General features: G+C 67.6%; 412 protein-coding genes, 3 tRNA genes, 6 rRNA genes, 6 pseudogenes and 3 riboswitches (2 of these 430 cut by a window edge). Of the genes and pseudogenes, 232 read left to right on the top strand and 195 right to left on the bottom strand.

Annotation, left to right across the window (positions count from 1 at the left end; translation table 11 throughout):
• Positions 1 to 692 carry the 3' end of an ATP-binding protein gene (locus FFF93_RS16005; protein ID WP_138768053.1) on the top strand. It extends 2782 nt beyond the left edge of the window, so 692 of the gene's 3474 nt are visible here — the last part of the coding sequence; its start codon lies off the left edge, out of view; its stop codon occupies positions 690 to 692.
• 10 nt (positions 693 to 702) lie between these two features.
• Here the strand turns inward: FFF93_RS16005 and FFF93_RS16000 are convergent, their stop codons facing one another.
• On the bottom strand, positions 703 to 1197 hold the full coding sequence (locus FFF93_RS16000; protein ID WP_138768054.1) for an FBP domain-containing protein: 495 nt from the start codon (positions 1195 to 1197) through the stop codon (positions 703 to 705).
• A gap of 390 nt (positions 1198 to 1587) precedes the next feature.
• On the opposite strand from FFF93_RS16000, the gene FFF93_RS15995 reads away from it, so the two are divergent.
• A complete protein-coding gene (locus tag FFF93_RS15995; protein WP_261375196.1) occupies positions 1588 to 2412 on the top strand; it encodes an SGNH/GDSL hydrolase family protein in 825 nt (274 codons plus the stop codon).
• Position 2413: 1 nt separating this feature from the next.
• On the opposite strand, the gene FFF93_RS15990 is transcribed toward FFF93_RS15995, so the two are convergent.
• A complete protein-coding gene (locus FFF93_RS15990) occupies positions 2414 to 2701 on the bottom strand; it encodes a YciI family protein (RefSeq protein WP_138768055.1) in 288 nt (95 codons plus the stop codon).
• A gap of 80 nt (positions 2702 to 2781) precedes the next feature.
• Here FFF93_RS15990 and FFF93_RS15985 point away from each other — a divergent pair, with 80 nt between their 5' ends.
• From FFF93_RS15985 to FFF93_RS15975, 3 genes are read left to right on the top strand one after another with little or no spacing between them, the layout of a single operon-like run.
• Positions 2782 to 3276 carry a MarR family winged helix-turn-helix transcriptional regulator gene (locus FFF93_RS15985; RefSeq protein WP_138768056.1) on the top strand — a complete coding sequence of 165 codons (495 nt, stop codon included), beginning with the start codon at positions 2782 to 2784 and terminating at the stop codon, positions 3274 to 3276.
• A gap of 49 nt (positions 3277 to 3325) precedes the next feature.
• The gene (locus FFF93_RS15980) at positions 3326 to 4087 is read left to right on the top strand and encodes an SGNH/GDSL hydrolase family protein (protein ID WP_138768057.1); all 762 of its coding nucleotides are present in this window, start codon (positions 3326 to 3328) and stop codon (positions 4085 to 4087) included.
• Between the two features lie 19 nt (positions 4088 to 4106).
• Positions 4107 to 5525 (top strand): GH1 family beta-glucosidase, encoded by a 1419-nt coding sequence (locus tag FFF93_RS15975; protein ID WP_138768058.1) that lies wholly within the window; start codon positions 4107 to 4109, stop codon positions 5523 to 5525.
• Here the strand turns inward: FFF93_RS15975 and FFF93_RS15970 are convergent.
• Genes FFF93_RS15970 through FFF93_RS15960 form a run of 3 tightly spaced genes read right to left on the bottom strand, consistent with a single transcriptional unit; the run spans position 5522 to position 8206 of the window.
• Positions 5522 to 6328, bottom strand: coding sequence for an FAD:protein FMN transferase (locus tag FFF93_RS15970; RefSeq protein ID WP_261375195.1), 807 nt, complete (start codon positions 6326 to 6328; stop codon positions 5522 to 5524). The genes FFF93_RS15975 and FFF93_RS15970 overlap by 4 nt on opposite strands.
• On the bottom strand, positions 6312 to 6857 hold the full coding sequence (locus tag FFF93_RS15965; protein ID WP_138768059.1) for an FMN-binding protein: 546 nt from the start codon (positions 6855 to 6857) through the stop codon (positions 6312 to 6314). Before FFF93_RS15965 ends, FFF93_RS15970 begins: the two co-directional genes overlap by 17 nt.
• Positions 6854 to 8206, bottom strand: coding sequence for a ferric reductase-like transmembrane domain-containing protein (locus FFF93_RS15960; protein WP_138768060.1), 1353 nt, complete (start codon positions 8204 to 8206; stop codon positions 6854 to 6856). Before FFF93_RS15960 ends, FFF93_RS15965 begins: the two co-directional genes overlap by 4 nt.
• 561 nt (positions 8207 to 8767) lie before the next feature.
• Between FFF93_RS15960 and rpmB the strand changes: the two genes are divergently transcribed.
• From rpmB to rrf (FFF93_RS15930), 6 genes are all read left to right on the top strand, one after another.
• Positions 8768 to 9004 (top strand): 50S ribosomal protein L28, encoded by a 237-nt coding sequence (gene rpmB, locus FFF93_RS15955; protein WP_011693744.1) that lies wholly within the window; start codon positions 8768 to 8770, stop codon positions 9002 to 9004.
• Positions 9004 to 9171, top strand: a complete 168-nt coding sequence (gene rpmG, locus FFF93_RS15950; protein WP_056737121.1) for a 50S ribosomal protein L33 — start codon at positions 9004 to 9006, stop codon at positions 9169 to 9171. Before rpmB ends, rpmG begins: the two co-directional genes overlap by 1 nt.
• Before the next feature lie 4 nt (positions 9172 to 9175).
• Positions 9176 to 9481, top strand: a complete 306-nt coding sequence (rpsN, locus tag FFF93_RS15945; protein ID WP_043485315.1) for a 30S ribosomal protein S14 — start codon at positions 9176 to 9178, stop codon at positions 9479 to 9481.
• A gap of 663 nt (positions 9482 to 10144) precedes the next feature.
• A 16S ribosomal RNA gene (locus FFF93_RS15940) occupies positions 10145 to 11671 on the top strand.
• A 493-nt stretch (positions 11672 to 12164) separates the two neighbouring features.
• Positions 12165 to 15288: ribosomal RNA gene (locus tag FFF93_RS15935) — 23S ribosomal RNA — on the top strand.
• 250 nt (positions 15289 to 15538) lie between these two features.
• A 5S ribosomal RNA gene (rrf, locus tag FFF93_RS15930) occupies positions 15539 to 15655 on the top strand.
• Together the 16S, 23S and 5S rRNA genes form the textbook arrangement of a ribosomal RNA operon.
• A 166-nt stretch (positions 15656 to 15821) precedes the next feature.
• Here rrf (FFF93_RS15930) and FFF93_RS15925 read toward each other — a convergent pair.
• Positions 15822 to 18200 carry a cation-translocating P-type ATPase gene (locus FFF93_RS15925; protein ID WP_261375194.1) on the bottom strand — a complete coding sequence of 793 codons (2379 nt, stop codon included), beginning with the start codon at positions 18198 to 18200 and terminating at the stop codon, positions 15822 to 15824.
• Between the two features lie 601 nt (positions 18201 to 18801).
• Here FFF93_RS15925 and FFF93_RS15920 point away from each other — a divergent pair.
• The 7 genes from FFF93_RS15920 to FFF93_RS15890 all read left to right on the top strand — a co-directional run bounded on the left by FFF93_RS15920 (position 18802) and on the right by FFF93_RS15890 (position 30270).
• Positions 18802 to 20328 (top strand): 16S ribosomal RNA (locus tag FFF93_RS15920).
• A 535-nt stretch (positions 20329 to 20863) separates the two neighbouring features.
• A 23S ribosomal RNA gene (locus tag FFF93_RS15915) occupies positions 20864 to 23987 on the top strand.
• Positions 23988 to 24234: 247 nt separating this feature from the next.
• Positions 24235 to 24351 (top strand): 5S ribosomal RNA (gene rrf / locus FFF93_RS15910).
• 352 nt (positions 24352 to 24703) lie between these two features.
• Entirely contained in the window at positions 24704 to 24991 is a 288-nt protein-coding gene (locus FFF93_RS15905) for an HU family DNA-binding protein (protein ID WP_011776355.1), read from the top strand.
• 109 nt (positions 24992 to 25100) lie between these two features.
• Positions 25101 to 27263 carry a cytochrome c oxidase assembly protein gene (locus FFF93_RS15900; RefSeq protein ID WP_138768061.1) on the top strand — a complete coding sequence of 721 codons (2163 nt, stop codon included), beginning with the start codon at positions 25101 to 25103 and terminating at the stop codon, positions 27261 to 27263.
• Complete coding sequence (locus FFF93_RS15895) at positions 27263 to 29245, top strand: NHL domain-containing thioredoxin family protein (protein WP_138768062.1); 1983 nt, start codon at positions 27263 to 27265, stop codon at positions 29243 to 29245. The genes FFF93_RS15900 and FFF93_RS15895 overlap by 1 nt, the downstream gene beginning before the upstream one ends.
• A 458-nt stretch (positions 29246 to 29703) precedes the next feature.
• A complete protein-coding gene (locus FFF93_RS15890; RefSeq protein WP_261375193.1) occupies positions 29704 to 30270 on the top strand; it encodes an endonuclease domain-containing protein in 567 nt (188 codons plus the stop codon).
• Positions 30271 to 30423: 153 nt separating this feature from the next.
• On the opposite strand, the gene FFF93_RS15885 is transcribed toward FFF93_RS15890, so the two are convergent.
• From FFF93_RS15885 to FFF93_RS15870, 4 genes are all read right to left on the bottom strand, one after another.
• Positions 30424 to 31416, bottom strand: coding sequence for a hypothetical protein (locus FFF93_RS15885; RefSeq protein WP_138768064.1), 993 nt, complete (start codon positions 31414 to 31416; stop codon positions 30424 to 30426).
• 106 nt (positions 31417 to 31522) lie between these two features.
• Entirely contained in the window at positions 31523 to 33220 is a 1698-nt protein-coding gene (locus FFF93_RS15880) for a helicase HerA-like domain-containing protein (protein ID WP_138768065.1), read from the bottom strand.
• A gap of 72 nt (positions 33221 to 33292) precedes the next feature.
• Positions 33293 to 33994, bottom strand: coding sequence for a type 1 glutamine amidotransferase domain-containing protein (locus FFF93_RS15875; protein WP_138768066.1), 702 nt, complete (start codon positions 33992 to 33994; stop codon positions 33293 to 33295).
• Positions 33995 to 34053: 59 nt separating this feature from the next.
• Positions 34054 to 34923, bottom strand: a complete 870-nt coding sequence (locus FFF93_RS15870) for an aldo/keto reductase (RefSeq protein ID WP_138768067.1) — start codon at positions 34921 to 34923, stop codon at positions 34054 to 34056.
• 178 nt (positions 34924 to 35101) lie between these two features.
• Between FFF93_RS15870 and FFF93_RS15865 the strand changes: the two genes are divergently transcribed.
• Both FFF93_RS15865 and FFF93_RS15860 read left to right on the top strand, forming a co-directional pair.
• A complete protein-coding gene (locus tag FFF93_RS15865; RefSeq protein WP_138768068.1) occupies positions 35102 to 36106 on the top strand; it encodes an LLM class flavin-dependent oxidoreductase in 1005 nt (334 codons plus the stop codon).
• 89 nt (positions 36107 to 36195) lie between these two features.
• Positions 36196 to 37533 carry a hypothetical protein gene (locus FFF93_RS15860; protein ID WP_138768069.1) on the top strand — a complete coding sequence of 446 codons (1338 nt, stop codon included), beginning with the start codon at positions 36196 to 36198 and terminating at the stop codon, positions 37531 to 37533.
• 25 nt (positions 37534 to 37558) lie between these two features.
• Here the strand turns inward: FFF93_RS15860 and FFF93_RS15855 are convergent, their stop codons facing one another.
• The 4 genes from FFF93_RS15855 to FFF93_RS15840 all read right to left on the bottom strand — a co-directional run bounded on the left by FFF93_RS15855 (position 37559) and on the right by FFF93_RS15840 (position 41174).
• Positions 37559 to 38683, bottom strand: coding sequence for a DUF1524 domain-containing protein (locus FFF93_RS15855; protein ID WP_261375192.1), 1125 nt, complete (start codon positions 38681 to 38683; stop codon positions 37559 to 37561).
• Between the two features lie 111 nt (positions 38684 to 38794).
• A complete protein-coding gene (locus FFF93_RS15850; RefSeq protein ID WP_138768070.1) occupies positions 38795 to 39721 on the bottom strand; it encodes an AEC family transporter in 927 nt (308 codons plus the stop codon).
• Positions 39722 to 39731: 10 nt separating this feature from the next.
• Positions 39732 to 40160 (bottom strand): aspartate 1-decarboxylase, encoded by a 429-nt coding sequence (panD, locus tag FFF93_RS15845; RefSeq protein WP_186372184.1) that lies wholly within the window; start codon positions 40158 to 40160, stop codon positions 39732 to 39734.
• A 105-nt stretch (positions 40161 to 40265) separates the two neighbouring features.
• Positions 40266 to 41174: a LysR substrate-binding domain-containing protein gene (locus tag FFF93_RS15840; RefSeq protein ID WP_138768071.1), complete on the bottom strand. Its 909-nt coding sequence runs from the start codon at positions 41172 to 41174 to the stop codon at positions 40266 to 40268.
• 142 nt (positions 41175 to 41316) lie between these two features.
• Here FFF93_RS15840 and FFF93_RS15835 point away from each other — a divergent pair, with 142 nt between their 5' ends.
• Together FFF93_RS15835 and FFF93_RS15830 are read left to right on the top strand one after the other, a co-directional pair.
• Positions 41317 to 42780, top strand: coding sequence for an amino acid permease (locus FFF93_RS15835; protein ID WP_138768072.1), 1464 nt, complete (start codon positions 41317 to 41319; stop codon positions 42778 to 42780).
• A gap of 220 nt (positions 42781 to 43000) precedes the next feature.
• The gene (locus tag FFF93_RS15830; RefSeq protein ID WP_186372183.1) at positions 43001 to 46531 is read left to right on the top strand and encodes a bifunctional proline dehydrogenase/L-glutamate gamma-semialdehyde dehydrogenase; all 3531 of its coding nucleotides are present in this window, start codon (positions 43001 to 43003) and stop codon (positions 46529 to 46531) included.
• 92 nt (positions 46532 to 46623) lie between these two features.
• Here FFF93_RS15830 and FFF93_RS15825 read toward each other — a convergent pair whose 3' ends face one another.
• Together FFF93_RS15825 and FFF93_RS15820 are read right to left on the bottom strand one after the other, a co-directional pair.
• Entirely contained in the window at positions 46624 to 46995 is a 372-nt protein-coding gene (locus FFF93_RS15825; protein ID WP_138768073.1) for a hypothetical protein, read from the bottom strand.
• A 234-nt stretch (positions 46996 to 47229) separates the two neighbouring features.
• Positions 47230 to 48084, bottom strand: a complete 855-nt coding sequence (locus tag FFF93_RS15820) for a LysR substrate-binding domain-containing protein (protein WP_138768074.1) — start codon at positions 48082 to 48084, stop codon at positions 47230 to 47232.
• A 170-nt stretch (positions 48085 to 48254) separates the two neighbouring features.
• Between FFF93_RS15820 and FFF93_RS15815 the strand changes: the two genes are divergently transcribed.
• The 3 genes from FFF93_RS15815 to FFF93_RS15805 all read left to right on the top strand — a co-directional run bounded on the left by FFF93_RS15815 (position 48255) and on the right by FFF93_RS15805 (position 51321).
• Positions 48255 to 48992, top strand: coding sequence for an SDR family NAD(P)-dependent oxidoreductase (locus tag FFF93_RS15815; RefSeq protein ID WP_186372182.1), 738 nt, complete (start codon positions 48255 to 48257; stop codon positions 48990 to 48992).
• Positions 48985 to 49803, top strand: coding sequence for a hypothetical protein (locus FFF93_RS15810; RefSeq protein WP_138768076.1), 819 nt, complete (start codon positions 48985 to 48987; stop codon positions 49801 to 49803). The genes FFF93_RS15815 and FFF93_RS15810 overlap by 8 nt, the downstream gene beginning before the upstream one ends.
• Before the next feature lie 141 nt (positions 49804 to 49944).
• Complete coding sequence (locus FFF93_RS15805; protein WP_395858397.1) at positions 49945 to 51321, top strand: MFS transporter; 1377 nt, start codon at positions 49945 to 49947, stop codon at positions 51319 to 51321.
• A gap of 25 nt (positions 51322 to 51346) precedes the next feature.
• On the opposite strand, the gene FFF93_RS15800 is transcribed toward FFF93_RS15805, so the two are convergent.
• From FFF93_RS15800 to FFF93_RS15790, 4 genes are all read right to left on the bottom strand, one after another.
• Entirely contained in the window at positions 51347 to 52507 is a 1161-nt protein-coding gene (locus tag FFF93_RS15800) for a N(5)-(carboxyethyl)ornithine synthase (protein ID WP_138768077.1), read from the bottom strand.
• Positions 52504 to 52653 (bottom strand): hypothetical protein, encoded by a 150-nt coding sequence (locus FFF93_RS16995; protein WP_186372181.1) that lies wholly within the window; start codon positions 52651 to 52653, stop codon positions 52504 to 52506. Before FFF93_RS16995 ends, FFF93_RS15800 begins: the two co-directional genes overlap by 4 nt.
• A gap of 108 nt (positions 52654 to 52761) precedes the next feature.
• Positions 52762 to 52835: transfer RNA gene (locus tag FFF93_RS15795), tRNA-Gly, on the bottom strand.
• Positions 52815 to 53588, bottom strand: a complete 774-nt coding sequence (locus FFF93_RS15790; protein WP_138768078.1) for a phosphotransferase — start codon at positions 53586 to 53588, stop codon at positions 52815 to 52817. The genes FFF93_RS15795 and FFF93_RS15790 overlap by 21 nt, the downstream gene beginning before the upstream one ends.
• Positions 53589 to 53718: 130 nt before the next feature.
• Here FFF93_RS15790 and FFF93_RS15785 point away from each other — a divergent pair, with 130 nt between their 5' ends.
• Positions 53719 to 54630 carry a PaaX family transcriptional regulator C-terminal domain-containing protein gene (locus FFF93_RS15785; RefSeq protein WP_261375191.1) on the top strand — a complete coding sequence of 304 codons (912 nt, stop codon included), beginning with the start codon at positions 53719 to 53721 and terminating at the stop codon, positions 54628 to 54630.
• On the opposite strand, the gene FFF93_RS15780 is transcribed toward FFF93_RS15785, so the two are convergent.
• Positions 54627 to 55028, bottom strand: a complete 402-nt coding sequence (locus tag FFF93_RS15780) for a RidA family protein (protein ID WP_138768079.1) — start codon at positions 55026 to 55028, stop codon at positions 54627 to 54629. The genes FFF93_RS15785 and FFF93_RS15780 overlap by 4 nt on opposite strands.
• Positions 55029 to 55207: 179 nt before the next feature.
• Between FFF93_RS15780 and FFF93_RS15775 the strand changes: the two genes are divergently transcribed.
• From FFF93_RS15775 to FFF93_RS15755, 5 genes are all read left to right on the top strand, one after another.
• Entirely contained in the window at positions 55208 to 56065 is an 858-nt protein-coding gene (locus FFF93_RS15775; RefSeq protein ID WP_138768080.1) for a fumarylacetoacetate hydrolase family protein, read from the top strand.
• 23 nt (positions 56066 to 56088) lie between these two features.
• Positions 56089 to 56526, top strand: coding sequence for a cupin domain-containing protein (locus tag FFF93_RS15770; RefSeq protein WP_138768081.1), 438 nt, complete (start codon positions 56089 to 56091; stop codon positions 56524 to 56526).
• Positions 56523 to 57395, top strand: a complete 873-nt coding sequence (locus FFF93_RS15765; RefSeq protein ID WP_138768082.1) for an acyl-CoA thioesterase II — start codon at positions 56523 to 56525, stop codon at positions 57393 to 57395. Before FFF93_RS15770 ends, FFF93_RS15765 begins: the two co-directional genes overlap by 4 nt.
• Before the next feature lie 82 nt (positions 57396 to 57477).
• The gene (locus FFF93_RS15760) at positions 57478 to 59127 is read left to right on the top strand and encodes an AMP-binding protein (RefSeq protein ID WP_138768083.1); all 1650 of its coding nucleotides are present in this window, start codon (positions 57478 to 57480) and stop codon (positions 59125 to 59127) included.
• Between the two features lie 10 nt (positions 59128 to 59137).
• Positions 59138 to 61519 carry a bifunctional salicylyl-CoA 5-hydroxylase/oxidoreductase gene (locus tag FFF93_RS15755; protein WP_138768084.1) on the top strand — a complete coding sequence of 794 codons (2382 nt, stop codon included), beginning with the start codon at positions 59138 to 59140 and terminating at the stop codon, positions 61517 to 61519.
• A gap of 3 nt (positions 61520 to 61522) precedes the next feature.
• Here the strand turns inward: FFF93_RS15755 and FFF93_RS15750 are convergent, their stop codons facing one another.
• Positions 61523 to 61960 carry a thioesterase family protein gene (locus FFF93_RS15750; RefSeq protein WP_138768085.1) on the bottom strand — a complete coding sequence of 146 codons (438 nt, stop codon included), beginning with the start codon at positions 61958 to 61960 and terminating at the stop codon, positions 61523 to 61525.
• A gap of 61 nt (positions 61961 to 62021) precedes the next feature.
• Here FFF93_RS15750 and FFF93_RS15745 point away from each other — a divergent pair, with 61 nt between their 5' ends.
• Both FFF93_RS15745 and FFF93_RS15740 read left to right on the top strand, forming a co-directional pair.
• A complete protein-coding gene (locus FFF93_RS15745; protein WP_138768086.1) occupies positions 62022 to 63779 on the top strand; it encodes a thiamine pyrophosphate-binding protein in 1758 nt (585 codons plus the stop codon).
• Between the two features lie 153 nt (positions 63780 to 63932).
• Complete coding sequence (locus tag FFF93_RS15740) at positions 63933 to 65243, top strand: aromatic acid/H+ symport family MFS transporter (RefSeq protein WP_222424633.1); 1311 nt, start codon at positions 63933 to 63935, stop codon at positions 65241 to 65243.
• Between the two features lie 127 nt (positions 65244 to 65370).
• Here the strand turns inward: FFF93_RS15740 and FFF93_RS15735 are convergent, their stop codons facing one another.
• Entirely contained in the window at positions 65371 to 67122 is a 1752-nt protein-coding gene (locus tag FFF93_RS15735; protein WP_315851462.1) for a CAP domain-containing protein, read from the bottom strand.
• Positions 67123 to 67229: 107 nt separating this feature from the next.
• Here FFF93_RS15735 and dcd point away from each other — a divergent pair, with 107 nt between their 5' ends.
• Positions 67230 to 67805: a dCTP deaminase gene (gene dcd, locus FFF93_RS15730; RefSeq protein WP_138768087.1), complete on the top strand. Its 576-nt coding sequence runs from the start codon at positions 67230 to 67232 to the stop codon at positions 67803 to 67805.
• A 12-nt stretch (positions 67806 to 67817) separates the two neighbouring features.
• On the opposite strand, the gene FFF93_RS15725 is transcribed toward dcd, so the two are convergent.
• From FFF93_RS15725 to FFF93_RS15715, 3 genes are read right to left on the bottom strand one after another with little or no spacing between them, the layout of a single operon-like run.
• Entirely contained in the window at positions 67818 to 69014 is a 1197-nt protein-coding gene (locus FFF93_RS15725) for a cation:proton antiporter (protein WP_138768088.1), read from the bottom strand.
• Positions 69015 to 69019: 5 nt separating this feature from the next.
• Positions 69020 to 69502: a cation:proton antiporter regulatory subunit gene (locus tag FFF93_RS15720; RefSeq protein WP_138768089.1), complete on the bottom strand. Its 483-nt coding sequence runs from the start codon at positions 69500 to 69502 to the stop codon at positions 69020 to 69022.
• A gap of 39 nt (positions 69503 to 69541) precedes the next feature.
• The gene (locus FFF93_RS15715) at positions 69542 to 70942 is read right to left on the bottom strand and encodes an MFS transporter (protein WP_138768090.1); all 1401 of its coding nucleotides are present in this window, start codon (positions 70940 to 70942) and stop codon (positions 69542 to 69544) included.
• A 200-nt stretch (positions 70943 to 71142) separates the two neighbouring features.
• Here FFF93_RS15715 and FFF93_RS15710 point away from each other — a divergent pair, with 200 nt between their 5' ends.
• From FFF93_RS15710 to mnhG, 6 genes are read left to right on the top strand one after another with little or no spacing between them, the layout of a single operon-like run.
• Positions 71143 to 74157 carry a Na+/H+ antiporter subunit A gene (locus FFF93_RS15710; RefSeq protein WP_138768091.1) on the top strand — a complete coding sequence of 1005 codons (3015 nt, stop codon included), beginning with the start codon at positions 71143 to 71145 and terminating at the stop codon, positions 74155 to 74157.
• A complete protein-coding gene (locus FFF93_RS15705; protein ID WP_138768092.1) occupies positions 74154 to 74696 on the top strand; it encodes a Na(+)/H(+) antiporter subunit C in 543 nt (180 codons plus the stop codon). The genes FFF93_RS15710 and FFF93_RS15705 overlap by 4 nt, the downstream gene beginning before the upstream one ends.
• Positions 74693 to 76306 carry a Na+/H+ antiporter subunit D gene (locus tag FFF93_RS15700; protein ID WP_138768093.1) on the top strand — a complete coding sequence of 538 codons (1614 nt, stop codon included), beginning with the start codon at positions 74693 to 74695 and terminating at the stop codon, positions 76304 to 76306. Before FFF93_RS15705 ends, FFF93_RS15700 begins: the two co-directional genes overlap by 4 nt.
• Entirely contained in the window at positions 76303 to 76848 is a 546-nt protein-coding gene (locus FFF93_RS15695) for a Na+/H+ antiporter subunit E (RefSeq protein WP_138768094.1), read from the top strand. Before FFF93_RS15700 ends, FFF93_RS15695 begins: the two co-directional genes overlap by 4 nt.
• On the top strand, positions 76845 to 77123 hold the full coding sequence (locus FFF93_RS15690; RefSeq protein WP_138768095.1) for a monovalent cation/H+ antiporter complex subunit F: 279 nt from the start codon (positions 76845 to 76847) through the stop codon (positions 77121 to 77123). Before FFF93_RS15695 ends, FFF93_RS15690 begins: the two co-directional genes overlap by 4 nt.
• Complete coding sequence (gene mnhG / locus FFF93_RS15685; protein WP_138768096.1) at positions 77113 to 77511, top strand: monovalent cation/H(+) antiporter subunit G; 399 nt, start codon at positions 77113 to 77115, stop codon at positions 77509 to 77511. The genes FFF93_RS15690 and mnhG overlap by 11 nt, the downstream gene beginning before the upstream one ends.
• Before the next feature lie 37 nt (positions 77512 to 77548).
• Here the strand turns inward: mnhG and FFF93_RS15680 are convergent, their stop codons facing one another.
• Together FFF93_RS15680 and FFF93_RS15675 are read right to left on the bottom strand one after the other, a co-directional pair.
• Positions 77549 to 77812: a DUF4235 domain-containing protein gene (locus FFF93_RS15680; protein WP_138768097.1), complete on the bottom strand. Its 264-nt coding sequence runs from the start codon at positions 77810 to 77812 to the stop codon at positions 77549 to 77551.
• A gap of 36 nt (positions 77813 to 77848) precedes the next feature.
• On the bottom strand, positions 77849 to 78406 hold the full coding sequence (locus FFF93_RS15675) for a heme-degrading domain-containing protein (protein WP_138768098.1): 558 nt from the start codon (positions 78404 to 78406) through the stop codon (positions 77849 to 77851).
• A gap of 99 nt (positions 78407 to 78505) precedes the next feature.
• Positions 78506 to 78647, top strand: a riboswitch (TPP riboswitch).
• Positions 78648 to 78715: 68 nt separating this feature from the next.
• On the opposite strand from FFF93_RS15675, the gene FFF93_RS15670 reads away from it, so the two are divergent.
• The 5 genes from FFF93_RS15670 to FFF93_RS15650 all read left to right on the top strand — a co-directional run bounded on the left by FFF93_RS15670 (position 78716) and on the right by FFF93_RS15650 (position 84742).
• Positions 78716 to 79348, top strand: coding sequence for an ECF transporter S component (locus FFF93_RS15670; protein WP_138768099.1), 633 nt, complete (start codon positions 78716 to 78718; stop codon positions 79346 to 79348).
• A complete protein-coding gene (locus FFF93_RS15665) occupies positions 79348 to 80991 on the top strand; it encodes an ABC transporter ATP-binding protein (RefSeq protein ID WP_138768100.1) in 1644 nt (547 codons plus the stop codon). The genes FFF93_RS15670 and FFF93_RS15665 overlap by 1 nt, the downstream gene beginning before the upstream one ends.
• Positions 80988 to 81791, top strand: a complete 804-nt coding sequence (locus tag FFF93_RS15660; protein ID WP_138768101.1) for an energy-coupling factor transporter transmembrane protein EcfT — start codon at positions 80988 to 80990, stop codon at positions 81789 to 81791. Before FFF93_RS15665 ends, FFF93_RS15660 begins: the two co-directional genes overlap by 4 nt.
• 133 nt (positions 81792 to 81924) lie before the next feature.
• Entirely contained in the window at positions 81925 to 83448 is a 1524-nt protein-coding gene (locus FFF93_RS15655) for a UDP-N-acetylglucosamine 1-carboxyvinyltransferase (RefSeq protein WP_138768102.1), read from the top strand.
• A gap of 76 nt (positions 83449 to 83524) precedes the next feature.
• Complete coding sequence (locus FFF93_RS15650) at positions 83525 to 84742, top strand: glutamate--cysteine ligase (protein ID WP_138768103.1); 1218 nt, start codon at positions 83525 to 83527, stop codon at positions 84740 to 84742.
• On the opposite strand, the gene FFF93_RS15645 is transcribed toward FFF93_RS15650, so the two are convergent.
• The 9 genes from FFF93_RS15645 to FFF93_RS15605 all read right to left on the bottom strand — a co-directional run bounded on the left by FFF93_RS15645 (position 84739) and on the right by FFF93_RS15605 (position 95954).
• A complete protein-coding gene (locus FFF93_RS15645; RefSeq protein ID WP_138768104.1) occupies positions 84739 to 85947 on the bottom strand; it encodes an O-succinylhomoserine sulfhydrylase in 1209 nt (402 codons plus the stop codon). The genes FFF93_RS15650 and FFF93_RS15645 overlap by 4 nt on opposite strands.
• Complete coding sequence (locus FFF93_RS15640; RefSeq protein ID WP_138768105.1) at positions 85948 to 86364, bottom strand: rhodanese-like domain-containing protein; 417 nt, start codon at positions 86362 to 86364, stop codon at positions 85948 to 85950.
• Positions 86361 to 86645 carry a DUF1737 domain-containing protein gene (locus tag FFF93_RS15635; protein WP_186372296.1) on the bottom strand — a complete coding sequence of 95 codons (285 nt, stop codon included), beginning with the start codon at positions 86643 to 86645 and terminating at the stop codon, positions 86361 to 86363. The genes FFF93_RS15640 and FFF93_RS15635 overlap by 4 nt, the downstream gene beginning before the upstream one ends.
• A gap of 37 nt (positions 86646 to 86682) precedes the next feature.
• Positions 86683 to 86798, bottom strand: a riboswitch (SAM riboswitch).
• A 91-nt stretch (positions 86799 to 86889) separates the two neighbouring features.
• On the bottom strand, positions 86890 to 87645 hold the full coding sequence (locus FFF93_RS16990; RefSeq protein ID WP_186372180.1) for a hypothetical protein: 756 nt from the start codon (positions 87643 to 87645) through the stop codon (positions 86890 to 86892).
• 161 nt (positions 87646 to 87806) lie between these two features.
• Positions 87807 to 89108, bottom strand: coding sequence for a heparan-alpha-glucosaminide N-acetyltransferase domain-containing protein (locus FFF93_RS15625; RefSeq protein WP_138768107.1), 1302 nt, complete (start codon positions 89106 to 89108; stop codon positions 87807 to 87809).
• Positions 89109 to 89142: 34 nt separating this feature from the next.
• The gene (gene dapA / locus FFF93_RS15620) at positions 89143 to 90081 is read right to left on the bottom strand and encodes a 4-hydroxy-tetrahydrodipicolinate synthase (RefSeq protein WP_138768108.1); all 939 of its coding nucleotides are present in this window, start codon (positions 90079 to 90081) and stop codon (positions 89143 to 89145) included.
• Between the two features lie 3 nt (positions 90082 to 90084).
• Complete coding sequence (locus tag FFF93_RS15615) at positions 90085 to 93984, bottom strand: Pls/PosA family non-ribosomal peptide synthetase (protein ID WP_261375190.1); 3900 nt, start codon at positions 93982 to 93984, stop codon at positions 90085 to 90087.
• Between the two features lie 590 nt (positions 93985 to 94574).
• The gene (locus tag FFF93_RS15610) at positions 94575 to 94754 is read right to left on the bottom strand and encodes a hypothetical protein (RefSeq protein WP_138768109.1); all 180 of its coding nucleotides are present in this window, start codon (positions 94752 to 94754) and stop codon (positions 94575 to 94577) included.
• 234 nt (positions 94755 to 94988) lie between these two features.
• Positions 94989 to 95954 carry an aminodeoxychorismate lyase gene (locus tag FFF93_RS15605; RefSeq protein ID WP_138768110.1) on the bottom strand — a complete coding sequence of 322 codons (966 nt, stop codon included), beginning with the start codon at positions 95952 to 95954 and terminating at the stop codon, positions 94989 to 94991.
• Between the two features lie 93 nt (positions 95955 to 96047).
• On the opposite strand from FFF93_RS15605, the gene cls reads away from it, so the two are divergent.
• Complete coding sequence (gene cls, locus FFF93_RS15600) at positions 96048 to 97523, top strand: cardiolipin synthase (RefSeq protein WP_186372179.1); 1476 nt, start codon at positions 96048 to 96050, stop codon at positions 97521 to 97523.
• Positions 97524 to 97540: 17 nt separating this feature from the next.
• On the opposite strand, the gene pabB is transcribed toward cls, so the two are convergent.
• Together pabB and FFF93_RS15590 are read right to left on the bottom strand one after the other, a co-directional pair.
• A complete protein-coding gene (gene pabB, locus FFF93_RS15595; protein WP_138768111.1) occupies positions 97541 to 99619 on the bottom strand; it encodes an aminodeoxychorismate synthase component I in 2079 nt (692 codons plus the stop codon).
• Positions 99616 to 100203: a low molecular weight protein-tyrosine-phosphatase gene (locus FFF93_RS15590; protein WP_138768112.1), complete on the bottom strand. Its 588-nt coding sequence runs from the start codon at positions 100201 to 100203 to the stop codon at positions 99616 to 99618. Before FFF93_RS15590 ends, pabB begins: the two co-directional genes overlap by 4 nt.
• Before the next feature lie 95 nt (positions 100204 to 100298).
• On the opposite strand from FFF93_RS15590, the gene FFF93_RS15585 reads away from it, so the two are divergent.
• Positions 100299 to 101303, top strand: coding sequence for a S1C family serine protease (locus FFF93_RS15585; RefSeq protein WP_186372178.1), 1005 nt, complete (start codon positions 100299 to 100301; stop codon positions 101301 to 101303).
• 15 nt (positions 101304 to 101318) lie between these two features.
• Here the strand turns inward: FFF93_RS15585 and FFF93_RS15580 are convergent, their stop codons facing one another.
• The 3 genes from FFF93_RS15580 to FFF93_RS15570 all read right to left on the bottom strand — a co-directional run bounded on the left by FFF93_RS15580 (position 101319) and on the right by FFF93_RS15570 (position 103647).
• On the bottom strand, positions 101319 to 101942 hold the full coding sequence (locus FFF93_RS15580; protein ID WP_138768114.1) for a LysE family transporter: 624 nt from the start codon (positions 101940 to 101942) through the stop codon (positions 101319 to 101321).
• A 67-nt stretch (positions 101943 to 102009) separates the two neighbouring features.
• A complete protein-coding gene (locus FFF93_RS15575; protein WP_138768115.1) occupies positions 102010 to 102561 on the bottom strand; it encodes a dihydrofolate reductase family protein in 552 nt (183 codons plus the stop codon).
• Between the two features lie 270 nt (positions 102562 to 102831).
• Positions 102832 to 103647 carry a methyltransferase domain-containing protein gene (locus tag FFF93_RS15570; protein ID WP_138768116.1) on the bottom strand — a complete coding sequence of 272 codons (816 nt, stop codon included), beginning with the start codon at positions 103645 to 103647 and terminating at the stop codon, positions 102832 to 102834.
• A gap of 121 nt (positions 103648 to 103768) precedes the next feature.
• On the opposite strand from FFF93_RS15570, the gene FFF93_RS15565 reads away from it, so the two are divergent.
• A complete protein-coding gene (locus FFF93_RS15565) occupies positions 103769 to 105139 on the top strand; it encodes an APC family permease (RefSeq protein ID WP_138768117.1) in 1371 nt (456 codons plus the stop codon).
• Here FFF93_RS15565 and FFF93_RS15560 read toward each other — a convergent pair.
• Positions 105081 to 105596, bottom strand: a complete 516-nt coding sequence (locus FFF93_RS15560; RefSeq protein ID WP_138768118.1) for a MarR family winged helix-turn-helix transcriptional regulator — start codon at positions 105594 to 105596, stop codon at positions 105081 to 105083. The genes FFF93_RS15565 and FFF93_RS15560 overlap by 59 nt on opposite strands.
• A 176-nt stretch (positions 105597 to 105772) precedes the next feature.
• Between FFF93_RS15560 and FFF93_RS15555 the strand changes: the two genes are divergently transcribed.
• Positions 105773 to 107980, top strand: a complete 2208-nt coding sequence (locus FFF93_RS15555; RefSeq protein ID WP_138770326.1) for an MMPL family transporter — start codon at positions 105773 to 105775, stop codon at positions 107978 to 107980.
• Between the two features lie 55 nt (positions 107981 to 108035).
• Here FFF93_RS15555 and FFF93_RS15550 read toward each other — a convergent pair whose 3' ends face one another.
• On the bottom strand, positions 108036 to 108998 hold the full coding sequence (locus tag FFF93_RS15550) for an NAD-dependent epimerase/dehydratase family protein (RefSeq protein ID WP_138768119.1): 963 nt from the start codon (positions 108996 to 108998) through the stop codon (positions 108036 to 108038).
• A 132-nt stretch (positions 108999 to 109130) separates the two neighbouring features.
• Here FFF93_RS15550 and FFF93_RS15545 point away from each other — a divergent pair, with 132 nt between their 5' ends.
• From FFF93_RS15545 to FFF93_RS15515, 7 genes are all read left to right on the top strand, one after another.
• Positions 109131 to 109862 carry a TetR/AcrR family transcriptional regulator gene (locus FFF93_RS15545; RefSeq protein WP_138768120.1) on the top strand — a complete coding sequence of 244 codons (732 nt, stop codon included), beginning with the start codon at positions 109131 to 109133 and terminating at the stop codon, positions 109860 to 109862.
• A gap of 110 nt (positions 109863 to 109972) precedes the next feature.
• A complete protein-coding gene (locus tag FFF93_RS16985; protein WP_186372177.1) occupies positions 109973 to 110431 on the top strand; it encodes a hypothetical protein in 459 nt (152 codons plus the stop codon).
• Positions 110432 to 110762: 331 nt separating this feature from the next.
• Entirely contained in the window at positions 110763 to 112622 is a 1860-nt protein-coding gene (dnaK, locus tag FFF93_RS15535) for a molecular chaperone DnaK (protein ID WP_138768121.1), read from the top strand.
• Positions 112623 to 112624: 2 nt separating this feature from the next.
• On the top strand, positions 112625 to 113311 hold the full coding sequence (locus tag FFF93_RS15530; RefSeq protein ID WP_138768122.1) for a nucleotide exchange factor GrpE: 687 nt from the start codon (positions 112625 to 112627) through the stop codon (positions 113309 to 113311).
• A 171-nt stretch (positions 113312 to 113482) separates the two neighbouring features.
• Positions 113483 to 114466 carry a DnaJ C-terminal domain-containing protein gene (locus tag FFF93_RS15525; protein WP_186372176.1) on the top strand — a complete coding sequence of 328 codons (984 nt, stop codon included), beginning with the start codon at positions 113483 to 113485 and terminating at the stop codon, positions 114464 to 114466.
• 10 nt (positions 114467 to 114476) lie between these two features.
• A complete protein-coding gene (locus FFF93_RS15520) occupies positions 114477 to 114899 on the top strand; it encodes a heat shock protein transcriptional repressor HspR (RefSeq protein ID WP_138768123.1) in 423 nt (140 codons plus the stop codon).
• A gap of 345 nt (positions 114900 to 115244) precedes the next feature.
• Positions 115245 to 115643 (top strand): hypothetical protein, encoded by a 399-nt coding sequence (locus FFF93_RS15515; RefSeq protein WP_138768124.1) that lies wholly within the window; start codon positions 115245 to 115247, stop codon positions 115641 to 115643.
• Positions 115644 to 115671: 28 nt separating this feature from the next.
• On the opposite strand, the gene FFF93_RS15510 is transcribed toward FFF93_RS15515, so the two are convergent.
• Positions 115672 to 119055, bottom strand: coding sequence for a DEAD/DEAH box helicase (locus FFF93_RS15510; protein ID WP_138768125.1), 3384 nt, complete (start codon positions 119053 to 119055; stop codon positions 115672 to 115674).
• Between the two features lie 163 nt (positions 119056 to 119218).
• On the opposite strand from FFF93_RS15510, the gene FFF93_RS15505 reads away from it, so the two are divergent.
• The gene (locus tag FFF93_RS15505) at positions 119219 to 120133 is read left to right on the top strand and encodes a hypothetical protein (RefSeq protein WP_261375189.1); all 915 of its coding nucleotides are present in this window, start codon (positions 119219 to 119221) and stop codon (positions 120131 to 120133) included.
• Here the strand turns inward: FFF93_RS15505 and FFF93_RS15500 are convergent.
• Complete coding sequence (locus tag FFF93_RS15500; RefSeq protein ID WP_138768126.1) at positions 120130 to 120705, bottom strand: hypothetical protein; 576 nt, start codon at positions 120703 to 120705, stop codon at positions 120130 to 120132. The two genes, FFF93_RS15505 and FFF93_RS15500, sit on opposite strands and share 4 nt — an antisense overlap.
• A gap of 154 nt (positions 120706 to 120859) precedes the next feature.
• Between FFF93_RS15500 and FFF93_RS15495 the strand changes: the two genes are divergently transcribed.
• The 3 genes from FFF93_RS15495 to FFF93_RS15485 all read left to right on the top strand — a co-directional run bounded on the left by FFF93_RS15495 (position 120860) and on the right by FFF93_RS15485 (position 123944).
• A complete protein-coding gene (locus FFF93_RS15495) occupies positions 120860 to 121360 on the top strand; it encodes a sigma-70 family RNA polymerase sigma factor (RefSeq protein ID WP_138768127.1) in 501 nt (166 codons plus the stop codon).
• Positions 121357 to 122043, top strand: coding sequence for an anti-sigma factor (locus FFF93_RS15490; RefSeq protein ID WP_138768128.1), 687 nt, complete (start codon positions 121357 to 121359; stop codon positions 122041 to 122043). Before FFF93_RS15495 ends, FFF93_RS15490 begins: the two co-directional genes overlap by 4 nt.
• A 134-nt stretch (positions 122044 to 122177) precedes the next feature.
• Positions 122178 to 123944 (top strand): hypothetical protein, encoded by a 1767-nt coding sequence (locus FFF93_RS15485; RefSeq protein WP_138768129.1) that lies wholly within the window; start codon positions 122178 to 122180, stop codon positions 123942 to 123944.
• Between the two features lie 13 nt (positions 123945 to 123957).
• Here the strand turns inward: FFF93_RS15485 and FFF93_RS15480 are convergent, their stop codons facing one another.
• Entirely contained in the window at positions 123958 to 124776 is an 819-nt protein-coding gene (locus tag FFF93_RS15480; protein ID WP_138768130.1) for a DUF1206 domain-containing protein, read from the bottom strand.
• Between the two features lie 152 nt (positions 124777 to 124928).
• Positions 124929 to 125852, bottom strand: coding sequence for a tRNA (guanosine(46)-N7)-methyltransferase TrmB (gene trmB, locus FFF93_RS15475; protein ID WP_138768131.1), 924 nt, complete (start codon positions 125850 to 125852; stop codon positions 124929 to 124931).
• Between the two features lie 94 nt (positions 125853 to 125946).
• Between trmB and FFF93_RS15470 the strand changes: the two genes are divergently transcribed.
• Entirely contained in the window at positions 125947 to 126555 is a 609-nt protein-coding gene (locus FFF93_RS15470) for a class I SAM-dependent methyltransferase (RefSeq protein ID WP_138768132.1), read from the top strand.
• Positions 126556 to 126612: 57 nt separating this feature from the next.
• Entirely contained in the window at positions 126613 to 127929 is a 1317-nt protein-coding gene (locus FFF93_RS15465) for an MFS transporter (RefSeq protein WP_138768133.1), read from the top strand.
• Positions 127930 to 128020: 91 nt separating this feature from the next.
• Here the strand turns inward: FFF93_RS15465 and FFF93_RS15460 are convergent, their stop codons facing one another.
• Together FFF93_RS15460 and FFF93_RS15455 are read right to left on the bottom strand one after the other, a co-directional pair.
• On the bottom strand, positions 128021 to 129310 hold the full coding sequence (locus tag FFF93_RS15460; RefSeq protein ID WP_138768134.1) for an MFS transporter: 1290 nt from the start codon (positions 129308 to 129310) through the stop codon (positions 128021 to 128023).
• Between the two features lie 17 nt (positions 129311 to 129327).
• Positions 129328 to 130590: a M20 family metallopeptidase gene (locus FFF93_RS15455; RefSeq protein WP_138768135.1), complete on the bottom strand. Its 1263-nt coding sequence runs from the start codon at positions 130588 to 130590 to the stop codon at positions 129328 to 129330.
• 152 nt (positions 130591 to 130742) lie between these two features.
• On the opposite strand from FFF93_RS15455, the gene FFF93_RS15450 reads away from it, so the two are divergent.
• From FFF93_RS15450 to FFF93_RS15440, 3 genes are all read left to right on the top strand, one after another.
• Complete coding sequence (locus tag FFF93_RS15450) at positions 130743 to 131774, top strand: Lrp/AsnC family transcriptional regulator (RefSeq protein ID WP_138768136.1); 1032 nt, start codon at positions 130743 to 130745, stop codon at positions 131772 to 131774.
• Positions 131775 to 131852: 78 nt separating this feature from the next.
• Complete coding sequence (locus tag FFF93_RS15445) at positions 131853 to 133289, top strand: MFS transporter (RefSeq protein ID WP_138768137.1); 1437 nt, start codon at positions 131853 to 131855, stop codon at positions 133287 to 133289.
• Positions 133290 to 133615: 326 nt separating this feature from the next.
• Entirely contained in the window at positions 133616 to 135484 is a 1869-nt protein-coding gene (locus FFF93_RS15440; RefSeq protein ID WP_138768138.1) for a DEAD/DEAH box helicase, read from the top strand.
• A gap of 95 nt (positions 135485 to 135579) precedes the next feature.
• Here FFF93_RS15440 and FFF93_RS15435 read toward each other — a convergent pair whose 3' ends face one another.
• From FFF93_RS15435 to FFF93_RS15415, 5 genes are all read right to left on the bottom strand, one after another.
• Positions 135580 to 136230, bottom strand: a complete 651-nt coding sequence (locus FFF93_RS15435; protein WP_138768139.1) for an MBL fold metallo-hydrolase — start codon at positions 136228 to 136230, stop codon at positions 135580 to 135582.
• Between the two features lie 21 nt (positions 136231 to 136251).
• Entirely contained in the window at positions 136252 to 137262 is a 1011-nt protein-coding gene (locus FFF93_RS15430; RefSeq protein WP_138768140.1) for an aldo/keto reductase, read from the bottom strand.
• 150 nt (positions 137263 to 137412) lie between these two features.
• On the bottom strand, positions 137413 to 137805 hold the full coding sequence (locus FFF93_RS15425; protein ID WP_261375455.1) for a multidrug efflux SMR transporter: 393 nt from the start codon (positions 137803 to 137805) through the stop codon (positions 137413 to 137415).
• Between the two features lie 2 nt (positions 137806 to 137807).
• Complete coding sequence (locus FFF93_RS15420) at positions 137808 to 138131, bottom strand: multidrug efflux SMR transporter (protein WP_138768141.1); 324 nt, start codon at positions 138129 to 138131, stop codon at positions 137808 to 137810.
• 9 nt (positions 138132 to 138140) lie between these two features.
• Positions 138141 to 138207: riboswitch (guanidine-III (ykkC-III) riboswitch) on the bottom strand.
• A gap of 83 nt (positions 138208 to 138290) precedes the next feature.
• On the bottom strand, positions 138291 to 138893 hold the full coding sequence (locus FFF93_RS15415; RefSeq protein ID WP_138768142.1) for a HutD family protein: 603 nt from the start codon (positions 138891 to 138893) through the stop codon (positions 138291 to 138293).
• A 121-nt stretch (positions 138894 to 139014) separates the two neighbouring features.
• Here FFF93_RS15415 and FFF93_RS15410 point away from each other — a divergent pair, with 121 nt between their 5' ends.
• Complete coding sequence (locus tag FFF93_RS15410) at positions 139015 to 139614, top strand: phosphoribosylanthranilate isomerase (RefSeq protein WP_138768143.1); 600 nt, start codon at positions 139015 to 139017, stop codon at positions 139612 to 139614.
• Between the two features lie 56 nt (positions 139615 to 139670).
• Here FFF93_RS15410 and FFF93_RS15405 read toward each other — a convergent pair whose 3' ends face one another.
• The 7 genes from FFF93_RS15405 to FFF93_RS15375 form a co-directional block, all read right to left on the bottom strand.
• Positions 139671 to 140405, bottom strand: a complete 735-nt coding sequence (locus FFF93_RS15405; RefSeq protein WP_186372175.1) for a hypothetical protein — start codon at positions 140403 to 140405, stop codon at positions 139671 to 139673.
• Positions 140406 to 140532: 127 nt separating this feature from the next.
• Positions 140533 to 140910: a hypothetical protein gene (locus FFF93_RS15400; RefSeq protein WP_138768144.1), complete on the bottom strand. Its 378-nt coding sequence runs from the start codon at positions 140908 to 140910 to the stop codon at positions 140533 to 140535.
• Entirely contained in the window at positions 140900 to 142810 is a 1911-nt protein-coding gene (locus tag FFF93_RS15395) for a hypothetical protein (RefSeq protein ID WP_261375188.1), read from the bottom strand. Before FFF93_RS15395 ends, FFF93_RS15400 begins: the two co-directional genes overlap by 11 nt.
• Positions 142807 to 144927 (bottom strand): glycosyltransferase, encoded by a 2121-nt coding sequence (locus tag FFF93_RS15390; RefSeq protein WP_261375187.1) that lies wholly within the window; start codon positions 144925 to 144927, stop codon positions 142807 to 142809. Before FFF93_RS15390 ends, FFF93_RS15395 begins: the two co-directional genes overlap by 4 nt.
• Positions 144924 to 146024 (bottom strand): hypothetical protein, encoded by a 1101-nt coding sequence (locus FFF93_RS15385; protein WP_138768146.1) that lies wholly within the window; start codon positions 146022 to 146024, stop codon positions 144924 to 144926. The genes FFF93_RS15390 and FFF93_RS15385 overlap by 4 nt, the downstream gene beginning before the upstream one ends.
• Before the next feature lie 70 nt (positions 146025 to 146094).
• A complete protein-coding gene (locus FFF93_RS15380) occupies positions 146095 to 147093 on the bottom strand; it encodes a glycosyltransferase family 2 protein (RefSeq protein WP_138768147.1) in 999 nt (332 codons plus the stop codon).
• A gap of 1 nt (position 147094) precedes the next feature.
• Positions 147095 to 147895, bottom strand: a complete 801-nt coding sequence (locus FFF93_RS15375) for a glycosyltransferase family 2 protein (RefSeq protein ID WP_138768148.1) — start codon at positions 147893 to 147895, stop codon at positions 147095 to 147097.
• 293 nt (positions 147896 to 148188) lie between these two features.
• Here FFF93_RS15375 and FFF93_RS15370 point away from each other — a divergent pair, with 293 nt between their 5' ends.
• The gene (locus tag FFF93_RS15370; protein ID WP_138768149.1) at positions 148189 to 149253 is read left to right on the top strand and encodes a glycoside hydrolase family 16 protein; all 1065 of its coding nucleotides are present in this window, start codon (positions 148189 to 148191) and stop codon (positions 149251 to 149253) included.
• 4 nt (positions 149254 to 149257) lie between these two features.
• Here the strand turns inward: FFF93_RS15370 and FFF93_RS15365 are convergent, their stop codons facing one another.
• A complete protein-coding gene (locus FFF93_RS15365; RefSeq protein ID WP_261375186.1) occupies positions 149258 to 150349 on the bottom strand; it encodes a metallophosphoesterase in 1092 nt (363 codons plus the stop codon).
• Positions 150350 to 150598: 249 nt separating this feature from the next.
• Between FFF93_RS15365 and FFF93_RS15360 the strand changes: the two genes are divergently transcribed.
• From FFF93_RS15360 to FFF93_RS15350, 3 genes are all read left to right on the top strand, one after another.
• The gene (locus FFF93_RS15360; protein ID WP_138768150.1) at positions 150599 to 151144 is read left to right on the top strand and encodes a YceI family protein; all 546 of its coding nucleotides are present in this window, start codon (positions 150599 to 150601) and stop codon (positions 151142 to 151144) included.
• Positions 151145 to 151207: 63 nt separating this feature from the next.
• Positions 151208 to 151609 carry a YccF domain-containing protein gene (locus FFF93_RS15355; RefSeq protein WP_138768151.1) on the top strand — a complete coding sequence of 134 codons (402 nt, stop codon included), beginning with the start codon at positions 151208 to 151210 and terminating at the stop codon, positions 151607 to 151609.
• 45 nt (positions 151610 to 151654) lie between these two features.
• Positions 151655 to 152143 carry an SRPBCC domain-containing protein gene (locus tag FFF93_RS15350; RefSeq protein WP_138768152.1) on the top strand — a complete coding sequence of 163 codons (489 nt, stop codon included), beginning with the start codon at positions 151655 to 151657 and terminating at the stop codon, positions 152141 to 152143.
• Positions 152144 to 152166: 23 nt separating this feature from the next.
• Here the strand turns inward: FFF93_RS15350 and FFF93_RS15345 are convergent, their stop codons facing one another.
• From FFF93_RS15345 to FFF93_RS15330, 4 genes are all read right to left on the bottom strand, one after another.
• The gene (locus FFF93_RS15345) at positions 152167 to 152565 is read right to left on the bottom strand and encodes a VOC family protein (protein ID WP_138768153.1); all 399 of its coding nucleotides are present in this window, start codon (positions 152563 to 152565) and stop codon (positions 152167 to 152169) included.
• Positions 152562 to 152714: a CopG family transcriptional regulator gene (locus FFF93_RS15340; RefSeq protein WP_138768154.1), complete on the bottom strand. Its 153-nt coding sequence runs from the start codon at positions 152712 to 152714 to the stop codon at positions 152562 to 152564. The genes FFF93_RS15345 and FFF93_RS15340 overlap by 4 nt, the downstream gene beginning before the upstream one ends.
• 80 nt (positions 152715 to 152794) lie before the next feature.
• A complete protein-coding gene (locus FFF93_RS15335) occupies positions 152795 to 153661 on the bottom strand; it encodes a DUF4031 domain-containing protein (RefSeq protein WP_138768155.1) in 867 nt (288 codons plus the stop codon).
• 9 nt (positions 153662 to 153670) lie between these two features.
• Entirely contained in the window at positions 153671 to 155005 is a 1335-nt protein-coding gene (locus tag FFF93_RS15330; RefSeq protein ID WP_138768156.1) for an FAD-binding oxidoreductase, read from the bottom strand.
• Positions 155006 to 155168: 163 nt separating this feature from the next.
• Here FFF93_RS15330 and FFF93_RS15325 point away from each other — a divergent pair, with 163 nt between their 5' ends.
• From FFF93_RS15325 to FFF93_RS15305, 5 genes are read left to right on the top strand one after another with little or no spacing between them, the layout of a single operon-like run.
• Positions 155169 to 155579, top strand: coding sequence for a molybdopterin-binding protein (locus FFF93_RS15325; protein WP_138768157.1), 411 nt, complete (start codon positions 155169 to 155171; stop codon positions 155577 to 155579).
• A complete protein-coding gene (modA, locus tag FFF93_RS15320; protein ID WP_138768158.1) occupies positions 155576 to 156346 on the top strand; it encodes a molybdate ABC transporter substrate-binding protein in 771 nt (256 codons plus the stop codon). Before FFF93_RS15325 ends, modA begins: the two co-directional genes overlap by 4 nt.
• Positions 156343 to 157188 carry an ABC transporter permease gene (locus FFF93_RS15315; RefSeq protein ID WP_138768159.1) on the top strand — a complete coding sequence of 282 codons (846 nt, stop codon included), beginning with the start codon at positions 156343 to 156345 and terminating at the stop codon, positions 157186 to 157188. Before modA ends, FFF93_RS15315 begins: the two co-directional genes overlap by 4 nt.
• Entirely contained in the window at positions 157185 to 158234 is a 1050-nt protein-coding gene (locus tag FFF93_RS15310; protein WP_138768160.1) for a sulfate/molybdate ABC transporter ATP-binding protein, read from the top strand. The genes FFF93_RS15315 and FFF93_RS15310 overlap by 4 nt, the downstream gene beginning before the upstream one ends.
• Before the next feature lie 38 nt (positions 158235 to 158272).
• Positions 158273 to 159355: an SDR family oxidoreductase gene (locus FFF93_RS15305; RefSeq protein WP_138768161.1), complete on the top strand. Its 1083-nt coding sequence runs from the start codon at positions 158273 to 158275 to the stop codon at positions 159353 to 159355.
• A 28-nt stretch (positions 159356 to 159383) separates the two neighbouring features.
• Here the strand turns inward: FFF93_RS15305 and FFF93_RS15300 are convergent, their stop codons facing one another.
• The 6 genes from FFF93_RS15300 to FFF93_RS15275 all read right to left on the bottom strand — a co-directional run bounded on the left by FFF93_RS15300 (position 159384) and on the right by FFF93_RS15275 (position 165619).
• A complete protein-coding gene (locus FFF93_RS15300; protein WP_138768162.1) occupies positions 159384 to 159902 on the bottom strand; it encodes a carboxymuconolactone decarboxylase family protein in 519 nt (172 codons plus the stop codon).
• A gap of 421 nt (positions 159903 to 160323) precedes the next feature.
• Positions 160324 to 161313 carry a glycerate kinase gene (locus tag FFF93_RS15295; protein WP_138768163.1) on the bottom strand — a complete coding sequence of 330 codons (990 nt, stop codon included), beginning with the start codon at positions 161311 to 161313 and terminating at the stop codon, positions 160324 to 160326.
• Positions 161314 to 161317: 4 nt separating this feature from the next.
• A complete protein-coding gene (locus FFF93_RS15290; RefSeq protein ID WP_138768164.1) occupies positions 161318 to 162250 on the bottom strand; it encodes a 3-keto-5-aminohexanoate cleavage protein in 933 nt (310 codons plus the stop codon).
• A gap of 20 nt (positions 162251 to 162270) precedes the next feature.
• A complete protein-coding gene (locus FFF93_RS15285) occupies positions 162271 to 163035 on the bottom strand; it encodes an SDR family oxidoreductase (RefSeq protein WP_138768165.1) in 765 nt (254 codons plus the stop codon).
• Positions 163036 to 163127: 92 nt separating this feature from the next.
• On the bottom strand, positions 163128 to 164447 hold the full coding sequence (locus FFF93_RS15280) for an MFS transporter (protein WP_261375185.1): 1320 nt from the start codon (positions 164445 to 164447) through the stop codon (positions 163128 to 163130).
• A gap of 113 nt (positions 164448 to 164560) precedes the next feature.
• Entirely contained in the window at positions 164561 to 165619 is a 1059-nt protein-coding gene (locus FFF93_RS15275; protein ID WP_138768166.1) for a LacI family DNA-binding transcriptional regulator, read from the bottom strand.
• A 620-nt stretch (positions 165620 to 166239) separates the two neighbouring features.
• On the opposite strand from FFF93_RS15275, the gene clpB reads away from it, so the two are divergent.
• Entirely contained in the window at positions 166240 to 168909 is a 2670-nt protein-coding gene (gene clpB, locus FFF93_RS15270; RefSeq protein WP_138768167.1) for an ATP-dependent chaperone ClpB, read from the top strand.
• 80 nt (positions 168910 to 168989) lie between these two features.
• Here clpB and FFF93_RS15265 read toward each other — a convergent pair whose 3' ends face one another.
• Positions 168990 to 169349 (bottom strand): VOC family protein, encoded by a 360-nt coding sequence (locus FFF93_RS15265; RefSeq protein ID WP_138768168.1) that lies wholly within the window; start codon positions 169347 to 169349, stop codon positions 168990 to 168992.
• Between the two features lie 150 nt (positions 169350 to 169499).
• Here FFF93_RS15265 and FFF93_RS15260 point away from each other — a divergent pair, with 150 nt between their 5' ends.
• Positions 169500 to 170267, top strand: a complete 768-nt coding sequence (locus tag FFF93_RS15260) for a VOC family protein (RefSeq protein WP_138768169.1) — start codon at positions 169500 to 169502, stop codon at positions 170265 to 170267.
• On the opposite strand, the gene FFF93_RS15255 is transcribed toward FFF93_RS15260, so the two are convergent.
• Positions 170245 to 171111, bottom strand: coding sequence for a hypothetical protein (locus tag FFF93_RS15255; RefSeq protein WP_138768170.1), 867 nt, complete (start codon positions 171109 to 171111; stop codon positions 170245 to 170247). The genes FFF93_RS15260 and FFF93_RS15255 overlap by 23 nt on opposite strands.
• 317 nt (positions 171112 to 171428) lie before the next feature.
• On the opposite strand from FFF93_RS15255, the gene FFF93_RS15250 reads away from it, so the two are divergent.
• Together FFF93_RS15250 and FFF93_RS15245 are read left to right on the top strand one after the other, a co-directional pair.
• The gene (locus tag FFF93_RS15250; RefSeq protein ID WP_082492711.1) at positions 171429 to 171662 is read left to right on the top strand and encodes a DUF3073 domain-containing protein; all 234 of its coding nucleotides are present in this window, start codon (positions 171429 to 171431) and stop codon (positions 171660 to 171662) included.
• 282 nt (positions 171663 to 171944) lie between these two features.
• Positions 171945 to 172724: a VOC family protein gene (locus tag FFF93_RS15245; protein ID WP_138768171.1), complete on the top strand. Its 780-nt coding sequence runs from the start codon at positions 171945 to 171947 to the stop codon at positions 172722 to 172724.
• Positions 172725 to 172848: 124 nt separating this feature from the next.
• Here the strand turns inward: FFF93_RS15245 and purM are convergent, their stop codons facing one another.
• From purM to FFF93_RS15230, 3 genes are all read right to left on the bottom strand, one after another.
• Positions 172849 to 174018, bottom strand: coding sequence for a phosphoribosylformylglycinamidine cyclo-ligase (gene purM, locus FFF93_RS15240; RefSeq protein WP_138768172.1), 1170 nt, complete (start codon positions 174016 to 174018; stop codon positions 172849 to 172851).
• Entirely contained in the window at positions 174015 to 175688 is a 1674-nt protein-coding gene (gene purF / locus FFF93_RS15235; RefSeq protein WP_138768173.1) for an amidophosphoribosyltransferase, read from the bottom strand. The genes purM and purF overlap by 4 nt, the downstream gene beginning before the upstream one ends.
• Before the next feature lie 63 nt (positions 175689 to 175751).
• The gene (locus FFF93_RS15230) at positions 175752 to 176078 is read right to left on the bottom strand and encodes a hypothetical protein (RefSeq protein ID WP_138768174.1); all 327 of its coding nucleotides are present in this window, start codon (positions 176076 to 176078) and stop codon (positions 175752 to 175754) included.
• A 195-nt stretch (positions 176079 to 176273) separates the two neighbouring features.
• On the opposite strand from FFF93_RS15230, the gene FFF93_RS15225 reads away from it, so the two are divergent.
• Entirely contained in the window at positions 176274 to 177122 is an 849-nt protein-coding gene (locus FFF93_RS15225; protein WP_138768175.1) for a class I SAM-dependent methyltransferase, read from the top strand.
• A gap of 90 nt (positions 177123 to 177212) precedes the next feature.
• Here FFF93_RS15225 and FFF93_RS15220 read toward each other — a convergent pair whose 3' ends face one another.
• From FFF93_RS15220 to FFF93_RS15205, 5 genes are all read right to left on the bottom strand, one after another.
• Entirely contained in the window at positions 177213 to 178160 is a 948-nt protein-coding gene (locus FFF93_RS15220) for a hypothetical protein (protein ID WP_138768176.1), read from the bottom strand.
• Between the two features lie 168 nt (positions 178161 to 178328).
• Complete coding sequence (bcp, locus tag FFF93_RS15215) at positions 178329 to 178808, bottom strand: thioredoxin-dependent thiol peroxidase (RefSeq protein WP_138768177.1); 480 nt, start codon at positions 178806 to 178808, stop codon at positions 178329 to 178331.
• Between the two features lie 82 nt (positions 178809 to 178890).
• On the bottom strand, positions 178891 to 179703 hold the full coding sequence (locus tag FFF93_RS15210; protein ID WP_138768178.1) for a hydroxypyruvate isomerase family protein: 813 nt from the start codon (positions 179701 to 179703) through the stop codon (positions 178891 to 178893).
• A gap of 43 nt (positions 179704 to 179746) precedes the next feature.
• Positions 179747 to 179911, bottom strand: a complete 165-nt coding sequence (locus tag FFF93_RS16980) for a glycine zipper domain-containing protein (protein ID WP_186372298.1) — start codon at positions 179909 to 179911, stop codon at positions 179747 to 179749.
• A gap of 72 nt (positions 179912 to 179983) precedes the next feature.
• Positions 179984 to 180508, bottom strand: a complete 525-nt coding sequence (locus FFF93_RS15205) for a DUF488 family protein (protein WP_138768179.1) — start codon at positions 180506 to 180508, stop codon at positions 179984 to 179986.
• Between the two features lie 96 nt (positions 180509 to 180604).
• Between FFF93_RS15205 and FFF93_RS15200 the strand changes: the two genes are divergently transcribed.
• Both FFF93_RS15200 and FFF93_RS15195 read left to right on the top strand, forming a co-directional pair.
• Positions 180605 to 181264: a uracil-DNA glycosylase gene (locus FFF93_RS15200; RefSeq protein WP_138768180.1), complete on the top strand. Its 660-nt coding sequence runs from the start codon at positions 180605 to 180607 to the stop codon at positions 181262 to 181264.
• A gap of 73 nt (positions 181265 to 181337) precedes the next feature.
• On the top strand, positions 181338 to 182342 hold the full coding sequence (locus tag FFF93_RS15195) for a serine hydrolase (protein ID WP_261375184.1): 1005 nt from the start codon (positions 181338 to 181340) through the stop codon (positions 182340 to 182342).
• 84 nt (positions 182343 to 182426) lie between these two features.
• On the opposite strand, the gene FFF93_RS15190 is transcribed toward FFF93_RS15195, so the two are convergent.
• Both FFF93_RS15190 and FFF93_RS15185 read right to left on the bottom strand, forming a co-directional pair.
• A complete protein-coding gene (locus tag FFF93_RS15190; protein ID WP_138768181.1) occupies positions 182427 to 182903 on the bottom strand; it encodes a hypothetical protein in 477 nt (158 codons plus the stop codon).
• Positions 182904 to 183207: 304 nt separating this feature from the next.
• Complete coding sequence (locus FFF93_RS15185; protein ID WP_138768182.1) at positions 183208 to 184044, bottom strand: alpha/beta fold hydrolase; 837 nt, start codon at positions 184042 to 184044, stop codon at positions 183208 to 183210.
• A gap of 164 nt (positions 184045 to 184208) precedes the next feature.
• Here FFF93_RS15185 and FFF93_RS16975 point away from each other — a divergent pair, with 164 nt between their 5' ends.
• Complete coding sequence (locus tag FFF93_RS16975; RefSeq protein ID WP_186372174.1) at positions 184209 to 184370, top strand: hypothetical protein; 162 nt, start codon at positions 184209 to 184211, stop codon at positions 184368 to 184370.
• A gap of 76 nt (positions 184371 to 184446) precedes the next feature.
• Positions 184447 to 185367: a 2-hydroxyacid dehydrogenase gene (locus tag FFF93_RS15180; RefSeq protein WP_138768183.1), complete on the top strand. Its 921-nt coding sequence runs from the start codon at positions 184447 to 184449 to the stop codon at positions 185365 to 185367.
• On the opposite strand, the gene FFF93_RS15175 is transcribed toward FFF93_RS15180, so the two are convergent.
• Both FFF93_RS15175 and FFF93_RS15170 read right to left on the bottom strand, forming a co-directional pair.
• Complete coding sequence (locus FFF93_RS15175; RefSeq protein WP_138768184.1) at positions 185364 to 186203, bottom strand: MBL fold metallo-hydrolase; 840 nt, start codon at positions 186201 to 186203, stop codon at positions 185364 to 185366. The two genes, FFF93_RS15180 and FFF93_RS15175, sit on opposite strands and share 4 nt — an antisense overlap.
• Positions 186204 to 186278: 75 nt before the next feature.
• A complete protein-coding gene (locus tag FFF93_RS15170) occupies positions 186279 to 186668 on the bottom strand; it encodes a VOC family protein (RefSeq protein ID WP_138768185.1) in 390 nt (129 codons plus the stop codon).
• 159 nt (positions 186669 to 186827) lie between these two features.
• Between FFF93_RS15170 and FFF93_RS15165 the strand changes: the two genes are divergently transcribed.
• The 3 genes from FFF93_RS15165 (at position 186828) to FFF93_RS15155 (ending at position 191724) form a co-directional block, all read left to right on the top strand.
• A complete protein-coding gene (locus FFF93_RS15165; protein WP_138768186.1) occupies positions 186828 to 187817 on the top strand; it encodes a DUF808 domain-containing protein in 990 nt (329 codons plus the stop codon).
• Positions 187818 to 187933: 116 nt separating this feature from the next.
• Positions 187934 to 189670, top strand: a complete 1737-nt coding sequence (locus FFF93_RS15160; protein ID WP_138768187.1) for an ABC transporter ATP-binding protein — start codon at positions 187934 to 187936, stop codon at positions 189668 to 189670.
• Positions 189667 to 191724, top strand: coding sequence for an ABC transporter ATP-binding protein (locus tag FFF93_RS15155; RefSeq protein WP_315851461.1), 2058 nt, complete (start codon positions 189667 to 189669; stop codon positions 191722 to 191724). The genes FFF93_RS15160 and FFF93_RS15155 overlap by 4 nt, the downstream gene beginning before the upstream one ends.
• Before the next feature lie 35 nt (positions 191725 to 191759).
• On the opposite strand, the gene FFF93_RS15150 is transcribed toward FFF93_RS15155, so the two are convergent.
• Positions 191760 to 192401, bottom strand: coding sequence for a GntR family transcriptional regulator (locus FFF93_RS15150; RefSeq protein WP_261375183.1), 642 nt, complete (start codon positions 192399 to 192401; stop codon positions 191760 to 191762).
• Positions 192402 to 192542: 141 nt separating this feature from the next.
• Here FFF93_RS15150 and FFF93_RS15145 point away from each other — a divergent pair, with 141 nt between their 5' ends.
• A complete protein-coding gene (locus tag FFF93_RS15145) occupies positions 192543 to 193283 on the top strand; it encodes an alpha/beta fold hydrolase (RefSeq protein ID WP_138768188.1) in 741 nt (246 codons plus the stop codon).
• A gap of 27 nt (positions 193284 to 193310) precedes the next feature.
• Here FFF93_RS15145 and tcuA read toward each other — a convergent pair whose 3' ends face one another.
• From tcuA to FFF93_RS15130, 3 genes are all read right to left on the bottom strand, one after another.
• Positions 193311 to 194777, bottom strand: coding sequence for an FAD-dependent tricarballylate dehydrogenase TcuA (gene tcuA, locus FFF93_RS15140; RefSeq protein ID WP_138768189.1), 1467 nt, complete (start codon positions 194775 to 194777; stop codon positions 193311 to 193313).
• Positions 194778 to 194959: 182 nt separating this feature from the next.
• Entirely contained in the window at positions 194960 to 195382 is a 423-nt protein-coding gene (locus tag FFF93_RS15135) for a universal stress protein (protein WP_138768190.1), read from the bottom strand.
• A gap of 75 nt (positions 195383 to 195457) precedes the next feature.
• Positions 195458 to 196117, bottom strand: a complete 660-nt coding sequence (locus FFF93_RS15130) for a GntR family transcriptional regulator (protein WP_261375182.1) — start codon at positions 196115 to 196117, stop codon at positions 195458 to 195460.
• Positions 196118 to 196430: 313 nt separating this feature from the next.
• Here FFF93_RS15130 and FFF93_RS15125 point away from each other — a divergent pair, with 313 nt between their 5' ends.
• The 6 genes and pseudogenes from FFF93_RS15125 to FFF93_RS17275 form a co-directional block, all read left to right on the top strand.
• Positions 196431 to 197558, top strand: coding sequence for a PrpF domain-containing protein (locus FFF93_RS15125; RefSeq protein ID WP_138768191.1), 1128 nt, complete (start codon positions 196431 to 196433; stop codon positions 197556 to 197558).
• Positions 197559 to 197592: 34 nt separating this feature from the next.
• Positions 197593 to 198690, top strand: coding sequence for an ABC transporter ATP-binding protein (locus tag FFF93_RS15120; RefSeq protein ID WP_138768192.1), 1098 nt, complete (start codon positions 197593 to 197595; stop codon positions 198688 to 198690).
• A complete protein-coding gene (locus tag FFF93_RS15115) occupies positions 198687 to 200462 on the top strand; it encodes an iron ABC transporter permease (RefSeq protein WP_138768193.1) in 1776 nt (591 codons plus the stop codon). The genes FFF93_RS15120 and FFF93_RS15115 overlap by 4 nt, the downstream gene beginning before the upstream one ends.
• A 37-nt stretch (positions 200463 to 200499) precedes the next feature.
• On the top strand, positions 200500 to 201615 hold the full coding sequence (locus FFF93_RS15110; RefSeq protein ID WP_138768194.1) for an ABC transporter substrate-binding protein: 1116 nt from the start codon (positions 200500 to 200502) through the stop codon (positions 201613 to 201615).
• Between the two features lie 306 nt (positions 201616 to 201921).
• On the top strand, positions 201922 to 203367 hold the full coding sequence (locus FFF93_RS15105) for an SLC13 family permease (protein ID WP_138768195.1): 1446 nt from the start codon (positions 201922 to 201924) through the stop codon (positions 203365 to 203367).
• 126 nt (positions 203368 to 203493) lie between these two features.
• Positions 203494 to 203679, top strand: a pseudogene (locus FFF93_RS17275) (permease); the annotation flags it as partial.
• Here the strand turns inward: FFF93_RS17275 and nagA are convergent.
• The 10 genes from nagA to FFF93_RS15050 all read right to left on the bottom strand — a co-directional run bounded on the left by nagA (position 203679) and on the right by FFF93_RS15050 (position 215082).
• Positions 203679 to 204857, bottom strand: coding sequence for an N-acetylglucosamine-6-phosphate deacetylase (nagA, locus tag FFF93_RS15095; RefSeq protein ID WP_138768196.1), 1179 nt, complete (start codon positions 204855 to 204857; stop codon positions 203679 to 203681). The pseudogene FFF93_RS17275 and the gene nagA overlap by 1 nt on opposite strands.
• Positions 204854 to 206134 (bottom strand): sugar MFS transporter, encoded by a 1281-nt coding sequence (locus tag FFF93_RS15090; protein WP_138768197.1) that lies wholly within the window; start codon positions 206132 to 206134, stop codon positions 204854 to 204856. Before FFF93_RS15090 ends, nagA begins: the two co-directional genes overlap by 4 nt.
• 18 nt (positions 206135 to 206152) lie before the next feature.
• A complete protein-coding gene (locus FFF93_RS15085) occupies positions 206153 to 207802 on the bottom strand; it encodes an ABC transporter ATP-binding protein (RefSeq protein ID WP_138770338.1) in 1650 nt (549 codons plus the stop codon).
• 65 nt (positions 207803 to 207867) lie between these two features.
• A complete protein-coding gene (locus FFF93_RS15080) occupies positions 207868 to 209013 on the bottom strand; it encodes a serine hydrolase (protein WP_138768198.1) in 1146 nt (381 codons plus the stop codon).
• Positions 209010 to 209573: a GNAT family N-acetyltransferase gene (locus FFF93_RS15075; RefSeq protein ID WP_138768199.1), complete on the bottom strand. Its 564-nt coding sequence runs from the start codon at positions 209571 to 209573 to the stop codon at positions 209010 to 209012. The genes FFF93_RS15080 and FFF93_RS15075 overlap by 4 nt, the downstream gene beginning before the upstream one ends.
• A 14-nt stretch (positions 209574 to 209587) precedes the next feature.
• Positions 209588 to 210742, bottom strand: a complete 1155-nt coding sequence (locus FFF93_RS15070) for an anhydro-N-acetylmuramic acid kinase (RefSeq protein WP_261375181.1) — start codon at positions 210740 to 210742, stop codon at positions 209588 to 209590.
• A gap of 11 nt (positions 210743 to 210753) precedes the next feature.
• The gene (murQ, locus tag FFF93_RS15065) at positions 210754 to 211677 is read right to left on the bottom strand and encodes an N-acetylmuramic acid 6-phosphate etherase (RefSeq protein ID WP_138768201.1); all 924 of its coding nucleotides are present in this window, start codon (positions 211675 to 211677) and stop codon (positions 210754 to 210756) included.
• The gene (locus FFF93_RS15060; RefSeq protein WP_138768202.1) at positions 211674 to 212561 is read right to left on the bottom strand and encodes an ABC transporter permease; all 888 of its coding nucleotides are present in this window, start codon (positions 212559 to 212561) and stop codon (positions 211674 to 211676) included. The genes murQ and FFF93_RS15060 overlap by 4 nt, the downstream gene beginning before the upstream one ends.
• On the bottom strand, positions 212558 to 213529 hold the full coding sequence (locus tag FFF93_RS15055; protein WP_138770339.1) for an ABC transporter permease: 972 nt from the start codon (positions 213527 to 213529) through the stop codon (positions 212558 to 212560). The genes FFF93_RS15060 and FFF93_RS15055 overlap by 4 nt, the downstream gene beginning before the upstream one ends.
• A 59-nt stretch (positions 213530 to 213588) precedes the next feature.
• Entirely contained in the window at positions 213589 to 215082 is a 1494-nt protein-coding gene (locus FFF93_RS15050; protein ID WP_261375180.1) for an ABC transporter substrate-binding protein, read from the bottom strand.
• A 307-nt stretch (positions 215083 to 215389) separates the two neighbouring features.
• Between FFF93_RS15050 and FFF93_RS15045 the strand changes: the two genes are divergently transcribed.
• Both FFF93_RS15045 and nagB read left to right on the top strand, forming a co-directional pair.
• Positions 215390 to 216253, top strand: a complete 864-nt coding sequence (locus tag FFF93_RS15045; protein ID WP_261375179.1) for a MurR/RpiR family transcriptional regulator — start codon at positions 215390 to 215392, stop codon at positions 216251 to 216253.
• A gap of 40 nt (positions 216254 to 216293) precedes the next feature.
• Entirely contained in the window at positions 216294 to 217064 is a 771-nt protein-coding gene (gene nagB, locus FFF93_RS15040; RefSeq protein ID WP_138768205.1) for a glucosamine-6-phosphate deaminase, read from the top strand.
• A gap of 121 nt (positions 217065 to 217185) precedes the next feature.
• Here the strand turns inward: nagB and FFF93_RS15035 are convergent, their stop codons facing one another.
• The 6 genes from FFF93_RS15035 to FFF93_RS15010 all read right to left on the bottom strand — a co-directional run bounded on the left by FFF93_RS15035 (position 217186) and on the right by FFF93_RS15010 (position 224403).
• Positions 217186 to 217485 (bottom strand): putative quinol monooxygenase, encoded by a 300-nt coding sequence (locus FFF93_RS15035; RefSeq protein WP_138768206.1) that lies wholly within the window; start codon positions 217483 to 217485, stop codon positions 217186 to 217188.
• 36 nt (positions 217486 to 217521) lie between these two features.
• The gene (locus tag FFF93_RS15030) at positions 217522 to 218103 is read right to left on the bottom strand and encodes a glycerol-3-phosphate responsive antiterminator (RefSeq protein ID WP_138768207.1); all 582 of its coding nucleotides are present in this window, start codon (positions 218101 to 218103) and stop codon (positions 217522 to 217524) included.
• Positions 218104 to 218164: 61 nt separating this feature from the next.
• On the bottom strand, positions 218165 to 219688 hold the full coding sequence (locus FFF93_RS15025; RefSeq protein WP_138768208.1) for an FAD-binding oxidoreductase: 1524 nt from the start codon (positions 219686 to 219688) through the stop codon (positions 218165 to 218167).
• Positions 219685 to 221361, bottom strand: a complete 1677-nt coding sequence (locus FFF93_RS15020) for a glycerol-3-phosphate dehydrogenase/oxidase (RefSeq protein ID WP_138768209.1) — start codon at positions 221359 to 221361, stop codon at positions 219685 to 219687. Before FFF93_RS15020 ends, FFF93_RS15025 begins: the two co-directional genes overlap by 4 nt.
• Positions 221362 to 221447: 86 nt before the next feature.
• Positions 221448 to 222953, bottom strand: coding sequence for an FGGY family carbohydrate kinase (locus FFF93_RS15015; RefSeq protein WP_138768210.1), 1506 nt, complete (start codon positions 222951 to 222953; stop codon positions 221448 to 221450).
• A gap of 16 nt (positions 222954 to 222969) precedes the next feature.
• The gene (locus FFF93_RS15010; RefSeq protein ID WP_138768211.1) at positions 222970 to 224403 is read right to left on the bottom strand and encodes a nitrate/nitrite transporter; all 1434 of its coding nucleotides are present in this window, start codon (positions 224401 to 224403) and stop codon (positions 222970 to 222972) included.
• Between the two features lie 235 nt (positions 224404 to 224638).
• Between FFF93_RS15010 and FFF93_RS15005 the strand changes: the two are divergent.
• Positions 224639 to 225169, top strand: a pseudogene (locus FFF93_RS15005) (ATP-binding cassette domain-containing protein); the annotation flags it as partial.
• A 1212-nt stretch (positions 225170 to 226381) separates the two neighbouring features.
• Complete coding sequence (locus FFF93_RS15000) at positions 226382 to 227575, top strand: hypothetical protein (protein WP_138768212.1); 1194 nt, start codon at positions 226382 to 226384, stop codon at positions 227573 to 227575.
• Positions 227576 to 227679: 104 nt separating this feature from the next.
• Here FFF93_RS15000 and FFF93_RS14995 read toward each other — a convergent pair whose 3' ends face one another.
• Positions 227680 to 228381 (bottom strand): SCO1664 family protein, encoded by a 702-nt coding sequence (locus FFF93_RS14995; RefSeq protein WP_138768213.1) that lies wholly within the window; start codon positions 228379 to 228381, stop codon positions 227680 to 227682.
• Positions 228382 to 228394: 13 nt separating this feature from the next.
• A complete protein-coding gene (locus FFF93_RS14990; RefSeq protein WP_138768214.1) occupies positions 228395 to 229060 on the bottom strand; it encodes an MSMEG_4193 family putative phosphomutase in 666 nt (221 codons plus the stop codon).
• Between the two features lie 91 nt (positions 229061 to 229151).
• Between FFF93_RS14990 and FFF93_RS14985 the strand changes: the two genes are divergently transcribed.
• The 3 genes from FFF93_RS14985 to FFF93_RS14975 all read left to right on the top strand — a co-directional run bounded on the left by FFF93_RS14985 (position 229152) and on the right by FFF93_RS14975 (position 233798).
• Positions 229152 to 230540 carry a sigma 54-interacting transcriptional regulator gene (locus tag FFF93_RS14985; protein WP_138768215.1) on the top strand — a complete coding sequence of 463 codons (1389 nt, stop codon included), beginning with the start codon at positions 229152 to 229154 and terminating at the stop codon, positions 230538 to 230540.
• 18 nt (positions 230541 to 230558) lie between these two features.
• Positions 230559 to 232562, top strand: a complete 2004-nt coding sequence (locus FFF93_RS14980; protein WP_138768216.1) for a VWA domain-containing protein — start codon at positions 230559 to 230561, stop codon at positions 232560 to 232562.
• Positions 232563 to 232754: 192 nt separating this feature from the next.
• Complete coding sequence (locus FFF93_RS14975; RefSeq protein ID WP_144766432.1) at positions 232755 to 233798, top strand: exonuclease domain-containing protein; 1044 nt, start codon at positions 232755 to 232757, stop codon at positions 233796 to 233798.
• A gap of 90 nt (positions 233799 to 233888) precedes the next feature.
• Here the strand turns inward: FFF93_RS14975 and FFF93_RS14970 are convergent, their stop codons facing one another.
• The 4 genes from FFF93_RS14970 to FFF93_RS14955 are packed head-to-tail and all read right to left on the bottom strand — an operon-like array spanning position 233889 to position 237771.
• A complete protein-coding gene (locus tag FFF93_RS14970; RefSeq protein ID WP_138768218.1) occupies positions 233889 to 235307 on the bottom strand; it encodes an MmgE/PrpD family protein in 1419 nt (472 codons plus the stop codon).
• On the bottom strand, positions 235304 to 236140 hold the full coding sequence (locus FFF93_RS14965; RefSeq protein WP_138768219.1) for a cyclase family protein: 837 nt from the start codon (positions 236138 to 236140) through the stop codon (positions 235304 to 235306). The genes FFF93_RS14970 and FFF93_RS14965 overlap by 4 nt, the downstream gene beginning before the upstream one ends.
• 18 nt (positions 236141 to 236158) lie before the next feature.
• Positions 236159 to 236980, bottom strand: a complete 822-nt coding sequence (locus FFF93_RS14960) for a CoA ester lyase (protein ID WP_138768220.1) — start codon at positions 236978 to 236980, stop codon at positions 236159 to 236161.
• On the bottom strand, positions 236977 to 237771 hold the full coding sequence (locus FFF93_RS14955) for an IclR family transcriptional regulator (protein WP_138768221.1): 795 nt from the start codon (positions 237769 to 237771) through the stop codon (positions 236977 to 236979). The genes FFF93_RS14960 and FFF93_RS14955 overlap by 4 nt, the downstream gene beginning before the upstream one ends.
• 216 nt (positions 237772 to 237987) lie before the next feature.
• Here FFF93_RS14955 and FFF93_RS14950 point away from each other — a divergent pair, with 216 nt between their 5' ends.
• From FFF93_RS14950 to FFF93_RS14920, 7 genes and pseudogenes are all read left to right on the top strand, one after another.
• Positions 237988 to 239355: an FAD-binding protein gene (locus tag FFF93_RS14950; RefSeq protein ID WP_138768222.1), complete on the top strand. Its 1368-nt coding sequence runs from the start codon at positions 237988 to 237990 to the stop codon at positions 239353 to 239355.
• A gap of 53 nt (positions 239356 to 239408) precedes the next feature.
• Positions 239409 to 240872, top strand: a complete 1464-nt coding sequence (locus tag FFF93_RS14945) for a dihydroorotase family protein (RefSeq protein WP_138768223.1) — start codon at positions 239409 to 239411, stop codon at positions 240870 to 240872.
• On the top strand, positions 240869 to 242095 hold the full coding sequence (locus FFF93_RS14940) for a CaiB/BaiF CoA-transferase family protein (protein ID WP_261375178.1): 1227 nt from the start codon (positions 240869 to 240871) through the stop codon (positions 242093 to 242095). The genes FFF93_RS14945 and FFF93_RS14940 overlap by 4 nt, the downstream gene beginning before the upstream one ends.
• Before the next feature lie 14 nt (positions 242096 to 242109).
• The gene (locus FFF93_RS14935; protein WP_138768224.1) at positions 242110 to 243396 is read left to right on the top strand and encodes an MFS transporter; all 1287 of its coding nucleotides are present in this window, start codon (positions 242110 to 242112) and stop codon (positions 243394 to 243396) included.
• Positions 243397 to 243565: 169 nt separating this feature from the next.
• Positions 243566 to 243889, top strand: a complete 324-nt coding sequence (locus tag FFF93_RS14930; protein WP_138768225.1) for a YciI family protein — start codon at positions 243566 to 243568, stop codon at positions 243887 to 243889.
• A pseudogene (locus FFF93_RS14925) lies at positions 243886 to 245117 on the top strand (RNA polymerase sigma factor). The gene FFF93_RS14930 and the pseudogene FFF93_RS14925 overlap by 4 nt, the downstream one beginning before the upstream one ends.
• A gap of 78 nt (positions 245118 to 245195) precedes the next feature.
• Positions 245196 to 246014: a hypothetical protein gene (locus FFF93_RS14920; protein ID WP_138768226.1), complete on the top strand. Its 819-nt coding sequence runs from the start codon at positions 245196 to 245198 to the stop codon at positions 246012 to 246014.
• A 7-nt stretch (positions 246015 to 246021) separates the two neighbouring features.
• Here the strand turns inward: FFF93_RS14920 and FFF93_RS14915 are convergent, their stop codons facing one another.
• A complete protein-coding gene (locus FFF93_RS14915; RefSeq protein ID WP_222424632.1) occupies positions 246022 to 246504 on the bottom strand; it encodes a hypothetical protein in 483 nt (160 codons plus the stop codon).
• 185 nt (positions 246505 to 246689) lie between these two features.
• On the opposite strand from FFF93_RS14915, the gene FFF93_RS14910 reads away from it, so the two are divergent.
• Both FFF93_RS14910 and FFF93_RS14905 read left to right on the top strand, forming a co-directional pair.
• Positions 246690 to 247031, top strand: coding sequence for a YciI family protein (locus tag FFF93_RS14910; RefSeq protein WP_138768227.1), 342 nt, complete (start codon positions 246690 to 246692; stop codon positions 247029 to 247031).
• 51 nt (positions 247032 to 247082) lie between these two features.
• Positions 247083 to 247421 carry a hypothetical protein gene (locus FFF93_RS14905; RefSeq protein ID WP_395858396.1) on the top strand — a complete coding sequence of 113 codons (339 nt, stop codon included), beginning with the start codon at positions 247083 to 247085 and terminating at the stop codon, positions 247419 to 247421.
• A gap of 43 nt (positions 247422 to 247464) precedes the next feature.
• On the opposite strand, the gene FFF93_RS14900 is transcribed toward FFF93_RS14905, so the two are convergent.
• Positions 247465 to 248220, bottom strand: coding sequence for a cyclase family protein (locus tag FFF93_RS14900; protein ID WP_138770343.1), 756 nt, complete (start codon positions 248218 to 248220; stop codon positions 247465 to 247467).
• A 195-nt stretch (positions 248221 to 248415) separates the two neighbouring features.
• Positions 248416 to 248994, bottom strand: a complete 579-nt coding sequence (locus FFF93_RS14895) for a helix-turn-helix domain-containing protein (RefSeq protein WP_222424631.1) — start codon at positions 248992 to 248994, stop codon at positions 248416 to 248418.
• Positions 248995 to 249039: 45 nt separating this feature from the next.
• Here FFF93_RS14895 and FFF93_RS14890 point away from each other — a divergent pair, with 45 nt between their 5' ends.
• The gene (locus FFF93_RS14890; RefSeq protein WP_138768228.1) at positions 249040 to 250206 is read left to right on the top strand and encodes an aminotransferase class V-fold PLP-dependent enzyme; all 1167 of its coding nucleotides are present in this window, start codon (positions 249040 to 249042) and stop codon (positions 250204 to 250206) included.
• A 145-nt stretch (positions 250207 to 250351) separates the two neighbouring features.
• Positions 250352 to 251848, top strand: coding sequence for an amino acid permease (locus FFF93_RS14885; protein ID WP_138768229.1), 1497 nt, complete (start codon positions 250352 to 250354; stop codon positions 251846 to 251848).
• A 136-nt stretch (positions 251849 to 251984) separates the two neighbouring features.
• On the opposite strand, the gene FFF93_RS14880 is transcribed toward FFF93_RS14885, so the two are convergent.
• Positions 251985 to 253082, bottom strand: a complete 1098-nt coding sequence (locus FFF93_RS14880) for a cytochrome b/b6 domain-containing protein (RefSeq protein WP_315851460.1) — start codon at positions 253080 to 253082, stop codon at positions 251985 to 251987.
• Positions 253083 to 253329: 247 nt separating this feature from the next.
• Here FFF93_RS14880 and FFF93_RS17210 point away from each other — a divergent pair, with 247 nt between their 5' ends.
• Positions 253330 to 253542 carry a hypothetical protein gene (locus tag FFF93_RS17210; RefSeq protein ID WP_315851459.1) on the top strand — a complete coding sequence of 71 codons (213 nt, stop codon included), beginning with the start codon at positions 253330 to 253332 and terminating at the stop codon, positions 253540 to 253542.
• 124 nt (positions 253543 to 253666) lie between these two features.
• Here FFF93_RS17210 and FFF93_RS14875 read toward each other — a convergent pair whose 3' ends face one another.
• From FFF93_RS14875 to FFF93_RS14860, 4 genes are all read right to left on the bottom strand, one after another.
• The gene (locus FFF93_RS14875) at positions 253667 to 254650 is read right to left on the bottom strand and encodes an electron transfer flavoprotein subunit alpha/FixB family protein (protein ID WP_138768231.1); all 984 of its coding nucleotides are present in this window, start codon (positions 254648 to 254650) and stop codon (positions 253667 to 253669) included.
• A gap of 11 nt (positions 254651 to 254661) precedes the next feature.
• Positions 254662 to 255438: an electron transfer flavoprotein subunit beta/FixA family protein gene (locus FFF93_RS14870; protein ID WP_138768232.1), complete on the bottom strand. Its 777-nt coding sequence runs from the start codon at positions 255436 to 255438 to the stop codon at positions 254662 to 254664.
• A 131-nt stretch (positions 255439 to 255569) separates the two neighbouring features.
• Positions 255570 to 256313: an ABC transporter permease gene (locus tag FFF93_RS14865; RefSeq protein ID WP_138768233.1), complete on the bottom strand. Its 744-nt coding sequence runs from the start codon at positions 256311 to 256313 to the stop codon at positions 255570 to 255572.
• A 112-nt stretch (positions 256314 to 256425) separates the two neighbouring features.
• Positions 256426 to 256998 carry an MOSC domain-containing protein gene (locus tag FFF93_RS14860; protein ID WP_138768234.1) on the bottom strand — a complete coding sequence of 191 codons (573 nt, stop codon included), beginning with the start codon at positions 256996 to 256998 and terminating at the stop codon, positions 256426 to 256428.
• 82 nt (positions 256999 to 257080) lie between these two features.
• Here FFF93_RS14860 and FFF93_RS14855 point away from each other — a divergent pair, with 82 nt between their 5' ends.
• Entirely contained in the window at positions 257081 to 257848 is a 768-nt protein-coding gene (locus FFF93_RS14855) for a GPP34 family phosphoprotein (protein ID WP_138768235.1), read from the top strand.
• Between the two features lie 272 nt (positions 257849 to 258120).
• Here the strand turns inward: FFF93_RS14855 and FFF93_RS14850 are convergent, their stop codons facing one another.
• Together FFF93_RS14850 and FFF93_RS14845 are read right to left on the bottom strand one after the other, a co-directional pair.
• On the bottom strand, positions 258121 to 259380 hold the full coding sequence (locus FFF93_RS14850; protein ID WP_138768236.1) for an NYN domain-containing protein: 1260 nt from the start codon (positions 259378 to 259380) through the stop codon (positions 258121 to 258123).
• Between the two features lie 70 nt (positions 259381 to 259450).
• Complete coding sequence (locus FFF93_RS14845; RefSeq protein WP_138768237.1) at positions 259451 to 260782, bottom strand: MFS transporter; 1332 nt, start codon at positions 260780 to 260782, stop codon at positions 259451 to 259453.
• 228 nt (positions 260783 to 261010) lie between these two features.
• On the opposite strand from FFF93_RS14845, the gene FFF93_RS14840 reads away from it, so the two are divergent.
• The 6 genes from FFF93_RS14840 to FFF93_RS14815 all read left to right on the top strand — a co-directional run bounded on the left by FFF93_RS14840 (position 261011) and on the right by FFF93_RS14815 (position 267615).
• The gene (locus tag FFF93_RS14840; RefSeq protein WP_261375177.1) at positions 261011 to 261739 is read left to right on the top strand and encodes a GntR family transcriptional regulator; all 729 of its coding nucleotides are present in this window, start codon (positions 261011 to 261013) and stop codon (positions 261737 to 261739) included.
• 134 nt (positions 261740 to 261873) lie between these two features.
• Complete coding sequence (locus FFF93_RS14835) at positions 261874 to 263220, top strand: enolase C-terminal domain-like protein (RefSeq protein ID WP_138768238.1); 1347 nt, start codon at positions 261874 to 261876, stop codon at positions 263218 to 263220.
• Positions 263217 to 264701, top strand: coding sequence for an aldehyde dehydrogenase (NADP(+)) (locus FFF93_RS14830; RefSeq protein ID WP_138768239.1), 1485 nt, complete (start codon positions 263217 to 263219; stop codon positions 264699 to 264701). Before FFF93_RS14835 ends, FFF93_RS14830 begins: the two co-directional genes overlap by 4 nt.
• Positions 264698 to 265891, top strand: a complete 1194-nt coding sequence (locus tag FFF93_RS14825) for a fumarylacetoacetate hydrolase family protein (protein WP_138768240.1) — start codon at positions 264698 to 264700, stop codon at positions 265889 to 265891. The genes FFF93_RS14830 and FFF93_RS14825 overlap by 4 nt, the downstream gene beginning before the upstream one ends.
• A gap of 117 nt (positions 265892 to 266008) precedes the next feature.
• Positions 266009 to 266851: a fumarylacetoacetate hydrolase family protein gene (locus FFF93_RS14820; protein ID WP_138768241.1), complete on the top strand. Its 843-nt coding sequence runs from the start codon at positions 266009 to 266011 to the stop codon at positions 266849 to 266851.
• Positions 266852 to 266865: 14 nt separating this feature from the next.
• Complete coding sequence (locus tag FFF93_RS14815) at positions 266866 to 267615, top strand: SDR family NAD(P)-dependent oxidoreductase (protein WP_138770346.1); 750 nt, start codon at positions 266866 to 266868, stop codon at positions 267613 to 267615.
• On the opposite strand, the gene FFF93_RS14810 is transcribed toward FFF93_RS14815, so the two are convergent.
• On the bottom strand, positions 267612 to 268346 hold the full coding sequence (locus FFF93_RS14810; protein ID WP_138768242.1) for a GntR family transcriptional regulator: 735 nt from the start codon (positions 268344 to 268346) through the stop codon (positions 267612 to 267614). The two genes, FFF93_RS14815 and FFF93_RS14810, sit on opposite strands and share 4 nt — an antisense overlap.
• Before the next feature lie 321 nt (positions 268347 to 268667).
• On the opposite strand from FFF93_RS14810, the gene FFF93_RS14805 reads away from it, so the two are divergent.
• The 8 genes from FFF93_RS14805 (at position 268668) to FFF93_RS14770 (ending at position 275030) form a co-directional block, all read left to right on the top strand.
• Entirely contained in the window at positions 268668 to 269393 is a 726-nt protein-coding gene (locus tag FFF93_RS14805) for a transporter substrate-binding domain-containing protein (protein WP_186372173.1), read from the top strand.
• An 85-nt stretch (positions 269394 to 269478) separates the two neighbouring features.
• Positions 269479 to 270150: an amino acid ABC transporter permease gene (locus FFF93_RS14800; protein WP_138768244.1), complete on the top strand. Its 672-nt coding sequence runs from the start codon at positions 269479 to 269481 to the stop codon at positions 270148 to 270150.
• Positions 270143 to 270832, top strand: a complete 690-nt coding sequence (locus FFF93_RS14795) for an amino acid ABC transporter permease (RefSeq protein WP_138768245.1) — start codon at positions 270143 to 270145, stop codon at positions 270830 to 270832. Before FFF93_RS14800 ends, FFF93_RS14795 begins: the two co-directional genes overlap by 8 nt.
• Before the next feature lie 15 nt (positions 270833 to 270847).
• On the top strand, positions 270848 to 271570 hold the full coding sequence (locus tag FFF93_RS14790) for an amino acid ABC transporter ATP-binding protein (protein WP_138768246.1): 723 nt from the start codon (positions 270848 to 270850) through the stop codon (positions 271568 to 271570).
• Positions 271571 to 271605: 35 nt separating this feature from the next.
• A complete protein-coding gene (locus FFF93_RS14785) occupies positions 271606 to 272640 on the top strand; it encodes a zinc-binding dehydrogenase (protein WP_138768247.1) in 1035 nt (344 codons plus the stop codon).
• Entirely contained in the window at positions 272637 to 273401 is a 765-nt protein-coding gene (locus FFF93_RS14780) for an SDR family oxidoreductase (RefSeq protein ID WP_138768248.1), read from the top strand. Before FFF93_RS14785 ends, FFF93_RS14780 begins: the two co-directional genes overlap by 4 nt.
• 1 nt (position 273402) lies before the next feature.
• Positions 273403 to 274071, top strand: coding sequence for a bifunctional 4-hydroxy-2-oxoglutarate aldolase/2-dehydro-3-deoxy-phosphogluconate aldolase (locus FFF93_RS14775; protein ID WP_138768249.1), 669 nt, complete (start codon positions 273403 to 273405; stop codon positions 274069 to 274071).
• Positions 274068 to 275030, top strand: a complete 963-nt coding sequence (locus FFF93_RS14770; RefSeq protein ID WP_261375176.1) for a sugar kinase — start codon at positions 274068 to 274070, stop codon at positions 275028 to 275030. The genes FFF93_RS14775 and FFF93_RS14770 overlap by 4 nt, the downstream gene beginning before the upstream one ends.
• Positions 275031 to 275120: 90 nt before the next feature.
• Here FFF93_RS14770 and FFF93_RS14765 read toward each other — a convergent pair whose 3' ends face one another.
• The 3 genes from FFF93_RS14765 to FFF93_RS14755 all read right to left on the bottom strand — a co-directional run bounded on the left by FFF93_RS14765 (position 275121) and on the right by FFF93_RS14755 (position 276853).
• On the bottom strand, positions 275121 to 275324 hold the full coding sequence (locus FFF93_RS14765; protein WP_138768250.1) for a hypothetical protein: 204 nt from the start codon (positions 275322 to 275324) through the stop codon (positions 275121 to 275123).
• A gap of 333 nt (positions 275325 to 275657) precedes the next feature.
• Complete coding sequence (locus FFF93_RS14760; RefSeq protein WP_138768251.1) at positions 275658 to 276221, bottom strand: hypothetical protein; 564 nt, start codon at positions 276219 to 276221, stop codon at positions 275658 to 275660.
• Positions 276222 to 276307: 86 nt separating this feature from the next.
• Positions 276308 to 276853 (bottom strand): AAA family ATPase, encoded by a 546-nt coding sequence (locus tag FFF93_RS14755; protein WP_186372172.1) that lies wholly within the window; start codon positions 276851 to 276853, stop codon positions 276308 to 276310.
• A 65-nt stretch (positions 276854 to 276918) separates the two neighbouring features.
• On the opposite strand from FFF93_RS14755, the gene FFF93_RS14750 reads away from it, so the two are divergent.
• From FFF93_RS14750 to FFF93_RS17270, 3 genes and pseudogenes are all read left to right on the top strand, one after another.
• Positions 276919 to 278073: an ROK family transcriptional regulator gene (locus tag FFF93_RS14750; protein WP_138768253.1), complete on the top strand. Its 1155-nt coding sequence runs from the start codon at positions 276919 to 276921 to the stop codon at positions 278071 to 278073.
• Positions 278074 to 278128: 55 nt separating this feature from the next.
• Positions 278129 to 279205, top strand: a complete 1077-nt coding sequence (locus FFF93_RS14745; RefSeq protein WP_138768254.1) for an extracellular solute-binding protein — start codon at positions 278129 to 278131, stop codon at positions 279203 to 279205.
• A gap of 94 nt (positions 279206 to 279299) precedes the next feature.
• A pseudogene (locus tag FFF93_RS17270) lies at positions 279300 to 279725 on the top strand (ABC transporter ATP-binding protein); the annotation flags it as partial.
• A 239-nt stretch (positions 279726 to 279964) separates the two neighbouring features.
• Here FFF93_RS17270 and FFF93_RS17175 read toward each other — a convergent pair.
• Positions 279965 to 280171 carry a hypothetical protein gene (locus FFF93_RS17175; protein WP_261375174.1) on the bottom strand — a complete coding sequence of 69 codons (207 nt, stop codon included), beginning with the start codon at positions 280169 to 280171 and terminating at the stop codon, positions 279965 to 279967.
• Here FFF93_RS17175 and FFF93_RS17265 point away from each other — a divergent pair.
• From FFF93_RS17265 to FFF93_RS14710, 7 genes and pseudogenes are all read left to right on the top strand, one after another.
• A pseudogene (locus FFF93_RS17265) lies at positions 280083 to 280271 on the top strand (TOBE domain-containing protein); the annotation flags it as partial. The gene FFF93_RS17175 and the pseudogene FFF93_RS17265 overlap by 89 nt on opposite strands.
• 109 nt (positions 280272 to 280380) lie before the next feature.
• On the top strand, positions 280381 to 282204 hold the full coding sequence (locus tag FFF93_RS14735) for an iron ABC transporter permease (protein WP_261375173.1): 1824 nt from the start codon (positions 280381 to 280383) through the stop codon (positions 282202 to 282204).
• The gene (locus tag FFF93_RS14730; RefSeq protein WP_222424629.1) at positions 282161 to 283678 is read left to right on the top strand and encodes a lyase family protein; all 1518 of its coding nucleotides are present in this window, start codon (positions 282161 to 282163) and stop codon (positions 283676 to 283678) included. The genes FFF93_RS14735 and FFF93_RS14730 overlap by 44 nt, the downstream gene beginning before the upstream one ends.
• On the top strand, positions 283675 to 284631 hold the full coding sequence (locus tag FFF93_RS14725) for a carbohydrate kinase family protein (protein WP_138768255.1): 957 nt from the start codon (positions 283675 to 283677) through the stop codon (positions 284629 to 284631). Before FFF93_RS14730 ends, FFF93_RS14725 begins: the two co-directional genes overlap by 4 nt.
• Positions 284624 to 285697 (top strand): amidohydrolase family protein, encoded by a 1074-nt coding sequence (locus FFF93_RS14720; RefSeq protein WP_222424628.1) that lies wholly within the window; start codon positions 284624 to 284626, stop codon positions 285695 to 285697. The genes FFF93_RS14725 and FFF93_RS14720 overlap by 8 nt, the downstream gene beginning before the upstream one ends.
• The gene (locus FFF93_RS14715; RefSeq protein ID WP_138768256.1) at positions 285694 to 286431 is read left to right on the top strand and encodes a glucosamine-6-phosphate deaminase; all 738 of its coding nucleotides are present in this window, start codon (positions 285694 to 285696) and stop codon (positions 286429 to 286431) included. Before FFF93_RS14720 ends, FFF93_RS14715 begins: the two co-directional genes overlap by 4 nt.
• Before the next feature lie 203 nt (positions 286432 to 286634).
• Positions 286635 to 287015 carry a hypothetical protein gene (locus FFF93_RS14710; protein WP_138768257.1) on the top strand — a complete coding sequence of 127 codons (381 nt, stop codon included), beginning with the start codon at positions 286635 to 286637 and terminating at the stop codon, positions 287013 to 287015.
• A 29-nt stretch (positions 287016 to 287044) separates the two neighbouring features.
• On the opposite strand, the gene FFF93_RS14705 is transcribed toward FFF93_RS14710, so the two are convergent.
• Positions 287045 to 287620, bottom strand: a complete 576-nt coding sequence (locus FFF93_RS14705) for a hypothetical protein (RefSeq protein WP_138768258.1) — start codon at positions 287618 to 287620, stop codon at positions 287045 to 287047.
• Between the two features lie 214 nt (positions 287621 to 287834).
• Between FFF93_RS14705 and FFF93_RS14700 the strand changes: the two genes are divergently transcribed.
• Positions 287835 to 290411, top strand: a complete 2577-nt coding sequence (locus tag FFF93_RS14700) for an AMP-binding protein (protein ID WP_315851458.1) — start codon at positions 287835 to 287837, stop codon at positions 290409 to 290411.
• Here the strand turns inward: FFF93_RS14700 and FFF93_RS14695 are convergent.
• The 3 genes from FFF93_RS14695 to FFF93_RS14685 all read right to left on the bottom strand — a co-directional run bounded on the left by FFF93_RS14695 (position 290381) and on the right by FFF93_RS14685 (position 294709).
• On the bottom strand, positions 290381 to 291673 hold the full coding sequence (locus FFF93_RS14695; RefSeq protein WP_138768259.1) for an esterase family protein: 1293 nt from the start codon (positions 291671 to 291673) through the stop codon (positions 290381 to 290383). The genes FFF93_RS14700 and FFF93_RS14695 overlap by 31 nt on opposite strands.
• 267 nt (positions 291674 to 291940) lie before the next feature.
• Positions 291941 to 293647 carry a phospholipase C gene (locus tag FFF93_RS14690; RefSeq protein ID WP_138768260.1) on the bottom strand — a complete coding sequence of 569 codons (1707 nt, stop codon included), beginning with the start codon at positions 293645 to 293647 and terminating at the stop codon, positions 291941 to 291943.
• 39 nt (positions 293648 to 293686) lie between these two features.
• Positions 293687 to 294709: a DUF6454 family protein gene (locus FFF93_RS14685; RefSeq protein WP_138768261.1), complete on the bottom strand. Its 1023-nt coding sequence runs from the start codon at positions 294707 to 294709 to the stop codon at positions 293687 to 293689.
• 174 nt (positions 294710 to 294883) lie between these two features.
• Here FFF93_RS14685 and FFF93_RS14680 point away from each other — a divergent pair, with 174 nt between their 5' ends.
• Complete coding sequence (locus FFF93_RS14680; protein WP_186372170.1) at positions 294884 to 295315, top strand: STAS/SEC14 domain-containing protein; 432 nt, start codon at positions 294884 to 294886, stop codon at positions 295313 to 295315.
• 65 nt (positions 295316 to 295380) lie between these two features.
• Here the strand turns inward: FFF93_RS14680 and FFF93_RS14675 are convergent, their stop codons facing one another.
• Positions 295381 to 296262, bottom strand: a complete 882-nt coding sequence (locus FFF93_RS14675) for a helix-turn-helix transcriptional regulator (protein WP_138768262.1) — start codon at positions 296260 to 296262, stop codon at positions 295381 to 295383.
• A gap of 102 nt (positions 296263 to 296364) precedes the next feature.
• Here FFF93_RS14675 and FFF93_RS14670 point away from each other — a divergent pair, with 102 nt between their 5' ends.
• The 5 genes from FFF93_RS14670 (at position 296365) to FFF93_RS14650 (ending at position 301856) form a co-directional block, all read left to right on the top strand.
• On the top strand, positions 296365 to 297813 hold the full coding sequence (locus tag FFF93_RS14670; protein WP_138768263.1) for an MFS transporter: 1449 nt from the start codon (positions 296365 to 296367) through the stop codon (positions 297811 to 297813).
• 80 nt (positions 297814 to 297893) lie between these two features.
• Complete coding sequence (locus FFF93_RS14665; protein WP_138770352.1) at positions 297894 to 298775, top strand: aldo/keto reductase; 882 nt, start codon at positions 297894 to 297896, stop codon at positions 298773 to 298775.
• A gap of 138 nt (positions 298776 to 298913) precedes the next feature.
• Complete coding sequence (locus FFF93_RS14660) at positions 298914 to 300908, top strand: ATP-binding protein (RefSeq protein WP_138768264.1); 1995 nt, start codon at positions 298914 to 298916, stop codon at positions 300906 to 300908.
• 52 nt (positions 300909 to 300960) lie between these two features.
• Positions 300961 to 301362: a helix-turn-helix transcriptional regulator gene (locus FFF93_RS14655; RefSeq protein WP_138768265.1), complete on the top strand. Its 402-nt coding sequence runs from the start codon at positions 300961 to 300963 to the stop codon at positions 301360 to 301362.
• The gene (locus tag FFF93_RS14650; protein WP_138768266.1) at positions 301359 to 301856 is read left to right on the top strand and encodes an SRPBCC domain-containing protein; all 498 of its coding nucleotides are present in this window, start codon (positions 301359 to 301361) and stop codon (positions 301854 to 301856) included. Before FFF93_RS14655 ends, FFF93_RS14650 begins: the two co-directional genes overlap by 4 nt.
• Before the next feature lie 68 nt (positions 301857 to 301924).
• Here the strand turns inward: FFF93_RS14650 and FFF93_RS14645 are convergent, their stop codons facing one another.
• Complete coding sequence (locus FFF93_RS14645; protein ID WP_261375172.1) at positions 301925 to 302461, bottom strand: TspO/MBR family protein; 537 nt, start codon at positions 302459 to 302461, stop codon at positions 301925 to 301927.
• A 93-nt stretch (positions 302462 to 302554) separates the two neighbouring features.
• On the opposite strand from FFF93_RS14645, the gene FFF93_RS14640 reads away from it, so the two are divergent.
• The 4 genes from FFF93_RS14640 (at position 302555) to FFF93_RS14625 (ending at position 306812) form a co-directional block, all read left to right on the top strand.
• Positions 302555 to 303334: an SDR family NAD(P)-dependent oxidoreductase gene (locus tag FFF93_RS14640; protein ID WP_138770354.1), complete on the top strand. Its 780-nt coding sequence runs from the start codon at positions 302555 to 302557 to the stop codon at positions 303332 to 303334.
• Between the two features lie 82 nt (positions 303335 to 303416).
• Positions 303417 to 305105 (top strand): long-chain-fatty-acid--CoA ligase, encoded by a 1689-nt coding sequence (locus tag FFF93_RS14635; protein WP_138768267.1) that lies wholly within the window; start codon positions 303417 to 303419, stop codon positions 305103 to 305105.
• A 2-nt stretch (positions 305106 to 305107) separates the two neighbouring features.
• Complete coding sequence (locus FFF93_RS14630) at positions 305108 to 305989, top strand: MBL fold metallo-hydrolase (RefSeq protein ID WP_138768268.1); 882 nt, start codon at positions 305108 to 305110, stop codon at positions 305987 to 305989.
• A gap of 220 nt (positions 305990 to 306209) precedes the next feature.
• Positions 306210 to 306812 carry a DUF1992 domain-containing protein gene (locus tag FFF93_RS14625; protein WP_138768269.1) on the top strand — a complete coding sequence of 201 codons (603 nt, stop codon included), beginning with the start codon at positions 306210 to 306212 and terminating at the stop codon, positions 306810 to 306812.
• A gap of 36 nt (positions 306813 to 306848) precedes the next feature.
• Here the strand turns inward: FFF93_RS14625 and arfB are convergent, their stop codons facing one another.
• The gene (gene arfB / locus FFF93_RS14620; RefSeq protein WP_138768270.1) at positions 306849 to 307271 is read right to left on the bottom strand and encodes an alternative ribosome rescue aminoacyl-tRNA hydrolase ArfB; all 423 of its coding nucleotides are present in this window, start codon (positions 307269 to 307271) and stop codon (positions 306849 to 306851) included.
• 287 nt (positions 307272 to 307558) lie between these two features.
• Between arfB and FFF93_RS14615 the strand changes: the two genes are divergently transcribed.
• Positions 307559 to 308254: a hypothetical protein gene (locus tag FFF93_RS14615; protein ID WP_261375171.1), complete on the top strand. Its 696-nt coding sequence runs from the start codon at positions 307559 to 307561 to the stop codon at positions 308252 to 308254.
• A gap of 36 nt (positions 308255 to 308290) precedes the next feature.
• Here the strand turns inward: FFF93_RS14615 and FFF93_RS14610 are convergent, their stop codons facing one another.
• The 4 genes from FFF93_RS14610 to FFF93_RS14595 all read right to left on the bottom strand — a co-directional run bounded on the left by FFF93_RS14610 (position 308291) and on the right by FFF93_RS14595 (position 312658).
• A complete protein-coding gene (locus tag FFF93_RS14610) occupies positions 308291 to 308941 on the bottom strand; it encodes an NADPH-dependent F420 reductase (RefSeq protein ID WP_138768272.1) in 651 nt (216 codons plus the stop codon).
• 85 nt (positions 308942 to 309026) lie between these two features.
• Entirely contained in the window at positions 309027 to 309341 is a 315-nt protein-coding gene (locus tag FFF93_RS14605) for a DUF6221 family protein (protein WP_138768273.1), read from the bottom strand.
• A 34-nt stretch (positions 309342 to 309375) separates the two neighbouring features.
• Positions 309376 to 311253, bottom strand: coding sequence for a Na+/H+ antiporter (locus FFF93_RS14600; RefSeq protein WP_138768274.1), 1878 nt, complete (start codon positions 311251 to 311253; stop codon positions 309376 to 309378).
• Positions 311254 to 311317: 64 nt separating this feature from the next.
• Positions 311318 to 312658, bottom strand: a complete 1341-nt coding sequence (locus FFF93_RS14595; protein WP_186372169.1) for an ammonium transporter — start codon at positions 312656 to 312658, stop codon at positions 311318 to 311320.
• 369 nt (positions 312659 to 313027) lie between these two features.
• On the opposite strand from FFF93_RS14595, the gene FFF93_RS14590 reads away from it, so the two are divergent.
• Entirely contained in the window at positions 313028 to 313315 is a 288-nt protein-coding gene (locus FFF93_RS14590) for a hypothetical protein (protein ID WP_138768275.1), read from the top strand.
• Positions 313316 to 313464: 149 nt separating this feature from the next.
• Here the strand turns inward: FFF93_RS14590 and FFF93_RS14585 are convergent, their stop codons facing one another.
• The 4 genes from FFF93_RS14585 to FFF93_RS14570 all read right to left on the bottom strand — a co-directional run bounded on the left by FFF93_RS14585 (position 313465) and on the right by FFF93_RS14570 (position 318262).
• Entirely contained in the window at positions 313465 to 314688 is a 1224-nt protein-coding gene (locus FFF93_RS14585) for a multicopper oxidase domain-containing protein (RefSeq protein WP_222424627.1), read from the bottom strand.
• Between the two features lie 156 nt (positions 314689 to 314844).
• On the bottom strand, positions 314845 to 316305 hold the full coding sequence (locus FFF93_RS14580; protein ID WP_138768277.1) for a S8 family serine peptidase: 1461 nt from the start codon (positions 316303 to 316305) through the stop codon (positions 314845 to 314847).
• Between the two features lie 119 nt (positions 316306 to 316424).
• Positions 316425 to 317396, bottom strand: coding sequence for a CapA family protein (locus tag FFF93_RS14575; protein WP_138768278.1), 972 nt, complete (start codon positions 317394 to 317396; stop codon positions 316425 to 316427).
• Positions 317397 to 317443: 47 nt separating this feature from the next.
• Positions 317444 to 318262, bottom strand: coding sequence for an IclR family transcriptional regulator (locus tag FFF93_RS14570; protein ID WP_138768279.1), 819 nt, complete (start codon positions 318260 to 318262; stop codon positions 317444 to 317446).
• A gap of 162 nt (positions 318263 to 318424) precedes the next feature.
• On the opposite strand from FFF93_RS14570, the gene FFF93_RS14565 reads away from it, so the two are divergent.
• The 4 genes from FFF93_RS14565 (at position 318425) to FFF93_RS14550 (ending at position 322704) form a co-directional block, all read left to right on the top strand.
• Positions 318425 to 319246 carry an Asp/Glu racemase gene (locus FFF93_RS14565; RefSeq protein WP_315851457.1) on the top strand — a complete coding sequence of 274 codons (822 nt, stop codon included), beginning with the start codon at positions 318425 to 318427 and terminating at the stop codon, positions 319244 to 319246.
• 82 nt (positions 319247 to 319328) lie between these two features.
• A complete protein-coding gene (locus FFF93_RS14560; protein WP_222424626.1) occupies positions 319329 to 320651 on the top strand; it encodes an MFS transporter in 1323 nt (440 codons plus the stop codon).
• On the top strand, positions 320648 to 321925 hold the full coding sequence (locus FFF93_RS14555) for a CaiB/BaiF CoA-transferase family protein (RefSeq protein ID WP_138768281.1): 1278 nt from the start codon (positions 320648 to 320650) through the stop codon (positions 321923 to 321925). The genes FFF93_RS14560 and FFF93_RS14555 overlap by 4 nt, the downstream gene beginning before the upstream one ends.
• A 26-nt stretch (positions 321926 to 321951) precedes the next feature.
• On the top strand, positions 321952 to 322704 hold the full coding sequence (locus tag FFF93_RS14550) for an enoyl-CoA hydratase/isomerase family protein (RefSeq protein ID WP_222424625.1): 753 nt from the start codon (positions 321952 to 321954) through the stop codon (positions 322702 to 322704).
• Here FFF93_RS14550 and FFF93_RS14545 read toward each other — a convergent pair.
• Positions 322692 to 322943 (bottom strand): DUF2630 family protein, encoded by a 252-nt coding sequence (locus FFF93_RS14545; protein ID WP_138768283.1) that lies wholly within the window; start codon positions 322941 to 322943, stop codon positions 322692 to 322694. The two genes, FFF93_RS14550 and FFF93_RS14545, sit on opposite strands and share 13 nt — an antisense overlap.
• A 230-nt stretch (positions 322944 to 323173) precedes the next feature.
• Between FFF93_RS14545 and FFF93_RS14540 the strand changes: the two genes are divergently transcribed.
• Positions 323174 to 323740: a type 1 glutamine amidotransferase domain-containing protein gene (locus tag FFF93_RS14540; RefSeq protein ID WP_138768284.1), complete on the top strand. Its 567-nt coding sequence runs from the start codon at positions 323174 to 323176 to the stop codon at positions 323738 to 323740.
• Between the two features lie 160 nt (positions 323741 to 323900).
• Entirely contained in the window at positions 323901 to 324314 is a 414-nt protein-coding gene (locus FFF93_RS14535; RefSeq protein WP_138768285.1) for a VOC family protein, read from the top strand.
• 60 nt (positions 324315 to 324374) lie between these two features.
• Here FFF93_RS14535 and FFF93_RS14530 read toward each other — a convergent pair whose 3' ends face one another.
• Positions 324375 to 324608, bottom strand: a complete 234-nt coding sequence (locus FFF93_RS14530) for a hypothetical protein (protein WP_138768286.1) — start codon at positions 324606 to 324608, stop codon at positions 324375 to 324377.
• A gap of 205 nt (positions 324609 to 324813) precedes the next feature.
• Here FFF93_RS14530 and FFF93_RS14525 point away from each other — a divergent pair, with 205 nt between their 5' ends.
• Both FFF93_RS14525 and FFF93_RS14520 read left to right on the top strand, forming a co-directional pair.
• On the top strand, positions 324814 to 325638 hold the full coding sequence (locus tag FFF93_RS14525; protein WP_261375170.1) for an alpha/beta fold hydrolase: 825 nt from the start codon (positions 324814 to 324816) through the stop codon (positions 325636 to 325638).
• Complete coding sequence (locus tag FFF93_RS14520) at positions 325635 to 326378, top strand: triacylglycerol lipase (RefSeq protein ID WP_261375169.1); 744 nt, start codon at positions 325635 to 325637, stop codon at positions 326376 to 326378. The genes FFF93_RS14525 and FFF93_RS14520 overlap by 4 nt, the downstream gene beginning before the upstream one ends.
• Here the strand turns inward: FFF93_RS14520 and FFF93_RS14515 are convergent.
• Positions 326375 to 327109: a GAF and ANTAR domain-containing protein gene (locus FFF93_RS14515; protein ID WP_138768287.1), complete on the bottom strand. Its 735-nt coding sequence runs from the start codon at positions 327107 to 327109 to the stop codon at positions 326375 to 326377. The genes FFF93_RS14520 and FFF93_RS14515 overlap by 4 nt on opposite strands.
• Before the next feature lie 256 nt (positions 327110 to 327365).
• On the opposite strand from FFF93_RS14515, the gene mgtA reads away from it, so the two are divergent.
• The 3 genes from mgtA (at position 327366) to FFF93_RS14500 (ending at position 331997) form a co-directional block, all read left to right on the top strand.
• Positions 327366 to 330113 (top strand): magnesium-translocating P-type ATPase, encoded by a 2748-nt coding sequence (gene mgtA / locus FFF93_RS14510; RefSeq protein WP_138768288.1) that lies wholly within the window; start codon positions 327366 to 327368, stop codon positions 330111 to 330113.
• Positions 330114 to 330230: 117 nt separating this feature from the next.
• Positions 330231 to 331580 (top strand): phosphoribosyltransferase, encoded by a 1350-nt coding sequence (locus FFF93_RS14505; RefSeq protein ID WP_138768289.1) that lies wholly within the window; start codon positions 330231 to 330233, stop codon positions 331578 to 331580.
• Positions 331581 to 331583: 3 nt separating this feature from the next.
• Positions 331584 to 331997, top strand: a complete 414-nt coding sequence (locus FFF93_RS14500) for a DUF302 domain-containing protein (protein WP_138768290.1) — start codon at positions 331584 to 331586, stop codon at positions 331995 to 331997.
• A 27-nt stretch (positions 331998 to 332024) separates the two neighbouring features.
• Here FFF93_RS14500 and FFF93_RS14495 read toward each other — a convergent pair whose 3' ends face one another.
• From FFF93_RS14495 to FFF93_RS14485, 3 genes are all read right to left on the bottom strand, one after another.
• Entirely contained in the window at positions 332025 to 332714 is a 690-nt protein-coding gene (locus tag FFF93_RS14495; RefSeq protein WP_138768291.1) for a hypothetical protein, read from the bottom strand.
• Positions 332715 to 332810: 96 nt separating this feature from the next.
• Complete coding sequence (locus FFF93_RS14490) at positions 332811 to 333560, bottom strand: SRPBCC family protein (protein ID WP_222424624.1); 750 nt, start codon at positions 333558 to 333560, stop codon at positions 332811 to 332813.
• A complete protein-coding gene (locus tag FFF93_RS14485; protein WP_138768292.1) occupies positions 333557 to 334021 on the bottom strand; it encodes a universal stress protein in 465 nt (154 codons plus the stop codon). The genes FFF93_RS14490 and FFF93_RS14485 overlap by 4 nt, the downstream gene beginning before the upstream one ends.
• A 150-nt stretch (positions 334022 to 334171) precedes the next feature.
• Between FFF93_RS14485 and FFF93_RS14480 the strand changes: the two genes are divergently transcribed.
• Entirely contained in the window at positions 334172 to 335044 is an 873-nt protein-coding gene (locus FFF93_RS14480) for an NAD(P)-dependent oxidoreductase (protein ID WP_138768293.1), read from the top strand.
• A gap of 82 nt (positions 335045 to 335126) precedes the next feature.
• Here FFF93_RS14480 and FFF93_RS14475 read toward each other — a convergent pair whose 3' ends face one another.
• Positions 335127 to 335864, bottom strand: coding sequence for a FadR/GntR family transcriptional regulator (locus FFF93_RS14475; RefSeq protein ID WP_138768294.1), 738 nt, complete (start codon positions 335862 to 335864; stop codon positions 335127 to 335129).
• 134 nt (positions 335865 to 335998) lie between these two features.
• On the opposite strand from FFF93_RS14475, the gene FFF93_RS14470 reads away from it, so the two are divergent.
• The 7 genes from FFF93_RS14470 (at position 335999) to manD (ending at position 343378) form a co-directional block, all read left to right on the top strand.
• On the top strand, positions 335999 to 337294 hold the full coding sequence (locus tag FFF93_RS14470) for an ABC transporter substrate-binding protein (RefSeq protein ID WP_138768295.1): 1296 nt from the start codon (positions 335999 to 336001) through the stop codon (positions 337292 to 337294).
• 122 nt (positions 337295 to 337416) lie between these two features.
• Complete coding sequence (locus FFF93_RS14465) at positions 337417 to 338391, top strand: carbohydrate ABC transporter permease (protein WP_261375168.1); 975 nt, start codon at positions 337417 to 337419, stop codon at positions 338389 to 338391.
• Positions 338388 to 339284 carry a carbohydrate ABC transporter permease gene (locus tag FFF93_RS14460; protein WP_138768296.1) on the top strand — a complete coding sequence of 299 codons (897 nt, stop codon included), beginning with the start codon at positions 338388 to 338390 and terminating at the stop codon, positions 339282 to 339284. Before FFF93_RS14465 ends, FFF93_RS14460 begins: the two co-directional genes overlap by 4 nt.
• A gap of 7 nt (positions 339285 to 339291) precedes the next feature.
• Positions 339292 to 340440 carry a galactonate dehydratase gene (gene dgoD / locus FFF93_RS14455; protein WP_138768297.1) on the top strand — a complete coding sequence of 383 codons (1149 nt, stop codon included), beginning with the start codon at positions 339292 to 339294 and terminating at the stop codon, positions 340438 to 340440.
• A 5-nt stretch (positions 340441 to 340445) separates the two neighbouring features.
• The gene (locus FFF93_RS14450) at positions 340446 to 341120 is read left to right on the top strand and encodes a bifunctional 4-hydroxy-2-oxoglutarate aldolase/2-dehydro-3-deoxy-phosphogluconate aldolase (protein WP_261375165.1); all 675 of its coding nucleotides are present in this window, start codon (positions 340446 to 340448) and stop codon (positions 341118 to 341120) included.
• Positions 341117 to 342091: a sugar kinase gene (locus tag FFF93_RS14445; protein WP_138768299.1), complete on the top strand. Its 975-nt coding sequence runs from the start codon at positions 341117 to 341119 to the stop codon at positions 342089 to 342091. The genes FFF93_RS14450 and FFF93_RS14445 overlap by 4 nt, the downstream gene beginning before the upstream one ends.
• A 57-nt stretch (positions 342092 to 342148) precedes the next feature.
• Complete coding sequence (manD, locus tag FFF93_RS14440) at positions 342149 to 343378, top strand: D-mannonate dehydratase ManD (protein WP_138768300.1); 1230 nt, start codon at positions 342149 to 342151, stop codon at positions 343376 to 343378.
• 143 nt (positions 343379 to 343521) lie between these two features.
• On the opposite strand, the gene FFF93_RS14435 is transcribed toward manD, so the two are convergent.
• A complete protein-coding gene (locus FFF93_RS14435) occupies positions 343522 to 343731 on the bottom strand; it encodes a hypothetical protein (RefSeq protein ID WP_138768301.1) in 210 nt (69 codons plus the stop codon).
• A 172-nt stretch (positions 343732 to 343903) separates the two neighbouring features.
• Positions 343904 to 345001: a DNA alkylation repair protein gene (locus tag FFF93_RS14430; protein ID WP_138768302.1), complete on the bottom strand. Its 1098-nt coding sequence runs from the start codon at positions 344999 to 345001 to the stop codon at positions 343904 to 343906.
• A 127-nt stretch (positions 345002 to 345128) separates the two neighbouring features.
• On the opposite strand from FFF93_RS14430, the gene FFF93_RS14425 reads away from it, so the two are divergent.
• Complete coding sequence (locus FFF93_RS14425; protein WP_138768303.1) at positions 345129 to 345911, top strand: phosphatase PAP2 family protein; 783 nt, start codon at positions 345129 to 345131, stop codon at positions 345909 to 345911.
• A 49-nt stretch (positions 345912 to 345960) separates the two neighbouring features.
• Here FFF93_RS14425 and FFF93_RS14420 read toward each other — a convergent pair whose 3' ends face one another.
• Positions 345961 to 346251: a MerR family transcriptional regulator gene (locus tag FFF93_RS14420; protein WP_138768304.1), complete on the bottom strand. Its 291-nt coding sequence runs from the start codon at positions 346249 to 346251 to the stop codon at positions 345961 to 345963.
• 149 nt (positions 346252 to 346400) lie between these two features.
• Here FFF93_RS14420 and FFF93_RS14415 point away from each other — a divergent pair, with 149 nt between their 5' ends.
• The 4 genes from FFF93_RS14415 (at position 346401) to FFF93_RS14400 (ending at position 349382) form a co-directional block, all read left to right on the top strand.
• Entirely contained in the window at positions 346401 to 346826 is a 426-nt protein-coding gene (locus tag FFF93_RS14415) for an Hsp20/alpha crystallin family protein (RefSeq protein ID WP_138770359.1), read from the top strand.
• Positions 346827 to 346933: 107 nt separating this feature from the next.
• On the top strand, positions 346934 to 347290 hold the full coding sequence (locus tag FFF93_RS14410) for a J domain-containing protein (RefSeq protein ID WP_138768305.1): 357 nt from the start codon (positions 346934 to 346936) through the stop codon (positions 347288 to 347290).
• Positions 347291 to 347354: 64 nt separating this feature from the next.
• Positions 347355 to 347744, top strand: coding sequence for a hypothetical protein (locus tag FFF93_RS14405; RefSeq protein WP_138768306.1), 390 nt, complete (start codon positions 347355 to 347357; stop codon positions 347742 to 347744).
• A 114-nt stretch (positions 347745 to 347858) separates the two neighbouring features.
• Positions 347859 to 349382, top strand: a complete 1524-nt coding sequence (locus FFF93_RS14400; RefSeq protein ID WP_138768307.1) for a glycoside hydrolase family 1 protein — start codon at positions 347859 to 347861, stop codon at positions 349380 to 349382.
• On the opposite strand, the gene FFF93_RS14395 is transcribed toward FFF93_RS14400, so the two are convergent.
• Both FFF93_RS14395 and FFF93_RS14390 read right to left on the bottom strand, forming a co-directional pair.
• Entirely contained in the window at positions 349379 to 350473 is a 1095-nt protein-coding gene (locus FFF93_RS14395) for an App1 family protein (RefSeq protein WP_186372168.1), read from the bottom strand. The two genes, FFF93_RS14400 and FFF93_RS14395, sit on opposite strands and share 4 nt — an antisense overlap.
• Before the next feature lie 50 nt (positions 350474 to 350523).
• The gene (locus FFF93_RS14390) at positions 350524 to 351279 is read right to left on the bottom strand and encodes a DUF72 domain-containing protein (protein ID WP_138768308.1); all 756 of its coding nucleotides are present in this window, start codon (positions 351277 to 351279) and stop codon (positions 350524 to 350526) included.
• Positions 351280 to 351368: 89 nt separating this feature from the next.
• Here FFF93_RS14390 and FFF93_RS14385 point away from each other — a divergent pair, with 89 nt between their 5' ends.
• From FFF93_RS14385 to nrfD, 7 genes are all read left to right on the top strand, one after another.
• Positions 351369 to 353132 (top strand): glycoside hydrolase family 15 protein, encoded by a 1764-nt coding sequence (locus tag FFF93_RS14385; protein ID WP_138768309.1) that lies wholly within the window; start codon positions 351369 to 351371, stop codon positions 353130 to 353132.
• A 132-nt stretch (positions 353133 to 353264) separates the two neighbouring features.
• On the top strand, positions 353265 to 353567 hold the full coding sequence (locus tag FFF93_RS14380; RefSeq protein WP_138768310.1) for a hypothetical protein: 303 nt from the start codon (positions 353265 to 353267) through the stop codon (positions 353565 to 353567).
• Entirely contained in the window at positions 353554 to 354270 is a 717-nt protein-coding gene (locus tag FFF93_RS14375) for an HAD family hydrolase (protein ID WP_138768311.1), read from the top strand. The genes FFF93_RS14380 and FFF93_RS14375 overlap by 14 nt, the downstream gene beginning before the upstream one ends.
• 81 nt (positions 354271 to 354351) lie before the next feature.
• A complete protein-coding gene (locus FFF93_RS14370) occupies positions 354352 to 355527 on the top strand; it encodes a zinc-dependent alcohol dehydrogenase (RefSeq protein ID WP_138768312.1) in 1176 nt (391 codons plus the stop codon).
• A 129-nt stretch (positions 355528 to 355656) separates the two neighbouring features.
• Positions 355657 to 358965, top strand: coding sequence for a formate dehydrogenase (gene fdh / locus FFF93_RS14365; RefSeq protein WP_144766430.1), 3309 nt, complete (start codon positions 355657 to 355659; stop codon positions 358963 to 358965).
• Between the two features lie 88 nt (positions 358966 to 359053).
• Positions 359054 to 360058, top strand: a complete 1005-nt coding sequence (locus FFF93_RS14360) for a 4Fe-4S dicluster domain-containing protein (RefSeq protein WP_138768315.1) — start codon at positions 359054 to 359056, stop codon at positions 360056 to 360058.
• Positions 360055 to 361146: an NrfD/PsrC family molybdoenzyme membrane anchor subunit gene (gene nrfD / locus FFF93_RS14355; RefSeq protein ID WP_138768316.1), complete on the top strand. Its 1092-nt coding sequence runs from the start codon at positions 360055 to 360057 to the stop codon at positions 361144 to 361146. The genes FFF93_RS14360 and nrfD overlap by 4 nt, the downstream gene beginning before the upstream one ends.
• A gap of 50 nt (positions 361147 to 361196) precedes the next feature.
• On the opposite strand, the gene selD is transcribed toward nrfD, so the two are convergent.
• Positions 361197 to 362204, bottom strand: coding sequence for a selenide, water dikinase SelD (selD, locus tag FFF93_RS14350; protein WP_395858440.1), 1008 nt, complete (start codon positions 362202 to 362204; stop codon positions 361197 to 361199).
• A gap of 58 nt (positions 362205 to 362262) precedes the next feature.
• Between selD and FFF93_RS14345 the strand changes: the two genes are divergently transcribed.
• From FFF93_RS14345 to selB, 3 genes are all read left to right on the top strand, one after another.
• Positions 362263 to 362357: transfer RNA gene (locus FFF93_RS14345), tRNA-Sec, on the top strand.
• Between the two features lie 35 nt (positions 362358 to 362392).
• Complete coding sequence (gene selA / locus FFF93_RS14340) at positions 362393 to 363724, top strand: L-seryl-tRNA(Sec) selenium transferase (RefSeq protein WP_138768318.1); 1332 nt, start codon at positions 362393 to 362395, stop codon at positions 363722 to 363724.
• 3 nt (positions 363725 to 363727) lie between these two features.
• On the top strand, positions 363728 to 365524 hold the full coding sequence (gene selB, locus FFF93_RS14335) for a selenocysteine-specific translation elongation factor (RefSeq protein WP_186372167.1): 1797 nt from the start codon (positions 363728 to 363730) through the stop codon (positions 365522 to 365524).
• An 80-nt stretch (positions 365525 to 365604) separates the two neighbouring features.
• Here selB and FFF93_RS14330 read toward each other — a convergent pair whose 3' ends face one another.
• Positions 365605 to 366561: a CHAD domain-containing protein gene (locus FFF93_RS14330; RefSeq protein WP_138768320.1), complete on the bottom strand. Its 957-nt coding sequence runs from the start codon at positions 366559 to 366561 to the stop codon at positions 365605 to 365607.
• Positions 366562 to 366701: 140 nt separating this feature from the next.
• Between FFF93_RS14330 and FFF93_RS14325 the strand changes: the two genes are divergently transcribed.
• Entirely contained in the window at positions 366702 to 367463 is a 762-nt protein-coding gene (locus tag FFF93_RS14325; RefSeq protein ID WP_138768321.1) for an SDR family oxidoreductase, read from the top strand.
• Between the two features lie 42 nt (positions 367464 to 367505).
• Here the strand turns inward: FFF93_RS14325 and FFF93_RS14320 are convergent, their stop codons facing one another.
• The 3 genes from FFF93_RS14320 to FFF93_RS14310 are packed head-to-tail and all read right to left on the bottom strand — an operon-like array spanning position 367506 to position 370578.
• Positions 367506 to 367940, bottom strand: coding sequence for a sterol carrier family protein (locus FFF93_RS14320; RefSeq protein WP_138768322.1), 435 nt, complete (start codon positions 367938 to 367940; stop codon positions 367506 to 367508).
• 4 nt (positions 367941 to 367944) lie between these two features.
• Positions 367945 to 368961, bottom strand: a complete 1017-nt coding sequence (locus tag FFF93_RS14315; RefSeq protein ID WP_138768323.1) for an asparaginase — start codon at positions 368959 to 368961, stop codon at positions 367945 to 367947.
• A gap of 36 nt (positions 368962 to 368997) precedes the next feature.
• Positions 368998 to 370578, bottom strand: coding sequence for a molybdopterin-dependent oxidoreductase (locus FFF93_RS14310; protein ID WP_261375450.1), 1581 nt, complete (start codon positions 370576 to 370578; stop codon positions 368998 to 369000).
• Between the two features lie 684 nt (positions 370579 to 371262).
• Between FFF93_RS14310 and purD the strand changes: the two genes are divergently transcribed.
• Both purD and FFF93_RS14300 read left to right on the top strand, forming a co-directional pair.
• Complete coding sequence (purD, locus tag FFF93_RS14305) at positions 371263 to 372576, top strand: phosphoribosylamine--glycine ligase (protein ID WP_138768325.1); 1314 nt, start codon at positions 371263 to 371265, stop codon at positions 372574 to 372576.
• A 2-nt stretch (positions 372577 to 372578) separates the two neighbouring features.
• Positions 372579 to 373526 carry a phosphoribosylaminoimidazolesuccinocarboxamide synthase gene (locus tag FFF93_RS14300; RefSeq protein ID WP_138768326.1) on the top strand — a complete coding sequence of 316 codons (948 nt, stop codon included), beginning with the start codon at positions 372579 to 372581 and terminating at the stop codon, positions 373524 to 373526.
• Between the two features lie 94 nt (positions 373527 to 373620).
• Here the strand turns inward: FFF93_RS14300 and FFF93_RS14295 are convergent, their stop codons facing one another.
• Entirely contained in the window at positions 373621 to 374883 is a 1263-nt protein-coding gene (locus FFF93_RS14295) for a helix-turn-helix domain-containing protein (RefSeq protein ID WP_138768327.1), read from the bottom strand.
• Between the two features lie 130 nt (positions 374884 to 375013).
• Here FFF93_RS14295 and FFF93_RS14290 point away from each other — a divergent pair, with 130 nt between their 5' ends.
• Positions 375014 to 375232: a hypothetical protein gene (locus tag FFF93_RS14290; RefSeq protein WP_138768328.1), complete on the top strand. Its 219-nt coding sequence runs from the start codon at positions 375014 to 375016 to the stop codon at positions 375230 to 375232.
• Between the two features lie 177 nt (positions 375233 to 375409).
• Here the strand turns inward: FFF93_RS14290 and FFF93_RS14285 are convergent.
• The 5 genes from FFF93_RS14285 to FFF93_RS14265 form a co-directional block, all read right to left on the bottom strand.
• Positions 375410 to 375486 (bottom strand) — tRNA-Pro (locus tag FFF93_RS14285).
• Between the two features lie 101 nt (positions 375487 to 375587).
• A complete protein-coding gene (locus FFF93_RS14280; RefSeq protein ID WP_138768329.1) occupies positions 375588 to 377420 on the bottom strand; it encodes an ABC transporter ATP-binding protein in 1833 nt (610 codons plus the stop codon).
• Complete coding sequence (locus tag FFF93_RS14275) at positions 377417 to 379234, bottom strand: ABC transporter ATP-binding protein (protein ID WP_138768330.1); 1818 nt, start codon at positions 379232 to 379234, stop codon at positions 377417 to 377419. The genes FFF93_RS14280 and FFF93_RS14275 overlap by 4 nt, the downstream gene beginning before the upstream one ends.
• A gap of 393 nt (positions 379235 to 379627) precedes the next feature.
• On the bottom strand, positions 379628 to 380575 hold the full coding sequence (locus FFF93_RS14270) for a metallophosphoesterase (RefSeq protein WP_138768331.1): 948 nt from the start codon (positions 380573 to 380575) through the stop codon (positions 379628 to 379630).
• A 9-nt stretch (positions 380576 to 380584) separates the two neighbouring features.
• Complete coding sequence (locus FFF93_RS14265; protein ID WP_138768332.1) at positions 380585 to 382894, bottom strand: transglycosylase domain-containing protein; 2310 nt, start codon at positions 382892 to 382894, stop codon at positions 380585 to 380587.
• A gap of 37 nt (positions 382895 to 382931) precedes the next feature.
• Between FFF93_RS14265 and FFF93_RS14260 the strand changes: the two genes are divergently transcribed.
• From FFF93_RS14260 to FFF93_RS14250, 3 genes are read left to right on the top strand one after another with little or no spacing between them, the layout of a single operon-like run.
• On the top strand, positions 382932 to 383087 hold the full coding sequence (locus FFF93_RS14260) for a DUF4177 domain-containing protein (RefSeq protein ID WP_003797879.1): 156 nt from the start codon (positions 382932 to 382934) through the stop codon (positions 383085 to 383087).
• Positions 383088 to 383089: 2 nt separating this feature from the next.
• The gene (locus tag FFF93_RS14255) at positions 383090 to 383692 is read left to right on the top strand and encodes a RidA family protein (protein WP_261375157.1); all 603 of its coding nucleotides are present in this window, start codon (positions 383090 to 383092) and stop codon (positions 383690 to 383692) included.
• A gap of 17 nt (positions 383693 to 383709) precedes the next feature.
• Entirely contained in the window at positions 383710 to 384621 is a 912-nt protein-coding gene (locus FFF93_RS14250) for an NUDIX hydrolase (RefSeq protein WP_138768333.1), read from the top strand.
• A gap of 396 nt (positions 384622 to 385017) precedes the next feature.
• Here FFF93_RS14250 and FFF93_RS14245 read toward each other — a convergent pair whose 3' ends face one another.
• Entirely contained in the window at positions 385018 to 385695 is a 678-nt protein-coding gene (locus FFF93_RS14245) for a Crp/Fnr family transcriptional regulator (protein WP_011693220.1), read from the bottom strand.
• A gap of 229 nt (positions 385696 to 385924) precedes the next feature.
• Between FFF93_RS14245 and FFF93_RS14240 the strand changes: the two genes are divergently transcribed.
• A complete protein-coding gene (locus tag FFF93_RS14240; RefSeq protein ID WP_138768334.1) occupies positions 385925 to 387106 on the top strand; it encodes a MarP family serine protease in 1182 nt (393 codons plus the stop codon).
• Between the two features lie 23 nt (positions 387107 to 387129).
• On the opposite strand, the gene FFF93_RS14235 is transcribed toward FFF93_RS14240, so the two are convergent.
• Complete coding sequence (locus FFF93_RS14235; RefSeq protein WP_138768335.1) at positions 387130 to 388188, bottom strand: DUF2332 domain-containing protein; 1059 nt, start codon at positions 388186 to 388188, stop codon at positions 387130 to 387132.
• A gap of 2 nt (positions 388189 to 388190) precedes the next feature.
• The gene (gene aroQ, locus FFF93_RS14230) at positions 388191 to 388664 is read right to left on the bottom strand and encodes a type II 3-dehydroquinate dehydratase (RefSeq protein ID WP_138768336.1); all 474 of its coding nucleotides are present in this window, start codon (positions 388662 to 388664) and stop codon (positions 388191 to 388193) included.
• A 152-nt stretch (positions 388665 to 388816) separates the two neighbouring features.
• Here aroQ and FFF93_RS14225 point away from each other — a divergent pair, with 152 nt between their 5' ends.
• Positions 388817 to 389746, top strand: coding sequence for an SMP-30/gluconolactonase/LRE family protein (locus FFF93_RS14225; protein ID WP_261375154.1), 930 nt, complete (start codon positions 388817 to 388819; stop codon positions 389744 to 389746).
• Between the two features lie 10 nt (positions 389747 to 389756).
• On the opposite strand, the gene acs is transcribed toward FFF93_RS14225, so the two are convergent.
• Together acs and FFF93_RS14215 are read right to left on the bottom strand one after the other, a co-directional pair.
• Positions 389757 to 391790 carry an acetate--CoA ligase gene (gene acs / locus FFF93_RS14220; protein WP_138768338.1) on the bottom strand — a complete coding sequence of 678 codons (2034 nt, stop codon included), beginning with the start codon at positions 391788 to 391790 and terminating at the stop codon, positions 389757 to 389759.
• A 189-nt stretch (positions 391791 to 391979) separates the two neighbouring features.
• Positions 391980 to 392198 (bottom strand): hypothetical protein, encoded by a 219-nt coding sequence (locus FFF93_RS14215; RefSeq protein ID WP_138768339.1) that lies wholly within the window; start codon positions 392196 to 392198, stop codon positions 391980 to 391982.
• 116 nt (positions 392199 to 392314) lie between these two features.
• Between FFF93_RS14215 and FFF93_RS14210 the strand changes: the two genes are divergently transcribed.
• From FFF93_RS14210 to FFF93_RS14195, 4 genes are all read left to right on the top strand, one after another.
• Entirely contained in the window at positions 392315 to 392818 is a 504-nt protein-coding gene (locus FFF93_RS14210; RefSeq protein ID WP_138768340.1) for a hypothetical protein, read from the top strand.
• Positions 392819 to 392967: 149 nt separating this feature from the next.
• A complete protein-coding gene (locus tag FFF93_RS16970; RefSeq protein ID WP_186372166.1) occupies positions 392968 to 394338 on the top strand; it encodes a hypothetical protein in 1371 nt (456 codons plus the stop codon).
• A gap of 7 nt (positions 394339 to 394345) precedes the next feature.
• Entirely contained in the window at positions 394346 to 395230 is an 885-nt protein-coding gene (gene nth / locus FFF93_RS14200) for an endonuclease III (RefSeq protein ID WP_261375153.1), read from the top strand.
• The gene (locus FFF93_RS14195) at positions 395227 to 395907 is read left to right on the top strand and encodes a CoA pyrophosphatase (RefSeq protein ID WP_138768341.1); all 681 of its coding nucleotides are present in this window, start codon (positions 395227 to 395229) and stop codon (positions 395905 to 395907) included. The genes nth and FFF93_RS14195 overlap by 4 nt, the downstream gene beginning before the upstream one ends.
• 25 nt (positions 395908 to 395932) lie before the next feature.
• On the opposite strand, the gene FFF93_RS14190 is transcribed toward FFF93_RS14195, so the two are convergent.
• Positions 395933 to 396187 (bottom strand): YegP family protein, encoded by a 255-nt coding sequence (locus FFF93_RS14190; RefSeq protein WP_138768342.1) that lies wholly within the window; start codon positions 396185 to 396187, stop codon positions 395933 to 395935.
• Between the two features lie 165 nt (positions 396188 to 396352).
• Positions 396353 to 398062: a bifunctional 3'-5' exonuclease/DNA polymerase gene (locus FFF93_RS14185; RefSeq protein WP_138768343.1), complete on the bottom strand. Its 1710-nt coding sequence runs from the start codon at positions 398060 to 398062 to the stop codon at positions 396353 to 396355.
• A gap of 163 nt (positions 398063 to 398225) precedes the next feature.
• Here FFF93_RS14185 and ssd point away from each other — a divergent pair, with 163 nt between their 5' ends.
• From ssd to FFF93_RS14150, 7 genes are all read left to right on the top strand, one after another.
• Complete coding sequence (ssd, locus tag FFF93_RS14180; RefSeq protein WP_138768344.1) at positions 398226 to 399356, top strand: septum site-determining protein Ssd; 1131 nt, start codon at positions 398226 to 398228, stop codon at positions 399354 to 399356.
• Positions 399353 to 400669 carry a TadA family conjugal transfer-associated ATPase gene (locus FFF93_RS14175; protein WP_138768345.1) on the top strand — a complete coding sequence of 439 codons (1317 nt, stop codon included), beginning with the start codon at positions 399353 to 399355 and terminating at the stop codon, positions 400667 to 400669. Before ssd ends, FFF93_RS14175 begins: the two co-directional genes overlap by 4 nt.
• Positions 400666 to 401511 carry a type II secretion system F family protein gene (locus FFF93_RS14170; RefSeq protein ID WP_138768346.1) on the top strand — a complete coding sequence of 282 codons (846 nt, stop codon included), beginning with the start codon at positions 400666 to 400668 and terminating at the stop codon, positions 401509 to 401511. Before FFF93_RS14175 ends, FFF93_RS14170 begins: the two co-directional genes overlap by 4 nt.
• Complete coding sequence (locus FFF93_RS14165) at positions 401508 to 402116, top strand: type II secretion system F family protein (protein ID WP_261375151.1); 609 nt, start codon at positions 401508 to 401510, stop codon at positions 402114 to 402116. The genes FFF93_RS14170 and FFF93_RS14165 overlap by 4 nt, the downstream gene beginning before the upstream one ends.
• A 169-nt stretch (positions 402117 to 402285) precedes the next feature.
• Positions 402286 to 402585, top strand: a complete 300-nt coding sequence (locus FFF93_RS14160) for a DUF4244 domain-containing protein (RefSeq protein WP_138768347.1) — start codon at positions 402286 to 402288, stop codon at positions 402583 to 402585.
• Positions 402582 to 403001, top strand: a complete 420-nt coding sequence (locus tag FFF93_RS14155) for a TadE family type IV pilus minor pilin (RefSeq protein WP_138768348.1) — start codon at positions 402582 to 402584, stop codon at positions 402999 to 403001. Before FFF93_RS14160 ends, FFF93_RS14155 begins: the two co-directional genes overlap by 4 nt.
• 67 nt (positions 403002 to 403068) lie before the next feature.
• On the top strand, positions 403069 to 403419 hold the full coding sequence (locus FFF93_RS14150) for an Rv3654c family TadE-like protein (RefSeq protein WP_315851456.1): 351 nt from the start codon (positions 403069 to 403071) through the stop codon (positions 403417 to 403419).
• Positions 403420 to 403449: 30 nt separating this feature from the next.
• Here FFF93_RS14150 and FFF93_RS14145 read toward each other — a convergent pair whose 3' ends face one another.
• Together FFF93_RS14145 and FFF93_RS14140 are read right to left on the bottom strand one after the other, a co-directional pair.
• Positions 403450 to 405870, bottom strand: coding sequence for a DEAD/DEAH box helicase (locus tag FFF93_RS14145; RefSeq protein ID WP_138768350.1), 2421 nt, complete (start codon positions 405868 to 405870; stop codon positions 403450 to 403452).
• Positions 405871 to 405952: 82 nt separating this feature from the next.
• Entirely contained in the window at positions 405953 to 406645 is a 693-nt protein-coding gene (locus FFF93_RS14140; RefSeq protein ID WP_138768351.1) for a GNAT family N-acetyltransferase, read from the bottom strand.
• Positions 406646 to 406920: 275 nt separating this feature from the next.
• Here FFF93_RS14140 and FFF93_RS14135 point away from each other — a divergent pair, with 275 nt between their 5' ends.
• Positions 406921 to 407865: a rhodanese-related sulfurtransferase gene (locus FFF93_RS14135; protein ID WP_138768352.1), complete on the top strand. Its 945-nt coding sequence runs from the start codon at positions 406921 to 406923 to the stop codon at positions 407863 to 407865.
• A gap of 26 nt (positions 407866 to 407891) precedes the next feature.
• Here FFF93_RS14135 and FFF93_RS14130 read toward each other — a convergent pair whose 3' ends face one another.
• From FFF93_RS14130 to FFF93_RS14120, 3 genes are read right to left on the bottom strand one after another with little or no spacing between them, the layout of a single operon-like run.
• Positions 407892 to 408428, bottom strand: a complete 537-nt coding sequence (locus tag FFF93_RS14130; RefSeq protein WP_138768353.1) for a DUF6023 family protein — start codon at positions 408426 to 408428, stop codon at positions 407892 to 407894.
• Between the two features lie 50 nt (positions 408429 to 408478).
• Positions 408479 to 408934 (bottom strand): hypothetical protein, encoded by a 456-nt coding sequence (locus FFF93_RS14125; RefSeq protein ID WP_138768354.1) that lies wholly within the window; start codon positions 408932 to 408934, stop codon positions 408479 to 408481.
• 50 nt (positions 408935 to 408984) lie between these two features.
• Positions 408985 to 410142, bottom strand: coding sequence for a hypothetical protein (locus tag FFF93_RS14120; RefSeq protein ID WP_138768355.1), 1158 nt, complete (start codon positions 410140 to 410142; stop codon positions 408985 to 408987).
• Between the two features lie 330 nt (positions 410143 to 410472).
• Here FFF93_RS14120 and FFF93_RS14115 point away from each other — a divergent pair, with 330 nt between their 5' ends.
• Both FFF93_RS14115 and FFF93_RS17170 read left to right on the top strand, forming a co-directional pair.
• Positions 410473 to 411228, top strand: a complete 756-nt coding sequence (locus FFF93_RS14115; protein ID WP_138768356.1) for a MerR family transcriptional regulator — start codon at positions 410473 to 410475, stop codon at positions 411226 to 411228.
• Between the two features lie 74 nt (positions 411229 to 411302).
• Positions 411303 to 412937, top strand: coding sequence for a methyltransferase (locus FFF93_RS17170; RefSeq protein ID WP_138768357.1), 1635 nt, complete (start codon positions 411303 to 411305; stop codon positions 412935 to 412937).
• An 84-nt stretch (positions 412938 to 413021) separates the two neighbouring features.
• On the opposite strand, the pseudogene FFF93_RS14105 reads toward FFF93_RS17170, so the two are convergent.
• Positions 413022 to 414098: pseudogene (locus FFF93_RS14105) on the bottom strand (MFS transporter); the annotation flags it as partial.
• Between the two features lie 210 nt (positions 414099 to 414308).
• On the opposite strand from FFF93_RS14105, the gene FFF93_RS14100 reads away from it, so the two are divergent.
• Both FFF93_RS14100 and FFF93_RS14095 read left to right on the top strand, forming a co-directional pair.
• Positions 414309 to 414962 (top strand): helix-turn-helix transcriptional regulator, encoded by a 654-nt coding sequence (locus tag FFF93_RS14100; RefSeq protein ID WP_138768359.1) that lies wholly within the window; start codon positions 414309 to 414311, stop codon positions 414960 to 414962.
• A gap of 116 nt (positions 414963 to 415078) precedes the next feature.
• Positions 415079 to 415468, top strand: a complete 390-nt coding sequence (locus tag FFF93_RS14095; protein ID WP_138768360.1) for a low affinity iron permease family protein — start codon at positions 415079 to 415081, stop codon at positions 415466 to 415468.
• Here FFF93_RS14095 and FFF93_RS14090 read toward each other — a convergent pair.
• Both FFF93_RS14090 and FFF93_RS14085 read right to left on the bottom strand, forming a co-directional pair.
• Positions 415465 to 415926 carry a hypothetical protein gene (locus FFF93_RS14090; RefSeq protein WP_138768361.1) on the bottom strand — a complete coding sequence of 154 codons (462 nt, stop codon included), beginning with the start codon at positions 415924 to 415926 and terminating at the stop codon, positions 415465 to 415467. The two genes, FFF93_RS14095 and FFF93_RS14090, sit on opposite strands and share 4 nt — an antisense overlap.
• Positions 415923 to 418484, bottom strand: a complete 2562-nt coding sequence (locus FFF93_RS14085) for a molybdopterin oxidoreductase family protein (RefSeq protein ID WP_138768362.1) — start codon at positions 418482 to 418484, stop codon at positions 415923 to 415925. Before FFF93_RS14085 ends, FFF93_RS14090 begins: the two co-directional genes overlap by 4 nt.
• A gap of 266 nt (positions 418485 to 418750) precedes the next feature.
• Here FFF93_RS14085 and topA point away from each other — a divergent pair, with 266 nt between their 5' ends.
• From topA to FFF93_RS14045, 8 genes are all read left to right on the top strand, one after another.
• A complete protein-coding gene (gene topA / locus FFF93_RS14080) occupies positions 418751 to 421480 on the top strand; it encodes a type I DNA topoisomerase (protein ID WP_138768363.1) in 2730 nt (909 codons plus the stop codon).
• A 227-nt stretch (positions 421481 to 421707) separates the two neighbouring features.
• Positions 421708 to 422658, top strand: coding sequence for a hypothetical protein (locus tag FFF93_RS14075; RefSeq protein ID WP_261375149.1), 951 nt, complete (start codon positions 421708 to 421710; stop codon positions 422656 to 422658).
• Positions 422659 to 422788: 130 nt separating this feature from the next.
• Positions 422789 to 423238, top strand: a complete 450-nt coding sequence (locus tag FFF93_RS14070; protein ID WP_138768364.1) for an SseB family protein — start codon at positions 422789 to 422791, stop codon at positions 423236 to 423238.
• A gap of 66 nt (positions 423239 to 423304) precedes the next feature.
• Positions 423305 to 424324 carry a Ppx/GppA phosphatase family protein gene (locus FFF93_RS14065; RefSeq protein WP_138768365.1) on the top strand — a complete coding sequence of 340 codons (1020 nt, stop codon included), beginning with the start codon at positions 423305 to 423307 and terminating at the stop codon, positions 424322 to 424324.
• 102 nt (positions 424325 to 424426) lie between these two features.
• The gene (locus tag FFF93_RS14060) at positions 424427 to 424768 is read left to right on the top strand and encodes a YciI family protein (protein WP_138768366.1); all 342 of its coding nucleotides are present in this window, start codon (positions 424427 to 424429) and stop codon (positions 424766 to 424768) included.
• Positions 424769 to 425007: 239 nt separating this feature from the next.
• A complete protein-coding gene (gene proC / locus FFF93_RS14055; RefSeq protein ID WP_138768367.1) occupies positions 425008 to 425841 on the top strand; it encodes a pyrroline-5-carboxylate reductase in 834 nt (277 codons plus the stop codon).
• 56 nt (positions 425842 to 425897) lie between these two features.
• Positions 425898 to 426476 (top strand): HhH-GPD-type base excision DNA repair protein, encoded by a 579-nt coding sequence (locus FFF93_RS14050; RefSeq protein WP_186372165.1) that lies wholly within the window; start codon positions 425898 to 425900, stop codon positions 426474 to 426476.
• 18 nt (positions 426477 to 426494) lie between these two features.
• The gene (locus tag FFF93_RS14045; RefSeq protein ID WP_138768368.1) at positions 426495 to 428021 is read left to right on the top strand and encodes an FAD-dependent oxidoreductase; all 1527 of its coding nucleotides are present in this window, start codon (positions 426495 to 426497) and stop codon (positions 428019 to 428021) included.
• 18 nt (positions 428022 to 428039) lie between these two features.
• Here the strand turns inward: FFF93_RS14045 and FFF93_RS14040 are convergent, their stop codons facing one another.
• Both FFF93_RS14040 and FFF93_RS14035 read right to left on the bottom strand, forming a co-directional pair.
• Positions 428040 to 428678: a TrkA family potassium uptake protein gene (locus tag FFF93_RS14040; RefSeq protein WP_186372291.1), complete on the bottom strand. Its 639-nt coding sequence runs from the start codon at positions 428676 to 428678 to the stop codon at positions 428040 to 428042.
• 40 nt (positions 428679 to 428718) lie between these two features.
• A complete protein-coding gene (locus FFF93_RS14035; protein WP_138768370.1) occupies positions 428719 to 430149 on the bottom strand; it encodes a TrkH family potassium uptake protein in 1431 nt (476 codons plus the stop codon).
• A 100-nt stretch (positions 430150 to 430249) separates the two neighbouring features.
• Between FFF93_RS14035 and FFF93_RS14030 the strand changes: the two genes are divergently transcribed.
• On the top strand, positions 430250 to 431473 hold the full coding sequence (locus FFF93_RS14030; RefSeq protein ID WP_138768371.1) for an acetoin utilization protein AcuC: 1224 nt from the start codon (positions 430250 to 430252) through the stop codon (positions 431471 to 431473).
• 88 nt (positions 431474 to 431561) lie between these two features.
• The gene (locus FFF93_RS14025) at positions 431562 to 432104 is read left to right on the top strand and encodes a helix-turn-helix transcriptional regulator (RefSeq protein ID WP_138768372.1); all 543 of its coding nucleotides are present in this window, start codon (positions 431562 to 431564) and stop codon (positions 432102 to 432104) included.
• Between the two features lie 3 nt (positions 432105 to 432107).
• Here FFF93_RS14025 and FFF93_RS14020 read toward each other — a convergent pair whose 3' ends face one another.
• Positions 432108 to 433466 carry an alpha-hydroxy acid oxidase gene (locus FFF93_RS14020; protein ID WP_315851455.1) on the bottom strand — a complete coding sequence of 453 codons (1359 nt, stop codon included), beginning with the start codon at positions 433464 to 433466 and terminating at the stop codon, positions 432108 to 432110.
• Between the two features lie 292 nt (positions 433467 to 433758).
• Here FFF93_RS14020 and FFF93_RS14015 point away from each other — a divergent pair, with 292 nt between their 5' ends.
• The 3 genes from FFF93_RS14015 (at position 433759) to FFF93_RS14005 (ending at position 435580) form a co-directional block, all read left to right on the top strand.
• On the top strand, positions 433759 to 434871 hold the full coding sequence (locus tag FFF93_RS14015) for a 3-deoxy-7-phosphoheptulonate synthase (protein WP_138768373.1): 1113 nt from the start codon (positions 433759 to 433761) through the stop codon (positions 434869 to 434871).
• 203 nt (positions 434872 to 435074) lie between these two features.
• Positions 435075 to 435287 (top strand): helix-turn-helix domain-containing protein, encoded by a 213-nt coding sequence (locus FFF93_RS14010; protein ID WP_138768374.1) that lies wholly within the window; start codon positions 435075 to 435077, stop codon positions 435285 to 435287.
• A gap of 194 nt (positions 435288 to 435481) precedes the next feature.
• Entirely contained in the window at positions 435482 to 435580 is a 99-nt protein-coding gene (locus FFF93_RS14005) for a 30S ribosomal protein bS22 (RefSeq protein WP_003792170.1), read from the top strand.
• Between the two features lie 72 nt (positions 435581 to 435652).
• Here the strand turns inward: FFF93_RS14005 and FFF93_RS14000 are convergent, their stop codons facing one another.
• Complete coding sequence (locus FFF93_RS14000; protein ID WP_138768375.1) at positions 435653 to 436471, bottom strand: HAD family phosphatase; 819 nt, start codon at positions 436469 to 436471, stop codon at positions 435653 to 435655.
• Positions 436472 to 436633: 162 nt separating this feature from the next.
• Here FFF93_RS14000 and FFF93_RS13995 point away from each other — a divergent pair, with 162 nt between their 5' ends.
• Both FFF93_RS13995 and FFF93_RS13990 read left to right on the top strand, forming a co-directional pair.
• Positions 436634 to 436906, top strand: a complete 273-nt coding sequence (locus FFF93_RS13995; RefSeq protein ID WP_138768376.1) for a glutaredoxin family protein — start codon at positions 436634 to 436636, stop codon at positions 436904 to 436906.
• Between the two features lie 102 nt (positions 436907 to 437008).
• Complete coding sequence (locus tag FFF93_RS13990) at positions 437009 to 437704, top strand: redox-sensing transcriptional repressor Rex (protein ID WP_138768377.1); 696 nt, start codon at positions 437009 to 437011, stop codon at positions 437702 to 437704.
• 46 nt (positions 437705 to 437750) lie between these two features.
• On the opposite strand, the gene FFF93_RS13985 is transcribed toward FFF93_RS13990, so the two are convergent.
• From FFF93_RS13985 to FFF93_RS13975, 3 genes are all read right to left on the bottom strand, one after another.
• Entirely contained in the window at positions 437751 to 438614 is an 864-nt protein-coding gene (locus FFF93_RS13985) for a hypothetical protein (protein ID WP_138768378.1), read from the bottom strand.
• A gap of 226 nt (positions 438615 to 438840) precedes the next feature.
• Positions 438841 to 439461: a hypothetical protein gene (locus tag FFF93_RS13980; RefSeq protein ID WP_261375148.1), complete on the bottom strand. Its 621-nt coding sequence runs from the start codon at positions 439459 to 439461 to the stop codon at positions 438841 to 438843.
• A gap of 145 nt (positions 439462 to 439606) precedes the next feature.
• The gene (locus FFF93_RS13975) at positions 439607 to 440155 is read right to left on the bottom strand and encodes a YceI family protein (protein WP_138768379.1); all 549 of its coding nucleotides are present in this window, start codon (positions 440153 to 440155) and stop codon (positions 439607 to 439609) included.
• A 214-nt stretch (positions 440156 to 440369) separates the two neighbouring features.
• Between FFF93_RS13975 and FFF93_RS13970 the strand changes: the two genes are divergently transcribed.
• Genes FFF93_RS13970 through ccsB form a run of 5 tightly spaced genes read left to right on the top strand, consistent with a single transcriptional unit; the run spans position 440370 to position 445374 of the window.
• Positions 440370 to 441035: a histidine phosphatase family protein gene (locus FFF93_RS13970; protein WP_138768380.1), complete on the top strand. Its 666-nt coding sequence runs from the start codon at positions 440370 to 440372 to the stop codon at positions 441033 to 441035.
• A gap of 2 nt (positions 441036 to 441037) precedes the next feature.
• Complete coding sequence (locus FFF93_RS13965; RefSeq protein ID WP_138768381.1) at positions 441038 to 441649, top strand: TlpA disulfide reductase family protein; 612 nt, start codon at positions 441038 to 441040, stop codon at positions 441647 to 441649.
• Positions 441650 to 441665: 16 nt separating this feature from the next.
• Positions 441666 to 442421 (top strand): cytochrome c biogenesis CcdA family protein, encoded by a 756-nt coding sequence (locus tag FFF93_RS13960; RefSeq protein ID WP_138768382.1) that lies wholly within the window; start codon positions 441666 to 441668, stop codon positions 442419 to 442421.
• Positions 442421 to 444271, top strand: a complete 1851-nt coding sequence (locus FFF93_RS13955; RefSeq protein ID WP_138768383.1) for a cytochrome c biogenesis protein ResB — start codon at positions 442421 to 442423, stop codon at positions 444269 to 444271. Before FFF93_RS13960 ends, FFF93_RS13955 begins: the two co-directional genes overlap by 1 nt.
• Entirely contained in the window at positions 444271 to 445374 is a 1104-nt protein-coding gene (gene ccsB / locus FFF93_RS13950) for a c-type cytochrome biogenesis protein CcsB (RefSeq protein ID WP_138768384.1), read from the top strand. Before FFF93_RS13955 ends, ccsB begins: the two co-directional genes overlap by 1 nt.
• A gap of 53 nt (positions 445375 to 445427) precedes the next feature.
• On the opposite strand, the gene FFF93_RS17165 is transcribed toward ccsB, so the two are convergent.
• A complete protein-coding gene (locus FFF93_RS17165) occupies positions 445428 to 445883 on the bottom strand; it encodes a hypothetical protein (RefSeq protein WP_261375147.1) in 456 nt (151 codons plus the stop codon).
• A gap of 1040 nt (positions 445884 to 446923) precedes the next feature.
• Positions 446924 to 447343: a PLD nuclease N-terminal domain-containing protein gene (locus FFF93_RS13940; RefSeq protein ID WP_138768385.1), complete on the bottom strand. Its 420-nt coding sequence runs from the start codon at positions 447341 to 447343 to the stop codon at positions 446924 to 446926.
• Between the two features lie 166 nt (positions 447344 to 447509).
• Between FFF93_RS13940 and FFF93_RS13935 the strand changes: the two genes are divergently transcribed.
• Positions 447510 to 447818 (top strand): DUF4229 domain-containing protein, encoded by a 309-nt coding sequence (locus tag FFF93_RS13935; RefSeq protein ID WP_138768386.1) that lies wholly within the window; start codon positions 447510 to 447512, stop codon positions 447816 to 447818.
• Between the two features lie 108 nt (positions 447819 to 447926).
• On the opposite strand, the gene FFF93_RS13930 is transcribed toward FFF93_RS13935, so the two are convergent.
• The 5 genes from FFF93_RS13930 to FFF93_RS13910 all read right to left on the bottom strand — a co-directional run bounded on the left by FFF93_RS13930 (position 447927) and on the right by FFF93_RS13910 (position 452280).
• Positions 447927 to 448808 (bottom strand): 1,4-dihydroxy-2-naphthoate polyprenyltransferase, encoded by an 882-nt coding sequence (locus tag FFF93_RS13930; RefSeq protein ID WP_138768387.1) that lies wholly within the window; start codon positions 448806 to 448808, stop codon positions 447927 to 447929.
• 59 nt (positions 448809 to 448867) lie between these two features.
• Entirely contained in the window at positions 448868 to 450031 is a 1164-nt protein-coding gene (locus FFF93_RS13925; protein WP_395858394.1) for an AMP-binding protein, read from the bottom strand.
• Positions 450032 to 450041: 10 nt separating this feature from the next.
• The gene (locus FFF93_RS13920) at positions 450042 to 450995 is read right to left on the bottom strand and encodes a 1,4-dihydroxy-2-naphthoyl-CoA synthase (protein ID WP_138768388.1); all 954 of its coding nucleotides are present in this window, start codon (positions 450993 to 450995) and stop codon (positions 450042 to 450044) included.
• A 21-nt stretch (positions 450996 to 451016) separates the two neighbouring features.
• Entirely contained in the window at positions 451017 to 451457 is a 441-nt protein-coding gene (locus FFF93_RS13915; protein ID WP_138768389.1) for a VOC family protein, read from the bottom strand.
• Between the two features lie 73 nt (positions 451458 to 451530).
• The gene (locus FFF93_RS13910; protein ID WP_138768390.1) at positions 451531 to 452280 is read right to left on the bottom strand and encodes a CPBP family intramembrane glutamic endopeptidase; all 750 of its coding nucleotides are present in this window, start codon (positions 452278 to 452280) and stop codon (positions 451531 to 451533) included.
• A 212-nt stretch (positions 452281 to 452492) separates the two neighbouring features.
• Between FFF93_RS13910 and FFF93_RS13905 the strand changes: the two genes are divergently transcribed.
• On the top strand, positions 452493 to 453375 hold the 5' portion of the coding sequence (locus FFF93_RS13905) for an amino acid permease (protein WP_138768391.1). The gene runs 578 nt beyond the window's last position; the window shows 883 of its 1461 coding nt (coding positions 1–883); its start codon is at positions 452493 to 452495; its stop codon lies beyond the right edge, outside the window.

Below are 453375 nucleotides of genomic sequence, written 5' to 3'. Positions count from 1 at the left end.
CCAAGCAGTTCAAGGACGCCATCCAGAACGCGCTCAAGGTCCGGCACACCCGGCCGGGCAAGGCCGCGGTCCCCGCCGTCGGCTCGGACACGGACGACGACGCCGAGCTCACCAGCCGCTACAAGTCGCTCGAGACGCTGGTGAAGCGCCTCGGTTCGCAGACCCCCGAGGACCGGCGCTGGCGCGCCGAGGTGCTGGACGTCCGCGGCCACCTGTTCATCCAGTGCAAGGAGCACCGCGAGGTGCAGGGGCCCGATTCCAAGGCGGGCAAGGGCGGCCGCAAACGGACCGAGGTGTTTATGCACGCGGACACCGGCTCGATGTCCGGCGGCGAGCGGCAACGCTTCACCGCGTTCATCATGGCGGCGGCGCTGAGCTACCAGCTGGGCATCGCCGAGCAGGGCTTCACCACCTATGGCACCGTGATGATGGACGAGGCCTTCGTTCTCGCCTCTGAGGAATTCGCCGGCGCCGGCATCAAGGCGCTGCACGAATTCGGCTTCCAGCTGCTCCTGGCCGCGCCGGAGAATGTGATCGACCTGTCGAGGCACCTCGGCTCGGTCACGGAGATCCTGCGGGACAAGCGGACCAACCGCTCCGGTGTCCTCACGGCCCCGGTGATCGCCCCGGGCCCCGGCTCCGGGGGGAGCTGGCGGTCCGAGGCGAACCCGGTGGACATCATCCTCCGCTGACCCCGCGTTGCTACGTTCCCTTGACGCGCTCGAGGAACTGGGCGGTGCGCGCCGCCATCCCGGCGATCTGCCGCAGCACGACGGCGGCCGGGTCCGGGTTGATGTCGTTGGCAGGAGGCTCAACCCGCACGTTGCGGCAGCAGCCGAACTCGGCGCAGATCAGGGTGCCCACGGTGTTGCCGTTGCGTCCGGACTGTCCGGCCCGCTTGGCGACCCACAGCACGACGTCGTCCTTGGAGAAGATGTCGCGGCACAGCTCACAGAGGACCGAACGGTTCTTCTTGGCCCCGCCTTCGGGGGCCCGCAGCATGATTCCGGTGGGGCCCTTCGGGCCGGGCACGACCAGATAGCCGCGCAACGGCATCTTCTCGTCCCGCCAGCCCAGGAAGTCGAGGCGCTCCCAGTCCAGGGCATCGAAGTTCTTGGGCAAATTGAGTTTGGCCGCTTCCGACCGGCTCGCGTTGATGAAGGACGAACGGATCTGCTGGGCCGTGATTTTTTGCATGGTGAAAACTTTCGGAATCGGATGGTCCGGCCGGGCGGCTGTTTTCAGCGCGCCGGAGCGGTATAGGCAGGGCACTGCCAGCCTGTGACTCCGGGTGGAACCGGGCGTTTCCGCGGACTCAGTCCGCGGCGATACCCGACGGTCCGGAGAGAGCTGGCAACTGTGCGTCCGCGGAGCAGGCCAGAACGGCCACCCCGCTCACCGCGGCAACAGTCATCGTGGCGATGCCCATGCTCACTCCCCATCAGAAATCTTCAGGGCCGGTTCCGATTCGCCGGCCGCGCCAATCCTTGCAAAGCTCCGGAGGCCTGTCCAGTTTGGCGTTCCCCGTGCGCCGACTGTTTACCCGGCCTTTCCCTGCTGGCCGGGTGGGCCGGTTAGCGTGGAGCCGTGGCCGAGAACCTTCTGCATCCAGGCCCGAACGGGCGGCGGGTCTTCGTTGCCCTCGGGGATTCTTTCACCGAGGGAGTGGGGGACCGCAGCGCCAGGCTGCCCAACGGGGTGCGCGGCTGGGCGGACCGCGTGGCCGAGAAGCTGGCGAAGGCGGAACCCGGGTGGGAGTACGCGAACCTGGCGATCCGCAGCAAGCGGCTGCGCCACATCATCGCCGAGCAGTTGGAGCCGGCCTTGGCCATGGAACCGAGCCTGGTCACCCTTTACGCCGGCGGCAACGACATCCTGGATTTCGGCACGGACATCGAAGACTTGATGGACGACTACGAGTACCTCGTGGCGAAGCTGGCCGCCAGCGGTGCCACCGTTGTGCTGTTCACCGGCTTCGACGTCAAGGTCTCGGTCCTGCTCGAGCCGCTGAAGAGGCGCAACACCCTCTACAACCGACGCGTGAGGGAACTGGCCGAGTGGTACGGCGCGGTGCTGGTGGACTACTGGTGCTTTGAGGCCTTCCACGACCCCCGAATGTGGGACACGGACCGGCTGCATATGTCCAAGGCCGGCCACAAGTACCTGGCCGCGCAGGTCCTGGACCATCTCGGCGTGCCGCACAACATCAGCCCCAAGGAATGGGAGCCCCCGGACCGGCTTGGTCTTCGGGATTGGGAGCGACGGCAGCGCCGTTGGGTGCACGACTGGGTGCTCCCCCTCTTTGGCCGCAAGCTGCGCGGCGTCACGCTGGGGGACCAGCTGAGCCCGCGCTGGCCCGAACCGGTGAGGGTGCCCCGAAAAGGCGGCCTGAAGAAGCTGCTGCCCGGCTGAGCTAGCTGTCCAGCAGGTTCTCGTACCCGGGTGCGACGCGGCTGGCGTGGAACTCCTCGACGTCGAAGTCGGCCACGCCGTTGACGTAGAAGGGGTCCTGGGCCAGCGCGGCGTCCAAGTCGGCGCGGTCCGCGTTGGAGAGCAGCAGCCCGCCGGTGCGCGGGATCTTGCGTCCCGCCACCATAAAGACTCCGCGGTCGAAGGCGTCCTGCAGCCAGGCCACGTGCGCCGGCAGGTGGAAGTCGACGATCTCTTCGGGCACTTTGTAGGTCAGCGAGACTACGTACATAGCGCCAGCCTACCGCCTGCCCAAGACGGCGGGCAGGTCGAAGTTGAACCCTCAAGCATCGAGTCTCCTAGAATGGAGCCATGACCGAACCGCGCTGGCTCAATGCCGACGAACGCCGTGCCTGGCTGGCCCAGCTGAGCATCAACACGCTGCTGCCCGCGGCGCTGGACACGCAGCTGCACGCGGCCGGAAAACTCTCGCTGTTCGACTACAACGTCCTGGCCATGCTTTCCGAGGCGGAGGGCCGCTACCTGCCCATGAGCGAACTCGCGGCGCGCACCAGTGCCTCGCTGTCGCGGCTCTCCCATGTGGTGACCAAGCTCCAGAACCGCGGGTGGCTGGAGCGCCGGCCCCACCCCGGAGACGCCCGTGTCACCACGGCCCACCTCACCGACGCCGGCATGGCCACCATCGTGGGACTCGCGCCGGGCCATGTGGAGGCCGTCCGGGCACTGTTCCTCGACGCCCTCGATCCGGACGACGTCGCGCACCTGGCCCGCATCGGCGAGAAGATCGTCTCCCGCCTGGACGCCGGGCACTGGATCCTGCGCGACAGCAACCTGCCCCCTTCCTAGCGGCAGGGCCGCGGTGGTTGCTCTCAGCAACAGATGGCAAACTGGGTCCATGGATTTTACGGCCCGCTATGTTGCACTCGGAGACTCTTTCACGGAAGGCGTCGGCGACGACGCCCCGGCCCGCCCCAACGGGGTGCGCGGCTGGGCCGACCGGGTCGCCGAGCAGCTGGGTGCGGCCGACCCGGGCTTCGGCTACGCCAATCTCGCCATCCGCGGACGGAAGCTCCGCCAGATCATGGCCGAGCAGGTGGACGCCGCCGTCGCGCTCAACCCCACCCTGGTGACCATCTACGCCGGCGCGAATGACATCCTCCGGCCGAAGGTCAACATCGATGACCTGCTGGTCGAATACGACGCGGGCATCCGCAAACTGAAGGCCACCGGCGCCACCGTGGTGATGTTCACCGGCTTCGACGCCCGCGGATCCAAGGTTTTTGGGACCATGCGCGGCCGCACCGCGATCTACAACGAACTGGTCCGCGGCATTGCCGGGGACCACGATGCGCTGCTGGTGGACTACTGGCGGTTCAGCGAGTACTACGACTGGGGCATGTGGGCCACCGACCGTATGCACATGTCCGCCGCCGGCCATGCCAACATGGCCAAGCGGGTCCTCACCGTGCTGGAGCACGACCACTCGATCGACGTCCCGCCGATGACGCCGGTCCCGGAACTCAGCCGCTCCGAGGCAATCCGCGCGAACGCCCGCTGGGTACGCGAATTCGCCGGCCCGTGGGTGGTTCGCCGGGTCACCGGAAAGTCCTCCGGCGACGGGCTCTCTCCGCGGTATCCTCAGCTCACACGCCTTTAGCAACGCAAGGAGCAACAGGATGAATCGCAGCGCCCTCACCTTCCCGTCCGGTTTCCTGTGGGGAGCTGCCACCGCCGCGTACCAGATCGAGGGCGCCACCCGGGAGGGAGGCCGCGGGGAGTCCATCTGGGACGTCTTCTGCCGGGTACCGGGGGCCGTCGCCGATGCCCACAACGGTGATGTCGCCTGCGACCATTACCACCGCACGGCCGAGGACATCGCGCTGATGAAGGACCTGAACCTGGCCGCCTACCGGTTCTCCATCTCTTGGGCCCGCTGCATGCCCGACGGCGTGACGCCGAATCCCGAGGGCATCGCTTTCTACTCTCGGCTGGTCGATCAATTGCTCGACGCCGGGATCACCCCTTGGGTCACCCTGTACCACTGGGACCTGCCGCAGGCGCTGGAGGAGAAGGGCGGCTGGGCGGCGCGGGACACGGCCGAACGCTTTGCGGCCTATGCCGCCCTGATGCACGAGGCCCTCGGCGACCGGGTCCGGATCTGGACCACGCTCAACGAACCTTGGGTCTCCGCGTTCCTGGGCTACGCCGCCGGCATGCACGCACCGGGGCGTCAGGAGCCGGCGGCGGCGCTGTCGGCAGTCCACCACCTGCTGCTGGGGCACGGCCTGGCCGTCCGTGAGCTCCGCCGGCGGGATCCCGGGGCGACCCTGGGCATCACCTTGAACCTGACGGTGGCCGATCCGGCCGATCCGGGCCGGGAAGGGGACGTGGATGCGGCCCGGCGGGTTGACGGCCAGTGCAACCGGCTGTTCCTGGACCCGATCTTCCGCGGCGAGTACCCCGCCGACGTGCTCGCAGATGTGGCCAACCTCGGCATGAACGACGTCGTCCGGCCAGGGGACCTCGACCTGATTTCGGAACCCGTCGACGTGCTGGGCGTCAATTACTACCACGGCGATGCCTTCACGACGGACCCCGAGCCGCTCCCCGGACCGGCCGCAGGCGCTCCAGCGTCACCCCTGGTCGCGGCCGAAGGCGTCCGGCAGGTACCGCGCGGCCTCCCCGTCACCGGGATGGGATGGGAGGTGCAGCCAGAGGGGCTCCGCCGGCTGCTGAACCGGCTGCAGCGCGAGTACACCGGCCCGGCCGGGATCCCGATCTACATCACGGAAAACGGCGCCGCCTTCGACGACGTTCCGGATGCCGAGGGATTCGTCGACGACCACGCTCGGCTTGCCTTCTTCGACGAGCATCTGCGGGCCCTGCACGCATCGATTGCCGACGGGGTGGACGTCCGCGGCTACTTCGCCTGGTCCCTGCTGGACAACTTTGAATGGGCCTTCGGCTACCACCAGCGCTTCGGGCTGGTGAGGGTGGACTACGAAACGCAGCGGCGTACCCCCAAGGCGAGCGGCCTGTGGTACTCCCGCGTAGCCGCGGCCAACGCCCTGCCCGCGACGGACGGACAGGCCTAGGCGCGGAACCCCAGTGTCGCGAGGATGCCGCCGTCGTTCCGGATCGCGAGCACCTCAACGTCCCAGCCGCTTGTCGCCCGGTTGAGCATGGGAATGCCGCCGGCCACAATGGCCGTTGCGAGCACATCAGCGGTGACGATGTCCGCCGCTGCGACCGACACCTGCCGGAACGCGCTGACCCCTGCCCCGCTGGTCCAGATGTGGTCGCCCCGTTCGGCGGAACCGGAGGTGGCCAGGGCGCGGACGGCGGTGCTGCCGCCCAGTGGGAAGGCGGCTATCAGGGTCCTGCGGTCCTGCGGATCGACGATCCCGGCCTGCCACGAAGCCTGGCCGCCGGCGATGGGCGAACCGGCCACGAGCACATCGCCGCCGGCGTTCAGGCACCAGTCGCCGTGCCCCAACGATTGCAGGGCGGCCCCGGCTTCCTGGATCGCGACGCCCTTCACCAGGCCGGACAAGTCCGGCACGCCGTCCGGCCGCTCCGGCGTGAACGCGCCCTCGGTCAGGAGCCGCCAGTCCACAGCCTCGGCATAGCGGTCCCGGAAGTCCTGCGAGGCCGCCCGGAGCTGCAGTTCGCCGCGGGCCAGCCTGCTGGCCTCGGACTCCGGCCGGTACAGGCTGAAGCGGGCGTCGAGTTCCCGAAAGATCCGCTCGACTGCGGCTGCCGCGGCCGTGAGTGTTTCCTCTCCCGCTGCTGACCCCTCGCCCGGAGCAACCGGCACGGTGAAGCTGATGACGGTGCCCATGCAGCGGAAGGTCTTTGCCTTCAGCTGCGGGACGTCAAGGTCAGAGGTGTGCTGCATCAAGCGCTGCCTGGAGCGAGGTCAGATAGGCGGAACTGGTGACGGTGGCCCCGCTGATGGTCTGGACGTTGGCCGATTGCGCCTTGAGGACTTCGGCTCGCAGCAAGGGGGCCGCGCGGTTGCTGATCTGCACGGACCGCCGGTCCTCGTCCGTGAGCTGCAAAGCGGTGACGTCCGTAATCTTTCCGCCGGTCACGCTGATCTGGACCTGGACCGAGCCGAAGCGGGTCTGGACGACTTCGCCGGCGAAGGTGCCTGCGGCGTTCGAGGAGGTGCCGGAAGAGCCGGTGGACCCGGAGGCGGCTGCAGAACTCCCCGCCGACCCACTCGAGCCCCTACTGCTTGAACCGGTTCCCGACGCCGCGGAGCCGGTGGTCCCCGTGCCGGCCCCTGTGGAGCCGGCGGACGCGGGCCCGGCCATGGTGCCGGTGGCGCTGGCAGTATCCGCCACGTGGGTTCCCGACTGCCAGCCGACTATCAGGATTCCGGCGGAGGCCAGGGCTGCTGAAACTACTGCGCGAATTCTCACCAGTCGAACCTTTCGTAGTGGAGTTGCTCTTCCCGCACGCCTGCCCGGCGTGCGTCATCGAGGACATTGAGGGCCCACCCGGCCGGCCCGCAGACGTAGACGTCGGCGTCGGCCAAATCAGGCACGTAGCTCGCCAGCCGGTAGCCGGAGCGCGCCTCGCTCTCCGGCAGCCAGGTCTGAGCTCCCCGGGGCCGTCGCCCGGTCAGGTGGAATAGGGTCGCGCCGCGGCGCTGGCAGAGCTCGAGAATTTCGTCGCCGAGGTACAGCCCGGACGGGCTGTGGCCGCGAAGGATGACCGTGGCATCCCCGGGCTCGAACGGAGTCCGCTCCAACAGCGCACGGATCGGGGTAATGCCGATGCCGGCGCCGATCATGACGACATGCCGGCGGCTGCGGGAAGCGGTGCTGAACAGGCCGTACGGTCCTTCGACCGCAACCCGGGTGCCAGGCTTCAGCCGCGTCAAGGCCGCCGAGCCCCGGCCGAGGTTGCGCACCGTGATCCGCAACCGTCCGCCGCCGTCGGCGTCCAACTGCAGCGGCTCCGCGGAGAGGCTGAACGGATGCGGGTGCCACCACTGCCCGGGGCCAAGGAACCGCCAGATGAAGAAGCGGCCGCCGCTGCCGGACAGCTCGTCCAGGTGCCGACCGGCCATCTCGATGCTGACCACTCCATGGCCCACCGCCACCACCCGGCTGACGCGCAGCTGGTGCCGGACCGTGGCGACGATCGGCTCAAGGACCCGGTGGTGCACGAGCGCAGCGCCGGTGCCAATGCAGGCGGCGAGCCAGTACCAGCGTTGCCAGGTGCCCTCGGCAAAGAGGCCGCCGACGCTGAACTGGTGCGGCAGTGACGTCAGCACGGCGGCGTAGGTCAACAGGTGGACGGCGTACCAAAACTCATAGGGAAAACGACGGCGGACGGCCACCAGGGAGGTGACGACGACGGCGATAAACAGGGCCATGGATACGTACGCCAGCCACATGTCGGGCACGAGCACCCACAGGGCGACCGCTTCGCTGACCGGGTCGAGGCCTTCGGCCAGTCCGTAGCCGATCGCCAGCAGGACACCGTGCGCCAGCAGGAGATAGAGCGACGGCTTCCCGAGTTTCCGGTGGAATTCAAGGGCGCGGTCATGGCCCACGGCGCCGTCGATGACCGGGAGGCGTGCCGCGAGGAGCAGCATCAGCAGCACCAGGTCCATGCCGGCGAGCCCCGCCACGATCCCCATCGCTGTGAACGATCCGGCCAGAGTCGAGAAGCCGGCGGCACCGCCGTCGGCGAGCCACAACGCAACAGCCCCGGCCAGTGACGCCCAGGCGATCACGGTCAGGAGGTCTGCCTGAAGCATCCGCCGACGGTGTTGTCCCTTGAAGGGTTCCGGGCCCCGGGGGCCCGTCGCGCCGCGGGGCGCAAGGCGGTCTGGGTGGTTGTGTTCATGAATCCAGACTCTGCCCATTGCCTATCATTTTGCTGTGAAAGGACTGCGCCCCTCTTATGACTTCCCCGCGAGAGGCCCGGCGCTTATACACCCTCGGGCCGCGGATTGGTCTTTAATTCGCCTAGCTCGTAGACTTGGTAGGCGCTAGGTGGCGCGGAGCGTGTGCAATTGCTCCGGTTGGCGGGAAAGTCTGCGAAATCAGGCACTTCCGGTGGCCGGTAGTTAGGGGCTCAAGTTGCGTGCACTCCTGTATTCGCCCAGCATCCGGCACTCGCCGGCGGTTTCCCACAAGGTCTCCTCCGCCCCGTGCCCAAGTCCACAATTGTCGCCGCAGTGCAGACTGCAACCCGGTTCAGCCGGTTGCCGTAGCACCGCCGAACAACGTGGGAGCTGGATGCGGACGCCGCCTGCCGCACGGTTATGCGGGAACTCCGCCAGCCGTTTCATTTTATTTTCATGAGGAGAGTCGTCATGGCAGCACACTGCCAGGTGACCGGAGCCGAGCCGGGCTTTGGACACAGCATTTCGCACTCGCACCGCCGCAACAAGCGCCGGTTCGACCCGAACATCCAGAAGAAGCGCTACTGGGTTCCGTCCCTGCGCCGGAATGTCACCCTGCAGGTCTCTGCACGTGGCATCAAGACCATCGACGTGCGCGGCATTGACGTAGTCGTCGCCGCCATCCTGGCACGAGGAGTGAAGCTCTAGTGGCAAAGGACAAGGACGTACGTCCGATCATCAAGCTCAAGTCGACCGCGGGCACGGGTTACACCTACGTGACGCGCAAGAACCGTCGTAACGACCCGGACCGCATGGTCCTGCGGAAGTACGATCCCAAAATCCGCCAGCACGTCGAATTCCGAGAGGAGCGCTAAACACATGGCTAAGAAGTCAATGATCGCTAAGAACGAACAGCGTAAAGTCATCGTCGAGCGTTACGCCGCAAAGCGCCTCGAACTGAAGAAGGCTCTGGTTGACCCCAACTCAACCGACGAAGCACGCGAAGCCGCACGCCTCGGCCTGCAGAAGCTGCCCCGCAACGCCTCGCCGGTCCGCCTGCGTAACCGCGACATCATCGACGGCCGCCCCCGCGGCACGTTCCAGAAGTTCGGTATCTCCCGTGTTCGCTTCCGCGACATGGCTCACCGCGGTGAGCTCCCGGGCATCACGAAGTCTTCCTGGTAATTCAGCACGCTTGTTGCCAGTGGCTTGAAGAAGGGCCGGTACCCGTTTGGGTGCCGGCCCTTCTCGCGTTAACCGCGGTTCCGTCCGGCGGTATTCGGGCGAAGGCGGCGGTGACGGAGCACACACTCGCAACTTCCGACGCCGGCTGCCCGGTCTGGGTGCCTTGCGGCCCGTTTTGCCCCGTCTTTCCGCGGATCCTGCCGCCCGGGGCGCCTGTGGGGGTCGATTTGTTCCGGGTCGGGTTGGTGTGTAAAGTAGTTCGAGTCGCCGCCGCTGATGCGGAAAGATAGCGACCGACCCCCTTCTAAACGGCCTGGAAAATGGTTCGCAAATTTGCGTGCTGATTTCGGGTGGGGGCCTGCTGTGTGGGACTGGTAATCGCGGAAACGTTGATTTGCTTAGGACCGCTTGAGCGGGTAAGTTTGAAAAGTTGCTCCGGAGCGATCCTCGACTGGTTTTGTGGTTGTGGTGGTGCCGGGTGTGTCTGTTGTTTGAGAACTCAATAGTGTGCCAAGTTTGTTGATACCAATTTATTGTATTGAATTGGTTGATTGTGCCGGATCCGCCACCCCGTGGATGGGTCCGGTGTTTTTAGCTGGTTTCAAATTTTGTGCATTGTGTGCATCCCGTTTTCCCGGGGGCGCATGGTGTGTCTGTTTTACTTCAACGGAGAGTTTGATCCTGGCTCAGGATGAACGCTGGCGGCGTGCTTAACACATGCAAGTCGAACGATGATCCGGTGCTTGCACCGGGGATTAGTGGCGAACGGGTGAGTAACACGTGAGTAACCTGCCCTTAACTCTGGGATAAGCCTGGGAAACTGGGTCTAATACCGGATATGACTCCTCATCGCATGGTGGGGGGTGGAAAGCTTTATTGTGGTTTTGGATGGACTCGCGGCCTATCAGCTTGTTGGTGAGGTAATGGCTCACCAAGGCGACGACGGGTAGCCGGCCTGAGAGGGTGACCGGCCACACTGGGACTGAGACACGGCCCAGACTCCTACGGGAGGCAGCAGTGGGGAATATTGCACAATGGGCGCAAGCCTGATGCAGCGACGCCGCGTGAGGGATGACGGCCTTCGGGTTGTAAACCTCTTTCAGTAGGGAAGAAGCGAAAGTGACGGTACCTGCAGAAGAAGCGCCGGCTAACTACGTGCCAGCAGCCGCGGTAATACGTAGGGCGCAAGCGTTATCCGGAATTATTGGGCGTAAAGAGCTCGTAGGCGGTTTGTCGCGTCTGCCGTGAAAGTCCGGGGCTCAACTCCGGATCTGCGGTGGGTACGGGCAGACTAGAGTGATGTAGGGGAGACTGGAATTCCTGGTGTAGCGGTGAAATGCGCAGATATCAGGAGGAACACCGATGGCGAAGGCAGGTCTCTGGGCATTAACTGACGCTGAGGAGCGAAAGCATGGGGAGCGAACAGGATTAGATACCCTGGTAGTCCATGCCGTAAACGTTGGGCACTAGGTGTGGGGGACATTCCACGTTTTCCGCGCCGTAGCTAACGCATTAAGTGCCCCGCCTGGGGAGTACGGCCGCAAGGCTAAAACTCAAAGGAATTGACGGGGGCCCGCACAAGCGGCGGAGCATGCGGATTAATTCGATGCAACGCGAAGAACCTTACCAAGGCTTGACATGGGCCGGACCGGGCTGGAAACAGTCCTTCCCCTTTGGGGCCGGTTCACAGGTGGTGCATGGTTGTCGTCAGCTCGTGTCGTGAGATGTTGGGTTAAGTCCCGCAACGAGCGCAACCCTCGTTCCATGTTGCCAGCGCGTAATGGCGGGGACTCATGGGAGACTGCCGGGGTCAACTCGGAGGAAGGTGGGGACGACGTCAAATCATCATGCCCCTTATGTCTTGGGCTTCACGCATGCTACAATGGCCGGTACAAAGGGTTGCGATACTGTGAGGTGGAGCTAATCCCAAAAAGCCGGTCTCAGTTCGGATTGGGGTCTGCAACTCGACCCCATGAAGTCGGAGTCGCTAGTAATCGCAGATCAGCAACGCTGCGGTGAATACGTTCCCGGGCCTTGTACACACCGCCCGTCAAGTCACGAAAGTTGGTAACACCCGAAGCCGGTGGCCTAACCCCTTGTGGGAGGGAGCTGTCGAAGGTGGGACTGGCGATTGGGACTAAGTCGTAACAAGGTAGCCGTACCGGAAGGTGCGGCTGGATCACCTCCTTTCTAAGGAGCACCTACAACAACCTCACCCCGTGTATGCGGGTGTGGTGGTGTTGTCAGGAGTACGCCCGTTGCGCAGACGATTGTTCTGCGGCGGGTGCTCACGGGTGGAATATCAACAAATAGCGGCCGCCGGTTTCCTGCCGGCACCCAGTACGGATGCTGTTCCCTCTTGAGGGGGCGTGTCCTGGAACGGTGCGGACGGGGGATAAGCGGTTTAGTGTTTGGCACACTGTTGGGTCCTGAGACAACAGGACCGGGGTTTTCCCCGGGACTTGTGTTTCTGGTTTCCCGGCTGCAGCGAGCACACGGTTTGCCCTTTTGTGGGTGCGTGTGGGGTGTGTGGTACGGGGTTGTTGTTTGAGAACTACATAGTGGACGCGAGCATCTTTTATAAGAAGCAATTTCCAAGAATATGAACCTGGATCTGTCCTTGCGCCTTTGGGTGTGGGGGTGGTTTTCATGGTTCTCTCGAAATTACTCCTTGATCTTTTGTGGTCAAGTTTTTAAGAGCACACGGTGGATGCCTTGGCATTAGGAGCCGAAGAAGGACGTAGGAATCTGCGATAAGCCTGGGGGAGTCGATAACCGGACTGTGATCCCAGGGTGTCCGAATGGGGAAACCCCGCCAGACGCGCGAGTGATCTGGTGACCCGCATCTGAACACATAGGGTGCGTGGAGGGAACGCGGGGAAGTGAAACATCTCAGTACCCGCAGGAAGAGAAAACAATAGTGATTCCGTCAGTAGTGGCGAGCGAACGCGGATCAGGCTAAACCGTTCCATGTGTGATAGCCGGCGGGCGTTGCATGGTCGGGGTTGTGGGACTTTCCGTTCTGTCTCTGCCGGGACAGTGGGGTGAGAGCATGTGCATAGGTGAACGGTCTTGAAAGGCCGGCCAGAGAGGGTGTGAGCCCCGTAACCGAAATGTAGTGTGCCGCCTGGGAAGTATCCCAAGTAGCACGGGGCCCGAGAAATCCCGTGCGAATCTGTCAGGACCACCTGATAAGCCTAAATACTCCCTAATGACCGATAGCGGACCAGTACCGTGAGGGAAAGGTGAAAAGTACCCCGGGAGGGGAGTGAAACAGTACCTGAAACCGTGTGCTTACAATCCGTCGGAGCAGCCTTGTAGTTGTGACGGCGTGCCTTTTGAAGAATGAGCCTGCGAGTTAGTGTTACGTCGCGAGGTTAACCCGTGTGGGGAAGCCGTAGCGAAAGCGAGTCTGAACAGGGCGTTGCAGTGGCGTGATCTAGACCCGAAGCGAAGTGATCTACCCATGGCCAGGTTGAAGCGACGGTAAGACGTCGTGGAGGACCGAACCCACTTCAGTTGAAAATGGAGGGGATGAGCTGTGGGTAGGGGTGAAAGGCCAATCAAACTTCGTGATAGCTGGTTCTCCCCGAAATGCATTTAGGTGCAGCGTTGCGTGTTTCTTACCGGAGGTAGAGCTACTGGATGGCTAATGGGCCCTACAAGGTTACTGACGTCAGCCAAACTCCGAATGCCGGTAAGTGAGAGCGCAGCAGTGAGACTGTGGGGGATAAGCTTCATAGTCGAGAGGGAAACAGCCCAGACCACCAACTAAGGCCCCTAAGCGTGTGCTAAGTGGGAAAGGATGTGGAGTTGCGAAGACAACCAGGAGGTTGGCTTAGAAGCAGCCATCCTTAAAAGAGTGCGTAATAGCTCACTGGTCAAGTGATTCCGCGCCGACAATGTAGCGGGGCTCAAGTACACCGCCGAAGTTGTGGCATTCAGATATTAGCTAAGCCCTTGTGGTTCAGGCGTCTGGATGGGTAGGGGAGCGTCGTGTGGGCAGTGAAGTCGCGGTGGAAACCAGCGGTGGAGCCTACACGAGTGAGAATGCAGGCATGAGTAGCGAAAGACGGGTGAGAAACCCGTCCGCCGAATGATCAAGGGTTCCAGGGTCAAGCTAATCTGCCCTGGGTAAGTCGGGACCTAAGGCGAGGCCGACAGGCGTAGTCGATGGACAACGGGTTGATATTCCCGTACCGGCGAAAAACCGCCCATGCTGAACAGGGGATACTAACCGCCCGAGACCTGCCCGATCACCCTTGTGGTGTGAGGGTTTTGGTGGAGCGCGGGACCTGATCCTGGGAGGCAAGCGTATTAACAGGTGTGACGCAGGAAGGTAGCCGAGCCGGGCGATGGTTGTCCCGGTCTAAGGATGTAGGGCGAACGGTAGGCAAATCCGCCGTTCATGATGCCTGAGACCCGACGGGACCCCCGTATGGGGGGATTCGGTGATCCTATGCTGCCTAGAAAAGCATCGACGCGAGGTTTTAGCCGCCCGTACCCCAAACCGACACAGGTGATCAGGTAGAGAATACTAAGGCGATCGAGAGAATTATGGTTAAGGAACTCGGCAAAATGCCCCCGTAACTTCGGGAGAAGGGGGGCCCCTATCGTGATGGACACTAGCTGTCCGGAGCGTGCAGGGGCCGCAGAGACCAGGGGGAAGCGACTGTTTACTAAAAACACAGGTCCGTGCGAAGTCGCAAGACGATGTATACGGACTGACTCCTGCCCGGTGCTGGAAGGTTAAGAGGACCGGTTAGCCGCAAGGCGAAGCTGAGAATTTAAGCCCCAGTAAACGGCGGTGGTAACTATAACCATCCTAAGGTAGCGAAATTCCTTGTCGGGTAAGTTCCGACCTGCACGAATGGAGTAACGACTTCCCCGCTGTCTCAACCATAAACTCGGCGAAATTGCAGTACGAGTAAAGATGCTCGTTACGCGCAGCAGGACGGAAAGACCCCGAGACCTTTACTATAGTTTGGTATTGGTGTTCGGAGTGGCTTGTGTAGGATAGGTGGGAGACGTTGAAGCCCGGACGCCAGTTCGGGTGGAGTCATCGTTGAAATACCACTCTGGTCACTTTGGACATCTAACTTCGGCCCGTAATCCGGGTCAGGGACAGTGCCTGATGGGTAGTTTAACTGGGGCGGTTGCCTCCTAAAAAGTAACGGAGGCGCCCAAAGGTTCCCTCAGCCTGGTTGGCAATCAGGTGTCGAGTGTAAGTGCACAAGGGAGCTTGACTGTGAGAGAGACATCTCGAGCAGGGACGAAAGTCGGGACTAGTGATCCGGCGGTACATTGTGGAATGGCCGTCGCTCAACGGATAAAAGGTACCTCGGGGATAACAGGCTGATCTTGCCCAAGAGTCCATATCGACGGCATGGTTTGGCACCTCGATGTCGGCTCGTCGCATCCTGGGGCTGGAGTAGGTCCCAAGGGTTGGGCTGTTCGCCCATTAAAGCGGTACGCGAGCTGGGTTTAGAACGTCGTGAGACAGTTCGGTCCCTATCCGCTGCGCGCGCAGGAAATTTGAGAAGGGCTGTCCTTAGTACGAGAGGACCGGGACGGACGAACCTCTGGTGTGTCAGTTGTACTGCCAAGTGCACCGCTGATTAGCTACGTTCGGATGGGATAACCGCTGAAAGCATCTAAGCGGGAAGCTCGCTTCGAGATGAGATTTCCATACACCTTGTGTGTGAGAGGCCCCCAGCCAGACCACTGGGTTGATAGGCCGGATGTGGAAGCGAGGACTAACGACTCGTGAAGCTGACCGGTACTAATAGGCCGATAACTTACACCACACACCCCCTTCCGTGAACGGATTCAAAAGACGTTCACACCATGGAAGAGGGTACAAAGAAACAAGACTGCTTGCGTCCACTATGTGGTTCCCAAACAACAAACCCGTCACCAGACGAAACGTTGCACAGGAACCGACAACAAAATAACAACACCACAACTGCAGGTCACTGCAGGAAACATGTTGTAACCACTAGATTTCCCACCCAGGGAAACCCCCGTCACCGGGGCCCGCGGGTGCGGACACAGGGTTACGGCGGTCATAGCGTGGGGGAAACGCCCGGTCCCATTCCGAACCCGGAAGCTAAGACCCACAGCGCCGATGGTACTGCACCCGGGAGGGTGTGGGAGAGTAGGTCACCGCCGGACAACCATTACAGCCAGGCCCCGACACACAGTGTCGGGGCCTGCGCCATTTAACACCCAAAACGCACCCGGAGCGCCAGCTGATGCGGGCCAGCTTGGCCGTCTTGAGCCGACGTGCGGTCCGGAAGCCAGGCGGGTTTCCCCGGGCTCCCCGGCGGCGTCGGGCTCGTCAGCGGGGAAACTTCCGGCGGTGCAGGAAGGCAAGGAGCTCAATAGCGAGACCGCCGCCGATGCCTGCGGCCAGCGCCGTCATCAGCAGGACGTCCGGCGGCCAGGAGAGGATGAAGAACTCCTGCGCCAGGGGGAGGTTGAGCATGATCACGAGCGCAGCACACATTGCCGCCAGCACCCCCACCCTGCCTGCGTTGAGCGGCCGGGAAACGACCGCGAGGATCCAGAGCCCCACCACCGAGAGGGTGAGGACGGCGGCGGATCCCATCGTTTCCGGCGTCGTTCTTCCCGCCGAGGGCGCGATCGCGTTCAGCGCCAGCAGGGCGGACGCGACAATGAGCCCGGCCGGCAGGGAGAACCAGAGGGAACGGCGCAGGAACCCTGGCTTGTAGCGACGGGCGTTGGGCATCAGGGCCAGAAAGAAGGCGGGGATGCCGATGGTCAGGCCGTCGGTAAAGGACAACTGGCGGGGCAGGAACGGGAAGGGCCACTGCAGCAGGCCGAAGGTGACGGCGATGGCGATCGAGTATGCCGTCTTGCTCAGGAAGAGGCTCGAGACCCGCTCGATGTTGGCGATGACGCGCCGGCCTTCCGCAAGCACTTCCGGGAGCCGGTCAAAGCGGCCGTCGAGCAGGACCAGACGCGCGACCGCCTTAGTAGCGGGCGCGGCAGAGTCCATGGCAATGCCAAGGTCCGCCGTCTTCAGGGCCAGGGCGTCGTTGACGCCGTCTCCGGTCATGGCCACCGTATGGCCGCGCCGTTGGAGGGCTGCAACCATGGCTTTCTTCTGGTCGGGACTGACCCGGCCGAACACGATGTTGCTTGCCATCACCTCCTCAAGGAGCAGCGGATCCTCGGGTAGCTCGCGGGCGTCGAAGCCTTGGGCGACCTCGAGGCCAACCCGGCGTGCGATGGCCGCGACGGTCCGCGGGTCGTCGCCGGAAATGATCTTCAGCTCCACCCCTTCCGCGCGGAAGAAGTCCAGCGTCTCGCGGGCGTCGGAACGCGGCTGTTCCCGGAACGTGAGGAGCGCGACGGGCCGGAGTCCGTCAGGCAGGGTCGCCGATTTTCCCGCACCCGGCAGCCCGTCCGCTCCGGCCAGAAGCAGCGTCCGCAGGCCGGCGCGGGCCAGCTCGCCGGCCTGTTCCAGGACCTCCGCGTGACCGGCCGGGGCCAGGACCATTTCCGGCGCACCCAGAATCCAGGTGGGCGTCGTGCCGTTGCTGCCGCCGAAGGTCACCCCGCTCCACTTCCGGGAGGAGGAGAACGGAACATACGAGACCGACTGGAACCCGCCGTCGTCCTCAAACGCGGCGGCAAGGCTGCGGGCCGTGGCGTTCGCCTCGGGTTCGGTGGCGAACCAGCCGAGGGCCTGCTGCCAGCCATGGTCCGGCGCGGTGGTCAGCGGGTGGACGGCCTCGAATCTGAGCCCGCCCTCGGTCAGGGTGCCCGTCTTATCCATGCACAGGATGTCCACCCGGGCGAGCCCTTCGACCGCTGCGAGCTCCTGGATGAGTACCTTGTGTCCGGCGAGCCTGAGCCCACCGACGGCAAACGCCACGCTGGTCAGAAGCACGAGACCCAGCGGAACCATGGCGATCACACTGGCGATGACACCTACCATTGCTGCAGTCCAGGCACCGGTGGCGATGGCATCCTGCCAGCCGCCCCGTGCCTGGAGTTCGCCGTTGATCACCACGAGTCCGACGGGCAGGACCCCCCACGCGATCCAGCGGAGGACGCGGTTGAGGCTGTTGCGGATCTCGGAGTTCACAAGGGAGAAGCGGCGTGCGTCCGCCGTGAGCCGGCTGGCAAACGACTCGGCGCCCACCCTGACCACCCGGGCCTTGCCGTGCCCGGCCACAATGATGGAGCCCGAAAGCACATCGGTCCCGGGATCTTTGTCAACGGGATCCGATTCGCCGGTAAGGAGGGACTCGTCGGCTTCGAGTCCGGCTGCTTCGAGTACCGCGGCATCTGCAGTGACCTGATCGCCGGCGCGCAGGACTAGGACATCGTCACGCACGACGTCGGCCGTGGCAATCTCGAGGATCTTGCCGTCGCGCAGCACTCGGGCGCGCGGGGCGTCCAGGACCGCGAGGCGGTCCAGGGATCTCTTCGCCCTAAACTCCTGGACGGCGCCGATCACGGCGTTGCCGGCAGCCGCCAGTCCGAAGAGTGCATCCTGCCAACGGCCGAGGAGCAGCAGGACAAGGAAGCTCGTTCCGACGATCGCGATGAAGAGCGTAAGGACGTTGGCGCGGAAGATCTGCCACAGGCTCCGGCTGGTCTTATCGGGAACGCGGTTGTCCAGTCCGCTCTCGACGCGGGCAGCGACCTCGTGTTCCGAGAGTCCGTTCACGGCGGGGCCGGACACACGTCGATGGAGCAAAGCTGGGTTCTGGCGCCGGCGGTCTGCCCTCACCAGCTGATAGTAACCGGCCCGGTGGTAGGACGTGATGGAGCGTACGGCCCTAATCCACGACGACGGAGCCGCTGGGGGCACGGTGCCGGGGCGGGTTTGCGATTGCCGCCGGCTGGGTGTATTGTTTTCTAAGTCGCCACGAGGGAGACCAGCGGAAACGCTGGAGTACCGGAGGCGGCCAATCCCCCAAATTAATTCAAAACCAAGGTCTTCCGACGCTTCAGGCGCTAGAAGAATTCTGGTGGGGCTGGTTCGTCTGCTGATGCAGGTCCGGAAGTCCGGATTTGCTTCGGAAGCAGGGACCGGGTAAGTTTGAAAAGTTGCTCCGGAGCGATCCTCGACTGGTTTTGTGGTTGTGGTGGTGCCGGGTGTGTCTGTTGTTTGAGAACTCAATAGTGTGCCAAGTTTGTTGATACCAATTTATTGTATTGAATTGGTTGATTGTGCCGGATCCGCCACCCCGTGGATGGGTCCGGTGTTTTTAGCTGGTTTCAAATTTTGTGCATTGTGTTTATCCCGTTTTCCCGGGGTTGCATGGTGTGTCTGTTTTACTTCAACGGAGAGTTTGATCCTGGCTCAGGATGAACGCTGGCGGCGTGCTTAACACATGCAAGTCGAACGATGATCCGGTGCTTGCACCGGGGATTAGTGGCGAACGGGTGAGTAACACGTGAGTAACCTGCCCTTAACTCTGGGATAAGCCTGGGAAACTGGGTCTAATACCGGATATGACTCCTCATCGCATGGTGGGGGGTGGAAAGCTTTATTGTGGTTTTGGATGGACTCGCGGCCTATCAGCTTGTTGGTGAGGTAATGGCTCACCAAGGCGACGACGGGTAGCCGGCCTGAGAGGGTGACCGGCCACACTGGGACTGAGACACGGCCCAGACTCCTACGGGAGGCAGCAGTGGGGAATATTGCACAATGGGCGCAAGCCTGATGCAGCGACGCCGCGTGAGGGATGACGGCCTTCGGGTTGTAAACCTCTTTCAGTAGGGAAGAAGCGAAAGTGACGGTACCTGCAGAAGAAGCGCCGGCTAACTACGTGCCAGCAGCCGCGGTAATACGTAGGGCGCAAGCGTTATCCGGAATTATTGGGCGTAAAGAGCTCGTAGGCGGTTTGTCGCGTCTGCCGTGAAAGTCCGGGGCTCAACTCCGGATCTGCGGTGGGTACGGGCAGACTAGAGTGATGTAGGGGAGACTGGAATTCCTGGTGTAGCGGTGAAATGCGCAGATATCAGGAGGAACACCGATGGCGAAGGCAGGTCTCTGGGCATTAACTGACGCTGAGGAGCGAAAGCATGGGGAGCGAACAGGATTAGATACCCTGGTAGTCCATGCCGTAAACGTTGGGCACTAGGTGTGGGGGACATTCCACGTTTTCCGCGCCGTAGCTAACGCATTAAGTGCCCCGCCTGGGGAGTACGGCCGCAAGGCTAAAACTCAAAGGAATTGACGGGGGCCCGCACAAGCGGCGGAGCATGCGGATTAATTCGATGCAACGCGAAGAACCTTACCAAGGCTTGACATGGGCCGGACCGGGCTGGAAACAGTCCTTCCCCTTTGGGGCCGGTTCACAGGTGGTGCATGGTTGTCGTCAGCTCGTGTCGTGAGATGTTGGGTTAAGTCCCGCAACGAGCGCAACCCTCGTTCCATGTTGCCAGCGCGTAATGGCGGGGACTCATGGGAGACTGCCGGGGTCAACTCGGAGGAAGGTGGGGACGACGTCAAATCATCATGCCCCTTATGTCTTGGGCTTCACGCATGCTACAATGGCCGGTACAAAGGGTTGCGATACTGTGAGGTGGAGCTAATCCCAAAAAGCCGGTCTCAGTTCGGATTGGGGTCTGCAACTCGACCCCATGAAGTCGGAGTCGCTAGTAATCGCAGATCAGCAACGCTGCGGTGAATACGTTCCCGGGCCTTGTACACACCGCCCGTCAAGTCACGAAAGTTGGTAACACCCGAAGCCGGTGGCCTAACCCCTTGTGGGAGGGAGCTGTCGAAGGTGGGACTGGCGATTGGGACTAAGTCGTAACAAGGTAGCCGTACCGGAAGGTGCGGCTGGATCACCTCCTTTCTAAGGAGCACCTACAACAACCTCACCCCGTGTATGCGGGTGTGGTGGTGTTGTCAGGAGTACGCCCGTTGCGCAGACGATTGTTCTGCGGCGGGTGCTCACGGGTGGAATATCAACAAATAGCGGCCGCCGGTTTCCTGCCGGCACCCAGTACGGATGCTGTTCCCTCTTGAGGGGGCGTGTCCTGGAACGGTGCGGACGGGGGATAAGCGGTTTAGTGTTTGGCACACTGTTGGGTCCTGAGACAACAGGACCATGGCCTGTGGCCTGGGTGTTCTCCTTTGGGAGGGTGTCCGGGGTGCGGGGTGTGGGACTTGTGTTTCTGGTTTCCCGGCTGCAGCGAGCACACGGTTTGCCCTTTTGTGGGTGCGTGTGGGGTGTGTGGTACGGGGTTGTTGTTTGAGAACTACATAGTGGACGCGAGCATCTTTTATAAGAAGCAATTTCCAAGAATATGAACCTGGATCTGTCCTTGCGCCTTTGGGTGTGGGGGTGGTTTTCATGGTTCTCTCGAAATTACTCCTTGATCTTTTGTGGTCAAGTTTTTAAGAGCACACGGTGGATGCCTTGGCATTAGGAGCCGAAGAAGGACGTAGGAATCTGCGATAAGCCTGGGGGAGTCGATAACCGGACTGTGATCCCAGGGTGTCCGAATGGGGAAACCCCGCCAGACGCGCGAGTGATCTGGTGACCCGCATCTGAACACATAGGGTGCGTGGAGGGAACGCGGGGAAGTGAAACATCTCAGTACCCGCAGGAAGAGAAAACAATAGTGATTCCGTCAGTAGTGGCGAGCGAACGCGGATCAGGCTAAACCGTTCCATGTGTGATAGCCGGCGGGCGTTGCATGGTCGGGGTTGTGGGACTTTCCGTTCTGTCTCTGCCGGGACAGTGGGGTGAGAGCATGTGCATAGGTGAACGGTCTTGAAAGGCCGGCCAGAGAGGGTGTGAGCCCCGTAACCGAAATGTAGTGTGCCGCCTGGGAAGTATCCCAAGTAGCACGGGGCCCGAGAAATCCCGTGCGAATCTGTCAGGACCACCTGATAAGCCTAAATACTCCCTAATGACCGATAGCGGACCAGTACCGTGAGGGAAAGGTGAAAAGTACCCCGGGAGGGGAGTGAAACAGTACCTGAAACCGTGTGCTTACAATCCGTCGGAGCAGCCTTGTAGTTGTGACGGCGTGCCTTTTGAAGAATGAGCCTGCGAGTTAGTGTTACGTCGCGAGGTTAACCCGTGTGGGGAAGCCGTAGCGAAAGCGAGTCTGAACAGGGCGTTGCAGTGGCGTGATCTAGACCCGAAGCGAAGTGATCTACCCATGGCCAGGTTGAAGCGACGGTAAGACGTCGTGGAGGACCGAACCCACTTCAGTTGAAAATGGAGGGGATGAGCTGTGGGTAGGGGTGAAAGGCCAATCAAACTTCGTGATAGCTGGTTCTCCCCGAAATGCATTTAGGTGCAGCGTTGCGTGTTTCTTACCGGAGGTAGAGCTACTGGATGGCTAATGGGCCCTACAAGGTTACTGACGTCAGCCAAACTCCGAATGCCGGTAAGTGAGAGCGCAGCAGTGAGACTGTGGGGGATAAGCTTCATAGTCGAGAGGGAAACAGCCCAGACCACCAACTAAGGCCCCTAAGCGTGTGCTAAGTGGGAAAGGATGTGGAGTTGCGAAGACAACCAGGAGGTTGGCTTAGAAGCAGCCATCCTTAAAAGAGTGCGTAATAGCTCACTGGTCAAGTGATTCCGCGCCGACAATGTAGCGGGGCTCAAGTACACCGCCGAAGTTGTGGCATTCAGATATTAGCTAAGCCCTTGTGGTTCAGGCGTCTGGATGGGTAGGGGAGCGTCGTGTGGGCAGTGAAGTCGCGGTGGAAACCAGCGGTGGAGCCTACACGAGTGAGAATGCAGGCATGAGTAGCGAAAGACGGGTGAGAAACCCGTCCGCCGAATGATCAAGGGTTCCAGGGTCAAGCTAATCTGCCCTGGGTAAGTCGGGACCTAAGGCGAGGCCGACAGGCGTAGTCGATGGACAACGGGTTGATATTCCCGTACCGGCGAAAAACCGCCCATGCTGAACAGGGGATACTAACCGCCCGAGACCTGCCCGATCACCCTTGTGGTGTGAGGGTTTTGGTGGAGCGCGGGACCTGATCCTGGGAGGCAAGCGTATTAACAGGTGTGACGCAGGAAGGTAGCCGAGCCGGGCGATGGTTGTCCCGGTCTAAGGATGTAGGGCGAACGGTAGGCAAATCCGCCGTTCATGATGCCTGAGACCCGACGGGACCCCCGTATGGGGGGATTCGGTGATCCTATGCTGCCTAGAAAAGCATCGACGCGAGGTTTTAGCCGCCCGTACCCCAAACCGACACAGGTGATCAGGTAGAGAATACTAAGGCGATCGAGAGAATTATGGTTAAGGAACTCGGCAAAATGCCCCCGTAACTTCGGGAGAAGGGGGGCCCCTATCGTGATGGACACTAGCTGTCCGGAGCGTGCAGGGGCCGCAGAGACCAGGGGGAAGCGACTGTTTACTAAAAACACAGGTCCGTGCGAAGTCGCAAGACGATGTATACGGACTGACTCCTGCCCGGTGCTGGAAGGTTAAGAGGACCGGTTAGCCGCAAGGCGAAGCTGAGAATTTAAGCCCCAGTAAACGGCGGTGGTAACTATAACCATCCTAAGGTAGCGAAATTCCTTGTCGGGTAAGTTCCGACCTGCACGAATGGAGTAACGACTTCCCCGCTGTCTCAACCATAAACTCGGCGAAATTGCAGTACGAGTAAAGATGCTCGTTACGCGCAGCAGGACGGAAAGACCCCGAGACCTTTACTATAGTTTGGTATTGGTGTTCGGAGTGGCTTGTGTAGGATAGGTGGGAGACGTTGAAGCCCGGACGCCAGTTCGGGTGGAGTCATCGTTGAAATACCACTCTGGTCACTTTGGACATCTAACTTCGGCCCGTAATCCGGGTCAGGGACAGTGCCTGATGGGTAGTTTAACTGGGGCGGTTGCCTCCTAAAAAGTAACGGAGGCGCCCAAAGGTTCCCTCAGCCTGGTTGGCAATCAGGTGTCGAGTGTAAGTGCACAAGGGAGCTTGACTGTGAGAGAGACATCTCGAGCAGGGACGAAAGTCGGGACTAGTGATCCGGCGGTACATTGTGGAATGGCCGTCGCTCAACGGATAAAAGGTACCTCGGGGATAACAGGCTGATCTTGCCCAAGAGTCCATATCGACGGCATGGTTTGGCACCTCGATGTCGGCTCGTCGCATCCTGGGGCTGGAGTAGGTCCCAAGGGTTGGGCTGTTCGCCCATTAAAGCGGTACGCGAGCTGGGTTTAGAACGTCGTGAGACAGTTCGGTCCCTATCCGCTGCGCGCGCAGGAAATTTGAGAAGGGCTGTCCTTAGTACGAGAGGACCGGGACGGACGAACCTCTGGTGTGTCAGTTGTACTGCCAAGTGCACCGCTGATTAGCTACGTTCGGATGGGATAACCGCTGAAAGCATCTAAGCGGGAAGCTCGCTTCGAGATGAGATTTCCATACACCTTGTGTGTGAGAGGCCCCCAGCCAGACCACTGGGTTGATAGGCCGGATGTGGAAGCGAGGACTAACGACTCGTGAAGCTGACCGGTACTAATAGGCCGATAACTTACACCACACACCCCCTTCCGTGAACGGATTCAAAAGACGTTCACACCATGGAAGAGGGTACAAAGAAACAAGACTGCTTGCGTCCACTATGTGGTTCCCAAACAACAAACCCGTCACCAGACGAAACGTTGCACAGGAACCGACAACAAAATAACAACACCACAACTGCAGGTCACTGCAGGAAACATGTTGTAACCACCAGATTTCCCACCCAGGGGCGGCTTTCACAGCCCCCAAGGGCGCGGACACAGGGTTACGGCGGTCATAGCGTGGGGGAAACGCCCGGTCCCATTCCGAACCCGGAAGCTAAGACCCACAGCGCCGATGGTACTGCACCCGGGAGGGTGTGGGAGAGTAGGTCACCGCCGGACATACATTAGGTCGAGAGCCTCCAACCACCAGGTTGGAGGCTCTCCCCCTTTAACCACTAAAACCACCCAGCGCCGGCACGGCGGACGGCCCGTCGCCCCGGCTGGCGACAGCCGTAACCGGCCCCGCGGAAGGCCTGTCGACCCGGCTGGCGCCCACAGGGGCGTCGCAGCTTCCGCTAACGGCTGAAAAGCGGCGCCGAAAGCCCTCGAAACCCGGAAATTTTCCCAAAAAAGGGCGAAAACACGCGGAATTTGCCACCTCGGGGGCGGCAAGCTGGTAAGTTTTCGAAGAGTGGCCTGCACGCATGCCGCGTGCAGGCTTCAGAAATTAGAACCGTCCAGGAGGACATAAATGGCTAAGAACCGTAGTGAACTTGTTGCAGAGGTAGCTGGCAAGGCCGGCACCAGCCAGGCAGCCGTCAACTCCGTGCTCGATGCACTGTTCGAGGTTTTCGAGACCTCTGTCGCCGCGGGCGAAAAGATCACCATCCCGGGCTGGCTCGCCGTCGAGCGCACCGACCGTGCAGCCCGCACCGGCCGCAACCCGCAGACCGGCGAGACCATCCAGATTGCCGCTGGCCACAGCGTCAAGCTGACCGCCGGCTCCAAGCTGAAGGCTGCAGTCGCCAAGAAGAAGTAGTCTTCTTCGAGCGCTTGAAAGGAGCGGCAACCTGCGGGTTGCCGCTCCTTTTGCGTTAACCCCGTTGCTCGGATTCGGTGCCCGGGCGGCCGTAGCGGACAATGGAGTTGTGCCTTCCGCAGCAAAACCCCGAACTACAGCAGCGCCTTCCCCAACCGGGGGAGCGTTTGGCTCCGGTGCCGGAGCGCGCGGGATTGGCCGCCCCTGGCAGCTCGCCGGCCTGGCCGCAGTATTCGTCGGCCTGACCGCTGCGTTGCTCTTCTCCGGCGCCGCCGGTGCCCGTTCGGTCTCCGACCCCGGGGCGCTGGTCCGCTGGGGCCTCCCGGTCAGCAAGGCGCTTCACAACGTCGCTCTGGCCACGGTGATTGGCGGCCTGATGTTCGCCGTTGGCATCCTGCCCAGGAACCTCAGCGGAGCCCGGTCCAAGGATAAGGACACCGCGGAACATCCCGCATTCACCCGCGCGCTGGCAGTCGCAGCCGTCGCCGGCGCCGTCTGGACCCTCTCCGCTGTCGGGGTGCTGGTCTTCAGCTACTCGGACATCGCGGGGCAGACGATCTCGGGCGACCCCGAATTCACCAGGTCCCTCGTCTACTTCATGACCGACATCGAGACCGGGCGCGCCTGGTTGACCGTCGTCGTCATCGCCGCCGTCGTCACCACGGCACTGTTCGGCGTCCGGACGCGCGGAGGGTTAGCGCTCACCCTCGTCCTCTCGCTGGTCGGCCTGGCCCCGGCGGCCCTCATCGGGCACTCGTCCAGCTCGAACGACCATGAGGGCGCCATCAACTCCCTTGGCCTGCACCTCGTCGGCGTCTCGGCCTGGCTGGGAGGCATCATTGTCCTGACCCTCCTCTCCGGCATCCTGTCCGCCCCCTCGGGGCAGGCGGCAGTCTCCGGTCCGGGCAAAGCCGACATCACCGAGCCCACCCTCCGCCGGTTCTCCGCGGTGGCCGGATTCGCCTTCGCCTTGGTCTTCGCCTCCGGCGTGATCAACGCCAGCATCAGGGTCCACAGCTGGGCTGACCTCTTCGGGTCCACGTACGGGCAGCTCATCGTGGCCAAAGCGTCGGCCACGCTGGTCCTTGGCGGCGTCGGGTTCATGCACCGGCGCTGGGTTATCCCGCAGCTGGGCGTGAAGGGAGCCGGTCTCTCCGCCCGCCGCGTGCTCTGGCAGCTGGTACTCGTGGAGCTTCTCGTGATGGGGGCGACCTCGGGGATCGCCGTCGCGCTTGGCCGCTCTGCCCCGCCGCAGGGCGAGGCACTTGTCCAGAACGCCTCGCCCGCCTTCATCCTCTCCGGCTATGAACTGCCTCCGGAGCTGACGCCGCAACGCTGGCTCACCGAGTGGCGGTTCGACTGGCTCTGGGTCGCCGTCGCGGTCTTCGGCCTGGTGTCCTACGTGCTCGGGATCCGCAAGGTGCGCCAGCGCGGCGACTCCTGGTCCTGGTTCCGGACCGTTAACTGGGTGATCGGCCTGGCGGTCCTCACCTACGTGACGTCCGGGCCGCCGTCGGTCTACGGCCGGGTGCTGTTCTCGGCGCACATGGTGGACCACATGGCGCTCACCATGGTGACCCCCATCTTCCTGGTCCTGGGTGCGCCCGTCACACTGGCGCTGCGGGCACTGACCGCGAGGCGGGACAGCTCCCGCGGGCCACGGGAGTGGCTGCTGATCTTCGTGCATTCGAAGTTCTCGCAGCTGGTCACGCACCCCCTGTTCGCCGCGGCGAACTTTGCCGGTTCGATTGTGCTGTTCTACTACTCGGACGCCTTCGGTTACGCCATGCGCGACCACGTGGGCCACGAACTGATGAACCTGCACTTCGCGCTGACGGGGTACATCTTTGTGCTGACCATGATCGGCACCGACCCCCTGCCCCGGCGGGCGCCCTACCCGATGCGGTTGCTGCTGTTGCTGGCGACCATGGGCTTCCACGCATTCTTCGGCGTCGCCATCATGGGCGGCACCGGTCTGCTGGCAGCCGACTACTTCGGGAATCTGGGCCGCACCTGGGGTCCCTCGGCCCTGTTGGACCAGCAGATGGGCGGCGCGGTGGCTTGGGGGATCGGCGAAGTGCCCACCCTGCTGGTGGCAATCGGCGTCGCGGTCATGTGGTCCCGCTCCGACGCCCGTGAGTCCAAGCGCACCGACCGCGCGGCGGACAGGAATAACGACGCCGATCTCACCGCTTACAACGATATGTTTGCCCAGCTCGCAGAACGCGACGCGAAGCTGGCAGAACGCAATTCAAAGCTGGAAGGACGCTGATGAGCGAAACCGTACGCACCCACCTCCGGGTCCGGGCCTCCGAACTCGTGGGCCGCGGCTGGCTGAACACCGGCGGCAAATCCCTGGACCTCGAATCCCTGCGCGGCAAGATCGTGCTGCTGGACTTCTGGACCTTCTGCTGCATCAACTGCCTGCACGTCCTGGATGAACTCCGCCCGCTCGAACAGCAGTACTCCGACGTCCTCGTGACCGTGGGGGTGCACTCGCCGAAGTTCGAGCACGAAGCAGACCCCGTGGCCCTGGCCGCCGCCGTCGAACGCTACGAAATCCGCCACCCGGTCCTGGACGACCCGGAACTGGAGACCTGGAAGGCCTACACCGCCCGCGCCTGGCCCACCCTGGTGGTCATCGACCCCGAGGGCTACATCGTGGCGCACCTCTCCGGCGAGGGCCACGCGGACGGCCTGGCCGTGCTGATCCCCGAGCTGATCGCCGAACATGAGGCCAAGGGCACCCTGCACCGCGGCGACGGTCCCTACGTGGCTCCGGAGCCGACGTCGGGCACGCTGCGGTTCCCGGGCAAGGCGCTGTACCTGCCGGCCGGACGCGGCAGCTCGGTCGCCGCCGGGGACGCCGAGCCGCAGGACGCCGCCGGAACCTGGCTGGTCACCGACACCGGCCACCACCGGCTGGTGGAGCTCGCCACCGACTTCGAGACAGTGTTGGGCACCTACGGTTCGGGCGAGAAGGGCTACGCCGACGGCGGCGCCGCCGACGCCCGCTTCAATGAACCCCAGGGCCTGGTGCTGCTTCCGGAGGACGTGGCCGCGAAGGCCGGCTACGACGTCGTCATTGCCGACTCGGTCAACCACCGGCTCCGCGGGCTCTCCCTCACGGACGGCACCGCCACCACGCTCGCCGGCAACGGCGTGCAGCGGCTGCTCGAAACCGGGCCGGCCCGCGTGGACGAGGAAGGCGCCGCCTACGGTGCCCGGCTGGAAGCGGACCCGCTGCAGGTCTCGCTGAGCTCACCATGGGACGTCGTCTGGTCCAGCAAGCTCAACGCCGTCGTGGTGGCGATGGCCGGGGTGCACCAGATCTTCAGTTTCGACCCGGTCACGGGAGCGGTGTCCATCGTCGCAGGCAACGGCCTCGAGGGCCTGCTCGACGGACCGGCCGCGGAGGCTTGGTTCGCGCAGTCCTCCGGCCTCGCCGAGGACGCGGATGGCAACATTTGGGTCGCAGACTCCGAGACCTCGGCCCTGCGCAAACTCGTCATCACGGACGACGGCGCCATCACGGTCGAATCGGCCGTGGGCAAGGGACTGTTCGACTTCGGCTTCCGGGACGGCCCGGCGGCCGAGGCCCGTCTCCAGCACCCGCTGGGCGTGACGGTGCTGCCGGACGGTTCGGTGGCGATCGCGGACACCTATAACGGCGCCGTGCGCCGCTACGACCCCGCCACGGGGACGGTCTCCACGCTCGCCCGCGGGCTGTCCGAACCCTCGGACGTGATTGTGGACCACACCCGGGTGGCTGGCGCCGAGCCGCTGCTGGTGGTGGTCGAGGCGAACAAGCACCAGCTCGTCTATGTGCCGATCCCCAAGGAAGCGCAGCAGGTAGACGAGGGCGCCGTGCAGACGCACCGGCCCAAGAGCCCGGTGGCGCCCGGGCTGCTGTCCCTGGCGGTCCGTTTCACCGCCCCGACCGGGCAGAAGCTGGACGACCGCTGGGGCGACCCCACGCAGTTGAAGATCTCCTCCACTCCGCCGGAACTGCTGGTGGCCGGGGGCGGGACCTCCGTGGGATTGCTCCGCACCCTGGAGCTCTCGTCCGATGTCCCCGAGGGCGTGCTGCACATTACCGCCCGCGCCGCGGCCTGCGACGGCCCGGAAACCGAGGACGGCGAAATCCCCGACCACGCGGCCTGCCACCTGTACCAGCAGGACTGGGGCATCCCGGTGCTCCTGCAGGCCGATGGGGACACCGAGCTGGTCCTTGACCTGCGCGGTATGGACTGAGCCGTCCCACGTCTTAGGGCTGCTGTCCGTGGCTTGCGTGTCACGGACAGCAGCCTTTTGCGCGCCCCGGGGCACAGCCGCCTTGGTTTCCCGAGGGAGTACGGCGTTGGCAAGGGCAAAAGACTGCGGTGAATGACGCCGGGATGTCCACATAGCGCTTCCGGGGTCCACCGCACCATCGCGGCAGCCGGGAACCTTGCCCTATGGATGTCTTCACGGCTTTGAGCTTCTGCGGCGGCGCGGCGCGGCGGCCGGCATTGACCGGTCTGGGAATCGCCGACGCTGAGCTGCGGCGAGCGGTGAGGGCCGGGGTTCTCCAGCCGGTTCGCGGGCTGTACGCTCTCCCCTCCGCCCCTGCCGATTATGTCTCGCTGCTCCAGCGGAGGCAGCTGCTCACCTGTGTCAGCGCGGCCCCATTTTATGGACTGTGGGCTATCGGCCCTGTCGGGTCCAACCATGTGCACCACCGCCGCGGCGAGACCGTCGCCGGGGAGACACCCCATGGCGGCCTGCTCTTTGACCCACAACCGCACCGGCCGGTTGCGGCCTTGGGCGATGTCCTGATTCACGCTCTGCGCTGCCTCCCGTTCAGGGAGTCCCTGGTCATGGTCGAATGCGCCGTGGGCCGGGGCGAGATGACGGTGGACTTCCTGCGGCAGAGGCTGCCGGGACGGCGTAACGGTAGGGCCCGCCACGTCCTTGAATGGGTGGACCGCGGGGCCGAGTCCCTGCTGGAGACCTTGGCCCGGACATGCTTCCGCCAGGCCGGAATCACGGTGGAGCCCCAGGTCTATATTGACGGCGTCGGATATGTGGACCTTCTCCTCGAGGGCAGACTCATCGTTGAACTGGACGGCCGCCACCACAGCGACTGGGCCCAGCTTAAAAAGGACCAACGCCGCAACAACGTGTCCGTTGTCCGTGGCTATTCGGTGCTCCGCTACTACTACGACGACGTCGTGCACCGCCCCGCGCGGATGATGGCCGAAGTTTCGGCAGTCCTGGCGGGCCGACCGCGCGCGTGAGGCGTCACGCCGGACAAGTTCTTCGGCTTCCGACACGAAGGGCTCCGCGCAATGTCGGGCACCGCCGGGCGCCGCTGCCGCAAAAGACTGCCCGGTGTGACGGCTGGGTGTGACGACCTGGCCGGCACCGCGACAGCCTGGGCTGCAGCGGCCCTAGTTGCTGAGCTGCGGGGTGAGCTTGACCGTGTCGCCGTCGATGTCCAGGCGGGTCGTGAAGCTGAAGTCGTGGACCGCATTGAGTTCGGTGACCGCACCGGTGAAGAGGTCCGTCTGCCGTGCCTTGATCCGAGCCTTGCCGTCCAGCGGCGCGACCACCCAACGGCCGCCGAAGGGCTCAATCTTCACCACGGGGTAGTCGGTGATGCTCCAGTCGATGGTTCCGTCCGCTACCCGGTTGTTGGTGATGTGGTAGAACGGGCAGTCCGGCTGAAGCTGCTGCTTCTTGTCCGCCTGGTCGGCGCAGTCGTCGAGGAACTGCTTGACCTTGGCGCTGACGGCGTCCTTGAGGCCGTCGGTGGCCTGGGTCAGCAGATTCAGCGGCGCCGGGGGTGTGTCCCGGCCGGAAAGGATTGCCCGGGTCGCGGGGGCCGCGAAGAACTGGCCGTTCAGTGAGGCCTCATATTCGCCCGGGTAGAACACGGCGAAGGTGTTGCGGCCGTTGGGCATGTTTACGGGAACCCCGTTAAGAGAGGCCTGGTTCGAGTTCACCACGGTGACGCTCAGGGTTGGCAGCTCCGCCGGGACGAAAGACCAGTCGTGGAAGAAGAGCCACTGGGTGCCGGAGCGTTGCAGCAGGAACTCGGTGCGCAACTGGCTCCCGTCGATGCTGTAGTCCACCGGGACCATGACCTGGTCCCCGCCCCGGTCTTCAGCGTCGCCGAATTTCACCCCGGAGATCTTCGCGGCCGCGGTCTTCAGCGCTTCGCCGTCCAGCATTGCAGGGTTGCTTTGCGGCACCCGGGCCTGCAGGAGGCCCAGGGCCTTCTCGCCTTCGCCCTTCTGCAGCGCGGCCAGATACTCGCGTACCGGCTGCTGCGGGCTGGCGATGGAGTCGTTCACCAGGTTGATGGCGACGACGGCGCCGGCCACGGCGAGCATCAGGCCCATCAGCCACCCGGCTGCGATCCTGACCAACGCCTGACTCATTTGCACGTCCCTTACGTTACCTGTACGCCCGCTGAATACACGTGTCCCAGGAGTCACGTGTGACGCGCACCATCACCTCCGGGCGGACACGGCTGCCTCAGCGCTCCTAGCGCCGACGGCGCCGGGAGGCGGTTCCGAAGACACCGCGCAGCAGTTCCCGGCCGAGCTGGGTACCGAGTGAGCGAGCCATGCTTTTGAGCCCGCCGCCGAGGGCGCCACCCAGCGCCCCGGCGAGATCTCCGGCCATTCCGCCGCCGGATTCCTGCTGCTGCTGTGACCGCCGCTGCGGTGCGCGTTCCGGTTCGGGCGCCGGCGCCGGACGGCTGCTGGGCCGGCCGAGGATTTCTTCCTCGATCCGGCGGGCATCGGCGTCGACGGCGTTGGGGTCCAGACCGGCGCCCGAGCTGGCTTCCGCCCCGGAGCCGCCGGCAGCGGGGCCGGTGGACGCGGCGGCCCGGCCGGCCAGCTTCTCGTAGGCGGAGATGTTGTCCACGGCCGTGCCGTACTTGGCGAGCAGGGCGGAGCCGGCCACGGTGCTGGCAATCAGGGCATTATCGCTCGGGCCCATCACGGACTCGGGAGCCCACAGCCGCGTCAGGGCCACCGGAGTCGGGGCGCCCTTCTCGTTCATGACGGTGATGACAGCCTCGCCAATTCCGGCCGAGGTGAGGGTTTCCTCAAGGTCGTAGTCGCTCATCGGGAAGGTGGAGACAGTCGCCTTGAGCGCCTTGGCATCCTCCGGGGTGAAGGCGCGCAGGGCGTGCTGCACCCGGTTGGCGAGCTGGCCAAGGACCTCCGCCGGCACGTCCTTCGGCGTCTGCGTGACGAAGAAGATACCCACGCCCTTGGAGCGGATCAGCCGAACGGTGGTGGTGATCGCGTCCAGGAAGGCCTTGGAGGCGTCGTTGAAGAGCAGGTGTGCCTCGTCCAGGAAGAACACGAGTTTGGGTTTGTCCAGGTCGCCGGCCTCGGGCAGGTCCTCGAACAGGTCGGCGAGCAGCCACATCAGGAAGGTGGAGAACAGCATCGGCTTGGTCTGCAGGGTGGGCAGTTCCAGGCAGGTCACGACGCCGCGGCCGTCCGGGGCAGTCCGCAGGAGTTCGGCGGTGTCGAACTCCGGTTCGCCGAAGAACTTTTCCATCCCCTGCGCCTCGAGCGTGACCAGTTCGCGGAGGATGACGCCGGCGGTGGACTTCGACAGGCCGCCCAGGTTCTCGAGTTCGTCCTTGCCCTCGTCCGAGGTCAGGAACTGGATGACCGCCCGCAGGTCCTTGAGGTCGATCAGCTCAAGGTCGTTTTTGTCCGCAAAGTGGAAGACCAGTTGCAGGCTGGACTCCTGGGTCTCATTGAGTTCCATCACCCGGGACAGCAGGATGGGGCCGAAGGAAGTGATGGTGGAGCGGACCGGGATACCGGCGCCGTCGCCGCCGAGGGCGAGGAATTCCACCGGGAACGTCTTGCCGGACCACGGCTGGCCGATGCTGTCGGTGCGGGCCTTGAGCTTCTCCGAGCCGGCGGCGGCTGTGGCGAGGCCGGAGAGGTCGCCCTTGATGTCCGCGAGGAAGACCGGTACACCGGCGGTGGAGAGCTGCTCCGCCATCATGTGCAGGGTCACGGTCTTGCCGGTGCCGGTCGCGCCGGCCACCAGCCCGTGCCGGTTCATCATGGACAACGGCAGCCGGACCGGCGCGTCCTTGTGGAGTTCGCCGTCGACAATCGCGGCTCCCAGCTCGATGGTGGGCCCCTCCAGGGTGTACCCCTTTTGGATGGTGGCGACTTTATCAGCAGTGGATTTCATGGCCATGCCGCTAGCTTAGCCGGGTCCGGCCGCCCGGACCCGGCATCAGCCTAGCTTTGTTGGGGCCTGCGGGCGGCGCTATTCAGCGAGGGCCTTCAGGACTTCCTGCGCCACGTCCTCGCTGGACTGCGGGTTCTGTCCGGTGATGAGGTTGCCGTCGCGGACCACGTGGGAGCCCCAGGCGCCCTCGTTTTCCACGACCGACCCCTTCTCCTTCAACGCGTCTTCGACGAACCAGGGCGTGTTCTCCCCGGTTCCGCCGCCCAGTTCCTCTTCATTCGTGAAGACGGTGAGGCGGCGCCCCGCGAAGGCGAAGTTTCCGGCGGCGTCGACGGCGCTCAGCAGGCCGGCGGGGCCGTGGCAGAAGGGCGCGATAACCTTGCCGGCCTTGTTGGCCTCGATCAGCAGCCGGCCGAGGTCCGCGTCCTCGAACAGGTCGGCCATGGGGCCGTGACCACCGGGCATCACGATCGCGTCGTACCCGGCCAGGTCGACGTCGGCCAGCACCAGCGGGGCGGAGAGTTCGGCGTCGATGTCGGCGAGGTACCGGCGGAAGCCGTCGGCGCGGTCCTGGCCGCCGGCGGAGTCGGCTGCCAGGCTGACCTCGTCCACGGTCGGCTTGGCGCCGCCGGGAGTGGCGATCTGGACGGTGTGGCCGGCGCCGCGCAGGGTCTGGTGCGAAACGACGAGCTCCTCGGCCCAGTATCCGGTGGGGTGCTTGCTGCCGTCGCGCATGGTGAGGGAATCTGCGGCGGATACGACCATCAGGATGTTAGCCATGTTGTGCTCCTGTTCTGCCGGCGCAAGGGCCGGGCAAGGGGTGGTGATGGGGGCGGGGTTTAGCGTGCGGCTTCGAGCTCCGCGAAGGTAGCGTCATCGAGGACGACGCTGCCGGCGGCAAGGTTCTCTTCGAGGTGCTTGACCGAGCCGGTGCCGGGGATCGGCATCATGGCGGGGGAGCGGCGAAGCAGCCAGGCGAGGGCCACCTGCGAGGTGGTGGCGCCCAGCCGGGTGGCGGCCTCGTCGAGCGGGCCGCCGGGCCGGGCGAGTTCGCCGGCCGAGATCGGAGCCCAGGGGATGAAGCCGATGCCGTTCTTCTCGGCGTAGTTCAAGACATCCTCCGAGCTGCGGTCCGTCAGGTTGTAGCGGTTCTGCACGGTGGAAACGGTGAAGTGGCGCCCGGCCTGCTCGAGTTCGGCCACACTGACCTGGGACAGGCCCAGCGCCTTGACCTTGCCTTCCTTCTGCAGGTCGCGGAGCACGCTGAACTGCTCCTCCGGGTCCACCTTGGGATCAATCCGGTGCAGCTGCAGCAGGTCCAGCGCGTCCACCTTGAGCTTGCGCAGGCTCAGCTCGGTCTGCTGGCGCAGGTACTCGGGACGGCCGACCGGCACCCATTCATTCGGGCCGGTGCGGGTGAACCCGACCTTGGTGGCGATCTTCAGACCGTCCCGGTAAGGGTGCAGGGCCTCCGCGAGGATCTCCTCGCTGATGTTGGGCCCGTAGGAATCGGCGGTGTCGATGAAGTCGACGCCGAGTTCGACGGCGCGGCGGACGACGGCTATGGCCGCGTGCCGGTCCGCGGGCTCGCCCCAGACCCCGTCGCCGACAATGCGCATGGCGCCGAAGCCCAGCCGGTGCACAGTTCCCAGGTCCTTCAAATCGATCGTTGCGGATAGTTCCGGATGCTGTGAGTTGTGGTGGCTCATAAGGTCGGCAACCCACTAAGGCTGCTGAGTATTCCTCCCGGGCAGTCCAGCCGGTGATTCCGGCCGCGCAGAAATAAGCCGGGCGCCGGCGTCGTTGGCATCAGTGTGCGTACGCCGGATCCCGGCGCGGCTGCCACCTCATCTAGACCATGCTCCGCAACGAAAGGCCGGCTTTTCCGTGACTGTTCCGCTTTCCATCCTTGACCTGGCAATCATCGGCAAGGGCCAGACGGCGGCAGAAAGCTTCGCCGGCAGCGTGGCCATGGCGCAGCGCGCCGAGGACCTGGGCTACCGCCGGATCTGGTACGCCGAGCACCACAACATGTCCTCCATCGCCTCCTCCGCGACCAGCGTCCTGATCGCCCACATTGCCGCGCAGACCAAGAGCATCCGGCTCGGGGCCGGCGGCGTCATGCTGCCCAACCACTCGCCGCTGACCATCGCCGAGCAGTTCGGCACGCTTGAGACCCTGCACCCGGGACGGATCGACCTGGGTCTGGGCCGCGCCCCCGGCAGCGACCAGAACACCATGCGTGCCTTGCGCCGCGATCCGATGAGCGCGGACAGTTTCCCGCAGGACGTTCTGGAACTGCAGGGCTACCTGACAGGCCCGACCCGCATCCCCGGCGTTGAGGCCACCCCGGGCAAGGGCACCAATGTGCCGCTCTACATCCTGGGGTCATCGCTCTTCGGCGCGAAGCTGGCGGCCCAGCTCGGACTGCCCTACGCCTTCGCCTCGCACTTCGCCCCGAACGCCCTGCAGGATGCCGTGGCCCTCTACCGCCGCGAATTCCGGCCCTCCGGGCAGCTGGGCGCCCCGCACGTGATTGCCGGCGTCAACGTGATCGCCGCGGATTCCGCCGCCGACGCCCAGGAAATGTTCCAGGCCACCAAACGGGCCCGGGTGTCGCTGTTCTTCGGCAACGGCCGCGTTTTCAGCGACGACGAAGCGGACATGATCCTGGACTCGCCGCAGGGCCAGCACATGGCGCAGATGATGAAGTACTCCGCCGTGGGCACCCCCGCTGCCGTGGTCGAATACCTGGAGGAGTTCACTGCGCACGCCGACGCCGACGAACTGATCGTCGCGCACCAGAGCGCCAGGGTGGAGGACAGGCTGCGGTCCGTGGAACTCCTCGCAGAGGCCGCCGGAATCGTTGACTTGGCCGCGGGGCGCCCCTAGCGTTAAGCCTGCCGCGGGCTGTATTTCGGCCGCCGGCCACAGCGCCGCTCGGCGGCCCCGGATTCATCTTCAGAAGTCCAGGTGTCACTATGAAGATCAAGTCCATAGCTGCACCCATGCTGGTGGTCCTCGTGCTGCTGGGAGGTTCCCTTGCGGGAAACTGGGCACCGGCGTCGGCTGCCGGGACCACCTATTTCCTCAGCGTGGACGGCAACGACGACAACGACGGAACCTCCCCCGGAACCCCCTGGCAATCGTTGCTGAAGGTCAACAACACGGTGCTGAAGGCGGGCGATTCCGTGAGCTTCCGGCGGGGCGACACCTGGACCGGCGGCGTCGTCATCAACCAGAGCGGCACGGCCGACGCCGCCATCACCCTGAACAGCTACGGCGCCGGGAGTGCGCCGACCGTCACCGGCGGCGAATCCGGCGGGCAGGGCGCGAACTGCGTCACGATCAACGGGAACTTCATCACGGTGGACGGCCTCCGAGCCCAGTCCTGCGGCTATGCCGGGTTCAGTGTCTCCGGTGACCACACCACCCTCAAGAACTCCACGGCGACCCACAACGCGGCGGGCATCAAGGTGGGCCAGGGCTCCGATTTCGGACACTACGTGAACAACAACCTGGCCGATAACGACGTCATGAACGTCAACACGCCCGGGGTCAACTGCGGCACGCCGCAGGCCGTCAACTGCAACGACGACTCGGGCGCCTTCGGTGTGCTGATCAACGGGAGCGACAACGAGTTCACCGGCAACACCGTCACCGGCTCAACCGCGAAGTCCTACGATTTTTCGATCGACGGCAGCGCCTTCGAAATCTTCAACGGGAGCCGGAACAGCATCCACCACAACGTGGCCGTGGACAACAACGTGTTCTCTGAGATCGGCCGTTCGCCGGGGGGCACCGCGGACGGCAACACCTACCGCTACAACCTGATCCGCGCGAGTTGCGGCGAAGACTGCTCTAAGGCCGGCGGGCTGATCGCGCGCGGGCCGAAGTCATCGTTCGGTCCGACGAACGGCACCGTCTTCGAATTCAACACCGTCTGGCTGGACGGCCCGGAGTCCCAGGCCGTGGTGTGCCACGCGGCGTGCCCCGCCTCAACAGTGATCCGGGGGAACATCCTTGTCGCCGTGCGGAATTCGCTCTGGATCGACGGCTCGGGCTGGACCGAGCAGGAAAACGTCTTGAACGGACCCAGCACTGTGGAGCCCAGCGGCACCTCCACCAGGGAGGCCGCCGACTTCGTGGACGCCCCGACCGACCTCCACCCAACCAGCCTGAGTCCCGCGATTGACCGCGCGGGCAGCAGTCCTTTCACCGTGGACCTGGACGGGCAGCCCGTCGCCCAGAACGGCGACTGCCAAGGCGACGCGGGGGCCGACGCCGGAGCCTACGAGTACCAGACGCCGGCCTGCTAGCAGTCGGAGTGCGGGCCCGCCGCGCCTACTCGCAGGCGATCCCGTCGCCGTCGCGGTCCAGTTTGCTGCTGTAGCCGGGCTGCCCGCGGCGGATGGGCGCAGCCCCGGCCGCACGCACTGCGGCGCAGTTGGCGTAATACACCGCAGCCGGTGCGGGTGCTGCCGGGACAATCGCCGGGGCCGGGGCCGGGGCCGGTGCGGCGGGCTCGGCGGGCGCAGCGGCCGGGGCGGCAGCGGCCGCCGGTGGCTGCTCGTTGGTGGGGGCCATGGCGTCCGGGCAGTCGGCCAAAATCCGGGCCATGGCGTCATGCTCTGCCTGGGTGACCCATAGCGCATAGCTGGCCTTGACCGAGATCTGCCGGGCCACGTACGCGCAGCGGTAGGACTTGTTCGCCGGCAGCCACGTGGCGGCGTCGCCGTCGCTCTTCTGCATGTTCGCGGGACCGTCCACGGCCAAGAGGTTGAGCGGGTCGTTGGCGAAGGCGAGGCGCTGGGCCGGGCTGAGCTGCTGCGCGCCCTTCTGCCAGGCGTCACTGAGCGCCACGACGTGGTCGATCTGGACGGCGCTGCTGGTGCTGTTGCCGCGGACGAAGTTGATCAGCTTGGCCGTGTAGGGGTCGTTCAGGGCGCCGGACAGAACCACGCAGTCGTGGGTTCCGGCCTTGAGCGCGACCGCCGTGAGGTCGCGGCGGAGCGTGTCGTTGCGGGTATCGCAGCCGTTGCGGTCGACGTCGGCCCAGGCCTGGCCGAACTGGTCGCGCGAGTAACCGGTCTTGGGCGCCCTGCCCTTAACGGGCAGGGTGGCGAGCACGTCGAGCGCCTTGCTGGCATACGCCGGCTGCTGACGCGGGGCCGAGGCTCCGGCCAGGCTGACAACCGGGGCCGTGTCCGGGTCCAGCGGGGCGCCGGCGTCGGCCGATGCGGTCGGCGTGGATGACGGTGTCGAGGTGGGCGCGGCCATGGCGACCGAGGCGCTGGGCCGCGCCGATTCGACGGCGGTCTTCTCCGCGGTCGGGGCGGGTCCGCCGCAGGCGGTGGATGAAACAAGCAGCACCCCTGCCACGCCGTAGGCGATCCAGTCCACGGCACCCCGACGGCGCGTGGTTCTCCTGCTGCCCGTCACAACGACTCCGGCTTCAAACGTGCGCACTCGTTCCCCCAATTCCAGCCTGCTACTTGGCCGGTTTCCGGCCTTTCACAGCCTACCGGGGCAGCCGCCGGAGCCCGGGCAGGCCACGCGGGTGCGCCGCTCCGGGTGGCGTCAGGCCAGGAGCAGCGCCACCCCGATCATGGCGGGGACGGCGACCACGGTGGTGATCAGGACGGTGTCTTTGGCGACGGTAAGCCCGGTCCGGTACCGGTTGGCCACGACAAAGACGTTCTGGGCCGTGGGCAGGGCGGATGTCACCACCACGGCGAACAGCGCCTGGTCCTGCAGGCCGAGGGCGAAGCGGGCGAAGAGGAAGGCGAGCAGCGGGTGGACGATGAGCTTGAAGCCGCTGGCCAGCAGCGTGTCGGCGCGCCGCGCGGCCGAGGCCTGCAGTGGCCGGGAACCGTTCAGGCTCATGCCGAAGGACAGCAGCATTGCGGGGATCGCGGCCCCGCCGATCAGGTGGATAGGCTGCAGCACCAGCGCCGGAACCTCCCAACCGGTCCCTGCCACGAGCAGGCCCAGTCCCGAACCCACGATCATGGGGTTCCGCAGGATCATCAGGACGAAGGTCAGCGGCGTCGTCCGGTGGGCGCTGGTGGTGGCGTCGAGGACCAGCAGGTAGAGCGGCGTGAAGAAAGCGAGCTGGAAGATCAGCAGCGGCGCCACGTAGCTGGCATCGCCCAGGACAAAAACGGCGATCGGGATGCCCAGGTTGGCGGAGTTGGCCAGGGACGAACTCATGGAGGACACGAGGGCCTCTGGCAGTGCCCGTTTCAACGCGAAGCGCACGATGCCGAAGTAGAGCGCCGCCGTCGTGATCGCGCCCACGGCGGTCACCAGCAGAGGGGCTGCGAAGACGTCGTGGAGCCGGGCTTTGCTGAGGGTCTCGAATAGCAGGGCAGGGCTCGCCACGAAGAAGGTCAGGGCGCTGAGGACGGAGCGGGCGTTCTCGCCCAAGATGTTGCGCCGGCCGACGAACATGCCAACCAGGATGATGAACCAGACGACGAAGAATCCAGCCAGGACGCCTAGCACTCCGGCGCTGCTAGTTCAGGGTGGCGTTGTTCAACGCGTGCGGCGGGCGCAGGAGCCCGGCCGTGTGGCTTTCCGCCGGATCGTTGCCGATCTGCACGACCTTGTTGTCCTTGTCCACGTGGACCACCTTGGGGTTGTAGGCCTTGGCCTCTTCCGTGGTCATCTGCGCATAGGTGATCAGGATGACGATGTCGTTTTCGTGCATCAGGTGCGCGGCTGCCCCGTTAATGCCAATGACGCCGGATCCGCGCTCGCCGGCGATCGTGTACGTCTCCAGCCGGGCGCCGTTGGTGACGTCGACGATCGCGACCAGCTCACCGGGAAGGATGTCGGCGGCCTCGAGCAGGTCCAGGTCCACGGTGACCGAGCCGACATAGTGAAGGTCCGCGTGGGTGACCGTGGCGCGGTGGATTTTGGACTTGAACATTGTTCGATTCATAACGTCATCAGTCTAACGCCGGTGCGGTCAGTGCGCTGTGAGCCAGTGAACACCGGGCCCCGGAGCCCGCTCGGCCAGGGCGGGCTCGATAGGCGCGGCGGTGCTTCAGGCGGCCGGCGCGATAGACGCGGCGGTCTCGGCGAGGATTTCGCGCGCAGCCACGATGGCGGGCCGCTTGGCGCTGGAGCGGCGCACGGACGTGAAGACGGTGCGGTGCGGATTGCCGGGGAGATCGATCAGCTGGGCCGTGGTGCCCCGGCCGGTCCAGACCAAGTCCGGCATCAGGGCCACCGCGTTGCCCGACTCGATCAGCCGGATCTGCGCCTGCAGGTCGGCGGTCTCGAAGCGCACATCGGGCTCGAACCCGGCGCTCCGGCAGGCCTGCTCGGCCCAGTGCCGGGATGCCGCGCCGCGCGGTTCCATGACCCAGGACAGCCCATTGGTGTCGGCGAGGGAGGTGATCGCGGGGCGGGCCGGGGACGCGGGCGGAACCGCCAGCCGGATCGCGTCCCCGGTCAGGCGGACCCGGTCCAGTTCGGCGTAGCGGGGCGCGGCGTGGCCCGGGTACTGCTCGGCAATGACCAGGTCGAACTCACGCGCCCAGGTCTCGTGGAGCGCGGTCTCGGGTTCCCGCTGGACCATCTCAATCCGGACCTCCGGGTAGCTTGCGGACATCCGGGTCAGGGCGTCCGGCATCAGCGCAAGGGCCGCGGACTGGAAAACGGCGATCCGCACGGTCCCAGTCACGGTGGTCAGCGAGGCCGCGAGGTCGGCCTCCGCCTGCTCCAGCGTTTCCAGGAGTTGGGCGGTGTGGGCGACCAGCACCTCGGCCTGCGGGGTGAGCTGGACCCGGCGGCCCGTTTTCCGGAGCAGTTCGACGCCGGCTTCCTTTTCCAGCAGCGCCAGCTGCTGCGAGACCGACGACGGGCTGTACTGCAGCGCCTCAGCCACCTCGGCAAGCGTGCCCCGGATTTTGAGTTCGCGCAGCAGGCGCAACCGCCGGACGTCGAGCATCGCTGTTCCTTTGTGAATTCTAATGGTTATTGATTAGGAGAATTCACTTTATCTAATGGAATCCGGCTTGCATACTGTTGTGATCCAGTTACCCCCATCACAGGGCGGATTGATGGGCGACACCCCACTGCAGGAGACCCTGATGAGCACCAGAGACTTGACCAGATCGATCATGCGGCGCAAGCCCATCGACGACATCGAAGAGGAAAACAAACACAGCGGACTGTTCAAGAGCCTCGGCCTCTGGCAGCTGACCGCGATCGGGGTCGGCGGCATTATTGGCGTAGGCATCTTCTCGCTGGCCGGCCTTGTGGCCCACGGCAGCGAGAGTGAACCCGGCGTGGGCCCCGCTGTGCTGTTCTCGTTCCTGATCGCGGGCCTGGCATCCGCGGCCGCCGCTTTGTCCTACGCCGAATTCGCGGGCATGATCCCCCGGGCCGGCTCGGCCTACACCTACGGGTACGTGGCGTTGGGCGAGGTGATCGGCTGGTTCATCGGCTGGGACCTGCTGCTGGAGTACATCGCCATCGTGGCCGTGGTGGCCATCGGTATTTCCGGCTACTTCGACGCGTTCCTCTCCGGCATCGGCATCCACATGCCGGTCTGGATGACCTCGACGGTGGATGAGGGCAAGGGCGGCGTCGTCAACATCCCCGCCATTGTCGTGTGCCTGGTCGTGACCTGGATCCTCTCCCGCGGCACCAAGACGTTCGGACGCTTCGAGCTCGCGGCCGTCGCCATCAAGGTAGTCCTGATCCTGTTCATCATCGGCCTGGGCATCTTCTACATCAACACCAACAACTACAACCCGTTTATGCCCAGCGGCTTCGGCCCGGTGCTGGCCGGTTCGGCGACGGTGTTCTTTGCCGTGTTCGGCTATGACGCGATGAGCACGGCGGCGGAGGAAGCCACCGACGGCAAGAAGCACATGCCCAAGGCGATCATCATGTCCCTCGTCGTGGCCATGCTTCTCTACGTCGCCGCCACCCTGGTGCTCACCGGCATGCAGAACTATAAGGACATCGACCCCAAGGCCGGCTTCGCCTCCGCCTTCAACGGCGTGGGCCTTCCCGTCATCGCGACGATCATTTCCGTCTTCGCCGTGCTGTCCATCCTGACCGTCATGCTGACCTTCCTGCTCGGCGTCACCCGGGTCTGGTTCTCGATGAGCCGGGACGGGCTGCTGCCGGGCTGGTTCGCCAAAACCGACCGCCACGGCACCCCGCAGCGCGTCACCTGGATCGCTGGCGTGGCCTCGGCGCTGCTGGCCGGGGTCTTCCCGATCAAGGCTGTGGCCGACCTGACGAACATCGGCATCCTGGCCGCCTTCGTCGTCGTCTGCCTCTCCGTGATCATCTTCCGCTACAAGAAGCCGGATGCCCCGCGCACCTTCCGGCTGCCGTTCATGCCGGTGGTGCCGCTCTTCGGCATGCTGGCCTCGGCGTTCCTGATGGTCCAGCTGCACTGGGAGACCTGGGTCCGCTTCGGCGTCTGGCTGGTCGTCGGGCTGACCATCTACTTCGGCTACGGCCGGAAGCACTCGCTGATGAATCCGGAGAGCCCGCGGCACCAGGAAGCCGTGGAGATGCACCGGCACGTCGGCTAGCTTCACCCCACGTTGCGCTATCACTTACGGCTCCCCTCCGCAGGATTTGGGGGCCGTAAGTGATAGCGCTTTTTTGTGTCCGGGGCTGCGTCGCCCCGCCTCCGGAACATTCGAGTTTCCTAACCAGTATTGCTCAGAAAACATCGCTTTATCTTATGAAAATTTGCTCTCATACTGATTTCAAGAACGGTCCACATTTTGAGAAAGAACGAGTGCCACCATGACCAACACCTCAATGGAATCCGGCCCGACCACCGGCGCGGACGCGGGCAAGGAAGCCACGCACGCCGCAGTCTCGGAAGGCTCGCCAGTGCTTGAGGCAGCAGCCCTTGCCGAGGAGGCCATCACGCTGGTCCGCCGCTGGCTCACTGAGGCCGCCAAGGTTCCGGTTGACGCCTCCGCGGAGCAGCTCGCGGGCGTCCTGAAGGACCCGAACGGCCTGGACTTCACCGTTGGATTCGTCGACGGCGTCGTGCGCCCAGAGGACCTGCACGTTGCCGCGCGCAACCTTGCCGCCCTGGCCCCCAAGGTCCCGGCCTTCCTGCCCTGGTACATGCGCAGCGCCGTCCGGCTCGGCGGCACCATGGCCCCGGTCCTGCCGCAGGTGGTCATCCCGGTGGCCCGCCGCGTGCTGCGTGAAATGGTCGGCCACCTCATCGTTGACGCGACCGACGCCAAGCTGGGCCCGGCCATCGCGAAGATCCGCCGGGACGGCATCAAGCTCAACGTCAACCTCCTCGGCGAAGCGGTGCTCGGCGAACACGAGGCATCCAGGCGGCTTGAGGGCACCCACACCCTGCTGGCCCGGCCCGACGTCGACTACGTCTCGATCAAGGTCTCCTCGACCGTGGCCCCGCACTCCGCGTGGGCCTTCGACGAGGCCGTGGAGCACGTCGTGGAGAAGCTCACACCGCTGTTCAGCCGCGCCGCCTCCTTCGCCACCGGCGGCAAGAAGGCCAAGTTCATCAACCTGGACATGGAGGAGTACAAGGACCTAGACATGACCATCGCGGTCTTCACCCGGATCCTGGACAAGCCCGAGTTCAAGAACCTCGAAGCCGGCATTGTGCTTCAGGCCTACCTGCCGGATGCCCTCGCCGCCATGATCCGGCTGCAGGACTGGGCCGCGGGCCGCCGCGCCGACGGCGGCGCCGCGATCAAGGTCCGCGTCGTCAAGGGCGCCAACCTGCCGATGGAACAGGTCGAGGCGTCCCTGCACGACTGGCCGCTCGCCACCTGGAACACCAAGCAGGACTCGGACACCAACTACAAGCGCGTCATCAACTACGCGCTGCACCCGGACCGGATCGGCAACATCCGGATCGGCGTCGCCGGCCACAACCTGTTCGACATTGCCTTCGCCTGGCTGCTGGCCAAGCAGCGCGGTGTTGAGTCCGGCATTGAGTTCGAGATGCTCCTTGGCATGGCCCAAGGCCAGGCGGAAGCCGTGAAGAAGGATGTCGGCTCGCTCCTGCTCTACACGCCGGTGGTCCACCCCGCCGAGTTTGACGTCGCCATCGCCTACCTGATCCGCCGCCTGGAAGAGGGCGCCAGCCAGGACAACTTCATGTCCGCCGTCTTCGAACTCAGCGAGAACGAATCCCTCTTCGAGCGCGAGAAGCAGCGCTTCCTCGCCTCCCTCGCCAAGCTCGACGACGAGGTCCCTGCCCCCAACAGGCGGCAGAACCGCAGCCTCCCGGCCGAGCCGCTGCCGCATGACTCCTTCGCGAACACCCCGGACACCGACCCGTCGCTGCCGGCCAACCGCGACTGGGGCCGTGCCATCCTGGGACGCGTCGCGAGCTCCACGCTGGGCAACGCCGCCGTCGAGGCCGCCACCATCAACGACGCCGAGACCCTGAACAAGGTGATCGCCACCGCCGTCGAGAAGGGTAAAGCCTGGGGCGCACTCTCGGGCGCCGAGCGCGCCGAAATCCTGCACCGCGCCGGTGATGTCCTCGAATCCCGCCGCGCCGACCTCCTCGAGGTCATGGCATCCGAGACCGGCAAAACCATCGACCAGGGCGACCCGGAGGTCAGCGAGGCCGTCGACTTCGCGCACTACTACGCCGAATCGGCCCGCAAGCTCGACGACGTCGACGGCGCCACCTTCGTCCCGGCCAAGCTGACCGTCGTCACGCCGCCGTGGAACTTCCCGGTCGCCATCCCGGCCGGCTCCACCCTCGCGGCGCTCGCCGCCGGCTCCGCCGTCGTGATCAAGCCCGCCAAGCAGGCCCGCCGCAGCGGCGCCGTGATGATCGAGGCGCTCTGGGAGGCCGGTGTGCCGCGCGACGTGCTCACCATGGTGCAGCTCGGCGAGCGGGAACTGGGCCAGCAGCTGATCTCCCACCCGGCCGTGGACCGTGTCATCCTGACCGGCGGCTACGAGACGGCCGAGCTGTTCCGTTCCTTCCGCAAGGACCTGCCGCTGCTGGCCGAGACCAGCGGGAAGAACGCCATCATCGTTACCCCGAGTGCCGACCTGGATCTCGCCGCGAAGGACGTGGCGTACTCCGCGTTCGGCCACGCCGGCCAGAAGTGCTCGGCGGCCTCGCTGGTGATCCTGGTGGGCTCGGTGGCGAAGTCCAAGCGCTTCCACAACCAGCTGATTGACGCCGTCACCTCGCTCAAGGTCGGCTACCCGGAGGATCCTGCCAGCCAGATGGGCCCGATCATCGAGCCTGCCAGCGGCAAGCTCCTCAATGCGCTGACCACCCTTGGCGAGGGCGAGGCCTGGGCCGTGGAGCCGAAACAGCTGGATGATTCCGGCAAGCTGTGGAGCCCGGGCGTGCGGCACGGCGTCCGGCGCGGCTCCTACTTCCACCTCACCGAGTTCTTCGGCCCGGTCCTCGGCGTCATGACGGCGGAGACGCTGGAGGAGGCCATCGCGATCCAGAACCAGATCGAGTACGGCCTGACCTCCGGCCTGCACTCGCTCAACTCGGACGAGCTGGCGCTCTGGCTGGACACCGTCCAGGCCGGCAACCTCTACGTCAACCGCGGCATCACGGGCGCGATCGTGCAGCGCCAGCCCTTCGGCGGCTGGAAGAAATCCGCCGTCGGCGCCGGCACAAAGGCCGGCGGGCCCAACTACCTCGTCGGACTCGGCGAGTGGGTCAGCAAGCCCAGCACCGCCGACACCATGCCTGCCCACTCCGGTGTGCGCCGGATCGAGGACGCGGCCAAGGGCTTCCTGACCGCGGAGGAGCTGGCCCCGCTGCAGCGTTCGCTGGCCTCCGACGCCCTGGCCTGGGCAGAGGAGTTCGGCACCGCCAAGGATGTTTCCGGGCTGAGCGCCGAACGCAACGTCTTCCGCTACCGCCCGTTGCCCGTCACGGTGCGCCTCTCGGAAGGTGAACCGCTCGGCCGCCTCGTCCGGGCCGTTGCCGCCGGCGTGCTGGCCGGGTCGGACGTCACGGTTTCCAGCGCGGTGGACGTCCCCTCCCAGCTGCGGGCCGTGCTGTCCGGGCTCGGAATCGCCATCACTGTGGAGAGCGACGCCGAGTGGCTGTCTTCCGCGGCCAAGCTCGCCGGGGCCGCCAAGCTGTCCGTGGCGCGGATCCGCCTGATCGGCGGCGACGCTATGGCGCTGGCCGAGGCGACCGGCGGCCGCCCCGACCTGGCGGTCTATTCCCACCCGGTCACGGAGGCCGGGCGGGTGGAGCTGCTGGCGTTCCTGCATGAGCAGGCCGTCAGCATCACGGCGCACCGCTTCGGCACCGCCAACCACCTCTCGGACGGACTGGTCTAGGCAACCCCCGGGGCACTCCCCGGCCAGACAGCGTCGCCGCCGTGACCGCACGCAAGGTGCGGGCACGGCGGCGACGGCCGTTTAAGGGGCGCTCAGCCCAGGTACCAGCCGGGCGGGACCCAGGACGCCGGGACGGCGTGTGCGGAGAAATCCTCGCAGCCGGAGCAAAAGTAGGCCACTTCGCCCAGTTTGCTGACCGAGCCGTCGCGGCGGTGCTTGGCCGGGACGAACGACTCCAGGTAGACAAACTCATCCGTCCCGCAACGCTCACAGAACGGGATGCCCACGTAGTCCTCGTCGGTGCGGACAGGGGCAGCGTGCGGGTCGAGGCGGCCCAGGGGCGGATGCGGCACAGTATCGAGCGGCGGCGCCGCCGTCAGCGGCCGGGCCGGCGTAAACGGGCGGCCGTGCCGCATGGCGCCCGATCCCATGGTGGGGTGGGGACGGTTTATGGCTGGCGTCATTGCTGGCCTATCCCGAACAAGTTCCCGCGGACTGCCGCCATAGCGGTATGGCAGCAAGCAGCGACAACGTTCGTTATGTCGAAATCGTGGTGGCGGGCCTCTGCTTGACCTTCAACACAGTCAGGATAGGACAAGTACCACTCGCGTTCAATGGCCGCGTACTGACCCGGCCAGCCAAGTATTTTGGGGGCAGGTACCGCGGTACCGGCTGCGTAGGTACCCCGGGCCCGCGAACTAGGTGGAGCGGTTGAGGGCGCGTCCCACGATGGTCTGGGTGAGGGCCTCGATGACCTCGGTGTTGGCCAGCGGATTGCGGATCAAGGTGAAGTCGACGTCGCCGACGCTCGGCAGATCGAAACGCCGGGTGATGATTTTCAGGTCCTCCGGAACCAAGGAGGACGGCATCACGGCGACGCCGATGCCGGCGCGGACGGCGGCGAGCACCCCGCTGATCTGCCGCGTGGTGCAGGTGATCCGCCACGTGCGGCCGGTGGCTTCGAGAGCATCGATGGCCAGCTTCCGGCTGAGACTGGGGGCCGGGTAGGCGATCAGCGGCACGGGATGGCCAGGGTCCAGGGCGGTCTGCTCGAGCCCCACCCAGGCGAAGGAGTCCTGCTGCACCACGGTGCCGTCCTTGGCGCCGGCGACCCACTTGACGAAAACGAGGTCCAACTGGCCGGCGTTGAGCCGCTTGTACAGCTGGTCGCTCTGGCCCACCGTGAGTTCGAGGTTGATCTGCGGGTAGATCTGGCGGAACTCGCGCAGAATGCGGGGCAGTCCGGTGATCGCCAGGTCGTCCGCCGTGCCGAAGCGCAGCCGGCCGCGCATCGCCGAACCGGAGAAGTAGCGGGCCGCGGAATCGTGGGCCGCGAGGATACTGCGCGCGAAGCCCGCCATGGCATCGCCGTTGTCCGTCAGGCGCACGTCGCGGGTGTCGCGGGCAATCAGGGTTCGCCTGGCCGCGGCTTCCAGCTTTCGGACATGCTGGCTGACCGTCGGCTGCGCCAGGCCCAGGCGCTCGGCCGCGCGCGTGAAGCTGAGCGTCTCGGCCACGGCCAGGAAAGACCGGAGCTGGGCGGGTTCAAACATGCGGCCTCCCGGGTGGCATGTTGGTCGCGCTGCGGCATTGCAGTGCATTTCATAATGTTTGGCATATGGAAGATAAATTTCCACAATCTGAGAGTCAGCCTAACTGGTATGTGACTGACGCGCGTTCTGGGAGTGCTGGCGACGGGGGCCCGCAATGTAAGACTGTCAGCATGCCTTACGAAATTGACGACGTTGCCCGTACTGCCCTGGTCACCGGGGTCGGTGGCTATATCGGCTCCGAGGTTGCGGCCGCCCTCCGGAAGAGGGGCTTCGATGTCTGGGGCATTGATCGAACTCAGCCCGCCGGTGCGGTGTGGCGCGGTCGATTCATCGAAGCTAACTTGGGCCACGGAAATTCCATTCCGAGCTTCGAAGTGCCTGTAGCTGCCCTCGATTGCGTGATCCATGTCGCGGGCGGGGCACTGGCACGCGAAGTACTTCAAGAACACTTCCGACCGGATCTGGATTTAATCGACGAAACGTTCAGGGACAATTTTCTCTCTGCAGTCGATGTCGTTGAGGCAACCCGGGGGGCTCTCCGGCAAGGCGGTTCGATTTTGCTGACGTCGTCCATCAATGCGCTCGGCAGCTATGGCCTGCCGATTTACTCAGCGAGTAAGGCGGCCCTGCACGGATTCACCAAGGGTTTAGCCCCGGAACTGGCCGCAGCCGGGATCCGCCTGAACGTGGCAGTCCTTGGAACGGTCGATCATCCTGGCGTCCGCAAATTACATGAGGCGGAGCCGGGGCATTTCGAAAGGCTGCAACGGTCAATTCCCGGCGGTAGGCTGCTCAATGCACCGGAAGTTGCGGAGCAACTGGTTAGGATGAGCTCCAATGAAGACCTGCGAGGCGAAATAATCGTCATCGACAACGGTCAACTGGCGGGCGGGGCAATGAATGATTGACGAAATTTTAAGCGGCGTCTCCGGAAATCTTTTCTCCGGGGCCATTGCGTTTGTTTTTGGACTCTTGGCTCGCCGGGCTTGGAGTCGTTGGACCAAAACGCGCCCCGCCGGACAACTGTGGGGCGTCCTGCGCGAGAAGCGGGTGGAGTTGGTCCTCACGACTGCGCCGGAAAGTTCTCCCCGGGAGAATTCTTCACTAGTTTTTCCTAGCGAAGCGATCGCGGGAGGTGAGGTGTCTTCGTATCTCACAAACATGCTGAAGGTGGAATGCCGCACGAGGCTGTCGGGTACTTTTCCCTCAACAAGCTGGAATCGAAATCTCATTGTCATTGGCGGTCCGGTCCACAACAATGTCACCAGAATTTTGTTGTCGCGCCTGGACGCGGGAGTTGAGTTTGACGGGCATGCCATCGTTCTGGCTGACGGACGCAGATTTCAGGCCGAAACCACAGTCGATGAGCGAGGAGTCACTGCCCCGATTGCAGACTTCGGGCTTGTTATTAGGCTGCCGAATCCATTCTCCAGCAAGCAACACGTCACATTGCTCATTGGTTCCAATACACATGGATGCCTGATTGCCGCCCGGGCGATGCTTCACGAAAACGTGAAACTTAGCTCACGTGCGGTCGCCGGAAAAGAGTCATTCTGCTTGCTGGCGACTGCGCACGTCGTCTCGGGCGAGGTCCAGCAAGTGCAAGTGGTTGAGTCTTGGGTTCCGGGTTCGGCGCTCCGCGGGGCGGCTGCCTTTCCGGTCGAGGGGCCGGCGGGTCTCCGTGAAGCGATTTCGGCCACCGATAACTCCGCTACCTAACGAATTTAGTAGGCACCGCTCTGACCTAGCCCTGCATTGCGATTCGTGATGCTAGTTATATGCAGAATCGCCTTCCATGATCGTTTCGGGCCAGCATAGCGTTAAGGCGACCCCGTTGACCCGCTCCCTTGAGGACTTTCCGTGGCACCCCCTCCGCCTTTCCAGGCCGCCGACCCGCAGCACGAACAACTCCGGCAGGTCACTCTGCCCCCGACCACCCCGCCCACCACGCAGCCGATCGGCGTCGTCAGCGAGCGGCTGCCCTGGCGGCACACCTTCATTTCCCTCAAGGTCCGCAACTTCCGGATCTTCGCGATTGGACACTTCATCGCCGTGGTGGCGCTCTGGATGCAGCGCATCGCGCAGGACTGGCTGGTCCTCCAGCTCTCCGGCTCCGTCACCGCCGTCGGCGTCACCGTGGCCCTTCAGTTCCTGCCCTCGCTGTTCCTGGGCCCCTGGGCGGGCATGATGGCGGACCGTTTCGCCAAGCGCAGGATCCTCATGCTGTGCCAGTCCGTCGCCGCCGTGCTGGCGGCGCTCCTTGCGGGTCTGGCGCTGAGCCAGCGGATCGAGGTCTGGCACGTTTACGCGATCGCCCTGACGCTGGGCCTGGTCACGGTGCTGGACCAGCCGGCCCGGCAGGTCTTCGTCAACGAACTGGTGGGCCCGGCCTACCTGCGCAACGCCATCAGCGTAAACTCCACGATCTTCCAGCTCGGCGGCCTGATCGGCCCGGCTTTCGCCGGTGTGCTGCTGGGCGCGGTCGGGGCAGGCTGGGCGTTCGCCGCCAACGCCGTCGCGTGCTGCTCCACGGTGACCATGCTGCTGGTCCTGCGCAAGGACGAGTTGCACCTCACGCTGCCCGCCGCCAAACGGAAGGGCATGCTCAGGGAAGGGCTGCGGTACGCCCTAGGCAAACCCACGATCTACTGGCCCTGGCTGATGGCCGGCTTCGTCGCGGTGTTCGCGATGAGCCTGCCGGTACTGCTGGCGGCCTTCGCCGACCATGTGTACGACGCCGGGGCCAGCGGCTACGGCCTGCTCAACGCCCTGGTGGCGCTCGGGGCGCTGGCCGGGGCCATCACCTCCGCTCGGCGGCGCCAGCTCCGGCTGCGCTCCGTGGTGTTGGGCGCCGGGATGTACGGACTGATGCTCTGCCTGGCCGCCGCGGCTCCCTCGATGGAATGGTTCGGCGTGGCCATGGTGCTGGCCGGCTTCTGGTGCCTGATGTTCCTTACCGCCGCCAACCAGTTGGTGCAGGTCAGTGCCAATCTGGGGATCCGCGGCCGGGTGATGAGCCTGTACATCATGGTGCTGATCGGCGGCCAGGCAATCGGCGGCCCACTGATGGGCTCGCTGGCCGAGCATCTGGATCCGCACACGGCGATCCTGGTTTCCGGCGGGGTGCCGGCGCTTGCCGCGACGGCGGTCGCCGTCGTGCTGGCCCGGCGCGGCCAGCTGATGCTGAAGGTGGACCTTAAGGACCGCCGTCGGCTGCTGCGGATTGTCGCCGCCTAGCTTTCCGCACCGAAAAGGACAGTCGCTAGCCGGCCACCGGCAGGTGCGGGTAGTCCGGCTGCCGGTGCTGGAACTCCAGCACATCCGGGTTGAGCACCACGCCGTCGCGGATTTCGATGGCCCGGCGGATGGTTTCGTTGCCGTCCCAGGCCGCGGGTCCGGCGAGCACCGTCTCCAGGAACGGCAGCAGCGCCTCACTGATCTCCCAGCTGGCGGAGTTCCAGAGGTAGGACGGGCTGTGGTCCACCGCGTAGTAGTCGATGTGGTCGCCCACCGTGAACATCGGCTCGGCGAAGGTGGTGGTCTTCGCCCAGCTGAAGCCCATCCCCTCATCGCAGGACACATCCACGATCAGGCTGCCGGGCCGGAAGGCAGCCAGGTCCTCAGTGCGCAGGTAGGTCAGCGGGGCATTGGGATCCTGCAGGGTGCAGTTGACCACGATGTCACTCTCCGCGAGGAAGGGCGCCAGCGGAACCCTGCCGCGGTCGGTGATGACCTCGCTCAGGAACGGCGCCTTGCTGTCGTGGTCGAACTGCGCGATCCGCACCGAGTGGATCGGTGAACCCACCGCCGCGACGCCGCGGTTGGTCAGCACCTGAACGTCGTGGATGCCGTGGGCGTTGAGCGCGGTCACCGCTCCGCGGGCGGTGGCACCGAAGCCGATGACCACGGCACTGAGCCGGCGGCCGTAGTCGCCGGTGGTGCCCGTGAGGGCCAGGGCGTGCAACACGGAGCAGTAGCCTGCGAGCTCGTTGTTCTTGTGGAAGACGTGCAGGCCGAAGCCGCCGTCGCTGGCCCAGTGGTTCATCGCCTCGAAGGCGATCAGGGTGAGTTTCTTGTCGATCGCCAGCTGGGTGATCGCCGTGTCCTGGACGCAGTGCGGCCAGCCCCAGAGGACCTGCCCGTCGCGAAGCTCGGCCAGGTCCGCGGGCTGCGGCTTGGGGAGGAGGACGACGTCGGCGTCGGCCAGGAGCCGGGCCCGCGGCACGATGCCGCCCACGAGGCCGGCCAAGTGGGCGTCCGAAACGCCAGAGCGCTCGCCATAGCCTTCTTCCAGGATCAGCTGCTGCCTGAGCTCCGGGGCGATGCGTTCAAAGTGGCGCGGGTGGATGGGAAGGCGGCGCTCGTCCGGCTTCCGCGTGCCGGCGAGGACGCCGAGGGTGAGGTGGTTCGGGGAACCGGTCACTTCTTTTTGGGGCTCGCCGTCTTGGCTGCGGTCACTTTGTCGAGGGAGCTGGGCGGGGCTGCCGCGGCCCTCTTGTCGGCGCGCTTTTCCTTGATGGACTTGGCGGATTTTTTGGATGCTGCTTGACGGGGGGATTTGTCAGCCATGATTGCTCCTGTAGCGGAACCGAAGAGGTTCCTGACTTCTGACGATACAGGTAGCCACCTAACCGGCCCCGGGGCGGGACAGGCATGCGGGACAGGCAGGGGGAGAACTGGAGCGGCTGACGGGAATCGAACCCGCGTATCAAGCTTGGGAAGCTAGCGCTCTACCATTGAGCTACAGCCGCAGCGGGATGGTCCAGGATCCTGGGCCGCTCCTGCGGAACAACGAAACTTACCTTACCCCAGCCGGGGGACTTCCCAGAACAGCGACGCCGAGTCCCCGCCGTCCGCCGCGGCGCTCCCTGGGCGGCGTCGATGTGCTCATCGGGCGCTCCCGCAAAGGCGCGGTGTTGCCGCAGAGCCGCCTCCGTGTCGCCCCCCGGGTCGCCGACGCGCGCGTCGACCAGCACAGTAAGCGCATCGAACCAGGATGCCCCTCGGGCCGCCCACGGCCAATCCACCAATATGGCGCCGCCGTCCCCCGTGAGCAGGATGTTGTCGGCCCGCAGGTCGACGTGGACCAGCTGGTCACCCCGCAGCGCGTCGGCGGCCGCGGCGAGCAGGTCCACCGCGTCGAGCACGCGGTGGAGCTCGGAACCCGAGAGCCGGGGATGCCGGCCCTCGACATCGGCCAGGACGACGGCGACCCAGTCGCCGTCGTCGTACACCCCCGCCAGCTTCGGCACCGGAAGGTGGGCGGGAAGCAGTTCCATCACCCGGGCCTCCCGACGGTGGAGCCCCGGCGAATCCGGATTGGGCTCGCTGCCGACCGCCTTGACGAAGAAGCGGCCACCGGCTTTGGTCAGCACCCGGTCGGCGCTGCCGGGGGAGTAGCCGCCGCTCTGCGAGTCGGCCGACACCACCGGACTGCCGAGGATGGCCTCGACCGCGGAGCGGACCCGGCCGGGCAGTTGGTGCCAGCCCAAACGATTGTTCATGGGGAAACAGTAGCCGGGCCCGGACCGGCGCCGGGCGCGGCGCAGCCGGTCGTTTGGTGCGTCCTGGCCCCGGCAGCGGCGGAGGTCTATAGCCTAGAGCCATGACTGTTCTCTCCAGGGAAGGCTGCCGGTGGTAGAAGAATCCGCGCCGGAACTGTTCTCCGCGGCCGGGGATGCGGCCCCCGGGGCTGCCGCGCCCCGCCAGACGCCACGGCACCAGCAACTGATCGTGACCATCTACGGGCTGTACGGGCGTGCCAACGGCGGGATCCTCCCGGTTTCGGTGCTGATTTCCATGCTGGATGACCTCGGCGTCGAGTCCTCCGGCGTGCGGTCCTCCGTCTCGCGGCTGAAGCGCCGGGGCGTGCTGGAGAGCGTAAAGCAGGGCGGGGTGGCCGCCTACCGGCTCGCGCCGAAGCTGGAGGACGTGTTCCAGGAAGGCGACCGCCGAATCTTCTCGCCGCGGCGGGCGACGGCGGCCGACCGCTGGCTGCTGATTGCCTTTTCCGTCCCCGAGTCGCAGCGCCACCTCCGGCACCAGCTGCGCAGCACCCTGACCCGGATGGGCTTCGGCTCCGTGACGCCGGGCCTGTGGATCGCCCCTGGCAACACCTACGAGGAAATCCGGCACCAGCTGGAACGGGCCGGCCTGACGGAGTACGTGGAGTTCTTCGCGGCCGAGCACCTGACCGGGGGCCAGGTCCGGGACAAGGTCTCGCAGTGGTGGGACCTGCCGGCGCTGGAGGAGCTCTACACGGAGTTCGTCGAGCGTTTCGCGCCGGTGCTGGAGCGCTGGGAATCGCCGGAGGCGCCGCAACCGGGCCCGGACGCGGACCGGGCCGCCTTTGTCGACTATGTCCAGCTGCTCACGCAGTGGCGCCGGCTGCCGTACCTGGATCCGGGCCTGCCGGAGGAGTTCCTCCCGGCGGGCTGGCACGGGCTCACCGCGGAACGGATCTTTGCGGAGCTGCACCGGCTCCTCAGCGGCCCGGCCCGCCAGCACGCCGAGCGGCTGCTGGGGCCGGCGGCCGCTCGCTCCTAGCCCTGCCCGGCCACGACCGCGATGGCCTGGATCTCGATCAGGGCTTCGGGCTGCCACAGGCGCGTCACGCCGACGCCGGCCATCGCGGGGTAGTCGGTGCCGGCCATCTCGCGCCAGATCCGCCCGATCTCCCGGCCGTTCTTCTGGTAGTCCTCAACGTCCGTCAGGTAGATAGTCACGTTCACCAGGTCCGAGGGCATTCCGCCGGCCTCGGCGAGGGTGGTCAGGACGTTGGAGAAGCACTGCCGGAACTGCTCAACGATGCCGCCGGGGACAATGTCGCCGTTGCCGTCCATGGCCGTCTGACCGCCCAGGTACACGGTGTTCCCGGCCAGGACGCCATGGGCGAATCCGGAGGGCTTGGCAAGTGCGGCGGGGTTGATGACCTTGTGGTTCATGGCGCTCCTCATTGAGTCGGGGTTCGAAAACCGGTCTATTCAAACCGGCGAAACCATGTTAAGTTGAGCATATGTGACGACCGTAAAAATGTCGACATACCCCGTCAGGGGCGTCTAAGCGATCGCCACCGGGACCGGCAACGAGGCCGGTTCCGCCGTCGAGCCGGAAGTACTGAACCATGCGACTTGCGACCCTCATCACCGGGGCGGGCGACGGCCCCGGAGGCTTCGCCACCCGGGCCGCCGTGCAGGCGGGAGACCGCTTCATCATGCTTGGCGCCCGGGACCTCAACGAGCTGCTCGAAAGCCCGGACTGGCGGGAGCAGGCAGCGGCTGCCGCCTCGGCCGCGCTTCCGGGCGGCTTCATCCCGGTCAGCGCCGCCCGCTTCGCCGCGCCGCTGCCCCGGCCGGGCAAAGTCATCTGCTGCGGCCTGAACTACGCCGACCACATCCAGGAGATGGGCCGGGAGCTGCCCGAATACCCCACCTTGTTCGCCAAGTACGCGGACACCCTGATCGGCGACGACGAGACCATCGACCTCACCGGTCACGGCGCCAAGGTCGACTGGGAGGCGGAACTCGCCGTCGTCGTCGGGGCCCCGCTCCGGAACGCGACCGAAGCCGAGGCAGCCGCCTCGATCGCCGGCTACACCGCGGCCAACGACATCTCGCTGCGCGACTGGCAGAACCGCACCCTGCAGTGGTTCCAGGGCAAGGCGTTTGACCGCTCCACCCCGCTGGGGCCCGTGCTCGTAACACCGGAGGAATGCGACCCGGAGGCCGGGGTGCGCGTCCGCTGCCTGGTCAACGGCGTGGAAGTCCAGAACGGCAACACCAAAACCCTCGTCTTCTCCGCCGCCGCCCTGCTTGCCTACATTTCCACCTTCACCCGGCTCCGTCCCGGCGACGTGGTGCTCACTGGCACCCCCGGCGGAGTCGGAATGGGGGCCGTACCGCCGCGCTACCTGAACGATGGCGACGTCGTCACCACCGAGATCGAAGGCATTGGACGGCTCACCAACCCCGTCAAGTTCTGACCGAACACCTGAGAGGAACCAGCATGACTGAACAGATCACGGAAAAAGTTGTCCCGGTCGTCACCCGCAAGGGTGAGGAGCACCGCGACACCGGCCAGTCCGGCGGCGCCGTCCGGGTCTCCGGCGTCAGCACGCAGCACACCCCTGCTACCAAGATTTGGTACGGCCAGGTCAGCAACGAACCCGGCTACCGCTCCTTCCCGCACCACCACGGCGAGGCAGAGACCGGCGGCTACGTGCTGCGCGGCCACGGCCGGATCTACTTCGGCGAGGACTACAAGGAATTCATCGACATGACCGAAGGCGATTGGGTCTTCGTCCCGCCGTACATGCCGCACGTGGAAGCCAACATGAGCGTCACCGAGGAACTCGTCTGGCTGACCGCGCGCACCCCGGAGAACATCGTGGTGAACCTCGACGACGTCGACGACGCCACGCTGGAAGGGTACCGCCGGGTATGAGCCCCACCTCGGAAATCCTGCTGTCCGCCCTCGAGCTGACGCCGGCCGAGCCGGAGTTCCTCGACGAGGCCTACACCGCCACAACGCAGTATGTGCCCTGGCCCAAGGCCTACGGCGGGGACATGGTGGCCCAGGCCGCAGCCGCCGCGATGCGCTCGGTGGGGGAGGACCGGTCGCTGCACTCGATGCACAGCTACTTCATGCGTCCGGCGGACATCGGTGCCGAGGTCCGTTACGAGGTGGAGCGGCTGCGCGACGGTCGGGGCTATTCCACCCGGCAGGTCCGTGCGTACCAGGGCGGGAAGACCGTCTATGTGGCCATGGCCTCCTTCCACGCGGAGGAAGCCGGCGAGGAATTCGCCCGGGCCATGCCGGCCGGCATCCCGGCTCCGGAGTCGCTGCCGTCCTCCGCGGACGTGCTCGAGGGCGTCGACGGCGACGCCGCGGCCTACTGGTCCGGCGGGCGCAGTTTCGACATGCGGCACGTCCCCGGCGCCGTCTACCTCAGCGTCGAGGGGGAACAGGTGCCGCACCAGGCCGTCTGGGTGAAGGCCTTCGACCGGCTGCCGGACGATCCGGACCTGCAGCGGGCGGCCCTGGCCTACGTTTGCGACTACACCATCCTCGAACCCGTGCTCCGGGTCCACGGCTACGCGTGGGGGGATCCGGGCCTGGTTACGGCCAGCCTCGACCACGCCATGTGGTTCCACCGTGAGGGGCGGGTGGATGACTGGCTGCTCTACGTTCAGGAAGCCGTGTCCGCCCAGGCCAGCCGCGGCCTGGCGCAGGGGCACTTCTACGACCCGGGCGGCCGGCTGCTGGCCACCGTGGTCCAGGAAGGCATGATCCGGATGTCGACGGCTCCGTAGGTGCCCTTTTGGACGGTCAAAACGGCCGCTCCGGAGCAATCGATGACCCGCCACCTATCAATGACGATATGAAAGGCATGGAATGGAACTGACGCCCTCGGCGCACCAGGACAGCTTTGCGCGTGACAATCTGCCGCCGGCAGAGCAGTGGCCCACACTGGAGTTCACCCTCCCGGAGCTGCAGTACCCGCAGCAGCTCAACGCCGCCAGCGTGCTGATCGACGACGCCGTCCGCCGCTTCGGCGCGGACCGCCCGGCCCTGCTCACCCCGGACGGCACGGTCTGGAGCTACGGGGAGCTGCAGCGCCACGCCAACCAGGCGGCGCAGGTCCTCGTGGAGGACCTCGGAATCGTCCCCGGCAACCGCGTGATGCTGCGCTCGCCGAACAATCCGTGGCTCGTCGCGGCCTGGCTCGGCGCGCTGAAGGCCGGCGCCGTCGTCGTCACCGTGATGCCGGCCCTGCGCGCCAAGGAGCTTAGGACGCTGCTCAAGCTGACCCGGCCGGCCGCCGCCCTGTGCGACCACCGGTTCCTGGACGATCTGGCCCAGGCTGCCGGAAACGACGTGCCGGTGCTGGCCATGGGGGGCAGCACCGGCACGGACCTCACTGCGCGGTGCGCCGCCAAGAGCGGAGAGTTCGACGCCGTCCCGACGGCGGCGGACGACGTCGCGTTGCTGGGCCCGACCTCTGGGACTACCGGCACGCCGAAGATCACCATGCACTTCCACCGCGACATCCTCGCCAATGCGGACACCTTCGCCCGGCACATCCTCAAGCCCACCGCGGAGGACGTGTTCGCGGGCTCACCCCCGCTGGCCTTCACCTTCGGCCTCGGCGGGCTCGTGGTGTTTCCGCTGCGCTTCGGCGCGTCAGCGCTGCTGACCGAGCGCACCACCCCGGTGGAACTGGCCCAGGCCGTGCACAACGCGAAGGCCACCATCCTGTTCACCGCCCCGACCGCCTACAAGGCCATCCTCAAGGAACGCGCGGAAGGACTGCTGGCCACGCTCCGCACCGCCGTGTCCGCCGGCGAGCACCTGCCCGTCGAAACCTGGCACGCCGTGCACGAACGGACCGGGCTGAAACTGATCAACGGCATCGGCGCGACCGAGATGCTGCACGTCTTCATTTCGGCCGCCGGCGAGGACATCCGCGACGGCGCCACCGGGACGGCCATCCCCGGCTACCGCGCCACCATCCTGGACGAGGACGGCCGGGAACTGGGCGAGGACGCCGTTGGCCGGCTCGCCGTGATCGGGCCCACCGGCTGCCGCTACCTCAACGATTCCCGGCAGGCGGACTACGTGGTCAACGGCTGGAACGTCACCGGCGACACCTTCCGCCGCGACGGCGACGGCTACTTCTACTACCAGGCCCGCTCGGACAACATGATCGTCTCCTCCGGCTACAACATCGGCGCGCCCGAGGTGGAGGCGGCGATCGACCAGCACCCGGACGTGGTGGAGAACGCCGTCGTCGGCCGGCCCGACCCGGAGCGCGGCAGCCTGGTCTGCGCCTTCATCGTGCTCCGCGAGGGGGTGCCGGCCGACGACGCGAAGCGCAAGGAAATCCAGGACTTCGTCAAGCAGGCCATCGCCCCGTACAAGTACCCGCGGCAGGTGAACTTCGTCGACGCGCTGCCCCGGAACCCCAGCGGGAAACTCCAGCACTTCCGGCTGCGGGAGCAGCTGGCCACCGAACTCCCCGCTCCAGAACCCCAGAACGCCTGAGAGGCACCACATGAAAATCGCAATCATCGGCGGCGGTCCCGGCGGACTGTATTTCGCCGCCCTCATGAAGCAACTGGACCCGGCGCACGAGGTCACCGTCTGGGAACGCAACGCCGCGAGTGACACCTTCGGCTTCGGCGTGGTGTTCAGCGACGAAACCCTCGGCGGGATCGGCAATGCGGACACCGTGATAGCCGAGTACATGTCCAAGCGCTTCGCCCGCTGGACTGACATCGACATCCACTTCAACGGCGAGCAGCACACCGTCGGCGGGCAGGGCTTCGCCGCGATGAGCCGCAAGGAACTGCTGGAACTGCTGCAGCGCCGCTGCGCCGAGCTCGGCGTCGACCTGCGCTTCAGCACCCTGGCGCCCGACGTCGAGGAGCTCAGCCGGGACTACGACCTGGTCCTCGCTGCCGACGGGCTCAACTCCGCCGTCCGTTCGCGCTTCGCCGACGTCTTCCGGCCCAGCCTTGACCTGCGGAAGTCCAAGTACATGTGGCTCGGCACGGACCTGGTGTTCGAGGCGTTCAAGTTCTTCGTCAAGGAGACCGAGCACGGAGTGATGCAGATCCACGGCTACCCGTACTCGGACGAGGGCAGCACCTTCATTGTGGAAATGCACGAGGACGTCTGGCGCAGCGCCGGCTTCGACGCCACCGAAGGGCAGGTGTTCCGGCCGGGAGAAAGTGACGAGGCCGCCGTGGACGCCATCCGCACCCTCTTCGCGGACGAACTGGAGGGCCACGAGGTCCTGGTCAACAACTCCAAGTGGATCAACTTCACCACGGTCCGCAACGAGACCTGGCGGCACGGGAACATCGTGCTGCTCGGCGACGCCGCGCACACCGCGCACTTCTCCATCGGCTCCGGCACCAAGCTGGCCATGGAGGACTCGCTGGCCCTCGCGGCCTGCCTGCACGAGCACAGCGACCTCGGGGCCGCCCTGGAGGCCTACGAAACCGAGCGCCGGCCCGTGGTCGAATCCACGCAGCGCGCGGCGCAGGCCTCGCTGGAATGGTTCGAGAACATCGGCATGTACAAGGACCAGAACCCCGTGCAGTTCTGTTTCAACCTGCTCACCCGCAGCCGCCGGATCACCTACGACAACCTCAAGCTCCGCGACCCCGAGTTCGCGGCCCGGGTGGACGAGGAATTCGCGCGCACCCAGGGCATCACGGGCAGCGCCCCCGCCATGTTCCAGCCGTACCGGATCGGCGGCCTGGAACTGAAGAACCGGATCGTTGTCTCTCCGATGGACATGTACTCCGCCACCGACGGCGTCCCGGGCGACTTCCATCTGGTCCACCTCGGCAGCAAGGCCCTCGGCGGCGCCGGCCTGGTGATGACCGAGATGGTCTGCGTCTCCGAGACCGGCCGCATCACCCCCGGCTGCAGCGGACTCTACAACGAGGCCCAGCAGGAGAGCTGGCGCGGGATCACCGACTTCGTGCACCAGCGCTCCGCCGCGGCGATCGGCGTGCAGCTGGGACACTCCGGCCGCAAGGGCTCCACCAGGCTCATGTGGGAAGGCATCGACGAGCCGCTGGCCGACTGCGGCTGGGAAACCGTGGGCCCCTCGGCCATCCCTTACGGCCCGGGCAGCCCCACCCCGCGTGAGCTCGGCCGCGCCGACATGGACCGGATCCGGGACGAATTCGTCGCTTCCGCCGAGCGGGCCGCGGCCGCCGGCTTCGACCTGCTGGAACTGCACTGCGCCCACGGCTACCTGCTCTCCTCCTTCCTCTCGCCGCTGGCCAACCGGCGCACCGACGAGTACGGCGGATCGCTGGAGAACCGGCTGCGCTACCCGCTGGAGGTCTTTGACGCCGTCCGGGCCGCCTGGCCGGCGGACAAACCACTCACCGTTCGGCTCTCCGCCAGTGACTGGGCCCCCGGCGGCAACGACGAGCACGACGCCGTCGCCATTGCGCGGGCCTTCGTGGAGCACGGCGCCGACGGCATCGACGTCTCCTCGGGACAGGTGGTCAAGGACGAGAAGCCGGCCTACGGCCGCAGCTACCAGACCCCGTTCGCGGACCGGATCCGGCAGGAGGTCGCGCACAAAGCCGGTGTGGCCGTGATCGCCGTCGGCGCCGTGTCCTCCTACGACGACGTCAACTCGATCCTGCTGGCGGGCCGGGCGGACCTCTGCGCCCTGGGCCGTACGCACCTATTCGATCCGCAGTGGACCCTGCATGCGGCGGCCGAGCAGGACTACCGCGGTCCCGGTGCGGCCTGGCCGCAGCAGTTCCGCGCCGGCAGCCGGAAACCGCCGGCCGCCCGGACCGACGCCGTCCGGCCGCGGCTGGCCCTGGTGCGGGAGCCGGAGGCCGCCGGCCTGCCGACGCACCTGCGCTGGACGCCGGCGAAGGTGCCGGCCGCGGTCTAGCGGTTAGCCCTGGCGGGCGGTGATTTTGGCCGTCAGCTCTGCGGGCCACGGGCTCGCGGCCGTTGCGCCGCGGGCCACGTGGGCCGTCACGAAGGAGCCGTGGGCGGCCAGGGCGCGGGGTTCGCCGTCGAACGCCTCGCCCCAGACCTCAAAGCTGAACGTCATCGACGTGCGGCCGATTTTTTCCACCACTACGGTGGTGGTGACCGGCTGGCCGAAGTACAACTTCGCCCGGTAGTTGAGCTCGTGGCGAACCCGCGGAGCCGACGGAAAATACCCCGGCAGGCCGAGGTCCCGGAACAGCTGGGCTTCACAGGCCTCCACAAAGCGCAGCACCGCCGAATTGTGCTGGTGTCCGGCAGCATCCGTATCCACCCACTCAATCGTCCGCACCAGAGTCGCCGTCGTGGCAGCGCAGGGGAGGGACTGGGTGGGGTTCACGGGCGCCGCCTTGACGTTCGAAGAGCAGGAACAAAGGAGTTCTCAAGTGGGAAGTAAGTCCATGCTAGTAGCTTCACAAGGTTCGGCCGCCGCACCCGAAGACGCCAGCGGCGTCCCGTCACGGCAGCCGGCTGCGGCGACCGTCGCCCAGCTCGTGGGGCGCACCCTGGCCGCCCTCGGCGTCGGGCACGTCTTCGGCGTGGTCGGCAGCGGCAACTTCGAGGTGGCCAACGCCCTGCGCCAGGCCGGAGTCCCGTTCACGGCGGCCCGGCACGAGGGCGGCGCCGCGACCATGGCCGACGCGTACTCGCGGATGTCCGGGCGGGTGGGCGTCGTCACCACCCACCAGGGCTGCGGGCTCAGCAACGCGATCACCGGAATCGGGGAAGCCGCCAAGAGCCGCACGCCGCTGATAGTGCTGACGGCCGACACCCAGGCCTCCGCGGTCCGGTCCAACTTCAAGATCGACCAGGACGCCCTCGCCCGCAGCGTCGGGGCGGTGAGCGAGCGGATCCACTCCCCGGCAACCGCCGTCGCGGACACCCTCCGGGCCTTCCGCACGGCCCGGAACGAGCGCCGCACCGTGGTGCTCAACCTGCCGCTGGACGTCCAGGCCGCCCCGGCCCCCGCCGCGGCCGCGCAGCCGGCCACCGTCGCCGAGGCCCAGCCCGTGCGTGCGGCCGCCGCCAGCGTCCGGCGCCTCGCGCACCTGATCCACGCCGCCGAGCGCCCGGTCTTTGTGGCCGGCCGCGGTGCCCGGGCGGCGCGGGAGGAGCTGCTCGGCCTCGCCGCCCACGCCGGCGCCCTCGTGGCCACGTCCGCGGTGGCAAACGGGCTGTTCCAGGGTGAGGAGTTCAACCTCGGGATCTCCGGCGGGTTCTCCTCACCGCTGAGCGCCGAGCTGATCCAGGGAGCCGACCTGATTGTCGGCTGGGGCTGCGCCTTGAACATGTGGACCATGCGGCACGGCCACCTGATCTCCGACGGAACCGCGGTGGTCCAGGTCGACGTCGAGGACGCCGCGCTGGGCGCCAACCGGCCCGTGGACCTGGGCGTGGTGGGTGACGCCGCGCTGACCGCCGCGGATGTCCTCGCCGAACTCCGGACGCTCCAGCCGGAGCCCGCCGAGAGGTACCGCACCGCACCCAACGCGGCGGCCATCGCCGCCCGCTCGCGCTGGAACGACGTCGAAACGCCGGACCTCTCCGGGCAGGCAAGGATCGATCCCCGGGTGCTGAGCCGCGAACTGGACTCGATCCTGCCCGCGGACCGGATCGTCTCGATCGACTCCGGCAACTTCATGGGCTATCCCAGCACGTACCTGGCGGTCCCGGACGAGTTCGGCTTCTGCTTCACCCAGGCCTTCCAGTCGATCGGGCTGGGCCTGGCCACGGCGATCGGCGCCGCGCTGGCCCGGCCGGACCGGATGCCCGTCCTCGGGGCCGGGGACGGCGGGTTCCTGATGGGCATCAGCGAACTGGAGACCGCCGTCCGGCTGGAGCTGCCACTGGTCTGCATCATCTACAACGACGCCGGCTACGGGGCCGAAGTCCACCACTTCGGCGCGGGCGCCGCGGCCGGCGACGGTTCCGACGCCGATCCCGCCGTCGATCTCGGCACCGTGACGTTCCCGGACACAGACATCGCGGCGATCGCCCGTGGCTTCGGGGCGGACGGGGCGACGGTCCGCAGCGTGGCGGATCTGGAACAGGTCCGCGACTGGGTACGGAGCGGTCCCGCCCGTCCGCTGGTGATCGATGCCAAGATCGCTTCCGACGGCGGTGCGTGGTGGCTCGCGGAGGCCTTCAAGGGCCACTGACGCCGGTGCGCGGCCCCGAACACATCGAATGACGATCGTTACATAACCGATATATGCTGATTTGTTTACTGTCGGAATCAAAGCGTGACACAGTGGGCAAAGCATGTGAGCTACCCCACAGATCCCTACGAAATCTCAACGAGAGGTACACCCATGACGCAGTCAATGTCGACTGAGTTGCGCACCGAGGCCACGCCCCGCTGGAAGGGCCATGCGGTCCTGATCCTGTGCTTCGTGGCCATTGTCTTTGATGGCTACGATCTGGTGGTCTACGGTTCCACCGTTCCCACGATCCTGAAGTTCCAGGACTGGGGTGTCAACGCGGCCCAGGCCGGGCTGATCGGCAGCCTCGCCCTTGTCGGAATGCTGATCGGCACGCTCTCCGTCGGGATCCTGACCGACAAGCTGGGCCGCCGCCGCATCATGCTCGCCTGCATCGCCTGGTTCTCCATCTGCATGCTGCTCACCGCCTTCGCACCGTCCGCCGAGATCTTCGGCCTCCTGCGGTTCCTGACCGGCCTGGGCCTGGGCGGCATCGTGCCGACCTGCATCGCGCTGACGGTGGAGTACGCCCGCAAGGAGCGCCGCCAGATCGCCAATGCCGTGATGTTCAGCGGGTACTCCGTGGGCGGCGTTGCCGCCTCGCTGCTCGCCATCAACCTCCTGCAGCACGTGGACTTCCGCTGGATGTACGCCATGGGTGCCCTTCCCCTCGTCACCCTGCTGCCCGTCGCCTGGAAGCTGCTCCCCGAATCGGTGGCGTACCTGGCCCGCAAGCAGCGCATCGAAGAGGCCCGGGCCACCGCGGACCGCTACGGCCTGGTGTACTCGGACATCGTGACCGCCGAGGACGTCAAGACCGGCGACGAGGCGCCCAAGTCGGCCATGAAGACCCTCTTCACCCGCAAGTGGATCCGCTCCACCGTGCTGTTCGCACTCGCCAACTTCTGCGGGCTGCTGCTGGTCTACGGCCTGAACACCTGGCTCCCGCAGATCATGCGGCAGGCCGGCTTCCAGCTCGGGGATGCGCTGACGTTCCTGCTGGTCCTCAACGCGGGCGCGATCATCGGCTCCATCAGCGCCTCCGTGCTGGCGGACCGGATCGGCATCCGCAAGGTGGTGACGGCATCGTTCCTCTTGGCGTTCGTTGCGATCCTCATGCTGAGCCTGCAGCTCCCGCTGGCGATGCTGCTCGTCATCGTCGCCTTCGCCGGCCTCGGCTCGGTGGGAACCCAGATCCTGGTGGGCGGCTACTGCGCCACGCACTACCCGCAGTCCCTCAGCGCCACCGCCCTGAGCTGGTCGCTGGGCATCGGGCGCATCGGCGCCATCTGCGGACCGCTGATCGGCGGACTGATCGCCGGCATGGCCTTCGGCTGGCAGCTCAACTTCTACATGTTCGCGGCCTTCGCCGTGATCGGCGCCGTTGTGGTGTTCGCGGTGCCGAAGCTGACGCGGGACTAGTTCCGGGACGCAGCGCCGCCGCACCACAGGCAAGGCCCACCACGCAGGAGCTGCGTGGCGGGCCTTGCCGCGTTAACGCGGAGGGCGCTGCCGCCTCGGCGGAACGGGACGCCGGGGCGGCGGCCGGCTACTGGGCGAGCCGGATGCCGGCCCAGTTCCCGTAGAGGTACGACGGCGACGACAGCGTTCCCTTGCTCAGGTCCCAGTACTGCACGGCGTCGCTGCCCCGGCGCAGGGCCAGCCCCGTTGAGTTGAGTCCGGTGACGTCCCGCAGTGAGCGGACCGCGGTCACGTCGGACCATCCGCTGGCCACCACGCGGCGGGCCTCGGACCGTGGCGCGGGAACTCCGGCGCCGCGGTACAGCAGCACGTCGCCGTTGGCCTGGAGGGCCAGGAGGTCCTGGAAGCCGTCGGCGTCGAAGTCCACCATGGAGAGGCGGGTGGCGGCGATCCCGGTGCCCACCAGGGTCCGCTGCGAAAGGTCGCCAAGGCCCGGGTTCTGGTACAGCCACAGGTTGCCGGAGCCGTCGAGCGCCATCAATTGGGGCAGCCGGTTGGTGGAGCACCACTGGCCCACGGCCGCGGTCATGCCGGCCCAGCCGGATTGGCCCAGGGTCACCGCCGGCCGGAAGCCGCCCGCGGCCAGCCCGGCGTGGAGCGTGACGCGGCCGTCGCTCCATTGCGCCAGGACGTCGTAGACGCCGTCCCGGTCCCAGTCGGTGAGGAAGACCTGCAGGGCGGAGGCAAAGCCGCCGCCGATCACCACCGGCGCGCCGTAGCTTCGGCCGCCCAGTGAGGGGCTGTTCAGCAGCTGGCCGTACTCATTCACGGACAGCAGGTCGCTGCCGCTCTTGATCGCGGCAGCACTCAAATCCCTGGTCGGCGGCATATGCCGGACGGCGGGATCGCAGACGCTCGGCACCGGGACGGGGGCTCCGATGGGGGCCCCCGGCGAGGTTGTGGTTCCGGCCGGCAGGAAGCTGTAGCCGAAGAAGTTCACGACGCCCCACATCGCGTAGCGGTTGGGCGTGGTCTGCCAGTTCCCGTCGGTGAAGGTGATGCCGATGCCGATGACGTTGAAGCGCGGATCCCGGAGGATCGCGTCGTGGGCCGGCGAGGATTTCCACCACTCGACCAACTGCGCGGCGTCCCGGGTCCAGCTGACGGCGATGACTTCTCCTGCCCCGTTAGTGGGGTTCAGCGCACGCGGGTCGGTCCAGAAGCTGGCGCGGTGCTCGATCACTTCCCTGGTGGCAATGTTGTTGGACCACTCCTGGGACATTCCCGCCACGGTGGTGTTGTACTTCACCGGAGCCAGTCCCAGGGAGGACCGGTAGGCATTAATGGCATTGAAAACCGCGAGGACCTGGCTGGCATTGCTGTCCTGGACGAGGGCCTGGGCCGACACCTCCGGTGCGGCCTGCACCCTGCCGGCGGCGGCGCGGAGGTCCGCATCCGTGGCGGACAACGGCGGAATCAAGGGCGTCTCTGGCGGACCCGCGGGCGCCGCGGCGGCGGGAACCCCGGTGCCGGCGGTCTCGGTGCCGGCCGGGGCGGCGCCTGCCGGGGCGGCGCCTGCGGGGTTGGCTGCGGGGGCGCTCGTTGCGGGCGGGGCGACGGCAGGCGGTGCCTGCCGGGCGGCCTCAGAGGCCCGGGGTGCGCCCGCTGCAGGGTCTTGGCGGCCCGGGGCGGTCGGGGCGTTGACAGACGCGGCTGGTGCTGCCGCCGGCACTGCGGGCTCGGTGGCTGCCGGCCGGGCCGCGGGCGCAGCGGCGGGGCTGCTGGCGGACGAAGGCGCGGCAGAAGGGAGCATGGGCACAGCGGCCGGCGAGACCAAGGTCAGCGCACACAGCGCAGCCACGGCAAACTTCTTCAACACGAACCCCAGATCCGTTGCGGCCGCCGAAACTCGGACAGCCTAGTGTCACTGCAGTAACATTAGCCCCACGCATACCAGCCAGCAACGAGTGGGGTATTTTTGAACCTGTGCTGATCTCTGACCGCGACATTCGTACCGAAATCGATTCCCAGCGGATTGTGCTGGAGCCGTTCGACCCTGAGATGGTTCAGCCGTCGTCGGTGGACGTGCGGATTGACCGGTTCTTCCGGCTGTTCGACAACCACAAGTACGCGCACATCGACCCGGCCGAGGACCAGCCCGAGTTGACCCGCCTGGTGGAGGTCGACGCGGGGGAGCCGTTCATCCTGCATCCGGGCGAGTTCGTGCTGGGCTCCACCTACGAGACCGTCACCCTGCCGGACGATATCGCGGCGCGGCTGGAGGGCAAGTCCTCGCTGGGCCGTCTTGGACTGCTCACGCACTCGACCGCGGGGTTCATCGATCCGGGATTCTCGGGTCACGTGACCCTGGAACTCTCCAACATGGCGACGCTGCCGATCAAGCTGTGGCCGGGCATGAAAATCGGCCAGCTGTGCTTCTTCCGGCTGAGCTCCGCCGCCGAGCACCCGTACGGGTCCGGCGAGTACGGCAACCGATACCAAGGCCAGCGCGGCCCGACGGCGAGCCGCAGCCACCTGAACTTCCACCGCACCGACATCTAAGCCGGTACCGCCTCAGCTGGCGGGACGGACCGGGAGAGTTACGCGCCGGGCCGGGCGGCGCAGCATCCGCACGACCGGCTCCACGAAACGCGCTGCCAGCGGACCCATGATCGCCATGATCAGCACGTAGGCGGTGGCCAGCGCGGCGAGCTCGCGGGGCACCACGCCGGAGGCCACCGCGAGCCCGGCGATCACAATCGAGAACTCACCACGGGCAATCAGGGCCGCCCCGGCACGGAAACGTCCGGGGATGGCGATGCCGGCCCGTTTGGCGGCCCAGATCCCGGTGATCATCTTCGTGGCCGCGGTGACAACGGCCAGGACCAGGGCCCAGCCGAGCACCGGGGGGATGGACGAAGGATCCGTATTGAGGCCGAAGACCACAAAGAAGATCGCCGCGAACAAGTCGCGCAGCGGCTCAAGGATCCGCGTGGCGCTGTGGGCGGTGGCGCCGGAGATCGCAATCCCGAGCATAAAGGCGCCCACCGCAGCCGACACCTGCATGGCGGCCGCCAGCCCCGCGACGAGCAGGGCCGCGCCCAGCAGGTTGAGCAGGAACACCTCGGAATTTTCGCTGTGCACGGCCTTTGATACGTGGTGCCCGTGCCGCAGCGCGATCACCAGCACCAGCGTGACGACCGCGAGCGAGATCCCCACGGTCTGCAGCCCCACCAGGAACGTCACTCCCGCGAGGGTGGCCGTCAGGATCGGCAGGTAGACCGCCATGGCCAGATCCTCGAATACCAGGATGGACAGGATCACCGGTGTCTCGCGGTTACCGATCCGGCCCAAATCGGTGATCACCTTCGCGGCGATTCCGGACGAGGAGATGTAGGTGACGCCGCCCATCACCATGGCCCCCACGAGTCCCCAGCCCAGCATCACGGCCAGGGCCGCCCCGGGCAGGAAGTTGAGCACGAGATCCAGGATGCCGGCCTGCCAGGACCGCCGGAGGCCCGTGACGAGCTCGGCCGCTGTATATTCCAGTCCGAGCATAAGAAGAAGCAGGATGACGCCGATCTCGCTGGAGAGGTGCGCGAACTCGTGCATACCCTCGAGCTTGACCAGCCCGCCGGCGCCAAAGAACAGGCCGCCGACGAGGTAGAGCGGGATGGGTGACATGCCGATCCGCCCGGCCAGCCTGGCCAGCAGGCCAAGGCAGAACACGACGGCCCCCAGTTCGATGAGGGTCAGGGCGAGCGGATCCATGCCGTCTATCCGTTGCGCAGGATGCCGGCCGCAGTGTCCAGGCCTTCTTGCGTGCCTACCGCCACCAGCAGATCACCGGGGTGCAGGACGACGTCGGGGCCCGGCGAGGGGAGGACCTCACCCTCACGCATGATGGCAACTATCGAGGCGCCGCTGCGGGTCCGGATGCAGGCCTTGCCCATCGGCTGGTTCTGGAAGGGTGAGTCCGCGGCAATGGAGAACTGCCGGGTGACGATCCCCGGGACCTCCCGGTGCGCCTCGGACAGTTGCATGGCCAGGCGCTGTCCGCCCAGAAGATTGCCCAGGGCCGCGGCCTCGTCGGCGGTCAGCGGGATGGACGCCTGGCAGGTGTCCGGGTCGTCCCAGGTCGAGACGATCAGTTCGGTTTGGCCTTCGCGGTACTCGACGACGCCGATCCGGCGTCCCGAGGCGGTCATGAAGTCCTTGCGCCGGCCCAGGCCGGGAAGGTCTGTCTCATCCACGTTCATGCCTCCAGCCTAATGCGCTGGCAGCTTATTGGGGCAGGTTCAGGCCTCGGGCACGACGGCGATTTCCGTCTTGCCCGGCGGCTTGACGGGCACCATCACCAGCAGCCCGGCCAGCAGGACGACCATGATGCCGAGGATGCCCCAGCGCTGCGCTTCGCCGGGGGCAACAAAGGGCGTCGCGACCGTGATGCATAGGGTGAACAGCGCCGGTGCCAGGAAGCTGACGGCCCGGCCGGTGGTGGCGTACAGGCCGAACAGTTCGCCGGATTCACCGTGCGGGGCCAGCCGGGCCAGGTAGGCGCGGGACGAGGACTGGGCCGGGCCCACGAACAGGCACAGGAACAAGCCGAACACCCAGAAGGTCGTGCTGCCGGACCACTCCATGCCGAGTAAGGAATAGTTGCCGTTTCCCAGGGCCAGGAGGACGCTGCCCGCGACCAGCAGGCCGGCCAGTGAGGCGATGATGACGGCCTTGGGGCCCACCTTGTCGTCCAGGAAACCGCCCACCAGGGCGCCGGCGGCGGCCACAACATTTCCGAAGATGGCAAAGAAGATGACCTGCTTGAGCTCGAAGCCAAAGGTGCCTGCGGCGATGATCCCGCCGAAGGTGAAGACCGCGGCGAGGCCGTCACGGAAGATGGCGCTGGCCAGCAGGAAGAAGATGGTGTGCGGGCTGGTCCGGTAGATGGCGCGGATGCGGCGCACGAGCAGGCCGTAGGAGGCGAAGAAGCCCAGGCGGGCCTGCCTGGCCTTGGGCACTTCCGGGACGGCGAGCATCACCGGGATCGCGAAGATCAGGAACCAGAGCGCAGAGAACACCGCCACCAGGCGGATGTTCAGGCTTTCCTCGGTGGAGGCCCCGAACCAGTCAATGCTGGGCTGGACGAAGAGCTGCAGCACGATCAGCAGCGCCACGATGCCTCCGAGGTAGCCCGAGGCCCAGCCGAAGCCGCTGATCTTGCCGATGTTCGCGGGCGTGGAGATCTGGGCCAGCATGGCGTTGTAGTTCACGCCGGCAAATTCGAAGAAGACGTTGCCCAGCGCAATCAGCGTCACGCCGAGCAGCAGGAACTCCGGGCGGGGGAAAACGAAGAAGCAGAGCCCGGTCAGCAGTGCGACCGCAGCGGTATTGACCCCGAGCCAGAGCTTGCGCCGGCCGCCGTTATCGGAGCGCTGGCCGGTGACCGGGGCCAGCAGCGCGATGGCCGCCCCGGCAATGGCCAGGGCGCCGCCGAGAACCGCCGAGGCTTCGTCTTCGCCGCCAAAGGCTTTTGAAGTCAGGTAGACGGTAAAGACGAAGGTGGTCATAACGGCGTTAAAGGCTGCGGAACCCCAGTCCCAGGCGGCCCAGGCGAGGACCTTGCCCTTGCCGGTGGCGTGGCTGCCGGACTCGAGTTCCGAGGCCGGACGCATGGCCTCGGGGGCGGTGGCGGAGTTCATAGCCTGATGTTAGCCGTCCGATGCGGTCCACCCGGGGAGGAAACGGTTCGGACCGCACCGGCCCGTCGTGGCCCGCGACCCGGCCCGTCATGGGGAAAAGAATTTGTGCACGCTTGGTAAACTTGCCGCACCGAACCTAACCAATGCCCCGCCTGCTCCAACTTTTTGACAATCGAGTACCTGACGTTGCGGAGATACCAGTGATCACAGTCCTTGCCGTGCACTTCGCGGTGGCTGCTGTGGCGCCGTTCCTGTTCCGCAGGATCGGCAGGAATGCGTTCTTCGCGCTGGCGGCAGTGCCCGCGGGATCGTTTGTCTGGCTGGCCTTCCAGCACGACGCGGTGTACTCCGACGCCGGTTCCATCACGTCGGTCTTGCCGTGGATCCCGGACCTCCGGCTCGAGCTGGCCTTCCGGATGGACGCCCTGGCCTGGGTCATGTCGCTGCTGATCCTGGGCGTCGGGGCGCTGGTCCTGGTCTACTGTGCCCGCTACTTCAAGGACAAGGACAGCCACCTGGGTGGCTTCGGGGCCCAGCTGCTGGCGTTCGCCGGAGCGATGTTCGGGCTGGTCACCGCCGATGACCTGCTGCTGATGTTCGTCTTCTGGGAATTGACCACGGTGCTCTCCTACCTGCTGATCGGCTACGCCCGCACCAGGTTGTCTGCCCGCCGCTCGGCGCTGCAGGCGCTGGTGGTCACCACCGCCGGGGGCCTGGCCATGCTCGTCGGGCTGATCATGCTGGGCGCCACCGCGGGAACCTACCGGATCTCGGCCCTCCTGGCGATGGCACCGGAACTGGTGACGGGTCCCGCCGCGGCCACGGTGGCGGCCGCCGTCGTGCTGGTACTGGTGGGTGCGATCACGAAATCCGCACTGGTCCCCTTCCACTTCTGGCTTCCCGGTGCGATGGCCGCGCCGACGCCGGTGAGTGCGTACCTGCACGCCGCGGCCATGGTCAAGGCGGGCATCTACCTCGTGGCGCGGCTTGCCCCCGGGTTCGCAGAGACGGCGTTCTGGCTCCCGGTGGTGCTCGGCCTGGGGCTGGCGACCATGCTGGTGGGCGGCTACCGCGCCCTGCGGCAGACCGACATTAAGCTCATCCTCGCCTATGGCACGGTCAGCCAGCTGGGCTTCCTGGCCATGGTGGTAGGCCTCGGCCAGCCCGACGCGGCACTCGCCGGTCTCGGCCTGCTGCTGGCGCACGGACTCTTCAAAGCCACGCTGTTCCTGGTGGTCGGGATCATCGACCACCAGGCCGGGACCCGCGACATCCGCAAGCTCTCCGGGGTCTACCGCTCGTCCCGGGCCTTGGCCATCGTGGCATCCGTCGGTGCGGCATCCATGGCCGGCATCCCGCCGCTGGCCGGCTTCGTGGCGAAGGAATCGGTCTTCGAGGCGTTCGTGGACCACGGCACCGGCGCCGCCGCCGGCCCGTGGGGGCCCGTGCTCCTCGTCGGCCTGGTCGTGGGCTCCATCCTGACCTTCGCCTACAGCGCCCGGTTCATGTGGGGCGCCTTCGCAGTCAAGCCCGGCGTCGAGGCCACCCCGTTCAAGGCCGTCAAGCCGGCCTTCCTGGCGGCCCCCGCCGTGCTGAGCCTGCTGACCATCGTCTATGGACTGTGGCCGGCCCCGGTGGACGCGTGGATCCAGCCCTACGCCGCACTGTTTGTGCGCGACGGCGAGGACCCGGCAGCCGCCGCCGGTCACCTGGCGCTCTGGCACGGCTTCACTCCGGCGCTGGGGATGACGGCGGTGACGTTCGCCCTGGGCGCGGCAATGTTCTACGGACGGAACGCCGTCTCCCGCGTCCAGGGCCTGGTTCCCGGCTGGGTCGACGGCGACCGCGCCTACCAGCTCTCCATTGGCGCCCTCGATGATGCAGCCGTCTGGGTCACCGGCCGCACCCAGCGTGGCTCGCTCTACTTCTACCTCTCCGTCATCCTGACCGTTGCCTTCGTCCTGCCCCTCACGGCCCTGCTGCTGGCCAATAAGCCGCTGCCCGACGGCCTGTACTTCATCGATCCCAGCTCGCCCCTGCAACCCGTGGTCGGCGCAGGCATCGTGATCGGCGCACTCGCCGCCGTGCGGGCCAACAAACGCTTCCTGGCCGTGCTGATGGTCTCGGTCACCGGCTACGGCATTGCGCTGATGTTCGCGCTCCAGGGCGCCCCGGACCTGGCCCTGACACAGATGCTGGTGGAGACCATCATCTTGGTGGCCTTCGTCCTCGCCATGCGCAGCCTGCCGGCCGAACTGCGCGACCGCACCGGCGGCAAGTACCGGGTCGTCCGGGTGATCATTGGGGCGGCGTTCGGCGTCACTATGATCTTCGTGGCGATCTATGCCCTGGGCGCGCGTGTGGCCACGCCGGTCTCGCTGGAATTCCCGCGCTTGGCCTATGAGGACGGCGGCGGCCTGAACATCGTCAACGTCACCCTCGTGGACATCCGGGCATGGGACACCTTCGGCGAGATCTCCGTTCTGGCGCTCGCGGCGACCGGCGTCGCCAGCCTGATTTTCGTCCGCGGCCGCGGCGACCGGATCGGGCCCTCCGCGCCCGTGGCGGAGGGGACCGTCGGGCGCCGGGCGGGCGTTGCCGGCAACACCCGGGACAACGCGGCGCTTGCCATGAGCCGGCGTTTCGCCGCCTCGGCGCGCGACGCATGGCTCGTGGCCGGCCGGACCATGGCCCCAGAACGCCGATCCATCATCTTCGAAGTCGTCACCCGGCTGATCTTCCACTCGATGATCGTCTTCTCCCTCTACCTGCTGCTCGCCGGGCACAACCTGCCCGGCGGCGGTTTCGCCGGCGGGCTCACGGCCGGCCTGGCGCTCGCCATCCGCTACCTCGCCGGGGGCCGTTTCGAACTGCGCGAGGCCACGCCGGTCAGCGCCGGTGCCCTGCTGGGGATCGGCCTCGCGACCGCCGCCGCGTCCGGCGTCGCGCCGCTGCTGCTCGGCGGGCAGGTCTTCCAAAGCGCCGTCATCGAACTGTGGCTTCCGGTCTTTGGTGACATCAAATTCGTCACCTCCACAATCTTCGACATCGGCGTCTACACCGTCGTCATCGGCCTGGCCCTGGACGTGCTGCGCAGCCTGGGCGCGGAAATCGACGAGCATTTCGAGGAACAGCCGGGGGAACAGCCCGCCGAACGCTCCGCGGAACCGTCCGACGGCGTCCCGGCAGAAACCACCGCCAAGGGGAGATCATGAGCGTCAACCTGACCCTGCTCACGGTGATGGGAGCGCTGTATGCCTGCGGCATCTACCTGCTGCTGGAACGGAGCCTCACCCGGGTCCTGCTCGGCCTCATGGTGCTGGCAAACGCCACCAACCTGCTGATCCTCGCCACCGGCGGCTACGCGGGGCTCGCCCCGCTGTTCAGCAAGGACACGCCCGCCGGGGACTACAGCGACCCGCTCCCACAGGCGCTGATCCTGACCTCGATCGTGATCTCCTTTGCGGTCACGGCCTTTATGCTGGGCATCATTTACCGCACCTGGGTGCTGGCCCGCCAGGACGAAATCCAAGACGACGCCGAGGACCGCCGCGTGGCCGAAACACCCAGCTTCGATGCCGAGGACGACGCCGTCGTCCCGGCCGAAACCTCCGAGTTCCCGCTCCTGTCGGCCTCCGGCGGCGACGAGGTCGTGCAGGCCGGCGCCCGCCGGATGCCGGCCGCGGACGCCGCCGCCGAGGAACAGCCAGGATCCCAAAACATCGCCCGCGGCACGGAAGGAGGGACCAAGTGAACATCGCCAGCTTCGCCCCGCTCGCCGTCGTCATCCCCATCCTTGGGGCCGCCCTGACCTTTTTGCTGATCCGTCATTCCAGGGCGCAACGGACCGTGAGCATCGCGCTGCTGTCGCTGACCCTGCTGCTGGAATGCTGGCTGCTGGCCTCCGTCTGGGAGGGCGGCACGGCGGCCGTGAATATCGGCGGCTGGCTGCCGCCCTGGGGCATCGTGATGGTGGTGGACCAGTTCTCCTCGCTCATGCTGGTGGTGTCCTCGGCGGTCAGCCTCGCCGTGCTGGTCTACGCCACCGGCCAGGGCATGGCCGACGGCGACAGCGACGCCCCCGTGTCGATCTTCCACCCCACCTACCTGATCCTCGTCGCGGGCGTCTCCAACGCCTTCCTCTCCGGCGATCTTTTCAACCTCTACGTGGGCTTTGAGATCCTGCTGACCGCCAGCTACGTGCTGATGACCCTGGGCGGGACGGGCCCGAGGGTCCGTGCCGGTGTGACCTACGTGGTGGTCTCGGTGGTGTCCTCGGTGCTCTTCCTGATCGCGATCGCCATGATCTACGGCGCCACCGGGACCATCAACATGGCGGACCTCGCCATCAAGCTGGCCGACCTGGACCAGGGCACGCGAAACCTCCTGCACGTCCTGCTGCTCGTGGCGTTCGGCATCAAGGCGGCCGTGTTCCCGCTGAGTTTCTGGCTGCCGGACTCGTATCCGACGGCGCCGGCCCCGGTCACCGCCGTGTTCGCCGGCCTGCTCACCAAGGTGGGCGTCTATGCGATGGTCCGCACCGAGACCCTGCTCTTCCCCGGGGACACCTTCAATACCCCGCTGATGGTCGCGGCGCTGCTGACCATGGTGGTGGGAATCCTCGGTGCCCTGGCTCAGAGCGACATCAAGCGGCTCCTCTCCTTCACGCTGGTCAGCCACATCGGCTATATGGTGTTCGGCCTGGCGATGTCCTCCGTCGCCGGACTCGGGGCCGCGGTGTTCTACGTGGCGCACCACATCACCATCCAGACCAGCCTGTTCCTCGTGACCGGCCTGATCGAGCGTCGTGCCGGGAGTTCCTCGGTGGACCGGATCGCAGGGCTCGCCAAGCTCTCGCCGCTGCTGGCCGTGCTGTTCTTCGTGCCGGCCATGAACCTGGCCGGCATCCCGCCGCTCTCCGGGTTCCTTGGCAAGCTTGGCCTGCTGCAGGCCGGCGTCGCCCTGGGGACCCCGCTGGCCTACGCCCTGGTGGCAGGCGGTGTGCTGACCAGCCTGCTGACCCTGCTGGCCATCGCCAGGGTCTGGAACCGTGCGTTCTGGCGCAAGCCCGAGGACGCCGAACACCCGGACCCCGTGCTGCTCGCCGGCCCCGGCAGCCAGGCCACAGGTGACCGCGCCGGCCAGCAGAACGTGACCCTGCTGCCGCGCACCATGGTGGGTTCCACCCTGGCCCTGGTGCTGTTCGGGGTGGCGCTGACGGTCTTTGCAGGGCCGCTGTTCAGGGTGGCCGGGCAGTCGGCCTCGGAGATGCTGGACCGGTCCTCCTACATCCAGGCCGTGCTGGGGGACGAAGCCCCGGTTCCGGTCATCGCGCAGATGCCGCGGCAGGAGGGGCCGAAATGACGCGAAAGAGAATCTCGCTGCGCCAGGAACTGCCGCTGCTGGTCTGGCTCGTCATCGTCTGGGGCGCCCTCTGGCAGGACTTCAGCGCGGGCAACCTGCTCTTCGGCGCCCTGATCGCCGTGGTGGTGGCGCGGCTCTTTTACCTGCCGCCGGTGGAGCTGGGCGGTCGATTCAACGTGCTGCGCGCCGTACCGTTCGCCGTGGTTTTCCTGGGCAAAGTCGTGGCGGCCAGTTTCCAGGTCCTGTTCCTGGCCCTGGTCAAGGGGCCGCGGGTGATCAGCGCCGTCGTCGCCGTCCCGCTCCGGAGCCACTCCGACCTGCTGGTGACCGCCACCGGGCACGTCATCTCGCTGATCCCGGGGTCGCTGGTGGTGGAGGTGGACAGGTCCACGTCCACGCTCTACATCCACGGCATTAACGTCCGCGACGCCGAGGACGCCGCCAAGCTCCGCAAGGAGGTCCGCGACACCGAGGCCGGACTGATCCGGATCATGGGCACCCCGGCCGAATTGACCGCCCTGAAACAGGAGGTGGGCGCATGATGCCCCTGGTCCTGGCCGTCACCGCCGTCGTGCTGTCGCTCGCCGCGGGCGGCGCGATCATCCGCATCGCGCGCGGGCCCTCGCTGCTGGACCGTGTGCTCGCAGCCGACGTGCTGCTCGCCATCTTGGGCGCGGCGCTGTGCATTGACATGGCAGTCAACCGGCACCTGAACAACCTGATGCTCCTGGTGTCCATCTCCATCATCGGCTTTGTGGGCTCGGTGACGGTGGCCCGTTTTGTGGCAGACCGGAGGAAGCAGCCCAATGAATCCTGAGACGTTCTCCGCCGACGCCGTGATCGATACCGTCTCGGCTGTGTTCATGGTGCTGGGGGCGCTGATGTCCCTCGGCGCGGCCATAGGCCTGCTGCGCTTCCCCGACCTGATGAGCCGGATGCACGCCGCGACCAAACCTCAGGTCCTGGGGTTGTTCCTGCTGCTCTGCGCCGTGGGGCTGCAACTGCGCACCTGGTGGGTGTGGCCGGTGCTGGTGGTGGCGTGGATTTTCCAACTGCTCACCGTGCCGGTCTCGGCCCACATGGTGGGCCGGGCCGGCTACCGCACCAAACACCTCCACCCCGAACTGCTCAGCGCAGACGAGCTGGAGGCCGTGGTGCAGCAGGCGGCCGGCAAAAGCGGATTTACCGACGACGACGTCGAGTGACGGATTGCCCTGGGCGGTTTGCCCCGTGCGAGGCGGCTTAGACGATGTCCTGGGTTTTGGCGAAGCGGGTGATCGCGCGCTGCGTGCCGCGGTTGGCGAGGACCTGGATGATGGCGCTGACCGAGGCCGAAATCAGGGCGAAGGTCAGGGCCTGGCGCAGCGTGGTGGGGACGTCGTCGTCGTGGCCCTTGGGCGGCTTATTGCCGGTGGTCTTTTCCCAGACGGTGTCGACCACCTTGGTGCCGACGAAACCGGCGACGAGGCTGATGCCGGTGCCAAGCAGTTTGATGAAGATGTTCATACGTCGTACTCCTTGCGGGAGGGAACAGGGCTTCCCCTAGCCTAGCGTCCCTGCCGTGGTGTCCGAACGGTTGAGGATTTCGGTCAGGGCCTCGACCACCAGCTGGTGGTCGGCCTTCTGCGGCAGCCCCGAAACCGTGACCGTGCCGACAGCCCCCGTCCCGCGCAGGTAGATCGGAAAGGAGCCGCCGTGGGCGGCAAATTCCTGCTGGTCGAACCAGGCGTTGTCCTCGATCCTCCGCCCGGCGGCCCTGGCCCGGAGGCCCACCAGCAGCGACGGGACTTCGTACCGGGAGGCCGTGCGCTGCTTCGCCCTGATCCAGCGCTCGTTGTCCGGCGTGGCGCCTTCGAGCGCCGCGTGGAAAAGTACCTGCTCACCCTTGGTGATGTCGATGGCGATGGGGTGGTTGCGTCGCCGGCCGAGTTCCACCAGCAGGAACCCGAGCTCCAGGGCGTCGTCCTTGCTGAAGGAGCGGAACTGCAGTTCGTCGATTTCCGTCAGGATCCGGCCGATGAGCGCGGCCAGGGACCCGGGCGGCTGCGGTTCCGCGGAGTCCGGGTCGTAGTCGGGGGAAGGAACGGGGGCCTCGCTCATGGGATTCAGCTTCCGTTAGGTGGGTGCCGCTGCGCAACCCCAGCTGCGAGTCACTTGGGCTCCGGCGGGTGTAAACTGGCCCAGCCCACAAGGGTGATTTTAATACGACAGGGGAGCGCCGCCGTCGGCATCACTGGAGCAATCCGGTGAACCGTAAGTGGGCGCTGAGAGTGCGGACAGCCGCAGACCCTCGAACCTGATCCGGTTAGTACCGGCGCAAGGGAGTCGAGTTCTCGGGGTGCCCGGCATCCGTGGCGAAAGCCGCGTGCAGCCGGAACGCCCTCCCCTCCTGTACCTCAGGAGGACGATATGACTGATATTTCTGCAAAGCAAACACTGGCCGCCGGCAAATACAGCTGGCGCGTGGTCGACATTGTGCTGGCCGCGTTGATCGCTGTTGCCGGCGGCGTGATTTTCTGGGCCTGGGACCAGGGCGCCAACCTCGTGACGGCCCCGCTGACCGCGGTCTACCCGCCGCTGACCGGGCTCTACGCCGGAGGCTGGATGCTCCCGGCAATCCTGGGCATGCTCGTCGTCCGCAAACCGGGCGCTGCGCTGTTCTGCGAAGCGGTGGCCGCCACCGGCGAGCTGATCATGGGCTCGCAGTACGGCACCACAGTGTTGATCTCCGGAATCCTGCAGGGTCTCGGCGCCGAACTCATCTTCGCCGCCTTCCTCTACAAGAAGTTCAACCTGCCGGTGTCCCTGCTGGCCGGCGCCGGCGCGGGCCTGTTCTGCGGCCTGAACGACTCCTTCCTGCCCTGGGGCTGGAACATCGCCTACGAACCCGGTGACAAGCTCGCCTACATCGTCTTCTGCGCCATCTCCGGAGCCGTGATTGCCGGCGGACTGTCCTGGCTGGCCACCCGCGGGCTCGCCAAGACCGGCGTGCTGGCCTCGTTCGCGTCCCGCAAGGCGGCATCGGAACCCGTCTTCTCCTGATGCCCGCAGACTACGCCGTCCACCCGGCCGCGGTCACCGCCCGCGGCTGGGGCTGGCGGCACGCCGGCCGGCGCCGACCCGCCGTCAGCGGACTGGACCTGGACATCAGCCCGGGCGAGCGTGTCCTGCTGCTGGGCCCCTCCGGGGCCGGCAAGTCCACGCTGCTGCACGCTCTGGCCGGGGTGCTGGGGGACAGCACCGCCGACACCTCCGCCGCCGGCCCTTCCGGGGCTGGCTCCCCCGACGCCGAGGACTCCGACGAGACCGGCAGCCTGCTGATCGACGGGGCCCCGCCGAGGGCACGGCGCGGCCGGGCGGGGCTCATGCAGCAGGACCCGGAAACCCAGGTGGTGCTCTCGCGCCTGGGCGACGACGTCGCCTTCGGGGCCGAGAACCTCGCCGTTCCGCCGGCGGAGATTTGGCGGCGGGTGGCGGAAGCGCTTGACGACGTCGGGCTGGGGCGGCTGCCGCTGGACCATCCGACGTCGGCGCTCTCCGGCGGGCAGAAGCAGCGGCTGGCGCTCGCCGGCATCCTTGCGATGCGGCCGGGCCTGCTGCTGCTGGACGAACCCACCGCAAACCTCGACCCGGCCGGCGTCCTGGAGGTCCGCGACGCCGTGGGGCGCTGCCTGGACAAGACCGGGGCCACGCTGGTGGTGGTGGAGCACCGCGTCGCCGTCTGGAAAGACCTCGTGGACCGGATCGTCGTGCTGCAGCCGGGGTCCGCCGGGGACTCCGCCGTGCTCCTGGACGGCCCGCCGGACCAGGTCCTGGAGCAGGCGCGGGACATGCTCATCGCCGCCGGCGTCTGGGTGCCCGGCCATGTGCCGGCCGCGCGGGCGCGCACCGCGGACACCGGCGCGGGCGGAGTTGCCGCGGCGGGTCAAGGGCCCGCCCAGCTGCTGCTGGCCGCCGAGGGGCTGGCCGTCTCCCGCCAACGCCCGCGCCGCACCGGCCTGCTGGCGGGCTTCCGGACTGTCCCGCCGGTACCGGTGCAGTCCGGGATTACGGCCCAGGTCAGGGCCGGGCAGGCGCTGACCATCACCGGCCCCAACGGCTGCGGAAAGTCAACCTTCGCCCTGACCCTGGCCGGGCTGCTGGCGCCGGTTGCGGGGGCCGTGTCCGCCACCACCGAGCTGAGCGCCGGCGCCGGCATCGATCCGTACAAGTGGAAGGCCCAGCAGTTGATCGCCAGGATCGGCACGGTGTTCCAGGAACCCGAGCACCAGTTCGTCACCGGTCGGGTGCTGGACGAACTGATGTTCGGCCCCCGCCATCTGGGCCGGGGCGAAGAGCGGGTGGACGAACTGCTGGAGCGCCTGCGGCTGCGCGACCTCGTGGACGCCAATCCCTACACACTCTCCGGCGGCGAAAAACGGCGGCTCTCGGTGGCCACCGTGCTCGCCGCCCACCCGCAGGTGCTGGTGTTGGACGAACCCACCTTCGGCCAGGACGCCAACACCTGGGCTGAGCTGGCTTCCTTCCTCTCCGAGCTGCTCGACGCCGGCACCGCCGTCGTCTCGGTGACCCATGACGCGGAATTCAGCCAGGTCCTCGGCGGCACCGAGCTCACCCTCGGCGCCCCGCAACCCGGGCTGCCCGGTCTGCCCGGCCGGACGACGCCGGGGGTGGCGGCGCCGTGAGGGACACCCTGACACTGCGTGGCAACAAAGCCCTGCTGACCCGCGCCAACCCGCTGGCCAAGTTCTCCGGCGTCCTGTTCATCACCGTGGCGCTGGCGCTGTCCATCGACTGGGTCTCCGCGTCGGTGGCGCTCGCGTTCGAACTCCTGCTGCTCCCGCTCGCCGGCCTGACCCTGGCCCTGCTCTGGCAGCGCGGCTGGCCGCTGATCCTTGCGGCGGCAGTGGGCGGCTGGAGCACCGCGATCCTGGCCGCGGACCACGGAAGGACACTGCTCGACGTCGGCGTCTGGTCCATCAGCGAAGGCTCGCTGCAGCTCGGGCTCGGGTTCCTGTTGCGCGGCCTCGCGATCGCCCTGCCCGCAGTCCTGCTGATGAGTTGCACGGACCCGACGGACCTGGCCGACGCCCTGGCGCAGCAGGCCAAACTGCCGCACCGCTTCGTCCTGGGCACCCTCGCCGCAATGCGGCTGGTGGGCGTTATGGCCGAAGAGTGGCAGACCATCGGCATGGCCCGCCGGGCCCGGGGAGTGGGCTCGCACGGAAATCCGGTGCAGCGGCTGAGGGCCACGCTGGGGCAAAGCTTCGGGCTGCTGGTCCAGGCGGTCCGCCGCGCTTCCCGGCTCGCGGTGACCATGGAAGCGCGCGGCTTCGGCGGCGCGGAGCGGACCTGGGCTCGGGAGGCGACGTTTAGCTGGCTGGACGCGTGGGTGGTACTGGGCGGCGTGCTGATCGCGGGGGCCGCCGTGGCCGCCGCCGTAGGGGCCGGTACGTGGAACATGGTGTTCCTCGGCCAGCAATAGCCGGTGCCCCCGGGGCCGGCATGGAAGAAGCGATATCGCACGAGGTGAATCACGAGGTGAGTATCGTGTGAGATTCACTGCTATTCGGGCAGCGTGGAGGGCGTCAATAACTCATCCATGATATTTGTTGGATATGACTCAACAGACTGCCGAATACGTTGGCGCCGTGCTCCGGGACGCCCGCGGCGAGAAGGGCTGGACCCAGGGACAGCTGGCCGCCGAGCTGGGAACCAGCCAGAGCGCCATCGCCCGGATGGAGCAGGGCAAGCAGAACCTGAGCCTGAAAATGATCCAGCGGCTCGAATCGATTTTCGGCCGCACCATCGTCAAGGTGGGCCGGCCCCAGATGACCCACCTCCGGGTCGAGGGCGGCCGCACGCTCTCCGGCGCAGTCGACGTCAACAGCAGCAAGAACGCCGGCGTCGCCTTGCTCTGCGCCAGCCTCATCAACCGCGGCACCACGGTGTTGCGCCGGCTGGCCCGGATCGAGGAGGTCAACCGGATCGTCGAGGTGCTGACCAGCATCGGCGTCGAATGCACCTGGCTCAACGCCAACGATCTGCAGATCCGCCGCCCGGCCGTGCTGGACCTGGCCTCGATGGACGTGGAGGCCGCCCGGCGCACCCGCAGCGTCATTATGCTCCTGGGCCCGCTGCTCGATGAGTCCACCGAATACCGGCTGCCCTACGCAGGCGGCTGCGACCTCGGCACCCGCACCGTGGAGCCGCACATGCAGGCCCTGCGGCAGTTCGGGCTCAGCGTCGAGGCGAAGTCCGGCTTTTACAGCGTGCAGGCACCGACCTCGGACGGCCACGACCGGTCTTTCGTGCTGAGTGAACGCGGCGACACGGTGACCGAGAACGCCATCATGGCCGCCGCGCACCGCAGCGGCAGCACCATCATCCGCAACGCCAGCCCGAACTACATGGTCCAGGACCTCTGCTTCTACCTGCAGATGCTGGGCGTGCAGATCGACGGCGTCGGCACCACGACGCTCAAGATCGTCGGCCGCCCGTCGATCAACGTCGACATCGAGTACTTCCCGTCCGAGGACCCGATCGAGGCGATGAGCCTGATCACCGCCGGCATCGTGACGAATTCCGAGGTCACGATCCGCCGGGTCCCGATCGAGTTCATGGAGATCGAGCTGGCGACGCTTGAGCAGATGGGCCAGCGGCTGGAGGTGTCGGCGGAATACGTCGCCCGCAACGGCCGCACCCGGCTGGTGGACGTCACCACCCAGCCCTCGGAGCTGACCGCGCCGGAGGACAAGATCCACCCGATGCCCTTCCCCGGCCTGAACATCGACAACCTACCGTTCTTCGCCGTCATCGCCGCCAACGCGCAGGGTCAGACGATGATCCACGACTGGGTGTACGAGAACCGGGCCATCTACCTGACCGAGCTGAATAAGCTGGGCGCCCAGGTCCAGCTCCTGGATCCGCACCGGATCTACGTCAACGGGCCCACCAAGTGGCGGGCCGCGGAGGTCGGCTGCCCGCCCGCCCTGCGCCCTGCCGCCTGCCTGCTGCTGGCCATGCTCGCCGCGCGGGGTGTGTCCGAGCTGCGCAACATCTACGTGATCGAGCGCGGCTATGAGGACCTGGCTGAACGGCTCAACACCATCGGCGCCAAGATCGAGTATTTCCAGGACTGAATCGGCCGGTCCCCGCCGCTAAATGACCCGCACTGGGGGTAGCGCGACGGGGCGGGTGCGGACGGACAATAGTTGCATGCGGACCTTTGGCGTCGAGGAGGAACTGCTGATCGTGGACCCCGTCACCGGGGTCCCGCTGGCGCTGGCCGATGCGCTGCTGGGCGGCCTCAAGCCGGTGGCCGCCGCCGTGGAGCCCGAGGCCGCCACCAGTCCCGCGCACGACGATTCGGGCTTCAGCTTCGAGCTCAAGCTCGAGCAGATCGAGACCCAGACGATGCCCTGCCTGGACCACGGAGCCCTACTCCGGCAGATCCGGCAGTCCCGGGCCTTCACCGACCGGGCCGCCCAAACCCACGGCGCCAGGGTGGCCGCCCTGGCCACCTCGCCGCTGGCGTCGGTCACACACACGACGCCCAACCCGCGGTACGCAACCATGCAGAGGCGCTTTGGCCTCACCGTGCAGGAGCAGCTGACCTGCGGGTTTCACGTCCACACCTTCGTGGAGTCGCCGGAGGAAGCGGTCGCGGTGCTGGACCGGATCCGGGACAAGCTCGCGGTGCTGATCGCCCTCAGCGCCAACTCCCCCTACTGGAACGGCACGGAGACCGGGTTCGAAAGCTACCGCACCCAGGCGTGGAACCGCTGGCCGGGGTCCGGGCCCACAATGATCTTCGGCAACCTGCCGGTCTACCGCCGGGTTGTGAGCCGGCTGGTGGAGACCGGGGTCCTGATGGATGAGGGGATGGTCTACTTCGATGCGCGGCTGTGCCGGCATCATCCCACCGTGGAGGTCCGGGTCGCCGATGTCTGCCTGCGGGCGGACGACGCGGCGCTGATCGCCGTCCTGGTGCGGGCGCTTGTCGAGACAGCCGCCCGGGAATGGGACGACGGCGTCGACCCTGCACCGGTGCCGACCTTGCTGCTGCGGATGGCAGCTTGGCAGGCCAGCAACTGCGGACTGCGCGGGCAGCTGCTGGACTTCGGAACCTTCACCCCCGCTCCCGCGGCCGAGGTGGTGCATGCTCTCGTGGACTTCCTGGCCCCCGTGCTGGCTGAGCAGGGGGAGCTGGACCTGGTGCGCCACGGAGTCAACCGAATACTGGCGGACGGCACGGGCTCGCAGCAACAGCGCCAGGCTCTCTGCGCTCCGGGGCTGGACACTCCCGTCGACGACGCCGGACTGGCCGCCGTCGTCGCCCATGCCGTGCGCGTCACGACGCGCGGCGCGGAAACCGAGGAGACGGAGGGGGCGGCGGAACCGGCCCCCGTGCTCTCCCGGGTCCGCCGGAGCTAGACCTGCTTGAGCGCGTAACCGAGGTCCCGGATCAGGTCCTCCACCTCTTCCAGGCCCACCGACAGCCGCACCACACCGTCGCTCAGCCCGATCGCCGCCCGTCCCTCCGGACCCATGGCGCGGTGCGTCGTGGTGGCCGGATGCGTGATGAGGGACTTTGAATCGCCAAGGTTGTTTGAGATGTCGATGATCCGGAGGGCGTCCAACAGGGCGAAGGCGGCTTCCTTCGCCGTCCGTCCCGGGGACGGGGACAGCTCGAAGGTCAGCACGGTGCCGCCGGCCTTCATCTGCCGTGCGGCCAGCTCGTACTGCGGGTGGGACGGCAGCAGCGGGTACTTCACCCAGCTGACGGCGGGCTGCTCCTGCAGCCATCCGGCCAGCCGCAGTGCGGAGGCAGAGGAGTGGTTCACCCGCAAGCCCATGGTCTCCAGCCCCTTGGTCAGCACCCAGGCGTTGAAGGCCGACAGCGCCGGACCGGTGTGGCGCATGAGCTGCTTGACCGGGCCGTCGATGAACTCCTTGGAGCCCAGGATCGCCCCGCCGAGCACACGGCCCTGGCCGTCGATGTGTTTGGTGCCGGAGTAGACGACCACGTCCGCGCCGAGCTCCCCGCAGCGCTGCAGCAGGGGAGTGGCGAAAACATTGTCGACGACGACCGTCGCGCCGGCGGCGTGCGCCAGCTCGCTCACGGCGGCGATGTCAACGATTTCCTGCATCGGGTTCGACGGGGATTCGAAGAAGACCGCCGTCGTGGGTTCCGACAGGGCGGCGCGCCACTGGTCCAGGTCCGGACCGTCCACGAAGACCGTCTGCACGCCCCAGCGCGGCAGGATTTCGTTCAGGATCACGAAGCACGAGCCGAACAGGGAGCGGGCCGCGACAACACGGTCCCCGGCGGCGAGCAACGCCCCGAGTGCGGTGAACACCGCGGACATGCCCGAGGCGGTGGCGAAGCACGCCTCGGTGCCTTCCAGCAGACGGAGCCGTTCCTGGAAGGTGGCCACGGAGGGGTTGCCGTAGCGGGAGTAGACGAAGCGCTCATCCTCGCCCGTGAAGGCACGCTCGGCCGCGGCGGCGGATTCGTAGACGAAGCCGGAGTTCAGGAAGATCGGCTCGGTGGTCTCCTGGAACCCGGTGCGGTCGAGGCCGCCGCGGACGGCCTGGGTGTCCGGGCTCCAGCCCTGGGCGTCGGGATTGAAGCCCACTTAGTGCTTTCCGGGGTTGCTGGGGAGGCCGCGGTTCTTCCAGCCGTTGACGGTGCGGGCGCCGGATGGGTCCGGTTCGCCCTCAAAGCCCTCGAGGACGTTGTAGGCGGTGAAGCCCGCCGCGGCGGCGGCGCCCGCGGCCGCCGCGGAACGCGCGCCGGAGCGGCACAGGAAGATGAGTTCGGCGCCGTCGACTGCGGGTACCTGCCGGCGCAGCTGCTCCACGAACTGCGGATTTGGGGCTCCGCCGGCAAACGTCCACTGGATGAACAGCGGATCCCGCAGGCCGCCGGCATCCGCCGTATTTGGAACACCGATGTGGGCCCATTCGCCCTCGGTGCGGACGTCGACCAGGACGGCGCCGGCTTCAAGCCGGACCCAGGCCTCCTGCGGGGTCAGGTCTCCGGCGTAGCTCACGCGTGGCCTTCGCCCTCGAACTCGACGGCGTCGAGCTCATCCACCGCGTTGGCGACGGCGGCGTCAGCGCTGGCGATCGCGGCCGGCAGCACGAGGGCCTGCGCAACGATCACGGTGCTGCCGTTGAACGTGGCCGAGGGGCTGCCGTGCAGGACGTAGCCTTCGGCCAGCGCGGCGGACACGCGCTCGCAGAAGGCGTGGTCATCGGGGCCGGTGAACAGGCGGTAGGCCAGCTTCACGTCGGCGCCGGGGGAAGCGGGGGACGGGGCTGTGGCGGGCACAGCGGGGGCGGACGCGTCAGGCACGACGGCTCTCCTTCTTTCACGTTTGCAGCTCGAATGGGTCGATATGCCGAGTATTCACCTGAGGCACCCCGCCGCGAAAGGGAGGGTTGCCGACCGGCCAGTCAGGGCTTGGCGCCGGGTCTCATTACTCACAAAAAACGTAACACCTGCGACGCCGGCCCGCAGAGCCGCCGTCGTCATGTTAAGTAACCGGACGCGGTTCCCGCGGGGGCGGTGCAGCTCAGAGGCGTTTGCGCCGGCGGACAAGAACGGCGGCGCCGGTCAGGACTGCGGCCGCGCCGAGTCCGGCGGCAAGAATCTTGGCCGGCAGCGGGACAGCCGCCGGGGGGCTTGCGGGGGTCTTGGTGGCACCCGTGGGCAGCGGGGCGGCGGTGGCCTTCGCCGCGGCCGTTGGGTGCGGGGTTGCGGTGGTTTTCGTGCTTCGGCTGAACACCGCAGGTTCCACTCCCATAATGATCCGGTCGCCCGGCGTGGCACTCTCGAGGAGGCGGGTCACGGTGGGGAGGTCGGTGGAGATGCACCCCAGAGTAGGCGAATTGCCGGCATGCAGGAAGATGGCGAAGGAGGCGCCCTGAACGGTGGGCATGTCGGGTTCGCGGTTCCAGTTGATGACGGCCGCCTGCTCGTAGTCCCCCTCCCGCATATAGAACCACAGGTCCTCGTCAGCGCCGCCATCCTCACCTTCGAAGTACTGGTTGTAGTTCGGCCCGGGCTCCCCGCCCCACCGCGACTTGCGATTGAGCGTGTGGTACTTCAATGCCGTTCCCGGGTTGGCCCGGCCGAGCGCCTCGGTGAAGGAGAATGACCCCTGCGGCGAGTAGAGCGTGTCCTGCCACATCTTGCCCGGCGGGGCGAAACCGGATCTGCCCGCGAATCCGGTGTTTTGCCACTCCTGGACATACCCGTCGCTGGTGCTGACGCACCCCGTAATGAGGACCTCGATATCGCCATAGGCTTTCGCGGTGGCGAACGTCACCCGATGCGCTCCGTGACTGGGGAACAGCACTTCACCTGCGTTCAAGCGCTCGCACGGATTGGATACCGCTCCCGCAGACGGCGCGGCTGAGACCGGGGCCGCAGCGAGTCCCAGCACTGCTGGGACGGCAAAGAGAACGGCCAGGAGACGGCTCAGCGTGGCTATTGCGCACCTCCCGGGCGGTCGGTGCCGGCAGACGTGACGGCTCCCTCCCGCGCGTTGTGTTTTGGCTCAGGGGCGGGTCCGGGGAGGGAGTCCGCGGCGGGGTTCCCCGGCTTGGCTGCCGGAACCCCGCTCCCGAGCACCCGCTGGCGCGCCCGGTTGGAGGCGCGGGACACTAGACCCTCCAAGGGGCCTTGCTTTCCGGCGGTCACGTTCCTCCAAATGACGGCGAAGAGCGCTGCGGCGAACGTGTGCATGGCCATGGCTACCCCGGGACGGTCCAGGAGGAAGCCGGTGGACAGGGCAACGAGGTGCGCGGAATACAGCGTCAGTGTCATGCCGCCCATGGTGGCGAGCGGCATGAAGGCCGTTGCTGCCTTGCTGGCGACGAGCAGCACGGCACCCAGCACCATCACCGCGATGCCGATGGTGTTGAGAAGTTCCAGTGGTGTCGAAGAATACGGCGAGAGGATCGTCAGCCACCACCCTGACGTTGTGGGAAGGGTCGGATCGGGGGCCCAACTGTCGGGACCCCAGATCTGCACGTCGCGAATTCCCTTGGCGCCCATCCACGGGGTTGATTCGAGCAGGTGGGTCCTGCCGCCGAAGGGGCCCAGGAGGAGTTCGGACAGCAGCCACGAGCCCGTCGCGAGTCCGAGGCCGCCGACGGCCATTCTGACTTGGAGTGCGTGGGACCGGAGGTCGAGCCTGCCAAGGGCGAGGCCTGCACAGATGTAGGCCATCCAGGGGATGGCTGGATAGGAGCCCCCCACGAACAAGTCCGAGATCGTCGCTGCAGGGTCGGTGACCAGGGTCGCGAAGGATGGATCATATCCGTCCAGGGTCGGCAGCGAGCCGCGTACCGCTTGCATGAAGATCGGCCCCAGCACGGCAAAGCCGAGGGCGGCGGCCGCGAGAACGCGGGGGCCAAATCCCAGCAGCGGAATCGCCATCAGGAACAGCATCCCGTAATAGGCCAGGATGATGGCTGCCGGCGGGTTGAGCAGGGCGATGAGCAGGCCGATGGACATGATGATGAGGGCGCGCACTGCCAGGGCCCACTTCGCTGCCGTGAGTGGCCTGCCCTTGAGCGGCGTCCTGCCGCCTGAGGTGAAGGTCAGCGACACTCCGGCAAGCAGCGCGAACAGACCCGCGGATCTGCCGGCAAATAGGGTCCAGGACAGCGTCGGTTCGAAGTTGTCGTCGGCCTCCGGCAGGATGTGGATTGCCATCATGCCAATCAGGGCCAGGCCCCGGGCGACGTCGACGCCGATGAGGCGCTGCTTCTTAGTGGATGTCATGGCCGTCCTTTGCACACGATTTTGTCGATGCCGTTCATGCCGGCTGTGAGGAAGGAACCCGCACTGATGCCAGATCCTGAACCAGGAGCTGGGTCTCCTCCTCCGTGAGGCCGACCAGGGGGAGCCGGACCGGTCCGCCGGGAAGTCCCTGGCTGGTCAATGCGGCTTTGACTGATGCGGCGGCGGGAGCCCGGAACATTCCCCGGTAGATCGGGAGCAGCTCACGGTGGATGTCACGTGCCTCCGCGACCCGTCCCTGCTGGTAGCTGTCGAGGAGGTCGCGCAGCCGGTTTCCGACGACGTGGCCCACGACGGAAACGAAACCCACCGCACCGATGGAGAGCAACGGCAGGTTCAGCGCGTCATCGCCCGAGAAGTAGGCGAGGTTCGTCCGCTCCATCACCCAGGCGGACGACTCCAGGTCGCCTTTGGCGTCCTTGACCGCGACGATACGGGGGTGCTTGGCGGCCGCCACGAACGTGTCCGGCTCTACCGCGACCCCCGTCCGCTTCGGGATGTCGTAGAGCATTACCGGAAGCGGTGTGCTGTCGGCAATGGCAAGGAAATGTTCGAGGATCCCCCGCTGTGACGGGCGTGAGTAGTATGGCGCGACCACCAGCAGGCCGTCCGCCCCCTGCGACGCGGCAGCCATGGCCAGGGCGACGCTGTGGCGTGTGTCGCCGGCACCCACCCCGGCGATGACTTTCGTGCCGCGGTCCCGGACTGCCTGCGTCACGCATTGGACCATCGAGGCCTTTTCCCGATCCGACGTGGCCACCGATTCTCCGGTGGTGCCGTTGACCACGATGCCGTCATTCCAGCCCGGCTGGGTCAACCACCTCGCAAGTGTTGAGGCGCCCGCGTCGTCCGGCTCGCCGCGGTGGTCGAACGGCGTGACCATCGCCGTTATGACCGATCCAAAGGCGCGGCATGCGGCGGCGGAAGTGTCCGCCCTCTCGTCGATGAAAGTCATTGTTTACACTCCCGGGTTCTTGGCCGACGGCGCGTGGTGTGGTGTTGATTGCTGGAAGTTCCCGGCCGATGCGGCCCTATGCCGCTGCCTCATTGGAGCCCTGTTCGGCGACCAGTGGCGGATGGGGTTGCCCGCCCAGTGGCTGCCCGCCGGCACGACCTCCGAGCGCATCACCAGGGACGCCGCGCCAACCGTGGCGCCGTCCTTGACCGTGCTGCCCGGCAGCACAATGCTGTTCGGGCCCAGTGTTGACTCGGGGCCCAGGTGGATCCTGTCCATCCGCATGATGCGATCGTGGAAGAGGTGTGTCTGCAGCACGGTTCCGCGATTGACGCTGACGCCATTGCCCAGGGAGATCAGGTCGAACTCCGGCAGCCACCAGGTCTCGCACCACACCCCGCGGCCGACTTTGGTGCCCATCAGGCGCATCCACCAGTTGAGCATCGGCGTGCCGAGGCTCATCCGGACCAGCCCGGGGACCGCCAGCGATTCGGAGAAGACGTCCGCGAGTTCATTGCGCCAGACGAAGGAGGTCCAGAGCGGGTACTCAGTCACTTCGAAGCGCCCCACGAGGGCCCATTTCGCGGCCAGGGCAACAAGGCAGGCAACGACGCCGCTGCCCAGCAGCACCGGACCGGACCACAGGGCGGTAACGGCCAGTCCGTTCTGGTCGTAGATCAAGTTGAGAACCCATACCGTGATCAAGGCCAGCCAGGCCGTGACGATGGCTGGAAGAATCCGGCACACTTCGACGGCCGCGCGTGCAACGAGCAGACGCCGTGCGGGGTTGTAGGTGAGGGACGATTCCCCTTGGTCCGCCGGCCGGGGGAGCTCCACGGCAGGACGTCCGAACCAGGACGAGTTTGCGGGCATGTCCTTCGGGGCGGAGGACAGCACGGCCAGCAGGGAGTTGTCGGGAACGTGGCGGTCCGGCCCCACGATTGCGGAGTTGCCGACAAAGGATTTTTCTCCCACACTTGCGGCGCCGAGGTGGATCCAGCCTTTGCGGACACGCCGTGCGGCCACCATCGAGTGGTCTGCCAGGAAAGACCGGTCGGCGAACCGGGTAAGGTGCGGCAGGGTCTCGACGGTCGAGACTTCCACGTGCTTGCCCACCTGGGCGCCAATCATGCGCATCCACACCGGGGTGAAGAGGCTGGCGTAGATGGGGTAGGTGGCGATGAGGGATTTCGTCAGCAGCGCTTCGGTCAACCAGGAGGCCCAGGCCGCCGCGCCATGTACCGAATGGAAGCCGGGCTTTATCAGGACACTCAAAGCGCGCACGAGTCCTGCCGTCAGGGACAGATAGACAACGACGGTGGCCACCAGGAACACCGGGCTCCACGCCGCCAGGGCCCACAGGGCGTCCTGAAGGGACCGGGCCCCCCGAAGGGCAGTCAGTGCCACGAAGCAGCCCGGGACAACAGAGACGATGGGCAGGAGGGTCAGGCCGGAGAGCGAGAGCGGGTAGAGAATCGAGATCAGAGGTGAGGGGCGGCGCTCGCTGGCGGTGGAGGGCCAATCTGTGCCTGCCGCGCCCACGTGCTCCATTTGCGATCCTGCCCAGTGTTCCCCGGCCGGGACCTTGCCGGTGACGGAGGTGCCCGGTGCAATCTCTGCGCCTTCACCGACGTGGGCGTCGTTCATGAGCGTGGAGCGCATCCCGACCCGCGCGTCGTCGTCCACCTGGATGCGGCCTATGTGCAGGACGTCGCCGTTGAGCCAGTGGCCGGCCAGGTCTGCCTCGTGTTCAATCGATGCGCCGGTCCCGAACGTGGCAAGTCCGGTCACCGGTGGCATGGCGTCGAGGTGGACGTCTTTGCCCACCTTGCATCCCAGCGCGCGGGCATACCAGCAGGCCATGGGGGTGCCCATCAGCGGTTCCAGCTTGCAGAAGGTGACGACCCGTTCCGCGGTCCACAATCTCAGGTGGGTGAGGCCTCCCCGCGGGTAGACGCCGGGCCTGATCCCGATGAGCAGGAGGCGCGCCGATGCCACGGCAAGGAGGAAACGGAATGGAAGGCTGTAGAGCACTACCCACGCGATCGCAATCGGCACGAGCGGCGGATTGGGAACCCACGGGCTGTCCGAAACCCGGACGAGGATGTAGCAGACAATCAGGATGCCGGTGACATAGCGCAGGCCCGTAATGGAGTAGAGAGCCAGGATCACTGCCGACTGGATCCAAGCGATCGACGCAGGTGTGGGCGCGACTTCCCGCTCTTCGAACTCTGAAGCGGTGCTCTCCAGCAGGTGGGTTGAGAGCCCGCCGAGGGTTGGGTGCGCGTAGATGTCGGCAATGGAAACGTCCGGGTAGCGGACCCGCAGCGAGGAGACCAACTGTGCGGCCGCCAGGCTGGCTCCGCCGGAGACGAAGAAATTGCTCTCCTCGGTGAGCGGCAGTGGACCGAGGAGATCTGTCCATTGCTGACCCAGCCAGGCCAATTCGCCCGTGAGCTCCTTGACCTTGACCGGCGGACCCGCCTCGGTCGCCAGCGGCCAGGGAAGGGCTTTCCTGTCCACCTTGCCGGAGGTCTTGAGGGGAAGTTCCTCAAGAATGCCCAGGGCCGGAACCAGTTGCGCCGGCAGTTTTTCAGCCAGGAGGGCCCGGCACTGTCCAAGATCGAGGACCACGCCCGAGGCCGGCACCAGATACCCCGCGAGTACCTTGTTTCCACTGGGGCTCAGCTGGATGGCTCCGGCTGCCGCTGCGACTCCCGGTAGTTCGGAGAGGGCTTCGTCAATTTCGCCCATCTCGACCCGGCGGCCGGCCAGTTTGACCTGCTCATCGGCGCGGCCGACGAACACCAGACCGGCAGGATCCGCGCGAACGATGTCACCGCTGCGGTAGGCCCGGGGCCATCCGAGGAGGGGCATCGGCGCGTATTTTTCGGCGTCCTTGGCGGTATCCAGGTAGCGGCCGAGTCCCACTCCGCCGATGACAAGCTCGCCCTCCTCGCCCCACGCCACCGGATGTCCGTCCGCGTCAACAACGGCGAGGGCGTACCCGCACAGCGGGAGCCCGATCCGCACGGGCTGCTTGCCGTCCACCAGCGCCGCACAGGCAATTACCGTCGCCTCGGTGGGCCCGTAGGTGTTCCAGACCTCGCGGGACGGACCCGCGAGCCTGGCGACGAGGTCGGCCGGGCACGCCTCGCCGCCAAAGATGAGCAGCCGGACCTTGTCCAAGGCCTCGTTCGGCCATAAGGCTGCGAGCGTGGGGACCGTCGACACGACGGTGATATTCCGCCGCGCCAGCCAGGGGCCCAGGTCAGCGCCGGAGCGGACCACATCCCGGGGGGCCGGAACCAGGCAGGCCCCGTTCCGCCAGGCCAGCCACATTTCCTCACAGGAAGCGTCGAATGCCACGGACAATCCGGCCAGGACCCGGTCGCCGGGTCCCAGCGGGCTGCTGACACAGTACAGCTCTGTTTCGGCGTCGACCAGGGCAGCTGCCGAGCGGTGCGTGATGGCCACACCCTTAGGCTTGCCGGTGGATCCGGAGGTGAAGATGATCCAGGCATCGTCTTCGCAGTGTGCTTCCGGGCTATGGCCCAGGGTGCGCACCCCGCCGAAGAGGGTCAGCTCAAGGCTTTGGCCGATCACAGCGCAGACGCCTGCCTCGGACCAGACTGTCTCGGCACGGTCGTCCGGTTCGTCGGCGTCAACCGGTACATAGGCAGCCCCCGCCGCAAGGACGCCCAGGATCGCAATGTAGAGATCCACCGAGCCCGACGGAACACGAACCCCGACGCGGTCTCCTGCGCCGATATTCGCGCTCCACAAGCGACGGGCTATGTCCGCAATCCGCTCGCCAAGGGCCTCATAGCTCAGCAACACCGTGCCGTCATCCAGCGCCGGAGCAGCCGGGTACCGCGCGATTGTTTCCTCGATGATGTTCACCAGGGTCCGGGCCGTGGGCGCCGTCGTTACCGGGAAAACAGCTACGTCAGAGGTGTTCTTCTGCTCCTGGGGCGGAAAGCTTGGGGCAACAGGGCCTACCCTCGGGCCCCGCGGCCTTAGATGGTCGGAAGAACGGGTCCCAAGATTTTCGTGAGTGCGAATGGTTACGGCCGGTCTGGTTGGAACTGCTCCGCGATGTGCCGTTCCTGAACTGTTGGTGAAGTCCAATCGCGCTCTCCTTATTACTGGCGAATCGTCCGGGCTTCAGGGCGCGGTCAGGGACGGTGCGTCACCATGACTCGCCTGAAGCGCTGGTCCTTCGGTTCGGTCTCAGGAGGCACAGCGCCGTAGACGCTGAGAAGTGGGAAAGTGGACCTCGGAATTGATACCCACGCGCGGGAAACGTCCCCCCACGACTTTCGGCGTGTGCTCCATGTCCTAAGAACTCTATTGACGGGGCCAGCGCCGCCCACGAGTAGGCGGTACCCGAGTTTTCCCGCGGGACTACCCGGTCCGTGCCTCAGCCGTCACTCATGGAACAAGAAGCACGGCAACGGGCCGGTGAGAGCATTTCTTACGGCGGCGGCTACTTATGCGGAACCGTCGGCGTCGTCATCCGCGGCATGGGCCCGCCAGCGTTCCTTGACCTCGTCGGGCAGGTCCTCCCACGGCGGAGCAGCGGGCATCCAGAGGCCCTCCAACAGCTTGAGGCGCTCCTCGTACAGCGCCTTCCCCGGGTCAGCCTGACCCGGGTCCCGGGGCTCAGCCATCAACGCGCACCGTGCTGGTGGTTGCCGAAGTCCGGGTCGCCGGTCCGGCCGCAGCGGGCAGGTGCCTTCATTGAAAAATGACCTTCTTTTCTGAGCGCAACTCTTTGTGCCACAAACAGAGTTCCCCTGAGCCCCAGGGGCCGCCCCACTGATCGTGTGTCCCTTAACAGTAAAAGCAATCCGGGCACGGCCACAGGTGGAAACCCGGATTTACCGTCCCCGGCCGCTGTCGGACTAGTCGATGGTGGCGTACAGCGCGTTGAGCTCGGCCGTGAGCTGCCGGCGCAGTTCGGGGGTACCGATTTCCTTGCCGTCGATGTGGTTTACCGGTGCGAGGAGCCGGATGCTGGAGATCAGCCACACGGCGTCGGCGTCGTAGAGGTCGTTGGGGACCAGCGGTCCGTAGCCCAGTTCCCAGCCGGCTGCCTTGGCCGCAGTGAACAGGGCGCCCTGCGAGGTCCCGGGAAGGATGCCGCTGTCCAGTTGCGGGGTGATCAGCCGGCGCACGGTGCGGCTGCCGCCCGCTCCGTCGTCGCTGGTCTCCAGATGCGCCAGCAGGACGGTCGACGTCGGGCCCTCCAGGACCCGGCCGTCGGCGGACGTGAAGATGACATCGTCCGCACCCTGGTGATGGGCGTAGCGGAGTGCCGCCATGTTGACGGCGTAGGACAGGGTCTTGGCGCCCAACAGCAGCCAGGGGGCGCGTTCGCCCACCTCGCTGTCATAGCCGCGGTCCAGCAGGATGACGTCGATGCCGGTCTCGCGCTGGACGCGCCCGGCGGCCGGCGGCTGGGAGGCCTGGACCCAGCAGGTGGGCGTGGCAGCGCCCTCGACACCCCGGGTGGCCAGCAGCTTCACCACAACCTCGTCCGCCCCGCCGGCGCCGCTGCCGGCCGGGACGGCGTGGCCGCGGAACTCGCTGATCGCGGTTTCAATCGCACGGCGCCAGGTGTCCTCCGCCGGAATATCCAGCTCCAGCGCCCGGGCGGAACCGGCCAGCCGGCTCAGGTGGGCCTGCAGCTTCCGCGGCTTTCCGCCGACAGCCAGCAGCGACTCAAAAACGCCGTCGCCGCGGGTCGCGCCCTGGTCCGTGGCCATCAGCTGCGGTGCGGACGAGTCGGCGATCCGGCCGTTCTCAAAGGCAGGGTCGAGGAACACCAGCACCGTGGCGGGGGCCGGAACAGAGGCGGAGGTAGTCATGCCTTCAGCTTAGTGTGGCCCGCGGCGGGATAAGCTGTGCGGGTTGCCCGTTCCGGAACTGTTCCGCGGGTCTGGAGCTTGAGGGGTACGCCTGTGCTGTGGCCGTTTCCGCTGACCGGAATATTCCCGTCCTGGGTGATTCTGATCCTGACCGTGATTGACCTCGTCATCCGGGTGCTGGCGTTGGGAATCATTCCCGGCAACCGCCGGCCCACCACCGCGATGGCCTGGCTGCTGGGCATCTTCTTTGTACCGGCGCTCGGCCTCGTCCTGTTCCTGCTGTTCGGCAACTTCCGGCTCTCCCGCCGCCGCCGCGCCCAGCAGGAAGCCGTGAACACCCGGGTGCGGGCCGGCACCTCGGCATTGGCCGCCGTCGAAAGCCAATATGCCGGGCCCGAGTGGGTGGCGTCCGCAGCTGAGCTCAACAAGACCCTCGGCTCGCTGCCGATGGTGGACGGCAACAGCGTCGAACTGCTGCCTGGCTACCCGGATTCCATCAAGGCGATGGCCGCGGCCGTCCGCGAGGCCACGTCGTTCATCAACGCGGAGTTCTACATCATGAGCTCTGACCACGTCACCGACGATCTGCTGACCGCCCTGGAGGACGCTGCCGAGCGCGGCGTCGAGGTCCGGATCCTGTTCGACCACCTTGGCACGCTGCGCATCAAGGGATACCGGAAGCTGATCGCCCGGCTCGAGGCCAGCAAGATCCGCTGGCGGCCGATGCTGCCCCTGCGTCCGGTGCACGGCCAGTGGCGTCGGCCGGACCTGCGCAATCACCGCAAAATCATGGTGATCGACGGCGAGGTCGCGTTCACCGGCTCGCAAAACCTGATCGAACCGTCCTACAACAACCCGAAGCACCGCAAGGTGGGCCGCGAGTGGGTCGAGCTGATGACCTGCATGCGCGGCCAGATCGTCACCACCTTGAACGTGGTCTTCGCCACCGACTGGCTGAGCGAAACCGACGAATCGCTGGAGCACCAGCTCGGGCACAGGCCCGAGTCCGCGCCCGGAAACGTGACCGCCCAGGTGGTGCCCAGCGGCCCGGGGTTCATCACCGAGAACAACCTGCGGCTGTTCAACACGCTGATCTATTCGGCGCAGCACAAGCTTTCCATCTGCAGCCCGTACTTTGTCCCGGACGACTCGCTGCTCTATGCGGTGACGACGGCGGCCCAGCGCGGCGTCGACGTCGAACTGTTCGTTTCGGAGAAGGGTGACCAGTTCCTGGTCCACCACGCCCAGCAGTCCTACTACGAGGCGCTGCTGGAAGCCGGCGTGCGGATCTACCTTTACAAGGCGCCGTTCGTGCTGCACGCCAAGCACTTCACGGTGGACAACGAGGTGGCCGTACTGGGCTCAAGCAACATGGACATGCGCTCGTTCTCGCTCAACCTCGAGGTCTCCGTCATGCTGCTCGGCGAAGACATCGTGCAGAGGATCCGCGCCGTGGAGGACACCTACCGCGGCATTTCGCGCGAGCTCAAGCTCGAGGACTGGATCAAACGGCCCATGGGCGTCAAATACGTGGACAACGTCGCACGGCTCACGGCCACCCTGCAATAGGCCGGGACGCCGGACCCCTAGCCCCGCGGGAACTCCGCGCCGAGCGCCGAGAGGACCCCGAAGGCCTTGGTCCGGATTTCCTCGTACTCCTCCTGCGGGGAGGAATCCGCGGTGATCGCGCCGCCGACGCCGAGGCTCAGGGTGGTGCGGTCCGTGCCGGCGGCGGCCACCAGGGTCCGGATGGCCACCGCGAGGTCGGTGGCGCCGCTGAGCGAGAAGTAGCCGATCGCCCCGGAGTAGACCCCCCGGGGCGCGGCCTCGAGCCGGTCCAGGATCGCCATGGTGCTGACCTTCGGCGCCCCGGTCATGGAGCCGGCCGGGAAGCAGGCCGCCACGGCCTCGGCCCGCGGCATCCCGGGCCGGAGCCGCGCGTCGATCGTGCTGACCATCTGGTGCACCGTGGCGTAGCTCTCGATCGCGCACAGCCGGCTGACCGAGACGGACCCGGGCACCGCGAAGTGGCTGAGGTCGTTGCGCAGCAAATCCACGATCATGATGTTCTCGGCCCGGTCCTTGGGCGAGGATTCCAGTTCGCGGCGCAACCCCTCGTCGCGGGCGGCGTCGTCGGCCCGGCGCCGGGTACCCTTGATCGGCTCGGCCCGCATGGCGCCGTCGGCGGAGATCCGCAGGAAGCGCTCCGGCGACGTGCTGGCCACGGTGAGGTCCGACAGTCGCAGGAAGCTGGCGAAGGGCGCCGGATTGCGGCGCCGCAGGGCCAGGTACGCCTGCCACGGATCGAGCTCCCCGGCCGGCGCACCGGCCGTCAGGGCCGTGGTGAGGCAGACCTCGTAGCTGTTGCCCTCAGTGATCTCGTACTGCGCAGCGGCGATCTTGGCCTTGTAGGCGGCCTCGGTGTCCCGGGCGCTGAAGTCCAGGGCGGGGGCGGTGCCGCCCGGATGCCCGACGCCGCCGCTGCCGCCGGCTTCGGGCTCGAGGCCCCGGTCCGCGGCGAGGACGGCGGCCCGGGCGGTAGCCAGCCAGTCGCCGGCGTCCGGGGCGTCGAGGGCGAGCAGCCACGCCGTCCGTTCCCGGTGGTCCAGGACCACGGCGCGGCCGGCGAAGATCAGGCAGGCATCCGGGGTGGCGGCCTCGACATTGCTGCCGCCGGTCTCGCGCTTGAGTTCGTAGCCGAGGTAGCCGAGCCAGCCGAGGGTGAACTCGCACGGGTAGCCCTCCGGGGCGCGCAGCGCGCGGCGGCCCCAGACCCCGTCAAGCCAGCGGAAGAACCCGCCGTCGGTCTGTACGGTGGAGTTGCCGATGCTCACCCGGGTCCGTCCCGAACGGTGCCGGACGGACTGGCCGAAGCTGCCGCCGTCGTCGGCCAGGATGCTGAAGCGGCTGCGTTCGGCACCCGCGCCGCCGGGCCGGTTCGGTTCGCCGGCGCCGCCCTCGGCAAGGGAGGAATCAAGCCACACCGCGTTCGGGGAGCGGCCATAGAGCAGCTCGAAGAGCCTGGCCGCGTCCGGCGCGGCGTCCAGCCGCTCGGCCGTCAGTTGCAGCCCGCGGCGGGCCGAAAGTTCCGGGAGCAGCACCGGGGACAGGGCGGGAAGGTACTGGAGGGCCTGCAGCACCTCGGCGGGCGCGGCGCCGTCGGCTAAGTTGAGCACCCGCACGTCGGCCCGGGACGGCACATCGTCCGCAGCGAGCCACTCGTCTTCCTGCCCGGCCCATTGATCCCAGTAGGGGCGGTAGTTCTCGCCGTCGCGGGCCAGGGCCCGGGTGCGGCGGTCCTGGTCGGGGGAGTCGGCCCAGATCACGGCGTCAAGGAAGGGCATGGCGGCCGCGGCGGCCGCACCCACGCCTTCGACCAGGACGATTTCGGCCGGCGGGGTCAGCCGGGTGTCGCCGTCGTAATGCCGTTCCCAGTCCCAGCTGACCCAGTGGGCAGCTTCGCCGCGGCGCAGCGGGGCCAGCACGGTGGCTGCATAGCGCTCGATGCCCGCCGCCAGGCCGTTCCAGCCGGGGTAGATGTCCTCGAGGTGGAAGAGGGAGACCTTGTGGTGTTCGCGGAGCCGGGCCGCGAGTTCGATGGCCAGGGTGGTTTTGCCTGCCCCGGAGCGTCCGTCGATAGCGATGATGACGGGTGCTGGGCTCATGAACTAGAGCGTACCCGGTGCCCTGTGCTGCCCCGGTGCGCCTGGTCCTGCTGCCAGTCCTGCTGCCGTCCCAAGGGCTGAAGCCGGGCGGCGCGGACGTGGCCCAGGATGCCCGGCACCGCGGCCTGGATCAGGTCCCAGGTGATGTCGAAGTCGGCGTGTCCGCCGTACCAGGGGTCCTCGATGCCCTGGTCCAGGGGATCTTTGCCGGCAACAGCGGGGTCGAAGCTGCGCAACATCCGGATCTTGGCCAGCGAGGCCTGATCCGGCGCGGCCTGGCGCAGCCAGCCGTAATGGTCCACGTCCAGGGCCAGGATCAGCTCGCGCGACTGGAACCAGTCATTGCGCCACTCGCGCGCGACGTGGAGCTCGGAGCCAATGCTGTGGGCAGCGAGCTTGCGGGCGGCCCGCGGGTCGATCGGGCGGCCCACCTCATAGGCGGTGATCCCTGCCGAATCGACTTCGACGCCGGTCAGCTGCGCCGCGGCCGCGGCCTCTGCCAGCATCAGTTCGGCCATCGGAGACCGGCAGATGTTTCCGGTGCAGACCGTGATGATCCGGTACTGGCTCGATGTGGAGGTCATGACTAAGCATGACGGATCACACGGGGTCCCGGCCAGCCGGGCCGCCGGGTCCTTTGGCTCTGGACCGTCGGCCCGGCCGCCCGCAGACTGTCTTCATGACGGATTGGGAGTCCCCTGCCGTGCCGGCGGTTGTGCCCCGGGATGCGGACGGGGACGCGCCGTATGGTGCCCCGGCGGGGGCCGCCGCGGTCCCGCCGCCGTCGACGAATCCACGGGCCGGAGCGGAAACGCCGGGCCGGGCGGGCCGCGGCCCCAAGCGGCGCGCGAAGCGTTTCTCCTTCGGTTTCCTCCAGCTGCTGGGACTCGTCCTGGTTGCCGCGCTGGCAGGCGCCGGATCGTCACTGCTGGTCGCACGGTTCAGCGGCTGGGGAAACGCGACCGTGGTCAAGCAATACGTCACCACCGGCGGCGCGGTCTCCGACCACCCCACGGATATCAAAGGCATCCTGGCAACCTCGCTGCCCGCCGTGGTCTCGGTGAAGGCCACCACCACGCAGTCCAACCCCTTCCTGGATCCGAGCGGCGCCAACCGGGTGACGGCCGAGGGGACCGGCATAGTCATCGGCAGCACGGGGGAGATCCTTACCAACGCCCACGTGGTCCGGGGCGTGGTCAGCGGAGCGTCGACGGTGAGCGTGACCTTCCAGGACTCGAGGAGCCTCGCGGCCCGGATCGTCGCCTCGGACAGCGATAACGACGTGGCGCTGTTAAGGGTCTCCGGCGTGACGGGCCTGGCGGTGCTGGAACTGGGGGACTCCGGAGCCATGGCGCCGGGCGACCCCGTCATCGCCATCGGCTACGCCCTGGGGCTGGACGGCGGCCCCAGCGTCACGACCGGCATTATCTCCGCGACCGGGCGGGCGGCCCCGACCCAGACCGGCGTCGGCGCCGATTCCCGGCTGACCAATCTGTTGCAGACTGATGCGCCGATCAGCTCGGGAGACTCCGGCGGCCCGCTGCTCAACACCGAGGGCCGCGTGATCGGCATCAACACCATGGTGGCCACGTCCACCTCGCAGACCGCGGCGAACGGCATTGGTTTCGCGATCGCGGCGGACACGGTCAAAGCGCTTCTGCCGGCCCTCCGCGCGGGCGGTTAGTCCGGGCGGGGGCACCTAGTGCATGACCGCCAACAGGACGCCGACGGCCATAAACAGCACGCCGAAGGTCCGGTTGAGGATCCGCTGGCCCCGGGCGTCATGGGTGAAGCGTTGGAAGGTCGTGGCCGCCGCGGCAAAGAAGAACCACATGACCAGGATGTCGATGACGATCACGGTGGCGGCGAGGACGAGGTACTGCGCCACCAGCGGTTGCTCCGGCCGGATGAACTGGGGCATGAAGGCCAGGAAGAAGACGATCGCCTTGGGGTTGAGCAGGTTGACCCACAGGCCGCGGCGGAACATCGAGAACGCGGGCTCGTTGCGCAGCGCCGCGGCTTTCTCCTGGTCCAGGTCGGGCTTGTGCCGGAACTGCTGGATGCCCAGGAAGACGAGGTAGGCGGCGCCGGCGTAGCGGATGATGTTGAAGGCCAGCGGCGAGCTCGCCACGAGCACCCCGACGCCGAGGGCCACAATCAGGATGTGCACCACCAGGGCGGCCTGCTGGCCCAGGATGCCCCAAATGGAACGCCGGAAGCCGGAGTTCAGGGAGTTGCTCATGGTGTTGATCGCGCCCGCGCCGGGCGTGAAGCTGATCAGGACACCGGCGCCGACGAGGGCCAGCCAAAGGGAGAGTTGCACCTGTCAAGTTTACGGTTTCTCCGGCATGCCCGCGTTGATGACGGGGAGGAGCCCGTGCGGACTCCGGTCAGCCGCGGCGGAGACCGTATTCGAGGATCATGTTGCCTTTGCTGGTCTGCTGGGACGACTGCAGCTCAAGCCGGGTGACGGGGTCGCCGTCGTTGAACAGCCGCCGGCCGCTGCCGGCAATCACCGGATGGACAATTAGCATCAGGCTGTCCAGCAGTCCCGCGAATAGTAGTTGGCGGACCAGCGAGATGCTGCTGAAGACGCCGACGTCGCCGCCGTCGCCCTTCTTCAGCTCGGCGACGAACTCCTCCAGCGGCCGATCCATCAGGCGCGAGTTCTGCCACTCGAGGTCGCCGGCCAAGGTCCGGGAGGCCACATATTTCGGCAGCGGGTTGATGAAGCCGCCGAAGTCCGCGTCGGTTTCGGCGTTCGGCCAATACTGTGACCATTGCTGGTAGCCGACGCGGCCCAGGATGCCGGCGTCGATCCGGCCCATCATCTCGCCCATCCCCGTCCCCAGTTCCTCGTCGAAGCTGTCGAACTGCCACAGGAACGGGTCTTCCACCACACCGTCCACGGAACTGAACAAACCGGCCGTCACCTTGCGCATGCATTCTCCTCACCGTTGGTCTTTGACTGCACCCTAGCGGCAGTTGGGATGACTGGGAATGGCGGGCAGGAAGTTGCTCGACGACGTCGTTCCGGCGCCCGTTGGCCATCGCCGGGAGGGCGGAGGCGCGGCTCAGTGCAGCAACCAGGCTTGGGGGAGTCGATGGACTGGATCGTCGGAATGATGCTCGCCGGAGCCGTTCTGCTCACAGCGCGACCGTGACGCTTCCCGCACTGTCCTACTAGGTGCTAGCTCTATACCGGAAGCACCTCAGGCCCGGGCTATCACTTCGCCGTTCGGGATGAGGAACCAGCCGTCCTCCGTGGAGCCCCAGCGGTGCCAGCCCGCGGAGATCCGGGCCAGGTCCGCCGCTGTGGCGAACCCGTACTCGAGTGCCTGGTCCGCGAACGCCGAATGCAGCACCCGTTCGCCCCATACCCGGGCCTGCCAGCGGCGCTGCTGCCCGGTCGCGTAGAGCCAGTTGCTACTGGAGGGCGCGACGTCGGTGAACCCTGCGGCCTGCGCCCAGGACACGAGCCGCCGCCCGGCGTCGGGCTCGGCACCGTTACGGCGCGCGATCCGCTGATAGAGCTCCATCCACTCGTCGAGCTCGGGAACCGCGGGGTACCAGCTCATGCCGTGGAAATCTGCGTCGCGCACCGCCACGATCCCGCCGGCCTTTGCGACCCGGCGCATCTCACGCAGCGCGGCCACCGGATCGGTGAGGTGTTGCAGCACCTGGTGGGCATGCACGACGTCGAACGTTTCGTCTTCGAAGTCGAGGTCGTAGATGTTGCCGGCCACGAACTCGACGTTCTGCACGCCGCGCTCGGCCGCGAGGGCGGACGCCTGGCCGATCACCTCGGGGGAGCGGTCCAGCCCGGTGACCTTTCCGGGGGAGACCAGGCCGGCGAAGTCGCACGTGATGCTGCCCGGCCCGCAGCCGACGTCAAGCACCGAAACCCCCGGGGTCAGGTGCGGGATCACAAAGGCCGCGGAGTTCTCCGCCGTCCGGGAGGCATGGGCGCGGACCACCGACTCGTGGTGGCCGTGGCTGTACACATCTTCGGGCTGCTGCGCACTCATAAGGAAACGCTACCGCTGCACGCCGGCAAATCCGCGAAAGCCGGGGGAAGCGGCCCGCAAGACGGCAGGATTTCGCGTGTTCCCGTCCGTTTTGCCGCTTCTGCCCGGGACAGTTCTGCGGATGATTGAAGGAGTGAACATCAACAGCAGCAAGCAGCCAGGGCTCGGCCTGTTCCGGGCCACCGGGATCTATGTCGGAGCGATCCTCGGCTCCGGCATCCTGGTCCTCCCGGCGATCGCCGCCAAGGAAGCCGGGCCGGCGTCCCTCCTGGCCTGGGCCCTGCTGCTCGTGTTCTGCACACCCGTGGCCTTCAGCTTTGCGGAGATGAGCCGGCAGCAGCCCGACGGCGGCGGAATCGCCCACTTCGTGACGCGCGCCTACGGGCGCCGCGCCTCGGCCGTGGCCGGCTACCTCTTCTACTTCGCCATTCCTTTCGGCGCTCCCGCGACAGCCGTCATCGGCGGCAACTACATCTCTCACGCCTTGGGCGGCGGACGTGGGACGGCATTGGTGGCAGCAGCGTTTCTGCTGGCCGCCGCTTTCGCGAGCAACGCCGTCGGAATCCGGATGTCCAGCGGCATCCAACTGGTGCTGATGGTGCTCCTGGTCGGACTGCTGGCGCTGGCGGTCGCCCTCGCTGCGCCGTTCGCCAGGGCCGGGAACTTTGAGCCGTTCGCGCCGCACGGCTACTGGGCCGTGGGCGGGGTGGCCAGCCTGCTGTTCTTCTGCTTCGCCGGCTGGGAGGCGGTCACGCATCTCGCCGGTGAATTCCGCCACCCGGAACGGGACCTCAAGCGGGCCACGTGGCTCACCCTGATTGTGGTCGGCGTGGTGTACATCGGCGTCGTCGCGGCCTCGATCGCCGTGCTGGGCCCCGCCCTCCCCGGCAGCGACGTGCCGATCGCGCAGCTGCTTGAAAAGGGGCTGGGCGGACTCGCTGCCCCGCTGACCGCCCTCGCCGCCGCGGTGCTGACCTTCGGCCCGATCAACACCTTTGTTGCCGGGGCCAGCCGGCTGGGTGCGAGCTTGGCGTCCGACGGCGTGCTGCCGCGGACCCTCGCGCGGGGCGCCGGTCCGGGCCAGGTGCCCACGGCCAGCCTTGGGCTGCTGGCCGTGATGACGTTCCTGTCCTTCGGGGCAGCCGCGGCCGGACTGAGCAATATGCAGTTCCAGATCGGGGCGGCGTCGGCGTGCTTCACTGCCGTGACGGCGTTCGGTCTGGTTGCCGGGATCCGGTTGCTGCCTGCCCGGACGCCGGCCTGGTACGGGGTCCTTGTGGCCGCCGTCGTGATGCTGGCCGTGCTGCTGATCAGCGGCTGGGCGCTCGTGGTCCCGCTCGGCCTTGCTGCGGGGGCGGTCTGGGCGGGCCGCCCGGCGGGTTGGGGAATGCCGGGCTGGAGGGGGCTGCCGGCGCGGCGCCTGAAGACGGCAGCTAGTGCGGGTCCGCTGGAGGCGGTGCCGCCTGCTGCGCCGCCTCCTGCCCGGCCCTGACCGTCGCGTCGATCATCGAGGTCATGAACCGGGTGGCGAGTTCCAGTTCCTGCGGCGTGAAGTCGGCCAGGGCGGCGCCCATGTGGCGGGCGAGCGGTGCGAACATGGCGCCGCCGTCGCGGTAGGCCTTGGGGGTCATGCGGAGCTGGACCTGGCGGCGGTCCGGCCCCTCCCGCTCGCGAATCACGTGCCCGGAGCTGTGCAGCCGGTCAATCAGCGCCGTGGTGGCGGGTGAGCTGAGGTGGAGTTCCTTGCGGAGCACGCTCGGCGTGACGATCTGGTTCCTAGCGGTGTGCTGCATGATCACGGACAGGGCGTTGAGGTCGGTGCGGTGCATGTCGTTCCGGGCTCCCGCCGAGTCCGCATAGCGGTTGGCTTCGAGGCTGAACTCCTGAAGCAGGCTCACCAGCGGCGGCGGCCCGGGGGCGCCAGGGTTTGCCGGCATCTCAGTTGACATCGCACCCTTCCTGCTCGGGGCCCCTGGAGGCATGCGCGGTTGCGCCTTCCGGAGTTTACTCCAGCCCTTCAGCTTCCTCAGGCAAAATCTTTCTAGACAATCACTTATGTCCATGATGGAGATACTCTATTATGGATTCAATTCTACTCTTCCGAGGCCGCACCCCGAAGGACGCCATGAAAAACATCCCCAAGCACAACGCCCGTGTCCCGTTCTGGCTGCGCTGGCTCGTACCCGCCGTCCTGGTGGTCGCCTGGCTGGCCATCGCCGGCATCGGCGGCCCCACCTTCGGGCGGCTCAGCGAGGTCTCCTCCAACGACCAGGCCTCGTTTCTCCCGGCCGGAGCCGAGGCCACCGCGGCCCAGGAGTGGCAGGCCAAGTTCCGCGATTCCAAGGAGATCCCGGCGGTCATCGTGATCGAAAGCGATTCCGCGTTCACTCCGGCTCAGCTTGGTGAAGCGGCCGCGCTCAAGGGCAAACTGGCCGCCCTGCAGGCCGGGAGCACCGTGATCGGCCCGATCCCGTCAGAGGACGCAAAGGCCGTGCAGTTCGTGGTGCCCATCGCCTCCGCCGGAGAGGTGAAGACGGTCATCAAGGAACTCCGGGACGAGGTCAGGGCCTCGGCGCCGGAGGGCATGCGGACCTTCGTCACCGGCCCGGCCGGGCTCACGGCGGACCTGGTTAGCGCCTTCGCCGGCATTGACGGCATCCTGCTGCTGGTGGCCCTGGGCGCGGTGTTCCTGATCCTGCTGGTCGTCTACCGTTCGCTGCTGCTGCCCATCGCCGTGCTTTTCACCTCGGTCTTCGCACTCTGCGCGGCCATCCTGCTGGTTTTCGGGATGGCGAAGCTGGGCTGGATCCAGCTCAACGGCCAGAGCCAGGGCATCCTCTCCATCCTGGTGATCGGCGCCGCCACGGACTACGCGCTGCTCTACGTGGCGCGCTTCCGTGAGGCGCTGACGCACACCACCAACCGCACGGCCGCCGCACTGACCGCTTGGAAGGCGGCCTGCGAGCCGATCCTGGCCTCCGGTGCCACCGTCATCATCGCCCTGCTCTGTCTGCTGTTCTCAGACCTGAACTCCAACAAGGCCCTCGGTCCGGTCGCGGCGGCCGGCATCCTGTGTTCCCTTTTCGCAGCACTGACCCTGCTGCCGGCCATGATGGCGCTGCTCGGCCGCGCCGCGTTCTGGCCCTTCCGCCCCAAGCTGCTTCCGGCGACCGAGCGCGAGCCGGAGCTGGTCACCGGCCTCGAAGGCCAGAAGGGCCTGTGGGGTGCCACCGGCTCCCTGGTCTCCCGCCGGCCCCGCACGGTCTGGATCGCCTCCGTGCTCCTGCTGTTGGTGGCCGCCGCCGGCGTCCTGCAGCTCAAGGCCAACGGCGTCCCGCAAACCGATGTCATCCTCGCCGCCTCCAACGCCGTCGACGGCCAGGACGCGCTGGCCCGGCACTTCGACGCCGGCTCCGGCAGCCCCGCCGTGATCGTCGCCGACGAGGCGAAGGCCCAGGACGTGCTGGCGAAAACCAAGGCAAGCGCCGGCGTCGGGGACGCCTACCTGCTGGCCGAGGGCAGCGTGCCCATCGTCGCCGGGGCGCCCGGTGCCCCCGCCGCCCCGGCGGTCCGGGACGGGAAGGTGCTGATCAATGCGACGCTGAACTACGCCGCGGACTCCAATGAGGCCGAGAACGTCGTGCTGGATCTCCGCCGGGAACTTAAGCAGACCGACGGGGGCGCCCTGGTCGGCGGCGTGACCGCCACGGCCCTGGACACCAACACCACGGCCCAGCGCGACCTGGTCACCATCATCCCGGTGGTTCTCGCGGTCATCCTCGTGATCCTGATGCTGTTGCTGCGCTCCGTCCTGGCACCGGTCCTGCTGGTCGCCTCGGTGGTGCTGTCCTACGGGGCGGCGATGGGCGTCTCCGCCGTGGTGTTCAACCACGTCCTGGGATTCCCGGGCGCCGACGCCACCGTTCCGCTCTTCGGCTTCGTTTTCCTCGTCGCCCTGGGCGTGGACTACAACATCTTCCTGATGAGCCGGGTCCGCGAGGAGTCCATCAAGCACGGGACGCGGCCCGGTATCCTGCGCGGCCTCGGCGTCACCGGCGGGGTCATCACCTCGGCCGGCGTGGTCCTGGCCGCGACCTTCGCGGCCCTCGGCGTCATCCCGATCATGTTCCTGGTGCAGCTTGCCTTCATCGTGGCCTTCGGGGTGTTGCTCGACACCGTCCTGGTCCGCTCCCTGCTGGTCCCGGCCCTGGCCTACGACATCGGCCCGCTGATCTGGTGGCCGAGCAAGCTGGGACGCCCCGCGACGGACGCCGCCGCTCGTGACCTACCGCCCGCCCGGGAGCCGGAAACCGCCGACGCGGGAATCCGCTAGCCGGATCCCTGTCTGCCGGATCTCACGTCTGCCGGACTGATTGCGGCAGCCGCCGTCACAGTATCTGGTCCCCCCACCAGGCAACCGTGGCGGCGGCTGCTTCCATGAGCGGCGTCGGATGGAGCCCCAAAGCCATCTCGCTTGCCTTCGAATCCATCACGAAGGGGCGCTCGAACTGGTACAGGGTTTCGGCCAGTTCCCGCGTCCCGGGAGAAGCCGCGCCCATGGCCCGCAGCGCCCAGCCCGGGAGCGCTGCCACCCTGGGGCTCCGGACCCCGGCAGCGGTGGCCAAGGCTGCGGCCATCGAGCGCTGGCTCAGCGGGGATCCGGTGGGCGCGTGCCACACCCGGTTCCACAGCGCAGGATCCTGGGCCGCCTGGATCATGGCGGCGGCCAGATCCGGCACATAGGTGAAGGAGTGCGGCTGGTCCGCGCTGCCGACCACCAGCAGGGGCTTGCCGGCCAGGACCGGCTTCAGCATGCGCTCCCCGGCGTGTGCGCCGAGCACCCTGGGCCCGAAGAAGTCGCTGGCCACCACGCTCACTGTGTCCGTGGCTGACGCGGCCCGCGCCTTGAGCAGCGCGGTGCGGATGCCGCGCTTGCCGCCCCGGGCCTCCCGGGGACCCTCCTCGGTCATCGGCCGTTCCGGCTCGCTGTAGGAATACAGGCTTTCCGGAAACACGACGACGGCGCCGGCCTCGGCCGCAGCGGCCAGCACCGTCTGCTCGGCGCCCGGAAGCTCGGCTGCCCAAGCCCGGGCCGTGTACTGCGACCCGTGGATGCAGTGGAAGACCGCTTTGGCGCCCCGGAACAGCTGCCCCAGCCGCGCCGGGTCGGAGACATCCGCGGCGATTCGCTCGACGCGCGGATGGGACGGCCCGCTCCCGGAACGGGTGAGCACCCGCACCCGGTGGCCCGCCGTGGCGAGTTGCTCGGCAACCGTCCAGCCGACCGGACCGGCGCCGGTGACGACGAAGAGTGCTGGGCCCGGGCTATCGGGGAACTCGGACGGGGACATGGCGTTCTCGCTTTCGCTGTGATGGTCGACGAGAGCAGTGCTCTCAGAATCAGGATGCAGCGGTTCCTGATGCAAGTCAAGAGCAGTGCTCACATTTGTTGACAGTGCTCCGGTTTGTGGAATGCTGGGGGCATGCCGCAGACCTCCACCCCTCCGCCTGCCAGGCCGTCCACGCCCCGCGAGCGGGCCCGGGCGCAGACCATCCAGGACATTGTGCGTATCGGCCGGGAGCATCTTGCCCTGCACGGCGCCGCCGCGCTGTCGCTGCGCGCCGTCGCCAGGGAGCTCGGCGTAGTTTCCTCGGCCGTGTACCGGTATGTGGAGAACCGTGAGGAACTGCTGACCCTGCTGCTGGTCGATGCCTACAACGAGCTGGGGGATGCGGTGGACGCCGCCGTGGAGGCTCGCCCGGAGGGCGATTTCCGGGGAAGGTTCGAGGCGCTCGGGGTGGCGGTCCGGGGCTGGGCACTGGCGCAGCCGCCCAGCTATGCGCTGCTCTTCGGCAGCCCGGTGCCCGGCTACCAGGCGCCCGCGGAGCGGACCATGGCGCCGGGAACAAGGGTCATCTCCGCCCTGATGACGCTCCTGGACGGCGCCTACCGCTCCGGCCGGCTGGCGGCGCCCGACGATCACGCCGCCGTCGCTCCGGCCCTCGCCGCTGACCTGGAGCGCATCCGCAGCGGGGCCGGACTGGCTGTGCCCGACGCGTTGCTGGCGCGTGGTGCGCTGGTCTGGACCTCGCTGTTCGGCGCCGTCAGTTTCGAGGTCTTCGGCCAGTACGGCGAGGACACCTTTGCGGCCCGGGATGAGTTGTTCGCGCACCACCTGGCCGTCCTCGCCGGGGTCGCGGGGCTGCGGCCGTAGGTGCACCCCGTGCCGCGTATCGTCGCCGGCCCCTGTTGCCTCCCTGCGGCGCTCGATAGACTGCGACTGCGCCAACGTCGGCGCCCACCGCCTGCAGGAGGGATCCACACATGTCCGAAAACAGTGAGTTTGATCGAGCGGCAGCACACGAGCACCCCGGCGCCGCGCCCGTTCCGGCGGCCGACGAGCAGGTGGTTGAGGAGCCGGCGGCCGAGGGCGACGCCGGCCAGTACGTCGAAGGCGATTACGGCAGGGCGGGTGTTGCGGGGGAGAACCCGGCATCCGCCCCCGAGGGCGAGTACCCCGAGGGGGACTACGGCAAGGCCGGCGTGGCCGGCGGGTCGCACGTAGGCGCAGAGGCCGGGGACTACCCTGAAGGCGACTACGGCCGGGCCGGCGCAACCGGACCGGATGCCGTCGTCGGCGAAGAGGGCGAATACCCCGAGGGTGACTACGGCACCGCGGGCGCGGCAGGCGTCCGGCGCACCGGGCGCGGGACCGAGGTACCCGCCGACGAAGCGGTTACGCGCCATGGCGCCGTCCGCGACGACGCGGGAGAGGACGCCTAAGCCCTGAACCGGGCGCGCTGAGCTCCGTCCCGTTGCGTTCTCGCACAGCGAAATCGCCACAACGAGGGTTCGTCGTGCCAAAAAACCGCGGAAGACCGGGGCGGTAAGACCCTCCCGGTCCCCGTAAGATGCGCCTGTGTCCGAAGTTGAGTGCCCTTGGCTCAACTTTGGATTGACATCCTCCCGGCTCTGGGTAAAGTTGAGTGCAGAGCGCTCAATAAGTGGGCGCGCCTCGTCCTCGACGGGCTCGAACTCCGGGTATGCCCCGGCCGCCGGGCACCCGCCCGATTGCCGGGGCCAGCAAGTTTCCAAGGAAAGAAGGAAGCAACACATGTCACGTGCAGTAGGTATTGACCTCGGAACCACTAACTCCGTCGTCTCCGTTCTCGAAGGTGGCGAGCCCACCGTCATTGCCAACGCCGAGGGTGGCCGCACCACGCCGTCGGTCGTTGCATTCTCCAAGTCCGGCGAAGTCCTGGTCGGCGAGATCGCCAAGCGACAGGCCGTCAACAACATCGACCGCACCATCGCTTCGGTCAAGCGCCACATGGGCACCGACTGGAACATCGCGATTGACGACAAGAAGTACACCGCGCAGGAAATCTCCGCACGCATCCTGATGAAGCTCAAGAACGACGCCGAGTCCTACCTCGGCGAGAAGGTCACCGACGCCGTGATCACCGTTCCCGCGTACTTCAACGACGCCGAGCGCCAGGCCACCAAGGAGGCAGGCGAGATCGCGGGCCTCAAGGTGCTGCGCATCGTCAACGAGCCCACCGCGGCAGCCCTCGCCTACGGCCTGGACAAGGGCAAGGAAGACGAACTCATCCTCGTCTTCGACCTCGGCGGCGGAACCTTCGACGTCTCCCTCCTCGAAGTGGGCAAGGACGAAGACGACTTCTCCACCATCCAGGTCCGCGCCACCGCCGGTGACAACCGCCTCGGCGGCGACGACTGGGACCAGCGTGTCGTTGATTACCTGCTGAACCAGCTCAAGGTCAAGGGCATCGACCTCTCCAAGGACAAGATCGCCCTCCAGCGCCTCCGTGAGGCAGCGGAACAGGCCAAGAAGGAACTCTCCTCCTCCTCCAGCACCAACGTCTCGCTCCAGTACCTCTCCGTCACCCCCGACGGCCCGGTCCACCTGGACGAGCAGCTGACCCGCGCCAAGTTCCAGGACCTCACCAAGGACCTGCTCGAGCGCACCAAGAAGCCGTTCCACGATGTCATCAAGGAAGCCGGCATCAAGCTCTCCGACATCGACCACATCGTGCTGGTCGGCGGCTCCACCCGCATGCCCGCCGTCTCCGAGCTGGTCAAGGAACTCGCCGGCGGCAAGGAGCCGAACAAGGGCGTCAACCCGGACGAGGTCGTCGCCGTCGGCGCCGCACTCCAGGCCGGTGTCCTCAAGGGCGAGCGCAAGGACGTGCTGCTGATCGACGTCACCCCGCTGTCCCTCGGCATCGAGACCAAGGGCGGCATCATGACGCACCTGATCGAGCGCAACACGGCAATTCCCACCAAGCGCAGCGAAACCTTCACCACGGCCGACGACAACCAGCCGTCCGTCGCGATCCAGGTCTTCCAGGGCGAGCGCGAGTTCACCCGGGACAACAAGCCGCTGGGCACCTTCGAACTGACCGGCATCGCCCCGGCCCCGCGCGGCGTCCCTCAGGTCGAGGTCACCTTCGACATCGACGCCAACGGCATTGTGCACGTCTCCGCGAAGGACAAGGGCACCGGCAAGGAACAGTCGATGACCATCACGGGCGGCTCCAGCCTCTCGAAGGAAGACATCGACCGGATGGTCCGCGACGCCGAGGAGCACGCAGCCGAGGACAAGGCCCGCCGTGAGGCGACCGACACCCGCAACACCGCAGAGCAGCTCGCCTACTCCGTGGACAAGCTGATCGCCGACAACGCCGACAAGCTGCCGGAAGAGGTCAAGACCGAGGTCCAGGCCGACGTCGACGCCCTCAAGGCCGCGCTGGAAGGCACCGACGACGCCGCTGTGAAGACCGCGTTTGAGAAGCTCCAGGCTTCGCAGACCAAGCTCGGCGAGGCCATCTACGCCCAGCCCGGTTCCCCCGACGGTGCCGCTGGCGCCCAGGGTGCCCCGGCCGGTGAGAAGGCAGCCTCCGACGAGGACATCGTTGACGCCGAGATCGTTGACGAAGACGAGAAGAAGTAGTCATGCCGCACCACGGTAACGAAGAAGAGCACGGTGCCTCCGGGGACCGCCGCGACGACGAGCGGCGGGACGCCGCCAATCAGGAAAGCGAGCCGCAGAAGCCGGTGATCCACGACAACCGCAAGGTTGATCCGAAGACCGGCCAGGCGCGCCATCCCGACCAGGAGCGCGCCGCAGGGGAGTCCGACGCCGGGGACGCGCTGTCCCAGGCCGAGGACATCCTCAACAGCGTGGACGTTCCGGCAGCCGAGTCGGTCGCCCAGGGCGTCAACGCCGGGGAGGCGGAGGAACTGAAGAACGACCTCCGCCGCCTGCAGGCGGAGTACGTCAACTACCGCAAGCGGGTCGAACGCGACCGTGCCGTGGCAGGGGAAATGGCCGTCATCGGCGTCCTGAATGCCCTGCTTCCGGTACTCGACGACGTCGACGCCGCCCGGCAGCACGGTGACCTCGCGGACGGCCCCTTCGCCGCGATTGCCGCCAAGCTGGAAAGCGCGCTGAAGACCTACGGCCTGATGCGCATCGATGAGACCGGCGTGGAGTTCGATCCCACGATCCACGAGGCCCTCATCCAGCAGCCCGGCCCGGACGTCGAAACCGACACCGTCAGCCAGGTCCTGCGCTCCGGCTACAAGTCCGGCGACCGGGTGCTCCGCGCAGCCCAGGTCATCGTGGCCGTCCCGGCGTAGGTTGCTTTCGCGAAGCGAGACAAGGGGCCCCGCCCCTGCGCCGGGTGGCCAAGGATCTGCGATCCTCGGCCACCCGGCTCCGGCAGGCCCGATGCCACTCCCGGGCCCCTTGTCTCGCTCCGCTCCTGAGGTTGTCTCCCTTAACGCTTTGTACTTTGAAAGGAAACGCCATTGGCTAGCCAGGACTGGGTGGACAAGGACTTCTACAAGATCCTTGGCGTCGCCAAAGACGCTTCCGACGCCGACATCAAGAAGGCGTACCGGAAGCTCGCGCGGCAGCACCACCCGGACACGAATGCCGGTGACACCGCGTCGGAGAAGAAGTTCAAGGACATCTCCGAGGCCTATTCCGTGCTGTCCGACCCGGACGAGCGCCAGCAGTATGACGCCATCCGCGCGATGGGCGGCGGCGCCCGCTTCGCACCCGGCGGTGCCGGAGCGGCCGGCGGCGGCGCCGGGTTCGAGGATCTTTTCGGCGGCCTGTTCACCGGCGGCGGGGGACGGCACTCCGGCGGCTACAGCACCGCCGGCGGCATTCCGCCTGAGTTCGCCGACCTCTTTGGCGGTGGCGGCGGCTTTGGTGGCGGCCAGTCCTTCCAGCGCGGACCGCAGAAGGGCGCCGACCGCACCGCGTCGACCAGCATTTCATTCGCCGGATCGATCCGCGGCACCACCATCGGGCTGCGCGAGCCCGACGGCGAGGTGATCGACGTACGGATCCCGGCCGGGATCAAGGACGGCCAGAAAGTCCGTGTCCGCGGCAAGGGCCAGTACGGCCCGGCCGGCAACGGCGACCTCATGGTCACCGTGTCCGTGAAGCCGCACGATTTCTACACCCGTGACGGTGACAACCTGCGCATCCATGTCCCGGTGACGTTCCCGGAAGCCGCCCTCGGCGCCGACATCGAGGTCCCGACCATCGACGGCGACAAGGTCAAGGTCCGCGTGCCGGCCGGAACGCCGTCCGGCCGGACTCTGCGCGTCAAGGGACGCGGCGTGAAGCACACCAAGGCCACCGGGGACCTGCTGGTCACCATCGACGTCGCCGTGCCCAAGAAGTTGGACAAGGCCGCGGAGGAAGCAGTGAAGGCCTTCGCCGCAGCCACCTCCGGCGAGGACGTCCGCGCCGGCCTGGCAGCCAAGGCCCGGCTGTAGGAGTCCTGGCATGGACATCGAGTTCGACCAGCCGATTTTCGTCATCTCCGTCGCCGCGGAGCTGGCGGACATGCACCCGCAGACGCTGCGCCAGTACGACCGGCTCGGCATCGTCTCGCCGAGCCGTGCGCCCGGCAAGTCCCGGCGGTACTCGCAGCGTGACGTGAACATGCTCCGTGAGGTGCAGCGCCTCTCGCAGGAGGGGGTCTCCCTGGAGGGGATCAAGCGGATCCTGCAGCTGGAGAACCAGGTCGCAGCCTTGCAAAGGCGCGTCACCGAGCTGAGCGAAGAACTCGAACGGCGGCCCCGGGCCCTCGATTCCCGGATCTTTGCCGCGGGAACCGCGGGCGACGTCGTCAGCCTGGCCCGCGGCCAGCGTCCCCGGGCACGGTCCCAGGCGCTCGTGGTGTGGCGGCCGCGCGGCATCGAATAGCAACAGTGCCCGGGACCCGGCAGGGTGCCGGGCACACTTTCGCTGTGACCTATTTTCCGGCCGTTCGGGACCCCTGGCACGGCATCGCCGGCCGGTCCAAGTAGTCGGGCTGCCGGAACTAAGTACTCCCGCTCAAAGTCGGGTGGTCGCGCCCGCATAGTCGCGTACCGGGAGCCCGTGACTAGGACCCGGGCTGCCGGTTGAATGGTCTTGGCAGCCGGGTGGCGGCCGATGGAACGGAGACCCAAGACAGGTCCCAGTGCAAAATGTCGGGGGGCAGCACATGTTCACCTCAATGATTCCGGACGCTCCAGCGTCGGCGTCCGCAGCGATCGCGGACCGGCCATGAACTCCGGACTGCACGCCGTCGCCGTCTTCGGCAGCTCCTTGCCCGGGCTGCTCCTGCTGACGCTCGGGCAGGCGCTCGTCGTCGTCTGCGTCTGTTTCGATCTGGTCCGGGCCGTCTCCGTGCCGCGGTCCCGCCGCCGCTACGTGGCCAACACGGTGTTCCGCACCCTGGCGCTGCCTTCGATCCTCAGCATGGCCCTCATCGTGTTGGTCCATGCGGCGTCGGGTGCCTGGGAACAGGTCGCCGGAGGGGTGTTCGTCCTGGTGTCCGTCATCTTCCGGTGGCACCACGATACCGACGAGGACAGCTGGTGGAAGGGCAAGGGCAAACAGCTCGGCCGCTGGCTCCGGAGCCGCGCCGTGTCCCGGCTCGTCACCGCCCCGGCCGCCGCCTGAGCCCGGCCCGGGAAGAACGCGTTGCGGCTTATTCGTTGAACAGCCCGGCCAGGTCCTCGGCCGTCAGCGCCCCGCCGGAGAGGGCGTCGCCTTCCATCACATCGGCGAACAGCTGGGACTTCTTGGCCTTGAGCGCCATCACCTTTTCCTCGATGGTGTCCTTCGCCACGAGCCGGTAGACCATCACGTTGCGGGCCTGGCCGATCCGGTGGGTCCGGTCCACAGCCTGCGCTTCCGACGCCGGGTTCCACCACGGGTCCAGCAGGAAGACATAATCCGCCTCGGTCAGGTTCAGGCCGAACCCGCCGGCCTTGAGACTGATCAGGAACACCGGCGCCGCGCCGTTCTTGAACTCGTTGACGACGTCGGTGCGGTTGCGCGTGCCGCCGTCGAGGTAGCAGAACTCAATGTTTTCCTCGACGAGCCGCTCCCGGACCTTGCCGAGGAAGCCGGTGAACTGGCTGAAGATCAGCGCCCGGTGGCCCTCCGCTACGAGGTCCTCCAACTGCTCGAACAGCACGTCGAGCTTGCTGGAGCGCACCCCCGAGAGTGACGGGTCGATCAGGGACGGGTCGAGGCTGAGCTGGCGCAGCAGGGTCAGCGACTGGAAGATCGTGAACCGGTTCTTGTTGACGTCCTCGATCAGGCCGAGGATCTTTTGCCGCTCGCGCTGCAGATGCGTCTGGTAGACCTTCTGGTGCCGCGGGTTCAACACCACCTCGAGGACCTGCTCCTGCTTGGGCGGCAGGTCGTGAATGACCTGTTCCTTGGTGCGGCGCATCATCAGCGGGCGCACCCGGCGGCGGAGCTTGTCCAGCTGCGCCTTGTCGCCGTTCTTTTCCACGGGCTTCTGGTAGTACTCGGCGAAGCGCTTGGGACTGGAGAAGAGGCCCGGTGCCACGATCGAGGTCAGCGCCCAGAACTCCATCAGGTTGTTCTCCAGCGGCGTGCCGGTGATGGCCAGTTTGAAGCCGGCGGGGAGCTTCCGGGCGCACTGGTACGCCTTGGACTGGTGGTTCTTCACAAACTGCGCCTCGTCCAGCACCAGGCCGGCCCACGGCCGGGAAGCATAGGCCTCGTAGTCGATGCGGAACAGCGCGTAGGACGTGATGACGATGTCCGCGCCGGCCATCGCTTCGGCCGGCGCCGAGCCGCTCTTGGCGAAGGTTTCGCTGATGGCCAGGGCCGTGAGGCCGGGCGCGAAGCGCGCGGTTTCGGCCTGCCAGTTGCCCACCACGCTGGTGGGGGCAACCACCAGGAAAGGTGCCCCGCCTGGCGCCTCGCCGGCAGCGACCTTGGCCGCGCACATCAGCGCCAGTGCCTGGACGGTTTTGCCCAGACCCATGTCGTCGGCCAGCACCCCGCCCAGCCCGTGGCGGTAGAGGAAGCTGAGCCAGTTGAAGCCTTCCAACTGGTACGGGCGCAGCTCCGCATTGAGCATGGCGGGCAGCGGCAGCCCCTTGACGCCGCCCTCCAGCAGACCGCCCACCGCTTCCCGCCAGGCGGCGGCCTGCTCGTCGACGATACCCAGCTGGGCCAGTTCATCCCAAAGTCCGGCCTGGAAACGGCTGATCTGCAGCGGCGCGTCCTTGTTGTCCTGCAGCTCCCGGGCCTCCTCGATCAGGGCCCGCAGCTGGTGCAGTTCGGGCAGGTCAAGGGAGAAGTAGGCGCCGCTGGGCAGCAGCATCTTGGTCTGGCCCGCGGCGAGGGCGGAGAAGACGGCGGCGAAGGACACCGGCTGGCCTTCGAGGGAAATCTGGATGCCCAGGTCGAACCAGTCCCGCTGTTCGGTGGCCTTGGTGGAGATCGAGACCACCGGGGCTTCCTCGGCCTCGCGGTATTCGGCGATCTCGCCGGCGGTGTCCACGGAGACCTCGGGTAGCTCGCGGAGCGCGGGCAGTACCTCCTCGGTGAAGGCGAGGGTGTCCAGGCCGCTGAGTTCGGCGGACGCGGCGAGCCGGGGCGTGCCCCAGCCGCCCGTGGCGGATTCCCCGAGCTTCGGCACAACGTCCCAGGGCTGGCCCACGGTCTCAAGGATCCGGGCCTCGGCGGCGTCGTCGCGGTAGCCGTGGTCGCCCGGGTGCCGCCACAGGGGCTGGGCCGTGACCAGGGTGCCCGACGTGTAGTGCCACTCCCAGTGCAGCCGGACGCGGTGGTCGGCCCCGTAGTTGGCTAGCAGGGACAGGGTGGGGACGGCCAGGGTGGGCAGCTCGACGGATTCGTCGGAGGCCGTGACGCGGGCGGTCTGCTTGAGCTTGGGGTAGAAGCCGGTCAGGAAGCGGCCTTCATCACGGGCCGGGATGCGCAGCGTGGTGCCGGCGGTGACGAAAGTCAGGAGCTCCTCGCTGAGACCGGCCTCCAGCGGCGCGAGCGTGATAGCGGAGTCACCCGGGGCCACGCCGGGCAGCGCGTCGGCGTCGGAGGTCAGGAAGATTCCGTGGGCGGGCCGGCCGATGGTTCCGACCGACGCCGGATCGACCACCGTTCCCTCGACGGTGATGGTCGGTGCGAGCGCGAGGCCGCCGCCGTCGAGCTCCTCGGCGCCGAGCCGGGTCAGGTTGAGCCCGACGGCGGCCGGCTCCCCGGCCAGGTGCACGGCATCGTCGCCCCGGCCGTGGACCAGCGCGAGGCCGATCTTCGGTGCCTCGGCCAGCAGGCTCCAAAGGTTCTTGCCGGCGTAGGTGTTCAGCCCCAGCCAGGGAGCCGTGCCGGCGTGCTGGCGGTTCGCCAGGGCCGTGTGCGAGGCCAGGAATTCCTGCATCCATTCCACATGGGCTTCGTTGCATTCGCGCCGGTAGTTCAGGTAGCTCAGGGTGTTCCACGAAACGTCGCCCTTGATCCACTTGCCCTTGGCTCCCATGATGACGGGGCGGGCCTTCAGCTGGCGGACGCTGCGCAGCGGATCGCGGCGTCCGGTGTAGGAGAAGTGCGGCGCCGGTTCCTCGATCTCGAACTGCAACGCCAGCGGGACGCCGCTGGTCGAGGTGGTGATGCCCGGCCGGGCGAGCAGGGGGCTGAGGGCCTGCTCCCAGTCAGGCAGGTCCTGTGCGGGGGGCTGGCGCGACAGCCGGGAGGACTCCGCGGGGGCCAGCAGCTGGACGCGGGTCGCCGGGTTGTCCTCGGCGGCGAAGAGCAACGCGGCCACATGCTTGCAGTCCTTGCGGACGGGGCAGCTGCAGACCCCGACGGTGCAGCTCCAGCCGCCTCCCTTGCGGACCAGCTTCGCCGTCGTCGAATACGGCACCTCCGCGCCGCCGCGGACTTTGCCGAGCATCAGGCCGGTGGCGGCATCGAAGGAGATCCCCGAAACCCGGCTCCCCATGGCGTAGGCAAGCCCGGCCGCGAGGGAGCGGTCGTTGATCGCGGGGGTCTGTATTGCCAGTGCCGCACTCTCGTCCGGATGGGATGGCATGTGCGCACTACTTTCAGCAGTTGGTCATCTGATCCATCTTAGCCAGCCCGGCGGGGCCCGGAAACTTCGCCTGACGTTCACCTGCCGCTCGGGCCGCCGGCAACGGGGCAGATCTACGGTGGAAGGGACCGGAGCACCGTCCGCCACCACCGTGAGGATTTCCATGAGCAGCAGCCCGACCGAGACCCCGACCGCCGCCGGCCACGCCCCTGTGCTGACCAGGGACAGCCTGCACGGCGGCAACGTGGATGTTGTGGACGCCAACGTGGACGTCGTCAACGCCATGTACGCGGAGCTGCTCGACGCGGAGGAGATCGCGCCCACCGCGCTGTGCAGCTACTACGTGGATTTCTACCTGACGCAGGCACTCGACGGCGGCTTCGCCCAGTACGTCTTCACCCTGCCGGAGCGTGAGGAAATTGACGGCTACATCCGTGCAGGGCTCGCCGGCATGGGAGCCACGGCGCACCTGGACCTGTTCAACCGCAGCGTGGCCGCCTTCGACTCGCTCTCGGACGAGGAAGCCGACGCGTACCTCGACGGGGATGCCGGGCAGGGGATCGGCGGCGACGCCACGCCGGCGCCCGAGGCCGTCCAGCTTCTGGAGCGGCTCGACGACGAATTCGAACCGCTGCTGGAAACCGAGGACATCATCGCGCTCAACGCCGCCTGGCTCCGCAGCCAGCCGGACCTGCTGGTCCTGGACGCTGACGAACTCGACCGGCACATCCACGAGCGGGTGTCCCGGATCCCCAACCTGGCGGAACGCCAGGCTGAGGCAGCCGAGGAGGAACGCCTGAGCACACCGGAGTTTGAGCTGATCATCCGGGAGCTGTGTGAGGTGGCCGGACGTACCCTGCTGAAAATCACCATGGGCGACCCGAACCATGATCACAACGGCGAACGGGTCCTGGCCTGGCATTTCATTACGGACCAGGGCGAGTTCCTCATGCTGGAGGACGACGACGAGGCGTACATGATCCACCCGGAGACCCGGGAGATCGTGGCCGCCGTCGAGTTCGTGGACGACGACGGGGACGACGACGTGGACGGCGACCGGTCCGGGGCCGGCTTCTAGTAGCCGCCGGCGGAGGTGATCATGTCTCCGGCGGGGTTCACGAGGTACCAGACGCCGCCGACGCCCTGACCGGTGATGTCGCCCGGGGCCTTGTCCTTGACGAAGTGGTACACCGGCATCCCGTTGATGGTCAGCTGCTTCTTGCCATCGGGCGTGGCGATGGTCCCTAGCTTTCCGGTCACTCCTTCCGCCACGGGCGCGTCTGAGCCGGCGAGCACCGGCGGCCACGTCGCGGCGCACGAACCGGTGCAGGCGCTCATGCCGGAGTCCTTTGTGTCCTTGGCGAAGAGGTAGACGCTCATGCCCTTGGCGTCCACGACCACCTGCCCGGCGTTGGTCGCGGCGGTCTTGAGGGCGGGGGCCGACGCCGGGGCGCCGGACGCGGTGCCCGCCGCCGGTGTGGCCGCCGCCGGGCTGCTGGGCGCCGGGGCGCTGGGCGAGGCCGTGGCTGAGCCCGTCGTCGTGCTGGCGGGGGGTGCCGACGATGTGGAGGTCCCGCTGCCGCCGGCGCAGCCGGAAAGGACCGCGGCGAGGGCGAAGACGGACAGGGTGGCGCCGAAGTGCTTTGTCATGGTTGGCTCCTTGGCTGGGTGCCGGCCCTCTCGCGGTCCGGCTAGTTGATACGACGGCGGCTGGTGAAGAATGGTTCAAGGGCGATCCTTTGAACTTTTTCGCCCGCGTGGACGTCCTAGTGGGGCAGCAGGACCAAGCCCGGGGAGGTGCCGCATGCCGCTGGATGAAGATGTGGTTGCTGCGATTTACCGTGACCACGGCACGGCCCTGCGCCGGTTCGTCCTGGGTGCCTGCCACGACCCGCAGCTGACAGAGGACGTCGTGCAGGAAACGGTGTTGCGGGTCTGGCAGCAGGCGCCGCGGTTCACCGGCAGCATGCGCAGCTACCTGTTCCGGACCGCGCGCAATATCTTGATCGACAACTATCGCCGGGCCCAGCACCGGCCGCGTGAAGCAGCGGAGCGGGACGTGCCCGACCCGGCGGGGGCCGCCGACCGGGTGGATGAACTGCTGAACCGGGTCCTGATGGAGGAGGCCCTGCTGCGCCTCAGCGCCGAGCACCGCGACGTGCTGGTGGCCCTGCATTACCGCCGCTTCACCGTCCAGGAGGCTTCCGACCAGTTGAATATCCCAGCCGGCACGGTGAAGTCCCGGGCCTTCTACGCGGTCCGGGCGCTCAGGACCATCCTGGACGAAATGGGGGTGCAGCGGTGAACGGACCCGTACTCCACCAACTGCTCGGGGCATACCTGCTCGGCGGGCTGCCGCCGGACGAGTCGGCCGCCTTCGAAAGGCATCTGGCCGAATGCCGGGACTGCCGCGCCGAACTCGATGAACTCGCCAGCCTCCCGGCGCTGCTGGACGCGGTCCCGGTGCCCGACGCCGTCGCGCTCGGCGCCGCTGCTGCCGCTGGTGCCGGGCGCGAGCCGGCACGGCTGGACCCCGCGTCTCCTGCCGTGCCGCGGCGGCTCCTCGACGAACTCTCCTCCCGCCGGCGGAAGATCCGACGCCGGTGGGGCGCGGCGCTCGCAGCCGCGGCGGCCGCGTGCCTGGCGCTCGGAATCCTGTTGGCGCCGCTGGTGAACCAGCCGCCCAAACCGGACGCCAGCTACTCCGTCCAGGCCGGCGACGGACTGCAGTTCACCGTGTCCCTGGTCAAGAAGAGCTGGGGCACCGAGCTCGCCGTCGACGGCCGGAGCTTGCCCGTGGACGGAACCTTGTCGCTCTGGGTCAAGGCCGGCGACGGCGGCGAAGACCGCGCCTGCGCCTGGACGGCGACGCCGAGCGGGAAGGCCAGGGTCACCGGAGCCACGCCCCTGCAGTTGGCCAACATCGCACGGATCGAGCTGCGGAACGGCCAACAGAGCATGGCTGTCATCGCCGTGCCACGCGGATAGCCGGCCGATACCGGCGGCGGCGGAGCCAGGGTCGGCCTTTATTGTCAGACCCACTTGCTTCACTGATGGTGGGGGACCTGTCGTTTCCCGCCATCCGCGGCACGCACGTCCGCACCGACGATTGGGGATTCGTTATGGAACAGGCATTTGCGGTTGTTGAGTCCGGACGGGACCTGGCCCTGCGACTAATGGCGGCCGGGCGGACCAAGCCGGCGGCAGTGATCTCTTGGCACCCCGGGCAACAGAATAACCGCATCGACGTGGAATATGTCGCTCGGGAGGTCGGAGACTTGGCCGAAGTCTTCTTGCTGGAGAACGGCCCGGAAAGTTATGCCTTCGGCGACTCCCTGCCAGCCGGGGCCGGGGTGTTCGGCAACGCGGCGCGGGTTTACGCGGAGGACCTCCGCTGGATGAAGGACGTGCACCGGAGCCGGCTGCGGATGGCGCGGGACCGCCAGGCGGCCACCCGTGCGGCCGAGGACATCATCGACGACGTGCTGAGCCTGATCACCGTAGCCCCGCCAAAGACCGCGCCGGTCCGCGCCGAGCCGCGGCGCGTCCAGGGCACCGTCAAGGCCTTCGCCAGTGCAGGTTCCCGGGCCATCGTTGAACTCGGCGATGGCAGTTGCTGCACCATCCAGCGGGAGCATGTGGTCCCGCCGGTCCGTCTCGACTGGATGCTGGACATTGGCCAGCCCGTGGAGGGCGATCTCAACGACGAAGACAAGACGCTCGACATCAACGGCCTTAAGACCTCACCGCGGCTTGCCGCGCTCTATCGGCCAGGCGACCTGGTTCTCGCCCTGGCGGAACAAGTGTGCGCCAACAGCGCGAAGCTGACCCTTTACCCGGGATCCAGCTGGACCGTGGAACGGGCGCGTATTTCTTCCAACCCGCTCGATGGCGTAGACAGCCTTGTGACCGAGGGCGAGGTAGTGGTGGCACGCTTCCTGCACGACAACGGCGCGGTGGTGTTGTCCCTACTCGACGTTGACGACGATGCCGACGTTGTGCCGGCCCCCGCACTCCTCACGGGCGGCACCCCGTGGCTGCGGCCCGGTCGTCACCTCACCGAACAGTCCGCCTCGGGCCGGACATTTCCCGCCGAGGCTGCGGGCATCGCCGGGACGCGAGATGCCGTGGAACAGGACGGCGCCGCGGTGGCTGCGCCGGCTCCCAAGCCGTCGGCTGCCCTCCTGACCACCCAGCTCCAGCTGGAAGCGGAGCGGCGGAAGGTCGCCACCCTGCAGGAACTGGTCGCCGCTGCCAGCCAAGCCGGGGCCGAACTCGTCGGTCTTCAGCGGGCGCAGGACGCGCTGCGGCTCGAACTCAAGGCGGAGCAACAGATCGCAGAGGGAGCCCGGGCGGGGCTGGAGGATTCGGCGGCGCGGCTTGCCCGGGTGCAGGACGAACTCCTCCAGTTGCGGGCCTACAAACGCCGCACGCAGCCTGCACTCAAGCGCTCGCTGGTCACCGCTTCGGACGGCCTGTTTGCGACCACCGACGAACGCCTGCGGCACGATGTCTACCTCGCATGGGCGAAGAATGTTCCGGCGAGTGACAAGGTACGGCAGGCGCTGCCTCCGGAGTGGAAGGCCGGACCGGAATTTGCTGCGTCCCTGTATGGCTTCACTGAGCCCGGAGTGGTCGCGAAAGCCCTGAAGGCTGCGGTGGAAGTGCTCACCGGCGCCGCGGAGCGGAACCCGGCGCGGGACGTCCACGCCCTGCGCGCAAACCAAGGCGGCGAAACAGCCCAGCTGGTGCGCGCGGACGGCGCACGCTGCTTTCGCGCGGCGGTCGAGCAGAAAGTGGCCTCCGCCCGCCGACTGCACTTCTGGAAACTACCGGACGGCACGGTGGAGCTGTCCCGGGTGGTGGTCCACGACGACTTCAAGCCGTAGCCACGGCCCACACCTACATCCGGGCCAGCCGGGCCCGGACGGCCATGAAGACGCCGTAGCAGATCAGCCCCGCGCCGACGGCCGCCAGCATGTACATGCCCAGCGGCTGATCGCGCAAGGCCTTCAGTCCGCCGTCGAGGCCGGTTGACTGCGACGGGTCCGCCTTCATCGTGGCGATGACGACCAGCAGCCCCGTCAGCAGCAGCGCAACCCCCTTGGCTGCGTAGCCGGCGATTCCGGTGACGGACACCGCGGTCCGGGCATGCTCGTTGGAGGGCATGCGCAGATACTTGATGAACGACTTCCTGAAGCCCCGGATGGCGTAGACAACCCCGGTCACGGCCACCGCGGCACCGATGACGATCAGCAACAGGACGCCGCCCGGGGCCTGCATGAGCTGCAGGGTGAGGTCGCTGGTAGAGCGCCGGTGGTCTGCATGGGCGCCGATCGCGACGGAGGCCAACGTGAGCGCGAACCCGGTGTAGACGACTGCCTGGAGGGCGGCTTTGAGTTTCTTGGCGATCTTCTTCTTGGTCGGCAGATGTGAGAAGTCGAAGATGGCATCACTGGTCTGCCAGATTGCCAGCGCGACGCAGGCGGCGAAGGCGCTCCACAGCAGGATGGGACCCGCCGGTTGCTTGGACAGCGATTCGACGGCGCCGCTCACATCAGCCTGCCCCTGGCCGCCCATAGCGAGCCTGATCGCGACCAGCCCAATCAGGAAGTGCAGGATGCCGGAGACGGCAAACCCGGCCCGTGCCGCGTATTCGAGCGGCTTCGAATTGGTGACGTCCTCGGCGACTTCCGCGGCGTCCTGAAGTTCTTTTTTAATGGTCGGTCCCTCGCGTCATTGAGCTCTTCCGCTGCGGTGTTGCCGCCGCCAGCCATGCATGTTCCGTAATGGTGCCACGGGAATCGGCCGCGTGACAGCAGCTGCGTGACACTAATGGCGACACGGTCCCGGCGGGAATGCGGCCGGCCGCGTCAGCGGCGCCGGTAGCAGAGATCGAAGATGAGCCTGCCGGCCTCGTGGGCCTTGTTTTCGAAACTGGTCAGGATCCGGCCCTCAAACCGGGGCGCCCAACCGCCGACTTCGTCGACTCCCTCGTTGGGGCCGGTGTGTTCGGTGCTGACCGGGGCGCGGCCTTCCTTGACCGGGGCCCCGCCCACCACGGATTCCACCCCGGACTCCCAGACCTGGGTGAGCGGGCTGTCGTCGCCGCTGCGTTCGCCTTCATGCAGATTTTCGAAGTCGGCCGAGCCGGCCAGGACCTCACGAACGTGCACCGCGTAGTTGGACCAGTCCGTCGCGATCCGCCAAATCCCGCCCGGCCTGAGGGACCGTGCGGCGAGTTCCGCGAAGGCGGGCTGGATGAGGCGCCGCTTGTGGTGACGGGACTTATGCCACGGGTCCGGGAAGAAGACCCACAGTTCGGTGACCGAGCCCTCCGGGAGCATGCTGGCCAGGACCTCGGGGGCGTTGGCCTCCACCACCCGGACGTTGCTCAGGCCGCGGCTGTTGATCTTGATGAGCGTGTTGGCCAGACCCGGGGTGTAGACCTCCACGGCCAGGAAGTCCTTGTCCGGATTCTGCTCGGCCGCATGGCAGACGGCGTCGCCGAGCCCCGAGCCGATCTCCACGATCAGCGGCGCCTTACGGCCAAACTCGGCCTCGGCGTCGAAGACGTAGTCGGGATGCACGGAGGTGTTGGCGACGTGCCGCGGCACGTCGACCGCCCACCGGTCCGAGTGCTCTTCCCACGCGGTCTGGCGGCGGCCCTGCAGGCGGGTGCCGCGGCGCACGAAGCTGACCGGACGGCCGCCATAGGTGCCAAAGGAAGCCTGGCTTCCGGGCGTAACCGGGCGGGGATCCTGCGGCGGCTGGTGGGATTCTGGAGATTCGCTCATCACCTCCAGAATAGTGGAGTTCGGTGTCCGCCTGGCTGGGCGGATTTGCTGGGCAGACCCCGTCTGGCCTTGGGGTCCGTGGCAGACTGGCCGCATGAATGACGCGACGCGCCAATACTGGGACGGGCAGGCGGCGGATTTTGACCGGGAAGCCGACCATGGTCTGCTCAACCCCGGCGTCCGACAGGCCTGGACGCAGCTGATTCTGCCACTCATTCCACTGCCGTCCGGCGACGTGGCTGACTTGGGCTGCGGCACAGGCAGCCTGTCCGTCCTCCTAGCGGAGGCGGGCCACCGCGTTGCGGGACTGGACCTGTCAGGCCGGATGGTGGAAGCCGCGCGGGAAAAGGTCGCCAGAGCCGCCAGCGCCGGGGGTCGTGTATCGGCGGACTTTGTGCAGGGTGATGCCTCGGAACCGCCGTACCCTCCCTCGAGCTTCGACGTAGTGCTGGCCCGCCACGTCCTATGGGCACTCCCGGATCCGGATGCCGCTCTCGTCCGTTGGACGACGCTATTGCGGGAGCCCGGGACGATGCTGCTCGTGGAAGGGCTGTGGGGAACAGGCGCCGGCATACCCTCGGCGGTTTGCCGGGAACTCGTGCGCCGGCACCGCGGCCATGCCGATGTCGTGCCGCTCACAGACCCGGCGCTGTGGGGCAAGGAGATCAGCGACGAACGCTACCTGATCCTGAGCCGGAACTGACGGGGGACCACCGCCAGTATCGCCGTTGAAACGGCAGGCGGCACGGAGCCTGCCAGAATGGCGTCCGTGACTGCATCGAAAAACTCCCAGGGCTCCACCGCCCGCAGCGCCGCCGGCGGCCACCGGCACCAGCGGCTGGATCCCCTGGTGGACGCCGAGATCGACGACGTTCCCGCCGCGGAGCCGACCGTCGTCGGCGGCCGCCGCACGCTGGCCTATCTTGGCGTCTGCCTGGTGCTGATCGGGCTGAACCTGCGCACTGTCTTCTCCAGTTTCGCCGCGGTCCTTCCGGAGGTGACGGCCGACGTCGGCCTGCCCGGCTGGGCCGTCGCCGCGCTGAACACGGCGCCGGTGACCCTGCTTGGAATGTTCGCCCCGCTCGCGCCGCGGCTGGCCCGCCAGTTCGGGGCCGAACGGGTGCTGCTCGGAGCTACGGCCGTGCTGACCGCAGGCCTGCTGCTGCGCCCCCTGGACGTACCCGGCGTCGGCCACCTGCCCGCGCTCCTGGCCGGCACGGCGGCCTGCGGCGCCGCCATCTCGCTCTGCAACGTCCTGCTTCCCGGCCTCGTGAAGCGCGACTTCCCGCATCGACTCGGCCTGATGGGCGGGCTCTACACCACCGCGATCTGTGCTTCCGCGGCCCTCGGCGCCGGCTTCACCTATCCGCTGTTCAGCGCGAGCGGCCAGTGGACGGCGGCGCTGTGGTTCTGGGCGCTGCCCGCCGGCGTCGTGCTGCTGCTGTTCCTGCCCTTGGCGGCGGCCCAGCGCCACGGACGGCACCAGACCGCGGCCAGTGGGATCAACGTTTGGCGCTCAGCGGTGGCCTGGCAGGTGACCGGGTTCATGGTGTTCCAGTCGATGATGTCCTTCAGCGTCTTCGCCTGGCTGGCGCCGATCCTGCGCGAGCGCGGGGTCGACGGCGGCACGGCCGGCCTGATCGTGTCCGCCTCGATCGTGCTGCAGATGCTCGGATCCCTGTTTGCCCCCGCCCTCGCCGCCCGGCTCCGGGACCAGCGCGCCATTAACACAGTGGTGGCGCTGATGACCGGCGGCGGGTTCGCCTTGAGCATCTTCGGCCCCCTGGACCTGGTCTGGCTCTGGACAGGGCTGCTGGGCCTGGGGCAGGGCAGTCTGACCGCGGTGGCCCTGACCATGATCATGCTGCGCACCCGCGACGGCCACACCGCCGCCCACCTGTCGGGCATGATGCAGGGGGTGGGCTACGGTGTCGGGTCGGCCGGAACCCTGCTGGTCGGACAGCTGCACCAAGCCACGGGATCCTTCGCCGCGGCCGGGGTCCTCTTCCTGGTGGTCGGCTCCCTGGCTGCCGTGTTCGGCTTCCGGGCGGGCAAGGCCCGTTTCGTCGGCGGGTGACCGGCCAAAACGATGCGCTATCAGTTGTGGCTGTTCTGAGCCGCCAGAACAGCCACAACTGATAGCGCAACCGGGTTCGGGGCGCACCAGATCAGAGCGTGAGGTCCTTACCCTTCGTTTCCGGGATGGTGAAGACGAAGACCGCGGAGACGGCGAGCAGCAGGACCGCGTACACGTTGAACAGCTGCGGCAGCTGCAGGCTCGTGCCGAGCCACTGCTGGAGGTACGGCGCGGTGCCGCCGAACAGGGCCACGCAGATGGAGTACGGCACTCCGACGCCCACGGTGCGGATGCTCGTCGGGAAGAGCTCGGCGTAGACGGCCGGGACGATCGCAGCGCTGGCCGCTATGAAGATCAGCATGACGGACATACTGACGGCCAGTTGCCAGGCGGAATCCTTGAGCAGGGCGGTCATCGGAAAGTGCATGATGCCTGCGCCAATCGCACCGGACCAGAGGACCTTCTTGCGGCCAATCCGGTCGGACAGCTTGCCCCAGAAGGGCAGCGCCGCGATGAACACGATGTTGCCGATCACGCCTGCCCACAACGCTTCGCCGCGGTCGATCTTCAGGGCAGTCGTGGCGTAGCTGGGGGCCACGACGCCCCAGATGTAGTAGATGACAGTGAGGCCGACCGTCAGACCGATCACCTGCAGGGCCTGCTTGCGGTGGCGGACAATCTGCGGCCAGATCGGCGCGCGCTTTTCGGCGGCTGCCTCGCCCGCAAAGACGTCCGATTCGTGCAGCCGCGACCGCATGATCAGGGCGTACAGGCCCATGGCAGCGCCGACCAGGAACGGGATGCGCCAGCCCCACGCATTCATCACCTCTGTGCTCAGGGCCATGTTAAGCACGGCGCCAAGCAGCGTTCCGAACAGGATTCCCACCGTGCCCGAGGTATAGATCAGGGTGGCCCAGTAGCCGCGGTGGTCCCTTGGCGCCATCTCGGAGAGGTACGTCTGCGACGACGGGAGCTCGCCGCCGTGAGCCAGGCCCTGGACCAGGCGCGCCACCAGCAGCATCAGCGAGGCCCAGGCGCCGACCGCCGCGAAGGTCGGGGCGATGCCGATCATCAGGCTGCCCGCGGACGCGAGACCCACGGCCAGGGTCATCGACGCCTTCCGGCCGATCCGGTCACCGATCCAGCCGAACAGGAAGCCGCCGAAGGGACGGGCCACGAACCCGACGGCGAAAATCGCCAGCGTGGACAGCACCGCCGACGCGGGATCGGCCTTGCTGAAGAGCTGGCTGGCGATGAATGGCGTGAACGTGGCGTAGATGGCCCAGTCGTACCATTCGACGGCGTTGCCGATGCCGGTGCCGATGAGCGTCTTGCGGGTGGAGGTCCGGGTTGCCGTCGGCATGGACGCGGTTGCTGTCATGGTCTTCTCCCTTAGGGCTAGGAAAGGGTTGAGGCGGCGGCCGTGGCCGTGGCCGGGGCGGGGGCGTTGGCTGCCGCAAGCGCGGTCAGCCGGGAAATGGCGAGCTCCGCGAAGAGTGCGGCGCCGTCGGCCAGCACACCGTCGTCGAACGTTGCGTACGGCGAGTGGTTGAACGCGGAGGTGGCGTGGTCGGCGTCCCGGGGGACGGCGCTGAGGCCGATGAACGTGCCGGGGACCTCGGCGAGAACCCTCGAGAAGTCCTCGGAGCCGCTCAGCGGGGTGGCCCAGCGGGCGAGCCGGGAATCGCCGAACAGGCCCTCAATGACGTTCTCCGCGGTCCGCGTTTCGTCCTCGTCGGTGATCGTGAGGGGGTACTCCTGCTGGTAGTCGACGTCGACGTCGAGGCCGTGCGCCGCCGCGATGCCCTTCAGCAGGCGCGGCACGGTCTCCATCATTTTCTGCCGGGACTGCTCGGAGAAGGTCCTGATGGTGGCCTCGATGCGGGCCGTTTCCGGGATGATGTTGCGCTTGGTGCCGGCCTGGAGGACGCCCACGGACAGGACGACGGGGTCGAACATGTTGAACTGGCGGGTCACCATGACCTGGAGGGCGGTGACCATTTCGGCCGCGGCCGTGACCGGGTCCTTGGCTGAATGGGGGGCCGAGCCGTGGCCGCCGGCGCCGAGTACGGTGACGGTCAGCCCGTCGGAGGAGCTGAGCATGACGCCCGGCTTGGTGCAGAAGGTGCCGTGCGGTTCCAGGGCGGAAAAGACGTGCATGCCGTAGGCCGCGTCCACACGGCGGCCGGCGGCGTCCAGCACGCCTTCGCGGATCATGTGGCTGGCGCCGTCGAAGCCCTCCTCGCCGGGCTGGAACATCAGCACGACGTCGCCGTCCAGCCGGTGCCGGCGTTCGGCCAGCAGGGTCGCGGCACCGGTGAGCATGGCCGTGTGCAGGTCGTGGCCGCAGGCGTGCATGGCGCCGTCGATCCTGGAGGTGTAGTCCACGCCGGTCTTTTCCTGCACCGGGAGGCCGTCCATGTCCGCGCGCAGGAGCACGGCGGGGCGGGTGCCCGTGCCGGAAGCCTGGCCGCGCAGCACCGCGGTGACCGACGTCGTGTCCTGACCGAGCGTGATCTCGTAGCCGAGCCCGTCCAGGGCCCTGAGCACCTTCTCTTGGGTGCGCGGCAGCGTCAGGCCGATCTCGGGCTCCCGGTGCAGCTCGTGGCGGAGCCGGGCAAGGTCCGGCTGCATCTCCCTGGCGTCTGCGGTGATCGGCACGTGGTCTCCTTTGTGGTGGGTGTGGCCGGGGTTCGGCCTGAGGTGGACTTGCGTCTATTCTGAAGTGAGCTGACTCACAAGGCCGGAAAGGCCTGAAAATATGCAAAAAGAACCACTTGCTGCAGGTTTCATGCAGCAATGAAGGGGAAATCATGGAACTCAGCGAGGAGGACCTCGCCCTGATCAACGTCCTGCAGATTGCCCCGCGCCTGAGCTGGGCAGATGCCGCGGAGGTTCTGGGTGTTCACGCCACCACCCTCGCGGCCCGCTGGGAGCGGCTGCGGGCCTCCGGCGTTTCCTGGATCACCGCCCACCTGATCGGCGACCCGCACCAGATGTGCCTGGCGTTCGTCGCCGTGGACTGCGAAATGAACCGGCGCGAGGAGGTCACCGCCCGGCTCGCCGGGATGGCGGAAATCATCACGGTCGAGGAGGCCGCCAGCAACCGGGACCTGATGCTGACCGTCATCACCTCCTCCCTGGACGAGTTCAACACGAAGGTGATCCAGCGGCTGAAGGAGACCGACGGCTTGCTCAAATACCAGACAGCATTGTGCACCAGGCTGCACGCCAGCGGCGGATCCTGGCGGCTCAACGTGCTGAGCCGCGCACAGCAGGCCGCGGTCAAGGCCATGGCCGGACCCGAGGCCACCGGAGGCGTCCCGGCTGCCGCCAGGGAGGACCTGCCCGCCAGCCACCTGGCGCTCCTCCCGTACCTGGCCAAGGACGGTCGTGCGACGGCGGCGGAGATTGCCCGCGGGCTGGGCCGGCATCCGGCCACGGTCCAGCGGCAGCTCAACCGGGTGCTCGCGAGCGGAATCCTGTCCTTCCGCTGCGAGGTCGCCCAGCGGTTTTCGGCGTTCCCGGTGACCTGCCAGTGGTTTGTCAACGTGCCGGCGGGCCGGCACGAGGAAGCGGCCGCCGAACTGAAGACAATGCGGAACGTGCGGCTGAGCGCCTCCACCACGGGGCCCACCAACTTCGTGATCGTCATGTGGCTGCAGTCCCTGGCGGACGTGATGAGCATCGAGTTGGCGCTGCAGCAGAAGGTGCCGGGGATCGTGCTGGTGGAAAGCGTTGTCATGCTGAGCACGGTGAAGCGCGTGGGCTGGATGCTGAACCCGGACTCCAGGGCCAGCGGCGCCGTCGTGGTTCCGGCCGAAGGCATCGGGGCGGCCGAATGAACATCCCGGTAAGGGCGGCGAACGGTCCTGCCAGGCCCGCCGTCGCAGGACGCGAGCCCCTCTTGTAGGCTGTGGCACGTGGCCAGAACAGACCCGCCCCCACGGCGTGGAGATCCCGAACCGGAAGGTGCCGGCATTTTCCACCGCCGCTACCTGCTGGTCACTCTCGGCGCCCTGGCCCTGGTGTTCCTGGCGGCCTTCGAATCGCTGGCGGTGACCACCATCATGCCGCTGGTCAGCCGCGAACTCGACGGCGCCAGCCTCTACGCACTTGCCTTCGCCGGGCCGCTGGCGACCGGCGTCATCGGGATGGTCGCGGCCGGGAACTGGTCGGACCGGCGCGGGCCGGTGGGTCCGCTCTACGCTTCCGTGGCACTGTTCGTCCTGGGCTTGCTGATCGCCGGATCGGCGGGGACCATGGCCGCTCTCCTGGCCGGCAGGCTGGTCCAGGGACTGGGCGGTGGCGCCGTGACGGTGGCGCTCTATGTGGTGGTGGCCCGGGTGTATCCGCCGGTGCTGCATCCGAAAATCTTCGCGGCCTTCGCCGCCGCGTGGGTGGTTCCTTCGCTGGTGGGTCCCTTTGCGGCCGGGTTGGTGGCCCAATGGCTCAGCTGGCACTGGGTCTTCCTCGGCGTCGTGGGGCTGGTGGTCCCGGCGCTGCTAATGATCGTCCCGGCCCTGCGCGGACTGTCCGGCGGTGACGAGGGTGACGTCCCGGCGGCCAGCGCCGCGGCCGCCAAACCCTGGGATTTCGGCCGGCTGGCCTGGGCTGCACTGGCGGCGCTCGCCGTGCTGGGCTTGAACCTGTCCGTGGAGCTCCCGGCGGCCGGCGGGGTACTGGCGGCGGCCGCCGTCGTGGTGGCTCTGGTGGCCGTCCGGCCCCTCGTGCCCCGCGGGACGCTGTCGGCCCGCCGCGGACTGCCCGCCGTCATCCTTTCCCGCGGACTCGCCTCGGCCGCGTTCTTCGGCGCGGAGGTGTACCTGCCGTACCTGCTCGTGGAGCGCTACGTCTTCTCGCCCACCTTCGCCGGGCTGACCCTCACCGGCGGGGCCCTTGCCTGGGCCGCGGCCTCCGCGGTCCAAGGCCGTCTCGGGGCCCGGCTGGAGCACCGACGGGCGATCCGCTTCGGCTCGGCGATGGTCCTTGGCGCCGTCGTGCTGGCGCTGGCAACCACGCTCCTGGCCTGGCCGGCCGCCGTCGCGATCACCGGCTGGATCTTTGCCGGCGGCGGGATGGGCTTGATGTACCCGCGGCTGAGCGTGATGACGCTGGCGTTGTCCACGAAGGACACCGAGGGCTTCAACAGCTCCGCCATGTCCATCTCCGACTCGCTGGGCGGGGCCCTGGCGCTGGCGGCCACAGGGATCGTCTTCGCTGCCTTCGCGACGGCGACGGCAGCGGGGGCGGGCGGCACCGGCGCCGCCCCGTTCGCCGGGGTCTTCGCGCTCACCACAGTCCTCGGCCTCGCCGGCGTGGCGGTCGCGCCGCGGGTGTCCGGAGGAGGGCAGGCATAGGCGGCCGAAACGGGAGGGCGCGCGCAGATGCTAGACTGGGGGAACTTGATGTGCAGTGATGCCCACTTTGGATTCGGTTGACCGGCTTCGGTCCATCAGTCGGATCCCTGCCGGATTCCCTCGGGAATCCGCACGCAGGCAGTGGGACTTTTTCATGTGAGAGGCACATCCTGCGTCGATGAACGCGTTCTATTTGGTCCCGGCGGCCTGCGAAAGCTCGCAAGCGGCCCGGTTGATCACCTGACTTTTCTTCGGCGAACCCCTGGTCCAACCGGCGCCGGGGGCCGATATCCGTATGGATACCGCCTGAAAGACCTTTGAAACACATGACTACTTTTGCTGCCCTCGGCACGCCCAAGGTCCTCGCCGACACCCTCACCGCCCAGGGGATCGTTGAACCGTTCCCCATCCAGGTCAAGACCCTCCCGGACACCCTGGCCGGACGCGACGTCCTGGGCCGCGGCCGGACCGGCTCCGGCAAGACCATTGCTTTCGCCATCCCGCTGGTCGCCCGACTCGCTGAGCGGGAAGCCGCGCACTTCCGCAAGCCCGGCCGCCCCATGGGCCTGGTCCTTGCACCGACCCGCGAGCTGGCCACCCAGATCAACGCGACCATCGAGCCGATGGCCAAGGCCATGGGCCTGACCACCACCGTCATTTTCGGCGGCATCTCCCAGGCCCGCCAGGAAAAGGCGCTGCGCTCCGGCGTCGACATTGTCATCGCCTGCCCGGGCCGCCTGGAGGACCTGATCCGCCAGCGCATCCTGACTCTCGAAGCCGTCGAGATCACCGTCCTGGACGAGGCAGACCACATGGCCGACCTCGGCTTCCTCCCGGTGGTCAAGAAGCTCATGGACATGACCCCCAGCCAGGGCCAGCGGCTGCTCTTCTCCGCCACCCTGGACAACGGCGTGGACAAGATCGTGCAGCGCTACCTCTCCAACCCGCTGACCCACGCCGTGGACGAATCACAGGCTGCGGTCACCACCATGGAGCACCACGTCCTGGTCGTCAACGACCAGACCGTCAAGAAGCAGCTGATCGTTGAGCTCGCCTCGGGCGCCGGCCGCCGGGTGCTCTTCATGCGCACCAAGCACCACGCCCGCAAGCTGGCCAAGACCCTGACCGACGCCGGCATCCCCGCGGTCGATCTGCACGGCAACCTCTCGCAGAACGCCCGTGACCGCAACCTCGCCGAGTTCTCCTCCGGCGACGTCCGCGTGCTGGTAGCCACCGACGTCGCCGCCCGCGGCGTCCACGTCGACGACGTCGAGCTGGTCATCCACGTGGATCCGCCCACGGAGCACAAGGCGTACCTGCACCGCTCGGGCCGTACCGCCCGCGCCGGTTCCGACGGCACCGTGGTCACGCTGACCCTGCCGGAGCAGCAGTCCGACGTCAAGAAGCTGATGAAGGCTGCCGGCGTCGAGGTCAACTTCGAGCGCGTCACCGCCAACTCCCCGCTGGTTGCCGAGCTGGTCGGCGAGATGGCCGATAAGATCGATCCGCGCACCCGCGCCGCGCTGCTGGCCACCAAGGCCAAGCAGCAGGGAGGGGGCACGTCCACCGGTGCCAACGCCGAGCGCAAGCGCGCCCGCCGCACTACCCAGGCTGCACCCACCGCGGGTGGCCGTGGCGGCCGTGGCGGACGCGGACGCGTCTCCGCCGAAGCACCCCGCACGGATCTTCCCCGCGCCGAGCGCCGCGCCGTGGCCTATGAAGGCCAGGCCGCTGCCCGCAACGCGGCCGAGCGTGTCGCGGAAAAGAACCAGGACCGGGCCGACGCCGAGCGCGCCGAACGCCGGAACGCCCGGGGCCGTGGCCGCACCACCGCCTACGCGCACCACAACGATGTTCCCGCCGCCGGCGGCCGCGCCTCGGCCGGTCGTGGTTCGGATGGACGCGCTGCCGAGGGCCGCAGCGACTCCCGCGGTTCCGCTCCCCGCGGCGGCGCACCCCGCACGGGCGCCTCGACCGGTGGACAGCGTGGCGGACGCCCCGCAACCGGCCAGCGCGCCGCTGCCGTCGCCAAGTCCGGCGGCTCCGCGGCCGTCTGGTCCTCCAACACCGGCGGCACCTCGGGCGGATCCTACGCGGGCGGCGGCAACGGCCGCTCCGGCGAAGGCCGTCCGGCACGCAGCGGCGGCCCCCGCCGCGCGTCGGCACCGGCGTCGAACGAACGCCGCAGCCGCTAGCCAGCGCTACGCAAACGGACGGCCGCTACGGGGATCCCCGTAGCGGCCGTCCGAAAGCGTGGCGCCCGTCTGAAAGCGCCGCGAAAAGCTCGGGCTTACCAGCCGCGGGCGCGCCACTCTTCCAGATGCGGGCGTTCCGCACCCAGGGTGGTGGGCTTGCCGTGGCCGGGGTGCACCACGGTGTCATCCGGGTACACGTCGAACAGCCGCTCGGTGACATCGGTGATCAGCTGGGCAAACCGGGCCGCATCCTTCTGGGTGTTGCCCACCCCTCCGGGGAACAACGAGTCGCCGGAGAAGATGTGTGCCGGGCCCGCCGGGTCCTGGTACACGAAAGCCACCGAGCCGGGGGTGTGGCCTCGCAGGTGCACCGCCGTCACGTCGAAGCCGTCGAAGTTGCCGACGTCGCCGTGATCCAGCAGGACATCCACCTTCACCGGCAGTTCGGCGGCGTCATCCGTCCCGGCCGCCGTCTTCGCCCCGGTTGCTTTCACCAGGCCGGGCAGCGCGCGGACGTGGTCCCAGTGTTGGTGCGTCGTGGCGATCAGCGCCAGCTTCGGCGTCGCCTCGGTGTCCGCGGCGGCGTCGGCGAGCAGACCCTGGATGGCGGCAAGATCATCGGCCGCATCGATCAGGAGCTGCGCGCCGGAGGCCTTGGCCGTGAGCAGGTACACGTTGTTGTCCATCTCGCTGACCGAAATCCGGCGGATGGTGATGTCACGTAACGAGTGAATAAGCGAGTCCATGGGCTGCAGTCTACAGATTCGCTATTCACGGCCCTGGGACACCCAGTTGGGGTCCGCGGAGCGGGAACCGACGGCGGCGTCCGCGGCGGCGTCGAGCTGTTCAAGGTGCGCCGGGGTCAGCACCAGGGCCAGGGCGCCAAGGTTCTCGTCGATCCGGTCCGCCTTGCGCGTGCCGGGGATCGGGACCACGGGCAGCCCGAGCTTCCGGCCCTGCGCAAGCAGCCAGGCCAGTGCCACCTGGGCCGGCGTCGCGGTCTGTCCGGGGCTGCTGAGCTCGGCGGCGACGGACTGGACCGCGGCCACCACGGCCTGGTTGGCGTCCAGTGCGGCGTCGGCGAAGCGCGGGATGTTGCGGCGGAAGTCGTTGCTGCCCAGCTTCGAGGCGTCCACGGTACCGGTGAGGAATCCCCGGCCAAGCGGCGAGTACGGCACAAAACCAACGCCAAGTTCGGCCGCGGCAGGGACGATGTTGCGTTCCACGTCGCGACTCCAGATGGACCATTCGCTCTGGACCGCGGCGATCGGGTGGACGCTGTTGGCCTCCCGCAGTTCCTCGGCCGTCACCTCGGACAAGCCCAGATGCCGCACCTTTCCGGCCTGCACCAGCCCCGCCATGGCCTCCACGGTTTCCACAATCGGAACGCGGAGGTCGCGGCGGTGCATGTAGTACAGGTCGATGGTGTCGGTGCCCAGGCGCTGCAGGCTGCGGTCGACGGCCTGCTTTACGTAGGCGGTGTCGCCGCGGATGTCCGAGTAGCCGGTCGACGGGGTTCCCACGAGGCCGAACTTGGTGGCTAGTTGCACCTCGCCGCGGCGGTCCTTGAGCAACCGGGCGATCAGCTCCTCGTTGCTGCCGCCGCCGTAGATGTCCGCCGTGTCGATGAAGCTCACGCCAGCGTCCACTGCATGGTGCAGGGTGGCCAGGGCTTCGGCCGGATCCACTTCGCCGTAGACCGGGGTCAGGGCCATGCCGCCGAACCCCAGCGGGCTGACGCTCAGGCCGTCACCGAGCTGGATTGTTGCTGAAGTCATCTTTGGTCTCCTGTCACTGATGGTGCCGTCCCTGCCAAGAACTCCGGCGGCCGCGCGGCTATTCCGGGCCTGGGCGCCAGTTTCTCCCCGCCTTTGCCCGCTGCCGGGCCTGGACGACGGCGCGCCGCGGGGACACGCCGTCGTAGTGCTTCAGACGTGGGGAGAATCCGCGGGGGAGGGCGGCTGCAGCTTCAGCCCGGCCGCGCAGCCGACGATCCCGGCGATAAACAGCAGTTTCAGCGGGCTGGCGGGCTCGACGCCGGTCGCCATCGCCCAGCCGACCGTCAGGGCTGCGCCGATCCCCACCCAGACGGCGTAGGCGGTGCCTAGCGGGATGCGCCTGACGGCGAGGCCGAGTCCCGCCAGGCTCAGGGTTGCCGCCACGGCGAACACGGCCGTGGGCAGCGGCTCGGTGAAGCCGTCGGACTGGCCGAGCGCCGTGGCCCAGACACCCTCCAAGACCGCCGAGGCCAGCAGGATGAGCCAGGCCAGCGTCGCCGCGGGTGCCTTGGCCGCCGGATCCGGCCTCCGGTTCGCGGCCACGGTCACGCCACCAGCTTCAGGCCGGCCACGCACGCCACGATCCCGCCGAGCAGCAGAATCCGCCCGGCGGTCGCAGGCTCAACTTTGGTGGCCATGGCGTAGGCAGAGGTCAGCACCACGCCGACGCCCACCCAGACGGCGTAGGCGGTGCCGGTCGGAATGGACTGCATGGCGATGGCGAGTCCGCCGGTGCTGGCCAGGACGGATACGAGGAAGAGGGCGGCCGGCGGAATCCGGCGGCGGCCCGTGGCCCGCGAGGTCCGGTGCAGGGCTGCAGCCCAGACGGCTTCCAGCGAGCCGGACAAGATGAGAATCAACCACGACATGACGGCTCCTGTGGCCAGTCTTGTCGCGTGCCGGGTACTGGACCGTCGTCCGGAGGCCGCGGAAGGGCGGCCTTGATTTCCAGCGTAGCAACGCAGGGGTGGAGGGACGAACTTCCCGCGCGACCCCGGCCGCGGCTCAGGGGGCAGCGGCCGGAAGGGTTAGTCGGCGGCGGGGTCGATCGACACAACGGCCAGGAAACCGCGGCCAAGGATCTCGGGGGAGGCGCTGTCCGAACCCACGACGGCGTCATAGCGGTCCAGCGTCCGGGGCTCGGCGCCGGCCGCGATCCCATCTGCAGCTCCCGGCGTGACCGCGGCCGTGCCTTGCAGCAGGATGCCCAGCTGGCCGTCGAACACCGGATGCGCCCGTTTCTTTGAGAGCTCGATGATGGACGTGTAGCCCTTGAAGGCCCCACGGCGCGTGATGACGTTCAAGTCGCGGACCTCGCCCGTCGGCAGGGCACCGGCCGCGGCGGCGTCGCCGGAGAACCGGAACGGCCGGTACTTCTCCAGCGGGTGCTCGGCGCCGTCGACGCTCAACAGCAACAGCTCGCCCTCGACCACGGTCAGGACGCGGTCCATGCCCGGAAACGCCGAGAAGTCGCCCGCCTTGGACATCTCCGCGATGCTCACCCGCCAGTCCCAGCTTCCGTCCGCCGCGCCCTGCCCTCCGGCCTCCGGGAAGCGGGCCACTTCGCGGGTTACCCCGCCGCCGTTGCGCCAGGGGCGGGGTTTGAGCTCGGCATAGCGGATGATCTGCATGGCCCCAGCCTAGCCGCCGGCCGTGCCGGCCCCGTCAGCGTAGCCTCGGCCGGCGTAACCTCGGCGCGGCCCGCGCGGGCTTGCTAACGTCAAAGCACAGAAGGCTACGAAGGGATCCGCGATGTTCGTCAAAGTATGCGGCCTCAGCACCGCCGAATCGGTGCGGGCAGCGGTCGACGCCGGGGCGGATGCGGTCGGCTTCGTGCTGACCCCCAGTCCCCGGCAGGTGGCACCGGAACGTGTCAGGGAGCTCCTCGGCGGGGCGCCGGCCGGGCTCGCCGCGGTCGGGGTTTTCCGGCACGAAGCGGCGGCCGACGCCGTCGAGGTGGCGCGGGCAGCCGGGTTGGAATGGGTGCAGCTGCACGGCGAACGCACTCCGGAGGATGTCCGGACGGTGCACGGTGCGGGCCTGAAAGTCATCCGCGCCGTCACCATGGCCGCCGCTCCGGAAGCGTTTGCCGACTGGGGTGAGGAGCTGCTGCTCATCGATGCGGCCGTTCCCGGATCCGGCGAAGCCTGGGATTACGCATCGGTCCGGGACCTGGGGCTGGCCGGCCGGAAGTGGCTGTTGGCCGGTGGCCTCGACCCGGCCAACGTGGCCCGGGCCGCCGCGGCGGCAGACGCGTGGGGAGTGGACGTCTCCTCCGGCGTCGAACAATCCCGGGGGGTCAAAGATCTCTCCAAAATCAGGGAGTTCATTGAGGCAGCCAAAGGCGGCTGACCACAACGCAGCGGCGGCCGGGGAGCTACCCGGCCGCCGCTGCGGGCGCGCTGCAACTAGGAGCGTTTGATAACGACGTTGTCGATGTAGCAATCGCCCATCTGGCGGTTGTGCTCGGCCCCCATCTGGACCTTGCTCAGCCCGGTGCCGGCCATGCTTACCGCACTGCTGGAGTACTTCAGCACGCCGTCAAACCAGACCTGGATGGTGGACTTGGTGCCGTTGCTGGTGACCCGCATCTGGACACGGTGCCAGGCGTTGAGGGTGATGCTGCCGGAGATCAGCTTCGTGTAGACAAACGTCCCGTTCGGCGCGGTCACCCGAAGCCACAGCTGGCCATTGCTGTTGTAGCGGTACACATCGGCCACCCGGGTGCTTCCGGAGAACACACGGAAGTACGGCACGTCGTTGCCGGACACCCCGGCCGTGGTGATGTCGAACCAGCCGTCCGCGTACACAGTCTTGGTTCCGGAAGCCAGGGTCGGGGTGGAGAGGTTTGCCAGTGACCCCGAATCGGTGGTGACGTGGAGTTTGGCTGAGCACGTCCCCGTCTTGGCCAGCGGGCTCGTGACGGCCGCCGTCCCGGTGCCGGACACCGTCGGAATGAGCGGGGAGAGGCTGCCGGATTCAAAATTCGTGGCGACGGCGACGGTGCCGGGGAAGCTGTTCGTGGGCACGGCGGTGCCGGACCGGCAGGTTGCCGCGGAGCTCGCCTGCGCCGTACCGAAGAGCATGCCGGTGACGAGCAGGCCGGTGGTTCCAATCGTGCCGAGTGCTTTTAGTGTTCTCATTTGATCAACTCTCAGGATTTCGTATAAGCGGTCATTTCACTTGATCCAGCGGGTGCAAGGCCGCCGGCGCTGGTTACAGCAGTTCATCAACTGCACGATCAGCGTCATGCCAAAAATGGAAAGCAGGTCATCGCGCCTCCACCGGGGCGGTCCTGGTTCGCCGGTAGTCCACGGCCAGCAGGCCGAGGGTGGCAACGGCAAGGAGGCAGACACCGGCCGGAGGCGCCCAAAGCCGGGTGTAGATCATGGCGGTGGCCACGAGTGTGGAGAGGGTGAGGCTGACGGCGACTGCGAGCGCCGTGGCCAGCGGGATCGCCCCGGCCGCAACCGTGGAGCTGGCCGGCCCGAAGCGGATCAAGAGGACCAGCGCCGTGCCTGGTCCCGCGAGCAGGAACAGGCCGACGACGGCGAGCCGGAGCGACTCTGGCCCCACGAAAGAGAGCGGTATGGCTGCTACCGCCACGGCTGCCGTTGCGTAGCCCACGTGCGTGCGTTCAATTGCCATTTTTTGCTCCTTCGATGTGGAAGATGACACCGCCGGCGTTTTCGCTGACCTTCTGCCAGCCCGGGCCGGTGCCGCAGGTGTCGATAAAGCGCTGAAGATCCCCGGCCGGAGTCGTTCCGCGAAGCTCCGCGGCATGCTGCTGGCTGGCCGTGACGATCAGGTACGCTCCGGCGCGCCGGGCGATCTGGTTTACCGTGTCGCAGCTCAGTGGTGCCGCGTCGGGCCGGGGCTCTGCGGCGGCCAGGGCGCGGTAGTCGTAGCTTGCGTACTCTTGGTATTTCCAGGGGGTGTTGCGGATCGCCTCGATCAGCACGGAGCCGGGAGGTGCCGTCGCGTAGAGCCGGTCAACAAGGGCGATTTCAGCGCGTGAGAAGGTCTCCATGCTGTCATTGCCGTACCGCGTGACGAGCGTTGTTGTGGCCAGGGCCGCGCCCAGCACGAGCAGTGCCACACCGCGTGCCAGACCGGGGCCGGCGGGCCGGTCCCACATCAGCGGGAGCGCCACCAGGCACGCGGCGAACGGGAGGCTGAACAGGAAAAGCCGCAGCAACAGTTCGCCGCCGTAGGGCTGGACCGACACCAGCAGGAGCGGAGCGAGGGCGCCAACCGCGGCGGCCAGCCATGGTGTGGCCCGCCGGTGGCCCATAATGGCGCCGATGATCGCGAGGATCCAGATCACCGCTACCTCCGCCACCCGGGTGTAGACCACCGCGAGGTGCGGACCGCTGCCGGAGATCCTGTCGTTCAGCGCCCCGATCGTGTTCGCGCCAATGTCGCCGAAGGAGCCGAAGAGCTGGTCCTGGTGGCCTTGGAAGTAGGCGGAGGCGACAAATACGAGCCAAACCACCGGGAGGGCCAGCGCCAGCAGGGGCAGCGACCGTGAGCGCAGCCGTCCGATCAGCATGAAGGCCACGAGGACCGGGACAGCGGCGAACGGGGTGAGCTGGTGCGAGGCCGTCATCGCGAGCAGGATCAGCGCGCAAATCCCCAGAAGGATCGCTGAGTCCCGCTGGGAGGGCTGGATCAGTCCCTGCTGCTGCGGTACCGAGCTATCCAGTTTGTCGACGGTCCGGGCAAGCGCCGTGGTGAAGCGGTTACCGCCCGTGGGCCAGGCCCAGCCGCTGAAGGTGCTCAGGAGGCAGGCGAAGAGCGTAACGAGCAGGATGAACGCGTAAGCCTGCGGTGCCAGGTAGTCCTGTCCGACCCAGCTGGTCAGGTAGAAGAGCCAGACGCCGGCCCAGGCATGCCGCCGGTTCGCCGTGATCCGCGTGGCCAGTGCCAGCAGGGGAGCGAGCAGCAGGAGGTTGATGCCGATCGGTGCCCACGTAGCGATGACCATCAGATCCTTCGCCCCGGTTGCGCCGGAGAGCATCCCCAGCAGGTCGAAGAAGCCCGGCCAGTTGAAGTAGGCGTCCAGGTTCGGATGCAGCTGCCCGGACTGGGCGATGCTGTCGGCGATGCCGAGGTGCCGGTAGCTCGCCTCAAGCCGGGGCAGTCCGTGGATGATCGGATCGGCGCCATGCAGGATGAGCACCGTGACCAGCACCTGGCCGGCAAGGAGCGCCGGAACGAACTGCCGGAGGTTCAAGGAAGCGACGAAGCCGGTCAAGCTGAGGGCCAGGGCGACGAAGTAGACGGGGGGAAGCAGGGCGATGAGCCCGGCCCCGGCGGTCTGGTCAGGGTCGACCTCCCGCATCCCCCAGATGCCCAGGACCACGGCCAGGGCTGCGATTCCGGCCAGGGCGCCGATCTGCCAGAGCGGGCTTGATTCCACCCGGTGCTCGGCGGACGGTGGAGTGGCGCCGTGTTTCACGCCGTGTTTAGCCTCGTCCCTGGCGCCTTCGTGGCGCCCATGCGCCGACGGAGCAGCGGGGACAACGGTGGAGGGTTCGGGTGTCATGATTTCTCGATTCCAGTGGGCTCGTTGAATGCCGCTGAAGAGACCGGGTCAGGTGCAGCGGGCTTCACTCGGGTCAGAGTGATCAGACGCCAGACGGCGATGAGTGCCGCGGCCGCCTGGGCGGCGGACCAGAGCACGGACACGCCGGTAAGGCCATATTGCTGGGCAACGGCGGCGGCCGGGACGACCACCAGCGCGGCCGTCAGGACCGCGACGAATGTCGATTCCAACAGGCGCCCCCGGGCGCGGCACAGGCCGTAATAGACCTGGGTCACGCAACTGAGCAGCAGGGCCGGTACGAGGACCGGCAACAGGACCCAGGCGGAGGCGTAGTGCGGACCGAGGAACTGCAGGAGATAGGGCCCCAACAGCAGCAGGATCAGCCCGGCCGCGAGGGTGAGCAGCAGGCTTGCGCGGATAGCGGAGGCAACCAGCCCTGGTTTGGACCGCGTTCCGGCCAGGGCAGTCTGAAGCGAGAACCCTGCCGACTGCGGGACGAAGAAGACCGCGGAGGCCATCATCCACACGATGTACCAGGCGGCGGTCGACGCCGGGCCGAGGGTGGCGGCGACGATCAAGGGCAGGAGGTAGCCCGGGGCCCGGTCCGCCAGCATAAGGGCGTGGTTGGGCAGGCCCGGCCTGAGCAGGCCGACGGCCGACCGGGGGCGCAGGCCGTGCCGCCAATCCGGTTCAAGGCGCGCCCGGCGAAGCTGACGCAACCCCGAAAGGACGCTGACCAGAGCCCCCGCGCCCACGGCGCCCACCACGACGGACAGGTCGCGGATCCCAGCGGCGAAGGCCAGGCCGAGGACTCCCAGCTGCACCAGGCTTTGCAGCAGGCTCCGCACCAGTGCACGGTCTGCCCGCTCCTGGGCGACGCCGATGTGGTCCAGCTGGTAGGCCGCGCTGGCGAAAAGTGCCGTCGCGAGGAAGATGACCGTCACGAGCGGGTTCTTCCACGCCTCACCGACGCCCGAACCCAGCGCGTAGGTGACCACCGCGAGCACCCCGCCCACCACCAGTGCGGAAACCCCGACGGTCAGCAGGCTCGTCGCGGTCAGCCGGCGGCCGCCGTCGGGCTCGCTGGGCAGGAGCGTCAGGGTTGCCGGTCCGACGCCGAGCATGCCGAGTTGGACGGTGAGGAGGGCGGCGGAGACCACCGCTGACCCGAGCCCGATTTGTTCCGGCGGCAGCAGCAGTGCGGCAAGCGCCCAGAACAGGAAGCCCGTCACCATGGGCGCGATCCGCGCCGCCGCGAGCCAGGCCGCGTTGCCACCGACGGAGAGCGGGCGCGACTGGGGGCGGAGGATCTCGCCAAACATCGCTCGGTAGTTGTAGAGCAGGAAGCCGACCCAGTAGGGCAGGAAGCGGGGGGCGTGGACCAGGGACAGGCCCACCCCGCGCACGGATGCCAGCAGCGGCAACACGGCCAGCCAGCCGGCCCGGCCCGGGTGCTTCCGGATGGTCCGGGCCATACCGGCGCCGTCCTGGAGCCACTGGTCGCGGGCGCAGTCGAACGTGTCGGCGAAGCGGTGCCGGACGACGGTGGTGGGGGAGACGCCGAGCTTGTAGCCGCCGTTCTCGAGCCGGATCCGCAGTTCGATGTCCTCACCGGAACGGAAGTTGTCATCGAAACCAACGGACAGCAGCACCTCGCGGCGCATCAGCGTGGCGCTGACACCGAACCACGAGCGGACCCGGCTGTGGTTGTGGTGCCATGCCAGGGCGGCGCCCCAGTAGCCGGGGCCGTCGGACTCGCTGGCCAGGCCGAACTGCAGGCCGTCGTAGGCGCCGTCGTCGAACTCGCGCAGCAGCCGCTTGAGGGTGCCCGGGGGCAGCACGACGTCGGCGTCAATCAGCGCCACGACCTCGCAGCCGGCATTCTGGACGCCCAGCATCCTCGCGGCCGGCAGGCCGCGGCCCTCGTCGGAGAGGACGCGGGCCCCGAAAGACCGCGCAATGCTGGCAGTGTCGTCGAGTGAACAGCCGTCGACCACGATGATCTCGCGCGGGTTCTGGGCGCGGACCGACTCCAGGCACTCGCCCAGCCAGGCCGCGGCGTTCCGCGCCGGAATGATCACGGACACCTCAAGATCCCCCACCGGCCCGTACCTCACTCATCCAATTTCGTGCGGACCACGTTGGCCACGTAGTCCGAGGTCCGGTCGGCGGACCAGGCCGCGGGGATCCGCAGGAGCGAGCAGGGCACGTCTTCCAGGGCCCGGCGCACAACCGCCGCCTTCTGGCCGAAATGGTCCTCAAGGGGCACCAGGCCGGTCGCCCCGAGCGCTTCGACCAGCCGCCGGGACACCATCGGCAGTTCGGAGTGGAAGTTGCCGATGATGCGGGAAGTCATCCACTCGCGACTGCGTGCCTCCAACCTTGCTTCGGAACCGTCGAACCGTTCGAGGAAGATCGCCAGCCGTGCCGGCGCCGCGGAGGAGATCCGTTCGGACCCGAACACCTGGTCCGGTTGCACCATCCGGTGTTCGGGAGACCAGCGGCGGGTGAACGCCGCGGTCTTCGGGTAGCGGACGATGACGGGGTGCACGGCCGTTGCCAGCCGTGCGACGGGGTTGGTGAGCCAGCCCGGTGCGAGGGGCTTGCGCGTGCCGTGGAAGAGGTCGGGGTAGATGGCGCGGTGGTGCGGCTTGATGAACATCGGCTTGGCGTAGCCCATGAGCATGCCGTCCGCCCCGGTGAAAGCCCAGTCGTCGGCCATGAACCGCACGCCGGGGGTGGCGACCAGCTTGGCGACGGTGCTGGTCTTGCCGACCCCGCCCCAGGCCGGCAGCAGGACCCCGGAACCCCGGAAGTCAACGACGGCGGCATGGATCATGGCGGCGTCCTCGCGGACGCACAGCCGGTCGAGCAAGGGGATGACGGCGGTCAGGAGTTCACCCTGGCCCTGGATCCGGTAGCCGTCGCGGGTTTCGATGATCTGCACACGGTCGGCGGGAAGGTAGAGGGAGTCGCCGGTGAAACGGTAGGCGTCCTCTGCATGTGACTGCTCGGCGATGGGCGAGACGGCTCCGCTGATGTGCAGGCGAAGCGGTGCCCGTGAACCGCGCAGGAAGGGCGCGAGCATGTCCCGCAACTGAGCCTCGCCCGGAGTGCCGGGCTCGACGTCGATGCCGACGAGGCCATGGATGTCGAAGCTCGCGCCAGCGGAGGCGCCCGCCGGGGTCAGCACGTCCCGCTCGGACTGGCTCATGGTTCGAGCCGCCGGGAACCAAGAGTGCGGCCGCGGACTATTTCGCCGGCCCCGCCTACTGAGATCGCTTTCACTGAACTTCCCTCCACAGATCGTCGGGTGCTGGCTGGCTGGTTTCTTGCGGTGCGGGCGCGGGAGGCAGCCGGCGCCCGCGCACGTACCCGAGGGCGGTCGTGGCGAGCACAGCCATCACCATGGCGGAGCGGCCGAGTCCGGCGAGGTCATTGCCACGCACCGCGTCGCGAATTCCGGCAAACACCGCGCGTGGCAGGACCTGCCTGACGTAGCGCCGTTCCGGGCCGAGCGCTCGCTTGTGCCCGACGAGCCGGCTGACCCGGGCCTTGGAGATCCCCTCGGACCAGGACCGCGAGAGCATGTACTTCAGCGTGCCGCGCTGCCTGGGAACGTGGTGGTGCACAACGGCGGCGGGCTCGTAGACCACCCGCGAGCCGGGGGCTCCGATGACCGCCCGGATGCACAGCTCCGTCTCTTCGCAGCCGAGGGGTTGCGCGTCCTGCCGGCCGAGGTCCGGATTGAACCCTCCCACCCGGTTCAGCACGTCGGCCCGGAAAGACATGTTTGCCCCGATCACGTTGCGCACTTCGGCGGCGACTTTGGGCAGTCCGTGGTAGGTGCAGCCGACGATCCAGTCGAGTTCCTGGGCGAAGTAGCGCGGCCGGCCGGCGTCCCAGACAGGCTGCACGCTGCCGCCGACGGCGAGCACATCGTCGTCGTCGTACATCGCCGCGAGCCGTTCAATCCAGTCCGGGGCCGCCTCGGCGTCGTCGTCCAGGAACGCGACGATCTCGGCGTTGGCGACGCCAGCCCCGGTGTTCCGGGCTCCGGACAGGCCCTTGGGGCCGGTGTTCTCCACAATCACGACGTCGGGAACGGTGAAGATGAGCCGCTTGTAAAGTTCCACGTTGTAGTCGACGACGACGATGGTCTGCTGCGGGCTGTGTGTCTGGGTCCGGAGCGAATCGAGGGCACCGATGAGCAGGTCCCAGCGCTCTTCCGCGTAGGAGCAAATAACGACGGACACGCTGGGCAACCCCGGAATCTGGGACATCTTATTCCCCTACCGCTACGCCGAGGACGCTCCGCGGATCCGTGGGAATGTGCGGGAATGCCTTGTTCGGATACTTGTATTTGACCCGCCGCAGGGCCTCGGGCCGGGCGCCGGCTGTGGGTGCCTCCCAGCTGATGCGTTCCCGGGCCAGGGTGCGCAGGACCCGCCACCCGTCCCGGAAAGTGTGGAGGTTCGAGTTCCCGGAGATCCGGGCGAGTTCGCGGCTGGGCACTTCGGCGATCCGCAGCCCGGCCCGGGAGGCACGCACAATCAGCTCGGTTTCGATTTCGAATCCGTCCGACTGGAGCTCAAGCACTTCGACGCATTCCCGGCGCAAGGCGATGTACCCGTAGCAGAGGTCGGAGAAGTCGCTGCCGAGCACGAGGTTGGCCAGCGCTGTCAGCATCCGGTTGCCGGTGGTCCGCAGCAGGGTGATGTCGTCGGAGCCGCCGCCGGTGACGTAGCGGGATCCCTTGACGAAGTCGTACTCATGCTGCAGCGGGGCGACCAGCCAGCCGATTTCCTGGGGGTCCATGCTGCCATCCCCGTCCAGCATGACGATGATGTCGCCCGAGGCGGCAGCGAAGCCGGCGCGGACCGCGGCACCCTTGCCCGCCCTCGTCTCGTCGACCACCACGATATCGAGGCGCAGCGCCTTGGCCACTTCGACCGTGTTGTCCAGCGACCGCCCGTCAACGATCACGACTTCGTCCACATAGGACGGCATGCGGCGGAGGACCCAGGGCAGGTTCATGGCTTCGTTCAGGGTGGGGATGACCACGCTGACGGAAGCTGGAACCATGGGCGGCGTCGTCTGAGGGCGCGATTTTGATGCAAGATTCGGGATGGACATTTGCCTCACCACTCAATGACGTTGTTTGCTTTCGCCCCAACTGCAGTCAATTCCCGGTTCTCAGGAACCAGCAAGTAGACCTACGTGCGTACTGCCCGCTGCGGCAACTTCCGGGGAATTCCCCCTTTCCATAGTCGGCTCAGGAACTTGTAAAAACCTTGGGCAAGGTTGAAGCTTCAAGCTGAAATTGCCGGGGCTGCAAAACCGTTGATCGGCGCCGCCGTCGGTGTCAAACTGGCGCAATGCGGATACCCGGTGAAGGCGGCGTTACCCGACGGGCCAGGGGCCGGACGCCCCGTTTGAGGCGCCTGTTCGTACCGGCCGTCGTCGTGCTGCTCGTCGGATGCTCCAGCGGGGCCAAACCGGATGGAGCGGTTCCGTCAACGCCGCCGACCGCACCCAGGACCGAGTCCACGACGACGGCCACCCCCAGCGACCCGTCGACGCCGCCGAATGCGCCGGCTCAGACGACGCCGCCGAATGCGCCCGCTCAGCCGGCGCCGGCCGCATCCGCCCCCCGGCCGGCGCCGCCGCCATCAGCCCTGTCGGACCTGGAACTGGCCGCGCTGCAGTCCATGCCGGTGGGGGATTTGCCCGGCTGGAAACAGGTTTTCGCCGAGGACTTCACCCAGGGCGATGTCCCGCTCGGGGCTTTCCCGGGGCCCGCCTACCAGGCGCGCTGGAGCGCCGGGTACAAGGACGGGACGCCGGACACTGCGGGCCAGGCCAGCGGAGGCAAATCCGGCTATTACCCGACCAAGGTGCTCAGTGTGGCCAACGGCGTCCTGGACTGGTTCGTGCACTCGGAAAACGGGGTGTTCATGGGGGCCGCCCCCACGCCCAGGATCCCGAACGCGAGCACCTCGCCGCCGCGGGCGAACAGCCTGCTCTACGGCCGGGTTTCGGTGCGGTTCAAAGCCGATTCGCTGGCCGGGTACAAGACGGCGTGGCTCTTTTGGCCGGACAGCGGGGTCTGGCCGCGGGACGGCGAGATCGACTTTCCCGAAGGGGACCTGGGCGACGCTATCTACGGCGCAGCGCACTGGGCGAACCCGGACCCCACGGCCTCGGACTTGTTCATGTCGACGTCGAAGTTCACGTCCTGGCACGTCGCCACCACCGAGTGGAGTCCGGGACGGGTGGAGTTCCTGCTCGACGGACGAACCCTGGGGGTCAGCACCACCCATGTCCCCGCCACGCCGATGCACTTCATCCTGCAGACCGAGGCCTGCCTCCCGAAGTGCCCGGCGCCGCAGACCCAGGGGCATGTCCAACTGGACTGGATCGCTGTCTGGTCACGGCTCTGACCGGCTACCTCCGGCGGATCTCGAAGGCGTCGGTGTGGCTGTAGCCTTCGGCCGGAACCAGTCTCGCGGTCAAGGAATCCTGCCCCGCCGTTACGTCCAGGGTGCCCAGCGTGGCGTTGCGGTTCTTGCCTGACCAGCTGGCGAAATACCCGACTTCGGGGTCGTCGTCGTGGACGTTGTAGTGTCCGATGCCGCCGATGCCGACGCCCACAAAGACCGTCCCGGCCCCCTGCACCATGGTGTTGTCCGTGTCGGCCAGGCACTGTGCCGAGAACGATGTCGGGACCAGGCCGGGGCAGCCTCCGGAAAGGCCCAGCTGGTGCGTGCGCTGGTACACGTGGTCGTGGCCGGACAGGACCAGGTCCACCTTCTTCTCGATCAGCATGTTGGTGAACTCCTCGCCGGGCTGGCAGCCGTAGTTGCCCAGGCTGAAGCACGGGGCATGCATGCCCACCACCGTCCAGGGGATATTGCGGGCCTTGGCCCCGTCCAGCGCGTCCGCGGTCCACCGCCAGCGCTCGCTGCCCCGGGAGTAGTCCAGCGGCTTCCCGCCGCGGAAGTCGATGCCGGGCGAGACCATGACGATCCGCACCACCGGGTTCTTTTCGGGGACGTCCACGTACCACTGCGTGCCGTATTCGCCCTGCAGTCCGGGCAGCCTGTTGGGCAGGCACTTGACGATGTTGGCGATGTCCCCCTCGTGGCCGTCACTCTCGTGGTTGCCGGTGACGACCTCGTAGGGGAAGCCGGCCCCGAGCTTTTCGGTCACCAGGTCGCAGAACTGCTGCTCGATTCCCGCTTTGTAGGTGTAATCCCCGAGGGCCAGGGTCATTTGCGGTTTGATCTGCGCGATCACGTCCAGCACCTTCCGGGCGCCGGAACCGACGCCGGTGTCCCCCTGGGCGGTGAAATGCACGGAGGAGCCCTCGATGGGCGGGAGCGAGGGCACCGGCGAGGCGGGCGACGTCGGAGGCCCCGCCGAACTGGACGGCGGTGGCTGCGGAATCTCCGGGGTGCACGCGGCGAGCAGCAGGCCTGCCGCTAGCAGGGCCGCCGCAGCGCCTGTCCTGCGCGGTGAAAGGGATGATCCGGCCACGATTCCTCACATCAAGAGTCTGAGCCCGGCCAGCGGGACCAGGCAGCGACGGACAACTCGGCGGCTGCTAGCCCTAGGGTAAGCCCGGCCGCGTGGCCGAAGCCAGAGGTCATGGGGCTGCTGGCGGCTGGCCGCAGTGCCCGGCGGCCGGCGGCACATCTATCGCCACCCGGGCTTCCTCGTTAGCATGCTTCTTGGGACTTCCGTTCCGGCGGGCATGCCCGCCATAGATGCGAAGGAGAAACGGCGATGACCCTGCCCGAAGGATTAACCCCCGGTGTCTGGACGTTGGACATGTCCCACAGTGAGATCGGTTTCAGTGTCCGCCACGCCGGAATCAGCAAAGTCCGCGGCCGCTTCAACGAGGCCTCGGCGGAGGCGCGCGTCCGGGATTCCCTCGCCGACGCCAGCCTGCACGCCACCATCAAGACCGCCAGCTTCGATTCCGGCGACGCCAACCGCGACAGCCACGTGCGCGGACCCGACTTCTTCGACGTCGAGAACTTCCCCGAGATGACATTCCGCGCGACGTCGGTCAGGGGCGACGGCGAGGACTACGTGCTCACCGGTGACCTCACCATCCGGGGCGTCACCAAGCCGGTGGAGCTGGAAGTCGAGTTCACCGGCGTCGCGGTGGACCCTTTCGGCGCGACCCGCGCAGGCTTCAGTGCCGAGGCCGACATCAGCCGCAAGGAATTCGGGCTGACCTGGAACGCCGCCCTCGAAGCCGGCGGACTGCTGGTCAGCGACAAGGTCAAGATCAACGTCGAAGCGGCGATGGTCAAACAGGCCTGATTCAGGGGCGGCTCAGGGCAAACCCCTGATCCGGATCCTCGGCCGGCGGGAGACAATGGAGCCATGAAGACACTGCTCAACATCATCTGGCTGGTTTTCGGTGGCCTCTGGCTGGCGCTGGGATACTTCCTTGCCGGCATCGTCTGCTGCCTGCTGGTCATCACCATTCCGTGGGGGTTGGCTTCGTTCCGGATCGCCTCCTACACCCTGTGGCCCTTTGGCCGCATGGTGGTGGACAAGCCCGGCGGCAACGGCGTCTTTACCCTGCTCGGAAACGTCATCTGGCTGCTAGTGGCCGGCATCTGGATCGCGATCGGTCACGTCATTACGGCGTTCGCCATGGCGATCACCATCATCGGCATCCCGCTGGCCATCGCCAACCTCAAGCTCATCCCGGTGTCACTGATGCCGCTGGGCAAGCAGATCGTTCCCACCGATCGGCCCTTTGTGACCGGCTACCGCTAAGGCCGGCCCGGGCCCACCACCACGAGGAAACCGAGGAAGAGCGCAGTGCCAGAGTCAACGTTTCCGGAAGGATCGCCCAGCGACGATGAGCTGATGCTGGTCATCACCCGCGAGTTCCAGGTCCCGATCGCGGCGGTCTGGTCAGCCCTGACCGACGCGGACCAGGCGCCCGCATGGTGGGGTCCGCGGGGGTTCCACGCCCCGCGGGAAAGCATCGACGCCGACCTTGAAATCGGCGGCCTCTACCGCGCCTGCCTGGTCCAGGACGCCACCGGGCAGGAGTACTGGTGGAGCGGCGTCCACACGGACATCGAGCCGCCCCATCTGTTCGTGTTCACCCATGCCTGGGACAAGCCGGATGGGACCAGGGGCTTCGAGACCGAGGTGGCGTTCCGGCTGGAGGAGATCGACGGCGGCACCCGGATGACGTTCACGCAGGGGCCCTTTGACTCGGCGGAAAACCGGGACAGCAACGGCACCGGCTGGCGGGAGTCCTTCGACCGACTTGCCGAATATCTCCGCCGCGGCACCTAAGTGACCCCGCGACGTGATTGCGGCTACGGTTTCAGCGCCGCGGACTCGCGGATTTCGTAGCTGAGACCCTGAAGGTCCTCGTCGGCCTCGTTGACCTGGATGCGGTAGCCGTCCGGATCCTGCACGGTAAAGAAGCGTCCGAAAGTTTCGTCCACGATGGGCGAGGGCTCGTAGCCGGCGGCGGCCAGGCGCTCCGCCACCGCGTCGAGGCGCTCGTCGCTGGTGAACTGCAGGGCCACCGCTCCGGCGTCGTCGTGCGTTCCGGGGTGCCGTGCGACGTGCAGTCCCAGCGAGCCGCCGGCCGCACCGAGGTCGGCCCAGGTGCCGCTCGTCGCCTCAGTCCGTTCAGCCAGGCCCAGCACTGCGTAGAAGGCGCGGGAGGCCTCAACGTCGCGCACGAAGCGGATCGGGGTGATTCTCATTCGCTGTTGCCTTTCTTCGAGTCCAGGGTCCGGGCCAATACCTCTTCCACAAAGGCGGACAATGACAGGCCCTCCTCGATGGCGGCGTGCTTGACCCGCTTCACCAGCGGCGCCGGCAGATAGACGTTGAACTGCACTTTCTCTGTCATGGCTAGGATGCTAGCAATCTAGCCCTTTGTGGCGCAAGGGGTCGCCGTCTATTGCCCGGCGCTCGGGCGCCGGAACCGGACTAGTCCAGTTCGCTTTGCAGGTTTCGCCGGGCCGCGTCCTGCCACAGCTCGCGGCCGCGTGCGGTGTGGAAGAGCGGGTCCAGCTCCAGCAGCTGGCGGACGACGGCGGCGCGCCCGGCGGCGAAGTCGGCGTCGCCGATGTGCGCGAAGTCTTCCCGGACGGCCGCGAGGTAGCGGGCGTAGGCCGCCGGCTCCCCGGCCAGGACGGAGAGATCGGCATCGCTGAGCAGGGCGGCCGGCTCGTCGTCGGGATCCGGTCGGTGCTCCGCCGTCATCCTGACCAGCCGCGCGACCTCCTCCACCTCGTCCGCCGGCATCCGGGCGTGCTCCAGCCGTTCCTCCGCAAGCCGGGCCGATTCTTCTTCGTCTTCGCCGGCGATGCCGCGGTAGACGGCGTCATGGAACCAGGCCGCGAGCAGTACGGTCCGGGACGGGCGTGCCGGCGCCGCCAGCAGGTCGAGGGCCTCCAGCACGGCGAGCAGATGCGTGCGGCCGTGGTACTTCCGGTGCTCCTCTCCCCAGCGGTCCAGCAGGTCCAGGAAGAGCGCATCGTGGCCCGGGAGCACCTCGTTCCACCGGGTCAGCAGCGGCAGCTTCAGGGATCCATTGCGCCGCCGCGCCGGGATCCGCAGGCCGCTTTCGATCAGCTTGCGGACCAGGACCCGGCCCTCCACCGGGACCGCGCCCGCGGCCACGAGCGCCCCGTAGCGGGCCTCGGCCACGTCGTAGTGGTCGCCGTCGAACGCCCGCTCAGGGATGCCCGCGGCGCGGGCGAAGGCATGCAGTTCGGCCAGGGAGTTGTCGGAGATGAGGTGCGAAAAGTGGGTCCCGTGCGCGGGCCACAACGGCGGATCAAGGTAGATCATGCAGGCAGTCTACGAGGCGGCCGGCAGGATGTTCTGGTTGCCGCGGAAGACGTTGCCCGGATCAAACTCGCGCTTTACCCGCGCCAGCCGGGCGTAGTTGTCCTCGCCGAAGGCCGCCCGCACGCGGTCCGCGCCCTCGTCCCCAACGAAGTTCAGCCACACGCCGCCGTTGGCGTACGGGGCGATGTCCTGGCGGAACCTCTTCACCCAGGCTTTGGCCTGCTGGCCGCCCTCCGGCGTCTCCTCGATGCCGAAGGGGTGCGTGACCCACTTGGCGCCGCGGTTCTGCAGCGGCGTGCCGGCGGCGGCCGGTCCCGCGACCGCGCCGCCCCAGCGGGCGACGAGCTGCTGGGAGTGCGCGCCCGGAAGGCGCCGCGCCGAGTCCACGATCACGTCCAGGGCTGCGTCCGGCAACTCGTCGTGGTAGTCCGCACTCCAGTAGTTGTAGAGGTTGGGCGGGTCGTCGATCATGCACTGGAAGTCGGCGTAGTTCATGTCGCCGACCAGGTCCACGGCCGGGCCGAGTTCGCGGAAAGGGGCAGCGTGCTCAGCCCCGGCAGCCGGATCGCCGGCGTAGAGGTAGGCGAGGCCAACGGCCTGCTTGCCGACCATGTCCTCCGGGACAAAAGGTTCCGGCGGCGCCGTCAGGTAGACGAGGGCACTGCCGACGGCGTCCGGCGCGGCCAGCGAAAGGTCCCGGTAGGCACGCGCGAGGTCCGCGGAGGCGGCCCCGGGCCAGAGCATCAGGCCGGCCTGCACCGTGGGCCCCAGCTCGTGTAGCCGGAAAGTAAAGCCGGTCGCGACGCCGAAGTTCCCGCCGCCCCCGTGCAGCGCCCAGAAAAGTTCGGGGTTCTCCTGCGCGCTTGCGGTGACGCGTTCGCCCGCCGCCGTCACGAGGTCCACCGACAGCAGGTTGTCGCAGGCGAAGCCGAACGAGCGTTCCAGCCACCCCGAGCCGCCGCCCAGGGTGAATCCGGCCACCCCGGTGCTGGAGGCCCGTCCACCGGTGGTGGCGAGGCCGTGTTCCTGGGTGGCGCGGTCGAACTCGCCCCAGTTGACGCCGGCCCCCACCGAGACGGTCTGGTTCTCCCGATCCACCGTGATGGACTTCATCGGCCGGACATCCACCACCAGCCCGTCGTCGTTGGTGGACATGCCGGCCACGGAATGGCCGCCGGCCCGGACCGCGACGTCGAGGCTGTTGTCCCGGGCGTAGGCCAAGGCATCGGCCACGTCGGCTGCATCCGCGCATTGGGCGATGACGGCCGGGCGCCGGTCGATCATCGCGTTGAAGAGCTTTCGAGTTTCGTCATAATCCGTGCTGTCCGGCCTGACCCATTTCATGGCAGTGCTCCCTAGCCGACCGCGGCTCCACCCCACCCCAAAATCGTACGGCTGATGGACGGGCAGGGCTACAGCTTCCCGCTTCCCGCCGCAACCCCGGCGTGTCCCGAAGATGAGGGCTTCGGCCGAGTAGATTGACGCAAATACGGACTACAGTGTCCGTATGACTCGTATTCGCGTTTCCGAAGCCGCGCGGTTCCTCGGCGTCAGCGACGACACTGTCCGGCGCTGGACCGAGAATGGCAGCCTTACGCCGCTCAAGGATGAGTCGGGCCGGCTCGCGGTCGACGGTCTGGAGCTCGCGACCCTCGCCCGGGAGCAGGCGAAACTTCCGGATGACCCGGCCCGGGCCGGGAGCTCGGCCCGGAACCGTTTTGTCGGGCTGGTCACCGCCATCACCGCGGACACCGTCATGGCCCAGGTGGAACTGCAGTGCGGGCCGTTCCGGGTTGTCTCCCTGATGAGCAGCGAGGCAGTCCGCGAACTGGGGCTTGAACTCGGCTCGGTGGCCACCGCCGTCGTCAAGGCCACGACGGTGATCATCGAAAGCCCGCACGGAAGGGCCTTGATATGAGACGGCACGGCAAGGCAGCCGCGCTCCTGCTGGCGGTGGCCCTGGCAGCCGGGGCCGCCGGCTGTGCCGCCCCCGACGGCGGGAGCGGGGCCGGCAAAACCCTGACGGTGTTCGCCGCGGCGTCGCTGAAGGCGCCGTTCACGGCGTTGGCCCGGGAGTTTGAGGCCAGCCACCCCGGGACCAGGGTCGCGCTCAGCTTCGCAGGGTCCGCCGACCTCGCCACCCAGCTCAGCCAGGGCGCCCCGGCGGATGTCTTCGCCTCTGCGGACCGGAAGAATATGGCCAAAGTCGCGGACGCCGCCCTGGTGGAGGGTGCTCCCAGCGACTTCGCCAGCAACGTCCTGACCATCGCCGTCCCGCCGGCCAACCCCGCGAACATCGGCTCCTTCGCCGATCTCGCCAGGCCGGGGACCAGGCTGGTGGTCTGCGCGGCCCAGGTCCCCTGCGGTGCGGCCGCCGCGACGATTGCGGGCCGGGCCGGCGTGGCGCTGAAGCCGGTCAGCGAGGAATCCGCCGTCACGGATGTGCTGGGCAAAGTCACTTCCGGGGAGGCCGACGCCGGGCTCGTCTACGTCACCGACGTCAAGGCCGCCGGAGACAAGGTCAAGGGGATCGCCTTCCCCGAGTCCGCTTATGCCGTCAACAAATATCCGATTGCCGGGGTGAGCGCGAGCAGGAACAAGGAGCTCGCGGCAGCCTTCGTCGCCCTGGTCACCGGATCCGAGGGGCAGAAGATCCTCGCCGACGCGGGCTTCGGCCGCCCGTGACGCGGCACGGCTACAGCGGCATTCCGCGCTGGGTGCTGGGTATCGCCGCCGCCGGGGCCCTGTTTATCCTGCTGCCGCTCGCGGCCATGGTGGCCCGGGTCAAGTGGGCACAGTTCATCCCGCTCCTGACCTCGGACGCCTCGCTCACCGCCCTGGGACTGAGCCTGCGGACGGCCGCGGCGAGCACCGCGCTCTGTGTGCTCCTCGGGGTCCCGCTGGCCCTGGTGCTGGCCCGCGCTGACTTCCCGGGCCAGCGGCTGCTGCGCTCCTTCGTGCTGCTGCCGCTGGTGCTGCCCCCGGTGGTGGGCGGCATCGCCCTGCTTTATACCTTCGGCCGGCAGGGGCTGCTGGGCCGGAGCCTCGAGGTCGCCGGGATCCAGGTCGCGTTCTCGACGACGGCGGTGGTGCTCGCCCAGGCCTTCGTGGCGTTGCCGTTCCTCGTGGTCAGCCTCGAGGGTGCCCTCCGCTCCGCGGGAAGCCGGTACGAAGCCGTGGCCGCCACTCTCGGCGCCCGCCCCACCACCGTGCTGCGCCGTGTCACCCTGCCGCTGGTGCTGCCCGGCCTCGCGTCCGGAGCGGTCCTCTCCTTCGCCCGCAGCCTCGGCGAATTCGGCGCCACCCTCACTTTCGCCGGCAGTCTCCAGGGCGTCACCCGCACCCTGCCGCTGGAGATCTACCTGCAGCGCGAAACTGACGCCGACGCCGCCGTCGCACTCTCGCTGCTGCTCGTCGCGGTGGCGGTCATCGTCGTCGGGCTGAGCTACCGCGGCCCCTCGCCCGCCGGGCGCCCGGCGGCCAGCGCTGCGCCCAGCCCTGCGGCGGCGGGGCGGGAGCGGCCATGACGTTCACGTTCGACGCCGCCGTCGCTGCCCGCGGCTTTGATGTCTCGCTGGCCCTCGGGGAAGCGGAGACCGTGGCGGTGCTTGGGCCGAACGGGGCCGGCAAGTCCACCCTGCTCTCCGTGGTGGCCGGCCTGCTCCGCCCCGATACCGGCCGGGCGGAGGTGGACGGACGGGTCCTCTTCGAGCTCGGGCCCGGGCAGAGCACCTGGACCCCGCCGCACCGCCGCGGCACCGCCCTGCTGGCCCAGGAACCGCTGCTGTTCCCGCACCTGAGCGCGCTCGAAAACGTCGCGTTCGGTCCCCGGAGCGCCGGTGTTCCACGGGCCCAGGCGAGGGAAGCAGCCAGGGGCTGGCTGGTGGAGGTCGACGCCTCGGATCTTGCCGGCCGTCGGCCCGCGGAACTCTCCGGGGGCCAGGCCCAGCGGGTGGCGGTGGCCCGGGCGCTGGCCGCCGACCCGGGGCTGCTGCTGCTGGACGAGCCGATGGCTGCCCTCGACGTCCACGCCGCGCCGCTGCTGCGGCGCCTGCTGAAACGGGTCCTGGCCCGGCGCCGGGCCATCATCGTTACGCACGATGTGCTGGACGCCTACATGCTCGCCGATCGGGTGATCGTGCTGGAGGGGGGCCGGATCACCGAGGACGGCCCCACCCGGGACGTGCTGCAGCGGCCCCGCAGCCGCTTCGCCGCAGGGCTGGCCGGGTTGAACCTCGTGGCCGGGACTGTCACCCGGACGGGGCTCCGGACCGCCGCGGGCCAGGACTTCGCCGGCAGGCACGAGGATCCGCCGGTTCCCGGCCAGAGCGGCGTGGCGGCCTTCCCGCCGTCGGCCGTCTCCGTCTTCCTCGACGAAGCGCACGGCAGCCCGCGCAACTCCTTCCCGGTCACCGTCACCGACCTGGAACCCCACGGTGACCAGATCCGCGTCCGGGCCGGTGAGCTGTCCGCGGACGTCACCCCCGCCGCGTCGGCCGATCTTGGCCTGGCACCGGGGGTGCGGGCCTACTTTGTGGTCAAGGCGGCCGCGGTGTCGATCTACCCGGCCTAGGGTGGAAAGAGGCTTGCCCCGCAACCAGGAGGAATCACGTGCAGCACAACTCAGCCCCGGCCCATGGACGCACCGCTCTGGTGGTCGGAGCCAGCGGCATCGCCGGCTCCGCCCTCGTCGCCCTCCTTGCGGAAACAGGCTGGGACGTCCTGGCCCTGTCCCGCGGCGGCGTTGCCCGACCCGGTGTGCGGCCCGTCAGTGCGGACCTCACCTCTCCGGAGAGCCTCGCAGCCGCGCTCGCCGGAGAAAACCCGACCCACGTGTTCTTCACAGCGTGGTCGCGGCAGGACACGGAACGCGAAAACATCGACGTCAACGCCGCGCTGCTGCGGAACCTGCTCAACGCACTGCAGGACAGCCCGGTGAAGCATGTGGCCCTGATGACCGGGCTGAAGCACTATCTGGGCCCGTTCGAGGCTTATGCCGCGGGGGAGATGCCGGACACGCCCTTCCATGAGGAGGAGCCCCGGCTCCCGGTGCCCAACTTCTACTACGCCCAGGAAGACGAACTGTGGGCCGCAGCGGCACGCCAGGGATTCAGCTGGTCGGTTCACCGCGCCCACACGGTGATTGGCCACGCGGTAGGCAACGCCATGAACATGGGGCTCACCCTCGCGGTGCAGGCGTCGATCTGCAAGGAACTGAACCGGCCGTTCATCTTCCCCGGCTCCGAAACGCAATGGAACAGCCTCACCGACATGACCGCCAGCGGACTGCTGGCAGAACACATGGTCTGGGCAGCCACGGCGGAGTCAGCGGGCGACCAGGCCTACAACATTGTCAATGGCGACGTCTTCCGCTGGCGATGGATGTGGCCGCGCCTGGCCGCCTACTTCGGCGTAGAGGGCGTCGGTTTCGAGAAAGAGCCCCGGCCGCTCGAAGAGCAAATGCGGGGCATGGAAGGGGTGTGGGCGGACATGGCCTCCGGGCACGGGCTCGTCGAGCTGGACCTCGCGCGGGTTTCCTCGTGGTGGCACACCGACGGCGATCTGGGACGAAACATCGAGGTGCTGGCCGACATGAGCAGGAGCCGCCTCGCGGGTTTCACCGGGTACCGCCGGACCTTGGACTCGTTCACGGGGCTGTTCGACCGGCTCCGGGCGGACCGGCTGATCCCCTGACACGCGGCCGTGCGCAGTGGTCCGAAGGCTACCCGGGTTGAGTGCTTTGGTCCTTGGCTTTGCTGGCCTTGTTGCGGACCGGGTGCTGGCTGACGATCGAGACCCGGTTGAAGGCGTTCATCGTAATGGCGAGCCAACTGATGGCGGAAAATTCGTCGTCGCTGAGGTGTTTGCGCGCCAGGCGGCCCTCGTGCTCGCGGGCGGCGGCGTCCGCGATGTTGGTGATCGCCTCGGCCAGGGTCAGGGCGGCACGTTCCTTCTCGGTAAAAAGGTCCGTGTCACGCCAAGCCGGGAGCACCGCCAGCCGCTGGGCCGATTCGCCGTTCTTGACTGCGTCCCCCACGTGCAGGTCCAGGCAGAAGGCGCAGCCGTTGATCTGCGAGATGCGCACATTCAGCAGCTCGATCAGGGTCTCGTCCAGGCCTGCCTCGGTGGCGGATTCCTTGACTTTGAGGCCCAAGCCATTGAGGGCTCGCCATGCCGCAGGGTGCTCTTTGTCCAGGAAAACGCTGCGCCGGCCGTGCTCGGGGGTCGAAGTCTCACTCATGCGTCCCAGCGTACAGAGGTCCGGCCAGCCCCGCCCGCGCGGCGTGTGACAAAGTTGTCAAACGTGTGACAGACTTTCTGCGTAGCCATTATTCGATCCGGTGGTCGGTTCCTTGGGGGAGCCGACCGCCGGATCGCTTCTTTGTGACGGGCATGCCCATCCCTCGGCCTCGCAACCGGGCATGCCCAACCCTCGGGCAGCCATCCCGGGGACATGCCCATTGCTCGGCTCGAAGGATGGACATGGCGGGGTTATGTCCCTGGGCCGGGGGCGGGGACGGACATGTCCATGCCAAGGCCCGAGTGCGGACGAATCAATCTCCGGCTGGCCTTGCCCGGAGACGGACATGCCCATTCCCGGGTTTCAGGGACGGACATGTCCAACCGCGCGTGTCAGGGACGGGCGTGCCCAACCGCGCGTGTCAGCGACGGGCATGTCCGGTGGCGCGGGCCAGCCGCGCCCCCGCCGCCACCAGGGCTTCGGCGTCGCTGGCCACGATGACGTCCGCGAAGTTGTCCGCAAAGTCACCCAGGTCATCATGGACTGAGCCGACGACGGCGTATACCGGCGTCGTGCCGCTCCGAGCCAGGACGGCGGCGATAATCTTGCCCTGGCTGGTCTGGGAGTCCAGCCGGCCTTCGCCCACCACCACCGCGGAGCTGGCAGCGGCCTGCGCATCGAAGCCGAGCAGGTCCAGGACGAGGTCCGCGCCGGACACCAGCCGGGCGCCGTACTTCGCCCACATGCCGCCGGAGAACCCGCCGGCGGCCCCGGTGCGCTCCACCGGGCGCGGGTCACGGCCCAACTCGCGGGCAAACCCTTCCGCCAGGTCTTCGAGCCGCCGCGTGAGTGTCTCCACCGTGGCCGGGCCGGCGCCCTTCTGCGGGCCGAAGACCCGGGCGGCGTCGCCGAAGCGGGTGGTCACGTCGCTGAGCACCACCACCTCGGCGCCGTGTAGCCCGCCGCGCTCCTCGATGGCGGCGATGGCGCCGGCCCCGCCGTCGGTCGTGGCGGAGCCGCCGGCGGCCACCAGCAGGCGCCGCGCCCCGAGCCGGACGGCCTCCGCCATCATCACCCCGGTGCCGTAGGTGCTGGCCTGCACGGGGTCCCGGTCGCCGGAGGCGGGCAGGTTCAGCCCGCTGGCAAAGGCGAGTTCGATGACGGCGCTGCCGTCCGGCGTCAGCGCGACTGCGGTCTCGACGTCGTCGCCCCAGGGGCCCACGGTGCGGACCCGGACCGGACGGGCATCGAGTCCCCGGACCAGCACCTCGAAGGTCCCCTCGCCGCCGTCGGCCACGGGCAGTTCGACTGCAGCCGCGCCGGCAGCGCGGATCCCGGCGGCGATGTGGGCGCTGACCTGCGCGGCCGCGAAAGTTCCCTTGAAGCTGTCGGGGGCAACGAGGATGCTCACGGGCCTAGAATCCCACCTTGTCGCGGCCCTTGAGCTGCAGCATTTCGCGGGCCTCGTCCGGGGTGGCGATCTCGAAGTTGAGCGCCTCCAGGATGGTGCGGATCCGGGTGACCTGCTGGGCGTTGGACGTGGCCAGCTGGCCCGGGCCGATCCAGAGCGAGTCCTCCAGGCCCACCCGGACGTGCGAGCCCATGGCCGCGCCGATCGTGGCCAGCGGCATCTGGTTCTTGCCCGCGCCCAGGATGGACCACTCGTAGTCGTCGCCCAGCAGCCGGTCCGCGGTGCGGCGCATGTGCATCAGGTCTTCCGGGTGCGCCCCGATCCCGCCGAGCAGGCCGAAGACGGACTGAACGAACAGCGGGCCGCGGGCCAGGCCGCGGGCGTGGAAGTGGGCCAGGTTGTTCAGGTGGGAGATGTCGTAGCACTCGAATTCGAACCGGGTGCCGTTTTCGTTGCCGATGCCGAGAATGGTTTCGATGTCCTGGAAGGTGTTCTTGAAGACCAGGTCCCGGCTCTTCTCAAGGCCCTCGCGCTCCCACTCGTGGCCGAACTCCGTGAACCGGTCCAGCATCGGGTAGAGGCCGAAGTTCATCGACCCCATGTTCAGCGAGGCAAGCTCGGGCTTGAAGAGGGCGGCCGGCTGCATCCGCTCCTCTACGGTCATGTGCGGGGAGCCGCCGGTGGTGATGTTGATGACGGCGTCGGTGTTGCGCTTGAGCTTGTCCAGGATCGGGGCGAAGTGCTCGGGGTCCTGGGAGGGCCGGCCGTCCTTGGGGTCGCGGGCGTGCATGTGAACAATCGCGGCGCCGGCCTCGGCGGCGCCGATCGCGGCGTCGGCGATCTCATCCGGCGACACCGGCAGGTGCGGGGACATCGACGGGGTGTGGATGGCGCCGGTGACGGCGCTGGTGATGATGACTTTGCGTGCAGCAGCCATGGGGGTTGCTCCTTCGGGGCTCAGTAAAGCTTTTCGGTGTTGCCGTCGACGGCGAGGGCCTGGCCGTTGACGTTGCGGGCGAGGTCGCTCGCGGCGAAGGCGGCCATGTTCGCGATGTCCTCGGCCTCAATCAGCCGGCCCAGGGAGGACTGGTTGTGGTAAAGCTCGGAGACCTGCTCCGCCGGGAGGTCCAGCATCTGCGCCTTGGCGGCGATGACGGCGTCGATCCGGGGACCGTTGACGGCACCGGGGCAGATCGCGTTGACCCGGATCCGGTCCGGACCCAACTCGATCGCAAGGGTCTTGGTCAGCCCGACGACGGCCCACTTGGACGCCGAGTAGGCGCTGCGTCCGGCCATGCCGAGCCGGCCGGCCGCGGAGGAGAGGTTCACGATCGAGGCGCCGGTGCCCTGCCGGAGCAGGGGCAGTGCGTGCTTGATGCAGTAGAACTGGCCGTGGATGTTGACGTCGAAGGTGGCCTTCCAGGCGGCGGCGTCGAGGGTTTCGAGCGGGCCGGTGGGCCCGGCGATGCCGGCGTTGTTGACCAGCACGTCCAGCCCTCCCAGTTCCTCGGCCACGGTGGCCATGAGGGCGCGCACCTGGGCTTCGTCGGAGACGTCGCTGACCGCGGCGGCGAGGCCGTTGACGCGGGCCTTCTCGACGGCGTCGGGGTCAATGTCGGTGACGAAGACGGCGGCGCCGAGTTGCTGGAACTTCTGGGCGATGGCCAGGCCGATGCCGTTGGCGCCGGCGGTGACCAGGACGCGTTTTGCGGTGAAATCCATGGGGTAGTCCTTGCGGTGGTGGTTCGGGGGTCCGCTCCGCCGGCGCGCGGGGCGCCGGCGGAGCCGCAACGGTGGTGCGTTCGGTGGAAGCCTTAGTGGGCGGCGGGCACGGCGTCGGGCTTCTCGGTGCCGCGCTTGAGCATCAGGGACAGCAGCGCGCCGATGATGCACATGCCCACGATGAACCACAGTCCGGAGAGCTTGGAGCCGGTGGCGTCCTGCATAAAGCCCATGACGTACGGGCCGAGGAAGCCGCCGAGCAGGCCGATGGTGTTGACCAGGGCGATGCCGCCGGCCAGGGAGGCTCCGCTGAGGCGGGTGGCCGGGTAGGTGAAGAGGATCGGCTGCAGGGCGAAGAAGTTGAACGCGGCGAGGCAGAAGCCGATCATGCCGAGCACCGGGCCGCCGACGGCGCCGAGCGCGAAGCCTGCGACGATGCCGATCATGGTGCCGGTGACCAGGACCCGGGAGCGCCTTCCGTCGGTGGCGAAGCGGGGCACCAGCAGCGCGCCGGCTGCGGAGAAGATCCACGGGATGGAGGTCAGCAGGCCGATCTGGAGCGGGTTGAGCTTGCCGTAGGTGCCGATGATCGAGGGCAGGAAGTAGGACAGGGCGTAGACGGCGATCTGGTGGGTGAAGTAGACGCCCACCACCAGGAGGATCTGCTTGTCCTTGAGCGCGTCGCGCAGGCGGTGGTTGCCGGAGGCCTCGGCGCCCGCCTTCTCTTCGGCGGCGATCCGGCCTTCAAGGTCGGCGGCTTCCTCGGGGCTGAGGAACTTGGCCTGGCTGGGCCGGTCCGGGAGCTTCTTCCAGACGACGTAGGCGAGGATGCAGGCGGGGAGGCCTTCGACCAGGAACATCCACTGCCAGCCGTGCAGGCCGGCGAGGCCGTCCAGGGTCAGCAGCAGGCCGCCCAGCGGGGCGCCGACGATGTTGGCGATCGAGACGCCCAGCAGGAACATGCCGTTGGCCTTGGCGCGGTCTTTGACCACGAACCACTGGGTGAGGAAGTACATCACGCCGGGGAAGAGCCCGGCCTCGGCGACGCCCAGCAGCATCCGCATGATGTAGAAGGACCACTCGCCCTGGACGAAGGCCATGCCCGCGGAAATGAGGCCCCAGGTGATCATGATCCGCATGATCCAGAAGCGGGCGCCGACCTTGTGCAGGATCAGGTTCGACGGGATTTCGGAGAGGGCGTAGGTCAGGAAGAACAGGCCGGCGCCGATGCCGAAGGCGGTGGCGGAAATGCCGAGGTCGATCTGCAGGCGGTCCTTGGCCATACCGATATTGGTGCGGTCCAGGAACGCCATGATGTAGGCGCCGATCAGCAGCGGCATGACTCGGCGGAGGATCACGCCGTTAATTTCCTGCGGTGTGCGCATCTTCGTTGGTGCGGATACAACTGACATGGGTCTTCGTCCTTGAATTGGGGTCAGGATTGATGGTCAGGGTGGACAGCGGGCAGCGCGGTGGAAGCCCTGGATGGAGCGGGTGTGTGCGGGGTTTTCGGTCGGTGCGGGTTTTAGGGGGTGGCCGGGGAGCAGCCGCAGGTGCGGCCGATGTGGAGGCGGTGCCGGCACACCCGCGAGGTGTAACTGCCGGACGGGGTTTCGATGCGTCTGAGCAGCATGGCGAAGGCCTCGTCGGCCATTTCCTGCTGCGGCTGGACAATGCTGGTCAGGTTGATCAGCCCGGAGCGGCTGTGCGGCAGCCCGTCGCAACCGGCCACGGCCACGTCCTCCGGGATCCGCAGGCCGCGGGCCAGGGCGTATTCCATGACGCCGATGGCGAGCTCGTCGCTGCCGCAGACCACTGCCTGCGGCGGTGTGCCGGAGGCGAAGATCCGCTCCGCGGCGAGCCGGCCGCCTTCGTTGTTGACCCGGGTGCTGATCTTGCGGTCACCGGTGATGACGACGCCCGCGGCGGCCGCCGTCCGCACGAAGGCCTGTTCCCGGGCCAGCGAAGCGGTGGAGAAGCGGGGGCCGATCACGGTGGCGATCTCGGTGTAGCCGTGGCCAAGCATGTGCTGCATCAGCAGGGTCGCCGCGGCGTCGTCGTCGATCCCGACAAAATCGGAGTCGAGGAAGTCGGCCCGGCGGGACAGGCAGACGTAGGGGATCCGGGCTGCCCTCAGGGTGCGGAGGGCGCGGGCGTCGTCCCGGAGCGAGGCGGCGAGGATGACGCCGTCGACGTTGCGGTTCGCGAGCGTTGCGGTGACCTGGGCGAGGATCTCCGGGTCGTCCTGGGTGGTGGCGACAAAGACCTCGTAGCCCGAGTCGGCGGCCGCCGAAATAACGCCCTGGGCCCAGCGCGGAAACATCGGGTTGATGATGTTGGGCAGGATCAGGCCGATCACGCGGGTGCGCTGCAGATCGGTGGACTGGGAGGACTTACGGGGCCTGAAGCCCAGCTCGTTCGCCACGTGGATGATGTGGCGCCGGGTCTCGGGGGAGACGCCGCCCTTACCGTTGAGGACATAGGACACCGCGGCGGAGGAAACCCCTGCGGCGCGGGCCACGGCGGCGGCGGATACCGGTGCAACCGGGCCGTCTGCGGCAACGGTGGTGGCTTGTTCCGGCATGCTGACCCTCCTTCGCGTCGGTTCCTGTCGCTGTGACCTCAGTTACAGTACTGAGGGCCTTCAACGTTAAGCAACGTTAAGCGATGCCGGGTGGGGCGCATGGTTTCGGCGCCCGCGCAGACGGGCATGCCCATCCTTGGATTCGGGTTGGGTGTGGTTTGGCGGGGGCTTGGATGCCGTGGGCGGGGCGGAGTCGGGGCCGGGTGCGCCGATTTCCGGCCCTGGCCCCGATGGACATGCCCATCCTTGGCCGCGGCCACTGGACATATACGGACTATGTCCACTCGTGGGGCCGACGGATGGGCATGCCCGGCGGGGTGGTGCTGGGCCGGCGAGCATGTCCAGCGGCCCGCGCCCAGGATGGACATGCCCGGTGGGGTGGTGCTGGGCCGGCGAGCATGTCCAGCGCCCCGCGCCCAGGATGGGCATGCCCGTCAGTGCATGTCCGTCAGCCCGTCAGTGCATGTCCGCCAGCCCGGGAGCGCGCCGCATCCCCCGGGGGACTGTGGCACTAGACAGCAGTTTCGCCGTGGGCAAACATGGAGCCAAAGGGGCCGAATCCAAAGTTGAGCGGTCTAGACTCAACTTTGACGATAGTCTCATCCCGGAAGGAGCTCTCTTTGGACGCCAAATTCACCACCAAGAGCCAGGAGGCTCTTTCGGCAGCCGCCATGAACGCCTCGACGGCCGGAAACCCGCAGCTGGAACCGGCGCATCTGCTCAAGGCGCTGATGGACCAACGCGAGGGGGTCGCCGTCGCGCTGCTCCGTGCCACCGGTACGGACCCCGACGCCGTCAGCGTCCAGGCGAGCTCGGCGATCAAGGCGCTGCCCTCCACCTCAGGCAGTTCCGTGCAGCAGGCCCAGCTGTCCCGGGCGGCGATGAACGCCATCAAGAACGCCCAGAACGAGGCAGAGCGCCTGGGCGACACCTTCGTCTCGACCGAGCATTTGCTGCTGGGCCTCGCGTCAGGCAACGACTACGTCGGCCGGCTGCTCCGGGATGCCGGCGCCTCCCACGAGGCGCTGCTCGCGGCCCTGCCGGGTGTGCGCGGCGACCGTAAGGTGGACAACGCGGACCCCGAAAACACCTTCCAGGCGCTGGAGAAATTCGGCACCGACCTGACCGCGATCGCGCGCTCGGGCAAGCTGGATCCGGTGATCGGACGCGACGCCGAGATCCGCCGGATTGTCCAGGTCCTGAGCCGCCGCACGAAGAACAACCCGGTGATCATCGGCGAGCCCGGCGTCGGCAAGACCGCCGTCGTCGAAGGCCTGGCCCAGCGGATCGTGGCCGGCGACGTCCCGGAGAGCCTGCGCGGGAAGACCCTGATCGCCCTGGATCTCGCCTCGATGGTGGCCGGCGCCAAATACCGCGGCGAATTCGAGGAACGGCTCAAGGCCGTGCTCGAGGAGATCAAGAGCTCCGAGGGCCAGATCGTCACCTTCATCGACGAAATCCACACCGTGGTGGGCGCGGGCGCCTCCGGGGACAGCTCGATGGACGCCGGCAACATGCTCAAGCCCATGCTGGCCCGCGGCGAGCTCCGGCTGATCGGCGCCACCACACTGGACGAATACCGCGAGAACATCGAAAAGGACCCGGCCCTGGAACGCCGCTTCCAGCAGGTCTTTGTCGGAGAGCCAAGCGTGGACGACACCATCGGCATCCTGCGCGGCCTCAAGGAACGCTACGAGGCGCACCACAAGGTCGCCATTGCCGACTCCGCCCTCGTGGCCGCCGCCGCGCTGTCCAACCGCTACATCACCGGCCGGCAGCTGCCCGACAAGGCGATCGACCTCGTGGACGAAGCCGCCTCCCGCCTCCGCATGGAGATCGACTCCGCCCCGGAGGAAATCGACCAGCTGCGGCGCCAGGTGGACCGGCTCACCATGGAGGAGCTTGCGCTGGCGGGCGAGACCGACGCCGCTTCGGTGGAGCGGCTCGCCGCCCTGCGCGCCGACATGGCCGACAAGAAGGAGGAGCTGGCGGGGCTCAACGCCCGCTGGGAAGCGGAAAAGGCCGGCCTGAACCACGTCGGCGACCTCAAGGCCAAGCTGGACGAACTGCGGTCCGCCGCGGACAAAGCGCAGCGCGAGGGCGACCTGGAGACGGCGTCGCGGGTGCTGTACGGCGAGATCCCGGCCCTGGAGCGTGAACTGAACGCGGCCGCCGAGGCGGAATCGGCCCGGGTGGCCGGCGGCGGGGCCAAGCAGGACCTGATGGTGGCCGACGAGGTCACCGCGGACGACATCGCCGAGGTGATCTCCGCCTGGACCGGCATCCCCGCCGGGCGGATGCTGCAGGGCGAGAGCCAGAAGCTGCTGGAGATGGAGCATGTCCTGGGGGAGCGGCTAATCGGCCAGAAAAAGGCCGTCACCGCGGTCTCCGATGCCGTGCGCCGCGCCCGCGCCGGCATCAGCGACCCCAACCGGCCCACCGGCTCCTTCCTGTTCCTCGGCCCCACCGGCGTCGGCAAGACCGAGCTCGCGAAGTCCCTGGCCGACTTCCTCTTCGACGACGAGCGCGCGATGGTCCGGATCGACATGTCCGAGTACTCGGAGAAGCATTCCGTGGCCCGGCTTGTCGGGGCACCCCCCGGCTACGTCGGCTACGAGGAAGGCGGCCAGCTGACCGAGGCCGTCCGCCGCCGGCCGTACTCGGTGCTGCTGCTCGATGAAGTGGAAAAAGCCCACCCCGAGGTCTTCGATATCCTCCTGCAGGTGCTCGACGACGGCCGCCTCACCGACGGCCAGGGCCGCACCGTGGACTTCCGCAACGTGATCCTGGTCCTGACCTCCAACCTGGGCAGCCAGTTCCTCGTGGACCCCAACCTCGACGCGGCCGCCAAGCGGGACGCGGTCATGGCCACGGTGCACGCCTCCTTCAAGCCCGAGTTCCTGAACCGGCTCGACGAAGTGGTGCTCTTTGACCCGCTAAGCGTCGAAGAACTCGCCGAGATCGTGGAGCTGCAGGTCAAGGAGCTCGGCGAACGGCTCAAGGGCCGCCGGCTCAACCTGGAGGTCACGGAGGGTGCCCGCGCCTGGCTGGCCGTCACGGGCTACGACCCCGCCTACGGGGCCCGGCCGCTGCGCCGCCTGGTGCAGCGGGAGATCGGCGACCGGCTGGCCAAGTCCATCCTGGCCGGCGAGATCGCCGACGGGGACACCGTGCTGGTGGATACCGCCCCCGACCTGATGGAGCTCACCATGGGCGGCCCGGACGTGTCCGCCCGGCCCGACGGCGGGGCCTCCACCGGCAGCGGCCTCTCGGTGCGCCGCAAGGAGTAAGGGCCGCCGGCCCGCCGGCAGGGGCCGCCATGCGCGTTGTGCGGCTGGCGGCCCTTTTGCCGGCTGCTGTTAGGCGGCCGTCAGCCGAGGCAAAGGCAGAACGGATGGCCGGCCGGGTCCAGGAAGACCCGGAAGGTTGTCCCCGGCTGATGCCCGTGCTTCCTCGCGCCCAGCTCAAGCGCCGCGGCCTCGGCGGCATCGAGGTCATCAACCACGAAGTCAAGGTGCATCTGCTGCGGGACATCCTGGCCGGGCCACTGCGGCGGCGTGTAGGACTCGACCCTCTGGAAACTCAGCGAATCACCGTAGTCGGCACGGATGGAGCACCAGCCGTCGTCGTCCTGCTCCACCTTCCAATCCAGCAGGGCGCCGTAGAACTCGGCCAGGGACTTGGGATCAGGGCAGTCCAGTACAACGACCGGGAAGCGTGCGATAGCCATGGCGACACTCTAGGACCATTTCCGGCGGACCGCATTCGGATCGCACCGGAAATCACCGGAAATGCCGGAGGCGGGCAGGCCTTGCCCGAACATGCCGGTGCAGGTAACAATGATCCGGCCGAATCCAGCCCGGCCGAAAGGACGTCTTCCATGACGGCGCGCGACACCTCCTCCGTCGGCGCGCCGTGCTGGGTCGATACTTGGCAGCCCGACCCCCGGGCCGCGAAGGACTTCTATGGCCAGCTCTTCGGGTGGACGTTCGACGACCCGGTCCCGATGCCGTCCGGTCTCGACGGCGACTACTACAGCGCGCGCCTCCGCGGGCAGTTGGTGGCCGGCATCGGGCAGTCCCCGCCGCAGTCACCGCCAGGCTGGCTCACCCACGTCCGCGTCCACGACCTCGGGGAATCCCTGGCGCGCGCCGAGCGGGCAGGAGGCAAGGGCCTCGGTCCGGCTGACGACGGCCCCGAGGTCCGCTTTGCGGTGCTCGCCGACCCTGCCGGCGTCCCGTTCTGCCTGCGGCAGTCGGGTGCGGGCGACGGGGTCGAGCTGGCCGACGAGCCGAACTGCTGGGCCATGAGCTCACTCCATATCCCTGACGTGGGACAGGCCCAGGCCTTCTACGGCGCCATGTTCGGTTGGGAGCTCAAAGCGGTGCCCGACGCTCCCTTCTCACTGTGGCTCCTCGCGGACCGGGTCGTGGCCGTCGTGGCGGCCACCGACGGCGTCGAGGTTCCGCCGCATTGGAGCGTCAACTTCGCAGTCCGCGACGCCGACGCCACTGCTGAGCGTGCTGTTGCCCTGGGCGGTGGTGTTTTGATGGCGCCGGCGGATACTCCGGGATTTCGGAGCGCCGTGATCAAGGATCCGCAAGGCGGCGTCGTCGCGGTCAGCGCTACGGCAGCAGTGATTCCATGATGACGTTTCCGGCGTCCGCGGCGACGTAGCAATCCACCCGCCGGTCGCCGGTACCCCAGCTGGAGGAGCTGGGGTACGCGAGTTTGTAGCTGAGCATGTAGTCGCTGGACTTGTCGGTCAGCAGGGCAGCCTTGCAGGCGTCGAGCGCCTTCTGTTTCAGCGGATCACGGCCGGGGTAGGCGTCCGAGGCGGCGTAGGACTCGATGGCCACCAACTGTGCCGAATGACCGGTATCGCAGGCGACGACCGTGGACGTCGGGGAGTTCGGGTCGAAGTCCTTGAAGCAGTCACCGAGCCGGAAGTCCATGGGGTTGACGCCCTCCAGCGGCAGCGCCCCACGGGCCGCGGGGGTACCCGACGAGGACGCGGCCGGTGCGGGCGAGGTGCCGGCGGCCGGCTGCTGTTTGGCTGCGCCCAAGGCCGTCAGCCACCAGATCACCAAGCCGAGCACCACGACGGCGGCGAGGGCCGCGCCCACCTTCGCCAGGCCCAACCGCTGGGCATCGGCCCACAGGGTGCCGCCCAGCCGTTGCGCACCGGCCCACAGGTTGCCGGCTGGCCCCTGGGCGCCGGCCGCGCGCTTCGAATTCCGCAGCTTCGTCGACCTGGCCGAAAGGAGCTTGCCGAACTGGGCGGCGCCGGAGGCCGGTTTACGGTTGGGGCGGACTTGCGGCAACGCCGACGTCGGCGGAGCCGAAGGCCGCGGCGGGATGTGGACGGAAGAGGGATGGCGCGTCGGCGGGTTCGTTGCCGCGCGATCGCCGGTGTCGCCGCTGCGCGGAACGTCAGGCATTCCTGCATCGCCGAGCCTGGCGTTCTCGCTGCTCTCAGGCCTTTCGGTCACTCGGGAAATCACCTCTTCCATGCGTTGCGCCGGGGCTGGACGTCCGGCTCGGAGCCCCGTTGGCGGGAGCCCATCATGAGACTCTATCGAAGAAGGGCGCGGGCACGCATGCAGGCCGGGGCCCAAACCACTGCACGGAGGCCGCGGCGGGACAACTAACTTGCACCGTGTCGCCTTTCCGCAGCGGCCGGTCCGGCGCGCAGTACCGGCCGAAAGCATGTAATCTAGGTGTACGACAAATTGACCAAACATTCCGGGGCCTCACCGATCGCCAAAAGGTGACCACCTCCGGTCCGAGTACAAAAGGGGGTCACGCCATGGGGCGCGGCCGTCAAAAGGCAAAAGCTACCAAGCAGGCTCGGGATATTAAGTACTATTCCCCGAACACTGACTACTCTGCGCTTCAGCGTGAGCTGAAGAGCTCCGAGGGTCGTGCACCGAGTCGTTTCTCAAGTGAGCCCGTTGAGCCGGACTATTCGGCTTATGTGGATAAGTACGCGGACGATGTGGAAGAGGACGACGACGAGGTAGATTCCCGTCGGATAGGTTAGTCGCCACTCTCTCCGGGCTCCCTGGCAGGCTAGGGACCCGTCCATTTTTTCAGGCCCGCCGGCCACACCCCTCCCGGGGCGTGCCCGGCGGGTTTCTTGCGTCCGCCCCTCTCCGCACCGCGCCGCGCCGTTTAGACGGTTCCGCGCCCACTCGACGTTTGTGAGCGTCGAACAGGCGGGGAACCGTCGAATCGGCGGCGGACGTGCGTCGGTTGCCGCCCCCTGGGACGCAGGCTAGTTTGGATGTGCCGGAGTGCCCGGCGTTCTCCGGGAAGGACTGCCATGGCCATTCGATCGGGCTTTGCCAAAGGTGAGGTCTGCTCGGCCGATCTCCAGACGTCGGATGTCGCGGCGGCCAAGGACTTCTACGCCGCCCTCTTCGGCTGGACGTACGAGGACCTGCCTACTCCCGACGGTCGCAGCTATGCCAAGGCGTTTCTGGGCCAGGAGTTGGTGACGGTGATCGCGCCGCAAAACCCTCAGCAGCAACAGGCCGCGGCCCCGGGCCAGTGGAACGTCTACTTCGCCGTCGACGACGCCGCCGGGCTCGCTGCCGAGGTCCCGCATGCGGCTGGGAGCCTGGAATTCGGCCCGGAAGCCGTGGAGGGCACCGGCGTTATGGTGTTCTTTTCCCCGCCCGGGGGAGGGACCACCGGGGCGTGGCAGGCGGGCAGCCACTTCGGCGCGGCACGCACCGAGGAGCCCGGAGCCCTGGCCTGGGTCGAGCTGCTGACGCCCGAGCCACAGGCCGCCGTCGGCTTCTTCCAGCAGCTGCTGGGCCATGAGGTGACCGAATACCCGCAGGACGACGGCGGAACCTACACGACGCTGATTGTGGACGGAACCGAGGTGGCCGGGATCGCCACGGTCCCGGCGGCCGAGCCCAACCTCGAGCCCGGCTGGCAGGTGTACTTCGGCGTCGCAAGCGTGGCCGACGCCGTGGCCGCGGCGCGGGCGGCGGGCGGCGTCGTCCTCGTCGAAGCGGAGGACGGCGAGGAAGCCGGAACCGTCGCTACCCTGGCGGATCCGCAGGGCGGCGTGTTCAGTATCCTGGAGGTTTAAAAACCAATCGAGTGCTCCCCACCGGCGCCCTAGCCTCGCAAGCTCGGCCAGGGAACCCTGCCGGCGTGGGCCCAACCGCCGTTTTGAAGCTGCCAGACGGCACTTAGGGAGCACTCGGTGGGGTCTAGGCGTAGGCGTTGACCATCCGGACGGCGCCGCCGTCGACGCCCTTGGCGCCCTGGACGTAGTCGGGGCCGGACTTCAGAACCGAGTCGGAGTTTTCCCCGACGGTGCCCATGATCCAGGAGGGCAGGCCGCGAGCGTTCAGGTGGTTCACCGCGGCGTCGGCAGCCTCCGGCGAGACGATCGCGACCATGCCCACGCCCACGTTGAGGGTGCGCTCGAGGTCGGCCAGCGGGACGTTGCCCAGCTCGGAGACCAGCTTGAAGATGGCCGGCAGTTCCCAGGTGGCGCGGTCCACGGTGGCCAGCAGGCCCTGCGGCAGGACACGGGCCAGGTTGGCGGCCAGGCCTCCGCCGGTGACGTGGCTGAAGCCGTGCACGGCCTGGCCGGCGGCGGAGCCGTCCACGGGGAAGGTGCGGGCCAGGTCCAGGCAGTCGGCGGCGTACACGCGGGTGGGTTCCAGGAGTTCCTCGCCCAGGGTGCGCTCGAACTCGGAGACGTGGCGGTCCAGGGCCCAGCCGGCGTGGTTGACGACGCGGCGGACCAGCGAGTACCCGTTGGAGTGCAGGCCCGAGGAGGCCATGCCGATCACCACGTCCCCGGCGCGGACGCGCTCCGGGCCAAGCAGCGACTCGGCCTCGACCACACCGGTGGCGGCACCGGCGACGTCGTACTCGTGTTCGCCCAGCAGACCCGGGTGCTCGGCGGTCTCGCCGCCCACGAGGGCCGTGCCGGCGACGGAGCAGGCGGCCGCGATGCCGCGGACAATGTCCGCGATGCGCTCCGGGACGACCTTGCCGCAGGCGATGTAGTCGGTCATGTAGAGCGGCTCGGCGCCCACCACCACGATGTCGTCCACCACCATGCCCACCAGGTCGAAGCCGATGGTGTCGTGGATGTCCATGGCCTGGGCGATGGCGACCTTGGTGCCGACGCCGTCCGTGGAGGTGGCCAGCAGCGGCCGCTTGTAGGTCAGCAGCTTCGACACGTCGTACAGGCCGGCAAAGCCGCCGACGCCGCCGATCACCGAGGAGTTGTGGGTCGCCTTGACGGCGTCCTTCATGAGCTCGACGGCGCGGTCGCCCGCTTCGACGTCGACCCCGGCGGAGGCGTAGGTGATGCCGGTGTTCTGGGCGGAGTTCATGTCAGCGGCCGGGGAGGCGGAAGTCATACTGGCTCTTTCTTGTCGGCATCATGCCTGTCGGCGGGTACGCGGTCGGCGTCGGTGAGCAGTTCTTCGAATTCGGCGTCGGGTCCCGGATCGCAACCGGTGGCGCCGGCCTTCTCGGCGGGGTCCTCGTCGGCGGGGATGGCGGCGTCGGACGCGGACGCTGCGGGGGCCACCGTCGCGGGCAAGCCGGCGGGCTGTCCGACAGAGTCGGGGCGTTCCAGCAGGTTCTTGCCGAGTTTGTCGGCGCCGGGCAGCTCGATCGGGTACTGGCCTGTGAAGCAGGCCGTGCACAGGCGTTCGCGCGGCTGCCGGGTGGCGCCGATCATGCCGTCCTCGGAGATGTACGCGAGCGAATCCGCGCCGATAGCCTGGGAGATCTCGTCGATCGTGGCGCCGTTGGCGATCAGCTCCGCGCGGGAGGCGAAGTCGATGCCGTAGAAGCACGGCCACTTCACCGGCGGGGAGGAGATCTTGACGTGCACCGCGGCGGCGCCGGCTTCCCGGAGCATCCGCACGATCGCGCGCTGGGTGTTGCCGCGGACGATCGAGTCATCCACCACCACCACGCGCTTGCCGCGGATCACGGACTCCAGGGCGTTGAGCTTGAGCCGGATGCCGAGCTGGCGCAGCGTCTGCGAGGGCTGGATGAAGGTGCGGCCCACGTAGGCGTTCTTGACGAAGCCGTGCGCGAACGGGATGCCGGATTCCTCGGCGTAGCCGACGGCGGCCGGGGTGCCCGATTCCGGCACGGGGATGACGATGTCCGCGTCCTGGGTGTTCTCGCGGGCCAACTGGCGGCCCATCTCTACGCGGGATTCGTACACCGAACGGCCGGCGATCGCGGCGTCCGGGCGGGCGAGGTACACGTACTCGAAGACGCAGCCGGCCGGCGTCGGCTCGGCGAAGCGCTGGGAGCGGACGCCCTGTTCGTCGATGGCGATGAATTCGCCGGGTTCGATCTCGCGGATGAAGCTCGCGCCGACGGTGGCGAGGGCGGACTGTTCGGAGGCTACGACCCAGCCGCGCTCCAGCCGGCCGAGGACTAGCGGGCGGATGCCGTAGGTGTCGCGAGCGGCGTAGAGGGTGCCTTCATCCATGTAGACAAAACAGAAGCCACCCTTGATCTTGGGCAGCAGTTCCAGGGAGGTCTGTTCCAGGGACTTGCCCTCTTCGCCCTCCAGCAGGGCGGTGACCAGGGCGGTGTCGGAGGTGTTGCCCTGCTTCATTTCGCCGCTGAGCTGGCCGCCGTTGCGCTCCATGATCATGGCCTTGAGCTCGGCGGTGTTGGTCAGGTTGCCGTTGTGCGCCAGGGCGACGGTGCCCGTGGCGGTTGCGCCGAGGGTGGGCTGGGCGTTGGCCCAGTGGCTCGCGCCAGTGGTGGAGTAACGGCAGTGGCCGACGGCCAGGTGCCCGGTCAGGGTGTTCAGCGTGGTCTCGTCGAAGACCTGGGACACGAGGCCCATGTCCTTGTAGACGTTGATCCGCTTGCCGTCGCTGGTGGCAATACCAGCCGACTCCTGACCGCGGTGCTGTAGCGCGTACAGCCCGTAATAGGTGAGTTTTGCTACCTCTTCGCCGGGAGCCCAGACCCCGAAGACGCCACAAGCGTCCTGCGGGCCTTTTTCGCCAGAGAGAAGATCATGAGAAAGTTTTCCATCGCCGCGTGCCACTGGTCGATTATCTCACGTTGTGCGCTAGGACTTTTCCGGGACCCGGTTTGTGACCTGGCGGCCTCAGGCGCGGTCGCCGTCGTCGGTGTCCGGAACCGAGTCCGGGACGGATTCGACGACGGCGTGCTCGGCGCGGCGGACGCTCATCCGGTCCAGTACGAGCGCGACGGCGGCGCCCAGGATGGCGCCGCCTGCGGCGCAGAAGGTCAGGAAGAAGCCGAAGACGGAGTTGGCGTCGTAGCCCTCGTCGCCCGGCAGTCCGTAGGCGATGACGGCGGCCACGACCACGCCCAGCAGGCCGCCCAGGATCAGGAACGGCACGTACTTGGGTGCGCGGCGGACGGTGACGGCGCGGCGTTCGGGCGCAACGGGGGAGTCTTCAGGAGCCATGCTGTTAAGCCTACTGCCCCCGCGGGCCCGGTTTTTCGCCGCCATTCCGCGGCGTTTTCGGACCGCCGCGGCGCGGATCCCCGTGGCGGCGGTCCGATTTCGTGGCGAAAATCCGGAAGCCTAGCGGGATCGCCGACGGCGGGGCAGACTATGGGATGGGGGAGGGTGCGGTCCGGATTCTTGTAAGGACGCACCATGGCAATCACAGCGGACAGTATCCGTGACCAGCAGCGGCTCACGTGGGACCGGTTTGCGGCCGGTTGGAAGAAGTGGGATGCCGAACTGATCGCCTGGCACCGTCCCTTCGGCGAAGCCGTTATCGAGGACGCCCGGTTGCGCCCCGACTCCGTGGTGCTGGATGTGGCGGCAGGTTCCGGCGAGCCGGGACTCACGGTGGCGGCGCTGGTGCCGGGCGTCCAAGTGGTCTTGGCGGACATCTCGGCCGGCATGCTGCAGGTGGCCGAGGAGAAAGCTGCGGCCCAGGGTCTGGGCAACGTCCGCTTCAGCGTCTGCGCCGCCGCGGACTTGCCCTTCGACGACGGCACGTTCGACGCCGTGCTCTGCCGCTTCGGGTTTATGTTCTTCCCCGAAATGCGGGCCGCGCTGCGGGAGATGGTGCGGACGGTCAAACCCGGGGGGAGAGTCAGCGCCGCCGTCTGGGGCAGGCCCGCGGAAAACCCCTGGGCAAGTCTTGTGCTGGGCACCCTGGCGCATCACACGGAGCTGCCGCGGCCGCCGGCCGGGACCCCGGGGCTGTTTCGCTGCTCGGCTCCCGGGTTCATGACGCGGCTGTTCAAGGAGGCCGGCCTGGTGGAGGTGACGGAGCGGTCGGTCAGCACGGACCTGGTCCACAGCTCCCCGGATAGTTACTGGGAGTTTATGGAGGACATCGCGACCACGATGGCCGCCGGGCTGGCGAACGCCGACCAGCATGCCCGGTCGCTTATCCGCTCCGACGTGTTCCAGATGCTGGGCCGCTACGAGCACCAGGGTGCGCTCAGGCTGCGGTCCACGGCGACGATTGTGGCCGGCACGCGGGTGTAGGCCTATTCCGCTCCGATTTTGGACAGCTGCGGCGCGGATCCGGGCCGCGGCTGTCCGATTCCGGCGCGGATTTCCGGAGCCGCCGCGGGATTACCGGCGGCAGGCCGGTCGGAGCCGCCGCGGGATGCCCTGGGCCGTGAGGAAGGCCGCGAACTTCGCCGGCCCGGAGATCTCCGTCCAGGTCCAGCGGACGACCCGGCGGCCGGTCGATCGGATCCGGTCCTCGCGGCGTTTCTCGTCGATGACGGCCTCGGATGGGGTCTTGCCCTGGAGGTATTCAGCCTTGCGGTACTTGACCAGGCCGTCGAATTCCCCGCAGAGGCGCTCCTCGGGCCATTCGAAATCGGAGTAGCCGGCCAGACCTCTGGCATCGCGGATCTCGGCCTGTAGCTTTGGGGCTTTGAAACCGAGCCGATGCATGAGCGCCCGGCTCACCGATTCCCCGGGCGATCCCGACGCCGGGTCTGCGAAGTCGAGCGCGGCCCGGATTCTGCGCGCCGCGGCTGCGCTGTAGTCGGCTCCGATGCCGGTGTCGAGCTCCTCCTTGCTCAGCGCAGGCAGCCCGGGCTGTGGTTTCAGCACGTGGTCAAGCGCGGCGGTTGCCTGTTCGAAGGACTCGAAAGCGGCCAGGTCCAGAACCGTCCGGACCCGGGTAGTGACCAAGAGTCCCCGGCGCTCTTCGACCTGAAGTGACTCGGGGTCGGCGAAGTGGCGCCGGACGCCCGCGCGGGAGCGGCCGCCGCCGTCGTCGGACGTGCAGGCATGCACCAACGGTGAACTGCCCAGCACCGGAAGATCCCACAGCGCAGCGGAGGACTGTCGGCAAAACACCGTCCGGCTTTGCAGCGTCGACGCGGCAGCCTGGATCAGGAGCGGATACCGGTCCCAGCGCGGCAGTGCGTCCCACGCCACTGCGGGCACGTAGACGCCCTGCCGGATGCGGCGCAGTTCCCCTGCCGCGGCCCGGCGGGCCAGTGTGCGGGTGTCCCGGCCCAGGCGGGTCGAATCACTGCTGAGGATGAGCTGGGGGAGGTCCATGCCCCGATGCTGTCCCGCCGCCCGGTCGTCGGCAACGGCCCCGACGCCGAATGTGGACAACCGCCGCTACTGCTCCGGATTTTCGCTGCGGTTTCGGACGGGCGCACTCCGGACCCGGGGCGCGGTTGTCCGAAAGCGCAGCGGATTCCCGGATCCAGGGCGGATTCGCTAGACGCCGAGCTCTTCCTTCAGGGCGGCAACGTGGCCCTCGGCCTTGACCTGGTACTGCGCGAGCTTGACCTTGCCCTCGGGATCGAGGACCACGGTGGAGCGGACGATGCCCTCGGTGATTTCGCCGCGGACCAGCTTCTCGCCCCACGCGCCGTAGGCCAGGGCCACGGCGTGGTCCTCGTCGGCGAGCAGCGGGAAGGTCAGAGCGAAGTCGCCGGTGAAGTGGGCCAGGGCCTCGGGCGCGTCCGGGGAGATGCCTAGGACTTCGTAGCCCGAGCCCTGCAGGGAGGCCAGGCTGTCGCGGAAGTCGCAGGCCTCGGTGGTGCAGCCCGGGGTGGCGGCCTGCGGGTAGAAGTACACAATGACGTTCTTGCCACGGTAGTCGGCGAGGGACACCGGCTTGCCCTCGGCGTCGGGCAGGGTGAAATCGGGCGCCGGGGTGCCGGGCTGAAGCTTGACGGTGAGGTTCTGGCTCATGGGAGGTCCTTCGCTGGGAGGGCGGCGGCAAATTGGTCTGTGGTGCACAACACTAGGGGCGGATCCGGTATTCCGGGCGGGTTCAGCCGGCGGTTGGGCGGGCCGTGCGCTGGCGGAGGGCCCAGTCGAAGGCGGTTGCCGCCGGGGCCTTGTACTCAAGGCCGACGTAGCCCTCGTAGCCGAGCTCCCGGCTGCGGGTGATCCAGTGCTCCAGCGGAAGGTCCCCGGTGCCGGGGGCTCCGCGGCCGGGGGCGTCCGCGATCTGGATGTGGCCGAAGTCGCCGGCGTGGCTTTCGATGACAGCGTCGACGTCGTCCCCGTTGACCGCGAGGTGGTAGAAGTCTGCGAGCAGCCGGATGTTGTCCGCGCCGGTCTCCTGCCGAACACGGGTGATGATGCGGAGGGCGTCGTCGGCGGTGAGGAACGGGTAGCGGGGCGCGCCGCTGAGCGGTTCGAGCAGCACGGTTCCGCCGATCCGGGCCACGGCGCCGGCGGCGGCTGCGAGGTTCTGGACTGCCAGTGCGTCCTGGGCTTCGGGGGTGTACCCGTCCTGCCGGTTGCCGTAGAGGGCATTGAAGGAGGTGCAGCCGAGCCTCGCGCCGATGCCGGCCACGACGTCGATGTTGTCCCGGAACTCGGAGTCGCGGCCGATCCAGGACACCAGGCCGCGGTCGCCGGCGGGCATGTCGCCGGCGTCGAAGTTCAGGCCGGTGAGCTGGACGCCGGCGTCCGTGATCGCCCGCTCGAAGCGGCTGAGCTCCGCGTCCCCCGGGACGGAACCTGCGAACGGCCACCAGAATTCGACGGCGTCAAAACCTGCTGCCTTCGCCGCGGCAGGACGTTCGAGCATCGGCAGTTCGGTCAGCAGGATGGAGCAGTTCACGGAAAAAGTCACGGTGGGTTCTTTCTGGAGTCGTTCTGGTCCGGGCAGGGACGGCCTATCGACGCTTCCGGGGATCCTTCCTGGCGGCAAGGCCCACCAGCGCGCCGACGCCGATGCCGATCAGCAGCCCGGTAAAGGGCTTGTCGACCGTGGCCACGCCAATGGAGTAGCCAAGGGCGGCGCCAACGAGCATTCCTATCCACAGGGACTGGTACTTCACAGCCTCAGGCTAGCAAGCCCCGGGGTGGCCGGGCCTCACACGGAGCCGATGGTCGGATCATGGGTCCGGCCGTCAGTCTGCCGGGTACCACACCCGGTGCCCGTCGACGCGGGCGAAGGAGGTCAGGGTGTGAGGTTTGGCGGACTTCTCCGTCATGATGTCCAGCACCTCTGCGCCGCGGACCAGGAGCGCGTCGCCGATCAGCGAACGGTGGCAGCGCCACGGGACGGCCTCCGCGCACATGATTGCCGCATCGTTGTTCCGCCCGCGCTCCAGCAGCTGGCCGATGGCGGCGGAAAACTCCTCGGTCTGCATGTAGTCCGCGTATCCCCGGAACGACGCATTCCGCCATGCCCCATTGGCACTGTCCCTGGAGGTGTGCCGCAGGCCGCCGAGGGACGCCATCCGCCGGTAGGTGATCCCGTTGGCACGCACGCTAGCCGCGAGTGTGTCCGAATTGAACTGCGGATTGTGCCGCGACTTCGGGACGGTGCGCACATCGATCAACTTCTTGATCCCGTGGGCCTTCAGGATGTCGATGAATTCCTCGATCGGATGAGTGGAGTGCCCCACCGTGAAGATGGTCGTGTCCGTCATCTCCCCATGCTATGACTGCCCCGGGCGGTGCCGGCGCTTAAGCATGCCGGATAGTCTGATTGACCTAGCAGCCGCCGAGTGAACGGGCACCCCACAATGACGCCATCCGCCCTACAGGACTTTGTAGACCGCCTCGCCGCGGTGGAAACGGGCCCCGGCTGCGCCAACTTCTTCGATCACAGCGTACCCGCGAACGCGCTCCGCCGGCGGAACCTGGCGACGTACCTGCGGGAAATGCGGGAGCGCGCCCCGAAAGTGCTGCTGGTGGGGGAAGCGCCGGGCTTCCGGGGCATGAAGATCACCGGCGTTCCGTTCACCAACCGCACCATCCTCGAGGGGCCGGCCAACGCGTTCGGCCTGTTCGGGCCCGGAAAGGGATACGTGCTGCCGCCGGAAGCGCAGGGCGTTGCGGCGGAGCCGACGGCCACGGTGATGTGGGAGGTGCTGGCGGAGCTGGACTTCCTGCCGCTGCTCTGGAGCGCGTGCCCCTGGCATACCCACGTGCCGGGCCGGCCGCTTTCCAACCGAACCCCGACAGCCGCCGAAGCCGCGCTGGGGAGCCAGTTCTGGCAGGAGCTGGCGAAGATGTTCGCGATCGAGACCGTGGTGGCCGTGGGCAATGTTGCACAGCGCAGCCTGCACCGCAACGGCGTCGAGGCGGCGAAAATAAGGCATCCCGCCCACGGCGGCCGGTCCGGGTTCAAACGGGGGCTGGAGGAACTGATTGCGGCCGGCGGCTGGGGTGCCCAGACGTAGCTTTCCATCTTGCTGGCCTGGTGACAGGTGGTTCATAGCTCTTCCATAGCCAGCGTGGCTAGCTTGGCGAACTATGGAAGAGCGCACGCCCCGGCAGCCCGGTTACCGTCCCGCCGGCAGTGGGGGCTCCCGCCGCCGCTTGAGGGCGTTCCGGCGTCGTCGGGCCCTGCTGATGGCGGTGTGCGCCGCCCTGCTGGCTGCGGCGCTGGGTGCCGGCGTCCACTCGGCCGCCCAGGCAGGCTCGACGGCGTCCGTCCGGACAGGCAGCGTATCGGGCGCCGCCGCGGCGCCGACCCTCGGGGCGCCGGCCCCGGCCGGCGCCCCAGCTGCCACGCCGACGGCCACGCCAGCAGTCACCCCGAGCGCCGCGGGGGGCCTGGGCCCGGCTCTGGATGCCAAGATCAACGACATCGTCGCCGCGAGTCCGGAGTACCAGATCGGTGTGGCTCTGCTGGATGTGTCCGACGGCGCGGCCGCCTCCGGCGACGTCCGCCGGTACGGGGTGGAGTCAGCGTTCGTCGCCGCCAGCACCGCCAAGGTCCTGGCCGCGGAAGCGTTTTACCATCTCGTGGAAACGGGGGCGGCGTCGCTCAATGACCCCCTGGGTGACTACACCGCGGAATTCCAGCTGCAGGCGATGATCCAGCAGAGCGACAATGACTCCTGGTCGCTGATCATGGACTCCGTGGGCCATGCGGCATTGACGGACTACGCGGCCTCGATCGGCGTGGACTACAGCCCCGAAAGCAACACGCTGACACCCGCGGACATGGCCCGCATCCTGGCCGGCCTCTACACCGGAACGCTGCTGAAACCCGCGGACACCGCCCAGTTGCTGGCCTTCATGCAGAACACCAACTATGAAACGCTCATCCCGGCCGCCGTACCGGCCGGCGTCGCCGTCTTCCACAAGTACGGGCTGCTGGGCGGAGAGTTGCACGACGCCGCCATCCTCGCCGAGGACGGCCGCGCCTACGCCCTTGTCGTCTATACCAAGGGCGATGACCTGGGCAGTGTCCCCGAACGGACGGAAGTCATCCATCAAGTGACGCAGGCCGTGGCGGACACCTTGTTCTAGGGCCGCGGTTCTGGGGGCTCCTAGGGGCCCCGCGGCCAGGCGCCCTCGTCGCTGCCGGCGCCGTCCGGGGACGTCAGTGAATCGTCAGCGCCACTGCCAGACTGACAGCACCTCGCTCTTGTCCCAGCTGCTCCAATCGGACCAGTTGTCGCTGTTGCCGCTGCGTACGCGGAAGGACACCAGCTGGTAGACGCGCTGGCTGCGGTGGCGGTCGACGTAGTTGTGGATGGTCACCGAGTCGTCGTGGCGGTCGAGGGACCTCCAGAACCAGGAAACGCCGGTGAGGTCGTCGTGCCGGCGGCCGCGTTCGTCCTCGAAGCGCAGTTGTTTGATCTGCACGGTCTTGTTCCCGTTGCAGTCCACCTTGATGCGGAAGTCGATCTGGTGGTCGCGCAAGCTGGGCTTCAGCGCCTCCACGGTACAGCCGCGCAGGGAGGCGGAGGCGTCGGCCGGTGCGGCCAGGGCCACAGGGCCGCCCAGCAGGCCCAGGGTGACGGCCGAGACGAGGGCGAACCTGGACGTCCGGGGCCGGGGTGTTTTGGTTGATGGGGTAATAGACATTTCGTCGGTGCTCCTGCTGGAGGATGCGGTTCAATAAGGTCGGACGGTGCGTGCCGGCACGATCACGCCGCGGTGGCACCGCAATCGCGGCGGCGTTCCCGTCCACTTGTGATGATTTTTCCCGCGCTAACGGCGGGCCGGGCCGGCGTGTGCTCGTTGGCCTCCACGTCACCCGATACCTTAATCGTGCGCCTGCCGGTCCCCATCCGCCAGCCCCGCGGCCCTTTCGGAAAAGCGCCACGGAAACGGACAGGCGCACCCCGGGCCCGGGGTGCGCCTGTCCGATGTCGGCGCGGAAAGGCGGCTACTTCGCGAGGAACCTCAGCAGCGACTCGTTGACCTCGGCGGCGTGGGTCCAGAGCATCCCGTGCGGGGCGCCGTCGATCTCGACGTACTCCGCGTTCGGCAGGGCCTTGGCGAAGCGGCGGCCGGTGACGTCGATCGGCAGGATCCGGTCCGCGGTGCCGTGGACAATCAGGGCCGGGACGTCGATCTTGGGGATGTCGCCGCGGAAATCGGTGAGCCAGGTGGGCTGGGCGGCGACGGACGCCGTCGGGCCGCCCGAGGTGGCGAGGTTCCAGCCGGCCCGCAGGACTTCCTCGCTGAGCCGCGGGGTGCCCAGGAAGGTGTCGCTGTTGTAGAAGTTCTTGAAGAAGTCGGTGAAGAAGGCGTAGCGGTCGGCCGTGACCGCCTCCAGCAGGCCGTCGAACACGGACTGCGGGACGCCGTCGGGGTTGTCGTCGGCCTGCAGCACGTAGGGCTCCAGCGAGCCAAGGAACACGGCCTTGGCCACCCGTGCGGAGCCGTAGCTGCCGAGGTAGCGCCCCACTTCGCCGGTGCCCATCGAGAAGCCCGCCAGCACTGCGTCGTTGAGGTCCAGCTCCGTCATCAGGGTGTTGAGGTCGGCCGCGAAGGTGTCGTAGTCGTAGCCCTCGGTGGGCTTGCTGGACTTGCCGAAGCCGCGCCGGTCGTAGGTGATCACGCGGTAGCCGGCGGCCAGGAGCGCGGTGGTCTGCTTTTCCCAGGAGGACCCGTCCAGTGGGTAGCCGTGGATCAGGACCACCGCCTGGCCGGTCCCGTGGTCCTCGTAGTAGAGCTCGACGTCGGTGCTGTTCTCGGTTCCAACCTTGATGTATGCCATGAAGCGATCCTCTCGGTACGGTCTAAAGTCAGTACGTGCGTCCCGCAGCGGGTCCCACTGTAGGAAACCAACGCCCCGCAGGGCTAGCGTGTTCCACGAATTTGCCCCGAATACCCCCGGGGGTATAGTGGAAGCACTAGACCTACCACTGAGGGAGAAGCCAGATGTGCCGACAGGTTGCATGCAAGAAGTGCGGTAAGACCACCTGGGCCGGCTGCGGCCAGCACGTTGACCAGGTCATGCGCGGCGTCAAGAGCGCCGACCGCTGCAAGGGCCACGAGAACGAGCCCAAGACCGGCTTCTTCGCCAAGCTCTTCGGCCGCTAGGCACTCCCGGCCCGGAACGACGACGGCGGCCGTCACCTTCCGCCGTCGTCGGCGTTGGCCTATTAGGCTGGCAACCATGCCCAGGAAAATAACTGTCAGCCTGCCCGACGCGACCCTGCGTGAATACCTCCAGCCCCACCCGGACGTCACCGTCCTCGAGTGGGATCTGTCCGGTGAACCGCCGCAGCCCCGTCTGGACATCGTGGTGCCGCCGTACATGGGCGGTACCAAGGTCCTGCGTGGGCTGGAGGGCGTGGAGACCGGGCTGGTGCAGAGCCAGTCGATCGGCTACGACGGCGTGGAGGAGTTCCTGCCGGCCGGCCGGACGTTCGCCAACGCCGCCAGCGTCCACGAAACGTCCACCGCCGAGCTGGCCCTGGCCCTGATTCTGGCCAGCCAGCGCGAGCTCCCGCGCGTGCTGCAGAACCAGCGTGAGGGCCGCTGGGAGAGCCGCCCCACCGCCAGCCTCGCCGACCAGCGCGTGCTGATCGTCGGCTACGGCGGCGTCGGCAAGGCGATCGAGGACCGGTTGCTGCCGTTCGAAACCACGGTCACCCGGGTGGCCAGCCGGGCACGGACCGATGGCCGCGGCCACGTCCACGGCATCGACGAGCTCCCCGGGCTGCTGCCGGAGCACGACATCGTGATTGTGGGGGTACCGCTCAGCGACTCCACCCGCCACCTCATCAACGACGCCTTCCTCGCGGCAATGCCCGACGGCGCGCTCCTGGTCAACGTGGCCCGCGGCCCGGTCGCGGACACCGAGGCGCTGGTCAAGCACACCTCGTCCGGCCGGATCCGCGCCGCCCTGGACGTCACTGATCCCGAACCGCTCCCCGAAGGCCACCCGCTGTGGGGGATCCCCGGCGTCATCATCAGCCCGCACGTGGGCGGGGCGAGCGCGGCCATGCGCCCGCGGATGGGAAAGCTTGTCCAGCGGCAGATCGAGCTCATGCTCGCGGGCGAACCGCCGGTGAACGTGGTGCTGGGCGGCTAGGTCAGCCCGGGCTTTTCGTCGCGCGTCTCGTCCTGTTGTCTTTGGGCGAGCCGTTGTACCTGCCATTGGTGTACGTCGGGCAGCCACCCCAACGGGGCCGACGGACCGAGCCGCGGGTCGTCGGGCTCGGCGCCGTCGCGCAGGGCGTGTACGTAAGCGCGGTCCAGTTTGATCCGTGACCGCAGTTGCTCGACTCCGCCGACCGAGCCGTGGCCGGGGATCACGGCATCGACGTCGTCCGCCACGCGCTCGAACAGCCGCAGCGATGCGAGGTAGTCCTCGAGCGGATCCGCGGCGTCGAGGTCGAGGAACGGCATCAGGGCATCGGAGAGCATGTCGCCCGCGACGAGGATGCCACGCTCCTCGATCAGCAGCGCGGCATGGCCTGCGGTGTGGGCCTGATGCTCGATGATGCGGACCGAGGGGCCATCCCAGGGGACGTGCGCCGCTTCGGCGGGCAGGCCGGTAATGAGCCCGAACAGTTCCAGCGGGATATCCCCGGCGAACTCCGGCGGTAGCACCCCGGCTACGCGGTCCTGCCAGCCCGAGGTCGACAGTAGCGCCTGCATCGACGCCGCGCAGCGGGCTGTGCCGTATCGGGGCGCGTCGCCGAACGCCTCGTGCCAGAGGACGTGGTCCCAATGGGGATGCGTGGCGAAGCCTGCGACGACGGGCCGGCCCAGGCCTCGAAGGTCGTTCGCGAGACCGGCCATTTCGCTGCGCGTGATGCCGGGGTCGATGAGCAACACTCCGTCCCGGCCCTGCACGACAACGGAGTTGCTCTGGAGGAGTTCGCTCTCATGGACCAGAACGCCCTCGGCGACTTGCTTCAGCATGGGATGCCTTCCGCTTGTGGTTTGCTGCTTGGGACGGTATTCCGGGCCGGGAGTGGAGCGCAAGCACTCAGATGTTCAGCCCTCCGCAGGGGACGACGGCGAGTTGCCGGGCCCGGCGGTGTCCACCACGCAGAACCGGTTGCCTTCCGGGTCGGCCAGGATCACGTAGTCCGCGTCCGCCGGCCGCTTGCTCCACTCGACCCGAGTGGCGCCCAAGCCTAGGAGCCGCTGCACTTCGGCGTCCTGTTCGTCGGTATACAGGTCCAGGTGCAGGCGCGGCGGGATCTGAATGGGAGCGGGAACGCGGTCGAGCGAGATGCAGGTGCCGTCACCGCTCGGCGGCTGCAGGATGACAAAGTCGTCGACGGGCTCGTGCCGCGGCTCGTAGCCCAGCGCGGCCTGCCAGAAGACCATCTGTCGTTCGAGGTTGTCCACCCGGATCACGATCGAACCTATGCTCAGCATCTGGCCAAGCTACACCCGGCCGGCGGACGGGCGCACCGGCCGCCTGACCGCTCGGGTTGGCGGACTGCGCGCCACCATATAATTGAGCATGCCGATCACGCACCCCGACCAGGGCACCTCCGTCCAGCCGTCCGCCCCCAAACAGGACGGACGCGGACTGTGAGCGGCGGCCTGGTCGCCCTGCTGGACGACATCGCAGCCCTGGCCAAGATCGCCGCCGCATCGGTGGACGACGTCGCCGCGGGAGCAGCCAAAGCCGGGGCCAAGGCGGCGGGCGTGGTTATTGACGACGCCGCCGTCACCCCTCAGTACGTTTCCGGGGCGGACCCATCACGCGAACTGCCGATGATCAAGAAGATCTTCTGGGGCTCGCTGCGGAACAAACTCCTGATCATCCTGCCGGCGCTGCTGCTCATCAGCGCCTTCATCCCGGGGGTCATTCCGTTCATCCTCATGGCGGGTGGCACCTACCTCTGCTACGAGGGTGCCGAGAAGATCTGGCACAAACTCCGCGGCCACCACGAGGCCGAAGAAGACACCCCGGCGGTCGACCGTGGGCCGGAGGCGGAAGCCAAGGTCACCAAGGGCGCCATCACCACCGACTTCATCCTCTCCTGCGAGATCATGGTCATCGCGATGAACGAGGTGGCGGCCGAATCTCTGTGGGTCCGGGCCTCCATCCTGGTCGCAGTGGCGCTCGCGATCACGGCGGCCGTGTACGGCGCCGTCGCGCTCATCGTCAAGATGGACGACATTGGCCTGCACCTGACCACCAGGGAGTCCGCGGGCTCCCAGCGCTTCGGCGAGCTGCTCGTCAGGGGGATGCCCGCCGTGCTGACCACGATCACCGTGGTCGGGACGGGCGCCATGCTGTGGGTGGGCGGGCACATCATGCTGCAAGGCGCCCACGACCTCGGCTGGCACCTGCCCTATGACCTGGTGCACGCCCTCGAACACCCCGTCGCCGGGATACCGGTGGCGGGCGGCTTCCTGGCCTGGCTCGTGAACACCCTGTGCTCGACCGTCCTTGGGCTCGGCTGGGGCCTCGTCGTGATGGCGATCCTGCAGCCGCTGCTCAAAGTCCTGCCGGTCGGCAAGAAGGACAGCGGACACACGGACGACGACGTCCGCACCACCGTCGACGGCTGAGGCACGCCCCGGATTCGCCCTGAGAGGAACCGGTTCCACTCCCAGCCTCCGGACGTAAACTGGCGTTCGAATCACCGTGCGTGAACCGTGCGTGAACTAGGGACCGTGGAGACCGGATGCTCTGGAAACTGCTCGTCGAATACCTGAGGCCGCAGCGGCGGCTGCTGCTCGCCGTCGTCGTCTTCCAGCTGGCGGCCTCCATCGCCTCGCTGTACCTGCCCACCCTGAACGCGGACATCATCGACCAGGGTGTGGCGCGCGGGGACACGGACTACATCATGCGCGTCGGCGGCGTGATGCTGATGGTCACCCTGCTGCAGATCGCCTGCACCATCGCCGCCGTCTACTTCGGCGCGAAGGCCGCGATGGCGCTGGGCCGGGACGTGCGCGGGGCGATCTTCACCCGGGTGGCCGAGTTTTCCGAGCAGGAAGTGACCCGGTTCGGCGCGCCCAGCCTGATCACCCGCTCCACCAACGACGTCCAGCAGGTCCAGCAGCTGGTGCTGATGTCCGCCACACTGATGGTGACCGCGCCCATGCTGAGCATCGGCGGGGTCATCATGGCGGTGCGGCAGGACGTGCAGCTGTCTTGGCTGATCGCGGTCAGCGTCCCGGTGCTGCTCATCGCCGTGGGCCTGATCGTCACCCGGATGGTGCCGCTGTTCCGGCTGATGCAGACCCGGATCGACACGGTCAACCGGGTGCTGCGCGAACAGCTCACCGGCATCCGCGTGGTCCGCGCCTTCGTCCGGGAGGACATCGAGACCGCCCGCTTTGGCCGCGCCAACGAGGACGTCACGGACACCGCGCTGCGCGCCGGCCGGCTGATGGCGCTCGCGTTCCCCACCGTGATGCTGGTGCTCAACGTCTCCTCCGTGGCCGTGATCTGGTTCGGCGCGTTCCGGATCGAGGACGGCTCCATGCAGGTGGGGACCATGATCGCGTTCCTGAGCTACCTGATGCAGATCCTGATGTCCGTCATGATGGCCACGTTCATGGCGATCATGATCCCGCGCGCCGCCGTCTCCGCGGACCGGATCGGCGCGGTGCTGGGCACCGAATCCAGCGTCCGGCCGCCGGAGCACCCGGTCAGCCTCGCCGGTGCAGCCCGCGGCGAGCTGGAAATGCGCGACGTCGGATTCGCCTACCCGGGTGCCGAGGCACCGGTCCTCTCGGACGTGGACTTCACCGCCCGCGCCGGGCAGACGACGGCGATCATCGGCTCCACAGGGTCCGGCAAGACCACCCTGGTGAACCTGATGCCGCGGCTCTTCGACGCCACCTCCGGGTCGGTGCGGATCGACGGCGTGGACGTCCGCGAGCTGCACCCGGACCTGCTCTGGGGCCACATCGGCCTGGTCCCGCAGAAGCCCTACCTGTTCTCCGGCACGGTCCGCAGCAATCTGCTCTACGGCAAGCCCGACGCCACCGAGGACGAGCTCTGGCGGGCGCTGTCCATCGCGCAGGCCGAGGATTTTGTCCGCGAGATGGAGGGCGGGCTGGACGCGCCGATCTCGCAGGGCGGCACCAACGTCTCCGGCGGGCAGCGGCAGCGGATCGCGATTGCCCGGGCGCTGGTGAAACGGCCCGAGCTCTACATCTTTGACGACTCGTTCTCCTCGCTGGACACCGCCACGGACGCCCGGCTGCGGCAGGCGCTCCGGCAGCACACCGCCGGAGCGACGCTGGTGATCATCGCCCAGCGGGTGTCCAGCATCGTGGACGCGGACCAGATTTTGGTGCTCGACGACGGCAGGATCGTCGCGCACGGCACGCACGAGGAACTGCTGGAGACCTCGCCGACGTACAACGAGATTGTGAATTCCCAGCTCGCGGCGGAGGAGGCGGTATGAGCAAGGTCGAGTCACGGACTTCTGCTTCCGGCGCCGCCGGCGGTTCGGGTGGCGGTGCCGGCGGTGCTGGCGGGAAGCCGTCGGCCGGCGCCGCCCAGGAGGCCCCGCTGCGGATCCCGCGCCCGCGCGGCGGCCCCGGCCACGGGGGCCCCTTCGCCGGCATGAACATCCCGGCGGAGAAGGCGATGAACTTTGGCCCGTCCGCGAAGCGGCTGCTGGGCGAACTCCGCCCCGAGCGGATCTGGCTGACGCTGGTACTGGCTCTCGCCGTCGTAAGCGTGACACTGTCCGTGATCGGGCCGCGGCTGTTGGGCGAGGGCACCAACCTGATCTTCGCCGGCGTCGTGTCCAAGCAGCTGCCCGCCGGGGTGAGCAAGGCCCAGCTGATCGCGCAGCTGCGGGCCGCGGGGGAGAACCAAAAGGCGGACATGCTGGGCGCCATGGCGCTGACGCCCGGGACCGGGATCGACTTCGCCGCGCTGTCCTCCGTGCTGCTGTGGGCGCTGGTGCTGTATGTGCTGGCGTCGTCGTTTATGTGGATGCAGGCATATATCCTCAACGGCGTGGTGCAGCGCACCGTGTACCGGCTGCGCGAGCGGATCGAGGCGAAGATCAACCGGCTTCCGCTGCGCTACTTCGACACCGTTCAGCGCGGCGAGCTGCTCAGCCGGGTCACCAACGACGTGGACAACATCTCCCAGAGCCTGCAGCAGTCCATCAGCCAGGCGGTGACCTCCCTGCTGACCGTGGCCGGGGTGCTGGTGATGATGGTGATCCTCTCGCCGACGCTGGCCATCATCGCCCTGGTCACCATCCCGCTGACCCTGGTGACGACGGCGGTGATAGCCAAGCGCTCGCAGAAGCTGTTCGTGGCGCAGTGGAAGAACACCGGCGAGCTGAACGGCCAGATCGAGGAGACCTACACCGGGCACGCACTGGTGAAGGTGTTCGGCCGGCAGCGCGAGGTGGAGGATACGTTCCGGCAGAAGAACGCCGAGCTGTACCAGGCGAGCTTCGGCGCCCAGTTCATTTCCGGGCTGATCATGCCGGCCATGACGTTCATCGGGAACCTGGTCTATGTGGGAATCGCCGTGGTGGGCGGCCTCCAGGTGGCGTCCGGGGCGATGCAGCTCGGCGACGTGCAGGCGTTCATCCAGTACTCCCGGCAGTTCACCCAGCCGCTGGCCCAGCTGGGCTCGATGGCGAACCTGCTGCAGTCCGGGGTGGCCTCGGCCGAGCGGGTGTTCGAGCTGCTGGACACCGAGGAGCAGTCAGCGGACCCGGTGCCGGCTGAGGCTCCTTCTGGGGGCCGGGGGCGGCTGGTGTTCGAGGACGTGTCCTTTGCCTACTCGCCGGACAAGCCGCTGATTTCCAACTTGAGCCTGGTGGCGGAGCCGGGGCAGACCGTGGCGATCGTGGGACCCACCGGGGCGGGCAAGACCACGCTGGTGAACCTGATGATGCGCTTCTACGAACTCGACGCCGGGCGGATCACGCTGGACGGCGTGGACGTCGCCGCGATGTCCCGGCACGAGCTGCGCTCGCGGATGGGCATGGTGCTGCAGGACACCTGGCTGTTCGGCGGGACCATCCGGGACAACATTGCCTACGGCCGGCCGGATGCTTCCGAGGCGGAGATCCTGGAGGCGGCGAAGGCTACCTACGTGGACCGGTTCGTGAAGTCCCTGCCGCAGGGCTACGACACCGTGCTCGACGATGAGGGTTCCAACGTTTCGGCGGGGGAGAAGCAGCTGCTGACGATTGCCCGGGCGTTCCTGGCGCGGCCGTCGGTGCTGATCCTGGACGAGGCGACTTCTTCTGTCGACACCCGCACCGAGGTGCTGGTGCAGAAGGCGATGAGCGCGCTACGGAGCGACCGGACGTCGTTTGTCATTGCGCACCGGCTCTCCACCATCCGCGACGCCGACCTCATTCTGGTGATGGAAGCCGGCCAGATCGTGGAACAGGGGACGCATGCTTCACTGCTGGAGGCCGGCGGGGCGTATGCGGCGCTGTACGCGGCGCAGTTCGCGGCGCCGGTGGCGGAGGTTTGAGGAAGGGGCTCCCCGCAGCCGCAGAAGGCACACCCCTACAGCCGGTTCGGATCCTCGGCGTACATCTGCAGGCGGATTTCCAAGGCCTCGGTCATATGGCGGGCGGCGATGTCGCAGGCCGTCGTTGCGTCGCCGGCCTCGATCGCGGCAACCAGGGCCTCGTAGTCGGCCAGGACTGCGTCCCAACGGCCCGGGTGGGTGAGGGTGGTCAGGGTATAACGGCGGACCTGCTGGTCCAGGCCTGTCAGCAGCCGCATGAGGGACGGGCTGTGGGCCGCGGCCCAGATCAGGCCGTGGAACTCCCGGTTTGCCTCGGCCAAGGCTGGCCCGTCGGCCGGGTCCAACGCCCGCATGCTCTGGTACTTGGCCCGCAGCAGCCGGACGTCCAGGTCCGTCCGCTTGCGCGCCGCCTTAGCCGCGGCCGCTTCTTCCAGCACGATCCGCGACTCATAAATGTCGACGATTTCCTCGGCCGTGTGGGTGCGGACCGCCAGGACCTTGCCGCGCCGCTCCAGCAGGCCATCCTGCTCCAGCCGCTGCAACGCCTCGCGGACGGGAGTGCGGGACGCGCCGTACCGCTCCGTTAGCTTGACCTCGGTGAGGGTCTCCTCCGGCGTGATCGCCGAACTCAGGATGTCCTCCCGCAGGCGGCTGTAGACCGACTTCTCCAACACCACGCACGCTCCTCATCGGGGCCCGGATCTGACATCCACGGGCAACCATCCGGGTTTTCATCACCCAGCTCGCAGTATACATTTGCATTCAATCGCGGCGCCGGAGCCCCGGCGACCGCGCTCAGCACCACCGAAGGAGCATCCATGCCCGCCGAGATCCTGCTGGTCCACGGAAGCATGCTCGGCGCATGGTGCTGGGAGGAGACCATCGCCGAGCTCGCCGCCCTGGGCACGGAGGCTGCCGCGTTTGACCTTCCCGGCCACGGAAATGACGAAACCCCGCGCGGCTCGGTGACCGTGGCCGACTACGTTGCCGCCGTCGTCGAGCGCCTGGACGCTGCCCCGGGACCCGTGGTCCTCGCCGGGCACAGCATGGCCGGGTACCCGATCGCGGCCGCGGCCGTGAAGCGCCCGGACAAGGTCCGGCACCTGGTCTATTTCAGCGCCCAGGCCCGCAAACCCGGCCAGTCCTGGGCGGACACCCTGGACCCCGCCATCCGCGAGACCTACGAGCGGGAAGCCGCGGCGCGGGGGGACGGCAGTTACGTAGTTCCCGAAACAGTGGTGGCCTCCCGCTGGCTCTCCTCGCTGGACCGGGAGGACCCCGCGGTCCGGGCCATCCGATCTCGGCTCACCCCGCAGCCCGCCGGGCCGCTCTTCGAACCATGGACCCTGACCGCCGGCGCCCTGGACGGCGTCCCCGTGACCTACCTCTGGCCCGAGGAGGACCGGCAAAACACCGAACGGCGAATGCGCATGTCCCTGTCCAACCTCCCTGCCGCCACCCGGCTGGTCACCATCAGCGGCGACCACTGCGCCATGCTGACCAACCCGAAGGTCGCCGCGGCAGCCCTCCACGACGTCGCCGCCGGGTACCGAAACTAGGCACCCGACGGCGGTGACGGCAACGGCTCAGGCGACTGAGCCGGCCCTCCTGCCGAACACCGCGCCGGCCGCGAGGCCGCTGCCGCCCGGGTAGTTGCCGCTGAACAACCCGCCCAGCGCTTCGCCGCAGGCCAGCAAGCCCGGGACGGGGGCGCCGTCGTTGTTCAAGACGCGCCCGAAGGTGTCCGTCTTCAGCCCGCCGAACGTGAAGGTCACCCCGCACGTGACGGGGAAGGCGTAAAACGGAGCCGTCTCCAGCGCCAACGCCCAGTTGCTCTTGGGCGGCACCACGGCCGCCGCCCTCCTGTCCTTGACGTTGGGGTCGAACGCCCGTCCGGTATCGATGGCGGCGTTGTAGCCGGCAACCGTGCGTTCCAGCCCCGCCGGGTCGATGCCCGCACGCTCGGCCAGGGTGGCCAGGTCATCGGAGACGATGACCGAGACGCCGGGCATCTCGTACTCCTCGGCGCGGAGCATGGGCCGGGTGGTGGCGTCGAACAGCTGGTACGCCACGGCTCCGGGCTGCTGCAGAATGTCCCGGCCGTAACGGGCGTAGGTGTAGTTGCGGAAGTCGGCGCCCTCGTCCACGAAGCGCTCGCCCGCCTGGTTCACCACGATGCCCAGCGGGTATCCGCCGCGGGTGAGCTGGTTGGTCAGCTCATAGTTGCTCTCGTTCTCCGCGAACCCGGCGTCCCAGGCCACGCTGTGGCAGGTGGACCAGTCCCCGCCCTGCGCCGCGCCCGCGTCCAGGGCCGAGCGGATCATCTCGCCGGTGTTCCCCGGGGCGCCGCGGACCTTCGCGTTCTGCCAGCCCTCGCCAAGGTAGCGGCGCCGCATCTCGGGGTTGGCCTCGAAGCCGCCGGAGGCCAGGATGACGGAACCGGCCCGCACCTCTTTCTCCACGCCGTCGCCGTCGCGGAACCTCGCGCCCACAACGCGCTCATCCTCGACGATCAGCCCCGTCGCGGCGTGGCCGTAGCGGACGCCGACGCCGGCGCGTTCGGCCGCCGCCGCGTGGTCCTCCATCAGGCCCTTGCCGCCGCCGACGTTGCCGATGTGCAGGCCGCCCCAGAACAGGAACGATCCGTCCGGCCGGCTGTAGGCCTGGCGTTCGTACATCAGCCGGTACTTCAGCCCCTGCCGCTGCAGCCAGCGCAGGGTCCCGTGGCTCTCCTCCACCAGCACCCGGGAAAGCTCGGGATCGTTACGTCCGCCCGAGACTTTGTCCAGGTCCGCCAGGTAGTCCTCCTGCGTGTACGGCGGGACCTCGGTGACGGTGTGCCGCTCGTCGGGTTCGACGACGTCGGCCAGGTCTTCCAGCCCGCCGTGCGGGATGCGGGTGGCGCCCGCGGTGTAATAGCTGTTGCCGCCGGCGCGGTCCTTCTCCGCCTTCTCCAGCAGCAGCACCGAGCGGCCGTTTTCGGCCGCGGCCAGTGCCGCCGTGAATCCGGCGTTGCCGCCGCCTACCACCAGAACGTCGACGTTCGCGATCATTGTTTTAGCTCCTGTCTATGAATGGATACGAATGTATACAATAGAATGCAAAGTGACAAGAGGGTGCTGGAAGATGACGCGAACGGCGCCTTGAGCGTTCTGTAAACGCAGCAGGGAGCTCGACCGTATCCGGCCGAGCTCCCTGCTGATCCAGTCGCGCCGCCGCTATGGGCGCGCTGTGGTCAGTTGGTTTTGGCGATGAAGACGTCGCACGGTGCGTTGTGGGCGACCGTGTTGGCCACGCTGCCCAGAACCCTTCCCAGACCCTGCATTCGGCGGTTTCCCACGACGATGATCTTCGCTTCGAGGCGTTCGGCCTCGCTGACGAGGACCTCGTGGGGCTTCCCGTGCGCGGCGGTGTACGTGGTGGAGACGCCCGATGCGCCCAGCAGCAATGCCACGCGCTGCGCCACTTTAGTCGCCTGCTCGGAGTCGGAGACGGTCCAGTCCTCGCCCGCGATTTCCACTACTTCGGTCTTGTCGCTCGCGTACGCCGTGACGACATTGAGGGTTGCGCCCATGGCCGAGGCCAGGTCCGCAGCGGTACGCGCGGCCCGCATGGCTGTTTCTGATCCGTCGACGCCGACGATGACGATGCCTGACACTGGTCGAACTCCTTCTTTAGTCACTCATGGCGGTGCTCCCGGATGCCCCGCGGGCACCGGGTGACCTGCAGGGGTTTACGGCGCAGGGATCTCCTGTGCGTCGATGTACATCTCGATCCGGATGTTCTTGGCAACTTCCAGGTGGGCACTGGCGATCTTGCCGGCCCGCTCTGCATCGCGGTCGCGGATGGCGGCCACCAGTTCCTCGTGTTCCTTCAGGACCTGGTTCCAGCGGGCCGGCGTGGCCAGGGTGGTGCCGGGGTAGCGGATGAAGTGGACCAGGATGCGGTCGAGCAGATCCAGCAGCGCGGCGCTGTGGCTCGCTGCCCAGATGCGCTCGTGGAAGGTGCGGTTCACGGCGGCCAGCTGGGCCGCGGTGGCCTCCTCGAACTTCAGGTCCACCATGCTCTGATGGGCGCGCTCGATCAGCATCAGGTCCATGTCCGTGTGCCGGAGGGCTGCCGTCTTGGCGGCGGCTTCCTCCAGGAAAGATCGCACCTCGTAGAGGTCCAGCATCTCCTCGGGCCGGTACTCACGGACCTGCATTCGGGAGCCGATCCGCTCCACGAGGCCCTCGGTTTCCAGGCGGCGCAGGGCTTCCCGGATAGGGGTGCGGGACACGTTGTACTTCTTGGCGAGCGCGGTCTCCACCAGCTGGGCCTTCGGCGGGAGCTCCTGGGCAATGATCGCGTTGCGAATCATCAGGTACGGACTCATGAGTGCCGGATTGCTCATCGCTGGTCTTCTCCTCGTGGCAGCCAAAGTTGTGAACATCAGGCGGTCCTGATTGAACTCACCATACAGTCGATGACCATTTTAACACACGGTATACATTCGCCGCGTTCAGTAAACATCGGTCGAGGGGCGGCGTGGGGCAAATGTCACGGTTCGGTAACGAGTGTGTGCCAGCCCACATCTTTGTTGATCATTTCCAGCAAACGGTATACATTCGAGCAAAAGCGCGGACAATTTCTTGAAACTGTACCGAAAGTCATGCAACGATCGACCGGTACCAATGACGGTACGCAGTCAGTATTGAGGAGACACCATGACCAGCCCTACCGGCACGGTCCAATTGGGGGAACCGGAATCCCCCCTCGCATCGGTAACCCAGGTGCCGGCGGCCCTGGTTCGCGGCGGGACCAGCAAGTGCTGGATCTTCCGCCAGAGCGACCTGCCGGCGGAAACCGCGGACGTTGAACGGCTCCTGATCCGTACCTTCGGCTCACCCGACCTGCGCCAGATCGACGGCGTCGGCGGCGCGTCCTCCACCACCAGCAAGGCGATCATCGTGGACGACCTGGCGGCGGCGGACGGCGTTGTGAACTACCGCTTCGCCCAGGTGGCGATCGACAACCCTTCGGTGGAGTGGGACAGCAACTGCGGCAACTGCGCCACCGGCCTGGGCCTGTACGCGCTGCACGCCCGGTTGGTGGCACCGGCCGACGGCGTCTCCCGGGTCACGATCGTCAATACGGTCACCGGGCTCAGCCTGGTCTGCGAGGTTCCCACCCCCGGACGGGAAGTCCCCACCTACGGCGCGCGGCAGATCCCGGGGCAGTACTACCCGGGAGTGCCGGTGGACATCATCTTCGAGAGCAGCAGCTGGACCAGCTTTGAGGCGGAGATGCCCACCGGCAACCCCATCGACGAGGTCACCGTCCAGGGCCGCACCTTCCACGCCACCCTGATCGACGCCGGAGCGCCGGCGGCGCTTTTCGATCCCCGCGACTTCGGCTTCACCGGCCAGGAAAGCGCGGAAGAACTCGAGCAATTGGTCGATCTGGCCCCGGCACTGCGGGCCGCCGCCGCCAAGGTCATGGGCATCCCCAGCCACCTGACCTCCATCCCGAAGGTGGGCATTGTGGGCCCGCCGCCGGCGGGGGAGAAGGGCGTCTCCGCACGGATGATCTCGATGGGCGCCCTGCACCCGGCCATCGGCCTGACCAGCGCCGTCGCCATCGCCGCCGCCTACGGACGCGCCGGTTCCGTCGTCGCGAACGCTGCGGTGAGTAACACCGAAAGCACAGGCCACGACGGCGGCGACACCTTGGCGATCCATCTCCTGAACGGTGCCACCAGGACGGCACTGGACGCAGCGGTTCCCACCAAAGTCGCATTCCAACGGTCCGCCAGGGTCATCAGCGAAGGAACAGTGCTCGTCCCCGGCGACTGACCGGGCGGCAGGCTTACATTCACAAGGACGTGTCATGAAAATCAGCATCCAGAATTTGCAGCTCAAGTACGGCGACTTCGTCGCCATCGAGAACCTCAACCTAGACATCGGCGACGGCGAGGCCCTGGTTCTCCTAGGCCAGTCCGGCTGCGGCAAGACCAGCACCATGCGCTGCCTTGCCGGCCTGGAAGAACCCAGCTCCGGCCGGATCATCATCGACGACGTCGTGGTGTTCGATTCGGAAAAGGGCATCAACCTGCCGCCGAACAAGCGCAACGTCGGCATGGTCTTCCAGTCCTACGCAGTGTGGCCGCACATGACGGTCTTCCAGAACGTCGCGTACTCCCTGAAGCTGCAGCGGCTCTCCAAGGCCGAAACGCAGGACCGGGTGATGGAAGTGCTCACTATGGTGGGCCTGGAAAAGTTCGCGGACCGCGGCGCCAGCCTCCTCAGCGGCGGCCAGATGCAGCGCGTGGCCCTGGCCCGCAGCCTGGTGATGCGCCCCAGCGTCCTGATGCTCGACGAACCGCTCTCCAACCTGGACGCCCGGCTCCGCGACCGCCTCCGCGTGGAACTCCGTGAAATCCAGCTGCGCCTCGGCCTGACCTGCGTTTACGTCACCCACGACCAGCACGAGGCCTTCGCCCTGGCGGACCGCATCGCCCTGCTCCAGGGCGGAAAGATCGTCCAGATCGGCGGCCCGCGGGAAATGTACGAGACCCCGGCCAGCGCCTCGATCGCCCACTTCCTGGGTGTCTCCAACGTCATGGACTGTGAATCGGTGCCCGCCCCGGACGGCTCAGCCACCGCCAAGGTTGCCGGCCACGGCCTCACCATCCACTCCGCCCAGCGCGCTGCCGCGGCGCCGCAGCAGATGAAGGTCTGCATGCGCGCCGAAGACCTCCAGATCAGCTCCCGGCCCACGACGGCGACCAACGCCTGGCAGGGGAAAGTCATGGTGGCCGGCTTCCAGGGCAACGACGTGCGCTACGCCGTCGAACTGGAGGGCGGCCTGGAACTGGACGCCCTCGGCACCATCAAGCGGGGCGAACAGCACGAGGTCGGGGACTCGGTCTGGGTCAGCATCGACCCGTCGCAGGTCCAGATCCTCCCGGCGGAGGTGCTCGTATGAGTCTCAAGACGCCGCTGGCGGACCCCGTCGTCACGGCCAGCCCCGCCCCCGTCGCCTCACGCGGCACCAAGGCGCTGGGGAACCTGCGCAAGAGCACCCCCGCCATGATCATCATCGCGATCCTGGCCGTCCTGGTGCTCCTGCCGCTGGCCCTGGTGCTGCTGGCGGCGTTCTCCGACGCCGTTCCCCGCCCGGGCAACATCTCCCTGGGCGGGCTGACGCTGGACAACCTGATCCTTCTGGCCAGCCCGGAAGCCCTGGGGGCGCTGGGCAACTCGCTCATGGTGGGCGCCGGGTCGGCCGTGGTGGCACTGGTCATCGGGGCGTTCCTGGCCTTCGTCTGTGCCCGCACCGACGCGCCGCTGCGGAAGTTCATCTTCTTCATCGGCATGGCCCCGATGTTCATCCCGGCGCTCGTCGGTGCCCTGGCCTGGTCGCTGCTGTCCTCCCCGAGCGCCGGCTACCTGAACATCCTGCTCCGTGACCTCGGCATCGACTTCATCATCAACATCTACAGCCTGCCGGGGCTGATCTTCGTACTCGGGATCTTCTACGCCCCTTACGCGTTCCTGCTGATGCACAGCTCGCTGTCCATGATGAACGCGGACCTCGAGGAGGCCGCCACCGTCCACGGGGCCACCCTGAAGACCATGCTGCGCACCGTCACGCTGCCGCTGGCACTTCCGGCCGTCCTCGGGTCCGCGATCCTCGTCTTCGCCCTGACCATGGAGAACTTCCCGGTGGCCCAGGTGATCGGCAACCCGGCCGGCATCGACACCCTTCCCACCTACATTTACCGCCTGATGAGCTCGACGCCGGCCAAGAGCAACCAGGCGGCCAGCATCGCCATCGTCCTGACGGCTGCCCTGCTGATCATCACCGTGGTCCAGCAGCGCATCATCAACAAGCGCAAGTTCACCACGGTGACGGGCAAGGGCAACCGGCCGCGCCAGGTCCCGCTGCGGAAGCTGCGCTGGCCGTTCACCATCATCGCCCTCGCCTACTTCGCAGTCGCCGTCGTCCTCCCGATGCTTGCGCTGCTCGCAGCGTCCATGCAGGCCACCCCGTTCGTGGCCTCCATCTCCCAGCTCTTCGAGACAGGGGCGATGAGCTTCGCCAAGCTCGCCGACGTGCTCGGATCCCACGATTTCCAGCTCGCACTGCGCAACAGCGTGATGGTGGCCCTCCTGGCCGCGATCGCGGGCACCACGCTCAGCTTCATCGCCTCCTACGTCCGCTACCGGACCAAGTCGCGCCTCGGCCAGCTGATCGAGCTGATCGCGATGACGCCGCTGGCGGTTCCCGCGATCGTTATGGGCATCGGCCTGCTGTGGACCTGGCTGCTGCTGCCGGTTCCGGTCTACGGAACGCTGGCGATCCTGGCGATCGCCTGCGTGGCGGTCTTCCTGCCGCAGGGTTACCGGGGCATCTCGGCGTCGATGCTACAGATGGACCAGGACCTGGAGGACAGCGCCGTCATGCTCGGCGCCCGGCGGGCCAAGGCGATCGTCTCGGTCACCCTCCCGCTGATGCGCGTCGGCATCACGTCCTCGTTCCTGCTGTTCCTCATGCTCTCGATGAGGGAGCTCAGCGCCTCGATTTTCCTCTTCACCTCCAACACCCGCATCCTCTCGATCCTGGTGTTCGACAACTTCGACAACGGGCAGAGCCAGGCGGCTGCGGCCGTCAGTGTTCTGTACATCGTCGTGATCGCCGTGCTGGCGGTGATCGCCCAGAAGGTGGGCGCCGACCGCAAGCTCGGCGCCAAGTAACGCTTCCCAAACCACACCATTTGAAAGGGTCTAAACAATGAAGTTAGCGTCCAAAATCCCCCTGCTCGGCCTCGGCGTCGTTCTCTCGCTGAGCATGGCCGCCTGCGGCGGCTCCGCCCAGGGCAACAGCGTGGTCACCGCCACGGCGGAGGTGAAGACCGACGACGGCCTGGTCATCAACGGCGAAAACATCGCGGACAAGGCCACCTATGACAAGGCCAAGACCCAGACCCTGAGCCTGTACTCCGGCTACACCGAATCCTCCGAGAGCGCCCTGGTGGCGGCCTTCACCAAGGACACGGGTATTAAGGTCAACGTGGTGCGCCTGACGCCGAACAAGCTCGCCGAGCGCGTCCAGTCCGAGCAGGGAGCCGGCAAGCTGGGGGCGGACGTCATCCGCACCTCCGACTACCGGATCGCCAAGACCTTGGAGGACGCGAAGGTCTGGAAGGCCTACGACGTGCCGGGCGCCTCGCAGTTCAAGGACGTCTCGATCGACGGCGGCCAGTTCACCCGCATGTTCAACTCCGTCTACACGCTGGGCTACAACACCCAGCTGGTCAAGGAAGCGGACGCCCCGAAGTCGTGGGCCGATGCCGTCAGCGGCAAATGGCAGGGCAAGCTGGGCATCGTCCAGGGCGGCTCCGGCGGCAGCACCGCCTCCTTGAGCCGGTTCATGGAGTCGAAGATGGGCCAGGACTACTTCGCCAAGTACGCGGCGCAGAAGCCCACCATCTATGACTCCCTTGGCGCCGAGGCCACCGCGCTGGCCCGCGGCGAGGTGGCGGTGGGAACCGTGACCATCAGCGGCACCAACATCTCCGCCGTGCAGGACAAGGCCCCGGTGAAGTTCATTGTTCCGGACGAGGGACTCGTGGCCTACGACTACTACCTCGGCATGGCCGGGTCCGCCACGAACGTTGAGGCGGCCAAGGTGTTCATGAACTACAACCTGTCCAAGCAGGGCCAGAAGGTTTTCGCACAGCTGGGCGAATACCCGGCCCGCACCGACGTTGAGCCGCCCACCATCATGGGCATCAAGCTGCCGGCCGCCGACTCCGGCAAGGTCTATCGGATGGCGAACTCCGACGCGACCACGTTCGGCAAGGACGACCTGGCCAAGTGGAACAAGGTCTTCGGCTACAGCAAGTAACCCGCAAGCTGCCCGTGCCCTGAGGGCCCGGGCAACGGACCGCAGTGGGGCGGCGAATGATGGTCACCGGGACCATCGCCTATTCGCAACGTGCGCCGCCCCGCTGCACCAACCCGATCCGCGAGCGTCCGGCTCAAACCCCGTAACTAATCCCCACAAACTCCCGCGCCGGATAAGCTCTACCAAGCCGCTGCAGTCACGCTCCGTCGCCGAGCAAGGGCTTCGGGTCCGCCCCTGCGTGGGCCGGCCGACGATAGCGCAGTAAATGACTGTCTCGCAGTAGCCGTTCTCAAGGAGGAGACCAAGGTGACTAAGACCGCGCAGCGCACTGCTGCTCCTGTGGGCGACGCCTCCGGCAAACGTCCGCAGCGTACTGCCCCCCGCCGTCTTATCCTGCTGATGGCTGCGAGCGCGCTCGCTGTCTTGGCTCTGGTTTTCCTCGTGCTCGGCGGAGGCGACTTCCAGCCTGCGTCCGCCGTGACACCGGAGGGGACCATGACCGCGGTCCAGATCATTCCCCTCGTCATCCTCGTCGTGATGTTTGTCGTCGCTACTAAGTGGCCGTTGAACATCGGCGTCATGGGGCTGGTCGCATCGTTCGGCGTCGGGTACTTCATGCTCGGCATGACCGACAAGGAGATCCTGGCGGAGTTCCCCGCCAGCATTGTCCTGACCATCATCGGGGTGACCTATTTCTTCAGCATGGCCCAGCGGAACGGCACCATCGACATCATCGTGCAATCCTGCGTGCGCCTCGTCCGGGGCAAGACCATGCTCTTGCCGTGGGTGTTTTTTCTTATTGCTGCCGCGTTGACGTCGCTGGGTACTTTTTCTCCCGCCGCTGTCGCGCTACTGGCACCGGCGGCCCTGGGTTTTGCCTACGAATCGCGCGTCCATCCCGTGCTGATGGGCGCGTTCGTCATCAACGGAGCCCATGCTGGCGGCTTTTCCCCGTTGTCCGTGGCCGGTGTGTTGGTACACGACGTCGCGCTGAAGAACGGCTTCCCTATTTCCCAAGGGGCACTCTTCACGGCGAGCTTCGCCCTCAACCTCATTCTCTCCGTCCTCACCATTGCCGTGTTCGCCCTCCTGGGCAGGCTGCGCGACGGTGAGAACGGCCAACATGCGGATCTCGACACAACCCGTACCGGCCGGCCCCACGGCCAGCAGATCCTTACCCTCGTGCTGATCGCCATCATTCTGGTGTGCACCCTTGGGTTCCACTTGCCGATCGGCTTTGTCGCCCTTTCTGCCGGCCTCCTGCTGGCCTTGGTCAACATCAAGGAACACCAGACGTTCATCGGCGGCATCTCCTGGTCCACGGTCCTACTCGTGGCTGGCATGATCACCTATGTCTCCCTGCTCCAGCACGTGGGCGTCATCGACACGCTTGCCAAACAGGCCTTGGCCCTGGGCGCGCCACTGCTCGTGGCACTTGTCCTCTGCTACGTGATCGGTGTCGGCTCGGCCTTCGCCTCCTCCACGGCGCTGCTGACAGCGTTCATCCCCCTCGCCGGTCCCCTCCTGGCCAGCAGTTCGTTGAGTGCTTCCGGAACAGTCGCGGCGCTGGCTATTGCTGCCACAGTTGTGGATGTCTCCCCGTTCTCCACTGACGGTGCGCTCGTGGTGGCCAACGCAAGCGAGAGCGACCGGCAGCGCGTCTACCGCCAGCTCATGGCCTACGCCGGCGCAGTCGTGCTGGTCGGCCCGGCGCTTGCCTGGGGACTGCTGGTACCGACCGGCATTATGTAGTCGTTGCTGTGACGGCTCCCAGATGGCCACGGATGGGCATGGTGCGTGCTGCAGGACACGTGGCTGTTCGGCGGGACCATCCGGGACAACATCGCCTACGGCCGGCCGGATGCTTCCGAGACGGAGATCCTGGACGAGGCAACGTCCTCCGTGGATACCCGGACCGAGGTGCTGGTGCAGAAGGCGGTGAGCGCGCTGCGCTCGGACCGGACGTCCTTCGTGATCGCGCACCGGCTCTCCACCATCCGCGACGCCGACCTCATCCTGGTGATGGAGGCCGGCCAGATCGTGGAGCACCGCTTGCCGGCGGATCACCGACCAAAAAGGCAGCGGCCTGCGGCGAACGTGGCCGTGACATTCCAGTCGGGGTCGAAGAGAGCAAGGTCGGCTTCGTATCCCGGCGACAGTAGACCCAGTTTGTCCTGCAGGTTTAGCATCCGGGCTGGAGTAAGAGTCAACGCCTCAACTACGACATTCGGGTCAATGTCGTTGCCAATCGCTAGCCGCAGCGCCTTATCGAGCGTGAGCATAGAACCGGCCAGCGTGTTTGTTCCTGCCAGCACAGCCCTGCCATCGCCGGCTTCGACCCTCAGATCGCCGAGTTCATAGGATCCATCCGGTGCGCCTGCTGCTGCCATGGCGTCGGAAATGAGCATCACGCGTCCGGGTGCGAGCCGGAACACCATGGCGGCCACTCGGGGATGGACATGGATTCCGTCCAGGATGAGTTCCATATATGCGCTTTGATCCAGGGCAGCGATAATGGGACCCGGTTCTCGGTGGTGGATCCCGGGCATGGCGTTGAAGGTGTGGGTCAGCATCGTCGCGCCGGCCTCGAAAGCCGCCAGGGACGTTTCGTAGCTTGCCTCGGTGTGTCCGATCGAGACGCTGACACCGGCCCGCGAAAACTCTCTGATCGCCTCGAAAGCTCCCGGCTGGTCCGGATCAATGGTGACCTGCCGCAGTGTTCCACGGGCGACCTCGATGAGCTGGCTGATGTTGCTGTCGGCCGGTGCAACCAGATGTTGCGCGTTATGGGCGCCTCTCCGCCCCCTGGCAAGAAACGGCCCTTCCAAGTGGCTGCCCAGAACCAGCGGCGAGGTATCTGCGAGTTCAGCAACCACCTTGAGGTTGGTCATGAGCTCGGGTACGGGGTTGGCCACAAAACTCACGACGGCGCGCGTGGTCCCGTGGGCATGGTGGGCTGCCAAGGCAGCCATGATGGCCTGTGGCCCGTGTTCATTGCTGTGCGTGCCGCCTCCGTGAAAATGGACGTCGATAAAGCCGGGCGTGACGTAGCCGCCCCGCCCATCCACCACGGCCTTCCACGGGACAGAGGCAGCCTGCCATGAAGAGCCCTGACCCATGTCCTGAATTCGGCCTGAGACCACGCTAATCCACGCGTTCTCAATGGTTTTTGTGGCGTCGATGGCCGTGATGTTGTGGATGACGAAGGGTCCGTCGTCGCTGCGGGAAGGTCCATCTTTCATTGACGTGCCTTATTTTCTGCCGGTCGTTCCGGCGGTCGGGGCGTTTTATGGAATATCAGGGGTGCAATAAGGGCCGTCAGAAGGGCAGACGTCACTAGGACCCAGGGGGCTCCGGGGTGCGGGGTGACAGTGAGGAGCGCCGCCGGTATGCCTGCCCCGCCTGCCGCGCCGCAGGCGACCAGCAGCCCCACCGCCTTCTTTGCGTCGTGGACCTCTATCCGGGAGAGCCCGATTCCGAGAACCAGTGAGTACGTAGGGCCGAGCCCTGCGATGGCCACGCCTGTCGCGACCAACGCCACCGCCGGTTGTTCCTGCCTGAGAATTCCCGCTCCAGCAAAACACACGGCAGCCAGGGTGCACGTGAAGGCAAGGAGCGCTGACGGCGTCACTGATGACTTGAGTGTGAACCACGCCGCGTAGCGGCCAGCGGCCATCAGCACCCAAAAAACGGAAGTGCCTGCCGCAGCCGTGCGGGGGTCCAAAGCCAGGGCTTCCGCCGCGATCACTGCTGACCAGCCAGCGAATATTGTTTCGATTCCGACATAAATGAAGAGGGCTGCCGCTACGGGAGCCAGCAGAAGGACCCAGGAAATTGAGGGGGCCGGCGCCGGGGCTCGGGTGCGGATGCCACGGTCCGCATGCTCTCCGAGATGTCGTTTTGGCCCGAGGAACTGAAAGAGGACCGTAGCCACGTGGACAAGCGCAGTCGAGGCCAACAGAGGGGCAGGGCTCGCACCGAGTATGCCGGAGACGATAAACAGCGGTCCGGCGGCGGCGACGAGGGCAACGGTCCCGGTGAGGGCTGACAACAATCGCGCTGCCCTGTCGCCGGCAACGACACGGGCCAGCACGCTGCCACTGGCTTCGCACAAACCGAATCCGACTCCGGCGGCCGACGCCCACATACCGAAGGCAGACCTGTCTGGTGCGAGGGCGATGGCAATGAGAGCGGCGGCTTGAAGGACCGATCCGGCGCAGAGGACGGCTCGCGCGGAAGTTGCCCTCAGCAGTATTGCGGAGAGCAGCACCCCTGCCATCAGCCCGAAGAAGAGTGCAGGAGCGACGCCAAGGTATTCCGATAACGATGCGTTGGAGTTGTGGGCGGTAAGGGGAATGATCGCTGGGATTACGGAGGCAGTGCCGCCCAGGCCCGCGAAGGCAGTGAACAGCCCTACACTGGACGTCCACTGTGGCGGCCTCCCCGAGTTGAGGCTCAGTCCCTTTGCCTTTGGAACGCGCGCCCGAAGTGCGTCGTCGCCAGGTTTACTGTGGACCATTGCAGTAGGGCCTTCCGTTTATGTGCCGGCCTTGACAGCAGGGATCGCGGCGAGGAGTTCCCGGGTGTAGTCAGCTTGGGGGCGGTCGAAGATGTCCGATGGGCTGCCGCTTTCAACGATTTTGCCGTGCTGCATGACGTGGACGGCGTGGGAAATCATCCGGACGACGGCGAGGTCGTGACTGATGAAGAGGTAGCTTACGTTCAGCTCTCTTTGCAGCTCCGCGAGCAGGTCCAGCGTTTGGGCTTGGACGAGAACATCCAAAGCGGAGACAGCCTCATCGAGCACGACGAGTTCGGGGGAGAGCGCCAAGGCGCGGGCGATCGCAACGCGTTGCCTCTGACCTCCGGAGAGCTCGTGGGGCAGTCGCTCCGCATGAGCTGCCGGCAGGGCGACTTGGTCCAGCAGCTCAAGGCACCGCTTACGGCGTGCGCCCTTGGTGCCGACGCGGTGCACGCGAAGGGGCTCGGTAATTGATTCAGCGATGGTGTAGCGAGGGTCAAGGGAAGCGTAGGGGTTTTGAAATACCGGCTGGACCCGGCGGCGGAAAGCGAAGAGCTCCCGTCTGCCCAGGGTTGCTACGTCGGTTCCGTCAAAGAGGATCTGCCCAGCGCTGATGTCCTCAAGGCCGAGCATGAGGTTCGCAGTTGTCGATTTCCCGGATCCTGACTCCCCGACAATCGAGACAGTTTTGCCACGTGGGATGCTGAAGCTGATGTCGTCGACCGCGGTGAACGCTGTGCCCGTCTTGCCACTGGAACCACGGATGGTGAAGGTCTTGCTTAGGTTGCGGACGTCGACAATGGTGTCCTCGGCTTCTTCGGTCGTGCGCACGGCGCCGCCCGCCGGGGTTTCCATGACGAGGCTCCGGGAAGTCAGGCTGGGCGCAGCCTGGAGAAGGCGTTTGGTGTAGTCATCCTGGGGGTTGTTCAGGATGTTGGTTGCGGGGCCCGATTCGACGATCTGTCCCTGCCGCATGACCACGATGGAGTCCGCGCGTTCGGCGGCCAGTGCGAGGTCGTGGGTGATGAGCAATACGGCCGTGTCCATCTGGGCTGTCAGCTCTCCAAGCCGGTCGAGGATGCGTCTCTGCACCGTAACGTCAAGTGCTGAAGTCGGCTCGTCGGCAATCAGGAGCCGAGGACGGCAGGCCAGCCCGATTGCTATCAGGACCCGCTGGCGCATGCCGCCGGAGAATTCGTGCGGGTATTGGCTCAGCCTGCGCTCCGGCTGCGGGATGCCGACCATGTTGAGGAGCTCGATGACTTCCTCCCGCCCGCCGGTGCCCAGGGGGCGGCCGTGGACTTCCAGCGCCTCTGCAATCTGGTCTCCGATTCGCATGAGCGGATTCAGATTGGACATCGGGTCCTGGGGAACGAACCCGATTTTGGCCCCGCGGATCGCCAACATTTCCCGGGGGGAGGCGTCGGCGAGGTTCGCGCCGTCGAAGTAGATGTCGCCCCCGGTTATCTGCCCGTTGGAGGGAAGCAGCCGGTTGACGGCTGCTGCGGTCGTGGACTTTCCCGACCCGGATTCGCCAACGACGGCGACGGTTTGTCCTGGGAAGACGTCCAGGGACACGTCGCGGACCACTGTCTGGCGCCGTGCTCTTGTGCCGAATGCGACCGAAAGATTCTTTATGGAAAGGACCGGGGAAGGGGCAGACATAGCCTGTTTCTCTCTGTTGCTGGGCTGCGGGAAGCTCGGGGCGGAGTTTGACGCTGTGCGGGCCTTCATGGGCTCAGTCGCTCAATCTCTTCGCCTGCCGTTTGGAGGAGTTCTGTCCACAACACGTCTGTCGCGACGGGAGTGTCATTCACGAGGAGGCGGTTACTTGCCAGCGCCAGTGCTATGCCTCGTTCAGGAACAAAGCCGACGGCGCACCCGACGTAACCTGGATGGCCAAGCACCGTGTATGACTCATCGCCGACCTGCATCTGGTATCGGCGGAATCCCAGGGACTGTCCGGCGTCGGGTCCGGGCGCAAAGAACTCTGCGACGACGGATGCGCGCCACAATGTTTCATGGTCCTCGTAGGCGGCCAACGCGGCACCGAAACGGAGCAGGTCCGGGACCGTGGAGAACAAGCCCGCGTGTCCGGATACTCCGCCGAACGCGTGGTGGGCGTTGCCGTCAGCGACCTCGCCGTGTACCGGCCGGAGCCGCCAGCCCGCGAAGTCGGTGCTGTGGAAAGGGACCTCGTAGGGAACGTTCGAATCGATCATGGTCGCTTCGATCCGGTCGTCCCGGGCACCGGTCGCCACGTCCGCGCCAGCCGGTCGCGCGTATTGCGTTGAGGTGAGCCGGAGCGGCCGGTGGATGAGTTCCTCAGCAGCTGACGCGAGATCCAAACCCGCGGCTCTGGCCACGATGCGTCCGAGAAGTATGAAGCCCAGATCGGAGTAGTGGCGGGCGGCGCCCGGTTTGAACCGCAGTGGGAGTGTCTCGACGAGGCGGTGAGCTTCTTCGGGGTCAGTAGTCACCGCGTACAGCGGGTACCACTCCTTCAGCCCGCCCCGATGGAGGAGCAGGTCGCGTATGGTGACAGTCTCCCGGCCGCCGCCGGCGAATCCTGGGAGATAGCGTTTTACCGGGTCCTCGAGGCGAACGAGCCCGTCGGACACCAGCCGGATCAGACAGGCGGTCGTCGCCAGCACCTTGCTGACTGAGGCCATGTCGTGGTGGGTGTCTACGGTCATGGGGTCAACTCCCAGCCGCACGCCATCAATCCACGTGGCTGTTCGAAAGCCTGCCGAAACAATGGTGGAAAATCGGGCGTTCTGCACTCCCAAGGTGACCCCGACAGGGGACTGCGCGCCCGGAGACGCATCAAGCGCCGATGTGACCATGCGGCTTGCAGCCTGCATCATGTCCGTCATGGCGTGGGTCCTTCGTCAGGCTCGGAAACCGCTGCAAGCGGCCCAGCCGCGGGGGAGAGCGTCTTCGTCAGCGTCAACACCGGTTCGCCGAAGTCATAGCGGGTCTCACCGTTCTGGTGAGCGGCCTTCCACCCGTGATGACAGTAGAAGGCAATGGATGGTGCGTTTCGGGCGAACACATATAGGCTCGCCGATTTTGCTCCTTTCCTCGTCAAAGCCTCCTCCGCAGTCCGGAGGAGCCGGGAGCCCAAACCGGCGCCCTGGGCGGATGGGTCGACGTAGAGCGACCAGATGGTCCCCCGGTCCCCGTCGCCGGCGAGACCGTAACGTACAACCCCGCAGGCAGCGCTTTCCTCGCCACCGCTCGCGACCATGATTTCGTCCGGCTCTACCCGGTCTGCAAACGCTTCACTCCACAACCGGAGGGCACGTTCGTCAGTCATCTGCTGGACGGCGCTCGCGGGAAGGACATGCGCGTAGGGGCCGCGCCAGCAGGCGAGGAAGACTCCTACGATCGCTTCAATGTCCTTGGCCGTCGCGCAGCGCATGGTGTGGGTCATGGTGATTTTTCGATTCAGGGGCGCACGAGCGCGAGTGTCCGGGGCGCGGTTCGCTTGGGTGTCGGAAGGTTCAACGGCCCGTGGCCTGGGGTGATTGTGCCGAGAATTCGGCTCTCCCGCGCCCCGGTTCCGGCCGGTACCGTGCCGGGCAGACCGTGGGCGGTACACCACCCGATGAGCGCAAATGCGATTGCTTCCTTGTCGTCAGCCGGGGCGCCGTAGTCGTCGGAAAATTTAATTGCCACGTCCGGGAGGGCTCGTCGCAGCCCGTTCATCAGAACCTGGTTGCGGCATCCGCCGCCGGAAGCGACAAGGAGGTCGACTCCGTGGTTCTGCGCTTCTCTGGCAACCGTTCGGATCGTCAGTTCGGTTAACGTGGCGACCAGATCGGCATCACTGGGCGTCCGCCCCGTCGTCTGCAGCATTTCTTGTACGTAGGCGAGATGAAAATGCTCTTTGCCCGTGGATTTGGGAATGGGCAGGTCGAAATACTCATCGGCCATCAGCGCTTCGAGGAGGATACCGTCGACGGCGCCGGTCGCGGCGATCCGTCCGTCGGCGTCGTAACCGTCGGGGTGGAGATTGCGGTCGGCGATGACGGCATCGATGAGGGCATTGGCGGGTCCGATGTCGTAGGCGAGGAGGTCCGCGCTTCCGAAGACGACCGTCATGTTGGCGATGCCGCCGAGGTTGAGCGCCGCTGCCGTGCCAGCGTGGCCCGCCAGCAGGAGGGCGTCCAGGTACGAGACCAACGGGGCACCGTGACCGCCGGCGGTGATGTCCCGGATCCGGACGTCGGAAAGCACCGGCGCCCCGGTAGCTTCCGCGATCCAGGCGGGCTGGCCGATCTGGAGTGTTCCGCGGGCCCGTCCTTCCTCCACCCAGTGGAAGACTGTCTGGCCATGGGAGACGACTAGGTCAACCGGGCCTGTACCTCTAAGGATGTCGACGGCTGACTCAGCGAAACTTTGTCCCACGAGCGTATCGAGCTCACAAATCTCCGCAAGTGTGGTGGCCGCAGGAGGAAGAGCGCGGAGGATGCGGGCTCTGAGGGATGGTGGGTATGGTGTGCTCGCGGTCTGGAGCACCCTGCCGGTGAGGTGCCCGTCCTGTTCGCTGAATTCCACGACGGCAGCATCGATCCCGTCGTGCGACGTTCCTGAAATCATGCCCAAGATTTTCATGCGTGCTCCCCAAGGGCGGCACGGAGCCGCCCGCCGTTCTGTGTAATTTGAGCAGCGGCGTCCTCCGGTCCGAGATTCAGCCGGATGGCGACAATTGCTTGCTTGACCGAATGGTTGTTCGCGGCCAGGGCCTCGGCTGCCGTGGTTCTCCCGGCTCCCGTGACGGTTTGGATAATCCGGAGGGACCGTTCGCGCAACTTGGCATTCGTGGGCTTCACATCGACCATGAGATTTCCGTAGGTTTTGCCCAGTTGGACCATCACGATGGTGGAAAACATGTTCAGCACGAGTTTTTGGGCTGTGCCGGCCTTCAGGCGGGTGGAGCCTGCGATTACTTCCGGGCCGACGAGAACCTCGATCCGATGTTCCGCCGCGGCCGACAATGGTGTCCCCGCATTGCAGGTCAGAGCGATAGTGAGGGCTCCGTTGGCACGGGCACGCTCCAAAGCAGCGACGACGTACGGTGTCCGGCCACTGGACGCGACGCCAATAACGGTATCCAGCGCCCCTACCCCTGCCGCGTCCATCGCGGTCGTTCCTGCCTCCGTGTCGTCTTCTGCGCCTTCGCTTGGCGAAACGATCGCGCGCGGACCCCCGGCCATGACGGCGAACACCTGTTCCGGGGGGGTGCCGAAAGTCGGCGGACATTCTGATGCGTCGAGGACGCCGATCCGCCCGGGTGTCCCTGCACCCACGTAGATCATTCTCCCTCCTCTCTTCATACGGGACACGGCGGCCTCAATTGCGGACGTTATCTGGGGGAGGGCGCGCCTGACTGCTTCCGGCACGGAAGCGTCGGCGGTGTTCATGGTCGCGGCGAGTTCCCCGACCGACATTTTGTCTATGTCGGCGTAGCGTGAATCAGTGCCCTCCGTTTCGAGACGGGTGAGTCTGGCGATCTCCGTTGGGTTCAATGTCATCGGTTGCCTCGTTTTCGGGGGTCTAGGAGGTCGCGCAGCCCGTCGCCAAGCAAATTCAGGCCGACGACGAGGAGAACGACAACCGCGCCTGGGGCAACCATGGTCCAAGGTGCCGCGTAAACAAGCGTGCGCGCTTCGAAGATCATGGATCCCAGCGACGGCGCGGGCGGGGGAGTGCCAAGTCCGAGGAAGCTAAGGGATGCTTCGGTCAGGACCGCCCATGAAAGGGACAACGCAACCTGCACCACAATGATGGACGTGATGTTTGGCAGGACGTGGCGCAGCATGATCATTAGACGGCTCTGACCCGTGCTGGTCGCGGCCCTGACGTACTCAATCTCCCGCAGGGACAACACGGGTCCGCGAGTGACCCGAACAAAGATCGGCACATAGACGATTGCGATGGCCACGGCGATGGTGAACCAGTTGCGTTCGAACACTGAGGCCAGCGCAAGGGCCAGGAGCAGGGGTGGGAAAGCGAAGAGGACGTTCGTGATGCCGCCGATCACGCCGTCCGGCACTCCACGGTAGAAGCCGGCAAAAAGCCCGCCGAGTGTACCGATGACAGTCGCGAAGGCAACAGCAGTCACGGCGATGACGGCCGAGTTGGAAACTCCAGCGGCTACGCGTGCGAAGACATCGCGTCCGAACTGGTCGGTACCGAACCAGTGCGTCGCCGATGGTGGGAGCAGCCGCGAGGGAGCATTTTGGGCGATGGCATCGTAGGGGAGGGCATGGAACAAGGACAAGGCCGAAAGAAGCACGAGCAATCCGATAATGCTCAGACCTGTCAAGCCAGTAGGGCTCTTCCACAGAGCCGCGCCCATGCGTGCCGGCTTGGGCAGCACAGCCTGCGGCTCAGCGATCACGGTGTTCTCTGTCATGAGGCACGCACCCGGGGATCGATGACCCTGTAAAGGAGGTCGGTAAGCAGATTGACGATGACAAAGCTCAAGGCGATGACCAGGACTGTGCTCTGCACGAGGGCGTATTCCTTCTGCTGGATTCCCAGCAGCACCTGACGCCCGATTCCTGGGATGGAAAAAATTTGCTCAACCACCACCGCTCCCCCGAGCAGGTAGCCGAACTGAAGCCCGGTCATGGTGGTGATCGGGACCAGGGAGTTTCGCAGGACGTGCCTGAACTGCAGCCGCCTTTCCGGAACCCCCTTGGCGCGCGCGGTGCGGATGAAGTCGTTGGAACGGATCTCAAGCACCGCCGTGCGGGTGGTCCTGATGATGGGTGCTGCAATTCCGAATCCGAGGACGATGGACGGCAACAGCATCTGTTGCAGGTTCAGCAGCGGGTCCGCTGTCAGGGCCGCGAATCCCCGACCGTTGGGATTGAAACCGTATGACGCTGCGAAGACCGACAGCAGGGTCGTGGCCAGGAGGAACGCCGGGACGGAAAGCCCGGCCAGGCTGACGGCTTGCGATACAGCGTCACGTGGGGAATCAGGGCGGGAGGCCCCGAGCATGCCCAGAGGAACGCCGATGATCAACGCAAGAATGATGGCGAGAACGGCCAATTCAAAGGTCACCGGCAGGGACCGCACCGTAAGGTCCAGGACGCTCTGCTGCGACCGCGAGGAAAAACCAAGGTTTCCCGTAAAGAGGTTTCCCAGCCAGGAGAAGAACTGAACGATGAGTGGCTGATCCAGTCCGTAGTACCGTTCCAGGGCGGCCTGCTGTGAGGGCGTCAGGGCGGCAGCTTCCGTGCCGAGGCCGGCGGTTATCTGGTCACCCGGGATGGCCCGGAGCATGATGAATACGAAGATCGCCACGCCTAGAAGAGTGCCGGCGGCGCCCCCGACGCGGCGAAGAACGGGGTTGTGAACAAGAGTCTGAAACATATGCCTGGATTTCTCGCCAGTCGCGGGGCCCTGGCGGACCAGGACCCCGCTGACGACGGCTAGTTGATGGTTGTGGTCCGCAGGTATTGCAGCGAGCCGTTGGCCATCGGGACAAAGCCCTGGACCGAGGAAGTGGTGGTGGTGTACGTGAAGCTGGTGAACAGCCACACCCAGGCAGCGTTGTTCTCAAGTTCCTTGGAGACCTTCGCGTAAATGTCCTTCCGCTTCTGCGGGTCGGTGCTGGCTTTGCCCTCGGCGAAGAGTGCATCAAGGGCCGGAGAACTGTAGCCCGCTACCTTGTTGAGGTTGCCCGTGCTGGTGAAGTAGCGCCCGTACATCCCATCGGGATCCGGCCGGCCGCCATTGAGGGCCACGGCTGCGTCGAAGTCGCCAGCCTTCCACCGCGTAACGAAAGCGCCTGACTCCAGTACCTCAACATTGAGGGTGATTTTCGCTTCGGCGAGCTGGGACTTCAGATTCTGGGCCTCATCCACTGAGGTGGCGTACTCTCCCTGGGAGACGATCGTTGAGAGCGTTACGCCATCTTTTTTGCCGGCCTTGCTGAGGTAGTCAGCGGCCTTAGAGAGATCCCGTTTGGGGCACGGGCGGTCGTCCGCGTTCGACTTAAACGCTGGGGAGGTTACAGGCCCGGTGACCTCACCCTCGCCGAGTGCCGCTGTATCGAGCACCTGCTGCCGGTCCACGGCGCACTGGATTGCCAGGCGGACGTTGACGTCCTTTAGGTCCCCGCGTTGCGCGTTCAACTGCAGGGCGTGGTAGCTGAGTTGGGGCGTCTTGGCAACGGACATGTTCGGTCCTGCAGCGGTTTTGGCCACCAGGGGGCTGTTGAACACGGCGAAATTCACGTTTCCGGACTGCATGGCCGAAACGATGGAGTTTTCGTCCGGAATGACGCGCATCTCGACAGTATCGAGTTTGGCCTTATCTCCCCAGTAGGAATCGTTACGGGCCAGCTTCAGCGACTGACTGGCGACTCGTTCCTTCAACGCGAAGGGGCCCGTTCCGTTGGGAGTCTTCATCAGCGACTGCTCCGTGTCGTCCGAGGAAAGAATTGCCATGTTCACGACAGCAAGGTTGGATGGCAGGGCCGCGTCCGGAGCGGACAGCCGCAGGACAACAGTGGCAGGGTCCGGGGCTTCCACAGCCGTCACGGCTGCGAGCGAAGTGCGGGCCACAGCGCCTGTAGCTTCCGCTTTGATCTTGTCCAGGGAGAACTTGACGTCCTTGGAGTCAAAGGCGCTGCCGTCGCTGAACTTGACGCCCTCACGAAGCTTGAAGGTTAGTGTCTTTCCGCCATCGGAAGCCTCCCAGGACTTCGCCAGGCCGGGAACGACTGCCAAATCCTTGTCGAACTCTGTCAGCGTTCCGTAGATGTTCTGCAGAACGGAGACGGCCTGGAACTGGGTGGCCTTCCACGGGAGGAGGGTATCGGGATCGGTGGTAATACCCACGACCAGGTTGCCACCGGCCTTGCCGGCCGTCGCAGCCGGTTGGGCGGACTGGGCTCCGCAGCCAGTAATGGTGACGGACACTGCTGCGGCTATTGCGAATGCCGAAAGCGTGCCACGGATGAATCGGGAACCGCTTTGCATGGTTTGGTCTCCTCAGTGACAAGTGATGCCTCCTGCCCTGCCGCACCGGCTGTCGCAGGTCCCCCAGAGAGCATCGATGATCCGGGTTGGTCATTAACTTACCCATGTGACCTGAATCATGTAAAGATATTCCCTAAAGAGTTTTACGAGGCCGATCACACGGAGACTTTGACGTCCGACGTCGGCGGCGCGGTGGAGAGGGAACAGAATGGCGAAGGGTGCAGTAGAGGCGGCGGAGTCTGAAGCAGTGCTGATCCGCATCCGGGCAGCTTTGCCGTCGCTGCGACCCTCTGAGAGACGCATCGCCCAAGTGTTCGTGGACAGCCCCGCGGAGGGGGCCACGCTGTCAGTGGCCGAACTTGCCGACCGTTGTGAAACATCCACCACATCGGTGGTGCGTTTCTACAAACGGATGGGGTACTCCCATTACAAGGACCTGCTGATGGACCTCACCCGGGAAGCGATGCGCCAAGAAATGGCTACTTCGAGCCTCCCGCCGCTCTCCGGCGACATTGGCCGCAACGATTCCCTGGAGGACATTGTGGCCAAAGTAGCCATCAATGAGACGCTGTCCATCTCAGATACCGCACGGGCACTGGATACCAAGGCCCTGGGACAAGCGGTCCGGCTACTAACCGGATCCCGCCGGATCGACACCTTCGGTATGGGCGCCGGTTCGCTCGTCGGCCTCGACCTGCAACAAAAACTTTCGCGCGTCGGCCGAACGGTGATCAACTGGCCTGACCCTCATTCGGCGTGGACGGCTGCCGCAACGCTGGACTCATCCTGCGTGGCCATCGCCATATCGCATTCCGGCCGCACCCGCGACACTGTGGACTTCCTTGCCGTCGCTCGCCAATCCGGGGCGGCCACCATAGCCATCACCAACTTTGACAGTTCTCCGGTGGCCGCGGCGGCCGACGTTGTTCTAACCACTTCGGCCAGAGAGAGCGCGTTCCGTTCAGGCGCGCTCGGCAGCCGCATCGCCCAGCTCATGGTCGTCGACTGCCTCTTCACCGCGGTGGCCCAGGCCTCCTACGACGCATCCATGGAGGCGCTGCGCAACACCTATCGGGTCGTCCATGACCGGAGCCAAGGCGGGGCGCGGTAGCGCCGGAACACCGCCGGGGGCGTCTACGAATTGGAGAACAATGGAAGTCATCATTGCTGAAACGCCGGACGCAGTCGGGCGCATCGCCGCACGAATCATCGCCGAGACGGTTCGCATAAAACCGGATGCCGTCCTTGGCCTCGCCACGGGGAGTTCGCCCATGGTTGTCTATGCAGAACTCGCCAGGATGCGTCACGCCACCGAAATTGACCTGGCTGCGACACGGGGCTTCGCCCTCGACGAGTACGTCGGTCTCGCCCCCGGGCACCCGGCCAGCTACGCTGCCGTCGTGCAACGCGAAATCGCGGAGCCGCTCGGCATGATGTTCGAGAACGTGACAGTTCCCGACGGCGGGAGACCCGATCACGAGCAGGCCTGCAGAGAATTCGAGGCTGCAATCAGTGACTCAGGCGGAATTGATGTCCAGCTCCTCGGTATCGGCACCAACGGCCACATCGGCTTCAACGAACCCACGTCGTCGCTGACGTCTCGCACCCGGATCAAGACGCTGACCGAGCAAACCAGGGCGGACAATGCGCGATTCTTCAACACCGCCGCTGAAGTCCCGAGGCACTGCATCACCCAGGGACTGGGCACAATTCTTGAGGCTGGGCAGCTTATTCTTGTCGCGCAGGGAAAGGGCAAAGCACGCGCCCTCGCTGCGGCAATTGAAGGTCCGCTATCAAGCATGTGCCCCGCGTCCTTGCTGCAACTGCACCCGAGGGCGACCGTTGTCGTCGACGAGGAAGCCGCGAGCCAGCTTTCTCTCGCGGATTACTACCGCTATGCGTTCAGCAGTAAACCTGTGTGAGGTCTCCGGCTCGGGTATGACAGGTAGCTTGCCTCTGTTGTGGCAGGTCGATACACAGCATTCGCCCATCCTTCGAGGGTCCGCAATTTTTCGTCCCAGTAGACCGCCTAGCTAGTCACCCTTATAGGCTCCCCTCATACGACTCAACCAGCCGGCTTTCGAGCCTCGGTATGATCTGCCCGATGCCGATGGTTTTGAAATGCTCCTGGTCACGATGAGCGGCGAATCCTTCCGCATCCCGATAGCGCTCGAGAATGACGAAATGCGCTTTGTCGTGGACTCCTTGGAAGTAGTCGTAGGAGATATTGGCTTCCTCTGCACGGCTGGCCGCCGAAAGGTCTTCGAGGAGGTAGGCGACCGCTTCCACCTCGTCTGCCTTCGCGCGGTAGTGGGCGATCACCTGAAGATACTTCTCTGCCACTAGCGGTTCTCCTTCGTGGATAGTCGATTAACTTGGCTAACGGCCAGCTTGATCCCACAGCTCCTTGGCGCTGGTGGAGACGCCCTTTGCGCCCGCTCTCAGCGCCGTGGCCACGTCGGCCCCGGTACGGACGAAGCCGGCAGCGACGAAGGGTGAGAGGCTGCGCTTCTCACCCTCTGTCAGGTGTGAGATCACGGGCCAGGGCATGACCTGCACCAGGTGAGGTTTGCTTTGCTCCAGCGCGGCCGCGCTGCGGGGCAGGTTGGACCGGTCCGTTACGAAGACCTTTTGCATGGTCACCATGCTCAGGCTGTTGGCACGCTGGATCATGGCCGTCTTAGTGCTGACAATGCCTTGGGTCCCTATCTTTTTCAGGTACTCGACTGCGCCACGGTCCTGTCCCAGCCCGGAGCAGGCATCCATGTTGACGAAGGTGAATTTTCCGGCTCGGTCCAGCAGCTGCAGCAGTCCCTCCAACTCGTGGAGGGAAACGTTGGCCAGGATGCAGAGTTGGCAGTCGGAGTTCAGGAACCCGGCAACGGACTCCGCACCGAAGACGGAGGCAATCACCGGGTTCCTGGTCAGCTTTGCGTCCAGATCTTCGGGAAAATCAATCATTCTTGAGGTCTCATCTCGTGATCAAGGGACGCAAGCGGACAATGGATCAACCGTAGTGAAATTACAGTCCCAGCTTGCCCGGGTTGAGCAGGTTCTTGGGATCCAGCGCGGTCTTGACGGCGCGGAGTACTTCAAATCCGCTACCCAGCGACTCCGCCATATACGGCGCGCGCAGGAGGCCGACGCCGTGATGATGGCTGAGGGTGGCTCCATACCGGAGAATCACCTCGTTGGCCGCGTCCCATGCCGCACGATACCAGCCCGCCCTGTCGCCGACCGGTACCTCTCCGCGCAGCGAGAAGTACAGGCAGGCGCCGTCAACATAAGCGTGCGACTGGTGAGCGGAACCAGCCAAGGTACCGGGCACGGCGTTGATTGCCGCCACGACCTCGTCGTAAATGGCCGGCAGGTCCCTCCAGTTTCCGATCATCTCCAAGGTGTCCGCCACGAGACCTGGGCTGGGTTTGAACCCCTCCGCGCTCTTGCCTGTCAGGTAACGGGTGTCCAACCACCGTTCGAAGATGGCATCGCCGTCGAGTTTCACGGCATTTCCAGCGCAGACCGATTCGCTCACGGTCAGACCGGCCTCAACTACCTCCTTCTCGCCCTCATCCGCGACGAGCAGAACGTTCGTGTCGGGAAGACCGAACTGCAGGCCGCTTTCAAGCTCGTCATATAGCCGCAGGGCTGCAGGCGTGGCACCCTGCTGCATGATCTGCCGGCACGCCTCCAGGCCCTCAGCGAAAGTATTGAACCCGTAGGCGATCGCCCGCCCGTGCTCCGGCAACCGATGCAACTTGAAACGGATTCTCGTGATGACGCCGAGCGTGCCCTCGGAACCGATGAAAAGCTGCAAAAGATCGGGCCCGACGGCAGCCCGAGTGCCGTTACCGAGGCTAACGAGGTCACCGTTGGCCAGGACGACGTCGAGTCCGTGGACCATGTCCTCGATCTTGCCGTACCGGGTGGAGAGCTGACCAGCGCCTCGGCACGCGACCCAGCCGCCCACGGTGCTGATGGCGTAGGAGGAGGGCCAGTGCCCCAGCGTCATGCCATACTCCGACTGGATCTGCTCCTCGAAGATGTCGCCGAAAACACCGGCCTCCACCTCAACGAGCTGGCTTTCCTCGTCATAGGCGGTGAACTTGTTAAGACCGCAGACATCCAGAACGATACCGCCGCTGACTGGCAAAGCTGATCCGGTGACGTTGCTCCGACCGGCGGACACAGTGACCGGGAGGTTATCCGCGTACGCGATCCGCATGACCTCTTGCACCTGTTCGGTACTGGACACGCGCACAATCACCGCTTCGGGGGTTGTCGGGCGGCCGCCCGTTTCGGCGATCATGGTCCCGGCCCACCAGTCTCGGGTGCCCTCCCTTACGAGGGCGGGGTCGGTAATGACCTGGTCTGCTGCGGCCCGGAGGCGTTCGACAGTCTCCTTCGGAACGGTTACGGGGTTGATTGAGAAGGCCGGTTCGCCGGCTACGTCGCCGACGCTCTGGGCGAAGCGAGGCTGGGTTGGTGCGCCCACGGTGTAGTTCCCGCGGTTGTAGCCACGCTTAACCGCTTCTTTGCTAATCATTTCTGGTTCTCTCCCATCAGGACTGCACGTTCGTGCGCAATTTGGCTTCGGTAGGAGGCCACCTGGGCCTCGACTTCGGTTGCTGGCAGGTCGAGTTCTTTCATCAGCAGTTCGCCCACGCGTGCCGCAGAAGCGGCGGAGGCATCCCGGGACATGATGCGCGAACGGGTGCGCCGCGAGAGTATGTCATCCACGTTGCGGGCCATTTCGTAGCGCGCGGAGTAGATCACCTCCGCCTCAAGGTAGGGCAGGCCCTCGACCAACGGGACGTTCAGCGCTGGGTCTTCCGAGAGAATATCTGTCACGAATCGGGCCTCCGTGCCATACCGCTCTCCTAGGTGTGAGGCCAGCCCTCCTGTGGCTGTGATCGCTTCGGCGTCGTAGCCCGCCGCTCCCAAAAGGTAGCTGTTCTTGGTCCTGCAGGGGCGCCGCAGACCGAGGACTGCTTGAGCGGCGTCGACAGTCTGTTCCGCCATGTGGCGGGACGTCGTCAGTTTCCCTCCGACCACCGTGACCAGACCGTCCGGGTCCGTTCGGATCTCGTGGTTGCGTTTGACCTCAAGGGTTTTCCCTCCCGGCGGGGCCACCAGCGGGCGGCAGCCGCCGATGCTGCCTAGGACGTCCTCCGGTTCGATATCGATGTTCAGGGCGGTGCGGGCGCCATCCAGCAGGAAGTCCAGTTCCTCGCGGGTGCAGTTGACGTCGTCCAAGTCGCCGTCATAGTCGTCGTCTGTGGTGCCGAGGTAGGACGTGTCTCCCCAACGCGTGATCGTGGCGCGGCGGTTACGTCCGGGAATCGGGATGGTGACGGTGCAGTCGTTGCGGACTTTCAGCCAGGGCACGGCGACGTGAACGCCCTTTGCCGGGCGGATGTTGGGTGCATCAACGCCTGAGCCCGCGCCCGTCCAGTCGCGGAGCCACACGCCGGTAGCAACCACGACGACGCCGGCTTCAGCACGGATCTCCCGGCCATCGACTTCGACCACGACGCCGTTCACCTTCCCCCCCTGACGCGTCACGTCGCTGACTTTGGCGCCATTGAGAACGGTGGCGCCGTGGAAGGCAGCCGTCCGGGCGAGGGCCAGCGTGAGTCGGGCGTCGTCCGCCCGCGCATCGTAATACATGAGGCCGGACTCTAAGTGATCCGCCTTGAAGGTGGGGCAGTGGGAGAGCACCTCGTTCTTTGTCAGCTTCTGGTGCATTACACCTTCGCGCCAGCCCCCGGCCAGATCGTACGTCCACAACAGGCTTTCGAAACCGGCCGCCAGTCTTCGGTCGAAAACGCCGTCCTTGGACAGGATGGGAAACAGGAACGGCAAGCGTTGTACGAGGTGTTGGGCGTTCTTGCGCAGCCGTTGACGCTCCAGTAGTGAGTGACGCACGAGCGGCAGATTGCCTTGTTCGATGTAGCGCAGGCCGCCGTGGATCATCTTGGATGACTTGGAGGAAGTACCGGAGGCAAAATCGTTTTTCTCTAACAGGGCCACCCGGTAGCCGCGTTGAGCCGCGTCCATCGCTGTGTAGGCACCGGTCACGCCGCCGCCCACGACGACGATGTCGAATCGTCCACTGTCAAGGCTGCCGATCTGTTCCGCACGGTCTATTCTGAGCGGCGTATCGGAGACCATCCGGGCGCGGTCCACCCGAGGTTTACGTGAAGGCATGGAAATCATGGATTATGTCTCTCTATGTGCGCCTGCTGATCTGTCTGATCTGTGGCTTTACGTTTGGTGGCGCGGGCTGAGGCGGGCGTACCGCCCTAAATGCGCGCCAGTTCGAGTTCGGCCGAAATACGGGCCGCCCATCTCAGGCGTCGTTCGGCTCGTTGCGTCTCAGAAAGTCGGGGAAGGAAAATTTCGCCGTCGCCCAGCACTGAAACGGCTTCGTACAGCGTGTCCCACAGCAGGCCATTCGCTCCGGCCAGGAAGGCGGCCCCCCGCAGCGTTGCCGCTTCTGAGGCGGGCAGACGCCGCATTGGGATGCCTACCAGGTCGGCCTGCATCTGGATAAGCGGATTGCTGCCGGACAGGCCGCCGCCGACGACGATCTCGTCTGCGTCCATTCCGGCGACTTCGGCGTTGGCTTCCGTGCTGGTGGCGACGGAGTGGGCGATGCCTTCCAGTACGGCATAAGCCACTTCGGCTTTGGTCGACGCGAGGGAGAACCCGGTGAGGGAGGCGCGCGCCTTTGGTTCCACCACGGGTGTCCTGAGCCCGGTCAGGGCCGGAACGAACATGACCCCGCCGGACCCGTCAACTGTCCCGGCGAGCTCGCTGACCTTCTGGGCGGAGCTGAACCATCCCAGGGTGTTGCAGACCCAGTCGATGGCTGATCCGGTAGTGGCGGTGAAAGTTTCAACCGCGTACACCGATTGGTGCTCCCGCCGCCAGCCCGTGAGGGTCAGGGTCCCGGGATACAAGCCGGGCTTCTGCGGCAGGGTGTCGCCTGTGACGAGGTCAACGAAGCTGCCCGTGCCGTGGACGCACATCGCCTGGCCAGGTCTGATGCACCCCAGCCCCACGGTCCCGGCGTGCTGGTCTCCCAAAGCGGCGAGCACCGGCACTGAAATGCCGATCTTGGACGCGTCCGTATGGCCGAACACGTCCACGTCTTGACGCAACTCCGGGAGCAGGTCCAAGGGAAAGCCCAGCGCCTGAATCCAAGCCGTTTCATACGCATGCTCCGCCAGCACGTAGGCCCCGGCCGAGGTGGCGTTGGTGGCGGTGGCGACGTAGCTCCGCTCGACGGTCAGGTTCCAGAGCAGCCAGGTTTCGACGGTGCCGAAGCCTAACCGCCCTTCCCCGTGGGCCGCAGCCACTTCCGGGCTCTCCCGGAGGTGGTGTGCGGCCCACAGGTAGGGTGAACGCACTCCGGTGGGACGTCCCACGGCGGCGACGAGGCGTTCGTTCCAGCTGCCGCCGAGCTCGGCCAGTTCCTCGGCATAGCGGCTGTCCTGCCAGACCATTGCAGGGACCAGAGCGCGGCCGCTGCGGGTATCCCACAACACCGCCGTTGATCGCTGCGTGGCGATGGCCAAGGCCTGCAGCTGGACACCGGCCGCAGCGGCGGCTGCAACCACGGAGCGGCAGGCATCGATAGTCTTGGCCAGGATTTCGTTTGCGTCCTGTTCCACTACCCCGGCTCGTGGACTGTTCACGGTGAGGTGGCGGTACTCGAGAGAGTGCACGCCGCCGTCGGCCGTGACCCAGGCAGCGCGCGTGCCTGTAGTCCCTTCGTCTATGGACAAGATGGCCGGCACTTTCATTGATCGCTCCGTCGGGCTAGCTGGTGGGGACCGCGATGCGGGCGAGGTCGCTCTTGAACTGCGGGGCGTCCAGTTCCTCGTCCGGGCTGAGGAGTGCTCGCGTCGGCTCCCACTTGATAACCGAGCACACGATGCAGGCGATGAGTGGAACGACGGAGAGGATCAGGAAGGTCGGTCCGAGGCCCAGCCCTTCCTTGAGAAGTGGGAACACCAGCAGACCGAGGGCCGCGCCGGCGCTTCCGATGGCCCCAATGATGCCATTTGCCCCTGCGCGAAGCTCGCTCCGGAACGAAAGTGTCGACAGGCTCTTGCCGTTCGCGCCGGGGCCGCCTGAGTGGAACAGGATGAACAACGAAGGCACCAAGAATGCCAGGAAGATCGGCATACTTTGGTAGAAGAGGCCCATCACCACCAGCATGATGAAGACGGCGCCAAATCCAAGGGCTGAGGCCTTTCGGAGGCCCAGACGATTGCCGATCTTCGGGGAGAGGAACCCTCCCACAATGCCGAACAGGTTGAAGACGAGGGCGCCAAATGTGGCCACCACGAAGTCTTGGCCGAAGAGCGTCAAGCTGATGATCGGCAGGTACCACCCGACTGCGAAGTACTGAATGGACTGCGCCATCTGAACCGTTCCGGCCAGAATGGTGCGCGGCAGGTAGCTTCCCCTGAAGATGAGTGCCACATTCGCCACGCCTCGCGTGGCCTGGTTCAAGATGGGAAGCCGGTCGGCTTCTGGGGCTGCAGTGAACGTTTGGCCATAGATCTTGGTCATGGATGTTGCGGCGCGCTCTAGGAGTCCCTTGCGGGCAGCCCAAGTGGGGCTTTCGACCAGGTAGCGCAGCTGGGCAACCAGCAGAATCAGCGCAACGACGCCGGCTGAGCCTACTGCGTAGCGCCAGATGGCTGCGCCGGTGCCCATGTTGTAGAACAGGATGGCGAGCACGAGGTTGGTGCTCACCGCCACGTACCAGATGCCCTGCCAGGTATTCAGGCGACTCCGAAACTTTGCCGGAGTAAATTCAGCCAGAAGAGCCATGGCGATCGCGAAGTCGATGCCGTAGGCGGCTCCAACGAAGAAACGGCCCGTCAGCACTAGCTCGAAGTTCGGGGCGAACGCGGCTGCAGCTGCGCCGATGAGGGCAAGGGCTTTAGCGAGAATAAGCGGTGCGATCCGGCCCCAGCGGTCCGCCATCCAGCCGCCGATGGGATTGAAGGCGATTGCGACCCAGGACGCGAGCGAAGTGAGGAGTGCAACCTGGGCTGCGCTCAGATGAAGATCTTTTGTCATTGGGCCAAGCCCGGCGCTCAAGGCCGAGTTGGAAAAAGCATCCAGGAACAGGCCGCCAAGGGCCAGCCACCAGATCAAGCCGGCTCTGCCGGAAATTTTGGGACGATCATCGATGTAGGCGACCACGTCCTGCACGCCGCGAATTACCAAGTTACTCAACTGCCCGACCTCTCTGTCGGGAAACCCTTCTGTCAGAGGTCTTTTCTGGGTACAAAAAAGGGCAGAATGGAGCCTCCAACAGGAGGTCTCCAATTCTTACCCTGACCCACGTGACTCTAGTCACATCTGATGAGGATTGCAACAGTCGTTTTTTTGAATTTTCCTAGTGGGCGACGACTAGGAACTGTTCTCCCTCAGCAATCGCTCCGTCCGTGACCGGCGTGGGTCTCGACGGCAGACCGTGGCGATCGTTGGCCCGACCGGGGCCGGCAAGACCACGCTGGTGAACCTGATGATGCGCTTCTACGAGCTCGACGCCGGGCGGATCACGCTGGACGGCGTGGACGTGGCCGCGATGTCCCGGCACGAGCTGCGCTCGCGGATGGGCATGGTGCTGCAGGACACCTGGCTGTTCGGCGGGACCATCCGGGACAACATCGCCTACGGCTGGCTCGGTGCCACCGAGGCGAGGCGGCGAAGGCGACGTACGTGGACCGGTTCGTGAAGTCCCTGCCGCAGGGCTACGACACAGTACTCGACGACGAGGGCGCCAACGTCTCGGCGGGGGAGAAGCAGCTGCTAACCGGCGTTCCTGGCCCGTCCGTCGGTACTGATCCTGGACGAGGCGACATCGTCCGTGGATACGCGGACCGAGGTGCTGGTGCAGAAGGCCATGAGCGCGCTGCGGTCAGGCCGGACGTCGTTTGTCATCGCGCATGGATCGTGTGCGCGAACTCGAGACGCTTCCGTTCCTTTCCTCTTGGACGTGCACGCATTCTTCTCCTCGAAAGACGCAGTGGGCATCGAAACCATGCTCCGCCAGCACTTCGTCGGCCAGCGGGTCAACCTGGTGAACTCGCGACGCGAGTACTTCTACGCGACGTCGAATACCAGGAAATCGCGCCGGCCGACGAGTTCACCGCTTCTAAAGACTTGCGCTGTGCCAGGGAGCTCGCAGAAGCCAGTGTTTAGGAAATGGCGGCGGCCCGGCTGCGCGCCGCGGAGAGTTGTTCGGCCCTACTGCCAGCCATTGCGACGGCGAAGTCGGGGTTCCGTCACGTCCAGCCGACGCAGAGGTGGAGAAGCAAAGGGCGATGGAGGAAGAGACCCTCCATCGTTCTTGTCGGTGTCGCTCTGCCGGCACGGCATTCGGGTAGTTCTACGAGCTCGACGCCAGGCGGAACGGCGAGGACGTCGCCGAGATGTCCCGGCCCGAGCCGCGCTCGCGGGTGAGCAGCGCTGCAGGATAGGTGGCTGTTCGACGGGACCATGCGGGACAAAATCGTCTGCGGCCGCCGCTCTGCAACCGAGAGGAAATGCTCGGGGCTGCGAAGGCCACGCACGTGGACCGGTTCGTGCAGCCCCTGCCGCAGGGTCCCCCGGCCCTCCACCATCCGCGCGACGCCGACCTCATCCTGGTGATGGACGCATGCTTCATTACTGGCGGCTGGCGGGGCGTATGCGGCGCCGCTGCGGCTCAGTTTGCGCGGCCGGCGGCGGGCGTTTAGAGGTGTGCAGGGTGACCGATCCGTCGTGGATCTTCCATGTTCTGCGTATCGTCGGCTATCAGTGATTTGGGTTAGGCGGAGAATCGGCTTGACGCATCGACCGACTATACGGTCGGGAATCGAACTGACTAACTGCGGGCCGTCCACAAACGAAGCGGATGCATACAGATTTAGTGCTTCATTCCAACCAGGTGAGGGTTTATAGTGGCGTCATGCGCGGTCTTTAGGCCTCGTCAACCAACCGGCAGGTCGTGAATGCGAGAGGACGGCTATGAGCCCCACTGACGGTGACCTGAGAAGGAATGCGCAGGGCAAGGCTGAGATTTATCGTGATCCCCCGGGTAAGTGGGAGCCTTACGCCCCATATAAACGACCTGATGTGGAGCGTGCTCCGCGACCCGAAGATAAATTTCGGGAATGAAAGCGTATCTGACCTCCTTTGAGCGGCCGAGGTGAGGGGCGAGTCAATAATGGGCAGTCTTTCCGGCATATCTATCGCGTGGATTAGGAAGAGATTCGACCAGCTTCGGGGGAGCCCGGGAGGGCAAGCCGGTGTTGGCGGTCAGAAGGCTGAGCCGACAGAGCACGGGTGGCAGTTAATAGTGAAGCCTTCGGTTGCGAGGGCAACCGAGGGCCAAGCGGAGCCTTCAGATGAACCAGCTGTCGAGCCTCCCGCTTGGCGAGATGCCGCTGAAGCGGTACGTACAACCGTCAAATGGCTGGTGGCTGCGTTCGCTGTGGTTGGAGCGTTGATGTTCGCAAAGGGTTTTGTTGCCACCCCCAAGTTAAGTTGGCAAGAAGACGGCGTGCAGTTGCTGTGTGCCGGCGTCTTAGGTGTGCTTGGGCTTTTGGGTATCGGGTACTTCCTGTATAAGGCTGTACGCATCCTCCGCCCCGCAGTCTATGATCTGCACGATCTCAGCACCAGCCTCCCCGAGTTTTTGGAGCTGGTAAACAAGGACCCCAACACATATCTCCCCAAAGGTATTGCCAATTTCGAGGAATTTAAGGCCGCGAATGGTACTGCCCGCCGTAGTGTCGTCAGCGCTACGGATAGTCGAGACAAGGCCAGTAGAGCGCTCCAAAAGGCGAAAGAGATTAGCCCGACTAACGCAAAGCTCATAAAAAATGCAGAAGAAGAGCTGGAGTGGTGGGAGGATATTGTTGTCAAAACCCGCCGAAGTTTTAATGCGATGAATGCGGTGCGCTCCGGTCTGCTCAACAAGGCTGAATATTGGCACACCAGCACCGCTTTAGATCGAGATGGGGGTCTGATGGTCGCGGCGGCACTTGTTGCGGCCGTTGGCGGGATTGGATATCAGCTTGCCCTCGCCACACCTGACAAACCGGCAAATGAGAAAGCAGCTGAGCCCACGGCCGTCGTTGTTGGTGAGTTGATTGGCAATGACTCTGCTCCCAGTAGGGCGCTGTGGGAAGAGCTTGGCTTAGGCCGGTGCCAGGCGGACGTGAACATCTCGAGGATCGCCGTCATCGTTGCGTCAGGAAAAGGATCAACCGTAGACCCATACGTCGTCTCGACAATTCCGAGCCGAGCATGCCCGTCACAGACATTCACGGTAATTGATGCGGTCGCCCGGCTTAGCATTCCCGGTAAGAGGGAAATCCTTTACACGCCGTCGCCTACTTCGACGCCCTCTTCCTGATTGTTGAGTCGGCCCCGTTCACGCAAGCACCTCTTCCGGCCCGCTCTCAAGGGTAGCTCTAACCCTACCGGCAGCCTCTATGGGAGGCCGACGGTCTTGCGCCGTTAGACCAGCGGCCAGGGATACCGCATACCCGTCCGGTCCACCGGCAGCGCTCCCGCGACCAGCATCCGCTGGACTCGGCGCTGGAAGGCGGTGACCTCGTCGTCGTCGAGCAGCTCCGCCAGCTCGGCGGGGACGGCCTCGGCGAGCGGGGCGATGTCCTCGAGCAAGGCAGTCGGGATGGGGTCGCCCGCGAAGTCCCAGATCACGGTGCGTAGCTTGAACGCTGCCGAGAAGCAGAGCCCGTGGTCGATGCCCCAGATGCGGCCGTCGTCGCCGCGCAGGACGTGGCCGCTCTTGCGGTCGGTGTTGTTGGCGACGAAGTCGAACAGGGCGATCCGGGCCAGCTCGCGGTGGGTTTCCGGGGCGTCCTCGTACAGGGTGAAGTAGTGCTCCCGGAAGTCGCACTCGATGAACCACTGCAGCGAGCCGACGCCCAGAGGCGCGTCCTCCCGAATGACGGTCAAGGGCACGAAGCCCCAGCCCAGCGATTCGCTGAGCAGGTAGGCGGCGCGTTCGCGCTTGTAGAGCCCGGGTTCGAAATCGGACAGTGGCCGTTCGCCGGACTCCGGCTTGTAGACCGCGTATCCGATGTCCTCGCCACAGGTCACCTGGACGAGGAACGTCTGGTTGCTGCTGCGCGGGATGAGGCCCAGCAGCTCGATGCTGCCCTCCGTCAGCAGGGTCAGCTCCCGGCCGTACACCAGCAACTCCGGTTCACGATGCCCTCAGCCCACTCAGCGGTTCCGCGGTCGAATTCACCATGTGCACCGCGGGATCCTGGCCCTCCACGAACGAAATGGCCGACACCGAGCCCGGGCTAATCACAATCCGCTGGAACAGGTCCAGCGGCGTGCCGAGGGCATGGGCCACCGCGGCCTTGATGGGGTCGGCGTGCGAGAAGCACACCACCACGCCCCCGGCATGCGCGGAGCACAGTGCCTCCATCGCCCCGACGATCCGCGCCTGCATTTCCGGGAAGCTCTCACCATTCGGGAAGCGGAACGCGGACGGGCTGTGCTGTACGGTCTGCCACTCCGGCAGGGCCGCCAGGTCCGCGATCGCGGAACCGGTCCACTCGCCGAAATCACACTCGAGCAGCCCGTCGTCGTGCTTCACTGCCAGTCCGGTGCGCGCCGCCGTCGGCTCCGCCGTCTCGCAGGCGCGCTCCAGCGGGGAGGAATAGAGGGCATCCACCGGCAGGCAAGAGAGCCGTTCGGAAACCCGCTCCGCCTGGGCCCGGCCCCTGTCGGACAGGTGCAGTCCGGGTGCCCGGCCCGGCAGGACCATGCCCGTCGTCGGGGTCTCTCCGTGGCGCACCAGAAGCAGGAGCGTGCCCTGCCGAGAGGGCTCCGCCGGAGGTCCGGACGTTGCTGCAGTCATCAGAATCCAGCGTAGGCCGCCCAGACGCCCAGTGCGCATGAATCTCAAGAAATCCCTCGATTCCCCCACAGCCGAGGTCTACGGTGGAGGAGTGAGTGATCGCCCCGAAATCTTCACTGTTGGTGAACTGCGTGCCTCCGGCCACGTTCACAAGGACCTGCGCGGCGAAATCCGCGACAATCTGCTCGCCGCGCTCGCCGCCGGCCGCGACCCCTGGCCCGGGATGTTCGGCTTCAGCCGCACCGTTCTGCCCCAGCTCGAACGCGCCCTGCTTGCCGGGCACGACGTCGTCCTGCTCGGCGAACGCGGCCAAGGCAAGACCCGGCTGCTGCGGACCCTGGCCGGGCTGCTGGACGAGTGGTCGCCGGTGATCGAGGACTCGGAACTGAACGAACACCCCTACGAACCCCTCACCGAGCACTCCCGCGCCCGCGCCCTCACCGAGGGGGACCGGCTGCGGGTGGCGTGGCGGCACCGCTCCGAACGCTACGTCGAAAAGCTCGCGACGCCGGACACCTCCGTCGCGGACTTGATCGGCGACGTCGACCCGATGCGGGTGGCCGAGGGCCGCCGTCTGGGTGATCCGGAAACCATCCACTACGGCCTGGTCCCGCGCTCCAACCGCGGCATCATCGCCATCAATGAACTCCCCGACCTCGCCGAGCGGATCCAGGTCTCCATGCTCAACGTGATGGAGGAACGCGACATCCAGATCCGCGGCTACGTGCTGCGGCTGCCGCTGGACGTCCTGGTGGTCGCGTCCGCCAACCCGGAGGACTACACGAACCGGGGCCGGATCATCACGCCGCTGAGGGACCGCTTCGGCGCCGAGATCCGCACCCATTACCCGATCGAGCTCGACGACGAGGTGGCGGTCATCCGGCAGGAAGGCCACCTGGTGGCCGGCGTCCCGCCCGTCATCCTCGAGATCCTGGCCCGCTACACCCGGGCGCTGCGGCAGTCCCCGGCGATCAACCAGACCTCCGGGGTGTCCGCGCGGTTCGCGATCGCCGGCGCCGAAACGGTCGCCGCGGCGGCCCTGCGCCGGGCCAGCGTGCGCGGCGAGGATGAGGCCGTCGCCCGCATCATCGACCTGGACGCCGCCGTGGAAGTACTTGCCGGGAAGATCGAGTTCGAATCCGGCGAGGAAGGCCGGGAACAGGACATCCTGGACCACCTGCTGCGGATGGCCACCGCCGAAGCCGTCAGGGCGCACTTCCACGGCCTCGACATGGGCGACCTCGTCGCCGCCCTCGACGGCCACACCACTGTCACCACCGGGGAACTGGTCACGGCGCGGGAGTTCCTCGACAACCTCCCGTCGCTTAACGGGTCCAGCCTCTACGACGACATCGGGGAGCGCCTCGGCGCGGAAAACGACGGGCAGCTCGCCGCCGCCGTCGAACTGGCCCTGGAAGGCCTCTACCTCGCCCGGCGGATCTCCAAGGATTCCGACGACGAGGCGACCGTCTACGGGTAACGCAGCCAAGGAGGGCCCATGACCGCTCACCACCGGTCCCGCTACAGCCGCTACGCGGGCGGGCCGGATCCGCTCGCGCCGCCGGTGGACCTGGCGGAGGCGCTGGACGCCGTCGCCGAGGACGTGATGGCCGGCTACTCGCCCCGGCATGCCCTGCAGGAGTACCTGCGCCGCGGCGGCCGGAACCGGGAAGGACTCGACGACCTCGCCGGCCGGGTCCAGCAGCGGCGCAAGGACCTGCTGGGCCAGCACAAGCTGGACGGCACCCTCAACGAGGTGCAGAAACTGCTGGAGACCGCGGTGCTGGAGGAGCGCAAACAGCTGGCCCGCGACGTCCGGATGGACGACACGGACCGCGCCTTCCGGGAGATGCAGCTGCAGAACCTGCCCAAATCCACGGCGGCCGCGGTCAAGGAGCTCGCCTCCTACGACTGGCAGTCCAGCACCGCCCGCGAGGCCTACGAGCAGATCAAGGACCTGCTGGGCCGCGAAATCCTGGACCAGCGGTTCGCCGGGATGAAGGAGGCGCTCGAGGGCGCCACGGAAGAGGACCGCGCCGCCGTGGCCGAGATGCTGGCCGACCTCAACGAGCTGCTCGACAAGCACCGCCGCGGCGAGGACACGGATGCGGACTTCCATGAGTTCATGGCCAAGCACGGCCAGTTCTTCCCGGAGAACCCGCAGTCGGTCGAGGAGCTGATCGACGCGCTCGCCCAGCGCGCGGCTGCCGCCCAGCGGCTCATGCAGTCCATGTCCGCCGAGCAGCGCGAGGAACTGATGCGCCTCTCCGCCCAGGCGTTCGGCTCGCCGGAGCTTATGGCACAGCTGGGCCAACTCGATGCCAACCTGCAGGCGCTGCGCCCGGGGGAGGACTGGTCCGGCTCCGAACGCTTCGAGGGCGAGGAGGGGCTGGGGCTCGGCGACGGCACCGGCGTGCTGCAGGACCTCGCCGAACTGGACGAACTCGCCGAACAGCTCTCGCAGTCCTACAACGGCTCCCGCCTGGACGACCTGGACCTGGACGCCCTCGCCCGCCAGCTGGGGCAGGACGCGGCGGTGTCCGCCCGCACCCTGGCGGAGATTGAGCGGGCCATGCACGACGGCGGCTTCCTGCAGCGCGGCGCCGACGGCGACCTGAAGCTCTCCCCGCAGGCCATGCGCCGGCTGGGCCGGTCGCTGCTGCGCGACACCGCCAAGCAGCTCTCCGGCCGTCAGGGTCGCCGGGACACGCGCGTTGCCGGGGCGGCGGGGGAGCAGACCGGCTCCAGCCGGCCGTGGGAGTTCGGCGACGCCGAACCGTGGGACGTCACCCGCACCATCACCAACGCGATCCGCCGCACCATCGCCGACGGCGGGGACCCGCGCCACGGCCTGCGCCTGGCCGTGGACGACATCGAGGTCACGGAAACCGAGGCGCGCACTCAGGCCGCCGTCGCGCTGTTGGTGGACGTGTCCTTCTCGATGGCCGCGGAGGGGCGCTGGGTGCCGATGAAACGCACCGCGCTCGCCCTGCACCACCTCGTGTCCACCAAGTTCCGCGGCGACCGGCTGCAGCTGATCACGTTCGGCCGCTACGCACAGACCATGGACATCGGCGAGCTCACCGCCCTGCCCGCGCTGCGGGAACAGGGCACCAACCTGCACCACGGGCTCCTGCTGGCGGGCAGGTTCTTCCGCCAGCACCCGTCGATGCAGCCGGTCCTGCTGGTGGTGACCGACGGCGAACCCACCGCGCACCTGGAGGCCGACGGCGAGTCCTGGTTCTCGTATCCGCCGGACCCGGAGACCATCCGCGTGACCGTCGCCGAGCTGGACCGGCTGGGCCGCGCCGGCGTCCAAGCCACGTTCTTCCGGCTCGGCAACGACCCGGGCCTGGAACGGTTCGTCGCCCGGATGGCCCGCCGGATTGACGGCCGGGTGGTGGCGCCCGACGCCGGAGACCTGGGTGCCGCCGTCGTCGGGGAGTACCTCCGTGCGCACTTCCGCGGACGGGCGTACGGCGACGACGACTGGGCGAAATAGGGCAGGAGCTCCGGAAGCTCCGCAATAAGTCTTGTCGGTGCGGGCTGGTACCGTTCGAGAACTGTCATTTGACCATTGGGGGAACCTTGCTTGACCTATCACCCGGCCCTGCTCCGTCTGTCGCCTTGGCGAGGACGCTGTTCTTCGTCCTTGTCGCGGTACGCGGAAGATAGGGGACAGTCCGTGAGAGAAATGAGCTTCACTGCCATCGACTTTGAGACGGCCAACAGTCAACGGGGTTCAGTTTGCTCCGTCGGTTTGGCGAAGGTCGAAAACGGGGAGATAGTCGAGCGGGCGTCATGGCTGATCAAACCCCCAAGGGGTCTGGATCACTTTGACGCCCGTAATGTCGGCATTCACGGCATCCGGCCACACGACGTTGCGACTGCGCGGAGTTGGGAGGAGTCGCTCGCCCTCATCTTCAGATTCGCCGCTGGCGGCAACTTCGTTGCATACAACGCGAGTTTCGATGCGAGCGTCATGAGGGCTGCCTCTGAAGCGACCGGAGTTGACCTGCCCCGGCATGATTTCTATTGTGCGCTGGAGCTCGCCCGTGGGCACTTAGAGCTTCCGCGCCACAAATTGAATGACGTTACTGAACATTTGGAACTTCCGCGCTTTCAGCATCACGAGGCCGGGGCGGACGCGCTCGCCTGCGCCAGTGTTGTGCTTGCCATTGCCCGTATGCGGCGGCATCAGTCTCTGGGCGAGATGTGGGCTGCGCCTATCGGTGCGAAGAGCAACAAAGCGTCGCGGGCAGCTCAAGCGCGACCTCTGTCAGGCGCGCAGACTGACAATAATCCGCAGCCCCTTCGCCTAGCTGACTTGCCTCAGCCCAATCCAGCCGCCGATCCAACCCATCCCTTTTTTGGTCACACTTTTTGTTTCACGGGCGAGCTGCAGAATTTCTCGCGGCTTGGTGCGATGACCGCGGTTGCAGAATGCGGTGCCGTCAACCGGCAGGGAGTGACCAAGAAGACGACATACATCGTCATCGGGCGATCAGATTCGACGCACTCGGCATCGGCCAGGGATTTAGGCAATACCGGCAAGGAGCGCAAAGCCCTTGATTACATGGCACTTGGCCAGCAAATAACCGTCCTGGGAGAACGAGAATTCCTTCAGCTGCTGCGAGGCGCGAATGCCAGCGAAAGGGTCTTGCCAGTGACACCTTCAACTGATGCGTCTGCCCCTTGGTGGCTGGGGCTGCTGAAGCGCGTAATTGGCCTGAAGTAACTGACAACTGGTCGACACCCACGTCGCTGCAGACGACGGCGGCAGCCCGCACCCCCAAGGGTGCGGGCCGCTGCGTTTGCCGGCCTCCGCTTAGTCCCGGACGGCGGCCATAAGCTCGGCGACAGACGACGCGTCCGCAAGGCCTAGGGCGAACGCCGCGACCCGGTCCGCGTCCTCGGCAGGCCGACGGTCGCCAACGTTGAGGCGGAACTTCTCGGCCAGTTCGTCATCGCTCAGGGGGTTAGTCGGGCCGCCGCGGTTGAACTCCACCCGGGCCTCGTGCCATTCCCCATCCTTGGTGTTGACGCGCAGCACGGCGGGGAACTGATGCGGGTAGATCTTTCCGCTGCGCTCGTCGGCAGAGCACCGGACGAGTGCGGCCAGCCGCAGCGTCTCCGGGTCCTTTGCCATGGCATCGGTGAAGTCGTGGTGCCCGACGCCGAGGCCGGAACCCCCGAGGAGCGCCCGGGCCACAGTGAACGGTCCGGAGAAGGCGGCGTGGTACCCGGATTCGGGCCGCGCCTTGGATTCCCTGGGTTCGGCGATGGTGCGCAGCACTGGGGCGGGAACACCCAACTCAATATCGATAATGTCATCCGGGTTGATGCCGCGGGCACGGACCTCACGAGCGGCGTCGATGCCCGCCTGGGTGAAGTGGTTGCAGGGATACGGCTTGAAGAAGATCCCCGGCAGCTCCCATTGCTCACCGAGTCCTTCGACCACCTTGGCGGCGTCTGCCCGGTCGCCGCAGAAGGCGTGCAGGAAGCCGAAACGGCCCTCGATCACCGTCGGTGGCCCTGTCAGTCCGTGGCGGGCCAGCTCCGCGGCCGTAATTCCGGAATGAGCCGCCCACCCGCAGTGGGCCCGCTTGACGGTGCCACCGGTCCGGTTCGCCTCGAGAAGTCCGGCACCGAAACTGGCCGCGATGCCCATGGCGTCCGCGATGCCCTCGGCGTCGAGCCCGTAGAGCGTCGCGGCCGCGGCCGCGGAGCCAACCGCGCCGCAGATCGAGGTGGCGTGCTGGCCCCGCTCGAAAAACTCCGAGTTCCCCAGGTCCTCGTCGTAGCCGCCCATGCCGAGCCGCACCGTGATCTCGATTCCGACGCCGGCGGCGTCCAGCAACGCGGCGCCACTGGCTCCGGTGGCCTCTGCGACCGCCAGGGCTGCAGGAATGACGGAGGCAGAGGGGTGCAGGACCGAAGGGAGGTGGGTGTCGTCCGAGTCCATGGAGTGGGCCAACGTGCCGTTGACCAGGCCGGCGGTCGCGGCGGGAAAACGGCGGCCGGTCCCGATCGCGGTGGCATCCGGGTTGCCGCCCCAACCGTTGGCGACGCCGATGACGGCGGCGGCGGAAGGCTGGTCGTGGGCCGCGAGCGAGTTGCCCAGGAGGTCCAAAACCCGGCGGGCGACATCTTTGCGCAGTTCCGGGCCCAGCCCGTCCTGCCGGGTATGGTCCGCCAGTGCGGCCAGCCGGCCGACGACGGTGCCGGTGAGGTCGTGGCGGCTCATCGGGAAACCACCGCGACCGGGCGGATCGGCGAACCCGTTCCGCCGGTGATCCGCAGCGGCGCCATGACGAAGGTGAACTCAGTCAGGCCGTACCGGGAGGCGTCCTCAAGATTGAGGTGTTCGATGATGTGGATGCCATTCTCCACCAGCATCACCCGGTGTACGGGAAGCACGCTGTGGCCTTGACCGGCGGGGATGTGCTCGAAGGCGGTGGTGTCGGCGCCGGCGGCGACGATCCCGGCCGAGGCCAGCCAGCGGCCGGCTTCGACATCGGGCCCCGGCACGCCGTCCGTTTGTCCCAGATAGCGTGCGGGGTCGTCGAAGTGCCGTGCCCATCCGGTCCGGATCAGCACCACGTCACCCTCCCCGGGGGTGACTCCGGCGGCGGCCGCGGCATCCTTGAGATCATCCACGGTCACTGCCTGGCCGGCATCGAGGGCGTCCACGCCGTGAAGTTTGGCGATGTCCAGGAGCAGGCCGCGCCGGAGCAGGAAGGGGATCTTGTCGGCCCCGAGCTGGGAGAACTTTCCGCCGCGCTGCGCTTCCTCTGCGTCGACCCCGCCGTGGAGCATTCCCTCGTGGCTGACGTGGGAGAGGGCATCGACGTGGGTGCCGACGTGGCCACCGGTGACGATGATTTCGTTGGAGGCTGACCCGCCGTCGGGCCGGACCATGTCGCCGTGCCTGCGGATCAGCGTCATCCGGAACCCTGGGTGGTTGGGGGAGCTGGGCATCCCGGTGAAGTGCGGGTGACCTAGTTCGATAACGTCCTGGGTGCTTCCGGTGACGGCGTTCAGCAGGGCGTCGGTGGTGGAAGTGGTGAGGTTTTGCATGGGTCTCCTCAAAAGGGATTAGTCGCGGATGGCGAGGTCGAGGATGAGCCGGGCGTTCTCCACAACGGCGGGATCTATGAAGCGCCCGTCGGGGTCGAGAACGGCCGTCTCCCCGGCCTCTGCGGACGTTTGGGCCAAGGCCACAACGCCCTCGGCGCGCGACACTTCCTCCGGAGTGGGAGTGAACGCGTGATTGACGACGTCGATCTGGCGGGGGTGGATCACGGTGCGTCCGAAGAAGCCCTGCCGCCGTCCCTGGAGGCTGCTGCGGCGCAGGCCGTCAAGATCGGCGACGTCCGTGTAGACGCTTTGGACCGGAGAGGCGAGGCCGTGGGAGCGGGCAGCGGTGACAATCCAGCCGCGCGCCCAGTCCAGTCCTTCGGGCGACACCCGGAGGTCGGCGGCCAGATCCGCTTCGCCCAGGGCCAATCCTGTGACTCGGTGGTGGGCTCCGGCAAGCTGCGTGGCATCCCGCAGGGCGGACGCTGATTCGATCAAGAGGTGCATGTCGCAGTCCAGGATGTCGGCAGCCCGGGCGATGGCTTCGGGGTCCTCTGCCTTGGCGATGCGGACCCCGTCGGGCTTCCGGCCCTGCCACCCCAGGCTTTCCAGCTCCTGCGCTGACCACACGGAGTCCAGCGGGTTCAGGCGGACCCATACCTCCCGGTCCGCCGCGGAAGCCTCCAGGGCCCGAAGCGTGTTCTGCAGGGCGGTCGCCTTGGCCGGAGAGGGCACCGCGTCCTCCAGATCAATGATGACCGCGTCGGCGTCCGACCGCAGGGCCTTGGCAATCCGGTCCTCCCGATGGCCCGGAACGTACAGCCAGCTGCGCGGGATCATGAGGCCGCCTCGCGGCCGGCGCCCGGGGCGTTATAGCCGAGATTGCGGGAAACCCGGGACGCTGCTTCGAGGAGTGCTTCCTCGTAGCGGGCGCGTTTTTCTTCCGTCATCCGGTAGCTCGGTCCGCAGACGGAGACGGAGCCGACGACGTCGCCGTCTGCCGAGAACACTGGGGCGGCCAACGACGCCGCGCCCTCCTGACGCTCTCCTTCCGAATGGCACATGCCCAAGGCGCGTGCTTCGCGCAGCGCCGCGCGCAGGGCGTCCGGATCCGTCACGGTGGCGGCCGTCTGGCGGGGAAGCGGCCGGGCGAGGATGTCTTCCTGCTCCTCCTCGGACAGGAACGCCAGGATGGCGCGGCCGGAACTGCCGCTGTGCAGGTCGAAACAGCGGCCGATCTCGACCGTCATCTTGATTTCCTGCGTACTCTCAACCTGGTCGAGGTAGACCCGGCCTCCCGGGACCCGGGCCGACACCGTGGCGGTTTCGCCGGTCTGGCGCTGGAGTTCGACTAGCGCCTCCCGGGCGGCCCGCCGCAGCGGCGACGTGTCCAGCGCCCGGGCGCCGAGGGTGACTGCGGCCGGCCCGAGCCGGTACCGGCGCGTCGAGGCTTCGTACGTGAGGAGGCCACGCTCCACAAACGTTGACACGATGCGGTGCACCACGGCCTTGGACAGTCCCGTCGAGCGGGCAATCTCCGAAATGCCCAAGGCGCTGTTCCTTCGGCCAAAGGCCATCAGAACGTCTGCAGCCCGGGCCGCGGAGGTGGTCCCGCTGGACGTGGTTTGCATTGTTGGCTCCCTGCTGACGGAGTGTATGTCCTGACTGATTGCTTCCACTATTTGTACCGTCTACCGGAACGCTTGTCGAGGCCATGAGCAATAAGTTTCGCTGGCTATCGGCTGGGTTGATCCAAAAAACCCTTGCGTCCGGCAAATTGATGGGGCAGAGTGTTCCACGACACAAACCAAAGATGTTCCGTCAGGCGGAACGGAGAGCGAGGTGAGATGTCCGAGTTTGATTTCGATCTGGCCGTGGCCGGCGCCGGCGGCGGCTTGATCGCCGCCCTGCGCGCCGCCGAGCTAGGCCACAACGTCGTCGTCATCGACGCCGACGAACAATTCCTGCGCGGCAACAACACCTCGATGTGCACCGCCATGATCCCGGCCGCCGGGACCAGATGGCAGGAAGAGGCCGCTGTGGAGGACACTCCCGGGCGCTTCCTCGAAGACATTGAACGCAAGACGGAAGGTAGCGCCGACCAACGGCTGGCTGACGCTCTGACCCGGGCGAGTGCGCCAATGGTCACGTGGATGGCGGATACGCTGGAGCTGCCACTGGAGCTGGTGACCGACTTCCGCTATCCGGGCCACAGCGCGGACCGTTGCCACACGATCACGGGCCGCCACGGGTCAACCCTGCTGGCCCACCTCGTCGAGCGCGTCCGGCGGCATGACCGCATCGAACTCATCACGCCAATGACGCTCCAAGAAGTCGAAGTCACCGGGGGAGCCGTGTCCGGCCTTGTCGCCTCCACCCCGGACGGTGCCCGCGACCGCCTGGCAGTGCCGGCGGTGCTACTGGCCACCAATGGTTACGGCGGCGCCCCTGAGCTGGTGAAGCAGTGGATTCCGGAGATGGCGGGCGTCCACTACCACGGCGGTTTTTACAGCCGCGGAGACGCCCTGCGCATCGGGACGGCCCTGGGAGCCGGCACGGCGTACCTCGACGCCTATCAGGGCCACGCAGCCTTATCGGCCTCCAGCCAGACCTTGGTCGGCTGGGCCACCGTCCTCCACGGAGGCCTCATCGTAAATGCGGACGGACGCCGTTTCGCGGACGAGACCACCGGCTACTCCGAATTCGCAGCCCTCCTCGCCGCACAGCCGGACCAGACCGGCTGGATCATCATCGACGAGCGCATCGAACAGCAGTGCCTTGCCTTCACGGACTTCCGCCAGGTTGCCGAGAGCGGCGCACTGCTCCGGGCTGACGATCTGGCAGCCCTGGCCGAGCGCATCAGGGTGCCTGTGGACACGCTCATCGACGAGGTCGAAGCCGCAGGGCGGGCCGCGCGGGGCGAAGAGGAGGACCGGCAGGGACGCAGCGATGAACGCCGTCCGTTGAACGGCCCCTTCGCAGCGGTCCGTATTGTTCCCGCCCTCTTCCACACCCAGGGCGGCCTGGTGGTTGACGAGCACGCCCGGGTGCTCACACAGAAAGACCAAACACCAATCCCGGGTCTCTACGCCTCCGGCGGCGCCGCATCCGGCATCTCCGGGCACGGAGCCGCCGGGTACCTGGCCGGCAACGGTCTACTCACCGCGTTCGGCCTGGCCTGGCTGACCGCGGAGCATCTCGGGCCCCGAGCCTGACCGCCGCACCGGCGCCCCACACCTTTCCAACAACACATCATCAGGAGTTCCTCGTGAGTACTTTCCTCATCAAAAACGGCACCGTTGTGCGGCCCGAGGAGAACGCCCCCGCCGACGGCGAATATTTGGACATTCTCGTCACCCACGGCACCATCACCAAGATCGGGCCGGACCTCTCCGCCGACGACGCGGAGGTCATCGATGCCGCCGGCAAACTGGTGTTCCCCGGCGTGGTCGACGCCCACCAGCACTGGGGCATCTACAACCCGCTGGGTGAAGACACGGTCACCGAATCCCGGGCGAGTGCCCAGGGCGGCGTAACCTCGGCAATCACCTACATGCGTACCGGCCAGTACTACCTCAACAAGGGCGGCCCCTACTCCGAGTTCTACCCCGAGGTGCTCGCCACCTCCGAGGGCAAGGCCTACATCGACTACGCCTTCCACCTCGCCCCGATGTCCAAGCAGCACATCGAGGAGATCCCGTCCCTCGTCGAAGACCACGGGGTGACCTCCTTCAAGATCTTCATGTTCTACGGCAGCCACGGCCTCCACGGACGCTCCACCTCGCAGAGCGAATTCCTCATGATTCCCGAGGACGAGAACTACAACCTGGCCCACTTCGAGTTCGTGATGCGCGGCATCCAGGCGGCCCGGGAAAAGTATCCCGAGCTGGCGCCGCACATTTCGCTGTCGCTGCACTGCGAGACCGCCGAGATCATGAGCGCCTACACCAAGCTGGTGGAGGAGGAAGGCACCCTCACCGGGCTCGCCGCCTACAGCGCGTCCCGGCCGCAGCACTCCGAGGGCCTCGCAGTGACCATCGCGTCCTTCCTGGCCGACGAAACCGGCCTGCCCAATATCAACCTCCTGCACCTGAGCTCGGCCAAGGCGCTGAAGGCCGCCATGAAGATGGCCGAAGCGTTCCCGCATGTGGACTTCCGCCGCGAGGTGACGATCGGGCACCTGCTGGCTGACATCGACACCGCCCACGGCCTGGGCGGCAAGGTCAACCCGCCGCTGCGTCCCCGCGACGACGTCGAGGCCCTGTGGGAGCACATGCTTGCCGGCAACATCGACTGGGTGGTCTCCGACCACGCCTGCTGCAAGGACGAGCAGAAGTTCGGTGACGACCGCGACGACATCTTCGCCGCGAAGTCAGGATTCGGCGGTACCGAGTACCTGCTGCCCGGACTGATCACCGAGGGACGCAAGCGCGGGCTGTCTCTCCGGCGGATCGCCGAACTGACGTCCGCGAACCCGGCGGCCCGCTACGGCCTGCCGGGCAAGGGCCGGCTGGTGGAAGGCGCCGACGCCGACATCGCGATCGTGGACCCCGACGTCGTCTGGACCGTCCGAGCGGAAGACTCCGAATCCACCCAGGAATACACGCCGTTCGAGGGCTTCGAGCTTGGTGCCAAGGTCACGGACACCTTCGTCCGCGGCCACCGAGTGCTGACCGACGGCGTCATCACCGGCGAACCAGTCGGCCGCTACCTGCAGCGCCCGTACCTGTGAGCGGCAACGTGTACGGCGACGTCACCGAGACTAATCACGGACCGCTTCGCGGGCTCAAAGTCCTTGATGCATCGACCATCCTCGCCGGCCCTCTAGCCGCGCAGATCCTGGGCGACTTCGGCGCCAACGTCATCAAGATCGAGCACCCCGCAAAGCCGGACGGCATGCGTGGCCACGGGCTGGACAAGGACGGAATCCCGTTGTGGTGGAAGATGGTCAGCCGCAACAAGCGGACCGTTACCCTGCACCTCGGGACCGAGGCCGGGCAGGAAATCTTTCGCGAGCTGGCCGCCACGGCCGACGTCGTCGTCGAAAACTTCCGGCCGGGCACCTTCGAGCGCTGGGGGCTGGGGTACGACGTCCTGTCGAAGGACAACCCCGGTCTGGTGATGCTGCGGGTCAGCGGCTTCGGCCAGCACGGACCGTACTCTTCCCGGCCCGCGTTCGGAACCCTGGTCGAATCGATGAGCGGCTTCGCGCACCTCACCGGCGAACCGGACGGCCCGCCCACGCTCCCGGCCTTCGGGCTGGCCGACTCGATCGCCGGGGTGGCCGGCTCCTCCGCCGTCGCCATGGCCCTGCTGGAGCGGGACCGCAACGGGGGCGAGGGGCAGGTCATCGACCTGGACCTGCTCAGCCCGATCATGACCGCCGTCGGGCCGGCCGTGATCTACGCCGACCAGCTCGGGATCGACCAGGACCGCACCGGCAACCGCTCGCAGAACAACTCGCCCCGCAATCTCTACCGGACCAAGGACGATCACTGGGTGGCGATTTCGACCAGCGCCCAGGCCATCGCCGAACGGGTCCTGCGCCTGGTGGGGCACCCCGAAGTGCTCGACGAGCCCTGGTTTGCGACCGGCCGGCAGAGGGCCCAGCACGCTGAGTTGCTGGACGAATACGTCGGTACCTGGGTCGAACAGCGCACCCGCGACGAAGTGATCCAGGAATTTGAAGCGGCCGGGGCGGCAGTGGCGCCTGTCTACCGGCCCAGCGAACTGCTGGAAGACGAACAAATTGTTGCCACGGAGATGATCACCCGAGTCCCCGACCCAGACCTTGGATCGGTCCGCATGCAAAACGTCATGTGGCGGATGACCAAATCCCCGGGCTCCATTCGGCACACCGGACGAGCGCTCGGTGCCGACACTGACGAGGTCCTGACCGCCCTCGGACACGATCCCTCCGAACTCCGCGATCTTCGTGAGCGCGGCGTCATCTAACCCCTAGGAATCCTATGAAAACGCGTTGGTTTACGATCTGCATTGTCCTTGGGCTGGTGCTGGTCAATTACATTGACCGCAGTGCCATCTCGTTCGCAGCGACGCCGATCCGGGAGCAATTCGGCATCTCCGCCGCCGAATACGGCATCATCAGTTCGGCGTTCTCCGTCGGTTATATGATCTTCGCACTGCTCTCCGGCCCCCTGGTGGACCGGTTCGGCTCCCGCAAGGTCCTGATCTGGGGCATGCTCGTCTGGGCGGTGTCCTCCGCATTGACCCCGGCGGCCGGCGGATTCATGGGGCTGATCCTGGTCCGGATCGTGCTCGGTGCCGGCGAGGCACCGTGCTTCCCCGCGGCCACCCGCATCGCCAGCCGGTGGCTCCCCGCCCAGGAACGCGGCAAGGCTCTCGCCCTGGTGGGCGGCGTGGCCGTCTCCGGCAGCCTCCTGATCGGCGGTCCCATCCTGACCCAGCTGGTATCCCTGACCGGGTGGATGGGCATGTTCTGGATCCTCGCCGCCGCCGGCGTGCTGTGGGTGCTCATCGCCGTCCCGTACCTGAAGAATTCGCCCAGTGAGGCGGCTTTCTGCTCGGAGGAGGAGCGCGCCTTCATCAAGAGCGGCCAGACCGAAGGCGAGGACACCGGCCGGGAAGAAAAGATGGAGTGGGGCCCGATCCTGCGCAACCGGAACCTGTGGATCGTAGGCCTGGGCTACTTCGCCTGGGGCTTCATGTTCTGGGCGTTCATGTATTGGCTCCCGCAGTACCTACAGGCCGGGTTCGGGCTGTCCCTCAAGGCCGTGGGCGCGTTTTCCGTGGCGCCCTGGGCGGCCGGCGTCGTGGGCGCCCTGGTCGGCGGTGTGCTGGTCGACCGCATCTACAAGCGTACCCAGCAGGTCCGCTCCCGCTTCACCATCATCGGCGTCGCCCTGCTGCTCGCGGGAGCCTCACTGGTCCCGCTGCTGATCATGCCCGTCACCTTGACGCTCGCCCTGGTCTGCATCTCCCTGGGCGTGGGCTTCGGGTTCATCACCGGGGGCATCTGGTGGGTGGCATCCATCGACGCCGCGCCCAAGCAACCGGGCACCGCCGCCGGCTTTGCTGACGCCTGCTTCGCGCTCTCCGGCATCATCGCCCCGAGCGTCATGGGCTTCATCGTTTCCGCATCCGGGAGCTACACGGGCGGGTTCATCATCATGGCCGTCCTCTGCGTTATCGCCGCAGCGGCGCTGCTCTTCTTCACCAAGGAGCCGGTGCGCGTTACGGCCGACGAGGAGCTAAGCGTACCTACGCACGGCTAACCCCTCCGAAAGGCGCAGATGTGGAGGTGTGGGACCGTTAGCGGTCCCATGCCTCCACGTTGCTTTTCAAATATCCGCGCGTTTCCCGTCGAACCGGGGCAGAGTTGTTCGTAGTAAAGGTGAGCGGCCGCCCAGGAGGGGCGCCCCAAACCGCAGGAGATGACCCGAAATGCAGTATTTGCTGTCCGTGATTCACGACCAGCTTGAGCTCGCGCCGTCGGACGAGATGGCGGCCATCGACGAGTTCAACGACCGGCTCCGGGCCGACGGCCACTGGGTTTTCGCCGGCGGCCTCGGATTCCCGGATACGGCAACCGTCATCGACAACCGGGGTGAGTCCGCCGTGGTCACCGACGGGCCCTTCGTGGAGTCCAAGGAGTACCTCGCCGGCTTCTGGATCATCGAGGCGCCCGACCTCGACGTGGCGCTGAAGCTCGCCGCCGAGGGATCGAAGGCCTGCAACCGGAAGGTCGAGGTGCGGCCGTTCCTGTGAACGCACCCGACGTCGGCGGCGCCGTCAGCCAGGCCTACCGGGAGAACTGGGCCCGGGTGGTCGCCGCCCTGGCCCGCCGTTTCGGGGACCTCGACCTCGCGGAGGAAGCGGCGGCCGAGGCGTTCACCACCGCCGTCGAACGCTGGCCGTCCGACGGTGTCCCGCCCGACCCCGGCGCCTGGCTGACCACCACGGCCAAGCGAAAAGCCATCGACCGGCTCCGGCGCGAAAACAAACGCAACACCAAACACCAGGAGGCCCAGTTGGTCTTCGACGACGACCCTCCCGAACCGCTCGGCACCATCGACGACGACCGGCTCCGGCTGATCTTCACCTGCTGCCACCCGGCCCTCGCGCTGCCAACCCGTGTGGCCCTGACCCTGCGCATGGTCGGCGGCCTGACCGTGCCCGAGATCGCCCGGGCCTTCCTCGTACAGGAAACCACCATGGGGCAGCGGATCACCCGCGCGAAGGCCAAGATCAAGGCCGCCCGGATCCCCTATCGGGTGCCGGCCGCGGAGGATCTCCCGGCGCGCATCTCCGGCGTGCTCGCCGTGCTCTACCTGGTCTTCAACGAGGGCTATCTGGCCACGGGCCCGGACACCGGCCCCGTCCGTACCGACCTGACCGCCGAGGCCATCCGGCTCACCCGCCAGCTCCGGGCCCTCTTGCCGGACGACGGCGAGGTGGCCGGCCTGCTGGCCCTGATGCTCCTCACCGAGGCCCGCAGCGCCGCCCGGATCTCGGCAGGCGGCGAACTCGTCACCCTAGATGAGCAGGACCGGAGTGCCTGGGACAGGACGCTGATCGCCGAGGGCCACCGCCTGGTGCGGGAGCGGCTGGCCTCCGGGAAGGCGCCGGGGCCGTACCAGCTCCTCGCGGCCATCAATGCCGTGCACACCTCTGCCCGCGATATCCACGAGACCGACTGGTCGCAGATCGTCGCGCTCTACGACCAACTGGTGGCCCTCGACCCATCGCCGATCGTCGCGCTCAACCGGGCCATCGCGGTAGCCGAGCTTGACGGGCCGCACGTGGCCCTGGCCGCCGTCGAGCGGCTGGGGCCGGACCTGGCCGGCTACCACGCCTACTACGCCACCCGCGCCGAGCTGTTGCGGCGGGCCGCACAGCGGACGCGGATGCGGCGTATGAGACGGCCATCGAGCTGGCGGGCAACTCCGCCGAGGCCGCCACCCTAAAACGCCGCCGGGACCAGCTGGGTAGTTGAGCCGGATTTACCCCGAGGCTGTTACCGTTTGGGTGGCCCACTGCGGGTCATATTCAGCGTGCTCGGAAGGCAACTCCCATGGCAATTGACCTCGATTGTTCCACCTGCCTTACCGACGAATACGTCGTGCGCGTCGAGATGCTGTCGGGGACGCAGCGGAGGCTCAAGTGCGAGCACTGCGGATTTGAGTGGCTCCGCGGCGAGCCGGAGCGGCAAAAGATCCCCTTGCCAACACTTGAGGACATCAAGAAGCGGTTCCCGAAGCCCGGGGACGTCGATCCCGTGAAGCTCGCACGGGCCAACGAACTCAAGTCTGAGTTTCTCAAGCGGGAGCCCGAGCCTGAGCCGAACGTCGCCCCGTACTGGGCCAAGTACCAGCAGGTGTTCAGCGCCGAGGGCTTACCGAACGCGGACCCTCTGGATCTCAAGGCCTTCGCCAACTCTAACGTTGGCGCCAACCCAGGTAACATGTCCGTCTTTAATGAGGCTTGGAATGAAATGGGGGCCGAAACCGGCGCGGCGCAGGTCCGCAAGGCAGTCGAGTATCTGCTTCGGGGCACGTCGCCGGCCGATTTGGAGGACCGTCTCACCGCCCTCATCAAGGACACCACACCCTTCTCGATGAAGGGGTTCAAGGAGTCGCTGCTGACTAAGGTTCTGTGCATCGTCGACCCCGAGAGGTACCTGACGATCCTCATGTACACCGGCGTGGCCGGTAAGCGGGAGATTGCACGCTCACTCTGGGGTCTCGAATTGCCCGATCCCGAGCGGGTCGACTGGACGATCGGACGTCTCATACTCTGGAGCAACGACCTGCTGCTTGCACTTCTCGGCGACGGATTCCGGCACCAGCAGCACGCTTCCGAATTCCTGTGGTGGGCCAAGGACAAGGCCTAGGTTCTGACTAGGCCGGGATGAATTCCATCCGCCAATTCGTCTCCCAGGTGTTTCCGCCGTCGTTGGAGAACGCTTGTTCCCACCTCGGATTCTCGGTCGTTGAATTCCAGGTAAACCGCACCCGAATAGGGGTGCCGTCCAGATTGTCGTCCGCGAAGAAGGTCCCAACGCCGGAATCGAATTTGCCGACGACGGGCGTGTCAAGGGTGCCGGGACTGCGGCCATCCAACCACCAGATAGACCACGTCCCGAGGTCTGGCGAGTACGACCTGATGGCGATCGCACGTGCATCGCCGCTGGGGAATCTCAGGAGGTTATCTTCAAGGTTTCCGTATCCGCCGAGCGTCTTGGAAGTCGACGACAGGCCTGTGAACTCGGTCCATTCGGTGCATGCCGCGAAGAGCTGGTTGAGTCGTTCGTGCCGCACGGCCCAGGTTCCGATGATGAAGTCGAAGTCGGTCGGGCTGTCCTCTAAGGCTTCCAGTGGCACTGATGCTCCTTTGTGGGCGAATATACGTTCGACATACTCCCACCACGGGATGATTCTGTCCCCCTATTTGAGGGCCGGACACGGCGGTTATTTCAAGCTGTGGGCCCAGCCAGGACCTTGCGCGGCACTGTGCGGTCCGCGAGGATGAACGCCATCCGCCATCCTGCGAAGAAGGAGCCCGCCCGATGACCAAGTATCTGATCTCGTTTCCGAGTGCCGCCATGGTCTTCCCCGAGGAAGAGCTGCAGGCCGTTGCTGACGCGGCGCACGCCGTCGTGCAGGAGGCCAAGGACGCCGGCGTCTGGGTCTTCGGCGGCGGCATCGACGAGAGCGTTCCGCCCGTCATGGTCGACGCCGACGGGACGGTCCGCGAGGGGACCTACGCCCAGACGGCGCGGCTTGAAGGGGGCTATTCGGTGCTTGAGTTGCCCTCGTATGAGGCGGCCTTGGAGTGGGCCGCGAAGATCGCGGCCTCCTGCCGTTGCGCGCAGGAGGTGCGCGCGTTCCAGTACGACCCGGCCAGCTGATGGTGACGCCGGCGCCGGCGTCACAGGGTGGCCCGTGCCAGACTTTCAGCCATGGAACCCATGGATTGTTTGGTCATCTATGTCCCCACTGAAGCTGCGGACGCGGTCCGGCGGGCCATCGGCGACGCCGGGGCGGGCAGGCTGGGCAACTATTCGCACTGCTCGTTCAGTCTTGACGGCACCGGGCGGTTCACGCCTCTGCCGGGCGCGACCCCGACCATCGGTGCCGTCGGTTCCCCCGAAGAAGTCCCTGAGACCCGGATCGAGGCCATCTACCCGCGCGCCCGGCGCAACGCCGTCGTCAGCGCCGCGCTGTCCGCGCACCCGTACGAGACGCCGGCGTTCATGACCTTCCCCATCGACGCAAGCCTGCCGGACGAGACTGGGTGAGCAGGTATGTCGAGCTGCCTCAGCGAAAGGGCTAGTAGTTGCTCTAGGCGCTGGCTGTCCTGTCTACGAGTGCCAACACGCGAGTCGGGCTTCCGCTCCCGCCGACGATAGGCAGGGGGCATACGACCAAGACAGCGCCGACGGCAGGCAGCCTGTCCAGGTTCTGCAGCGATGTGATGCCGTACTTGTCGTTGCCGAGAAGGAAGTGGTGGGCAGGGAAGGGCGGGTCGAGGGCTACGCCGTTACCGGCGTCGATCCCAACGGTTTCGACACCGAACCCGGTGATATTGGTTTCCTCGGCGAGCCACTTCGCGCACTCTGCGGAGACTCCGGGCGTGTGTGATCCTGACTCATCCAGGTTCAAGAACTGCTCTTCGTTCCGTGAGTATTTGTCCCATCCGGTCTTAAACAGCACCCAGGCGTGGTCGGGAATGGCGCCATGCCGGGATTCCCAGTTCTTGACGTGGGAGATTTCCAGCAGGAAATCCGCATCGTCGGCCGCTTCCGCAGTGAAATCCAGGACGACGGCGGGCCCAATGAGCCGCTGCACCGGAATTTCGGAGACGTCATAGCCATCTTTGCCGGTCACCCAGTGGATGGGGGCGTCGAGGTGGGTGCCAATATGTTCGCCGGTGTGGATGTTGTTGTGGCGCCAAAATGGGCCGGGCTCGTTGTACGCACTGACTTCGTCGAGGCTGAAGTCAATGAGGTTCGCAAACGGTGCCGGAAGGCGCAGCGCGGGCGTGCTGCTGCTCAGTGGAGCCGTGAGATCAATGATTTCGATGTCTCCACGCACCATTGCCTGCAGGGCCTCATCCAGCCGAGTCGTACCTGTCGTAGTCACGAGAACCGCCTTCTGTCGTACAAATTTTTGACGATCGTCACCGAACTGCCATGCGGCGATTTGGACCACAGTACCCAGCGACACCCACCCCGTCAATGGGCGCGCCACTTCCGCGGCGGGATGGTCCCGCCGGCCGGCCGCCCTCGACTGCTAGTAGCTTGGCGGCGTTACCGCGGTTATGAAAACCGTGGGCTCGTTGCTGATGTTGAGCAGCCTGTGGGGCAGTGTGGAATCAAAATGGCAACTATCGCCTGGTTCCAACGAAATGTTTTCGCCCTGGATTTCGACTTCAAGAAGCCCTGAGATGACGACGACACATTCTTCGGCGGGGTGACTCCAGGGCTCAAGGCTCGACGCGCCACCCGGGGCAAGAGTTCCCCGCAGGACTTCAAGCTGACCGTGACCCGCCGACTGCCGGAGATAGGTGATGTTCGTGGCGGGGGACGTTATTTGCACCTGGTGCCCCTTTCGGAGCACCGTCACCCTGCTCCGGTCGGCGTCATCTTGATGGAACAGCTGGAAAAGGGGCAGGTTGAGGACCCGGGAGATCTTTCGCAGGGTCTCGAGGCTCGGGTCGGTCAGTCCACGTTCAACCTGGCTGATCATCCCCTCGGAAAGGCCGGACTGGCTGGCCAGTTGGGAGAGTGTCATCCCTTGTTCCGTCCGAAGCTCGCGTATGCGCAGACCATCCATTGTGTTCCCTTCCGAACCTGAGATATTCAGTGACACTAAATAACTATTGACCACACTAAAGTTCGTGCATATTGTCAGCTCATGACGACGAAAAAATTTGCGGCACATGACGGCGGCTCCTTCGACCCCGCCGATTTCCGGCGGGAGTTCCCCCCGCTGACCAACATGACGCATCTGGCAAGCTGCAGCCAAGGCGCCCTGTCGGCCCAACTAACTTACAGCCTGCTCGACATCGCCGGCTCACTGCAGAACGCCGGAGCCCCGTGGGAACTGTGGATGAACAAGGTGGAAGAAGCTCGGGCGCGCTTTGCGCGATTCATCAATGCTGAACCCAGTGAGATCGCCATTGTCAGTTCGGCGTCCGAGGGAGCGTACCAAGTCGCTTCTAGCCTCGATTGGAACAACCGGACGGGCATCGTCACGTCCGCACTAGAATTCCCCTCCGTGGGCCACGTGCTTCGGGCGCAACAGGCGCAGGGTGCAAAAATCAAGTCGGTCTCCGACCGATTTGAGGCTTTGGAGGTTGGCGCCTGGACGAACGCCATCGACGAGTCAACTGCCCTGGTTTCAGCTCCCCTTGTTAGCTACCACGACGGAGCCCGGCCGCCGCTTGCCGAGATCACTGCGCTCGCCCATGGGAGCGGAGCCCGGATGTTTGTCGACGCTTACCAAGGTGCAGGCGTTGTCCCAATCGATGTCAAGGCAATGAATTGCGACTACCTTGTGACCGGCTCACTCAAATACATGCTGGGCCTGGCCGGCATTGCCTTCCTGTATGTCAAGGACGGCATTCGTTCGGAGCGGGACGCGGAACTCACGGGCTGGTTCGGCCGTGTGAATCCCTTCGCGTTTGACCCGGAAATGGTGGACTATCCCACGGATGCGCGCCGATTCGAAGCTGGCACCCCTGCCATTCCGGCCGCCTACGCCGCCGTCGCAGGCCTTGGGCTGCTGGAGCAAGTCGACCAGGTTGCCGGATTTGCCCACGTCATGCGGCTTGCCGACAAGCTGGCTGCCGGAGCCGAGGCCGCAGGCTTTGCGGTGAGCCGATCGGCAAACAGCGATCGCCACGGCCCGCAGGTGGCCATCGTTGACGATGACCCAGTCTCACTCGGCGCATGGTTGCATGAACGCCGCATCATGACGGCCCCCAGAGGCGAGCTTCTGCGCATGTCCCTTCACTACTACACCTCGGACGCCGACATCGATGCAGCTATTGAGGCTTTGACGGAATACCGCTCGTTATAAGAGCACCGACCCGGGCTGTGGCAGAGTCCGTTACCGCCGTCGGGCCCTCAAACGGGAGTAACCGATTTTTGAGCCCAGCTTCACCGACGGCGCTTGAAACAATGCATTTCCCCAGATTTCCCGAGAAAACAAGGAGGAATACGTCATGACGGTACGCGAAACATCTGCCCCCCTGGAAGCGAACACCCATGGCCTGCAGCGCCGGCTAACAGGCCGCCAGCTCGGCATGATCGGGTTGGGCGGAGCCATCGGCACCGGGCTATTTCTGGGATCCGGGCTTGCCATCTCGCAAGCTGGGCCATCGACGATCATTGCGTACGTGGTGTGCGGGCTCGTCGCCCTCGTGATTGCATGGGCACTTGCCGAGATGGTGGTCGTTCACCCAACTGCGGGGGCATTTGGCGTTCTGGCTCACTCTTACATTGGCCGGTGGGCCGGGTTCGTCGTGCGGTGGACGTACTGGGCTATTCAGTGCATTGCCATCGGGGGCGAAGTGATCGCCGCCGGAATCTTCGTCAGGTTCTGGTGGCCGGAAATCCCCCTCTGGCTCACAACGGTTGTCTTCTCCATCGCCATCCTGGGTGTGAATGCATCGGCCGTTAAGTTGTTCGGCAAAGTCGAGTACTGGTTCTCCATGATCAAGGTCAGCGCCATTGTTGCCTTCATCCTCTTGGGTGTGGCCTTGATGGTCTTCGGACTTCCAGGGCGCCCGTCCGTCGGCGTCGAAAACTTGGTTTCCAACGGTGGCTTCATGCCTAACGGCGTCCAAGGACTGTTGCTCGCCATGGTCTTTGTGATTTTCAGCTTCATTGGCACCGAAGTCGTTTCCGTTACCGCTGCGGAATCTGAAAACCCGGCGCGCGACGTGGTGAGAGCCACGAGGTCGATGGCACTCCGTCTTGCACTGTTCTACGTCGTTGCGATAACGATCGTCCTGGCGGTCGTGCCGTGGACTGCAACGGCCCAGGTGGGCAGCAACATCCATGCCAGCCCCTTCGTGTTGGTCTTTGAAGCCGCCGGCGTTCCGGCTGCCGCCACGATCATGAACTTTGTCGTCCTGACCGCGGCGCTATCTTCCGCCAACGCCAACCTCTACCTCACGTCCCGCATGCTCCATTCGCTGGCGGCACATAGGTACGCGCCGCAGTGGACCGGGAAATTGACCAAGGGCGGCGCCCCGGCTTTGGCGTTGATCCTGAGCTCGGCAGGAATGCTGCTGGCAGCCATAATCTCGGTGGTCGCGGCCGACAGTGCGTACTTGGCTCTCTTCGGGATCTCGGTCTTCGGCGCGCTCGTCGTCTGGATTCTGATTCTGATCACCCACATGCGATTCCGTATCGTTCGAGCTCGTCATAATCTCCCCAAGTCGCCCGCAAGGCTAAAGGGCGCGCCAGTGACCACCGTGCTGGCGGCCCTGTTCCTCACCGCCGTTCTGGTCTCCACGACTTTCATCGACGGCCTGACGTGGACGTGGATGGCGGGAGTCCCGTTCTTCGCCCTGCTCCTGGTCGCGTTCTACTTCGTCGATAAGCGGACACATGCTGGTGGTGATCGCTACGACCCCCTGCGGGAGGAAGTGGCTCGGGCTAACGGCGTTTCGCCTGATTCCAGCCTCGCGCCCGCCATAACAGGCACGGATTAGAAGCAGGCATTCTTAGCCGGCATCTAGTGAAGAAGGCTCCCGGTGGACAGCCGATATGCACTAACGCTGTTCGCCGGGAGCCTTTCTCACGGAGTTCCCTGGTGCTGTCTCCCGCGGACGATGCGCAGCCTCGGACCTAGCGGCTGCTCACTTTCCCGAACAGCTTCGCAATCGGCGCGAGCACGATGGGACGCGCGGCGTACCAGCCGGCAGTGGTGATGGCGATGGCGGCCGCGAAGAGCCAGAACCCCGCCCAGTTCACCTGGTCGGTGCCCGCGAACATGTGGTTCAGATTGCGCAGCGCACCGGTCGCGAACACCAGGAACACGTGGATGAGGATGAACAGCACGAAGAACAGCATCGTGGGGAAGTGGATCGCGCGCGCCACCTCCACGGGGTAGGTCTTGTTCAGCGTCTTCGCGTTCTTTGGCCAGAACTCGCTCATGCGCACGCCCGTGATGGCCGCGAGCGGGGCGGCGATGAACACCACCAGGAAATACATCAGCTGCTGCAGGCTGTTGTAGTTCACCCAGCCGTTCTCCACGGGCCAGTCGAGGGTCATGTACTGCAGCAGCGCGGAGAGCGCGTTCGGGAACACCTCCCAGCTGGTCGGGACGATCCGCATCCAGTGGCCCGTGGCAAACAGAAGCGCCGAAAAGATGAGACCGTTGGCCAGCCACAAGATGTCGAGCGACTGGTGCAGCCACAGGGTGATGCTGATCTTCTTGCCGCCGCGCTTCGGCGTCCAGTACGCCGGCGGCTTCTGCTGGGTGCGCACCTGGTAGCCGGAGCGGATGATGAGCACCATCAGGAAGATGTTGAAGAAGTGCGCCCACTGCGCCCACCAGGGGAAGCCTGGCTCCGCCGTCGGGGGCAGCTCGTATTCGCCGGGGTACCTTTCGAGGAATTCCGGCACGCCCGGTAGCGTCGTCACACCGCGCGCGGCCAGCACCAGAATCCCGGCGGCGGCCACTGCGCCGACGGCGAGGAGCACGACGCGCGTGATCCACTGGGCCAGGGTGCGCGAACCGTAGAGCTTGGCCTCGGCCTTGGGAGCCACGGGCTTTGCGGGCTTTTCGACGACGGCGGGAGGCGCGGCCGCGGCCGCGGCGGCTGCTGCGGGAGCGGGTTCACGCGGCGCCGCTGGCGGCGTCTTGTCGGTAGCGGTCTCCGCGACGACGACGGCGGCCGGAGCGGCAGCTGGTGAAGGAGCCAGGGCAACGGGTTGCGGCACGGCCTCTGCCGCGGGAACAGGTGGGGCAGAGGCTGCCGGGGCAAGGCCTGCCGGCGGCCACGGTTCACCGCCGGGAACCCGGGGGAGTCCGCGTCGAAGCTGAGCGGCACCCGCCGTCGACGTGGCCGGTGCAGCGGCGGGCCCAGTGGCCGGCGCCGCCGTAGCCGGCGCTGCCTTCTCGAGCGGAGCAAGCGGCGCAAGCGGAGCAACCGGGGCGGTCGGTGCCGGAACGGCAACCGGAACCGTAGTGGGCTCGGCGACGGCGGCCGGAGCCGCGGACCGATTCGCAGCCGACGCCAACACCTCGCCCGCCGGCGGCCAGGGCTCGCCGCCCGGCACACGTGGCAGGCCACGGCGGAGCCGCGCGGCCACCCGGGTCACCGGGGCTGACGCCGCCCCTCCGCCGTCGTTCACGACAGCGACCGGAACGGACTGCGCCGCCGCCGGCACCGTGTCCTGAACAGCGGCCGTCGCCGCGCCCGCCGTGATGAGGTGTGCGGGGGCTTCGCCCGCAGGCGGCCAAGGCTCGCCGCCCGGCACGCGCGGCAGGCCCCGCCGAACGGACCCAGACTGAGTTGCCATCGCTATTTCTTCCGGGCCTCAAGGGCGCTGATGAGCTGGGGCACAACCTTGAAGAGGTCGCCCACCACACCAAAGTCGGCGATCTCGAAGATTGGGGCGTCCGCATCCTTGTTGATGGCGACGATCGTCTTGGCGGTCTGCATGCCGGCCCGGTGCTGGATTGCCCCCGAAATGCCGAGCGCGATGTAGAGCTGGGAGGACACGGAAACCCCTGTCTGGCCCACCTGCTGCGACTGCGGAACGTAGCCTGCGTCCACCGCGGCACGCGAGGCACCAATCGCGGCGCCGAGGGTATCGGCGAGCTGCTCGACGAGTGCGAACTGTTCCGCCGACCCAAGACCTCGGCCGCCCGCGACGACCTTCGCCGCACCGCGCAATTCCGGCCGGGTGGTGGCCGCGACGGCCTCCTCGAACGAATCGATCCGGGCGGCCTTCCTCCCGGAGGGCGTGACTGCCAGGGTCTCCGACGCCGGCGGCTGGGCCGCAGCACGGGCCTCGATGGAGCCCTGGCGGACCGTGATGACCGGCGGCCCGAACGTGGCCGTTGACGTCACGTCGTAGGCGCCGCCGTAGACCGAGTGGTGTGCCACCACGCCCTCGTCATCGCGGGAGACGCCGACGGCGTCAACGGACACCGCCGCGCGCGCACGGGCAGCGTAGCGGCCGGCCAGGTCCCGCCCGTTCAGGGAATGCGAGACCAGGATCGCATCCGGGCGCACCCGCTCGACGGCGGCGGCCAGCGCGTCCACGCCCGGCACGCCCAGCGCGGACGGATCCGGCGTCTCGGCAATCAGTACGTGCGCGGCACCAAGCGCCGCGGCCTCGGCGGCGGCGGCGCTCCCGGCGTCGGGGGCGGCCAACACCAAGGCAACCGGCGTGCCGGCGCCGGCGGCGGCGCCGAAGAGACCGGCCGCGGCCTTCTCGAGGTCACCGGAGGCCCGGGTTTCCACGACCACCAGGATTGCGTCAGGAGGGAAATCAGTCATGTCGTTGCTCCCTAAGCCAGTCGGTTTTCGATCAGGAACTCGGCCAGCTTCTCGCCGGCATCGCCCTCGTCGACGATCTTGACGCCCGCCGCGCGCGGGGGCTTCTCGGCGATGGTCAGCATGATCGAACGCGCCGCGTCCGGGTTGTCGGCCGTGATTCCGAGGTCTGCGAGCGTCAGCACCTCCAAGGGCTTCTTCTTCGCGGCCATGATGCCCTTGAAGTTGGGGAAACGCGGCCCGGGAAGCGCCTCGGTGATGGAAATGACCGCGGGCAGGTCCGCCGATACCTGCTGCACGCCGGATTCAACGCCGCGGGTCCCGGACACCCCGCCGTCGCGGATCTCCACGGAGCTGAGGCCGCTGGCCAGCGGCACGTCCAGCAATTCCGCAAGCATCGCGGGGATCATGCCGCCGGATCCGTCGGTGGAGACGTTGCCGGCAATGACCAGGTCGAAGCCGGTGCGGCGGATTGCTGCCGCGAGGGTTTCAGCGGTCAGTCCAAGATCCGCACCCCGGAGCGCCTCGTCGCAGATGTGGATGGCGCTGCCGGCGCCCATCGCGAGCCCCTTGCGGATCGTCGCTGTCGCACCTTCGGGGGCGAGGGAGAGGACGGCGACGTCGGTGCCCTCGTTCGCGTCGGCGTACGTCAAGGCGAGCTCCAGTGCCCGCTCGCCGATCTCATCGATGACTGTTTCGCTGGCCTCCCGCTCGGCGAGGCCTGTTTCAAGGTTCAGTTTTCGGTCCCCGTAGGTGTCGGGGACCTCCTTGACTAGGACGATAATCTTCATCGATGGCTCTTCCTGTGGCGGGCATGTCTCCAGAGGCGACACGTCGGATCTCCATAGAGTCTACGAAAGTGGCGCCCGGCTTGGTTCATGGGGGTCGTGTCGTGCATTGTTCGGCCCTGGCGGCTTTTGGTTTAGAGGCGGTCGGGGCGGACCCGCACCGGCGCGAGCCAGGCGGTAAGTCCGACTGCGACGAGTGCACCGGCGCCGACGATAGCGGCGAGCACCACGATTTGGAACCGTCCTGCCTCCAGCGGCGAAACGCCGCCGAAGATCGCACCCACGAATGCGCCGGGAAGTGTGACGAGCCCCGTGGTCTTGGTTTGATCTACCGTGGGAACGAGCGCAGCTGAAATGGCTCGACGAACTTGGTCCGCGGTCGCCTGGCGTGGGCGTGCGCCGAGGGCGAGCCACCCTTCGACCTCTTCCCAGCGGTCGTTGACCAGCTCAACGAATCGGCGACCGGACAGAGTAGCGATGGTCATTGCGTTCCCGATCACAATTCCGCCGATCGCCAGAATGTACCTGGGCGTGAACGCGATCGCCCCGGTGGCGAACACCACGATGCCAGCGGCGAGGACCCCGGCGCCCATGCAGGCCGCCACGGGGATGAACCGTGCGCGGAGCGAACCTAGCCTATGTGCCGAGGTGCTTGCCGCAACGGTGAACATGACCGTTAGCGCAGCGGCGACCAGCCAGGGCGACTGGATGACACCTGACAGGATGAAGCTGATTACCGCGAGTTGCACTACCCCCCGGGCGACGGCGAACGCGGCCGACCAAGGGGCTGGCACCCGTGCGCTCACCAACACGATTGTCGCCACCCCGACGAGGATGACCACGCCAAAGGCGGTCCGGAACGACTCGTCGAACGTCACGCCGGTTTACGCCGCATCTGGGACTTGGTCATAGGGCGATTTTTGCACGCGTTGCACATGGGTCCTGGTGTCCAGTTCGGCGTCGAGACCATGGACGTTGGCCGGCCCCGGGCTAAGGCAACCGCGATGGGCGCAGCAGAGCCGCCTCGCCGGCGCGGTCCGGGTCAAGCGGCACGGGGCTGATCAGCACCGCCGGCCCGCGGTGCAGGGCGCCGTCCGAAAGCACCTGGCACCGCACGCCGCCCCGGCCCCGCATGGCCTTATGGGCGCCCGGGGCGAGCATCTCATCCATCCACGCGCACGGGTGCGCCGGCCGCCCGGCCCTGAACTGCACCAGCTCGCCGCGGGACTCAATGGCGAAGTCGTGGCCCAGAAGGGGCGGCAGCTGGGCGCCCCTGAGGTGCACGTTCCGGCGCGTCAGCAACGGGTCAAACGGGGCGGTCCCGAGCTCGGCGGCGATCGCCTCGAGGGCCTCGACGGCGAAAACGGTGACGGCGGCATCCATGTGCGCTGCCTTCCCGAAGAACCGGTCGCCGACGATGCCCTTGCCAGCCACGAACTCGGCCCGTTCGGCGTCCGTGGTGGGGACATCGGCTGCCCCCTCGCGTGCGCGGCCGAAGTAGGCGTGGGCCGGTGACACGAGCAGGTGCAGGACCTCGACGTCGTACCGGTAACTAGCCGTCATCCCACCAAAATACCGCCTCACGGAGACGGATCGGGACGAAATCCTCATGTGGTGGCCCCGGCAACAGGGCCACCATGAGCGTATGAATGCTGAAACGCCGAAAGCGGCGGAGCTGAGCCTTCCGCAGGCCTTCCTGCTGCTGGCGACGAAGGACCACGACGGGACACCCGAAATCCCGGTGTTCGCCCTCAGGACCACGCTGGCCGGGGCCATCCTGGCCGAGCTGGAACTGACCGGTGCCATCGAGCTGCAGGGAAAGCATGTCCGCGCCACCCGCAACACCCCGGCCACTGACTTCCAGCACGAGCTGGAGCTCATCCGCGGCAAGTCGCGGCCGCACACTCCCAAACGATGGGTCTCCATGCTGGAGGGCCGCGCCGAAGTGCAGCGTGTCTACGAGACGATGGCGTCACGCGGGATCGTGGAGCATGTCGGCGAGAAGCATCTGGCTCGGTTCCGCCCCGCGAGGTACCCGGAAAAGGACCATGCTCCGGAGGCGGCGCTGCTGGAACAGCTTGAGGCCGCCCTCAGCGGTCCGCCGTCGGCCCAGACGAAGCCAGATGTCGCGGCGCCCGAGGTCGCACAGGCCGCTGCGACGGCTTCGGCGTCGGGCACCGGCGAGGCGGAGCCGGGGAAGCCGGAAACCTCGGCGAGCGAAGCGGCGGGATCTGATGACAGGATCCTGGCGCTGATCGCCCTGCTGCACGCTGCCGGGCTCTTGGCCAAGCTCTTTCCGGCGGCAGATCGAGTCCGCGCGGACGAGCTGGCCAAGGACTACTGGCCTGCCCGGGCCGTGGAGGACGAACTTCGGCTCATCAGGCTGGCGCAGGAAGAAGCCGCCACCCTCTGATGGCCCCAGGCCAACCGATTAGAGTATCGACTCCGGCAGGCGAACGAATCGATCGGAGGAGAACGTGTTCAAGGCCCTGCTCTGCAAACTGAACATCCGGCACGATTGGCACGTCGAACACGCCGACGACGGCGCCTTGTACAGGCGTTGCAAACGTTGCGGCAAAGACGATGACGGCCGAGACGGCACGAGAGGCAACTTCGGCGCCTGGGCCGGGGGCTAGGGGGCGAGGGCGAGCCCCGTCGTCATAGTGTCAAGGAACCGGACGGCGCTCAGCCTTTGGGTACGTCAGGGCCGTCCTCCAGCAGGCCCCCGCTGGCCCAGCGGCGCAGGGCCAGCTTCTCGGCATCGTCGAACTCCATCAGCGCTACCCGGCACAGTTCCTCGACGTTCCTCGTCCATGCCGCCGCTAGCTCCCGGGCCGGGAGCTCGTCAGTGAGCGGAACCCCTGCGTACCCCAGGCCCTGGAGAACGAAGTTCACGGCCGCGCGGGAGACCGGTTGCCCTGCCGCGACGCAGTCGTCCCTCACGGCCTTGGCCAGCTCAGCCCGGGTGGCAAGGTGCTCGCGCAGTTTGGCCTCCAGCGACAAAAAGACCTGCCGGTACTGGCCGGACGACAACGCCGGCACATCGGTCACCCGGATGATCTGTTCCTCGATCGCAGGCCGGGTTTCCGCGGCCCCGGGCAGCAGGTCCGGTGAGAACCGCTCGGCATCCCAGACCCAGCCCGGCGAGGGGGTTGATGCGTAGGCGATACCCGGGCCGGCCTGGGCGATCCAGGCGCTGAACTTCCCGTGGCCGCCCCAGTCCGTCTTGAGGGAAGGATCTGCGGCCAGCGCGCGGTGCGCCGCCACGGAACCCGTGACCGGTCCCGGCGCAGCCCGCACGAGGGCGAGGACTTCCGCGGCGGCCGTCGTTGTGGGTCCGGCGGCGAGCGGGGCCGCCGGCTGGCTCGTGGCAGGTTTAGCTGAACGGACCAGCCGCGGGGCATCGGCCGCGGTCCCGTTGAGGATGGCCACGAAGTCGTGGGACTCCACTACGCTGTCCGCCATCTCCCGGTAAGCGAACGCCACCGCGCCGGCGGCGATCACCGTCGTCATCCGGTCCGCGGCGCGGAAGCGCTGGACCAGCGAGGTGAAATCCGCATCCGCCGAGGCGACAAAGAACTCTTCAATATGCGCCGCGCCGGACAGGGCGTCCATCGCGTCCAGCACCAGGTTGATGTCCGTGCTGCTCTTGCCCCGCTGCGTGAGGGACGGGCAATCGATCACCCGGAAACCCGCCCGGGTCCAGTACGGCCGGTACTTCGAGTAGATGACGGGGTTCAGGTAGCAGTTACGGATCAGGAAGCGCCGGGAGTCGTCGCCCGCGACACCGTCGGCCAGCGCCTCGGTCCAGTGCTTGGGATCCTCGGCGAACCTCTTGGCAGCCGCCGGGTCCAGTGCCTGCAGCCCGGTATAGACGTTGTCGAAGTCCACGAACATCGCGGCGCGGATCCCGGGCCGCCGGGACTGATGGAGAGGTTCGGTCATCGGCTTAGTCTGCCAGCACGACGGCGGAGCGGACCAGAAGTGAATCCGCGCGTTGCGCGGCCCGGCGTGCTCACGCGGCCGCAGGGACTTTCAAGGGCTCGACCCTGCCCAGCACGAAGAGGTAATTCGCGGCGCCAAGCAGCGAGATGCAGCCGATGACTGCCAGCGGCGCCACAAAGGATCCCGTCTGGTCAACTAGGACGCCGATCAGGATGGGCGTGAAAATGCCCGCCAGGTTGGATGCGAAATTCTGGAGTCCGCCGATGGATCCGACGTGCCGGGAGCTCGGGGCGACGTCGGCGGGCAACGACCATATCCCGGTGGCGGCCACCGTGAGGCTGGAGTAGGCCACGGACAGCAACGTCAGGGCCATCCATGCCTCGGGAACTATCGCGGCGAACATGATGACCGAGCCGCCGATCAGTCCGCCGGCGATGGCGGTCTTGCGTACCCCGGTGAGCGGGACGCCGCGCCGAACGGCGCGGTCGGCGACATAGCCGGCCAGCCAGCCGAAGGCTACTGCGCAGATGCCGGGAATGGCGCCGAAGATACCAAGCTTGAGCAGGTCGAAGCCGCGCTCCTTGACGAGGTAGCCCGGGAAGAAGGTGATGAAGAAGTAAATGGCGCTGTTCAGGCAGAAGAAACCGAACATCATGCTGAGGATGGTGCGGTATCTGAACAGTGACCGCCACGGCAGCTGGGCGGCGCCGTCGTCGTCGTTTGCTTCGCTCCGGGCACCGCCTTCCTGGATATAGGCGCGTTCCTCGGCATTGGCGCCCGGGTGTTCCTCGGGGTTGCGGTAGGTCTTCCACCACACTGCCGCCCAGATGACGCCGGCCAGCCCGATGATGATGAAGACGGCGTGCCACGAGGTGAACGCGACGATCAGCGTGACGATCGGAAGGGCAATGACTGCCCCCACTCGGGAACCGGAGTCCCAGATGCTGGTCGCGAAAGCCCGTTCGCGGACCGGAAACCAGGTGGCCACCACCTTGGCCGCGGTGCTGGGCGCCGGGCTCTCACCCACGCCGAGCAGGAATCGGGCAGCGAAGAGCGACCAGAAGTTCTGCGACAAGGCCGTCACGATTGTAAAGATGGACCACCACAGAGCCGCCAGGGAGAAGGATCTCCGCGGCCCTACCTTGTCGACGTACCACCCGGCGGCAAGCTGGCAGAAGTCGTAGGCCCAGAAGAAGGCTGCGAAAATCATCCCCTGCTGGGTCGCCGAAAGTTCAAAGTCCTTGCCCATGAACGGCAGCGCCACACTCAGGCTGGAGCGGTCCAGATAGTTGATGCTCAGCCCCAGGAACGCGAGCCAGATGATCACCCAGCGCTTGCGCGATCTGGCTCGGGGAGCCGCGGGCGGCAAGAGCGTAGCGTGCCTGCTGCCCACGGCAGTCATACGGTCTCCTTCGACATGGCAGAGGTTTCGGATGTGCGGGCACCTGGGCGCCTGGGCAGGAAGCCACGGACCAACCGTCGCCAAATCCATACCGAAATCTGGCTAATCATATAGAGGGTGCGGTCCAAAGGCAGATCCGCACGAGCAACCCTGCGACACATCCGACCAGGGGCCGTGGCTTATGATTCCCACAGCGACTCAGTTCAACCAGCCCAAAGAGGTAACCGCGTGCCCCCTCGTCTTCCGTCCGATTCGTCCAAAAGCAAGGCGGGCGTCGGCGATGTCTATGCCTCCATGCGGGCTTCCATCCTCAGGGGCGAAATTGAGCCCGGTGCCCGCATCAACATTGATGCGGTTTCCCGCAGCCTAGGCGTTTCGCAGACCCCGGTTCGGGAAGTTCTGCAGCGGCTCGAGGGCGACAACCTGGTGATTTACAGCCCCGGACGGGGCTACAGCACCACGCCGCTGCTGGATCTTGCGGAGTTGCGTGCCCTCTTCGAATTCCGGTTGCTGGTGGAGCCGTGGGCGGCCCGCTCGGCCGCCGTGGACCGGCTCGCCAACCCGGCAGCAGCGCTGGAAAAAGAACTGTCCGCGTTTCGCGCCACGATGGAAGCCGGGGGTGAGCTGCGGCAGGATCTCGTGGCCCACGACACCCGCTTCCACGACACCATCCTCGCTGCGGCCGGAAACCCGGTGGTGCGCCACGCCTTCGCCCAGACCCATTGCCACCTGCATACGTTCCGGCTGTACCCGGCAGACATCGACGGCGCGATCACCGCGGCCGAGCACTCCGCCGTGCGGGATGCCATTTCGGCCTGCCTGCCGGACCGGGCGGAACAGGCCATGGCCGAGCACATCAGGAACTCTTTCCACCGCTTCGCGCAGGCTTTTGAGGGCGCGGACGAGCTCCCGCCGCTTGAGGACAGCGGGCCTCCCAGAAGGCGCATCGTCGAGTGAAAGAAGCCCTGGCCAGTCGGCCGGGGCTTCTTTGTTTCCCGGGGCCCTTGATCTGGATCACTGTTCCTATATGATTAACTCAATTCATATAGGAATTGCGTCCGCTCATTGAATTGACCAGAGAGAAGATAACTGTGCCTTCCATCATTTCCATCCACACCCAGGACGTACGTTTCCCCACGTCCCTCGAGCTTGATGGCTCTGACGCCGTCAACGTCGACCCGGACTACTCGGCCGCCTACGTCGTCATCCGCACCGATGCGGGCGAGGAAGGCCACGGCTTCGTCTTCAGCTGCGGCCGCGGCAACGAGATCCTCACCCACGCGATCGACGCCTACGCCAAGCTGCTCCTCGGCCGCGATATCGACGAACTCATCTTCGACCTCGGCGGGGCGTCCAAGCGCCTCGTCCATGATTCCCAGCTGCGCTGGCTGGGTCCGGAAAAGGGCGTCACCCAGATGGCCTGCGGGGCGCTGGTCAGCGCCCTCTGGGACATCCGCGCTCGTCGGGAAAACAAGCCCCTGTGGCTGCTGCTCAGTGAGATGCCCGCCGAGGAGATTGTCGACGTCGTCGACTTCACCCACATCCGCGATGCCCTGAGCCCGCAGCAGGCACTGGACATCCTGCGCGCCGGCGAGGACGGCAAGGCCGCCCGCATCGCGTCGCTCAAGGTCGATGGCTTCCCGGCGTACACGACGTCGCCCGGCTGGCTCGGCTACAGCGACGAGAAGCTGGTCCGGCTCAGCAAGGAAGCGGCCGCGGACGGGTTCTCCATGATCAAGCTCAAGGTGGGCGGCGACATCAACGACGACCGCCGCCGCATGGCCCTGGCGCGCCAGGCCGTCGGCGACCTGCCCATCGCCATCGACGCCAATCAGCGCTGGGAGGTCTCCGAAGCCATCGAATGGGTCAACCAGCTCGCCGAGTTCAACCCCTACTGGATCGAGGAGCCCACCAGCACCGATGACATCCTGGGCCACGCCGAGATCCGCAAGGGCGTTTCCCCCATCCGCGTCGCCACCGGCGAGGCCGTCGCGAGCCGCATTGTCTTCAAGCAGCTGCTGCAGGCCGGCGCCATCGACGTGCTCCAGCTGGACTCCACCCGTGTGGGCGGCGTGAACGAAAACATCGCCAACCTCCTGCTCGCCGCCCGCTTTGACGTCCCCGTCTGCCCGCACGCCGGCGGCGTGGGGCTTTGCGAGCTCGTCCAGCACTTCTCCTTCTTCGACTACGCGGCCGTGAGCGGCAGCCAGGACGGGCGCATGATCGAATACGTGGACCACCTCCACGAGCACTTCGCCGAGCCGGTCCGGATAATCAACGGCCGTTACGCGGCCCCGCAGCTTCCGGGCACCGGCGCCGAAATGATCACCGCTTCCCGCTCCCGGTGGGAATTCCCGGGCGGCGCAGGCTGGCTGGAGGTCGGGAACCGGGCCGCCGTGACCGGCGCCTCGCTGACTCCGACCGGCGCGGTCCGATGACGACCACAGCTGCCGAGCTCAACGCGAAAGTTGAGGCGGCCCACACGGCGTTCGAGAAGGGCCGCGCCGCGGACCCCCGGACCCGCGGGGGCTGGCTCGAGGCAGTGGCCGACGGTCTCGAGACCGACGCGGAAGCCCTGGTGGAAATCGCCGGCGAGGAAACGCACCTCGGCGAGGCGCGGCTACGCGGCGAACTGAAGCGCACGGTCTTCCAGCTCCGCCTCTTCGCCGCCGAAATCCGCGCCGGCGAGCACTTCGACGCCACCATCGACCACGCGGACGCGGAGTGGGGCATGGGCCCGCGGCCGGACCTGCGCCGGCTCAACGTGCCAATCGGCGTCGTCGGCGTGTTCGGGGCATCCAACTTCCCCTTCGCCTTCAGCGTGATCGGCGGGGACAGCGCCTCGGCGCTCGCCGCGGGCTGCGCCGTCGTGCACAAGGCACACGACGGACACCCGAAGCTGGCCCTGCGCACGGCCGAGACGGTGGCCGCGGCCCTCGACGCCGCAGGGGCGCCTTCAGGGCTCTTCTCGCTGGTCACCGGAAGGGCCGCTGCGGAGGCTTTGGTCGACCATCCCCTGGTGAAAGCCATTGGATTCACGGGTTCCACGGCGGGTGGCCGGGCACTCTTCGACCGCGCCAACGCCCGCCCGGAGCCGATCCCGTTCTACGGCGAACTCGGCGGCATCAACGCGGTGTTCGTAACCGAAAAGGCGTGGGCCGCCCGGCGTGACGAGATCCTCGGCGGCTATGCCGGCTCCTTCACGATGGGCATGGGGCAGTTCTGCACCAAGCCGGGACTGCTCTTTGTGCCCGGCGGCCAGACCGACAGGGTGCGGGAGGTCCTCGGGGAGGCCCTGGCGGACTTTGTGCCGGCACGGCTGCTCAGCAGCCGGCTGCACGAGGGTTTCTCCGAGGCAGTCCGGACGCTGCAAAGCGGGGACGGAGTCGACGTGCTGGTCGAGGGCGACTTCGCCGCGACCCCGGCGCCCACCCTGCTCCACACGACGGCCGCCGCCGTGCGCCGTGACCCGTCGGTCCTCCGCCAGGAGATGTTCGGACCCGCCAGCGTGCTGGTCGAATACGGCGATGAATCCGAACTCCCGGCGCTTGCGGAGCTCCTGGAAGGCCAGCTCACCACCACGCTGCAGGCGGAGCCGGACGACGACGTCGCCGAACTCGCGGCACGGCTGACGGACATCAGCGGCCGGGTGCTCTGGAACGGCTGGCCCACCGGCGTGACCGTCAGCTACGCCCAGCACCACGGTGGGCCCTACCCGGCAACGACGTCGGCCACCACCTCGGTGGGTACGGCCGCCATCCGCCGATTCCTGCGTCCGGTGGCCTACCAGTCCTTCTCCGAGGGGAGGCTGCCCGAACCCCTGAGGGATGCCAACCCGTGGAACGTGCCGCAGCGCATCGACGGTACCTGGCGGCTGCCCGCGGCTGGACCCGCGGTCCAGGGCGAGGGGCAGCGGTGAACGCGCCGCTGGCAGCGGCCTCGGTCCTGCCCGATGATGCGGCGCGGGCCCTGCTGGTCGGCCGGCTCTGGGACCCGGCAACGGGAGGCCCGCGGGTGGTCGCGGTCCAGGAAGGGGTTGTCTTCGACCTGACCGGCTTGGCGGGAACCGTCTCCGAACTGCTGGAGCTTCCCGACCTGGCCGCGGCGGTCCGTGCCGCCCTGACGGAGCCGCGGTGGAACACCGCCGACGTCGTCAGCGCATCGCTGGCGCGGGACGCGGACCGTCCGCACTTCCTGGCGCCGGTGGACCTGCAGGTCATCAAGGCCTGCGGCGTGACCTTCGTGGACAGCATGATCGAGCGTGTCATCGAGGAGCGCTGCGGCGGAGACGCCAGCCGCGCCCTGGAGGTGCGCGAGCTCGTGGGCCGCGCACTCGGCGGCAGCATCGCCTCCATCCGCCCCGGTTCGGCGGAAGCGGCCGAGGCCAAGAAGGTACTCATCGCCGAGGGGCTGTGGTCACAGTACCTGGAGGTCGGCATCGGGCCGGACCCCGAGGTCTTCACCAAGGCACCGGTGCTCTCCTCGGTGGGGCTGGGGGCCGGAATCGGCATTCCCGCCTTCTCCTCGTGGAACAACCCGGAGCCGGAACTGGTGCTCATCGCCACCTCGACGGGCGCCGTTGTGGGCGCAACGCTGGGCAACGACGTGAATCTCCGGGACGTGGAAGGACGCAGCGCCCTGCTGCTGGGCAAGGCGAAGGACAACAACGCGTCCAGCGCACTGGGTCCCCTGATCCGCTTGTTCGACGGCAGTTTCACCCTCGAGACGTTGCGCCAGGAGGAAATCCTGCTGCGGGTGGAAGGGGAGGATGGCTACGAGCTGGAGGGCCGCAACTCCGTGGCGCGGATCAGCCGGCCGTTCGAGGAGCTGGTCGCGGCAACATACGGCAGCCATCACCAATACCCGGATGGGTTCGCTCTGTTCACGGGGACCCTCTTCGCGCCGACCCAGGACCGGGCGGAGCCCGGACAGGGCTTCACCCACCGGCCGGGCGACCTCGTGACCATCCGCAGCCGTCACCTCGGTGCCCTGATCAACCGGGTCGGGGCAGCGGAAGAGCTGCCGCGATGGTCCTTCGGCCTGCGGGAACTCTTCGGCTACCTGCGGGACCAGCGCACAGCCCAGGAGTCCAGCCTCAGCGCCAGCTAAGCCACACAGCCCGGCCCGCCGGGCTGTGTGCTGGCGGACCGAATCGGGAGGACGGCGGCCGGGAGCTTCCCGCCGTCGTCCTTCTGCGTACCGATGAACGACCGAAAGGAACTCTCCATGAAGTTTGCCCAGATCGGCGCCCCCGGCGCCGAACAGCCCGTCCTCGTCCACGAGGGGAGGCACTACGCGCTCAGTAGCCTTACCGCCGCGATCGACGGAAACTTCCTGTCCCAGGGCGGTCCTGCGGCCGCCGCTGCCGCGCTGACCGCGGGCACCCTCCCGGAAATCAATGCCACGGGCGTGCGCTACGGCGCTCCGATCGCGCGGCCGTCGGCGGTTATCTGCGTCGGCTTGAACTACGCCGCACACGCCGCCGAATCCGGCGCGGAGCCGCCCACCCACCCGGTCATTTTCCTCAAGACCCCCAATACTGTCGGCGGCCCGGATGACGCCGTCGGCATCCCCCGCGGATCGACCAGGACCGACTGGGAAGTTGAGCTCGGTGTGGTCATCGGGAGCCGCGTCTCCTATCTGGAGTCGCCCGAAGCGGCCCGGGACCACATTGCAGGCTTCGTCGTGGTCGATGATCTCTCCGAGCGTGATTTCCAGCTGAACGTTTCCGGCGGCCAGTGGTCCAAGGGCAAGAGCTCGCCGGGGTTCTGCCCCACCGGGCCGTACCTGGTCACTCCGGATGAGGTGGGTACCGGCGAGCTGCGCCTCCGCAGCTGGGTCAATGGCGAACTCCGCCAGGACTCCTCCACGGCGGACATGATCTTCGACGTCGAGACCATCGTCTGGAACCTCAGCCAGTACATGGTCCTCGAACCCGGCGATCTGATCTGCACCGGCACGCCGGAGGGGGTCGCGTTGTCCGGGCGCTTCCCGTACTTGAAGGCTGGCGATGTGGTGGAAATCGAGATCCAGGGCCTGGGGCGCCAGCGCCATGAATTCGTAGCATGAACGGGGACCACGGCATGGAGTTTGCCGGTATCCGGGTCATCGTCACCGGCGGAGCCTCCGGCATCGGGGCCGCCACAACGGCCCATCTGCTCGGCAGGGGAGCCAAGGTGGCGGTGCTGGACCTGAATCCGGAGGCCGTGGCCGCGCCCGCGCTCGCGATCCTGTGCGACGTCGCCAACGACGCCTCCGTCCGCGCCGCCGTCGAGCAGGCAGCCCGGGAGCTCGGAGGAATCGACGTCGTCGTCAACAACGCCGGGATAGGGGCGCAAGGCACCGTGGCGGACAACGACGACGCCGAATGGCACCACGTCTTCGACGTCAACGTGGTCGGAGCAGTCCGCGTGAGCCGGGCCGCGCTGCCCTACCTCCGCCAGTCGGCAGCCGCCGCCATCGTCAACACCTCATCCATCGCCGCCACCGCCGGGCTGCCGGGGCGGGCGCTCTACGCGGCCAGCAAGGGCGCTGTCCGCGCCCTGACGATGAGCATGGCGGCGGACCACATCCGTGAGGGCATCCGGGTCAACTGCGTCAATCCCGGCACCGCGGACACGCCATGGGTCAGCCGCCTGCTGGGCCAGGCTGACGATCCCGTGGCGGAACGCGCCGCGCTGGAGGCCCGCCAGCCGCACGGCCGGCTGGTCGCCCCGGAAGAGATCGCCGCGGCCATTGCCTATCTTGCGAGCCCCCTCGCCGGCTCGACCACGGGGACCGAACTGGCCGTCGACGGCGGGATGCAGGCGTTGCGCCTGCGTCCCGCCGGTTAGGAGGCCGCCGGCCGGTCCGGGGCCATCCGCACCAGGGTGGCTTCGGCGAGGGGTGCCGGCTCCTCGTCGAACGCCCGCGCGAAGCGGTAGAAGGAGCTGCGGATGTGCTCGCTCATGGCGTTCTCGGCCGCCCCCGGGTCCCGGTCCGCAATGGCCGCGTGGATGCCCTGGTGCTCCACCAGGGTGATCCGGCCGTCCCAGTCGGCGGGGTAGAGGCGGAACATGTGGAGGTGGCAGTGGGTCTGGACGTAAGCCTGCTGGACCACGTGGTTTCCTGCGGCTGCCAGGATCAGGTCATGGAAGCGCGCATCATGGGCCACCAGGTCCTGGCGCAGGTTGGCCGTGTCATCGACGTGGCGTTCAAGTGCCGCGAGCTCGGACCGGAGGGCGCCCGAGGGGTTTGACAGCCGCTCCACTGCCGCCGAGCGCGCCGCCCAAGGTTCCACCAGGAGCCGGAACTCAAACAGGGAACGGAGCTCCGCCAGGCTCAACAGCGGCGTGGTGCTGTAGCCCCGGCTTGGGTAGTACCTCAGCAGGTTGTCGCCCTCGAGCCGCTGCAGCGCTTCCCGGACCGGTGTGTGGGAGACTCCCAGCCGCCGGGATACGGCGTCGATGTTGATGCGCGTGCCCGGAGTGATCTCGCCGTCCAGGATCGACTGGCGCAGCGCCGCGTAGACCCCGCCGGCTGCGACCTTGGTCATCGATGTGTCGCCTGCGGTTGGTGCCGTCATTTCTTTCCTCTCGGTGGCCGACGAGGCGCCCGCGGCGCCTTGTCGGCAGTTGTGCGACAGTCCAAAGTTCACAAAGCTTGACCTGGATCACATTGCATATATGATACAACATATTCCTATACGATCCTCGACGCACACAGCGGCCGGGGAGACCCGGGACGCCGTCAGCGCCCGCTTCCGATACGCAGTAACGATCACAGGAGAGTTCCCATGTTCAGAGCAACACCGAAGTTGCTTCTTGTTCCGGCAGTCGCTTTGGCCCTGACGTTGGGGGGGTGCTCCTCGGGCGGCGCCGCGAACGCCGGCGCTTCGGCAGGAGCCGTGGCGGACAGCCATCTCACCAAGATTCTCAAGTCGAAGACGATCAAGATCGCCGTCAGCGCCGACTCCCCGGGATACGGCGTCATGAATGCGAACGGAGACCGCGAGGGCTTCGACATTGACGTCGCCAACGCGCTGGGTGCCTCGCTGGGCGCGAAGATTGAATTCGTCACCGCCACGAACGAAAGCCGCATCCCGCTGCTGCAGACCGATAAGGCGGATGCCGTCATCGCCACCTTCACCGCTTCCGATGCGCGTGCCCAAGTGGTCGAGATGTCTGACCCGTACGCGGCCAGCTCCACGGTCTTTATGGTGCCGGCCGGAAGCAAGATCGCCAGCTACGCCGATCTGGACGGCAAATCGGTCGCTACCTCACGGGGCAGCGTGGGCGAGCAGATCCTCAAGGCCAGCTTCCCCAACGCCAAAGTGACCGGGTTCAACACCACGGCTGACTCCATCCAGGCGCTGAAGAGCGGCAAGGTGGACGCCCTGATCGAAAACAACGCCATCGTCGGCGGTCTCGTGAAGAAGGAACCTACCGCGTTCCAGGTCGTCAAGGGCGACCCGATCAAGCCGGCACTGTTCTCGATCGGCGTGAAGCCGGGCGACCAGACGTGGCTGAACTACCTCAACAACTTCATCCGGAACTACAACATCTCCGGACAAAACGAGGCGTCGCTGCAGAAGTGGTTCGGGCTGAGCCTGCCTCCCTTCCTCGCCCACTAACAGATAGTCGAACGCGCCTCCAGCGTGGGTGGGGGATAGCAAGACCTCCACCCACGCTGCCGTTCACGGACAGGACCCTTTGCACATGGCTTTATATTTTGGAGACCTTCTCCCGTACAGCTCGCTTCTCCTGGAGGGGCTCTGGACGGCTTTGTACATCACCCTCGTGGCCATGCTGGCGGGCAGCGTGCTCGGTGTACTCGTGTACCTGGGGAAGGCCGGACCCGGAAAAGCAATCAGTATCCTCTGCACCTGCTACATCGAGGCCATCCGCAACACGCCTCTGCTCGTACAGCTGTACTTGATCTACTTTGCCCTTCCCGCCTTGGGCATCAATCTCGAGCCCGTCTGGGCGGCCGTTATCGGCCTGACCTTGAACAACGCCGCCTACACGGCCGAGATCTACCGTGCAGGGTTCGAATCCGTGCCCCGCGGACTGCGTGAGGCCGGAAAGGCGCTGGGCATGAAACCCGCCCAGATCGTTCGCTACATCGTGCTGTTGCCGGCCACCCGCAACGTCTTTCCCGCATTGACCAACCAGCTCATTCTGCTGTTCCTGGCTTCGTCGATTGGATCCATCATCTCGCTCCCAGAATTGACCAACGCGATCATGAGCGTCAGCAACACCACGTACCGGACCATTGAGGTACTGGCCGTCGGCGGGCTCCTCTACCTCGGAGTGTCAGCGCTGATGTCCCTGGTCTCAAAGCGGGCCGAAACGACGCTGTTCCGTTGGGCGGTGGGTACGCATGTTTAGGCCCTTTGATTGGCAGGACCTCGTGCCCCTGGCCGAGGGTGCCTGGCTGACTATCCAACTCTGTGCAGTCTCCGGAGTGCTTGGTGTCATCTTCGGCCTGATCCTCGGCATCGCCCGGACCTCTCCGAGCAGGATTGCCCGGTGGATCAGCACGATCTACATCAGCTGCGTCCGCGGGATTCCCGTCCTGGTCATCATCTTCTTCGTCTTCTTCGGAATCCCGCTGCTGTTTCCGGGCCTGGAGCCGGATAAGTTCTCCTCGGCCGTGATAGCCCTGACCTGCTTCGCTGCCGCCTACGTGGCCGAGATCGTCCGCGGCAGCATCGAGGCCGTCGAGAAGGGCCAAAGCGAAGCGGCCGACGCGCTTGGCCTGGACTACTGGCGGAAGCTCCGGTACGTGATCCTGCCGCAGGCGGTCAGGATCATGGTCCCGCCCGGCATCGGCTTCCTCATCGGGTTGGTCAAGGACTCGTCCCTGGTCACCGTCACCGGCCTGCTCGAGCTCACCCACGCGGGCAATGTCGTCACCAACCTGACCGGTGATCCCATCAAGACATTCCTGGTTGTCGCCGGCATGTATTTCGTCATCTGCTACGGCATCTCGCTGTTGGGGCGGCTGTACGAGAAACGAACCGGGATCCACGTGGACCCCCTCAAACTCCCAGAGCCCGCGGGCCTCTAGAACGGAACATGAAAAGTGATTGTTGTTGAGAACCTGAACAAGAAGTTCGGACAAAACCATGTGCTGAAAGGGGTGGATTGCCACATCCGGGAGCGTGAGGTCGTGTGCGTCATTGGCCCTTCCGGGTCCGGTAAAAGCACCTTCCTGCGGTGCATGAACGGCCTGGAATCGATCACCTCCGGCAGCATCGTTATCAACAAGCACAGGCTGGACGACGCCAAAACGAACATCAACCTGGTTCGCCAGGAGGCCGGGATGGTCTTCCAGCACTTCAACCTCTTCCCGCATTTGAAAGTCATCGACAACGTCATGCTGGCCCCGCTCAAGGTCGGCAAGGTATCGAAGGAAGAGGCCCGGGCCAAGGCGGAAATGCTCCTGGCCAAGGTCGGTCTCGCCGCAAAGACGGAAACTTACCCCGGGAGCCTGTCCGGCGGCCAGATGCAGAGGGTGGCCATCGCCCGGGCCCTGGCCATGGATCCGAAAATCATGCTCTTCGACGAACCGACGTCCGCCCTGGACCCGGAGATCGTCGGCGAAGTGCTGACCGTCATGAAGGACCTGGCAAACGAGGGCATGACCATGGTGGTCGTCACCCACGAAATGGGATTCGCCAGGGAAGTGGCGGACCGCGTGATCTTCATGGACCAGGGGCTGATCGTCGAGGAAGGCACCCCCGAACAGATCTTCTCCACTCCACAGCACGCGCGAACTCAAGGATTCCTCAGCAAGGTCCTCTAGCCCGCCACGCCCAAACCATTGCAAGGAGCACTTCCATGACCGCTGCCACGTATATCGGATCCCGAACGTTCAGCACCACTCCTACGGCCCAGACCCCGCCGGCAGCAGGAGAAGTGCAGATCGCGGTGTCCTACACCGGGCTTTGCGGAACCGATCTGCACATCTTCCACGGCGACATGGACGCCCGGGTCGGTGTTCCGGCGATCATTGGCCACGAGATGTCCGGTGTCATTGCCAGCCTGGGTGAGGGTGTGACCGGGTGGGCCGTCGGCCAAGCTGTGACCGTGATGCCCACCCTGTCCTGCGGTTCCTGCGCAGCCTGCACCCGCGGCCACGGGCACATCTGTCACAAGCTGGACTTCATCGGCATCGACTCGGACGGCTCGATGCAAAGCTCCTGGAACGTGCCGGCGGACGTTGTGGTCGCCCTCCCTGAAGGGCTGGCGCTCGACGAGGCTGCGCTCATTGAGCCCACGGCGGTGGCCGTCCACGACGTGCGCCGCGCCAGGCTGGTCGCCGGCGAATTCGTCGTCGTTATCGGCGGAGGCCCGGTTGGCCAGCTCATCGCGTCCGTCGCGCTGCGGCGGGGAGCCCGCGTAGTCCTGGTCGAACTGGACCCGGCCCGGCGGGCTCTCGCGAAGGAATCCGGGATCAACGCCATCGATCCGCGTGAACAGAACCTGCTCGACCTCGTGATGCAGGAAACGGACGGAGCCGGCGCCGATGTGGCCTTCGAAGTCTCCGGCGCGGCGGCCGGCGTGAACTCCGCCGTCGATGTCCTCACCACGCGGGGGCGGCTCGTGATGGTGGCGATTCATCCCAAGCCCAAGGAGATCGACCTGCACCGGTTCTTCTGGCGGGAGCTGGAAATGTTCGGTGCACGGCTGTACCAGCGCGAGGACTTCGAGGAGGCAGTGAAGCTCGTGGCGATCGGCGCGATCCCTGCGCGGCGGCTGATTTCGCGAGTCGTGGGCCTGCACGACGTCGAACAGGGCTTCCTGGCCCTCGAGTCCGGCGGCGCCATGAAAGTCCTCGTTGACTGCCGTCCCGTGGCAGGGGCCATGTCATGAGCGGCGGCCTCTTCGACCTCACCGGACAAACCGCCGTCGTCACCGGCGCGCGGCGGGGCATCGGACTGGCTATGGCCGTGGCCCTGGCCGAGGCGGGCGCGGACATCATCGGGGTATCGGCGTATCTTGAACCTGTCGGCAGCGCAGTCGAGCAGCGGGTGACGGCTCTGGGCCGCCGCTTCACCGGCATCCGCGCGGACTTTGGCGACCGCGAAGCCGTCCGCGGCCTGACCGACGAACTGGCCGCAGCGGGCCCGATCGACATCCTGGTCAACAACGGCGGCACGATCGCCAGGAAACCGGCGGCCGAGCACCCGGATGACATGTGGGACCAGGTCATCGAAGTGAACCTCTCCAGCCAGTTCATGCTGAGCCGGGAAATCGGGAAAACCATGCTCGAGCGGGGGAGCGGGAAGATCATCTTCACAGCCTCACTGCTTAGCTTCCAGGGCGGCATCAACGTCCCGGGCTACACCGCGTCCAAGGCAGGCATCGCCGGTCTCACCAAGGCGCTCGCCAACGAGTGGGCGCCGAGGGGCGTGAACGTCAACGCCGTGGCACCCGGCTACATTGCCACCGACAACACCCAGGCGCTGCAGGATGATCCGGTCCGGGAAAAGGGCATCATCGAGCGAATTCCCGCTGGCAGGTGGGGACGCCCCGACGACCTCGCAGGCGCAACGGTGTTCCTTGCCTCCCGGGCCTCGGATTACGTCAACGGTGTAATTCTTCCTGTCGACGGTGGATGGCTGGGCCGCTGAGATGCCGTCCCTGCAGCTCCCGGCCGTCGCCAGCCGGCCCGCGCCGTCGCAGATCCTGCGCGACACCCGCGTGATCGCGGTCCTGCGGGCCACCCGCGCCGCCGCCTACGCCCCGGTCATCGAGGCCCTCCTGGCGGGTGGTGTCTTCAGTATCGAACTGACTTTGAGCACCCCCGGCGTGTTCGCGGAACTTCCGCGGCTGCAAGAACGCTTCGGCGCCGGCGCCGAATTCGGGGTGGGGACCATAACGACGGCGGCCGAGGCACTACGGGCGATCGAGGCCGGGGCCAAGTACCTCGTCACGCCGCTGACAGATCCGTCCGTCATCGCGGCTGCCGTAGAGCACGACGTCGCCGTCTACCCCGGTGGCCTGACGCCCACCGAGTTGTTCGCCGGCTGGTCGGCGGGGGCCACCGCCGTCAAGGTCTTCCCGGCATCGGTGGTCGGGCCGGGCTACGTTTCCATGCTCCGCGGGCCGTTTCCCGACATCGAAGTGGTTCCGTCGGGCGGGGTGGGAATCAACGACGCCGCGGCCTGGATCCGCGCCGGGGCACTGGCCGTCAGCCTGGGCGGACCCTTGATTGGCGATGCCTTCCACGGCGGAGATATGAAACAGCTCACCGAACGTGCTGTGCGGCTGCGCGGCCTTGTCGACGAGGCGGGGGAGTGAGCCCCATTCCGCCAGCCCCGTATCTTGTGACCCTCGGGGAGACGATGGCGCTCCTGACTGCGGAGCAGCCGGGGCCGCTGGCCCACGTCTCGGCCATGGGCCTTGGCATCGGCGGCTCCGAATCGAACGTAGCCATCGGGGTGCAGCGGCTCGGGGGAAACGCCGTGTGGTGCGGCCGGGTGGGCGCCGACTCGCTGGGGCAACTCGTCCAGCGCGAGATCCGGGCGGAGGGGGTTGCGGTGCGGATAACGGAAGATCAGGCCGCGCCGACGGGACTCATGCTGAAAGAACGCCGCACGGTGGCCACGCAGAAGGTGAGCTACTACCGGGCCGGCAGCGCCGGCTCGCGCCTCTCATCCGTTGACCTTGATCCGCTGCTGATCGCGGGCGCCTCGATCCTGCACGTCAGTGGCATTACCCCTGCATTGTCCGGCTCGGCTGCGGCAGCCGTCCGGCAGGCCATGGAGTTGGCGAGGGAACAGGGCGTAACGGTCTCGTTCGACCTCAACTACCGGGCCAATCTCTGGAGCGCTGCCGCTGCCGGGCAGTCGTACCGGGCACTGATTCCGCTGGCCGACGTGGTGTTCGCCGGCGACGAGGAAGCAGCCCTGGCCGTGGGAAGTGCGGAGGACCCGGTTGAACTGGCCAAGCGTCTAGCCAACCTTGGCCCCGCCCAAGCCGTCATCAAGCTCGGCAGCGAGGGCGCCGTCGCCAGTATCGACGGGGAGATCTTCCACCAGGCCGCCGTGCCGGTCCAGCCGGTGGACACCGTTGGCGCCGGCGACGCATTCGTCGCCGGCTACCTGACGGAACTCATGGCCGGCAGCGCGCCGGCCCAGCGGCTTGGGCTGGCCGCGAAGACCGGAGCATTCGCCTGCCTTGCCTACGGCGACTGGGAAGGGCTCCCGCGGCGGGAGGAACTTGGACTCCTGCACCAACGTGAAGCGGTGACGCGCTAGTCATCAGGGCCTGAGCCTCGTCCACAGACGCAACGACGACGGCGGGAAGGTCCCGCCGTCGTCGTCGTCGTTTAATGCTGGGGTATGTTCTTACGCGGAGGCCGAATCCAGGTTGGCTGCACCGTTGTCCAGGCTGAGCGTGAAGGTGTTGGGGCCGCTGGCGTGGACCGCAATGTTGGACTTCGCGGTGTTGTGGCGGACCGAGAGGTCGTGGACCAGGGCGTCCAGCTCGTGGTGCATCGTGGAGCGGTCCCAGAGCTTGTGGGTGACAGAGTTGGCAGTTTCAAACGTCATTGTTCAGTGCTTCCATTCATGATTCCGGGTGTCCGGCTGCCGCGCCGATGCGGAGCCGCCGTATCCATACCAGGAACACCTGAGACCAAGGGGCAGCTCTGCGAGCTCACCGGTTTGGCCTCATTGCGTCCACCAGGATGGTGCCCTGGCCCGCTGGGGACGCGTGGCGTCAAGCGAAGGCCGGGGCTGAACAGGCGGGGGAGTTGACCCCCTGCCTGCCTTTTCATGATGCACAGCGGCCGGTTGCCGGCTCAAGCCAGATGGCGATTATTGCGGGTGAGACTCATCACAGCCACCCCGGGCAGGCTCCAACGGGCCGCCCCGTCCTGGCAGTCAGGCGTCCAGGGTGTGGGCCGTGGCGGCGGAATTCCCTGACGCGATCTGCCGCTTGACCTGCGCAAGCTCTTCTTTGAGCTCATCCACGGTGGCACGGTATTTGTCGAAGTCCGCCGCCCGGCGCCTGGCCGCGGCGAAACTGACGACGGCGGCGAGAACGGCCAGCGGGAACGACACCAGCAGCGCCCAGCCGGACGTGCCAAGGAAATCCAACGCCACGGGCAGTGCGTGCTTGAAGGCCAGGAAATCGTTCACCCCGCCCACCACGCCATTCAAGGCAGAGTCCAGGGGGCCCAGAAATTGCCCCACCACGGGCGTTCCGGAAAACGACGGCGCGCTCAGCGGTGGTTCACTCCCGGTAGACCAGCGCGAATCACCGAAATGGTTCAGGACATAGATCCCTGCGCCCGCGTTCAGGGCCGCGAAGAGCAGCACGGAACCCAGCACAGTCCAATGAAGCCTGCGCGGACGCCAGGCGCCGGCCACCAAGGCGAATACGGCGGCCGCGACCCACGCATAGATCCGGAGTTCGTCGCGGCTCATGGCTGCCAGAAGATCCAAGGAATTCCCCGCCCTTACGGTTGACGTCGATGCTTGTTCAGGTCCCGAGTGAGCCTATCCCAGTGACCCCGGGCCTGCAGTCGTGTTTACCGGTCCGTCGCGGCACTGGCCGCGGCGCTTACCGCAGTCAGCTGGACGGCCAGAGACGCCGCATTGACCGGCGCGGAGGTATCGACCCTGAAGGTCCGGCCCACGCCGAGGGGTACCGCGTTTGCCGCCCATTCAGCCAAGTCCTGTTCTGCAGCGTTCCCGGTGGGATGAATCTCGTGGCGACTGCGGCCCAGGTATCGTTCCCACGCCAGCCCGGATGGGAGTTCGCACCAGAGCTCGATGATCTGCGGCTTGCCGGATCGGGCTAAGCCTTCACGGACAAAGCCACGATCCCGGGGCCGGTACCACCACGATTCGGCGATGGCCGTACCCGGAATCGCGGCCACCACCTGCCACATGGTTTCCGAAGCAATCTGGCCCAGCCTGCCGCTGCCGACCTGGCCGAGGCATACGTCCGCGAGGGCTTCCTTGATGCTGTCCTTGGCGACAACCGGCACGCCCAATTCGTCCCCAAGCTGCGCAGCGAGGGTGCTTTTGCCCGCGCCGGGGAGTCCGTTGATCAGGATTACAGATTCAGCCATTGGTTCATTGTGGCCTGTCGGAGTCGTTCCTTGCATTCTTACTTTATTCACCGTATAAAGTAAGAATGTTATCCGAATCACATCCGGCCGCCCCGACGGGACGGGATGCCCTGCGCAGAATCCGGACCAGCGCCATCTTCGGCACGCTCCTCGCTGCCGGCCCGATGGCCCGGACGGATTTGGCCCAGCGGACCGGGTACAGCCCTTCGACCGTGACCGGGATTGTTCAGGAACTCAGCGACGCGGGATACCTCCGGGTAGTGGGCCAGCAGGAATCGACCGGGGGCCGGCGGCGGACGCTGATCGAGCTCAACCGGTCCTCTGTGACCATCGCCGTCGTAGGGCTCCGTGGCACACAGATCTGGTGCGCGCTGATCGACCTCGAGGGCAACCGGCTTGATACGGCCGAACAGGATTTCGACCCGCAAGACCCGGTCGGCAGCACGGCAGGGATCGTTATGGCCTTGCATCGGCGGGCAGAAACACCTCCCGTGCACGTTGTGGTTGCGCTGCCCGGCGTCGTGGCCTCGGATGGATCGCTCGCCCTGGCGCCGGCCTTCGGCCCGGTGGCGCACCTCCGACTCGCGGATGAGCTGGAAGCAGCAACCGGATTGCGGACCACCGTGGAGAACGACGTCAACCTCATCGCCTTGGGGGAGCGGGTTGCCGGCGCGGGCAACGGCGTCGACGACCTCGTGCTGATCCATGTCGCCGAAGGAATCGGCGCCACCATCATCGCGAATGGAGAGGTGCTGGACGGGGCATCCCGCTCCGCCGGCGAGATCGGCTTCTTGCCGGAAGGGCTGGAAGCCAGCCCGCATGGCGAGCGCGGCGACTTCGAGCGGCGCTGGACCGTCTCCGGCATCCAGGATTCGGCCGTCCGGAACGCCCTGGCGCTGCCGGACGACGCCGTGGTTGAAGCGCTCTGCAGCACCGAGTCCGCGGCTGCACGCCAGCTCCTGGCCGACGTCGTCCGGGCTTGGGCCTTTGCCGCCATCGTCTGCGTCTGCGTGGTGAACCCCGCCCGGGTGATCTTCTCCGGCGACGCTGTCTCACTCACCGAGGAAGCGCGCCAGCGGCTCCGCGACCGGGTACAAGGCGCTGCGCCGTCGCTGACCGAAGTCGTGTTCGCCGAGCTTGGACACGCGGCCATCCTCCATGGCGCCATTGCCAAAGTCATGAAGTCCCCGGCCACGCTCTTTACCGAGGCCGCCGGATGACCAGCCCACAAAGTTGCTCCCCACCATCAGCCACGAAAATCACTAGGAGAAATCAATGACGTCACGACCGTTGCGATTCGCGCTGCTAGCCGGCGGACTCGCGCTCACCCTTGGAATGACGGCCTGCGGGCTTGACGCGCCCAAGGACTCAGGATCTTCGCCCGGTGCCACCGGGTCCGGAACCCTCACCATCTACACGGCGCGGGACAAGGGCCTGGCAACGGACGTGGTGGCTGACTTCGAAAAGGCCAACCCCGCCTACGCCGGCAAGGTCCAGGTTCTGACCCTCGGCGCCCAGGAAGCACTGGAACGCATCAAGGCCGAGAAGGCGAACCCCCAGGGCGACATCTGGTGGGGCGGTACGCAGCAGCAGATGCAGCAGGGGGCCTCCGAACAGGTCCTCGCGCCCGCCCCGAAGGCGGTCATCGACGCCGTCCCGGCAGCCCAGCGCGACCCGGAGGGCCTCTGGGTCGGTGAAATGAAGCTGGCCGAGGTCATCTTCTACAACAAGGACATGCTCTCCGCTGACCAAGCCCCCAAAGACTGGGACGACCTGATCAATCCCGCACTGAAGGGCAAGATCGCCATCCGCGACGTCCTGGCCTCGGGCACCATGCGGAGCATCTTCGCCTCCATGATCGACCGTAAGTTCGACGCGGCCGGCAGCCCTGACGCCGGCTATGAGTGGCTCAAGAAGCTCGACGCGAACACCAAGGTCTACGCCGCCAACCCCACGGATCTGTACCTGCGCATCACTCGCCAGGAAGCTGCCGTCACCGCCTGGAACCTGCAGGACGTCATGCTGCAGATCCAGAACCAGAAGGCACCCTACACCCCGGTGGTCCCCGCCTCCGGCGCACCCATGCTGATCGACGGCGTCGCTAAGATCAAGAACGGCCCGTCCTCCGCCGGCGCGGACGCGTTCCTTTCCTTCCTTTTGGGCCAGGACGAGCAGACCAAGCTCTCCGAGAAGTACTTCCAGATTCCCACCGTCACCCTGGCCAAGGAACCGGCTTGGCTGGCGGGCCTGAACCTGAAGGAAATGAAGGTCAACTGGGAGCGCGTCAACAAGAGCGAGCCCGAGTGGAGCAAGTACTGGGCCGCAAACATCAAGGGCCAGAACAAGAGCTAGTTCCCGCGCTGGCGGGACGGGCCAATTCTGCCCTGTCCCGCCGGCTACGGCGCGTTCGCCGGTCAGCACCTAACAACACCTCTGTGGAGTATCCATGACAAGCGTCTTCCTCAACGGGATCAGCAAGCAGTATCCGGGCGCCAAGCCCTCGGTTTCCAACCTCACCGTCACCATCGAGGACGGCGAGTTCTTCACCCTGCTGGGACCTTCGGGCTGCGGCAAGTCGACAACGCTGAGGATGGTGGCTGGGTTCATCCAGCCCACCAGCGGAAGCATCCACTTTGGTGACAGGGACGTGACCAACACGGCGCCGAACAAGCGCGATACCGGCATGGTCTTCCAGAACTATGCCCTGTTCCCGCATATGAGCGTCCGCGGAAACGTTGCCTACGGGCTGGACGTCCGTGGCATCGTAAAGCAGGAAAAAGCCAAGCGGATCAACGAGGCCCTGGCCCAGGTCGGTCTGGAGGAGCTCGGCGATCGCCGCATCGACATGCTCTCCGGCGGCCAGCAGCAACGCGTGGCGCTGGCCCGCGCGCTGGTGATCCGGCCGGCCGCGCTCCTGCTGGACGAACCCCTCTCGAACCTTGATGCCAAGTTGCGGGAGGAGACCCGCACCGAGATCAGGTCCACCCAGAAAGCCGCCGGCACCACCTGCCTCTACGTCACCCATGACCAGGCAGAAGCCATGGCCATGAGCGACCGGGTGGCCGTGCTTAACGCCGGGGAACTGCACCAGGTTGCCTCCCCCCGGGACGTCTACAACCGACCGGCCACGGCGTTCGTGGCCAGGTTCATCGGGCGCTCGAACGTACTGCCGTGCACCGTTCTCGGCGTCGACGGCGCCTCCGTGAGCGTCCGGCTTGCCGACGGCACCGTGCTCAAGGCGCCCCGGGTCGAAGACACGATCTCCGCCCGCGTCTCGGCCGGGGACCAGGCTGCCGTGTCGTTGCGCCCTGAATCCATTGTCTTGACGGTCAACCCGGGACCCGACGCCGCCGGACAACTGACTGGTCGCGTGTTGACGGCGGAGTTCACCGGCGCGGTCAACATCTATGAAGTCGACTGGCAGGGGCAAAAAATCGTCGTTTCGGCCCGGACAGCTTCGACCGCGCCGAACCGGGGGACCTGGTGGCCATGGCCCCGCACCAGGACCGGGTGTGGATGGTGGAGCCGTGAGCGTAGCCGCAGCCACGGTCAGGAAACGGTCTGCGCTCACCTCCTCAGACCGGTTCGTCTACCTGCTGGCCGCCCCGCTGGTGCTGGTGCTGCTCGTCTACCTCGTTGTGCCGATGTTTGCGACCGCCACCACCAGTGCGCAAGGCGGCGGCGCCGCCTACAGGGGCTTCTTCAATGGCAGCTCGGCGACGGCCTTGGGACTGTCGGTTGGGATCTCGCTCGCCTCGGTCCTCACCACGGGGGTCCTCGGCACGGCCCTCGCCGTCCTGCTGTCCCGGTTCGATTTCCCGGGCCGGAAGGTCCTCCGGCTCTTTGCCCTGCTCCCGATGGCCTTGCCACCGCTGATCGGCGCAGTCTCCTTCTACTTCCTATACGCCGAGAGCGGGATCCTGCCGCGTTTCCTCGCCCAATATCTTGGCGCCGACGCCGCTTCCGTCTCGGCCAACGGCGTCTGGGGTGTGCTTCTGGTTCACACCATGACGATGTACCCCTACTTCTACCTCGCAGTCACCGCGGCCCTGGCCGGTTCGGACGCCTCGATGGAGGAGGCCGCTCTGAACCTGGGCGCGAGTCGGTTCCGGATGTGGCGCACGGTGCTGCTGCCGATGCTGACGCCAGCCCTCGTGTCCGGGACGCTGCTGACCTTCATGGTCTCGATGGCGTCCTTCACCGCGCCGCAGTTCTACAACGTCCAGACCCTGACGATGCAGATTGTGGCGTCCCGGACCAGCGGCGCCTACGACGTGGCGGCCGCCCAGGCCGTGGTGCTGTCCGTCGTCTCCATCTGCTTCCTGCTGGCCATGCGCTGGTATGAAAACCGCCGCATCCACCGGGGCTCTTCAAAGGGAACCCCGCAGTCCGTCAAGGTCCTGCACGGCGTCCTTCCCCGCACGGCTGCCGGACTCGGGTCGCTCCTGCTGGTCCTCTTCCTGATGGCCCCGCCGGCCACCATCGCCCTGCTCTCCTTCACGGTCGACGGCTCCTGGACCACGCAGATCCTGCCGCCGGAATACACCCTCGAGAACTTCGCGCGAATCTTCACAGACCCGGTCACCCTGCGCCCCATTCTGGTCAGCGCCCAGATGGCGTTCGTGGCGATGCTCGGCTGCGTGCTGGTCGGTGTCCTCGCCGCCTGGGTGGTCACCCGCTGGAAAGGCCCGGGCAAAGCTCTGCTGGATGTGATGGTCATGCTGCCGTGGGCCCTGCCGGGCACCGTGATCGGCGTCAACATCGTCACGGCCTTCGCCAGCCCCACCCCCTTCAACCTGGGCCAGGTGCTCATCGGCTCGCTGTGGATCCTCCCGGTGGCCTACTTCGTCCGCTTCCTGCCGCTCGTCTTCCGTTCCGCCAACGCCTCGCTGGCGCAGATCGACCCGAGCGTCGAGGAAGCCGCGCGGAGCCTGGGCGCCGGACCGTGGCGGGCGCTGCGGACCGTCACGGTACCGCTGATGTCCCGCGGCATCATTGCCGGGGCGCTGATGGCCTTCATTCAGGGGTTCGGCGAATACGTGGCATCCGTGGTCGTCTACCCGGCACGCTACGCCCCGCTGTCCGTGGAGATCTACAACCGCATCTATTCCAACGAGTTCGGCACGGCAGCCGCCTACGGCACGCTCCAGATGGTGCTGATCCTCCTGGTGCTGGCCCTCTCTCAACGGCTCGAAAACCCGCGCCGGGCCCAGAAACCGCGTAAAGACACGCGAGGTAATTCCGCCGTGGCACTGACTCCCGTGCTCGCCCCCACGCTCAACCCGATCCACGAAACCGGTGATAAGAATGAACACGCCAACGAACCAGTCAATGCCGCGCCCCGCGCTTAAGCAGCGCGAGGACCTGTCCGTCTACTGGGACAATCACCTGCAGAGCGCCTTTGACGAAGCCGCACCGTACATCTACCCGGCCATGGTGGAGGCCAGCCTGGCTCACGTCCTGATGCTGACCCGGCAGGGCATCCTGCCCCGCACCCGGGGCGAGCTCCTCCTCAAGGGACTCTTGGCGTTGTGGGCCAGGACCGAGTCCGGCGAGCAGAGCTACGTGTTCGACGGCAGCGTCGAGGATCCGTACTACTTCCTCGAGCAGCAGCTGGCGACCGAATGCGGTATCCCGACGTCCGAGCTGGACGTGCAGCTGGCCAGGAGCCGGAACGACCTCGACGCCGGGGTGTTCCGGATGGTCCTGCGGCGCCAGCTGCTGGAACAGGCAGCCCTTGTGGTTCAGGCCGCTGCGGATGCCGCCACCCAGGCTGCGGCCAACGCAGACAGCCTGATCATCGGCTTCACCCACCGGCGCCCGGCGCAGCCGACGACGATCGGCCACGTCCTCGCCGGGCTCGCCGAGGCATTCCTGAGCCAGGGCAGGGAAATGCTCAGCGTCTACGAGGAGCTGAATGTGTCGCCGCTCGGATCGGCGGCGTTCACCGGCACGGACCTGCCTATCGACTCGTCGATGGTCGGCGAGCTGACCGGCTTTGATGCCAGCTTCACATCCAGTTACGAAGCTGTGGCCGGCGCGGAGCACTTCATGCGGCTGGCCGCGGTCCAGGCCAGGATCACGGCCACTGGCGCGCGGTTCTCCCGTGTGCTGCTGGAATGGATGACGTTCAAGTGGGTCGAAACTCCCACCGCCTATACCCAGGGCTCGTCGATCATGCCGCAGAAGAAGAACCCGGTGGTTCTGGAACACATGGTGTCCATGGCGGGCGTGACGGCAGCGGACATGGCCGCCACCTACGCCAACATCGGTTCGGCCTGGTATGAGGACTCCAACAACGCAACCACCGACGTTCAGAAACACCTATGGCGCGCTGGAGAACGAGTGGTGCGCTTCATGCGCATGATGGACGGACTCTTGCTGGACCTCCGCGTGCTTCAGCTGCCCGACCCCGCCGAAATCGTCGCCTCAGGAGCCACGACCACGGCAGTCGCGGAGGCACTGGCTGCCCTCGGCATACCGTGGCGCGGCGCCCACGACATTGTCGGGCGCCTGGTCCGCGCCAACGCCCCGGCGGACTGGACCGCCGACGGCGTCGCGAAGGCCTTTGCCGACGCCGGGCTGGACGCCACAGAGGACATTGTGACCACGACGCTCAACGCTGGACAGCAGCCGGCCCTGATTCTCGCCCGCACCCAGACAGGGAGCCCCGGCGCCGAGGCCGTCCGGCGCAACGCGACTCAGTCGCAGGAACGGGCCGAAGCCCTCGGCGTCGAACTCCAGCGGCGCCTGGGCCTGATCGACGCCGCCAGGGAACAGCTCCTGGAGACCGCGCGGGACGCCGCCGAAAGGAGCCGGTGGTGAGCGGTGGGATCACCATCGTCGGGAACACCAATATCGACGTTATGGTCGCCGACACGCGCGACCTTCCCGATCCGGGAACCGAGCGGGTGGTGTCTTCGATCTCCATCCGGCTCGGGGGTTCGGCCGGAAACTGGGCGGTCCGGTGCGCCGGGCTGAACTTCCCCACAACCCTGGTCAGCAGGGTCGGGGATGACGCCACGCTGCCGATCCTGGAGGCTGAACTACAGTACCCGTCGTTGGAGGCGCGCCTGCTTCGGACTCCCGGTGAGCCCAGCGGCATCTCGGTAGCCGTTGAGGCGCCGGGCCGTGACCGCGCCTTTCTATCCTCTCTCGGGGCCATGGCACTGATGCGGCCGGTCGACATTACCGAAGGGATGATCGACGCTCAGTACGTTGCCATGGCCGGCTACTTCCTGCTCCCCGGAATGCGGGGTCCTGCGCTCGCGGAGCTGTTTGGACGGGCCGGTCGGTCCGGTGCCCAAACCGTCCTGGACACCGGCTGGCCTCCGGAGGGGTGGAACAGGGTTACGCAGCAGGAAGTCCTGACGGCCCTCGACTCCGTTGATATTTTCCTGCCGAACGACGACGAACTCCACGGCCTCATGGATGACCAGGACACCGAGCGGGCAGCACGGGAACTGTCGGTCAGCACCAACACGCTTGTTGCCGTCAAGATGGGCGCCCGCGGCGCCGGCCTCGCCACTCCGGACGGTTCGTGGACCGCGGCCAACGCTGCTGCCGTCTGCGTTGTCGATTCCACTGGAGCCGGAGACGGCTTCAACGCCGCGTTCCTGGTGTCTGCGGCAAGGGGGGCAACGTGGCCCGCTGCACTGGCTGCCGCCGTCAGCTACGCCACCCAAATGGTGGCCACGGTGCCGGAACGGCGAGCCGAGGTGGGTCTTCCCCCGGGACCTCGGCCAACAGCGCGGGAAACGAGAGAAAGCATTGCGTAACGACGTCATCGACGGCCGTCCCACTGTCCAGGGCCTGTCGATTATCGATTTCCACCTGCATTTCCGGATGCCGCACGACCCGCTGACCCGCTCCCTGAGCGGCGGACAGTTCGGACCATCCGGCACGGCGGCGCGGAGCGGCTGCGAGGAGTTCGACGCCGGTCAAGCGGCCCGATCCGCCGCCGTCGCCCGGACGTCAGCGCAGTGGCGCACGAGCTGGGACTTCCCCGACCCCGAACCTATGTCGGCGGATGCCGGCTGGGAAGCGGAGGCGGACCGCTGGGTTACGGAGCTGGACCACCACGGGATCGAACATGCCGCTTTTGTTACGGCTGGCGGAAACGACGCCATGACTGCCCTTGTCGACCGTGGCGCGGGGCGGTTCCTGGGGATGGCCGCCATGGCAGATCCCTTTTCCCCTGGGGCCGCACACGACTTCGAAGCGGCCGTCGCCGGGGGAGGACTCCGCGGGCTGAAACTCTTTGCTCCGCTGGCCTCGTCGGGGATGGACGACGCAGCCGCTGATCCAGTCTGGGATGTCGCGTCCCGATACAACGTCCCTGTTCTCATTCACTTCGGTCACTGCGGATCGGCCGGCGGCGTTGCGCACAACGCCTTCAGCAACCCGGCCAGCCTTGAACGCGCGGCGAAGATGTACCCCGAAGTCACCTTCGTCATCCCGCACTTCGGGATCCAGCACGTGCAGGAGGTGCTGTTCCTGATGTGGGCGTGCCCCAACGTGGTGGTAGACACCTCAGGCTCCAACCAGTGGGTCAGGTACATGGCCCAGCGGCTCACCCTGGAGGACCTCTTCCGCAGGTTTTACGAAACGATGGGGCCGGAACGGATCGTCTTTGGCTCTGACTCCTCCTGGTTTCCCCGCGGTTTCGCCAGGAGATACCTGGCGGACCAGCTCAGGATCTGCTGGGAAATGGGCATGCCGGCCGCCGAGCTTCAACAGATCTTCGGCGGAAATGCCGCGCGGCTGCTAAAGCTGGACGGGTGGCGGCCTGCTTCCGACGCCGCTGTCGTTCCGGGCAGCCCCGACGCCGAAGAGCCGCGATGAGCCCGCTCAAGGGGCAGAAGCTGACAGTTAGCGTCCACGCTTCCGCCGGCGACGCCGGGGCTGCCGCCGCCGAACACGTGGCCGGGCTTGTGCGTCCCAACCCAACCGCCGTCTTGGGACTCGCCACCGGCTCTTCGCCGCTCCCTCTATATCAGGCACTCCAACAGGCGGACCTCAATCTCGCGGCGGTTACCGCTTTTGCACTGGACGAATACGTGGGGTTGCCGGCAGGGCACGCGCAAAGCTACGCCAGTGTCATCCGGTCACAGGTGGTTGAGCCGCTTGGCCTGACACCGGCACGGGTCCACGTCCCCGACGGCAACCGGGCGGAGGTGAACGCCGTCGGCGAGGCCTACGAAGCCCAAATCCTTGCGGCTGGCGGGATCGACCTGCAGATCCTGGGTATCGGATCAAACGGTCACATCGGATTCAACGAACCGCGCTCGCCTTTCTCGTCCCGGACCCGGGTGGTGGCGCTCGCCGACCGGACGCGGCAGGACAACGCGCGATTCTTTGAGTCTCCTGAAGCTGTACCAACCCACGCGGTCACCCAGGGGCTGGCGACAATATTCCAGGCACGGCACCTGCTCTTGATTGCCCATGGTCCGGGCAAGGCACAGGCCATCAAACGGGCACTGACGGGACCCGTGACGGAGGACGTCCCGGCGTCGATCCTTCAGCTCCACCCCAGTGTCACGGTGTACCTGTCCAAGGCGGCAGCCGCCCTGCTCTAAGACACGGCCGAGAACGCCGCTGTGGGCTGAGAGACGCCGCATTGACCGGCGCGGAGGTATCGACCCTGAAGGTCCGGCCCACGCCAACCGGCACGCCCAATTCGTCCCCAAACTGCGCAGCGGGGGTGCTTTTGCCCGCGCAGGGGAGTCCGTTGATCAGGGTTCGCCCCGATTGTGGCGTGGCGGCCGCTAGTCTTCAGCTCATGACCCCCGTAATTGCCCTCGCATTCTGTGCGGTACTTGCTGCCCTTGCTTTGTTCCAGCTGCTGCTCATTGTTGGCTTTCCGCTCGGCCGGTTCGCCTGGGGCGGCCAAAACGAGGTCCTGCCGGCCCGGTTCCGGGCAGGAAGTGCCGTGGCGGTCGTAGTCTATGCGGCCTTTGCGACGGTCGCCCTGGACCGCGCCGGGCTGGTCAGTGCCCTCCCCGGGGACTCCATTGCGATTATCGCGATGTGGGTGGTTGCGGCCTACTTGTCGCTGAGCGTGCTGCCCAATCTCGCTTCGAAGAGCCGCCACGAAAAGCGCGTCATGGTTCCGGTCTCCCTTGTGCTCGCCGTGCTGGCGTTCCTCATCGCCCTGGGCTGACCCAGACGCACGTTCCTTGCATTCTTGCTTCAAGCCCCAATGGTGGCTACGAAGCGTTCAACAGCGGTGAACGCTTGGGCCTGAACTGCTTGGGAGGCGCGCCAGTCGTTCGGAACCTGCAGGGAGTGGTCGGCGTCGTGGATCTCAACGAACGTGGCTGCGCTCTCGGTCAAGCCGGCGGTGACCCAGAACTTGTCACGCTCTCCGCCGATCAGCAGGTCGGACTTACTGGTTTCACTCAGTGTTCGGCGAATCACGTCGTCCGTGAGGATGGGGGTGAGCCAGATGGCCGGCACGTTGGCCGCGTCCGCCCACGGCATCGCGAACGTGCCGAACGACTTGGCCACGATGAGTCGTTGCCCGGCCGCCGGCGCCTCGGCGAATGCCTGTTCCACGGCCCTGGCAGCGAACCCGTGGGGGTCATCGCCGGGCTCGTCGTTGGTCCAGCGAACCGCGCGGACGTGCCAGCCGCGGTCCTTGAGCATTTCTGCCGGCCAATACAGCAGGGGAGCCTCGACCTTGTAGCCGGCGCCGGGGAGAACGGCGGCGACCTTGAGTTCCCCTTCTTGATGTTGTGCACAACCGGGCCAGAGGAATGTCTCCATGCCGACGATCCTAAGGCGGCACGCGGTCCGGCCGGGGAATCCCCGCCGGACAAGCGCGCCGTGGCCGCCTGTGCGACAAGTACAGGTCGCCGCCTGTGCGACAAGTACAGGTCAAGGAGCGTCGGTACCCCTCGTGTCGCTTCCCCGGCCCATTACGCAAACTTTTTGTATCCTAATTTTGTTTAGGCAAGCCTAAACTAATACTATCGACCGGGTGACCACGCAGCTTGACTTTATGCAGGTGCCCTTTGCCGCTGATTTAGCGAGCTACGGGGACCGGCCCGCCGTTCTTACCGACACCCTGACGCTGAGCTACCGAGAACTGGCCGAACGCGTCGAGGACCTGGCCGTCCGGCTCGGCACCGGACGGCGCCTAGTGGCGCTGACGGTCGCCAACGACGTCGACTCGCTAGTCGCCTATCTGGCGGCGTTGGTGGGCCGACACCCGCTGATCCTCTTGCCCGAGGACAAGCCTGCCGCCCTGGACTCCCTCATTGCGGCCTACGACCCCGACGTCGTCCTCCGCTCCGGCAGCGGACAGACGGTCCTGGAGGAGCGCCGGCCGGGCACGCGGCACGAGCTACATCCCGATCTCGCCCTCCTGCTCAGCACGTCCGGATCTACCGGATCGCCCAAGCTGGTCCGCCTCTCGCACGCCAACCTGCAGTCGAACGCCGAGTCGATTGCCGAGTACCTTGACATCTCCCCGGACGACCGCGCCGCGACGACGCTGCCGATGTCTTACTGCTACGGGCTGTCGGTGATCAACAGCCACTTGCTCCGCGGTGCCGGACTGGTCCTCACCAGCCTTTCCGTCGTTGACCCATGCTTCTGGGAGCTCTTCCGAAACCGAGGGGCGACGGCGTTCGCGGCCGTTCCCTACACCTTCGAGCTGTTGGAACGCGTGGGGTTCGCGGAGATGGAGCTGCCCGGGCTGCGCTATGTCACCCAGGCCGGTGGCCGGTTGGCCCCGGAGTCGGTGAGTCGATACGCCGAACTTGGACGACGGAAGGGCTGGGATCTTTTCGTGATGTACGGCCAGACGGAGGCCACTGCACGAATGGCGTACCTGCCGCCGGAACTCGCCGCCACCGTCCCCGGTGCCGTCGGCGTCCCCGTGCCCGGCGGCTCCTTCCGGATCGACCCAGTGCCCGGCTTGGAGCACGGCGAACTGGTCTACACCGGCCCCAACGTCATGCTTGGCTATGCCGAGAGCCCGGCGGACCTCGCCGCCGGGCGGACCATCACGGAGCTCCGCACCGGTGATCTCGCACGGAAACACCCCGCCGGGGTCTTCGAAGTGGTGGGCCGGCGCAGCAGGTTCGTCAAAATCGTCGGACTGCGCGTCGACCTGGGGCAGGTGGAGCGCATCCTCGCCGAGCTCGGCGTGCAAGCAGCCGCAGCCGGTTCGGACGACGGCGTCGTCGTCGCCGTCGAGGGCGACCACGATACCCGCCTGCTAGGCAAGGTACTCGCCCAGGGTATGGGCCTGCCGCGCGCAGCCCTCGAGCTTCACCCCGTCCGGCAGCTCCCGCGCCTGGCCACGGGCAAACTCGACTATCCGGCCATCCTGTCGCTGTCCCGGCCCGAGCGCGAGCCCGCGGGCGGGGCGGCGGGCACCGACGCCGTCGGCCCGGGCAGTGTCCGCATGATCTTCCGGGACGCGCTGGAGTGTGACGAAGTTTCCGACGGCGACACCTTCGTCTCGCTCGGCGGTGACTCGCTGTCCTACGTGGCAGCGTCGGTCCGGCTGGAGCGCGCCTTGGGCCACCTCCCGCAGGATTGGCATGTGACGCCTGTCCGGGACCTGGAACAGAGAGTCGGCGGGGTGCCGGTCCGGAAACGGCGGCGGTTCTTCGCGCCGCTCGAAACGAGCATCGTGCTGCGGGCTGTGGGGATTGTCCTGATCGTCAGCACCCATGTCGGGCTCTTCAAGTGGCAGGGTGCGGCCCACGTGCTCATGGCCGTGGCCGGATACAACTTTGCCCGCTTTCAGCTGTCCGGGGAGCGCTTGCCGCGGCTACGACGTCAACTCGCGAGCGCGGCCAGAATCGTGGTGCCCAGCATGGCGTTCATCCTGTTCGCCTTTCTGGTCACTGACAACTACGCACCCGCCAACATCCTGCTCCTGAACGCCGTCATCGGGCCCGAAGCGGTGACCACGCAGTGGCACTTCTGGTTCGTCGAAGTCCTTGTCTATCTGCTCCTGGCCATGACAGCTGTGCTGGCCGTTCCCTGGGCTGACCGCGCCGAGCGGCGCTCCCCCCTACTGTTCCCGCTCGCCCTGACCGGCGCGGGCCTCTTCACCCGCTACGAGCTGGTTAATCCGGGCGTTCCCCACACGGCGCCCGCTCTCTGGCTCTTCGCCCTGGGCTGGGCCATCGCGCGGTCCCGGACCGCGGCCCAGCGCTGCGTGGTCTCGGCCGTCGCCGTGTGGACCGTCCCGGGATTTTTTGAGGACGCCGCCCGGGAAGGCACGCTGCTGGCCGGGATCCTGCTGCTCGTCTGGCTGCCCAGCATCCCGGTGCCTGCGGGCCTCCGCCGGCTCACGGTGGTGCTCGCGAGCGCCTCGCTCTATGCCTACCTCGTCCACTGGCTGGTGTACCCGCCCCTGGCCGCGATAAGCCCGGCCCTGGCGGTCGCGGGCTCGCTGGCCACGGGGGTGGCGTACTGGGCGCTGTGGATGCGCATGATGAAGGCAGCCAGCCGGTGGAGTGCCGGCTTACTCCTCACGAGAACGACCCCGCGGCCGGCGCCGGGTCAGGGGCCCGAGAGCCCCAGCCGCGGATAGAGGACGTCGAAACCCGCGGCAAGTCCGCCGTTCAGCGCCCCGATCACGTGGCCGCCATTGGGAACTTCGTAGTACGTGACGGTCATCCCGGCGGCGGTTGCCGCGGCAGAAAGGTGGCGGGCAGCCTCCAAATACACCGGATCGTCGGTGGACGCGGTGAAGATGGCGGTGGTGTCCGGGTACTTCCGCTGCTTCAGGATGTTGGCCGGCTTCTCGGCGTCGTAGGCCGCCTGGCGGCCGCCGAACATCTCCCGGAGGTTGACCTCGGGCTCTTCCGCTCCCGGATATTCCTCGCCGGAGATGTCCAGGACATTGCCCCAGACCGAGGGGTACTTTGCGGCGAAGGAGATCGCGCACTGCCCGCCGTGGGAATAGCCGGCGATGGTCCAGTACTTCCGGTCGTCGATGATGTTCAGGTGGCTCCGCGCCCAGTCCACCACATCTCGGTTGATGAACGTTTCGGGATGTCCGTACAGTGGCGAGTCCAGGCAGAGGTTGTCGACGGCGGGGTTCCCGAGTTGGTCCGCGACAATCACGATGGGTGCCAACCCGTCGTGACGCGAGGCGTAGTCGTTCAGAATCGTTTTGACGTATTGAGGGTCGGGATTCCCTGGCTGCCCCATCATGAAAACCACCAACGGCAGCGCTGGCGGGTCTTTGACCAGGGCCGCCGGAGGAAGGTACAGCCCGGCCGGCCGGGAATTGAAACCTGAGGCCTTCGGCGGGATGGCCACCTGGGCCGTCGTCCCCTCCGACGCCAGCTCTTCAGGCGGCTTCCAACGCTGCCACAGCGGCGACTGAGGTTGGGTCCGGGTATGGGGTTTGATGGGATCCAGTTCGATCTTCGGGGCCAAGGAAATCCCCAACAAGGAAGCCACCGTTGGGTGCAGTCCGTAGTAGGCGTTGACCCCCAGCACGGCGGTCACAGTAAAAATGAGGGCCGCGGCACACGCCAGCGCGTTCCGCCACGGGCGTGATCGATGCAGGCTGGCCGTGCACATTCCCAGTCCTGCGAAACCCGCGATCACCCACAACCGTACGTGCCACCCGAGCGGGCCGCCGAAGGCGTGCATGAGGCCTTCGGAAACAAGTAGTGCCAGGGCACCGACGGCGGCGCCAACCACCGCCGCCTTCGCCGGGAGAACGTGGAGCCGCAGCGGCCATCCCAGCAGAAGGGCGACGGCACTAACCAGGCTCAGCGCGTAAAAGGCAAGGATCAGGGGGCCGTCAACGATGTTGAGGGTCAGCCAAAAGGAATCCATAGAACCCAAGAATGCTCTTTCCGGGAACCGTCCCCGGCCGGGACGGCACCTCCCGGGGCTTGAGGGGGCCGGTGCGCGCGATGAACCGAGACCGGGCTGTGGCTGCGGTCACCGCGTTGATCATACTGCCGCGGCAGGCTCCAGACCGAGTTGCGAGGACGTCACACACAAACAGCAACGGAAACGCCACCCGTCAAATGACGGGTGGCGTTTCCTGGCGTTTCCTGGCGTTTCCTGTGCCGGCAGAGAGAGTCCGGCGAGCGGGGCCTACTTGTCGCGGGTTTCGGCGTCGTCCTCGTTCTTGGTGATGGACTCAACGGCGCCGGTCCGTTCGTCGAGCAGGACCTTGTCGGTGCGGGGTTCATCGAAGTTGAACATCGCCTTCAGCGAGCCGGCGTCGGCGTCGGCAGAGGAATCACCGACCTGGCCGGTGTGCCAGTTGTCCTCGATGAAGCGCAGAATCGAGGCCTGATCCGTCTGGGTGTGGTCCACGAAGTTCTTCTTCGCGTACGGGGAGATGACCACCAGCGGCTGGCGCGGGCCCGGTCCGCAACGGTCGGCGTAGCCGCCCGCCATGGGGACGCCGCTGGCGGCGGCGCTCTGGCACCAGGCGGCGTCGTCGGCGGTGTTGGAGGAGTTCTTCACCTTCGCGGCGGCGTGGTCGTACCAGCCATCCGAGTCGTCGTAGGCGAGGACTACGGCGGTGTTCTCCCAGTTCTTGGACTTCTGGATCTGGTTGACCGTGGCGGTGATGAAGTTCTGCTCATCGATCGGGTCGGAGTAGGCGGCGTGGCCGTCCTGGTACATGCCCGCCTTCAGGAAAGACACGGCCGGCATGTTGTCCGTGTTCACCACCTTGTTGAAGTCGGTCAGGTCGTACTGGTGGTTTGCCTGGCCGTTGTGGCCGATCTCCGCGTCGGACGCCGGTGCGACGTGGTGCGGGTTGGCGGTGGAGGCGTAGTACTGGAACGGCTGGTGGTGCGGGGAATAGTCAACAACGCTGGCACCGGCCGCGTTCGTGTGGCTGGACAAGCACGCCGCCGGAGCCGTGGCGGTGGCCGCGGTGGTCGGCGTGAAGCCGCCCTGGAACCAGCCCCAGGACGTGCCCTTGGCGTTGAGCAGGTCGCCGATGTTCTTGCCGTTCATGCCGGCCAGATTGTTGGTTTTGGCGTGGCTGTTGTTCGAGCAGTCGTCGTAGACCGGGTCCGGGTCGTTGATGACGGTGCCGACGCCCTTGGAATCCGGCTGGCGGACGGTGTAGTCGCTCGTGGCAGATGCGGCGGGCTGTCCCGTGGCGGTGAACTCGGTGGCCCCGTGTGTCTGGCCGGAGACCAGGTTCAGCGCTCCCGGGGTGGACGGGCCGAAGACGGTGCTGTAGTGGTTGTCGCTCATGGCGTAGTGCTGGGCGTAGTTCCAGATGCCGGTGACAGTGTTGCCGTCGTAGTAGTCCATGGTCAGCCCGTTGCGGCCGTACTGATTGGTGCCGCAGGCGTCCCGGCTGGTGTATTCGACGAACTTGTCCATCAGGCCGCCGTTGTACGCCTTCTGCTCGGCGCCGTAGTTGTGGTCCTGGTCGCAAGTGACGGCCTGCTGGGGCGTGAGCCGGGAGGGCTGGACGGAGTTGGGGTTGTTCGGGGCCAGCAGGCCGGCGGCGGCCAGGGTGTCGATCTTCTTGGGCGTGTTCTTCGCGGCGGTGAACGTCGCCGTCTTGGTGCCTGAGCCCTGCTGGGTTTCCCCGGGGATGTTCGCGGCCTTCGGGTACGTGGCGAAGTAGTGGTCGAAGGAGACGTTCTCCTGGAAGATCACCACTACGTGCTGGATCGGCGTCGCCGTGCCGCCGTGGTGGTCCTCGCCGCTGGCGGTGGCCGGGCTGACGCCGACTAGGCCGGCCGTCAGGGCCGAGGCCGCCAGCGCTGTGGCGCCGGTGGCGGCGGCGACGCGCCTGCGGGTGGAGCGGTGGGCTGGAGGAATCATGATTTTCCGATCTTTTCGGGTCCTGCGGGGGTGCCGTTTTTAGTTGGCGGGGGTGACGGTCGCTTCGTAGCTGAGGATTTCAGTGCCGTTTCCTTCGTCGCCGTTGTCCGGGGCCACCTTCATGGTGAGGTGGTCGCCGTCGGCGGTCATTTTGAAGGGGTTGCGGGTGGCGACGTGTCCGGCGGTGGACCACTGCTGGAACGGCACATCGCGGGTGACGTCGTGGGACTTCAGGTCGATCATGGCCATCCCGCCGAGCTCATAGGTGGCGCCGGCGCCGCCGGCCGCTGGGGTCTGCGGGAGGTTGGTGATGCCGCCGCAGAGCATCTTGGAGTTGGGCACGTACTGGCAGTCCTGATAGTCGATGAAGAAGTTCGGGTTCTGCCAGGTGCCCAGCTGCTTGCCCTGGAGGTCCCATTCGGCGAAGTGCCGGGAACCCCAGGTATTGCCGACCAGGTGGCCGGTCTGCTTGTCCATCACGATGCCGCCGAAGTGGTCCTTCACCTCGAACTGTTTGTGCACGTCAAGTGTCTTGGCGTCGACCTTGTAGATGATCGCGCTGCTGTCCGGCCGGTACTGGGCCACCGGGACCCAGACGTTGGTGCCGTCGAAGTCGATGCCGCCGGGGTGGTACATGTCGCCCTCGCCAAGGGTGATGTCCTTTTGCAGTTTTCCGGCCTTGTCCATGACGAACAGGTGGCCGATGCCCTTGCCGGGGGTCCGGTCGAAGCCGTTTTGCGGCGTCGCGAACTTGGTGGTGGGCTCGGTGATCTGGACGGCCGAGAGGAAGATGTGGTCCTCGCTGAAGGCGATTCCCTCGGTGTGGTAGGTCGGGAAGTCCAGCTTCAGCTTGGACGTCTGCTGCCATTTCGTGTTGCGGTCGACGCCGTTGAACGCGTCGGCCAGTGCGGTGGTCGTTTCGTGGTGCGTACCGGCGTCGTTGGTTCCGTTCTGAGCGTTATTGCCCGCAGCCTCGGCGGCAGCGGTGCCGCCGATTGCGGACACGGCCAGGACCATGGTTGCGGCGGCCATCAGGATGCTTCGGGCGCGGGGGGTGCTCATGGGGAGCCTCTCAAAGGTCGGATCTCTGGGACATCCCCAAGTTACTTACTGGTAATGAACCCCGCATGGAGCGATGGTGAACAGCAAGCTGACTATCTGCCGGGTGGTGCGGCAGTGTGCCTACTGCGCCGTGTTGCCCCGTTGTGTGGCCACAACGCGCCTAGACTGGGCCAAATGACGCCAGAACCAATCCTTGCTGCGAGCGGGAAGAACTCCCTCTGCGTCAATGGCGGAATCATTGAATCTGTCTGGGCCCCGGGTTCGTTCGTGGACGTCGTCGACGCCCGGGACGCCATGCGGGCCACGGCGCTGCTGGCCCAGGCCGGGCGGATGCCGATGCTCTCGGTCATGACGGACGTGGAGATCAGCGCCGCGGCCCGGTACGAGTTTGCCAAGTCGGCCGATGTGCTCGCCATTGCCGTCCTGGGATCCAGCGCGGTGGACCGCGTCGTGGCTGCGGCAACCAGCCGGGACACGCAGTACCCGCACGAATTTTTCACTTCACGGGACGACGCCGTGGCGTGGCTCAGCGGGTTCGTCCGCAGCCCCGGCGGCCTTGCACACGACCAACACGAGGCCACGGCGCCGGTGCCCCGCTCCCGCTGAGTCCCGGCTAGATCCCCAGGATCAGCCCGGCACGACCTCCCGCTCTTGCCTCATCGACCCAGGGCTCATGCGTTCTTCCCGACGACGGCTCGCGCCGTTTCGCGCTGGGTGGCGGCCCAGCTGGCAAGGACTTTCAGCGCATCCTCGGACGGTGTGCCGGGATCTGCCGTGTAGACGTTGATGCGCAGCCCCGGGTCGGCCGGCAGTTCAAGCGCTTCAAAGGCCAAGTCAAGGTCCCCAACGATCGGGTGGTGGAGCCGCTTTCGGCCGGTGCGGTGGTATTTCACATCGTGCCGGGCCCACCGGGTGCGGAACTCCTCGCTGCGGGTAGAGAGCTCCCCGATCAGGTCCGTGAGGTCCTTGTCGTACGGATTCTTCCCTGCCGCGGAGCGCAGCACAGCGACAATGTCATCCGCCGCGCGTTCCCAATCGGAAAAGAAGTCCCGCGCCTTCGGGTTCAGGAAGGTGAACCGCGCGCTGTTCGGCGGGGTGGTCTGTTCAGCCATCAAATCCAGGTAAAGCGCACGGCCCAGCTCGTTGGCGGCCAGGACGTCCCCGCGGTCGTTGCGGACCCAGGCCGGCGCGGCCGTGACCGCGTCGATGACGCGTTGCACGCTCGGCCGCACTGTCTGCGGGCTGCGCTTCCGCCGCACCCGGGGAGCGGCCGTGGCAGCGCGGGCCAGATCGAAAAGGTGGGCCGTTTCGGCGTCGTCGAGCTTCAGGGCCCGGGCGAGGGCCTCGAGGACGCTGTCGGAGGCGCCGGAGAGGTTTCCCCGCTCGAGGCGGATGTAGTAATCGATGCTCATCCCGGCGAGCATCGCCACTTCCTCGCGGCGCAGGCCGGTGACACGCCGGTTCCCGCCGTAGGCTGGCAGCCCGGCCTCATCCGGCGTGATCCTTGCGCGGCGGGAGGTCAGGAACTTCCGCACGTCGTCACTGTTTGTCATGGCTTCCACGCTACGCCGCAGCCACGGGTCGAGGGAGGGTCTGCCGTTACCCTGAACAACCGTGACTCCCCGGCGGTGGGAGATCACGGTTGCATTGAACGCATGAAACCTGCACCCGCGATCGCTCCCCGCCCCGCAGCGATCCTGGCGATCATCCTCGTCAGCTACTTCATGATCCTGCTGGACAACTCGGTCATTTTCACCGCTCTGCCAAGCCTGCAGGCAGAGCTGCGGCTGAGCGCCGGTGAACTGTCGTGGGTCCAGGATGCGTACACCCTGGTCTTTGGCGGCCTGCTGCTCCTCGGCGCCAGGGCCGGAGACCTGCTCGGCCGGCGCCGCACCTTCGTCTTCGGACTGCTGGTTTTCTCGATCGCGTCATTGCTGATCGGACTGGCACCAGCCGGATGGTGGGCCATCACCGGCCGCGCGATCCAGGGCATCGGCGCCGCGATCGTGGCGCCCGCTTCGCTCTCACTGCTCACGGCGAGCTTCCCGGAAGGACGGGAGCGCACCCGGGCGGTGGCGTTGTATGGCGCAACCGCAGGAATTGGCGCCAGCCTTGGCCTGGTGGTTGGCGGCGCGCTGGCGCACTGGATTTCCTGGCGCGCCGGGTTCTTCGTCAACGTGCCCATCGGCGCCGCGATGACAGTCCTTGCCCCGCGATTCCTCCCGGAATCGGACCGGGCCCGCGGCCGCTTTGACCTGTTCGGAACACTCAGCGCGACGTTCGGCCTCGGCGCCCTGGTGTTCGGCATCATCAACACCGCCGACGCCGGCTGGGACTCGCCTGTTACGCTCACGGCTGTCAGCGCCGGCGTCGTCCTGCTGATTGTGTTTGTCCTGATCGAACGCCGGGCTGCCCAGCCCATCATGCCGCTGCGCCTGTTCGGGAGCCGCCGCCGGGCCGGGGCCTACGTGGCCCGATTCCTGTATCTGGGCGCGATGATCGCGTTCTTCTTCTTTACCACCCTGTTCCTGCAGGAAGTGCTGGGCTTCGATCCGCTCCAGGCCGGCCTCGGGTTCCTGCCAATGACCGCGGTCAACTTCGCCGTCGCAATGAGCGTCCCCCGCTTGCTGGGCAGGATGCCGGGTTCGATTCCACTCGCGGCCGGCATCCTGATCACCCTCGCCGGGATGTTCTGGCTCAGCCGGGTCGGGGTCGGCTCCGGCTATCAGACCGGGGTGGCGCTGCCGATGGTCCTCATTGGCGCGGGCCAGGGGCTCGCGTTTGCGCCGCTGACCTCCTTCGGCATCATCGGCGCCCCCGTGGCCGACGCCGGCGCCGCCTCGGGGCTGGTGAACACCTTCCACCAGGTGGGCACCTGCCTGGGGCTTGCCATAGCGGTCGCGGCCGCGGCGACGGTCCCCGCCGGTCCCACTACCGCCCACTTGGCCGCGCAGGTCAGCGCCGCCCTCAGCACGGGCAGCGTCCTGCTGCTTCTCGCCCTTGTTGTCACCGCGGCCCTCATCGTGCCGGCGGACCTGGCGGCGCAACGGCGCAGGACACCCCGGGCGGCAGTGCCTTCACCTGAGGCCGAGCCTGCCCGCTGACCCGCCGCCGGGCACGTGATGGGGGTACTGATATGAACTCCCACGACACCGAACACCTCGATACCGTGAAAGGCATGAACATGGAACTCACACTCAACAACGGCGTCACGATGCCAGCCCTCGGCCTCGGCGTCTTCCAAAGCCCGCCAGAGCAGACCACTGTGGCGGTCGAGGCCGCCCTGGCCACCGGCTACCGGCACATCGACACTGCCGCCGCGTATGGCAACGAGCGGCAGGTTGGCGAAGGCATCCACAACTCCGGCCTGGACCGTGCGGAGGTGTTCATCGAGACCAAGGTCTGGGTTAGTGACTACGGCTACGACCAGACCCTGCACGCCTGGGACAAGGCGGCAGGCAAGCTCGGCGTCGACTACCTCGACCTGTTCATCCTGCACCAGCCCGCCCCTGACCGGTTCGAAAAAACCATCGCGGCCTACAAGGCGCTGGAAACCCTGCTCGGTGACGGACGCGTCCGGGCGATCGGTGTCAGCAACTTCATGCCGCACCACCTGAAGCAGCTGCTTGAGTCCACCGACGTCATCCCGGCCGTGAACCAGGTCGAGCTGCACCCCTACTTCACCCAGCCGGACGTACAGGCGGCCGACGCCGGGCACGGGATCCTCACCCAGGCCTGGTCGCCGATCGGAGGGATTACGTTCTACCCGGGGTGGGGCGAGGACCGCAAGAACGTGATGGCGGACGCCACGATCGGCGCCATCGGCCAGAAGCACAGCAAGACCCCTGCACAGGTGATGCTTCGGTGGCACCTTCAGCAGGGACGCTCAGCCATTCCGAAATCAACGAATCCGGCCCGCATCGCCGAGAACTTCGACGTGTTCGACTTCGAACTCAGCGCCGACGAACTCGCCGGCCTGGATGCGCTCCACACCGGCAGGCGGAGCGGCCCCGACCCCGACGAAGCCCGCGAGGAGCGCTTCGCCATGGTCATCCCCGAAGCCTGAGGGAAGGAGAGAACCGGTCGTCGTCGCACACCCGTCCCAGATAGCGCGGAACTGCTACGCTCCAGATAACGGCCCGGTGCAGTGCCGCAGGTTCACCGACGGTGCGCACCAGCTTCAGGTGTAAGCGAGGGAATCAGCATGACGGTTGCCGAAATCCAAGTGGACCAGCGCGTGATTGGAATCGACTCGCGGCGCTTCGCCTCGGTGGAAAAGGCGCTGGTGGAGCTGGTCACCAACAGCGACGACAGCTACGCCCGCCTCGAACGAACCGGTGCGCACGCCAGCGGCCGGATCGACGTGCGGTACGAGCGGCACCATACCGGCGCGGTGATCATGGTCAGTGACCAGGCGGAGGGCATGTCCTTCGAACAGGCCGGCAGGATCCTCAGCTACGGCGGTGCGCACAGTCCCCTCGCGCGCGGCGAGGGCGACGGCCGGGGGTACTTCGGCCGCGGCCTCAAACAGGCGATCTTCGGCCTGGGCCACGGCTGGATCGAGACCATCCAGGGCGGCCGGTTCACCCGGATCGACGTCTTCCGCGGCGAGAACGGCGGTTATCTCTACGACGACGGCGGCGAGGACCGGCGCGCTTTCCCGGCAGACTATGCCCGGCTCGGCGTCGACGAAGCGCCTGACGCCAGCGGCACCCGGGTGACGGTCGTCGTCGACAATCCCCACGTCCGGATCACCCAGTACAGCACCCTGCTGGAGTCCCTTGCCGACAACATCTACCTGCGCGGAGTGCTGGGCCGCCGGAGCATCGAGCTGGAGCACGGGCACCCGGGAACGGTCGAATACCACCGCGAGCCGGTCCGGTTCCGGGAGCCGCCGGCGGCACTGCTGCTCGGCCCGGATCTGCCGGGCAGTGTCAGCTTTGAGGGCCAGGAGTACCCTTTCGTCCTCACGCTCAAACGCGCCACGGACACCGAACTGACACTCAAGGGCGACGAACGCACCAACGGCCTCATCGTCCTCTCCGGGCAGGCCGTCCTGGACTGCCAGCTGTTCGACTTCGAAAACCAGGTGGGCACTGAATACCTCTTCGGCGCGGTGCGCTGCGACGCCCTGATCGGCATGCTGGGCCGCGGCCGGGCGGTCATCAGCGACGAGCGCGAGGGCCTGAACCCCCGGGATCCCTTCGTAGCATCCTTCACCCGGGCCGTCAGCCGGATGCTCGCCGACGCGGTGCAGGCCGAGAAAGAGAAGCTCACGCATCTGGAGCGCGCCACCACCTCCGGCCGCACCGCAGAAATGATCGAACAGCTGCTGCAGCACATGAACGAGGCCGCCGTCGTTGACCTGGGGCTGGAGACCGCGCCGGAGCCCGGGCCCGGTCTCCCGTCCGGGGACCAACCCGCGGCGCTGCGCTTCACCACTCCGTTTTACTACCGTCCGCCGGGGCGCCCGTTCCATGTGTCGCTTCTGCTGGACCCGTCCCGTTTGCCCGACGGCGGCACGCTCACCTTCGAGGTGGACCTGCCCGACTCGATCAGGATGGAGCCCGCCCCGGAGCCGGTGGCCGTTGCCGCGCTGGGGCAGACGCGGCGGCTGGAGTGGGCCGTCACGGGGGAGCGGTCCGGCGGCCGGGGCGAAGTCACGGCCCGGGCCGGTGATTACTGGGCACTGTGCGAAATCGTCATCGCCGAGCACGCCTCGCACCGCGGCGCAGAGCAGCCGCCGCACCCGGCGGCCACCAAAGAACCGGCCGCCCAAGGACCGGCGGCCGTCGGCGCAGCTGCGACCCCTGCTGCGCAGCAGGCGGCGCCGCAGGGGACGGCGCACCGGGAGGGCCACCGCCCCGTCCGGGACCATGGCGTCGACCTCTTCACCGGGTATGAGTTCCGCAGCCTGCACAACAGTGCCGACCGGGCCGTCTACAGCAGCGAGGAACGGATAGTCATCATCAACACCGCGGCCCCCACGGTCCAGCTGTACGTCGACGGCCGCGGCCGATTCCGCGATTCAGCCCGGCTGTTGCTGGCAGAGCTCTTCCTGGACGTGATCGCGGACGAACTCGCCCGGCGCCGTGCGGAACAGCACGGGCACGGCGGAGACCTCGGAGCCTTTAAGAGCGCCAAGCGCGACATCATCCGCCGCTACGGGAGCGATGTCCACCGTACGTTTATGGGGTGAGGCGCCGCCAACCCATTGACGGCCCTGAGCCGGAGGTCTATTCTACAACCAAATGGTTGTAGATCAGTTGAGTGACGAAGCGGTGGACCGCCTGTTCCAGGCGTTCGCCGACTCGACCCGCCGGGACATCGTGCGCCGCGTGACGGTCGGGGAGTACTCCGTTTCCGGGCTCGCCGCGCTCTACGCCATGAGTTTCGCCGCCGTCCAGAAGCACGTGGCGGTGCTGGAACGCGCTTCCCTGGTGACCAAGGAAAAGCGCGGAAGGGAGCAGATTGTGCGGGCCAACCACGCCGGACTCCAGAAGGCCCGCAGGCTGCTCGACGAGTACGAAGTCATTTGGCGGCAGCGATCCGAGCGGATCGCGGACCTGCTTGCAGAAGCAAAACCCCACGCAAGCCAGCCGGATGCAGCCAACCAGAAGCCAGTGAAGAAGCAGAGGAAGGGTTCGACATGACAGTCATCAGTTCAGTCAAGAATCTTGAGGCGCTGAGCCTCAGCGTCGTCGCGGAGTTTGACGCCGGCGTCGAGCGTGTCTGGCAGATCTGGGAGGATCCGCGCCAGCTGGAGCGCTGGTGGGGGCCGCCCACCTGGCCGGCCACCTTCGAGAAGCACGACTTTGTCCCGGGCGGCGAGGCCAGCTACTACATGACCGGCCCCGACGGAGAGAAGGCCCGCGGCTGGTGGCGGTTCGTCGCCATTGATGCCCCGCACAGCCTGTCGTTCGACGACGGCTTCTCGGACGACAACGGCGAGCCGGTGGCCGAGATGGGCACGATCCACGGCGTCGTGACGCTCGAACCGATCGGTGACCGCACCCGGATGACGGTGCTCTCCACCTTCGAGACCGAGGACCAGATGGAGAAGATCGTCGCCATGGGCATGGAGGAAGGCATGAAGGGGGCGCTGGGCCAGGTGGACGCTATCCTCGCCGAACCCGTCCGCGCCTGACGGCCGCAGGGGGCAAGGACTACGGGGGGAGGACGGCGGGTATCCCGCCGTCGTCCTTCCGCTGTGAGCTAGTTGTGAACCGCGGCGTACAGGTTCAGGCTGGCCGAGAACACCAGCCACGAAACGTAGGGCAGCATCAGCAGGCCCGCCGTCGTGCTGATCGGCCCGAAGCGCAGCACGGCAACGGTCGCCACCGCGGCGTGGGCTGCGATCACCAGCAGCGCCAGCCACAGGGCGGCGGTCCCCAGCACCGGGTACAGGCCGAAGAACATTAGCGGCCACGACAAATTCAGCAGCAGCAGGCCGGCATAGACCGTAAGGGCCTTCCGGCGCGGGAAGAGCTGCTGCCGCCAGACGAGCCATGCCGCCAGGGCCATCGCCGCGTAGAGCGCCAGCCAGGCCGAGCTGAACATCCAGGCGGGCGGGGTCCACGGCGCCTTGTCTGCCGCCGCGTACCAGCCGCCGTTCATCCTGATCGGCAGGGAGCCCAGCAGCGATACCGCCAGGGACGCCGCGAGAAAAACGACGAGGGCAGCAATCTGCCGCCACGGGCGGCTGCCGGGGGCAGAGGTGCCCCGGGCGCTTTGTTCAACGTTCAAGAGCACTGACTCACTGTGGACAACCGCGTGCCCTCCCGTCAAACTACGACGGCGGGACCTTGCGCAGTCGTCACCATCCTCTACGTCTGGAAGGACATCATGGGCAACGAAGCTTCATGGCAGGAAACCATCACTCCGGGCCGTTTCGCCGGCAAAACCGTGATCGTTACGGGCGCAGGCTCCGGCATCGGGCTGGCCACCGCGCTGCGCGTCGCGAAGGAGGGCGGCAGGGTGGTCGCGGCGGACATCAGCAAGGAACGCCTAGATGACCTCGTGACCCAGAACGCAGGCCTGGATCTTGTGCCGGTGGCAGGCGACATCTCCACCGAGGAGACCGTCGCCACCGTCGTGGCCGCCGCGGGCGGGCGCGTGGATGCGCTCGCGAACGTCGCGGGCATCATGGACAACTTTGCCCCGGTCCACGAGGTGGACGACGCCGTCTGGGAGCGGGTCTTCCGGATCAACGTCACGGCCCTGATGCGCCTGAGCCGCGCCGTTGTCCCGTTGATGCTCGAGGCCGGCACCGGCTCTGTGGTCAACGTGACTTCCGAGGCCGGGCTGCGGGGGTCCGCCGCCGGTGCCGCCTACACCGCGTCGAAGCACGCCGTCGTCGGCCTGACCAAGAACTCCACCGTGATGTACGGGCCGAAGGGCCTGCGCTTCAATGCGGTGGCACCCGGGGCAACTATCACCAACATCGTGGCGGACTGGGGCTCCCAGCTGGCCGCCGAGCGGCTGGGCCCGCTGATGGGCGCCAACATCCCGACCCCGGCCACGGCGGCGCAGCTGGCGGCGTCGATCACCTTCCTGCTCAGCGACGACGGCACCAACGTCAACGGTGCCATTCTCGCGTCCGACGGCGGCTGGTCCGCGCTGTAGGTCCCCACCCAACTGCGCGCCAGTTGGGTGGGCGGCGGGCCAGAATTCGCCCCCGGCGCGCAGTTCGCGAAATGATGTGGGCATGGAGCATATTGACCAGCAGTCCTGGGTGAAGAACTACCAGCCGGGGGTCCCGGCCGAGATTGAACTGCCCACGGAGTCGCTGGTGGCAATGCTGGAGCGGTCCGTGGCGGAGGCAGGCAGCGCCCCCGCCCTGGAATTCTTCGGCCGCCGGACCAGCTACACCGAGCTCGGCGAACAGGTGGACCGGGCCGCCGAGGGCCTGCGCCGGCTCGGTGTCCGGGCCGGCGACCGGGTTGCCCTGATCCTGCCCAACTGCCCGCAGCACGTCGTCGCCTTCTACGCGGTGCTGCGCCTGGGCGCCGTCGTGGTCGAGCACAACCCGCTGTACACGTCCCGCGAACTCCGCCACCAGTTCGAGGACCACCAGGCCCGCGTCGTGATCGCCTGGGACAAGGCCGCGGCCGCGGTCCGCGAGTTCCCGGCGGACATCGAAATCGACCACGTGGTCTCGGTCAACCTGCTGGAGGCCTTCCCCGCGGCCAAGCGCATCGCCCTGTCCCTGCCGGTGAAGAAGCTGCGCGAGACACGGGCGTCATTGACGGCCCCCGCACCCGGAACCATGCCCTGGAAGGAACTCCTCGGCCACGGCCGGATCGACCCCGCGCACCCGCGCCCCGCGGTAACCGACCTCGCCGCCATCCAGTACACCTCGGGCACCACCGGCCGGCCCAAGGGGGCGATGCTCACGCACTTCAACCTCTACGCCAACGCTCTGCAGGGCGAGGCCTGGATGGCCGGCGCCGAGTACCGCAAGGAAGTCTTCTATGCGATCCTGCCGATGTTCCACGCCTTCGGCATGACGCTCTACCTGACCTACGGCATCCGCAAGCAGGGCCTGCTGGTCCTCTTCCCCAAGTTCGACCCGGACCTGGTGCTGGCAGCGATGAAGAAATCGCCCGCCACCATCTACTGTGCGGTCCCGCCGATCTACGAGCGCACCGCCATGGCCGCGAAGGAGAAAGGCGTCTCGCTGCGGTCCTGCAAGTACTGCATTTCCGGCGCCATGAACCTGCCGGACCACGTGGTGGAGCTCTGGGAATCGGTCTCCGGCGGCCTGCTCGTTGAGGGCTACGGTATGACCGAATCCTCCCCGGTGGCGCTCGGCAACCCCTTCCACCCGACCCGCCGCACCGGCACCATCGGGGTGCCGTTCCCCTCAACCCTCATGAAGGTCGTCGACCTCGAAAACCCCGCCGTGGAGGTCCCGCAAGGCCAGCCCGGCGAACTGCTGATCAAGGGCCCGCAGGTGTTCCAGGGCTACTGGAACAACCCGGAAGAGACCGCGAAGACCCTCACCGCCGACGGCTGGCTGCGAACCGGCGACGTGGTGACCGTGGACGAGGACGGCTTCACCACCGTGGTGGACCGGGCCAAGGAACTCATCATCACCGGTGGCTTCAACGTCTCGCCCACCGAGGTCGAAGCCGTGCTGCGCCTGCACCCGGACGTCCGGGACGCCGCCGTCGTGGGCAAGCCGCTGGAACGCGGCGGCGAACTGGTGGTGGCCGCCGTCGAACTGGAACCGGGCACCGCACTGGACGAGGAAGCGCTGCGCCTCCACTGCCGCGAGCACCTCGCCGGCTACAAGGTTCCGCGCCGGATCGTCCCCATCCAGGACCTGCCGCGCTCGATGCTCGGCAAGATCCTCCGGAAGCAGGTCCGCGAACAGGTCCTGCCGGGGCTGTAGCGATGGGCGCTCCAGCGATCGACTTCACCTCCGTCGTGCCCCGGCCCGGCACCCTCGACGTGTCCTGGATCCACGGCTCGGAGTCCGCGAAGCACAACACGGATCCGGACATCCAGGTCCACGCCTACGATGAACACACCTTCGTGCTCCGCCAGAACATGGCGGTTAACTACGAGGCGCCGTTTATGTTCCTGCTGTTCGGCAATGCCCGGGCCGTGCTGATCGACACCGGGGCCACCGCCGCAGCCGAGTTCTTCCCGCTCCGCCGCGTCGTCGACGGCCTGATGGAGGCCTGGCTCGCAGCCCACCCGCGCGACGGCTACGGGCTGCTGGTCCTGCACACGCATCCGCACGGCGACCATGTTGCGGGGGACGGCCAGTTCGCCGGCCGGCCCGGTACCCTCGTGGTGGACGCCGGGCAGCCCAGCGCGTGGGACTTCTTCGGATTTGAGGACGACGACGGCGGCGGCCCGCCGGCCCGGGTGGACCTGGGCGGGCGGGTGCTGCAATGCTGGCCGAGCCCCGGGCACCACAGCGCCGCTGTCACCTTCTACGACAGGTACACCGGGTTCCTGCTGACCGGCGACACCGTCTACCCCGGACGCCTCTATATCCACGACTGGCCGGCCTTCGTCCGCACCATCGACCTGCTGGTGCGTTTCTGCGCGGCGAACCCGGTCAGCCACGTCCTGGGCTGCCACATTGAGATGACTGGGGCGCCCGGCGTCGACTACCCGGTCTACACCACCTACCAGCCGGACGAGCCCCCGCTGCAGATGACCGTGGACCAACTGGGGGACCTCCGGCGGGCCATCGACGAGGTGGACGGACGGCCGGGACGGCACGTGTTTCCCGACTTCGTACTCTGCATGGACGGGGACTGACAAGCCCCGGGGCATGTCCTGCCGGGCCGGCGGCGCAAGGCCTAGTGCGCCGCGATGAAGTCACCAGCCTCGCACGGGCGGATTAACGCCGCGTTACCGGGGTGTCAGGTTCCCATCTCATCGAGGCCGCACCTTTTGCCGCCGCCCGGTCGTTGCGCATACTGGAAGGCAAACCCGGGCACAGCCCCGGGATTCGCGCAGGCGGGAAGGACGGTGGCCCATGAGCGGCGGGGGAGGCTCGGCGTTCCGGCGCCGGGTGGAACGGGCGGCGGAGTTGCGCTCGATCCGGGCCAGCGGCAGCACGGTCCAGGAAAATGACGAGCTCAGCGCGGCCGAGGAGGAACTCCGGCAGAAACGGGCCGCGGTGGACGACGCCGCCAAGGCCGAATACCTGATCCGCGACGCCATGGCCCAGGGTAAGTTCGACAACCTGAAGTACGCCGGCAAACCCGTCCCGGGCCTCGGCGAGGTGTACGACCCGGACTGGTGGGTGAAGGGGCTACTCCAGCGCGAGAACATCACCGGGCTGGGCCCGACGGCCATCCTGCTGCGCACCGAGGATGCCGCACTAGATGACCGCCTGGACGAGCAGTTCTCGGAGAAACAGGTGCGGGACATCCTGGCGGACTTCAACACCCGGGTGATCGACGCCCGGAGGCAGCTTCAGGGTGGGCCGCCGGTGGTCACGCGGACCCGCGACGTCGACGCGGAGCTGGCGAGGTGGCGCGAACGCCGGGCCGCGCTGGCTGCCGCGGCTGCCGCTGCAGCGCCCGAACCGGAACCCCGGCGGCCCTGGTGGCGGCGCCTCGGGAGCCGAGGCTAGGCGCAGGCGCGGCAAATCATTCCCGGCCGTCCGGCGTCACTCGGCGGGCGGCCGCCTTCGCTGCTGCTTCGTCGCTGCCCGTTGCTCTTTCGCTGCGAGGCGGCGGCGGTTCGAGGCCCGGGTGGGTTTTGTGGCGCGGCGGCGGGCCGGCTCAGGAGCAAGGCCTTCTGCCACGAGGGCGGAAAGCTTGGCCAGGGCGATCTCGCGGTTGCGCAGCTGGGAGCGCCGCTCGGACGCGGATACCGTGAGCACCCCGTCGACGAGGCGTTGTCCCAGCCGCGTGACCAGCCGCAACCGTTGGCCGTCCGAAAGCACCCCGGACTCGGCGACATTCCAGGACAGCTCGACGCGGCTGTCCGAGGTGTTGACGTGCTGGCCGCCCGGCCCGGACGACCGCGAAAACCGCCAGCCGAGTTCGGACGCCGGGATCGTGAGCGCGGGCGGCACCTCCAGATCCATACCCCCTAGCCTCGCACGATATCCGTGCGGGTGTCCCGCCATCCGCGTGCCGGCGTCCCGTTGTTGCCGGCGGGACTGGCGGGGCTGGCGGCAAGATCCCGGGCCGCAGGACACGGTGGCCCCGCGGGCGCAACCGGCGTACCCTGCGCTTAAACGCACCCAGCGCGCAGCCGCGCGCCGTCACGAAGCGGGCGATGCCCATGAAGCAACTCGGGTCCGAGGGAAATCAAAGCTCCCGGCCGGACAGTCCCGCGGCATCGGGGCGGCGGACACCGCACCGCGCACCCTTGCACCTGGCCGCCGCACTGGCGTTTGCCGGCGTCGTCGTGTCCCTGGTCGCCGGGCTGTTCCATGCCGATTCCGCCAATGCGAACGACCACCCCGCGACCTTTGCGGAGTACGCCCGCAGCACCATCTGGACGGCGGTGCACCTGGGCCAGTTCGTCGGCATGGCGCTGCTGATCGCGGGGCTGCTGGTCCTGCTGGTCGTCCTGACCCCGCCGGACGGTGCCTTGGCCTGGACGGCCCGGTTCGCCACGGTCGCGGCGGTGACAGCGCTGGCTCTCTACGCGGTGCTCCAGGCCGTGGACGGGGTTGCGCTGAAACATGCCGTGGATGCCTGGGCCGCCGCCGCGGAACCGGCGAAGGCCAGCCAGTTTGCTACCGCCGAAGGCATCCGCTGGCTGGAATGGGGCATGCGCAGCTACCAGAGCTTCGTGCTCGGGGCGGCCCTGGTCCTTACCGGTGCCGTGGTTGCAGGGACCGGCCGTGTTTCCCGGCCGGTCGGGTACCTGATGGCGCTGTCCGGCGCCGCCTATGTTGCGCAGGGCTGGATCATTGGGGCCGAGGGTTTCGCCTCAGCGAACGCCATCCCCACGCTGGCGGGGATCGTCTTGGTTCTGGTGTGGTCGGCGTGGCTGCTGGCCAGCGCCTGGGCCCGGAGGGATCCGCGGGTCGGCGCCGGAACGCCGACCGCGCGGTGACGACGGCGGGAGGTCCCGCCGTCGCCGTTGCGGTCCCTAGTGCGCGGAGACGGTGCGGGGCGCTTTCGCCAGGTTGTCCCGCAGTTCGGCGGCGTTCTGGCGGGCCACGTAGGCCGGGCGGTCCCGTTCCACGCGCCAGCTTTCGGACAGCGGGCCGATGTTGACGGCGTCGAAGCCGAACTCATCGTAGAGCCGGGTCACGAGCTCGGCGGCCTCCGGAAAGTCGCTCGCGGTTGCCAGCGCGCGGCGGTTCTCCGTGCCGGCGGGCGTGCCGTCGGTGGTGATCTGGGTGGCCATGATGTGGTTGAAGCCCTTGGCGACCTTGGCGCCGGGCAGGTGCTCCTGCAGCAGCCCCGACGTGGTGGCCTCGCCGTTGTCCAGCGCCGGGAACCGACCGTCGCGCTCCCAGTAGTAGTTGTTCGTGTCGATCACGATCTTGCCCGCCAAGGGCTCGGCCGGGATGTCCTTGATGTTCTTCAGCGGGACGGTCACGACGGCGAAATCCCCGGCCGCGGCGGCTTCCGCCGCTGTGGCCGCGCGGGCATGGGGCCCCAGTTCGGCGACGAGTGCCGTCAGGGTTTCCGGGCCCCGGGAGTTGCTGATCACAACGTCGTAGCCGAGCTGCACTGCCTTCCGCGCGATTTGGCTGCCAATGTGTCCTGCACCGATGATTCCGATTGTTGTCATATCCGGCCCAACGGCATCCCGGCCGCGGATATTTCACGCAGGGGTATTTCAGGCAGGTGTATTCAACGCCGGCGCACTGCCGCCCTCAGGGCCGCAGCCAGCCCTGCTCAAAGTCCGGATGGTCGAAGTACGGCAGCGCCAGGGCCTGGAGCGAGCGCTCCATCCAGTCCAGGGACCGCGGGGCCCAGTGCTCCTGGAGGGCATCGCTGACCATCGCGGCCAGCGCCGACTGCCGTGCAGCCTCGACGACGCCGATCAGCCGCCGCTTCGCCTCGCATTCGAGCAGCAGGCGCTGTTCGTACCATTCGCCGGACTTGGAAACGGTCCGGTCGCTGAGCAGGGTCCGGGCCGCGGCCTCGTCCTCGGAAATACGCTCGGACAGAAACTCGACAATGTCCACAAACCGAGAGTACGCGCGGCGGGCGGCCTTGGCATCATCCCAGCAGGTCGTCCTCATAGCACCAGCGCCAGTCTTCGCCCGGCTCGATGCTGCGCATGACCGGGTGGCCGGTGGCCTCGAAGTGCCGGGAGGCATGCGTTCCGGGCGAGGAGTCGCAGCAGCCCACCGACCCGCACGCCAGGCACATCCTGAGGTGGACCGGCGTCGTGCCTTCGCGGCGGCAGTCCGCGCAGAAGGGGTCGCGCGGCACTTCCGGGTCCGGGGCGGATTCGAGGTGCCCGCAGACACCGCCGGGCCTTGCGATCCCTTCCCCGCCGCCGCCGTCGCCGGCAGTGTCCAGTTCCTCCAACGAGATGTCGAGCATGGATTCCTCCACGTCGAGCCGGTCCAGGACCTCGCTGAGGACCTCGTGGGCGTACTCGCCGCCGCGGCGCAGCTCCAGCACTTTGGCCCGTTCCGCCTCCAGCATGGCCAGCCGCAATTCGGCGTAGCGCTGGCTCGGGGTCGCGGCCTCCGACGTCGGCCTACCCAGCCGCTCCCAGGCCGCCAGCCCGCGCTCCTGGGTCCGCCGCTTGAGCATCGCCACCACCTCCGGCGGATCGCTGTCGGTCCGCAGTTCCTGCAGCCGTTCCACGCCGGCGGCGGTGGCCAGCTGCATCAGCGAAGCCTGGTTCAGGGCATCCTCGCGCTGGTCCGGACCCTGCACGCGGAGCAGCCGCACCAACGCCGGCAAGGTGAAGCCCTGCAGCGTCAACGTTCCGCCGACCACCACCATCGCGGCCAGGATCAACACGGAACGATGTTCGAGGTCCGCCGGCAACACCAGCACCGCGGCCAGCGTCACCACCCCGCGCATCCCGGCCCAGGACACGATCGCCGGGATCTGCCACGGCGGCGCCGGGTCCCTCCGCCGCACGGACGGGATCAGCCGGGGCAGGTACGTCGCCGGGAAGACCCACACCGGCCGGAGCAGCAACACCGCCAGCAGGATCACCGCGCAGCCCGCCCAGATCCGTCCGGCGCCCAGCGAGTCATCCTGGATGCCCTCGATGATCGTCCGGACCTGCAGCCCGATCAGCAGGAACACGGAGTTTTCCAGCAGGAACTGCACCGTGTTCCAGTTGCTGCGCTGGCTCAGCCGGGCCGCGCCGTTGGGCATGGAGGGCGCCTTGGTTCCCATCACCAGCCCGGTGACGACGACGGCGAGGACGCCGGAAGCGTGGATCGCCTCGGCCGGGAGGTAGGCGACGAACGGGGCCATCAGCGACGTCGTGGTGTTGATCGCGACGTTGCGGATCCGCTTGCGGAGCTCGGTCAGTACGTAGGCGGCCGCCAATCCGACCACCAGTCCGCCGCCTGCCGCGAGCAGGAAGCCGCCGGCGATCCCGGCCGCGGACACGGTCCCGGCGATCGCCGCGATGGCGGCGCGGAGGCAGACCAGCGCGGTGGCGTCGTTGATCAGGGATTCGCCCTCCAGGATGGTAACGATCCGGCGGGGCATGCCCACCTTCCGGGCGATGGCGGTTGCGGCCACGGCGTCGGGCGGCGCCACCACGGCGCCGAGGGCGATCGCGGCGGCCAGCGGAATTTCCGGGAACAGCCACCACACCACGAAGCCCACGGCAAGGGTTCCGAAGATGACGTAACCCACCGAGAGCAGCCCGATGGCACGCCGGTTGGAGCCGAAGTCGAAGAGCGAGGTCCGCAGCGCGGCGGCATAGAGCAGTGGCGGCAGCAGCCCGACGAGGACCAGTTCCGGGTTCAGCTCAATATGCGGGACAAAGGGGAGGAAGGACCCCGCGACACCGGCCAGCACCAGCAGCAGCGGAACGGAGACGTTGAGCTTCCGGCCGAGGGCGCTGCCGGCACAGACAACGGCCACGAGCACCAGGAGTCCGAGGGCGAGTTCCATTAGGTCATTCTGTCAGGCTGGTCGTTCGGCGGATGCCGACGGGCTTACGGGCGGCCCCGCAACGTTACGCGAAGCTGTCTTCCCTTGCACGCTCCGTCTGGCCGTGCTGCGGGCTGTGCTGCGCGGCGGCGGCGTGGTGCGCCTGGACGGGGTGGCCGAACGGGTTGAAGCGGCTGTGCGCCAGTCCATCGAATTCGTAGGCGGTCTCGGCGTGCTCCGAGCGGTCCACACCGGCCACCTCGGCCTCGTGGCTGACGCGGAAACCGATGGTCCGGTGCAGTGCAAGGCCGATGACCGCCGTGCCCAGCCCGGAAAGCGTGACGGTGATCAACACGGCTACCGTCTGGGCAACCAGCTGGTGCAGCCCCCCGCCGTAGAAGAGCCCGCCACCCTGGCCGTCCGCCGGCAGGGCGATGAAGCCGAGCGCCAGCGTTCCGATCAGCCCGCCGCCGAGGTGCACGCCGACGACGTCGAGCGAGTCATCGAAGCCGAACTTGAACTTCAGGTCCACGAAGACGCAGCAGGCGGCGCCGGCCACCAGGCCCAGGCCAATCGCGGCCAGCGGGCTGACATTGGCGCAGGAGGGCGTGATCGCAACCAGTCCGGCCACGACGCCGGACGCAGCGCCGAGCGAGGTGGGGTGGCCGTGGCGGACCTTCTCGGCCACCAGCCAGCTGAGCATGGCCGCGGCCGGGGCGGCGAGGGTGTTGACCCATATTAGGCCGGCCTGCTCCACCGTCGTCGCGGCACCGGCGTTGAAGCCGAACCAGCCGAACCAGAGGATGCCGGCGCCGAGCATGACGAACGGGATGTTGTGCGGCCGGTGGGCCGGGTCCTTGCCGAAGCCGTGGCGGTTGCCCAGGATCATGACCAGCACCAGGGCTGCGGTGCCCGAGCTGATTTCGACCACGGTGCCGCCGGCGAAGTCGATCACCTGGCCGAAGACGGAGCTCACGGCCCCGCCGGCGCTCATCAGGCCGCCGCCCCAGACCATAAAGGCCAGCGGGCAGTAGACGAGGGTGATCCAGACCGGCACGAAGAGCACCCAGGCGGTGAACTTGGCACGGTCGGCGATGGCACCGCTGATCAGGGCGACGGTGATGATCGCGAAGGTTGCGCTGAAGCCGGCCTTGAGGAGGTCCGGGGAGCCCATGAGCCCGTTCAGCCCGAAGCTGGCGAACGGGTCCCCGAAAATGCCCAGGACGCCCTTGCCGCTGGTCATCGAGTAGCCCCAAAGCACCCAGACCACACCGACGATGCCGGCCGAGACGAAGCTCATCATGATCATGTTCAGTGAGGCCTTGGCGCGGGTCATGCCGCCGTAGAAGAGGCCCAGGGCCGGGGTCATGAGCAGCGCAAGGGCCGCCGAGACCATGATCCAGATGTTTCCCGCGGTGAGTTCCACCTGCGTGTCCCTTCTCAACAAATCGCCGTACCGGGACACTCCGCCTCCGGCCCCCAACCGGGTTCAATCCTCCCGGGGCCGTGTTTCAGGCAGTCGGGAACTACGTTGCCGGGAAGTTACAGGAATTGGCATTGTGTGAAGACGGCGTCACGGACATGTTTCGGGCATGTTAACGGGCGCTCTCCTGCGCCGTTTCGACGGTTCCCTGCGCGCTCGATGTTTCCCGGCGTCGAGCGCGCACGGAACCGTCGAAGCGGGCCGCGGAATGTTGAAGGAGATCATCGAGCTGGCGAAGCTGGCCGACCAGACGGGTCTGGGGTTAGTTCGCCACGCTGGACCTGATCTCCGACGGCCGCGCCCGAAATCATCGTGGGCCGGGGCGCCTTTGCGGAGTCCTACCCGCTGTTCGGCCACCGCCTGGAGGATTACCACGCCCTCTTCGAGGAGAAACTGCAGATGCTGCTGGAGCTGCGGGAGCACGCCGTCGTGGACTGGCAGGGCCGGCTGACGCAGACCCTGCCGCTTTTCGTAGCGCCGCTGTCCGGGCCCGCCCGGTTCCGCCGCCTCGTGGAGCTCTACCGCCAGAGCGCGGCCGACGCCGGAACGGACCGAGCTCGGCGGCGGCCTCCTGGTGGGAAGCCCCCAGCAGGTCATTGAGAAGCTGCTTGAATCCATCCCACCCTCGGAAACAGCCGCTACCTGGCCCAGATCGGACGCGGCGGGCTGCCCTTTGCCGAGACCGCGCGTTCCATCGAGTTGCTGGCCACGGAGATTATGCCCGCCGTCAACCGGGAGATCGGGTCCGCTCAGGAGTGACCGGTGTGGCTATTGTTGCCGTTGCCGTTGCCGTTGCCGTTGCCGTTGCCGTTGCCGGGCTTGCCCGCGTCGAGAACGCGGTAGCGGACCAGCATCCCGGCGGTGATGTGGTCGTTGACGTGGCAGTGGAAGAGCCAGGTGCCAGGATCATCGGGGACCATGTCGGCGGTGACCATGGTCGCCGGCAGCAGGCTCACGACGTCGGTGCGCATTCCCAGTGCGGTTACCGTGCTGCCGTGCCAGTGCGGGGTGTGCAGGTCCACTTCGGTGCCCATGCCCATCAAATACCAGCGCACCCGTTCGCCCTTTTTCATCGTCATGGCCTCCAACGGCAGGTTGCCGAAGACGTAGCCGTTGACGCTGTGCATGAGGTTGCTTTCGACGAATTCCTCGTTCGCGGTGTCCACCGTGCCGGGGTCCCCGGCGAAGCGCTGGATGTTGCGACGCAGATAGGGGCTGGCGTTCTCATCGCTGACCTTGAACTGGACGAAGAATTCACGGTCAACGTCGTCCGGGGTGCCGTCGGCCCGGGCCGCCTCGGCCCTGGTGATGACCATCGGACCCACGAGGCCTGCGTAGTCGTCGCCCACCTCGTCGGTGTGCGAGTGGTACATCCACATGACCGAGCTGCCGTCCATGGGCCCGGGGCCGGCCCGGTCCGGGACCTGGTAGCTGTAGCTGTAGACGCCTCCGGGCGCGACGGCGTCGTCGCCCTTCTGCGCCGGGCCGGTGCCGTCGTTATAGGGGGCGCCCTCGTTGGCCTTGTCGTAGAACACGCCGTGCACGTGAACGGCGGCCGGGCGGTCCAGGTTGTTCTTGAACACCACCTTGATGGTGTCCCCGACGGCGGCCCGGATAACCGGGCCCAGCATGCCGAGGTGCTGGTCGGCTGCACTGCGCGGCTTCAGGGTCCGGAATGAGGAGTCGGTGTACTCCCGGTACAGGGACTTGATGTAAGTGGTGCCGATGCGGTCGGGTCCCTGGCTGGTAAAGACGGCGGCTGTCTCGTCGAACGGCTCGCCCGTGAGCTGGTTGGACCCGCTGGGGGCGTAGTTCCAGTCCGCCTCGTCCGCGCCGATGTAGTAGGTCCTGAGCTGCGGGACGTACTTGCCCTTGGCCGCAAAAGTGTCGGCCGCCGAGCCGATCAGGCCCGGAAGCATCGACAGCACCGCGATCAGCGCCAGCACCAGGGTCAACAGGACGGCCCGTGGCAAGGTCAGCAGACTTCTGGACTGCCGGGGTGCAGGTGCCGGGAAACCGCCGTCCATGGTGCGCCTTCTTTCGCGAACTGGTTGTGCTCCAGTGACTTGCCGTCACACCCAGCCTAGAAAGTGCACGTTTAACTTTTCTTGGGATTGGACCCCGCGGACCTAGAACTGGGTGATCGTGGTCAGGTAGCCGTAGTACTTCGCGCCCGCCGGCCGCAGCGGATCTCCGGCGAAGCCGAAGTCGTGGTGCCGCTTGTTGTAGGACTCGGCGAGATCGAGGAACTGCTCGCTGACGTCGGCGCCGGAACCGCGGCAGGCCTTGTGCTTGATGCACTGGGCCATCGCGCCCGCCACTGCGGGACTCGCAAAGCTGGTGCCGTGGCTGACGCTGTAGCCGCCGGGGGCCGTGGACAGGATGCACACGCCCGGCGCCGCCACGGTGTGCCGCTGGTCCTTGATGTTGACTGCGTAGTTGGAGAAGAACGCCGGCTGGTCGTCCCGTTGGCCGATGGCGCTCCAGTCGTCACGGCCGCAGATACTGGGCGCGAGCCCGCCGGGGTGCCCGTCGAAATCCGCCATGGCGGTGGCCGTCACCACCTCGTGGTACGCCGCGGGAATCGTTCCGGCGACGTCCGACGCCGCGTTTCCGGCCGCAACCGCGTACGCCACGCCGGCCCGGACCGAGCGGCAGATCGCGTAGTGGATGGGGTCCGTTCCCTTGCCGCAGTTGGGCGTGTTGGAACCGGGCCCGGCGATGCTGATGTTGGCGACGTCGATGTCATTGGTCTTGTCCTTGTCCCGCCGGGTCGAGGTAACCCAGTCAATGGCGCAGATCAGGCTCGCCTCGGTGATGGAACCGAAGTCGGACACCACCCGGACAGACCAGAGTGCGGTTCCCGGCGCCGTACCGATGATGCCGGAGCCGTTGTTGCGGGCCCCGATGACGCCTGCCACTGCCGTCCCGTGGCCCATCACGTCAATGGGCGTCACTTTGACCGGTTCGCCTGAGGTGCAGTCCACCCCGCCCCGCACATTGAGGTCCGGGTGGCTGCCGTCGATGCCGCTGTCAATGACCGCCACGTTGACGCCGGAACCGCCGTCGTCCTTGCTGGCCCGCCGGTTTGCGCCTTCCCGGGCGTCTTCCAGGTTGCCCCCGATCCGCAGCCACCAGAACGGCGCCACCTCGGTATTGGGTGCTTTGGGCTCCAGCGGCTTGTCGAAGTGCCGGCCGAGCGTGACGAAGTCGACGCTAGGGTCGGCCGCCAGGCTGCTGGCCTGGGCCGCCGTCATGGTGCCGGCGTAGCCGTTCACCGCGTCCCGGTAGACCTTCGACGCCGTGACGCCGAACTTGCCCTGGTGCGCAGCGGCCACAGCCCCCGGGTCGCCGGCGGTGTCCTTCAGCACGACAATGTAGCTCTGTGCCGGCCCGGCGGCGGCCGCCGGGGCGGCGGCGGCCAGCCCGCCGCCCGTGGCCAGCACGAGGGCGGCCGACGCGGCCAGGAAGCGCAACGGCCGTGTGCTGTCCGGCGGGGGAGAGGAGGCACCGGGCCGGGGGCGCCGCCAGCCTGCAGCCACGAGTGTTTTCTGCGGGCGCGGGAAGAATTTGCGGACAGTGGTGAACATCGTGGCCTCCAATAAGCGTTGACGCTTTCGAGTGCCCCCCGACCATCATGGTAGGCCTGCGGCGCGGAAAAATCAGGGGGCAAACGGAAGCTGCGGCGAGAATCCGGACCGGGCAGGGGTTACGCCAGCGGAATCTCGAGGTAGCCGCCGGCGCCATCCCACCCGCCGGCGGTGCCCAGTTCCGCACACAGCCGCTGCATCCGGGCGGCGATATCCCGGGCACTGCGCCCCGCCAGCCTGGCCTGGAAGTCTGCGATGACTGTGGGGAACATCCGGAGCCGCTGCGGCGTCCCGCCGTCGGTCTCCAGGACGAAGATGAAGGACCGGTCGTTGCGTTCCTCCGGATCCACGGCGTAGTCATCGACGAAGTCCCCCGCACCGTAGATGACGGGCCGCCCCCGGTACACCTCGATGCCGCGGACGATGTGCGGCGAATGCCCGAACACGACGTCTGCGCCAGCATCCACCAGCCGCCGCGCCAGGGCCCGGTGCTCGGCCGGGGCAGCGGATCCCCAGTTGCCGCCCCAGTGCGCAGACACGATGAGCAACTGGACCCGTGACGCGGTCCGCCGGACCAGCGCCAGGAGCTCCTCGACGCGCTCCCCGGTGGCGGTCGCCGGGACGTAGTGGACGCCGGGCGAGCCGGCCTCCGCCTCCCAGTCCGGCTGGTTGTCCGTGAACGCCACGAACCCGACGGCGTCAGCTCCCACCCTGAGCACGGCCGGCCGGCGGGCCGTGTCCCGGTCCGTACCCGCGCCCGCGTGGAGTATCCCGTGCCGGTCCAGCGCCGGCAGCATTTCCCGCAGTGCGTCCGGCCCGTAATCGAGCACGTGATTGTTGGCCAGCGACACCACGTCCAGCCGGGCGGCGAGGAGGCTGTGCACGTTCTTGGCATCGGTACGGAACGTGAAGACTTTACCCGGTTCGGGTGCCCCGCCGTCAGACACCACGCACTCCAGATTGGCGATCCTCAGATCCGCCCGCCGGAGGACGGGCAGGGTGTCACCCCAGGGATAGGCCGGGCCCGCGGTCTTCAGCCGCTCGTTCACGAGCCGGCCGAGCATGACGTCGCCCACGAACGCGATCTGCATGCCACCAGCATGCGCCGCCCGTCAGGGGAAGGGGAAGCTGCGGCGGGTCAGCGTGTGGCGGCCCCGCGCGACCGGCCGGCCTTGGGCGGCGCCGCGGCGGTGTGGTGCCCCAGTGCGACCGAGGCGGCCTTGGCCGCCTCCGACACTGCGGGACCCAGGCGTCCGACGTCGGCAACCGTCACCCGCTGCGTAGGGAAGCCCAGTCCGAGGACCCCGGCGAGCTCGCCGGTGTGGTCAAAGACCGGCGCGCTGATCGAGCCCACGTCGCTGTTCCGCTCACCGAACGCCGCGTAGAAACCCTGACTGCGCGCCTGCTCGACTTGCTCGTCCAGCACGTCCCAACTGGCGGGGGTGTTCGGTGTGAAGCGCGTCAGCTCCATGCCGGCAAGCGCCTCCCGCGCTCCGGGGTCGAAAGCGAGGAAGATCTTGCCCGGCGCCCCGGCATGGATCGGCATCACCTGCCCGACGCGGAACGGGCGCATCACCACGTGGCGGGTCTCCGCGACGGCGACGACGGTGCGGAAGGCTCCGTCCCGGATATAGAGGCAGGCCGTTTCCCCGGTGTCGTCACGCAACTGCTGCAGGATCGGACGCACGATGCGCACGATGTCCAGCCCGAAGGTGCCAGGGCTGGCCCATTGGACCAGGCGCAGTCCGATTCGGTAGCGGTCGCCGTCGCGGTCCAGGAAGCCCTCGCGGACCATGTTCTGCACGAGCCGCTGGCAGGTGCTGGTGGGCAGGCCCGTCTGGCGCGCGATCTGCGCCAGGGTCGGGTCCGGCTCCTCGAGCGAGAAGCAGTTAAGGATTTCCGTCACCTTGCCCAGCACGAGCAGCGGGGTCGATCCGGTGCCCTGTTCTCTTGCCAACGCGCGGTTTTCCTTTGTTCGGGGCGGACCCCGCCATGCGACGGGCGCCGTGGCGGAGGGTCCTTTGAGGGTATTGACATCAGACTAACATTTCCCGCAGGATGGGTCACGGCCTCACAATGTGGGATTTGATGCACTCGAACAACGACTTGGAGACAGACTGTGAGCACACCGCGGGGCGTGGAGCAATCAAGTACGGTGCGACTGGCCGCCGGCCCGTCCAGGATCGGGCTGATCGTTCCCAGCTCGAACAGCACGATGGAAACAGAGCTTCCGGAACTCTTCCGCCGGCAGAGCGAAGCGACAGGCCACCGGTACACCTTCCACTCGGCCCGGGCGGCCCTGAAGAACGTGACGCCGGCCGAGCTTGCCGCCATGGTGGCCAAGGCGGCGGACTGCGCCACGTCCGTCTCCGACGCCGACGTCGACGTCATCGCCTATGCCTGCCTGGTCGCGGTGATGGCCCAGGGCCCGGGGGCCCACGCCGGCTCCGAGGAGATCATCGCGCAGGCCGCCGAGGCCAACGGCCACCCGGCGGCTGTCACCAGCAGCGCCGGCGCCTTGGTGCGCACCCTTCAACACCTGGGCGCGCGCCGGGTGGCAATGGTGACTCCCTACCTGCCGGAGCTGACCAAAACCGTCAGCGACTACATCGAGGGCGCGGGCATCACCGTGCAGGACGTGATCGGCCTCTCGGTGGCCGACAACCTCGAAGTGGGCCGGCTCGATCCGCTCGCCCTGCCGGGCATCGCGCGCCGGCTCAACACGGAGGGCGTGGACGCCGTCGTCCTGTCCGCCTGCGTTCAGATGCCGTCGCTGGCCGCCGTGCAGACAGTCGAGGACGCACTCGGCGTGCCCGTCATCACGGCAGCAACAGCCACCACCTTCGAGATCCTCAACGCCCTGGGACACACGCCGGCGATGCGCGGCGCCGGACGCCTGCTGGCCGGCGACGTGCGCACCGGCGTCCCGGTTCCTGCCTGACCTTCCACCGCGCCACCACGGCGCCGTCCATAAGGGCGCGATCCATAAGGGCGCGAGCCCTCAACATCAATACAACGGAGTGATGATGACAACCCAAGCAGTGACCCGGGAGCAGGCGGCACGCCGCGCGACCGTTGCCAGCGTCGTAGGCACCACCATCGAGTGGTACGACTTCTTCCTCTACGGCACGGCGGCCGCCCTGGTCTTCCCGCAGCTGTTCTTCCCCGGCCAGAACGCCTTCGCCGGCGTTCTCTTCGCCTTCGGCACCCAGTTCGTGGGCTTCGTGGCCCGGCCTGTCGGCGCGGCAATCTTCGGCCATTACGGGGACCGCATCGGCCGCAAGACCACCCTGATGGTCACCCTGTTCCTGATGGCCTTCGGCACTGTGCTGATCGGCTTCCTGCCCACCTACCAGGCAATCGGCGTCGCGGCCCCGATCCTGCTGACGCTGCTCCGGATCATCCAGGGCATCGGCGTCGGCGGCGAGTGGGGTGGCTCGGTGCTGCTGAGCATGGAGTGGGGCCACAAGGGACGCCGGGGCTTCTCCGCCAGCTGGCCGCAAATCGGCGTGCCGCTCGGCCTGGTCCTCTCGACCGGCGTTGTCCGCATCACCTCCGGAATCACGGGCACGGAAGGCTTTGCCTCCTTCGGCTGGCGTATCCCGTTCATCATCAGCATCCTGCTGATCGGCGTGGGCCTCTTCGTCCGCCTGCGTGTGATCGAGAGCCCCGAGTTCGAGGCCGTCCGCAAGTCCAACAAGATTGTCCGGAACCCGCTGATCGAGGTCATCAAGCGCCAGCCCAAGGAAATCCTGCTCTCTGCCCTGGTCCGCATGTCCGAGCAGGCGCCCTTCTACCTCTTCATCACCTTCGTGATCACCTACGCCGTCAAGCACCTGCAGCTGAACAGCAACTCGATCCTGGACGACACGTTGATCGCGGCCGCCCTGGGCCTGGTGAGCGTGCCGCTCTTCGGCTGGCTCTCCGACAAGTTCGGTCGGCGCAAGGTGTACGGCGTGGGCATCGTGCTGACGGCCCTCTTCGCGTTCCCGTACTTCGCGATGCTGGACACCCGCGAGCCCTTCATCGTGGGTGTGGCGATCGTCGTGAGCCTGATCCTGCACGACATCCAGTACGGACCGCAGGCGGCGCTCATCGCGGAGAGCTTCGACGCGGACATCCGTTACACCGGCGCCGGCCTGGGGTACCAGCTGGCGAGCGTCGTGGCCGGCGGCCCCGCGCCGCTGATCGCCGCCGCGCTGCTGGCCCAGTACGGCAATTCGACCGCGATCGCACTGTACATTATCGCCTGCTGCGCCATCGCCATGCTGGCCCTGATCTTCCTGCCGAAGGCTGCCCACCGCTTCGAAGAAAGCCCTGAGCTCAAGACGGAAGCAACTGTATGAGCCTGACGCACGCGGGCATCGCCCCTGACCGAACGGCAGGCGCCGAGCCCCTGGCGGCGCCGCAGCCGGCGGACCCGGCCGGCGTGGCCGGACCGCTCAAGGACCTGCTGGTCCTCGACCTAAGCCGGATCCTCTCGGGACCCTTCGCCACCATGACCCTGGCGGACCTCGGGGCCGACGTCATCAAGATCGAACAGCCCGGACAAGGGGACGACACGCGGCAGTGGGGGCCGCCGTTCCAGGGCGAGGAAGCCGCCTATTTCCTCTCCGTGAACCGGAACAAGCGCAGCCTCGCGGTCGACCTCAAGTCACCAGAGGGCCTGGCCGCGGTCAGGCGCCTGGCCCTGAAGGCGGATGTGCTGGTCGAGAACTTCCGGCCCGGCACGGCGGCGCGGCTCGGTCTTGGGTACGAAGAGCTCTCGCGGGACAACCCCGGACTGGTCTACGCCTCGATCAGCGGCTACGGCCAGACGGGGCCGGACGCCCTCCGGCCGGGGTACGACGCGATCGCCCAGGCGCGTAGCGGCATCATGAGCGTCACCGGGGAGCCGGACGGGCCTCCGGTGCGGGTAGGGGTCAGCAGTGCCGACCTCGTTGCCGGAATGTGGGCGACCATCGGTGTGCTTGCCGCGCTGCATGAGAAGCAGCGCACGGGGACCGGACAGTGGGTGGACATCAGCCTGCTCGACGGATCCGTCTCCTGGCTGACCTACGTCTCCAGCGGATACTTCGCCAGCGGCGAGGTCCCCAAACGCTACGGCTCGGCCCATCCGACGATCGCCCCGTACCAGGCGTTCCCCACCTCGGACGGCTTCGTCATGGTCGCCGTCGGCAACGACGGGCTGTGGCGGCGCTTTGCCGCGGCGCTCGGCGACGAGGGTCTCGCAGCCGACCCGGACTACGCCACCAACCCCTCCCGGGTGGCGCACCGGGACACCCTGATTCCCCGGATTGAGTCGGTCCTGCGCACGCGCAGCGCCGAGGACTGGGTGCGGATCCTGGACGACGCCGGCGTCCCCGTGGGGCCGATCCACACCGTAGACCAGGCCCTGGCCGACCCGCAGGTCCGGGCCCGGGGCATGGTGGCCGAACTGGACCACCCCACAGCGGGGCCGATGAAGGTGGTGGGCTGCCCGGTGCGCCTCACACGCACCCCGGCGTCCGTGCGCACGGCGCCACCGCTGCTGGGCCAGCACACCGACGAAGTCCTGGCCAGTCTTGGCCTGGATGAGTCTTCGATCGCCGGGCTCCGGCGCGTGGGGGCGGTCCAGTGATGGCAGGGCAGCAGACCATGGAAGCCGTGTCCGTTGAATACTCGGGGCAAGTGGCCACCATCATGCTGGGAAGCGGGGAGCGCTTCAACGCGATGGGGGCGGCCGAATGGCGCTCACTCGGGGAAGCCGCCCAATCCCTGGCGGCACAGGAGGTGCGCGCCGTCGTTATCCGTGGCCGCGGCGGCACCTTCTGCTCGGGCTCGGACCTGCGGGAATGGGAACACTCCGCCGCAGGGGACGTGCAGGAGATCTTCGCCACGATCGAGTGGGCCCTGCAGGCGGTCGAGGCCCTGCCGATGCCGACCGTGGCCCTCGTCGAGGGTGCCGCGACCGGGGCGGGCTGCCAGTTGGCCTTGGCCTGCGACCTGCAACTGATGGCCGAGTCGGCCCGAATCGGCATGCCGATCGCCCGCCTCGGAATCCTGGTCCCGCCGTCATTCGCGAACAGGATCAGCCTGCGGATCGGGCCTTCCCGCACCAAGGACCTGTTCTACCGGGGCACCCTGCTGCGGGCGCCGGAAGCACACGCCATGGGCCTGGTCAGCTCCTGCGTGGCGGACCACGAGGCCGAGCCTGAGCTTGCTGAGCTGCTCGCGCTCTGGGAGCGGCTCTCCGCGGCCTCGCTCCGGGCCGCCAAAGCCGCGGTGGACACCGGCCTCGGACCGCTGTCCCAGCCCGCCCGCGACTTGCCCGTGGGCCCGGCGACGGACGCGGCCGAGTTTGGCTGGCGGGTCGGGGCGTTCCTGCACCGCAAGAGCCACCCGGCTCAGCCGTTGTAGCCCTCCACCTGCGTGACGGGCCGAGCCTCCGCATCGTCCGGGTTCTCGCCGTATTGCCTCTTCGCTCGCCGTTGCCGCAGCAGGTCCCAGCACTGATCGAGGTCCTCCTCAAGCTGCCGGAGCCGGAGCCGGTCGGGGACATGGTCGTGGCCGGCGCTTGCGGACTCTGCCCGTTCGCGGAGCTCTCGTTCCTCCTCCACCAGCGAGGTGATGCGCTGGAGGATGTCCCGTTCGTCCATGGTGGCCTACTTCCTGCATTCCTGAAGCACTGTGGGTAACCGCCAGCGTAATCACGCTCCTTCGCGCTGACCAGAGGGTGAGGGGTGGAACGGCCCCATCCCGGAAGATTGTCAGCTTGCTTATTATTTTTCGGCTTTTTAGAGTTGAGTCTGTAAGGCACCAATCTCTCCGCGTGGGACGTGTTCGGCCGGACAGCCGACGGCCCCTCGCGCTGGCTAGAGGAGGACACATGTCGGAGCACACTATTGCAGGCAAGAAGGTCGCGTTTCTGCTGACGGACGGCGTCGAGCAGGTCGAGCTGACCAGCCCATGGAACGCGGTCAAGGATGCCGGCGGCGAACCCACCCTCGTAGCGCCCAAGAGCGGAAAGCTGCAGGGCTACGACGGCACCGAAAAGGGCGAGACATTCGACGTCGACCTCACGGTGGACCAGGCCAGCGCCTCGGACTTTCACGCCCTGGTGATTCCGGGCGGCGTCGTGAACGCTGACCATCTCCGGGTCCACAAGGGAGCCCAGAACTTCGTCCGCGGTTTCTTCGAACAGCACAAACCGGTGGCCTCGATCTGCCACGGCCCCTGGCTGCTGATCGACGCCGGCGTCGTCAGCGGACGGAACCTGACCTCGTACCACACGCTCCAGACCGACCTGAAGAACGCCGGCGCCCACTGGACCGACGAGGAAGTGGTCGTGGACCAGGGGCTCGTGACCAGCCGGAACCCGGACGACCTGCCGGCATTCAACAGCAAGCTGCTGGAAGAAATCGCCGAGGGCGAGCACGCCGGCCAGACGGCCTAGGCGGGCGTCACCGCCCGGCGCCGCCAGGCGGCACCGGGCCGCGGCAGGGCCTATGAAGTGTGCCCGATTTCGGGCAGGATATGCCCTGTAAGCCGCGCCGGAGCGGTGACCACCGTCCGACTGCTCCGCCGCCGTCACCAGCCATCAAGGAGTCCCGGATATGACCACGCTCAACCCCTACCTTGGCTTCCGCGACAACGCGAAGGATGCCATGACCTTCTATCATTCCGTGTTCGGCGGGGAGCTGAACATGAGCACCTTCGCCGAGTTCCAGGCGAGTGAGGACCCTGCCGAGCAGGACAAGATCATGCACGCCATGTTGACTGGCGAAAAGGGGCTGGTGCTGATGGGCGCCGACACCCCCAACAGCATGGACTACACCCCCGGCAACAACTTCTCGGTGTCCCTCAGCGGCACCGACGAGGCCGAGCTCCGCGGCTACTGGGACAAACTGTCCGAGGGCGGCACCGTGACCATGCCGCTGGAGAAGGCCCCGTGGGGCGACACCTTCGGCATGTGCAAGGACAAGTTCGGGGTGGACTGGCTGGTCAACATCGCCCCCGCCGCCGGCTAGCAACCTCCACAGGCCGGGCGCCCCCAGATGAGGGTGCCCGGCCTGTGCCGCGCCGGGGGACTAGTCGGGACTGGTGTCGGTGGTGAGGCCGCGGTCGTCGGCCGTCTTCTCGTCTTGTTCCTCGGCCGGCCCGGGCACCTTGTGCGCGTCGCCTTCGCCGGGGGCGTGGCCTTCGGCGGCTTCCGACGCCCTCGCGGCGCCGCCAGCGCGGCCGCCGTCGCGGGGAACGGGCTTGCCGGCCTCCGCCACCCCGTCGCTCACGATGTCTTCGGGTTCGGTCGGTTTGTTGCTCATGCGTTCCTCCGATGCTGGCCAGCGGGACGTCCGCCCCGGATGTTCCATCCAAGGTACAGGGGGCGCCGCGCCGGCGTACAGGCGGCCCATTCGGCGTCGCCGGTTCGACGGTTCCCTGCGCACACGCCGCTGCAACGCGTCGAGGCGGCAGGGAACCGTCGAAACGGGCGCCGGGGTTGTCAGTATGCTTACTAGACGCTGACCAGTGGCGCTGAACAGAAACGAGACCACCATGAGCAGGCCCGTGCGCATCGAGGTCGAGGCCGCAGGGCACCTGGGCCACGTCTTCGCCTCCCGACCGCCGGGCGGCCCGACGGCGGCACCCGCCGTAGTCCTGATCCACGGGATCGGCGCCTCGCACCGTTACCTGCAGCGGCTGCACGGACTGCTGGCCGACTCGGTGGACACTTTCTCGATCGACCTGCCGGGCTTCGGCGCCACCCCCAGGCCGGAGCGCACCCTCAGCGTGGCGGAGCATGCCACCTATATCCTCGGCGCCCTCGAGCAGCTTGGCGTGCTGGAGTTCGTAATCGTCGGCCACTCAATGGGCACCCAGTTCGCGGTCGAAGCGGCCCGGCAGCAGCCGTCACGGATCCCGCATGTGGTGCTGATGGGCCCGGTGGTCAACGACCGGCGGCGCACCGTGGCGCAGCAGGCCCTGGCGCTAGGCCGCGACTGCTTGTTCTTCGAGAGCCCGTCCTCCAACGCCCTGGTCTTCACCGACTATCTCCGCTGCGGGCCGAGCTGGTACCTCAAGAACCTGCGCGTCATGATGGACTACCCCATCGAGGAGGAGATCGCCGGCGTCAGGGCGCCCGTTCTCGTGCTGCGGGGCGCAAACGACCCCGTTGCGCCGGCGGACTGGTGCCGCCGGCTGGCCGCCCGCGCAGCCACCGCAATGTTCCTTGAAATCGAGGGGACCGGGCACGTGGTCCAGCACAACCGCGCCGTCCAGGTCGCCGACTCAATCCTCGCCTTTGCCGGCTCCCCGGCCGCCGGAAGCGGAGCAGCCCGGGGGTTCACCGCTTGAGCAAGGCGTTCCAGATCGCCGTCTGGTGGGCCCAGGACTACGCCTACGCCGTCGGCCGGCAGCTGCGCAGCGCGGCGTCCCGGGTGAGCGCCGACGAGTTCCTCAGCGGCGCCGGCCGCCCGGTCGTCGTCATCCCCGGCATCTTCGAAGACTGGCGCTTTATGCTGCCGCTGATCCGGGAACTGCACGGGGCCGGGCACCCGGTACACGTTGTGACGGTGCTGCAACACAACCGGATCGCCGTCCCGAAAGCGGCGGCCCTGATTGCCGATTACCTCCGCGCACGGGACATGCGGGACACCCTGATTATCGCGCACAGCAAGGGCGGACTGATCGGTAAATACGCGATGATGTCGCTGGACCCGGAGCGGCGGATCAGCCGGATGGTCGCTGTTGGTTCCCCGTTCTCAGGGTCCCGGTACGCGGGCTACATGCTCCTGCCGAGCCTGCGGGCCCTGTCGCCGCGTAGTGCGGTCACCGTCCAGCTCTCCCGCGAACAACGGGTCAACGAGCGGATTACGTCCGTCTATGGGCTCTTCGACCCGCACATCCCGGAGGGCAGTGTGCTGCCCGGCGCGCGGAACGTGCTGCTGGACACGGGCGGCCACTTCCGGATTCTCGCCCACCAGGACACCATCCGCACCGTCCTGGCGGAAGCGGCCGCGCCCCACCCGCGCCCCCCGGCGGCCCTGCCGCCAGCACCCCTGCCGTCCGCCCCGATGGCCGGCCCGGAAGGCTAGTCCTCGAAGTGGGTCCGCGCCGGACCCTGGCCCAAGGCATCAACGATCGCCGAGGCGACGGTGTGCAGCTTGACGTTGCGGGTGCTGGAGGCGGTCTTGAGCAGCTCGAACGCCTCGGCCTGGCTGCAGCGGTTCTGCGCCATGATGATGCCGATCGCGACGTCGATCGCGGTGCGGGTTTCCAGCGTCGCCTTCAGGTTGACCGCGGTTTCGCTGAAGTGCGCGAACCGCACGGCCAGCCCGAGTGCCATGGTCGTCTGGCTCACGAAGATGCTGGCCAGCTGCTGTGCCCGTTCGTCGAAGCGGTGCGGCCGGTGCGAATACAGATTGAGTGCGGCCCGGGTTTCGCCGTCGAGCAGGAAGGGAACGGCGAGGATGGAGCGCATGCCGTGTTCCCGCACCCTGGCGGCGCACTGCGGCCACCGCGAATCACCGTCCAGATCGGCAATGTGTACCGTGACCTGTTCCCGGGAAGCCGTCACGCAGGGGCCGTCGCTGAAGCCGTACTGGATCTCGTCCATGGCCTGCGCCGCTGCGCTGCTGCTGGCCACGGTGGCTGCCTTCCGCTGCCGGAGCAGCGTGATCCCACACAGGACCTCGTCGCCGGGCTCGGACAGGCTGCGCGCCGAAACCCGGGCTAACTCGCCGAGGAATTCCTCGACGTCGGTGCTGTTCAATACCAGCTGATGCAGGTGCTGGTTGATCAATGTTGCGGTTGACTCGCTTACCACTATTCCTTGATGCCGTTTCGCTCGAATCGAATCGAACCGGCCAGGCGCGACGCACCACAGCAGGGAAGGAGGGCGGTGGTAGCGGCAGCGAAGCCGGATCGAAGAACTATCCAACGGCCTTCTGCTAAACCGTACCGAAAAGAGATTATATACAGGACTTTGCCGGCGTTTCATCTGCACTTCACCCGCGCAAATGACTCCCGGGGGCCGCCGACGTAGTCTTAGCGGTACCTTGAGGTAGCCGGACGGAATCTGTATGCCACAGCTCGACACCAGGGAGTCTGCCTCCCCGCCCCTGACCATCGCCGATGCCGCCCGCACCGAGGCGGCCACGGTGCTTGCCCGGGTGGGTTCGTCCGCGGGAGGGCTGTCGCAGGCGGAGGCCGAGGAGCGGCTTGCCACACTGGGGCCGAACGCGGTCCGCACCCACGAGGCAAGCGGCTGGTCGGTGCTGGGCCGGCAGTTTCGCAGCCCCATCCTGATCCTGCTGCTCATCACGGCCGGGCTCTCGCTCTTCCTGGGGGACGCCACCAACTCGATTGTGATCGGCGTGATCCTGCTCGTCAGTGTGGGCCTGGGATTCAGCAACGAATTCCGGGCCGAACGGGCCGCCGAGGCGCTCCATTCGCGTGTCACGCACACCGCCGTCGTGCTCCGTGACGGGACCGCCAGCGAGGTGAACGTGACCGCCCTAGTGCCCGGCGACGTCGTGCAGCTGGGACTCGGCGCCATCATCCCGGCCGACCTGCGGCTACTGACCGTCAAGGACCTGCTGTGCGACGAAAGCATCCTGACCGGGGAGTCGCTGCCGGTCGCCAAGAATCCGGCCCCGGTGGCCGGCGGCGCCGCGCTGGGCGACCTGACATCCTGCCTTTTCATGGGGACCGTGATCCAGGCCGGCAGCTGCACCGGGGTGGTGGTGGCGACCGGCGGCCGGGCGGAATTCGGCCGAATCGCGCTCGGCCTGGGCGAGCGTCAGCCGCAGACCGAATTCCAGCTCGGGCTCAAGCGATTCTCCTTCCTGCTGCTGCAGGTGGCCATCGGCTTGACCTCGCTTATCTTCGTCGCCAACCTGCTGCTCCAGCGCCCGTTGATCGAATCGCTGCTGTTCTCCCTGGCGATCGCCGTCGGGATCACCCCGCAGCTGCTGCCCGCCGTGGTCAGCACCAGCCTCGCCACGGGCACCCGGCAGCTGGCCAAACGCAAGGTGCTGGTCAAACGGCTGGTCTGCATCGAGGACCTCGGCGACATGGACATCCTGGTCACGGACAAAACCGGGACCCTGACGGAGGGGCGGATCAGCTTCACCGCCGCCCTGCCGGTGGACGGCGGCGTGTCCGCGGACCAGCTGTTCACGCTGGGGCTGCTCGCCACCGAAGCCGATTACACCGAGGCAAAGCGGTCGGTGGTCGGGCAGAACCCGCTGGACGCCGCGCTCTGGGAGTCCCCGGACGCCGCGGCCTTCGAGCCCGCACGCTTCGAACGGCTCGACGTGATCGATTTCGACCACCAGCGCCGGCGGACCAGTGTCCTGGTCCGCGACGCCGGCGCCCCCGCCCGGATCATCACCAAGGGCTCACCGGAGGACGTGCTGGCGCTGTGCGGCGCCACGCCGGCGGCGGTGCAGGCCCTGCTGGACGAACAGTTCGACGCGGGCTCCCGGGTGGTGGCTGTGGCGACCCGGGACGCGGCCGGAATGGAGGACATGTCGCCGGCGGACGAGAAGGACCTGGAACTGGCCGGTTTCCTGGTCTTCCTCGACAAGCCCAAGGCCAACGCGCGGGAGTCCCTGGACCGGCTGGAAGCGCTGGGCATCACGGTCAAGATCGCCACCGGGGACAACGCCAAGGTCGCCGAGCGGGTCTGCGACGAACTCGGCGTGCTCTCCGGCGGGACCATCACCGGGGCCGAGGCGGAGGCCATGTCCGACCCGGAACTGAGCGCCGCCGCCCGCGAGGCCAGCATCTTCGCCCGCGTCTCCCCGGAGCAGAAGGCCCGGATCATCCGGCTGCTGCGTCAGAGCGGCGGCGCTGTCGGGTTCATGGGCGACGGCGTCAACGACGCGCTCGCGCTGCACCAGGCCGACATCGGCATCTCCGTGGACAGCGCCACCGACGTCGCCAAGGACGCCGCCGACGTCGTGCTGCTGGACAAGGACCTCGGGGTGCTGGCCGACGGCGTCATGGAGGGCCGGCGGATCTTCGCCAACACCATCAAGTACGTGTTGATGGGAACCTCCAGCAATTTCGGCAATATGTTCAGCGCGGCGACGGCGTCGGTGGTGCTCAGCTTCCTGCCGATGCTGCCGGGACAGATCCTGCTCAACAACCTGCTCTACGACACCGGCCAGCTGGCCATCCCCGGTGACCGGGTGGACAAGGAACAGCTGCTGGCCCCGGCTCACTGGAACATCTCTTTCATCCGGCGCTTCATGTTCCTCTTTGGCCCCATCAGCTCGGTCTTCGACTTCGCGACCTTCGCCCTGATGCTGTTCGTCTTCGACGCTGTCCCGGGGGAGTTCCGGGCTGGCTGGTTCATCGAGTCGATCGCCACCCAGACGCTGATCATCTTCGCGATCCGGACCCGCCGCGTCCCCTTCCTCCGCAGCCGCCCCTCGCTCGGACTGCTGTGCGCCTCGCTGGGCGTGGTGGCCCTGGGGGTGTTCCTGCCGCTGTCCCCGCTTGCCGGTGTGCTGGGCTTCGATCCGTTGCCGGTGCCCTTCTTCCTGGCTCTGCTGGGCATGACCGTGGTGTACCTGGTGCTGGTGGAGATTGCCAAGCAGTGGTTCTTCTCCCGTGCCGCCCAGCAGCCCGCGGTGCCGGTGCTGCCGCGGGTCCGCCGCCGGGGCAAGGACCACCACGTGGCCCGGCGCGCGGCACGCTTCAGCACGACGACCGCCGCCACGGCACACGCCCGCCGGGCGCCGTTGGCGCCCCGCCGTGGCAGGCCGGGCCGGGGCAAGCGAAACCGGGTACAAGGGCCCTCACATCCCCGGAACTCCTGACGGATAGTGGGAGAAAGCGCCAAGCTGCTCCGATGCCCAGCCTGCTCCGATGCCCAGCCCGCGGAGCGCATCACTGGATGGGCCCGTCGGCCGGCGCCCGACTGGAAAGCCAAGACAATGAGCATTTTTGAAGACAGGGTTGATGCCGGGCGGCAGCTGGGGCGGCGTCTGGCGGACCTTCGCGGCAAGGACATCGTGGTCCTGGGCCTACCGCGCGGCGGGGTTCCGGTCGCGTTCGAGGTTGCCGCGGCGCTGGACGCACCCCTGGACGTGATCGTGGTTCGGAAGCTCGGGCTGCCCTACCAGCCAGAGCTCGCCATGGGGGCGATCGGCGAGGGCGGCGCCCGGGTCCTAGAGGAGCACGTGCTGGCGCAGGCCCGCGTCAGCGATGCGGAACTGCAGGCCGTCGAAGACCGCGAGCGCGCCGTGCTCGAAACCCGTGTCGCGCAGTTCCGGAAGGGCCGCACCCGCCAGGACCTCACCGGGCGCATCGCAGTGATCGTCGACGACGGGATCGCCACCGGCTCCACCGCCCGGGTCGCCTGCCGCATTGCCCGGAAACTGGGCGCCGCACGGGTAATCCTGGCCGTGCCCGTTGCTCCGGCCGACACGCTCGCGGCCCTGAGTGAACCCGACGAAGTGGTCTGCCTCGCCACACCCCGGCAGTTCTCCGCCGTCGGCTATCACTACCGCGACTTCTCGCCCACCGAGGATGACGAGGTGATCCAGCTGCTCGACGCCGCCGCCCGGCGGCTGAAGGATTCGCCGCCAAAGGGCGGAACGTCGACGGCCACCGCGGACCTCGCGGAATTCGACGAAGAGGTGGAGATCCCCTCCCGGGGAGTCCGGCTGCAGGGGCAGCTTCACCTCCCGGTGCCGGCCCGCGCCGTGGTGGTTTTCGCCCACGGCAGCGGCAGCAGCCGGCACAGCCCGCGGAACCGGTTCGTGGCCAGCGTGCTCCAGCGCGCGGGCCTCGGCACCCTGCTGCTGGACCTGCTCACACCGGCGGAGGAGCGCAACCGGGCGAACGTCTTCGACATCGAACTGCTCGCCCGCAGGCTGTCCTCGGCCACCGACTGGCTGGCTACCCGCGAGGACACCGCGTCCAGCGCCGTCGGCTACTTCGGCGCGAGCACCGGCGCGGGCGCGGCGCTGTGGTCCGCGTCCGAACCCTCCGCCAGGATCGCCGCCGTCGTATCCCGCGGCGGCCGTCCCGACCTGGCCGGTCCGCGGCTCTCCGCCGTCCGGGCGCCGACGTTGCTGATCGTGGGTAGTTTCGACTACGAGGTGCTGGAGCTGAACCGCAAGGCCAAGGCCATGATGCGGTGCCCCAACCAGCTGGCCGTCGTCCAGGGCGCCACCCACCTGTTTGAGGAACCCGGGACGCTGGCCGCGGCGGCCATTCTTGCCCGGGACTGGTTCGCCAAGTACCTGCTGCCCGTGCCCGAACCATCCCGCAAGGAGTGAGCCATGAGCTACACCTATAGCACCGCCGTACCGCTCAGCTGGGCCGAGGCGGTGGAGAAGACCCGTGCCGCCCTCGCGGACCAGGGCTTCGGAATCCTTTCCGAGATCAACGTCCGCGACACTTTTGCGGCGAAGCTCGGCGAGGAGGCGGCGGCGGCCGTGGGCGACTACGTGATCCTGGGGGCCTGCAACCCGCAGCTGGCGAGCCGTGCCCTGGCGGCCGAGCCGGAACTGGGAGCCCTGCTGCCCTGCAACGTGGTGGTCCGCCGGGGTCCGGGCGCGGCCGAAACGACGGTGGACGCGATCGACCCGCAGACAATGGTGCAGCTCAGCGCCAGCCCGGGTGTCCGGGAGGTGGCGGACGACGCCGGCGCCCGGCTCCGCGCGGCCCTGGCCCAGTTGGCGGGCAACTCCTAGGAGCGCTGCTGGATTCGCTGCTGGATCCTAGGCGCCGTGCACCTTGTGCTGCCCGCCCCGGCGTGCGCGGTAGGCGTAGACCAGCAAGGCGATCCCGCCCAGGATCATGCCGGCCGGGACGGCGAAGTCCAGGGCAATGAGCACCGCCGTGGCCTGAAGGGCGAAAATCACGCCCAGCACGCCGAGGACAGCGGCTGGAATCAGCGGCCATTTCATCCGGCCCGTGTGTTCGGAAATTCCGTCCGATAGCCGGACCCGGACCAGGGACAGCAGGCCGAACGTGGCCGCAAGGCCCAGGAACAGGACGGCGGCCACGGCGGTGCCCGGCAGCCCCGGCGGAAGGGCCACCATGACAGCCAGTGTGAACATCACCCCGCACGGGATCAGGGCCCACCAGTTGCCGCGCTCGCGCACGTAGACCGCGGCGAATCCGGCCGCCATGAACAGGAACAGGTATGCCCCGCCGCCGTCGCCGGGGGAGAGCTGCGTGGCGGTGATGACCGCGGCAAGGCCAAGGAACACCGAACCGGGGATGGCCGCCCACCAGTTCTCCCGGCTGCGGACGAACAGGGATGCGAACACCAGACCCACCGCTGCGAAGATCAGCGGCGGCAGGAACGCGGCAACCTTGAAGATGCCGAGCAGGTCCAGCAGCAACAGCCCGCCGACCGTCATCAGGACAATCCCTGCGACAATGCTTGTCTTTGCCGATTTCACCGTTGGCCTCCCGGAATCCGGCGGGCGGCCGCGCCGCTCTGTTCATTCAGGCTATGACGCCCGGGAGGGCCGCCGTAGGGCACAAAGCCCCCGCCCTCAGCGTCCCCGGCGCCGCCTGCTGCGGGGACGGCGGCGCTCGACGCGGGCGCGGATGCCCAGGAGCATCCGGCGCTCCATCAGGAACTGCAGCGGCTCGAGCAGGCCACGCAGCGGAATGCCGAGCACCAGGGGCGAGTAGTCATACCGGGTCCTCGCCAGCAACCGGGTGCTGCGGGCGCCGAGGGGCTGCAGCACGAACGTCCAGCCAATCGCCAGCCGGGGACCGGCCACGCGCCGTCCAATCCCGGCGCCGTCCCCGGCCACCTGCCCGGTGCGCGGGTCCATGGTGCCGCCCAAGGCCAGCACTCTTTCGGGTTCGAGCCGGCGGACCGGAATGCCGCCGCTGGGGGACAGCGGAATGAGGTCGCCCACGGCCAGCTGCTGGAACTCGGGGATGATCCGGTCAGCGCTGTGCATGCCGAGGCCGGCCGCGTTCTCCAGGGCGTCGTAGCTGTACATGCCGCCGCGTCCGGCCCCGAGCTGGACCAGCCATGGCCACACCGCCGACGGCGGCGCCGCGATGCTTACCGCGCGCGTGCTTTGCAGCCGCGGCGCGGGCACCAGTTCGTCGCCGGCCAGGGGGCCGGCGGCTTCCTGCGCGGTCGCTCCCCAGTTGAGCAGCCGCGGCCGGACGGCGAGGACGTACCCCGCGGCCGCCGCCGCCGCGCCGAGCGCCGCGAGCGGGCCTTTCCATCCGGGCTGTGGCTGCACGCGGGGCGCGGCCCCGCCGTTGCGGCCGGTCCTCATTCGCCCGGCTGGCCTTCAGGGGCGTCCTGGCCGACCACCAGGACCGGGCAGTGGGCGTGGGCCGCGCAGGCGCCGCTGACGGAGCCCATGACCTGGGCGAGGAAGCCGCCCTGGCCGCGGCGGCCGACGACGAGCAGCTGGGCATCCTTGCTCTCATCGATCAGCACCTTGGCTGGTGGCCCGAATTTGACCTGCCGGGTGAGCCGCTCCGGGCGGGAGTCCCCGAAGGCCCGCTCGAGGGACTGCTCCACGAGGCGCTTCGCCGTCTCCTCGAGCTCACCGGCGGAGGGCGTGCGCTCCTCCGGCAGGTGGGAAGCGAGGAAGAAATCCGAGGTGCCCAGGCACGTGACGACCTCCAGCGGGGCGTTCAGGCTGGTGGCCATGCGCCCGGCGAGCCGGAGCGCCGTCGTTGAAAATTCGGAGCCGTCCACGCCCACGACAATCCGCTGATCTCCGCTCATGGCACCCACCTTTCCGGGTCGCCCCGGCAGTGCCTAGGGCCAAAGGTCACCGCGCCCCGCAGCGCCCCCCTCGGCCGTCAGGGTGCACCGCGGCTGCCGACCGTTCTAGGGTGGAGGGATGGCAGGCACCCGACCACCGAGGAGACCCTGATGAAAATTGCAGTGACCGGAGGAAGCGGAAAGCTCGGCAGGAACGTGGTCCGTAGGCTCGGAGACGACGGACACCAGGTCACCAACCTGGATCAAACGGGGGAGCGCGGGCCCGGATTCACCCGGGTGGACCTGCGCGACTACGGGCAGGTGGTGGATGTCATCCTGGGCCTGGATGACCGGCACGCCGGGTTCGACGCGATCGTGCACCTGGCCGCCATCCCGGCGCCCGGCCTCGCCCCTGACGCGGCGACGTTCGAAAACAACATGCAGGCCACCTACAACGTGTTCCAGGCAGCGCGCCGCGCCGGCATCAAGAAAATCGTCTACGCCTCCAGTGAGACGGTGCTGGGCCTGCCGTTCGACGTCGATCCTCCCTACCTCCCCGTGGACGAGGACTACCCGGCCCGGCCCGAAAGCACCTACTCGCTGGTCAAGCACCTTGAAGAGCAGATGGCGATCCAGCTCACCCGCTGGGACCCGGCGCTGAGCATCACCGGCATGCGCTTCTCCAACGTGATGGATCCGGAGGATTACGAGGAGTTCCCGTCCTTCGACGCCGATGCCCGGCTGCGCAAGTGGAATCTCTGGGGCTACATCGACGGCCGCGACGGCGCGCAGGCCGTGGCCCGGGCGCTGGAGCACGGCAAGCCCGGCTTCGAGGCCTTCATCGTCGCAAACGCGGATACCGTGATGAGCCGGTCCAGCAGGGAGCTGGCCGCCGAGGTGTTCCCGAACGTCGAGGTGGTCAAGGAACTCGGCGAGCACGAGACCCTGCTCTCGATCGAGAAGGCCAAGCGGCTCCTGGGTTACGCTCCGGAGCACAGCTGGCGCAACTACCACTCGCTACGCACCACCCCCACCGAGGACTGACCCCCCAGCAACGCGGGGTCCATGGCGCCACCGAGCGGTCCAACTTGGGCCGCATCTGACCCCGCGTTGTGGTGGTGGTGGGCTAGCCGGCTTCGGGCTCGTGGTGGCTGGACCAGATGTCGCCGATTTCCTCGGTGGACTGTTCCACGATCCTTCGCATGGCCGCGTGCGCGGCGTCCATCTCGCCGCGCTGGATGGCGCTGGCGACATCGACGTGCAGCTGGAGCGCCTCATGCTGCGGCAGATTGGGCATCAGGCCATGCTCGGTCCGGCCGGTCAGGACCTCGGCGACGAGGTTGTGGAGCTGGGAAAACATCGGGTTGCCGGAGGCCCGGAGGACGGCGGCGTGAAACTCGATGTCCAGCCGCAGGAACGCGACCTGGTCGCCGCGCTGGCCTGCAGCCCAGAGCCGCGCGGCCTGCGAGACGAGGTCGCTGCCGGTGTCCCAGGACGCCCGTTCGGCAGCCAGCCGGGCAGCCTGCGGCTCGATCGCGCCGCGGAGTTCGTTCAGGGCGCGCAACTGGTCCACCCGCCGGGACGAGGCCAGCCGCCACCGGATCACCTGCGGGTCATAAAGGTTCCAGGACTCCTCCGGCTGCACCACGGTGCCCAGCCGGCGTCGGGATTCCAGCATGCCCATGGATGCGAGCACCCGGGTTGCTTCCCGCACGACCGAACGGGACACACTGTGCTGCGCCTCCAGCTCGTCCAGGCGAAGGATGGAGTGCGGCGCCAGGCTCCCCTCGGCAATGGCGAGCCCCAGGGTCTGGACCAGCACGGAGTGCAGGTCAGCTGGAGACTCCGCCTTTGGGGTTTGCATGAATAAATCATACGGGTGGGCGCAAGGGGTTGTTTAAGTCTGCTTTATTTCTCTAAGATCGCTCCAGAGCAGATGTAAAGATGCATCCGCGGGTGGCTGGAGCTTGATCCGGCCCTGAAGACAAGGGAGTCGTAATGAAGCGGCGTTCAATTGTGAAGTACGCGGCCGTCGCCGCGGCGCTGTCGCTCGGCCTGACCGCCTGTGGCGGCGGCAGCGGCAGCGGCGATGCCAAGGCCGCCGGCACGGTCCGGGTCACACTGGCCAACCACGTGTGGACCGAGGGCATCAAGGCAGCCATTCCGGAATTCGAAAAGGCCACCGGCCTCAAGGTCGAGCTCACCCAGCTTGGCGAGGACCAGCTTTCGGACCAGTACAACGTCAAGCTCAACGCCGGCAGCGACGAAATCGACGTCATGATGTACCGCCCGCTCCAGGAGGGCAAGGCGTTCGCGAAGAACGGCTACCTCGCCGACCTGACGTCCAAGGTCTCCTCGGACGCCGGCTGGGACTGGAAGGACTACCAGGAGGGCCCGGTCAAGGCCTCCACCGTTGACGGCAAGGTGGTCGGCGTCCCGATCATCACCGAGCGCGAGGTGCTCTACTACCGCAAGGACCTGCTGCAGGCAGCCGGCGTCGCGGTCCCCAAGACCATGGACGAGCTCCAGGCCGCCGCCAAGAAGATCTCGGAAGCCAACCCGGATACCGCCGGCTTCGTGGCCCGCACCGGCAAGTCCGCCGCGGTCACCCAGTTCTCCAGCTTCCTCTACAGCTTCGGCGGCGACTTCATTGACGGCAGCGGCAAGTCCGCCGTCGGCAGCGACGCCGCCAAGAAGGCCTACTCCTTCTACGGCGGCCTGATCAAGAACTACGGCCCGAAGAACGTCAGCACCGACATGAGCTGGCCCGAGGCGATGGCAATCTTCACCCAGGGCAAGGCCGCCTTCTACACCGAGGCCGACTCGCTGTACAAGAACGCCACCGATCCGGCCAAGTCCAAGGTCGCCGACAAGGTCGGTTTCGCGGCCCTTCCCGCCGGCCCGGCCGGTTCCAAGCCGTACAACATCCCGTCCTGGGGCCTCGCCGTGAACAAGGCCTCGGGCAACCAGGACAACGCCTGGAAGTTCATCCAGTGGGCCACCAGCAAGGACCGCACCCTGCAGGCCCAGAAGGCCGGCGTTCCCGGCCCGCGCGCCTCGGTCTGGGCCGACCCGGCCGGTACCTCCACCTACCCGAAGGACCTGGCTGAGGCCATCGCTGCCAGCGCCAAGAACGGCGTGGGCCACGACCGTCCCGAAGTTGTCACCGTGGGCAAGGCCCGCGAAATCGTCGGTGCTCCGATCGTTGCCACCATCACCGGTGCCGATGCCTCGGCCGCGGCCGACACGGCAAACGACGCCTTCCAGAAGTTCCTGGACAGCGAAAAGAAGTAACGCCCCGGCGGGACGCGCCTGACGCGAACCGCCCGCGCACACCGCCGCGGCGGGACGGCTGCCCAGCCGCCGTCCCGCCGCGGCCACGCTCTTAACTTCACCCCCAACTCCTTAGGTGAACCATGTCTGTACTGAACACCTCCCGCGGCGACACCGCCCGTGACACGGCCCTCGGCGCCGGACGCACGGCCCGCACGCCCGGCCCGCGGAAAGACTTCTCCGCCTGGGCCAACCGGCACCGCAAGTGGCTCTTCGCCGCACCGGCGATGATCTTCGTCGGCGTGCTGATCGTCTTCCCGCTGGCGTGGACGCTCTACCTGAGCCTCACCGACTCGCAGGGCTCGGTCCGCGCCGCCTCCGAGTTCGTCGGCCTCGAGAACTACCTGACGGTGCTCTCCGACGTAGAACGGTTCTGGCCCGCCGTCGGCCGCACGCTGAGCTTCACCGGCGTCGCGCTGGCCTGCGAAGTTGTTCTGGGCATGGGCATCGCCCTGCTGCTGTGGCGCCCATTCCGCGGCGAAAAATGGGTGCGGGTCGCCATCCTGCTGCCGCTCGTCGCCACCCCCGTGGCCGTCGGCATGATGTGGCGGCTGATCTTCGACCCCAACATCGGCTTCGTCAACCAGCTCCTCGGCATGATCGGCATCCCCCCGCAGCCGTGGCTCTCCGGCCAGGACACCGCGCTGGGCACCACGATCTTCATGGACATCTGGCAGTGGACCCCCATGGTGGTGCTGATCCTGCTCGCCGGCCTGACCTCGCTCTCCGAGGAACCGGACGAGGCAGCCCGGATGGACGGCGCCAACGCCTTCCAGCGCTTCTTCTTCATTACCCTGCCGCTCATGATGCCGACCGTGATCGTCGCCATCCTGCTGCGCGGCATCGACGCCCTGAAGACCTTCGACATCCTCTACGCCACCAAGGGCAAGGGCGGCGGCTCCTTCCACGAGGTGGAGACCCTCAACGTCTACGCCTACGGCCTGAGCTTCGATTACAACCAGTACGGGCTCTCCTCCGCGGTGCTGATCCTGTTCTTCATGATCATCATCGGCACCATGTGGCTGCTGACCATGCGCAAGAAAGCGGTAAGCAAATGACCGTCCTGAACACGAACACCGAACACACCGGCACCACGGCGGCCGCCCGGCCCGCGCCCGCTCCGCGCCGCCGCAAGCCGCTGGCCAGCCGCGCCTACAAGGTGTTCCGGGTTGTTGCCCTGATCGCCGTCGTGCTGTTCCTGATCGCCCCGCTGTTCTGGATGCTGCTGGCCTCCTTCAAGACCAACGTGGACATCTACGACACGGCCAAGTCCTTCGTCTTCACCCCCACCGGCGAGAACTACGCCAACGTGCTGCAGCGCAACAACTACTTCGTCTTTATCTTCAACAGCTTCTGGGTGGCGTTCGTCTCCACCGCGCTGTCCCTGGTCCTCGGCGTCCCGGCGGCCTACGCGATGAGCCGCTTCACCATGCACCGCTCGGCCCTCGTGGTCCTGATGGCCCGTGTCATCCCCGGCGTCTCGCTGCTGGTGCCGTGGTACTACGTCTTCTCCAACCTGAAGATGGTGGGCGGCTTCGAGGTCCTCATCCTCAGCCACATGTTCGTGGCACTGCCGCTGATCGTGTACATCATGATGAGCTACTTCGATTCGCTGCCGCTGGAGCTGGAGGAATCCGCCCAGGTGGACGGGCTCACCCCGATCGGCGCGTTCCGGCGCATCACGCTGCCGCTGTCCGTCTCCGGCATCGCCACCGCCGGCATCCTGTCCTTCATCTTCTCGTGGAACAACTTCATGTTCGCGCTGGTGCTGTCCGGGTCCAAGACCAAGACGCTGCCGGTGGCGATCTTCGACTTCGTCTCCTACGCCAGCATCGACTGGGGCGGACTGATGGCCGCCGCCACGGTGGTCACCATCCCGATCATGATCATTGCGCTCTTCACGCAGAAGTACATCGTCTCCGGCCTCACCGCCGGCGCGACCAAGGGCTAGGCAGCATATGACACGCATCAGCAGGATTGAGACCTTCCTCGTCGCGCCGCGCTGGCTCTTCGTCCGGATCGAGACCGAGAGCGGGATCGTCGGCTGGGGTGAGGCCAGCTGCGAGGGGCGCAGCGAAACGGTCCGCACGGCCGTGGACCAGCTCTCCGAGCTGCTCATCGGCAACGACGCGCTCCGGATCGAGGACCACTGGCAGGTCATGACCAAGGGCTCCTTCTACCGCGGCGGACCCATCCTCGCCAGTGCCGTCTCCGGCCTGGACCAGGCCCTGTGGGACATCGCGGGCAAGCACTTCAACACCCCCGTGCACCAGCTCCTGGGCGGCCACGTCCGCGACCGGATCCGGATGTACGGCTGGGTCGGCGGGGACGAGCCCAACGAGGTGGCCGACCAGATCAGCGCCCAGCTGGAGGTCGGGCTCACCGCCGTCAAGATGAACGCCAGCGGCCGGATGAGCCCCATCGCCTCCGTGGCGGAACTCGACGGCGTCGTCCGCCGGGTCGCGGCCGCCCGCGAGGTCCTCGGGGACCACCGCGACGTCGCCGTCGATTTCCACGGCCGATTCAGCCTCGCCAACGCCCGCCGGGTGGCGCCGCTGCTGGAGCCGTACCGGCCGTTCTTCCTCGAAGAGCCGGTGGTCCCGGAAAACACGCACCTGCTGCGCGAATTCACCGCCAGCACCACGACGCCGGTCTCCACCGGCGAGCGGCTCTACAGCCGGCAGGAGTTCCTTCCCGCGCTGCAGGCCGGCATCGCCGTGGCCCAGCCGGACCTCTCGCACGCCGGCGGCATCACCGAGGTCCGCAAGATCGCCTCGCTCGCGGAGATCTACGAGGTCCAGCTGGCCCCGCACTGCCCGCTGGGGCCGCTGGCGCTGGCCGCCTGCCTGCAGGTGGGCTTCGCGACGCCCAACTTCCTGATCCAGGAACAAAGCATCGGCATCCACTACAACCAGGGCGCCGAAGTCCTGGACTACGTGGTGGACAAGAGCCCGCTGAAATTCGTCGACGGCCACATCGAACGGCTGACCGGGCCGGGACTGGGCATCGAGATTGACGAGGCCGTGGTCCGTGCCGCGGACAAGCGCGGCCACGCCTGGCGCGGCCCCGTCTGGCGCCACCCCGACGGTGCCTTCGCAGAATGGTGAACGACATGACCTCCGAGCCCACCCCCGGGGCCCTGCTGGCCGGGATCCGCGAGACCCGTCTCGTGGCGATCGTGCGCGGTACCAACGGCGGAGCCGCCGCCCAGGCTGCCCTCGCGGCCATGGCGGAAGGCTTCCGTTACGTCGAGATCGCCCTCACCACCCCGGATGCGCTCGCCGCGATCCGCGCCGTCCGGGCCGCGGCCCCCGCAGGCTGCTTCGTCGGAGCCGGCACCGTCCTGACCGCCGCGGACGTGGCGGAGGTGGCCGAGGCCGGCGGCCAGTTCATGGTGACGCCCGCACTGGCGAGCTCCATCCAGGAATCCGCACGCCTCGGCATTCCCGTCCTGGCCGGCGCGCTGACCCCCAGCGAGGCCTACGAGGCGATGAACCGCGGCGCCACCGCGGTGAAGCTCTTCCCCGCCTCGATCGGCGGCCCCGGCTACCTCAAGGCGCTCCGCGACCCCTTCCCCGGCATCCCGTTCATCGCGGTGGGCGGCGTCGGGCTGGACGAGGCCGCCGGCTACTGGGACGCCGGCGCGATCGCCGTCGGACTGGGCGGGCCGCTGTTCGGCGACGCAGGCTCGGGCGGGGACCTCGCCCCGATGAGAGAGCGGGCCCGGGCGTTCCTCGGCCTCGCCGCCGGGTACGGCCGGCCGGGAGCCGCGGAGCGGGCGCGATGACGGTTGACCTGCTCACGCTTGGCGAATCGATGGTCTCGCTGCGGTCGGGCGGGCCGCTGTCCGCCGGCGGCAGCCTGTCCATGCACGTGGCCGGGGCGGAGTCCAACGTCGCCGTCGGCGTCGCCCGGCTGGGCCACAGCGTCGCCTGGGCCGGCGTCGTGGGCGCGGACCCGCACGGCGAGTTCATCCTGCGGCAACTGCGCAGCGAGGGCCTCGCGGTGCAGCACCGGGTGGACGCCGGCCGCGCCACCGGGGTGATGTTCCTGGAGCGGCGCACCGCGGACATCAGCCGCGCCTTCTACTACCGCGCCGGGTCCGCGGGCTCCACAATCTGCCGCGAGGATGTGGACCGGGCCTTCGCCGCCGGCCCCCGGGTCCTGCACCTCACCGGCATCACCGTCGCCCTCAGCCCGGACGCGCGGCGCGCCGTCGAATACGCGGCCGCACGCGGTGCGGCCGAGGGCCTGGTGGTCTCCCTCGACGTCAACTACCGCAGCAAGCTGTGGTCCCGCGACGAGGCCCGCGCCGTCCTCATCCCGCTCGCCCGGCACGCCAGCGTCCTGGTGGCCTCCGACGACGAACTCGGCCTCGTTGCCGGCGGCGGCGGCGCAGCCGGCGGAACGGACCCGGACGGGGCCGAACTGGCCCTGGCTGCCGAGCTCCTGGGCCGCGGCGTGCAGGAAGTCGTGGTCAAGCGCGGCGCCGCCGGAGCCGGGGTGCACACCGCCGCCGGCCGCTGGGAAGCCCCCGCCGTCCCGGTGACCAGCATCGACACCGTCGGGGCCGGGGACGCCTTCACCGCCGGTTACCTTTCGGCCCTGCTCGACGGCGGCGACATCGCCGAACGCCTGCGGCGCGGCACCCTCTCCGGCGCCTTCGCCGTCAGCACCGCGGGAGACTGCGAGGGCCTGCCCAGCGCCGCGGAACTGGCACTGCTGGGCGCCGCGCCGGACGGCAGCACGCAGCGCTAAGACCCCAATCCGCCCCGGACCCCCCATCCCGATCGATACCGAAAGCCTGGACCCGCCGTGAAAATAATTGCCGCCGAAGTCTTCGTCACCAGCCCGTCCCGCAACTTCGTCACGTTGCGGATCACCACCGAGGACGGTGTCACCGGAATCGGCGACGCCACCCTGAACGGCCGTGAGCTGGCCGTCGCCGCGTACCTGAAGGAACATGTGGCGCAACTGCTGATCGGCAAGGACCCGCACCGGATCGAAGACACCTGGCAGTTCCTCTACCGCTCCACGTACTGGCGCCGCGGTCCGGTCACGATGGCCGCGATCGCCGCCGTCGACATGGCGCTGTGGGACATCAAGGGCAAGCTGGCCGGGATGCCGGTGTACCAGTTGCTGGGAGGCGCCTCCCGGAACGGGCTGCGCGCCTACGGGCATGCCTCGGGCTCGGACCTTGAGTCCCTGTTCGACTCGGTCCGGGAACACTTGGAACTCGGGTACAAGTCCATCCGGATCCAGACCGCCGTGCCCGGCATCAAGGCCGTCTACGGCGTCGCGGCCCAGGCGCAGGCCTCGGGGGAGCGGTATGACTATGAACCGGCCGGGCGTGGCGCGTTCCCGCAGGAGGAGGACTGGGACACCCGCGCCTACCTGCGGCACCTGCCCTCGGTGTTTGAGGCGGTCCGGAACGAGTTCGGTCCCGAGCTGCCGCTGCTGCACGACGGGCACCACCGGATGACCCCGATCCAGGCCGCGAAGCTGGGCAAGGCGCTGGAGCCGTACGACCTGTTCTGGCTGGAGGACTGCACCCCGGCAGAGAACCAGGAGGCGCTGCGCCTGGTCCGGCAGCACACCACCACCCCGCTGGCGATCGGTGAAATCTTCAACACCGTGTACGACTACCAGAGCATCATCAAGGAACAGCTGATCGACTACGTCCGGGCCGCCTCGACGCACTTTGGCGGGATCTCGCCGCTGAAGAAGGTGATGGACTTTGCCGCCCAGTACCAGATCAAGTCCGGCTTCCACGGGCCCACGGACATCTCCCCGGTCGGCTTCGCCGCGCAGCTGCACGTGGGCCTGGCCATCCACAACTACGGCATCCAGGAATACATGCAGCACTCCGACAAGACCAACGAGGTCTTCGAGCAGTCCATGACCTTCGTGGACGGCTACCTGCACCCGGGGGACAAGCCCGGCATCGGCGTCGAATTCAACGAGGAGGCCGCTGCGGCCTACCCGTACCAGCAGGCCTACCTGCCGTACAACCGGCTCGTCGACGGCACGGTTCATGACTGGTGATGGGCCACGATTGGTGAGCGGCCGCGGCCGGTGAGCGGCCGCTAAACCAATAAGGTCCCGGGCGGCGAGTCGATGCTCAGCCGCCCGGGACCTGGCTTGTTCGAGCCCCGAGCCTGGCGGCCCGGTCCCGCGGTGCGTCCGCCCTAGTGGACGAGTTCTCGGGTCATCCCGAAGGGAACCTGGTCGGAGAGCGCTGCCGTGTAGTGGCCCGGCTTGACGCGCGTCAGCAGGATGCCGTGGGTGCCCGTCAGCATGGCGAGCCGCTGCAGCCCCGGGACCGCGTCGTTTAGCCGTTCGTCGAGCAGCCGGCGGCTGTCGACCTGGATTTCAATGCACTCGCTTGCTGTCGTCATCGCACAGTCTTCCTGAAGGTGGTCGCCTTGGTGGCCAAGGGCTGAAGCGAGAGTAACGTCTGATTTAAACGTGAGTCAACTCACCACGCGGGGCGTCCCGGAACCGTGTCGATCCGGTCCGTTGCCCGGGCCGTGACTTGGCCGCGGCCCGGGCAACGGCGGAGGCTCCGCCCTAGGTCACCACCGTGAACCGGGCCTCCGGATGGCGGACACCGTTGACCTGCGGCTGAAGCGCGTGATCGCCCGGGTGGTGGACCCTGGTGGTCATCTGGCGGAAGGCGTGGCGCTTGGCGAAGGTCCTTGATTCGCCCGGACCGAGCACTGCGGTCCCGAGCTTGAACACTTTCTCCGCGGGGACGCCGTTGGCTTTCGCATAGTGCACGACGTAGTCGACGGCGATGCGGGCCTCGTCCGGGCCGGTGTTGGCGACGTCGAAATCGAAGCCGAGCTCCCCGGGAAGCTCAACGACGCTGCGGTCCAGCCGGGGCCGGGTGACCGCGAGCGACGCCGGCGGGAACCCCAGCAGCTCCAGCGCCCCGGGATGGGCCTTCTTGACCAGGGTCCGCAACCCGTGGCGCACCACCCGCGGCGTGTTCGCGTCCGGAGCCGCCATCCAGCGGGCGGCGGTGGCCACCACGTCGTCCGGTGCGTGCCGGGCCAGGTCGTTCAGGTGGTTGGCGACCGACCGCCGGACATCCTCGACCGGGTCGCGGTACAGGGCGTCCAGGATCGGCAGGGTTGCCGCGGGACGGGCCGTGATCTCCGGAACCCGGATGGCCCACGGCAGGTAGGCCCTGGTGCCCTCGCTGGCCAGCCGGCGCACGTGCCAGTCCGGATGTGTCGTCCAGGCCTGGATGATTCCGAGCGCCCGGTCCAGATCGGCGGCGAGGAGCCGACGGATCGCGAATTCGCCAGTAAGCCGCGGCGTCAGCTCGGCGAGCAGCGCCAGGCAGTCCTCGAAATCGCCCGGAGCCCTCCGCGCAAGGGCCAGCGTGGCCGCCGACTCGCTGACGGGCCAGATCATCCAGCCGGTAAAGGCCGGGTCGTCCAGCGCCCGCCGGACGATCGACGCGGCCTCCGCGTAGCCCCCGGGCAGGTCGGCCAGGAGGGCGCTGCTCAGGAGGTCGGTGCGTTCCCGCAGGCTCAGCGCGTCCAGCCGCCCGGCCGTCCCGGCAAGGTGCGGGAAGCGGAGGCCCGGTGCGGCCGCGGCAAGGATACGCTCCAACGAGCCGACCACACCCGGGTTGATCAGTTCATTCATCACGCCCATTGCTTCAGGCTACCGGCGGCAGGGGCGTGAGACTGCGGTCCGGCCCAAAACGCCCGGAGCGACGGAACCGGGATATTCTTCACGAGGGGAATGTCAGTCAACACACGGTGCAGAGGCGGATTCGGGAATGGCAGAGCAAGAAACCGGGAAATCGTCCGGCTGGTGGCGGGTCTTCCACGACAAGTTCGTGGTCGAAGAGCGCTACATGGACGTGGAGGCACGCAGGAACCTCTACCGGACCGCCGTCGGACTCATGGTCTTCGGTGCCGTGCTGTTCATCTTCATCCTGGTCAGTGTCCTGCAGCACGGGGGCATCAGCGTCGTCGACGAGCCGGTGCGCTCCTGGCTCGTGACGCTGCGCGGGGAGCCCACCACGACCATCATGATCATCCTGGCCATCGTCTTCGGCCCGATCGGGCTGCCGATCATCATCCTGGTGGTCACCGTAGCCTGGGGGCTGCTGGCCAAGCACGCGTGGCGGCCGATGGTCCTCGCCGGCGCCATGCTGACCGGCGTCATCCTGGCCCAGCTCATCGGCCGGACGGTTGAGCGGCACCGCCCGCCGGTGGACCTCATGCTCTTCGGGGCGGACTCCACCTTCTCGTTCCCCTCCGGCCACGTCCTGGGCGCGTGCGACTTCCTCCTGGTCACGACGTTCTTGGTCTTCTCGCGCCGCAAGAACCCAAAGGCCGCCGTGGTGGGCTTCGTGGTGGCGGGCATCGGGATTTTCTTCGCCGCCGTGAGCCGGCTCTACCTCGGTTACCACTGGACCACCGACGCCCTCGCTTCCCTGTCCATCTCCTTCGTGATCCTGGGCGCGGTGATCATGCTGGACACCTGGCGAACGGCCCGGATCCCCGGGGAGCAGGTCACCGGCGAACTCTCCAAGCAGGAGAGCGGCGCGGACTAGGCAACAACGGAATGAGGGGCGCGCGGCCGGTCAGCGCGCCCCTCGTCGTTTAACGCCTCGGCCTGCGCCGGTCCAGCTCCGCCCGGAGCAGCGCATTGGCCGCCTCCAGCTCCAGCACCTTGGCCACCCCGGCCAGGTTCAGGCCCTCCTCCAGGAGTTCGCCGATCCGCCGCAGCACCACCAGGTCCGTGTCGCTGTACTGCCTGGTGCCGCCCGCCGTACGGTCCGGCCTCAGCAACCCCTTCCGTTCGTACAGCCGGATGTTCTGCTGCCCGGTCCCGACCAGCTGCGCCACCACCGAGATCGCGTAGACCCCGACGTCTGCCCCGCGGTCAGCCATGGCGCCACCCCCTTCATTCGTCAGAAAATTTCCTCTTGCAGCAGTCTCGCACTGGTGCTATAAAAAATCTATATCCACCACCACAGATAATTGGGGGCTGGATAGTCAACAAGGATTCAGGAATCACTGTGATGAAGGAGTGGTAAATGATGTTGATGCGTACGGACCCGTTCCGTGAACTGGACCGGCTGACGCAGCAGGTTTTCGGAACGACGGCCCGGCCGGCCACCATGCCGATGGATGCATGGCAGGAGGACGGCGAGTTCGTCGTCGCGTTCGATCTTCCCGGCGTCAACGTTGACTCGGTGGACCTCGATATCGAGCGCAACGTCCTGACGGTCAAGGCCGAAAGGCGCGACCCGACGCAGCCCAATGTCGAGCTGCTGGCCTCGGAGCGGCCCCGCGGCGTGTTTAGCCGCCAGCTGATCCTGGGCGACACCCTCGACCTGGACAACGTCAAGGCCAACTACGCCGACGGTGTCCTGACCCTCCGTATCCCGGTGGCGGAGAAGGCCAAGCCCAGGAAGATCGAAATCACGCACAGCCAGGACAAGCTGCAGGAGATCGGGAAGTAACCGCGCCGGCCGGTGTGGGCGGCCGGCGCGAGCGGGGATCCGGCCGGACCCGGCCCAGGCCGGGGCGGCCGGATCCCCGACGGATCCCCGACGGAGGGGGTGGAATCATGAACCGTGACCCGCGTGGTTTCTACGCCGCCCTGCACGTCGCCCCGGACGCCACGCAAGCTGAGATCCAGCGTTCCTTCCGGGCACTGATGCGGCTCCGGCACCCGGACCGGGAGGCGTCCGCTCCCGTCGTGTCCGGCACCGCGCCCGACGGCGGGGACGAGGTCCGGCTCATCCTGGAATCGTTCGCCGTACTGAGGGATCCGAGGTCGCGGGCGGAGTATGACCCCGCTGCCCGCCCCGGAGACGCCGGGGCCGCCGGGACGGGAGGCCGGGACATCCCGGTCCGCCGCCACCGGGAGCGGGAACCGGTCCTGCGGGTGAGCCCGGTGCGGTGGGAACGGGGTCCTGAATGATCGCGGCGGCGGCAGCGCGGTGGCGCCGCACCAGGCAAGGAAGTCCAAGAGAAGGAGTACTGCCATGAGCGCATGGCGGCGTTACGATTCGCACCTGATGCCGGCGTTCCACGAACGGTTCGAGGAACGGTGGGGCGAGGGGACAGCGCCGTTCCTTGACCCCGAGGCCCACGAGTTGCCTCTTCCGCGTGCGCAGTGGATCAACGTGGACACCGGCGCTGCGCTGGCCGTAGTGCCGATCTGGTCCGCTGAGGACAGCCAGCAGCGCTCCTTCGGGGTGTTTTACCTGCCACCGGCCGGCGACATCTGGGTACTCCGGCCGGGCTTCACCGGTTACCTCGAGCCTGCGGCGGACGAGGCTGAGCAGCTGGTGAGCCTGCGGAATGACGCCTTCAAGAAGGCCGTGGCGCATGCCAAGGAATTCCTCCTGGGCCCGGAGGGCTCAACGTACTGAGCGAAGCCCGGTACAAAGCGGCCCGGGCCACCCCGACGCGCCGGTTGTGGCGCGGGCACCTGCCGGGGCCTAAAATCAATCAACCACCAGCGCAACTGCATAGGGGACCCGCCAATGAACGCTTCCGCCCACGATCTGGCTGCCCTGCTGCCTTCCGGGTTCACCATGGGGGTGGCGACCGCCGCGTTCCAGATCGAGGGGGCGCTGGACGAGGACGGAAGGGGTCCCTCGGGCTGGGACGTCTTTGCGGCCAGGCCCGGCACCATCGTCGAAGATCACAGCCCCTCCATCGCCTGCGACCACTACCACCGGATGCCCGAGGACGTGGCGCTGATGAAGGAACTGGGCATCGATTCGTACCGGTTCTCGCTGTCCTGGCCGCGTATCCAGCCCGGCGGCAGCGGTCCGGTGAATCCCAAGGGGCTGGACTTCTACGACCGCCTGATCGACCTGCTGCTGGCCAACGGGATCTCCCCGATGGCCACCCTGTACCACTGGGACACGCCGCTGGAGCTGGACGAGGCCGGCGGCTGGATGAACCGGGACACCGCCTACCGGCTGGGGGAATTCGCCGCCATTGCCGCCGCGGCCTACGGCGACCGGGTGGCTCGCTGGGTGACCATCAACGAACCCGCCACGGTGAGCGCCAACGGCTACATGCTGGGCGTGCATTCCCCGGGCGAAGCCCACATGCTCAAGGCGCTCCCGAGCGTCCACCACCAGCTGCTGGGCCACGGGCTGGCGATGCAGGCGCTGCGGGCGGCCAAGGTGCCCGGTGAAATCGGCCTCACCAACGTCTACTCGCCGATGGTCCCGGCCTCCATCAACCCGTTGGACAAGGTCAGCGCCGGGCTTATGGACATGGCCCAGAACCGCCTGTACGCGGACCCGGTGCTGCTGGGCAAGTACCCGGACGCCATCAGGGCCGCCACGTTCTTCTCCTCGTTCAGCCCGTCCAGCGAGGACATGGAGCTGATCTCGCAGCCCCTGGACTTCTACGGGCTGAACTACTACATGCCCACCCGGGTTGCCGCCGGACCCGGCGAGGGCACCGTGCCGAAGGGCATGGCCGAGGCCATGGGCAACGACCTCAACGGCGGCGGATCCGGAACGCCCTTCCACATCCAGAGCTTCCCCGACACCGAAATCACCGCTTACGGGTGGCCCATCAAGCCCGACTACATGGCCGTGGCGCTCGCGGAAATGGCCGAGCGCTACCCGGAACTGCCGCCGGTCTATATCACCGAGGGCGGCGCCAGCTTCGAGGATCTGGAGATCCACGACGCCGAGGGACGGCTCATCGTCCCGGATGAGCGCCGCGTGCGGTACCTCGCCGAGCACATCGGGGCCGCTATCGAGGCGACGTCGCCCGGGGGCGCCGCCGAGTCGATCGAGCTGCGCGGCTACTACGTGTGGTCGCTCCTGGACAACTTCGAATGGTCCGCCGGCTACAAGCAGCAGTTCGGCCTGATCCATGTGGACCGGGACACCATGGCCCGGACGCCGAAGGCCTCCTACTACTGGATCCGGGAGCTCATGGCGGCCCGGAATCGCGCCGCAGCCGGCGGGGCGGCGGACGCCGCAATACCCGACGCCGAAGCCCCCGCGGCCGAAGCCGGGACCGCGGCCGGGGGCTAGAGGAGCTCCAGCTCCTGCAGGCGCTTGGCCATCCCGGCGCCGTCGGGCGAATAGACCCAGGGGACCGTCGAGCCGGTGTGGTCGCCGTTTTCGGAGTGGCCGCCGGCCAGCACCGCTTCGCCGGTGGAGAGCTGGCGGATGCCGATCGCGGCCACCTGGTCGGCGTGGGCCTGGGCGAACTGCGAATAGATGGACTCGTCGTGCTGGCCGTTGTCTCCGAAGAGGAGCCAGCGCATGTGGGGGAACTCCTTGGCCAGCAGTTCCAGGTTCCGGCGCTTGTGGTCCTGGCCGCTGCGGAACCAGCGGTCGTGGGTGAGCCCCCAGTCCGTCAGCAGCAGGGTCCCGGAGGGGTACATGTTGCGGGTGATGAAGCGGGCCAGCGTCGGGGCCGCGTTCCACGGCCCGGTGGACAGGTAGATCACCGGCGCCTCGGGGTGTTCCACCAGCAGCCGGTCCATCAGGACGGCCATGCCCGGGGTGGCCATCCGTGCCCGTTCATTGAGCACGAAGGTGTTCCACAGCGCCAGGAACGGCCGGGGGAGTGCCGTGACCATGATCGTGTCGTCAATGTCGGAGACGATGCCCAGTGTGGTGTCCGGAGAAATGACGTAGATCTTTGCCTCCGCGGGCTCGGTCCCCTCGGCGCGCAGGACGGCGGTGTGCCAGCCGGGCGTGAGCCGAACCGGGACCACGGTGTCCACGATGCCGCCGCGGTCGGCGTTCACCCGGATGGTCGTGCCGCCGATCTCGATGTCCACCTCGACGAACTGGATCGGGACGGAGGTAAAGGCGCGCCAGCCACGGACATTCTGGTTGCCGTTCTGCGCCGCCTCCTCCGCCCGGCTGCCGGGGGTCGGCTTGCTGGTCAGCACCACGCGGCCCAGGATCCGGACCCACTCGGTGGAACCGTAGCCCTGATAGGCGATCGTTTGCGGGGCGAACTTCCAGCGCCTGGCGGCCTTGAGGCGGAGATGGTTCACGGTGTCCGAGACCCGGTGGGCCAGGCGGAACGCGTGGCTGCCCTGGACCCGATTGTTCGGGGCCGGGTAGTCCGAGTCCTTTTGCGGTGGTTCCTGCGACGCCATTTCCATACGTCCACTCTCCCACAGCAGGCAGAGCGGCCGGAGATTACGTCGGCGGATCAGCCGTTTGCCAGCAGCTCACGGAGCCGGGTGGCGTTGCGCACCGCGTTGCCGCCGCCGTCGTTGTTGAAGTACGCGTAGACGTCCCGGCCGGACGCCTGCCATTCGCGGATCCGGTCGGCCCACCAGCCCAGCTCCTGCTCGGAGTAGGACCCGGCGTAGAGGTGGTCCCGGTCCGGGCCGTGCAGCCGCACGTAAACGAAGGCGGCGGTGGCCCGCAGGATGCAGGGAAGCTGCGCCCCGCTCATCACGCAGTAGGCGGCGCCGTGCCGCTCCAGCAGCGCATACACCTCCGGGTGGTCCCAGCTGCGGTGGCGGAACTCCACGCTCACGCGGATCCACCGCGGCAGCGCAGCCAGGAAGTAGTCCAGCCGGGCGTCGTCGCGGGCGAAATCGGGCGGCAGTTGCACCAGCAGCACGGCGCGCTTGTCGCCGAGTTCGTGCCAGCACCGGGTGATCCGCTCCACCCAGGCTTCCGGACCGTACAGTTTTTTGCCGTGGGTCAGCCCCCGCGGCGCCTTGACGGACATGGTGAACCCTTCGGGCAAGCGGCGCTGCCAGCCGGCAAAGGATGACTCCCGGGGCCAGCGGTAGAAACTCGCGTTCAGTTCCACGGTGGTGAACCGGGACGCGTAGCGGGCCAGCCGGTCCCGGGCCGGCAGCCCCGGCGGGTACAGCACGTTCTCCCAGTGGTCGTAGCTCCAGCCGCTGGTTCCGATGTTCGCCGCCCCGCGGCCCGTTCCCTGTTCCGGCATGCTGGGATCCTAGCCCGCCGGCACGGCCTGGCCCATCCCTGGCGCCGGAATCCTCGTTGGCGGTGATGCCATGTGGCACTGTAAGACCCATGGCACGCATCGAGGATTACGCAATGGTCGGCGACCTGCATACCGCCGCACTGATCAGCACGGAAGGCTCCATCGACTGGCTCTGCCTGCCCCGGTTCGATTCGCCGGCCTGCTTCAATGCGCTGCTGGACAGCCCCAAGGCCGGCCGCTGGTTGCTCGCACCGGCCGCCGGCGGCGAATGCACCAGGCGTCGCTACCGCAAAAACACCCTCATCCTAGAATCCGAATGGGAGTCCGAGGACGGCAAGGTCAAGGTCATCGACTTTATGTCTCCCCGCGACGGCGCGGCGGACATCGTGCGGATCGTGGTGGGGATCCGCGGGACGGTTCGGATGCGGAGCGAACTGGCCCTGCGGTTCGACTACGGCCATATCGTCCCCTGGGTCCGTCACGACGAGCACGGGATCCACGCCGTGGCTGGCCCCGACGCCGCGTACCTCATGACCGAGGCGCCGCTTCGCGGCGAGCACATGCAGACAGCCAGCGACTTCACCGTCAAGGCCGGGCAGCGGGTTCCCTTTGTGCTGACCTGGGCCCCCAGTCACTTGGGACGCCCGCGCCGGGTGGACCCGGAAGGCGTCCTCGCGGCCACCGAATCGTTCTGGCAGGAGTGGTCGGCCAAGTGCAGGGTCACCGGCCCGTACCGCGATGCCGTGCTGCGCTCGCTGATCACGCTCAAGGCCCTGACGTTTGCTCCGACCGGCGGGATCGTGGCCGCCGTTACCACTTCGCTGCCCGAGGAGCTCGGCGGGGAACGCAACTGGGACTACCGCTACTGCTGGCTTCGGGACGCGACCCTGACGTTGGAGGCCCTGCTCTCCTCCGGCTACTCCGAGGAGGCAGGGGCCTGGCGGAACTGGCTGCTGCGGGCAGTGGCCGGAGATCCCGCGGATCTGCAAATCATGTACGGTCTGCATGGCGAGCGCCGGCTGCCCGAAATGACGCTGGACTGGCTGGCCGGCTACGAGGGGTCGAAGCCGGTGCGGATCGGCAACGGCGCGGCCGGACAACTGCAGTTGGACGTCTGGGGCGAGGTGCTGGACTGCCTCGCCCTGACGCGCACCGCGCTGCTGCGGGATGGCGACGATTCCTGGGACGTCCAAATCGCCCTGATGGAGCATCTGGAGAAAGCCTGGGACCGGCCGGACAACGGCCTCTGGGAAATGCGCGGACCGCGCCGCCACTTCACCCACTCCAAGGTGATGGCCTGGGTGGCGGCGGACCGGATGGTCAAGGGAGTCAGGGATTTCGACCTCCCCGGCCCCGCGGACCGCTGGGAGACCCTCCGCGACACTATCCACGCCGACGTGATGGCCCACGGATTCGACGCCGAGCGCAACACCTTCGTGCAGTCCTACGGCCGGCCGGAGCTGGACGCCAGCCTGCTGCTCATCCCGCGGGTGGGCTTCCTGGCGCCGGACGATCCCCGGGTGGTCGGCACCATCGACGCGGTGCAGCGGGAACTCACCCATGACGGCTTCCTGCTGCGCTACCGGACGGAGCAGAGCGACGACGGGGTACCGGGCGGCGAGGGCGTGTTCCTTGCGTGCTCCTTCTGGCTCGTGGACGCGCTGATCGGTGCCGGCCGCCGCCGGGAGGCCACGGAGCTGTTCGAACGGTTGCTGGCGTTGCGCAACGACGTCGGACTTCTCAGCGAGGAGTGGGACGTCCAAGAGGCGCGGCAATTGGGGAACATGCCCCAGGCCTTCAGCCACTTCGCCCTGGTACGCAGCGCACTCCAGTTGCAGGCGGACGGCCACTGAGCGGTGGCCCGGCGCCGGCTGGCGGCGGCGTTATCCGCCGGGCCCGGACCCGTCGCCGGACTTTCTTCCAGAGCTTAGATAAGTATACTTACTAATATCCCCGCACGGGGTGCAGGATTGAAGGAGTATGCAATGGCTGGATATTTCGAGCTCGTGGATGCGCCCGACGGCGGTTACCGGATTCGGATGATGGACGCTGCGGGCGACCTGATGGCCGTCTCCGTCACGTTCCCCACGAAGCGGGCAGCCGTGGCGGGCATCGCCCAGGCCCGGGAGATCGCCGGAACCGGCCTGATCAGGGACCGCAGCGGCGACAGCCAGTCCGCTGTGATGGCGTCCCTGGCGAAGCGGCGGACCGGCGGCGGCACAGGCCGCGGCTCCTCGCTCTCGGGAGGCACCCTGGCGGCCACGAAGCGCACCCGTGCCCACCACTGACGCTGCCCGCACCGCCAAGCACCCGGGGGCGGTCCTCTTCGACGTCGACGGGACGCTGGTCGACTCCTCCTACATCCACACCCTCGCGTGGTGGCAGGCGTTCCGGCAGGCCGGCTATGACGTCCCGATGGCAAGCATCCACCGCTCGGTGGGAATGGGCGGCGACAGAATCCTTGACCACCTGCTGCCGGAAGACCGCGATCCCGACGGCGACGCCGACATCATGACCTCCCATGCCGCCGTGTTCTCCACCTTCTGGCCGTCGCTCCGACGGCTCGACGGCGCCCGGGACCTGCTGGCGCAATGCTTCGACACCGGCCTCGCCGTCGCCCTCGCGTCCTCGGCACGAGACCGCGACTTGGAGATTCTCCGCGCCACCATCGACGCCGACGCCTACATCCACGCCGCCACCAGCTCCGCCGACGCGAAGGAAAGCAAGCCCGCGCCGGACATCCTCGCCGCTGCGCTTGAGGCCGTGGGTGTGGCCGCCGAGAATGCGGTCTACGTGGGCGACGCCGTTTGGGACATCTACGCTGCCGGCGCCTTGGGCATCCCGGCCATCGGACTCACCTGCGGCGGCACCAGCGAAGCCGAGCTCCGCGAAGCGGGCGCCGTGGACGTCTACGAGAGCCCGCGGGCGCTGCTGGACAACCTGGCCGGCAGTGCCATCGGCAGGCTGGCCGCGCGCGTTCGCGGCAACTGACGACCCCGGCCCGCACCGCCGGCCCCCGCGCCCGATCCTCCCCCCGCTGTTCCCCTCAGACCGCGACCGAAAGGCAAGCACATGAAGGCACTTACTTGGCAGGGCAAACGGTCCGTAAGCGTGGAAGAAGTCCCGGATCCGGTGATTAAGGAACCCACCGACGCGATCGTGCGCATCACCTCGACGGCAATCTGCGGCTCGGACCTGCACCTTTACGAAACCCTCGGCCCCTATATGCACAAGGGCGACATCGTCGGCCACGAGCCAATGGGCGTCGTCGTGGAGGTAGGCAGCGCCGTCACCAACCTGGCCAAGGGAGACCGCGTGGTCATCCCGTTCAACATTTCCTGCGGCCACTGCTTCATGTGCCGCCAGGGCCTGCAGTCCCAGTGCGAAACGACCCAGGTCAAGGAGAAGGGCTCCGGCGCCGCACTCTTCGGCTTCTCCGAGCTGTACGGCTCCGTGCCGGGCGGCCAGGCCGAATACCTGCGGGTTCCGCACGCCGACTACGGCCCCATTAAGGTGGGCGCCGACCTCCCGGACGAGCGCTACCTCTTCCTCTCGGACATCCTGCCCACGGCCTGGCAAGGCGTGAAGTACGCGGACGTGCCCGACGGCGGCACCCTCGCGGTGCTGGGCCTGGGACCCGTGGGACAGTTCGCCTCGCGGATCGGCAAACACTTCGGCCTGCGCGTCATCGGCGTGGACCCGGTGCCGGAGCGCCGGGCGATGGCGGAACGGCACGGCGTCGAAACCCTCGACTTCTCCAAGGGCGTGGCCGATGAGCTGCGCTCGATGACCCAGGGCCGCGGCGCCGACTCGGTGGTGGACGCGGTCGGGATGGAGGCCCATGATTCGCCCGTGGCTGCCTTCGCCCAGCACGCGGCCGGGCTGTTGCCGGACAAGCTGGCCCAGAAGGCCTTCGAGACCGTCGGAGTGGACCGGGTGTCCGCCCTGCACACGGCGCTTGATGCGGTCCGCCGGGGCGGCACCGTCTCGCTGAGCGGAGTCTACGGCGGCACCGCGACCCCGATGCCCCTGATGCACATGTTCGACAAGCAGATCCAGCTGCGGATGGGCCAGTGCAATGTGCGACGCTGGACCGATGACCTGCTGCCGCTGGTCGAAGCCGACGCCGACCCGCTGGGCGCCATGGACCTCGTGACCCACCAGGCCAGCCTGGACGAGGCCCCCGCGATGTACGAGAAGTTCCAGAAGAAGCAGGATGGCTGCATCAAGGTCGTCCTGAAGCCGTAGGTGCTGCTGCCGGTCGGTCCCCCGGGGCCGACCGGCAGCGGGACTGACCTTGAAAACACGTAGGAACGCGGGCGGATATGCCGAAAGACTGTCCTGTCACTCGTTCCTGGATTGGGATATGCTCCTGAAATGGCACCGCGAAGTTTCCTTCAATGGCCGGTTATCCGGCAGCTGAGCACGGGCGACCTGCTGGGCCGCGGGCCGTCCGTTACCTCGCCCCGGACCCAGGCGATCGCGCCGCGCACCGCCACTGCGGACCGCGTCGTGCAGAGCGTCTGCCCTTACTGCGCGGTCGGCTGCGGACAGCGCGTCTACGTCAAGGACGAGAAGGTTGTCCAGATCGAGGGCGACCCCGATTCGCCCATTTCGCGCGGCCGGCTATGCCCCAAGGGCTCCGCCAGCGAACAGCTGGTTAACTCTCCGGGCCGGCAGACCAAGGTCCTGTACCGTGCCCCGCGCGCCAAGGAATGGCAAAGGCTGGACCTTTCCACCGCCGTCGACATGATCGCCGACCGGTTCATCGAAAGCCGGCGCAGGACCTGGCAGCAGGAAGATGACGAAGGTCGCCTGCTGCGGCGCACCATGGGCATCGCCTCCCTCGGCGGCGCCACCCTGGACAACGAAGAGAACTACCTGATCAAGAAGCTCTTCACCGCCGCCGGGGCGGTACAGACGGAGAACCAAGCCCGTATATGACACTCCGCCACGGTTCCCAGTTTGGGAGCCTCGTTTGGACGCGGTGGTGCAACGCAATCACTGCAGGACATGGCCAACGCCGACTGCATCATCATTCAGGGATCCAACATGGCCGAGTGCCATCCGGTCGGATTCCAGTGGGTGGCGGAGGCGAAGGCACGCGGGGCCAAGGTCATCCACATCGACCCCCGGTTCACGCGCACCTCGGCGGTCGCTGACAAGCACCTGCCGATCCGGGCCGGTTCCGACGTCGTGCTCCTAGGTGCCCTCATCAACTACGTCATCGCCAATGACCTGTGGTTCAAGGAGTACGTGAGCGCGTACACCAACGCGGCCACGCTGGTCCATGAGGATTACCGCGACGCCGAGGACCTGGGCGGCCTGTTCTCCGGGTTCGATCCGGAGAAGGGCGCCTACGACAACTCGTCCTGGGCCTACGAGGAGGCCGAGGACGGCTCCATCGGCGAACCGGCCGGTCCTGAGCACGGCGCAGAGGCCGGCGCCCGGGCCTCCGGTGATACCTTCGGCAGCGGCGGCCCGCCGCTCGAGCACGCCGAGGTGCTGCGGGACGACACGCTCCAGAATCCCCGGACCGTCTTCCAGATCGTGAAGCGGCACTACGCCCGCTACACCCCTGAGATGGTGCGCGACATGTGCGGCATCAGCGAAGCGGACTTTGCCTACCTGGCGAAGACAATCACGGAGAACTCCGGCCGCGACCGGACCACTTGCTTCGCCTATGCCGTGGGCTGGACCCAGCACTCCCTGGGAGCGCAGTTCATCCGCGCCGCCGCCATCCTCCAGTTGCTGCTGGGGAACGTGGGACGCCCCGGCGGCGGAATCATGGCCCTGCGCGGCCATGCCAGCATCCAGGGCTCCACCGACATTCCCACGCTGTTCAACCTGCTGCCCGGCTACCTGCCGATGCCCAGCGCCGGGCGGCACGACACCCTGGAGGAGTACCTCGAGGCGAACGCCTCGAAAAACCAGAAGGGATTCTGGGCCGACGCCGACGCATACACCATCAGCCTGCTCAAGGCCTGGTGGGGTGACGCGGCGACGGCGGACAACGACTGGGCGTACGACTACCTGCCCCGCCTGACCGGTGCGCACGGGACCTACGAGACCGTCATGAGCATGCTCCGGGACGAGGTGGAAGGCTACTTCCTGCTCGGCCAGAACCCGGCGGTCGGCTCGGCCCACGGCCGGATGCAACGCCTCGGCATGTCCCACCTGAAGTGGCTGGTGGTCCGCGACCTGAACATGATCGAGTCGGCGACCTGGTGGAAGGACGGCCCGGAAATCGAATCCGGGGAGCTCCGCACCGAGGACATTGAGACCGAGGTCTTCTTCCTGCCGGCGGCAACGCACGTGGAGAAGGCCGGGTCCTTTACCCAGACCCAGCGGCTGCTGCAGTGGCGACACCAGGCGGTGGCACCGCCGGGCGAGTGCCAGAGCGAACTCCAGTTTTTCTACGAACTGGGGCACCGGATCCGGCAGAGGCTTGCCGGTTCCCAGGACGAACGGGACCGGCCGCTGCTGGACCTGACGTGGGACTACCCCACTGACGACCACGGCGATCCGGACCCCGAGTCGGTGCTTGCCGAAATCAACGGCCGTCACCTGACCGGCCCCGACGCGGGCAAGCCACTCTCCGCCTACACCGAACTCCGCGCCGACGGCTCCACGACGGCGGGTTGCTGGATCTACACCGGCGTCTACGCCGAGGGGATCAATCACGCCGCCAACCGAAAGCCGGGCCAGGAGCAGGGCCCCGCGGCCCCCGAGTGGGGCTGGGCGTGGCCGGCCAACCGGCGGATCCTGTACAACCGGGCCTCCGCCGACCCGGACGGCAAGCCGTGGAGCGAACGCAAGAAATACATCTGGTGGGACGAGGAGCAGGGCAAGTGGGTCGGCGACGACGTCCCGGACTTCCCGCCGACCCTCGCCCCCGGCAGCAAACCCGACCCCTCGGTGGGCGGTCCGGCCGCGCTCAGCGGAGACGATCCGTTCATCATGCAGTCCGACGGCAAGGGCTGGCTGTTCGCGCCGAAGGGACTCGTGGACGGTCCGCTCCCGACCCACTACGAGGCGCAGGAGTCGCCAGTGGCCAACGGGCTGTACCCGCAGCAGCAGAGCCCGGCACGCCTGAAGTACCCCCGGAAGGACAACCTCAGCGCGCCCAGCGCCGGCGACCCTGGCGCTGACGTCTACCCGTTCGTGTTCACCACGTACCGGCTCACCGAGCACCACACGGCCGGTGGCATGAGCCGCTGGCTGCCGTACCTCTCCGAGCTGCAGCCGGAGATGTTCTGCGAGGTCTCGCCCGAACTGGCCGCCGAGCGCGGGCTGGAGCCGTACGGCTGGGCCACCATCATCTCGGCGCGCTCGGCCATCGAGGCGAAGGTGCTGGTCACGGAGCGGATGACGCCGCTGACCGTCGGAGACCACACCGTGCACCAGATCGGGCTGCCCTATCACTGGGGCGTCGGGAGCAGCGCCGTCGTCAGTGGCGACGCTGCCAACGACCTGCTGGGCGTTACCCTCGACCCCAACGTCCAGATCCAGGAATCGAAGGTGGCCTCCTGCGACATCCGCCCCGGGCGCAGGCCGCGGGGACCGGAGCTGCTGGCGCTCGTCGCCGAGTACCAGGCGCGGGCAGGGCTCACGGTGCAGACCAGTAACAGCACGGTGACCCATCCGGCCGCCGAGGGCGAACACCCGGGCGGGCAGACGCCGTGATCCCCGCCCCGAACGCAGCACATCTTGCCCGGTCCGGGTGGCGGCACATCGCCGCCGTCCGGACACCGACCCGACGTTGGAGGACCGAATGGGCCAGCTGACCGGACCGACAGACCCCACCGCCGATGCCCACTGGGAGCACAACCATCCGCGCAAGGGGTTCTTCACCGACACATCGATTTGCATCGGCTGCAAGGCCTGCGAAGTTGCCTGCAAGGAGTGGAACCACAACCCGCAGGACGGAAACCTCGAACTGCTCGGGTCCTCCTATGACAACACCGGGTCGCTGGGTGCCAGCACCTGGCGGCATGTCGCCTTCATCGAACAGGGCCAGGAGCGCATTGCCGAGGCCCGGGAATCAGGCCGTGCCCTGGTCAGCCTTGGCATGCCGCGCATCGGTCCGCCGGCCCCACCCAGCGTGGCGGACCTCGCGGACGCCGATACCACCCCGCCGGACACGCCGGACTTCCGCTGGCTGATGTCCTCTGACGTCTGCAAGCACTGCACGCACGCCGGATGCCTCGACGTCTGCCCCACCGGAGCGTTGTTCCGCACCGAGTTCGGCACCGTCGTGGTCCAGGACGACGTCTGCAACGGCTGCGGAACCTGCGTGGCCGGGTGTCCGTTCGGCGTGATCGAGCGCCGCAGCAACGGCACCGTGAAGGTTGCCGCCAGCAGGGAGGAACAGCACGCCAAGCATGCCGACGTCCCCAACGCGGGCGTCGCCCAGAAGTGCACCCTGTGTTACGACCGGTTGGTGGCCGACGAGACACCCGCGTGCGCCAAGGCCTGCCCGACGACGTCCATCAAGTTCGGCGACCACGAGGACATGGTGGAGACCGCCAAGGAACGGGTCGCCACCCTGCACGCCCAGGGCATGACCGAGGCCCGGCTGTACGGCGCGAACGAGAACGATGGCGTCGGCGGAACCGGTTCGGTCTTCCTGCTGCTGGATGAACCCGAGGTCTACGGCCTCCCGCCGGACCCGCGGGTGCCCACGGCGGACCTGCCGAAGATGTACCGGCGGGCCGGCATGGCGGTAGCCGGCATGGCCGTCGCCGCCGCGGTGGCGTTCCTGGGAGGACGCGAGTGACGCTCTCGGAATTCGACAGCTTCCGGCCCACCGAGCCTGCCCGACGCCGGCGGGAGGGCGGCAAACGCGGCACCGGCCGGCGCAGGGAAAACGGTGACGGCTCCCGGGAAATGCCCATGGTGCCGGAACCTGAATTCACCTCGTACTACGGCCGTCCGGTGGTCAAGCCGGCCCCCTGGGGCGACGACGTCGCCATCTACCTCTTCCTCGGCGGTGTCGCCGGCGGTTCCGCCCTGCTGGCAGCCGGCAGCCAGCTGAGCGGACGGCCGCTGCTGCGGCGGAATGCCCGGCTCGGCGCCTTGGGCGCCGTCGGCCTCGGCGCCGCCGCCCTGATCAAGGACCTCGGACGCCCGGAGCGCTTCCTGAACATGCTGCGCACCTTCAAGGTGACCTCGCCGATGAGCGTCGGCTCTTGGATCCTGAGCGCGTTTAGCGCGGGAGCCGCCGTGGCCGCCGTCGCGGAGATCGACCGGATGAGCGGCGAACGGCTGCCGCTGGGACCGCTGCGGGGCGTGCTCCGCGCCGTAGAAGGCCCGGCCGGCCTCGAAGCCGCCGTCTTCGCGGGACCGCTGGCGGCCTACACGGCCGTCCTGCTGGGCGACACCGCGACGCCGACCTGGAACGAGATGCACGGGGAACTGCCGTTCGTATTCGTCAGCTCCGCCAGCCTGGCCTCCGCAGGGCTCGCGATGGTGACAACCCCGGTCCGCGAAGCCGGACCCGCTCGGAACCTCGCGCTGCTCGGCGTGGTCGGGGACGTGGTGGCAATGAAGATCATGGAACGGCGGATGGACCCGGTGGCCGCGGAGCCCCTGCACCAAGGCAAGGCAGGCAGCCTGCTGAAGTGGAGCGAGCGGCTTGTCCTGGCCGGCGGACTGGGCACCCTGCTCGGAGGCCGGAACCGGGCGGTCGCGGCGGCGTCGGGACTGGCGCTGCTGGCAGGCTCGGCACTTACCCGTTTCGGCGTGTTCGAGGCCGGGCTCGCCTCGGCCAAGGATCCCCGCTACACGATCGAACCGCAGAAGCGGCGCCTGGCGGCGCGGCGCGCCGCCGGCGTCACCGGCGATGCCATCACCACCGGCAGCTGACGCGCCGGCCCGGAGCAGTCAGCACTGCTCGGGCCGTCGGCGCGCCGGGTCTAGCGGATCCGGATGCCCTGCCCCGCCGTCGTATGGCCGATCACCGGGTAGCCGGGCACCTCGCCCACCACGAGCAGGCCGCCGGAGGTTTGCGCGTCCGCCAGCAGCAGCAGGTCATCCTCCGTGATCCCGGCGTCGGCGTCGAGGTGGGCGCGCACCCAATCGAGGTTGCGCTTGGTGCCGCCGGAGACGAATCCGTCGCGGAGCGCCGCCCGGGCGCCGTCCACCAGGGGGACGGACTGCAGGTCAATGACGGCGCCGATCCCGGAGGCGCGGACCATCTTGTAGAGGTGTCCCAGCAAGCCGAAGCCGGTGACGTCGGTGGCCGCCTTGACCCCGGCGGCGACGGCGGCGTCGGAGGCGTCGCGGTTGAGCCGCGCCATCGTTTCTACCGCCTCGGCGAAGACCTCGCCGGTCTGCTTGTGGCGGTTGTTGAGCAACCCGACGCCTATGGGCTTGGTCAGCGTGATGGGCAGTCCGGGCTCGGCGGCGTCGTTGCGCAGCAACCGATCCGGGTGGGCGACGCCGGTGACGGCCATGCCGTATTTAGGCTCCGGATCGTCGATGGAGTGGCCGCCCAACACCGGGCAGCCCGCCTCCGCGGCGACGCTCAGGCCGCCGCGGAGCACCTCTGTCATGAGTTCCATCGGCAGCACGCCACGCGGCCAGCCGAGCAGGTTGATGGCCGTCACGGGCCGGCCGCCCATGGCGTAGATGTCTGACAGGGCGTTGGCCGCGGCGATGCGGCCCCAGTCGTACGCGTCATCGACCACGGGAGTGAAGAAATCGGCCGTGGTCAGCACCGCCAGATCCTCGCGGACCAGGACGGCGGAGGCGTCGTCGCCGCTGTCCAGCCCGACGAGCACCTCCGGCCCGGGGTGCCCGATCAGGCCGCGGACGGCGTCCTCGAGTTCGCCCGGGGGAATTTTGCAGGCGCATCCTCCGCCGTGGGCAAAGCCTGTGAGCCGGATGGGCGTGGCGCCCTCCTCCGGCTTCCGGGTGGTTATCTGGGCCTCGGTCACCCGCCCAGCGTACCCCCAAGGCAACCCTGCTATATTGATGCGCGGTGGCGTCCGGGTCCTGGTGGGCCCCCCGGTCTTCAAAACCGGTGCGGCCGAGCATCTCGGCCTGGCGGGTTCGATTCCCGTCCGCCACCGCCAACTTCAGGCGTCACTGCCGCCGGCCGAGGAGGACCGTGGACCAGACCGACCCCCGGCGATTCATTCCGCGGACGAACGACCTGCTTGCCCTGGCCGCCGTCCGGGAGGCCGCCGGGCGGCTCGGCGGCCACGTCATCCGCGAGCTGATCCGGGACGTCCAGGACCGGGCCCGGCGCGGCGAGCTGGCCCCCGAACTGGTGGAACCGACGCTGACGGCGGCGGTGAACGGCCGCCGGGCAACCACCCTGCGGCCCGTGCTCAATGCCACCGGCGTCATTGTCCACACCAACCTCGGGCGCGCGCCGCTCTCGGACGCCGCCAAGGAAGCCCTCGTCGCCGCCAGCGGCTACGTCGACGTCGAACTCGACCTTCGGGACGGCAGCCGCTCCAGCAGGGGAGCGGGCGCCCGGGCGGCCCTGCTTGCCGCCTGCCCAGCGGCGGAGGCCGCGCTGGTGGTCAACAACGGAGCGGCCGCACTCGTCCTGGCCACCACCGCCCTGGCGGCCGGCAAGGACGTGGTCCTGAGCCGCGGCGAACTGGTCGAGATCGGCGCCGGCTTCCGCCTTACGGACCTGATGGAGTCCACCGGCGCTGTGCTCCGGGAGGTCGGCACCACGAACCGGACGCACCTGGCCGACTACGCGGACGCCCTGGGGCCGCAGACGGGGTGCGTGCTCAAGGTGCACCCCAGCAATTTCCGGGTCGACGGATTCACCTCCGCCGTGCCGCTGACCGAACTGAGCCGGCTGACCGTGTCCGACGGCGTGCCCCTGGTGGCCGACCTCGGCAGCGGACTATTGACGCACGACCCCCTGTTGCCGGACGAGCCGGACGTGACCTCCGCGCTGCTGGCCGGAGCCGACGTCGTCATCGCCAGCGGCGACAAACTGCTGGGCGGCCCCCAGGCGGGCCTGCTGCTGGGCCGTAAGGACATCATCGAGCGGCTGGCCCGGCATCCCCTGGCCCGGGCGGTCCGCGCCGACAAACTCGCCCTCGCCGCCCTCGAAGCCACCCTCACCGGCGGGGCCACGCCCGTGTCCCAGGCCCTGCACGCCGACGTAGGGGAGCTGCGCCGGCGCACCGACAGGCTCGCCGCGGCCCTCGGCGTCGAGGTCGTGGCCCACGACGGCAGGGTCGGCGGCGGCGGCGCCCCCGGCGTGCCCCTGCCGGGTTGGGCCCTGCGGCTGCCGGAGCGGCTCGCCGGGCCGCTGCGTACCGGCAGCCCGGCCGTGCTTCCGCGCGTGCACGACGGCGCCTGCCTGATCGACTTACGCTGCGTGCCCGCCGCGGACGACGACCGGATCCTTGACGCAGTCCGCCAAGCCCAGGCACGTTTTGCGGTGGCCGACGCCGGGGGCGCAGCCTGAATTATGTACGTCATCGCCACGGCCGGGCACGTTGATTCCGGCAAGAGCACCTTGGTCCGCGCCCTCACGGGGATGGAACCGGACCGGTGGGAAGAGGAACGCCGCCGCGGACTGACCATCGACCTGGGCTATGCGTGGACTACGCTGCCCTCCGGCCGCGACGTGGCCTTCGTCGACGTCCCGGGACACGAACGGTTCCTCGGGAACATGCTCGCCGGTATCGGTCCGGCGCCCGTAGTTTGTTTCGTGGTCGCAGCCGACGAAGGCTGGCAGGCGCAGTCCAGTGACCACCGCGACGCCGTCGCGGCCCTTGGCATCGAGCACGGCGTGATCGTCCTGACCCGGTCCGACCGGGCCACGGAGCAACACCGCACCGAGGTCCTCGCCAGGGCCCGCGCCGAGCTGGCCGGAACAGGCCTGCGCGACGCTCCCGCCGTCGCCGTCTGCGCCATTGACGGCGCCGGGCTGGACGACCTGCGCGCCGCGCTCGACAACGTCCTCGCCCGGGTGCCGGCGCCAACCCTGACCGGCCGAGTGCGGCTCTGGGTGGACCGGTCCTTCACGATCACCGGCTCCGGGACAGTGGTGACAGGAACCCTCGCCGCCGGAACCCTGGCCCGCGGCGACCGGCTGATGCTGTTGGGGGACGCCACCGAGCGGCCGGTGGCCATCCGCGGGCTGCAAAGCTGCGACACCGCGCGGACCTCGGTGGAACCGGTGAGCCGGGTGGCCCTGAACCTCCGCGACGTCGGCCCCGCCGAGATCCGCCGGGGCGACGTGCTGGTGACCCCGGACGCCTGGCCCACCACCGCCGTCGTCGGCATCCAACGCGCCTCGGGCCTGGAGTACACGGAGGTGCCGGAGAACATCATGGTGCATGTGGGAACAGCCGCTGTCCCGGCCCGGCTGCGTCCCTTCGGCGCCGACCTTGCACGCCTGGTCCTCGACCGGGCCCTGCCCCTGGTGCTGGGGGACCGGTTGGTGCTGCGGGATCCCGGGCGTCACTCCGTCCTGGGCGGCGCCCGCATCCTCGACGCCGACCCGCCCCAACTGGTGCGCCGCGGCGACGGGGCCAAGTGGGCGCGGCGGCTCGCCGCGATGGACCCCGCAGGCGACCTCGCCGGCGCGGTCGCGGCCCGCGGTGCGGTCCGGGAGGAGCACCTGAGGCGGCTGGGGCTGCTGACCGGTCAGGACCCCGCAGGGTTCGACGACATCCATGTCATGGGGGACTGGTGGGTGCACGCTCCCGTCCGCGAGGCGTGGCAGCAGCGGTTGCGGACGGCCGTCGAGGAGCTGCGGCAACGGGACCCGTTGGCCCCCGGGCTCTCCATGGGGGCCGCGACCGGCCTGCTGGGCCTGCCGGACGAACGGCTGCTGCCGCACGTGATCGACGCCGCGACGCTGGAGGCCGACGCCGGACACATCCGGGTGCCCGGCAGCCGCGCCGACCTCGGCGCCGCCGAGCCCGCCGTCGCTGAGCTGGAGCGCCGGCTTTCCGCGGCCCCGTTCCACGCCCCGGAAGCCGACGACCTGACCGCGCTGGGCTTGGGCGCCCGGGAGCTGGCTGCCGCCGAACGGGCGGGCCGCCTGCTGCGGTTGCGCGACGGGGTGGTGCTGCTGCCTTCGGCGCCGGCCCTTGCCATGCGTGCGCTGGCCGGCCTTGAGCAGCCGTTCACTACGAGCCAGGCGCGTCAGGCGCTGGACACTACCCGCCGGATCGCGGTTCCGCTGCTGGAGCATCTTGACTCGCGCGGTTGGACCCGGCGCTTGGATGCCGGCCACCGCTCGGTAGTGCGCTGACCGCGGGCGCTAAACCTGGGCGACCGGCCGCGCAGTCCGTGCCGCGTTTTCCCGGGCGGCGGGCAGCACCTGATGGGCCGCTAGCTGGGTGACTGCTTTGTCCTCAACCCGCCCAGCGCCGGCCGGGAGGACGAGTCCCAGAACTCCAAGAAGTCCCGCTCGGCGGCGGCCGCCAGGCCCTCCTCCTTCGCGTGCAACCGTCCGTACGTGAAGGCGTTCTCGCCGCGGTCCTGGGCCCGGCGGGCCAGCTCCGCCAGCCGCTGCCGCGCCACCACGCTGTCCTGGTGCAGGCCCAGCAACTGCTGGATTTTCCGCGCGGACTTCGCGGTCCGTTTGGCGGTCCTGCGCCGCCTCTTGCCTGCGTGCGTCTTCCCGGTGCGTTTGGGCAGTGAGGCGGCCAGTTCGGCTGAGTAGCGCAGCCGCTTCGCCGCCTTGCGGACCTCGTGCAGGCCCGCATCCCGGGTCCCGCCGTCGTCTGCCCTTGCAGGAAGCGCTGTGACGGCGCGCTGTAACCGCCGCCGGTCCTTGGCCACGAGCTTGCCGAACCTCGCCCCGGGATCTCCGGCGGCCGTCGGTGACAGCGCAGCGTCGGTGAGGAACCGTTCCAGATCCGCCAGCAGCTGGACATAGCGCTCGTTTCCGAGCGCCTCGAGGACCGCGTCGAATCCCGCCGCGGCCAGGGCGTCGAGCTCCCCGTCGATCCGGGTGGCAGCCGGGCCATAAGCTCCGGAAATGCCGCGCAACGCCGCAGGCTCCTGGGCGAGCAGGGTCGCCAGCCTCTCGCGGACCACCCCCGGATCCCGGGCCGCGCCCAGCAGCCCCGAGAGCCAGCGCAGTTCGTCCCGGAGCGGTTCCACGGCGCCGTCGTCGAACAACGGCCGTCCCGAGGCCAGCAGGGAGCGGAGGCGGCGGGCCGCAACACGCATCTGATGGACGCCTTCCGGTTGTTTGGACCGGACCCCGGGCGCCTGCTGGCGCAACTCAGCGAGCTGCTGGCCTAGGTAAGCCAGCAAGGCCTCGCCCGCGGTGGTTGCCACGCTTCACTCTACTTCTTGGCGCAAGGCCCTGACGCGAGATGGCAGATCACGGCAATGTTTGTCTCCGGCACTGCCGCGGAGTGTCATCTCGGCATAGGCTGTCCGGGACCGGAACAGCCACGCCACCCCAGGAGCCCCACATGACGCACCAGCACCACCTTGGCCGGGTCGCGGTCGTGACCGGAGCGGGTTCCGGGATCGGGCGGGCGGTGGCCCGGCTCATGCTGGCCGAAGGCTACCGTGTCGTTTTAGCCGGCCGGCGTGAGGAGCCGCTGCTGGCGACCGGGGCCGGCCACGCGCAGGCGCTCGCGTTTCCCTGCGACGTTACACGCCCGGCCGACGTGGAACGGCTCTTCGCCGTCACCCTGGAGCAGTGGGGCCGGGTGGACGTGCTGTTCAACAACGCCGGGATGTTCGGCCCCGAGGCCTCGGTGGACGAGATCAGCGTCGCCGACTGGGACGCCACGGTGGCGGTGAACCTGACCGGTTCCCTGCTCTGCGCCGCCGCCGCCGTCCGGGCCATGAAGGCGCAGTCGCCGCAGGGCGGCCGGATCATCAACAACGGTTCCATCGCGGCGCATTCGCCCCGGCCACGGACCGTTGCGTACACGGTCACTAAGCATGCGATGACCGGGCTGACCAAGAGCATCGATCTTGATGGCCGAGGCTTCGGCATCAGCTGCGGCCAGATCGACATCGGCAACGCCGCCACGGACCTGATGAATGAGATCGGTGTTGGCGACGGCGCGCTCCAGGCCGACGGCAGCCGCCGGGTGGAGCCGACGTTCCCGGTCGAGGACGCTGCCCGCGCCGTGCTGCTGATGGCCGGCATGCCCGCGTCCGCGAGCGTGGGGTCGATCGTGATTACCGCAGCCGGGATGCCGTTCATCGGCCGCGGCTGAGGCCCTGCCGCCGGGCAGGCTGCTGGCCGGCGTCATGGCCCGCTAAAAAAGCGGCAGCAGCCCGGACAAGTCGGCCCGCAGCCCGGACGCGGCCACCGTGCCGGCGTCGACCGCGTCCGCCCAGTCCAGTCGGCCGGTCACCATCGCCAGCCAGGTGGCGGCGTCGCACTCGATGACGTTCGGGGGAGTGCCGCGGGTGTGCCGCGGGCCCTCCACGCACTGGGTGACGCCGAACGGCGGCACCCGGACCTCCACCGAGTTGCCGGGCGCCCGGGCGGTGACTTCCTCGAGGGTGTAGCGCACCGCCGTCGCGAGCGTGTTGCGCGAGACGGCGGGCACCCCGGACGCCGGCACTTCTGACGCTGGCACTTCTGACGCTGGCACTTCTGACGCTGACGCTGGCGCCTGGGCGTCGCGCCACGCGGCCAGGGCGGCGCGGCCCTCGTCCACCGGGATCCGGCGCCGTTGCACTGCCACGGGCCTAGTCCAGCAGCGCCGAGACGGCGTGGCCGAGGCGGATCTTGCCGACTTGCCGGCCGCCGCCCAGGACCGGGTCCACCACCTTTTCCAGCACGCTGGAGACTTCCGGAACCTCGACGGCGCCCGCGGCCGCCAGCAGGGTCAGGCCCACCAGGGTTGTGGCGCGGATGTTGCCGTCAAGGACCTTGATCGCCACCGAGACGCCCTGCGGGGTGGCCATCACCAGCACCCCCTCGGCGCCGATCTTGGCGATGATTCCCAGCTCGTCCATGACAATAGTGTTCGCCTGCCCCCGGCCCTGCACGGCCCACGGGTAGTCCAGCATGGACGTGGCGATCGTGGCGGCGCGGGCGTTGGAATTGTTGTCCCCGGGGGCCTTGGCCAGGCGGGAGTAGGCCCGGGCGAGGCCGGTGAGGGAGACGGCCGCCACCGGAGCGCCGCAGCCGTCGATGCCGAGGTGGGCGATGCGCTCGCCGCAGTACTCCTCGATCACGGAGCGGATCCGCTGCTGCAGGGGGTGGTTCGGTTCGAGGTAGCTGTGGGTATCCCAGCCGTTCTCGGTGCAGGCCCAGAGGAAAGCCGCGTGCTTTCCCGAACAGTTGAAGGCCAGCCGGGACTTCCCGCGTTCCGTCTGGACCAGCCAGGTCCGGGCCGTCTCGTCCTCGGGCCACGCGGCCGGGCACTGGAGTTGGGCTTCCTTGACGCCGGCCGCCTTCAGCATGCCTTCGACCACGTCCATGTGGTCGAGGGAGCCGACGTGGCTTCCGCACGCGATCGCCACCTGCGCGCCGCGCAGCGGCACACCGGACTGCATGGACGCCAGGGCCTGCAGCGGCTTGAGCGTGGAGCGCGCGTAGATCGGGGTGGTGATGTCGCCGAGTTCGGTGACGACGTTGCCGTCCGCGGACAGCACGACGGCGGAGCCGATGTGCCGGGACTCGATGAAACCGCTGCGTTCTATGACTGCCAGTTCGACGGCGGACTCAACAGTGAAGGTGGCATGCGGGTTCGAAGGCATGCTGCAATTCTATGGTGCGATGCCGGCCCGGCCCGGTTACTCCACGGTGACCATCACGGACTGCCAGCCGGAGGCGCCGTCGGGTACGGGATCGGCCCGCTTGTCCGTCTGTACCTCGCCGGTGCCGTCGGTGGCGCGCGCCTTGATGTAGTGCGGGCCGGGGGTCGCCTCCCAGTCGAAGGACCACTGCCGCCAGGTCACCACGGAGGCCTCGGCCGACAGCACCGCCTCGGTCCACGGGCCGTTGTCGATCTGGACCTCCACCTTCGTGATGCCGCGGGTCTGCGCCCAGGCCGTGCCGCCGATCGCGACTTTCCCGGCGGCGACCTTGGCGAAGGACTTGGGGACCTCCACCCGGGCCATGGTCTTGATCGGGCCGCGCTCGGACCAGCCGCGCTGGGTCCAGTAGGCCTTGTTGTCCGCGAACCGCGTCACCTCGAGATCGACCACCCATTTGGTGGCCGAGACGAAGCCATACAGCCCGGGGACCACCATCCGGACCGGGTAGCCGTGCTCCAGCGGAAGGGCCTCGCCGTTCATGCCGATCGCCAGCATCGCGTCGCGGTCGTCCTGCAGGACCTCCAGCGGCGTGGAGGCGCTGAAGCCGTCGACAGAGGTGGAGAGCACCATGTCGGCACCCTCCTTGGGCCGGGCCCTCTTGAGCGCGTCACGGATGGGCATGCCCAGCCATTTGGCGTTGCCGGCCAGGTTCCCGCCCACCGGGTTGGAGACGCAGGTCAGCGAGACGTGGGATTCGATCAGCTGGGCATCCAGGAGGTCCTGGAAGCTGAGCCGCACCTCTTGTTCGACCATGCCGTGGATCCGCAGTTCCCAGTCCTGGACGTTGATTTCCGGCACGCTGAGGGCGGTGTCGATCCGGTAGAAATCCTTGTTTGGGGTCAGCCAGGGGGTGACACCGGGTGCCTTGGACTGGACGCCGGCGGGCACGGCGGCGGCTGGCCTGGCCGGGGCGGGAAGCTTGAGGGCGTCACGGGCCTGCGCCACATTGCTGCGGGCGGCGCTCAGGAGCCGTCCCCCGGTTGCCGCGGCGGCGGCCGCCACTGCAGTGATGCCGGTGGCGGTGAAGAAGGCGCGGCGGCTGGTGGCGGGTCGTTCCGGTTCCTTGGCGCCGCGGTCCGAGGCCACCTCAGGCCATTCCCGCATCCGCCACAGCCTGGTGATCAGGAGCCGGAGCACAATGAGGCCGGCCACCGTGCCGATCAGCGAAGGAATGGCATCGAGGGGCTTAACGCTGGCCCGGGTCACCACGCTGGCCACGATCACCGTGCCCATCAGGACCACCCCGGCCACACCGAGGGCCCACCTGCGATAGGCCACGACACCGAGCACACACGCCAGCAGCAGGATGGTCAGGCCCATGCCCGCGAACAGGGCGGCCTTGTCATTCGTGCCGAACGTAGCGATGGCGAAGTCCTTCATCCACGGCGGGGTGAAGTCAATGAACGTCGAGCCGAGGGCAATCAGCGGCGTCGCGCGGGCCGTAAAGAAGGCGCCGAGTAGTTCCGCGACGGCCAGCACGACGGCGGCCGAGACCACCCCGGCCAGCGCTGCGAGGGCTACGGGCCCTGACAGCAGGCGCTTCCTGCGCTGGTGCATGCGCTGGTTCGTGCCCTGGGGGGTGGTGCCGGGCTTCGGGGTGCTGGGCGTCGTCATACAGGGTGTTCGGAGCGGCGCGGGCCGCGGATTGACCGCCCGGGCGATCGGGCGCGTCGGGGAGTGGGGATGTCTCGTGGATCGTGCGGTGCATTGCGGCGGACATGCCCATCCCTGGGCGTGAGGATTGGACATATACGCACTATGTCCAGTGGCTGCGGCGAGGACTGGGCATGTCCGGTGGGACCCGGCCCGAAGGATGGGCATGTCCGCCGGAACCCGGGGTCCACGGGCCGCAGGGACGGGCATGTCCATCCTGGGGCGTGAGGAGTGGACATATACGCACTATGTCCAGTGGCTCCGGCTTGGAACGGGCATGTCCGGTGGGGCCGGGCCCGAAGGATGGGCATGTCCGTCGGAACCCGGGATCCACGGGCCGCAGGGACGGGCATGTCCATTCTTGGGCATGAGGAGTGGACATATACGCACTATGTCCAGTGGCTGCGGCGTGGGCTGGGCATGTCCGATGGGACCCGAGCCTGGGAGGGCATGTCGTGTAGGCGGGGCCGGGCCCGAAGGATGGGCATGTCCGTCGGAACCCCGGGTCAAGGGGCCGAAGGCAGGCCAACTCCGGCCGGCGGTCACAGCTTAGGAGCCTGCAGGGTCCACCACGTACCCTTGGGAACTGTGAAGGTACTTGTCATCGGCCCCGGCGGCCGCGAACACGCCATTGTCCGATCCCTGCTCGCCGACCCGAATGTTTCCGAGGTCCACGCGGCCCCGGGCAACGCCGGCATTGGCAAGCTGGTCCCCACCCACGCCATCGACGCGAATGACCCCGACGCCGTCGCCGCCCTGGCCACGAGGCTCGCCGTCGACCTCGTGGTGGTGGGACCCGAAGCCCCGCTCGCCGCAGGCGTGTCAGATGCCGTCCGCGAGGCCGGAATCCCCGTCTTCGGGCCCAGCAAGGCCGCCGCCCAGCTTGAGGCCTCCAAGGCCTTCGCGAAAGAGGTCATGGCCGAGGCCGGCGTGCCCACCGCGATGGCCCGGGTGGCATCCAACGCCGCTGAAGCTGCCGACGCGCTGGACACCTTCGGCGCGCCGTACGTCGTCAAGGATGACGGGCTCGCCGCCGGCAAGGGCGTGGTCGTCACCCGCGACCGGGACGAGGCGCTGGCCCACGCGCAGAGCTGCTTCGACGCCGGCGGCACCGTGGTGATCGAGGAATTCCTCGACGGCCCCGAGGTCTCCGTCTTCGTCCTGTGCGACGGCCGCACCACGGTGGCGTTGTCCCCGGCGCAGGATTTCAAGCGCATCTTCGACAACGACGAGGGGCCCAACACCGGCGGCATGGGCGCCTACACCCCGCTGGACTGGGCCCCCGAAGGCCTGGTGCAGGAGGTCATCGACCGGGTTGCGCAGCCCACCGTCAACCAGATGGCGCACCGCGGCACCCCGTTCGTCGGCGTGCTCTTCGTCGGCCTCGCCCTGACGTCCCGCGGCACCCGCGTGATCGAGTTCAACGTCCGCTTCGGCGACCCGGAGACCCAGGCCGTCCTGGCCCGGCTCAAGACGCCGCTCGGCGGCCTGCTGATGGCCGCCGCCAAGGGCGAACTGGACAAGGTCCAGCCGCTGCGCTGGTCCAAGGAGTCGGCCGTCGCCGTCGTCGTCGCCGCCGAAAACTATCCGGGGACGCCGCGGACGGGGGACCGGATCCGCGGCCTCAAGAAGGTCGAGGCGATCGAGGGCGTGCATGTCATCCATGCCGGCACCAAACTCGACGACGAGGGCAAAGTCGTCTCCGCCGGCGGCCGCGTCCTCGCCGTGGTGGCGCTCGGGACCGACCTCGTGGAGGCACGTGAGCGGGCCTACGACGGCGTCGAACTGGTCCAGCTCGACGGCGGCCAGTTCCGTACCGACATCGGCGGCAAGGCCGCCCGCGGCGAAATCAAGGTGACGGCCCCCGGCGCGGCCGCCGCTGCGGCGAAAGCGAAGGCTTGATCGTGAACGCGACTGAATCCTCCCTGCCCGCAGGCGGCCTCGACACCGAGACGCTGGACCTGCCCGGCTGGACGCACGTCTACTCCGGAAAGGTCCGCGACCTCTACATTCCGGCCGACTCCTCCATCACGGAGCGCTTCGGCCACGAGTGCGTCCTGGTGGTGGCCAGTGACCGTATCAGCGCTTTCGACCACGTCCTCGCCAGCGAGATCCCGGACAAGGGCCGCATCCTCACCCAGCTGAGCCTGTGGTGGTTCGAGCAGCTCGGTGTGGAGCACCACGTGCTCGCATCAACGGTCGACGGCGGCGTCCCCGCCGCCGTAGAGGGCCGCGCCATGATCTGCAAGAAGCTCGAGATGTTCCCGGTGGAATGCATCGCCCGCGGCTACCTGACGGGGTCCGGGCTGGCGGAATACAAGGAATCCGGCACTGTCTGCAGCATCCCGCTGCCGCCCGGCCTCGTCGACGGGTCCCGGCTCGCCGACGCCATCTTCACCCCCTCCGCCAAGGCCGAGGTGGGGGAGCACGACGAGAACATCACCTACGAGGACGTGGTGGAGCTGGTGGGCGAGGACATCGCAGGCCGGCTCCGCGAACTGACCCTGGAGATCTACACCAAGGCCGAGGAGATCGCCCGGGACCGCGGCATCATCCTGGCTGACACCAAGGTGGAGTTCGGCATCGACACCGCGACGGGCGTCATCACCCTCGGCGACGAGGTCCTGACACCGGACTCCTCGCGTTTCTGGGACGCCGCCACCTACAAGCCGGGGCAGGCGCAACCGTCCTACGACAAGCAGTACGTTCGCGACTGGCTGACGTCCGCGGAGTCCGGCTGGGACAAGGCCTCCGACACGCCGCCGCCGGCGCTGCCTGCCGACGTCGTCGCCCGCACCCGCAGCCGCTACGTCGAGGCCTTCGAGTTGCTCACCGGGCGTACGTTCGCCTGAGGCGCCGGCGCCGGGGCGGTGTGCCCGAGCCGCGGCGGCCGGTGCTTCGGGACCCGGCCGCCGGCCGCCGCGGCTCAGTGCCTGCTGATTGCGGTCAGGTGCCGGCGGCTGCCGCGGCGCGGCGCTGGGCCAGCCGGATTTCCAGCACGGCATCCATGGCCTGCTGGACCCGGTCCGAGGCGCCGGCCGCGCTGAACTCCTTCTGCGCTTCCTCCAGGTACACGAGGGCCTCCTCGGACTCGCCGGCGGCCTTGAGCGCCTTACCCAGCAGGAGCGAGACTTCGCCGGCGGTGTGTTTGGCCAGCACGTCCCGCTCGGCGTGGATCTCGCGCAGCTTCTGCACGGCGCCCACGATGTCGCCCGTGAGGTACAGCCAGCGCGCCCGGATAAAGGCAACCTCCAGGTGGTCCGTCTTGTTGCCGCCCACAATTGAGAGGGCCAGTTCGGCGCGCTCGATGGAGGACAGGGTTTCCGGTTCGACGATCCCGGACGAGAGGCGCACCGCGGCGGAGGCCTTGTTGAACCGGGCCCAAAGATCAATGTCGTTCGCGGGGGAGAGCAGCTTGGCGGCCTTCTCGTGGTACTTGATGCCCTCGGCGTAGTCATGCCGCATGAAGGCGACGTTTCCGACCACCCAGGCTACTTCGCCGGCCAGCTGTGACATGGACTGCTCGTCCATCTGCTCGTTCATGTCCTGGCAGTACTTCCAGGCTTCGTCCAGCCGCCCGCTCTCGGCCAGGGCACCGATTAGCGCGCGCAGCGCACCGATGATGAGCGTCGAGCCCTTGGGCAGCTGGGAGCAGAGCCGCACGGCTTCCTGGGCTTGCTCCACCGCTGCCGTCAGCTGGCCCTGGCCCTGCGCGGCCGCGGCGAGCATCTGCCGGGCACGGACTCCAAGGCCGGCGGATTCGGCGGCCATCGGATGGTCCAGCAGGCGCTGCACGATCGCCCTGCAGTCGGCCCACATGCCCTGCTTGATCATGCATTCAGCCTGCATATAGGTCATGTTCCACCAGGCGCTGGTGTTTTTCGCCTCGAGGGCGATCTGAGCAGCGGCCGCCGCATGCACCGCGGCCAGCGGGTAGTCCCGGAGGTCCCAGGCCTGGCGGGCGTACAGTCCGGCCAGTACGTATTCGGCGTCGCTGACGGAAACCGGCTGGCTCCACGCTTCGAGGGCCTTGGGGGCCAGCTCAAGCCGCCGGGCGAGCTCCTCGATGACATCCGCGGTTGGTTCCCGGCGGCCGGTTTCGAGCAGCGAGATGTAGCTGGGCGAGTAGAGATCCTTCCCCAGTTCCGCCTGCGTGAGCCCACGTTCCAGCCGTTCCGCGCGGAGTTTCTCCCCGAATCCGTTCCCCACGGATACCACCTCATTCCGGACACTTCATGTACTAAATGCTTGACACTCTCTGTGGAAAACATTTTACAATGTATGTCAACAAGGGCAGTGCTGACTTGGTAACGACTACGACTCAAAATTGAGGAACTCTATGTTGAAGAAGATTGCAGCCGGCGCGGTTCTCGCGGGCGCCCTGGCTTTCTCCGCAGCGGCTCCGGCCGTTCTGTCCGCAGGTTCCATCGCCGATACCACCAACATCACCGCCGTTGGCAACTGGCCCGACCCCATGCGTACGGCCACGGCCGTGGGCAACTGGCCCGACCCGATGACCTACTCCACGAACGTCGGCAACTGGCCCGACCCGATGTAACCAAAACGCTCAGCGAACGGCCCCGGTGGCACCGAAAGGTGTCACGGGGCTGTTTTATTGCCCGGAACCGCCATCCGCTGCTCCGGCGGCGGGTGCCCGGGTGGCCGGGTGACCGGACTGCGAGCTGACTCCGCAAACACAAAAGAGGGCCTTCCGAATGGAAGACCCTCTTTTGACTGGTCGGGATGACAGGATTTGAACCTGCGACCTCGTCGTCCCGAACGACGCGCGCTACCAAGCTGCGCCACATCCCGATCCGTTACTTCAAAAGCAACTTCACAAGAGTATCCGATTCGGGCCCCGGATGCGAATTCGGGGCTGTCACAGGGAGAGCGCGCCGCCGCATGCGTCGGACTCAGACCAGCGAGTCCTTCCACGCCCCGTGCAGCTTGGCGAAGCGGCCGCCCCCGCCGATCAGCTCCGCCGGCGTGCCGTCCTCGACCACGCGGCCGTCGTGGACCACAAGCACGCGGTCGGCGGTCTCCACGGTGGAGAGCCGGTGCGCGATGATCAACGCCGTGCGGCCGGCCTCGCCGGAGCTCACGCCCCGGAGCAGGCTCGCCAGGCCGGCCTGGACCAGCCGTTCGGACGGGATGTCCAGCGAGGACGTGGCCTCATCCAGGATCAGCACCGCAGGCCGTGCCAGGAAGGCCCGGGCAAAGCTGATCAACTGGCGCTGGCCGGCGGAGACGCGGCCGCCGCGCTTGTTGACTTCGGTGTCGTAGCCGTCCGGAAGCGCGGTGATGAAGCCGTGGGCGCCCACGGCCTTCGCGGCGTCCTCGATCTCCTGGCGGGAGGCCTCAGGCCGGCCCAGGGCGATGTTGTCCGCCACGGATCCGCTGAACAGGAACGCCTCCTGGGTGACCATCACGACGTTCCGGCGCAGGTCCGCCGTCGTGAGCTGCCGCAGGTCCACGCCGTCGAGCGTGAGCGAACCGGAGGAGACGTCGTAGAAGCGGGCGATCAGCTTGGCGAGGGTTGACTTGCCGGCGCCGGTCTGGCCCACGAGGGCGACCGTCTGGCCGGCCGGAATGTGCAGGTCCAGGGCGGGAATGACGACGGGGCCGTCGCCGTAGCGGAACTCGACGTGCTCGAAGCCGATGCGGCCCTCCGCCTGCGGCAGGGCCACGGGGTGCTCCGGCGGCCGGACGGTGGGCACCTCCTCTAACAGCCCGGAGACCTTCTCCAGCGCCGCCTGCGCGCTCTGGAAGGAGTTGTAGAACATGGCCATCTGGTCGACCGGCTGGAAGAAGCGCTTCGCCGAGAGGATCAGTGCCAGCAGCACGCCCACGGCGAGTTCGCCGGAGAGGACGCGGAAGCCGCCGGTGAGCAGGACGACGGCGACGCAGACGTTCCCGATCAGGACCAGGCCGGGCTGGAGGATGCCGTTGAGGTTGATCGAGCGGACGGTGACCTTGCGGTAGTCCTCCGAAAGCTCCGCATACCGCTCGGCGTTCTGGCGCTCCTTGCGGAAGGCCTTGACGGCGCGGATCCCGGTCATTGTCTCGATGAAGTGCACGATCAGCCTGGCCGAGACGACGCGCGACTCGCGGAACGCGATCTCGGAGTGCTTCTGGTACCAGCGGGCCAGGAAATACATCGGCACGCCGGCGGCCAGCACCAGCAGCCCGCTGCGCCAGTCGAGTGCGAACACCGTGACGGCGGTGAAGATCATGAACAGCATCCCGGACGCGAGCGAGCTGACCCCGGAGTCGAGCAGTTCGCGCAGTGCCTCGAGGTCCGACGTCTGCCGGGCGATGATTCGGCCCGAGGTGTATTTCTCGTGGAACTCCAGGCTCAGCCGCTGGGTCTGGCGGAAGACCCGCACACGCAGGTCCAGCAGCATCGCCTGGCTCAGGCGGGCGGTCGAAGTCACATACAGGGCCGTGAGGCCCGCCGTCGCGACGGCCGCGGCGAGGTACGCGGCGCCGGCCAGCATGAGCGGGAGGCTGTCGCCGGCGCGCAGGGCCGGCAGCGCGTGATCGATCCCGAATGCGATCAGCGCCGGGCCGGCCACGCGGGCTGCCTGGGACAGGACGACGGCGGCGATGGTGAGCCAGAAGCGCCGGCGGACGGGACGGATCAGCGAGCCGAGCAGCGCCAGGGAGCGGCGCCGGACGGCCCGGCTGTCGGACTTGGACAGGTGTGCGTTGTCCTCGTTGGCGGTGCCGAAGGTGGCCGTGCTCATCGGGACACCTCCTCGGCCTCGAGGGCAGACAGTTCGGAGTCCAGGTCCCGCGGTTCCGGGTCCAGGCTGGCGATCACGTAGCGGTAGTGGCTGTTTTCCGCGAGGAGTTCGGTGTGGGTTCCGACGGCGGTGATCCGGCCGTCCTCCAGCAGCGCCACCCGGTCGGCGAGGGCCACGGTGGAGGGCCGGTGGGCCACGAGCAGGGTGGTGGTGTCCGCGAGGACCTCCCGGAGCCGGGCTTCCACCAGCTCCTCGGTGTTGACGTCCAGGGCCGACAGCGGGTCGTCCAGGACCAGCACCTTCGGCCTGGCGGCGACGGCCCGGGCCAGGGCGATGCGCTGCCGCTGGCCGCCGGACAGGCTCAGGCCCTCCTCGCCGATCAGCGTGTCCAGGCCTTCGGGCAGGGAGTACGCGAAATGCGCCTGGGCAGTGTCCAGCGCCTCCGCCAGGATCTCCTCCCGGCGCTCCTGCGACTCCTCGTCCCGGACGCCGAGCAGCACGTTGTCCCGCACGGAGCTGGAAAAGAGTGTGGTGTCCTCGAAGGCCACGGAGACGACGGTGCGCAGTTCCTCGACGCTGAAATCGCGCAGGTCCACGCCATCGATCGTGACCGAGCCCGCCGTCGCCTCGAACAGGCGCGGCACCAGTTGCAGCAGGGCACTCTTGCCGCTGCCGGTGATGCCCACCAGGGCCATGGTCTCGCCGGGCCGGATGTCCAGGCAGATGTCCTTGAGGATGGGCTTGTCCGGGGCGTCCTCGAAGGCGAAGGTGGCGTGGCGGAAGGCCAGGGCGCCTTTGAGCTCCGCGGGCCGGCGCGGCTGCGGCGGGCTGGTGATGGTGTTGACGGAGTCCATCACCTCAAAATGCCGGTCCACCGCGGTCTTGGCGGTCAGCGCCATGGCGAGCAGCATTCCGCAGAACTCCACCGGCGTGGCGATCACGGCGGCGGTGGCGAAGAACGCCACGAGTGACCCGATGCTCAGCTCCCCGCCTGCCGCAAGCATGATGCCGACGACCAGCCCGGCGCCGAGGGCCAGCTCGGGCAGCAGCGTGACGACGAGGCTGAAGGCGGCCAGGTGTTTGGCCTTCACAATTTCGGTCTGGCGCAGTTCCTCGGCCTGTTCGTTGAAGTTTTCCAGCGCCTCGCGGCTGCGTCCGAAGGCCTTGAGCACGCGGATGCCGTGGACGGATTCCTCGACCGTGGTGGCGAGGTCCCCGGCCTGGTCCTGGCTGCGGCGGGCCACCTTGCTGAAGCGGGTCCGGAAGCGGAAGCCGTAGATCATGATCGGCACGGCGGCGGCCAGGAAGATCAGCGCCAGCTGCCAGCTCATGGCAAACATCACGACGACGCCGATCACTACCGTCAGGGTGGTGACCACAAGCATGATCGCCCCGAACGCCATCCAGCGCCGGAGGAAGTTCAGGTCCGTCATAGCGCGTGAGAGCAGTTGTCCGGAGCCCCAGCGGTCATGGAAGGACACGGTCAGGTCCTGCAGGTGGTCATAGAGCGAGACGCGCATCCGGGTTTCCACCGTGGTGGCCGGGTTGATGACGAACTGGCGGCGCAGCGCCACCAGCCCGGCTTCGGCGATACCCAGGACGAGGATCACCCCGGAGGCGATCCAGACGGCCTGGCTGCTCCCGCCCGGCCTCAGCCAGTCGTTGATCAGGACCCGCAGGACCTGGGGGATGGCCAGGGCGACAATGCTGGCCATCAAGGCAGAGACCAGGCCCATGACAAGCCGCGGCATGATCGGCCTGACGTGCGGATAAAGACGACTGATTGATGTGAAAAACGGTGTCTGCTTGGCCATGCCTGCTTCTTTACTGCAACTGCGGAATGAATTACGCAACTGGATGTAGTTTCCTGTAGCAACTACCCTAGGCCATTTCGTGACCCGGTTCACAGGATATCGGTCCGTTCCGCAATCTGGCCCAGTAATTATGTTCCGCAATGGCCCGGGTGCGGGGGCGGCCAGGTACCCGGCCAGCGTGCTTGGGGGACATGCCCATACTTCTGGCCGCTCAGGGGAGCATGCTCATTCTTCGCGAACCACACGTAGGGACATGCCCATCCCTGGATGCGGGGGATGGGCATGATGCCGTTATGTCCATCGCTCGGCGTGAAGACTGGGCATGTCCCATGGAATCTTGGTCTCGGAGATGGGCATGTCCCTCCGAAGCGGGCGCATGGGGAGCCCGCCGGCTCAGCTCCGGGCGGTCAGGGTGAGCAGTACGGCCTCGGGCTTGCAGGCGATCCGAACCGGAGCGAAGCGCGAGCTGCCGATGCCGCCGGAGACGTTCACCGGCGTCGTCCGACCCTTGCTTTCCCAGTCGTGCAGGCCCTTGGCACGCCAAGTGGGCAGATCGCAGTTGGACACCAGCGCCCCGTAGCCGGGGACGCAGATCTGCCCGCCGTGGGTGTGTCCGGCCAGGAGCAGGTCTGCGGCGTCCTCGGTGAAGTGGTCCAGCACGCGCTGGTAGGGGGCGTGCGCGACGGCGACCCGGAGATGGGGCTTGGCATCCTGGCCCCTGGTGCCGCGGGGCCAGCCGGCGTAGCGTTCGAGGCGCAGGTGCGGATCGTCCACTCCGGAGAAGTCGACGCGCAGGCCCTTGATCACCAGCGACTGGCAGCGGTTCGTGAGATCCACCCAGCCGCCCATTCCGAAACCCGCCCGCAGCCTTGGCCAGTCCAGCTCTACCGGCTTCTTCGGACGCCCCGAGGGGCCCCGGAAGTAGGCTGCAGGGTTCTTGAAACCGGGGGCATAGTAGTCGTTGGAGCCGGGAACGAAGACGCCCGGGAAAGCCATCAGCGGCCGTAGGGCTTCGAGGACAGGTTCCACGGCCTTGGGGTGGCTGAGGTTGTCCCCGGTGTTGACCACCAGATCCGGTTCGAGTCCGGCGAGGGACGCGAGCCAAGCGGCCTTGCGGCGCTGGCCCGGCACGAAGTGGATGTCGCTCAGGTGCAGCACGCGCAATGGCCCGAAGCCGGGCGGCAGGATCGGGAGACTTTCCTCCCTGAGGACGAATTGGTTCTTCTCCCACAGCCCGTAGCCGGCCGCGGCGGTCCCTGCGGCTGCTCCGACGGCGGCGGTTACGGCAAAGCCGCGCCCGATGCTTCGGGCGCGGCTAGCCAGTGTGTTGGCGGGGGCCATCGGCAACCCTTACTTCTTCTGGCCCGGCGGATTGGTCGGCGGGGCCGACGGCGCAGGGCTGTCGGTGGGCGCCGGTGCCTGGGTCGGCGCCGTCGTCGTCCTCGGGACAGGGACAGGAGCCGGGGCGGTGACCGGACCCGTGACCATGTTCGACGGCGGGGCCGGGAACGGGTCCGTGCCCCAGGCCGGGGCCACCTGGGCCATGAAGTTCGAGAACTGCGGACCGGCGATCATGTAACCGTCAATGCCCTTGTAGAACTGTCCGTTGATGGTGATGTTCTGGCCCGGACGGCGCTGGTCGCCCAGCGGATCGCCGAACCAGGAGGCCGTCGCCAGACCCCGGGTGTGGCCGACCACCCAGGTGGACTCGTTGTTATTCGAGGTACCGGTCTTCGCGGCGATCGGGAAGTTGGTGCGGGTCGAGATCCTCGGCTTGATCAGGGCGCCGGAACCCCGGTTCAGGACTTCCTGCAGCGCGTAGTTGACGCCCCGGGCGACCTCTGGCTTGATGGCGTCCCGGCAGTTGGTGGCCTGCGCTGGCAGCTTCGCGCCGTTCTGGTCCGTGACCGAGGTGATGGCGATCGGCTCGCAGTACTTCCCGTCGTTGGCGAAGGTCGCGAACGCGCTGGCCATGGACAGGGGGGAGGTCTGCGTCGCACCCAGCAGGTTGGACGTCGTGAACATGTTGATCTTCGGGTTCGGATCGGTGACTTTGCCGTCCTTGTCCACCGCGGGAAGGCCGGAGTGCAGGCCGACGGAGTCAACGATCTTCTGGATGCCGCAGAAGTCCAGCTGGGCGGCAGAGGCGAAGGTGATCGTGTTGATCGAGTTGTAGAGACCCTCGAGGACGGTCAGCGGCCTGTACCAGTCTTCCTCGGCGTTCTGGAGGTCGTCCGCCGCACCGAGGTCCTTTTCTGCGGTGTTGTAGGCGCCGGTGGTCACGCCGCAGGAGTTCCGCCACTTGAAGTTCAGCGGGTACTTCCGCACGGCCCCGTTGAGCACCTGGTTCATCGACTTGCCCTCGGTCAGCCACTCGGCGAAGGTGAACGGTTTCATCGTGGAGCCCGGCTGGGCGCCGCCGAGGCCGTTGATGTCGTTGCCCTTCTCATCGAGTTTGTCGACGTTGAAGTTCAGCTCCGTGTTGAACTTTCCCGGGGCGGGGAACCACACGGTGTTTTGAGCCATGTTGATGATCTTGCCGGTGCCCGGCTGGACCGAGACCAGGGCGGCGCCCCATTTGTCCGGGTTCGCTCCGGCCGAAGCATCCACCTGCGCCTGGGCGACGGCCTGGGCATTCGGGTCCAGCGTGGTCTTGATGGTCAGGCCGCCGCGGAAGATCTTCCGGTTGCGGGCGTCGGCGTCGGCCCCGTAGGCCGGGTTGTTCAGCAGCAGGTGCAGCACATAGTCACAGAAGTACGGCGCCGTGGCGGCGTACGCGCAGCCCTGCTTGGCCTGGGTGACCTTGGTCTGCACCGGGGTGGCCACGGCGGCGTCATACTCCGCCTGCTTGATCTTGCCCTGGGTCAGCATTGCCTTGAGCACCAGGTTCCGGCGCGCCTTGGCGTTATCCGGGTTGGTGATCGGGTCATAGAAGGACGGGCTGTTGACCACGCCGGCCAGCAATGCGGCCTGCGGCAGGGTGAGGTCCTTGGCGGTGGTGCTGAAGAAGAACTTCGAAGCGGCCTCGATGCCGTAGGCGTCGCGGTTGAAGAAGACAATGTTCAGATAGCCCTCAAGGATCTGCTCCTTGGTGAACTTCTTCTCCAGTGCGATGGCGAGCTTCATCTCGCGGAGCTTGTCCCCGACGCCCTTGTTGACGCCGTTGAGGAGGACCTGGTCGCCCTTGCCCTCGGACTCCAGCGAGGAGTTGATGACGTTGTTGACGTACTGCTGCGTGATGGTCGACGCGCCCTGCTTGTTGCCGCGGGCGGTGCTGACGAGGGCGCGCAGGATGCCGGTGGTGTCCACGCCGCCGTGCTCGTAGAAGCGGCTGTCCTCAATGGCGACGATCGCGTCTTTGATGTACGGCGACATCTTATCCAGCGACACCCGGGTCCGGTTTTCCGAGAAGAGGCTCGCGATCACGCTGCCGTCGGCAGCCAGGATGGTGGTGGACTGGCTCGGCGGATCGACCTGCAACTCCGCCGGCAGGGTCTCAAAGAATTTAATCGACCCGCTGGCGCTGTTGCCGGACAGGGCGGCCGCGGGGACCAGCAGTCCGGCCACGAGCACACCACAAATGGCGCTCACGCCCAGGAAAAGAATGATCTTTCCGAGGGTGGTGGCCGTGTCGAATAAAGGGTTCTTACCAGTCGCCATGTTTTCCACTTTACCGGCAACGACTAGGCTTTACTTCATGACCAAATGGGAGTACGCCACGATTCCGCTCATTATCCACGCTACCAAGCAGATCCTGGATCAGTGGGGCGACGACGGCTGGGAGCTTGTCCAGGTTGTTCCGGGCCCCGATGGAAACGGCCTGGTTGCCTACTTGAAGCGGGAGAAGCAGTAGCCATGAGCACCCCTGAAGCGGCCGCTCCGGGCGCCGGCCTCGGCGCTACAAACAGCCCCGTAAACGGTGCCGAAAGCGCCGTGGCAACCGACGAAAATGCCGTAGGCACCGGCGCGTCGTCCGCCGTCGAACAGCGCCTCGCCGAGCTTGGCCTGGCGCTTCCCGCCGTGGCCGCTCCGGTGGCCGCGTACGTCCCCGCTGTCATCTCCGGCAACCATGTCTACACCTCGGGCCAGCTGCCGTTCATCGACGGCAAGCTCGAAGCCACCGGCAAAGTCTCCTCCGGAACCGAAGGCACCTCGGACGAGCCGACCGTGTCCCCGGAAGCCGCCAAGCGCTACGCCGAGGTCTGCGCCGTTAACGCGCTGGCGGCGGTCAAAAGCGTGATCGGCGACCTGGACCGCATCACGCGGATCGTCAAGGTCGTCGGCTTCGTCTCCTCCGACCCTTCGTTCACCGGCCAGCCCGGTGTCATCAACGGCGCGTCCGAACTCCTGGGCAAGGTCCTTGGCGACGCCGGCCAGCACGCACGTTCCGCCGTCGGCGTTGCCGTTCTGCCGCTCGACTCTCCGGTCGAGGTAGAACTGATCGCCGAATTCGCCTAGAAGGCCGGTCGTTTCCCTTGCCGCACTTAGCACGACGCCTGTTCGTCCTCCCCCCGGATCTTGAGGGGGCAGCCCGTAGTTGGCTTGAACACGGCGAGCGGACCCCGCGCGCCCCCCGCTACGCCTCCTCCGTGGTCCTGCTGCGGGACTCGCCCACCGGCCTGGAAACGTGGCTCGGTTACCGGCCGGGCTCCTCGCCGCTGGGGGTGCTCGCCTTTCCCGGCGGCTCGCTGGAGGCGACCGACGACGACGCCGTCGGCTGGCTCGGTCCCGCGCCGCAGTACTGGGCCGAAAAGATGGGGACGTCCGACGTCGGCCTGGCGCGCCGCCACGTGGTGGGCGCAATCCGCGAGCTGTTCGAGGAGACCGGTATTTTGCTGGCCGGTCCGGACCTGTCCACCACGGTGGAGGGAACCTCCACGGCCGAGTGGATGCGCGCCCGGGAGGCAGTGGCCGATCAGGAGAAATCCTTCACCGACGTGCTGGCCAAGCGCGGACTTTCGCTGCGTACCGACCTGCTGAAGCCGCTGGTGAACTGGCTCAGCCCGGACTTCTCGCACCGCCGCTTCAACACCCGGTACTTTGCCGCGACCGTCCCGATGAACCAGCAGCCGTCGCTGCTGGCCAGCAAGGGCATCTGGGGTCGCTGGGTGTGCGTCCGCAAGGTCATCGCCGAACGTGACACCACCGCCCTCGGCGACGAGGTGGGCCAGCCGAACACCGTAGGCCTGAAGCTGGGCCAACTCCTGGTGCCGGGCTCGGAGATCATGCTCGAGAAGATGGCGGCCGCCAACGGCTGCATCGCCTACCTCAGCTACAAGCGCACGGCACACGCCTACCAGCCGACCCTGGTGGAGGAGGACGGCCAGTTGATGCTCGAAGTCGAGGCCGCCAAGACCGTCGCCGGGGAACCCCAGCGGGAACGCTGACCGTCACGGGGCGACCCGGGGCTGTGGGGACTCCTGACGTGACCTGCCACCGGGCATGCTCATCGCTCGAGCCGGGCAATGGACATGCCCGTCGGGACGGGAACTCGTTGCTGGGCATGCTCATCGTTCGAGCCGGGCAATGGGCATGCCCGTCGGGACTGGAACTCGTTGCTGGGCATGCTCATCGTTCGAGCCGGGCAATGGACATGCTCGTCGGGACGGGAACTCGTTGCTGGGCATGCTCATTGTTCGAGCCGGGCTATGGACATAGTGGGCATATGTCCATCCCTGGCGTGCAGGGATGGGCATGTCCGGAGGTAGCTGCCGCGAAAATCAGAGGGCCGGCCCGTTGTTACGGACCGGCCCTGTGTGGTTTTCGGACGTGTTGCGGAACCCTTAGCGGGAACGCTGGCGCAGGCGCTGCATGTCGAGGATCACGACGGCGCGGGCTTCCAGGCGCAGCCAGCCGCGCTGGACGAATTCGGCGAGGGCCTTGTTGACTGTCTCGCGGGAGGCGCCGACCAGCTGGGCGAGCTCTTCCTGGGTGAGCTCGTGGGCTACGAGGACGCCGTCGGTCGCGGGACGGCCGAAGCGGTCCGCCAGGTCCAGCAGGGCCTTGGCGACGCGGCCCGGGACGTCGGAGAAGACGAGGTCGGACAAGGAATCGTTGGTGCGGCGCAGGCGGCGGGCCAGGGCCTGAAGCAGCTGTGCGGACACCTCCGGGCGGGTGCGCAGCAAGGCGTTGAGGCTCTCGTTCTTCAGCCCGGCCAGGCGGGTTTCAGAGACTGCGGTCGCCGTGGCGGTGCGCGGGCTCGGGTCAAACAAAGCCATTTCGCCGAAGAGTTCGCCCGGGCCGAGGATGGCGAGGAGGGACTCGCGACCGTCGGGGGAGGTGCGGCCGAGTTTTACCTTGCCGGAGACGATGAAGTAGAGCTGGTCGCCCTGGTCGCCTTCCCGGAAAACCGAGGCTCCGCGTGAGAGGTCCACCTCGGTGAGTTCGTCCGTCAGCAGACGGAACGCCTCGTCGTCGAGCGTGGCGAAAAGGGGTGCGCGGCGCAATACCTCGATATCCATGAAATCTCCTGACTTACTGTGTCGGCTGGGGCGCTTCAGCCATTGTTTCAGAATTTTGCGGCTTCTGTGACGTAGTTGGCATCGAAACGCGCGAAACGGCGCCGGAGTACGCCCCCGGAGCCCCGACGGTCAGTTGGGGGCAGGGATGCGTCGGGCAGGACGCCAGCACCCGGCAAAGTGTCGGTGCACGCCGGTAGAATGAGGGCCTACAAGTTTTTAAGGAGCCCCGGTGTTCGGCTTGACCATTTTGGACCTGGCGTTGATCCTCACGCTCCTGTCCTACCTGATCTACGGCTTCCGCAACGGCTTCCTGGTGACGCTGGGCGGCATCGCAGGTTTCGCGGCAGGGGCTGTGGCCGCCTTCGTGTCGGTGCCCATCGTCAGCGATCTCGTCGACGACCCCGGCTGGCGGCTCACCGCGATTATCGCCACGGCCGTGCTGCTGATGATGCTGGGGCACGGGCTGGGCACCATGATCGGACGGCGCATCCGCAGCGTCGTCAGGATCAGCCCGCTCCGGCTGGCCGACCGGGTGGTGGGCGGCGGCGTCAACGTTGCCGTGTCCGCCCTCGTGATGTCCATGCTGGCCTTCAGCATCAGCGCCCTGGGCGTTCCGTTTGTTTCCCAGCAGCTTGCTGATTCGAAGGTGATCGGGTTTATCGACGGCGTCACCCCCACACCGCTGAAGACGTCCATGGCCCAGCTGCGGTCCGCCGTGATCGGCGACGGCATTCCGACCCTGTTCGAAGGCATCGGCGGCCAGCCGGTGCCGGTCCCGGATGCCAGCACCGACACCCCGGCGCTGAACAAGGCGGCTGCGTCCGTGCTGAAGATCGCCGGAACCGCCTACCAGTGCGGACAGAACCAGACCGGAACGGGCTTCGTCGTCTCGCCCGGCCGCGTTGTGACCAACGCCCACGTGGTGGCCGGCGTCCCCGAGCCGGTTGTCGAGGTCCCGGGCGGCGGGGCCCTTCCGGGCCGGATTGTCTACTTCGACAGCCGCCACGATCTGGCTGTGCTGGCCGTGGACGGGCTTCCCTCCGCGCCGCTGCCACTGGGGCCCAACCTTCCCGCCGGCAGCCCCGCGGCGTTCGCGGGTTATCCGCACGGTGGGCCGTTCCAGTCCAAACCGGCCACCGTCCGGGACATCGCGACTGTGCTGGTACCGGACATTTACGGCAACAACGCCGCAGCCGAGGACGTCTACCGGCTCGCCGGCGACGTCCAGCCGGGGAACTCCGGCGGACCGCTGCTGACCATGGACGGGCAGGTGTCCGGCGTGGTCTTCGCGAAGTCGACGTCGGAGGCGTCGCTCGGTTTCGCCATCACCATGAACGACCTCGGCCCCGTGGCCGCCCAGGCCCCCGGGCTCGGCGCCACCGTCTCGCCCGGCCAGTGCATCAAGAAGTAGCCGGGGCCGGGGCGTAGGCTCGCTCAGCCGGAGGCCGCCTCGATCCATTCGAGGCTCTGTCCATGCGGTCCGGCGATGGCCACCGGCAGGCCGTCCTCAAGCAGCAGGAAGCGTCCGCCGAGCCGCGCCTCGTCCATTTCCGGAACCACACTGGAGCCGTCGGTCTGGATGATGACCGTGTGGCCCTCGTTGGAAAGCCAGTGGCAGCCCCGGTCCGCGGCCAGCAGGGAGATGCTGTCCCGGAAGACTTCGCGCCCTGCCGCGTCGAGGTAGGCCATCACCGCACTGTGGAACACCACCAGGGCGGCGTCCGCCGGGGCCTGCGCGGCCAGGGACATGAGCTGTTCGTTGAGATCCCCGGCGACCAGCAGCGGCGGGTCAGCCTGCGCAATCGTGATCGCCTGGCGCAGCCGCTCGCGGCGGAAGTCCTGCTCCGGCCAGATCAGCGCCTCGAGCCAGGCGACGTCGTCGGGGTCGCGGACGTCGAGCGGATTCAGGTCGATGCCCGCGCGCCACGCCACCGCGGGCAGCCCGGCCGGCAGCGGCACGGGCCCGGTGGTGGCACAGCGCAGCACCGGGTAGCTTCCGGGCGCTGCGCCGGCCGGAGCCAGCCGCGTCACGCCGCCGGATCCGGCGCCGGCCACGCCGTCATACTCGTAGCCGTAGCGGTCCGGGAACAGTGCCAGCCCGGCCGAGGCGCCGACTTCGATGAGGGCCAGCGGACGGCCCTCCGCGGCTGCGATGCGCGAAAGGGACGGGAGCAGCGCGGCGCAGCGGCCGGCTTCGTTCGTCTGCGTGGACCGGGAGAGGACAATCCGGGAGACGTCGTCCCAGTGGGCGTCCAGGAAACTCCGGAACTCCCGATACGGGCCGACCCGGGCGCCGAGGAAGCGGGCGGCGCCCAGCATCAGCAGGGGCTGGCGCTTGTTATGCGGCCAGTCGTTGATGCGCCGGAGGAGTTCGGGGTCGTCCGCGATGCCCACCGACCATTCGGCGTAGCAGGCGGAGTTACCGGGGGCATCGACGGTACCGAAGTGGCGGTACCAGTCAGCCGTCCCGGCCTGCTCCGACGCGGGGGACATGCCTAGTCCCGGCCCGCGTAAAGTTCGGCGAGGTATTCGACGGCGAAGCGGTACCCGAGGATTCCGGCCCCGGCGATCACGGCCTTGCTGACGTCCGAGAGGTAGGAGTGGTGCCGGAACGCTTCCCGGGCGTGCACGTTGGTGATGTGGACCTCGACGGCGGGCAGCTGCACCGCCGTGATCGCGTCCCGGATCGCCACCGAGGTGTGCGTGTAGGCGCCGGCGTTCAGGACGATGCCGACCGCCGTGCCGCGGGCGGCGTGGATGGCGTCCACGAGCGCGCCCTCATGGTTGGACTGGAAGCATTCGACGTCGAGCCCGTGCGCCGCGCCGGCGTCCTTGGCGAGCTGTTCGACGTCGGCCAGCGTGGCCGTGCCGTACTTCTCGGGCTCGCGGGTGCCCAGCAGGTTCAGGTTGGGTCCGTTGAGGACCAGGATGGTGCCGCGTCGAACGTCCGCGGAGGTGGCTTCGCTCATGCCAGCCAATGTACCGCGGAACCGCGGGCTCTGGCCCGCGCCGGGCCCGCTGCCTACACTGAAAGGACCATCGTGCGGAGCCTCCGTAACGGTCGGTCCGCGCGCAACAAGCCCAATTCTCTTGGAGCGTCATCATGCGCAACATTCACGCAGTGAAAGCAATCCGCCGGGCTGCCGTGGCCTTCTTGGCGGCGGTTGCCGTGCTTGTGCCGGCGCCGCTGTCCACCGCCGCAGAAACCGACCCCGGACACGGCCGCTCTGTGATCACCCTTCCCGGCGCCACCGGAGCGGAGGGCATCGCGGCAGGTGAAGGGTCCACGTTCTTCGCCGGCGACCGCCTCAACGGAAACATCTACCGCGGCGACATCCGCGACGGGACGGCAAAGAAATTCATTACCGCACCCGCCGGCAGGGCCGCCATCGGCATGAAGGTGGACCGGCGCCACGACCTTCTCTTCGTCGCCGGCGGCGGCACCGGACAGGCCTACCTCTACGACCTCAAGTCCCGGAAGACCGAAGCCACGTACCAGTTGGCCGCGGCCGGGGCGAGCTTCATCAACGACGTCACCCTGACCAGCCGCGGCGCCTGGTTCACCAACTCCCAGGCCGGCGAGCTCTACTTCGTGCCGGTGGGCAGCGACGGCGAACCCGGAACCGCCCGCACGCTGAAGCTGAAAGGCCCGGCCGGGACCGTGGACCAGGGCTTCAACCTCAACGGCATCGCCGCCGCCGGGGACGGCGACACCCTGATCGTCGCGCACACCGCTCGCGGCGTGCTCTACACGGTCAACACCCGCACCGGGGCGAGCGCCGAGATCGGCGGCGTCAGCGTGCCCAACGTCGACGGGATCCTGCTCAAGGACGGCACCCTGTGGGCCGTGCAGAACCTGGACAACCAGGTCAGCCGCATTCGGCTCGACAGCGGCCTCGATTCCGGGGAGCTGAGGCACGTCATCACGAGCCCGAACTTCGACATCCCCACGACGGCGGCCCTCTTCGACGACACGCTCGCCGTGGTCAACTCGAAGTTCACCAACCCAGGGGCCACCAGCTTCGAGGTAGTCCGGGTCCAGGCCCGCTAGCGGCCGCAGCCTACTTCTTGAGCGAGTTCGCGATCTGGGCCATCACGGTGTTGTCGGCCAGCGTGGTGGCGTCGCCGACCTCGCGGCCTTCCGCGACGTCCTTGAGCAGGCGGCGCATGATCTTGCCGGATCGGGTCTTCGGCAGTTCCGGAACGATCAGGATGGTCTTGGGCTTGGCGATCGGACCGATTTCCTTGCCCACATGGTTGCGGAGCTCCTGGACCATCGCCTCACCCGAGTCCACCGCATCCCCACGCAGGATCACGAACGCCACGACAGCCTGGCCGGTAGTCTCGTCCGCCGCGCCGACGACGGCGGCTTCCGCCACGGCCGGGTGGGACACGAGGGCGGATTCGATCTCGGCGGTGGAGAGCCGGTGGCCGGAAATGTTCATCACGTCGTCCACGCGGCCAAGCAGCCAGATGTCGCCGTCGTCGTCCTTCTTGGCGCCGTCGCCGGCGAAGTACATGGTTTCGAAACGGGACCAGTAGGTTTCCTTGAACCGCTCCGGGTCGCCCCAGATGCCGCGCAGCATGGCCGGCCACGGCTCGCGGATCACGAGGTAGCCGCCGGCGCCGTTGGGCACGGACTCGCCGGCTTCATCGACGACGTCGACGGCGATGCCGGGCAGCGGGACCTGCGCGGAGCCCGGCTTGGTCGCGGTCACCCCGGGCAGCGGGGCGATCATCTGCGCACCGGTCTCGGTCTGCCACCAGGTGTCCACGATCGGGGCCGGGTGGTCCTTCTTTTCCCCGTGCGCGCCGGCGTTGGCGCCGATGACCTCCCGGTACCACATCCACGCTTCGGGGTTGATGGGTTCGCCCACCGAGCCCAGGACGCGGATCGAGGACAGGTCCGACTTGGCCGGGATTTCCTTGCCCCACTTCATGAAGGTGCGGATGGCGGTGGGGGCGGTGTAGAGGATGGAGACCTTGTACTTCTCCACGATCTCCCACCAGCGGCCCTGGTGCGGGGAGTCGGGGGTGCCTTCGTACATCACCTGGGTGGCGCCGTTGATGAGCGGCGCGTAGGCGACGTAGGAGTGGCCGGTGATCCAGCCGACGTCGGCCGTGCACCAGTAAACGTCCGTTTCCGGGTGCAGGTCGAAGACCGCCTTGTGGGTGTAGGCGCCCTGGGTGAGGTAGCCGCCGGTGGTGTGCAGGATGCCCTTGGGCTTTCCGGTTGTGCCTGAGGTGTAGAGGATGAACAGCGGGTGCTCGGCGTCGTGGCCGACGGCGGTGTGCTCGGCGGAGGCGGTCCCGACCGTATCCGCCCACCAGTGGTCCCGGCCGTCATGCCAGTCGACGTCCTGGCCGTTGCGCTTCACGACGACGACGTTCTGCACCGTGTGCCCGGAACCGTCGCCCTCGTGGGCCAGCGCCTCGTCGACGGCGTGCTTGAGCGGGCTGGGCTTGCCGCGGCGGTAGGTGCCGTCGGCGGTGACCACGAGCTTGGCTTCGGCGTCGTCGATCCGGGACCGCAGGGCCTCGGCGGAGAATCCGCCGAACACCACGGAGTGGATGGCGCCGATCCGGGCGCAGGCCAGCAGCGTGATGACGGCTTCGGGGATCATCGGCAGGTACACGGCGACACGGTCGCCCTTGGCCACGCCGAGGGATTCAAACGCGTTGGCGGCCTTCTTGACCTCTTCGGTGAGCTGCGCGTAGGTGTAGGTCCGGGTGTCGCCGGGCTCGCCCTCGAAGTAGATGGCGACGCGGTCCCCGTTGCCGGCCTCGACGTGGCGGTCCAGGGCGTTGTACGCGGCATTGATCTCGCCGCCGACAAACCACTTGGCGAACGGCAGGTTGGACCAGTCCAGCGTCTGGGTGAAGTCCTTGCTCCAGCTGAGCAGGCTGCGGGCCTGCTTGGCCCAGAAGGCGGGCCGGTCGGCGTCGGCCTCGGCGTAGTCGGCGGCGGTGACCACGGCGTTGGCGGCGAACTCGGCCGAGGGGGCGAACTTCCGGTTCTCCTGCGACAGGTTTTCGAAGGCATCGCCCTGCCGGGGCGCCTGGGTTGTCGTGGAGCCTGGGGTCTGCTGGGACATGGTGAACCTCATCATTCATCGAGCCGTGCCGCACGGAACGTCCGTTGCGCCGCAGCGCCCGGCCACGTGCGCGGCATCGGGCATCGGCTGGTCACGGACGTGCCGCAAGAGCTGTTCCGAAATACACACTAACCCTTGGCTCCGACCGAACGTGTGCCCCGTCACAAAGGGAGCCGTGAACGGTGTTTATTAAGCGCCGAATGGCGGCTGTTGGCCTTTGGCGCGCATCACGCGTTGCATGTGACGGTGGACCAGCAGGGCCCATCCAGTGAGCAGCAGGGTAAGGGTTATCAGTACGATGGCGATCGCGGGTGCCGAGGGCAGCAGGATCCCGGCGACCACGGCGGCCACGGCGAAGAAGCAGACGCCGCGCCAGAGAAAAACGGGGGTCGCGTTCAGTAGCTCCATGCCCAAACCCTACTCCCCGCGAAGCTTCCCCTCGCCCCGCACCTCTGGCTAAGGGAGGCCTCCTTTAGCCAGAATGGGGCCATGGTGGAGGCAACCGCCAATTGGGGGAAGACAACGTGAGATTTTGGGCACGGACGCAGGCACCATGGCCGCGGGCCCGCATCGCCGCCGCACCCGCGGCGCTCGCCGTCGTACTGCTGCTGACTAGCTGCGCCGGGCCGCCCAGCGCGGCGGACCGCAGCTACCGGGGCATGCTTTCGACCCCGCAAGCGACGCCGTCCGCAGGGCCGGGTGCACCGTCCGGTGCGCCGCCGGCTGCCTCTCCCGCGCCGCCGCTGTCCCTCGGAGAACCATTGGCAGCGTGGGTGGACAGGCCCCGGCGGTTCGGCATTACCCTGTGGGGAAGCTCCAGTTGCCCGGCCGTCCCTTCCCGGATCGAAGCTACCGCGCCGGACCGGGTCAGCATCCGCGTCGAACCGTCCGCGGGAAACCCGTGCACCGCGGACCTGGCGCCGACCTCGCACGAATTCAGTGTCCCGGTCGGCGCGGGCACACTCCCGCTGACGATCACGCTGGTTTACGCGCAGGGCGAAAGGACCCGCACGCTGGTGCTGGAGTGACGGCCGGTCAGCTAGTGATCGGTCCTGCACTTGGCTAGGCTGAGATGAAGTTGTGACATCCGATGGGGGCGACAGGACCGCTGGCGGTCCTGTTTTTGCCTGCCGTTAGGCTGCACTGTCCAGGGTGCGGCCACGCTAAGGAGAACAGAATGAACGAGCAAAGCAACGGGCAGCTCCACGTGCCCTCCCGCAACGACGCGACGGCCGGGCCGGCGCAGACCAGCGGGCAGGGGGAACAGCCACGCTTCACCGTGGATAAGCCGAACGCGAAGAACAACGAAGCCGTCCTCGGGCCCTTCACCGTCCGCGACCTCACCGTCTTCGGGTCCACGCTGGTTCTCTTCATCGCCTCCCTCGTTCCGATGTTCGCCATCCGGTACAACCTCTGGAACCTGGGCAGCCTCTTCTTTCTGGGCCTGGGGATCCTGCTGCCGCTGATCGTCGCGGCACTCTTCGTGGCACGCCGGGTCAGCCCGGGCACCAAGATCCGGATCGGCTCCCTCTCCGTTGACCAGTTCGGCTCCGTCGTGGCGTCCTTCAGCCTGGCCTTCTTCTTCCTCGCGGCAGCCGGCGCGTTCGTGCCCAGTATGCTGTTGGGCCTGGTGGGAGCCCTCGGACTCTTCACCGCCACCGTGCTGGCACGCCTGATTCCGGTCCTCGCCGGCGATTTCCTGCACCGCCCCGAAACCCCCGCCCACGTTGTGGCGCGCGAAGCCGCGGAACCGGTCCGCAAGCCGCGCGCCCCGAAGGCGCCCAAGGCCCCGAAGGCCGCTGGCGAGGCCACGGCCGCCAAACAGGGAAGCAGTCCGTTGGCCGGCTGGGCCAAGAAGATTGTCCCCGGTAAGCAGACCGCAGGTTCGGAGCCCGCAACGCGCGGCCAGGAAACCACCGGGGCGTCGCACGGCGGTGCCGCCGCCGCTGCCGGTGCTGCTGGTGTAGCCGCTGGTGCCGCCGCTGGACCTGCCCGCCCGGCGGCCCAGGAGCCGGCCACCCAGGCGCACAGCGTCGTACCCTCCGCGTCCCCGGCGCCGACGGCGGCCTACGCACCGTCCGCCGCGGCCGCCCCCGCCGCCAGCCAGGAACCATCCGCCGCCGAGCAGACGCAGGCTGCGGCGGCACCGGCCGCTCCTGCAGCACCGGTCGCCCCGTCGGAGCAGCACTCCGGCCTGGAGGAAACCCAGGCGGCCGCGGTCCCGGCGGCGGCAGCACCGGCTGCAGCAAGCCACGATGCCCCCACCGCGCTCACGCCCCAGGTCCGTTCGCAGGAACCGATCGGCGCCACCGTGGATCCGGCGAGCCGTCCGGAGACCGAGGCCCACCAGCCCGCCTACGAGGCGTTCTGGTTCGCCGTCGCCCAGCCCCGCACCGCCGTGGACGAGCACACCGGCGCGCCGGCGTTCGTCGTCGAGCCCGGCGGCTGGGTGCTGGCCCTTGAAGACCGCGGCCACGAGTTCCTGGTCCAGCACACGGACGGCCGCGTCGGCGTGTTGCGGGACCTGAGCAACATCGAACGCGGCTAGCCGGACCATGGCCACCGAATCCGGGAGCGTCGGGCCAGGAAGCGCGCAGCCCGGCGGCGCGGCGTTGACCGGCGCAAAGCCCGGCAGTGCGAAATCGCGCCGCTGGGCTGCCGGAGAGACGCTGCTGGGGCTCAAACGCCGGGCCCGCCGGATCAACAAAGCGCTGGCCGAGCAGTACCCCTACGCGCATGCGGAGCTGGACTTCCGCAGCCCGTTCGAGCTGGTGGTGGCCACCGTGCTCTCGGCCCAGACCACGGACGTGCTGGTCAACCAGATCACGCCGCTGCTGTTCGCCCGCTACCCGGACGCCCGCAGCATGGCCGAAGCCGAGCCTGCCGAACTCGAGGCCATCATCAAACCCACCGGGTTCTTCCGGTCCAAGGCACGGAACCTGATGGCGCTGTGCACGAAGCTTGTCGACGACTACGACGGCGAGGTGCCGGGCCGGTTGGAGGACCTGGTGAAGCTGCCCGGCGTCGGCCGGAAGACCGCAAACGTCGTCCTGGGCAACGCGTTCGGCATCCCGGGCATTACGGTGGACACGCATTTCGGCCGGCTGGCCCGCCGCTTCGGCTGGACGGAGTCGGACGATCCGGTCCGGATCGAGTCCGATGTCGCCGAGCTGTTTGAGCCGAGGGACTGGACCATGCTCTCGCACCGCGTGGTGTTCCACGGCCGGCGCGTCTGCCATTCCCGGAAGCCGGCCTGCGGCGCCTGCGCGGTGGCGAACTGGTGCCCCAGCTACGGTGAGGGCGAGACCGACCCGGAGAAGGCCAGGAAGCTGCTTAAATACGAGCTGGCCCCTGGGCAGGAGGACCTGTTGGCGAAGCTGCTGGCGGAAACCCACCGTGCTGCCGAAATCCGGATGGAATCGCAGCGGAGGCCGCGGTGACCGCCCGCCAGGACCTGGTTGACCTCGTGGCCGCGGTGGAGGCCGGAACTGCGCCGTCTCCGGACCCTCGCTGGCGCGAACTGGCGGTGGAGCCGGGCGAACGCGTGCGCCGCGCGGCCGTGTTGATGCTGTTCGGGTCCCTCGATGATGTGCCCGCGACGTCGGTGAAGCTGCTGGCACCGGCGGACCTGGATGTGTTGCTGCTCCAGCGCGCGCAGACCCTGGACGACCACCCCGGGCAGGTCGCCTTTCCCGGCGGCGGCATCGACGCCGGCGAAACCGTCATCGAGGCAGCCCTGCGCGAGGCCGAAGAGGAAACCGGCCTGGATCCGAGCGGTGTGGAGGTCCTCGGCGTCATGCCCGAACTGGCGCTGCCGCGCGGGAATTTCCTGGTCACCCCTGTCCTGGGCTGGTGGGCGTCGCAGTCACCTGTCCGGGTGGTGGACTACGGCGAATCCGCCCAGGTGTTCCGGGTGCCGGTCCGGGACCTGCTCGACCCCGACAACCGGGTCATGGCGACCGTCAGCCGGGCCGGCCAGACGTTCCAGAGTCCGGCTTTCACCGTCAACGGCGTGGTGGTGTGGGGCTTCACCGGGATGATCCTCAACCAGTTGTTCGACCAGTTAGGCTGGGCCGTCCCCTGGGACCGCAACCGCCTCCACGGAATCGACGTCTAGCCGTAGGAAGCGGACGCCAGGCGCCTTACCGCGACGTCACGAGCGCGTCGGGCAGCGGCGCCGAACTGGCCGGTCTGGCTGGCTTGGCTGGCTTGGCGGCGGAGGAGTGGTCCACGACCAGGCCGGTGGCGGCGTTCTCGCGCACCGCGGTGATGCCCGCGGCTGCCCCCTTGATGGTGCTGAAAAGCGGTGAAACAGCCACAACTGTCCCGTCCGGTGCCGTCAGCTTGAAAAAGTACGACTCTTCTCCGGCCGCTGCAATCTCGAATACGCCAGCCACTCTGCTGCCTCCCCGGTTCCTTGCCTTATTGCGTTTGCGCCGGCGGATGATGCGATCACCGCCGGCCCTTTTTTGAGCGTAACGGGGCTCATAGAGCGGGCGCAACGCTACTGGCGGGTACGTTACCCCGGGTGTCCAGCCCGCCCCGGGCGGGGGATTTGCCGCCTATTTGGCGTTGTCGTAGGAGTCGACGACGGCGATGCTCACCGGGAATTCCACCGGAATCCTGCCGAACAGCAGCTCCTTGGCGGCGGCCGCGGATTCCTCGATGGCCCGGATGCTGGCATCGACGGCGTCGGCGGGGCAGTGCACCATGACCTCGTCGTGCAGGAAGAAGACCAGTTCCCCGGCGGGGGTGCCGCCGGCGCGCAGGGTCCGGAGCCGGCGTCGCAGTTCCGCCAGCCAGCAGGCGGCCCAGTCGGCGGCGGAACCCTGCACCACGAAGTTCCGGGTGAACCGCCCGCGCGAACGGGCCAGGGACTCGGCCCGGCGTTGTTCCTCGGCGGTGGCGGATTGCTGGCTGCGCAGCCACCGATCCGAGGGCGGCGGGCTGCTGCGGCCGAGCCGGGAGGTGACCGTCTTGCCCGCCTCGCCGTCGCGGGCGGCCTGTTCCACGAAGCCGACGGCGCGCGGGTAGGTGCGCGCCAGCTGCGGCATCAGCCGCCCGGATTCGCCTGTGGTGGCGCCGTAAATGGCGCCGAGCAGGGCGATCTTGGCCTTGGCCCGGTCGCCGCCGAAACCCTGCGCGGCGATGCCGGCGTAGAGGTCCTTGTCGCGGGCGGCCTCGGCCATCCTGGAGTCCTGGGCCAGCGCCACCAGCACGCGCGGCTCAAGCTGGGAGGCGTCGGCGACGATCAGTTTGTGGCCCGGGTCGGCGTGCACCGCGCCGCGGATCTGCCGGGGGATCTGCAGGGCGCCGCCGCCGCGCGAGGCCCAGCGCCCGGACACCACGCCGCCCACCACGTATTCGGGCTGGAAGCGGCCGTCCTTGACCCAGGCGTCCAGCCAGGCCCAGCCGTTGGCGGCGTGGAGACGGGCCAGCTTCTTGTAGGCCAGCAGCGGTTCGATCGCCGGGTGGCTGGATTCCTTCAGCTCCCACTGCCGCGTGCTCTTCACCTCGATGCCGTTCCGGTGCAGGGCGCGCATCAGTTCCTGCGGCGAATCCGGGTTCAGCGCCGGGGAGTGCAGCAGGCTGCGGAGTTCGGTGTTGAGCGCCTCCAGCTTGGCCGGCCGGTGGCCTTGGGGCGGGCGCGGGCCGAGGTAGTCGGCGAGGATCCGCTCGTGCAGCTCTTCGCGCCAGGGCACTCCGGTGTGCTGCATTTCGGCGGCGATCATGGCGCCGGCGGACTCCGCGGCGAGCAGGAGCTGGAGCCGCTGCTTGCGGCGGTCGCCGTCGGGGGCGACTCCGGCCAGGGATTCCTGCTGCGCGGCGTACTCGGCGCGGAGCTCCTCGGGGGAGTGCCTCGGCGCGGCGCGCAGCCCGGGGTCATCAAAGAGGGCGCCCTGGTCCGCGGGCGGGGGAGGGGGCTGCAGTGCCCGTGGCGGCTGCTGGACGTCGTCGTCCTGGGTCAGCTTCTCCGCGTTCCGGGCGTACGCCGTGTGCGCGGTGAACTCCGAGTGGGCCAGGATGGCGCCGCACAGGACCAGGTCGTAGCAGCGTTCCAGTTCGACGCCGGCGGCCAGCAGAGCCGGGTACCAGTCCTGCGTGCGGTGCCAGATCCAGCGCGGACGCTGCTGTTCCAGCTCGCGCACGACGCCCGGAAGCTCGCTGGTGGCGACCAGTCGCGGCTCGGGCATGGCGGGATCAGGGGCGCCCGCCGGTGTGAGCCGTTGTAGGGCTGCGCCGTCGGCGTGGGCGGCGAGCAGCAGGTGCATAGGCTCAATTCTGCCCTGCCGGTACGTCCGCGACGGCCACCGCCCAGACCCGCCGCCGCCAGGTGCCTGAATCCGGGGTTTTCCTCGGCGCTTTCCGCGCCGCTTTTCCACATAGCCGGCGACGGCGGTTTTGTCCCGCGCCCGGGGCGCCCACAGTGGTGGCATGAGCAGGCACCAGCTACCCGAGCCCGTGACGCCCCAGCCCGGAATCCAACCCGTGTCCGGGGCCCCGCCTGCTGCCTGGCTTCCGGACCGGGCGGCGGAGACGCTCCTCATCACCGGATCCGAGGTTCTGCGCGGCGAGGTGGAGCGCATCGTCGCCGCCGCCGGGCGCCAGCTGAGCCGCGCACGGGACGCCACGGAGGCGGCCCCGTACTGGGACTCGGCTGTCGCGGTGCTGGTCGGCAGCGATGTACGCGAACTGCCGGTCCGGCACCGCGCCCCTGCCGTGCTCGTGGGCCTGAGCGGCGAAGGAGACAGCCTCTGGCAGCTGGCCGCCGTGATGGGGGCCGACCGCGTGGCTGTGCTTCCCGAGGGCGGCCCGTGGCTGGCGGAATACCTGAGCCGCTCGCAGGTCCCCGATCCGGGCGGCCACGTCCTCGGCGTAACCGGCGGCTGCGGGGGCGCCGGCGCCACGACGGCCGCGATCTGGCTGGCCCAGGCCGCGGCGGGCCTCGGCGCCCGGGTGCTCCTGATCGACGGGGATCCCTGGGGCGGCGGCCTCGAACTGGCTCTTGCCGCCGAGGACGCCCCCGGTCTCCGCTGGCCCGACTTCGCCGAGGCCAGCGGCAGCATAGACCCGGGTCAGCTCCACGAGGCGCTGCCGGAGGCGGGCGGTTTCTCCTTCCTGTCGTGGCCGGGCAACCGGGAGCGGCCCGGGGGCATCGACCCCGCTGCGGTGGCCGGAGTGCTCGATGCGGCGCGGCGGTGCTACGAGCTTGTCCTGCTGGACATCGGCCGCGGACGGGAGGCGCTGCGCACCTTCGCGTGGGAATGCGACCGGGTTCTCATCGTGCTGCCGGCCCAGCTCCGGGCCGCGGTGGCGTCCACCCGCCTGGTCCACGAACTTCCGCCGGTGGATACCGCGCTTGTGGTCCGGGCGAGACCAAGGACCACCCTGGACCTCCAGCTCATTTCCGAAGCCGTGGGGCTCCCCGTGCAGGCCATCATGCCCGAGGTCCGCGGAACCGCGGACGCCACGGAACTCGGGCGCCTGCTGGACGCAGGGGGACGGCGCGGCGTGCAGCGCTTCACCGACGCCGTCCTCGATCTCGACGGGGACCGCTACCCATGAGTTCGCATGCGGCAGCAGATCCGCCGGACGCGGTTGGTCCGGCCGGTCCAGCCGGCCCGGCCGGGCCCCCGTCCCGCAGGCAGCTGCGCGGCCCCCAGCGGCGGGTGGATGCGCGGCTGTTGGAAGCGGTCCGCGAATCGGTCATGGCCGACGCAGGCCCGGTCACGCCCTCCCGCGTGGCCGCGGCCGTGCAGGCCAGCGGCAAGCTCCTCGGCACCGCCGGGGCGCTGGCCGCCGTCGAAAGCATCAGCGCCGAACTGAACGGGCTGGGACCGCTACAGCCGCTGACCCGTGACCCGCTCGTGACGGATATCTTCGTCAATGGCCCGGCCTCGGTGTGGCTGGACCGGGGCCGCGGGCTCGAACGCGCCCCGGTAACCTTCGCCGGTGAGGCCGAGGTCCGCGCGCTGGCCGCCCGGCTGGTGGCCGCCGGCGGGCGCCGACTGGACGACGGTTCGCCCTGCATGGATGTCAGGCTCGAGGGCGGCTATCGGGTCCACGCGGTGCTACCGCCGATCTCCACGGCCGGAACGCTGCTGAGCGTGCGGATCCGGCGCGAGTCGGTCTTCTCCCTGGACGAGCTCGGCCGGGCCGGCATGTTCGGCCCCCTCATGCGGGAGGTGCTGGAACGGATGGTGGCGTGCCGGCTGAGCTTCCTGGTCAGCGGCGCGACGGGGTCGGGAAAGACGACGCTGCTCGCCACGCTCCTTGGCCTGTGCCGGCCCGGTGAGCGACTCGTCCTGATCGAGGACGCCGCGGAGCTGAACCCCGTCCATCCCCACGTGGTGTCGTTGGAATCGCGCCACAGCAATCTTGAGGGCGGCGGCGCCGTCGATCTCGGCGAACTGGTCCGGCAGGCCCTGCGGATGCGTCCCGACCGGCTGGTGGTAGGGGAGTGCCGCGGTGCGGAGGTCCGGGAACTGCTCTCCGCGATGAACACGGGGCACACCGGCGCCGGCGGCACCATCCATGCCAATACGGCCGCCGCGGTCCCGGCCCGACTGACGGCGCTCGGCGCGCTCGCGGGCATGGGACCCGACGCCGTCCGGCTCCAGGCGGCCAGCGCCCTAGACGCGGTTGTCCACCTGGAACGGACCCGTCAGGGCCGGCAGGTGGCTTCCGTCGGGCTGGTCGGGGAAAACGGGTCCGGTCTGGCCGTCTCGCTGGCCCTGGAAACCGTCGACGGCGCGGTCCTCCCCGGTCCCGCCTGGCCGGAGCTGGCGGCCCGCCTCGGCATGGACCCGCTTGCCGCTCCCGGCAGTATTGACCACGCCGGAACCGTCCGCCCCGCCGTGGCCTCCAGGCTGCCATGACTGCCGCGCTCACCGGGATCCTGGCGCTGGCGCTTTGCCTGCTCCTCGCGCCGTCGGCCGGCCCGGGCCGGCGCCTTCGGAAGGTCCTCTCTGTTCCGTCGGGCAGGCATCTGCCGGAAGTGCTCGCGGCCCGCCTGCGCCGCTGGCGGGGCCGCTTTCCGCGCCGGGGCAGGGGTGCGGCCGCATCGGAGGTTCCCCTGACCGTGCTTGTGCAACAGCTGGCCGCACTGTTGAAGGGCGGCCGGACGCCTGCCCGGATGTGGGAGGACCTCTGGCAGCTCTACGGGGACCCGGCGTCTGCGCTGCAACCGCCGGACAGCCCGGGGCGGCACGACGGAACGGCGGGCCGCTCCGGTGCGCTGGGTGCGACGTCCCGAGAGATCCTGGCCGCTGCCCGGGCTGCGGCCCTGCGGGGGTTGCCGGTGGCCGCAGCCATCCGAGCCCGAGCCTCCCCGGAACGCGGCCGGTCCGCACCCCGGGGTTCGGACCGCGGGGAACAGGCGGTCTGGATGGACCTTGCCGCGTGCTTCGACGTGGCCGATGCCAGTGGCTGCCCGCTCGCCGACGTCCTGACGCGCTTCGCCGCCCACCTGGAATCTGAGGGCGACGCCCGGGCCGCCCGGGAGACCGCGCTCGCCGGGCCCAAAGCTACGGCCCGGATCCTGACCTGGCTGCCTTTCCTGGGGCTCGGGGTCGGGCTATTGCTTGGTGTGGAACCCTGGGCCATCCTCCTCGGCAGTCCCTGGGGCATGACGGCGCTTATCGCGGGGCTCGCACTCACCGCCTCTGGCCGGTTCTGGTCCGCCCGCCTCGTCCGGGCCGCGGCCGGGCGGCAGCCGTGACCCCGCCGGGTGGCCTCGCGGTGGCCGCGCTGCTGGCCGCGGCTCTGGTCGTGGCGGGCGCGGACCAGCGGCGGTCGGCCCGGCGTTGGAGGGAGCGGGGCGCGCACCGGTCTGGCGGGGCAACCGGCGGCGTCAAGGGGGGCCGCGATGACCAGGCGGCCCGGAACCGCGGACTCCGGGATCCCGTCCTGATGCTGGAACTGATCGGCGCCATGCTGGACGCCGGATCCGGGCTTGGCCGCTCGCTTGAACTGATCGCCGCGCACGCCGAGCCAGAGATCAGCCGCCCGCTGGGGCCGGTCGTGTCCGCCCTTGCGATCGGCGCCGACTGGGAGACCGCCTGGCGGGGCTCCCGCAGCGCTCCCGCCCCGGTGCTGGCGCTCCGCGAGGCCCTGGGTTTTGCGGCACTGACCGGCGTTCCGTCATCGGCCATCCTGTACGCGGAGGCCTCCCGGCTGCGCCGCGAGCAGTTCCGGGAGGCGGAGCGGCGAGCCGCCGTGCTGGGCGTGAAGCTCGTCATCCCGCTGGGACTCTGCTCGCTGCCCGCCTTCGTCTGCCTGGGTATTGTGCCGGTGCTGCTCGCGCTGCTGCCCCCGGGCACATGACCGGCGTCGGGCGGCCTGCCCGCTGCCGGAACTTGGCCGGTGTGCCGGGACTCCTCCTCCACAGCCGAACTTATCCACTTGGCGGAGCAGCGCCCTTACCTTCAGGGAACGGACGACGGAGATTGGAATGAGCCGGTGACTGCGCCGGAATCTCCCGAGAGGAACGCTCATGACTTTCCACCGCAACGCCCCGGACGGCCCCGACCACGCGCCCGTCGGGACCGAAACCGCCGAAGTACGCGAAATCTATCCGGGCGCAAGGCAAGCCCGTCCGGTGCAGGTCTTCCCGAGGCCGGAGCGCCGGCAGCGGAAACTCCTCCGCTCCGAAGCGGGGATGGCGACCGCCGAATACGCGATCGCCACGCTGGCGGCCGTAGGATTCGCGGGCCTGCTTGTGCTGATCATGCGCAGCGAAGAGGTCCGGGGGTTCCTGCTGAACCTTATCCGCACAGCCCTCGCCCTGCCGTGAACGGGGCGCCGCCGGCCTCGGAGGCGACCCGGGGCGCCGTGACGGCCGAGTTCGCCGTCGCGTTGCCGGCCGTACTCCTGGTCCTTGGCCTGTTGCTGGCCGGGTCGGCCGCCGGGCTGACACAACTCCGGCTCGAAGAGGCGGCCCGGGCCGGCGCCCGGGCGCTGGCCCGCGGCGAAGACGCGGCCGCCGTCGGCGGCATCGTCCGGCAGCTCGCCGGGGATTCGGCGCGGGCAACCGTGACCGCCGACGGCGTCTGGCTCAGCGTTACGGTGTCCGGGACCGTGAGCGGGGCAGCGGGTCCACTGATCCCGTGGACGCTCACGGCGAGGGCCTGGGCGCGGCGTGAATCCGCGGGCGCCCCGGCACTTTCCGCGCCAGCGAAGATGCCCCTGGTCCTGAGCCGGGACGCGTGATGCGCGGGCCCTGGCCCGGAACCCCGAGCTCGGAGCGGGCACGGTCCTCGCGACCGGCCTCGGGCTGGTGCTGCTCTTGGCGCTGACCGGGGTCGTCCTGCTGGCCCAGGCCGCGGTGATGGCCTCGAAGGCCGCCGCAGCTGCGGACCTGGCGGCGCTGGCGGCTGCGGACGCCGCCCGCGGACTGACCGCCGGCGAGCCGTGTGCCGTCGCCTCTGAGGTCGCTGGCCGGCATGGCGCACGGCTGGTGGGCTGTTCCGTGGCTGTCGGTGACATCGTCCAGGTTCGGACAGAGCTGCCCCTCCGAAGCATGTTCGGTCCGGCTTCGGGGCTCGCCCGGGCGGGACCGCCGCCGTCCGTGGACGCCGGGCCGCCCGGGCCTGGCCGTCCGCCGCCGCCGCCGACGGGCACGGGCTAGCCGGACGCCGGCCTATCAGTCCCTCCCGGACTACCCGGCCGGGGTCGTCACCTGACCGGGTGCCCCGGCGGACGGGGTCACGTCCTCCCCGGCGGGGCCGCCCATGACGTCCGTGGCGTCAGTCAACAGCATCTCGATCAGCGTGACGGCGGCATCCTTGTCCAGCGGATTGTTCTTGTTGCCGCATTTGGGCGACTGAACGCAGGACGGGCAGCCCGACTCGCATTCGCAGGCCCTGATCGCGTCGCGCGTCGCGGAGAGCCACACCCTGGCCTTGTTGTAGCCGCGCTCGGCGAAGCCGGCTCCGCCGGGGTGGCCGTCGTACACAAAAATCGTGGGGACTCCGGTGTCGGCGTGGATGGCCGTGGACACCCCGCCGATGTCCCACCGGTCGCTGGACGCCACCAGCGGCAGCAGTCCGATGGCCGCGTGCTCGGCCGCGTGCAACGCGCCCGGGAACTGCGCTTCGATCAGCCCCGCGCCCGTGAGGGAGCGGTTGTCCATCACGAACCAGACCGCCTTGGTGAACAGGTCCCGGGCGCCCAGCTGCAGCGGCTCCTCGCCGAGGATCTCGTTGGAAATCAGCGCCTTGCGCTGGAAGGAGACCACCTGTGTCGTCACTTTCACATCGCCGAAATGCACCGCTACGTCGCCCCACTGCGTGGTGCGGAGCGTCTCCAGGACCTCAATCTGGGTCACGTCGCGCGCCGTCGTGTAGTAGTCGGGGTTGGCGCGCCGCACCACGACGCAGTGCTCGCCTTCGTTCAGGTCCTCGACCACATAGCTCTCGCCCTGATGCACATAAATCGCGCCGGTGTGCGCCTGATAGTGCGTCTGGGGTGAATCCATGGTGCCGAGCAAGGAACCGGTGTCGGCATCCACAATGCTCACCGGTCCGCCGCCGTCGGCCCGCAGGTTCACCATCGCGGCGGCGCTCTGCGGGTGCGTCCAGAACCAGCCCGCCGGACGCTTGCGGAGATAGCCCTGGGCGACCAGCTGGTCCAGCAGTTTCTCGGCGGTCGGGCCGAACAACTCAAGCTCCGCGTACCCCAGCGGAAGCTCTGCCGCGGCTGCGCACAGGTGGGGTCCCAGCACGTACGGATTCGAGGGGTCGAAGACTGTGGCCTCCACCGATACGTCGAAGATCGCCTCGGGGTGGTTCACCAGATACGTGTCGAGCGGATCGTCACTGGCGACGAACGCGGCGATGGCGTCCTGTCCGGCGCGGCCCGCCCGGCCGATCTGCTGAAACAGCGACGCCCGGGTTCCCGGCCAGCCGGCGACCAGGACCGCGTCCAGGCCCGAGATGTCGATGCCCAGTTCCAGCGCCGACGTGCTGGAAACGCCCAACAGCTCGCCGGAGCGCAGCGCCTTTTCCAACGCCCGCCGCTCCTCCGGCAGGTACCCGGAGCGGTAGGCCGCCACCCGTTGCGGCAGGCTGGGGTCCACTTCGTCGAGGAGGCGCCTGGTGATGGAGGCGATCGTCTCGGCCCCGCGCCGGGACTTGATGAAGGCGATCGTCCGGATCCGGGAGGAGACCAGGTTCGCCAGCAGGTCCGAGGTTTCGGCCACGGCGGTACGGCGCTCCTTGGCGCCGTTCTCGCCGCGTAACTCCGTCAGGGCCGGCTCCCAGAATGCCACCGTGGTGGCACCATGCGGCGAGCAGTCCTCGGACACTGCCCGGACCGGAGCGCCGATGAGACGGCCGAAGGACGTCCCGGGGTCGGACGCTGTGGCCGAGGCGGCGATGAACACGGGACCGGGATGGTCGGCGCCGGGACTGTAGTAGGCGCAGATCCGCCGCAGCCGGCGCATCAGGTTGGCCACGTGCGAGCCGAAGACGCCGCGGTAGCTGTGCGCCTCGTCCACAATCACGTAGCGCAGCCGGCGGAAGAACCGCGCCCACCAGGCGTGGTTCGGCAGGATCCCGAAGTGCAGCATGTCCGGATTGGCCAGGATTACGTTGGCGTGGTCCCGGATCCAGCGGCGGGAGGCGGGGTCGGTGTCGCCGTCGTAGGTTTCGGCGCGGACGGTGGGAAGCCGGAGCGAGCGGATGGCGGCCAGTTGGTCGGCCGCCAGAGCCTTGGTGGGGGAAAGGTAGAGGGCCACGGCGCCGTCGTCGTGGATCTTGCCCGGGTCGGCCAGGACACGCAGTTCGGAACGGTGGACCGCATCCAACGCCGGCAACTGGTAGGCAAGGGACTTGCCGGAGGCCGTGCCTGTCGCGATGACCACGTGTTCGCCCGCGTGGGCCAGATCGGCCGCCTGGACCTGGTGGCGGTAGGGCTCGTGGATGCCGAGGGAGCCGTACGCCTCCACGAGATCGGGGTGGACCCACTCCGGCCACGGCTCGTTGACGGCCTTCCGGGCCGGGATCGTCCGCACATGGCGCAGCTGCTCCGGGTCCGGGCCGCGGCCCAGCAACGGAATCAGGGACTCATGTGGATTCACTCCAACATTGTTTCACCCGGGCTCAAATCGCCCGGCAGGATCCGCCCGCCGCCCGGACCCGCTTCCCGGGCAGGACTCCGCCTCACTCCACGGAGAGGTCGGCACCCTCGTCCGATGAAGAGAGCATCAGGACGTGGCACACCGTGCTCCAGCCGAGATGTGAGTACAGCTGCTGGCCGTCCAGCGAGGCCAGCAGGAGCCCGCTTTCGACGTCGTGCTCGAACGCCTGCGCGGCCAGGGCCCGCATGATGAAGCTGCCGAGCCCCCGGCGCTGGAACCCAGGCTCCGTCACGATCTTGTCAAAGACGGCGGTGTGGTCGGCGACGAACACCCGTCCGCTGGCAGCGACCTCATCGCCGGCATAGACGACGGCGTGATGTACCCCGCCCGCTGTCGACGGCACCCACCTGAGGTCGTCGTCCGGAAGCCAGGGATCCTCGGAGTCCTGGGTCTCCATGTCCACGATCATCATGGTCTGCGACGCAGAGGTGACGTTCAGCCGGTGCTGCGCGGCCAGGGAGGTGTAGCGAGGCACATTGTTCGTGAGGATCGTGAGGATCCGGGCCGGGACCTCGGCGGTCTTGGCGGCCAGGTCAGCGAACTCCGAGTCTGAGGGATCATGGGCGAAATATTCCCATTCGTGGGTGGTGTCCGCTCTCAGTACGGCAGGGAAGCGGCCCTCCCTGCGCGTCTCATACCCCCGGCAACCGGCCCACCCGGCAACCCAGACCTCAAGGAGGTGGGTGGTGTCTTCAACCATGGCGTCAAGACTCATGAGATGAGAGTATTCCAGCCCCGGCACAAGCAACAGGGGCCGGGTTCGGTGAGGGCCCTTGCTTACGCAATTGTGACCCCAATCGGCCGGGAGAGGGCAGCCGCCGTGGGAGGAGAGCGCCCCGCGGGCCGCGCCGGAGGCCCCCCGGCGCGGCGCCGGTGGGCCGCGCCGGCAGCCCCCATGCTGCGACAGCGGACTGGGCGGCGGACTGCGCGGCCGCTTGGTCCGTGCCCGGCCCGGCACTGCGTTTTGCCCTGCCCAGTACGCTTAAATACGTGAATCGAATTGTGCTCTTTTACGGCTTTACCCCGATCGCGGACCCGGAAGCGGTCCGGCTCTGGCAGCGCGCCCTCTGCGAGAAACTCGGGCTGACCGGCCGGATCATCATCTCCAAGGACGGCATCAACGCGACCGTCGGCGGCGAGATCGGAGCCGTCAAGCAGTACGTCAAGACGACCCGCGAATACAAAGGCTTCCGCGGCGTCGACGTGAAATGGTCCGACGGCGGGGCCGAGGACTTCCCCCGGCTCAGCGTCAAGGTGCGGGAAGAGATTGTCTCCTTCGGCGCCCCGGGCGAGCTCAAGGTAGACGAAAACGGCGTCGTCGGCGGCGGCACCCACCTTGCACCGGAAGAACTGCACCGGCTCGTGGAGGAGAAGAAGCAGGCCGGTGACGAAGTGGTGTTCTTCGACGGGCGCAACGGCTTCGAGGCGCAGATCGGCAGGTTCAAGGACGCTGTCGTCCCCGACGTTGCCACCACCCACGATTTCATCAGGGAACTCGACTCGGGCAAGTACGACGCCCTCAAAGACAAGCCCGTCGTTACCTACTGCACCGGCGGCATCCGCTGCGAGGTCCTCTCCAGCCTGATGGTCAACCGCGGCTTCAAAGAGGTTTACCAGCTCGACGGCGGCATCGTCCGCTACGGCGAGGCGTTCAAGGACCAGGGGCTCTGGGAGGGATCGCTTTACGTGTTCGACAAGCGCATGCACCTCGAGTTCAGTGAAGATGCGAAAACGATCGGCCAGTGCGTCCGCTGCGAAGCCCCCACGAGCAAGTTTGAGAACTGCTCCAACCCGAGTTGCCGGACGCTGACCCTGTATTGCGCCGACTGCGCCTCGGACCCCGCGACGTTGCGCTGCCCCGACGGCTGCCCCACGGCTGCACCGCCTGAGCCCCGAGAGCAGAGCAAAACTGCGCAGAGCCCGGCTGCGACCTAGTCGCCTGCGCAGCGGCCGCCAAGGACTCAGAGGCGGCTAACGCGGTAGGCGAAGTTCGCCGGCGCCAGCGACTCGACCCGGACCGTCAGGACGGTGTCCGCGGCCAGCTGCACCACGTTGACCCGCGAGGTGCCGCACCGCAGGCTCAGGTCCACCAGGATGTTTTCTTTGTCCCGGATGGTGAAGGACACGCGCCTGGTGCTTCGGCAGACCAGCGTTAAGGCGTAGGTTCCGCTGGGCAATTGCGTGGTGGTTTCATTCCGCGTCGCCCCGGCGTCCAGCAGGCCGTAGCCGGTATGAAAGACCTGGCCTTGGAGCTCCGGCAACACTTCCGCCACCCAGTGGTTCAGGTCCGCCCCGGTCACCGGCCGGTTCATACCGGGATCCTGGGGGAGCGCTGCGTCCGTATACGTCACCGACGGGGACGGTGTGTCGTCGGCGGACAGGCCGTCGTCGTACTCATACTCGCAAGCTGACAGTCCGCAGGCCAAGGCAACGGCCAGCGCGGCGGCGGCGACCGCGCCGCGCGACCGATGCAGCCGTGGTGCCTGCGCGGTGGGCATACTCCGACTTTAAGCCCGGCCGCGGCGCCGGACCAGAGCCGATGGGCCCGTCAGTTGGCGGGCACCAGCTGGTAGGCAAAGATGAGCGGGGCGTCCACGCTGGACGCGCTGATCGTCAACCGGCCGGCTGCGGGCACCTTGATCCTGGCGGTTTCCCGGCTCCCGTTGCAGGCGGCCCCGGCCTCCGCGAGCCGGTTGCCGTCGAGGGAGACGTCGAAGAATTCCTTGCCGCCGCCGTCGCAGCTCATCGTCAGGGTGTAGCTGCCCGCCGGTACGGTGGCATCTTTGGCGATCGGATCCCGGTTCAGGATCTTGCCCGCGTCCGCCAGGACGATCCCGCTGGCAGACGGCAGGGCGGTGGCCTTCCAGCTGTCCACATTGGCGGATTCGATTGAACCGGCGGGGGAGCACGCCGAGGCGCCGAGTACAACGGCGGCACCGGCCGCCGCCGCGAGGGCACGCCGGACGGCTCGGGGGCGGCGCGTCAGAGGGGGAGCGAAAAGCATGCCTCCAACTTACCGGCTCCAGCGCCCCTCCCCGCCCGTGCCCGGTCACGCTAGCCGGCGATCAGCTCCAGCACCCGGCCGCGGTGCAGGGTCAGATAGATCCGGTCCCGCAGCCGGTTCGCCTCCGCATCCGTCAGGGTCCGGTCCAGCGGCTGCAGGACCAGCCGGACGAGGACGTTCACCTGGCCCGGTGCCAGCCGGAGGCGTTCGACGGCGGCCTGCGGAAGCTCCGTGGCCGGCGTCACGGCCCGGATCTCCAGCGCAGCCACGAGCTCGGCGTCCGCGCCGAGGGCGGTGCGTGCCAGGTCGCCCAGCAGCTCGCCGTCGGCCTCCTCGACCGCGTCCAGGACCAGGGACAGGTCGCGCCGGATCTCCGGCATGGCGGATACCGGCCGGTACAGCCGGAGGTCCTGCAACTGCGACTGCACCTCCGGATGTTCCGAGCGAAGGAGCCGGATGTCCTGGATGCCCTTGCGCAGCATCAGCGCCCGGTCCAGCCCCAAGCCCAGGGCCAGCCCGGCCCAGCGTCGGGAATCCAGCCCGGAGCCGCGCAGCACCCGCGCGGCCACAAGCCCGCACTCGGCCAGTTCCAGCCACTCCCGGGTGCCGTCGGGCCGGGTCACCAGCACGTCCAGCTGCTGCCCCATCGCCGTATAGCTGTGTTCCGCCGGCGTGGCGCGCCACTGCACGTCCGGATACTCGGCGGCCGGCAGCACGGCTTCCACCACCGCGGCCATCATGGCATGCAGCTCTGCCGGGCCCAGCAGGCCGCGGGCCTTGAGCCGCCACAGATCCACCTGGTGCGGCGTGCCGACGTGGGTCCGGTCCACGGCATCGCGCCGGTAAACCAGGCCCGGCAGCACGTGGAGCCGGTCGTAGTGGCCGGTCTCTCCGCGGAGCGTGTCCAGCAGGGCGGGGATCCCGGCCGAGGTGTGGCTGCGGAGCATCACGGTGGGGCTGACGTGGCGGGAATAGCGCGAGTCCCGGGTGACGTCGTCGCCCGAGTAGCCCAGGCGGTCATAGTTGTCCGCGGTGGCCACGAGGGGGTTCTGGCGGTGCGTCGTGGCTGGAATGTCCCAGAGCCGTTCCAGACCGGCCACCACTTCGGCCAGCAGCAGTTGGACGGCGTGCGGTCCGGCGGCCGGATCAGATAAGTCGCGCACGGCGAGGGCGGAGTTCAGTTCGGGCAGGGAAAGGTAGGTCTTCATGGCGGGGTCCTTGGTTTTCAGCGGCGGGGAGGGAAAGTCACCCTCAGCCGCTGCGCCGGACGGACCCCGGCGGCCGCAGTTAGGCGCGCGTCAGGAAGCCCGTGCGGCCGGTAAGCGGCCGAGGGCTGATAAATCGCTGCTGCTTGTGCATGGCTCAATGGTACGCCTGGGCCGAGTCCGGCAAACCGGCCCACCTGCCGGCACACCCGCCTGCACACCGGCCGGCCGGCCAAACCGGCAGGGCTTGACCTTGACGCAACGTCAAGATTTAGGCTCGCAGTAGCGGCCCGGAAAGACCGGGATGCGGGAGGAGTCGTCGTGGAGCGGGCTGTGGAGTGGTCAGTGCAGCAGATCGCCAAGCTTGCCGGCACCACAAGCCGGACCCTTCGCCACTACGACGGCGTTGGGCTGCTCAAGCCAAGCCGCACCGGGGAGAACGGCTACCGGTACTACGACCAGGCCGCGCTGCTCCGGCTCCAGCGCATCCTGCTCCTGCGCGAGCTGGGCCTGGGCCTGCCGGCGATCGCCGAGGTCCTCGCCCACGAACGGCCTGCGGAGCGTGCGCTGGCCGGCCACTTGGCGTGGCTGCGGCAGGAACAGGACAGGCTGGCCCGGCAGATCGCGTCGGTCCAGCACACCATCGAGGCAGTGCAGGCAGGAAGGGAAATCATGGCAGAGAAAATGTTCGACGGCTTCGACCACACCCGTTACCAGCAGGAGGTACAGGAGCGATGGGGCAAGGACGCGTACGCGCAGGGCGACGCATGGTGGCGCGGCCTGGGTGCCGCCGACAAGGAAACCTGGAAGCGGGCCTCCAAGCAACTCGGCGACGACTGGACCGCGGCCGCGGAATCTGGGACCGCCCCGGACGGTCCGGAAGCGCAGGACCTGGCCCGGCGCCAGGTCGAGTGGCTCAGCGGCACTCCGGGGACCCCTGCCGCAGCCGGCGGGAGCGTGAAGGAGTACGTGACCGGCCTGGGCGACATGTACGTGGCGGATCCGCGCTTCTCCGCCAACTACGGCGGGGCGGCCGGGGCGGCCTTCGTGCGGGACGCACTGCAGGCCTACGCGCGCAAACACCTCTAGCCCGGAAACGATTCCGCGGCAAGGGCCGCCAGGAGCCGGCAGGGACCTGCATAGCCCGCGCCTAAACTTGTCCGGTGACCCCTTCAACGCTTTTCACGGCCGGTAACACCCCCGACGCTCCCCGCAGCGACTTCCCCGAGTTGCTCCAGGCGCTCGCCGCGGACCTGCGCCGGATCGGCTACACGGTCGACGGCGTCGCCGGGCTCCTCGGCGAGGCCGCCCACGCGGCGCTGGCCCGGGACCAGCTCATCCCGGCCCTCATCGCCACCGAGGCCGCCCGCAGCACACCAGCGACGGCGGCGCTCGCCGCCGTCGTCCGGCTCTGGCTGCTGGCCGAACCGCAGGAAACAGGAACCCTCGACGCCGCCCTCCCGGGCATCCGTACCGAGGGGCTGCTGGAGCTCGGTCTGGCGGAGCCGTCCGGGGACGACCGGATCCAGGCGAAGGTGGACCTCCGCCCTTACGGCTGGGAGGGAACGTCCGGGGAAGATACCGTCAGCAACGGCGGCGCCGAACTCTGGGTGGCCAGCGACCTGGCCGCGCACCAGCGGCCGGGCGTGCTGCGCCACGACCATGTGCTGGGCATCGGGCAGGCATCCACCACCCTGGTCCAGGTCACCGCCCGCCGACATGTGGCCCGCGCCCTGGACCTCGGCACCGGCTGCGGCATCCAGACCTTCCACCTGCTGCACCATGCCGAACACGTCACCGCCACCGACATCTCCGAGCGGGCCCTGGCCTTCACGCGTTTCAACCTGCTGCTCAACGCTGCGGCGCTGCACCTGGACCCGACCGAACTGGAGGCCCGGGTGAGCCTGCGGCTGGGCTCGCTGCTCGAGCCAGTGGCGGGGGAGGAGTTCGAGCTCGTGGTCTCCAACCCGCCCTTCGTGATCACCCCGCGCGGCGCCGGGGAGACCGCCGCGGACCAGTTCACCTACCGCGACGGCGGCCTGCCGGGGGACGAGATTGTGTCCTCGCTGGTCCGCGACATCCCGACCGTCCTCGCCCCCGGCGGAACAGCCCAGCTTCTGGGCAACTGGGAAATCCCGGCGGGTGCCGCCTGGGCGGACCGGCCGCAAAGCTGGACCAGCCCGGAGGCGGACGTCTGGTTCATCCAGCGTGAGCAGGTCAGCCCGGAACAGTATGCCGAGACCTGGCTGCAGGACGCCTCGGAGGCCCGCGACCGCCGGCTCTACCAGGCCTCCTACGCCGCGTACCTGGACGACTTCGCCGCGCGGAACGTGGAGGGCATCGGCTTCGGGATGATCTGGCTGCGGCGCCCCGCGGCGGCCGCCCGTCCGGTGATCTCCCGCTTCGAGGAGATCACCTACCCGATCGAACAGCCCGTCGGCCCGCACCTGGGCGCCGCCGTCGAGCGCGCGGACTGGCTGGCCTCCCACGAGCTATCGGCCGCGCACCTGCTGGTCGCCGACGACGTCACCGAGGAACGGCACCAGCGCCCCGGCGCCGGACACCCCGGCGTCATCCTGCTGCGCCAGGGCGCCGGACTGCGCCGCACCAACCTGCTCAGCACCGAGCTGGCCGGCTTTGTCTCAGCGTGCGACGGCGAGCTCTCCGTCGGGCAGATCATCGGCGCCCTGGATGCCCTGCTGGGCGGGTACGAGGGCTACGACGGCGTGGCGTTCCGCGAGGGGCTCCTCGGCGAAGTCGGCAACCTGGTGCGCGACGGCTTCCTGCTCCCCGCCTGAGGCCGGCGCCGCAGCCGACGCCACCGACGGCACCGCGCCCTCGCGGCCGAACCGGGGCAGCACATAGGCGGTGACGGCCAGGGCCACCAGCACCCCGCCGGCCCCCGTGATGAGGAAACTCAGCCGGATCGGCAGCAGCGCGCCCAGCAGGCCGCCAATCGCCAGGGCAGCGATGGAGACCGCCCGGGTCATGCCGCCGATGATCGCCATCGCCTGGCCGCGCCCGCTTTCCGGGATGCGCAGGATCGCGATGGCCCCGAAGCCCGCGTTGAGGGCGCCACAAGCCGCGCCCATCGCCGTGTAGGCCGCAAAGAGCAGCTCCACGGTCGGCACCAGCGCCATCACCGCCAGGAACGCCGAGGTCAGGACCATGGAGGCCAGCAACACCCGCAGCCTGGCGGGCGGCGTCGTGATCCGGCCCGCCAGCGCCGCGCCTGCAGCCATACCGAGGCCGAAGGCCGCTGCCAGCAGCCCGTATTGGGTCTCGGTGGCACCGAGTTCACCCCGGGCCAGGAAGACCTCGAGCACGTTGGTGGCCTCGCCCACGACGATGAAGAACAGGGCGCCGAGCACCAGGGCCCAGACCAGGGGGTCCCGGCGGATCAGCCGCAGGCCGTCCAGCAGGGCGGGGGCCTGGCGGCCGGCCCGTTCGGCCGCGGTGCCGCGCCGGGTCCGGATCAGCAGGGCGCCGGCGCCCATCGCCAGGTAGCAGCCGCTCGCGACGCCGAACACGAGTCCCGAACCGCCCCAGCCGCTGAGCAGGCCGCCCGCCGCCGGCCCGGCCATACCGGCAATCATGATGGTGGCCTGCATGGTTCCCATCGCCCGCGGGGTGCGTTCCTCGCCGACGATCCGGGGCAGCAGTGCCTGCCAGGTGGGGCCGGCCACGGCCTGCGCGGCGTCCAGCACGAAGGTCATGGCAAACAAAACCGGGATGTGGTTGTCCACGTACTGCAAGCTGACGCCCATCCCCGCCACGGCTGCGGCGCTGACCGCGGATGCCGCCGTCGCGAGCGTGCGGGAATCCCGGGTGTCGGCCAGCCGGCCCGCCCACGGTGCCAGCAGCACCAGCGGCAGTGCCGAACACAGCAGGTAGCCGGCCACCAGCCACGGCCCGGCGGCCGCCGCGCCGGCCGCCGCGACGTTCTGCAGGTGCAGCATGACGCTGACCACGACGGCGCCCATGCCGGCCGTGGCCAGGAAACGGGAACTGCTGGCGAGCAGGAAGTCGCGGTTGCGCCAGAGCGACGGTCTGGCGGATGCACCCCGCATTTTATGAAATATCTGCTTCATAGAATGAAAAGTATCGCGCCGGCGGCATAGTGTCAAGCATTCCTTTCATAGTTTGGCGGGCCTAGCTAGACTGGAGGTGTGAATGCAGATACCTCGAAGGCCGAGCCGTCCGCTGCCCCGGCCGCCAAGCGCCGGCAGCGTCCGGAAAAGAAGGTCGAAATCACCGACCCGAAGGCGATCCGGGCCCTGGCCCACGCCGCCCGGCTCGAGGTGATTTCAGAGCTGTATTCCACCCAGGTCAGCCGGACGGCCACCGAACTGGCCGCGCAGACCGGCCTCACCCCCAGCGCCATGAGCTACCATCTGCGCGCCCTCCAGAAGTGGGGCATCGTCGTACCCGCCGCCACCGCCGGAGACGCCAGGGAACGGCGCTGGAAGGCCGCGGGCACGGACTTCACCATCCACTCGCTCGGGGGAGTGGCGGGCGGGGAACTCGCCGTCGTGGACCTCGAACTCGACGCCTACCGCCGACGGGTTCTTGCATACGCCAAGGCCCGCAATGAGCGGCGAGAGGCCGGCGACACCGCCGACGGCCCCTCCGCGGTGGTGCTGGCCAGCAGCCTGCTGTACCTGACTCCCGCCCAGCGCGCGGAACTGAACGAGAGGCTTTTTGACCTTCTGAAGGACTACGAGCTCGAGGACCCGGACCGGGTGCCCGAAGGCGCGGAGCGGATGGCCACCATGTGGTCGATGATTCCGGACGACCGGGGCAAGGCCGCCTCCGCTTCCTAGGCAGAACCGCCAGATCCCGCAGTCCGGTGCCAGACTTGAGGGACCGCGAGGCTCCGGCAGTCCCGCGGCCCGTCCGGCCAGGCGGCGGCGGATTATCGAGGGAAAGCGAACGGGACATGGCTGAAACCAAGACGGACAACCGTCCGGATGTATTCACGCGGTTCACCACAGCAACGGCCAGGATTCTTGGCCACGCCTGGGTCTTCAGCGCTGCGGTCGCCGTGCTGGTGGTTTGGGCCTTTACCGGCCCGCTCCTGCAGTTTTCGGATACCTGGCAACTGGTCATCAACACCGGCACCACCATCGTCACCTTCCTGATGGTGTTCATCATTCAGAACACCCAGAACCGGGACACCGCCGCCCTGCACCTGAAACTGGATGCCCTGATGCTGGAGCTCAAGGTCAGCAATGCGAAGCTGTACGACGCGGAAAACGAAGGCGAGAAGGAAATCGAACGTCAGCGGGAGCGGATCGAGCGCGCAGCCGTCTCGGAAGATCCGAGCTAGCGCGCCGCGATCAGGGCCTGCGGAGCGGCCTGTTTCATTCGGGTCTGCAGCCAGCGCAGCTGCACGGCGGTCTCGCTGTCGCACCGGGACACCACCTCCAGCAGTTCACGGTCGCGGAGGGCCGAGGCGGCTTGTTTGACCATCGTCCAGGTAACGTCGACGAAGGTGGCCAGCAGGTACAGGTCCTGCAGGTCCCGCAGCAGCCCCACCGGGCCTTGGCGCGTGCTGGAAAGGCCCCCGGCGTGGAGTCGTTCCGGCTCGGCATCCGAAGGGTCTTCGCCGTAGCGCTGGACGATCGGGTGCAGAAGGCGGCTGTGCTCCTCGCACTGTTGCGCCAGGGTATGGCACAGGAAGTGCACGTCGGGCTCCGCGCCGTGACCGGCCGCGACCTGGCGGAATGACTCCGCCAGGGTGTTTTCAGCATGGTGCAGCATGCCCAGGTAGATGTTCAAATTCATGGCCGTTCCTCCTGGCCGGTGCCTCCGCTGATGCCGTCGGGTCGGTTGCTGCCCGGGCCGGGCCGGCCGGCCCTGACCGCTTCCGTAAAGCGGGGCGGCGGCGCGGCATCGACTTGCTCCGTGGCGTCGGCTTCGCCGCCTCCGGTCGTCGGCCGCGGCCGCTGCGTGCCCGGGCCTTCGGTCGCAGCGGACGGGCGCGAAGCCGTCGTGGTCGGCGCCGGTGCGGGGCCCGTACCCTCGCCGATCTTCTCCACCTTGACGGCCGCGTTCTTGAAGACCGGCTGCTTCGAGACAGGATCCCATTCGGTGATGGTGAGCTCGTTCGCGGCTGTCGGGTGTTCGCCGGGGGAGCCGTCCCCGTCCCAGTATCCGTAGTGGAACGGCGCGAAGACCGTTCCGGTGCGGATGTCGCTGACGCGGGCCGGGACTTCGATCCGGCCGCGCCGCGACGCCACCCGGACCAGGTCGCCTTCCCGGACTCCCAGCCGTTCGGCGTCGTGCGGGCTGAGCTCCACCCAGGCGCGGGGCGCGGCCTGGGTCAGGGGCCGGGACCGTCCGGTCTTGGTCCGAGTGTGGAAGTGGTAGGCGGTTCGTCCCGTGGTGTACCGGAACGGGTACCGGCCGTCGGGCTCCTCGTGGGGAGGGGAATAGTCGGCGGTCTTCAGGATGGCCCGGCCACGCGGGACGCTGGCGCGGAAGGACTCGGCGCCCACGGTGGCGCCGGTTAGGAGGTCATGCCCATAGCTTTCGCAGTAGTCCGGGTCTGTGGGGAAGACCCCGTCCGCGTAGAGCCGCTCGCGGCCGTCCGGATTCTCCTCATTGCAGGGCCACTGGATGCCGCTGCCGCCACGGAGCCGCTCGTAGCTCATGCCGCTGTAGTCGCAGGGCCGGCCATGGGAGCACTTCTTCCACGCCTCAAAGGCCTCCTCGGGCCCGGTCCAGGGAAGCAGCGGTTCGCCCTGCAGGGTGGTGAACCCCATCCGGCGGGAGTAGTCGAGGAAGATGTCCAGGTCGCTCCGCGCCTCACCGGGCGGTTCGACGGCCTTGTCCGAAAGGTGGACGGTGCGGTTGACGTTGGTGAAGGTCCCCGTCTTTTCACCCCAGCCGGCCGCGGGCAGCACGACATCGGCGGCCTGCGCCGTCTCGGTCAGGTACAGGTCCTGTACCACCACGAACAGCTCGGGTTTGGCCAGAATGCTCCGGATCCGGGGCAGGTCGGGCATGGAGACCGCGGGGTTGGTCGCCGAAATCCAGAGAAATTCGATGGAGCCCTGCTCGGCGTAGCGGAAGATCTGCATCGCGTGCGTCGGTGGCGCCCAGTGCGGGATGGTCAAGGGGTCAACGTCCCAGAGCTCGGCCAGTTCCCGGATGTGCTCCGGGTTCTCCCAGTTCCGGAAGCCGGGGAGATCCCCGTCCGCCCCGCATTCGCGGTTGTTCTGCGCGGTCGGCTGCCCGTTCATCTGCAGGATCCCGCATCCGGGCCGCCCCAGCAGCCCGCGGAGCAGGTGCAGGTTGTTGACCTGGCAAGAGGCGGCGGTGGCCTGCGCGGACTGGTAAAAGCCCTGAAGAACGGTGGAAAGCACGCGTCCCGAGGTGCCGAAGATGCGGGCGGCTTCCCTGATGTCGGCGGCCCTCACGTCGCAGACCGCCGCCGCTGCTTCCGCCGTCCACGGCAGGACGGTGGCCTTGAGCTTGTCCAGGCCTACCGTATGTTCGTTCACGTAGTCCTTGTCGAACCAGCCGTGCGCAAGGATTTCGTGGACCAGGGCATTCATCAGGGCAAGATTGGTGCCCGGCCGGACGGCGAGGTGGACATCGGCGTACCGCGCCACCTCCGTGTCGCGCGGGTCAACGCAGACGACTTTGGGGCGGTCCGGCCCGGCGATGCGGTCCAGCACACGGGACCATAGGACGGTCTGCGTCTCGGCCATGTTGTGACCGTAGAGGAAGATCGCGTCGCAGCTGTCGATGTCGGTGTAAGTGCCGGGCTGTCCGTCGGCGCCGAAGGACTCCTTCAATGCCGCCGCCGCAGTGGCGGTGCACAGGCGTGTGTTGCCGTCCATGTGGGGCGTTCCGAGTCCTGCTTTCCCGATGACGGCCAAGGCGTAGTACTCCTCAAGGAACAGCTGACCGCTGGTGTAGAAACCGTGGCTAAGGGGCCCGCGTTCGCGCAGCAGCTGCCGGCTCCGCTCGGCGATGCGGTTCATGGCGGTGTCCCAGTCGCATTCGACGAGCCGGCCGTTTTCCCGGATCAAAGGCCGCTTGAGTCGGTCCCGGTGGGACACGCCCTGCCAACTGGCGAACAGGCCCTTCGGCCCCAGTCTGCCGTGGTTGACCAAGTCTCCGGCGCGGCCGCGGATACCGACCATGGCGCCGTCCTTCACGGCGATGTCGCACGCGCAGCCGTTGCTGCAGAGCACACAGGCGGACTGGACCCAGCGGTCGACGTCGTCCTCCGTGACACCTTCACCGAGTGCCTGGTCCACTCGGACCGGCCACAGCCCGTCCTTGGGATAAGGCGTCCTCGTGCCCCAAATCTCGGCAATACGGTCAACCATGTCGTTCTCCCGTTCCGGGCCGTCGATGGATCCCGCGGAATCGGGATCTGCCCACCAGATTTATCAGCATGCTTAGAACGAGTCCAGAGCCTTCCGGCACGCCGGACTTGCGGAACGGTCGAATTCTTTGTGACGCTGCCCAATGCCTACTAGCGGCCGCCCGAAGGTACGGATTTCGGGCACGGATGCGCGGGAATCTGCAAAATATGGTGAACTAGGCGGGTATGGGCGCATCTGCCCGAGCAACCTTTTTCTGTAGGAGCACCGTGCCAAGCAAGGCCCCCACCGGCAAGAAACTCGTGATTGTGGAGTCTCCCGCCAAGAGCAAGACCATCGCCAAGTACCTGGGCGAAGGTTTCATCGTTGAGGCCTCCATCGGTCACATCCGCGACCTTCCGCAGCCCTCGGAGCTCCCTGCAGACCTGAAGAAAACGCCGCTGGGCAAGTTCGCCGTCGACATCGAGCACGACTTCAAGCCGTACTACGTGGTGTCCCCGGACAAGAAGAAAAAAGTCGCCGAACTCAAGGCCCAGCTCAAGGGCGCCGACGCGCTCTATCTCGCAACCGATGGGGACCGCGAGGGCGAGGCCATCGCGTGGCACCTGCTCGAAGTGCTCAAGCCCAAGGTCCCGGTCTACCGGATGACCTTCGGTGAAATCACCAAGGAAGCCATCCACCGCGCCATGGACAACCTGCGCGACGTGGACCAGGACCTGGTCGACGCCCAGGAAACCCGCCGCGTGCTGGACCGGCTCTACGGCTACGAGATCTCCCCGGTGCTGTGGCGCAAGGTGGCCCGCGGCCTGTCCGCCGGCCGGGTGCAGTCCGTGGTGACCCGCATGGTCGTGGACCGCGAACGCGAACGGATGGCCTTCAAGTCCGCGGCCTACTGGGACCTGACCGGCCAGTTCGGTGCGGAATCCGGCTCGTTCAAGGCCAAGCTTGCCTCCGTCGACGGTTCCAAGGTCGCCAGCGGACGGGACTTCAACGACGACGGCGAGCTCACCTCACGCAACGTCGTGCACCTCAACGAGGAGCGTGCGGCGTCCCTGGCCGCCGGACTGCAGGACGCGGACTTCCGGGTCCGCTCCGTCGACACCAAGCCCTACACCCGCCGCCCCGCGGCGCCGTTCACCACCTCCACGCTGCAGCAGGAGGCCGGGCGCAAGCTGCGCTTCTCCTCGAAGAGCACCATGCAGGTGGCCCAGCGGCTCTATGAAAACGGCTACATCACCTACATGCGTACGGACTCGTCCGCACTGAGCAACGAGGCCATCACCGCGGCGCGCCGCCAGGCCTCCGAGCTTTACGGCCCGGAGTACGTCCCGGCCTCGCCCCGCGTCTACTCCGGCAAGGCAGCCAACGCGCAGGAGGCCCACGAGGCCATCCGTCCCGCCGGTGACTCCTTCCGCACCCCGGCGCAGGTCGCGAAGCAGCTTTCCGGCGACGAATTCCGCCTCTACGAGCTGATCTGGAAGCGCACCGTCGCCTCGCAGATGGCCGACGCCAAGGGCTCGACGGCGACCATCCGCCTCGGCGCCGTCGCTACCGACGGCAGGGACGCCGAATTCTCCGCTTCCGGCACCGTCATCACCTTCCCGGGCTTCCTCGCAGCCTACGAGGAAGGCAAGGACGAGAGCCGCGGGGACGAGGACTCCGAGGAAGCGCGCCGGCTGCCCAACGTGGCCAAGGACGACGCCCTGACCGCGTCGGAGATCGTCGCCGTCGGGCACGAGACCTCGCCGCCGCCGCGCTACACCGAAGCGTCCCTGACCGCGGAACTGGAAAAGAAGGGCATCGGCCGCCCGTCGACCTACGCCTCCACGATTTCCACTATCCAGGACCGCGGCTACGTCCGGAAGCAGGGCTCAGCCCTGGTCCCGAGCTGGATCGCGTTCTCCGTGATCCGGCTGCTCGAACAGCACTTCCACGACTACGTGGACTACGACTTCACCGCGGACATGGAAGCCGACCTGGACAAGATCGCCAACGGCCAGGAAGCCGGACCCGCCTGGCTCAAGCACTTCTACTTCGGCGCGGATTCCGAGCCCGGGCTGCTGAGCATCGTCAACAACCTGGGCGAGATCGACGCCCGCGAAATCAACTCCATCCCGATCACTGACGGCATCACGCTGCGCGTCGGCAAGTTCGGCCCGTACCTGGAGAGCTCAGTCCCCACCGTGGACCCGAAGACCGGCGAAGTCGTCGAGTCCGCCCGCGCCAACGTCCCCGAGGACCTAGCCCCGGACGAGCTCACCGCCGCCAAGGCGATCGAGCTGATGGAGACCGCCGCTCCCGAGGAACGGGTGCTCGGCGAGGACCCGCACACCGGGCACACCATCGTGGCCAAGAATGGCCGCTACGGGGCGTACGTCACCGAGATCATCCCCGAGATGACCGAGGAGCAGCTCGCCAACCAGCCGGTGGAGTACTACAAGAACGGCAAGCCGAAGCCGCCGAAGAAGCCCGTCAAGGCCAAGCCCCGCACCGGGTCGCTGTTCGCCTCCATGGGCGTGGACACCGTCACCCTGGATGAGGCGCTGCAGCTGATGAGCCTGCCCCGCGTCCTCGGCCAGGACGCGGACGGCAACCCGATCACCGTGCAGAACGGCCGCTTCGGTCCGTACCTGAAGAAGGGCACGGACTCCCGGTCGATCGGGTCGGAGGAGGAAATCTTCACCATCACGCTGGAGCAGGCACTGGAGATCTACTCGCAGCCCAAGCAGCGCGGCGCCCGCGCCGCAGTCGCGCCGCTGGCGGAGTTCGGCCCGGATCCGGTCTCGGAGAAGAACATCGTGGTGAAGGAAGGCCGCTTCGGCCCGTACATCACCGACGGCGTCACCAACATCACGGTGCCGCGGTCCACCTCCATCGAGGAGCTGACCCGGGAACAGGCCGTCGAACTCCTCGCCGAGAAGCGCGCCAAGGGTCCGGTCAAGCGCACGACGACGGCCCGCAAGGCCCCCGCCCGCAAGAAAGCCCCCGCCAAGAAGTAAGGGCATTTCGCTCCCGCTCGCGGGTTCCGTCCCGACTCGGCGTGTCAAAACGTCGACGGCGGACGGAACCCGCGAGTCGTTGTGCACATAGGTGGTTCGCGGACTTTCGGACAGGTGGCAGCGGCATCAGGCTGGCGCCATGGAATACCCTGCAGCCCAGCGTGAGGATCCCCTCGCCGCTGTGTGGGCCGCGGAGCCAGCCCGGCCGTTGACGCCCGGCCCGGCCGTTGACACCTGACCCGGTACCTTCGGCAGCAGCCCTGACCACAAAGCTTCCCGAAGCCGCCAATCTGTGGCGCACCGAGGAACTGCTGGACCGAGGCCTGTCCGCACCGCAGATCCTGCAGTTGGCTGCCGACGGCACCCTCGTCAAACTGCGCCGGGGGTGCTACGTCCGCCGCTCCTTCTGGGCAGCACTCGATGCGAATGGTGCCTCGCGCTGCCGGATCGAGGCCTACGCACACCGCTGCCTGACGAGCTCAACGGGCGCCTACGTGTTCAGCCACACCACGGCAGCCCGGCTTCACGGACTCTTTCTCTGGAAAGTAGACGACACCATCCACCTCACGGTGCCGTTTCTTCCCTCGTCCGGCGGCCACGCGAGCGATGTCAGGGCGCATACCCGTGCGCTGGGTCCCTCTGACGTCGTGCACGTGGCAGGGCATCGCGTTACGTCGCTGGCCCGAACGGCCGCAGACAGCTGCCTCGTCCTGAACTATGCGCAGGGACTGATCCTGATGGACCATGCCTTGCGGCTCGGGGCCGGCCGGGAGGCGGTGGAACTGGAGTGCGCCCGGCTCCGCGGGGCACCGGGCGTCGCGACCCTGAAGAAGGTTGTTGCCAATGCGGATCCGCTGTCCGAGTCGCCGGGTGAAACCCTTCTCCGCGACCTGGTCAGGCGGCTGAAGCTTCCTTCTCCGCAGCTCCAGTTCGAGGTGCGGACGCGGCTGGGGATATGCAGGTTGGATTGCGCGTGGCCGGAGCGGCGGGTGGCTTTGGAGTTTGACGGTCGCGGCAAATATTTCAACTACGCCCCTACCGCCGAGGCCATTTTTGCGGAGCGGCGCCGCGAGAAGGCCCTGATGGAACTGGGCTGGAAGTTCATCCGGGTCGAATGGCGGGACCTGTTCCGCGAGCAGGAGCTGAAGACGAGGCTGCTTCGGGTGCTCGGGCGCTGAGATGGCCGCCTGCTCGCGGCTTTGAGCCGGGCTCGCGGTGTCCAAACCGCGAGCGTGGATGGAACCCGTGAACCGGCCGCCCGGGCGCGGAGGGTTTGCGGTGCCCGGCGCAACGTGATCGAGTAGGAACATGACTGAACAGCCCGCACACCTGGACAACCAGCCGCTCAACGACCTCGAAGAGAAGCTCGCCCGGGGGGAGCAGCCGGACGCCAACCCGGTGGACGTCATCCTGGCGTTCCTCAACAACGAGGTGTACATCGTCAGCACCGACACGATCGAGGGCCCCGATTCCCAGGTCGAGCCGCTGGTGCTGGCGAACTCCGCCGGCAAGCCTGTGCTGGCCGTCTTCTCGCACCCGAGCCGCGTCACCGAGCAGTACCTCGCCGCGGCGCCGAACGTCCTGGGCACCCAGGGCGCGGCGATCATCGGCAACCTTGGCGACGAGCTTGGCATGGTTATCAACCCCGGTGCAGTGTACGGTTTCGAAATCGATCCGGAGGGTGTGGCCAACATCCGCCGCGACTTCAAGCCGTCCGACGAGGAACCGGGCGCGGACCAGGGCAACGACCAGGCCTAGCCGCGTTGACGGCCGGGGCAGGACGCCCGGTTAGGGCACGGCCACTCCGGGGACAATAATGGCCCTATGCGTCTTGGCGTCCTCGACATCGGTTCAAACACCGTCCACCTCCTCTTGGTGGATGCCCACCCCGGCGCGCGCCCGGTCCCGTTCGCCTCGCACAAGCGTCCGCTCTCGCTGGTGCAGTTCCTCGACGCGGATGGCAATATCAACGACGCCGGCCAGCACGAACTGATCGAGTTCGTCCTTGAGGCGTGGGAGTTCGCGGCGAAGCACAACGCCGAGGACCTGCTGGCGTTCTGTACCTCCGCGATCCGGGAGGCCCCCAACGGACCCGCCGTGCTGGCCCGCGTCAAGGACGAAACCACCGTCACGCTCCGGGAACTGACCGGCAGCGAAGAAGCCTCGATGACGTTCTTCGCGGTCCGCCGCTGGTACGGCTGGGGCGCAGGACCCATGCTGAACCTGGACATCGGCGGGGGTTCCTTTGAGATGGCCTACGGGGAGGACGAACTCCCCGAACTTGCCATGTCGGTCCCGCTCGGGGCGAGCAGGCTCACCCGCGACTGGCTGCAGGAGGACCCGCCGTCGGCGAAGAGCGTCAAGGAGCTTCGCCGCTACATCCGAAGCACCCTGAAGCCGGCGGTCCGGGACATCGCCAAGCTAGGGAAGGCCAACCACGTGGCCGGGACCTCCAAGACGTTCCGTTCGCTGGCCCGCATCGCCGGGGCCGCGCCCAGCGGCGCCGGGCCCTACGTCAAGCGGGAGCTCCACGCCACGGACCTGGGACTCTGGGCGCAGCGGATCTCCGCCATGGAGGTGGAGGACCGGTTGAACCTCCCCGGCGTCTCGGAGGCCCGTGCCCCCCAGCTGCTGGCCGGCGCGCTCGTGGCCGAGGCGGCCCTTGAAATGTTTGAGTTTCCGAGCCTGGAGATTTGTCCCTGGGCCTTGCGCGAGGGCCTGATCCTTCGCCGCTTGGACCAACTGGTCTCCGAGGGCCCGCTGGAGCCCGCGCCGCACGTCGCGTTGGCCGACGAACCGGCCGAGCCGCAGTCGCCGAGCGCCGAGGGGCCGGACGCGGCGTAGGCACGGTCCGCCGTCGCCCAGTGTCGAACCGGACGCGGGCCGTTCGTCTAGTTGGTGGGAGGCCGGTAAGGAACCGGCCCGTCAATCAAGGAGGACAGCACCATGGCACAGTATCTGCTCAGCGTTTTCCAGCCCGTCGGCCCGGCTCCGGCGCCGGAGGTCCTGGCGCCCATCATGGCGGACCTGGAGGCCCTGAACCGCGAGATGAAGGCTGCCGGCGCCTGGGTGTTCGCGGCGGGGCTCCACCCCACCGACACAGCCACGGTCGTGCGGCAGCAGGGCACGGAGACGCTCATGACGGACGGGCCGTTCGCCGAAGCGAAGGAGCACCTCGGCGGCTTCACTGTCATTGAAGCGCCGGACCTGGACGCGGCGCTCGGCTGGGCCGGAAAACTGGCCCGGGCCACCACCCTTCCCATCGAAGTGCGGCCTATCCAGCACTAAGTATCAGCCGTCCCGGGGCGAAACAGATTGTTAAAAAGAGAACGCACCGGGGGTCTGCTGCGGGAAAATGGGGGAAACCCGCTGCAGACCCCCGGTGCCGGGCAGACATCCGCATGACTGCCTATCATCACTCGCACCCTCAATGAGGTAGTACCCACGTTATTCGCGGAGTTTGGGAGCAAGCTGCGCTGAGGATGTGAGCTGGCTGTGAATCGGGGCGGACTGCAATGATGGGGGACATGAGCAACCGAATCGCATTCCTGGGCTGTGGGTCAATGAACGAGGCAATCATGGGCGGCATGATCGCGGGCGGGACGGACCCCGCCGACGTCGTCGCCACGGTCCGCCGGGCCGAACGGGCCGCCGAGCTGGCCGAGCGGCACCACGGCATCACGGCCATCGCCAGCGAAGAAGAACCGGAAAACAATACGCAGGCCGCCACCGGTGCCGCCGTCGTCGTCCTGGGCGTCAAGCCGGTGGGCATCGCGGACCTGGCCCGCGAGATCAGCGGCTCGCTCTCGCCTGACACCATCGTCGTCAGCGTCGCGGCGGCAGTGTCGCTCGAGCAGCTGGAAGCGGCACTGCCGGCCGGACAGCCGGTAATCCGCGCCATGCCGAACACTCCCGCCAGGCTGGGCCGCGGTGTCGTGTCGGTCTCGGCCGGGAAGCACTGCTCGGCGGCGCAGCTCCAGCAGGCGAAGGACATCTTCGCGGCCGTCGGCACCGTCGTCGAGATTCCCGAAGAGCAGGTCGACGCGCTGTCCGCGATCAGCGGCTCCGGCCCGGCTTACGCGTTCTACCTGGCCGAGGCGATGGCGGCGGCCGGGGTGGAACTGGGCCTGGACGCCGAGCTCTCGCTGCTGCTGGCACGCGAAACGGTGGCCGGTGCAGGGCTCATGCTCGCCGAGCCCGGCGCCGACCCGGCCGCGCTGCGCAAGGCCGTGACCAGCCCGAACGGCACCACGGAGCGGGCCATCTTCACCTTTGACGAGCGGGGCCTCCCGGCGATCATCGCCGACGGCGCCCGTGCCGCCGCCGAGCGGGCCGCGGAGATCACCAAGCAGCTCGGCTAGCGGCGCCTCGGCCGTAGGCCATGACGCGGACGGCACCCGGTGGCAGGATAGGATCCATGGAACTGCACATCACAGGGGACCCCGCGGCGGACAAACTACTCAGCGATGACGCGTTTGCGCTGCTCACCGGCATGCTGCTCGACCAGCAGGTGACGATGGAGTCGGCGTTTGCCGGCCCCGAGAAGATCCGGACGCGCCTCGGTTCCCTGGATCCGGCCGCCATCGCCGAACACGATCCGCAGGCATTCGTCGAGCTGTTCAAGGAGCGCCCGGCCGTCCACCGGTTCCCCGGATCAATGGCCGGCCGGGTCCAGGCCCTCGCGGAGACGGTGCACCGTGACTGGAACGGTGACGCGACGGCCATCTGGACGCAGGATGACCCGGACGGGCCGGAGGTGCTGCGCCGGCTCAAGGCGTTGCCGGGATTCGGCGAACAGAAGGCAAAGATCTTCCTGGCGCTGCTGGGAAAGCAGTGCGGGCTCCAGGCTGCGGGCTGGCGCGAGGCCGCCGGCCACTACGGCCAGCAGGACGCCTTCCTGTCCGTCGCCGACATTGTGGACCCGGAGTCGCTGACCAAGGTGCGGGCCAGCAAGCAGGCAGCCAAGGCCGCCGCGAAGGCCTCAAAGGGAACCTAGTGCGTGGAGGTCGGGACCGTGACTGAACAGCCGGCAGGCCGCCTTCTTTCGCTCTGGGCTGCCACCGGCGGCGCCGACACTTACGCGCCCCTGGATGCGGACGTTGACGTTGACGTTGCCGTGCTTGGCGGCGGCATCGCTGGACTGACCGCCGCGCTGGCCCTGAAACGGGCCGATCTGACGGTCGCCGTGCTGGAGGCCGCGCGGGTGGGCACCGGCGTCACCGGAAACACCACGGGCAAGGTCACCTCCCTGCACCGGCTGGCCTACACCGAGCTCGCGGCCCGTCACGGCGTCCACGCGGCCGGCGTCTACGGGCAGGCCAACGAAGCAGCAATTGAACACGTTGCCGGCGTCGTGGCGGCGGAGCGAATCGAGTGCGGCTTCCGGCGGGTGGCCAATTACACTTACGCCGAATCCGGGCGGGCGCTGGCGCTGGTCCGGGAGGAAGCGGCGCTGGCCGACCGGCTGGGGCTGCCGGCGTCCTTCACCACGGATGTTCCGCTGCGCTTCCCCGTCCGGGGCGCGGTCCGCTTCGACGGCCAGGCCCAGCTCCACGCCCTCAGGTACGTGCAGGGCCTGGCCGGCGCCGTGCACGGGGACGGCAGCTTCGTCTTCGAGGAGTCGCCCGCCACGGGTTTCCGGGACGGCTCCCCGGCCATGGTGGACGCGGAGCGGGGATCGGTCCGGGCCCGGGACATCATTGTGGCGACCAACCTGCCGTTCGGGGACAACGGCCTGTTCGCCCGGCGATGCTACGCGCACCGCTCGTACATCGTCGCGGGCCGGAGCGCGGCTCCTCCGCTGGACGCAACCTTTGTCAGCGTGGAGGAGCCGATGCGCTCCATCCTGACCGTCGACGTCGACGGTGTCAGCTACGTCCTGGCCGGCGGTGAAGGGCATCCGGCCACCGAGAGCGTTAATTCCGCCGAGCGGGACGGACGGCTCGCCGCCTTTGCCCGCGACCGCCTGGGCGCCGGGGAGATTGCCTTCCGCTGGTCCACCCAGGACGCCATGCCTGACGACGGGCTGCCCTACGTCGGCCTCATGGGTCCGGAGTCCCGGCATGTCCACGTGATCACCGGGCTTCGCAAATGGGGCCTCACCAACGGCACCGCCGCTGCCTTGATCCTCCGCGACACCCTATGCGGCACCGCCAACCCGTGGGCCGCAGTGTTCGACAGCAACCGCAGCGGCGGTGCGCGGCGCGAGGTGCCGCCCCCGCCGGGGGAGCCGCTGGCCGAAGGGGCGCCGGCGCGTGCTGTGCCGGCTGGCATCGCTCCGGGCGAAGGGACGGTGGTGGACGCCGGGGGCGCCAAGACCGCCGTGTACCTTAGCCCCGCGGGGGAGGTCCAGGCGGTCTCGGCCGTTTGCACGCACCTGGGCTGCACCGTCGAGTTCAATCCGACGGACGTGACGTGGGACTGCCCCTGCCACGGCTCCCGGTTCGCCACGGACGGCACCGTCATCCAGGGGCCGGCCACGAGGAACCTGGCCCCCAGCCCGGCCCCGGATGCCACGGGCTCAGGCCGGGGCGGCGCCTAGCCCATCCCGCCGCCGGAACTAAGGCCTCGCGGCGAACCGTTCCAGCAGGTCCACGTGGCCGGAAACGATCAGCATGTCCCGTGCGGACACTTTCGTCTCGGGCCGGGCGTAGGTGAAGTCCTCGCCCGGGGATTTCACGCCCACGATCGTAACGCCGTACTTGGAGCGCACCTTGGACTCGTCGAGGGTGAAGCCTACGGTTTCCCGCGGCGGGTACATCTTCACGATCGCGAAGTCGTCGTCGAATTCGATGAAGTCCAGCATGCGGCCCGAAACCAAGTGCGCGGCCCGGACACCGGCGTCGGCTTCCGGATAGATCACGTGGTTGGCGCCGATCCGGGTCAGGATCTTGCCGTGCGACGGCGTGATTGCCTTGACCCAGAGGTGTTCGATGCCGAGGTCGACGAGGTTGACCGTGATCAGCACGGAGGACTCGATCGAGGTGCCGACGCCCACGACGGCGGAGCTGAACTCCTGGGCGCCGAGCTGGCGGAGGGCATCGATATTGGTCGCGTCGGCCTCCACGACGTGGGTCAGCACGCTGGCCCACTTCTGCACGAGGCTCCGGTCGCGTTCGATCGCCAGCACCTCGCGGCCCTGCTTGACCAACTGCTCTGCGGTGGATGCGCCGAAGCGGCCCAGCCCGATCACCAGCACGGGCGCGTTGTGGGCGGGGCGGTTGACGGCGCCTGAGGAACTAGCCAATGATCGGTCTCTCTTCCGGGTAGTGGTACAACTGGCTGCGCTGGCGCAGGGCCAGTCCAGCGGCGAGGGTGACGGTGCCGACGCGGCCGGCGAACATCAGGACGGTGAGGACGTAGACGCCCGCCGGGGGCAGTTCGGCACTGAGATTGGTGCTCAGGCCCACCGTGGCAAAGGCGGAAATCGTTTCAAACAGCACCCGGTCAAGGGACGCGCCGCTGATTTGCAGCAGCAGCAGGGCCGAGACTGCCACGAGGGTGGCGCCGGCGACGATGACCGAGATGGCCACCCGCATCGTGCCCTCCGGGATGGTGCGGCCGTAGACCTTCACATCCGCGTCGCCGCGGGCCTCGGCGATGATCGCCAGGAACATCACCGCGATGGTGGTGACCTTGATGCCGCCGGCCGTCGACGCCGAGCCTCCACCGGCGAACATGAGCGCGTCGGTCAGCAGCATGGTGGTGGAGTCCATCTGGTTCTGGTCCACCAGGTTGAAACCGCCGGAGCGCATCATCACGGAGGCGAAGAGGGAGTGCGTGACCTTGTCGCCCAGGCTCATGCCGCCAATGGTGCGCATGTTCTCCCACTCCATCAGCCCCCACAGCGCGGTGCCGGCGGCCAGCAGGATCAGCGAGACCTGGATGGTCAGCTTGGTGTGCAGGTTCCACTTCTTCCAGTTCAGCCCGTTCTGCTGCAGCACCATGACCACCGGGAAGCCCAGGCTGCCCAGGAAGACGCCGATCATCAGCGGGACGAGGATCCACAGGTCCGTCTCGTACGGCACGATGCCGTCCGAGTGCGGCGTGAATCCGGCGTTGTTGAACGCGGAAATGGAATAGAAGACGCCGTGCCAGACGGACTGGCCGAAGCTTTCGCCCAGCGCCAGGAATCGCGGGATCAGCGCCGCGGCCAGCGCCGCCTCGATCACCACCGAGGTGACGATGACGATCCGCAGCAGGGTGCCGACCTCGCCGAGGCGCCCGGCGTTCATGGCCTCCTGGGCGATCAGTTTGCCGCGGACGCCGAGCTTCTTGCTGACCATTAGCGCCAGCAGCGACGCCAGGGTCAGGGTGCCGAGGCCGCCAACGAAAATGCCGACCAGAATAACCAGTTGGCCGAAGAAGGACCAGTGCACCGCGGTGGAAACAACGGTCAATCCGGTGACGCACACCGCCGACACCGCGGTGAAGAGAGCCTGGTGCAGGGGTGTCGCCTGGCCGGCGGCCGAGGACACCGGCAGGGAGAGCAGGGCGGTGAAGATCAGGACCACCACGGCGAAGGCCGAGACCGCCAGGCGGGCCGGGGAGGTGTTGGCGATGTTGTCGATAAAGTCGCGCAACCGTGTGAAGATCCAGAGTCCCTCGCGCTCCGGCTGGCCGGGGTGCCAGCCGGCGGGGCTCGGTGACCTCGACTGGCTTTGCGTCATGTGGGGCTTGTCCTCGGTTGAAACGGCGTCCTCAGTAGTAAACCACTATATTCCGCGCAACGACGGGGGACTGGCGGTGCCCTCCGGTAGCCTGTGATTGATGACATTCCTGCCCGGACTCGCCCAGACCGCCCTGCCGACGACGGTGGTGTGGGATTCGGCCATGACGGCGTACAACTTCGGCCACAGCCACCCGATGGCGCCGGAGCGGATGGAACTCACCGCGCGGCTGGCCAGCAGCCTCGGGCTGCTGGACCTGGGGCACGTGTCCGTTGCGGCGCCCCTGGTGGCCACCGACGAGGAACTGGGAACGGTGCACAGTGCGGAATATATTGCCGCTGTCCGCCGCGTCTCCGCGGACCCGGACGCCCCGGACCTAGAACGCGGCCTGGGCACCGAAGACGACCCGGCCTTCGCCGGCATGCATGAGGCCAGCGCCCGGCTGGCCGGCGGTTCCCTGCTCGCAGCCGCTGCGGTCCTGGACGGCAGCGCCGTCCGGGCCGTGAACTTCGGCGGCGGCATGCACCACGCGGCCCGAGAGCGGGCCAGCGGCTTCTGCATCTACAACGACGCCGCCCTGGCCATCCAGCGGCTGCTCGACGGCGGCGTGCAGCGGGTGGCGTACGTCGACGTCGACGCACACCATGGCGACGGGACGCAGAGCATCTTCTGGGATGACCCACGGGTGCTGACTATCTCCCTGCATGAGACCGGGCTGACCCTGTTTCCCGGCACGGGCTTCGCCAATGAAATCGGCGGACCGAATGCCCAGGGCAGTGCCGTCAACGTGGCGTTGCCGGCCGGAACCGGGGATGCCGGCTGGCTTCGGGCCTTCCACGCAGTCGTCCCGCAGCTCATCGGCGCGTTTGAGCCGGAGGTCATCGTCAGCCAGCACGGTTGCGACTCGCACCGCCTGGATCCGCTGACGCACCTGAACATCAGCGTGGACGGGCAGCGCGAGGCGGCCACCGCGATCGGCAACCTCGCGGCCCGTTACTGCGAAAACCGCTGGATCTCGACCGGCGGCGGAGGCTACAACGTCATTACGGTGGTCCCGCGCTCGTGGAGCCACCTGATCGCGATTGCGGCCGGCCGGCCGGTCCCGCTGCGGACCCCCGTCCCGGAGGACTGGCGGCGCTATGTGCAGGAAAAGTACGGCGCCAAGTACGGCGTCGAACCGCCCAGGGTGATGGGCGACGACGTCGACGTCTGGTGGCGCTCGTGGGAGGTCGGATTCGACCCCAACGACGAGGTGGACCGCACAGTCATGGCCACCCGCAAGGAAGTTTTCCCGCTCTACGGCCTGGATCCCTGGTTCGACTAGGCGGCTTTGCGGCCTGCCGGCATGGGGCCTCACGGACGCCAGCAAATAGTGGATGCCATCTGGCGTATATGTCGCTAGTGTGGAGGACATGGTGACCGACGACGTATTTGCCGTCATTGCTGAGGCAACCCGGCGTGACATTCTGGTATCCCTCCGCGAGGGGGACAAAGCGGTGGGGGAGCTGGTCCAGGAGCTCGAGGCTAGCCAGCCCACCATTTCCAAGCACCTCAAGGTCCTGCGCGAAGCGGACCTGGTCAGCATGCGCGCCCAGGGTCAGAAACGCTACTACGCCCTGAACCCCAAGCCGCTGGCCGGCGTCGCCAGCTGGCTGGAGACGTTCGACGTCGGCCGTCCGGCTGCAGCCGGGTCGGCGACCGCTGCCGAACCGGTCGCCGCTGCCCGCACGCAGGCGGCCCCGGACAGCCTCGCCGCCAGCGTGAGCGCCGCGGCGCCTGCTCCGGCGCTCCCCGAGGTCCCCGCAGGGAGCACGCTGAGTCCGGCCGTCGCGTTGCCGGTCGGGACCGCCGGGGAGGACAAGCGGCCGCAGCAGATCGGCCGCACGGTGGGGCGCGCTGCCACCCGCGCCGCGGACCTGCTCGCCAACCTGCCGAAGTTCGGCCGCAAGAAGTAGCGGCTAGTTCTTGAGCAGCCGGACGTGGTCCGGGGTCAGCTCGGAGATCCTGCTGACGCCCAGCAGCGCCATGGTGCGGAGCATGTCTTTTTCCAGGATCGCGATGGCCCGGTCCACGCCCGCCCGCCCGCCGGCCATCAGGCCGTAAAGGTAGGCGCGGCCGACGAGCGTAAAGTCGGCGCCGAGGGCCAGAGCCGCGATGATGTCCGCGCCGCTCATGATGCCGGTGTCCAGGATGACCGCCGCGTCGCTGTTGTCGGCCTGGAGTGCCGCCGAGACGTCCGGGAGCAGGTGGAACGGGATCGGGGCGCGGTCCAGCTGGCGTCCGCCGTGGTTGGAGAGCACCACGCCGTCGGCGCCGTGGTCGACTACCTTGCGGGCGTCGTCAACGGTCTGGATGCCCTTGACGACCAGCTTGCCCTTCCACGTCTCGCGCAGCCAGTCGAGGTCCTCGAACGTCAGGGTGGGATCGAACATGGAGTTGATCAGGTCCGCCACGGTCCCGGTATAGCGCGAGAGCGAGGCGAAGGTCAGGGGCTCATGCGTGAGGAAGTTGAACCACCACGCCGGCCGGTAGGAGGCATCCAGCACGGTCTTCAGGGTCAGCGCCGGCGGGATGGTCATGCCGTTGCGGACATCGCGGAGGCGGGCGCCGGCGACGGCGGTGTCCACCGTGACCATGAGGGTGTCGTTGCCGGCCCGGGCCGCGCGCTCGATCAGCTCCAGCGACCGGTCCCGGTCGGTCCAGAGGTAGAGCTGGAACCAGTTCCGGCCGTCCGGAGCGGCGGCGGCCACATCCTCGATGGAGGCCGTGCCCATGGTGGACAGCGTGTAGGGGATGCCGGCGGCAGCTGCGGCCTGCGATCCGGCGTACTCGCCCTCTGACTGCATCATCCGGGTGAAGCCGGTGGGCGCGATGCCGACGGGCAGCCGGGAGGGTTTGCCCAGGATCTCCGTGCTGAGGTCCACGCTGGAGACGTCGCGCAGGATGCCGGGGCGGAACTCGATGTCCAGGAACGCCTCGCGGGCCCGGCGCAGGGTGATCTCTGCTTCGGCCGCGCCGTCCGTGTAATCGAAGGGCGCCTTGGGCGTGCGCCGCTTGGCCATCTCCCGGAGGTCCCAGATAGTGCTGGCCCGGCCCAGCCTCGCCTCGCGGCCGAACTCCGGCTTTTTGAACTGCATCAGCGGCGCGAGGTCGGCGTATTTCGGCACCCGGCGCCGGAGGGCGGCAGGCAGGCCGGCGGCCGGCACTGCGCCATGGTCCGCGCCGCCGGAGGGCGTCCCGTCGGTGTGATGGCTGGTGGCGGTGTCCTCCGGCGTTGTCGGGGCCTCGGGGTTGCCGGTGATTGGGGGTTGCGTCATTGCTGCCTCCGGTGCGTCTCGTCACAGTCTGTGGTCCAACCACACTCTAAGGGACGCCGTCGCAATATTACGGACCCGCTTTGCCCTCCCGGCTGGGCCGGGGATATGGTCGATGGCATGACAAACCGTTGGTATGCGTATTTTTCGTTGGCTCTGGAGGGGCCCGCGTCTAACTGACACGCATCCACACACCTTCAGAGCCAACAGGGCAGAGATCATTCTCTGCCCTTCGCCATTTTTCCGGCGGGTTCTGATCAGGGCCCGCTCCGCACCCCGGAACAGGACCCGAACCATGAGCATCGAAGCAGCCCCCGCCAGCCAGCAGTCCACCTCTAACCTGCGGGTTAGCGAATTCACCGCGCTGCCCACCCCGCAGGAAATGATCGCGGAGTTCCCGCTGGACGCGCGTGGCTCGGACGTCGTCGGACGCGCCCGGGACGAGGTCCGCGCGATCCTGGACGGCGTTGATGACCGGCTCCTGGTGATCGTCGGCCCGTGCTCCATCCACGACCCGAAAGCGGGGCTGGAATACGCCCGCCGCCTCGTCAGCCAGGCCGAACGCCACCGCGAAGACTTGCTGATCGTCATGCGGACGTACTTCGAGAAGCCGCGCACCACGGTGGGCTGGAAGGGCCTGATCAACGACCCGCGGCTCGACGGCAGCCACGACATTGCCGCCGGCCTGCGCGCCGCCCGCCAGTTCCTGCGCCAGGTCACCGCCCTGGGGCTGCCCACGGCCACGGAATTCCTCGAACCGATCAGCCCTCAATACATGGCCGATCTCGTGGCCTGGGGGGCCATCGGGGCCCGGACCACGGAAAGCCAGATCCACCGCCAGCTCGCCTCCGGACTCTCCATGCCGATCGGCTTCAAGAACGGCACGGACGGCGGCCTGCAGGTAGCGCTCGACGCCTGCAGCGCAGCGGGCGCCGCCCAGGCGTTCCTGGGGATCGACGACGAGGGGCGCGCCGCCCTCGTGAGCACCGCGGGCAACCCGGATACCCACATCATCCTTCGGGGCGGCAGCGACGGGCCCAACTTCTCCGCCGCCGACGTCGGGGACGCCTCCGCCCGGCTCGCCGCCCGGCAGCTGAACCCGCGGCTGATCGTGGATGCTTCCCACGCCAACAGTGGCAAGAACCACCACCGGCAGGCCGAGGTTGCGCTCGAGATCGGCGCCCAGCTCGAGGACGGCGGCGCCTCCGCGTCGGCCATCGCCGGCGTCATGCTGGAAAGCTTCCTGGTCGGCGGGGCGCAGGCCCTGGACGTCGCCGACCATGCCGCCGGAAGGGACGAACTGGTGTACGGCCAGAGCGTCACGGACGCCTGCATGGACTGGGATGTTACCGCCTCGGTGCTCGGCCAGCTGGCGGCGTCGGCGCGCACCCGGCGCACGCGGAGCTGAGGCGGCCGGATTCGGGCGGGCCCGACGTCGGCCGGTGGAGAGTTCCTGCGGAAATCCTTGACAGATTCCTGCGGAAACCTTTCACATTGGCACCACGAACCCCTAGAGTATCTAGCACATGGTTGTTTGATGGCTCAGCATCGGCACACCGCCATGTCGTTCAGACGGGGCAGCCGTTCGCTTGAGCAAAAGGAATAAGGGAAATGTCTTCGGAGGCCAACTTCTCCAACGCGCGCTTTCTCACCGTGGCCGAGGTCGCGGATGTCATGCGGGTATCAAAGATGACCGTGTATCGCCTGGTGCACTCCGGCGAAATGCCGGCGGTGCGCTTTGGCCGCTCTTACCGGGTTCCGGAAAACGCCGTCGAACAGTACCTCAAGGGTGCTGTTGTCGACGGACATACTGAGACGGCCTGAGTCTTCTGCTGTCGCACCGGGCCGCAGCAGACCCCCTCGCGGGGCCTGCGGTCGTGGTGTGCCCCGGATAGGCGGTACCCTGTTAAGGAACGTTTTACGTCATTGTAAGAACCTGTCAGTTGTTCAGTTCGCTTGCTTAGCCCGCGGACCTTTCCCAACGGGCAGGTACTGCATCTAGCCGGTAAGGAACTTTCGTGGGTTCAGTTATTAAGAAGCGTCGCAAGCGTATGGCCAAGAAGAAGCACCGCAAGCTGCTTCGCAAGACGCGCCACCAGCGTCGCAACAAGAAGTAGAGATACTTCGTCCAGCGTCAATGCCCGTTGCCTTTCCGGCAGCGGGCATTTTCTTTGCCCAGACGAGGGCGGCTAGACCGTCGGGCCGCGGAAGCGGGAGAAGCCCCGCCAGAGGCCGTAGACGGCCCCGCCCACCGTCGCGGCCTTGAGGCCCAGGGTCGCCGCCCGGCGTCCGGACCGGAAGTCGTAGACCGGCCAGTTGTGTTCGCGTGCGTGGCGGCGCAGCCGGGCATCGGGGTTGATGGCCACGGGGTGGCCCACCATGCTCAGCAGCGGAATGTCGTTGTGCGAGTCGCTGTAGGCCCAGCAGCGGTTCAGGTCCAGGCCCTCGGCCTCGGCGATCCCACGGACGGCCACGGCCTTGGCCGGCCCGTGCAGAATCTCGCCCACGAGCCGTCCGGTGTAGGAGCCGTCGCGGATTTCGCCGACGGTGCCGAGCGCGCCGGTCAGGCCCAACCGGGTGGAGATCACGGTGGCGACTTCGATCGGGGTGGCCGTAACGAGCCAGACCGGGCGGCCCATGCGCAGGTGTTGTTCGGCCAGCGCCTTGGTGCCGGGCCAGATCCGCGACTCGATCATCTCGTCGTAGACCTCCTCGCCGAGGGCCGCGATGTCCTCCACGGTGAAACCCGAGGCCAGGCTCAGGGCGGTGTCGCGGACAGCGTGGACGTCGTCGATGTTTTCGCCGCGGAACACGAACATCAGCTGTTTCCAGGCAAAACCGGCTGCCTGCGGGATTGTGAACGCCCCGCGCTGGTACATCTTTCGGGCCACGTGGAACAGGCTCGCTCCCCGCATGAGGGTGTTATCGACGTCGAAGAAAGCGGCCTCGCCGTGCTGCGCTGACGCAACCGGCCTCGTGGCCGCGGCGACGATCTTCTCCTCGGGCATGCACCGAGTCTAGTCAATGCCGGGGATTCCCACGCGCAATCGGCCCCCGCCGCACCGCCTGGGACCGGGCCCGGAACGGCACACGGGACGGAGCACGCCCCGAATCGTGATGCTGAACCGGACGCGTCGACGTCGGGCGGCGCGCCGGGCTACGGTGGATCCATGGCCACACCCGCGTCCCCTCCCGAAGTAGTCCTCATCACCAAGGCTGACTGCCACCTCTGCGCCGACGCGCGCGACGCCGTCGGCCGTGTGACTGCCGCGCTGGGGCTGGGCTGGTCGGAGCGGTCAATCGACGACGACGCCGAGCTGCGCGAGCGCTTCGCCGAAGAGATTCCCGTGCTGCTAGTGGACGGCGTCCAGCGGGATTTCTGGCGGATCGACGAGGTACGGCTGGCCAGGACCCTGCGGCGGGCACTGGAGCGTCCCGCCTGAGCGCGCCCGGACCCGGGCCCGCGGGGCAGCCGGCGCCTGCTTTGTGGCCCGAACTGCGGGGGCTCTAGAGTGGAGTCACAACGCGACGCAACGGAGCAGATAGTGACCTCGCTGGATTCATCACCCGACGCCCTGCCCGGGGGAGCCGGGACTGCGGCCAAGCAGATCCCGCCCGCGGCCGTGGCCCGGCTGACGATCTACCTGCGCGCCCTGACGACCCTGCTGGCTGAGGGCGTGGACCGGGTTTCCTCCGAGTCGCTGGCCGAGGCCTCCGGCGTCAGCTCCTCCACGCTCCGCAAGGACCTCTCTTACGTTGGCTCTTACGGAACCCGGGGCGTGGGCTATGAAGTCCAGTACCTGAACCGTCATATTGCCGCCGCGCTGGGCCTGACCCGCGACTGGAAGGTCGCGATCGTCGGCGCCGGCAACCTCGGCAAGGCACTCGCCCGGTACGGCGGGTTCGAATCCCGGGGCTTTGACATCGTGGCGATTTTCGACGCCGACCAGATGGTGGTGGGCAGCGAGGTGGGCTGGCTGCGGGTGAGCGACGCCGCCGACCTCGAAGCCGTGCTGCACCGCACCGGCGCCAATATGGTGGTGCTGGCCCTCCCCGCGGCGGTGGCGCAGGGCGTGTGCGACCGGGTGGTGGCCGCGGGCGTGCGCAGCATCCTCAGCTTTGCCCCGGTCATGCTGCAGGTCCCGCCGGGAGTAAACCTGCGCAAGGTGGATATGGCCACCGAACTGCAGATCCTCGCCTACCACGCACAACGAGCGCAGGACCCGGAAGACGCCGACTAGATTCCGTCGGCGGTCCGGATGCTGCGCCCGTTGGCGGGGCCCTGGACTAGCGGCCGTAAGGGTTCTGCGAATACGGGTTGGCGAAGGGCTGCTGCTTCTGGAAGTACGGAGCCACCGTCGGCAGGTACAGGATCACGATGCCGGCCACGCCCATCAGAATCACGACGAGCTGCAGGACGCCGGACAGGACGCCGAAGGCGAACATGCCGCCAAAGAGGCCCAGAAGCGAGAACGCGGCAAAGACGGTCCCCAGGATGCGGGCCCAGTTCTTGCCCTTGCGGACCGGGAAAGCTACCAGGGAGTAGAGCCCGAAGGAAATCAGGCCGCCGATGACGCCGCTGACCGGGATGATGGTGCGCATCGCACCGAGGTCGTCCGCCGTGAGCCTGCGGCCCTGCTGGGCGGCCGCCTGCTGCATGGCGGTCTCGAAGTACCCGGCCCCGGAGAAGGAAACAACCAGGCTGTTGATGAGGGAAAGCACGCCCGCGCCGATGATGAGCCAGAAGGCCAGGTCAAGCTGGGACGGCCGGGCCCCGGCGCCCCCGGTGGGGAGCTCCGAGGGGTACTGCCCGTACGGCGACTGGCCGTAGGGGCTCTGGCCGAACTGGCCCTGTCCGTAAGCCGGCGGCTGCTGGCCGAACTGGGGCGCGTTTTGGCCGTAAGCCGGCGGCTGCTGGCCGAACTGGCCCTGACCGTAAGCCGGGGCCTGCTGGCCGTACTGGCCCTGACCGTAAGCCGGGGCCTGCTGGCCGTACTGGGGCGCGTTTTGGCCGTACTGCGGGCCCTGCTGGCCGTATTGCGGCGCCGGCGGCTGCTGGCCGTACTGGGGCGCGTTCTGGCCGTACTGCGGAGCCTGCTTGCCCGACTCGGGTCCCTCCGGACCGGAAGGCTCGACTGGCGGGTTACTCATGGCGGTCCTTTGCATTCGATGGCGGGTTGGACTACCGGGACCAGTGCCTAAAACCTGCCCCCAGCGTGGTTTAACTCCACCGTACCCCGGGCCCGCGGCGGTTTGGGTGATTCGGCAGCGGTATTCTCAGCCGCATTTCCGCGCGACGCAGGGGCCAGCGGGCTCAACATTCGGACCCGGCGGTGGGGACCTGGCCCGGGCCGAGATCCCTTCACTTGGCCGAGGCCTAGAACCGGCCATTCTCCGCGGAGAACCACGGCTGGGAGTTGGGCATCCACATCAGCACGGTCGCGGCCAGGCTGATGAGGAAACCCGGCCAGCTGCCGCCGCCAGCCACGCCGGCACTCACGGCTGCGAGCACCAGGCTGACGCCGGCGGCGATGGTCAGGGCGAAGCGCGCCCATTCCCAGCCCTCCTTCATCTTCATCGCGAGCGTGATCTGGGCACCGGCCAGCGCGAGGGCGACCAGAACCAACAGCAGGAGCAGAATCCCCGCCGGTGGCGAGACCACAAACAGCACGAGCGCGCCGAAGAGCCCGATCACCCCTGCGAGCAGGCCCAGCAGGCCGCCGATCACCCACACCCAATAGGAGATTGTCAGCTCCGTGGGCATCGCCGGGACGGTGAACATCCCGGAATAGCCACCCAAGGGCAGGACTTCGTTGAACGTCCGCGGCCGGTGCGCCGGCACCCGGAAACGGGAGCCGGCGGGCAACCCGGGCCCGCCCGGCTGCCCGGGTTCAGGCTGCTCCGCGCCGGGCTGCCCGGGTTCCGGCGGGACACGGCCCTGATCCTGGGAATTGTCATCCGGCTGCTCGGGTTCGGGGGCGTCGCCGGTAGTGCTCATGAATTTCACTTTAGACCGCGGCCTCAGTGCTTTCCAGCGGCCCCGGTTAAGCAAAGCACCCCGCCCCATCCGTGGATGGCGCGGGGTGCTTGCCGGGTCTCCGGCGAGGGCCGGAACAGCCTGTCCGCTTCTTGCGGAGGCGGGACTAGGCTGCGGGGGCGATGAAGGCCAGTTCGAGGTTGATGGCAACCTTGTCGCTGACCAGCACGCCGCCGGCTTCGAGGACGGCGTTCCAGGTCAGGCCGAAGTCCTTGCGGCTGATCGTCGTCTCGGCGGTCAGGCCGGCCCGGGTGTTGCCGAACGGATCAACGGCAACACCGTTGAGCTCGGTCTCCAGGGCCACCGGGCGGGTGACACCCTTGATAGTCAGGTCGCCCTGCAGTTCGTAGGCATCGCCCTTGGGGACGATCGCGTTGGAGACAAAGGAGATCTCCGGGAACTTCTCGACGTCAAAGAAGTCCTCGCCGCGGACGTGGCCGTCGCGGTTGGCGTCACCGGAGTCGAAGCTCGCGGTCTTGATGGTGGCGTTCACCTTGGAGTCGGCGACGTTCTCGGCGAGGTCCAGGGTTGCATCGGCTTCCTTGAACTGGCCGCGGACCTTGCTGATGCCCGCGTGGCGGACGGTGAAGCCGATTTCGCTGTGCGAGGAGTCGAGCGTCCAGGTGCCGGTGGTGAGGTTTGCGGGAAGTGCCATGGTGTTTCTCCTTGAGTCGGGTGGGTCTTGCGGAAGTTCATCTGATCGTCGGTCGCGGCCTCATTGGTTGAAGTCTCAACTAACTGCTTCACCCAGTATAAACATGCATTTGCATCTTTTATTCCGCCGCCGGGGAACATTTCTCAAAAAGTTTCAGTTCTACTCCTTGTAGAAGATTTCGTCATTGCCCCTGCCCTTTGAGAAACTGGTACACATGCCCCAAGCCACCGTTCATCTGCTCCGCCACGGCGAGGTCCATAACCCCGACGGCGTCCTATACGGACGGCTGCCTGAGTTCCACCTCTCCGAACTCGGCCGGGAGATGGCCCGGACCCTTGCCGGGCACTTCAGTGAACGCGCCGCCCAGGGGGCCAAGATCGTGCATCTCGCAGCCTCCCCGCTGACCCGCGCCCAGGAAACGGCCCAGCCGATCTCGGAGGCCCTCAACTTGGACATCGTCACTGAGGACCGGATTATCGAGGCCGCCAATTACTTCCAGGGGATCCGGGTTTCAAAGGCCGAAATCCTCAGGCCGAAGCACTGGCCGATGCTGCGCAACCCGCTCCGGCCGTCCTGGGGCGAGCCGTACAAGGAGCAGGCCGCGCGGGTAACCGCCGCGGTGCAGGACGCACGGTTGCGGGCCATCGAGCTGGGCGGCGACGGTGCTGAGGCGATCCTGGTCAGCCACCAGCTGCCCATCTGGGCCACCCGGCTCAGCGCCGAAGGCAGGCCGCTGTGGCACGACCCGCGGAAGCGTGAATGCACGCTCACCTCCCTCACGTCGCTGGTATTCGACGACGCCGGGCAACTGCTGCGCGTCGACTACCGCGAGCCGGCAGCCGCCCTCCTGCCGGGTGCCTCCAGCACCCCGGGGGCTTGAGTATGTTCGGGAACGACCCCAGGCTGACCCGCCGCAGCGTCCTCACCGCCGGCGGCGCGGCCCTTGCCGGCATGCTGGGACTGTCCGGCTGCGCCCAGGAAGACGACCTCGCCAAGCAGGCCAAGGCGGGGGACAACAAGAACTACGTCGCCGGCGACGGCTCGGTGACCGAATTCGCCGTCGCCGACCGGAAAAAACCCGTGGAGATCAAGGGGACGCTGTTCGACGGGACCGCAGTGACGGCGTCGGACTTCTCCGGCAAGGTCACGGTGCTCAACTTCTGGTTCGCCGCCTGCGCCCCGTGCCGGGTGGAGGCACCCTCGCTGGAGGCGCTGCACCAGGAGTTCAAGGCCCAGGGCGTGCAGTTCTTCGGCGTCAACCTGCGCGATGAAAAGGCCACGGCCGAAGCCTTCGACAAGACGTTCAACCTGAGCTACCCGAGCTTCAACGACAAGGACGGGGCGGTTCTGCTGGCCGTCTCCGGTCTGGTTCCGCCGGGCGCGGTTCCCACCACGCTGGTGCTCGACAAGCAGGGCCGGGTCGCGTCCCGGGTGCTCGGCGAAATCCAGAAGGGCACCCTCAAGTCCCTTATCGCCGCCGCCGTGGCCGAGTAGTGGAGTAGACGACGCCGTGAACAGCCCCTTCGCCGAAGCCATCCTGAGCGGGTCGCTGCTGCTCGCCATCCCGGTGGCGCTGCTGGCCGGACTCGTCTCCTTCCTCTCGCCGTGCGTGCTGCCGCTGGTGCCCGGCTACCTTGGCTACGTGACGGGACTGACCGGCGTCGACCTGCAGAAGCAGAAGCGCGGCCGGATGCTGGCGGGCATCGGGCTGTTCGTCCTCGGATTCTCGGTGATCTTCGTCCTCCTTGGCGGGGCCTTCGGCCAGCTCGGGACCCTGATCACCGGCTCACAGAACGGGTGGATCACGCAGCTGCTGGGTGTGCTGGTGATCATCATGGGCATCGTGTTCCTGGGCGGTTTCTCCTGGCTGCAGCGCGACGCGAAGATCCATGCCAAACCGCCAGCCGGTCTGTGGGGAGCGCCCCTGCTGGGTATCACCTTCGGCCTGGGCTGGGCGCCATGCATCGGACCGACCTACTCTGCCGTCCAGCTCCTAAGCCTTTCCGGCGGATCCTCCGCGGCGAAGGGCGCCCTCCTGGCCTTCGTGTATAGCCTGGGGCTGGGGATTCCCTTCCTGCTGATCGCCTTGGCCGTGCGCCGCGGCATGGGCGTGATGTCCTTCTTCCGCAAGCACCGGCTCGCCATCCAGCGCACCGGCGGTGGCATCCTGATTGTGCTCGGCCTGCTGATGGCCAGCGGCGTGTGGGGTGCCTGGGTGTCCGGGCTCCAGTACTGGTTCCAAACCGATGTGAAATTGCCGATCTGATGAGCGAGCGAGTGAACGTAAAGAAGACGACCCCAGCCAACGGCACGAGGCGCCCCGGCACACCCGACTCCGGCACGCCCGACACCGGGACGAAGCCCGCCGACGCTGCCGTGTCCGCCGCGAAGGCCGAGGCTGTCCTGCCCTCGCTGGGACCGGTGGGCATGCTCCGCTGGGCTTGGACACAGCTGACCAGCATGCGCACCGCGCTGTTCCTGCTGCTGCTGCTCGCCGTCGCCGCCGTGCCCGGATCGCTGTTCCCGCAGCGGCCCGCGAACCCCGCGGTGGTCACCCAGTACATCAAGGACCACCCGGACTACGGGAAGGTCCTGGACGCGCTGCAGCTCTACGATGTGTACTCTTCGGCGTGGTTCTCCGCGATCTACATTCTGCTGTTCATCTCGCTGATCGGCTGCGTGGTGCCGCGGGCCATCGTGCACTACAAGGCCATGCGTTCCCAGCCCCCGCGCACACCGGCCCGGCTGTCGCGGCTGCCCGAGTACGGCACCCTGGTGATTCCCGCCGACGCCGGGATCCCGGCGTCGCGCGCCATTGACGACGCCGCCGCCCTGCTGAAGAAGCGCGGCTACCGGGTCGAGGTCAGGGACAGCGACGGGGCCCGGCCGTCGCTGGGCGCGGAACGCGGCTTCCTCCGGGAGGTCGGCAACCTGGTCTTTCACACCGCGCTGATCGGCGTGCTGGTGTCCGTCGCGGCCGGCGGCCTGTTCGGCTACAGCGGCCAGCGCATCCTGGTCGAGGGCGACACCTTTGTGAACACCTTGGTGGGCTACGACCAGTTCACGCCGGGCACGAATTTCCAGAGCGCCCAGCTGCAGCCCTATTCCATCCAGCTGGACAAGTTCCAGATCACCTTTGACCGCGAATCGAAGGGCAAGTTCGGCCAGCCGATCGACTTCAAGGCAGACGTGACCACGAAGGAGAACCCGGGAGCGCCCGCCGAGCATCAGGTGCTGAAGGTCAATGATCCGCTGAACCTGGGCGGCACCAGCATCTACCTGACCGGCAACGGCTACGCCCCGGTGGTCACGGTGCGCGACGCCAACGGCAACGTGGCCATGCAGGGCCCGGTGGTCGCCAAGCTCCAGGGCGACAACTACTACTCCTCGGTGGTCATCAAGGTTCCCGATGCCAAGCCCGAGCAGCTCGCCTTCGCGGGCTTCTTCCTGCCCACAGCATTCGTCACGCCGGAAGGCGTTTCCTTCAGCGGCGATCCCGAGCTGTTCAACCCGCAGCTGACGCTGAACTCCTACTACGGCGACCTCGGGCTGGACAGCGGCTCGCCGCAGAACGTGTTTGAGCTGGACGTGAAGAAGCTGACGCCGCTCAACGCCCGCAACCTGCCCACCAAGGGCATCGTGCTGACCCCCGGTGCCACCCACACCCTGCCGGACGGCAAGGGCACCATCAGCTTCGATGGGGTCAAGCGCTACGTGGGCGTGGACATCCACCACAACCCCGGTCAGGGCTACGCTTTGTTCTTCGCGCTCCTCGCGGTCGCAGGCCTGGTCACCTCGCTGTACGTGAACCGCCGTCGCGCCTGGGTCCGTGCCGGCTCGCACGAGGACGGCCGGACGATGGTGGAATACGGCCTGCTGGCCCGCGGCGAGGACCACCGCCTGGCCGGCGAAGCCGCGGCCCTCCGGGCCCTGCTCGCGGCGGCATGGCCGCTGGACGACTCCGGTTCCCAGCCCGTTCCCAGCGCGGGGGCGGATAATGACCGGGCGGACACCGGCGCAGGCGCTGATGCCGGCCCGCAGAGCTCTCCCGAACAGCCCGCAACAGACTCCCTCCAGACCACAGCAGGCTCTCCTGAGTCAAAGAAGGATCAGTAATGCCGTTCTCGATCAACGAAACCATGGGCCAGTACAGCGAGCTCTTTATGCTGCTCGCCGCCGGGACCTACACGGTGGCCTTCATTGCCTTCGCCTGGGACCTGGCCAAGAGCAGCAAAACCCTGCGCGCGGTGGACCTGAAGGCGGCGGAACTGTCCGGCGTCGGGGCCGCCCGCGTGCCGGTGGGCGCCGGCGTCGGGGCTTCCTCCGGGGCCGTTGACCGGGCCGAGTCCGACGTGGCCGGACCGATCGGCCGTGCCGAACGTCCGACGTCGTCCGTCTCGGGCAACCAAGGCGCCGGTGCCGGCCAGACCGCCGACGGCGGCATGCGCTATGGCGACGAGCGCCGTGTTCCCGCCCGGGTTGCCGTCGCTCTGACCGTGCTGGGGGCGGCCATCCACGCGGCCGGCGTCATCACGCGGGCCCTCGGCGCGGGCCGGGTCCCGTGGGGCAACATGTACGAGTTCCTGACCACCGGCGCGTTTGTGGCGGTGGCCGTCTTCCTGGTGGTGCTGATCCGCCGCGACCTGCGCTTCCTGGGCACCTTTGTGATCGGCCTGGCCATCATCATGCTCGTGGCCGCGTCCGTTGCCTACTGGACCCCGGTGGGACACCTCGTGCCCGCGCTGCAGAGCTACTGGCTGATCATCCACGTCTCCATCGCGGTGATGTCCTCCGCCCTGTTCACCCTGACCTTCGCGATGTCCGCACTGCAACTGGTCCAGTCGCACCGGCAAAAGACCCTTGCCGCCGGCGGCGCCGACAAGCTCGGCTTCATGCGCCTCGTGCCCAACGCCCTGAGCCTCGAGAACCTGTCCTACCGGATCAACGCGATCGCGTTCGTGGGCTGGACCTTCACCCTGATGTTCGGGGCCATCTGGGCCGAGAAGGCCTGGGGCCGGTTCTGGGGCTGGGACACCAAGGAAGTCTGGACCTTCGTGATCTGGGTGGTCTACGCCGGCTACCTGCACGCCCGCGCCACCCGCGGCTGGACCGGTACGCGCGCTGCCTGGCTCTCGATCGTTGGCTACTTGTGCGTGGTCTTCAACTTCACGATCGTGAACCAGTTCTTCAACGGCCTGCACTCCTACTCGGGTCTGTAGGCCCCGGGGTTCTTGCCACCGCTTCGCCATGAATGGCCGCTAAGCCGCCCGGCTTAGCGGCCATCTGCGTCAGATCGACGACGGTTGGGTGCAGGACGCGGGCCAGACCCGGGATGTTGCCGCTGCTTCGCGCCAGGGCTGGGCCTCCAGCCGCGGTCCACCAGCGCCGCCCGCACCCTGGTAACTGCCGTAGGCTCCATGCCGGGGGCGAACCGGTTCAGATCCCACTGCGTCAATACAACTACCCGCCACCCAGCGTCTCTGGCATTCTCATCCCGGAAGATATCGCTGCGACGTTGCGCAGGACTGGCATGATGGCTGCCGTCGTACTGGACCGCGACCTTTTCCCGTTCATAAGACATGTCCGGGTCCTGGATCCAGCCGCCGGTCTCGTCGAACATGGGGACGTTGATTCCCGGTTCGGGCAGCCCGTGGCGGATCAGGAGCAGCCGGAGTTCGGTTTCTTTGGGGGAATCCGTGCCGGCACGGACCAGGGTGCGGGCCCGCATGGCGGTCCGTGCCGGCACGGACCAGGGTGCGGGCCCGCATGGCGCGCCGGTAGCCCGGAGTCCCTCGCTTTCCTTCGAGATAAGCGTCAAGGTCAGCGAGCGTGACCAGGGGATTCCTGCGTTGGAGCAGGAAGTCGCCGGCAATCACCAAATCATCGAGACTTAGCATGCCCGCGAGATCGAACCAGGTCCGCAAGGGGGAGGTGCAACTTACCTTGGCCCCGGCAACGATCTCCTCCGGTTTGAAAGACTGCTGATGGCCTACGACGTTCTTTCGCCGCACAGCGCGACGGCCCGGCAGGCTCGTCAGATGGACGAGGGCCGTGTTCGCCAAGGATGAGGGCAGAGGGAAGCCCCACAGCACGGCTGCGGATAAATGGCTCACCACCGCGGCGGTTACGGCAGTCAAGGCACGAACGCGCTCGAGGAGTGTGTCCGTGATCGTGGCAGTGGTGCGCACTCCGTAGCAAGGCGCGACGAGATCCCGGGCCCGGGTTCGACGTCGGCTCAGCCCCGCCGCGCGGGCGGCCGCCATGGTGAACGGCTTGTTTCGAAGCTGTGCGGGAAGCTCACTGGGTTGGCGCATGAGTGAATTCTGCGCCCGACGGGAGGCGGCCCGGACGTTATCCACAGAGCTTGCCGGGTGTGGGGGAGTAGTGGGCCGATGGATGGAAGTTCATGCGGCGTGGGTGCGTGGCGGTGATTTGCCGGAGATGGCCGCTATGCGGGCTGGGATTCCGGCCATGTGTGGCTAATGGAGGCGGCTGCCTGCTCGTGGTGGCGGGCCAGGCCCTAGGTGGCAAAGAACAGCGGCCCAGACGCGGCAATGGGTGGCTCAGGACAAGTGCGGCGTGGGTGCGTGGCGTCGGTTTGCCAAAGATGGCCGCCATGCGGGGTGGGATTCCGGCCATGTGTGGCGAATGATGACTGGTGGTCGCCGGGGCGTACCCGGGCGTACCCGGGGGCTAGACCTGAAATCAGGGCGCCGCAGTGTGGCGTGAAAGACCGCAAGTCCCGGGCGGTGCTGCCTGCCCGTGGTGCTACTTGACTTCGTCGGTGCCCTGCGTGGTGTCGCCGCTGGCTTCGCCGGACTCCGGGCCGTGGGACGGGCCGGTACCGCGGCCAAGCTCGCGTTCCTTGGCGTCCAGTTCGTCCTTGAGCTTCTTGAGCCGGTCGGCCTCCGCCTGGTTGCGGCGGCGCAGCTCCAGGTTGCGGAGGAAGTCGGGATCGTCGTCCGGGGCGGTCGGGTGGCTGTAGGCGGCCGGGGACGCGGCGGCACTCCCGCGCGGCCTGCCGAGGATGAACCACAGCGCGGCGCCGATCAGCGGAAGGACGATTTGCACGACGATCCAGGCCGGCTTCGAAATGCCCCTGGTCTGGCGTGCGTCGGTCCGGATCAGATCGATGAGCCCGTAGACAAAAACGACCAGCAAGAGGATGGGTACCACAACACGGAGCATAGCTTCAGTTTAGCCTCCGGGAGGGTTTCCGGCGCCGGGTCCGGGAGGGCAAGGGCAACCGTGCATGACAACGGCGCCGCAGCAATCAGGCAGGCAATCAGACAGGGCAATCAGGCGGGACAGCCGGGAGCGGCCGGGCCGGGTCCGCGACGGCTAAACTGGGAGTGTGGCTTTCCTGAAATACTCCCTGATCCGTCTGGCGCTGTTTGTGCCGTTGTTCGCCCTGTTTGTCTACTTGCAGCTGGGCTGGCTGCTGGCTGCACTCTGCGCCGGGATGATGGCCTTCGCGATCAGCTTCCTGTTCTTCCAGAAGCAGCGGGACGCGGCCACGGCCTCTATCCACCACCGCTTCTCCGGCCAGGCGAAGCCGCTGCGCAGCGCGGGCGAGGCCGCCGACGCCGCCGCGGAAGACCGGCTGGTGGACGAGCACCCGGACGTCACGGTGCGCACTGACAGCCGTCCCAAGGACTCCTAAGCAACTCGGCGGCACGACGCCGGCGGAGGCGCCACGACGCCGGCGGAGGCGCCACGACGCCGACAACCCGATGCAGGCCCTCCCGGCAGGCCGCCTCCGGAACCTGCGCTAGAAACCGTGGCTCAGCACCAGGCCGAGCGAGAACAGCACCGCGTAACCGAGGTTGATCAGACCGGTCTGCTTCAGCACCGGAATGAGGCTCTTGCGGCGGCGTCCCGCAATCATCAGCCAGGACGGCATCAGGATGGCCGGGATCAGCAACAGCACGATCAGCATCCACGGCTGCCGGGGCGCGAGCACGATCACCAGCAGGATGGCAACGGCGAGCATCAGCACGTAGCTCTCCCGGGCATGCTTGTCACCGAGCCGGACGGCCAGGGTCTTCTTCCCCGCGACCCGGTCGGTGGGGATGTCTCGGACGTTATTGGCCATCAGCAGGGCGCAGGCGATGAGTCCCGTGCCGATCGCGCCGATGACGGCCGCGAGGCTGATCTGGCCGGCCTGCGTGTAGGTGGTGCCCAGCGTGGCGACCAGCCCGAAGAACACAAAGACGAACACGTCGCCCAGGCCGAGGTAGCCGTAGGGGTTCTTGCCCCCGGTGTAGCCCCAGGCGGCCAGGACGCAGCCCACGCCCACGAGGATCAGCCACCAGGCTTGCGTGATGATGACCAGGGCCAGGCCGAACAGCATCGCCAGGCCGAACGCCGCGAACGCGGCCCGCTTGACGTGCGCTGGCGCCGCCGCGCCGGAGCCGACCAGCCGGAGCGGGCCAACCCGGTCCTCGTCGGTGCCGCGGATGCCGTCGGAGTAGTCGTTGGCGTAATTCACGCCGACCTGGAGCAGCAGTGCCACCATGGCGGCCAGCAGTGCGTTGACGGGTCGGAAGGCATCCAGCTCATAGGCGGCTGCGGACCCGATCAGGACCGGCGCGATCGCGGCCGGCAGGGTGCGCAGCCGGGCGCCTTGGATCCATTGTGCGGCTGTGGCCACGTTCAGTACCTCGTTGGTTTTGGTGACGATCTGGTTGGACAGACTTGGTTGAAGCTTTTCTATTTTCCCTGATGCAGGGCTTCCAGCCGAACCGTCATGCCCAGCCGGTCCGGTTTTCCGTTTGGAAGCATCAACAGTTCCGCCGCGGTCAGCACGGTTTTCGGGGCCAGGGCACCGGTCAAAGCGCCCGCACTTCCGCCGGCGAAACGCGCCCTGAAATCGTCCGCCGCTTCCGGGGAAGGATCCGCCAGCACCACGTAGGCCGCCAGCGCCTGGCCCCATTCGGCGGACGGAACCCCTGCGACGAAAGCCGCCCGCACACCCTCGAGCCGCTCCAGCTCGGCCTGCACTTGTGCGGCGGACACCTTGACGCCTCCGGTGATGACGACGTCGTCTGCCCGGCCCAGCACGGCCAGCGTGCCGTCCGCGGACACTGCCCCGAGGTCGCTGGTGCGGTACCAGCGGACCCCCTCGTCCTCGACGAACGTCGCCGCGCTGAGTTCCGGGGCTCCGAGGTACCCGGCGGCGATGGTGGCCCCGCCGAGCAGGATGCGTCCGTCGTCTGCCAGCCGAACGTCGACGCCGTCCAGCGGCACGCCGTCGTAGACGCAGCCGCCGCAGGTCTCGGCGGACCCGTAGGTGGTCACCACCCGGACGCCGGCGTCACGGGCCGCGCCGAGCAGCCCGGCCGATGCGGGCGCGCCGCCGAGCAGGACCGCGTTGAAGCGGCGGAGCGCGGCCAGTGTCTGCGACGAGGGCGTGTCCAGCAGCCGTTGCAGCTGGGTGGGCACCAGGGAGGTGAAGCGGAGCTTGTCGGTGAGCTCCTGGGCCGCGGCGGTGAAGGCCTCCGGGGTGAAGCCGCCGGAGAGGTCCATCGCCCAGGGCCGGGTGCCGGCGAAGAGGGACCGGACCAGCACCTGCACGCCGGCCACGTACTGCAGGGGCAGCGCCAGCAGCCACTGCCCTTCGCCCTTGAGCGCCATCGCCGTGGCCATGGAAGAAGCCGCGAGGGCATCCACCGTGAGCACCGTGGCTTTTGGCACCCCGGTGGAGCCGGAGGTGCGCACCACCACCGCGGCGTCCTCGAACCCGGGGGTCTCCACCAGGCCGACGACGAGGGACCCGTCCGGGCCGGCGGACAGCTCGACGGCGGGGCCCTCCCCGCGGAGGGCCGCGGCCAGCGCGGCCAGGGCGGGCTCGATGTTCACCTCTCCGGAATTCACTGCGGCAGCCTTAGAAGTAGTACGGGAACTGGGACCAGTCCGGATCGCGTTTCTCCAGGAAGGCCTCTTTGCCCTCCACCGCCTCGTCCGTCATGTAGGCCAGCCGCGTCGCCTCGCCGGCGAAGACCTGCTGTCCGGCCAGGCCGTCGTCGGCGAGGTTGAAGGCGAACTTGAGCATCCGGATGGCCTGCGGGGACTGCCGGGCGATGTCGGCGGCGTATTCCAGCGCCACGTCCTCAAGGCGTTCGTGGTCCACGGCATCGTTCACGGCGCCCATCCGGACCATGTCCTCGGCGGAATATTCGCGGGCCAGAAAGAAGATTTCGCGGGCCGCTTTCTGGCCGATCTGGCGGGCCAGCAGGGCCGAGCCGTAGCCGGCGTCGAAGCTGCCCACGGTGGCGTCGGTCTGCTTGAACTTGCCGTGCTGGCGGGAGGCGATGGTGAGGTCCGAGACGACGTGCAGGGAGTGCCCGCCGCCGGCCGCCCAGCCGTTGACGACGGCGATGACCACCTTGGGCATGGTCCGCATCAGCCGCTGGACCTCCAGGATGTGCAGCCGGCCGGCGCGGGCCGGGTCGATGGTCTCCTTCGTCTCGCCCTCGGCATAGCGGTACCCGTCGCGGCCGCGGATCCGCTGGTCGCCGCCGGAGCAGAAGGAGTGGCCGCCGTCCTTGGCGGAGGGGCCGTTGCCGGTGAGCAGCACGGTGGCCACGTCCGGGCTCATCCGGGCGTGGTCCATGGCCCGGTAGAGCTCGTCCACGGTGCCGGGGCGGAAGGCGTTGCGGACCTCGGGCCGGTTGAAGGCGATCCGGACCGTGGGCAGGTCCCGGACCACGGCGCCGTCGTCGGACCGTTCCACCTGGCGGTGATAGGTCATGTCCTGGAAGTCGTCGAAGCCGGACACGGCGCGCCAGCGGTTGGGGTCAAAAACGTCAGATACCTTGGCGGGGATTTCGTTGCTCACAGTCCGAGTCTAGTAATCGGCTCAGCTGATGCAGAACTCGTTGCCTTCCGGGTCCGCCATGGTGTGCCAGGAATGCGGGCCCTCGTTGGCGGTCCAGAGGTACGTGGCGCCGCGGGCCTCCAGGGCGGCGCGCACCTCGTCCTTGTCCGCGCCGGCCAGGTTCACGTCCCAGTGGACCCGGTTCTTCACGGTCTTGGCCTCCGGCGCGGTCTGGAACAGGATCCTCCGGGTGGCCGGTTTGGTGTCCAGGTCCTCGGGCGGGCGGATGGCGGCTCCGGTCCGCCAGACCAGTTTGCCGTGGTGCAGCTTGGTCTCGGACTCCGTTGCGAAACCCTGCTCGATCATGGACCGGATGAAGTCCTCGTCCTGGGGCTCCACGGTCCAGTCGAGGGTTTCGGCCCACCACTCCGCGAGGCCGTGGGGATCAGCGCAGTCGACAGCGATCTGGATGTTCAATGCCATGGGAAGAACCTACGACGCCGGCGGCCGCGGCGCTAGGTCTAGGGGCAACGCGGCCCGTGGGTGTTCACGGCCGCTACTGCAGCTGTTCGAGGACTTCCGGCGGGATGGCGTAGATGAAGACGACGGCCAGCAGGTTCTTCGCGGCATGGACGAAATAGGAGAACATTACGTTCTTGCCCGTCCAGACGTAGACGAACACCAGGACGGCGCCCATGGCGAGGTACGGCATGAGGACGGGCAGCGAGAGCGCTTCCTGGCCCACGATGTGCACGGCTGCGAACAACGCGACGGAGAGGGCGCAGCAGAGCCAGATGTTCAGCTTCCCGCTCAGCTTGCCGATCAACAGGTGCCGGAAGATGTACTCCTCCACAAAGGGGCCCACCACCACCAGCAACGGCACCATCAGCCAGGCCGGGACCTGCTGCATCAGGGCCTGCAGGCCGGCCTGGTTGGCCGAGGTCTGCGGCGGGCCGGTCACGGCCACCAGGACGGCGGTCAGGATCATTGCGGCGAGCACGGCAAGCGGCACCATCAGCAGGGTGAACCAGGGCCTCGTGGCCAGGACGCGGAGGTCCCGGCGGGCCACGTGGCGCGCGGCGGCCAGGGCGAGCAGGCCGATGACCCCGTAGAAGACCAGATTGACGGCGTAGGACGCAATTGCCGGGTTGGGGGAGAGCTGCAGCAGCAGCGGGGCCAGCAGTCCGGACGCGGTGGCAAAAAACGCGCTCACCGCCGTGTAAATCCCCGCCGTTGCGTAGTCCAGCCGGGAAAAAACGTACAGGTCCGGACGTGGCGCAGGTAGGTGACGGAGAGCGGTGCCCATGGCTTCAGCCTAGCTCCCCGGGAGGGCCCGCAATGTTGCCCGCGTCACGGTCGGGTGCCGAAAGCTAGTACTATGGATGAGCCGCGCGACGCTGCGAGCCATTGCGGTCTCCGGTACCACCGCTGACCCCACACCCCGGGCTTACCCCTTGATTTGGCGCGCCCCGGCCCGCCTGCCCGTCCCGGCGACACCCCGACCCACAAGGAACAGTTGTGCCACAAAGTACTTCCACAGAAACCCAGAGCACGACGGCGCCCTCCGCCGTCGTCGACTCCACCCTCAGTGCCGAGGGATACAAGAAGTCCCTGAGCGGCCGCCAGGTCACGATGATCGCCATGGGCGGCGCCATCGGCGTCGGCCTCTTTATGGGTGCCGGCGGACGGCTGGCCTCCACCGGCCCCGCGCTGATCTTCTCGTACGCCATCGCCGGCGTCATCGCGTACCTGCTGATGCGTGCGCTGGGCGAACTCATCATGTACCGCCAGACCTCCGGCTCGTTCGTCAGCTACGCCGGCGAGATGTTCGGCAAGAAGGGCGCGTACCTCTCCGGCTGGATGTACTTCATCAACTGGGCCATGACCGGCATCGCGGAGCTGATCGCGATCGGGCTGTACTTCCAGTTCTTCTTCCCCAACGTCCCGGTGGAACTGACCGCCATCGCGGCGCTGCTGCTCCTCGTCGGGGTGAACCTGCTGAGCGTCAAGGCGTTCGGTGAATTCGAGTTCTGGGCCTCGGTCCTCAAGGTCGCGGCCATCCTGATTTTCCTGGCCGTGGGCACCTTTATGGTGGTCACCAACGCCAAGGTCGGCGCCGGCCACGCGTCGGTGAACAACCTCTTCGCAGCCGACGGCGGCATGTTCCCCAAGGGCGCCCTCGTGATGATCCTGGTGCTCAACGCCGTGATCTTCGCCTACAACGCCATCGAACTGGTGGGCATCACCGCCGGCGAGATGGAGGACCCGGCCAAAGAGGTTCCGAAGGCGATCCGCGCCGTCGTGATCCGCATCGTCGTGTTCTACGTCGGCTCCGTGACCCTGTTGGCCATGCTGCTGCCCTCGGACCAGTACAAGGCCGGCGAATCGCCGTTCGTGACCG

The sequence above is a fragment of the Arthrobacter sp. KBS0702 genome (assembly GCF_005937985.2).
Classification (GTDB): Bacteria; Actinomycetota; Actinomycetes; order Actinomycetales; family Micrococcaceae; genus Arthrobacter.
This window is presented reverse-complemented; position numbering and strand designations above follow the sequence as displayed.

Bases quoted from the DNA above. Each gene is read 5' to 3' on its own strand.
- FFF93_RS15905 (WP_011776355.1), top strand. From the start codon at position 24,704: ATGGCTAAGAACCGTAGTGAACTTGTTGCAGAGGTAGCTGGCAAGGCC.
- FFF93_RS15380 (WP_138768147.1), bottom strand. From the start codon at position 147,093: ATGTCCCAGATTCCGGGGTTGCCCAGCGTGTCCGTCGTTATTTGCTCC.
- FFF93_RS14980 (WP_138768216.1), top strand. From the start codon at position 230,559: ATGACCGCTCACCACCGGTCCCGCTACAGCCGCTACGCGGGCGGGCCG.
- FFF93_RS15055 (WP_138770339.1), bottom strand. From the start codon at position 213,529: ATGTTTCAGACTCTTGTTCACAACCCCGTTCTTCGCCGCGTCGGGGGC.
- FFF93_RS15400 (WP_138768144.1), bottom strand. From the start codon at position 140,910: ATGGCAATTGAACGCACGCACGTGGGCTACGCAACGGCAGCCGTGGCG.
- FFF93_RS14050 (WP_186372165.1), top strand. From the start codon at position 425,898: ATGGAACTGCACATCACAGGGGACCCCGCGGCGGACAAACTACTCAGC.
- FFF93_RS14405 (WP_138768306.1), top strand. From the start codon at position 347,355: ATGAGCGCATGGCGGCGTTACGATTCGCACCTGATGCCGGCGTTCCAC.
- FFF93_RS15290 (WP_138768164.1), bottom strand. From the start codon at position 162,250: ATGGCTGCTGCACGCAAAGTCATCATCACCAGCGCCGTCACCGGCGCC.
- panD (WP_186372184.1), bottom strand. From the start codon at position 40,160: ATGAATCGAACAATGTTCAAGTCCAAAATCCACCGCGCCACGGTCACC.
- FFF93_RS15345 (WP_138768153.1), bottom strand. From the start codon at position 152,565: ATGAGAATCACCCCGATCCGCTTCGTGCGCGACGTTGAGGCCTCCCGC.
- FFF93_RS14845 (WP_138768237.1), bottom strand. From the start codon at position 260,782: ATGACTGCCGTGGGCAGCAGGCACGCTACGCTCTTGCCGCCCGCGGCT.
- FFF93_RS14310 (WP_261375450.1), bottom strand. From the start codon at position 370,578: ATGCACCAGCGCAGGAAGCGCCTGCTGTCAGGGCCCGTAGCCCTCGCA.
- FFF93_RS15370 (WP_138768149.1), top strand. From the start codon at position 148,189: ATGCGGATACCCGGTGAAGGCGGCGTTACCCGACGGGCCAGGGGCCGG.
- FFF93_RS14130 (WP_138768353.1), bottom strand. From the start codon at position 408,428: ATGCCCACCGCGCAGGCACCACGGCTGCATCGGTCGCGCGGCGCGGTC.
- FFF93_RS15870 (WP_138768067.1), bottom strand. From the start codon at position 34,923: ATGAGCCACCACAACTCACAGCATCCGGAACTATCCGCAACGATCGAT.
- FFF93_RS15085 (WP_138770338.1), bottom strand. From the start codon at position 207,802: ATGTCTGCCCCTTCCCCGGTCCTTTCCATAAAGAATCTTTCGGTCGCA.
- FFF93_RS14755 (WP_186372172.1), bottom strand. From the start codon at position 276,853: ATGGCTGAATCTGTAATCCTGATCAACGGACTCCCCGGCGCGGGCAAA.
- mgtA (WP_138768288.1), top strand. From the start codon at position 327,366: ATGCCACAGCTCGACACCAGGGAGTCTGCCTCCCCGCCCCTGACCATC.
- FFF93_RS14260 (WP_003797879.1), top strand. From the start codon at position 382,932: ATGACCAAATGGGAGTACGCCACGATTCCGCTCATTATCCACGCTACC.
- selB (WP_186372167.1), top strand. From the start codon at position 363,728: ATGTACGTCATCGCCACGGCCGGGCACGTTGATTCCGGCAAGAGCACC.
- dnaK (WP_138768121.1), top strand. From the start codon at position 110,763: ATGTCACGTGCAGTAGGTATTGACCTCGGAACCACTAACTCCGTCGTC.
- FFF93_RS15885 (WP_138768064.1), bottom strand. From the start codon at position 31,416: ATGAGTCAGGCGTTGGTCAGGATCGCAGCCGGGTGGCTGATGGGCCTG.
- FFF93_RS15335 (WP_138768155.1), bottom strand. From the start codon at position 153,661: ATGATCTACCTTGATCCGCCGTTGTGGCCCGCGCACGGGACCCACTTT.
- rpsN (WP_043485315.1), top strand. From the start codon at position 9,176: ATGGCTAAGAAGTCAATGATCGCTAAGAACGAACAGCGTAAAGTCATC.
- FFF93_RS14665 (WP_138770352.1), top strand. From the start codon at position 297,894: ATGGAACTCACACTCAACAACGGCGTCACGATGCCAGCCCTCGGCCTC.
- FFF93_RS15705 (WP_138768092.1), top strand. From the start codon at position 74,154: ATGAGCGTCAACCTGACCCTGCTCACGGTGATGGGAGCGCTGTATGCC.
- FFF93_RS14885 (WP_138768229.1), top strand. From the start codon at position 250,352: ATGACGGTACGCGAAACATCTGCCCCCCTGGAAGCGAACACCCATGGC.
- FFF93_RS15895 (WP_138768062.1), top strand. From the start codon at position 27,263: ATGAGCGAAACCGTACGCACCCACCTCCGGGTCCGGGCCTCCGAACTC.
- FFF93_RS14000 (WP_138768375.1), bottom strand. From the start codon at position 436,471: ATGCCCGAGGAGAAGATCGTCGCCGCGGCCACGAGGCCGGTTGCGTCA.
- FFF93_RS15815 (WP_186372182.1), top strand. From the start codon at position 48,255: ATGCCTTACGAAATTGACGACGTTGCCCGTACTGCCCTGGTCACCGGG.
- FFF93_RS14095 (WP_138768360.1), top strand. From the start codon at position 415,079: ATGGCTGAAACCAAGACGGACAACCGTCCGGATGTATTCACGCGGTTC.
- FFF93_RS15740 (WP_222424633.1), top strand. From the start codon at position 63,933: ATGACGCAGTCAATGTCGACTGAGTTGCGCACCGAGGCCACGCCCCGC.
- FFF93_RS14730 (WP_222424629.1), top strand. From the start codon at position 282,161: ATGAACACGCCAACGAACCAGTCAATGCCGCGCCCCGCGCTTAAGCAG.
- FFF93_RS14395 (WP_186372168.1), bottom strand. From the start codon at position 350,473: ATGGAAATGGCGTCGCAGGAACCACCGCAAAAGGACTCGGACTACCCG.
- FFF93_RS14630 (WP_138768268.1), top strand. From the start codon at position 305,108: ATGGGCGCTCCAGCGATCGACTTCACCTCCGTCGTGCCCCGGCCCGGC.
- FFF93_RS15670 (WP_138768099.1), top strand. From the start codon at position 78,716: ATGACTGATATTTCTGCAAAGCAAACACTGGCCGCCGGCAAATACAGC.
- FFF93_RS13980 (WP_261375148.1), bottom strand. From the start codon at position 439,461: ATGAGCACTACCGGCGACGCCCCCGAACCCGAGCAGCCGGATGACAAT.
- FFF93_RS15330 (WP_138768156.1), bottom strand. From the start codon at position 155,005: ATGAAATGGGTCAGGCCGGACAGCACGGATTATGACGAAACTCGAAAG.
- FFF93_RS14485 (WP_138768292.1), bottom strand. From the start codon at position 334,021: ATGAGCGGAGATCAGCGGATTGTCGTGGGCGTGGACGGCTCCGAATTT.
- FFF93_RS14445 (WP_138768299.1), top strand. From the start codon at position 341,117: ATGACGGTTGACCTGCTCACGCTTGGCGAATCGATGGTCTCGCTGCGG.
- FFF93_RS16970 (WP_186372166.1), top strand. From the start codon at position 392,968: ATGAACGAGCAAAGCAACGGGCAGCTCCACGTGCCCTCCCGCAACGAC.
- ssd (WP_138768344.1), top strand. From the start codon at position 398,226: ATGAGCAGGCACCAGCTACCCGAGCCCGTGACGCCCCAGCCCGGAATC.
- FFF93_RS15200 (WP_138768180.1), top strand. From the start codon at position 180,605: ATGACGCCATCCGCCCTACAGGACTTTGTAGACCGCCTCGCCGCGGTG.
- FFF93_RS15420 (WP_138768141.1), bottom strand. From the start codon at position 138,131: ATGTCGTGGTTGATTCTCATCTTGTCCGGCTCGCTGGAAGCCGTCTGG.
- FFF93_RS14705 (WP_138768258.1), bottom strand. From the start codon at position 287,620: ATGGAGACATTCCTCTGGCCCGGTTGTGCACAACATCAAGAAGGGGAA.
- FFF93_RS15760 (WP_138768083.1), top strand. From the start codon at position 57,478: ATGGAACTGACGCCCTCGGCGCACCAGGACAGCTTTGCGCGTGACAAT.
- FFF93_RS15220 (WP_138768176.1), bottom strand. From the start codon at position 178,160: ATGGACCTCCCCCAGCTCATCCTCAGCAGTGATTCGACCCGCCTGGGC.
- FFF93_RS15265 (WP_138768168.1), bottom strand. From the start codon at position 169,349: ATGGCTATCGCACGCTTCCCGGTCGTTGTACTGGACTGCCCTGATCCC.
- FFF93_RS15860 (WP_138768069.1), top strand. From the start codon at position 36,196: ATGAAGATCAAGTCCATAGCTGCACCCATGCTGGTGGTCCTCGTGCTG.
- FFF93_RS14905 (WP_395858396.1), top strand. From the start codon at position 247,083: ATGGAACCCATGGATTGTTTGGTCATCTATGTCCCCACTGAAGCTGCG.
- FFF93_RS15225 (WP_138768175.1), top strand. From the start codon at position 176,274: ATGGCAATCACAGCGGACAGTATCCGTGACCAGCAGCGGCTCACGTGG.
- FFF93_RS14270 (WP_138768331.1), bottom strand. From the start codon at position 380,575: ATGGCCCCCGCCAACACACTGGCTAGCCGCGCCCGAAGCATCGGGCGC.
- FFF93_RS15825 (WP_138768073.1), bottom strand. From the start codon at position 46,995: ATGACGCCAGCCATAAACCGTCCCCACCCCACCATGGGATCGGGCGCC.
- FFF93_RS15745 (WP_138768086.1), top strand. From the start codon at position 62,022: ATGCTAGTAGCTTCACAAGGTTCGGCCGCCGCACCCGAAGACGCCAGC.
- tcuA (WP_138768189.1), bottom strand. From the start codon at position 194,777: ATGATCGCGAACGTCGACGTTCTGGTGGTAGGCGGCGGCAACGCCGGA.
- FFF93_RS14215 (WP_138768339.1), bottom strand. From the start codon at position 392,198: ATGGAGCTACTGAACGCGACCCCCGTTTTTCTCTGGCGCGGCGTCTGC.
- FFF93_RS15460 (WP_138768134.1), bottom strand. From the start codon at position 129,310: ATGACAGCAACCGCGTCCATGCCGACGGCAACCCGGACCTCCACCCGC.
- FFF93_RS15720 (WP_138768089.1), bottom strand. From the start codon at position 69,502: ATGAACGTGGATGAGACAGACCTTCCCGGCCTGGGCCGGCGCAAGGAC.
- FFF93_RS15080 (WP_138768198.1), bottom strand. From the start codon at position 209,013: ATGACGGACATGATGCAGGCTGCAAGCCGCATGGTCACATCGGCGCTT.
- FFF93_RS14875 (WP_138768231.1), bottom strand. From the start codon at position 254,650: ATGACTGATTTCCCTCCTGACGCAATCCTGGTGGTCGTGGAAACCCGG.
- FFF93_RS14160 (WP_138768347.1), top strand. From the start codon at position 402,286: ATGACTTTCCACCGCAACGCCCCGGACGGCCCCGACCACGCGCCCGTC.
- FFF93_RS15205 (WP_138768179.1), bottom strand. From the start codon at position 180,508: ATGACGGACACGACCATCTTCACGGTGGGGCACTCCACTCATCCGATC.
- FFF93_RS14820 (WP_138768241.1), top strand. From the start codon at position 266,009: ATGAAGTTTGCCCAGATCGGCGCCCCCGGCGCCGAACAGCCCGTCCTC.
- FFF93_RS14610 (WP_138768272.1), bottom strand. From the start codon at position 308,941: ATGACAACAATCGGAATCATCGGTGCAGGACACATTGGCAGCCAAATC.
- bcp (WP_138768177.1), bottom strand. From the start codon at position 178,808: ATGAGCCAGAACCTCACCGTCAAGCTTCAGCCCGGCACCCCGGCGCCC.
- FFF93_RS14385 (WP_138768309.1), top strand. From the start codon at position 351,369: ATGGCACGCATCGAGGATTACGCAATGGTCGGCGACCTGCATACCGCC.
- FFF93_RS14490 (WP_222424624.1), bottom strand. From the start codon at position 333,560: ATGAGGACCGGCCGCAACGGCGGGGCCGCGCCCCGCGTGCAGCCACAG.
- FFF93_RS15115 (WP_138768193.1), top strand. From the start codon at position 198,687: ATGAGTCTCAAGACGCCGCTGGCGGACCCCGTCGTCACGGCCAGCCCC.
- FFF93_RS15830 (WP_186372183.1), top strand. From the start codon at position 43,001: ATGACCAACACCTCAATGGAATCCGGCCCGACCACCGGCGCGGACGCG.
- FFF93_RS15230 (WP_138768174.1), bottom strand. From the start codon at position 176,078: ATGGCTCCTGAAGACTCCCCCGTTGCGCCCGAACGCCGCGCCGTCACC.
- FFF93_RS15030 (WP_138768207.1), bottom strand. From the start codon at position 218,103: ATGATTGATTTTCCCGAAGATCTGGACGCAAAGCTGACCAGGAACCCG.
- FFF93_RS15880 (WP_138768065.1), bottom strand. From the start codon at position 33,220: ATGGCCATGAAATCCACTGCTGATAAAGTCGCCACCATCCAAAAGGGG.
- FFF93_RS15275 (WP_138768166.1), bottom strand. From the start codon at position 165,619: ATGCCGGAACAAGCCACCACCGTTGCCGCAGACGGCCCGGTTGCACCG.
- FFF93_RS14975 (WP_144766432.1), top strand. From the start codon at position 232,755: ATGAGCTTCACTGCCATCGACTTTGAGACGGCCAACAGTCAACGGGGT.
- FFF93_RS15655 (WP_138768102.1), top strand. From the start codon at position 81,925: ATGACTCAACAGACTGCCGAATACGTTGGCGCCGTGCTCCGGGACGCC.
- FFF93_RS13995 (WP_138768376.1), top strand. From the start codon at position 436,634: ATGGCCACACCCGCGTCCCCTCCCGAAGTAGTCCTCATCACCAAGGCT.
- FFF93_RS14830 (WP_138768239.1), top strand. From the start codon at position 263,217: ATGACGACCACAGCTGCCGAGCTCAACGCGAAAGTTGAGGCGGCCCAC.
- FFF93_RS15020 (WP_138768209.1), bottom strand. From the start codon at position 221,361: ATGATTTCCATGCCTTCACGTAAACCTCGGGTGGACCGCGCCCGGATG.
- FFF93_RS15015 (WP_138768210.1), bottom strand. From the start codon at position 222,953: ATGAAAGTGCCGGCCATCTTGTCCATAGACGAAGGGACTACAGGCACG.
- FFF93_RS15565 (WP_138768117.1), top strand. From the start codon at position 103,769: ATGATTGAAGGAGTGAACATCAACAGCAGCAAGCAGCCAGGGCTCGGC.
- FFF93_RS15590 (WP_138768112.1), bottom strand. From the start codon at position 100,203: ATGACCTCCACATCGAGCCAGTACCGGATCATCACGGTCTGCACCGGA.
- FFF93_RS14750 (WP_138768253.1), top strand. From the start codon at position 276,919: ATGTTATCCGAATCACATCCGGCCGCCCCGACGGGACGGGATGCCCTG.
- FFF93_RS15765 (WP_138768082.1), top strand. From the start codon at position 56,523: ATGAGCCCCACCTCGGAAATCCTGCTGTCCGCCCTCGAGCTGACGCCG.
- aroQ (WP_138768336.1), bottom strand. From the start codon at position 388,664: ATGAGCGAAGCCACCTCCGCGGACGTTCGACGCGGCACCATCCTGGTC.
- FFF93_RS15695 (WP_138768094.1), top strand. From the start codon at position 76,303: ATGACGCGAAAGAGAATCTCGCTGCGCCAGGAACTGCCGCTGCTGGTC.
- FFF93_RS14765 (WP_138768250.1), bottom strand. From the start codon at position 275,324: ATGACGTTTGAAACTGCCAACTCTGTCACCCACAAGCTCTGGGACCGC.
- FFF93_RS14990 (WP_138768214.1), bottom strand. From the start codon at position 229,060: ATGACTGCAGCAACGTCCGGACCTCCGGCGGAGCCCTCTCGGCAGGGC.
- FFF93_RS16995 (WP_186372181.1), bottom strand. From the start codon at position 52,653: ATGGCTGACAAATCCCCCCGTCAAGCAGCATCCAAAAAATCCGCCAAG.
- FFF93_RS13910 (WP_138768390.1), bottom strand. From the start codon at position 452,280: ATGGGCACCGCTCTCCGTCACCTACCTGCGCCACGTCCGGACCTGTAC.
- FFF93_RS14185 (WP_138768343.1), bottom strand. From the start codon at position 398,062: ATGCACCTGCTGCTCGCCGCCCACGCCGACGGCGCAGCCCTACAACGG.
- FFF93_RS16975 (WP_186372174.1), top strand. From the start codon at position 184,209: ATGTGCCGACAGGTTGCATGCAAGAAGTGCGGTAAGACCACCTGGGCC.
- FFF93_RS14920 (WP_138768226.1), top strand. From the start codon at position 245,196: ATGGCAATTGACCTCGATTGTTCCACCTGCCTTACCGACGAATACGTC.
- nth (WP_261375153.1), top strand. From the start codon at position 394,346: ATGGCCACCGAATCCGGGAGCGTCGGGCCAGGAAGCGCGCAGCCCGGC.
- FFF93_RS15385 (WP_138768146.1), bottom strand. From the start codon at position 146,024: ATGAGCCAGTCCGAGCGGGACGTGCTGACCCCGGCGGGCGCCTCCGCT.
- FFF93_RS15555 (WP_138770326.1), top strand. From the start codon at position 105,773: ATGAAAAACATCCCCAAGCACAACGCCCGTGTCCCGTTCTGGCTGCGC.
- FFF93_RS15665 (WP_138768100.1), top strand. From the start codon at position 79,348: ATGCCCGCAGACTACGCCGTCCACCCGGCCGCGGTCACCGCCCGCGGC.
- FFF93_RS15000 (WP_138768212.1), top strand. From the start codon at position 226,382: ATGGGCAGTCTTTCCGGCATATCTATCGCGTGGATTAGGAAGAGATTC.
- FFF93_RS15415 (WP_138768142.1), bottom strand. From the start codon at position 138,893: ATGCAGATCATCCGCTATGCCGAGCTCAAACCCCGCCCCTGGCGCAAC.
- FFF93_RS15180 (WP_138768183.1), top strand. From the start codon at position 184,447: ATGCCCAGGAAAATAACTGTCAGCCTGCCCGACGCGACCCTGCGTGAA.
- FFF93_RS15605 (WP_138768110.1), bottom strand. From the start codon at position 95,954: ATGACTACCTCCGCCTCTGTTCCGGCCCCCGCCACGGTGCTGGTGTTC.
- FFF93_RS15570 (WP_138768116.1), bottom strand. From the start codon at position 103,647: ATGAGTGCGCAGCAGCCCGAAGATGTGTACAGCCACGGCCACCACGAG.
- FFF93_RS14960 (WP_138768220.1), bottom strand. From the start codon at position 236,980: ATGATCCCGCGCAGCTGGCTGTACGTTCCGGGCCATCGGGAGGACCGG.
- FFF93_RS14480 (WP_138768293.1), top strand. From the start codon at position 334,172: ATGAAAATTGCAGTGACCGGAGGAAGCGGAAAGCTCGGCAGGAACGTG.
- FFF93_RS15130 (WP_261375182.1), bottom strand. From the start codon at position 196,117: ATGAGCAATCCGGCACTCATGAGTCCGTACCTGATGATTCGCAACGCG.
- FFF93_RS15120 (WP_138768192.1), top strand. From the start codon at position 197,593: ATGAAAATCAGCATCCAGAATTTGCAGCTCAAGTACGGCGACTTCGTC.
- FFF93_RS13915 (WP_138768389.1), bottom strand. From the start codon at position 451,457: ATGGCATTGAACATCCAGATCGCTGTCGACTGCGCTGATCCCCACGGC.
- FFF93_RS15260 (WP_138768169.1), top strand. From the start codon at position 169,500: ATGACGGCGCGCGACACCTCCTCCGTCGGCGCGCCGTGCTGGGTCGAT.
- FFF93_RS15325 (WP_138768157.1), top strand. From the start codon at position 155,169: ATGACTCGTATTCGCGTTTCCGAAGCCGCGCGGTTCCTCGGCGTCAGC.
- FFF93_RS15775 (WP_138768080.1), top strand. From the start codon at position 55,208: ATGCGACTTGCGACCCTCATCACCGGGGCGGGCGACGGCCCCGGAGGC.
- FFF93_RS15560 (WP_138768118.1), bottom strand. From the start codon at position 105,596: ATGTCAACTGAGATGCCGGCAAACCCTGGCGCCCCCGGGCCGCCGCCG.
- FFF93_RS14710 (WP_138768257.1), top strand. From the start codon at position 286,635: ATGACCCCCGTAATTGCCCTCGCATTCTGTGCGGTACTTGCTGCCCTT.
- FFF93_RS14470 (WP_138768295.1), top strand. From the start codon at position 335,999: ATGAAGCGGCGTTCAATTGTGAAGTACGCGGCCGTCGCCGCGGCGCTG.
- FFF93_RS15960 (WP_138768060.1), bottom strand. From the start codon at position 8,206: ATGCTTCAGGCAGACCTCCTGACCGTGATCGCCTGGGCGTCACTGGCC.
- FFF93_RS15340 (WP_138768154.1), bottom strand. From the start codon at position 152,714: ATGACAGAGAAAGTGCAGTTCAACGTCTATCTGCCGGCGCCGCTGGTG.
- FFF93_RS15485 (WP_138768129.1), top strand. From the start codon at position 122,178: ATGGAACAGGCATTTGCGGTTGTTGAGTCCGGACGGGACCTGGCCCTG.
- FFF93_RS15300 (WP_138768162.1), bottom strand. From the start codon at position 159,902: ATGAGTGAGACTTCGACCCCCGAGCACGGCCGGCGCAGCGTTTTCCTG.
- FFF93_RS14325 (WP_138768321.1), top strand. From the start codon at position 366,702: ATGACGCACCAGCACCACCTTGGCCGGGTCGCGGTCGTGACCGGAGCG.
- dapA (WP_138768108.1), bottom strand. From the start codon at position 90,081: ATGACTTTCATCGACGAGAGGGCGGACACTTCCGCCGCCGCATGCCGC.
- FFF93_RS14435 (WP_138768301.1), bottom strand. From the start codon at position 343,731: ATGACGACAGCAAGCGAGTGCATTGAAATCCAGGTCGACAGCCGCCGG.
- FFF93_RS15395 (WP_261375188.1), bottom strand. From the start codon at position 142,810: ATGACACCCGAACCCTCCACCGTTGTCCCCGCTGCTCCGTCGGCGCAT.
- FFF93_RS15835 (WP_138768072.1), top strand. From the start codon at position 41,317: ATGAGCACCAGAGACTTGACCAGATCGATCATGCGGCGCAAGCCCATC.
- FFF93_RS15820 (WP_138768074.1), bottom strand. From the start codon at position 48,084: ATGTTTGAACCCGCCCAGCTCCGGTCTTTCCTGGCCGTGGCCGAGACG.
- FFF93_RS15075 (WP_138768199.1), bottom strand. From the start codon at position 209,573: ATGACCCACACCATGCGCTGCGCGACGGCCAAGGACATTGAAGCGATC.
- FFF93_RS15160 (WP_138768187.1), top strand. From the start codon at position 187,934: ATGCTCTGGAAACTGCTCGTCGAATACCTGAGGCCGCAGCGGCGGCTG.
- FFF93_RS15970 (WP_261375195.1), bottom strand. From the start codon at position 6,328: ATGCAGCACACCTCTGACCTTGACGTCCCGCAGCTGAAGGCAAAGACC.
- FFF93_RS14680 (WP_186372170.1), top strand. From the start codon at position 294,884: ATGACGCCAGAACCAATCCTTGCTGCGAGCGGGAAGAACTCCCTCTGC.
- FFF93_RS15450 (WP_138768136.1), top strand. From the start codon at position 130,743: ATGGAACTCAGCGAGGAGGACCTCGCCCTGATCAACGTCCTGCAGATT.
- FFF93_RS14290 (WP_138768328.1), top strand. From the start codon at position 375,014: ATGTTGAAGAAGATTGCAGCCGGCGCGGTTCTCGCGGGCGCCCTGGCT.
- FFF93_RS15375 (WP_138768148.1), bottom strand. From the start codon at position 147,895: ATGGTTCCAGCTTCCGTCAGCGTGGTCATCCCCACCCTGAACGAAGCC.
- FFF93_RS13940 (WP_138768385.1), bottom strand. From the start codon at position 447,343: ATGCTCCGTGTTGTGGTACCCATCCTCTTGCTGGTCGTTTTTGTCTAC.
- FFF93_RS14400 (WP_138768307.1), top strand. From the start codon at position 347,859: ATGAACGCTTCCGCCCACGATCTGGCTGCCCTGCTGCCTTCCGGGTTC.
- FFF93_RS15470 (WP_138768132.1), top strand. From the start codon at position 125,947: ATGAATGACGCGACGCGCCAATACTGGGACGGGCAGGCGGCGGATTTT.
- FFF93_RS14575 (WP_138768278.1), bottom strand. From the start codon at position 317,396: ATGCAGATCGCGTTCGTGGGCGACGTCATGCTCGGCCGGCTCGTGAAC.
- FFF93_RS13955 (WP_138768383.1), top strand. From the start codon at position 442,421: ATGAGCGAGCGAGTGAACGTAAAGAAGACGACCCCAGCCAACGGCACG.
- FFF93_RS15430 (WP_138768140.1), bottom strand. From the start codon at position 137,262: ATGACTTCAGCAACAATCCAGCTCGGTGACGGCCTGAGCGTCAGCCCG.
- murQ (WP_138768201.1), bottom strand. From the start codon at position 211,677: ATGACATTGAACCCAACGGAGATCGCCAGACTCACCCGTCTCGAAACG.
- FFF93_RS14415 (WP_138770359.1), top strand. From the start codon at position 346,401: ATGTTGATGCGTACGGACCCGTTCCGTGAACTGGACCGGCTGACGCAG.
- FFF93_RS14390 (WP_138768308.1), bottom strand. From the start codon at position 351,279: ATGCCGGAACAGGGAACGGGCCGCGGGGCGGCGAACATCGGAACCAGC.
- FFF93_RS15505 (WP_261375189.1), top strand. From the start codon at position 119,219: ATGAGCAGCAGCCCGACCGAGACCCCGACCGCCGCCGGCCACGCCCCT.
- FFF93_RS15175 (WP_138768184.1), bottom strand. From the start codon at position 186,203: ATGCTGAAGCAAGTCGCCGAGGGCGTTCTGGTCCATGAGAGCGAACTC.
- dgoD (WP_138768297.1), top strand. From the start codon at position 339,292: ATGACACGCATCAGCAGGATTGAGACCTTCCTCGTCGCGCCGCGCTGG.
- nagA (WP_138768196.1), bottom strand. From the start codon at position 204,857: ATGAAAGATGGACCTTCCCGCAGCGACGACGGACCCTTCGTCATCCAC.
- FFF93_RS15690 (WP_138768095.1), top strand. From the start codon at position 76,845: ATGATGCCCCTGGTCCTGGCCGTCACCGCCGTCGTGCTGTCGCTCGCC.
- FFF93_RS15355 (WP_138768151.1), top strand. From the start codon at position 151,208: ATGAAGACACTGCTCAACATCATCTGGCTGGTTTTCGGTGGCCTCTGG.
- FFF93_RS14670 (WP_138768263.1), top strand. From the start codon at position 296,365: ATGAAACCTGCACCCGCGATCGCTCCCCGCCCCGCAGCGATCCTGGCG.
- FFF93_RS15755 (WP_138768084.1), top strand. From the start codon at position 59,138: ATGAAAATCGCAATCATCGGCGGCGGTCCCGGCGGACTGTATTTCGCC.
- FFF93_RS14965 (WP_138768219.1), bottom strand. From the start codon at position 236,140: ATGCAAAACCTCACCACTTCCACCACCGACGCCCTGCTGAACGCCGTC.
- FFF93_RS14125 (WP_138768354.1), bottom strand. From the start codon at position 408,934: ATGCTTTTCGCTCCCCCTCTGACGCGCCGCCCCCGAGCCGTCCGGCGT.
- FFF93_RS14465 (WP_261375168.1), top strand. From the start codon at position 337,417: ATGTCTGTACTGAACACCTCCCGCGGCGACACCGCCCGTGACACGGCC.
- FFF93_RS15110 (WP_138768194.1), top strand. From the start codon at position 200,500: ATGAAGTTAGCGTCCAAAATCCCCCTGCTCGGCCTCGGCGTCGTTCTC.
- FFF93_RS14860 (WP_138768234.1), bottom strand. From the start codon at position 256,998: ATGACGGCTAGTTACCGGTACGACGTCGAGGTCCTGCACCTGCTCGTG.
- FFF93_RS14560 (WP_222424626.1), top strand. From the start codon at position 319,329: ATGATGACAACCCAAGCAGTGACCCGGGAGCAGGCGGCACGCCGCGCG.
- FFF93_RS14695 (WP_138768259.1), bottom strand. From the start codon at position 291,673: ATGGATTCCTTTTGGCTGACCCTCAACATCGTTGACGGCCCCCTGATC.
- FFF93_RS16000 (WP_138768054.1), bottom strand. From the start codon at position 1,197: ATGCAAAAAATCACGGCCCAGCAGATCCGTTCGTCCTTCATCAACGCG.
- FFF93_RS15310 (WP_138768160.1), top strand. From the start codon at position 157,185: ATGACGTTCACGTTCGACGCCGCCGTCGCTGCCCGCGGCTTTGATGTC.
- FFF93_RS14780 (WP_138768248.1), top strand. From the start codon at position 272,637: ATGAGCGGCGGCCTCTTCGACCTCACCGGACAAACCGCCGTCGTCACC.
- FFF93_RS15650 (WP_138768103.1), top strand. From the start codon at position 83,525: ATGCGGACCTTTGGCGTCGAGGAGGAACTGCTGATCGTGGACCCCGTC.
- FFF93_RS14085 (WP_138768362.1), bottom strand. From the start codon at position 418,484: ATGGTTGACCGTATTGCCGAGATTTGGGGCACGAGGACGCCTTATCCC.
- FFF93_RS14505 (WP_138768289.1), top strand. From the start codon at position 330,231: ATGAGCATTTTTGAAGACAGGGTTGATGCCGGGCGGCAGCTGGGGCGG.
- FFF93_RS15170 (WP_138768185.1), bottom strand. From the start codon at position 186,668: ATGCTGAGCATAGGTTCGATCGTGATCCGGGTGGACAACCTCGAACGA.
- FFF93_RS15810 (WP_138768076.1), top strand. From the start codon at position 48,985: ATGATTGACGAAATTTTAAGCGGCGTCTCCGGAAATCTTTTCTCCGGG.
- FFF93_RS15975 (WP_138768058.1), top strand. From the start codon at position 4,107: ATGAATCGCAGCGCCCTCACCTTCCCGTCCGGTTTCCTGTGGGGAGCT.
- FFF93_RS15715 (WP_138768090.1), bottom strand. From the start codon at position 70,942: ATGAACTCCGCCACCGCCCCCGAGGCCATGCGTCCGGCCTCGGAACTC.
- FFF93_RS15465 (WP_138768133.1), top strand. From the start codon at position 126,613: ATGGCGTCCGTGACTGCATCGAAAAACTCCCAGGGCTCCACCGCCCGC.
- FFF93_RS15545 (WP_138768120.1), top strand. From the start codon at position 109,131: ATGCCGCAGACCTCCACCCCTCCGCCTGCCAGGCCGTCCACGCCCCGC.
- FFF93_RS15090 (WP_138768197.1), bottom strand. From the start codon at position 206,134: ATGGTCCACAGTAAACCTGGCGACGACGCACTTCGGGCGCGCGTTCCA.
- FFF93_RS15155 (WP_315851461.1), top strand. From the start codon at position 189,667: ATGAGCAAGGTCGAGTCACGGACTTCTGCTTCCGGCGCCGCCGGCGGT.
- proC (WP_138768367.1), top strand. From the start codon at position 425,008: ATGAGCAACCGAATCGCATTCCTGGGCTGTGGGTCAATGAACGAGGCA.
- ccsB (WP_138768384.1), top strand. From the start codon at position 444,271: ATGCCGTTCTCGATCAACGAAACCATGGGCCAGTACAGCGAGCTCTTT.
- FFF93_RS15405 (WP_186372175.1), bottom strand. From the start codon at position 140,405: ATGAGAACACTAAAAGCACTCGGCACGATTGGAACCACCGGCCTGCTC.
- FFF93_RS14535 (WP_138768285.1), top strand. From the start codon at position 323,901: ATGACCACGCTCAACCCCTACCTTGGCTTCCGCGACAACGCGAAGGAT.
- FFF93_RS15125 (WP_138768191.1), top strand. From the start codon at position 196,431: ATGACCAGCCCTACCGGCACGGTCCAATTGGGGGAACCGGAATCCCCC.
- FFF93_RS13975 (WP_138768379.1), bottom strand. From the start codon at position 440,155: ATGGCACTTCCCGCAAACCTCACCACCGGCACCTGGACGCTCGACTCC.
- FFF93_RS14360 (WP_138768315.1), top strand. From the start codon at position 359,054: ATGGGCCAGCTGACCGGACCGACAGACCCCACCGCCGATGCCCACTGG.
- FFF93_RS15440 (WP_138768138.1), top strand. From the start codon at position 133,616: ATGACTACTTTTGCTGCCCTCGGCACGCCCAAGGTCCTCGCCGACACC.
- FFF93_RS14030 (WP_138768371.1), top strand. From the start codon at position 430,250: ATGACATTCCTGCCCGGACTCGCCCAGACCGCCCTGCCGACGACGGTG.
- FFF93_RS14640 (WP_138770354.1), top strand. From the start codon at position 302,555: ATGGGCAACGAAGCTTCATGGCAGGAAACCATCACTCCGGGCCGTTTC.
- FFF93_RS14675 (WP_138768262.1), bottom strand. From the start codon at position 296,262: ATGACAAACAGTGACGACGTGCGGAAGTTCCTGACCTCCCGCCGCGCA.
- FFF93_RS15550 (WP_138768119.1), bottom strand. From the start codon at position 108,998: ATGTCCCCGTCCGAGTTCCCCGATAGCCCGGGCCCAGCACTCTTCGTC.
- FFF93_RS14890 (WP_138768228.1), top strand. From the start codon at position 249,040: ATGACGACGAAAAAATTTGCGGCACATGACGGCGGCTCCTTCGACCCC.
- FFF93_RS14370 (WP_138768312.1), top strand. From the start codon at position 354,352: ATGAAGGCACTTACTTGGCAGGGCAAACGGTCCGTAAGCGTGGAAGAA.
- FFF93_RS14660 (WP_138768264.1), top strand. From the start codon at position 298,914: ATGACGGTTGCCGAAATCCAAGTGGACCAGCGCGTGATTGGAATCGAC.
- FFF93_RS14245 (WP_011693220.1), bottom strand. From the start codon at position 385,695: ATGGATATCGAGGTATTGCGCCGCGCACCCCTTTTCGCCACGCTCGAC.
- FFF93_RS15780 (WP_138768079.1), bottom strand. From the start codon at position 55,028: ATGAACCACAAGGTCATCAACCCCGCCGCACTTGCCAAGCCCTCCGGA.
- FFF93_RS15435 (WP_138768139.1), bottom strand. From the start codon at position 136,230: ATGGACTCGCTTATTCACTCGTTACGTGACATCACCATCCGCCGGATT.
- FFF93_RS14930 (WP_138768225.1), top strand. From the start codon at position 243,566: ATGCAGTATTTGCTGTCCGTGATTCACGACCAGCTTGAGCTCGCGCCG.
- nagB (WP_138768205.1), top strand. From the start codon at position 216,294: ATGGAAGTCATCATTGCTGAAACGCCGGACGCAGTCGGGCGCATCGCC.
- FFF93_RS14255 (WP_261375157.1), top strand. From the start codon at position 383,090: ATGAGCACCCCTGAAGCGGCCGCTCCGGGCGCCGGCCTCGGCGCTACA.
- FFF93_RS14715 (WP_138768256.1), top strand. From the start codon at position 285,694: ATGAGCCCGCTCAAGGGGCAGAAGCTGACAGTTAGCGTCCACGCTTCC.
- FFF93_RS14035 (WP_138768370.1), bottom strand. From the start codon at position 430,149: ATGACGCAAAGCCAGTCGAGGTCACCGAGCCCCGCCGGCTGGCACCCC.
- FFF93_RS14635 (WP_138768267.1), top strand. From the start codon at position 303,417: ATGGAGCATATTGACCAGCAGTCCTGGGTGAAGAACTACCAGCCGGGG.
- FFF93_RS15195 (WP_261375184.1), top strand. From the start codon at position 181,338: ATGGAAGAGCGCACGCCCCGGCAGCCCGGTTACCGTCCCGCCGGCAGT.
- FFF93_RS15770 (WP_138768081.1), top strand. From the start codon at position 56,089: ATGACTGAACAGATCACGGAAAAAGTTGTCCCGGTCGTCACCCGCAAG.
- FFF93_RS14795 (WP_138768245.1), top strand. From the start codon at position 270,143: ATGTTTAGGCCCTTTGATTGGCAGGACCTCGTGCCCCTGGCCGAGGGT.
- FFF93_RS14450 (WP_261375165.1), top strand. From the start codon at position 340,446: ATGACCTCCGAGCCCACCCCCGGGGCCCTGCTGGCCGGGATCCGCGAG.
- FFF93_RS15025 (WP_138768208.1), bottom strand. From the start codon at position 219,688: ATGATTAGCAAAGAAGCGGTTAAGCGTGGCTACAACCGCGGGAACTAC.
- FFF93_RS14280 (WP_138768329.1), bottom strand. From the start codon at position 377,420: ATGAGCACGGCCACCTTCGGCACCGCCAACGAGGACAACGCACACCTG.
- FFF93_RS14060 (WP_138768366.1), top strand. From the start codon at position 424,427: ATGGCACAGTATCTGCTCAGCGTTTTCCAGCCCGTCGGCCCGGCTCCG.
- FFF93_RS14600 (WP_138768274.1), bottom strand. From the start codon at position 311,253: ATGGAACTCGCCCTCGGACTCCTGGTGCTCGTGGCCGTTGTCTGTGCC.
- FFF93_RS14025 (WP_138768372.1), top strand. From the start codon at position 431,562: ATGGTGACCGACGACGTATTTGCCGTCATTGCTGAGGCAACCCGGCGT.
- FFF93_RS16985 (WP_186372177.1), top strand. From the start codon at position 109,973: ATGTCCGAAAACAGTGAGTTTGATCGAGCGGCAGCACACGAGCACCCC.
- FFF93_RS14555 (WP_138768281.1), top strand. From the start codon at position 320,648: ATGAGCCTGACGCACGCGGGCATCGCCCCTGACCGAACGGCAGGCGCC.
- FFF93_RS14430 (WP_138768302.1), bottom strand. From the start codon at position 345,001: ATGGGCGTGATGAATGAACTGATCAACCCGGGTGTGGTCGGCTCGTTG.
- FFF93_RS14870 (WP_138768232.1), bottom strand. From the start codon at position 255,438: ATGAAGATTATCGTCCTAGTCAAGGAGGTCCCCGACACCTACGGGGAC.
- FFF93_RS15625 (WP_138768107.1), bottom strand. From the start codon at position 89,108: ATGACATCCACTAAGAAGCAGCGCCTCATCGGCGTCGACGTCGCCCGG.
- FFF93_RS13965 (WP_138768381.1), top strand. From the start codon at position 441,038: ATGTTCGGGAACGACCCCAGGCTGACCCGCCGCAGCGTCCTCACCGCC.
- FFF93_RS14530 (WP_138768286.1), bottom strand. From the start codon at position 324,608: ATGAGCAACAAACCGACCGAACCCGAAGACATCGTGAGCGACGGGGTG.
- FFF93_RS15500 (WP_138768126.1), bottom strand. From the start codon at position 120,705: ATGACAAAGCACTTCGGCGCCACCCTGTCCGTCTTCGCCCTCGCCGCG.
- FFF93_RS14935 (WP_138768224.1), top strand. From the start codon at position 242,110: ATGAAAACGCGTTGGTTTACGATCTGCATTGTCCTTGGGCTGGTGCTG.
- FFF93_RS15360 (WP_138768150.1), top strand. From the start codon at position 150,599: ATGACCCTGCCCGAAGGATTAACCCCCGGTGTCTGGACGTTGGACATG.
- FFF93_RS14775 (WP_138768249.1), top strand. From the start codon at position 273,403: ATGCCGTCCCTGCAGCTCCCGGCCGTCGCCAGCCGGCCCGCGCCGTCG.
- FFF93_RS14275 (WP_138768330.1), bottom strand. From the start codon at position 379,234: ATGGCCAAGCAGACACCGTTTTTCACATCAATCAGTCGTCTTTATCCG.
- FFF93_RS15510 (WP_138768125.1), bottom strand. From the start codon at position 119,055: ATGCCATCCCATCCGGACGAGAGTGCGGCACTGGCAATACAGACCCCC.
- FFF93_RS13970 (WP_138768380.1), top strand. From the start codon at position 440,370: ATGCCCCAAGCCACCGTTCATCTGCTCCGCCACGGCGAGGTCCATAAC.
- FFF93_RS15070 (WP_261375181.1), bottom strand. From the start codon at position 210,742: ATGATTTCAGGAACGTCGCACGACGGGATCGATGCTGCCGTCGTGGAA.
- FFF93_RS15790 (WP_138768078.1), bottom strand. From the start codon at position 53,588: ATGAACAATCGTTTGGGCTGGCACCAACTGCCCGGCCGGGTCCGCTCC.
- FFF93_RS14020 (WP_315851455.1), bottom strand. From the start codon at position 433,466: ATGACGCAACCCCCAATCACCGGCAACCCCGAGGCCCCGACAACGCCG.
- FFF93_RS14900 (WP_138770343.1), bottom strand. From the start codon at position 248,220: ATGGTGCGTGGAGACATCGAAATCATTGATCTCACGGCTCCACTGAGC.
- FFF93_RS14235 (WP_138768335.1), bottom strand. From the start codon at position 388,188: ATGTCCCCCGCGTCGGAGCAGGCCGGGACGGCTGACTGGTACCGCCAC.
- FFF93_RS15250 (WP_082492711.1), top strand. From the start codon at position 171,429: ATGGGGCGCGGCCGTCAAAAGGCAAAAGCTACCAAGCAGGCTCGGGAT.
- FFF93_RS17175 (WP_261375174.1), bottom strand. From the start codon at position 280,171: ATGGATTCAGGGCGCAACGACACGGCAGCCTGGTCCCCGGCCGAGACG.
- FFF93_RS14800 (WP_138768244.1), top strand. From the start codon at position 269,479: ATGGCTTTATATTTTGGAGACCTTCTCCCGTACAGCTCGCTTCTCCTG.
- FFF93_RS14855 (WP_138768235.1), top strand. From the start codon at position 257,081: ATGAATGCTGAAACGCCGAAAGCGGCGGAGCTGAGCCTTCCGCAGGCC.
- FFF93_RS14815 (WP_138770346.1), top strand. From the start codon at position 266,866: ATGGAGTTTGCCGGTATCCGGGTCATCGTCACCGGCGGAGCCTCCGGC.
- FFF93_RS15145 (WP_138768188.1), top strand. From the start codon at position 192,543: ATGCCCGCCGAGATCCTGCTGGTCCACGGAAGCATGCTCGGCGCATGG.
- FFF93_RS14810 (WP_138768242.1), bottom strand. From the start codon at position 268,346: ATGACGGCACCAACCGCAGGCGACACATCGATGACCAAGGTCGCAGCC.
- FFF93_RS15185 (WP_138768182.1), bottom strand. From the start codon at position 184,044: ATGGCATACATCAAGGTTGGAACCGAGAACAGCACCGACGTCGAGCTC.
- FFF93_RS14950 (WP_138768222.1), top strand. From the start codon at position 237,988: ATGTCCGAGTTTGATTTCGATCTGGCCGTGGCCGGCGCCGGCGGCGGC.
- purM (WP_138768172.1), bottom strand. From the start codon at position 174,018: ATGACTTCCGCCTCCCCGGCCGCTGACATGAACTCCGCCCAGAACACC.
- FFF93_RS14685 (WP_138768261.1), bottom strand. From the start codon at position 294,709: ATGAGCACCCCCCGCGCCCGAAGCATCCTGATGGCCGCCGCAACCATG.
- mnhG (WP_138768096.1), top strand. From the start codon at position 77,113: ATGAATCCTGAGACGTTCTCCGCCGACGCCGTGATCGATACCGTCTCG.
- FFF93_RS15985 (WP_138768056.1), top strand. From the start codon at position 2,782: ATGACCGAACCGCGCTGGCTCAATGCCGACGAACGCCGTGCCTGGCTG.
- FFF93_RS14545 (WP_138768283.1), bottom strand. From the start codon at position 322,943: ATGGACGAACGGGACATCCTCCAGCGCATCACCTCGCTGGTGGAGGAG.
- FFF93_RS13985 (WP_138768378.1), bottom strand. From the start codon at position 438,614: ATGAGTAACCCGCCAGTCGAGCCTTCCGGTCCGGAGGGACCCGAGTCG.
- FFF93_RS14850 (WP_138768236.1), bottom strand. From the start codon at position 259,380: ATGACCGAACCTCTCCATCAGTCCCGGCGGCCCGGGATCCGCGCCGCG.
- FFF93_RS14460 (WP_138768296.1), top strand. From the start codon at position 338,388: ATGACCGTCCTGAACACGAACACCGAACACACCGGCACCACGGCGGCC.
- FFF93_RS17165 (WP_261375147.1), bottom strand. From the start codon at position 445,883: ATGCGGGCCCGCACCCTGGTCCGTGCCGGCACGGATTCCCCCAAAGAA.
- FFF93_RS14170 (WP_138768346.1), top strand. From the start codon at position 400,666: ATGACTGCCGCGCTCACCGGGATCCTGGCGCTGGCGCTTTGCCTGCTC.
- FFF93_RS15840 (WP_138768071.1), bottom strand. From the start codon at position 41,174: ATGCTCGACGTCCGGCGGTTGCGCCTGCTGCGCGAACTCAAAATCCGG.
- FFF93_RS15060 (WP_138768202.1), bottom strand. From the start codon at position 212,561: ATGACAGAGAACACCGTGATCGCTGAGCCGCAGGCTGTGCTGCCCAAG.
- FFF93_RS14955 (WP_138768221.1), bottom strand. From the start codon at position 237,771: ATGCAAACCACGTCCAGCGGGACCACCTCCGCGGCCCGGGCTGCAGAC.
- FFF93_RS14910 (WP_138768227.1), top strand. From the start codon at position 246,690: ATGACCAAGTATCTGATCTCGTTTCCGAGTGCCGCCATGGTCTTCCCC.
- FFF93_RS14650 (WP_138768266.1), top strand. From the start codon at position 301,359: ATGACAGTCATCAGTTCAGTCAAGAATCTTGAGGCGCTGAGCCTCAGC.
- FFF93_RS14500 (WP_138768290.1), top strand. From the start codon at position 331,584: ATGAGCTACACCTATAGCACCGCCGTACCGCTCAGCTGGGCCGAGGCG.
- acs (WP_138768338.1), bottom strand. From the start codon at position 391,790: ATGTCCCAGCAGACCCCAGGCTCCACGACAACCCAGGCGCCCCGGCAG.
- FFF93_RS15520 (WP_138768123.1), top strand. From the start codon at position 114,477: ATGGACATCGAGTTCGACCAGCCGATTTTCGTCATCTCCGTCGCCGCG.
- FFF93_RS14970 (WP_138768218.1), bottom strand. From the start codon at position 235,307: ATGAGCCGCCACGACCTCACCGGCACCGTCGTCGGCCGGCTGGCCGCA.
- FFF93_RS15280 (WP_261375185.1), bottom strand. From the start codon at position 164,447: ATGTCAGTTGTATCCGCACCAACGAAGATGCGCACACCGCAGGAAATT.
- FFF93_RS14010 (WP_138768374.1), top strand. From the start codon at position 435,075: ATGTCTTCGGAGGCCAACTTCTCCAACGCGCGCTTTCTCACCGTGGCC.
- trmB (WP_138768131.1), bottom strand. From the start codon at position 125,852: ATGAGCGAATCTCCAGAATCCCACCAGCCGCCGCAGGATCCCCGCCCG.
- FFF93_RS14265 (WP_138768332.1), bottom strand. From the start codon at position 382,894: ATGGCGACTGGTAAGAACCCTTTATTCGACACGGCCACCACCCTCGGA.
- pabB (WP_138768111.1), bottom strand. From the start codon at position 99,619: ATGAGCCCAGCACCCGTCATCATCGCTATCGACGGACGCTCCGGGGCA.
- FFF93_RS14015 (WP_138768373.1), top strand. From the start codon at position 433,759: ATGAGCATCGAAGCAGCCCCCGCCAGCCAGCAGTCCACCTCTAACCTG.
- FFF93_RS14070 (WP_138768364.1), top strand. From the start codon at position 422,789: ATGACTGAACAGCCCGCACACCTGGACAACCAGCCGCTCAACGACCTC.
- FFF93_RS15875 (WP_138768066.1), bottom strand. From the start codon at position 33,994: ATGGCTAACATCCTGATGGTCGTATCCGCCGCAGATTCCCTCACCATG.
- FFF93_RS14315 (WP_138768323.1), bottom strand. From the start codon at position 368,961: ATGCCTTCGAACCCGCATGCCACCTTCACTGTTGAGTCCGCCGTCGAA.
- FFF93_RS14065 (WP_138768365.1), top strand. From the start codon at position 423,305: ATGCGTCTTGGCGTCCTCGACATCGGTTCAAACACCGTCCACCTCCTC.
- FFF93_RS14655 (WP_138768265.1), top strand. From the start codon at position 300,961: ATGGTTGTAGATCAGTTGAGTGACGAAGCGGTGGACCGCCTGTTCCAG.
- FFF93_RS14475 (WP_138768294.1), bottom strand. From the start codon at position 335,864: ATGCAAACCCCAAAGGCGGAGTCTCCAGCTGACCTGCACTCCGTGCTG.
- FFF93_RS15575 (WP_138768115.1), bottom strand. From the start codon at position 102,561: ATGCGCAAGGTGACGGCCGGTTTGTTCAGTTCCGTGGACGGTGTGGTG.
- FFF93_RS14690 (WP_138768260.1), bottom strand. From the start codon at position 293,647: ATGATTCCTCCAGCCCACCGCTCCACCCGCAGGCGCGTCGCCGCCGCC.
- FFF93_RS15675 (WP_138768098.1), bottom strand. From the start codon at position 78,406: ATGAGCGAGGCCCCCGTTCCTTCCCCCGACTACGACCCGGACTCCGCG.
- FFF93_RS14540 (WP_138768284.1), top strand. From the start codon at position 323,174: ATGTCGGAGCACACTATTGCAGGCAAGAAGGTCGCGTTTCTGCTGACG.
- FFF93_RS14425 (WP_138768303.1), top strand. From the start codon at position 345,129: ATGGCAGAGCAAGAAACCGGGAAATCGTCCGGCTGGTGGCGGGTCTTC.
- modA (WP_138768158.1), top strand. From the start codon at position 155,576: ATGAGACGGCACGGCAAGGCAGCCGCGCTCCTGCTGGCGGTGGCCCTG.
- FFF93_RS15585 (WP_186372178.1), top strand. From the start codon at position 100,299: ATGACGGATTGGGAGTCCCCTGCCGTGCCGGCGGTTGTGCCCCGGGAT.
- FFF93_RS15190 (WP_138768181.1), bottom strand. From the start codon at position 182,903: ATGTCTATTACCCCATCAACCAAAACACCCCGGCCCCGGACGTCCAGG.
- FFF93_RS14410 (WP_138768305.1), top strand. From the start codon at position 346,934: ATGAACCGTGACCCGCGTGGTTTCTACGCCGCCCTGCACGTCGCCCCG.
- FFF93_RS14175 (WP_138768345.1), top strand. From the start codon at position 399,353: ATGAGTTCGCATGCGGCAGCAGATCCGCCGGACGCGGTTGGTCCGGCC.
- FFF93_RS15495 (WP_138768127.1), top strand. From the start codon at position 120,860: ATGCCGCTGGATGAAGATGTGGTTGCTGCGATTTACCGTGACCACGGC.
- FFF93_RS14420 (WP_138768304.1), bottom strand. From the start codon at position 346,251: ATGGCTGACCGCGGGGCAGACGTCGGGGTCTACGCGATCTCGGTGGTG.
- FFF93_RS14140 (WP_138768351.1), bottom strand. From the start codon at position 406,645: ATGAGTCTTGACGCCATGGTTGAAGACACCACCCACCTCCTTGAGGTC.
- FFF93_RS14625 (WP_138768269.1), top strand. From the start codon at position 306,210: ATGAGCGGCGGGGGAGGCTCGGCGTTCCGGCGCCGGGTGGAACGGGCG.
- FFF93_RS14745 (WP_138768254.1), top strand. From the start codon at position 278,129: ATGACGTCACGACCGTTGCGATTCGCGCTGCTAGCCGGCGGACTCGCG.
- FFF93_RS15980 (WP_138768057.1), top strand. From the start codon at position 3,326: ATGGATTTTACGGCCCGCTATGTTGCACTCGGAGACTCTTTCACGGAA.
- FFF93_RS15515 (WP_138768124.1), top strand. From the start codon at position 115,245: ATGAACTCCGGACTGCACGCCGTCGCCGTCTTCGGCAGCTCCTTGCCC.
- arfB (WP_138768270.1), bottom strand. From the start codon at position 307,271: ATGGATCTGGAGGTGCCGCCCGCGCTCACGATCCCGGCGTCCGAACTC.
- FFF93_RS14090 (WP_138768361.1), bottom strand. From the start codon at position 415,926: ATGAATTTGAACATCTACCTGGGCATGCTGCACCATGCTGAAAACACC.
- FFF93_RS14120 (WP_138768355.1), bottom strand. From the start codon at position 410,142: ATGAAGACCTACCTTTCCCTGCCCGAACTGAACTCCGCCCTCGCCGTG.
- FFF93_RS15245 (WP_138768171.1), top strand. From the start codon at position 171,945: ATGGCCATTCGATCGGGCTTTGCCAAAGGTGAGGTCTGCTCGGCCGAT.
- FFF93_RS15530 (WP_138768122.1), top strand. From the start codon at position 112,625: ATGCCGCACCACGGTAACGAAGAAGAGCACGGTGCCTCCGGGGACCGC.
- FFF93_RS15610 (WP_138768109.1), bottom strand. From the start codon at position 94,754: ATGGCTGAGCCCCGGGACCCGGGTCAGGCTGACCCGGGGAAGGCGCTG.
- FFF93_RS15725 (WP_138768088.1), bottom strand. From the start codon at position 69,014: ATGGATCCGCTCGCCCTGACCCTCATCGAACTGGGGGCCGTCGTGTTC.
- FFF93_RS15285 (WP_138768165.1), bottom strand. From the start codon at position 163,035: ATGGATTTCACCGCAAAACGCGTCCTGGTCACCGCCGGCGCCAACGGC.
- FFF93_RS14380 (WP_138768310.1), top strand. From the start codon at position 353,265: ATGGCTGGATATTTCGAGCTCGTGGATGCGCCCGACGGCGGTTACCGG.
- FFF93_RS14785 (WP_138768247.1), top strand. From the start codon at position 271,606: ATGACCGCTGCCACGTATATCGGATCCCGAACGTTCAGCACCACTCCT.
- FFF93_RS14580 (WP_138768277.1), bottom strand. From the start codon at position 316,305: ATGTTCACCACTGTCCGCAAATTCTTCCCGCGCCCGCAGAAAACACTC.
- FFF93_RS15410 (WP_138768143.1), top strand. From the start codon at position 139,015: ATGTTCGTCAAAGTATGCGGCCTCAGCACCGCCGAATCGGTGCGGGCA.
- rpmB (WP_011693744.1), top strand. From the start codon at position 8,768: ATGGCAGCACACTGCCAGGTGACCGGAGCCGAGCCGGGCTTTGGACAC.
- FFF93_RS15990 (WP_138768055.1), bottom strand. From the start codon at position 2,701: ATGTACGTAGTCTCGCTGACCTACAAAGTGCCCGAAGAGATCGTCGAC.
- FFF93_RS15680 (WP_138768097.1), bottom strand. From the start codon at position 77,812: ATGAACATCTTCATCAAACTGCTTGGCACCGGCATCAGCCTCGTCGCC.